The organism is Tellurirhabdus rosea (genome assembly GCF_026278345.1).
Lineage (GTDB): Bacteria > Bacteroidota > Bacteroidia > Cytophagales > Spirosomataceae > Tellurirhabdus > Tellurirhabdus rosea.
In genome coordinates this window covers 1237356-1698728 of record NZ_CP111085.1, presented here as the reverse complement: position 1 = coordinate 1698728, position 461373 = coordinate 1237356, and the positions used below count along the sequence as shown (strand labels likewise).

At 56.1% G+C, this 461373-nt stretch carries 386 protein-coding genes and 1 pseudogene (1 of these 387 cut by a window edge); 190 read left to right on the top strand and 197 right to left on the bottom strand.

Features of this window, described 5'->3' with window-relative positions:
* The first annotated feature begins 60 nt into the window (after positions 1-60).
* From ORG26_RS07070 to ORG26_RS07045, 6 genes are all read left to right on the top strand, one after another.
* Complete coding sequence (locus ORG26_RS07070) at positions 61-2835, top strand: 2-oxoglutarate dehydrogenase E1 component (RefSeq protein ID WP_266367983.1); 2775 nt, start codon at positions 61-63, stop codon at positions 2833-2835.
* A 95-nt stretch (positions 2836-2930) separates the two neighbouring features.
* Positions 2931-4577 carry a 2-oxoglutarate dehydrogenase complex dihydrolipoyllysine-residue succinyltransferase gene (odhB, locus tag ORG26_RS07065; RefSeq protein WP_266367981.1) on the top strand — a complete coding sequence of 549 codons (1647 nt, stop codon included), beginning with the start codon at positions 2931-2933 and terminating at the stop codon, positions 4575-4577.
* 100 nt (positions 4578-4677) lie between these two features.
* Positions 4678-6078, top strand: a complete 1401-nt coding sequence (gene lpdA / locus ORG26_RS07060; RefSeq protein ID WP_266367979.1) for a dihydrolipoyl dehydrogenase — start codon at positions 4678-4680, stop codon at positions 6076-6078.
* A gap of 408 nt (positions 6079-6486) precedes the next feature.
* Positions 6487-9630 (top strand): SusC/RagA family TonB-linked outer membrane protein, encoded by a 3144-nt coding sequence (locus tag ORG26_RS07055; protein ID WP_266367977.1) that lies wholly within the window; start codon positions 6487-6489, stop codon positions 9628-9630.
* A gap of 5 nt (positions 9631-9635) precedes the next feature.
* Positions 9636-11093 (top strand): SusD/RagB family nutrient-binding outer membrane lipoprotein, encoded by a 1458-nt coding sequence (locus ORG26_RS07050; RefSeq protein ID WP_266367975.1) that lies wholly within the window; start codon positions 9636-9638, stop codon positions 11091-11093.
* Positions 11094-11226: 133 nt separating this feature from the next.
* Positions 11227-12486: a dipeptidase gene (locus tag ORG26_RS07045; protein ID WP_266367973.1), complete on the top strand. Its 1260-nt coding sequence runs from the start codon at positions 11227-11229 to the stop codon at positions 12484-12486.
* A gap of 2 nt (positions 12487-12488) precedes the next feature.
* Here the strand turns inward: ORG26_RS07045 and ORG26_RS07040 are convergent, their stop codons facing one another.
* On the bottom strand, positions 12489-13553 hold the full coding sequence (locus tag ORG26_RS07040; protein ID WP_266367971.1) for a fatty acid desaturase family protein: 1065 nt from the start codon (positions 13551-13553) through the stop codon (positions 12489-12491).
* A 114-nt stretch (positions 13554-13667) separates the two neighbouring features.
* Here ORG26_RS07040 and ORG26_RS07035 point away from each other — a divergent pair, with 114 nt between their 5' ends.
* Positions 13668-15032, top strand: a complete 1365-nt coding sequence (locus ORG26_RS07035; RefSeq protein ID WP_266367969.1) for a M28 family peptidase — start codon at positions 13668-13670, stop codon at positions 15030-15032.
* Positions 15033-15144: 112 nt separating this feature from the next.
* Here ORG26_RS07035 and ORG26_RS07030 read toward each other — a convergent pair whose 3' ends face one another.
* Positions 15145-15471: a nucleotide pyrophosphohydrolase gene (locus ORG26_RS07030; protein ID WP_266367967.1), complete on the bottom strand. Its 327-nt coding sequence runs from the start codon at positions 15469-15471 to the stop codon at positions 15145-15147.
* 184 nt (positions 15472-15655) lie between these two features.
* Between ORG26_RS07030 and ORG26_RS07025 the strand changes: the two genes are divergently transcribed.
* A complete protein-coding gene (locus tag ORG26_RS07025; protein ID WP_266367964.1) occupies positions 15656-18514 on the top strand; it encodes a TonB-dependent receptor family protein in 2859 nt (952 codons plus the stop codon).
* A gap of 28 nt (positions 18515-18542) precedes the next feature.
* Positions 18543-19292 carry a GLPGLI family protein gene (locus ORG26_RS07020; RefSeq protein ID WP_266367963.1) on the top strand — a complete coding sequence of 250 codons (750 nt, stop codon included), beginning with the start codon at positions 18543-18545 and terminating at the stop codon, positions 19290-19292.
* Between the two features lie 124 nt (positions 19293-19416).
* On the opposite strand, the gene ORG26_RS07015 is transcribed toward ORG26_RS07020, so the two are convergent.
* From ORG26_RS07015 to rsmA, 5 genes are all read right to left on the bottom strand, one after another.
* On the bottom strand, positions 19417-20400 hold the full coding sequence (locus ORG26_RS07015; RefSeq protein WP_266367961.1) for a polysaccharide deacetylase family protein: 984 nt from the start codon (positions 20398-20400) through the stop codon (positions 19417-19419).
* 120 nt (positions 20401-20520) lie between these two features.
* Positions 20521-20883, bottom strand: a complete 363-nt coding sequence (locus ORG26_RS07010; protein WP_266367959.1) for a DUF2237 family protein — start codon at positions 20881-20883, stop codon at positions 20521-20523.
* A gap of 117 nt (positions 20884-21000) precedes the next feature.
* The gene (gene dtd / locus ORG26_RS07005; protein ID WP_266367957.1) at positions 21001-21453 is read right to left on the bottom strand and encodes a D-aminoacyl-tRNA deacylase; all 453 of its coding nucleotides are present in this window, start codon (positions 21451-21453) and stop codon (positions 21001-21003) included.
* A 125-nt stretch (positions 21454-21578) separates the two neighbouring features.
* Complete coding sequence (mgtE, locus tag ORG26_RS07000; RefSeq protein WP_266367955.1) at positions 21579-22931, bottom strand: magnesium transporter; 1353 nt, start codon at positions 22929-22931, stop codon at positions 21579-21581.
* 74 nt (positions 22932-23005) lie between these two features.
* A complete protein-coding gene (rsmA, locus tag ORG26_RS06995; RefSeq protein ID WP_266367953.1) occupies positions 23006-23779 on the bottom strand; it encodes a 16S rRNA (adenine(1518)-N(6)/adenine(1519)-N(6))-dimethyltransferase RsmA in 774 nt (257 codons plus the stop codon).
* Between the two features lie 138 nt (positions 23780-23917).
* Here rsmA and ORG26_RS06990 point away from each other — a divergent pair, with 138 nt between their 5' ends.
* From ORG26_RS06990 to ORG26_RS06945, 10 genes are all read left to right on the top strand, one after another.
* Positions 23918-24556 (top strand): hypothetical protein, encoded by a 639-nt coding sequence (locus ORG26_RS06990; RefSeq protein WP_266367951.1) that lies wholly within the window; start codon positions 23918-23920, stop codon positions 24554-24556.
* Positions 24557-24618: 62 nt separating this feature from the next.
* Complete coding sequence (locus tag ORG26_RS06985; protein ID WP_266367950.1) at positions 24619-26082, top strand: hypothetical protein; 1464 nt, start codon at positions 24619-24621, stop codon at positions 26080-26082.
* A gap of 24 nt (positions 26083-26106) precedes the next feature.
* A complete protein-coding gene (locus ORG26_RS06980) occupies positions 26107-26541 on the top strand; it encodes a hypothetical protein (RefSeq protein ID WP_266367948.1) in 435 nt (144 codons plus the stop codon).
* Positions 26542-26677: 136 nt separating this feature from the next.
* Positions 26678-28165, top strand: a complete 1488-nt coding sequence (locus ORG26_RS06975) for a hypothetical protein (protein WP_266367946.1) — start codon at positions 26678-26680, stop codon at positions 28163-28165.
* Positions 28166-28168: 3 nt separating this feature from the next.
* Entirely contained in the window at positions 28169-31609 is a 3441-nt protein-coding gene (locus ORG26_RS06970) for a cell division protein FtsA (protein WP_266367944.1), read from the top strand.
* Between the two features lies 1 nt (position 31610).
* Positions 31611-32912 carry a hypothetical protein gene (locus ORG26_RS06965; protein WP_266367942.1) on the top strand — a complete coding sequence of 434 codons (1302 nt, stop codon included), beginning with the start codon at positions 31611-31613 and terminating at the stop codon, positions 32910-32912.
* 6 nt (positions 32913-32918) lie between these two features.
* Positions 32919-34388 carry a hypothetical protein gene (locus tag ORG26_RS06960; RefSeq protein ID WP_266367940.1) on the top strand — a complete coding sequence of 490 codons (1470 nt, stop codon included), beginning with the start codon at positions 32919-32921 and terminating at the stop codon, positions 34386-34388.
* Positions 34385-35008 (top strand): hypothetical protein, encoded by a 624-nt coding sequence (locus tag ORG26_RS06955; RefSeq protein WP_266367938.1) that lies wholly within the window; start codon positions 34385-34387, stop codon positions 35006-35008. The genes ORG26_RS06960 and ORG26_RS06955 overlap by 4 nt, the downstream gene beginning before the upstream one ends.
* Positions 35009-35126: 118 nt before the next feature.
* On the top strand, positions 35127-35699 hold the full coding sequence (locus tag ORG26_RS06950) for a retropepsin-like aspartic protease family protein (RefSeq protein ID WP_266367936.1): 573 nt from the start codon (positions 35127-35129) through the stop codon (positions 35697-35699).
* A 10-nt stretch (positions 35700-35709) separates the two neighbouring features.
* Positions 35710-37149: a WG repeat-containing protein gene (locus tag ORG26_RS06945; RefSeq protein ID WP_266367934.1), complete on the top strand. Its 1440-nt coding sequence runs from the start codon at positions 35710-35712 to the stop codon at positions 37147-37149.
* An 85-nt stretch (positions 37150-37234) separates the two neighbouring features.
* Here the strand turns inward: ORG26_RS06945 and ORG26_RS06940 are convergent, their stop codons facing one another.
* The 3 genes from ORG26_RS06940 to ORG26_RS06930 are packed head-to-tail and all read right to left on the bottom strand — an operon-like array spanning position 37235 to position 39148.
* Positions 37235-37972 (bottom strand): hypothetical protein, encoded by a 738-nt coding sequence (locus ORG26_RS06940; protein WP_266367932.1) that lies wholly within the window; start codon positions 37970-37972, stop codon positions 37235-37237.
* 12 nt (positions 37973-37984) lie between these two features.
* Complete coding sequence (locus ORG26_RS06935) at positions 37985-38812, bottom strand: hypothetical protein (protein ID WP_266367931.1); 828 nt, start codon at positions 38810-38812, stop codon at positions 37985-37987.
* A gap of 6 nt (positions 38813-38818) precedes the next feature.
* Positions 38819-39148 carry a PKD domain-containing protein gene (locus ORG26_RS06930; RefSeq protein WP_266367929.1) on the bottom strand — a complete coding sequence of 110 codons (330 nt, stop codon included), beginning with the start codon at positions 39146-39148 and terminating at the stop codon, positions 38819-38821.
* Positions 39149-39456: 308 nt separating this feature from the next.
* Between ORG26_RS06930 and ORG26_RS06925 the strand changes: the two genes are divergently transcribed.
* From ORG26_RS06925 to ORG26_RS06915, 3 genes are all read left to right on the top strand, one after another.
* Entirely contained in the window at positions 39457-43179 is a 3723-nt protein-coding gene (locus tag ORG26_RS06925; RefSeq protein ID WP_266367927.1) for a PAS domain S-box protein, read from the top strand.
* 73 nt (positions 43180-43252) lie between these two features.
* The gene (locus ORG26_RS06920; RefSeq protein ID WP_266367925.1) at positions 43253-44449 is read left to right on the top strand and encodes an alginate lyase family protein; all 1197 of its coding nucleotides are present in this window, start codon (positions 43253-43255) and stop codon (positions 44447-44449) included.
* A gap of 38 nt (positions 44450-44487) precedes the next feature.
* Positions 44488-46440, top strand: coding sequence for a heparinase II/III domain-containing protein (locus ORG26_RS06915; RefSeq protein ID WP_266367923.1), 1953 nt, complete (start codon positions 44488-44490; stop codon positions 46438-46440).
* A 140-nt stretch (positions 46441-46580) separates the two neighbouring features.
* Here ORG26_RS06915 and ORG26_RS06910 read toward each other — a convergent pair whose 3' ends face one another.
* The 3 genes from ORG26_RS06910 to ORG26_RS06900 form a co-directional block, all read right to left on the bottom strand.
* Positions 46581-48356 carry a RagB/SusD family nutrient uptake outer membrane protein gene (locus ORG26_RS06910; protein WP_266367922.1) on the bottom strand — a complete coding sequence of 592 codons (1776 nt, stop codon included), beginning with the start codon at positions 48354-48356 and terminating at the stop codon, positions 46581-46583.
* 20 nt (positions 48357-48376) lie between these two features.
* Complete coding sequence (locus ORG26_RS06905; RefSeq protein ID WP_266367921.1) at positions 48377-51565, bottom strand: SusC/RagA family TonB-linked outer membrane protein; 3189 nt, start codon at positions 51563-51565, stop codon at positions 48377-48379.
* 244 nt (positions 51566-51809) lie between these two features.
* Positions 51810-52013: a hypothetical protein gene (locus ORG26_RS06900; protein ID WP_266367920.1), complete on the bottom strand. Its 204-nt coding sequence runs from the start codon at positions 52011-52013 to the stop codon at positions 51810-51812.
* On the opposite strand from ORG26_RS06900, the gene ORG26_RS06895 reads away from it, so the two are divergent.
* Together ORG26_RS06895 and ORG26_RS06890 are read left to right on the top strand one after the other, a co-directional pair.
* Positions 51991-52368, top strand: a complete 378-nt coding sequence (locus tag ORG26_RS06895) for a response regulator (protein ID WP_266367919.1) — start codon at positions 51991-51993, stop codon at positions 52366-52368. The two genes, ORG26_RS06900 and ORG26_RS06895, sit on opposite strands and share 23 nt — an antisense overlap.
* An 83-nt stretch (positions 52369-52451) precedes the next feature.
* Positions 52452-53213: an MBL fold metallo-hydrolase gene (locus ORG26_RS06890; RefSeq protein ID WP_266367917.1), complete on the top strand. Its 762-nt coding sequence runs from the start codon at positions 52452-52454 to the stop codon at positions 53211-53213.
* Positions 53214-53297: 84 nt separating this feature from the next.
* Here the strand turns inward: ORG26_RS06890 and ORG26_RS06885 are convergent, their stop codons facing one another.
* Positions 53298-53561 carry a hypothetical protein gene (locus ORG26_RS06885; RefSeq protein ID WP_266367916.1) on the bottom strand — a complete coding sequence of 88 codons (264 nt, stop codon included), beginning with the start codon at positions 53559-53561 and terminating at the stop codon, positions 53298-53300.
* A gap of 222 nt (positions 53562-53783) precedes the next feature.
* Between ORG26_RS06885 and ORG26_RS06880 the strand changes: the two genes are divergently transcribed.
* Positions 53784-55397 (top strand): NFACT RNA binding domain-containing protein, encoded by a 1614-nt coding sequence (locus ORG26_RS06880; RefSeq protein WP_266367915.1) that lies wholly within the window; start codon positions 53784-53786, stop codon positions 55395-55397.
* 90 nt (positions 55398-55487) lie between these two features.
* Here ORG26_RS06880 and ORG26_RS06875 read toward each other — a convergent pair whose 3' ends face one another.
* From ORG26_RS06875 to ORG26_RS06855, 5 genes are all read right to left on the bottom strand, one after another.
* A complete protein-coding gene (locus ORG26_RS06875) occupies positions 55488-57047 on the bottom strand; it encodes a sensor histidine kinase (RefSeq protein WP_266367914.1) in 1560 nt (519 codons plus the stop codon).
* 115 nt (positions 57048-57162) lie between these two features.
* The gene (locus ORG26_RS06870) at positions 57163-57606 is read right to left on the bottom strand and encodes a VOC family protein (protein ID WP_266367913.1); all 444 of its coding nucleotides are present in this window, start codon (positions 57604-57606) and stop codon (positions 57163-57165) included.
* Positions 57607-57708: 102 nt separating this feature from the next.
* Positions 57709-59709, bottom strand: a complete 2001-nt coding sequence (locus ORG26_RS06865; RefSeq protein WP_266367912.1) for a M1 family aminopeptidase — start codon at positions 59707-59709, stop codon at positions 57709-57711.
* On the bottom strand, positions 59706-60404 hold the full coding sequence (locus tag ORG26_RS06860) for a DUF4230 domain-containing protein (RefSeq protein ID WP_266367910.1): 699 nt from the start codon (positions 60402-60404) through the stop codon (positions 59706-59708). Before ORG26_RS06860 ends, ORG26_RS06865 begins: the two co-directional genes overlap by 4 nt.
* 337 nt (positions 60405-60741) lie before the next feature.
* Positions 60742-61497, bottom strand: a complete 756-nt coding sequence (locus ORG26_RS06855; RefSeq protein ID WP_266367909.1) for a M48 family metallopeptidase — start codon at positions 61495-61497, stop codon at positions 60742-60744.
* A gap of 78 nt (positions 61498-61575) precedes the next feature.
* On the opposite strand from ORG26_RS06855, the gene miaA reads away from it, so the two are divergent.
* Positions 61576-62487 carry a tRNA (adenosine(37)-N6)-dimethylallyltransferase MiaA gene (gene miaA, locus ORG26_RS06850; RefSeq protein WP_266367907.1) on the top strand — a complete coding sequence of 304 codons (912 nt, stop codon included), beginning with the start codon at positions 61576-61578 and terminating at the stop codon, positions 62485-62487.
* 69 nt (positions 62488-62556) lie between these two features.
* On the opposite strand, the gene ORG26_RS06845 is transcribed toward miaA, so the two are convergent.
* The 9 genes from ORG26_RS06845 to ORG26_RS06805 form a co-directional block, all read right to left on the bottom strand.
* A complete protein-coding gene (locus ORG26_RS06845) occupies positions 62557-62859 on the bottom strand; it encodes a rhodanese-like domain-containing protein (protein ID WP_266367905.1) in 303 nt (100 codons plus the stop codon).
* 51 nt (positions 62860-62910) lie between these two features.
* On the bottom strand, positions 62911-63858 hold the full coding sequence (locus ORG26_RS06840; protein ID WP_266367903.1) for a DUF4034 domain-containing protein: 948 nt from the start codon (positions 63856-63858) through the stop codon (positions 62911-62913).
* Positions 63859-63892: 34 nt separating this feature from the next.
* The gene (locus tag ORG26_RS06835) at positions 63893-65812 is read right to left on the bottom strand and encodes a T9SS type A sorting domain-containing protein (RefSeq protein WP_266367901.1); all 1920 of its coding nucleotides are present in this window, start codon (positions 65810-65812) and stop codon (positions 63893-63895) included.
* Positions 65809-66603, bottom strand: a complete 795-nt coding sequence (locus ORG26_RS06830) for a PASTA domain-containing protein (RefSeq protein WP_266367899.1) — start codon at positions 66601-66603, stop codon at positions 65809-65811. The genes ORG26_RS06835 and ORG26_RS06830 overlap by 4 nt, the downstream gene beginning before the upstream one ends.
* Positions 66604-66657: 54 nt before the next feature.
* The gene (locus ORG26_RS06825) at positions 66658-67248 is read right to left on the bottom strand and encodes a riboflavin synthase (protein ID WP_266367897.1); all 591 of its coding nucleotides are present in this window, start codon (positions 67246-67248) and stop codon (positions 66658-66660) included.
* Between the two features lie 86 nt (positions 67249-67334).
* Positions 67335-68108, bottom strand: a complete 774-nt coding sequence (locus ORG26_RS06820; protein ID WP_266367895.1) for a class I SAM-dependent DNA methyltransferase — start codon at positions 68106-68108, stop codon at positions 67335-67337.
* 18 nt (positions 68109-68126) lie between these two features.
* Positions 68127-69104: a glycosyltransferase family 2 protein gene (locus ORG26_RS06815; protein WP_266367893.1), complete on the bottom strand. Its 978-nt coding sequence runs from the start codon at positions 69102-69104 to the stop codon at positions 68127-68129.
* Positions 69105-69176: 72 nt separating this feature from the next.
* Positions 69177-70274 carry a DegT/DnrJ/EryC1/StrS family aminotransferase gene (locus ORG26_RS06810; RefSeq protein ID WP_266367891.1) on the bottom strand — a complete coding sequence of 366 codons (1098 nt, stop codon included), beginning with the start codon at positions 70272-70274 and terminating at the stop codon, positions 69177-69179.
* Positions 70271-70642, bottom strand: coding sequence for a sugar 3,4-ketoisomerase (locus ORG26_RS06805; RefSeq protein ID WP_266367889.1), 372 nt, complete (start codon positions 70640-70642; stop codon positions 70271-70273). Before ORG26_RS06805 ends, ORG26_RS06810 begins: the two co-directional genes overlap by 4 nt.
* A gap of 241 nt (positions 70643-70883) precedes the next feature.
* On the opposite strand from ORG26_RS06805, the gene ORG26_RS06800 reads away from it, so the two are divergent.
* The 5 genes from ORG26_RS06800 (at position 70884) to rny (ending at position 76659) form a co-directional block, all read left to right on the top strand.
* Complete coding sequence (locus ORG26_RS06800) at positions 70884-71468, top strand: DUF1684 domain-containing protein (RefSeq protein ID WP_266367886.1); 585 nt, start codon at positions 70884-70886, stop codon at positions 71466-71468.
* Between the two features lie 228 nt (positions 71469-71696).
* The gene (gene pheT / locus ORG26_RS06795) at positions 71697-74126 is read left to right on the top strand and encodes a phenylalanine--tRNA ligase subunit beta (RefSeq protein ID WP_266367884.1); all 2430 of its coding nucleotides are present in this window, start codon (positions 71697-71699) and stop codon (positions 74124-74126) included.
* A 141-nt stretch (positions 74127-74267) separates the two neighbouring features.
* Positions 74268-74618, top strand: a complete 351-nt coding sequence (locus ORG26_RS06790) for a hypothetical protein (RefSeq protein ID WP_266367883.1) — start codon at positions 74268-74270, stop codon at positions 74616-74618.
* A 117-nt stretch (positions 74619-74735) separates the two neighbouring features.
* Positions 74736-75026 carry a cell division protein ZapA gene (locus ORG26_RS06785; RefSeq protein ID WP_266367881.1) on the top strand — a complete coding sequence of 97 codons (291 nt, stop codon included), beginning with the start codon at positions 74736-74738 and terminating at the stop codon, positions 75024-75026.
* Positions 75027-75090: 64 nt separating this feature from the next.
* Positions 75091-76659, top strand: coding sequence for a ribonuclease Y (rny, locus tag ORG26_RS06780; protein ID WP_266367879.1), 1569 nt, complete (start codon positions 75091-75093; stop codon positions 76657-76659).
* 100 nt (positions 76660-76759) lie between these two features.
* Here the strand turns inward: rny and ORG26_RS06775 are convergent, their stop codons facing one another.
* The gene (locus ORG26_RS06775; protein ID WP_266367877.1) at positions 76760-78658 is read right to left on the bottom strand and encodes a tetratricopeptide repeat protein; all 1899 of its coding nucleotides are present in this window, start codon (positions 78656-78658) and stop codon (positions 76760-76762) included.
* A gap of 110 nt (positions 78659-78768) precedes the next feature.
* On the opposite strand from ORG26_RS06775, the gene ORG26_RS06770 reads away from it, so the two are divergent.
* Genes ORG26_RS06770 through ORG26_RS06755 form a run of 4 tightly spaced genes read left to right on the top strand, consistent with a single transcriptional unit; the run spans position 78769 to position 81514 of the window.
* Complete coding sequence (locus tag ORG26_RS06770; protein WP_266367875.1) at positions 78769-79641, top strand: DNA/RNA non-specific endonuclease; 873 nt, start codon at positions 78769-78771, stop codon at positions 79639-79641.
* Positions 79642-79660: 19 nt separating this feature from the next.
* The gene (locus ORG26_RS06765; RefSeq protein ID WP_266367874.1) at positions 79661-80029 is read left to right on the top strand and encodes a VOC family protein; all 369 of its coding nucleotides are present in this window, start codon (positions 79661-79663) and stop codon (positions 80027-80029) included.
* A gap of 1 nt (position 80030) precedes the next feature.
* Positions 80031-80693 carry a TatD family hydrolase gene (locus tag ORG26_RS06760; RefSeq protein WP_266367873.1) on the top strand — a complete coding sequence of 221 codons (663 nt, stop codon included), beginning with the start codon at positions 80031-80033 and terminating at the stop codon, positions 80691-80693.
* Between the two features lie 11 nt (positions 80694-80704).
* Positions 80705-81514, top strand: a complete 810-nt coding sequence (locus tag ORG26_RS06755; protein ID WP_266367872.1) for a tRNA threonylcarbamoyladenosine dehydratase — start codon at positions 80705-80707, stop codon at positions 81512-81514.
* Here ORG26_RS06755 and ORG26_RS06750 read toward each other — a convergent pair.
* From ORG26_RS06750 to lysM, 3 genes are all read right to left on the bottom strand, one after another.
* Positions 81494-82552: a sensor histidine kinase gene (locus ORG26_RS06750; protein WP_266367871.1), complete on the bottom strand. Its 1059-nt coding sequence runs from the start codon at positions 82550-82552 to the stop codon at positions 81494-81496. The genes ORG26_RS06755 and ORG26_RS06750 overlap by 21 nt on opposite strands.
* Positions 82553-82588: 36 nt before the next feature.
* On the bottom strand, positions 82589-83584 hold the full coding sequence (locus tag ORG26_RS06745; protein WP_266367870.1) for a sensor histidine kinase: 996 nt from the start codon (positions 83582-83584) through the stop codon (positions 82589-82591).
* A gap of 244 nt (positions 83585-83828) precedes the next feature.
* Positions 83829-84302, bottom strand: coding sequence for a peptidoglycan-binding protein LysM (gene lysM / locus ORG26_RS06740; RefSeq protein ID WP_266367869.1), 474 nt, complete (start codon positions 84300-84302; stop codon positions 83829-83831).
* Between the two features lie 273 nt (positions 84303-84575).
* On the opposite strand from lysM, the gene ORG26_RS06735 reads away from it, so the two are divergent.
* Positions 84576-85913 (top strand): SGNH/GDSL hydrolase family protein, encoded by a 1338-nt coding sequence (locus ORG26_RS06735; RefSeq protein WP_266367868.1) that lies wholly within the window; start codon positions 84576-84578, stop codon positions 85911-85913.
* 111 nt (positions 85914-86024) lie between these two features.
* On the top strand, positions 86025-86837 hold the full coding sequence (locus tag ORG26_RS06730) for an outer membrane beta-barrel protein (RefSeq protein ID WP_266367867.1): 813 nt from the start codon (positions 86025-86027) through the stop codon (positions 86835-86837).
* A gap of 120 nt (positions 86838-86957) precedes the next feature.
* Here the strand turns inward: ORG26_RS06730 and ORG26_RS06725 are convergent, their stop codons facing one another.
* From ORG26_RS06725 to ORG26_RS06710, 4 genes are all read right to left on the bottom strand, one after another.
* Positions 86958-87293, bottom strand: coding sequence for a winged helix-turn-helix transcriptional regulator (locus ORG26_RS06725; protein ID WP_266367866.1), 336 nt, complete (start codon positions 87291-87293; stop codon positions 86958-86960).
* Between the two features lie 391 nt (positions 87294-87684).
* Entirely contained in the window at positions 87685-89937 is a 2253-nt protein-coding gene (locus ORG26_RS06720) for a S41 family peptidase (RefSeq protein ID WP_266367865.1), read from the bottom strand.
* Positions 89938-90136: 199 nt separating this feature from the next.
* Positions 90137-92302, bottom strand: coding sequence for a methylmalonyl-CoA mutase (gene scpA, locus ORG26_RS06715; RefSeq protein ID WP_266367864.1), 2166 nt, complete (start codon positions 92300-92302; stop codon positions 90137-90139).
* Between the two features lie 12 nt (positions 92303-92314).
* Positions 92315-93646 (bottom strand): methylmalonyl-CoA mutase family protein, encoded by a 1332-nt coding sequence (locus tag ORG26_RS06710; protein ID WP_266367863.1) that lies wholly within the window; start codon positions 93644-93646, stop codon positions 92315-92317.
* A gap of 370 nt (positions 93647-94016) precedes the next feature.
* Between ORG26_RS06710 and dnaA the strand changes: the two genes are divergently transcribed.
* From dnaA to ORG26_RS06695, 3 genes are all read left to right on the top strand, one after another.
* A complete protein-coding gene (dnaA, locus tag ORG26_RS06705) occupies positions 94017-95423 on the top strand; it encodes a chromosomal replication initiator protein DnaA (protein ID WP_266369338.1) in 1407 nt (468 codons plus the stop codon).
* Positions 95424-95510: 87 nt separating this feature from the next.
* Entirely contained in the window at positions 95511-96464 is a 954-nt protein-coding gene (locus ORG26_RS06700; protein WP_266367862.1) for a GNAT family N-acetyltransferase, read from the top strand.
* Positions 96461-97432, top strand: a complete 972-nt coding sequence (locus ORG26_RS06695) for a GNAT family N-acetyltransferase (protein ID WP_266367861.1) — start codon at positions 96461-96463, stop codon at positions 97430-97432. Before ORG26_RS06700 ends, ORG26_RS06695 begins: the two co-directional genes overlap by 4 nt.
* 46 nt (positions 97433-97478) lie before the next feature.
* Here the strand turns inward: ORG26_RS06695 and ORG26_RS06690 are convergent, their stop codons facing one another.
* Together ORG26_RS06690 and ORG26_RS06685 are read right to left on the bottom strand one after the other, a co-directional pair.
* Positions 97479-98276: a DUF3108 domain-containing protein gene (locus ORG26_RS06690; protein WP_266367860.1), complete on the bottom strand. Its 798-nt coding sequence runs from the start codon at positions 98274-98276 to the stop codon at positions 97479-97481.
* Between the two features lie 27 nt (positions 98277-98303).
* Complete coding sequence (locus ORG26_RS06685; protein ID WP_266367859.1) at positions 98304-99353, bottom strand: aminopeptidase; 1050 nt, start codon at positions 99351-99353, stop codon at positions 98304-98306.
* 133 nt (positions 99354-99486) lie between these two features.
* On the opposite strand from ORG26_RS06685, the gene ORG26_RS06680 reads away from it, so the two are divergent.
* Together ORG26_RS06680 and recA are read left to right on the top strand one after the other, a co-directional pair.
* Positions 99487-101883: a TonB-dependent siderophore receptor gene (locus ORG26_RS06680; protein ID WP_266367857.1), complete on the top strand. Its 2397-nt coding sequence runs from the start codon at positions 99487-99489 to the stop codon at positions 101881-101883.
* A 285-nt stretch (positions 101884-102168) separates the two neighbouring features.
* A complete protein-coding gene (gene recA, locus ORG26_RS06675; protein ID WP_266367855.1) occupies positions 102169-103233 on the top strand; it encodes a recombinase RecA in 1065 nt (354 codons plus the stop codon).
* A 267-nt stretch (positions 103234-103500) separates the two neighbouring features.
* Here recA and ORG26_RS06670 read toward each other — a convergent pair whose 3' ends face one another.
* On the bottom strand, positions 103501-104742 hold the full coding sequence (locus tag ORG26_RS06670; protein WP_266367853.1) for an MFS transporter: 1242 nt from the start codon (positions 104740-104742) through the stop codon (positions 103501-103503).
* 127 nt (positions 104743-104869) lie between these two features.
* Here ORG26_RS06670 and ORG26_RS06665 point away from each other — a divergent pair, with 127 nt between their 5' ends.
* The gene (locus tag ORG26_RS06665) at positions 104870-106111 is read left to right on the top strand and encodes a DUF3667 domain-containing protein (protein WP_266367852.1); all 1242 of its coding nucleotides are present in this window, start codon (positions 104870-104872) and stop codon (positions 106109-106111) included.
* Positions 106112-106189: 78 nt separating this feature from the next.
* Here ORG26_RS06665 and ORG26_RS06660 read toward each other — a convergent pair whose 3' ends face one another.
* The 8 genes from ORG26_RS06660 to ORG26_RS06625 form a co-directional block, all read right to left on the bottom strand.
* Positions 106190-107476: a citrate synthase gene (locus ORG26_RS06660; RefSeq protein ID WP_266367851.1), complete on the bottom strand. Its 1287-nt coding sequence runs from the start codon at positions 107474-107476 to the stop codon at positions 106190-106192.
* Between the two features lie 169 nt (positions 107477-107645).
* Entirely contained in the window at positions 107646-108899 is a 1254-nt protein-coding gene (locus ORG26_RS06655) for a metal-dependent hydrolase family protein (RefSeq protein ID WP_266367849.1), read from the bottom strand.
* Between the two features lie 23 nt (positions 108900-108922).
* Positions 108923-109330: a hypothetical protein gene (locus ORG26_RS06650; RefSeq protein ID WP_266367847.1), complete on the bottom strand. Its 408-nt coding sequence runs from the start codon at positions 109328-109330 to the stop codon at positions 108923-108925.
* Between the two features lie 16 nt (positions 109331-109346).
* Entirely contained in the window at positions 109347-109847 is a 501-nt protein-coding gene (locus tag ORG26_RS06645) for a LysM peptidoglycan-binding domain-containing protein (protein WP_266367845.1), read from the bottom strand.
* Positions 109848-109884: 37 nt separating this feature from the next.
* Positions 109885-111684 (bottom strand): SLC5 family protein, encoded by a 1800-nt coding sequence (locus tag ORG26_RS06640; protein ID WP_266367843.1) that lies wholly within the window; start codon positions 111682-111684, stop codon positions 109885-109887.
* Between the two features lie 124 nt (positions 111685-111808).
* Positions 111809-112525: an SDR family oxidoreductase gene (locus tag ORG26_RS06635; RefSeq protein WP_266367841.1), complete on the bottom strand. Its 717-nt coding sequence runs from the start codon at positions 112523-112525 to the stop codon at positions 111809-111811.
* A 169-nt stretch (positions 112526-112694) separates the two neighbouring features.
* The gene (locus ORG26_RS06630; protein WP_266367839.1) at positions 112695-113858 is read right to left on the bottom strand and encodes an LLM class flavin-dependent oxidoreductase; all 1164 of its coding nucleotides are present in this window, start codon (positions 113856-113858) and stop codon (positions 112695-112697) included.
* A gap of 121 nt (positions 113859-113979) precedes the next feature.
* Positions 113980-114876, bottom strand: coding sequence for a LysR substrate-binding domain-containing protein (locus ORG26_RS06625; RefSeq protein WP_266367837.1), 897 nt, complete (start codon positions 114874-114876; stop codon positions 113980-113982).
* Positions 114877-115101: 225 nt separating this feature from the next.
* Between ORG26_RS06625 and ORG26_RS06620 the strand changes: the two genes are divergently transcribed.
* From ORG26_RS06620 to ORG26_RS06610, 3 genes are all read left to right on the top strand, one after another.
* Positions 115102-117990 carry a TonB-dependent receptor gene (locus ORG26_RS06620; protein WP_266367835.1) on the top strand — a complete coding sequence of 963 codons (2889 nt, stop codon included), beginning with the start codon at positions 115102-115104 and terminating at the stop codon, positions 117988-117990.
* A 111-nt stretch (positions 117991-118101) separates the two neighbouring features.
* Positions 118102-119739 (top strand): glycerol-3-phosphate dehydrogenase/oxidase, encoded by a 1638-nt coding sequence (locus ORG26_RS06615; RefSeq protein WP_266367833.1) that lies wholly within the window; start codon positions 118102-118104, stop codon positions 119737-119739.
* Positions 119740-119857: 118 nt separating this feature from the next.
* Complete coding sequence (locus ORG26_RS06610) at positions 119858-121528, top strand: glycoside hydrolase family 13 protein (protein WP_266367831.1); 1671 nt, start codon at positions 119858-119860, stop codon at positions 121526-121528.
* 236 nt (positions 121529-121764) lie between these two features.
* Here the strand turns inward: ORG26_RS06610 and ORG26_RS06605 are convergent, their stop codons facing one another.
* The gene (locus tag ORG26_RS06605) at positions 121765-122805 is read right to left on the bottom strand and encodes a hypothetical protein (protein WP_266367829.1); all 1041 of its coding nucleotides are present in this window, start codon (positions 122803-122805) and stop codon (positions 121765-121767) included.
* A gap of 446 nt (positions 122806-123251) precedes the next feature.
* Here ORG26_RS06605 and uvsE point away from each other — a divergent pair, with 446 nt between their 5' ends.
* On the top strand, positions 123252-124139 hold the full coding sequence (gene uvsE / locus ORG26_RS06600; RefSeq protein ID WP_266367827.1) for a UV DNA damage repair endonuclease UvsE: 888 nt from the start codon (positions 123252-123254) through the stop codon (positions 124137-124139).
* A gap of 95 nt (positions 124140-124234) precedes the next feature.
* Here uvsE and ORG26_RS06595 read toward each other — a convergent pair whose 3' ends face one another.
* Positions 124235-124669: a hypothetical protein gene (locus ORG26_RS06595; protein ID WP_266367825.1), complete on the bottom strand. Its 435-nt coding sequence runs from the start codon at positions 124667-124669 to the stop codon at positions 124235-124237.
* Between the two features lie 178 nt (positions 124670-124847).
* Here ORG26_RS06595 and ORG26_RS06590 point away from each other — a divergent pair, with 178 nt between their 5' ends.
* Positions 124848-125945 carry an acyloxyacyl hydrolase gene (locus ORG26_RS06590; RefSeq protein WP_266367823.1) on the top strand — a complete coding sequence of 366 codons (1098 nt, stop codon included), beginning with the start codon at positions 124848-124850 and terminating at the stop codon, positions 125943-125945.
* An 84-nt stretch (positions 125946-126029) separates the two neighbouring features.
* Here ORG26_RS06590 and ORG26_RS06585 read toward each other — a convergent pair whose 3' ends face one another.
* Together ORG26_RS06585 and ORG26_RS06580 are read right to left on the bottom strand one after the other, a co-directional pair.
* A complete protein-coding gene (locus ORG26_RS06585; protein WP_266367821.1) occupies positions 126030-127328 on the bottom strand; it encodes an acetylxylan esterase in 1299 nt (432 codons plus the stop codon).
* Positions 127325-127483, bottom strand: coding sequence for a hypothetical protein (locus tag ORG26_RS06580; protein ID WP_266367820.1), 159 nt, complete (start codon positions 127481-127483; stop codon positions 127325-127327). Before ORG26_RS06580 ends, ORG26_RS06585 begins: the two co-directional genes overlap by 4 nt.
* A gap of 162 nt (positions 127484-127645) precedes the next feature.
* Here ORG26_RS06580 and ORG26_RS06575 point away from each other — a divergent pair, with 162 nt between their 5' ends.
* Entirely contained in the window at positions 127646-128026 is a 381-nt protein-coding gene (locus ORG26_RS06575; RefSeq protein WP_266367818.1) for a DUF805 domain-containing protein, read from the top strand.
* Between the two features lie 92 nt (positions 128027-128118).
* Here ORG26_RS06575 and ORG26_RS06570 read toward each other — a convergent pair whose 3' ends face one another.
* Positions 128119-128580 carry a hypothetical protein gene (locus ORG26_RS06570; RefSeq protein ID WP_266367816.1) on the bottom strand — a complete coding sequence of 154 codons (462 nt, stop codon included), beginning with the start codon at positions 128578-128580 and terminating at the stop codon, positions 128119-128121.
* Positions 128581-128682: 102 nt separating this feature from the next.
* Positions 128683-129066, bottom strand: coding sequence for a RidA family protein (locus ORG26_RS06565; protein WP_266367814.1), 384 nt, complete (start codon positions 129064-129066; stop codon positions 128683-128685).
* A 116-nt stretch (positions 129067-129182) separates the two neighbouring features.
* Here ORG26_RS06565 and ORG26_RS06560 point away from each other — a divergent pair, with 116 nt between their 5' ends.
* From ORG26_RS06560 to ORG26_RS06545, 4 genes are all read left to right on the top strand, one after another.
* Positions 129183-130586 carry a PQQ-dependent sugar dehydrogenase gene (locus tag ORG26_RS06560; RefSeq protein WP_266367812.1) on the top strand — a complete coding sequence of 468 codons (1404 nt, stop codon included), beginning with the start codon at positions 129183-129185 and terminating at the stop codon, positions 130584-130586.
* A 210-nt stretch (positions 130587-130796) separates the two neighbouring features.
* Positions 130797-132380, top strand: a complete 1584-nt coding sequence (locus tag ORG26_RS06555) for a PAS domain S-box protein (protein WP_266367811.1) — start codon at positions 130797-130799, stop codon at positions 132378-132380.
* Positions 132367-132771, top strand: coding sequence for a response regulator (locus ORG26_RS06550; RefSeq protein ID WP_266367810.1), 405 nt, complete (start codon positions 132367-132369; stop codon positions 132769-132771). The genes ORG26_RS06555 and ORG26_RS06550 overlap by 14 nt, the downstream gene beginning before the upstream one ends.
* A gap of 93 nt (positions 132772-132864) precedes the next feature.
* On the top strand, positions 132865-133275 hold the full coding sequence (locus tag ORG26_RS06545; RefSeq protein WP_266367808.1) for a YtxH domain-containing protein: 411 nt from the start codon (positions 132865-132867) through the stop codon (positions 133273-133275).
* Between the two features lie 95 nt (positions 133276-133370).
* Here the strand turns inward: ORG26_RS06545 and ORG26_RS06540 are convergent, their stop codons facing one another.
* Positions 133371-134060, bottom strand: a complete 690-nt coding sequence (locus tag ORG26_RS06540) for a GDSL-type esterase/lipase family protein (RefSeq protein ID WP_266367806.1) — start codon at positions 134058-134060, stop codon at positions 133371-133373.
* A gap of 343 nt (positions 134061-134403) precedes the next feature.
* Between ORG26_RS06540 and ORG26_RS06535 the strand changes: the two genes are divergently transcribed.
* The gene (locus ORG26_RS06535; protein WP_266367804.1) at positions 134404-135849 is read left to right on the top strand and encodes a hypothetical protein; all 1446 of its coding nucleotides are present in this window, start codon (positions 134404-134406) and stop codon (positions 135847-135849) included.
* Between the two features lie 17 nt (positions 135850-135866).
* On the opposite strand, the gene ORG26_RS06530 is transcribed toward ORG26_RS06535, so the two are convergent.
* Positions 135867-137270: an argonaute/piwi family protein gene (locus ORG26_RS06530; RefSeq protein WP_266367802.1), complete on the bottom strand. Its 1404-nt coding sequence runs from the start codon at positions 137268-137270 to the stop codon at positions 135867-135869.
* 4 nt (positions 137271-137274) lie between these two features.
* Positions 137275-139062: an SIR2 family protein gene (locus tag ORG26_RS06525; protein ID WP_266367800.1), complete on the bottom strand. Its 1788-nt coding sequence runs from the start codon at positions 139060-139062 to the stop codon at positions 137275-137277.
* Positions 139063-139552: 490 nt separating this feature from the next.
* Between ORG26_RS06525 and ORG26_RS06520 the strand changes: the two genes are divergently transcribed.
* Positions 139553-140503: a hypothetical protein gene (locus ORG26_RS06520; RefSeq protein WP_266367798.1), complete on the top strand. Its 951-nt coding sequence runs from the start codon at positions 139553-139555 to the stop codon at positions 140501-140503.
* Between the two features lie 143 nt (positions 140504-140646).
* Positions 140647-141306, top strand: a complete 660-nt coding sequence (locus tag ORG26_RS06515) for an HNH endonuclease (protein WP_266367797.1) — start codon at positions 140647-140649, stop codon at positions 141304-141306.
* A 476-nt stretch (positions 141307-141782) separates the two neighbouring features.
* Here ORG26_RS06515 and ORG26_RS06510 read toward each other — a convergent pair whose 3' ends face one another.
* The 9 genes from ORG26_RS06510 to ORG26_RS06470 all read right to left on the bottom strand — a co-directional run bounded on the left by ORG26_RS06510 (position 141783) and on the right by ORG26_RS06470 (position 150943).
* Entirely contained in the window at positions 141783-143297 is a 1515-nt protein-coding gene (locus ORG26_RS06510) for a YfjI family protein (protein ID WP_266367795.1), read from the bottom strand.
* Between the two features lie 5 nt (positions 143298-143302).
* Positions 143303-143674 (bottom strand): helix-turn-helix domain-containing protein, encoded by a 372-nt coding sequence (locus ORG26_RS06505; RefSeq protein ID WP_266367778.1) that lies wholly within the window; start codon positions 143672-143674, stop codon positions 143303-143305.
* A gap of 99 nt (positions 143675-143773) precedes the next feature.
* Positions 143774-144430, bottom strand: a complete 657-nt coding sequence (locus tag ORG26_RS06500) for a hypothetical protein (protein WP_266367777.1) — start codon at positions 144428-144430, stop codon at positions 143774-143776.
* Between the two features lie 17 nt (positions 144431-144447).
* On the bottom strand, positions 144448-145563 hold the full coding sequence (locus ORG26_RS06495; RefSeq protein WP_266367776.1) for a site-specific integrase: 1116 nt from the start codon (positions 145561-145563) through the stop codon (positions 144448-144450).
* A gap of 13 nt (positions 145564-145576) precedes the next feature.
* Positions 145577-146131: a helix-turn-helix domain-containing protein gene (locus tag ORG26_RS06490; protein ID WP_266367774.1), complete on the bottom strand. Its 555-nt coding sequence runs from the start codon at positions 146129-146131 to the stop codon at positions 145577-145579.
* 239 nt (positions 146132-146370) lie between these two features.
* Positions 146371-147747 (bottom strand): tRNA uridine-5-carboxymethylaminomethyl(34) synthesis GTPase MnmE, encoded by a 1377-nt coding sequence (mnmE, locus tag ORG26_RS06485; protein WP_266369337.1) that lies wholly within the window; start codon positions 147745-147747, stop codon positions 146371-146373.
* Between the two features lie 88 nt (positions 147748-147835).
* Positions 147836-148822, bottom strand: coding sequence for an oxygenase MpaB family protein (locus tag ORG26_RS06480; protein ID WP_266367772.1), 987 nt, complete (start codon positions 148820-148822; stop codon positions 147836-147838).
* A gap of 155 nt (positions 148823-148977) precedes the next feature.
* Positions 148978-149481: a hypothetical protein gene (locus tag ORG26_RS06475; RefSeq protein WP_266367770.1), complete on the bottom strand. Its 504-nt coding sequence runs from the start codon at positions 149479-149481 to the stop codon at positions 148978-148980.
* Positions 149482-149701: 220 nt separating this feature from the next.
* Complete coding sequence (locus ORG26_RS06470; protein ID WP_266367768.1) at positions 149702-150943, bottom strand: ABC transporter permease; 1242 nt, start codon at positions 150941-150943, stop codon at positions 149702-149704.
* Positions 150944-151205: 262 nt separating this feature from the next.
* Here ORG26_RS06470 and ggt point away from each other — a divergent pair, with 262 nt between their 5' ends.
* Both ggt and ORG26_RS06460 read left to right on the top strand, forming a co-directional pair.
* The gene (gene ggt, locus ORG26_RS06465) at positions 151206-152975 is read left to right on the top strand and encodes a gamma-glutamyltransferase (RefSeq protein WP_266367766.1); all 1770 of its coding nucleotides are present in this window, start codon (positions 151206-151208) and stop codon (positions 152973-152975) included.
* Positions 152976-153141: 166 nt separating this feature from the next.
* A complete protein-coding gene (locus ORG26_RS06460) occupies positions 153142-153753 on the top strand; it encodes a DUF6624 domain-containing protein (protein WP_266367764.1) in 612 nt (203 codons plus the stop codon).
* A gap of 101 nt (positions 153754-153854) precedes the next feature.
* On the opposite strand, the gene ORG26_RS06455 is transcribed toward ORG26_RS06460, so the two are convergent.
* The 7 genes from ORG26_RS06455 to ORG26_RS06425 form a co-directional block, all read right to left on the bottom strand.
* Positions 153855-154214 (bottom strand): DUF1801 domain-containing protein, encoded by a 360-nt coding sequence (locus tag ORG26_RS06455; protein WP_266367762.1) that lies wholly within the window; start codon positions 154212-154214, stop codon positions 153855-153857.
* Between the two features lie 93 nt (positions 154215-154307).
* Positions 154308-155192, bottom strand: coding sequence for a flavin reductase family protein (locus ORG26_RS06450; RefSeq protein ID WP_266367760.1), 885 nt, complete (start codon positions 155190-155192; stop codon positions 154308-154310).
* A 173-nt stretch (positions 155193-155365) separates the two neighbouring features.
* The gene (gene fahA / locus ORG26_RS06445; RefSeq protein WP_266367758.1) at positions 155366-156550 is read right to left on the bottom strand and encodes a fumarylacetoacetase; all 1185 of its coding nucleotides are present in this window, start codon (positions 156548-156550) and stop codon (positions 155366-155368) included.
* 143 nt (positions 156551-156693) lie between these two features.
* On the bottom strand, positions 156694-157131 hold the full coding sequence (locus ORG26_RS06440; protein WP_266367756.1) for a MarR family winged helix-turn-helix transcriptional regulator: 438 nt from the start codon (positions 157129-157131) through the stop codon (positions 156694-156696).
* Positions 157132-157236: 105 nt separating this feature from the next.
* Positions 157237-157992: a phenylalanine 4-monooxygenase gene (gene phhA / locus ORG26_RS06435; protein WP_407704827.1), complete on the bottom strand. Its 756-nt coding sequence runs from the start codon at positions 157990-157992 to the stop codon at positions 157237-157239.
* Positions 157993-158079: 87 nt separating this feature from the next.
* On the bottom strand, positions 158080-159201 hold the full coding sequence (gene hppD / locus ORG26_RS06430; protein WP_266367752.1) for a 4-hydroxyphenylpyruvate dioxygenase: 1122 nt from the start codon (positions 159199-159201) through the stop codon (positions 158080-158082).
* A 93-nt stretch (positions 159202-159294) separates the two neighbouring features.
* A complete protein-coding gene (locus tag ORG26_RS06425; RefSeq protein ID WP_266367750.1) occupies positions 159295-160455 on the bottom strand; it encodes a homogentisate 1,2-dioxygenase in 1161 nt (386 codons plus the stop codon).
* A gap of 357 nt (positions 160456-160812) precedes the next feature.
* Between ORG26_RS06425 and ORG26_RS06420 the strand changes: the two genes are divergently transcribed.
* Together ORG26_RS06420 and ORG26_RS06415 are read left to right on the top strand one after the other, a co-directional pair.
* Entirely contained in the window at positions 160813-161724 is a 912-nt protein-coding gene (locus ORG26_RS06420; protein WP_266367748.1) for a nucleotidyltransferase family protein, read from the top strand.
* A gap of 335 nt (positions 161725-162059) precedes the next feature.
* Positions 162060-162470 (top strand): hypothetical protein, encoded by a 411-nt coding sequence (locus ORG26_RS06415; protein WP_266367747.1) that lies wholly within the window; start codon positions 162060-162062, stop codon positions 162468-162470.
* A gap of 147 nt (positions 162471-162617) precedes the next feature.
* Here ORG26_RS06415 and ORG26_RS06410 read toward each other — a convergent pair whose 3' ends face one another.
* Positions 162618-164315 carry an AMP-binding protein gene (locus ORG26_RS06410; RefSeq protein ID WP_266367746.1) on the bottom strand — a complete coding sequence of 566 codons (1698 nt, stop codon included), beginning with the start codon at positions 164313-164315 and terminating at the stop codon, positions 162618-162620.
* Between the two features lie 88 nt (positions 164316-164403).
* Complete coding sequence (locus tag ORG26_RS06405; RefSeq protein ID WP_266367745.1) at positions 164404-165132, bottom strand: hypothetical protein; 729 nt, start codon at positions 165130-165132, stop codon at positions 164404-164406.
* A 129-nt stretch (positions 165133-165261) separates the two neighbouring features.
* On the opposite strand from ORG26_RS06405, the gene ORG26_RS06400 reads away from it, so the two are divergent.
* Together ORG26_RS06400 and ORG26_RS06395 are read left to right on the top strand one after the other, a co-directional pair.
* A complete protein-coding gene (locus ORG26_RS06400; RefSeq protein ID WP_266367743.1) occupies positions 165262-165777 on the top strand; it encodes a hypothetical protein in 516 nt (171 codons plus the stop codon).
* Between the two features lie 88 nt (positions 165778-165865).
* Complete coding sequence (locus ORG26_RS06395; RefSeq protein ID WP_266367741.1) at positions 165866-166516, top strand: acetoacetate decarboxylase family protein; 651 nt, start codon at positions 165866-165868, stop codon at positions 166514-166516.
* Positions 166517-166571: 55 nt separating this feature from the next.
* On the opposite strand, the gene ORG26_RS06390 is transcribed toward ORG26_RS06395, so the two are convergent.
* Both ORG26_RS06390 and ORG26_RS06385 read right to left on the bottom strand, forming a co-directional pair.
* Entirely contained in the window at positions 166572-170216 is a 3645-nt protein-coding gene (locus ORG26_RS06390) for a M1 family aminopeptidase (protein ID WP_266367740.1), read from the bottom strand.
* 126 nt (positions 170217-170342) lie between these two features.
* On the bottom strand, positions 170343-171236 hold the full coding sequence (locus ORG26_RS06385; RefSeq protein ID WP_266367739.1) for an ABC transporter ATP-binding protein: 894 nt from the start codon (positions 171234-171236) through the stop codon (positions 170343-170345).
* A gap of 366 nt (positions 171237-171602) precedes the next feature.
* On the opposite strand from ORG26_RS06385, the gene ORG26_RS06380 reads away from it, so the two are divergent.
* Genes ORG26_RS06380 through ORG26_RS06370 form a run of 3 tightly spaced genes read left to right on the top strand, consistent with a single transcriptional unit; the run spans position 171603 to position 177896 of the window.
* On the top strand, positions 171603-172664 hold the full coding sequence (locus tag ORG26_RS06380; protein ID WP_266367737.1) for a FecR family protein: 1062 nt from the start codon (positions 171603-171605) through the stop codon (positions 172662-172664).
* A 54-nt stretch (positions 172665-172718) separates the two neighbouring features.
* Positions 172719-176156: a SusC/RagA family TonB-linked outer membrane protein gene (locus tag ORG26_RS06375; RefSeq protein WP_266367736.1), complete on the top strand. Its 3438-nt coding sequence runs from the start codon at positions 172719-172721 to the stop codon at positions 176154-176156.
* Positions 176157-176198: 42 nt separating this feature from the next.
* Positions 176199-177896, top strand: a complete 1698-nt coding sequence (locus tag ORG26_RS06370) for a RagB/SusD family nutrient uptake outer membrane protein (protein WP_266367734.1) — start codon at positions 176199-176201, stop codon at positions 177894-177896.
* A gap of 70 nt (positions 177897-177966) precedes the next feature.
* Here the strand turns inward: ORG26_RS06370 and ORG26_RS06365 are convergent, their stop codons facing one another.
* Positions 177967-178848 (bottom strand): mechanosensitive ion channel family protein, encoded by an 882-nt coding sequence (locus tag ORG26_RS06365; protein WP_266367733.1) that lies wholly within the window; start codon positions 178846-178848, stop codon positions 177967-177969.
* Positions 178849-179056: 208 nt separating this feature from the next.
* On the opposite strand from ORG26_RS06365, the gene ORG26_RS06360 reads away from it, so the two are divergent.
* The 4 genes from ORG26_RS06360 to ORG26_RS06345 all read left to right on the top strand — a co-directional run bounded on the left by ORG26_RS06360 (position 179057) and on the right by ORG26_RS06345 (position 183401).
* Positions 179057-179983, top strand: coding sequence for a sugar phosphate isomerase/epimerase family protein (locus tag ORG26_RS06360; protein ID WP_266367731.1), 927 nt, complete (start codon positions 179057-179059; stop codon positions 179981-179983).
* Between the two features lie 77 nt (positions 179984-180060).
* The gene (locus ORG26_RS06355; RefSeq protein WP_266367730.1) at positions 180061-180813 is read left to right on the top strand and encodes a 3-keto-disaccharide hydrolase; all 753 of its coding nucleotides are present in this window, start codon (positions 180061-180063) and stop codon (positions 180811-180813) included.
* 81 nt (positions 180814-180894) lie between these two features.
* The gene (locus tag ORG26_RS06350) at positions 180895-182241 is read left to right on the top strand and encodes a Gfo/Idh/MocA family protein (RefSeq protein ID WP_266367729.1); all 1347 of its coding nucleotides are present in this window, start codon (positions 180895-180897) and stop codon (positions 182239-182241) included.
* A gap of 140 nt (positions 182242-182381) precedes the next feature.
* Entirely contained in the window at positions 182382-183401 is a 1020-nt protein-coding gene (locus tag ORG26_RS06345) for a DUF6807 domain-containing protein (RefSeq protein WP_266367728.1), read from the top strand.
* Here ORG26_RS06345 and ORG26_RS06340 read toward each other — a convergent pair.
* Both ORG26_RS06340 and ORG26_RS06335 read right to left on the bottom strand, forming a co-directional pair.
* Positions 183394-183795, bottom strand: a complete 402-nt coding sequence (locus ORG26_RS06340) for a group III truncated hemoglobin (protein WP_266367727.1) — start codon at positions 183793-183795, stop codon at positions 183394-183396. The genes ORG26_RS06345 and ORG26_RS06340 overlap by 8 nt on opposite strands.
* A 246-nt stretch (positions 183796-184041) precedes the next feature.
* Complete coding sequence (locus tag ORG26_RS06335) at positions 184042-184449, bottom strand: hypothetical protein (protein WP_266367726.1); 408 nt, start codon at positions 184447-184449, stop codon at positions 184042-184044.
* A 231-nt stretch (positions 184450-184680) separates the two neighbouring features.
* Here ORG26_RS06335 and ORG26_RS06330 point away from each other — a divergent pair, with 231 nt between their 5' ends.
* Together ORG26_RS06330 and ORG26_RS06325 are read left to right on the top strand one after the other, a co-directional pair.
* Positions 184681-186183, top strand: a complete 1503-nt coding sequence (locus ORG26_RS06330; protein ID WP_266367724.1) for a 4Fe-4S binding protein — start codon at positions 184681-184683, stop codon at positions 186181-186183.
* A gap of 120 nt (positions 186184-186303) precedes the next feature.
* Positions 186304-186996: a type 1 glutamine amidotransferase domain-containing protein gene (locus ORG26_RS06325; RefSeq protein WP_266367723.1), complete on the top strand. Its 693-nt coding sequence runs from the start codon at positions 186304-186306 to the stop codon at positions 186994-186996.
* Positions 186997-187012: 16 nt separating this feature from the next.
* Here ORG26_RS06325 and ORG26_RS06320 read toward each other — a convergent pair whose 3' ends face one another.
* On the bottom strand, positions 187013-187774 hold the full coding sequence (locus ORG26_RS06320; protein WP_266367721.1) for a CpsB/CapC family capsule biosynthesis tyrosine phosphatase: 762 nt from the start codon (positions 187772-187774) through the stop codon (positions 187013-187015).
* 173 nt (positions 187775-187947) lie between these two features.
* A complete protein-coding gene (gene rfbC, locus ORG26_RS06315) occupies positions 187948-188493 on the bottom strand; it encodes a dTDP-4-dehydrorhamnose 3,5-epimerase (protein WP_266367720.1) in 546 nt (181 codons plus the stop codon).
* Positions 188494-188719: 226 nt separating this feature from the next.
* Between rfbC and pyrF the strand changes: the two genes are divergently transcribed.
* Together pyrF and ORG26_RS06305 are read left to right on the top strand one after the other, a co-directional pair.
* Positions 188720-189532 carry an orotidine-5'-phosphate decarboxylase gene (gene pyrF / locus ORG26_RS06310; protein ID WP_266367719.1) on the top strand — a complete coding sequence of 271 codons (813 nt, stop codon included), beginning with the start codon at positions 188720-188722 and terminating at the stop codon, positions 189530-189532.
* A 148-nt stretch (positions 189533-189680) separates the two neighbouring features.
* Positions 189681-190967: a DUF2851 family protein gene (locus tag ORG26_RS06305; RefSeq protein WP_266367718.1), complete on the top strand. Its 1287-nt coding sequence runs from the start codon at positions 189681-189683 to the stop codon at positions 190965-190967.
* 59 nt (positions 190968-191026) lie between these two features.
* Here ORG26_RS06305 and ORG26_RS06300 read toward each other — a convergent pair whose 3' ends face one another.
* The 6 genes from ORG26_RS06300 to ORG26_RS06275 form a co-directional block, all read right to left on the bottom strand.
* The gene (locus ORG26_RS06300) at positions 191027-191968 is read right to left on the bottom strand and encodes a YciE/YciF ferroxidase family protein (protein ID WP_266367717.1); all 942 of its coding nucleotides are present in this window, start codon (positions 191966-191968) and stop codon (positions 191027-191029) included.
* Between the two features lie 199 nt (positions 191969-192167).
* A complete protein-coding gene (locus ORG26_RS06295) occupies positions 192168-194180 on the bottom strand; it encodes a transglutaminase domain-containing protein (RefSeq protein ID WP_266367716.1) in 2013 nt (670 codons plus the stop codon).
* Between the two features lie 100 nt (positions 194181-194280).
* The gene (locus tag ORG26_RS06290; protein WP_266367715.1) at positions 194281-196965 is read right to left on the bottom strand and encodes a PAS domain-containing sensor histidine kinase; all 2685 of its coding nucleotides are present in this window, start codon (positions 196963-196965) and stop codon (positions 194281-194283) included.
* A 187-nt stretch (positions 196966-197152) separates the two neighbouring features.
* A complete protein-coding gene (locus ORG26_RS06285; protein ID WP_266367714.1) occupies positions 197153-197359 on the bottom strand; it encodes a hypothetical protein in 207 nt (68 codons plus the stop codon).
* 52 nt (positions 197360-197411) lie between these two features.
* Complete coding sequence (locus tag ORG26_RS06280) at positions 197412-198878, bottom strand: CCA tRNA nucleotidyltransferase (protein WP_266367712.1); 1467 nt, start codon at positions 198876-198878, stop codon at positions 197412-197414.
* Between the two features lie 101 nt (positions 198879-198979).
* On the bottom strand, positions 198980-199498 hold the full coding sequence (locus tag ORG26_RS06275) for a Sua5/YciO/YrdC/YwlC family protein (RefSeq protein ID WP_266367710.1): 519 nt from the start codon (positions 199496-199498) through the stop codon (positions 198980-198982).
* A gap of 147 nt (positions 199499-199645) precedes the next feature.
* On the opposite strand from ORG26_RS06275, the gene ORG26_RS06270 reads away from it, so the two are divergent.
* Complete coding sequence (locus ORG26_RS06270; protein WP_266367707.1) at positions 199646-201043, top strand: glycoside hydrolase family 140 protein; 1398 nt, start codon at positions 199646-199648, stop codon at positions 201041-201043.
* 75 nt (positions 201044-201118) lie between these two features.
* Here ORG26_RS06270 and ORG26_RS06265 read toward each other — a convergent pair whose 3' ends face one another.
* A complete protein-coding gene (locus tag ORG26_RS06265; RefSeq protein WP_266367705.1) occupies positions 201119-201682 on the bottom strand; it encodes an RNA polymerase sigma factor in 564 nt (187 codons plus the stop codon).
* A gap of 298 nt (positions 201683-201980) precedes the next feature.
* Between ORG26_RS06265 and ORG26_RS06260 the strand changes: the two genes are divergently transcribed.
* The 3 genes from ORG26_RS06260 to ORG26_RS06250 all read left to right on the top strand — a co-directional run bounded on the left by ORG26_RS06260 (position 201981) and on the right by ORG26_RS06250 (position 205109).
* A complete protein-coding gene (locus ORG26_RS06260) occupies positions 201981-202682 on the top strand; it encodes a LytR/AlgR family response regulator transcription factor (RefSeq protein WP_266367703.1) in 702 nt (233 codons plus the stop codon).
* Positions 202683-202720: 38 nt separating this feature from the next.
* Positions 202721-204622, top strand: coding sequence for an ATP-binding protein (locus ORG26_RS06255; protein ID WP_266367702.1), 1902 nt, complete (start codon positions 202721-202723; stop codon positions 204620-204622).
* Between the two features lie 181 nt (positions 204623-204803).
* On the top strand, positions 204804-205109 hold the full coding sequence (locus ORG26_RS06250) for a response regulator (protein ID WP_266367700.1): 306 nt from the start codon (positions 204804-204806) through the stop codon (positions 205107-205109).
* 96 nt (positions 205110-205205) lie between these two features.
* On the opposite strand, the gene ORG26_RS06245 is transcribed toward ORG26_RS06250, so the two are convergent.
* Complete coding sequence (locus ORG26_RS06245; RefSeq protein ID WP_266367699.1) at positions 205206-205733, bottom strand: hypothetical protein; 528 nt, start codon at positions 205731-205733, stop codon at positions 205206-205208.
* 86 nt (positions 205734-205819) lie between these two features.
* Between ORG26_RS06245 and ORG26_RS06240 the strand changes: the two genes are divergently transcribed.
* Complete coding sequence (locus tag ORG26_RS06240) at positions 205820-206050, top strand: DUF2905 domain-containing protein (RefSeq protein ID WP_266367698.1); 231 nt, start codon at positions 205820-205822, stop codon at positions 206048-206050.
* On the opposite strand, the gene ORG26_RS06235 is transcribed toward ORG26_RS06240, so the two are convergent.
* Complete coding sequence (locus ORG26_RS06235; protein ID WP_266367697.1) at positions 206019-207587, bottom strand: hypothetical protein; 1569 nt, start codon at positions 207585-207587, stop codon at positions 206019-206021. The two genes, ORG26_RS06240 and ORG26_RS06235, sit on opposite strands and share 32 nt — an antisense overlap.
* Before the next feature lie 267 nt (positions 207588-207854).
* Between ORG26_RS06235 and argS the strand changes: the two genes are divergently transcribed.
* The 3 genes from argS to ORG26_RS06220 all read left to right on the top strand — a co-directional run bounded on the left by argS (position 207855) and on the right by ORG26_RS06220 (position 210796).
* Positions 207855-209639: an arginine--tRNA ligase gene (argS, locus tag ORG26_RS06230; protein ID WP_266367696.1), complete on the top strand. Its 1785-nt coding sequence runs from the start codon at positions 207855-207857 to the stop codon at positions 209637-209639.
* Positions 209640-209641: 2 nt separating this feature from the next.
* Positions 209642-210259 (top strand): glutathione peroxidase, encoded by a 618-nt coding sequence (locus ORG26_RS06225; RefSeq protein ID WP_266367695.1) that lies wholly within the window; start codon positions 209642-209644, stop codon positions 210257-210259.
* A gap of 96 nt (positions 210260-210355) precedes the next feature.
* Positions 210356-210796, top strand: coding sequence for a VOC family protein (locus ORG26_RS06220; RefSeq protein ID WP_266367694.1), 441 nt, complete (start codon positions 210356-210358; stop codon positions 210794-210796).
* A 74-nt stretch (positions 210797-210870) separates the two neighbouring features.
* On the opposite strand, the gene ORG26_RS06215 is transcribed toward ORG26_RS06220, so the two are convergent.
* Positions 210871-211854 carry a GlxA family transcriptional regulator gene (locus ORG26_RS06215; protein ID WP_266367692.1) on the bottom strand — a complete coding sequence of 328 codons (984 nt, stop codon included), beginning with the start codon at positions 211852-211854 and terminating at the stop codon, positions 210871-210873.
* A 74-nt stretch (positions 211855-211928) separates the two neighbouring features.
* Entirely contained in the window at positions 211929-212300 is a 372-nt protein-coding gene (locus ORG26_RS06210) for a hypothetical protein (RefSeq protein ID WP_266367691.1), read from the bottom strand.
* Positions 212301-212421: 121 nt separating this feature from the next.
* Between ORG26_RS06210 and ORG26_RS06205 the strand changes: the two genes are divergently transcribed.
* On the top strand, positions 212422-213348 hold the full coding sequence (locus ORG26_RS06205) for a 1,4-dihydroxy-2-naphthoate polyprenyltransferase (protein ID WP_266367690.1): 927 nt from the start codon (positions 212422-212424) through the stop codon (positions 213346-213348).
* 221 nt (positions 213349-213569) lie between these two features.
* On the opposite strand, the gene ORG26_RS06200 is transcribed toward ORG26_RS06205, so the two are convergent.
* Positions 213570-214892, bottom strand: a complete 1323-nt coding sequence (locus ORG26_RS06200; protein ID WP_266367689.1) for a purple acid phosphatase family protein — start codon at positions 214890-214892, stop codon at positions 213570-213572.
* Between the two features lie 144 nt (positions 214893-215036).
* Between ORG26_RS06200 and ORG26_RS06195 the strand changes: the two genes are divergently transcribed.
* Complete coding sequence (locus ORG26_RS06195) at positions 215037-215507, top strand: hypothetical protein (protein WP_266367688.1); 471 nt, start codon at positions 215037-215039, stop codon at positions 215505-215507.
* 61 nt (positions 215508-215568) lie between these two features.
* Here ORG26_RS06195 and ileS read toward each other — a convergent pair whose 3' ends face one another.
* On the bottom strand, positions 215569-218958 hold the full coding sequence (ileS, locus tag ORG26_RS06190; RefSeq protein WP_266367687.1) for an isoleucine--tRNA ligase: 3390 nt from the start codon (positions 218956-218958) through the stop codon (positions 215569-215571).
* A gap of 186 nt (positions 218959-219144) precedes the next feature.
* On the opposite strand from ileS, the gene ORG26_RS06185 reads away from it, so the two are divergent.
* The gene (locus tag ORG26_RS06185) at positions 219145-219525 is read left to right on the top strand and encodes a hypothetical protein (RefSeq protein WP_266367686.1); all 381 of its coding nucleotides are present in this window, start codon (positions 219145-219147) and stop codon (positions 219523-219525) included.
* Between the two features lie 17 nt (positions 219526-219542).
* Here ORG26_RS06185 and ORG26_RS06180 read toward each other — a convergent pair whose 3' ends face one another.
* On the bottom strand, positions 219543-220115 hold the full coding sequence (locus tag ORG26_RS06180) for a DUF6134 family protein (protein WP_266367684.1): 573 nt from the start codon (positions 220113-220115) through the stop codon (positions 219543-219545).
* 87 nt (positions 220116-220202) lie between these two features.
* On the opposite strand from ORG26_RS06180, the gene ORG26_RS06175 reads away from it, so the two are divergent.
* On the top strand, positions 220203-222542 hold the full coding sequence (locus tag ORG26_RS06175) for a beta-N-acetylhexosaminidase (protein WP_266367682.1): 2340 nt from the start codon (positions 220203-220205) through the stop codon (positions 222540-222542).
* A gap of 106 nt (positions 222543-222648) precedes the next feature.
* Here ORG26_RS06175 and ORG26_RS06170 read toward each other — a convergent pair whose 3' ends face one another.
* The gene (locus tag ORG26_RS06170) at positions 222649-223404 is read right to left on the bottom strand and encodes a DUF5602 domain-containing protein (protein WP_266367680.1); all 756 of its coding nucleotides are present in this window, start codon (positions 223402-223404) and stop codon (positions 222649-222651) included.
* A gap of 218 nt (positions 223405-223622) precedes the next feature.
* On the opposite strand from ORG26_RS06170, the gene ORG26_RS06165 reads away from it, so the two are divergent.
* Complete coding sequence (locus ORG26_RS06165; RefSeq protein ID WP_266367678.1) at positions 223623-225092, top strand: APC family permease; 1470 nt, start codon at positions 223623-223625, stop codon at positions 225090-225092.
* 89 nt (positions 225093-225181) lie between these two features.
* On the opposite strand, the gene ORG26_RS06160 is transcribed toward ORG26_RS06165, so the two are convergent.
* Complete coding sequence (locus ORG26_RS06160; RefSeq protein ID WP_266367676.1) at positions 225182-225727, bottom strand: DUF2231 domain-containing protein; 546 nt, start codon at positions 225725-225727, stop codon at positions 225182-225184.
* Between the two features lie 52 nt (positions 225728-225779).
* Positions 225780-226535, bottom strand: a complete 756-nt coding sequence (locus ORG26_RS06155; RefSeq protein WP_266367674.1) for a ZIP family metal transporter — start codon at positions 226533-226535, stop codon at positions 225780-225782.
* Positions 226536-226639: 104 nt separating this feature from the next.
* Here ORG26_RS06155 and ORG26_RS06150 point away from each other — a divergent pair, with 104 nt between their 5' ends.
* A complete protein-coding gene (locus ORG26_RS06150; RefSeq protein ID WP_266367672.1) occupies positions 226640-227965 on the top strand; it encodes a M23 family metallopeptidase in 1326 nt (441 codons plus the stop codon).
* Between the two features lie 60 nt (positions 227966-228025).
* Here ORG26_RS06150 and ORG26_RS06145 read toward each other — a convergent pair whose 3' ends face one another.
* The 4 genes from ORG26_RS06145 to atpA form a co-directional block, all read right to left on the bottom strand.
* Entirely contained in the window at positions 228026-228589 is a 564-nt protein-coding gene (locus ORG26_RS06145) for a DUF4136 domain-containing protein (protein WP_266367670.1), read from the bottom strand.
* A gap of 304 nt (positions 228590-228893) precedes the next feature.
* A complete protein-coding gene (locus ORG26_RS06140; protein ID WP_266367668.1) occupies positions 228894-229439 on the bottom strand; it encodes a YceI family protein in 546 nt (181 codons plus the stop codon).
* A 152-nt stretch (positions 229440-229591) separates the two neighbouring features.
* Positions 229592-230476 carry an ATP synthase F1 subunit gamma gene (gene atpG, locus ORG26_RS06135; protein ID WP_266367666.1) on the bottom strand — a complete coding sequence of 295 codons (885 nt, stop codon included), beginning with the start codon at positions 230474-230476 and terminating at the stop codon, positions 229592-229594.
* Between the two features lie 91 nt (positions 230477-230567).
* Positions 230568-232145, bottom strand: coding sequence for a F0F1 ATP synthase subunit alpha (gene atpA / locus ORG26_RS06130; protein WP_266367664.1), 1578 nt, complete (start codon positions 232143-232145; stop codon positions 230568-230570).
* A 341-nt stretch (positions 232146-232486) separates the two neighbouring features.
* On the opposite strand from atpA, the gene ORG26_RS06125 reads away from it, so the two are divergent.
* From ORG26_RS06125 to ORG26_RS06095, 7 genes are all read left to right on the top strand, one after another.
* Entirely contained in the window at positions 232487-233251 is a 765-nt protein-coding gene (locus tag ORG26_RS06125) for an FKBP-type peptidyl-prolyl cis-trans isomerase (protein ID WP_323134371.1), read from the top strand.
* 125 nt (positions 233252-233376) lie between these two features.
* The gene (locus tag ORG26_RS06120; RefSeq protein WP_266367662.1) at positions 233377-235476 is read left to right on the top strand and encodes a carboxy terminal-processing peptidase; all 2100 of its coding nucleotides are present in this window, start codon (positions 233377-233379) and stop codon (positions 235474-235476) included.
* A gap of 153 nt (positions 235477-235629) precedes the next feature.
* Positions 235630-237171 carry a DUF1800 domain-containing protein gene (locus ORG26_RS06115; protein WP_266367660.1) on the top strand — a complete coding sequence of 514 codons (1542 nt, stop codon included), beginning with the start codon at positions 235630-235632 and terminating at the stop codon, positions 237169-237171.
* 120 nt (positions 237172-237291) lie between these two features.
* Positions 237292-238851 (top strand): DUF1501 domain-containing protein, encoded by a 1560-nt coding sequence (locus ORG26_RS06110; protein WP_266367658.1) that lies wholly within the window; start codon positions 237292-237294, stop codon positions 238849-238851.
* 96 nt (positions 238852-238947) lie between these two features.
* Positions 238948-240324: an NAD(P)/FAD-dependent oxidoreductase gene (locus tag ORG26_RS06105; RefSeq protein WP_266367656.1), complete on the top strand. Its 1377-nt coding sequence runs from the start codon at positions 238948-238950 to the stop codon at positions 240322-240324.
* Positions 240325-240398: 74 nt separating this feature from the next.
* Positions 240399-240731 carry an MmcQ/YjbR family DNA-binding protein gene (locus ORG26_RS06100; RefSeq protein WP_266367654.1) on the top strand — a complete coding sequence of 111 codons (333 nt, stop codon included), beginning with the start codon at positions 240399-240401 and terminating at the stop codon, positions 240729-240731.
* Positions 240732-240735: 4 nt separating this feature from the next.
* On the top strand, positions 240736-241092 hold the full coding sequence (locus ORG26_RS06095) for an iron chaperone (RefSeq protein ID WP_266367652.1): 357 nt from the start codon (positions 240736-240738) through the stop codon (positions 241090-241092).
* Between the two features lie 4 nt (positions 241093-241096).
* Here the strand turns inward: ORG26_RS06095 and ORG26_RS06090 are convergent, their stop codons facing one another.
* Positions 241097-243490: a glycoside hydrolase family 95 protein gene (locus tag ORG26_RS06090; RefSeq protein ID WP_266367650.1), complete on the bottom strand. Its 2394-nt coding sequence runs from the start codon at positions 243488-243490 to the stop codon at positions 241097-241099.
* Positions 243491-243713: 223 nt separating this feature from the next.
* Here ORG26_RS06090 and ORG26_RS06085 point away from each other — a divergent pair, with 223 nt between their 5' ends.
* Complete coding sequence (locus ORG26_RS06085; protein ID WP_266367648.1) at positions 243714-245009, top strand: aminotransferase class V-fold PLP-dependent enzyme; 1296 nt, start codon at positions 243714-243716, stop codon at positions 245007-245009.
* A 47-nt stretch (positions 245010-245056) separates the two neighbouring features.
* Here ORG26_RS06085 and ORG26_RS06080 read toward each other — a convergent pair whose 3' ends face one another.
* A complete protein-coding gene (locus ORG26_RS06080) occupies positions 245057-245602 on the bottom strand; it encodes a 2'-5' RNA ligase family protein (RefSeq protein WP_266367646.1) in 546 nt (181 codons plus the stop codon).
* A gap of 96 nt (positions 245603-245698) precedes the next feature.
* On the bottom strand, positions 245699-246130 hold the full coding sequence (locus ORG26_RS06075; RefSeq protein WP_266367644.1) for an OsmC family protein: 432 nt from the start codon (positions 246128-246130) through the stop codon (positions 245699-245701).
* A gap of 153 nt (positions 246131-246283) precedes the next feature.
* Here ORG26_RS06075 and ORG26_RS06070 point away from each other — a divergent pair, with 153 nt between their 5' ends.
* The 3 genes from ORG26_RS06070 (at position 246284) to ORG26_RS06060 (ending at position 249392) form a co-directional block, all read left to right on the top strand.
* Entirely contained in the window at positions 246284-247033 is a 750-nt protein-coding gene (locus ORG26_RS06070; RefSeq protein ID WP_323134370.1) for a hypothetical protein, read from the top strand.
* Positions 247034-247198: 165 nt separating this feature from the next.
* Positions 247199-248077: a lipoyl synthase gene (gene lipA, locus ORG26_RS06065; RefSeq protein WP_266367642.1), complete on the top strand. Its 879-nt coding sequence runs from the start codon at positions 247199-247201 to the stop codon at positions 248075-248077.
* A gap of 154 nt (positions 248078-248231) precedes the next feature.
* Entirely contained in the window at positions 248232-249392 is a 1161-nt protein-coding gene (locus tag ORG26_RS06060; RefSeq protein WP_266367640.1) for a lycopene cyclase family protein, read from the top strand.
* A 201-nt stretch (positions 249393-249593) separates the two neighbouring features.
* Here the strand turns inward: ORG26_RS06060 and ORG26_RS06055 are convergent, their stop codons facing one another.
* Positions 249594-250562, bottom strand: coding sequence for a glycosyltransferase (locus tag ORG26_RS06055; RefSeq protein ID WP_266367639.1), 969 nt, complete (start codon positions 250560-250562; stop codon positions 249594-249596).
* Between the two features lie 154 nt (positions 250563-250716).
* On the opposite strand from ORG26_RS06055, the gene metK reads away from it, so the two are divergent.
* The gene (gene metK / locus ORG26_RS06050; protein WP_266367638.1) at positions 250717-251994 is read left to right on the top strand and encodes a methionine adenosyltransferase; all 1278 of its coding nucleotides are present in this window, start codon (positions 250717-250719) and stop codon (positions 251992-251994) included.
* Between the two features lie 128 nt (positions 251995-252122).
* On the opposite strand, the gene hpf is transcribed toward metK, so the two are convergent.
* The gene (hpf, locus tag ORG26_RS06045) at positions 252123-252491 is read right to left on the bottom strand and encodes a ribosome hibernation-promoting factor, HPF/YfiA family (protein WP_266367637.1); all 369 of its coding nucleotides are present in this window, start codon (positions 252489-252491) and stop codon (positions 252123-252125) included.
* 313 nt (positions 252492-252804) lie between these two features.
* A complete protein-coding gene (locus ORG26_RS06040; RefSeq protein ID WP_323134369.1) occupies positions 252805-253668 on the bottom strand; it encodes an SDR family oxidoreductase in 864 nt (287 codons plus the stop codon).
* A 277-nt stretch (positions 253669-253945) separates the two neighbouring features.
* Here ORG26_RS06040 and ORG26_RS06035 point away from each other — a divergent pair, with 277 nt between their 5' ends.
* Complete coding sequence (locus ORG26_RS06035) at positions 253946-254572, top strand: response regulator (protein WP_266367635.1); 627 nt, start codon at positions 253946-253948, stop codon at positions 254570-254572.
* Here ORG26_RS06035 and ORG26_RS06030 read toward each other — a convergent pair.
* Positions 254547-256664, bottom strand: a complete 2118-nt coding sequence (locus tag ORG26_RS06030) for a tetratricopeptide repeat-containing sensor histidine kinase (RefSeq protein ID WP_266367633.1) — start codon at positions 256662-256664, stop codon at positions 254547-254549. The two genes, ORG26_RS06035 and ORG26_RS06030, sit on opposite strands and share 26 nt — an antisense overlap.
* A 198-nt stretch (positions 256665-256862) precedes the next feature.
* On the opposite strand from ORG26_RS06030, the gene ORG26_RS06025 reads away from it, so the two are divergent.
* From ORG26_RS06025 to ORG26_RS06015, 3 genes are read left to right on the top strand one after another with little or no spacing between them, the layout of a single operon-like run.
* Entirely contained in the window at positions 256863-257333 is a 471-nt protein-coding gene (locus ORG26_RS06025) for an energy transducer TonB (protein ID WP_266367631.1), read from the top strand.
* Positions 257330-257470, top strand: a complete 141-nt coding sequence (locus ORG26_RS06020; RefSeq protein WP_266367629.1) for a hypothetical protein — start codon at positions 257330-257332, stop codon at positions 257468-257470. The genes ORG26_RS06025 and ORG26_RS06020 overlap by 4 nt, the downstream gene beginning before the upstream one ends.
* A 48-nt stretch (positions 257471-257518) precedes the next feature.
* Positions 257519-258364 (top strand): class I SAM-dependent methyltransferase, encoded by an 846-nt coding sequence (locus ORG26_RS06015; protein ID WP_266367627.1) that lies wholly within the window; start codon positions 257519-257521, stop codon positions 258362-258364.
* Between the two features lie 514 nt (positions 258365-258878).
* Here ORG26_RS06015 and ORG26_RS06010 read toward each other — a convergent pair.
* The 3 genes from ORG26_RS06010 to ORG26_RS06000 form a co-directional block, all read right to left on the bottom strand.
* On the bottom strand, positions 258879-260264 hold the full coding sequence (locus tag ORG26_RS06010; protein WP_266367625.1) for an alkaline phosphatase family protein: 1386 nt from the start codon (positions 260262-260264) through the stop codon (positions 258879-258881).
* A 73-nt stretch (positions 260265-260337) separates the two neighbouring features.
* Positions 260338-261552 carry a metabolite traffic protein EboE gene (gene eboE, locus ORG26_RS06005; protein WP_266367624.1) on the bottom strand — a complete coding sequence of 405 codons (1215 nt, stop codon included), beginning with the start codon at positions 261550-261552 and terminating at the stop codon, positions 260338-260340.
* Positions 261549-262706 carry a 3-dehydroquinate synthase gene (locus tag ORG26_RS06000; protein WP_266367623.1) on the bottom strand — a complete coding sequence of 386 codons (1158 nt, stop codon included), beginning with the start codon at positions 262704-262706 and terminating at the stop codon, positions 261549-261551. Before ORG26_RS06000 ends, eboE begins: the two co-directional genes overlap by 4 nt.
* A 144-nt stretch (positions 262707-262850) precedes the next feature.
* Here ORG26_RS06000 and ORG26_RS05995 point away from each other — a divergent pair, with 144 nt between their 5' ends.
* On the top strand, positions 262851-263369 hold the full coding sequence (locus ORG26_RS05995) for a hypothetical protein (RefSeq protein ID WP_266367622.1): 519 nt from the start codon (positions 262851-262853) through the stop codon (positions 263367-263369).
* 115 nt (positions 263370-263484) lie between these two features.
* Here the strand turns inward: ORG26_RS05995 and eboC are convergent, their stop codons facing one another.
* Both eboC and ORG26_RS05985 read right to left on the bottom strand, forming a co-directional pair.
* On the bottom strand, positions 263485-264360 hold the full coding sequence (eboC, locus tag ORG26_RS05990) for a UbiA-like protein EboC (RefSeq protein ID WP_266367621.1): 876 nt from the start codon (positions 264358-264360) through the stop codon (positions 263485-263487).
* A gap of 87 nt (positions 264361-264447) precedes the next feature.
* Positions 264448-265380 (bottom strand): TatD family hydrolase, encoded by a 933-nt coding sequence (locus tag ORG26_RS05985; protein ID WP_266367620.1) that lies wholly within the window; start codon positions 265378-265380, stop codon positions 264448-264450.
* A gap of 308 nt (positions 265381-265688) precedes the next feature.
* On the opposite strand from ORG26_RS05985, the gene ORG26_RS05980 reads away from it, so the two are divergent.
* Both ORG26_RS05980 and ORG26_RS05975 read left to right on the top strand, forming a co-directional pair.
* Positions 265689-266345: a DUF4136 domain-containing protein gene (locus tag ORG26_RS05980; RefSeq protein ID WP_266367619.1), complete on the top strand. Its 657-nt coding sequence runs from the start codon at positions 265689-265691 to the stop codon at positions 266343-266345.
* Between the two features lie 12 nt (positions 266346-266357).
* On the top strand, positions 266358-267005 hold the full coding sequence (locus ORG26_RS05975; protein WP_266367618.1) for a hypothetical protein: 648 nt from the start codon (positions 266358-266360) through the stop codon (positions 267003-267005).
* A 99-nt stretch (positions 267006-267104) separates the two neighbouring features.
* Here ORG26_RS05975 and ORG26_RS05970 read toward each other — a convergent pair whose 3' ends face one another.
* The 3 genes from ORG26_RS05970 to rpsU all read right to left on the bottom strand — a co-directional run bounded on the left by ORG26_RS05970 (position 267105) and on the right by rpsU (position 269075).
* Positions 267105-267815: an EboA domain-containing protein gene (locus ORG26_RS05970; protein WP_266367617.1), complete on the bottom strand. Its 711-nt coding sequence runs from the start codon at positions 267813-267815 to the stop codon at positions 267105-267107.
* Positions 267816-267833: 18 nt separating this feature from the next.
* Positions 267834-268730, bottom strand: coding sequence for a tyrosine-type recombinase/integrase (locus tag ORG26_RS05965; RefSeq protein WP_266367616.1), 897 nt, complete (start codon positions 268728-268730; stop codon positions 267834-267836).
* Between the two features lie 150 nt (positions 268731-268880).
* The gene (rpsU, locus tag ORG26_RS05960) at positions 268881-269075 is read right to left on the bottom strand and encodes a 30S ribosomal protein S21 (RefSeq protein WP_266367615.1); all 195 of its coding nucleotides are present in this window, start codon (positions 269073-269075) and stop codon (positions 268881-268883) included.
* Positions 269076-269288: 213 nt separating this feature from the next.
* On the opposite strand from rpsU, the gene ORG26_RS05955 reads away from it, so the two are divergent.
* Both ORG26_RS05955 and ORG26_RS05950 read left to right on the top strand, forming a co-directional pair.
* The gene (locus ORG26_RS05955; RefSeq protein ID WP_266367614.1) at positions 269289-270212 is read left to right on the top strand and encodes a Ppx/GppA phosphatase family protein; all 924 of its coding nucleotides are present in this window, start codon (positions 269289-269291) and stop codon (positions 270210-270212) included.
* 151 nt (positions 270213-270363) lie between these two features.
* Positions 270364-271362, top strand: coding sequence for a bile acid:sodium symporter family protein (locus ORG26_RS05950; protein ID WP_266367613.1), 999 nt, complete (start codon positions 270364-270366; stop codon positions 271360-271362).
* On the opposite strand, the gene ORG26_RS05945 is transcribed toward ORG26_RS05950, so the two are convergent.
* Positions 271359-271892 (bottom strand): DinB family protein, encoded by a 534-nt coding sequence (locus tag ORG26_RS05945; protein WP_266367612.1) that lies wholly within the window; start codon positions 271890-271892, stop codon positions 271359-271361. The genes ORG26_RS05950 and ORG26_RS05945 overlap by 4 nt on opposite strands.
* 84 nt (positions 271893-271976) lie before the next feature.
* On the opposite strand from ORG26_RS05945, the gene ORG26_RS05940 reads away from it, so the two are divergent.
* The 4 genes from ORG26_RS05940 to ORG26_RS05925 all read left to right on the top strand — a co-directional run bounded on the left by ORG26_RS05940 (position 271977) and on the right by ORG26_RS05925 (position 274735).
* Complete coding sequence (locus ORG26_RS05940) at positions 271977-272402, top strand: MarR family winged helix-turn-helix transcriptional regulator (RefSeq protein WP_266367611.1); 426 nt, start codon at positions 271977-271979, stop codon at positions 272400-272402.
* Positions 272403-272532: 130 nt separating this feature from the next.
* Complete coding sequence (locus ORG26_RS05935) at positions 272533-273027, top strand: PaaI family thioesterase (protein ID WP_266367610.1); 495 nt, start codon at positions 272533-272535, stop codon at positions 273025-273027.
* Positions 273028-273124: 97 nt separating this feature from the next.
* Positions 273125-273772: an alpha/beta hydrolase gene (locus ORG26_RS05930; protein ID WP_266367609.1), complete on the top strand. Its 648-nt coding sequence runs from the start codon at positions 273125-273127 to the stop codon at positions 273770-273772.
* Positions 273773-273874: 102 nt separating this feature from the next.
* Positions 273875-274735 (top strand): manganese catalase family protein, encoded by an 861-nt coding sequence (locus tag ORG26_RS05925; protein ID WP_266367608.1) that lies wholly within the window; start codon positions 273875-273877, stop codon positions 274733-274735.
* Positions 274736-274823: 88 nt separating this feature from the next.
* Here ORG26_RS05925 and ORG26_RS05920 read toward each other — a convergent pair whose 3' ends face one another.
* Positions 274824-275576, bottom strand: a complete 753-nt coding sequence (locus ORG26_RS05920; RefSeq protein ID WP_266367607.1) for an SDR family NAD(P)-dependent oxidoreductase — start codon at positions 275574-275576, stop codon at positions 274824-274826.
* 201 nt (positions 275577-275777) lie between these two features.
* Here ORG26_RS05920 and ORG26_RS05915 point away from each other — a divergent pair, with 201 nt between their 5' ends.
* The 7 genes from ORG26_RS05915 to ORG26_RS05885 all read left to right on the top strand — a co-directional run bounded on the left by ORG26_RS05915 (position 275778) and on the right by ORG26_RS05885 (position 284833).
* Positions 275778-277163: a glycosyltransferase family 4 protein gene (locus ORG26_RS05915; RefSeq protein WP_266367606.1), complete on the top strand. Its 1386-nt coding sequence runs from the start codon at positions 275778-275780 to the stop codon at positions 277161-277163.
* Positions 277164-277257: 94 nt separating this feature from the next.
* On the top strand, positions 277258-277878 hold the full coding sequence (locus ORG26_RS05910; RefSeq protein ID WP_266367605.1) for a D-glycero-alpha-D-manno-heptose-1,7-bisphosphate 7-phosphatase: 621 nt from the start codon (positions 277258-277260) through the stop codon (positions 277876-277878).
* A gap of 23 nt (positions 277879-277901) precedes the next feature.
* Positions 277902-279095, top strand: coding sequence for a glycosyltransferase family 9 protein (locus ORG26_RS05905; protein ID WP_266367604.1), 1194 nt, complete (start codon positions 277902-277904; stop codon positions 279093-279095).
* Positions 279096-279222: 127 nt separating this feature from the next.
* On the top strand, positions 279223-281037 hold the full coding sequence (locus tag ORG26_RS05900; RefSeq protein WP_266367603.1) for a carbamoyltransferase family protein: 1815 nt from the start codon (positions 279223-279225) through the stop codon (positions 281035-281037).
* Positions 281038-281110: 73 nt separating this feature from the next.
* Entirely contained in the window at positions 281111-282085 is a 975-nt protein-coding gene (locus ORG26_RS05895) for a glycosyltransferase family 2 protein (RefSeq protein WP_266367602.1), read from the top strand.
* A 98-nt stretch (positions 282086-282183) separates the two neighbouring features.
* A complete protein-coding gene (locus tag ORG26_RS05890; RefSeq protein ID WP_266367601.1) occupies positions 282184-283224 on the top strand; it encodes a glycosyltransferase family 9 protein in 1041 nt (346 codons plus the stop codon).
* 124 nt (positions 283225-283348) lie between these two features.
* Positions 283349-284833: a membrane dipeptidase gene (locus ORG26_RS05885; RefSeq protein WP_266367600.1), complete on the top strand. Its 1485-nt coding sequence runs from the start codon at positions 283349-283351 to the stop codon at positions 284831-284833.
* 90 nt (positions 284834-284923) lie between these two features.
* Here ORG26_RS05885 and ORG26_RS05880 read toward each other — a convergent pair whose 3' ends face one another.
* Positions 284924-286054, bottom strand: a complete 1131-nt coding sequence (locus ORG26_RS05880) for an FAD-dependent oxidoreductase (RefSeq protein ID WP_266367599.1) — start codon at positions 286052-286054, stop codon at positions 284924-284926.
* A 182-nt stretch (positions 286055-286236) separates the two neighbouring features.
* Between ORG26_RS05880 and ORG26_RS05875 the strand changes: the two genes are divergently transcribed.
* Entirely contained in the window at positions 286237-286722 is a 486-nt protein-coding gene (locus ORG26_RS05875) for a RidA family protein (RefSeq protein ID WP_266367598.1), read from the top strand.
* A 190-nt stretch (positions 286723-286912) separates the two neighbouring features.
* Here the strand turns inward: ORG26_RS05875 and ORG26_RS05870 are convergent, their stop codons facing one another.
* The 8 genes from ORG26_RS05870 to sufC form a co-directional block, all read right to left on the bottom strand.
* Positions 286913-287338 carry a BrxA/BrxB family bacilliredoxin gene (locus ORG26_RS05870; protein ID WP_266367597.1) on the bottom strand — a complete coding sequence of 142 codons (426 nt, stop codon included), beginning with the start codon at positions 287336-287338 and terminating at the stop codon, positions 286913-286915.
* Positions 287339-287372: 34 nt separating this feature from the next.
* Positions 287373-287684 carry an SUF system Fe-S cluster assembly protein gene (locus ORG26_RS05865; RefSeq protein WP_266367596.1) on the bottom strand — a complete coding sequence of 104 codons (312 nt, stop codon included), beginning with the start codon at positions 287682-287684 and terminating at the stop codon, positions 287373-287375.
* A 23-nt stretch (positions 287685-287707) separates the two neighbouring features.
* Positions 287708-288136 (bottom strand): SufE family protein, encoded by a 429-nt coding sequence (locus ORG26_RS05860; protein WP_266367595.1) that lies wholly within the window; start codon positions 288134-288136, stop codon positions 287708-287710.
* Between the two features lie 3 nt (positions 288137-288139).
* Positions 288140-288421, bottom strand: a complete 282-nt coding sequence (locus ORG26_RS05855; RefSeq protein ID WP_266367594.1) for a type II toxin-antitoxin system RelE/ParE family toxin — start codon at positions 288419-288421, stop codon at positions 288140-288142.
* Positions 288405-288617 carry a hypothetical protein gene (locus ORG26_RS05850; protein ID WP_266367593.1) on the bottom strand — a complete coding sequence of 71 codons (213 nt, stop codon included), beginning with the start codon at positions 288615-288617 and terminating at the stop codon, positions 288405-288407. The genes ORG26_RS05855 and ORG26_RS05850 overlap by 17 nt, the downstream gene beginning before the upstream one ends.
* Before the next feature lie 114 nt (positions 288618-288731).
* On the bottom strand, positions 288732-289970 hold the full coding sequence (locus ORG26_RS05845; RefSeq protein WP_266367592.1) for a SufS family cysteine desulfurase: 1239 nt from the start codon (positions 289968-289970) through the stop codon (positions 288732-288734).
* A gap of 158 nt (positions 289971-290128) precedes the next feature.
* Positions 290129-291448: a Fe-S cluster assembly protein SufD gene (gene sufD, locus ORG26_RS05840; protein WP_266367591.1), complete on the bottom strand. Its 1320-nt coding sequence runs from the start codon at positions 291446-291448 to the stop codon at positions 290129-290131.
* Positions 291449-291558: 110 nt separating this feature from the next.
* Positions 291559-292314 (bottom strand): Fe-S cluster assembly ATPase SufC, encoded by a 756-nt coding sequence (gene sufC, locus ORG26_RS05835; RefSeq protein WP_266367590.1) that lies wholly within the window; start codon positions 292312-292314, stop codon positions 291559-291561.
* A 278-nt stretch (positions 292315-292592) separates the two neighbouring features.
* Here sufC and ORG26_RS05830 point away from each other — a divergent pair, with 278 nt between their 5' ends.
* The 4 genes from ORG26_RS05830 (at position 292593) to ORG26_RS05815 (ending at position 296660) form a co-directional block, all read left to right on the top strand.
* Positions 292593-294059 carry an arginine deiminase family protein gene (locus ORG26_RS05830; protein WP_266367589.1) on the top strand — a complete coding sequence of 489 codons (1467 nt, stop codon included), beginning with the start codon at positions 292593-292595 and terminating at the stop codon, positions 294057-294059.
* 108 nt (positions 294060-294167) lie between these two features.
* Positions 294168-295097 (top strand): citrulline utilization hydrolase CtlX, encoded by a 930-nt coding sequence (ctlX, locus tag ORG26_RS05825; RefSeq protein ID WP_266367588.1) that lies wholly within the window; start codon positions 294168-294170, stop codon positions 295095-295097.
* Between the two features lie 231 nt (positions 295098-295328).
* Complete coding sequence (locus ORG26_RS05820) at positions 295329-295787, top strand: MarR family winged helix-turn-helix transcriptional regulator (protein WP_266367587.1); 459 nt, start codon at positions 295329-295331, stop codon at positions 295785-295787.
* A gap of 159 nt (positions 295788-295946) precedes the next feature.
* Positions 295947-296660 carry an SDR family oxidoreductase gene (locus tag ORG26_RS05815; protein ID WP_266367586.1) on the top strand — a complete coding sequence of 238 codons (714 nt, stop codon included), beginning with the start codon at positions 295947-295949 and terminating at the stop codon, positions 296658-296660.
* On the opposite strand, the gene ORG26_RS05810 is transcribed toward ORG26_RS05815, so the two are convergent.
* The 8 genes from ORG26_RS05810 to ORG26_RS05775 form a co-directional block, all read right to left on the bottom strand.
* The gene (locus ORG26_RS05810) at positions 296642-298966 is read right to left on the bottom strand and encodes a PAS domain-containing sensor histidine kinase (protein WP_266367585.1); all 2325 of its coding nucleotides are present in this window, start codon (positions 298964-298966) and stop codon (positions 296642-296644) included. The genes ORG26_RS05815 and ORG26_RS05810 overlap by 19 nt on opposite strands.
* A 154-nt stretch (positions 298967-299120) precedes the next feature.
* A complete protein-coding gene (locus tag ORG26_RS05805; RefSeq protein WP_266367584.1) occupies positions 299121-302240 on the bottom strand; it encodes an efflux RND transporter permease subunit in 3120 nt (1039 codons plus the stop codon).
* Positions 302241-302329: 89 nt separating this feature from the next.
* Positions 302330-303415 (bottom strand): efflux RND transporter periplasmic adaptor subunit, encoded by a 1086-nt coding sequence (locus ORG26_RS05800; protein ID WP_266367583.1) that lies wholly within the window; start codon positions 303413-303415, stop codon positions 302330-302332.
* A gap of 166 nt (positions 303416-303581) precedes the next feature.
* On the bottom strand, positions 303582-304082 hold the full coding sequence (locus ORG26_RS05795; protein ID WP_266367582.1) for a hypothetical protein: 501 nt from the start codon (positions 304080-304082) through the stop codon (positions 303582-303584).
* 21 nt (positions 304083-304103) lie between these two features.
* Positions 304104-305519, bottom strand: coding sequence for a RagB/SusD family nutrient uptake outer membrane protein (locus ORG26_RS05790; RefSeq protein ID WP_266367581.1), 1416 nt, complete (start codon positions 305517-305519; stop codon positions 304104-304106).
* 28 nt (positions 305520-305547) lie between these two features.
* A complete protein-coding gene (locus ORG26_RS05785; protein WP_266367580.1) occupies positions 305548-308526 on the bottom strand; it encodes a SusC/RagA family TonB-linked outer membrane protein in 2979 nt (992 codons plus the stop codon).
* 290 nt (positions 308527-308816) lie between these two features.
* The gene (locus tag ORG26_RS05780) at positions 308817-310292 is read right to left on the bottom strand and encodes a RagB/SusD family nutrient uptake outer membrane protein (RefSeq protein WP_266367579.1); all 1476 of its coding nucleotides are present in this window, start codon (positions 310290-310292) and stop codon (positions 308817-308819) included.
* A gap of 74 nt (positions 310293-310366) precedes the next feature.
* Complete coding sequence (locus ORG26_RS05775) at positions 310367-313516, bottom strand: SusC/RagA family TonB-linked outer membrane protein (protein WP_266367578.1); 3150 nt, start codon at positions 313514-313516, stop codon at positions 310367-310369.
* A gap of 376 nt (positions 313517-313892) precedes the next feature.
* Between ORG26_RS05775 and ORG26_RS05770 the strand changes: the two genes are divergently transcribed.
* Positions 313893-315197, top strand: coding sequence for an amidohydrolase (locus ORG26_RS05770; protein ID WP_266367577.1), 1305 nt, complete (start codon positions 313893-313895; stop codon positions 315195-315197).
* An 89-nt stretch (positions 315198-315286) separates the two neighbouring features.
* Here the strand turns inward: ORG26_RS05770 and ORG26_RS05765 are convergent, their stop codons facing one another.
* From ORG26_RS05765 to nusB, 9 genes are all read right to left on the bottom strand, one after another.
* Positions 315287-316114 (bottom strand): BT_3044 domain-containing protein, encoded by an 828-nt coding sequence (locus ORG26_RS05765; protein WP_266367576.1) that lies wholly within the window; start codon positions 316112-316114, stop codon positions 315287-315289.
* Positions 316115-316165: 51 nt separating this feature from the next.
* Positions 316166-317602, bottom strand: coding sequence for a SusD/RagB family nutrient-binding outer membrane lipoprotein (locus tag ORG26_RS05760; RefSeq protein WP_266367575.1), 1437 nt, complete (start codon positions 317600-317602; stop codon positions 316166-316168).
* Positions 317603-317661: 59 nt separating this feature from the next.
* On the bottom strand, positions 317662-320823 hold the full coding sequence (locus tag ORG26_RS05755) for a SusC/RagA family TonB-linked outer membrane protein (protein ID WP_323134368.1): 3162 nt from the start codon (positions 320821-320823) through the stop codon (positions 317662-317664).
* A gap of 600 nt (positions 320824-321423) precedes the next feature.
* Positions 321424-323088: an amidase gene (locus tag ORG26_RS05750; RefSeq protein WP_266367573.1), complete on the bottom strand. Its 1665-nt coding sequence runs from the start codon at positions 323086-323088 to the stop codon at positions 321424-321426.
* Positions 323085-323699, bottom strand: a complete 615-nt coding sequence (gene coaE, locus ORG26_RS05745) for a dephospho-CoA kinase (RefSeq protein ID WP_266367572.1) — start codon at positions 323697-323699, stop codon at positions 323085-323087. Before coaE ends, ORG26_RS05750 begins: the two co-directional genes overlap by 4 nt.
* Before the next feature lie 71 nt (positions 323700-323770).
* On the bottom strand, positions 323771-324082 hold the full coding sequence (yajC, locus tag ORG26_RS05740; RefSeq protein ID WP_266367571.1) for a preprotein translocase subunit YajC: 312 nt from the start codon (positions 324080-324082) through the stop codon (positions 323771-323773).
* A gap of 83 nt (positions 324083-324165) precedes the next feature.
* Entirely contained in the window at positions 324166-324615 is a 450-nt protein-coding gene (locus ORG26_RS05735; RefSeq protein ID WP_266367570.1) for a DUF1573 domain-containing protein, read from the bottom strand.
* 42 nt (positions 324616-324657) lie between these two features.
* Positions 324658-324960 carry a YtxH domain-containing protein gene (locus tag ORG26_RS05730; RefSeq protein ID WP_266367569.1) on the bottom strand — a complete coding sequence of 101 codons (303 nt, stop codon included), beginning with the start codon at positions 324958-324960 and terminating at the stop codon, positions 324658-324660.
* A 114-nt stretch (positions 324961-325074) separates the two neighbouring features.
* Positions 325075-326247, bottom strand: coding sequence for a transcription antitermination factor NusB (gene nusB, locus ORG26_RS05725; RefSeq protein WP_266367568.1), 1173 nt, complete (start codon positions 326245-326247; stop codon positions 325075-325077).
* Between the two features lie 279 nt (positions 326248-326526).
* Between nusB and ORG26_RS05720 the strand changes: the two genes are divergently transcribed.
* Positions 326527-328308: an ABC transporter ATP-binding protein gene (locus tag ORG26_RS05720; protein WP_266367567.1), complete on the top strand. Its 1782-nt coding sequence runs from the start codon at positions 326527-326529 to the stop codon at positions 328306-328308.
* Between the two features lie 118 nt (positions 328309-328426).
* On the opposite strand, the gene ORG26_RS05715 is transcribed toward ORG26_RS05720, so the two are convergent.
* The 9 genes from ORG26_RS05715 to ORG26_RS05675 form a co-directional block, all read right to left on the bottom strand.
* On the bottom strand, positions 328427-329695 hold the full coding sequence (locus ORG26_RS05715; protein ID WP_266367566.1) for a hypothetical protein: 1269 nt from the start codon (positions 329693-329695) through the stop codon (positions 328427-328429).
* Between the two features lie 24 nt (positions 329696-329719).
* The gene (locus ORG26_RS05710) at positions 329720-331048 is read right to left on the bottom strand and encodes a vanadium-dependent haloperoxidase (protein WP_266367565.1); all 1329 of its coding nucleotides are present in this window, start codon (positions 331046-331048) and stop codon (positions 329720-329722) included.
* Positions 331045-334416, bottom strand: a complete 3372-nt coding sequence (locus tag ORG26_RS05705) for a VCBS repeat-containing protein (protein WP_266367564.1) — start codon at positions 334414-334416, stop codon at positions 331045-331047. The genes ORG26_RS05710 and ORG26_RS05705 overlap by 4 nt, the downstream gene beginning before the upstream one ends.
* Positions 334417-334527: 111 nt before the next feature.
* Positions 334528-336387: a RagB/SusD family nutrient uptake outer membrane protein gene (locus ORG26_RS05700; RefSeq protein ID WP_266367563.1), complete on the bottom strand. Its 1860-nt coding sequence runs from the start codon at positions 336385-336387 to the stop codon at positions 334528-334530.
* Positions 336388-336408: 21 nt separating this feature from the next.
* The gene (locus ORG26_RS05695; protein WP_266367562.1) at positions 336409-339519 is read right to left on the bottom strand and encodes a SusC/RagA family TonB-linked outer membrane protein; all 3111 of its coding nucleotides are present in this window, start codon (positions 339517-339519) and stop codon (positions 336409-336411) included.
* 357 nt (positions 339520-339876) lie between these two features.
* A complete protein-coding gene (locus tag ORG26_RS05690; RefSeq protein WP_266367561.1) occupies positions 339877-340983 on the bottom strand; it encodes a mandelate racemase/muconate lactonizing enzyme family protein in 1107 nt (368 codons plus the stop codon).
* A 31-nt stretch (positions 340984-341014) separates the two neighbouring features.
* The gene (locus tag ORG26_RS05685; protein WP_266367560.1) at positions 341015-342163 is read right to left on the bottom strand and encodes an amidohydrolase family protein; all 1149 of its coding nucleotides are present in this window, start codon (positions 342161-342163) and stop codon (positions 341015-341017) included.
* A 40-nt stretch (positions 342164-342203) separates the two neighbouring features.
* Complete coding sequence (gene ispF, locus ORG26_RS05680) at positions 342204-342686, bottom strand: 2-C-methyl-D-erythritol 2,4-cyclodiphosphate synthase (protein WP_266367559.1); 483 nt, start codon at positions 342684-342686, stop codon at positions 342204-342206.
* Between the two features lie 5 nt (positions 342687-342691).
* The gene (locus tag ORG26_RS05675) at positions 342692-343930 is read right to left on the bottom strand and encodes a M16 family metallopeptidase (RefSeq protein ID WP_266367558.1); all 1239 of its coding nucleotides are present in this window, start codon (positions 343928-343930) and stop codon (positions 342692-342694) included.
* 243 nt (positions 343931-344173) lie between these two features.
* On the opposite strand from ORG26_RS05675, the gene ORG26_RS05670 reads away from it, so the two are divergent.
* Both ORG26_RS05670 and ORG26_RS05665 read left to right on the top strand, forming a co-directional pair.
* On the top strand, positions 344174-345283 hold the full coding sequence (locus ORG26_RS05670) for a tetratricopeptide repeat protein (protein ID WP_266367557.1): 1110 nt from the start codon (positions 344174-344176) through the stop codon (positions 345281-345283).
* A 21-nt stretch (positions 345284-345304) separates the two neighbouring features.
* On the top strand, positions 345305-346306 hold the full coding sequence (locus tag ORG26_RS05665; protein WP_266367556.1) for a phosphotriesterase family protein: 1002 nt from the start codon (positions 345305-345307) through the stop codon (positions 346304-346306).
* 54 nt (positions 346307-346360) lie between these two features.
* Here the strand turns inward: ORG26_RS05665 and ORG26_RS05660 are convergent, their stop codons facing one another.
* Complete coding sequence (locus tag ORG26_RS05660; protein ID WP_266367555.1) at positions 346361-348193, bottom strand: DNA polymerase III subunit gamma/tau; 1833 nt, start codon at positions 348191-348193, stop codon at positions 346361-346363.
* 77 nt (positions 348194-348270) lie between these two features.
* Positions 348271-348849 (bottom strand): DUF6962 family protein, encoded by a 579-nt coding sequence (locus ORG26_RS05655; protein WP_266367554.1) that lies wholly within the window; start codon positions 348847-348849, stop codon positions 348271-348273.
* A 115-nt stretch (positions 348850-348964) separates the two neighbouring features.
* Between ORG26_RS05655 and sucD the strand changes: the two genes are divergently transcribed.
* From sucD to ORG26_RS05615, 8 genes are all read left to right on the top strand, one after another.
* Positions 348965-349840 carry a succinate--CoA ligase subunit alpha gene (gene sucD, locus ORG26_RS05650; protein WP_266367553.1) on the top strand — a complete coding sequence of 292 codons (876 nt, stop codon included), beginning with the start codon at positions 348965-348967 and terminating at the stop codon, positions 349838-349840.
* 107 nt (positions 349841-349947) lie between these two features.
* Positions 349948-351108, top strand: a complete 1161-nt coding sequence (locus ORG26_RS05645) for a DUF4271 domain-containing protein (protein ID WP_266367552.1) — start codon at positions 349948-349950, stop codon at positions 351106-351108.
* Positions 351109-351151: 43 nt separating this feature from the next.
* Positions 351152-351940 (top strand): uroporphyrinogen-III synthase, encoded by a 789-nt coding sequence (locus ORG26_RS05640; protein WP_266367551.1) that lies wholly within the window; start codon positions 351152-351154, stop codon positions 351938-351940.
* 114 nt (positions 351941-352054) lie between these two features.
* Entirely contained in the window at positions 352055-353014 is a 960-nt protein-coding gene (locus ORG26_RS05635; protein ID WP_266367550.1) for a PorP/SprF family type IX secretion system membrane protein, read from the top strand.
* A gap of 247 nt (positions 353015-353261) precedes the next feature.
* Complete coding sequence (gene porK, locus ORG26_RS05630) at positions 353262-354356, top strand: T9SS ring complex lipoprotein PorK/GldK (protein WP_266367549.1); 1095 nt, start codon at positions 353262-353264, stop codon at positions 354354-354356.
* Positions 354357-354429: 73 nt separating this feature from the next.
* Positions 354430-355266: a type IX secretion system motor protein PorL/GldL gene (gene porL / locus ORG26_RS05625; protein ID WP_266367548.1), complete on the top strand. Its 837-nt coding sequence runs from the start codon at positions 354430-354432 to the stop codon at positions 355264-355266.
* 119 nt (positions 355267-355385) lie between these two features.
* A complete protein-coding gene (gene porM / locus ORG26_RS05620; RefSeq protein ID WP_266367547.1) occupies positions 355386-356981 on the top strand; it encodes a type IX secretion system motor protein PorM/GldM in 1596 nt (531 codons plus the stop codon).
* A gap of 67 nt (positions 356982-357048) precedes the next feature.
* A complete protein-coding gene (locus tag ORG26_RS05615; protein WP_266367546.1) occupies positions 357049-358098 on the top strand; it encodes a gliding motility protein GldN in 1050 nt (349 codons plus the stop codon).
* Between the two features lie 108 nt (positions 358099-358206).
* On the opposite strand, the gene uvrC is transcribed toward ORG26_RS05615, so the two are convergent.
* The 3 genes from uvrC to porW form a co-directional block, all read right to left on the bottom strand.
* Positions 358207-360009, bottom strand: coding sequence for an excinuclease ABC subunit UvrC (uvrC, locus tag ORG26_RS05610; RefSeq protein WP_266367545.1), 1803 nt, complete (start codon positions 360007-360009; stop codon positions 358207-358209).
* Positions 360010-360141: 132 nt separating this feature from the next.
* Positions 360142-362496, bottom strand: a complete 2355-nt coding sequence (locus ORG26_RS05605) for a penicillin-binding protein 1A (protein ID WP_266367544.1) — start codon at positions 362494-362496, stop codon at positions 360142-360144.
* Between the two features lie 95 nt (positions 362497-362591).
* The gene (gene porW / locus ORG26_RS05600; RefSeq protein WP_266367543.1) at positions 362592-364766 is read right to left on the bottom strand and encodes a type IX secretion system periplasmic lipoprotein PorW/SprE; all 2175 of its coding nucleotides are present in this window, start codon (positions 364764-364766) and stop codon (positions 362592-362594) included.
* A 261-nt stretch (positions 364767-365027) separates the two neighbouring features.
* Here porW and ORG26_RS05595 point away from each other — a divergent pair, with 261 nt between their 5' ends.
* From ORG26_RS05595 to atpH, 6 genes are all read left to right on the top strand, one after another.
* The gene (locus ORG26_RS05595) at positions 365028-365207 is read left to right on the top strand and encodes an AtpZ/AtpI family protein (protein ID WP_266369329.1); all 180 of its coding nucleotides are present in this window, start codon (positions 365028-365030) and stop codon (positions 365205-365207) included.
* A 3-nt stretch (positions 365208-365210) separates the two neighbouring features.
* On the top strand, positions 365211-365573 hold the full coding sequence (locus ORG26_RS05590) for a hypothetical protein (protein WP_266367542.1): 363 nt from the start codon (positions 365211-365213) through the stop codon (positions 365571-365573).
* 19 nt (positions 365574-365592) lie between these two features.
* Positions 365593-366693, top strand: a complete 1101-nt coding sequence (gene atpB / locus ORG26_RS05585; RefSeq protein WP_266367541.1) for a F0F1 ATP synthase subunit A — start codon at positions 365593-365595, stop codon at positions 366691-366693.
* Between the two features lie 145 nt (positions 366694-366838).
* Positions 366839-367099: an ATP synthase F0 subunit C gene (gene atpE / locus ORG26_RS05580; RefSeq protein ID WP_266367540.1), complete on the top strand. Its 261-nt coding sequence runs from the start codon at positions 366839-366841 to the stop codon at positions 367097-367099.
* Between the two features lie 211 nt (positions 367100-367310).
* On the top strand, positions 367311-367805 hold the full coding sequence (locus ORG26_RS05575; RefSeq protein ID WP_266367539.1) for a F0F1 ATP synthase subunit B: 495 nt from the start codon (positions 367311-367313) through the stop codon (positions 367803-367805).
* A gap of 97 nt (positions 367806-367902) precedes the next feature.
* Positions 367903-368439, top strand: a complete 537-nt coding sequence (gene atpH, locus ORG26_RS05570) for an ATP synthase F1 subunit delta (protein ID WP_266367538.1) — start codon at positions 367903-367905, stop codon at positions 368437-368439.
* A gap of 57 nt (positions 368440-368496) precedes the next feature.
* On the opposite strand, the gene ORG26_RS05565 is transcribed toward atpH, so the two are convergent.
* The gene (locus tag ORG26_RS05565) at positions 368497-369048 is read right to left on the bottom strand and encodes a DUF3575 domain-containing protein (RefSeq protein ID WP_266367537.1); all 552 of its coding nucleotides are present in this window, start codon (positions 369046-369048) and stop codon (positions 368497-368499) included.
* Between the two features lie 92 nt (positions 369049-369140).
* Here ORG26_RS05565 and ORG26_RS05560 point away from each other — a divergent pair, with 92 nt between their 5' ends.
* Positions 369141-370196, top strand: coding sequence for a CHC2 zinc finger domain-containing protein (locus ORG26_RS05560; protein WP_266367536.1), 1056 nt, complete (start codon positions 369141-369143; stop codon positions 370194-370196).
* Between the two features lie 104 nt (positions 370197-370300).
* Here ORG26_RS05560 and ORG26_RS05555 read toward each other — a convergent pair whose 3' ends face one another.
* The gene (locus tag ORG26_RS05555; RefSeq protein WP_266367535.1) at positions 370301-371245 is read right to left on the bottom strand and encodes a serine hydrolase; all 945 of its coding nucleotides are present in this window, start codon (positions 371243-371245) and stop codon (positions 370301-370303) included.
* Between the two features lie 13 nt (positions 371246-371258).
* Positions 371259-371690 (bottom strand): GNAT family N-acetyltransferase, encoded by a 432-nt coding sequence (locus tag ORG26_RS05550; RefSeq protein ID WP_266367534.1) that lies wholly within the window; start codon positions 371688-371690, stop codon positions 371259-371261.
* A 162-nt stretch (positions 371691-371852) separates the two neighbouring features.
* On the opposite strand from ORG26_RS05550, the gene ORG26_RS05545 reads away from it, so the two are divergent.
* Positions 371853-374282 carry a glutaminase domain-containing protein gene (locus ORG26_RS05545; RefSeq protein WP_266367533.1) on the top strand — a complete coding sequence of 810 codons (2430 nt, stop codon included), beginning with the start codon at positions 371853-371855 and terminating at the stop codon, positions 374280-374282.
* 92 nt (positions 374283-374374) lie between these two features.
* Here the strand turns inward: ORG26_RS05545 and ORG26_RS05540 are convergent, their stop codons facing one another.
* Complete coding sequence (locus ORG26_RS05540; RefSeq protein WP_266367532.1) at positions 374375-375025, bottom strand: Rossmann-fold NAD(P)-binding domain-containing protein; 651 nt, start codon at positions 375023-375025, stop codon at positions 374375-374377.
* A 75-nt stretch (positions 375026-375100) separates the two neighbouring features.
* On the opposite strand from ORG26_RS05540, the gene ORG26_RS05535 reads away from it, so the two are divergent.
* The 5 genes from ORG26_RS05535 (at position 375101) to ORG26_RS05515 (ending at position 383408) form a co-directional block, all read left to right on the top strand.
* Complete coding sequence (locus tag ORG26_RS05535; RefSeq protein ID WP_266367531.1) at positions 375101-377566, top strand: TonB-dependent receptor; 2466 nt, start codon at positions 375101-375103, stop codon at positions 377564-377566.
* A 99-nt stretch (positions 377567-377665) separates the two neighbouring features.
* Positions 377666-378673, top strand: coding sequence for an SMP-30/gluconolactonase/LRE family protein (locus tag ORG26_RS05530; protein ID WP_266367530.1), 1008 nt, complete (start codon positions 377666-377668; stop codon positions 378671-378673).
* A gap of 149 nt (positions 378674-378822) precedes the next feature.
* A complete protein-coding gene (locus tag ORG26_RS05525) occupies positions 378823-380838 on the top strand; it encodes a peptidoglycan D,D-transpeptidase FtsI family protein (protein ID WP_266367529.1) in 2016 nt (671 codons plus the stop codon).
* 163 nt (positions 380839-381001) lie between these two features.
* The gene (gene rodA / locus ORG26_RS05520) at positions 381002-382288 is read left to right on the top strand and encodes a rod shape-determining protein RodA (RefSeq protein WP_323134366.1); all 1287 of its coding nucleotides are present in this window, start codon (positions 381002-381004) and stop codon (positions 382286-382288) included.
* Between the two features lie 97 nt (positions 382289-382385).
* On the top strand, positions 382386-383408 hold the full coding sequence (locus ORG26_RS05515) for a hypothetical protein (protein ID WP_266367528.1): 1023 nt from the start codon (positions 382386-382388) through the stop codon (positions 383406-383408).
* On the opposite strand, the gene ORG26_RS05510 is transcribed toward ORG26_RS05515, so the two are convergent.
* Entirely contained in the window at positions 383405-383788 is a 384-nt protein-coding gene (locus tag ORG26_RS05510; protein ID WP_266367527.1) for a DUF423 domain-containing protein, read from the bottom strand. The two genes, ORG26_RS05515 and ORG26_RS05510, sit on opposite strands and share 4 nt — an antisense overlap.
* Positions 383789-383885: 97 nt before the next feature.
* The gene (locus ORG26_RS05505) at positions 383886-384551 is read right to left on the bottom strand and encodes a YggS family pyridoxal phosphate-dependent enzyme (protein WP_266367526.1); all 666 of its coding nucleotides are present in this window, start codon (positions 384549-384551) and stop codon (positions 383886-383888) included.
* 363 nt (positions 384552-384914) lie between these two features.
* Between ORG26_RS05505 and ORG26_RS05500 the strand changes: the two genes are divergently transcribed.
* The 8 genes from ORG26_RS05500 to ORG26_RS05465 all read left to right on the top strand — a co-directional run bounded on the left by ORG26_RS05500 (position 384915) and on the right by ORG26_RS05465 (position 391616).
* Positions 384915-385859: a hypothetical protein gene (locus ORG26_RS05500; RefSeq protein WP_266367525.1), complete on the top strand. Its 945-nt coding sequence runs from the start codon at positions 384915-384917 to the stop codon at positions 385857-385859.
* Positions 385860-386019: 160 nt separating this feature from the next.
* Positions 386020-386394 (top strand): 30S ribosomal protein S6, encoded by a 375-nt coding sequence (rpsF, locus tag ORG26_RS05495; RefSeq protein WP_266367524.1) that lies wholly within the window; start codon positions 386020-386022, stop codon positions 386392-386394.
* A gap of 6 nt (positions 386395-386400) precedes the next feature.
* Positions 386401-386652, top strand: coding sequence for a 30S ribosomal protein S18 (gene rpsR, locus ORG26_RS05490; protein ID WP_266367523.1), 252 nt, complete (start codon positions 386401-386403; stop codon positions 386650-386652).
* Between the two features lie 20 nt (positions 386653-386672).
* Positions 386673-387113, top strand: coding sequence for a 50S ribosomal protein L9 (gene rplI, locus ORG26_RS05485; RefSeq protein WP_266367522.1), 441 nt, complete (start codon positions 386673-386675; stop codon positions 387111-387113).
* 174 nt (positions 387114-387287) lie between these two features.
* Positions 387288-388301, top strand: a complete 1014-nt coding sequence (locus tag ORG26_RS05480; RefSeq protein WP_266367521.1) for a GSCFA domain-containing protein — start codon at positions 387288-387290, stop codon at positions 388299-388301.
* A 100-nt stretch (positions 388302-388401) separates the two neighbouring features.
* Positions 388402-389511 carry an Mrp/NBP35 family ATP-binding protein gene (locus tag ORG26_RS05475; protein WP_266367520.1) on the top strand — a complete coding sequence of 370 codons (1110 nt, stop codon included), beginning with the start codon at positions 388402-388404 and terminating at the stop codon, positions 389509-389511.
* A 50-nt stretch (positions 389512-389561) separates the two neighbouring features.
* Complete coding sequence (locus ORG26_RS05470) at positions 389562-389828, top strand: NifU family protein (protein WP_266367519.1); 267 nt, start codon at positions 389562-389564, stop codon at positions 389826-389828.
* Between the two features lie 114 nt (positions 389829-389942).
* Positions 389943-391616, top strand: coding sequence for a D-alanine--D-alanine ligase family protein (locus ORG26_RS05465; RefSeq protein WP_266367518.1), 1674 nt, complete (start codon positions 389943-389945; stop codon positions 391614-391616).
* 79 nt (positions 391617-391695) lie between these two features.
* Here the strand turns inward: ORG26_RS05465 and pepT are convergent, their stop codons facing one another.
* On the bottom strand, positions 391696-392946 hold the full coding sequence (gene pepT, locus ORG26_RS05460) for a peptidase T (RefSeq protein ID WP_266367517.1): 1251 nt from the start codon (positions 392944-392946) through the stop codon (positions 391696-391698).
* Between the two features lie 82 nt (positions 392947-393028).
* Between pepT and ORG26_RS05455 the strand changes: the two genes are divergently transcribed.
* Positions 393029-393568 (top strand): hypothetical protein, encoded by a 540-nt coding sequence (locus ORG26_RS05455; RefSeq protein WP_266367516.1) that lies wholly within the window; start codon positions 393029-393031, stop codon positions 393566-393568.
* 355 nt (positions 393569-393923) lie between these two features.
* Here the strand turns inward: ORG26_RS05455 and ORG26_RS05450 are convergent, their stop codons facing one another.
* From ORG26_RS05450 to ORG26_RS05400, 11 genes are all read right to left on the bottom strand, one after another.
* Positions 393924-394295, bottom strand: coding sequence for a hypothetical protein (locus ORG26_RS05450; RefSeq protein ID WP_266367515.1), 372 nt, complete (start codon positions 394293-394295; stop codon positions 393924-393926).
* A 173-nt stretch (positions 394296-394468) separates the two neighbouring features.
* Complete coding sequence (locus ORG26_RS05445) at positions 394469-394822, bottom strand: hypothetical protein (protein ID WP_266367514.1); 354 nt, start codon at positions 394820-394822, stop codon at positions 394469-394471.
* 388 nt (positions 394823-395210) lie between these two features.
* Positions 395211-395804: a hypothetical protein gene (locus ORG26_RS05440; RefSeq protein ID WP_266367513.1), complete on the bottom strand. Its 594-nt coding sequence runs from the start codon at positions 395802-395804 to the stop codon at positions 395211-395213.
* Positions 395805-396360: 556 nt separating this feature from the next.
* Positions 396361-397479, bottom strand: a complete 1119-nt coding sequence (locus ORG26_RS05435; RefSeq protein WP_266366121.1) for an IS110 family RNA-guided transposase — start codon at positions 397477-397479, stop codon at positions 396361-396363.
* A gap of 447 nt (positions 397480-397926) precedes the next feature.
* Positions 397927-398547, bottom strand: a complete 621-nt coding sequence (locus ORG26_RS05430; RefSeq protein ID WP_266367512.1) for a hypothetical protein — start codon at positions 398545-398547, stop codon at positions 397927-397929.
* Positions 398548-398839: 292 nt separating this feature from the next.
* Positions 398840-400240, bottom strand: coding sequence for a TolC family protein (locus ORG26_RS05425; protein ID WP_266369326.1), 1401 nt, complete (start codon positions 400238-400240; stop codon positions 398840-398842).
* A gap of 10 nt (positions 400241-400250) precedes the next feature.
* A complete protein-coding gene (locus ORG26_RS05420; RefSeq protein WP_266367511.1) occupies positions 400251-403433 on the bottom strand; it encodes an efflux RND transporter permease subunit in 3183 nt (1060 codons plus the stop codon).
* A gap of 48 nt (positions 403434-403481) precedes the next feature.
* Positions 403482-404561 (bottom strand): efflux RND transporter periplasmic adaptor subunit, encoded by a 1080-nt coding sequence (locus ORG26_RS05415; protein ID WP_266367510.1) that lies wholly within the window; start codon positions 404559-404561, stop codon positions 403482-403484.
* 268 nt (positions 404562-404829) lie between these two features.
* Positions 404830-405291, bottom strand: a complete 462-nt coding sequence (locus ORG26_RS05410; protein WP_266367509.1) for a hypothetical protein — start codon at positions 405289-405291, stop codon at positions 404830-404832.
* Positions 405292-405676: 385 nt separating this feature from the next.
* Positions 405677-407068, bottom strand: a complete 1392-nt coding sequence (locus ORG26_RS05405; protein ID WP_266367508.1) for a sensor histidine kinase — start codon at positions 407066-407068, stop codon at positions 405677-405679.
* 3 nt (positions 407069-407071) lie between these two features.
* A complete protein-coding gene (locus tag ORG26_RS05400; RefSeq protein ID WP_266367507.1) occupies positions 407072-407743 on the bottom strand; it encodes a response regulator in 672 nt (223 codons plus the stop codon).
* A gap of 183 nt (positions 407744-407926) precedes the next feature.
* Between ORG26_RS05400 and ORG26_RS05395 the strand changes: the two genes are divergently transcribed.
* From ORG26_RS05395 to ORG26_RS05385, 3 genes are all read left to right on the top strand, one after another.
* Positions 407927-409195, top strand: a complete 1269-nt coding sequence (locus tag ORG26_RS05395) for a TolC family protein (RefSeq protein ID WP_266367506.1) — start codon at positions 407927-407929, stop codon at positions 409193-409195.
* Between the two features lie 84 nt (positions 409196-409279).
* Positions 409280-410377 carry an efflux RND transporter periplasmic adaptor subunit gene (locus ORG26_RS05390; protein ID WP_266367505.1) on the top strand — a complete coding sequence of 366 codons (1098 nt, stop codon included), beginning with the start codon at positions 409280-409282 and terminating at the stop codon, positions 410375-410377.
* Between the two features lie 55 nt (positions 410378-410432).
* Positions 410433-413558 carry an efflux RND transporter permease subunit gene (locus ORG26_RS05385; RefSeq protein ID WP_266367504.1) on the top strand — a complete coding sequence of 1042 codons (3126 nt, stop codon included), beginning with the start codon at positions 410433-410435 and terminating at the stop codon, positions 413556-413558.
* A 113-nt stretch (positions 413559-413671) separates the two neighbouring features.
* Here the strand turns inward: ORG26_RS05385 and ORG26_RS05380 are convergent, their stop codons facing one another.
* Positions 413672-414229, bottom strand: a complete 558-nt coding sequence (locus ORG26_RS05380) for a hypothetical protein (protein ID WP_266367503.1) — start codon at positions 414227-414229, stop codon at positions 413672-413674.
* Between the two features lie 426 nt (positions 414230-414655).
* Between ORG26_RS05380 and ORG26_RS05375 the strand changes: the two genes are divergently transcribed.
* The 3 genes from ORG26_RS05375 (at position 414656) to ORG26_RS05365 (ending at position 418471) form a co-directional block, all read left to right on the top strand.
* On the top strand, positions 414656-417031 hold the full coding sequence (locus tag ORG26_RS05375) for a phosphatidylglycerol lysyltransferase domain-containing protein (RefSeq protein WP_266367502.1): 2376 nt from the start codon (positions 414656-414658) through the stop codon (positions 417029-417031).
* 13 nt (positions 417032-417044) lie between these two features.
* Positions 417045-417785, top strand: coding sequence for a hypothetical protein (locus ORG26_RS05370; RefSeq protein WP_266367501.1), 741 nt, complete (start codon positions 417045-417047; stop codon positions 417783-417785).
* A gap of 101 nt (positions 417786-417886) precedes the next feature.
* Positions 417887-418471 (top strand): DUF4136 domain-containing protein, encoded by a 585-nt coding sequence (locus tag ORG26_RS05365; RefSeq protein WP_266367500.1) that lies wholly within the window; start codon positions 417887-417889, stop codon positions 418469-418471.
* 826 nt (positions 418472-419297) lie between these two features.
* Here the strand turns inward: ORG26_RS05365 and ORG26_RS05360 are convergent.
* Positions 419298-419657 carry a winged helix-turn-helix transcriptional regulator gene (locus ORG26_RS05360; protein ID WP_266367499.1) on the bottom strand — a complete coding sequence of 120 codons (360 nt, stop codon included), beginning with the start codon at positions 419655-419657 and terminating at the stop codon, positions 419298-419300.
* A gap of 128 nt (positions 419658-419785) precedes the next feature.
* On the opposite strand from ORG26_RS05360, the gene ORG26_RS05355 reads away from it, so the two are divergent.
* The gene (locus tag ORG26_RS05355) at positions 419786-420574 is read left to right on the top strand and encodes an SDR family oxidoreductase (RefSeq protein ID WP_266367498.1); all 789 of its coding nucleotides are present in this window, start codon (positions 419786-419788) and stop codon (positions 420572-420574) included.
* A 58-nt stretch (positions 420575-420632) separates the two neighbouring features.
* Entirely contained in the window at positions 420633-420959 is a 327-nt protein-coding gene (locus tag ORG26_RS05350) for a nuclear transport factor 2 family protein (protein WP_323134364.1), read from the top strand.
* 503 nt (positions 420960-421462) lie between these two features.
* Here the strand turns inward: ORG26_RS05350 and ORG26_RS05345 are convergent.
* From ORG26_RS05345 to ORG26_RS05335, 3 genes are all read right to left on the bottom strand, one after another.
* Complete coding sequence (locus ORG26_RS05345) at positions 421463-422902, bottom strand: family 43 glycosylhydrolase (protein WP_323680747.1); 1440 nt, start codon at positions 422900-422902, stop codon at positions 421463-421465.
* Between the two features lie 92 nt (positions 422903-422994).
* Complete coding sequence (locus ORG26_RS05340; protein ID WP_266367496.1) at positions 422995-423759, bottom strand: acetylxylan esterase; 765 nt, start codon at positions 423757-423759, stop codon at positions 422995-422997.
* Positions 423760-424409: 650 nt separating this feature from the next.
* Positions 424410-424805, bottom strand: a complete 396-nt coding sequence (locus ORG26_RS05335; protein WP_266367495.1) for a hypothetical protein — start codon at positions 424803-424805, stop codon at positions 424410-424412.
* Positions 424806-425386: 581 nt separating this feature from the next.
* On the opposite strand from ORG26_RS05335, the gene ORG26_RS05330 reads away from it, so the two are divergent.
* Positions 425387-426028 carry a hypothetical protein gene (locus ORG26_RS05330; protein WP_266367494.1) on the top strand — a complete coding sequence of 214 codons (642 nt, stop codon included), beginning with the start codon at positions 425387-425389 and terminating at the stop codon, positions 426026-426028.
* A 420-nt stretch (positions 426029-426448) separates the two neighbouring features.
* On the opposite strand, the gene ORG26_RS05325 is transcribed toward ORG26_RS05330, so the two are convergent.
* The 4 genes from ORG26_RS05325 to ORG26_RS05310 form a co-directional block, all read right to left on the bottom strand.
* Positions 426449-426841 carry a RidA family protein gene (locus tag ORG26_RS05325; RefSeq protein WP_266367493.1) on the bottom strand — a complete coding sequence of 131 codons (393 nt, stop codon included), beginning with the start codon at positions 426839-426841 and terminating at the stop codon, positions 426449-426451.
* Between the two features lie 84 nt (positions 426842-426925).
* Positions 426926-427906 (bottom strand): helix-turn-helix transcriptional regulator, encoded by a 981-nt coding sequence (locus ORG26_RS05320; RefSeq protein ID WP_266367492.1) that lies wholly within the window; start codon positions 427904-427906, stop codon positions 426926-426928.
* Between the two features lie 341 nt (positions 427907-428247).
* Entirely contained in the window at positions 428248-428619 is a 372-nt protein-coding gene (locus tag ORG26_RS05315) for a transposase (RefSeq protein ID WP_266367491.1), read from the bottom strand.
* Positions 428558-428938, bottom strand: coding sequence for a transposase (locus ORG26_RS05310; protein WP_266367490.1), 381 nt, complete (start codon positions 428936-428938; stop codon positions 428558-428560). Before ORG26_RS05310 ends, ORG26_RS05315 begins: the two co-directional genes overlap by 62 nt.
* Before the next feature lie 81 nt (positions 428939-429019).
* Here ORG26_RS05310 and ORG26_RS05305 point away from each other — a divergent pair, with 81 nt between their 5' ends.
* The 3 genes and pseudogenes from ORG26_RS05305 (at position 429020) to istB (ending at position 431265) form a co-directional block, all read left to right on the top strand.
* Positions 429020-429589: a helix-turn-helix domain-containing protein gene (locus tag ORG26_RS05305; protein ID WP_323134363.1), complete on the top strand. Its 570-nt coding sequence runs from the start codon at positions 429020-429022 to the stop codon at positions 429587-429589.
* 336 nt (positions 429590-429925) lie between these two features.
* A pseudogene (locus ORG26_RS05300) lies at positions 429926-430483 on the top strand (Mu transposase domain-containing protein); the annotation flags it as partial.
* Between the two features lie 5 nt (positions 430484-430488).
* Entirely contained in the window at positions 430489-431265 is a 777-nt protein-coding gene (gene istB, locus ORG26_RS05295) for an IS21-like element helper ATPase IstB (RefSeq protein ID WP_266367487.1), read from the top strand.
* 14 nt (positions 431266-431279) lie between these two features.
* On the opposite strand, the gene ORG26_RS05290 is transcribed toward istB, so the two are convergent.
* Entirely contained in the window at positions 431280-432095 is an 816-nt protein-coding gene (locus ORG26_RS05290; protein WP_266367486.1) for a transposase, read from the bottom strand.
* Between the two features lie 370 nt (positions 432096-432465).
* On the opposite strand from ORG26_RS05290, the gene ORG26_RS05285 reads away from it, so the two are divergent.
* On the top strand, positions 432466-433068 hold the full coding sequence (locus ORG26_RS05285) for a trimeric intracellular cation channel family protein (RefSeq protein WP_266367485.1): 603 nt from the start codon (positions 432466-432468) through the stop codon (positions 433066-433068).
* Positions 433069-433135: 67 nt separating this feature from the next.
* Here the strand turns inward: ORG26_RS05285 and ORG26_RS05280 are convergent, their stop codons facing one another.
* Together ORG26_RS05280 and ORG26_RS05275 are read right to left on the bottom strand one after the other, a co-directional pair.
* The gene (locus ORG26_RS05280) at positions 433136-434731 is read right to left on the bottom strand and encodes a peptide chain release factor 3 (RefSeq protein ID WP_266367484.1); all 1596 of its coding nucleotides are present in this window, start codon (positions 434729-434731) and stop codon (positions 433136-433138) included.
* Positions 434732-434813: 82 nt separating this feature from the next.
* Positions 434814-436442, bottom strand: coding sequence for a glycosyltransferase family 87 protein (locus ORG26_RS05275; RefSeq protein WP_266367483.1), 1629 nt, complete (start codon positions 436440-436442; stop codon positions 434814-434816).
* Between the two features lie 204 nt (positions 436443-436646).
* On the opposite strand from ORG26_RS05275, the gene ORG26_RS05270 reads away from it, so the two are divergent.
* Genes ORG26_RS05270 through ORG26_RS05260 form a run of 3 tightly spaced genes read left to right on the top strand, consistent with a single transcriptional unit; the run spans position 436647 to position 437978 of the window.
* Entirely contained in the window at positions 436647-437150 is a 504-nt protein-coding gene (locus ORG26_RS05270) for a SixA phosphatase family protein (RefSeq protein ID WP_266367482.1), read from the top strand.
* A complete protein-coding gene (locus tag ORG26_RS05265; protein ID WP_266367481.1) occupies positions 437147-437362 on the top strand; it encodes a hypothetical protein in 216 nt (71 codons plus the stop codon). Before ORG26_RS05270 ends, ORG26_RS05265 begins: the two co-directional genes overlap by 4 nt.
* 22 nt (positions 437363-437384) lie before the next feature.
* The gene (locus ORG26_RS05260; RefSeq protein ID WP_266367480.1) at positions 437385-437978 is read left to right on the top strand and encodes a class I SAM-dependent methyltransferase; all 594 of its coding nucleotides are present in this window, start codon (positions 437385-437387) and stop codon (positions 437976-437978) included.
* Between the two features lie 208 nt (positions 437979-438186).
* Here ORG26_RS05260 and xerD read toward each other — a convergent pair whose 3' ends face one another.
* Positions 438187-439131 (bottom strand): site-specific tyrosine recombinase XerD, encoded by a 945-nt coding sequence (gene xerD / locus ORG26_RS05255; protein WP_266367479.1) that lies wholly within the window; start codon positions 439129-439131, stop codon positions 438187-438189.
* Between the two features lie 39 nt (positions 439132-439170).
* Between xerD and aroQ the strand changes: the two genes are divergently transcribed.
* From aroQ to ORG26_RS05235, 4 genes are all read left to right on the top strand, one after another.
* Positions 439171-439593, top strand: coding sequence for a type II 3-dehydroquinate dehydratase (gene aroQ, locus ORG26_RS05250; protein ID WP_266367478.1), 423 nt, complete (start codon positions 439171-439173; stop codon positions 439591-439593).
* Positions 439590-440600 (top strand): aminotransferase class V-fold PLP-dependent enzyme, encoded by a 1011-nt coding sequence (locus ORG26_RS05245; protein ID WP_266367477.1) that lies wholly within the window; start codon positions 439590-439592, stop codon positions 440598-440600. Before aroQ ends, ORG26_RS05245 begins: the two co-directional genes overlap by 4 nt.
* Before the next feature lie 59 nt (positions 440601-440659).
* Positions 440660-441220, top strand: a complete 561-nt coding sequence (locus ORG26_RS05240) for a MarC family protein (RefSeq protein ID WP_266367476.1) — start codon at positions 440660-440662, stop codon at positions 441218-441220.
* Between the two features lie 95 nt (positions 441221-441315).
* Positions 441316-441777: a nucleoside triphosphate pyrophosphohydrolase family protein gene (locus ORG26_RS05235; protein ID WP_266369322.1), complete on the top strand. Its 462-nt coding sequence runs from the start codon at positions 441316-441318 to the stop codon at positions 441775-441777.
* 132 nt (positions 441778-441909) lie between these two features.
* Here ORG26_RS05235 and ORG26_RS05230 read toward each other — a convergent pair whose 3' ends face one another.
* The 5 genes from ORG26_RS05230 to ORG26_RS05210 form a co-directional block, all read right to left on the bottom strand.
* Positions 441910-443280, bottom strand: coding sequence for a sensor histidine kinase (locus ORG26_RS05230; protein ID WP_266367475.1), 1371 nt, complete (start codon positions 443278-443280; stop codon positions 441910-441912).
* A 6-nt stretch (positions 443281-443286) separates the two neighbouring features.
* Positions 443287-443964 (bottom strand): response regulator transcription factor, encoded by a 678-nt coding sequence (locus tag ORG26_RS05225; RefSeq protein WP_266367474.1) that lies wholly within the window; start codon positions 443962-443964, stop codon positions 443287-443289.
* A gap of 367 nt (positions 443965-444331) precedes the next feature.
* Positions 444332-444466 carry a hypothetical protein gene (locus ORG26_RS05220; protein WP_266367473.1) on the bottom strand — a complete coding sequence of 45 codons (135 nt, stop codon included), beginning with the start codon at positions 444464-444466 and terminating at the stop codon, positions 444332-444334.
* A gap of 834 nt (positions 444467-445300) precedes the next feature.
* Positions 445301-445636 carry a YtxH domain-containing protein gene (locus ORG26_RS05215; protein ID WP_266367472.1) on the bottom strand — a complete coding sequence of 112 codons (336 nt, stop codon included), beginning with the start codon at positions 445634-445636 and terminating at the stop codon, positions 445301-445303.
* Between the two features lie 96 nt (positions 445637-445732).
* On the bottom strand, positions 445733-445951 hold the full coding sequence (locus ORG26_RS05210) for a YtxH domain-containing protein (protein WP_266367471.1): 219 nt from the start codon (positions 445949-445951) through the stop codon (positions 445733-445735).
* A gap of 382 nt (positions 445952-446333) precedes the next feature.
* Here ORG26_RS05210 and ORG26_RS05205 point away from each other — a divergent pair, with 382 nt between their 5' ends.
* From ORG26_RS05205 to ORG26_RS05195, 3 genes are all read left to right on the top strand, one after another.
* Entirely contained in the window at positions 446334-447389 is a 1056-nt protein-coding gene (locus ORG26_RS05205; RefSeq protein ID WP_266367470.1) for an endonuclease/exonuclease/phosphatase family protein, read from the top strand.
* Positions 447390-447924: 535 nt separating this feature from the next.
* Positions 447925-448347, top strand: coding sequence for a response regulator (locus tag ORG26_RS05200; protein WP_266367469.1), 423 nt, complete (start codon positions 447925-447927; stop codon positions 448345-448347).
* 87 nt (positions 448348-448434) lie between these two features.
* On the top strand, positions 448435-449889 hold the full coding sequence (locus ORG26_RS05195; protein WP_266367468.1) for a sigma-54-dependent transcriptional regulator: 1455 nt from the start codon (positions 448435-448437) through the stop codon (positions 449887-449889).
* Positions 449890-449975: 86 nt separating this feature from the next.
* Here ORG26_RS05195 and ORG26_RS05190 read toward each other — a convergent pair whose 3' ends face one another.
* Positions 449976-450602 (bottom strand): porin family protein, encoded by a 627-nt coding sequence (locus tag ORG26_RS05190; RefSeq protein ID WP_266367467.1) that lies wholly within the window; start codon positions 450600-450602, stop codon positions 449976-449978.
* A gap of 399 nt (positions 450603-451001) precedes the next feature.
* On the opposite strand from ORG26_RS05190, the gene ORG26_RS05185 reads away from it, so the two are divergent.
* The 6 genes from ORG26_RS05185 (at position 451002) to ORG26_RS05160 (ending at position 455285) form a co-directional block, all read left to right on the top strand.
* Positions 451002-451451 carry a response regulator gene (locus ORG26_RS05185; RefSeq protein WP_266367466.1) on the top strand — a complete coding sequence of 150 codons (450 nt, stop codon included), beginning with the start codon at positions 451002-451004 and terminating at the stop codon, positions 451449-451451.
* Between the two features lies 1 nt (position 451452).
* Entirely contained in the window at positions 451453-452901 is a 1449-nt protein-coding gene (locus ORG26_RS05180) for a hybrid sensor histidine kinase/response regulator (RefSeq protein ID WP_266367465.1), read from the top strand.
* 330 nt (positions 452902-453231) lie between these two features.
* Positions 453232-453414, top strand: coding sequence for a DUF2188 domain-containing protein (locus tag ORG26_RS05175; protein ID WP_266367464.1), 183 nt, complete (start codon positions 453232-453234; stop codon positions 453412-453414).
* A 29-nt stretch (positions 453415-453443) separates the two neighbouring features.
* The gene (locus ORG26_RS05170; protein WP_266367463.1) at positions 453444-453848 is read left to right on the top strand and encodes a four-helix bundle copper-binding protein; all 405 of its coding nucleotides are present in this window, start codon (positions 453444-453446) and stop codon (positions 453846-453848) included.
* A 102-nt stretch (positions 453849-453950) separates the two neighbouring features.
* Positions 453951-454454 (top strand): pyridoxamine 5'-phosphate oxidase family protein, encoded by a 504-nt coding sequence (locus tag ORG26_RS05165; protein WP_266367462.1) that lies wholly within the window; start codon positions 453951-453953, stop codon positions 454452-454454.
* 105 nt (positions 454455-454559) lie between these two features.
* Positions 454560-455285 carry a DUF3891 family protein gene (locus tag ORG26_RS05160; RefSeq protein WP_266367461.1) on the top strand — a complete coding sequence of 242 codons (726 nt, stop codon included), beginning with the start codon at positions 454560-454562 and terminating at the stop codon, positions 455283-455285.
* A 2-nt stretch (positions 455286-455287) separates the two neighbouring features.
* Here the strand turns inward: ORG26_RS05160 and ORG26_RS05155 are convergent, their stop codons facing one another.
* Positions 455288-458746: a VCBS repeat-containing protein gene (locus tag ORG26_RS05155; RefSeq protein WP_266367460.1), complete on the bottom strand. Its 3459-nt coding sequence runs from the start codon at positions 458744-458746 to the stop codon at positions 455288-455290.
* 218 nt (positions 458747-458964) lie between these two features.
* On the opposite strand from ORG26_RS05155, the gene ORG26_RS05150 reads away from it, so the two are divergent.
* The 3 genes from ORG26_RS05150 to ORG26_RS05140 form a co-directional block, all read left to right on the top strand.
* Positions 458965-459489, top strand: a complete 525-nt coding sequence (locus ORG26_RS05150; RefSeq protein WP_266367459.1) for an RNA polymerase sigma factor — start codon at positions 458965-458967, stop codon at positions 459487-459489.
* A 94-nt stretch (positions 459490-459583) separates the two neighbouring features.
* Positions 459584-460615, top strand: a complete 1032-nt coding sequence (locus ORG26_RS05145; protein WP_266367458.1) for a FecR family protein — start codon at positions 459584-459586, stop codon at positions 460613-460615.
* 77 nt (positions 460616-460692) lie between these two features.
* Positions 460693-461373: the 5' portion of a SusC/RagA family TonB-linked outer membrane protein gene (locus ORG26_RS05140; RefSeq protein ID WP_266367457.1), read on the top strand. Its footprint extends 2721 nt past the window's final position; only the first 681 of its 3402 coding nucleotides appear in the window; the start codon lies at positions 460693-460695; the stop codon falls past the right edge of the window.

The window sequence follows — 461373 nt, the reverse complement described above, 5'->3', positions numbered from 1 at the left end:
TGTACTGAGTTTACCGGAGTTGGCTTACCTTTGCCCCTTAAACAAGGGTGTGACCGCATCATGGACAAATTTTCGTATATAGCTAACTCCGAAGCGGCTTACATTGACGAACTCTACCGGTCCTACAAGCAGGACCCGGCACTGGTTGATGCGAGCTGGCAGAAATTTTTTGAAGGATTTGAATTTTCTCAGGCATACGGTGAAGAAGGCAACGGCGAAACCGCCGCGGTTAACGGAAACGGGACCAACGGCCACGCCGCCGCGAAGCCCGCTGCCGACGTCCGGCATGCCGAAAAAGAAGTATCCGTTGCCAGTCTGATTAAGGCGTATCGTTCGCGGGGGCACCTGCTGGCCAAAACCAACCCCGTTCGCCCGCGTAAAAACCGCAATCCCCGCCTGACGCTGGAAGATTACGCCCTCTCGGACGCCGATCTGGACACCGTATTCCAGGCCGGAAATCTGCTGGGAATCGGGGCCGCCACGCTGCGGAAAATCATGGAAACCCTCGAAGCCATCTATGCCGGGCATATCGGTTTCGAATACATGTACATCCGGGAGATCGACGTTAAAAACTGGCTGCGGAACAAGATCGAGAAAGAAGCCCTTTCCTTCAAACCTTCCCTCGACGAGAAAAAGCGGACGCTCGAAAAACTGAACGAAGCCGTTGTTTTCGAAAACTTCCTGCATACCAAATACCTCGGTCAGAAACGCTTCTCGCTGGAAGGCGGCGAAACGACAATCGCCGCCCTCGACGCGATGATTACCCGCTCGGCCGAACTGGGCGTTCAGGAAGTGATGATCGGGATGGCCCACCGCGGCCGCCTGAACGTGCTGGCCAACATCCTCGGGAAATCCTACGAAAGCATTTTCGACGGATTTGAAGGAAATATCCCCGACCAGGTCTACGGCGACGGGGACGTGAAATACCACCTCGGCTATTCCAGCCTGATTGAAACCCCGTCGAAAAAGCAGATCAGCGTGAAGCTGGCTCCAAACCCCTCGCACCTGGAGGCCGTTAACCCGGTCATCGAAGGATTTGTGCGGGCACAGGCCGATGAGGAATACCAGGGCAACTTCGACAAAATCGTTCCTATCCTGATTCACGGCGACGCCGCCGTGGCCGGACAGGGCATTGTATATGAAGTGACCCAGATGGCGAAACTGGCGGGCTACACCACCGGCGGTACCCTGCACTTCGTCATTAACAACCAGGTTGGTTTTACAACCGACTTTGAAGACGCCCGTTCGTCGATCTACAGCTCCGACGCCGCCAAAATCATCGACGCGCCGATCTTCCACGTGAACGGGGACGATCCGGAGGCGGTGATTTTCGTGGCGAAACTGGCCGTTGAATTCCGGCAGCGCTTCAATCGCGACGTGTTCATCGACATGGTGTGTTACCGTCGTCACGGACACAACGAGTCGGATGAGCCGAAATTCACGCAACCGACCCTGTACGCGCTCATCGACAAACACGCCAACCCGCGCGAAATCTACAACCGGCAGCTCATCGAGCGCGGCGACGTAGATGCGCAATTGGTGGCGAACATGGACGCCGAGTTCAAGAAGCAGTTGCAGGACCGGCTGGACATGGTCAAACAAAAGGCCGAAATTCCGTACAAACCCCTGCGCCTCGACCGCGAATGGGCCGAACTCCGGCACAGCAATGCGGAGGACTTCCACCAGTCGCCCGAAACCGGCGTGCCCCTGGAAACGCTGGAAAAAGTCGGGAAGGCACTGGTAACGATTCCGGAAGGATTCAAGCCGCTGAAGCAGATCGACAAACTGCTCCGCGACCGGAACGGGATGATTTTTGAAACCAAACAGGTCAACTGGGGTACCGCCGAACTGCTGGCCTACGGTTCGATCCTGACCGAAAATAAGATGGTCCGCGTGAGCGGCCAGGATGTTCAGCGCGGCACGTTCTCGCATCGCCACGCCGTCCTGCACGATGCGCAGACCAACGATTCGTACAACTCGCTGAACCACATTCAGCCGGAGCAGCAGAAACTGCAGATCTACAACTCGCTGCTTTCGGAATACGGGGTCCTCGGATTTGAATTCGGGTACGCCCTCGCCAATCCGAACGCCCTGGTGATCTGGGAAGCGCAGTTCGGGGACTTCGCCAACGGCGCGCAGGTAATCATCGACCAGTTTATTTCGTCCTGCGAATCGAAGTGGGGTATTATGAACGGCCTGGTGATGCTGCTGCCCCACGGCTACGAAGGCCAGGGACCGGAGCACTCCAACGCCCGTCCGGAGCGTTATCTCCAGCTTTGCGCGGAATACAACATGGTAGTGGCCAACGTAACGACGCCCGCCAACTTCTTCCACCTGATGCGCCGCCAGCTGGCTTGGCCGTTCCGGAAGCCGCTGGTCGTGATGTCGCCAAAATCGCTGCTGCGTCACCCGCAGGTGGTTTCGCCGCTGGAAGAGCTGACGAAAGGCTCCTTCCAGGAAGTGCTCGGCGACACCTTCGTGAACCCGAAAAAGGTAAAGCGCGTTCTGTTCTGTACGGGTAAGGTCTACTACGATCTGCTGGAGAAACAGCAGGCCGACAACCGCGAAGACGTGGCCGTTGTGCGTCTGGAACAGCTGCATCCGCTACCTCAGCAGCAACTGAATGCAGTGCTGGCGCAGTACGGCAAGAATGTCGAACTGTTCTGGGTGCAGGAAGAGCCGGAAAACATGGGAGCTTACACCTTCCTGCTCCGCTCGTGGCCCGCTGTCCGCCTGAAATGCGTGTCGCGCAAATCGAGCGCATCGCCGGCTACCGGTTTTGCCAAAGTCCATACGCAGGAACAAGCCGACATCGTTCGTCGGGCGTTTGAATAATAATTGCAGGCAGGAGGTATGAGGTATGAACAATGAGGTCCCAAGAAACCTTCTGTGTCATACCTCCTACCTTATACCTCATACCTAAAAAAAATATGGCTATTGAAATGAAAGTTCCCCCCGTCGGGGAGTCCATTGCTGAAGTAACCGTAGGAACGTGGCATAAAAAAGAAGGAGATGTCGTAAAACGCGACGAGGTGCTGTGCGAACTGGAGTCTGACAAAGCCTCGTTTGAATTCCCGGCGGAGGCCGACGGCGTACTGCATATTCTGGCTCAGGAAGGCGATGTACTGCCAATCGGTGCCGTTATTTGTACTATTGATGCCGACGGAAGCGGAAACGGCGCTGCGGCTCCGGCCGCTGCCCCGGCACAGCCCGCCCCGGCTCCTCAGGCCGAAACCCCTGCCCAGCAGGCCGCCCCTGCGCTTCAGTCATCAGCGGAACCGGCCGCCGCGCCGAGTGCCGCCCCCGCGCCTGAACCCGCACAGCCGGCTTCTGCCCAGGTTATTGAAATGAAAGTCCCGACGGTCGGCGAATCGGTCACGGAAGTAACCATCGCTGCCTGGAGCAAAAAAGACGGCGATCAGGTGGCCCTCGACGAAGTCCTTTGCGAACTGGAATCCGACAAAGCGACGTTTGAACTGCCCGCCGAAGCGGCCGGAACACTCCGGATTGTCGCCGAAGCCGGTGCAACCCTGCCGATTGGTGCCGTTATCTGCCGCATCGAAGTAGGTGCCGGCGCTCCTGCAGCGGCATCTGCCCCGGCGGCTCCGGCCCCGGCTGCGCAACCCGCGGCGGCCCCCGCCCCGGCGCAGGATGCCTCGTACGCTGCTAATCATCCGTCGCCCGCCGCCGCTAAAATCCTGGCCGAAAAAGGCATCAATCCGCAGGAAGTGAACGGATCGGGTGTTGGTGGCCGCATCACCAAAGAAGATGCCCAGTCGGCCCAGAAAGCCGCCGCGCCGCAGCCTGCCGCTCAGCCGGCTCCGGCCAAACCCGCAGCCGCTCCGGCTCCCCAGCCGGCAGTGAGCGGGGAAGGAACGCGCGTACAGCGCCGGGAGCGGATGAGTTCGCTCCGCCGGACCATCGCCCGTCGTCTGGTGGCGGTGAAAAATGAAACGGCCATGCTGACGACCTTCAACGAGGTGGACATGAAGCCGATCATGGACCTGCGGGCCAAGTACAAAGACAAGTTCAAAGACAAGCATCAGGTCGGCCTGGGCTTCATGTCGTTCTTCACCAAAGCCGTAACGATTGCCCTGCAGGACTTCCCGGCCGTGAACGCCATGATCGACGGCGACTCGATTGTGTATAATGATTACTGCGATGTTTCCATCGCCGTTTCGACCGAGCGGGGCCTGGTGGTGCCCGTGATCCGGAACGCCGAGCAGATGGACTTCGCGCAGATTGAAAAGGAAATCATCCGTCTCGCCGGTCTGGCCCGCGACAACAAGCTGACCATCGACCAGATGCAGGGCGGTACGTTCACGATCACGAACGGCGGTATTTTCGGCTCGATGCTGTCTACGCCGATCATCAACGCTCCGCAGTCGGCCATTCTGGGCATGCACAACATCGTGGAGCGTCCGGTGGTGGTGAACGGAGAAATCGTTGTCCGCCCGATCATGTACGTGGCCCTTTCGTACGACCACCGCATCATCGACGGCAAAGAATCCGTAAGCTTCCTGGTCCGCGTCAAGCAGCTCCTGGAAGACCCGACCCGGATTCTGCTGGGCGTTTAATTTTTTCGTTGCCTATTCTGTTTATCGATAGTGCTGCCCTTGGTAGCACTATCGTTTTATATAAGCCTAACTTGGTTTTGTATTAAAAAATACAACTTTTATGCAATACGATGTTATCGTAATCGGTTCCGGTCCCGGGGGGTATGTAGCGGCCATCCGCTGCGCGCAACTGGGGCTCAAAACGGCAATCGTTGAGAAATACAAGACCCTCGGCGGCACCTGCCTGAACGTGGGCTGTATTCCCTCGAAAGCGCTTCTGGACTCTTCGGAACATTTTTACAACGCCGCCCATACCTTCGAGGAGCACGGCATCAAACTGGCCGACCTTCAGGTTGACCTGCCGCAGATGATTAAGCGCAAGCAGGGGGTCGTTGATGCCAACGTGCAGGGCGTGTCGTTCCTGATGAAGAAAAACAAGATCGACGTGCACCAGGGCTTTGGCTCATTCGCCGATGCCAACACGCTGAATGTGAAGAAGGAAGACGGCAGCACGGAGCAGATTACGGCGAAGAACTTCATCATCGCTACCGGTTCCAAACCGTCCTCGTTCCCGTCGATGCCAATCGACAAAAAGCGCATCATCACCTCCACCGAGGCGCTGACGCTGCAGGAAGTTCCGAAACACCTGATCGTCATCGGCGCCGGGGTGATCGGTGCCGAACTGGGTTCCGTTTATGCCCGCATCGGTGCCAAAGTGTCGTTTGTGGAGTTTGCCGACTCGATGATTCCGACGATGGACAAGACGATGGGGAAGGAACTGCAACGTGCCGTCAAGAAGCTCGGTGCGGACTTCTACTTCAGCCATAAAGTCACGAGCGTGGAAAATACGGGCGAAGGCGTCGTGGTGAAAGCCGACACGCCGAAAGGGGAGCAGATTACGCTGGAAGGCGATTATTGCCTTGTTTCGGTGGGCCGCCGTCCGTACACCGACGGGCTCAATCTGGAAGCGGCCGGTCTGGCCGCCGACAATCGGGGCCGGATTGAAGTAGACAACCACCTCCGGACCAGCGTGCCGCATATCTACGCCATCGGTGACGTTATTCGCGGAGCCATGCTGGCCCACAAGGCGGAGGAAGAAGGCGTTTTTGCCGCCGAAACCATCGCCGGCCAGAAGCCGCATATCAACTACCGGCTCATTCCGGGCGTTGTGTACACCTGGCCGGAAGTGGCGAGCGTCGGTTACACCGAGGAAGAACTGAAAACGGAAGGTAAAGCCTACAAGGTGGGTTCATTCCCCTACCGGGCGCTGGGCCGGGCACGGGCTTCTATGGACCTCGACGGACTGGTGAAGGTCTTGGCCGACAAACAGACCGACGAAATTCTGGGCGTCCACATCATCGGGGCGCGGGCGGCCGATATGATTGCCGAAGCTGTGGTGGCGATGGAGTACCGGGCCTCCGCCGAGGACGTGGCGCGGATGTCGCACGCCCACCCGACTTATACCGAAGCCATGAAGGAAGCCTGTCTGGCCGCTACGGAAAACCGCGCGATTCACATGTAATCGATTCTTTGGAGAATAAAGGACCCGACCAGAAATGGCCGGGTTTTTTTGTGCCCTTAAAAATGGAAAAGTTATATTTTTTCTGATTTATGGAAAATGCTGGCTCTATAGTGAAATATAATTATGGCTGATAGTTATTTTATACTATAATGTTGTACAATATTTAAAAATTATGTAATGAAATTTTAAATTATTAAATTTTTGTAAAATTATATTCTGCAAATGGTTGCTTCTGTGGTAGAAAGTTAATTTTCTTTGTTAGAGTCAGGTTTCGCAGAGAGGTTTTTAAAAAGGGCCTCTGTTAAACAAAATGACCTGGTTTTGCTCAAGCTTCCCGAACAACAGAATGGCTTTCCATTCCGTCGCTATGTAGGAATTGTTAAATTTTAAGTAAACCAAAACTAACTTATGAAGCGATCATTTACAGGCTTGTGGCTGGTGCTCTGGCTTTGTACGCTGGGTACAGCCTTTGCGCAGAGCCGGACAATTACCGGGAAAATTGTCTCCGCGGCGGACGGCAGCGGACTGCCCGGCGCAAACGTAATCATCAAAGGAACGGATCGGGGAACGACCGCCAACGCGCAGGGCGATTATTCCGTCAGCGCCCCCGCCAACGCAACCCTTATTGTGTCTTTCATCGGCTTTGTCAACCAGGAGATTGCCGCAGGCAACCGGGATGTGATCAACATTTCGATGGAGGAAGACGCTTCTCAACTGGCCGAGGTGGTCGTGACGGCCCTGGGCATTACCCGCGAAAAGAAAGCACTCGGGTACTCGGTTCAGGAGGTGAGCGGCAAGCAGATGACACAGGCCCGCACGACCAACTTTGTCAACGCGCTCTCCGGGAAAATTGCCGGGGTGCAGATTACAGGGTCGAACGGAGCCCCCGGCGCGTCCTCGCGTATATTGATCCGCGGTGCCAGTTCGATCGGGAGCAACAACCAGCCGCTTTTCGTCGTGGACGGGGTGCCCATCGACAACGGCAACTACGGCTCGGGGACCGGCATCGATTACGGCAACGGCGCGTCGTCGCTGAACCCGGATGATATTGAAAATGTCAGCGTGCTGAAAGGGCCGAGCGCCGCCGCACTGTACGGCTCACGCGGGGCCAACGGGGTCATTCTGATCACGACCAAAAGCGGAAAAGGCGCGAAAGGCATCGGCGTTTCGGTCAACTCCAACACGGCGTTTGACGATGTGTTCCGGATGCCGGAGTGGCAGAACGAATACGGACAGGGCAACAAAGGCCAGTTTTCGTTCGTCGATGGAACGGGCAAAGGCGTCAACGACGGGGTGGACGAAAGCTGGGGTCCGAAAATGGACGGCCGCCTGATTCCGCAGTTCGACTCGCCGATCGCCGCCGACGGAACGCGCACGCCGACGCCGTTTGTGCCGCATCCGGACAACGTCAAGAACTTCTTCGAAACCGGCCGGACGTTTACCAACAACATCGCCATTACCGGCGGCAGCGATAAGGGCGACTTCCGCCTGTCGTTCACAGATCTGAACCAGACCGGCATCCTGCCCAACACGGATTACAAACGCCGCACGGTATCGCTGAACGCCGGCTGGAACCTGACCAAAAAACTGAACGTCCGGGCAACGGGCAACTACGTGAAGGACGGCAGCGACAACCGCACCAACTGGGGGCTTTACTTTATCTGGTTTGGCCGTCAGGTGGACATGGATAAGCTGAAAAACTACCAGGCGCCGGGCAGCATTTACCAGTACAACTGGAACTACAACTACTGGACAAACCCGTACTACGTGCTGAACCTGAGCACGCGGGCCAACGAGCGCGACCGGATCTACGGCAACGTGCAGGCAACCTACAAGTTTACGCCCTGGCTCTCGCTGACGGCCCGCACCGGAACGGACGTATACGCCGACCGTCGCAAAACCCGCAGCGCCGCCCGGATCGACAACCTGAACGGAGCCAAACAGTTCGACACCTATAACGAGGAGCAGATTTTCGTGCGCGAATCCAACTCGGACTTCCTGCTGAACGCCAACCAGAAATTCGGGGAGTTCGACGTGACGGCCAACGTCGGGGGTAACCACCGCCGCAACTACGCCCAGCGCAATTACATGGGCGCTACCGAACTCGCGATTCCGCGCGTCTGGAATCTGGGCAACTCCCGGCAGGCGAAAGTGGCCGAGAACTCCTTCACCGAAAAATCGGTCAACAGCCTGTACGCTTCGGCCAACATCGGCTTCCGCAACTACCTGTTTCTGGACCTGACCGCCCGCAACGACTGGTCGAGTGCGCTGCCGTCGAGCAACCGCTCGTATTTCTACCCCTCAGCGGCCGTGAGCGCCATTCTGACGGATATTTTCAACGTCAACTCGCCGGTGCTTTCGTTTGCCAAAGTTCGCGCGGGTGTCGCCCGGGTGGGGAACGACACGGATGCCTACCGTCTGATTCAGGCTTACAAGTACGAAAACCCCTGGGGCAGCACGCCGACGCTTTCGGAGAACAACGCCATGCTGAACGCCAGCCTGAAGCCCGAACTGACCAACTCCTATGAAGTGGGAGCCGAAGTGAAGCTGTGGCACAACCGCGTCGGGGTTGATGTGACGTACTACAACAAAGAGTCGTTCAACCAGATTCTGGACGTCAACATCTCGCAGGCGACGGGCTTCAACTCCAAGCTGATGAACGCCGGTAAACTGCAGAACAAAGGCATCGAAGTGCAGCTGAGCGTCACGCCGGTCAAAGCCGGACCGTTCCAGTGGGACGTGGCCCTGAACTGGGCGCAGAACCGCAACAAGGTGGTGGAACTGGGCGAGGGCCTGACGACCTACCAGCTCAACACCGTTTACAACCCGCTGACGCAGACCACAACGAACTACACCATCCGCGGCATGTCGGTGGAAGCACGGGTGGGCCAGCCGTACGGGACGTTCTTCGGCCAGGGCTTCCTGCGCGACCCCAAGGGCAACATCGTGTACGACTCCAAAGGCTTTCCGCAGATCGACCCGACCCGCCGCATTCTGGGCAACTTCACGCCGAAATGGATTGGTGGCCTGCAAAACACGTTTTCCTACAAAAACCTGTCGCTCAGCACCCTGCTGGACATGAAGCATGGCGGCGACATCTTCTCGCAGACGGTCAACATCGGCCGGTACACGGGCGTCCTTCAGGAAACGCTGGTGGGCCGCGAGGAAGGCATTGTCGGACAGGGTGTTGTCAACGTCGGAACGGCTGCCGAACCGAATTACGTGCCCAACACCACCCGGATCTCGTCGGAGGAATGGCATAAGAAGTACTATTCGCTGACCAACAACGAAGCCACCATTTTTGACGGCAGCTTCCTGAAACTGCGCGAAGTACGCCTGACCTACGTGCTGTCCGGTCAGGTGTTCAAGCGGCTGCCGTTCCGCGACGTAGCGCTGTCGGTGGTGGGCCGGAACCTCGCCCTGCTGCACAGCAACGTACCGCACATTGATCCGGAAACGAGCTACTACAACGACGGCAACCTCCAGGGCATCGAAAACGGGCAGATTCCGACCACGCGCACCGTTGGGTTCAACATCAGCTTTAACCTGTAACTCCCATGAAATTCATCTCTATTTTCCGCAATAAAGCCGTGCTGGCGGCCTGCCTGCTGGGCGTGTCGGCCTGTACGAGTGACTTTGACCAGATCAATACCAATCCCAACTCACCTTCCGTAGCCACGGCGGACCTGTTCCTGCCGCACGGCATCCAGAGCGCCGTCGACGCCTATTGGGGCGGTTCGCTGGGGATGGATATCGGGGACCTGATTTCGCAGTACTGGGCGCGGATTCAGTACACGGATGTCGATCAGTATTCGATCAGCAGTGATATTTACAGCGGGGCCTGGCAGACGTTCTACACGGAGTCGCTGGGGGATTACCAGCGCATTTATAAACTGGGTACAGATGTTAAGAATCCGAACTACCAGGCCGTTGCCATGATTATGCGCTCGTGGGTGTTCTCGCTGATGACCGACATTTACGGCGATATCCCGTACACCGATGCCATTCAGGGCCTGGAAGGTAAGCTCCAGCCGAAGTACGATGCGCAGAAAGACGTGTACGCGGCCATCATCAAAGAACTGAAAGCGGCCAACGACATGATCGACGTGGCCGACAAAAGCAAAGCCATTGCGGGCGATATCATGCTGGGCAACAACCTGCTGCGCTGGAAGAAATTTGCCAATACGCTGAGCCTGCGCCTGCTGAACCGGATGCTCGACAAAGCCGATTCGCCCCTCGACGCGAAGGCGGAAATCAACCGCATCCTGAGCGACCCGACCAAATACCCGGTGCTGGAATCGGTGGCCGATAACGTGCAGCTGAATTACCTGGACGCGACGAACAACAACAATCCGATTAACCAGAACCGCAAAACCCGCGACGACCACCGCGTCAGCGCCACCCTTGTGAACAAACTGAAAGCGATGAGCGACGCCCGTCTGGCCGTTTACGCCGACCGGCCCGCCGACGGGGGCGATTACAAAGGCGTTCCCAACGGTCTGTCCAATGCGGATGCCAACGCACTCGGTCTGTCCAAAACCTCGAAAGTCGGGACGTTTTTCACTTCGGCGACGGCTCCGGGCGTACTCATTAGCTTTGCCGAATTGCAGTTCATCAAAGCCGAACTGGCCTACAAAGGCATCAGCGCGGCGGGAACGGCGGCGGCCAACTACAGTAGCGGCATAGCGGCCTCGCACAGCCAGTACAAACTGACGCCCACCGCCGAGTACCTGGCGGCCAACGCCCTCAAAGCCGGGGCGGAAGGGTACACCCAGATCATGGAGCAGAAGTGGATCGCGCTGTACGGGCAGGGTGTCGAAGCGTGGACGGAGTTCCGCCGCACGGGCATCCCGGCCCTGAAACCGTCGGTCATCAACGTCAACGGCGGGGTCATCCCGACGCGCCTGCCGTATCCGGGTTCGGAGGAATCGCTCAATTACACCAACTTCAAGGAAGCACTGACCCGGCAGGGCGGGGCCAACGACATGAAGATGAAGCTGTGGTTTGCTAAATAAAATTGACCTAACCACCGGGTTGCCCGGAGGAAAGTGCAGAGTCTCACCGTGTTCGTATGGTTATTTTTAAACGCCGTGAAATTCTGTACCTGCCTCCGGGTAACTTTGTGTTTGGGTCACAAATCCCTTTCCCATGAAAAACCTTCTCCAATCCACTTTACTGGCCTGTCTGGCAGCCGGCTTTCTGCCCGCAACCGCACAGGACGACAGTGCACTTCTGAAAAAAGCCCGCAAGATTCACGAAAAAGCCTTTACGCTGGATACGCACGCCGATACGCCGATGCTGCTCTCCCGCGGCGGTTTCGACATAACCCAGGACAACGACCCGTACCGGACGAACAGCAAGGTAGACTACCCGCGGATGCGCAAGGGGGGTCTCGACGCCATCTTTTTTGCCGTTTATCTGGGGCAGGGTCCCCGGACGGAAGAAGGCCACGCGACGGCGAAAAAGAAAGCGTTCGGGATTTTTGACGCGGTTCATTCAAGCCTGAAAGCGACCACGGGCGAAGCCGAACTCGCGACCACCCCGGAAGACGCCTACCGCATCGGCAAAACCGGCAAACGGGCCATCTTCATCGGGGTCGAAAACGGCTACCCGATGGGCCACGACCTGTCGATTCTGAAGAAGTTCTACGACCTCGGCGCCCGGTACATGACCCTCTGCCATTCGAGCAACAACGACATTTGTGATTCCTCGACCGATCCGAAAGGGGCGGAGTACCAGGGCTTGAGCCCGCTCGGCGAACAGGTGGTGGCCGAAATGAACCGGCTGGGAATGATCATCGACCTCTCGCACGTGTCAGACTCCACCTTCTACGACGTTATCCGTCTGTCCCGGGTGCCCGTCGTGGCGACGCATTCCGGGGCGCGGGCCATCTGCAACCATCCGCGCAACCTGACCGACGACATGCTGAAAGCGCTGGCCCGAAACGGCGGCGTCATCCAGCTGAACCTGTTGAGCGATTACGTGAAGACTATCCCGGCCAGCCCCGAACGGACGGCGGCCCTGGATGCGCTGATGAAGAAATACGGCCTTAAAAGTCGCATGGGCATGGCCAGTTTGCCCGAAGAGGAGCAGAAAAAAGCCCGGGCCGAGTTTATGGAACTGAACAAAGCCTACCCGGTGCAGCTGGCAACCGTGAAAGATGCCGTGGACCACATCGACCACATCGTCAAAGTCATCGGCATCGACCATGTGGGCATGGGCGCCGATTTCGACGGGGGCGGGGCCCTGGCCGACTGCTTCGACGTGAGCCAGTACGAAGCCTTCACGGTCGAATTTGTGCGGCGCGGTTATTCCAAAAAAGACATCGAAAAAATCTGGAGCGGCAACTTTTTCCGGGTCATGAAAGCCGTGGAAAAAGGAGCCACCCCGGAGCAGATTGGACGATAACGTCAGGCAAAAGCGGGCTGGCTTTGCGCCTGACGGACCGGTTGCGTCCGTTGCTGCAACAGGCGGACGATCTCCTGCTCGTTCGCAAAAGTCCCATCCAGATTAACGACGTGCCTGGCCAGCACGTCGTATTTTTTGGTCATCAGGCAGAAAAACACGGTTGGATAACCGATGCCGTCGAAGATCAGCGCTTTGTTGGCTACGTATTTGGGCAGCGTTTTCTGGAAATACGCCGGATGCTCGGTCCAGTGCATGGCCGGGCGTTCGTGGTGGCTGATGTGGTAACCGTCGTTCCAGCACTTGCGGTTGTACTTGACGTTGATGCACGTAATGCTGTTTTTGTACGGATTGCCGGGGTCCGTCGGGTCGATAAACGCGTGCTGGGTCCAGTTGCCGAGCATGGTCACAAACCGGAAAATAAAGAACGGCAGGATGAACACCGCCACGGTTGCCTGCCAGTTGACAAAGGCCAGGATGAGGCAGACGGTAAAAAAGGTGATCTCTCCGACAAAGGCTTTGGTCGCCAGCTTGCGCCGTTTTTTGCGGTTCAGGTAGCTCATCAGACCGTGCAGACCCGTCAGCAGAAAATCCAGAAAATACCGCAGAAAGCCGCGAAGGCTGTCCCGCCGGTACGCCATGGTGCTGCTGTCGTCGTCTTCCTGGTTGTTTTCGGCATGGTGCATGCCGATGTGGTGGCTGAAATACGTCTCCGGCGTTTGTCCGAAAAAAGGCGCCAGCACCCACGGAATGTAGTTGTTCATAAAGTCGTATTCTTTCCGGAAAAGCGGCCGGTGGCAGGTACAGTGCAGCATCAGCCCGTACGGTCCTTTGAACGCCACATTGTTCAGAAAGAAATGAACGCCCGCCACGGCCCACCAGACCCAGCCCGTCACGAACGGCATATAAAGCAGGATGCTGAGCGGAATCAGGGTCAGCGTGATCCGAAGGCAAAGGTGAACAAACGGCAGGTCGCGCTCGTCCTTGATGAAGCGGAGTAAAAACTGGTCGAACCGGGAGTAAAGGCGGGGGACAAAAACGGGGTCGTGGATGGCAGTTAATACACGCATAGAGGTCAGGTTACTTCTGCTTTTGTTCTACTAAGAAGTAGTAAGAACGCCGGAAATAATCAAATCAAGGTGTTTTGCTACGAAAAACCTGATTTTATTTGCTTTTTTTACCGTATGAGAAAAATAGTGTACCTGAGTGCGTTGCTGGCTAGTACCACCGTTACGGCGCAAACTCCCGATTCCGTCTTCATCCGGAACATTTACAACGAAACCCTCGCCCGGGGACAATCCTACGAATGGCTTCGTCAGCTGACCAAACAGATCGGACCGCGCCTGAGCGGCTCGGCCGGGGCGCAGAAGGCCGTCGACTGGTCGAAAGACCTGATGGAAAAGCAGGGCTTCGACCGCGTTTTCCTGCAGGAAGTGATGGTGCCGCACTGGGTCCGCGGCGCAAAGGAAGAGGCGTACATCAAGTCTGGTAAAGACCGGATTACGGTACCCATTGCCGCGCTCGGCGGCTCCGTCGCCACGCCTTCCAAGGGCATCGAGGCGCAGGTCGTGGAGGTGAAAAGCCTGAAGGAACTCGACGAACTGGGCGCTGGGCGGATCAAAGGCAAAATTGTCTTTTTCAACCGCCCGATGGACCCCACCAAACTGAATACGTTCGAAGCGTACGGCGGGGCCGTTGACCAGCGCGCCGGCGGGGCCACCTTCGCCGCCAAGTTCGGGGCCGTCGGGACCATCGTCAGGTCGATGGCGTCCAACCCCGATGATTTTCCGCACACGGGTTCCCTGCGGTACGGGCCGGGTGTTCCCCTGATTCCGGCGGCCGCCATCAGTACCAACGGAGCCGACAAACTGAGTGCCCTGCTGAAGCAGAACCCGAATCTTACCTTCTATTTCAAACAGAACTGCGAAACGCTGCCCGATGCTAAATCCTATAACGTGGTGGCTGAAATCCGGGGCACCGAGCGTCCCGACGAAATCATCGTGGTCGGCGGCCATCTGGATTCCTGGGACCTGGGCGAAGGGGCGCACGATGACGGGGCGGGCTGCGTCCAGTCCATCGAAGTGCTGCGGGTGCTGAAGCAGCTGGGGTACAAGCCTAAGCGGACGCTGCGTGCCGTTATGTTCATGAACGAAGAAAACGGGCTCAAGGGCGGGATTGGTTACGCCGATTACGCCAAAAAGAACAACGAAAAGCATATTGCCGCTATTGAATCGGACAACGGCGGATTCACGCCCCGCGGCTTCGGACTGGTCGGGACGCCCGAACAGAAGGCGAAAGTCCTGCAATGGAAAGAGTTACTGGCACCTTACGGGCTGCACGAAATCGGTCCCGGCGGCGGTGGGGCGGACATCGGCCCGCTGGCCCAGTCTGGTACGGTGCTGTTCGGTTTCAAGCCCGATTCGCAGCGCTATTTTGATTACCACCACACGGCCGCCGACCGCTTCGAGGCCGTTAGCAAGCGCGAACTCGAACTCGGCGCCGCCAGCATGGCCGCGGTGATGTACCTGGTGGACAAGTACGGATTGTAGTCTGAACTCTGATTTACGCTGATTTTAATAATTTACATGATTAAGCTGCGCCTCAATAAAAATCACAGTTAATCATTAAAATCAGCGTAAACCCGACGGTCCGCCGCGCGGTTCAAGACAGTTTCTCATTCTCCTTATGCCGCGTGGCGTCGCGCTGCGTTTTCTTTTCCATATTTTTCCGGAAAGCTTCGGTCAGGTCGACGCCGGTCTGGTTGGCCAGGCAGATCAGGACCCAGAGCACATCGGCCATTTCGTCGCCCAGATCCCGGTTTTTATCCGACTCCTTCTCCGATTGTTCGCCGTAGCGGCGGGCCATGATTCGGGCCAGTTCGCCCACTTCCTCCGTCAGAATCGCCATGTTGGTCAGTTCGTTAAAGTAGCGAACGCCGATAGTTTTGATCCAGTCGTCCACGGTTTTCTGTGCTTCCTGTAAAGTCATTAAATGTTAAATTTTGTGAACGTTGCAACGATTGGGCGCAAGTTAGCCTCTTTCGTTTACCGTTCAATAAATGCCTTGCGCCGCTTAAACTAATTTTTTAGTTCATTCGTGTCTATTACAGTTAATTCCTTTCCAAAATCCATACTCTATCCCTAACTGCCAAAGTTCTACCATTCTTAACCCTATGCGAAACCTTTTCCTGTTGCTGCTTGCCATTGTCGGATGGCAGGCGGCTCTGGCGCAGGCCCCCGCCCGTGTGACCATCCGGGGGACCGCTGCCGATTCGGCCGGTGCTGCCCTCTCCGAGGCGACCGTCATGCTCCTCACGCCCAAAGATTCTACGCTGATCAACTACGGACGCTCCAACAGCAAGGGCGCGTTTGAGTTCAAAAACGTCAAAAAAGGGACCTACCTCCTCAAAATGTCTTTCGTCGGCTACATCCCGTTCCAGCAGGAAGTGACTACAGGCGAGGATGCCGTTCTCGATCTGGGAACGCTGAAAATGAAGCCCATCACCAAGGAACTGTTTGAAGTGGTCATCAAGACCGCTAAGGCTCCGCTGATGATCAAAGGCGACACGATCGAATACAACGTCAGTTCGTTCAAGGTGCCGCCCGGGGCTACGGTCGAGGAACTGCTGCGGAAGCTCCCCGGCGTGCAGGTCGATCAGGACGGCAACATCAAGGCCCAGGGTCAGGATGTACGGAAGGTGACCGTCGACGGCAAACAGTTTTTCGGCACCGACCCCAAACAGGCAACCAAAAACCTCCCGGCCGAGGCCCTGACCAAAGTTCAGGTGTTTAACGACCGAACCGAACAGGCCAAACTGACGGGCATTGACGATGGCAAAAAAGAAAAAACCATCAACCTCGAATTGAAGGAAAGCTTCAAAAAAGGCGGTTTCGGGAAACTGACGGCCGGGGCGGGACCCATGTCGAAGGTAGAAGGGTCGGCCAACGCACCCAGAGCAGAAGCCAAAGGCAGTTACAACCGATTCAATAAAAAAGAACAGTTTTCGATCGTCGGACTGGGCAACAACACCAACCAGACCGGCCTTTCGTGGGATGATTATCAGGATTTTCGCGGCAGCCAGTCGTTCAACTGGTCGGATGATCCGGAGTTTGGCTTCAGCAATGGCGGGCGGTTTATTATCTTCTCGGACGGGGACGATAACAACAGCTTTTCCATTCCTACTTCCGGGAACCGCGGAAGAGGCTTCTCCAGCAACCTGGCGGGCGGCAGCAACTACAATTACGACACCAAAAAGACGAAAGTCAGCGGGAATTATTACTACAACCAGAACCGCCAGATTCTGGATGCCGAAAGCGAACGCAAGACAATTCTGCCGGATAACAGTTCATTCACAACGAACGATGATAACCTGCGGTCCTCGTTTAACCGCAATCACCGCCTGACGTTCCGCCTGGAGAAAAATCTGGATTCGCTCAACACGCTCATTTTTCTGGCCAACGGGCGCTTCGGCGACGGCATTGAACGCTACAGCAGCCGGCAGGATTTTTTGCGGAGCGACACCCTGACGAGCACCACCGACGTCAGCAACCGCAATGACTTCAACTCGCTGGCGTTTATCAACACGCTGATTTTCCGCCATAAATTCAAGAAGAAAGGCCGGAACTTCGCCGCCAGTCTCAGCTACAGCTTCAACGATACGCATGGCGACGGCGGGCAGTTTGCCAAAAGCCAGTTTGTCGGCGTCAATACCGGCGAACGCCTGCTGAATCAGAACCAGACCACGGAGACCGATAGCCGCCAGAGCCAGCTTAAAGCCGGTTTGCTCTACGTCGAACCGCTTTCCAGCAAAGTCTTCTGGGAGTCGTTTTACAACTTCAGCATTCGCTACGACCGCGTAGACCGGGATGTGAAAGATATCCGGGCGAGCGATATTCCGGTCCGCAACGACACCCTGAGCCAGTACTATGTCAATGACTACCTGTACCACCGGGTAGGAACCGGCCTGCGCTACACGTACAAGGGCATGAACGTGTCGGTAGGGGCGGCCGGGCAGCAGTTTACGCTGGACGGACGGTTTGCGCCGGACCAGAGTTCGACCAATTTCCGGACCGTGGGCCGTACCTTCACGACCATCGTCCCGAATGTCGGTTTCAATTACGACCTGAAAAACAACCGCTGGCTGTACATGGACTACACGGTTGATGTCCGGATGCCGTCTTCCCGGGATTTGCAGCCGTTTCTCGACAACAGCAACCCCCGTTATCTGCGCGAAGGCAACCCGGACCTGCTGCCGCAGCTGACCCACCGGGTTTCGAGCGGATTCAGCATGTTCAATCCGGCGAACTTTATCAACTTTTTTGCCAATATCAACTACGGCTACAACGTTAACCAGCTCGTTTACAACCAGATCATCAATCCGCAAACGCTGGTGACGCTGACCCGGCCGGGGAACATTTCCGGCGGTCAGAGTTTCGGGACGTACCTGAACTTTGGGTTTCCGCTCAAGAAGACCAAGGCGACCCTCAACCTGAACTCATCGCTGAACTGGGGCGAGAATCCGGTGTTTGTGAACGCCGTGAAAAACGAGACGACCTCCAGCAACTACAACTTTGGCACCCGGCTCGATCTGACGCCGGTAGACTGGCTGACGTTCTACGCCAACGCCAACTGGAACATCAACAACGTCCGGTATTCGATCAACAAGACGCAGGACCAGGACTTCTACAACGACCGTTACGGCGGCGAGCTAAACCTGAAATTGCCGAAAGACCTGTATTTCAACAGCAACTTCAACTACCAGATTTACCGCAACAGCAACCCGCAGTTTGGCTTTGACCAGCGGATCCCCATTCTGAACCTGTCGGTCTACAAGATTTTCCTGAAAGACAACCGGGGCGAACTGCGGTTCTCGGTCTACGATGTGTTTAAGCGGAATCTGGGCGTGAACCAGTATGCGTCCCAGAACTTCTCGGTGCGGGAAAGCGTACAGACCCTTTCGCGCTATTTCATGCTGAGCTTTACCTATAACCTTCGGGGCGTGAAAGCCCAGATGCGTCGGAGCGGCTGGTGATTAAACGGACTTTAAAGCAGAAATCAAGATGAAACATTGGTTGATCGCCGTGGGACTGCTGCTGGGGGCAGCGGCTCACGGACAGGATAAAAGCCAGGGGCTGGTGACCTACCAGCGGGTCGAGTACTGGGCTAAAATCATCCAGCGACTCCCGTACCTGAGCAAGGAAGAGAAAGACCGCGTCACGATGACCTGGGGCAGCCGCGACGAAGGCGGCAAGACCAAAATGAAGCTGGCCTTCGATCCAAACCAGAGCGTGTACACCTACCTGAGCGAATCCGGGCAGTCGGAAGACGGCCAGTGGTCGTGGCGACAGACCGACTACCTCATTCAGCGGAATTACGCCCAGGAAAAGAAAACGGAAATCCATGAAATGCTCGGCAAAACCTACATTATCGAGGATTCGCTGCGCACGCCGAAGTGGAAAATCCTGAATCAGTTGAAAGACATAGCCGGGTATGTCTGCATGAAGGCCGAAACGTTTGATCCGGTCAAAAACCAGAAAATTACGGCCTGGTTTGCCAACGACCTGACGATTCCGGCTGGTCCGGAGCGCTATTACGGCCTGCCCGGCCTGATCATGGAACTGGACATCAATGACGGGGATGTCGTGATCACCGCCCTGAACGTCGAATTCAAAGACGTGAAGAAGGACCTGACCCTGCCCAAACTGAAGGGCAAAAAAATCAAGGACGCCGACTACGAAAAACTCCTCACCGACCACATCCGCGACAGCATCAAGGCCCAGCGAAACCCGTACTGGGCGATACAGTATTGAATGGCTGAATTTTGAATGGTTGAATGATTGATTGGCTCCGCAGCTTTTGAATTGAGGTGGAGCTATTCAGCCATTCAGTCATTCAACCATTCAAAATTCAATCATTCAAAATTCAATCATTCAATCATTGTACTTTCTTCCGCCGCTCGCTCAGCTCGCGCCAGGTGGTCAGGATGATGCCTTCTTTCTGAATATAGGCTTTGAGGGCGGGGTCGAGCATGGCGAGCATGTCGCCGCGGCGGGTCTGACCGGAGTTGCTGATCTGGTCGAAATGCGCCCCGGCGTCGGCGCTGTGCATGATGATGTAGGTGATGCCCGGCTTGCAGGATTGCAGCAGTTCGATGAATTTCTGGGTCTTGAATTTCTGAAGGCTTTCGTCTGTCACGGGCGTTCCGGCGGGCATTTTCCAGCTGTAGCTGGTGCCGTCGAGGTCGTCGAGCACGGGCAGTCCGGCATTCCATAACTGCTCACCAATCTGTTTGAGCATGGGCCGCAGGGCTTCCGGGACGCGGTTGATGCTGCTGATGAGCGTGGCGTGGCCGCCGGGAAACAGAATCGGAATCTTTTCTTCTATGCCGACTTTCACGTAGCGCGGCAGAAACGGCATCTCAAACAGCGTGCCCATATGCGAATCCAGGTGCGTGGGCTGAACGCCAAACTGCCGGTAACGGGCAATCTGCGCCCGCATTTCGGCCTCCACTTCGTCCGGTTTAGCGTGCTCCACCACCTGGGCTACCGAGTGCCAGAAACCACCCTGCTCGTCGTACAGGCCCGGTGCCTTGTCTTTGCCCACGAGCGGAAACCAGCGGTAAGGATTCCATTCCGAAGTCATGGTCAGGTGAACGCCCACATCGAGAGACGGATTTTTCTGCACCTGTTCCATAAACTGCGGCACCCAGGCGCAGGGCATCATGACGCTGGTGGAGGTGGCAATGCCGTTTTGCATGGATTTAAGCGTGCCCTGATTGGCTTCGTAGCTCATGCCGGCATCGTCGACGTGCAGGATAACCACTTTTTTGCCTTTCGGAAAGCCGAGGCGCTCGGCATAGGTCTGGGCTTTCAGGGTAGCCGAAAGCAGGAGGAAGGAGAGAAGGAGAACGGACTTCATCTTGGACCGGGATTACACGGATTAAGGGATTGATGATGATGCTCCGTCCTGATCGAATAATCACAGAATAACGCCTAAGCGGTAAAATGCCGACGGTCCGCCGCGCGGTTCAGAACGGTTTCATTCTTCAAAAGCCATCGCCCCCAGCATTTCTAACGTAACGTATTGGAGGGCACGTTCATGCGTACAGGAAAGCAGGACCGGCGGCGCAACCCCGGCTTCGAACGCCTCCCGCCAGCGCAGGGCGCAGAGACACCAGCGGTCGCCGGGTTTCAGGCCCGGAAAGCGGAACTCCGGCCGGGGCGTAACGAGGTCGTTGCCCCGGCTAAGGGTAAATTGCAGAAACGACCGGGTCATGATGGCGCAGATGACATGGCGACCCGAGTCCGATTCGTCCGTGCGGCAGTACCCGTCCCGAAAGTATCCCGTCAGGGGATTGGTGCAGCAGCAGGTAAGCGTTTGGCCAAGAACGTTGTTAGGCATAAGGTAATGGTTTTCTGTTTTCCGTTTTCCGTTGTCAGTTCTCAGGTGTGCGGCATGATATTGGGCTTTACGCAGGCGAAATGACGTAAAACAGAAAACGGAAGACAGAAAACGGAGTTAAATTCGATTCTTCGTATCCATCACAATCGTCACCGGGCCGTCGTTGAGCAGTTCCACCTTCATATCCGCGCCGAATTCGCCCGTTTGGATGGGTTTGCCGAGGTCGGCGGTGAGCTGGGCGATCATCTGCTCATACAGCGGAATGGCCGTTTCGGGGCGGGCGGCTTCGGTAAAGCCGGGGCGGTTGCCTTTTTTGGTACTGGCGTGCAGCGTAAACTGACTGATCAGCAGAATATCGCCTCCGACGGCCGCCAGATCAAGGTTCATTTTCCCTTCGGCATCGTTGAAAACGCGCATCCCGACAATCTTCTTGCTCAGCCATTCGAGGTCTTCGCGGGTGTCGGTATGGGTGATGCCCAGCAGGACCAGGAACCCGGTCTGGATCTGGCCTTTGAGGGTTCCTTCGATGGTGACGGAAGCACGGGTAACGCGCTGAATTACGGCGATCATCTGTCTGAACTGCGATTAAGCTGATTTTTATGATTAAATGATTTTGTCGTGGAGAAGTTCATAATACTGGAAACCAGAAAATCAACCCGCCTCGTGCCAATGTATTCACCTTTGTAATAGCTAAATCACAGTTCCGACAACAGAAAATCGGCAATCAGAAAATAGACGCCAATGCCGATCAGGTCGTTGGCCGTTGTGATGAACGGCCCCGACGCCACGGCGGGGTTGATGCCGATCCGGTTGAGCAGCAACGGGGTGATGGTGCCCATAAATGAGGCCAGCAGCACCACGGCCAGCAGCGAAGTTGCCACCACCAGAAACAGCCGCGGTTCGCCGATCAGGAACGTATACAGCCCGGCGATGAGGCCCACCGTCAGGCCGTTGATGAGCGCGACCAGCAGGGTCCGGAGCAACCGCTGGCCGAGCGAAGCGGTCAGGCCGGAGGTGTCGGCGAGGCTTTGCAGAATGAGCGAAGACGTCTGAATCCCGACGTTGCCGCCCGTCGAGCCAATGATGGGTATGAACGCCGCCAGGGCCGCAATCTTACCCAGCTCGCTTTGAAACCCGTTGATAACGGTGGCGGCGAGCAGACTCCCGAAGGCCCCGGCAATGAGCCACGGCAGCTGCACCCGGGCCCGCTGCCAGACGTTGTCGTCTTCTTCCACTTCGCCCGTCAGACCCGAAATGACCTGAATGTCTTCTTCGGCCTGTTCGGTAATGACGTCCAGAATATCGTCGATGGTGATGCGGCCCAGCAGCCGCCCCTGCACGTTGACGACCGGCACGGCTTCCAGGTCATACCGCTGCATGATCTCGGCGACTTCGGCCGCCGGGCGGTAGGTTTCCACAAAATGAATATCGTCCTCGTAGATGTCGGCGATTTTGGCCGTCTTCCGCGAGAGCACAATTTTTTTCAGCGAAACGCGTCCCAGCAGCTTGCCCATGTCGTCCACGACGTAGACCGAGTACACATTCTCGACGTTTTCTGCCTGTTGCCGGATTTCCTCAATGCACTGGTTGACCGTCAGGTTGACGTTGATCTTGATGAGTTCCTTCTGCATCAGGCCGCCTGCTACGTCTTCGTCGTAATGGAGCAGATCAAGGATAAAACGGGCCTGTTCGCGGTCCTTGAGCAGCGCAATCACCTCTTCGCGGGTCCGGATGGACTGCTCGTTGAGTATGTCCACGGCATCGTCGGAGTCCATGTTCTCGATAAACGGCGCCAACTCCTCCGACGTAAAGCCTTTCAGAAAGCCAACGCGGTCCGACGGGTCGAGGTTGGCCAGAATTTCGGCCCCGATGTCGCGGTCGAGCAGACCCAGCACGTACCGAGCCGACTCATTATCCAGTTCGTACAGAATGCGGGAAATGTCGGCGGGGTATAACTCTTCCATCTCCGCCCGCAGGGTGGCAGCATCCCGCACGTCGATGGAGGACTGAATACGCTCTAAAAATTCTTTGGTTAGCTCGAAAGTCATAAGTATCCACGGGCTTCAGCCCGTGATTCTACATGGACAGCAGGTTTTCGTATTCCCGGGCTTCACCTCACGGGCTAAAGCCCGTGGATACATTGTGTCAATTCCACAAACTCCTTCACGCCCAGCTGCTCGGCCCGTTTGTCCAGCAGCGGATGGGTCTGCATGGCTTCGGGCAGGCCCAGCGGCTTCAGCGCGTTGCGGAGGGTTTTTCGGCGGTTGTTGAACCCCTGTTTGACGACCTGGAAAAATTTCTTTTCGTCGCAGTCGAGCTTTTCCACGCCGTTGCGCCGCAGGCTGATAACGCCCGACTGCACTTTCGGCGGCGGCTGGAACACGCCCGCATCGACCGTGAATTCGTATTTGATGTCGTAAAACGCCTGCAGCAGCACGCTCAGAATGCCGTAATCTTTGTTGCCCGGCGGCGAAGCGATGCGCTGGGCAACTTCTTTCTGCAGCATGCACACCACTTCCGGCACCTGCTGGCGATGCTCCAGCACTTTAAAGAAAATCTGCGACGAAATGTTATAGGGAAAATTGCCGATCACGGCCACCGGCCCTTCAAACAGCGTCGCCAGGTTTTTTCTGAGAAAATCGCCTTCAATAATCCGCCCGCGAAGCATCGGAAAATGGTCGTTCAGGTACACGACCGACTCCGCGTCGATTTCAATGACGTGCGTCGTAAAGCGCCCGTCGGGCAGCAGGTATTGCGTCAGAACGCCCATGCCGGGGCCGATTTCGAGCACGTTCGGGTAGCCGCCATGCCCCGACAGCAGCCCGGCGATACGCTGGGCAATGCTCAAATCTTTCAGAAAATGCTGACCAAGGTGTTTTTTCGGGCGAACGGACATACGCGCAGGGGATTAAATCGTGCACAAAGGTACGACCCGGCGACCATTAATAAGTCGTATCCTCAGGTCATCATCAATTTATAGCGATTTATTTGACCATTCGCTACTTTTACCCGCTTTCACCAGCCGGCAGAACGGATGCAGGGAACGATAATTCACTACGATGAACTGACCCGCTGCGGCCTGCTGCGCGACGAAGCGGGCAGGGTGCGGTACTTCCGGCGCGAAGATTTGCCGGAAAACGCGGTGGTTGCGGATAATCTGACCATACAGGTAGACGTTAGTGAAGAAGGCCGCCCGCCGGTTGTGCCCGTGACGCTGACAAATCCCCCGGTGGTACCCGCCGACGAGGTGCTTCCGGTCAGGGCGGAGGTCGTGCCGGAGCGGTATGAGCCGTACGCGGCTTCGGAAGTGCCGGCGCAGCGGGGTGGGTGGCTGAACTGGCCGGGCTCGCTGATTGCGCTCGCGGCGCTGATCGCGCTGGCCCTGTCGGGCAACGAACCCTCGCCCCGGGGAGGCCGGACGCCCGCCCTGCTGGAGTCGTTCTGGGGCATCCTGACGGCCGTGATGCTGGCCCTGGCGTCGTACCTCTTCGGAAGCGGCACGCGGCGCTGGCTGGTTCGGCTGCTGTACTGGCCCATTGTGCTCTGTACCGGGATGGCCTTCTGGATGCAAAGCTGCGACGGGTTTGAAGGCGATACGGCTTCCGAAACGTACCTGTACCTGCTGGCGGCCCTGTTTGTGGCGGCGTATCTGCTGCCCTACCGACGAAGGTAATCCGGACGTCTGGTCCGTTTAACAAAGAATCAACCCGGCAGACCGGAGGTCTGCGAGACACAATGAATCGAATAATTGCCTTAACTCTGTCTGTAACCGCCCTGCTGACCAGTTGCAGCGGGCCGAAAGATGAACTGGATACCAAAATTGAAAGTGGCTTTTCCGATCAGAAACTTGATGCCAGAGAGGCGGCGGAACTCCGTCAGTTCATCACCGACAACGGCGATAAGCTGGCCGACGAAAAAGCGACGGCCAGCCTTTCGGAGGGCGGCGACGCGGCTCTGCTGGCGTACCTGAAGCGGAGCAAAGCCTACCGCGACATTCGGAACGAAACCGGCAAGCCTCCCGTCATTGAGCTGGAAGGCTCGGCGGGCCAGTCGCTGGAGCTGAAACTGTACCTCGAAGCCAGCGGGAGCATGTTTCCCTACGATGCCCCCGGTTCGAGCGGCGACTTCAAACGGACGCTGAATCAGGTCATCAACGGGTTTGAAGCCGTAACTCCCGACAAAACCGAATTATTCGTTGTCAATACGGAGGTCAATCCGCTGGGGCTGAGTCAGTCGCAGTTTACAAAAGCGCAGAATATCTTCAACGTCGCCAAAACCAAAGGCAAGACCACGAGTACGGACTTCGAACTGATTTTCTCACAAATCCTCAAGCAGACCGGCGGTTCGGACATTTCCGTGCTGGCTTCCGACCTGATTTACTCCGACCCCACTCTGAGAGGGCAGAGCGTAGACAAGACTCTCAATGCGGCGGAAGCGCTGATGACCACTGTTTTCGGCAATTATGCCAATACGCATTCCATGCTGGTCGTCAAGCTCACATCCGACTTCGACGGGCCGTATTACCCGGCGGCGGGCGGCACGGTGCGGCACCGCGGCGAGCGGCCGTACTACCTCTGCTTCATCGGCCAAAACGCCGCCATGCAGCAGTTCATGCAGGACGAAAAGTACGCGACGCTGCGGGACTTCCGCGATTTGCCGGGCTACGATGATTTCTGGTTTTTTACCAGAAACAAAGCGGCCACCGAGCCGTATTTCTCCGTTCTGCTGAATGATCCGGGCAAAAAAGGCCGGTTTGCCCGCGCCGACCGCGACGAAAAAGGCATCCATACGCTGGAAGATGTGGAAGCGGCTCCCGATAAATCCCTGCGGATTCCGGTGGCGGTTGATTTGTCGAAACTCAATCTGCCCGAATCGTTCATGACCGATAAAACCCAGTTTGAGATCGCAGGAAAGGACAATTTCAAGGTCGAGAAAGTGGAGGTCTACCGGGGCGGCGGCGCCACGCACAAAATCTGGCTGCTGGCTTCCAAACCCGCCCGGGGAACGCGCACGGCCGTTATCCGGCTGAAACGCGATTTCCCGCCCCGCTGGGTCGCCGAAACCAGCACCCGCAACGACGCCCGGCCGGATGCCGAAAGCACCTTTGGTCTCCAAAACCTGCTTCAGGGCGTCGAAAGCGCCTACAATGCCTCGGGGCAGGAGCAGTTTTTTGCCCTGACGCTGACGTTAAAAGATTAACCACCAATCCATCAATACACAGAAATGCTGTACAATTTTTATGATTTGTTCGTAGAGAACGGCCTGCTGGAGGACTTGTACGCCCAGGAATTATTGTCGACGCTGACGGTGAGTGCGATCGCCATCGCCTTTCTGGTCGCTTTTGCTTTTTATATATGGCCGTTGAATAAGGTCAGTTTCAGCGGCTTCGGGCACTGGCTGACGATGCTGCTGGTCAGCGGTGGACTGATGTTCGTCGTTACGCTGGTAACCTGCCTGCAGATGGCAAACAAGGAGATCGAACGGGTGCCGGACGAGCCGGACCAGGGTTTTTTCTTCGACCAGGGCGGCACCGTTTTCTTCAGTTTCAGCGCCGAAATGGCCGTGCTGACGTTCCTGCTGTTCTTCCTCATTTCGATACTGATGAAAGGTTTCAGCCGCAACGCCAAACACCGGCCGATGCTCTGGCCGTCGAAGTAGATAAATTGGTTTAAGGTTTATGGTTTAGAGTTTATGGTTGATAGTCAGACGTTTACTTGTCAACTCTAAACTATAAGCCTGATTTTTCCATCCTGAAACACCAACTTTCCACGGGCTGACGCCCGTGGGTACAGATATGCCAAAACTATTTGTCTTTGCCATCGGAGGGACCGGCTCCCGGGTGCTCAAAGCCCTGACGATGCTGCTGGCTTCGGGCGTTAAAATGGAAAATACGAGCGAGGTGATTCCCATCATCCTCGACCCGCACGCCCAGAACGAGGATTTGCTGCGGACCAAAGAACTGCTGCGCGAATACGGCAACATCCGTAATACGCTCAAAAACAAACCGGCAGAAGGCTTTTTTGGGACGGAGATCAAAACGCTGAACCGCTCCATCGGGGCCGACGCGACCATTGCCGATACCTACGTCTTCGACCTGCAGGGCGTGCAGCAGAGCACCTTCGAGGAATACATCGACTACGGCGGACTGGACCCGGCCAACAAGGCGCTGGCGAGCCTGCTGTTTTCGGAGGAAAACCTCGGGACGAAGATGGACATCGGCTTTGTCGGCAACCCGAACATCGGCAGCACGGTGCTCAACCAGTTCAAAAACTCGGATGTGTTTGGGGCGTTTGCGACCAATTTTGCGGCCGATGACCGGATTTTCATCATCAGTTCGATCTTCGGCGGGACCGGCGCGGCGGGCTTTCCGATTCTGCTCAAAAACATCCGCGGCGCGCAGGCCAGCAACATTCCGAACCCGGCTTATCTGCGTGATGCCCGCATCGGGGCCGTTTCGGTAATGCCGTATTTCAGCCTGAACAACGACGAAAACCGGCTCATCGACCCGGCTTCCTTCATCGCCAAAACCAAGGCGGCGTTGTATTATTACGCCCGGAACGTGAACCACTCGGTCAATGCCCTGTATTATGTCGGCGACGACGTGACCAAAGCCTACAACTACGACCCCGGCAACGGCGGACAGCGCAACGACGCCCACTTTGTCGAGCTGGTTTCGGCCCTGGCCATCGTGGATTTCATGAATACGCCGGACTACGACCTGACCACCACCAACGGCCGGCCGGATAACCCCGTCAGTAAGGAATTCGGACTCGAAGGCGACGGCACCAGCCTGCAGCTCGACCATTTAGCGAAAGACACCCGCCGTCAGGTGAGTCTGCCGCTGTCCAAGTTTGCTTTTTTCAGCACATATCTGAAAAGCCGGCTGAATCAGGCCGCCGGCAACACGGTCTGGGCCAAGTCCAATCCGCCTATTTCGAGCCAGTTCATGAATTCGGCGTTTATGAACAGCGTCCGGAAATTTGATGGAGGCTTCCGGCAGTGGCTGGCAGAAATGGAAACCAATCGGCGCGGCTTCAGCCCGTTCCTGCTGGATTCGGGCAACCTCGGGCAGACCGTCCGGGGCTTTGAGCCGACCAAACGAAACCTCTGGGGTAAGGAAGTGGCCGTGGACCTCGACATCGTCAACGATTTCGACCGGACCCTGAACGCTACCGCCGAAGGAAAAGCCTACCCCAGCGAACCCGACAAATTCATTCACCTGTTTTCGGAAGGAACCGAACGCTTCATCCGTGAAAAAATAACCAAAGTAACGGATTACTAACCCATGCCAACGACGCTTAGCCTTCATAACCTGACGCAGGGAATCCTGCACTGGTCCGTCACCCGCCCGTATGGCAGCGACCAGATCGACGCCCTCCGCGACCCGCAGGGCGGACAGACCGAAAAACAGCCGACTTCCATTCCCAGCCCGTTCGCGCGCATGGACCTGGTGCGGTCGGCCTTCCTGAACCTGGCCAAACGGGCCGACCTGCTCGGGACGGTCAACGACCGGCGGCTGGTCTCGGACGCCTTCGACGTGGGCGAGCTGTTTTTCAACTTCGACACGCTCAAAAAATTTATCACCATCACGGCCTGGGACGCCAATTACCACCTCGGGCAACTGCTTAACTCACCGAATCAGGGTCATAAGCGGCTGGGCGAGGCGCTGCGACTGTTTCTGGACCAGGACCGGGAGAGCTTTAATTTCGACAAAATCCAGCGGCTGTTCATGCTGAGCTACCGCGGAAAAATTATCGGCGGGACGTCGCCCAAAACGCTGTTTTTCAGTTCCGGCAACGACCTGAGCTGGGTAGACGTTCGGTTCGGCAACCACAAGCTGTTCGACGTGCAGCCCTGGCCGCTGCACGAACGGGACATCGAGTATCAGAAGTTCTGGTACACGCTCCAGGTGGCGAATCCGGGCTTCCGCCGCAACTTCCCGGAACTCGACCAGTACCTGACCCGCAGCCGCGACCTGCTCCGCCAGAGCCGCTCCGACCTGTTTTACCAGCATATTGAAATGCCGAACGGGCAGAGCCTGCTCTCGGCCGATACGCTGTACGCCGATTTTGAGGAACTGACGACCGGACAGGCCAGCGACGTCATCGAAGTGCTGGGCTTTCCGCTCGCTAAGAAAAAGGCCAATACAGGCGCCATTGAGCAGGTCAGCGACTTTATTATCAAGTCCGACAAATACGCCCAGTTGTATCCCAACCAGCGGCGGCCGATGGTGCTGCAAAACAACTTTTACCGGCCGTTCACCTACGTGCCGCAGGCCCGCTGGGACCCCAAAACGCCCGTGCCCTTTGCCGTCAACGAAAGCTGGCGCGACAACCAGCGGCCGCTGCCCGGCCAGCCGGACCTGTACCCGTGGCTGACGGTCAGCGATTTTCTGGAGCCGTACCTGATTCGCCTGCGCTACCCCATCAACCGGGAACGCTTTTTCGACGGGAATCTGAACGCGCCGGCCATCGAGAAAGGCTATCTGCTGCCGCTCAAAAAGGACTTTTTCGACTTCTTCGACGTGCAGGACCTGCTCGAAGAACGGGTCCGTCTGCGGATGGAGCCGCTGGCGTCGGGCATTAAGGTAACGCTCGACATTCCGGTCATGGCGCCGGGGCAGCCGGGCAGTCAGTTTGTGACGTTCGAGCGGATTTACAATCAGCCGATCAATCCCAATTCGATTCCCATTCCCGATTTGCAGCGCAACGACGGGGTGATTGTGGAAGATTCGTTTACGGTCAATATCTATCCGTTTATCCGCTCGGGGCGGGTGACGCTGCGCCCGGATTACCGCATTCAGCTGATCGAATCCGGCTATCAGAAGCGGAACCAGTATACGCTGGAATTCTACGAAGACCGGGACAACAAACCCGTCGCGGCAGAGCCTCGGCGAACCCGGACCTCGCGCCTCAACAACCCGGATGCGTCGAGCGACTACTATGTGCTGCGGCATGAGTTCGATTACGCCCGGACCAGCATCCGGGTGGAGGGCCACGACATGACCGGGCTGCTCATTCCCCGCTGGACGAAATACGAAGGCGGCGGCAAGCGGTTTGCCTTTGCGGTCGATTTCGGGACGACCAACACCCATATCGAGTACAGCGTCGATAACCAGAGCCCGCGTCCGTTCGACATGCCCGAAAACCTGAAGCAGGTCGGGACGCTGGTCCATCCGGACTACTACAACGCCAGTCTGGCCGACCTCTTCATCCTCTACGATCTGGAATTTGTCCCGAACGTCATCGGTCCCGGTGCGCCGGATTCGTTCCCGACGCGAACGGCCATCGCCGAGTCGAAGGGGCTGGATTTCAACCAGACGACCTACACGCTGGCCGACCTGAACATTCCGTTCTACATCGAACGCCAGCCCGCGGGCCCGAACGAGGTGACGCCGAATCTGAAATGGGCGCGCGACAACCAGCAGACGAGCCGGCGCGTCCGGGCGTTTCTGGAAGAACTGATGCTGCTGATCAAAAACAAAGTCCTGTCGGAAGGCGGCGACCTGAGCCAGACGACGGTGTACTGGTTCTATCCGGCCAGCATGACGCCGGGCCGCATCGCCCAGTTCCAGCAGATCTGGCGGGAGTTGTACCACGCCCACATCAGCGCCCACGAAGGTGCGCCGCAGCCCGTTTCGGAGTCGATTGCCCCGTTCTACTTCTACCGGCAGACTAACCCGCTGCTCAGTTCGGCAGCCCGCCCGGTGGTGAACATCGACATTGGCGGCGGAACGTCCGACGTGGTGATCTACGAACGCGACCATCCGATTCTGCTGACTTCGTTCCGGTTTGCCGGAAATGCCGTTTACGGCGACGCTTTCAGCGATTTTGGGGCGGCCGAGAACAACGGGTTTGTGCAGCGGTATAAAGGTAAAATTCAGAATCTGCTGAACCGGACACCCAAGCTGAAGGAGAACAACGACCGGATTCTGCGCAACAACCGCTCGGAGGAAATCGTCACGTTCTGGTTTTCGATGGAGCGCAGCGACGAGGTGAAGGACAAGAGCCTGCTGTCGTTCAACCAGATGCTGTCGGCCGACGATCACCTGAAAGTGGTGCCGCTGCTTTTCTACACGGCGCTGCTGTACCACATCGCCAAACTGATGAACCACAAGGGGCTGGCCCTGCCGGGCGCGCTGACTTTCAGCGGAACGGGTTCCAAACTGCTCAGCATCATCAGCGCCGACAGCGGGATTTTGCAGAAGTTTTCGCAGAAAATTTTCGAGAAAGTCTACGAGCAGCCGTTCGACCGGAGCGGCCTGACGCTGTACACGGACAAGAACCGGCCGAAGGAAGTGACCTGCAAAGGTGCCCTGATGATGCGGGCGTCCACCGATCCGGTCAGCGCGCAGGAAATCAGTTACGTCTATGCCGGGTTGCCCGCCGGAAGTCCCGAAAGGCTGCGGTACGAAGACCTGAACCGGCCGGAGGTGACGCAGAGCGTTCTGAAGGAAGCCGAAGGCTTCATTGATTTCTTCTTCGCTCTCGACCGGGATTTCGGCTTCGAAGATTACCTGAACATCTCGCCCGAATCCCTGCGGATCGCCAAAAAGGAACTGTATACCCATCTGGATACCTTCCTGATGAACGGCGTACAGCGCAAGCTGGCCGAGGCTACGTCGCTGGACCGCGACCTGGAAGAAACGCTCTTTTTCTACCCGCTCATCGGGGGCATCAACAAACTGGCTTACGCGATTCATACCCAAACTGGACCGGTTAACTGATATGAACTCACCGAAACGATGGGCGGCCCTGCTGCTGGCCGTTCTCCTCAGTCCGACGGTCTTCGGGCAGGACAACCTGCCCGCCGTCGATAGTCTGAAGAAAGAAGTGGCCAAGGCGGTGTTTGCCGGAATAAAAGGACAACAAGGCGACGGCGAGAAGGCCGAACAGATTCGGCAGGAGCTAAAAACCTGCGGTTCCGGCTGCGAACCGGGTGCCCTCATTCGGCGCATTGGAGGCTGGGACCGGGTGGCAGACAAACTGACGTTTTTCGACCAACTGAGGCAGAATGCTACTTTTACGGGAGCTACGGGAACCGCCCTTCCGGCACAATTGAGAAAATCCCTGAGCGATTTTTACGGACGTTATAAAAAAGAACTGATTTACAAAAGGGCGCTGGGTGAGGACGATCAAATAGCGATTGCCACGACGGTTTTTCAGCAGGTGACGGGAGGAAGCATGCCGACACCCGCCGCCGAAAGTCCGTCAGTCGAACCGGAAGATACCCTTTCCGATTCGACTGACAACGTTACCGCCGCCGACACCGGAACCCCAGTTCAATCCACCGAAACCCCAAAACAAGTGCCTATGTGGCTGTTTATTGCCGGAACGCTCGGCGGGCTGCTGCTCGGCGGGGCCGCCGTTTTTCTGATGGTCAGTCGCCGGGCGAAGGAAACGGTTTTTGCCATGCAGCAGGAAATGGAAAACCTGAAACGCCGGGCCGAAAAGCCGACTCCCGTAACCAAACCCACCAACACGCCGACCAACGAAGTTATCATTCTGCCTAAAAACGTGCAGAACCAACTGGATTTGCTGAACAAGATCCGGGAGGAAGTCGGCAGCGTGACCGACCCGCTGGGTGCGATCCGGCAGTTGAAAGGACCGGTCGCGGTGGCGGCTCCGGTGGCGGTTGAAGCCGCCACGATGGATACGGCTCCGGTCGCCGCGGCTCCGGTGCCGGTGACTGAACCGCTCAAAATGGAGGTTTTTTATTACCCCGCCCCGAACGAGCAGGGGTTGTTCGACGACGCCCAGCGCTCGGCTGTGCCCACGCCCGACAGTGCCTACAAACTGATTATCCACCCGCAGCGCCCCGAGCAGGCCGCTTTCCGCTTTGAGCCGGAACCGGGCCGGATGAAACGCTTCCTGACTTACCGGACGTACTTCATCGACCCCGCCTGCGACAGTGAAAATAATTACGCTGAAGACGCCCACACCCGCATTGTCACCCGGACGGACGGCAGTGCCGTGAAGGAGGCCGGGAACTGGCGGGTACAGACGAAGGCGGTGATCCGCTTTGAATAATACATCATGGGAATCGAATTAATCGTTGTCCTGGTCGTTATTGGCCTCCAGATTGCCGTTTGGGTGAAAACCTGGGGGGCCATCAGCCGGTATCAGGACAGCATTCCGGAGGCGAAGGTGTTTAAGATTATAAAGGTGCGGGTGCCCAATCCGGTTTTGCAGGAGGTGGACGCCCGGCAGCTGCTGGCCCGCCCGGAACAGTACGCTACGGAGTACGAAGTCAATACCACCGAACTGACCATCCTGCGGCAGACCGCCGACGATTCGGAGACGATGACCAAAATCCGGACGGCCATCAATACGTACCTGCTGCGCAACAAAGCGGCGGTGGCGGATTTCAACCTGCTGAAAGACATCACCCAGCGCAACATTGACGCGCTGGAGGATGAGGTCACGCTCATGCTGCCCGTGCCGCTGTATCTCGGCCTGCTTGGCACGATGCTCGGCGTGGTCATTGGTCTTTACAACATGCCGTCGCTGAACATCCAGCAGTTTATGGAAGGCGGGGGCGTGAGCAACCTCGAAGGCGTCAACTCGCTCATCAGCGGCGTCCGGGCGGCCATGCTGGCCAGCTTTATCGGACTGCTCATTACGGTCATCAACTCCTGGCGGTTTCGGGGGGCGAAGGTGGAGATCGAGAGTCTTACGCACGATTTTTTCACGTTTCTGCAAACCGAACTACTGCCCATCCTGACCGAAAGCGTCAACTCGGGCATCTACGACCTGAACCGGAGCCTCGACCGCTTCGGCCACCAGTTCAGCGATACGGCGACCCGGCTGGAAGGCATCATCACGAAGAATTACGACGCCCTGCTGGCCCAGCGCGAACTGCTGGAAGCCCTCGACAAAATGGACCTGAACCGCATTGCGACCTTCAACCTCAGCACGATGGAGCAGATGCAGCGCAGCCTGTCGGCCTTCGAGCGGTTTGCCCTGTTTCTGGATAACCTGACGGCGCTGACCGACAATGCCCGGCAACTTGTCGAGCGCACCAGCGATGTGGCGGGCCTGAGCGACCGGCTTACCCAGGTTCTCACTGAATCGCAGCAGCTTCAGCGCTTTCTGAGCAGTCATTTCGAGCAGCTGGAACAGCGCGGACAGTTGATTCTGAACACCAACGACCGCATGCAGAACGTCGTCAACGAGGCCCTCGACGGCCTGCGGGCGCATATGTTCGAACGGATTCAGGCGGTTCGCGACATTAAACTGAAAGAAGAAGATGCCATGAGCCGGCTGTTCGACGAAAACCGGTCGGCCCTCGGGCATCTGAAACGCCTCGAAACGCTGGAGCAGGAAGTCCACCGGCTGCACGAACAGGGCCAGGCGTGGCAGCGCGACCTGCTGGCGACGGTGGGCCAGCTGAGCGAAAGCATGCGGACCTCCAACCAGACGCTGCGGCGGCTGGAGCAGTTGCAGCGGGCGACAGGCTGGCAGCGGTTCCGGCGGTTTCTTGGGTCGGATAACGGTATGGCATGAAGAACCGCGAAACGTCTTTTTTCTGGCCCAGTTACGCCGATCTGATGACGAGCCTGTTCTTTATCATGCTCGTCCTGTACGTCGTGACCGTTGTGGTGATGCAGGGCACCATCGGGGTCGATGCCGAAAAATTCAAGCAGATTCGGGATATAGAACGGGCCTTGCAGGAACTGGATTCGACCTATTACAGCTACGACGAGGGGAATAAACGCTTCAAACTCAACGCCGATGTGAACTTTCCGTCCAATCAATCGGATATTGACCTGCTGCCCGAGCCCGTCCGACAGCAACTGCTGGAGGCCGGGCGGCAGTTGTACCGCAAAATCCGGGTGCTGGTTGAAGAAAAAAATATCAATTATCTGATCGTCATTGAAGGAAATACGCAGCGGAATGCGTTTAATTATCGATACACGCCCGACATCGGTTACAACCTGAGTTATCAGCGTGCGCTGGCCCTGCACAAGTTCTGGCAGCGGAACGGATTGGATTTCAATCGGTTTCAAAACTGCGAAGTGCTGATTGCCGGCAGCGGCTATTTCAGCAAATCGCGGGAGGCCGACGAAGACCGGAACCGCCGCTTTACCATTCAGATTACGGCCAAAATCGGGGAATTTAAATAGATTTATTTCTCGCAGATTTTAGCGGATTGCTGGCGCAGATTTTCGCAGAAAAAATCTAATCAGCGAAAATCTGCGCTTTAAAATCTGTGCTATCTGCGAGAAACAACCAGCCTGACACATGCGTACCACGTTATATCTGTTGCTGATTACGCTTTTCCTGACCGACTGCGCGGGTTGCTCCAAGTCGGGCGGCCAGCGGCCTCCGCGCCGTCGGGCTACCAACGACCAGTCGGTCCGGACCCCCGCACAGGAGCCGGACCGGCAGCCCCAGACGGACGAAACGGAGCTGACCGACGACGGCAGCGGCCCTACGGAGGTCAAAATGATCAAACACCGGGGCGTTTTCAAGATTCCGGCGACGGTCAACGGCGTCCGGATGGATTTTATTCTGGACACGGGCGCCAGTCTGATTTCAATTTCTGAAACAGAAGCGCAATTTTTGTATAAACAGGGAACATTGAGCGACAGCGATTTTGTCGGGAAAGTCGATTTTCAGGATGCCAACGGCGACATCTCGCCCGGCATGGTCGTCCGGCTCCGGACGGTCAAGATCGGCGACCGGACGCTCCGCAATGTTGATGCGAGCATTGTCAGCGGAAGCCGCGCCCCGCTGCTGCTCGGCCAGTCGGTACTGGCAAAATTTGGGAGAGTATCCATTGACTACCAGCGAAATGTGGTCATATTTGAATGAGTAAGAACGAATGACACTGGCGGAACTCGAAAACCTGATACGGGAAGAAATTGTATTGCGGGGTGAATACGAAGGGCTGGAAGGCGTTTTTCTGGATAAGGTGCAGCCGTTGGGACTGGATATCGACGATGTCCGGCGGCTGATGGAAAAAGTGCGCGTCCAGCTCGACAACAACAGCGACCTGCTGGAAGACCTCCGGACCCGTATCCGAACGCTGGGCGAACGCCGCGCCAACCGCCTTACCCACGACGATCTGAACATCCTGGCCGCCGATGCTGCCCGGCTTTACCTCACCCCGGACTTTGTGCGCAACCGCTGGGTGCCGGTGGTGCTGAATCTGAAGCCCGCCACGCCCCCCGCCCCGCCGACAGTGCCGCCGCCCGCGGAAACCGCGCCCGTTGCCGAGACACCGGCCCCGCCGCCGGCCGAAACCCGGCCCCTGCTGTCTGACGAAGCCGTGCGCCGCAAAATTCACGAGATTCTGGACGAATACGACGGCCACATCCCGGCCCAGAATCTGCGTTTTCTTTTCAAAGCCATTGACTACGACGAGCAGGCCCTGGCCAAGAAAATTCTGGCGTATCTGTCCGAAAACTTTTACGCCTCGGTCAAGCCGCCGAAAGGAGCTACGCTGAAAGAGAAGCTTCTTTCGACCGACTGGCGGCACCTGAGTTACTGGGAACGGGAAGAAAAACCGCCCGTGCCCCAGCCCGAAGGCCCCAAGCTGATCCTGTTCGAAGCCTCGCCCGCCGACATTCGTCGCGGAGAAGCCGTTAACCTGCGCTGGAAAGCCGCCAATACCGCGTCCGTCACCCTGATCGGCGTGGGGCAGAACCTCCCGCCGGAAGGCAACCGCACGGTGGTGCCGGCCAAAACCACAACGTATACCCTGAGGGGGCAGAACGGCGATACGCTGGGCGTCGTGACGGTGGAAGTTGCCAAGCCCAGCCTGCTCGACCGGGCCGGTCTGTGGGGTGTCGTGCTGGCGCTGCTGATGCTGGCGCTGACGGTCTGGGTCATCCAGTACGACCCGGAAAAGGAAGCGGAAGAACGGGAGAGCCGCGAGCGCAAACCCCGGACTTCGAAGCGGAAAGAAACGTCCGCGCGGCAGGATGAAAGCCGGTCCGAGGTGAGCGCGGCCGATGAGCCGCGGCAAACCGGGCGGACAACGGAACCCCGGAAGCAGGCCGAGGAACCCGCCCGTTCGGAACCGGCGGCCGAGTCTTCCCGGCGCCCCGACTATGACCAGTTGGTCGAAGGAAGCGGCGATTTCGGCGAACAGCCCGCCCGCAAGGACGGCCTCTGGGGCCTGTGGATGCCCGACGAAAAACGGTGGCTCATCAAACCGAAGTACGACGACGTCACCGTATTCAAAGACGGTCGCGCCCGGGTCGTGCTGAACGGCAGCGTATTCGACATCGACCCGAGCGGCGAACGAATCGAAGACTAGCCCACGGTTTTAACCGTGGGACAGGTTTCAACCGCGGGACAGGTTGTAAATATTCAATTCACCCACAGCCCTCCAAACGACTCCATCACGGCGTTGCCGTCACCAACAGATTGCGGAAAACCGTCCAGTTGCCGGTCGCCGTGAGGCCGATTCCATTACCCGGTAAGGGCCGGAACGGATACGGACTGCCGGGTACTTCTTTCCCATTGATAAAAAAGCGCAGCGACTGGTCCAGCTTCTCGACCCGCAGCAGATTCCGTCCCGACTGCACAAATCCGCCCATCTCCAGCGGCGTTCCCGGCATGTAGCTGGCAAAGGTCGTGTTATTGGCCAGGGCTTTCACCAGCGCCTGCCGTTTGGCGTTGATGCTGAACATCGTGTAATTCACCGAGTCCCGGACGCCCAGCAGCAGCCCGCCCTCCGGAATCACCTTTTCGTCGCCGTACAGTTCAATCTGAATAACAAACCGGCGGGCCTGGTTCAGGTTGATCTCCGGCGGCAGCGGAATAAAGCTCAGCGCCGGCTCCCGGCTGCCCGTCTTGCGGCGCATGCGGTAGCTGCTGCCCGCGATTTCCAGCGAGTAGGCCGCGGTTTCGACCGTCCGCCAGCCGTTTTTGTTGTCGCTGAACGGTTCACTGAAAACCTGCATTCCGGATTTGGTGGCCGGGGAAGTGGCCGGAGCGGCTTTGGGCGCTTCCTTCTTCAGACTCACCCGGACCCACGAACTCGTGGCTGACGCCACTCCGCCCGACGACTGCGCCGTGACCGTTCCGGCAAACAGCCAGGCGGCAAGAAGGCTTACGCCGTATCGTTTCTGTATCATGCCTGCTACCCGTTAAAATGTAAGTTGAACAACGGCGGTCCACTGGCCCGCCTGAACGCCGGGGCGGAGCCGAACCTCGCGGTTTCGCTGCGCCCGCTGGTTGCGGATGCCCTGCAGAGCCGTCGCGATGACGTCGGTGGCCCAGACCGCCGCGGCCAGCCGGGTGGCGACGTAATACCGCTGGTGGGCGCTGTTGGCGCGGGTGTAGAACGACTCGGCGGCAGCGGCGTTTTTCTGCTCGTTGTACAGAGCGTACTCATCCCGCGACTGACGACGCTGAATCAGTCCGTAGGCGACCAGTCCGTAAGTGGCGACGGTAACCAGCGGCCGCAGCCCCACCCGGGGTTTGGGGTTCTGGACAAAAATATTGCCGATGCCCGGCGCGATGGCCGACAGCAGGGCGTATCCCGGCCCGCCGGGTCGGCGCAGGCGGGGCGAAGCGGGGGCGGTCGGTTCGGCGGGCGGAGGCGTGGCGGCCACCTTCTCGCCGGGTTCCTCCCGGGTGCGGCGCACCAGATTGACCAGCACGGTCACCCGGATTTCTTCGTCCAGCTCGTAACCGTTCGCTAGCACGTTCCAGAGAATGCGGCGGTTGGGGCCGTCGGCGACATCAAGGCCGACATCCCCGGTGATGAACGCCCGGCCGGGTTGCAGCGAACGTCCGGTGCGGCTTTTCACCTCAAACCAGACCGAATCCGCCGCTACCAGACCGGCGGCATCATAAAGAATTTCGAGGCTCGTTTCGCCCGAAGCCTGCACGCGCACGTTGCTGATTCTGACCTGAGCGGAGCACCAGAGCGAAAGGGAAAACAGGAGCAAAGACAGAGAAAAAGACTTCATGGCGGGTCAGGGCTGTACGGTCAGGGTGCGGGAAACGGTAAAGGTGTCGTCGCAGGCGTTGCGGGCGAGGATGGTGACCGTGTAGGTGCCGGGGCGGTCGTAGATGTACGTAAAGCGGGTGCCGGTGCGGTTGCGTCCGTCGCCCATCGACCAGCCCACCACGCCGAGGTCGCCCTGCGGGTTATCGAGAAAAAATTCGACCTGAAGCCCAAAAGCCGAGTACCCGATGCCGGCCGAAGGTTTGGCGCAGACCGGAAACTCCCGGCGTTCGAGCATAAACGGCTCGCAGGCGGCGCAGAAGAAGCAGATTAACAGGACAGCTAAAAATCGAATCATGCTTGCGGTGGATGATGAATAGGCCAAAATAACGAAATTATTCCGGTTAAGCCGACCGATGAGTAAAAGCATGAGGCAGGCCAGCGGCGTTGCCTCCAGTATCCGTACTTTGGCGGATTTGAAACGGCACCGCACGACATAACGATACGGATTACCCGACTTTAAGGAAGCTCGTCTGGCCTACGGTTGTCACTTCGGCCAGATTTAGTTGGAGAAATCCTGCCCCGTGAAATACCGTCGCCGGTTATCATTTTCGCCCGGTTTTCTGTAAATTCACATTTTCGACAAAACCTAAGAAGTGTATCCCCGTGCGCTGGTCAGCCAAAACGAAAGATGAACTAGTGGCCGAAATTCGGCGACTTAGTAAAGAACTGGATATCCTCAATGCGCTGGACGACCCCTCCCGGACGCCGAACGTCGCCGTTTTTGACGTTCGCAAGACCGTTGACCAGCTGAATCTCATCGGGCTGACCATCGAACGCGACGGAACGGTCACGTTTGCCAACCAGTACACGCTCCGCATTACGGGCTGGGACAAAGAGGATATTATCGGACAGAACTTCTTCGAACGGTTCATTCCCGAAACCGAACGGGCCCAGGTCCGGCAGGAGTTTGACGAGGCGACCGAACGCGGCGGCCTGCTCGAACAGAAGGAAATCAACCTCTTGGCGAAAAGCAGCGCCCTGCGGAATGTGCAGCTCAATTCGCTCATCATCAACAACGTGGCGGGAGCCATCACGTCGTTTACCATCATCGGGGAGGACGTCACGAACAAAAAGCGGGTGGCCTCGGCGCTTTCGTATTCCAACGCGCAGCTTCAGGACCTGGTCGACAACACGAGCGACCTGATTCAGGTCATCACCCTCGACGGGAAGTTCATGTTCGTCAACCGGGCGTGGCGCGAAGTGCTGGGCTACGGGTCCGAAGAAGTGGCCTCGCTGACCCTGCGCGACATTCTGCACCCGGACTATGCCGAAAGCACTTTCCAGCGGCTGAAACAGATTCAGGGCGGGGAAAAACTGCCGTACTTCGAGACCGTTTTCCGGGGCAAAGACGGCAAGACGATCTTTCTATCGGGCTCGGTCAACTGCCGCTATGACCAGGGCAAACCCACGGCCTTCCGCTGCATCCTGCACAACATCACGAGCCGCATCCGGGCCGAAAAAGCGCAGAAGCTTTATTACAGCATCGCCAACTGGACGCTGAACACACGGGACCTGGGCGACCTTTATCAGAAAATCCACGAAGAACTCGGCAACATCATCGACGCCGAGAACTTCTTCATCGCGCTTTACGACCAGAGCAAGAGCTACCTGTATTTCCCGTACTACGTCGACGAATATTTTCAGGGAAATATGCGGTTTACGAAGCGGCGGCTGGGCAACGGCCTCACCGAATACGCCATCCGGGAAAACAAGCCGCTCTTTCTCTACGAACAGGACATCCAGCGGCTGGCCGAATCGCACAACATCTACCTCTACGGGCAGGTGCCCAGGGTGATGCTCTGCGCCCCGCTCCGGATCGGCGACCGCATTACGGGCATTATCGGCGTCAAATCCTACGCCGACCTGAACGCCTACTCCGCCCGCGACCTCGAACTGCTGGAATTCATCTCCGGTCAGGTCGCGCTGGCGATTGCCCGCAAGCAGGACGAGGCGATTCTGGCCAAACAGACGGCCCGCCTGAACGCCATTTTTGACAGCAGTTCGCACCTGATCTGGTCGGTCAACAAAAGCTACCAGCTCACGTCCTTCAACCGAAACTACGCCCGGCTGATCGAAAACCAGCTCGGAGAAGTGCCGCAACTGAACGTAACGACCGAAAAGCTCGGCTGGCGGATCATCGGGGCGGACAACCGGAAGCTGCTCGAAGAACGGTACCGGCTTGCGTTCAAAGGACTGCCGCAGAGCGTCGAGCTTCATTTCGAAACACCCAAAGGCAACGTCTGGCTGGAAGTGAACCTCAACCCGATTCTGCTTTCGGGCGGCATCATCGAAGAAGTTTCCGGCATTGCCCGCGACATTACGACCCGCAAAAAAACCGAACTGGAACTGCGCGGCAGCGAAGAGAAATTCCGGGGTATTTTTGTCAACCTCCAGGATATTTACTGCCGGGTAGACCGCCACGGCCGCATCACCATGATCAGCCCATCGGTGCTGAAACGGACCGGCTACCGGCCCGAGGAAGTGATGGGCCAGCCGATCACCAAATACGTCGATCCGAAAGACGTGCGCCGGGCCCTGCTGCGCGTAATCCGGCACAAAAGCCTGCGGAACTTCGAGGCGACCATCCGGCGCAAGGATGGCACCGAGCGGCAGTTTATGTTCAACATGCTGACGCTGGAAGACCATGGCGGTCGCGTGACCGAAGTGGCCGCCCTCGCCCGCGACATCACCGAACTGAAGCGCAACGCCCAGGAACTGATGCTGGCGAAAGAAGATGCCGAACGCTCGCTGAAAGTAAAGGAACGCTTCCTGGCGAACATGAGCCACGAAATCCGGACGCCGATGAACGGCGTGATCGGCATGATCGATCTGCTGAGCGATACGCCGCTGAACGAGGAGCAGAAAGAGTATGTGCAGACCATCAAACGCTCGTCCGAAACGCTGCTCAACATCCTGAACGACATTCTCGACCTCTCGAAAATCGAGGCGGGCAAAATGCAGCTCCACGAAGCGCCCGTACCGTTGCAGGAGGTGCTGGACAAACTCGTGGCGCTCTTCGGCCAGCAGGCCAGCACCAAAGGCAACCGGCTGAGCTACGAACTCGGCCCGGACCTGCCCAAATTCATCATCGCTGACCAGACCCGGCTGTTGCAGGTGCTGTCCAACCTGACGTCGAATGCCATCAAGTTTACGGAACGGGGCCGGGTGACGGTGCGGGCCAGTCTGGCGGAGAAGCGCGGCAAAATCGCCCGCATCCGGTTTGACGTGCAGGATTCGGGCATCGGCATCGCCAAAGACGACCTCGGGCTTCTTTTCAACTCGTTCAGTCAGGTGGATACCTCCTCGCGCAAGTCGTTCGGCGGAACCGGCCTCGGCCTCGCCATCTCGAAGGAATTGGCGGCGCTGATGAAAGGAACCGTGGGCGTGGAGTCGGAAGTGGGCAAAGGCAGTACGTTCTGGTTTACGATTGAGGTCAAGGAAACTTCCATCAGTCCGTCGTCGGCCAAATCCGACGGGGCGGACGTGCCGCTGCAGAACGTCTTCACGGACTATCAGCCGCGGACGCTGCTGGTGGACGACAATGCCGTGAACCGCAAGGTGGCCTGCGAAATCCTGCGCAAAGCGGGCTGTATCGTCGAGACGGCCTCAAGCGGGTCCGAAGCCCTGGCGGCGGTGGCCAGCCGGGTGAACAGCGGCGAGTTGATGTACGACGCCATTTTCATGGACATTCAGATGCCGGACATGGACGGGGTGGAAACGACCCGCCACCTGCGCGAACAGCACGGAACGCTGCTGCCGCCGGTCGTCGCCATGACGGCCTACTCCATGCGCGAGGACCGCGACCGCTTCCTGAGCCAGGGCCTGGACGATTACATCGCCAAGCCCATCCGCGCGCAGAGCCTCATCGCCAAAGTCAAGGAAATCATCGACTCCGGGAAGGCTTTCCGCGAAGCGGCCCAGCGTAAATCGGCCCAGCAGCAGTACGCGCAGGAAATCGAACTGCCGCATATCGATGCCGACATCATCGGGCAACTGATGCAACTGGGCGGGAAAGACCTGGTGCTGTCGATTTTCGAGGATTTTGAGCAGGAAGCCACCACGCTCGTCCACGGCACGCTCGACGCCTTTGCCATCGGCGACATTCCGACCGTCAAAAGTCACCTGCACACGCTCAAAGGCAGCGCCGGCACCATCGGAGCCGCCCGGGTGGCCGACATCGCCCGTCAGGCGGAAGGGAAGCTCAAAACCAACGACACCACCACGCTGGCCGAAGACCTGAAGCGGCTGGACAAGGCGTATCTGGAGTTCCGGGCTACGTACAAAGAAACGCTGGAAAGACTGGTAGGACAGAGCGAAGTGGCGTAACGGCTTCGTTGGGGAGATAGGGCGGCAAATCTGCTTTAGGTATCAGTTGCCACCCTTTTGCCCCATCCCGACCATGACGCTTTTTGTCCGTTGCCTTTTAGTGCTGCTTGCCGTCTTTCACCCGCCGGTTTCGGCCCGACCACCCGCGAAACCGGCTACCTTTCTGCTGAACGGGGAGTTGCTGCGTTTGCACAAAGAAAAGATTCAGAAAGGCGATACCCGGCTGCGAAAGGCGCTGGACGCGGTGCTGAAAACGGCCGAAAAGACGCTGTCCAACCCGGCGTACTCGGTCATGCAGAAGACCCGGAACCCGCCCAGCGGCGACAAGCACGACTATATGAGCGTGGGCCCGTACTGGTGGCCGGACCCCACCAAACCCGACGGGCTGCCCTACATCCGCAAAGACGGGCAGGTAAACCCCGAACGCTCGGCCATTCCGGATGCGGATAATTTCAAGAAACTCGTCCAGGACGTGCAGGTGCTGACCGTCAGCTATTACTTCACGGAGGAAGAACGCTTTGCCCGCCGGGCGGCGGAACTGCTGCGCGTCTGGTTTCTCGATGAAGCCACCCGGATGAATCCCCACCTGAAATACGGACAGGCCATTCCGGGCATTACGGAGGGCCGCGGCATCGGCCTCATCGACACCCGCGGGCTGGCAACCCTGACCGATGCGGTGCAGCTTCTGAAAAGCTCCAGAGCCTGGTCGACCCGGGACGAAGCGGGCATGCAGAACTGGGCCCGGCAGTTTCTGGACTGGATGCAGACCAGCCCCATCGGCCGCGACGAAGAGGACGAACACAACAACCACGGCACGTACTACGATTTGCAAGCGGTAGCCCTGGCGCTGTATACCGGCAATCAGGCGCTGGCCCGGCAGATTCTGGAGCAGAAAACGACGCAGCGCATCGCCAGCCAGCTCAAACCGGACGGCAGCCAGCCGCACGAACTGGCCCGGACGCTTTCCTGGAATTACTCGCTGATGAATTTGACCGGCTTTTTCGGGCTGGCCCAATTGGCGGAGAACGTAAAGGTAGACCTGTGGACCTACCAGACCCCGGACGGAAAAAGCATCCGGAAAGCCTACGAATGGATGCTGCCGTTTGCCGAAGGAAAAAAGCCGTGGACGCACCAGCAGATCAAGGCCCTGCACCCGGAGGAGTTTGCGCCGCTCCGGGTCGTTGCCGCCGCCCGGTTTGCGGAGCCGAACGAAACCCCGGTCAAAGAGCCGGAAGACAGCTTTTTTGTCCTGACGCATTCGCTCTTCTGACCCAAGAAACCTTTCCTGAACCTAAACCCAACCTGTCCATGAAAACCCTGATTGCCGTCCTGCTGGCGGTGCTGTTCAGTCTGCCGTCGCGGGCGGAAGAACCTAATCTGCTTAGCGGGAAATTTACCAGAGAGCAGCTCCGCAACGTCCTGATTCCGCAGGCGAAATGGACGCCGTTTCCGAAACGCGAAGACCGCGCCGGGTGGGCCCGAGCCGACCCGGCGATGATGAAAGCCTACATCCAAAAGGCTGAGCCGTATTTGAATTACGAATGGCCCCACATCCCGGCGACCAAATCGCTGCTGATCGTCCGGACTGGCGACCGCGACGAATACCAGACCGTCAGCTTCCGGAAGCGCGAGGTGCTGGGAACCTTACTGCTGGCCGAAATTGCGGAAAACAAAGGCCGGTTCGTGGACGCCATCGTCAACGGCGTGTGGTCCATCTGCGAAGAGTCGTTCTGGGGCGTGCCGGCGCACCTGCCGCGGTCGAAGGAAATCTCCGGTTTGATGGACGTCTCCAAGCCCTTCGTTGACCTGTTTGCCGCCGAAACGGCCACGTACCTGGCCTGGGTCGATTATTTTCTGGGCGATAAACTGGACGCCATTTCGCCCCAGATTCGCAAACGCATTTACCACGAAACCAGTCACCGGATTTTTGAGCCGCTGATGGCCGAGAAGCCGCACGGCTGGATGGTCGCCAACGCCGCCGGACGGGCACCTAATAACTGGAACCCGTGGATCTGCTCGAACTGGCTCAACGCCGTGCTGCTGCTCGAAAAAAACGAAACCAAACGGGCCGAAGGCGTCGCCAAGGTGCTGTGGGTGCTCGACCAGTTTACCAATCCGTACCCGGCCGACGGGGGCTGCGACGAGGGGCCGAGCTATTGGGGAGCCGCCGCGGCCTCGCTTTTTGACAACATCGCCCTGCTCAATACGGCCAGCAACGATGCCTTTACCTACGTTTACGCCGACGAAAAGATCAAAAACATGGGCCGCTTCATCTACCGCGCCCAGATCAGCGACCGCTATTTCCTGAACTTCGCCGATGCGGACCCGCAGCCGGTGATGTCGGCCACGATGATCTACCGCTACGGCAAGGCCATCGGCGATCCGGACATGATGAAATTCGGGGCGTATTACCGCCAGCCGGAGGACGGTTCCATCGGTCGGTTCCACTATTTCCGCAACTTCTACGCCCTGTTCATGCAGGACGAATTCCGGAAGGCGCCGCAGGGTCTGCCGCTGCCGAAAAACGTCTGGCTGCCGGATTTACAGGTGTTTGTGGCCCGCGACCAGGAAGGCACCACCAACGGGTTTTACGTAGCGGCCAAGGGCGGACACAACGACGAAAGCCATAACCACAACGACATTGGCAACTACGTCGTCTACTACGACGGCCAGCCGCTGCTGATCGACGTGGGCCGGGGCACCTATACGGCCAAAACCTTCAGCGGCCAGCGGTACGACATCTGGTACAACTGTTCGGACTACCACAACCTGCCGACCATCAACGGAAAGACGCAGCTGCCGGGCCGGGAATTTCAGGCGGCTTCGGTCGCCTACAAAGCGGCGGACGCCTACACCCAGTTCAACGTCGATTTTGCACCTTCGTACCCCAAAGAGGCCGGTGTCGATGCCTGGCAGCGGATCATCCGGCTCAATCGCGGGAAAAACGTTCAGATTGAAGATGTGGTCCGGCTCCGGGAAGCCAGATCGCTGACGCAGCACCTGATGACCTGCTACCCCGCCGAAGTGACGAAGCCCGGGGAAGTGGTCATTCACTACGGGCCCAAAGGCGGGACGGCCCGCGATTTTGTAGTGAAATACAACCCCGCGCAGTTTCAGCCTACCGTGGAAAAAGTGGCGCTGAAAGCCCCCGAGGACAAAGGGATCATTGCCAAGTGGGGCGATACCATCTACCGGATCAACTTCCAGGCCCTGAAGCCGAAACCTGCCGATAAGTTCAGTTTTGTGATTGCTGGACGATAAGCACGGGAAAAGAGGGGGCACGTAAAAGGGGTTCACGCCGATTAGCGCGGATTTTAAGCGCAGATTTTCGCCGGTTATATTCTGCGAAAATCCGCGTCAAAAATCCGCGTCAATCGGCGTGAACCCCCTTTTTTACGTGGTTACCAGCCCGGATTCTGCTTGATTTTCGGGTTCTGGGCCAGCGTGTTCAGCGGAATGGGCCAGAGGTAGTGTTTGCTTTCGTCAAAGACCGGATTGGCCCAGTCGGTGCCCTGATATACGTCAATGTAGGTCCGTCCGCTGACCGGGTCCACGCTGGTACGCACATTGGCGCGCGGGTAGCGGGCGATGGCGGCGGCGTCCCAGCGGATGCCCAGCGTCGGAATGGTCAGCTTCTTGCCCTGTTTCCACCGCAGCAGGTCGCCGTACCGGAAGCCTTCCATGAACAGCTCAATGCGGCGTTCCCGGCGGATTTCGGCGATGAGCGGCGACACCCCATCGGCGGTATAACGCGGGTCTACCGGGACGGCCCCCAGCTTCAGATGCGGCATGCCCACCCGGTCGCGGAGGCGGTTGATGGTGAGGTCGAGGTCGGCCTGGCTGATTTTGCCCAGTTCGGCCTGCGCTTCGGCGTAATTGAGCAGAGCTTCGGCAAAACGCAGGATGATGGCCGGGGTCTCGCCCGTATCGAACGCTTTTCCGATCATGTCATCCGCGTTGTAATGCTTGATAATGTGGTAGCCCGTCGTCGAGATGTAGCCGCCTTCCATGCCCTGAATCCGGGGATACGTCCGGCCGTCGTCCAGATGGTACTTGTACCGCTTGGCGTCGTCGGGGTGCAGAACGGTCTGGCGCAGGCGCGGGTCGCGGTTTTCGAACACATTCTCGATGGTGGCATCCCCTTTGTACAGCGGCGAGAGCGTGATGGGCAGCCCGTCGGTGCACAGGTAGTCTTCCACCAGGCTCTTGGTCGCTCCGCCGGCATACTCGAAGTACGACTGCACGTGGTTGGTAAACACGCCCAGCTGGTAGCGGCGCCAGTACATCACCTCGGGATTTCCGGCCAGATTGAGCACGCGGTGAAAGGCGTTGTAATCACTTTGCGGATTTCCCGTGGTATACAGGCGGTAAGGCCCCTTGTCGATCAGCTCCTTGGAAGCGGCGGCGGCTTCCTGCAACCATTTTTCGGGATTGGCACCGCCGTGGTACTTCCGCCAGGTGCCTTCAAAGAGGCATACGCGCGACTTGACCAGCAGGGCGCACCAGCGGTTAAGCCGACCCGGCGCGTTGCCGTCGCCCCAGCTGTCGGGCAGTTTGGTCGAGGCGAAATTGAGGTCTTCCAGCACTTTTTCCATCGCCTCTTCACGGGGTGTGCGGGCGGCGTTGAGTTCGGGGGAGTCTACGTTCAGTTCCTTGTCTACCCAGGGCACATCGCCGAATTTCTGAGCCTTATCGGCATAGAACCAGCCGCGGAACAGCCGGGCTTCGGCAATGTAGCGGTCTTTGATAGCCTGCGACACATTCGCCTTGTCGTAATTGGCCAGCCCGATGTTGCAGGCCCGGACAAAGTTCCAGCCTTTATAGCCGAACTGCTGCGGGTCGGTCGGGACGGTATGCTTGCCCGAGCGAATCTGCTGGAAAAAGTTGTGGCGCGGGTGACGCGGGGCCATGTTGTCGGCAAATTCGTCGAGGAACCAGACGCTGCCCCAGTGGCTTTCAAAGCCGTTGTAGTGGCCGTGCAGAATGGGCACGTTGTCGTCGTTGCGGGCGAGGTCGTAGAGGCCGTTGTTGTACACCCGGAGGTCGTTTTCCGAGCTCCAGAAGGTCTGGTTGGTGACGCGGTCGAGCGGGTAGCGTTCGAGGAATTCGTCATTGCAGCTGCTGAACAGCAGGGCCGTCGTGAATACCAGACCGAAGGTGAACGTATGTTTTTTCATAAAGAAAGTCGGTTAGGGAATTAAAAGGACAGGTTGGCACCCAGCGTCATGATGCGCTGCATGGGATATTCGATGGCCGCCGACTGGATGCTTTCGGGGTCGAGCGGCTTGCGGATGCGCGAGAATTCCCACAGGTTCATGCCCGTCACGTACACCTGCGCCCGGCCCACGCCCACTTTCTGCATCAGGTTCGAGGGCAGTTCGTAGCTGAACGTGATGTTCTTGGCCCGGATGTAGCCCGAATTCTGCAGATAGCGCGACTGCACCTGCACGTTCTTCTTGTCGTTGGTCGAGATGTGGGCGGCGGGGAAATATGCATCCCGGTTGGTCTCGGTCCAGGTATCGGTGATGTAATACCGCTCCACATGCCCGGCGTTGAAGGGGAAGAACCAGGTCCAGTTGTCGGAGGTCGGCCAGTGGTCGCGCCGCCAGATGCCCTGGAAGAAGGCCGTCAGCCGGAAGTTTTTGTAGCTGATGCCCGTATTGATGCCGAACGAAAGCCGCGGCGTGGTGTTGCCGATCACTTTCCGGTCGCCGGGGTCGGCCAGCGTATTCTTGCCGAAGCTGATGGAGCCATCCCCGTTCAGATCCGCATAGCGAATGTCGCCGGGCCGCCAGTTGGCGCCGATGTTGGTCTGCTTCGGAGCGGCGGCAACTTCATCGGGAGTCTGGAAGATGCCCGCGGTTTCGAAGCCCCAGATTTCGCCAATTTTCTGCCCTACGTAATAAATATTGCTCCCATTGGGCAAAGCCCCCGTCGGGTTGTTGAACTTGGTGATGGTCGATTGCCAGTCCGACAGGGCGAGGTTGGCGTCGTAGCTCCAATCGCTGCCGATCTTATCCCGCCAGGTGAGCGACAGTTCCCAGCCTTTTGTGCGGAGGTCGGCGGCGTTTTCCTTGGGAGCGGCGGTGCCCAGAATGGCCGGATACGACACGTCCATCAGCATGTCCTTGGTGTCGCGGGTGAAAACGTCCAGCGACGCATCGAGTCGCCCGCGCAGCATCGTGAAGTCGAGCCCGATGTTTTTCGAAATCACCGTTTCCCAGGTCAGGCCGGGGCTGACCAGACCGGCGGGCGACACAAACGGAATGGCCGCGTTGCTGAACATGTACGGCGACTGCCCGATGCCCATCGTGGCGACGTACGGGTAAAAGTTGTTGCCCAGTAGCTGGTTGCCGAGCGTTCCGTACGAGGCCCGCAGTTTGAGATTATCCAGCCAGCGGCCCGTTCCGGCCATGAACTTCTCGTTGCTGATCCGCCAGCCCGCCGAGAAGGACGGGAAAAAGCCGAACCGGCTTTCGGCGGGGAAGCGCGAGGTGCCGTCGTAGCGGCCGTTCAGCTCCAGCAGGTACTTTTCGTTGTAATTGTAGTTCAGGCGGTAAAAAGCGCCCCGCAGCGCCACGTGCGACTTGCTGCCGAAGGTCTGCTGCACGCCGGTGGTGGCGTTGACGTCGATCACCTGCGGCGTGATGAGCGACCGGGCCTGCGCCCCGACGTAATTGTTGAGGCCCCGTTCCTGGTTGAAGCCGATCATGGCCGTCAGGTTGTGGTTGCCCAGTTTCGGGACGGCGTACTCGGCGTAGGCGTTGAAGACGTAGTACTGGTTGTAGTTGTTCTCGTTCCGAATCCAGTCGTCGCCGCTGAAGCCGTTGCTGATCATGTTGGGCGAAAGCAGGTTTTCGGAGACGATGTCGATCTTGCTCTGCACATCCTGATACATCCGGTTGAAGATGTTGTAGGAGAAATCCGAGCGGATTTTGAGACCCTTCAGCGGCGTCAGCGTCACGCCCTGGGTGAGCCAGAGGTCGTTTTCGGTAAAGGTCGTCCGGCCGCCGTCGAGCAGGTAGGGGAAGAAGTTGGTGCCGCCGAAGTACTTGCCGATGTAGGGCGCGTATTTCTCCCGGTCGCCGGGCGTCACATAATACTCCAGGTCCGGAAACTGAATGAGCTGAATGGGGTTCACCCGCGCCAGCGAGTTGATGTTCACGTCCCAGTTGTAGAAGTGCGGCTTGTCGCTGTTCTGCGAGTTGAAAATCACTTTCGTATCCAGACTCAGCGCGTCGTTGACCTTGAAATCAGCCTTCATCAGCGCGTTGTACCGCTTGAACTTCTCGTTGTTGTAGCGCAGATAGCCGTCTTTGGTGAAATACCCCAGCGAAACCAGGTACCGGGACTTTTCGGAACCGCCCGAAACCGACACGTCGTGCTGGCTGGTCGGGGCGTAGTCGGTCATAATCTGGTTCTGGTAATCGTTATAGCCGTAATAGCGCAGCACGCCGTTGACCACCTTCCATTGCGGGGCCGTTGCCGGATTTTCGGAGAACGCCTTGGTCCCGGCCACCATGTCGGCGTCGTAGGACGGGATGCCGCTGGTCCGCATGTTGGCGGCGTTCCGGGCCGTGACGAATTCATACGGGTCGGTGACCACGTCCATGTTGAAAATAGGCTTGGCGAGCGAAAACTGGCTGTTGACGGTCACGTTGATCTTGCCGCTTTTGCCGCTTTTGGTCGTTACGAGCACCACCCCGAAGGCCGCCCGGGCTCCGTAGACGGCGGCGGCCGAGGCGTCTTTCAGCACGCTGACGCTTTCGATGTCGTTGGGGTTGATGCGGTTGAGGTCCATCGGCACGCCGTCCACCAGCACCAGGGGCGAACCGCCGTTGATGGATTCGTAACCCCGGATGTTGAACCGGATGGGGGAGGCCGGGTCGCCGTTCCGGACGTTGACGTTCAGGTTCGGAATAACGCCCTGAAGCCCTTCACCCGCCGAGGCAATCGGGCGGTATTGCAGGCGTTTGGAGTCGGCCACGCCCACCGCGCCTGTCAGGTTGACCTTTTCCTGGGTGCCGTAACCCACTACCACCACTTCCTGCAGCGCCTTGGTGTCCTGTTCGAGCCGGATGTCCACCGTCGAGCGCCCGTTGACGGGAATTTCCTGTTTCAGGTAGCCGATAAAACTAATGACCAGCGTAGCGTTGCCGTTGGAAATCCGGAGCGTGTAGCGTCCGTTGTTGTCGGTGGAGGTTCCCTGATTGGTGCCTTTGATAACAACACTCACTCCGGGCAGGCCCTCGCCGTTCTCCTGGGCAGTGATGCGGCCGGAAACACTCTGGCTGTAAGCGACAGTCGCCTGGCAGACCAGCAGGACGAGGCTCAGCAGCATGAGCCTGCCCATAACCAGCCATCGGGTTTGTAAACGGTTGTGCATATAGAATTGGGTTTAGTTGATTCTGAATCGGTCACTGAATCGCCACCTTGCTTCTTCTGCCTGCCTGTTTCCGGGGTGGATAGACCTGGGAGTCGCACAAGGCGATCCCTGAGGTTGTGGGCAAAAGACAATTTTTTCATGGAACTACTTAATTTGGTCTAAACAAAGCGGTGTCGATCAGGAAATTGAGGCGACGGGCTTTGCAGGCCGATTTAAGTAATTCCTGCAGGGATATTTTCCTGAGTTAAAAGAAGATGACCGGGGTTGCCGGATCGGGGCGGTCACGGCAGGCGGTCGGATTGACGATAAGAAGGAAGAATAGTTTTTTGCGTTTCTGAATGTGCTTCTTAATTTCACCTGCGGAAACCGTCTCCTGCCGTTGCGGCAACGCCGTTGTGGCAACTACGATTAATTTCAACGCCCCTATGTCAGCTAAACGCGTACTCATTGCTGAAGACAGCTCCGTCATTCAGAACCTGGCCCGTAAGATTCTGGAATTTCAGAATTACGATATTACGTCCGTCAAAAACGGCGAACAGGTAATCCAGATTCTGGAAAAAGAAGACTTCAATATTCTGTTGCTGGACATCAATATGCCCGTCATGGACGGGATGGAATGCGTTCGCCGCGTCCGGGCCATGTCCGATAAAACGAAAGCCGAGGTGCCCATTGTCGCCATCACCGGCAACGCCAAAAACTACACGGAGGAGGAATTTAAGTCCGCCGGCTTCAACGACGTCCTCGTCAAGCCCCTGAACTTCGACCGGCTGGTGGACGTGGTGAATCAACTGACCGATAAGTAATAGTTGAATAATTGAATGACTGAATGACTGAACGAGAAACCCACCAGTCATTCAGTCATTCAATCATTCAGCATTTTATCCCTATGCTCGTTACCCTCCTCGGTTCCGGGACTTCTTCCGGTGTGCCGCTTATTGGCTGTGACTGTGACGTTTGTCGCTCGGCGGATTACCGGGACAAGCGTTTACGGACATCCGTCCATCTGGAGGTTGAGGGGAAAAGTATTGTGATCGACACCGGGCCGGACTTCCGCCAGCAGGTGCTGCGGGAAGGCATCAAACGGCTCGACGCGGTGGTTTTCACGCACGAACACAAGGACCATACCGCCGGACTCGACGATGTCCGGGCGTACAATTTTCGCCAGCGCCGCGACATGCCGCTCTACGGCCGGGGCCGGGTGCTGGAGCAGATTAAACGGGAGTTTTCGTACGCTTTTGAAGAAAATAAATACCCCGGCGTGCCCAGCGTTCGGCTGCACGAGGTTGATAACGAGCCGTTTGAGGTTGAGGGGGTCCGGTTTATTCCAATCGACGTGCTGCACCACCGTCTGCCGGTCTTCGGCTTTCGGGTCCACGATTTCACCTACCTGACGGACCTGAACTACATTTCGGAAGAAGAACTGGAAAAAGTCTACGGCACCCGCGTCCTGATTCTGGATGCCCTGCAGCGCCAGCCTCACATTTCGCATTTCACGCTGGAACAGGCCGTCGCCCTCGTCGAGCGCATCCGTCCGGAGATCACCTACTTCACGCACATCAGCCACAAACTCGGCCTCCACCGCGAAGTCGAAAAAGAACTCCCCCCGTACATTCGCCTGGGCTTCGACGGATTGAAAATTCAGTTATGAGTTAAGAATTAAGAGTTAAAAGTTAGGCTCCGCCAGTCAGGATTGTGACCAGGCGGAGCCTAACTTTTAACTCTTAACTGATTTTCAGTTTCCGCTATCGCTTCCGCTGCGGTCGCTGTTGTGGCTGCCGTGCCCGACGGGGCCGCGTTCGTGCTGAAGTTCGGATTTGGTTTTGTTATGCGTATCCGGTTCGGGATTTCCCTGTTTGCTTTTATCCTGATTGGAACGGGTGCGTTCCATATTCGGTTGCTGTCCGGAGGTATCGCGGGCCTCCACATTGCGGGTGCGGCCCGTATTGGGCTGCTTGTTATTCGAGCCGGGCTGGTCCGTTGTTTTATGATTAGCCATGACGTTGAGTTGGTTTATGTGTAGGAAATAAACGGGCGGAGGGGGGAAATGTTTGGAATAATCCGCCTTTGTCCGGGTCCTGTTTTCTGGCGGAAGTGCCCTTGAGGCTGCGGCGAAAACGGCTGCAAGGTCAGGATGAAAAGTTGCCTTGCGGGCGATGCCGACACCGCCCGGCAATTTTCCCTACCTTTGCCCCACCAATCTCCGAAGCTCTGATTCCCCGTGCATACCAATTATTACTTCCTCCGCCAGCTTGCCCCCGCCCTTGCCCGTAACCTGGAAGGACTGCGCTTTATGGAGTGCTTCAGCCAGGACCGCGACGAACTGGTGATGGTCTTTGCCCAGGCCCGGGGAAAACTCAATTACTACCGCCCGTTTTACCTCAAAGCTACCCTCCGGCCGGATTTTTCGGGACTGCTGTTCCCCGAATCGGTGCAACGGGCCCGCACCAACAGCGTCGATTTGTTCGACGAACTGACGGGCGGAGAAGAGAGTTCCGGTACGCCCGTTACCGCCGTGCGCTCGTTCCGGAACGAACGCTGCCTGAGCATCGAACTGGAAGGCGGCCATGCGCTACTGTTCAAATTTTTCGGCAATCGGCCCAACCTGCTTATATTCAAGGAAAACGAGGTCGCCGACCTGTTCAACAACAAGCTGGTTGAAGATTACAACCTGAAATACAACGCCCTCGACCGCACCCTCGACCAGTCGTGGGAAGCTTTTGAGCAGGCGAACTTCGACCACCGCAAGCTGTTTCCGACCTTCGGGAAAGAGGTTAATTTTTATCTGGAAGAAAAAGGCCTCCGCACGCTGGACGGCCCGGATAAGTGGGCGCTGTTGCAGGAAACGCTCGGACGGCTCGAAAATCCGCCGCGCTATTACCTCACCACCTTTGACCACAAGCCCGCCCTGACGCTGGTGCCGCTGGGGGAAGATGATCCGTACCGCAAGGAATTCGACAATCCGCTGGAGGCGACCAATCGGTTCTATGCGGCCTTCATGGGACGCAACACACTTGAGCGGGAGCGAGGCGAGGTGCTCCGGCTGCTCGAAAAGCGGCTGAAACGGACCCAGGCGTACATTGAATCGCAGATGGAACGGCTTTTCGGACTGGATGAAGGAGTCAGCAACGAGGAAATTGCCAACATCCTGATGGCGAACCTGCACCAGATTCCCGAACCCGCCGGAGCGCGGTCCCCGGAGCGGATCGACCTGTACGACTTTTACCGCGACCAACCTATTTCGATCAAGCTCAAGCCCGAACTGAGTCCGCAGAAGAACGCCGAAACGTATTACCGGAAGGCCAAAAACGAGAAGATCGAAGTCGCCAAGATTCAGGAAGGCATCGAAAAGCGGGAGCAGGAGGCCGAAGAAATCCGCCGCCAGCTGACGGATATCGCCGCCATCGACAACCTGCGCGAACTGCGGAAATTTCTCAAAAATCAGAAGCTGAACGACGAACGCGCCGCCCTGGCACCTGGTCAGCTTTTCAAGGTGGTCGAGCACGAGGGATTCACCATTCTGATCGGCCGCAATGCCAAAAACAACGATCTGCTCACGCAGAAATATTCGTTCAAGGAAGACCTCTGGCTGCACGCCCGCGACGTGACGGGCTCCCACGTCCTGATCAAGTACCAGGCCGGTAAGAAATTCCCGAAAACCGTAATCGAACGCGCCGCCCAACTCGCCGCCTGGTACTCCAAACGCCGTACCGATACCCTCTGCCCCGTAATCGTCACGCCCAAAAAATTCGTCCGAAAACCCAAAGGCCTGGCCGAAGGCCAGGTAGTGGTGGACAAAGAGGAGGTGGTGCTGGTGGAACCAAGGGAGTTATGAGTTAAGAGTTATGAGTTAAAAATTAAAAGTTAAAAGTAAAGCCCGCCGAATCGCTATGACCCTGCGGAGCTTAACTCATAACTCATAATCCTATTTAGGTAGGTAAACTGCGAAGGTTGACCCGGCGCCGGGCTGGCTGGTGGCGGTGAGGTAGCCGTTGTGGTTGTCCACGACTTTTTTGCAGATCGCAAGACCGATGCCCGTTCCGGGGTATTTCGATTTGCTGTGCAGCCGCTGGAAGATGGTGAAGATGCGGTTGGTGTACACCGGGTCAAAGCCAATGCCATTGTCCTGAACCTTGATGCAATGGTAGGTATGGCTGATCGGCGTTACTTCTTCCGCCGGAATTTCAGCGCCTTTTACCAGACAATGACTAATCGTAATCTCGCAGGGACTTTCCGATTTTCGGAATTTGATCGCGTTGTTGACCAGGCCGAAAAAAAGCTGGAAAAGCTGCGGACTGTCGCCGGGTACTGGCGGCAATTCAGGGATAACTAGCCGGATAGAAGCCTTTTCGATTTCCGACAACAGCTCCAGCCGCACGCGCTGCATCACGTAGCCCAGATCGACCGGGGCGTGGGGCTGGCGGTGGGTTGTCAGACGGGAGTAGGTCAGCAGGTCCTGAACCAGATACGTCATGCGGGCCGCCGACGACTGCATCCGCCGGATCAGGTCCGAGCCGTCGTTATCCAGAACCGGGCTGTAGCGGCTTTCGAGGATATCGCCGAAAGACCGGATTTTGCGCAGCGGCTCCTGAAGGTCGTGGGACGCCACGTAAGCAAACTGCTGCAAGTTCTCGTTGGTCCGGCAAAGCAGCTGGTTCTGCGTTTCAAGGGCCTGTTGATACCGCTTGAGTTCGCTGATGGGCTGGTAGATCGAAAGAATCGTGTCGTTGTCCAGCAGGGTAAGCGAAATGTCCATCCAGATGTCCAGTCCGTCGGCCTGATAATATTCTTCAAACCGCTGGGGTGTCCCGGTTTCGAGCAGGGCCTGATACCGCCGCCAGATTTCGGTCTGGGTGGCGTGAGGATACAGGGAGCGCATCCGCTTGCCGATCAGTTGCTCGACCGAAGCCACGCCATGCTGTTCCAGCGAGCGGCTGGCCCGAACGTATTCCACATCGTCCAGCTGGCCTTTTTCGTCCCGGATCACTTTCAGAATCAGCAGGCCATTGAGCATCTGATCCAGCACGCTGTCGAAAAGCCGGGCCTGCTGCTCCAGCTGCGGTCGCTGCTGGCAGGTGGTTTCCTTCCCGAGGTCCGCCCGGAGAGGCTGGTACGTGATGGCAACTCCCGTATGCCAGGGCCGGATGGACAGGTCGAACCAGCCGTCGGTGTGCGCCAGCGGAAAGGTGGTAAAAACCGTCTCGTGAAAAGGAAGACCAGTCTCGGCTACCCGGATGGTCCGGGCCCAGTTTGGATGCGAGCGAATGGCCGGGAAAATTGCGGTGACCAGCCTGCCTTCGCTTTGCTCCGCCGAAACGCCGTGCAGCTGTTCCGCCAGATGGTTCATCGCCACCACCCGGAAATCGACGATCTGGTTATCGTCGTCCCGGACGGTCTCGTAGAGGCTGATACCGTGATTTGCCAGGTTAAGCGTGTCTTTCAGCAAGGATAATCCCTGCTGCTGTTCTGTGCCGGGAGGGAACATGACCAATGCTATTGCTGAAATATGCCGTCAGGAAAATAACCCCGCAACCAACGCTCTCCTGTTCGTTAAAGGTACAAAATGAGTGCTGAAAGTCAATTTGATGGCGGCGATTTTGTTACTTGACCGTCTGGTTTAATTCGATGAGATACCCGTCCGGATCAGCAAAGTAAATCTGGGCAACGCCGTCGAAGCGGACCTGCCGGTGGTAGGCTATCTTCCGGTCTTTCAGAAACTGCTCGGACTGGTCGATGGAGGCCACAAAAACCGCGAAATGACTGCCGTTCCGGTCGTTCACGATGGGGGTGGTGCGCCCGGCCAGGAGGTGAATCTGCTGCCCGTTGCCGATGTCGAACCAGGCGCGGATGGCCTTCAGATTGTCGGGCACCGGAATCGGGTTCAGCCCGAGAACTTCCCGGTAAAAGGCGGCGCTGACGGGAATGTCTTTCACCTGAAGCGCCAGGTGATTATGCCGGACAATGCCGAGACTGCCCGTCGTCTGGGCCAGGGAAACAGTAACGGTAAGCAGCGAAAAGGAGAGGGCAATCAGGAATTTTTTCATACAAAAAGGGGTCAACTGCCTGTATAAAGCAGCTTTGCCCGGAAAGCTACGCCATTTTTTTGCAGATCGAAAATCGCGCCCAGCGGTCCGCCCGTCCGGGGCTTACTTCACCAGTAACACGGGCTGACTCCGCTTTTGTTTACCCGTCTGAAAAACAAGCGTATACCGTCCGGCGGCCAGGTGCGCTACAGGCCACTCCACCTGATGACGGCCTTCCGGAAATACCCGTTCGGGCAGGGCAGCGACCTCCCGGCCCAACAGGTCGGTCAGCGAAAAGCGGCCAGTCAGCGGGTAGGGCGTTTCCAGCCGGACGGTGAGCTGCTCGCGGACCGGATTGGGCACGACCCGAATGGCCGTTTCGGCCACCGGCTCCTGCAGGCCCGTAATCGCCTGCAACTGGGTGGATTCGACCTGCTTCAGAATCCAGTTGTCCGGGTCGATGGCAAAGCCGGTGGGAGCGGCCCGAAGCAGCAGCTCGAAGGTCTGGTCGGCGGCGTTGTTAAAGACCGTCACCGTGGTGTCTCCGGCGGTAGTCGTAATGCGGACAGGCACGGGCATGGTAAAGAAGCCCGGGTTGGTCGTGCCGGTCCTTTGCTGGAGGCGCAGGCTGAGCGTCCACTGGCTGGCATTGCCCGAACGGACGGTGCCGGTGGCGGTGTAGATCGGGTAGTTTTCCCCATAAACCCATTGTTTGAAGAAATAGCCCAGCGACTGGCCGTACACCCGGCTGGCGATGGCCTCAAAATCTTCCGTTACGGCAGTCCCGTAGGCCAGATTGGAAGAAGCGTACTCCCGCAGAATCCGCCGGAAGGTCTGGTCGCCCACAAGGCCCCGAAGCATGTGCAGCACCGCCGCGCCTTTGGCGTAGGTCCGGTTGCTGTTGAAAATGTTGTTGGCATTGCCGATGTCCTGCACATACAGCGTTCCCTGCGCGTTGCGGGCGCGGTTCAGAAACGACGTCATGGCCGACTGGAACGCGGCTTTTCCGGCGATATTTTCAGTGAAAAGCGCTTCGGCGTAGCTGGCAAAGCCTTCGTTGAGCCAGATGTGCTCCCAGGTCCGGCAGGTGATCTTGTCGCCGAACCACTGGTGCGCCAGCTCGTGGGCAATCAGCGTCCGGGTGAATCCGCCCATCGAACTGATGGTCTGGTGCTCCATGCCGCCGCCCCAGCCAAACTGCGCGTGCCCGTATTTTTCATTCAGAAACGGATACGGGCCGAAGAAGTCCGAGAAAAAGCTCAGCATCGCGGTCGTTTCGTCGAGCGACCCGCGGACGGAGGTCGTGGCCGATTCGGGGTACAGATAATGCATGACGGGCATGGTCCCAAACGTCTGGTCCACCTGGGTGTAGTTGCTCATCGCCAGCGAAATCAGGTAGGGCGCAATCGGGTAGCGGCTGCGCCAGCGGTAAGTGCGGGTATCGTCCGGATTGTCCGAAACGCCTTCAAGCCGCCCGTTGGAGACCGACACAAAAAAGCGCGGAGCCGTGATCCAGACGTCGGAGGAGTCGGCTTTGTCGGCCGGGGTATCCTTGCAGGGAAACCAGTCGCGGGCGCCGTAGGGTTCGCTCAGGCTCCAGATGGCCGGGTCGCGCTGCGGGCCGTGGAAGCTGAAGGCAAAACTGCCCAGCCCGCTGGGGTCGGGCCGCCCCTGGTAATAAACGGTGACGAAATACGAGGCATTCGCCGCCAGCGCCCGTTCCGGCCGGATTATCAGCTGTCCCCGGCTGCGGGAGAACGCCACCCGGACGGCCCCCGCCCTGACCGAATCGACCCGGAGGGTGTCGTTGAAATCGAGGTAAAACTGGGTCACGTTGCCCGACACCGGGCGGAGGCCGACCGTTACCGCTCCCCGCAGGTACTGCGGGCTGTGGGTCAGGCGCAGGTCCAGTTTGTAGTAATGCACGTCAATGCCGGGGTCGCCGGGGTACTGCATCCGGGCCTGGGCGCTGGTTGGGACCAGCCTGCCAAACGCCCGGACCTTGGCAGTCCGGCAGGCTTCGGAAGCATCGTCAACGGACTGGCTATACGCGGCGCGAGTCAGCCCAAAAAAGGCCGTCAGAGCCAGTAAAGCCTGCAGGCCGGTCAGTAGAGCAGGGTTCATTCGTTGGTTTCTTTCTTGATGTCGTCCAGAATATCTCCCGGAAGCTCCCGGGGGTCGGCTTTCAGGTCGTCGTACCGATGCGCGATCTCGTCGAGTTTGCGCTGCTCGGCGGGCGGCAGTTCGAGTTGCCAGCCCAGGGAGTCGGCCAGCTGGAAAATCATGTACTGAATCTGGTTGCTGGCGATGCGGGGCAGGTCGCTTTGCAGGGCGCGGTCGTACATGGTCTTTTTGGCTTCGTCGAGCAAGCGGGTGTAATCTTCGCTTTTGAAATGATTCAGCAGGCCGGGGTCCAGGTCGTAGAATTTGTAATCGGTATCAATGGACAGCACTTCGGGCTCCGGAAAGTACTCGATTATGAGCCGTTTGTCGCCGTCGGCAGGCTGCCGGAAGCGCATTTTGGCAAAATCGTACCCGACGAGCACCTTGGCTTTGGCGATGATGAGCGCCCGTTTTTCGTCGTTGAGAAAATAAAGATATTTTTTCTGATCCTGATAGGTCAGGATTTCGGAGAAATACCCTTCGGCCATCACCACTTTGAATACTTTTTCGATCCGCTCCACCAGCATGGTCGAATCGATTCGGACGTCCGTTACAGTGCCGGATTTCCGGCTTTTGAGCCAGCTGGAGACCGCCATGCCGCCGGCGCCTCCCAGAAGTAGGGTAAAAAAGAGAACGACCAGATCCGATGATTCCATAAGGGATGAATAGATACGAAAGTAATCAGCTTTTCTATTCAACCAAAAGGCTGAAAAGTAGTTTTTTGCGGGGGCGGGCTGGCGCTATTCTGCAAACGACCGTTGCCGGCCTAGTACGCTTTTCCCACTCCGGTAGGATGGCGTTTTGGTGCAACGGGTAACGGTGCGCCGGGTCTTTGTGGGCGTCGCCATCGGTCCGCGCCAGCGATAAAGCTCTCCGTTTGGCCGGATGAATCGGCGGTGAGAGGCTGTACGCCGGTAGCCAGTCGAAACGAAAGCGCAAAATAAAACCGAAGGCGGGTAGACCTTCGGTTTTGCAAAAAAACGGGGAAGCTGCTTAGCGCGCCAGTCCGTCCCGCCGCGCCCGGTCGCGGACCCGCTGGGCCCGGCTTTTGCTGTCGGGGTGCGTGGACAGAATTTCGCCCACCTTGCCGCCGCTGCTGCCTTTCTGCGCCAGTTTTTCAAACGAAGTAGCCAGCGCCATGACGCTGTATCCGTTGCGTTTCAGGAAGTTGTAGGCGAAATCGTCCGCCTCGGACTCCTGGTCCCGGCTGTGCTTGGCACCCACCAGATAGTCGGCGATGCCACCCAATTGTGAACGCGATAGGCGGCCAATGACCCCGTCCTGAGCCGCACCGACATTCCGGATGGCCGAGCGGCGCAGAGCGCTTTTCATGGCGTCGTGCGAATCCTTATTGACCACGTGCCCGATTTCGTGCCCGATGATGGCCATAATCTCCTGGTCGCTCATGATGTCCATCAGCCCTTTGAACACCCGAACGCTGCCGTCGGCGGTCGCAAAGGCGTTGACATCGGCCACTTTATACACTTTGTAATTGATGGGAATGCCGTTGATGCTGCGGTGACGGCTCACGATCCGGTTCAGACGTTGCGTGTACGGGTCATTGGGTCCCGCTACAGGGTTTTGGGCGTCCATCTGCTGCACAGCCTGACGCGAGTAGGTGGCTACCTGCTGGTTGGTCAGCGTCAGCGACTGAATGGCCTCCAGCCCCGCCTGCGCCAGCCCTCCCTGCGCCTGCGCCAGAGCCGGTAACCAGAGAATCAGGAAAAAAATATGGGTTATACGTTTCATTCGGATTAACAATTGTTTCCCTTTTGACTAAAAAAACGGGCAGATGGTTTAACGAATTGTGGTTCGTAGCTTTGAGCCATGCAAAAGACCCTTCTTGTGGTAGCCGGACCCACGGCCGTGGGCAAAACCGCGCTTTGCGTCCGACTGGCGAAAGAACTCGATACGGACGTGGTGTCGGCGGATTCGCGGCAGCTGTACCGGGAACTAGCCATCGGCACCGCCAAACCGACGCCGGAGGAGATGCAGGGTGTCCGGCACCATTTTGTGGATTCGCACAGCATTACGCAGCTAATTGGCGCGGGCCATTACGAACGGGAAGCCCTGGCCGTGCTGGATACTCTTTTTGAGAAAAAAGATATCGTGATTCTCTCCGGCGGAACGGGCCTGTACATCAATGCCGTCTGTTTCGGCCTCGACGATATTCCGGAAATCGACCCGGCGCTCCGCAAGCAGTTGATGCAGCGCCTGCAAACCGAAGGACTGGCCGCGTTGCAGGAAGAATTGCGGCAGCGCGACCCCGTGTATGTCGCCACAGCCGATCTGCAAAATTCCCAGCGGGTGGTGCGGGCGCTGGAAGTGACCATCCAGACCGGCCAGCCGTTTTCTTCCTTCCGCCGACAGGAGACCGCCCCGCGCCCCTTTACCCCCGTATTCGTCGCCCTCGACCGTCCCCGCGACGAACTCTACGCCCGAATCGACGCGCGCATGGACGAGATGCTGGCCCGCGGTCTGGTCGAGGAAGTCCGTTCGCTGGCCGCCTACCGACACCTGAACGCCTTACAGACGGTGGGTTACAAGGAAGTGTTTGGTTTTCTGGATGGAGAATACGACTACGAAACGATGGTCGAACTGCTCAAACGCAATTCCCGCCGCTACGCCAAACGCCAGCTCACCTGGTTCCGAAACGGAGGAAATTACCGCTGGTTCGGCGCAGAAGACGCGGAGGGGGTTTTGGAGTATGGAATGAACCGCGGCGGTGGGCCGCAGTGAATGATGAATGATGAAGGCTTCGCCTCTTTCTCCATATCGGATTGAGGCGAAGCCTTCATCATTCATCATTCATTTCCTTTCGTTCTCCCGGTAGGCGAGAATTCCGCCTACGAGGTTGCGGACGTTGGAGAAGCCGTTCTGTTCCAGAATCTGCTGGGCTTTGGCGGAACGGGCGCCCGAACGGCACTGCACGATGATTTCGTCGTCGCGGCGATCTTCCAGTTCATCGAGGCGATGGGGCAGGTCTCCGAGCGGAATCAGTTCGCCGCCGAGGTTGTCCTGGTCATATTCGTAATCCTCCCGCACGTCGATGAGATTGACTTTCTCGCCGCGGTCAAGGCGTTCTTTCAGTTCCTGTACGGTTATGTCCATGGTTTTTCGTGTTTATGGGTTGTTGGTTGGAATGATGAACTTCTTACTGCTTTACTTTTTGAAAAGCATATCATACGACGTAATGCCGACCATGCGCCAGGGCGAGACGGCCATTTTGCCTTTGATAGCCCGAATTTCGCGGGAGGCCAGGTCGTGTTCTTTGATCTTGAGCAGAGCCAGACCAAACCAGTTGCGTACGAAGGGCGTCAGCAGCTTCCCGTCCGTTGGCTCGCGGAAGCGTTCGTACAGGCCCCGAATATACGCCCGCCGGTTTTCATCGGCAAAAAAAGACTTGTAACCCTCTTCATCTCCCTCTAGTTTCAGATTGGTCCATTCTTCAAAAACGGCCGAGAGCCGCACGGAGGTTAGGAGTGGGTACGTATCCGAATCGACGTACGTGTCCAGAAACCTCGCCATTTCCTCAATGGAGCCATGCCATTTAGGAGCCAGATACAGCAGCATAGACATGTGCGCGCCGGGGTGCGATGGTTGCAGGGCGCGGGCGGCTTCGAAGTACGAAAAAGCCGTGGCGGTGTCACTTTCCTGTCCCATCAGCACCGGAATCATCCGGGCGGGTACGAGCGGGTCGGTCTGGTTAAGATGAGAGGCCCGCTCCAGCGCCTGAAAAGCAAGGGCGAGGTGTTCGAAGAAACCTTGGGCCTGTTCTTCCGTTACCTCGCTGGCCAGTTTACTGGTCCGGATATCCCAAGCTTTGCGGGTCATGGCAATGCCCTGCAGCAGGAACGCAAGGTATTGATCGGGCTGGGCGCGGGTCCAGGTCTCCACCGGGCCGTCCAGCTCCGGCTGGCAGGTGAGGCCTTCAATCACTAGACCTTGTTCGTCCCAGGCCATTGCTTTGTAGTGCTGCGCAAAGACATCATACTGTTCTTGTAGGAGGTAAGTTTTAAACTCCGGAACGCGTTTGTAATGCAGGTAAGTACTGGGGGTATTAGTATCCGGTTCGGAAGAACCGCCGAATAAGCGTTTGAAAAAAGACATGCGTACAAGTTAATGGTAAAACGGAAGCAACCGCCTACCGCGCCAGCAACACCTTCTGCGTGACTGCCTGCCGATCGTTTTGCAAGCGAAGATAATACAAACCGGGACTTAGATTGCTGAGGTCAGTCTCCTGTTGGCCGTTAACGGGAGCGATCGTGCGCAAAAGTTTTCCAGCGGCGTCGAACACGTCAATCTGCCGGAGGTCGGAATGGTCCCAGCGGATGGGGCCGCGCGTTGGATTGGGGTAAACCCGCAGCGGGGCCAGCGGCTCGTTCTGGGTGCCGGTCACGACGGTCGTGGCCCGTCCGCCCATCACCGGCCGGATCATCGGGATGCCCCGGACGTCGCTGCTGACGTCGGAGCCTAGATTCCAGCCTGAGCCGAGGTTTACGTAAAAGTTCGGCGCGTATGCCGTACCATTTTTGTCAAAGCCCACCGCAAAACCCTGCGCGGCTTCGGTAACCTGGGTCCAGCCTACAAAAAACGTGTCCGTTACGGCTACTCCGTCGGGCCGGTTGAACGGAAATTCGACAAAGCCGTTGCGGGAAGTGCCGTATCTGACCTGAGCCGACTGCTGATGCAGGACGGTGCCCGGCCGCCCCTGCTGGCTCGACATGACAGCAATCGAAAAAGCCTGGTTGCTGGCATCCTGAAGGTAGGGTACCAGATTGATGCGCAGTCCGGTGACGGCGTCGGGCCGGTTGGTGACAAACCGGAGCATGAACCGGGTGTAGGTCCGGCCGCTGTTGATAGCCATTTCCGCCGAGCCGTCGTCGTAGGCGTAGTAATCATCCAGCACGGTAAGGCTCGAAATGGTGTCGTTTCGCCGCAGGTTGACCGTCGGTAGGGACGGGTTCTGGTCGTCGGTCGTCAGGATGTCAAACGTAGAGCGAATGAGCGCGCGCTGTCCGGCAAAGGTAGCGGGAAGCGGCGTCGGACGTACCCGTTTCCCCTGCGATGCCAGCGACGCAATCGGCTGGGCCGACGGGTCTTCGTACGTCTGAATGACCTGCCCGCTGATCTCCTCGCGCACCCGGAAACGCAGGGTGGTAAAGTTGAAATTATTGAAGAGATTGACCAGATCGGTCCGAACGCTGTCGGCCGTTTCGGCGGCGGGATTCACCAGGTATTGCCGCAGCGGCATTGCCGTATACCGCTTCAGATAAGGCGATACCGGCGTCCGGACCGCGATATCCCGGATGTACCGGTCGCCAGCGTTGCGGTTGCGGTTCAGGTAGACATAATCCAGATTCCAGTTGTCGAAGGAACCGGAAGCCCGACCGAAGGTCTGAAAGCGGAACCGAAAGGCACCGTGGAGGTAAGCCCGGTCGCGGACCGGAATCAGGGTCTGTGTAAAGGCGCTGGTGGACGATGAAGCCGGGGATTTCCAGACGGTCGCCCAGTTGCCCTGGCTGTTGAGGAACTGGAGCCGGAGAGAGTCTTCGTCGTCCGGCAATTCGCCCAGTCCCTGCCGCTGCCAGTAGTAACTCAGGTAGACCGAGTCGGAAGGGGACAGCCCCGAGAGATCGATGGCCTGGGACGTCAGGGTGTCGGTACTCTGCACGCCCATTGCGTTGCCGAGTCCGTAGGGCCGCCCGGTCCGGTCGAGACCGTCGAAGGTCACCACGTTGCGCGAGGGCGCATTCAGGCCCAGGGTGTTGTTGACGTAAACGCCGCCGCTGCTCCACAGGGCCGGGTCCGGCTGGGCCGTTGCGGTCGAGAAATCGTCGAAAAAAGGCAGCACCAGCGCCGCCCGGCGGGCCGGACTGTGGCTAGCCCCCGGTTCCGAGACGGGCTGAACGGGCCAGAGGTTAAGCTGAGCCGAAGCGGACAGGTTACCGAGAAGGATAACCAGTAAACTTAGCAGGGCCTTGTATAAACCGAAAACCCGTGCCGCATCCTGGCGGAGCGGCACGGGTTGGCTGGATGCATGCAAATCTAAAAATGGGCTCATTGCTCCGGGCTCTCATCGATGTTTTCGGCCGGCCCGACGATCCAGAGGTCGATGATTTCTCCGACGCGGATAGTGGCTCCGGATTTGGCGGCGGGGTTCTGTTTGAGGACCGTGCCCACCTCTTTTTCCGGGTCATCTACTTCAATGACGGTGCCCACCTGCAGGTTCGATCCCTTGATGGTCAGTTTGGCTTCGTCGAGCGGCATTCCTACAACGTTCGGAACGGGGAATTTGGTATTTCCGTAGCCATCCCCGACTTCGAGGTCAATGATGGAGCCTTTCGGGAGCCGCGTGCCCGGCAGAATCTCCTTCCCGCGGTAAAGCTGTTTCAGCACCGAGTTCTGGGCCGGGTCGGGCACAAACTTGAGTTTTCCGAGGCCCAGTCCGTTGCTCGTCAGGGCGTACTGCGCGCTGATGAGCGTCTGGTCGACCAGCTTCGGCATGATGATCATCGGCGGATTGGGCGTGGTGATGGTCAGGTAGATTTTCCGGCCTTCCTTCACTTTCGTGCCCGGTCTGGGGTACTGCAGATAGACCGTATAAGGCTCGGCGCCGGCCACGTAGGTGCAGTCTTCGCTGATCTCGTAACGCAGGTCATGGTCGGCCAGAAAATCCTCCAGTTCGTCGGCGCTCATGCGCTTCAGGTCCGGGACCGTCACGGTCTGGCCGTGGTTGGTAGTGTAAGGCAGCCAGATAAAGAAAAAGCCCAGGAAAAGGGCGACAATCAGGCTGACGACGATTCCGATATGTACAAGCAGGTCGGCTTTGGAGCGGGTGCTGATTTTAGCCATGCAATCGTTAACAAATTGACTCTTTAACCGGTAAAATTAACGGATTCAACCCGCTTACCGGTACTGCGCCAGCATTTTTTTTATGTATTTCCCCACAATGTCGAACTCCAGATTGACGACGTCGCCCGGCCGGAGGTCCCGGAAGGTGGTGTGTTCGTACGTGTACGGAATGATGGTGACGCGGAACGAATCGGCTTCCGAATTGAAAACGGTCAGGCTGACGCCGTTGATGCAGATGGAGCCTTTCTCGACCGTCACGTTGCCGACCGTCGGGTCGTACTGGAAGTCAAACAGCCAGCTTCCGCCCATATCGGCCACGTTCGTACAAACGGCCGTCTGGTCCACATGCCCCTGCACGATATGCCCGTCGAAGCGGCCGTTGGCGGGCATGCAGCGTTCGAGATTGACCCGGCTGCCGACCTGCAACCGGCCCAGATTCGTTTTCCGGAGCGTTTCGTCCACCGCCGTGACCGTGTACTGCCCGCCTTCCACGGACGTGACGGTGAGGCAGACGCCGTTGTGGCTCAGGCTCTGGTCTATTTTTAACTCAGGGGCGATGGGGGCCTGGAGGCGAAACGTGAGGTTGGTCCCTTCGGGGATGATGTCGGTTACGGTGCCGAGGGATTCGATGATGCCGGTGAACATATTCTGAACGCTGATTACACGGATTAACGGATTGCGCTGATTAACTACAAACCAAATGGAACGGTTAGGGTGCCAAAGGTAAGCAGTTAATCGGCGTTGCTCCGACTCAGGACCATAAACAGCGAACTTCCGAAAGGCGTTCGGGGCAGCACCGTTTGTTCGGTTTTTACAATCCGGTACAGCGTTTCGTTAATGATATTTCCCGGAAAATAGACGTCCGAAGCGGGCTGGTCGGGACTTTGCAGACCCACTTTCAACTGAAACGACTGCCAGAGCCGGATCGCCAGAATGAGCGGGGCGAGCGCCAGACTCCAGTAGGTCGAATGGGCAATCCGCAGCCCGGCCTCTGGGGCAAACCGTTCGAAATCCGCCCGGACAAACCGCCGCTGGCTCCCCACGGCCTGGTCGTGCGAGCCCCGGAAGACGTTGAAGGCGTTGTTGTTGGAAATCAGCACACCGCCCGGAGCCAGCCGTTTCCGCATTTCGCGCAGCAGCGTCCGCAGGCCCGCATCGTCGAAGTAGCAGAACACGTCGTTGCAGACGATCACGTCGTAGGTTTCGCCGGGTGCGTAGCCGCCGAAATCGTTCAGGTTCAACAGACTCACGTTCAGGCCGCGCTGCCGGGAGAAGTCCACGGCATCGGCCGAGCCGTCGACGCCGCGCAGGTCCGTATACCCCGCTTCGGTCAGGGAACTGAGCATCCCGCCCGTGCCGCAGCCCGCATCCAGAATGCGGAGGTCGCGGCGGGAGCCAAACCGGGCTTCGATGGCCTGCAACACCCGGCCGTGCAGGATGCGGTACCACCACAGTCGCTGCTCCAGCCGAAACATTTTTTCGTATTCGTCGTGTTTTCCGATCATAAAAAGGGCGTCAGTCGCCTAAAAGTCGTCAGTTGGCAATCGCCCGGCCTCCCGGCTGCTCCCGACCGGAGCGGCGGATGCCTGGCGACGGACCACTTTTTTCACTACAAAAGCCGGGAGTCCACTCTGGGCCATAAACAGTTTACCGAGGTACTCGCTCATCACGCCCAGAAACAGGGTCACGAAGCCCGTCAGCAGCAGCAGGGCGCACAGAACGACCTGCCAGCCCGCTACCCCGTAGCCCAGCAGAGCCGCCGCCAGCAGGGCGGTTCCGGCCAGCAGCCCACTTCCGGAGAGGCCCGCTCCGGCCAGCGTGAACACCCGCAGGGGCAGGGGCGAGTAGCAAACCAGCACGTTGACAAACAGCGAGACGAGCTTGCCGACCGTGTAGTTGGAGCGGCCTTCCTGCCGTTTTTCGTGCTGCACCTGCACCGCCCCGACATTCCGGGTAACGCGGAAAATGAGTCCGTCGATGTACGGATACGGCCCCGTGTACCGGACGATTTCCCGCACGACCTCGTCGCGAATGAGCTTGAAGCTCGACAGGTAGAGGTCTTTCGGCTTTTGGAGCAGATGGGTCGCCAGGGCGTTGGTCAGGCGGCTGCCGAGGTTGCGGAACCAGTGGTGCTGCTTGCTGGCGTAATAGCTGTAGACAACGTCGTAACCGCCCGTTTCGGCCGTTTGCACCAGCTTCAGAATCTCTTCGGGCGGGTTCTGGAAATCGTCGTCAATAATGACCGTGTACCGGCCGCGGGCGTAGTTGAGTCCGCAGAGCACCGCGTTGAACTCGCCGAAATTACGCCGCAGGGCAACCGCCGTGACGTTCTCGTACTGCTCGGCCAGCCGGATAGCCACCTGCTCGGAACGGTCGCGGCTGCCGTCGTTGACCAGCACCACCTCGAACGCATAGGCCGACAGGGCGGTCTGCAGTCGCTCCAGCAGCGGAGGCAGCGTGGTTTCACTGTTGTAAACGGGGATGACGACGGAGAGAAGCACAGCGATGAATAATGAATAATGAAAAATGAATTCGGTTCCGGCCGGGCAGGGTCGTGGGCGTTGAGGAACGGGCTAACGTTCGCAGGGACATTGGTTGATCACCGCAATGACCCGCTGAATATCCTCTTCGCGGTGCACCGGACTGAGCGGCAGGCTGACCACTTCGCGGTGAATCTGCTCCGTAATGGGAAACGGAAGTCCGTTCCAGGCGGCGTAGGCCCGCTGCTGGTGCGGTGGCACGGGGTAATGAATGACGGTCTGAACGCCGTTCTGGTTCAGGTGGTCCACCAGCGTTTCGCGCTTCGGATGGCGGACGACAAACAGGTGCCAGGCGTCCTGTTCCGCCGTGCCCGCCGGGGGGAGCGTCAGGTCCGGGTGACGAATCCCGTCGAGGTAAAGCCGGGCGAGTCCTCTTCGGCGCTCGTTTTCGGCTTCCAGAAACGGCAGTTTGGCCGACAGGATAGCGGCCTGCAATTCGTCGAGGCGGCTGTTGAGGCCAATGTAGTCGTTGAAATACTTGATGCTGGAACCGTAGTTGCGCAGGTGCCGCAGGCGGTCGGCGAGCTGGTCGTCGCTGGTGGTGATGCCTCCGCCGTCGCCGAGTGCCCCGAGGTTTTTGCCGGGATAAAAACTGAACCCCGCCGCATCGCCCAGATTGCCGGCCATCCGGCCTTCGTACTGCGCGCCGTGGGCCTGGGCCACATCTTCAATGATTTTCAGTCCGTATCGGTCGGCCAGCGCCCGGATGGGCTTCATGTCGCAGCAGCGGCCGTAGAGGTGTACTACCAGAATGGCTTTGGTCCGCGGGGTGATTTGGGCCTCTATCAACGCCGGGTCGATCAGGTAAGTCCGCAGGTCGGGCTCGACCAGCACGGGCGTCAGGCCCGCGTGCGTAACGGCCAGGATGGAGGCGATGTAGGTGTTGGCCGGCACGATGACCTCGCTGTCGGCCGCAAAGTCGTAGGCTTTCAGAATCAGCGTCAGGGCATCCAGGCCGTTGGCGACTCCGATGCAGTGGCGGGTGCCCACATAAGCGGCAAACTGTTCTTCAAACTGCCGCACCTCTTTCCCCAGAATATACCAGCCCGACTGAACTACCCGCTGCATGGCCTCCTCAATGCGGGCCCGGTGCGGGGCATTGACCTGGTATAAATCCAGAAATGGAATCATGCGTGCTGGTATTTTTCGTAGATGTAATCGGCGGGGTCGTACACTTCGTTTGAAAGCTGCAGCAGAACGGCCCCTTCGCCGATCCGGTCGATTCTCCGCCAGTCGCCCGGTTCCAGAATGAGGCATTTCTGGGGCTCGTCCAGAACATACAATTCTTCGCCCGCCCCGGTGTTGACGTAGATCCGGCAGCTCCCGTTCAGGCACATAAACGCGCTCCAGGCTTTGTGATGCCGGTATCCGATGCCAATTTCGCCGGCGTTTTCGTGGACGTAGAAAACCCGTTTTATCGTACCCGGAATTATTTTTTCAAATACGGTGAGATTGCCGGATTCTGAAGAAAATGTATTTAATTCGAGTAGCTGAGCCATATTTAGGGAATGTTCTTCCTGCGGATGAAAACGCCGAAAATTATAGGGAAAGTTACTAATATTTTTCCCTGTTGCTAAAGTTAGAACTATACAAATAGGCCACTTCAACCAGTTCCGGGCCTCAAACCCGCCCGGAAACGACCCGGCAGGAAACGCTTGTCGGGTTCTGTAACCCGTTGGTAATTAAATGAAAAGTAAATTCTTTGCCCGATTGCTGTGGTCCAACAGCTCACTTTTTCTTTTGGTAAATTTTTTCTGCTTTTTTGGGACATCGTGCGGTAATTCTTCGGATGTATCGGACCCCGAAGCGTACCGGCAGGAACTGGCCCGGAAGCGGAAAGAAAAGGACGATTTTTACCAAACCAGCGCCGAATCACCCATTACGGACAGGAAAGCGTTTAAAGGGCTTTCTTATTTTGACCCCGACCCCGCCTACCGGGTCACCGCCCGGATTGAACCTTTTGCCGACAAATCCCAGCGACTGGTCATTCCGATGAGCGACGGCTCGGAAGATGTGTATACCAAATATGCCCATGCCGTATTCAGTCTGCAGGGCGAAGTCTGCCGGGTGCTTCTTCTGAAACACGGCACGACGCTGTCTCTACTCTTTAAGGACCTGACCAATGGAAAGGAAACTTACGGAGGGGGCCGCTACATCGACTTTGAAGAGGACGAAGTAAAGGAAAACCGGCTGGTAGTCGATTTCAACACGGCTTACCACCCTTATTGCGCCTTTAACCACGAGTACGCCTGCCCGCTGCCGCCGAAAGAGAACACCCTTCCGGTCGCCGTGAAAGCAGGAGAGAAGCTCGGGGGCGGTCGGTAACAAGTAGTAAGTCGGTAAGTCGTAAGTCTGCAACAAGTCGTAAGTCGATAAGCGGTCCGCCGCTGCGGTCGTAAGCGGCTTCGCCTCAATCGGAAACCGGCGGAGCGACTTACGACCGCAGCGGCGGACCGCTTACCGACTTACGACTTATTACCGACTTATTTTCCCCTATCTTTGTGTTTTAACCCAATTGCTTACCCAGCAAAGAGATTATAGGTAGATTGCTTTATGAAGATTTCGTATAAATGGCTGCAGCAGCTGATTGACCTGCCGGAATCACCCGAAGAAATTGGCCGGGTGCTGACCGGCACTGGCCTGGAAGTAGAAGGAATTGAACCCGTAGAAGCCGTTCCGGGCGGGCTGAAAGGCGTAGTCATTGGAGAAGTACTGACCTGCGAAAAACACCCCGACGCCGATAAACTGAGCATTACCACCGTAGACGCCGGACAGAGCCAGCCGCTGAACATCGTCTGCGGCGCGCCGAACGTAGCCGCCGGACAAAAGGTGGTCGTGGCGCTGGTCGGAGCTACCCTGTACCCGACGGGCGGGGAGCCGTTCGTCATCAAAAAGGCCAAAATCCGCGGGGCGGCTTCGGAAGGCATGATCTGCGCCGAAGACGAAATCGGCTTGGGAACCTCCCATGCGGGCATTATCGTGCTGGACCCGAACGGTCCGGTCGCTCAACTGCCCAACGGTACGCCGGCGGCGGCCTATTTTGGCCTGGAAGATGACTTTACCATTGAAATCGGCCTGACGCCCAACCGGGCCGACGCCGCTTCGCACCTGGGCGTCGCCCGCGACCTGAGAGCCGTTCTGAACCGGGAGGTCCGCCGCCCGTCGGTGGAGGCTTTTTTGGTGGCGAATACCGACCTGACCCTGGAGGTGCGCGTCGAAAATCCGGAAGCCTGCCCGCGTTACGCCGGTCTGACGATCTCCGGCCTGAAGGTCGCCGAATCGCCCGACTGGCTCAAGAAACGGCTGCAGGCCATCGGACTGGCGCCGATCAACAACGTGGTGGACATCACTAACTACGTGCAGCACGAACTCGGTCAGCCGCTGCACGCCTTCGACGCGGCGGCCATCGCGGGCGGACAGGTCATCGTCAAAACGGTGGCGGAAGGAACGCCGTTCGTCACCCTCGACGGCGTGGAGCGGAAGCTGCTGGCTTCGGACCTGATGATTTGCAACGCCGACGAGCCGATGTGCATTGCGGGCGTTTTCGGCGGAAAGACGTCGGGCGTTTCGGAAAGCACCACGGCCATTTTCCTCGAATCCGCCTATTTTCATCCGGCCTGGATTCGGAAAACGTCGCAGAAGCACGGTCTGAAGACCGACGCCTCGTTCCGTTTTGAGCGGGGCACGGACCCGAATCTGCCGGTGTATGCCCTGCAACGGGCGGCGCTGCTGATTCAGGAAGTGGCGGGCGGCGCGGTCAGCTCCGAGGTGGTGGACCTGTACCCCAGCCCCGTGGCCGACCGGCCGGTGCCGGTGCGTTACCGGAACATCGACCGGCTGATCGGCCTCACGCTCGACCGGGCCGAAATCCGGCGCATCCTCGAAAGTCTGGATATCCGGCTGGCGGACGCGACGGACGAAGGATTTACGGCGCTGGTGCCGCCCTACCGCGTGGATGTGGAACGGGAGGCCGATGTAGTGGAAGAAATTCTGCGCATCTACGGCGTGGACAATGTGCCGCTGTCGGACTCGCTGCGGGCCGATTTTCTGTCGGATTTTCCCGAGACCGATCCAGATGCGCTGCAGTTCCGCATCAGCCAGGTTCTGGCGGCCAACGGTTTTTTTGAAACGATGACCAATTCGATGACGCGCCCGGCTCTGAACGAAGCCATTCGGGCGACGCTGCCGAATGCGGACGTGACGCTGCTGAATCCGCTGAGCGAAGACCTGTCGGTGCTGCGGCAGACGCTGCTGTTCTCGGGGCTGGAAACGCTGGTTTACAACCTCAACCGTCGTCAGAAAGACCTGAAGATTTTTGAATTTGGAAAGATTTACTCCCAGGCCGGAGAAAAGTACGTCGAAAAACGGCGGCTGGGTATGTGGATGGTCGGCAACGACCAGAGCGAAAGCTGGGCGACGAAGGGGCGTCCGGTGCAGTACCACGATCTGGCGGCGGCGGTGCAGAAAGTGCTGACCTCGCTGCGGCTCACCGTAACGGATTCAGAACCCGCCGACCCGGCCCTGTTCCAGTACGGCCTGACGTACCGGCTCAACAAAAAACCGGTCGTGACCCTGGGCCTCGTGAAGCCGTCGCTGGCCAAACTCGTGGACCTCAAGCAGCCCGTGTTTTACGCCGATTTCGACTGGGAATATCTGGTGAAACAGTACAGCAGCAAGGTCGTCTTTGCCGAGGTGCCGCGTTTCCCGGAAGTGCGCCGCGACCTGTCGCTGGTGCTGGACAAGACCGTGACCTACGACCAGATTTCGCGTCTGGCCCGTCAGGCGGAGCGGAAACTCCTGCGCGACATCAACGTTTTCGACGTGTACGAAGGCGAGAATCTGGGGCAGGATAAGAAATCGTACTCCGTAAGCTTTATTCTGCAGGATCCCAACCAAACCCTCAACGATGCGGTTATCGATAAGACGATGCAGCGGTTGATGGCGACTTTTGAGCGGGAACTGGGCGCTGTAATCAGGAAGTAGTTTAGGATTTATAGTTTAGGGTTTAAGATTTATAGTTGCTTCGCCATAGCCCGGATTGGCAGAGCAACTATAAACCATAGACTATAAACCCTAAACCATAAACCAATTTTAACCCGACGCACGTTAATCCGCCGTACAACCATGGGACCAGGCAACTACCCGATTTTTTCCCAGTTTGATTTTCTGGAAAATAAAATTGCCCGGCTGGTGGGTGAACTGCAGGCTGCCCGGAGTGTCATGGGCCAGCTCCAGGCGGAGAACGAACGGCTGAACAATACCCTGCAGCAACAGCAGCAGGAAATTCGCCAATTGCAGAAAAAAGTGGAAAAAGCGGCGGCAATTCCGTCATCTTTTTCAAAATCAACAAATTTTAGTAAAATTGTAAGTGACAATCGTAACGACACAGCGACGATTGCCGAGTTGAAGCAACAATTGACGGTATACATCGACGAAATCGACCGGTGTATTGCCTACCTGGGTAATTTGACATAAACAACAGCCGGGCAACGGATTATCATTTCAATCCGCCGCTTAGCTGTCGGAATAACGGACGCCTTGAGAACCGCACTAGGGGACTGCGGGCTTCCTGACACCAATAGCCAAAGTATAATGGGTGAACCGCTTTCCATAACCATTCGCATTGCGGGGCGTGAATATCCGGTCAGGGTACCGGCGGAGGAAGAATTTTACCTCCGCGAAGCCGCCCGGATTGTCAACGAACGCATGAAAATACACCGCGAAAACGGCTGGCACGAAGACCATTCCATCTTGTCGCTGGTTGCTCTGGAGAGTGTGGTCGCCCGGCTAAAGGGAGAGGACTATGCCAATGAATTACAGAAAATGGTAGCAGAACGCCTGACGCGGGTGGACCGGCTGGTAAGCCCGGTTCTGCCGCATTGACGCTTCACGGTCGGCATTCGATTCGTCTGTGGTAACCCTATGTTTCACACAAACGAATAAGGAAATGGAGGCAAATTTTTGGGTCATGCTTCTGTCTGACCTGCTGGCCCTGGGGGTCGGCATTTATATTGGCAGAAAGCTTCTGGGCCGCCTGTTCACCAAGCGCGAGCAGGAAGCGGAAGCCCGGGCGGCTGAAATCATAAAAAATGCAGAACAGTCGGCCGAGACAATTAAAAAAGACCGGATTCTGGAGGCCAAGGAGAAATATCTCAAACTCAAGATGGAGTTTGAAGAAGAGGCCAACAAGAAGAAGAATATCCTGATTACGAACGAAAACAAGCTTAAACAACGGGAACAGCAGCTTCAGCAGATGGGCGACCAGCAGAAGCGCCGTGAACAGGAACTCGACCAACTGAAGCAACAACTACAGCAACAGCAGGATTCGATTGGCCGACGCCGCGAAGAAGCCGAGCGCATGCGCCAGCAACAGGTGGAAGCGCTGGAAAAAATCGCCAGTCTGACCGCCGACCAGGCCCGTGAACAGCTTGTGGACGCCCTGAAAGCCGAAGCCGAATCCCGCGCCTCCTCCTACGTGAAGAGCATCGTCGAAGAGGCGAAGCTGACCGCGACCAAGGAAGCCAAAAAAGTCGTTATCGAAACCATCCAGCGGACGGCCGCCGAACACGCCATCGAAAACTGCGTATCGGTGTTCAACATTGAATCGGACGACATCAAAGGGAAGGTCATCGGTCGCGAAGGCCGGAACATCCGGGCGCTGGAAGCTGCTACGGGCGTTGAAATCATCGTGGACGATACGCCGGAAGCCATCATCATTTCGGGTTTTGACCCCGTTCGCCGCGAGATCGCGCGCCTGTCGCTGCACCGCCTCGTTCAGGATGGCCGGATTCACCCTGCCCGGATCGAAGAAGTGGTCGCCAAAACCCGCAAGAACATCGAGGACGAAATCGTGGAAATCGGTGAACGGACGGTGATCGACCTGGGTATCCACGGACTGCATCCCGAACTGATCAAGATGGTCGGCCGCATGCGTTTTCGTTCGTCCTACGGGCAAAACCTGCTCCAGCACTCCCGCGAAGTAGCCAAGCTCTGCGCCACGATGGCTGCCGAACTGGGTCTGAACGCCAAAATGGCCAAACGTGCCGGTCTGCTGCACGACATCGGTAAGGTATGGCACGAAGAGGCCGAACTGCCGCACGCCATTCTCGGGATGGAACTCGCCAAGAAATACAAGGAGCATCCGGACGTCTGCAACGCCATCGGCGCGCACCACGACGAGATCGAGATGACGACCATGATTTCGCCGCTGGTGCAGGTTTGTGACGCCATTTCCGGTTCACGACCGGGCGCCCGGCGCGAGATGATGGAGTCGTACATCAAGCGCCTGAAGGAACTCGAAGACCTTGCCACCAGCTTCCCCGGTGTAACCAAGTGCTACGCCATCCAGGCCGGTCGCGAACTCCGCGTGATGGTCGATGCCGACAGCGTAACGGACGAAAAAGCGAACACGCTCTCGTTTGACATCTCGCAGAAGATCGAAAAAGAAATGCAGTACCCCGGCCAGATCAAAGTAACGGTCATCCGGGAGATGCGGTCGGTCGCGTATGCGAAGTAAGGAATGACTGAATGGCTAAATGACTGAATGACTGATTAGCTTCGCCGAGGTAGAATTTGCGAAGCCAATCAGTCATTCAGTCATTTAGCCATTCAGTCATTTAAAACTTGGGAAGCTGCACCAGCGGCCCGGACGGCATGCCCATGATCGCCTGGACGCCTTCGGCTTTCAGGCTGTCGGGCAGGATCTGGACGTCGAGTTTCAGCTGTTTTTTGAGGTTCTCGTAGTTGTTTCGGCCGTCCTGATAAGCCGGGTTGACCTGCGTGGACAGGAAGAAATAATGCGACGCCAGATGGTAACGGCGGGCTTCCTGGTACATCACGCCCAGATTGTTGTAGGCCGGAGCATAGGCCGAAGAGGTCCGGATGGTCTGTTTGTAGAAATAAATGGCCGAATCCCGGTTCGGAATCAGCTTCTGGTAGGCGTAGGCCAGTGAAAAGTACGCTTCACCGAAATTCGGGTAAATCTCCGTCGAGCGGCGCAGGTGGTACACCGCCTTGTTGAAATACTCCCGCTTCCTGCCCGGATTCTTCTCCTCCTGACACTTATTAATCCACTCGTTCGCCACGTGCCGATGCACCTGACAACTGTTGTCGGCGTATTCGAGTCCGCTGTTGAACAGCGTAAAATTATCTTTCCAGTCCTCGTTCCGGGTGATGGTCCGGAAGCTGAACAGAGCCGTCACCACCACCGAGAGGCCGACCAGCACGCCATAACGCTTCATGACGGGCAGTTCGTCGGACAGATTCAGACGGGTTTTCAGAAGCAGGTCCAGACCGGCGAGGGCGGCGATTACGAAGCCCAGGACCGGCGAGTACAGGAAACGTTCGGCCAGAATCCCGCCCCGCAAAAGGACGAAGCCCAGGCCCGGGGTCATGGCGATGAACATCCAGGCCAGCCCAAAGCCCCAGACGGTCCGGCGGAAAAAGCCCCGGATGGCCAGCCACGCCAGCCCGACAAACGAAGCCAGGCCCGCCAGTGTCAGCCAGTCGCCCGGCCGACCGGAGGGAATGACGTTGTAGGAGTAATCGTAAGACAGGTGATAAGGTACGACCAGCAGCCGCAGGTAATGCGCAAAAAACTTGAACGTGGTCAGGAATTTCGTCTTTTCGAGCGCGTACGGGTAGTTGGCCCAGTCGACCGGAGGAGCACCGCTGAGCGTGCCGATCATGATTTTTTTCTGCCAGAAGAAGAGCGCCGTAACCAGCAGATACGGCCAGATACTCAGCACCGATTCCCAGATGGAGCGGCGGGCAAAGGTGTACTGCATAATGGCGATCAGCCCCAGCCCCACCAGCGACGATTCTTTGGAAAGGTACGTCAGATACATCCAGACCGCGGCCATTACGATCCAACTCCTGTCCTTCGTTTCCAGATACCGCCAGTGCGAATACAGCACGAGCGTCATGAACAGGAAGCTCAGCATTTCGTCCCGGCTCTTAATGTTGGCGACCACCTCCGTATGGATGGGGTGCGCCATGAACAGCAGGGCAATCAGGGCGGTGAAAACCGTGCGGCCCGGCAGCCATTTCTGCAACAGCAGAACCAGAAAAAAGCCCGTCAGCCCGTACAGCACCGCGTTGATGATGTGACTCAGATGCGGGTCCGCGTTGAAAAACTCTTTTTCCAGCGCGAAAGTGATCAGCGCCAGCGGGCGGTAGTACCCCAGCGAAATATTGCTGAAGTGCCAGAACTCGGTCCGGAGCAAATCGGGAATGCCTTCAATGCCTTTCTGCACAAACAGGTTCTGCGTAATGGCAGCAATGTCGTCCAGCGCCAGTCCGTGATTGAAGGTGTTGATGTATAGCGCAAAACCGATTGCACCAATCAGGACGCCCCAGAGCGGCGACAGGGGACGCGGGTCCAGGGCCGTTGGCGGAGCCGAGGATTTGACGCGTACAGGCTGGGTCAGCGGGCCGGTACGGACCGGGTTCGAAACGGCGGGGGTAGGGCGGACTGCCGGCTTTTGCGTGGGTGTCTTAGGACTTTTTTTAGCCATAGGTACTGATCAGGCAAAAAGAATGTTCAACTTTAAGATACCGTCACGGTTTTTTGGTAACAAGACACGGACGCTTTTTCGTAAAATTGGGAAGATTATCAGTAAAATCCATGCAAAATTATCTCCGCCGCCATTCTCAGTTTCTGGTTCTTTTCTGGACCCTTGTCGTCCTGTCGTGCGGCCCATCCATCAGCCCGCGGTCCGGCAAAGTCCCGACCACCGGCGGACCCGCCACCCGGGACGAAAGTCTGACGATGGGCAACCCCAGCCAGGCCGCGGCCTCCGATCCCAACAACTACCTGCTGGTCAAGCCGGGCTATACGCTGTCTTACAACCGGGAGAAAGGCATTGCCAACTGGGTGAGCTGGCACCTGAGCAGCGCCTGGAAGGGCAGCAGCCCGCGCACCGACGATTTCCGACCCGATACGGGCCTGCCTTCCGGCTGGTACGCCGCCCGGCCCGCCGACTACACCAACACCGGCTTCGACCGCGGCCACCTCTGCCCGTCCGACGACCGGGATGCCTCCGCGGGAGACAACCAAAGCACCTTTCTGATGACCAACATTGTGCCGCAGGCGCCCAGAAACAACCGGGAGGTCTGGCGTGAACTGGAAGAATATTGCCGGAAGCTGGCCCAGGAAGGCAACGAGCTGTACATCATTGCCGGGACGCAGGGCGTAGGCGGCGAAGGGTCCAATGGCCGCGCCCAGTCCATCGCCGGGGGCAAAATCACGGTTCCCGCTTCGCTCTGGAAGGTGGCGGTGGTGTTGCCGGTCGGGACGGTAGACAACGAGCGGGTTACGGCCGACACCCGCGTTCTGGCCGTCAATATGCCCAATACCCAGGCGGCAGCCGACCGGCCGTGGCATAGCTACATCGTCACCGTCGCGGACCTCGAACGGCTGACGGGCCTGCATTTTCTGGATAATGTGCCTTCGGACGTACAAAAGGTGATAAAAAACCGGAAGTATACCGTTAATTAGCATTTCATCAGAAACAACTATGGCAACAACTGCTTTTCTGGGGCTTCGGACCGTGGTCTACGCTGCTCCGGATCTGGAACAGACGAAGAACTGGTACACCCGCGCCCTCGGCATTCAGCCTTATTTCGACGAGCCGTTTTACGTGGGCTTTTCGGTCGGCGGTTACGAACTGGGCCTCGACCCGAACGCGACCCCGGCACCGGGCAGCACCATCACTTACTGGGGCGTCCCGTCCATTGAAAACGCCTGGAACCACCTGCTCGAACAGGGCGCAACGGCTCAGGACGAAATTCAGGAGGTGGGCGAAGGCATTAAAGTAGCCACCGTGCAGGACCCGTTCGGGAACGTCCTGGGAATCATCGAAAACCCGCATTTCAAGGCCGAGTAGCTTGCTGACGGACGCGCACACGCACCGCGCTGAACCCGAACCGTCGGTTTTTTCGGTGTATAACCTGCCGATTCAGGAACCGGACCCCGGCCCCTGCCCGCATCCGGCCCTTTCGGTCGGCATCCATCCGTGGAATCTGGAACCGGAGCGGCTGGAAGACCAGTTACGGCTGGTGGGGCAGGGGCTCCTGAAACCGGAGGTGCTGGCGCTGGGTGAATGCGGCCTCGACCGCCTCCGGGGGCCTTCGTTACACCACCAGACCGAAGCCTTTACCGCACAGGTCCGGCTGGCGGAAGAACGGCAAAAGCCCGTCATCATCCACTGCGTACGCTGTTTTTCCGAATTGCTGTACCTGCGGAAAGCCCTCCGGCCCGCTACGCCCTGGATTATTCATGGGTTTGTCAATAAACCCGAAACGGCCCGGCAGTTGCTGCAAAGCGGCTGTTACCTTTCGCTGGGAGCGGCGCTGCTCACCCCGGACTCCGGCGCGGCCAACACACTGCGGGAAATGCCGCCCGACCGACTTTTGCTCGAAACAGACGATGCGCCCCTGTCTATCCGGGAGGTTTACCGGGCCGCCGCCGGGATTCTCGGCATTGCCGAGGATGAACTAATTCAACAGATTGGCCGTACTTTTGCGGAGGTATTTAACCGAAAACCGTAACTGTACCGAACATGCAAGACCGTTCCTGGCTCTCCCGCACGCAGCTGCTGGTGGGCGACCCGGGCCTCGACCGCCTCACCGCCGCTCACGTGCTGGTGGTTGGACTGGGTGGCGTCGGCTCCTTTGCCGCTGAATTTATCGCCCGGGCGGGCGTCGGCCGAATGACCATCGTGGATGGCGACGTGGTCGATCCCAGCAACCGCAACCGCCAGCTTCCGGCCCTGGCCACGACCCACGGCCAGTCGAAAGCCGACCTCATGGCCGAACGCCTGCTGGCGATCAACCCGGAACTACAACTCCGCGTCGTCAAGGCATTTCTCACCCCGGAAAAAGTCCGCGAACTGCTGACCGAAGGGCCTTACGATTACGTCATGGACTGCATCGACAGCATTACGCCCAAATTGACGCTGCTCGAAACGGCCTACAAACAGGGCTGCCGGATCGTGTCGTCGATGGGCGCGGGCGGCAAACTCGACCCGACACAGCTGCGGGTAACCGAACTGTTCGACACCTACGAATGCGTGATGGCGCAGTACGTTCGCAAACGGCTGAAAAAACTGGACGTGAAAGCGGGCATCAAAGCCGTGTTTTCCATTGAACAGGTCCGCAAAGAATCCCTCATCATGACCGACGGCAGCAACTTCAAACGCTCGGCGTACGGAACAATTTCTTACCTCCCCGCGGCTTTCGGCGGCGTGTGTGCCTCGGTGGTCATCCGCGAACTGCTGGGCGAGCCGGTCGAGCTGCTGAAGCGCCCGACCGTTATCCGGAAAAAGAAACCGGCCAAAAAGAAACCGCACTCACTCACTGAGGGGCTTTAGGAGCGGCACCGTGACGGTAAAGGTCTCGCCGTCGTCCTGCACGTCAATGTCCGACTGGGCCAGCAGCCGGTATTTGGCCGCGATGTTGTTCAGCCCGACATGGTTGGAGACGACCCGGATGGTTTTCCGGCGGATGGTGTTCCGCACGAGCAGCCGCTGGTCCGGCGTGGTCTGAATCTGGACTTTCAGCGGTTTGCCCGCCTGAATGACGTTGTGCTTGACGGCGTTCTCGACCAGCAGTTGCAGCGTCAGCGGCGGCAGGCGGTGCTGTTCCAGACACTTGTCCAGCGTCGCTTCGAGGTGGAGACCCTGTCCGTGCCGGGTTTGCAGCAGGTGAACGTAGGAGCCGATGAAAGTCATCTCGGCCTGCAGGGTGGTCAGTTCGCGTTCGTTGGTTTGCAGCAGGTAGCGGTACACCTTCGACAGTTCGTTGACAAACTGCTCGGCCTGCTGCGGCTCGTCGCTGATGAGCGAAGAAAGGGAGTTCAGCGAGTTGAACAGAAAATGCGGATTCACCTGATTTTTCAGGTTTTCGAACTGGTTCTGCAATTCGGTTTTCCGGAGTTGTTCTTCTTCCCGAATGCCCTCTTCCCATTTGGCCATGCTGTACGAGCTCTCGAAGGCCCCGACCGAAACCAGGTTCGCCACCAGGTTGACCAGCAGAATTTTGGAAACCGGAGCCGGGTCGTGGGTATAACCGAAAAGGTGAAAGTGCCCGTACATCCAGATCGGACCCAGGATGAAAACCGGCGTGACCACCATGTACACCAGCAGCAGCGAAAAAGCCCGCTGGGGTGTTTCGGGCAGGCTCGGAAACTGCTGCATCACTCTAAACGTCAGGTAATCCAGCGTCAGGATGCACAGGCAGCCGATGCTGACGTTCAGCAGGGTAGCCCCAACGAAGGTACCGGCATCGCTGAAGTAGACCGGACCCAGCAGCAGGTACGTAATCAGGGGCATGAACCACGGAAAAAGCAGCAGAAAGTTCCATTTGCTCCAGCTGCTGATGCGGTATGAGGTCGTTAGGGGCGATTGCATGGCGGACGGACCGGATACGTTACGGGGTGTGGTTAATTAAACGGTTTCGGCGGCAGGCTGCTCCACCGGGATCAGCGGAACCAGCACGTCAAAATACTGCTCGCCTTCGATCACCTCCGGCTCCGGCTGGTTCTGCAGGCGGTATTTGGCCGCCAGATTACTCAGCCCGACCCGCGTCGAAGCCATCCGGACGGATTTGGGGCGGCGCGTATTGCGGACCATCAGCCGGTTTTCCGGGGAGGTGCCGATGGTGATGTACAGCGGCTGGCGCTGGGTGATGACATTGTGCTTGACGGCGTTCTCCACCAGCAGTTGCAGCGTCAGCGGCGGCAGGCGGTAGTCCAGCCAGCCCGGATCGATGTCGACGGTCAGGTTCAGGGAAGCGCCGTGGCGGGTTTGCAGCAGATAAAAGTACGATTGAATGAAGCGCAGTTCGGTCGCCAGCGTCGTGAGTTCGCCCTCGTTGGTTTGCAGGAGGTAGCGGTACACCTTCGACAGTTCATCCACAAACCTTTCGGCCCGCCCGGGGTCTTCGCTGATCAGGGAAGAGAGCGAATTCAGCGAGTTGAACAGAAAATGCGGATTTACCTGCGTTTTCAGCACTTCCAGCTGGCTTTGCAGGGCGATTTTCCGCAGACGGGCATTGTCGATGCTGTGCTGGTTCCAGCGCGAAAGGGTATGAAACCAGGTCTGCACCAGACAGAACAGGAGACAGAAAATAAAGCAGAGCAGCAGCACCGAACTGAGGGTGTCGGTTTCCAGGCGGATACCCGGGACCGGAATGCGGCGGGCGACGAGGAGGGCCGCCACCAGAAAAAGTCCGGTGATCGCCAGCGAAGTGACCAGCATGGCCGCCAGCCGGAGCGGGGTCTGTCCGACGTCGGGAAGCCGGTTGCAAACGGGAGGAAGGGCTTTTTTCAGCAGCCAGACCAACGGCAGGTAGAACGCCGCGGCCAGCAGGGTTCCGGTCAGGAAAACCCGGATTTCGGCGAAATAGCGCGAACCGAGCAGGAAGTAGTTAATGGTAGCCATAAAAAACGGGGCGCTCAGAATGGGAAACCATCCTTCCAGGGCCACCGCACGGTTGTTCAATAACTGCCTTTCCTGCACCCTACTGACGAAATTCATGGACATATTTCAGTCCTCTAAGTTCCGAAATAGTCCCGGAAAAGTCTATAGTCAATAGATAAAAGGTAGTAACCCGGATGTCAAAGGAGTAAACCCGGCGTTTACAGGAAAAGCACCAGCCGGACCTCCGGCTGGTGCGTACCCGTGCTTACAATTGTGGAATGCGCAGAATCTGGCCGGGGTAGATTTTGTCCGGGTCTTTCAGCATCGGTTTGTTGGCTTCGAAGATGATGCCGTACTTCATCGGGTCGCCGTACACTTCCTTGGCGATTTTCGATAGCGTGTCGCCGGATTTGACCTCGTGGAATTTGGCCTCCGGTTCCGGCGCCTCCACCTGCAGGCGGTTATCGACCTGGTGCACGCCTTCGACGTTTCCGACGGCGAGCGCAATTTTCTCGGCATCTTCCTGCCGGGCGACCTCTCCTTCCAGAATCACCTTGTCGCCGGCCGTTTTTACGGTCAGTTTCTTGAACTGTAGTCCGAGGCCCTGCACGTGTTTCAGCAGAGCGCCGGCTTTCAGCGGCTCGACGTCGGGCGCTGCCGGGGCGCCCGCGGCCGGGGCTTCGTGCTCCTTGCCGAAAACTTTTTCACCGACTCCTTTGAAAAAATTGAGTAATCCCATAATGTGCGTTGGATGAGGTTGATTAACTTTTACGTTGTGCAAAAAAGCAAACCCCGTAAGGATTGCAACTGTTTCGAACGGAATTTTATCCTTAGTTAACGAATAGCTTTGTGCGGTTAACTCGTTGTTTACCAGAGTCGTGTGTAGGGTAACAAAATGGGGCCGCCCGAATCCGGCAAAACTTGAATCGGGTTTTAGGGAAATCGCAGCGGGGAGGTTAGTTTTACGGTTAGTTATCCAGAAATACTTTTTTCTACAATTCAACAACACTTTATGAAATGGTTTGAACGGATACGGTGGGGACTTCTGCTCCTGACCGTCGTGGGGGTTACTTCCTGTACTCAGGAGGATGATGACAATCTCGGCCCGGCTCCGGTGCGGGGCGAGGCCGATTTTACAAAATATGTAGCCGTTGGAAACTCCCTGACTGCCGGTTTTGCCGACGGCGGTCTGTATCGCGAGAGTCAGTTAAATTCATACCCGAACATGCTGGCGAAGCAGTTTGGACTCGTCGGCGGCGGGACGTTTGTGCAGCCGCTGTTTTCGGCGGATTCGGCCAACGGCTCGGGCTACGTCCGGCTGATCCGGCTGCCGCAGTCACCCGTCGAACTGCTGACCTCCCTGCGCCAGATTGCCCCCGGGGCGGTCCGGACGACGGTCAACGGCCGACCGCTGTATTCCAAATTCACCGGGGCCAACAATAACCTCGGTGTCCCGGGCATCCGGATGTCCGATGTCCTGTCGCCGGGTTACGGCTCCGCCCAGGGCAACCCGTATTTCGAGCGCCTGCTGCCCGGTACAGCCTCCACCCGGACATACCTGGACTACGTCGGCGACAACCTGAACGGGGCCACGTTCTTCACCTGCTGGATGGGCAACAACGACGTGCTGGGCTATACCACCTCGGGCGGGGTGAACGCCATGACGACCTCCGCCGTGTTTACCACCAACTACACGGCCCTGCTCAACAAACTGACGGAAAACAACCGCAAGGGCGTCGTCGTCGGCATTCCGAACACGGCGGCGGCTCCGTACTTCCGGACGATCACCATTCCGCTGCTGCTCGCCCAGCTCAATGCCTCGCGCCCGGCGGGTACTCCGGTCATTCCGGCGCTGGTCATTCAAACGGCCGCCGGTCCGCGTGCCTCGCGGGATGGCGACCTCCTGATGCTGCCCAATGCGCTGGAATACCTTAAAATCGGCACCACCACGGCCGGAACCGGGCAGGGCCCGTACGGGCTGTCGGCAACGAATCCGCTGCCCACGCAATTTGTGCTGGACTCCGACGAAGCCGCGGCCGCTTTCAACCGCCTGACCGAATTCAACAACCTGATGAAACAGCAGGCTGAAGCCAAGGGGCTCGTGTTTGTCGATCCCAACCAGGTCCTGACCCAGTTGGGGCAAACGGGCGGGTATCTTCAGGATGGTGTGACGTACAACCTGTCGTTCATCCAGGGCGGGGCCGTCAGCCTCGACGGCATTCACCTGACCCCGGCCGGCTACGCCCTCATCGCGAACGAAATCATCAAAGGCATCAACACCAAATACAAATCGACGCTGCCGCTGCTGAACACCAGCACCTTCAACCGGGTTCTGCTGCAGGCGCAGTAAGGGGATTTAAAGATGAAGGTTTTAATGTGGCTCTGCCTCTTTATAAGTTCTGATTGAGGCGGAGCAACGATAAACCTTAAACTTTAAACCTTCAACTTAACAGAAATCATCATGAAAAAACTGATTTATACCGCAGCGCTGGCGGTGTCGCTCCTGGTGGGCGGCGCGGCGCAGGCGCAGGAAATTCCTTCGCTGGAGTTTGGTGTCCGGGGCGGCGGCACGTTTACGCACGGCTTTACCAACGTGCCTCCCCAGCGGGTAACGGATGTCGTTTCGACGCCCGAACTGAACAACAAAAGCAACGGCATCGGGCTGGGGTATTCGGCCGCGATCTGGGCCCGCAAGAATTTTGACAAGTTCTTTGTGCAGGCCGAAGTGGGCTACAACACCTTCCTGCTGAAGCAGAAAACGGCCGTGGCGCAGATCGACGTCAATGCCAACGCTTCGCTTTTGCGGGCGCTGCCGGTTTCGGTGGCACCGGGTCTGGTGTTTGCTACCCTCAACGCCACCTCCGAATCGGCGCTGGAATCGATCAACGTGCCCATTCTGATCGGGAAACGCTGGAACAACGGCAAAATCCGTGGCTATGCGGGGCCCAACTTCCTGTTCGTGCAGAAGTCGGAAGCGAGCCGCACCACCAGCGGACGCATCAATGCCAATCAGAATATCGGTTTTCCGGAGGTAGAAATTCCGGAGCGGAGCGAAACGACCAACCTGCTGAGCAGGCGGGAAGCGGGTATTCTGGAAGTGAAGGATTTCACGTACGCCCTCGAACTGGGCGTCGGGACGAGCATCATTCCGAACCTGGAGGTGGATCTGCGGTATGCCGTGCCGGTCGGCGGGGTTTACAAAGACAATAACATTTCCGGGTTCCTCGGCATCGGGACGGTATCGCTGAGCTACCGATTGTTTAATGTGAAGTAAAGGAGGTGCTGTTTCTCGCAGATTTTCGCTGATTTTTCCCGCCGATTTTCGCAGATAATGTTCAATGTCTGCGACAATCGGCCTTTCCTCGGCGGGAATCTGCGGGAAACTTTCAGAAGCTTACATAAATTCCGGGCCGACTTCCCGAAGCAGGTCGATAACGGGCAAAATCTTCCGGCCTTTATCGGTCAACATATATTCTACCCGCGGCGGCATCTCGTTAAACGACTGCTTGGTCAGCAGGCCCAGCTCGACCAGTTGCCGCAGTTCATGAACCAGTACTTTTTCACTAATTTCCGGAATCAGCCTTTTGATTTCGTTATAGCGCAGCTTTTCCTGACGCAGCAAATGGATAATGGTCAAACGCCATTTACCGCAGATGATTTCTACGGCTCGCTTGATTATCAGTTGAGTAGCAATCACATTCGTCTCGTTCGCGTTCGTATCCTCGGTCATTCTTTTTCTATACTTACCTCTTGGTGGGTAACTGTCTGATTAGTAGGCCATTATGCAGTGCATCCAACAAAAGTAATTTTTTGTAATCAAAGTTTTCATACCGATTACAAAATCATTTTAAAACAATTCTTCCTTTTTAATGTAGGTACCTGATTTCAAGGGAAGTAGGCGATTGGATAGCTGGCACTTGAAGAATAAAGGTTCCTGAAAAGGTATCTTAATAACCAAAAGCCGGGTACAGAGTTTGAGTACAATTACCCAGAGCCTGCTTTTGCTAAGATTTATCGCCGTTTCTTTATTGAACGGGAAATTCGCGGCAATTTGGTAAACAAAAATGCCGAATACTGGTAGCGAGGCAGTATTCGGCATGGCAAGCCGGATGGCGGGGAACTTACCGGGTTTCGGCCACCGGCGATTTTTTGATGAGTTCAATGGCTTTCTCCAGCAGTTCGTCCCGGCCTTCCCGGATGCCCCGGATCGTTGGCCTCACTTCCAGATCCGGAACAATGCCGATGCGCTGGGTTTCCCGCCCGTCCGGATAATAAACCCCAATGCCCGAAATCATCGTCGACAGGCCTCCGGGCAGGGTAAACGGCGACACATTGCCGTCGGCTCCGGCCGTCTGGCTGCCGATGACGGTCACGTTTGGCGCGCCCCGGAAAGCCATCGTGGTGTATTCGGCCTGGCTCTGGGTCGCTTCGTTGATGAGCACGACCACTTTGCCCGGAAAATGCTCGCCGCCCCGCGAGCCTACGTTCAGTTCCTTGCTCCATGTAAACAGCCCGGGATTGCTGACGTCCCCTCCGGTGAATTTGACAAATGGCGTAGGCGCCATGTGAAGGAAACTGCCGAAGGTAAACACCATAAAGTCAGAGGGGTAGCAGCGCAGGTCGATAATAATTCCCTTCGCGTTTTTGAAGGCTTTCTTAATGGCGGGCAGCTGTTTGTTCTGATACTTGGCGGGGTAAATAAAGCCGATGGAGTCGGGCAGCATCCGGTAACTGCTGTCCTGCGGGTAGGTGCCCGAGTCGAGGTTGTAATTCAGCGCCAGTTCGCCGCGGCCGTAGCGTTTGATTCTGGTTGAAAACGGCTTGCCGTCCCGTTCCCCGGCGAGACTCACCGAGTCGAGCGGGCCGCGCAGCAGGTCGCGGGCCATGTCGCGCAGGCGGGTGGGGTGGTTGGAGGCGGGGTAATACGGCGTTTTTTCGCGGACCCAGTCCGCCACCGGCTTCCCGTCGATGCTGCGGATGACGTCGCCGACTCGCAGCCCCGACGCCCGCCCCGCCGAATCGTGATAATACCCCGTCACGACCGCCTGATTTTCCACAAACCGAACCTGAACCGGCGCCAGAAAAACCCCACGCCAGCGTTCCAGGTCCGGCTGGCGACCCCAGATGTTGGCGTGGGTATCGTGAATGCGGGCAATCAGTTGCAGGTTGGTCAGGATGTACTGCTGCGAATCGGTGCAGTCGGCGAGCCGGGGAATGAATTCGGTCAGAACGGCATTCCAGTCTTCCTGAATCAGGTGTTTGTACGGAAAAAAGTATTCGATGATATTCCAGTACCGGAAAAGGCTCAGCATTCGGAGGCCGCCGTCGCTGAACGCCATGTTGCCGTAGGCGTCTTCGTTCCGGAACGACGGGTTACCGACGTTAGATTCCATCGCCAGATAATAATGGCTGGCGCGGTTGCGGTTCTGGTAGACCTGGTTCAACTGGCGGCTGAGGGCTTCGGTAAACAGCGTCCGGTTGTTGAGCCAGCGCAGGTCGGGTTTCCGGAAGGCGTTTTTCTGGCCTGTCGTATCGGTCTGTTTGCCCTTTGGCAGAGGCCCCAGATTCTGAATCCAGGTGGAAAGCACCGCGCTGCGATCGGCGGCGGACCGGGCATTGAGCACCTTCGGCATTACCCGGAACAGTTCGTAGTCCCAATTGTAGTTTCCCTCCGCGACCGCCGGGTGGTGGTATTTCAGAAAGCCCCAGACGCGGCCCAGCACGGCCAGATTCTCAATCTGCTGCGGCTTGAGCTGAAAAAGCTCGATGCCCGAGCCACGCCGGAAGCTGGAATCCAGTTTGGCCTTCGCCGTGACCACTTTTTTGAGCCTGGCAACGGCCAGCTCCTCGCCGCTGACGCGGACGGTAAGATCGTCGAACCAGGCCGTACCGGGTCCGCTCAGCAGCCCGCCGAACGTAATGCGCTCGGCATCGTCGGGCAGCCGGAGTTTGACCGAATACTGGGTCCAGTCGGTCGTGCCCTTGATGCCGCGGCTCTCCATATTGTCGAATTCCAGGGTCCGGTTGGTTCCGTCGATGCGCATCCAGAGGCCCGCCCAGCCGCTGGCAAGGTCCTGGGTCTTCACAAATCCGGTCAGTTCAATCTCTTTTCCGGCGTAGCGGGCGGGAATCGTCAGCCCGCAGGCTTTGAAGGCCTGGTCTTTGTTGTCGGCGATGGACTGAATCCGGAAGGAGTAGCGGCCGCCGTGCCGCACGAGGGAGTCCGCCCCGACCGCATACCCTTCCGAGCCAAACGACGACCAGCCGGCGGGCTGTCGGGTGGCGGGGTCCAGGCGCTCAAAATCCAGGTTGGAAGGGGTTTGGGCCATCCCGGCAAAGGGCAGGAGGCAGAGGAGCCAGCGAAGTAATTTCATGGAGCGGGGAAAACGGGTTAGGATTGACATACTCCTCCCGGACCCTGTTTAGAGGTTCGAGGTTGTGCGCCCCTAAAAAAGATTATCTTCAGCAGAAAACCATCAGATTTTTTTGAAGCGCATCTGTTACTGGCTTTACTTTTATCAAGCGTGCGGCTGACCTACCCGTCCCCTTCGCTCGTCTGCATGGACGAGTAGACTAGGACCGGTCCACCTCCTGCATCAGCTCCCCTAGAATCTTCTGCGCCGCGACCGAAATTACCGTACCGGGGCCAAACACGCCCCGGACACCGGCATCGTACAGGTACTGGTAATCTTGCGCCGGAATCACGCCCCCGGCAATGACCAGAATATCCTCCCGACCGATGCGTTTGAGTTCGTCAATCAGCTGCGGCACGAGCGTTTTGTGTCCCGCCGCCAGACTCGATACACCCACGATGTGCACGTCGTTCTCGGCGGCCTGCCGGGCTACCTCCTCCGGCGTCTGGAACAGCGGACCCATGTCCACGTCGAAGCCCAGATCGGCGAAGCTCGTGGCAATTACCTTCGCGCCCCGGTCGTGCCCATCCTGCCCCATCTTGGCCACCAGAATGCGCGGGCGACGGCCTTCGCCCTCGGCAAAGCGGTCGGCCATTTCGCGGGCCAGACGGAAGTTTTCGTCATCCGACACTTCGGCAGAATAAATGCCCGACACGGACCGGATGGTCGCCTTGTGCCGGCCAAATGCTTTTTCCATTGCGTCCGAAATTTCGCCCAGCGTGGCCCGGTGGCGGGCCGCCTCGATGGCAAGGGCCAGCAGGTTTTCTGTTTTCTGTTGTCCGTTTTCCGTTGTGCCGCCGGGGTTCAGGGCCGCTTCGGTCAGTCGGGTTAGCGCGGCTTCCACCTTTTCGGAATTTCGTTCGGCCTTGATGCGGTTTAAACGGGCGATCTGCGCCTCCCGCACGGCCTGGTTGTCTACTTCCAGCAGTTCGATGTCGGGGGCGGAGTCGGCCCGGTATTGATTGACGCCCACAATGACGTCTTTCCCCCCGTCGATGCGCGCCTGTTTGCGGGCGGCGGCTTCTTCGATGCGCAGCTTGGGCAGGCCGGTTTCGATGGCTTTGGTCATGCCGCCGAGGCTTTCCACCTCCTGAATCAGGTCCCAGGCTTTCTGAATGAGCTCGTTCGTCAGGGATTCCACATAGTACGAGCCGCCCCAGGGGTCCACCAGCCGCGTGACGTCCGTTTCGTGCTGGAGGTACAACTGCGTGTTTCGGGCGATGCGGGCCGAAAAGTCGGTGGGCAGGGCGATGGCTTCGTCCAGCGAATTGGTGTGCAGACTCTGCGTGCCGCCGAGCACGGCCGCCAGCGCCTCAATGCACGTCCGGGCGACGTTGTTGAACGGGTCCTGCTCGGTGAGGCTGTAGCCGGAGGTCTGGCAGTGCGTCCGCAGGGCCAGCGATTTCGGGTTTTTCGGGTCAAAAGACTGGACGAGCGTAGCCCATAGGACCCGCGCCGCCCGCATTTTGGCAATTTCCATGAAATGATTCATGCCGATGCCCCAGAAAAACGACAGCCGGGGGGCGAATTCGTCGATGGACATGCCCGCCCGCAGGCCGGTGCGGATGTATTCGAGCCCGTCGGCGAGGGTGTAGGCGAGTTCGAGCTGGGCCGGGGCACCCGCTTCGTGCATGTGGTAGCCGCTGATGCTGATGGAGTTGAACTTCGGCATGTAGCGGCTGGTGTACGCAAAAATATCCCCGATGATGCGCATGGAAGGCTCGGGCGGGTAAATGTAGGTGTTCCGCACCATAAACTCCTTCAGGATGTCGTTCTGGATGGTGCCCGAAAGCTGTTCCGGTCCGACGCCCTGTTCTTCGGCCGCCACGATGTAAAACGCCATCACCGGAATCACCGCCCCGTTCATGGTCATCGAAACCGACATCTGGTCCAGCGGAATCCCGCCGAAGAGAATCTTCATGTCTTCCACCGAATCAATGGCCACGCCCGCTTTCCCGACGTCGCCGACTACCCGCGGGTGGTCGGAATCGTAACCCCGGTGGGTCGCCAGATCGAACGCGACGGAAAGGCCCTTCTGCCCGGCGGCGAGGTTCCGGCGGTAGAAGGCGTTGGATTCCTCGGCGGTCGAGAAACCGGCGTACTGCCGGATGGTCCACGGCTGGGAAACGTACATGGAACTGTACGGCCCGCGCAGGAAAGGCGGAAGCCCGGCTGCTGAACCCAGATGCGCCGCGTTCTGAATATCGGCGGCGGTATAAACCGGCTTCAATTTTATGCCTTCCGCGGTGACAAACGTCCGTCCGTCCGTTTGATTGCCCGTCGGGGAGGCAGGAGTGGGTTGTATGGATGAAAAGTCTGGTTTCATACGTCAGCGTTCTTATTCAAATTCACTCGCCAGCCGGGGGCCGACTTCGGGATTCGCCGCCGCATCCGTCTCCTCGGCCCGATATTTATTGACTCCCACCATCACGCGGCCCGTGCGGAGGGCTTCCACTTTGGCTGCGTAGGAGCGGGCCAGTTCTTCCCGGATGGTCGGCAGGGCCGCGGTCAGGCCACCCCGGTTTTCCATGTCCAGAAACAGCGCCCAGGCCTGCTCCGCCAGCTGATGCGTCAGTTGCTCCAGGGCGTAGGCGCCGGCTGCAGGGTCGGCAACCCGGCCCAGATGGGATTCGTCTTTCAGCAGAATGGAAATGTTCCGGGCTATCCGGTCCGAAAATTCCTGCGCTTCGGCTGATGGCGACGCGGGGTTCAGCGCCGCATCGTGCGGATGGACCGTCAGGGCATCGCAGCCGCCGATGACGGCCGCCATCGCTTCCGTTGTTGCCCGGAGGAGGTTGGTGTACGGTTCGACAGCGGCATAATAAAACGGGGAGGTCTGCGCGTGCACGAAGACCGGCTGAGGCGCCACGCCCCAGGCCGCCTGAAAACGTTGAAGCAGCAACCGCAGCGCCCTCAGTTTGGCGATTTCCGGAAAAAAGCTGGTCCCGACGGATACCGAAACGATGGTTTTCGAAAAGAGCTGAGCCGCCTCCAGACCCGCATCGGTCAGGTGGTCGTACTGCTCGGCGAGCGCGGCCAGCGTAAAGGCCAGTTCCTGCGTGATGGTCGCCCCGGCATGGTGGAAACCCTGACTCTGCACGCTGATCGTCCGGAATTGTGGGAACCCGGCGGCCCGGCGGGTCGCTTCCGCGAGGGCTTCGTAATTTTCTCCGACGGAAATCGCATGGGCAAAGTGGTTGTAAACGGGGTCGATCAGCAGCCCGCCTTTGAGCTGGTAGGGCGCAATCCGCACCAGCTTTTCCAGCAGAACATCCGCCCGGCTGCCGTCCGTGACGCGGAAGAAAACGGGCGTATCGCTGAGTTTCAGCCCGTCGAGGAGCCGGGTCAGGTCGGTGGGTGTGTTTGGCAGGGTCAGCAGCAGGGCATCGGCTCCCCGGCTGGCGGCCCGCCGCAGGCGGGTGTTGGTTTCCCGGTCATCCCGAACGGTGAACGGCGGGGTGTTGAGCCAGCCTCCGGACGTTTTCTGGGCGTTCTGGATGGTTTCGAGCGGGAGCGTTTCCAGGTCTTCGGCCGTATAAAACGGTTCCAGCACAAAGCCCTCGGGCGTAGCCCAGCGCAGCGTTTCGTAGGCTTTGCCTTTCAGGTCCTTCAGAATCTGCGCCTTCCACTGCTCAGCAGAAACAGACGGGAAAGGGATTGGGATAGGCATGGGAATTGTGGAATGATTGACGGACGGAACGATTGATCTATTGAATGATAGATAGATTGAACAGGCAGACACTCTTGCAACCTATCCGTCTATCAACCAGTCCATCATTCCGTTTCTGACAAAGTTAGGTCTTTTTAAAGCAACCTGTACGGGCGGGTAGTCTGTGCGGCGGGGTTCGTTGGATTATTTCAATGATTGATTATGCTGTATTGACACACCGCCGCAATCGCCGTACTTTTAAGTTTTCCGGAAAGGCGGGATAGCTTGCCGTACGTAGTTTTTTTCCTACTTTTGTTACCTTTTTTCGCCATAAAGACAGCATAAAGGTTAATTTTTTACCGTAACCGTGAACGTACCCGTATCTCCCAGCATTCAGCGCGAAGCCGTGACGGTCTGGAACCGCTGCCTGCAGGTGATCAGGGAGAGCATTCCCGAACAGAGCTTCAAAACCTGGTTCGAGCCGATTGTTCCTCTGCGCCTGCAAGGTAAGGAACTGACTATTCAGGTGCCAAGCCAGTTTTTCTACGAATGGCTGGAGGAGAACTATGTCCATAACCTGCGGAAAGCCCTCGACTATGCCCTCGGCCCCGAGGGTGAACTGCTGTACTCCATCATCGTAGACCAGGGCGACGAACGCCAGCCGCCGATGGGCTACGCCGTGCCGCCCGCTAAAACGCCGCAGACGGCCAAGCCCGACAAGATCGACGCCGACATCAAGAGTCCGTTCCAGATGAAGGATCTGGACTCGCTCCAGCTCGATTCGTACCTCAACGCCACCTACACCTTCGACAATTTTGTGGAGGGCGACTGTAACCGCCTTGGCCGTTCGGCGGGATATGCCGTGGCCCAGCGGCCGGGCGTCACCTCGTTCAACCCGCTGATGATCTACGGCGGCGTCGGACTCGGCAAGACGCACCTGGTGCAGGCCATCGGGAATTACATCAAGAATAACGACCGGGATAAATTTGTCCTCTACGTCTCCTCGGAGAAGTTCACCAACCAGTTCATCAACGCCATCCGTACCGACACACTGCGGGATTTCAGCAGCTTTTACATGCAGGTCGGTGTGCTGATTATCGACGATATTCAGTTTCTGGCGGGGAAAGAAAAGACGCAGGAGACGTTTTTCCATATTTTCAACCACCTCCACCAGTCGGGCAAGCAGATCATCATGACTTCCGACCGAGCCCCGCGCGACTTGCAGGGGTTGCAGGACCGGCTGCTGTCGCGTTTCAAATGGGGCCTTTCGGCGGATTTGCAGCAGCCGGACCTCGAAACGCGGATTGCCATTATTCAGAAAAAGCTCCAGTCGGAGGGGGTTTACATCGATTACAACGTCATCGAGTACCTTGCCCACAGCATCAACACCAACGTCCGTGAACTGGAAGGCGTGATTGTCTCGCTGATGGCCCAGGCCTCGCTGACCCGCCGCGATATCGACCTCGACCTGGCCCGGAACGTGCTGCGGAACATCGTTGTCGATACGGACAAGGAAGTAACCGTCGATTCGGTGCAGGAGGCCGTAGCCGACATGTTTAAAGTGACCCTGGCGGACCTGAAAGGCAAAAGTCGGAAGAAAGAACTGGTGTATCCGCGTCAGATTGCGATGTTTCTGGCGAAGGAAAAAACGGAGCTGTCGCTGAAATCCATCGGCTACCATTTCGGCGGCCGCGACCACAGCACGGTGATTCACGCCATCCAGACCATCAGCGACCTGACCGGCAACGACCCCCAGACCCGCGACGTCGTCGACCGCCTCAAAGCCATACTCAAATAGTTATAAGTTAAGAGTTATGAGTTGAGGCAGCGCTCGTTTTTACGGTGAACAACTTATAACTCATAACTTTTAACTCTCAACTCCATCATGGTTCGTCTGGTGGCGCGCGAGGCGCTTGACCTGCTGGCTTACGACCGTTGTATGGCGGGCTCGCCGGACCGGATTATCTATGCGTTTTCCTGGTATCTGGACGCGGTTTCGCCGGATTGGGCGTGTCTGGTGAAGGGCGATTACGAAAGCGTCATGCCGTTGCCCCTGCGTCGACGCTACGGCTGGAAGGCGGTGATGCAGCCGCTTTTTTGCCATCAACTGGGCGTCTTTGCCGACGGAAAATCGCCGGATGCGGCCGAACTTCAGCCATTTCTGATCTGTCTTACTCAGCATTTTCGCTACGTGCCAGCTTATCCTTTTCATGCCGGTAATGCGGCGGAATTAGCGGCGGACCTGACTCCACGGACCAATCATATTCTGAACCTGAACCGGCCCTACGAAGCCCTGCGAAACGGATATTCCCGCGGACGGCGCCACCACCTGAACAAGGCCGGGCTGCTATCCGGTTGGGAAATGACCACCACCGACCACATTGGGCCGCTTTTTGACTTGTTTGTAAAACATAATACCGTTTCTATTGGCCGCATTGACCCGCAAGCGGGGCAGATCCTGCGGCGACTGACCGACGCCTGCCTGGAAAGGGGAATGGCCCAGATCCGAATGGCGCATTACGGGGGCGAACCCGAAGCGGGGAGCCTGTTTCTGCACGATGAGCGACGCATCATTCACCTCTTCTGCGCCGCCAGTCCGCTCGGGCGACGGGCAAACGCCCGGATGGTTCTGCTGGATCAGGTGATTCGGGAAAACGCCGGTCGGGCGGTATGGCTCGATTTTGAAAGCCCGGAAGTCGAAAGTCTGGCGCGGTTTAACCGGGAGTTTGGCGCCGTGGCCGAACCCTTCGGACGACTGAGCTACAACCGGCTTCCGGCTGGCATTCGGGCGCTGCATGCCTGTAAAAAAAGCATTCACCGATTTCTGGTCAGGTCATGAACGTCCGATACCTCCGTCGCCACCGGATCGACAGTGCGCGCTGGGATGCCTGCGTGGCCGGGTCGGTGCAGCGTCTTTTTTACGCTTATTCGTGGTATCTCGATGCCGTGGCACCCGAATGGTGCGGTCTGGTTGTGGAGGAGCAGGGCGAATACCGGGCCGTGATGCCGGTGCCGCTCCGGAGAGCATACGGCATTGCGTATGTGCGTCAGCCCGATTTCTGCCCGCAGCTGGGCATTTTCAGCCTGCCCGGCGTGGCCGTGGAAGCGCTCTTTCTCCCTTTTCTGAGCAAACTGAAAAGCCGGTTTGGGCGGGTGATGTCTTATCGTTTCAACGAACATAACGAAACGACCGTCCGCTTTCCCTCCGATCTGAAGCGGCGGGTCCGGGAAAATCACGTGCTTCCGCTGAATCGCCCTTACCAAATGCTGCGGCAGCAGTTTGCCACCGACCGGAAAACAAACCTCAACCGAGCCCGCAACACGGGCTGGGCGCTGGCCGCCAGTACCGACATGCGGGCGCTGATTGCGCTTCACCGGTCGCATAACGAAGCGGGGGCCACACAGCAGTACGCGCGGCTGGACCTGACCCTGTACGACCGGCTCGTTCGGGCGGTGGACGAACTGCAGAAACGAGGCATGGCCGACCTCTGGTTTGCCGAACTGGACGGGCAACGCGAGGCGGGCTGCCTGTTTGTCCGGGATGGCGGACGGATCGTCTACCTTTTCAACGGGGCGAGTCCGGTCGGGCGACGAAAGCAGGGGCGGCTGTGGCTGCTGAACCGGGTTTTTGGCGAGTTCGCCGGGCAGGACGCAGAATTTGACTTTGAAAGTCCGCCCGAAGGGGCCGAAACGGTGCAGGCGTATTACGGGAGTTTCGGCGGCGAAACTAGGCCGTATTCGGAGGTGCGCTGGGAGCGGGGAGCCTGGGCGGTGGGCCGTCTGCTGGCCCGGCTGCGACGGAGTTAGCCAGCCTGTAAACGACCGTGCCCCGAAAGTCGGGGCACGGAAAGAATTAATAAAATTTTAGATCGCTGCGCAGGCCCTTGTGCTTTTTGATGTCCATTTCCATCGCCCCAACCCAGAGGTCGACTTCCACCTTGACGGGCACTTTATTGACATCGTCGGAGACCCAGATGCGGATGGCATCTTCGCCTTTGAAAAGCTTGTTGGGCGGCATGATCGGGTTCAGCTTGATGACGTTGATGCGGCCGAATTTGGTTTTAATAACGTCTTTGCCCCGGTACCGGACCTTCATGTTGTAAATCTCGTCGTCGAAAAAAGCCGGCACTTCGACCGTCTGGCCGACCGACAGGCGGTTGAACTCGATGGTGCGCAGGAAATAGTAGCCGCTGATTACGTCGTGGACGTTTTCGGGTACCCGGAAAGTATTTTTCTCCGTGCGTTCCTCCGCCCGGACGGTATTGGTGCCGTGGTTGAAAGTAATGTTCTCCTCCTTGCGGTGGTTGCCTTCCTGAATGTTGACGTAGAACTTCTGGGGCAGAATGGCCGACGTATCGATGTACGAACGCCAGGTGTCGCGGATGCGCGTCACGAGGTCGAAGGCCCCGACGGTGCGGCCGTAGACGTTCACCCGGTAGCAGGGGCGTTCGTTGACCTTATAAAACGAGGGAGCCACATCAACGGTCGCTTCGGCGGCATTCAGAAAGCCGTAATGCACTTTGTATTCCAGGTGTTCGCCCGGTCCGAAGCTGTTGTTCACTACCCGGCGGTAGGTATGCTGCGGCGCAAAGGCCGTATTCGCCAGCGTTACGGCTCCCAGAAAAAACAGGATGGCAATTACTTTTCTCATAGCCACTCGTCAGACGAAGGTCGAAAGTTATAACGACGGATACGTCTTCTTCAGGTATGTTAAATAGTTCTTGAAATTCGATCTAAACCTTTTTTCGAATTCCTCCCGAAAGCGATTCTGCTGCTGCCGGTAGGTCGAATATGCGATAAAATAAGCATTATTGGGTAGCGATTGTTGGCTGAATCGCCGCTTTTTAGGGACCGGGCGACTATTTTGCCGCCTGAAGCCCGCGTCCAGCGTATCCACCGAATCGACGATCTCCTGAATCAGCGACCACTTGCCGGTCTCCCGAAACGCCTCATTCATCTGTGGAGTAAACGTCCGATACAGGCTGTCAAGTTTCCGGGTTCCGCGAAAAATATGCTCATCATATCGTTCATTGTATTCTTTCTCAGCCAGATAAGCCCGGTAAGGAGCTGAATCCGTCCCGTATTTCTGGGCCAGAAACCGCAGCGCGCCGTACTCCCCGACAAAATCGGCCAGGTTCTCGTTGTACTCCAGATTATCCTTTACAAACAGCGTGCCGTGTGTGAGTTCGTGAATAATCAATTCTGCCAGCCGCCCCTCGCTGCGGGTCAGCATGGACGACAGAATGGGGTCGCTCAGAAACCCGAGCGTCGACCAGGCGGAGACTTCGTTGAGGCGGGTATCGTACCCCTGGCGCGTCAGCGCTTTCTGTTCGGCATCGGCCCGGTCCTTCTCGAAAAAGCCTTTGTAGGCAAACGTCCCGATGACCGGAAACGACCATTCCTTCGCCCGTAGCTGATATTTCTCTGCCGCGACCACGACCCACAGAATCGGCCTGCCCTGCTGGTCGTACAGGCTTGTGTAGCTTTTCGACGGATTCAGGCCGATGGAATCGACGGTAAACTGCCGGATTTCCTGAATCAGACGGATATTCTGTTTCAGCGAATCCGGAAAGGACGGGTCCGCCAGCACCTCCTCCACGGGGCGGGTATTCCACAGAATGCGCAGCTGGCCCCGGGCCTGCATCCAGCCGTAACTGATCAACTCCCGCTGCCAGATTCCGACAGCCAGACATACTCCCAACAGGAGCAGCAAGATTTTACGAACCATAAACAAATGTAAAGCGACAGTCGCCCGCTATGACAAAAATCAGGGAAATAAATGCGTTTTTATTTGGAATGAATCTAAACTGACTCTTACCTTTGTTTAAAATTAATCTAAATAACCAAAGCTACCTACCGGAATGCCCACACGTGTACGCTTCTGTAACGTTCTTCTTTCCTGTTTTCTCCTGGTATTGACCGCTTTTACTAGTTTTGCTAACGACGACGACGCTCCGGGCGGCAGCATCCGCGGCAAGGTAATCACGGTCGATGGTCAGCCCGCCGCTTACGTTAACGTCATTCTCAAAAATACCAACCGGGGCACGGTAACCGCCGAAGACGGCAGCTACCTGCTGAAAGGACTGAAAGAAGGCCAGTACACAGTTGTGGTCAGCTTCGTGGGCATGCAGGATTCCGAAGTGTCCGTCGCCGTCGGGGCCGGGCAGACCGTGGAGGCCAACATCAGCCTGCAGGAAAACGCCCGCCAGCTCACAGAAGTGATGATTCGCGGTCGCCGGAACATCAACGAAGAGCCGGTGACAATCGGCAAAATCGCCATCAAGCCGATGGACCTGCCGCAGAGCATCACCATAGTCGGCAAAGAAATTCTGGAACAGCAGCAGGTCCTCCGCCTGAGCGATGCCCTGCTGAACATCAACGGCGTGTACCAGATGGGCAACACGGGCGGCACGCAGGAAGAACTGGCCGGCCGGGGCTTTGCTTTCAACAGCAACAACACCTTCAAGAACGGTTCCCGTTTCAACAACGGCATTTTTCCGGAAATGAGCGGCATTGAGCGCGTCGAAGTCATGAAAGGCTCCAACGCCATTCTGTACGGAAACGTCGGGCCGGGCGGGGTAATCAACCTGGTCACCAAAAAGCCCCAATTCGCTAACGGCGGACAGATTTCGCTCCGCACGGGCAGCTTCGGATTCTACAAGCCGTCGCTGGACATTTACGGCGCCTTCAACAACAGCGACAAAATCGCCTACCGCATCAACACCAGCTACGAACGGGGCAACAGCTTCCGCGACGTGGTCAACTCCGAACGCTTCTACATCAACCCGTCGTTTCTGATCAAAGCCGGTGAGAAAACGGACATCCTCGTCGAAGGCGATTACCTGAAAGACACCCGGACGCTGGACTACGGCATCGGTGCCATCAACTACACGATTCCCAACGTGCCGCGCGGCCGCTTCATCGGGGCCGAATGGTCCTACAACAAAACCGAGCAGAAAGGCGTAACCACCACCATCACGCACCGCTTCAGCCGGGCGTGGAACATCCGCGCGGTCGGTTCGTACCAGACGTATAGCAACGACCTCTTCGGCACGACCCGCCCCAACGCTTCGGGTCAGATGATTCAGGCCAGTGGCAAATGGATTCGCGGTCTGCAGCGCAGCCAGGTGGAGGAAGATTACTACCTCGGCCAGATCGACCTGAACGGCCAGTTTGCCACGGGGCCGATCAAACACACCTTCCTGTTTGGGGCCGATGCCGACCGATATTTCACGGCCACGACCGCCTACAGCCCCATTGCCCGCTACGACTCCATCAACATTTACAACCCGAACGAATACAAGCAGCGGGCCGACATTCCGTCGCTGAACCGGAACACGCTGACCAAGAGCCCCATCAACCGGGTAGGCGTGTACGTTCAGGATTTGATCGCGCTCTCCGAAAAACTGAAAGTGCTGGCCGGCGTTCGGTATAGCTACCAGCAGCGGGTGAGCGAAGTGTACACCTATTCGACGCAGAAAGCCGTCGAGACGGACTACTTCGACGGGGCCTTCACGCCGCGCTTCGGCCTGGTTTACCAGCCGCTGAAAACGATGTCGATCTTTGCCAGCTACGCCAACTCCTTCGTGCAGAATGCGGGCATCGACGTGACGGGCAACGCGCTGCCGGTCTCGTTCATCAACCAGTACGAAGTGGGGGCCAAGAACGAACTGTTCGACGGCCTGCTGTCGGCCAACGTGACGCTCTACCGCATCGTGAACAGCAACCTCGCGCAGACGGTCGTTCCGGCCAACGCGACCTACCCGAATGCGCAGGAACTGGCCGGTGAAGTGACCAGCAAAGGAATCGAGGTGGACCTGATGAGCAAACCCTACCGGGGCTTCTCGTTCGTGGGCGGTTACAGCTACAACGACACGCGCTACACCCGAAGCAACATCTACATCGTGGGCAGCCGCCTGCGCTACAACCCGCAGCACACGGCCAACGCCAGCCTGTTCTACACCGTGTCCGACAACTTCCTGAAAGGCCTGAACGTGGGCTTCACGACCTTCTACTTCGGCGACCGCGTCGCGGGCCGTTCGACCCGCCTGACGGTGAAAAACGATGCCTTCAAGCTGATGGCGCTGCCGAACTACTTCCAGTTCGACGCTTCGGCGGGGTATACGCTCAACCGCCTGTCGGTCCGGGTAAAAGTGTCGAACCTGCTCAACAAGCTGACGTACAACGTCCACGACGACAACAGCGTGAACCCGATTGCGCCGCGTCAGTACTCGGCCACGATCGCCTACAAACTGTAAGACAGCCGTCTGCGGGGCCGGGCCATCCGGTGCCGTTTACACAATCAATTTTACGGGCAGCCAGGGTTTCAGTACCTTGCTGCCCGTTACCATTTTAAGGGATTTGAAGCCATCGGGTAACCACTTTGGCCGGAACGTAAATCCCTTGTTTCTGGTTATTTTGAAGGCGTTTACAAGGTCGGAAAAGCCCTGATTTATTTCCGGAGCCTACTTGGATTTCCGGGCCGATCTTCGTAAATTTATAAGCTAAATAACCAACAAATATCTCTGATTAAGACAAATCACATGGCACAAGCAACGGCTAATGAAAACAAGTTGAAGGCCCTGCAAACCACCATCGAGAAGCTCGATAAGGCGTATGGCAAGGGAACTGTAATGCGGCTGAGCGAAAGCAAGGTTGTGGACGTTCCGGTCATCTCGACGGGTTCACTGGGTCTGGACCTGGCGCTGGGCATTGGTGGCGTACCGAAAGGCCGGATTGTGGAGATCTACGGTCCCGAATCTTCCGGTAAGACGACGCTGACGATGCACTGCATTGCCGAAGCCCAGAAGATGGGTGGCATGGCGGCCTTCATCGACGCCGAGCACGCCTTCGACCGGGTTTACGCCGAAAAATTAGGAATTGATATCAATAACCTGCTCATCGCCCAGCCGGACAATGGCGAGCAGGCCCTTGAAATTACCGAGCACCTGATTTCTTCCGGTGCCATTGACATCATCGTCATTGACTCCGTTGCCGCGCTGGTTCCGAAAGCCGAACTGGAAGGCGATATGGGCGAAAGCAAAATGGGTCTGCAGGCCCGTTTGATGTCGCAGGCCCTGCGGAAACTGACGGGCGTGATCAACAAGACGCAGTGCTGCTGCATCTTTATCAACCAGCTTCGGGAGAAGATCGGCGTTATGTTTGGTAACCCCGAGACAACGACCGGTGGTAACGCCCTGAAGTTCTACTCGTCGGTGCGCCTGGACATTCGCCGGATCGGCCAGATCAAGGACGGTGACGAAGTGTCGGGTAACCGCACGAAGGTAAAAGTAGTTAAGAACAAACTGGCGGCCCCCTTTAAGGTCGTTGAGTTTGACATCATGTACGGACAGGGCGTTTCCAAAGTCGGTGAGATTCTGGACCTGGCCGTTGAAATGGAAATTGTGAAGAAGTCCGGTTCCTGGTTCTCCTACGAAGGCAATCGCCTGTCTCAGGGTCGCGATGCGGTGAAAGAACTGCTGCTCGACAACCCGGAGCTGATGAACGAACTGGAAGCGAAAATCCGCGCCAAAGTAAAAGTAGACGAGAACGCGCTGCTTGACCCGCTGGGTGCTGCGGAGGAAGATGGTGACGAGCCTCTGGCCTAACCCATCCGTCGCTAAGCAACAACTGTTATAATGGTTATTGTTTGACAAACCGAAAAGGTGGCTGGAGTCTTCCGGCCACCTCTTTTTGTTAGTTATGAATTATGAGTTATGAATTATGAATTATGAATTATGAATTATGAATTATGAATTATGAATTATGAATTATGAATTATGAATTATGAATGGTCCGCTCCGCCCGGTAAGGATACCTAATTAAGCGAAGCCAACCGAAGCGGCGGACCGCTCATAATTCTTAACTCATAACTCCTAACTCATAACTATCTTCCGTTCCGGATCAATCTGCGTCCACAGCCCCGCGCTGACGGCGAGGCAGGCGGCGATCAGAAACAGGGGATAGTTGTAGTTGCCCGTCAGTTCGACGATGTAGCCGAAGAGGATGGTGACAAAAAAGCCGCCGAGCTGTCCGGCGAAGTTCATGGCCCCCGCCACGGTGCCGGCGTTGCGCTGGCCCATATCTACGCAGACCGCAAACGCCACGGGCAGTGCCAGATCTTTCATCAGAACGCAGACGGCCAGCAGATAGCCCGCCGTTTCGGAATCAGCTGCCGAGCCCGCCAGCGCGAAGAAAATGGCCGAAAGACCCAGTCCGCCGATGCCCACCGCCCGCCGCCCCGTTCGTAAACCGTATTTTTTGGTGAGCAGATCGCTCAGCAGCCCGCCGATGACGCAGCCGATGGCTCCCAGAAAGTAGGAGAGGGAGATGAAATTTTTGGTCTGATCCTCGGTCATGCCGCGCCCTTCCTGAAAGTAGACCGACGACCAGTTCGTGAAAAAATACGAGCCGTAGAAAAACAGGTGGCACATCAGCATCAGCGCCCAGAGCGAGGGCGTCCGGATGATCGTCTGCCACGGCAGCCGGTGGTCCGTCTGCCGGATGCGCCGCCCCGCCTCGATTTCTTCCGCTTCGGCCGGGGTGATGCCTTTTTGGGAAGCCGGATCGTCGCGGAACCACAGATACCAGCCCAGCGCCCAGCCAACCCCCACCACACCGAGCACTACAAACGCCCAGCGCCAGCCCACGGCATGCACCAGCGGAATCACCAGCAGCGGCGTAAGTGCCCCGCCCAGCCGCCCGGCCGCCCAGATGACCGCCTGCGCCCGCCCGACCTCAATGGCCGGAAACCAGCGGGAAATCACGATGGAGGCATTCGGGTAAGCGCCCGCTTCGCCCGCCCCGAACAGAAACCGGACCACCACCAGATACAGCCACGAAACCGCCGTGCCCGTCAGGGCCGTAAAGCCCGACCACCAGAGCACGACCCGGGTCAGCACGAGCCGGGGGCCGATGCGGTCGCCCAGCGATCCGGTCGGTATTTCGAACAGGGCGTAGGCGAGGGAAAAAGAGCCCAGAATCCAGCCGAACTGCCGGTTGTCGAGGCCCAGGTCCGTCTTGACGTACTTGCTGACCACGTTCATGCAGACGCGGTCGAGGAACGTAATGGTGGAAAGCAGAAAAAGCAGCGCCAGAACGCGGTAGCGGTATTTCATGCAGCAAAGGTGGGTTTATAAAGCCTGGCGGCACCACAATCCGTCGTGCCGCCGGGAAGACCGTCGCGGAATATACGCCTTATCCTATTATTTTTACGGTGACTCACCTCTTCGCTTGTCCTATTTTATGTCATCGCACCACAAAAAACTGTCGGTTTGCCCCAACTGCAATACGGCCCTAAATCCGGAAGACAATTTCTGTCCTACCTGCGGTCAGGAAAACCACGACCTGAAGCTTCCGCTGAGCCACCTGCTTTATGAATTTGTCGAAAGCATCACGCACTTCGACAACAAGCTCTGGAATACGCTGAAAGCCGTTTTTACCCGTCCGGGCCGGATGACGTCGGAGTTTCTGGAGGGCAAACGGGCCCGGTATGTGCCGCCCGCCCGTCTGTACGTCTTCGTCAGCGTCATTTTCTTCTTTCTCATTACCAAATTTGCCGACTACCGACTGGAAAAAAGTACGGAAAACGGCCTTCTGGCTATCAAAGGAAGCGAATCCATTCGCGGTCTGCTGGAGCAGGATAGTCTGCTGAAGGTTCGGGGGCTGGAAAGCATAGCGTCTATCCCGCTGGAATATTCAGTTGGGGCCAACGGCTCTACCTATCTGGGGCAGTACCGGACGATGCAGAACGGCCAGTTGGATTCGTTGCTGCGGAAAGGAAAAGTAACCATAACGGATCAAAACCGGGAGCGGCTGCGTCAGGCACTGCGCCTGCTGCCCGACACGGTCCGACCTGAGCGGGGCATTGAACTGATTCCGGTGGATGGCCGCGAAACCGCCAATATTGCCTTTGCGAGTGAAGAGGAACAGAATCGTTTCGATCAGACCATCCGGCGGGCCTCCAACGCGGAGGTGGATTCCGTGGTCCGGGCGGCGGGGGGTGAAGTGAATTTTCTGAACCGGATCGCTGTCCGGAACGGCGGACGGCTTACGGGTTTTATGAACGGAAAGTCCGAGACGCTGCGGGAAATCACCAATCTGTTCCTGAAAAAGCTGTCGGTGATTATGTTTGTGCTGATGCCTTTTGTGGCTTTTCTGCTGTACCTGTTCTACGCCCGGCGCAAACAGTACCGGCGTTATTACTTCGATCACCTCATTTTTTCGGTGCACGCCCACTCGGTCATCTTCCTGTTTTTCTCGCTGGCGCTGGGCGTTACGTATTTCATGAACGAATCGACCACGGACCAGGTGCTGAATTGGACGCTCTGGCTGTGCTGGCTTTACTTCCTGCTTTCGCTGAAAGAGGTTTACAAACAAGGCTGGGTCCGAACGACGGTGAAGTTTCTGCTGCTGTCCGTGATGTATTCGGTTACCGTTTTCTGCTTCTTCCTGCTGGCCCTCGCGCTAGGCATCACTACGACCTGAAAACAAAAACCCCGGCCGTCTGGCCGGGGTCCCGCACCCACGGACTAAAGTCCGTGGGTGCGGGTCTTTGGATACGGCTCAGCGACTTTCCATCGCTACAAAATCGCGCGGCGTGGCGCCGGTGTACACCTGACGCGGGCGGCCGATCGGCTCTTTCGTGGCGCGCATTTCTTTCCACTGGGCAATCCAGCCCGGCAAACGACCGATGGCGAACATCACCGTGAACATGTTGGTCGGGATGCCCATCGCCCGGTAGATGATGCCCGAGTAGAAGTCCACGTTCGGGTACAGCTTGCGCGAGACGAAATACGGGTCGTTCAGGGCGGCTTCTTCCAGACCTTTGGCGATTTCGAGAACGGGGTCATTGACGCCCAGCTTGGTCAGCACGTCGTCGGCCGCTTTCTTGATGATTTTCGCCCGCGGGTCGAAGTTCTTGTACACCCGGTGGCCGAAACCGAACAGCCGGAAGCCCGTCGTTTTGGCGTTTTTGGCCATGTCCACGTACTTCGCTACGTCGCCGCCATCGGCCTTGATTTCTTCCAGCATCTCGATCACCTCCTGGTTGGCCCCGCCGTGCAGCGGCCCCCAGAGGGCGTTGATGCCCGCCGAAATCGACGAGTAGATGTTGGCCCGCGACGAACCCACCAGACGCACCGTCGAGGTCGAGCAGTTCTGTTCGTGGTCGGCGTGCAGGATCAGCAGTTTGTTGAGGGCCGCCGATACCACCGGGTCAACCTTGTACTCTTCCACCGGCAGGGCAAACATCATCTGCAGGAAGTTCGAGCAGTAGTCAAGGTCGTTTTTGGGGTAGTTGATCGGGTGACCCTGCGATTTTTTGTACGACCAGGTCGCAATCGTCGGCAGTTTGGCCAGCAGGCGGATGATGTGCAGTTCGGTATTTTCGGGGGCCTTGTCGTCGTACGAGTCAGGGTAAAAGGCGCTCATGGCGCTCACCAGCGACGAGAGCACGCCCATCGGGTGCGCGTTGACGGGGAAGCCTTCGAAGATTTTCCGCATATCCTCGTTGACGATGGTATGCGTGCGGATGGCGTGTTCAAACTCCTCGTACTGTTGCTGGGTGGGCAGTTCGCCGTAGATCAGCAGGTAAGCGACTTCGAGGAACGACGCTTTTTCGGCCAGTTCTTCGATGGAATAACCCCGGTAGCGCAGAATGCCTTCCTCGCCGTCCAGAAACGTGATACCGCTTTGGGTAGCTCCGGTGTTTTTGTATCCTTTGTCGAGGGTAATATAGCCCGTCTGGTCACGGAGGTTTGAAATGTCGATGGCCTTTTCGTTCTCGCTGCCTACCACGACAGGAAACTGGTAGGTTTTGCCATCAACGCTTAATTCGGCAAGGTTTGACATAGGTATTCGGTGTATTCTAAAGTAGAAGGAGTCAGGTTAGCGACCGAGTTTCGATCGCGTTAGAGTATCCGGCGAAATTAGCCAAAAACCGTTAACGACGGATGAAAGATTTGGTAAAAAACATATAGATTCAATACAATGACCCGCCAGCGGCCGCGAAAGCGGATGCTTACGGATGGAAAAGGGCTCCTCCTTTCATTACTAACCGGATACGCCGGATATTTTCCACCGCCTGCCCCGGATTTCCCTCAACCACAACCAGATCGGCGAGCAGGCCCGGCCCGATGCGGCCCCGGTCCTTCAGCCCAAAAACATCCGCGTTGACCGACGTGGCCGACCGGAGCACGTCCAGCGGTTTCATGCCGTAGCCGACCATTAATTCCAGTTCCCGGGCATTGTCGCCGTGCGCAAAAACGCCCACATCGCCACCGGCGCAGATGGTTACGCCCGCAGCCAGCGCCTGCCGGAACATGGCCCGTTTCTGCCGGACGCGCTCGGGTTCGGCTTCGCTGCCTTTTTTCCAGCCCCGGTACTGGCTGATGGCGTCGGTGGCGGCCAGCGTGGGGCAGAGGGCCGTGCCGTGCTGTTTCATCAGGGCAAAAATCTCGGGCGTGGCCGCGTCGCCGTGTTCCAGCGTCCGGCAGCCCGCCAGAATCGACCGGCGCATGCCTTCGGCGGTAGAGGCGTGGGCTACCACTTCCCGCCCGCTGCTCCGGGCCGTCTCGACGATCAGCTTCAGTTCGTCCAGCGAAAAAGTAGGCCGGGCTTCGCCCATCAGGCCCCAGCGGTAATCGGCGTAGACCTTCACCACGTCGGCTCCTTTGCCGATCTGCCGCCGCACGGCCTGGATGAGCCGGTCGTGCCCGTCGGCCTCCTCGGCGCCCTGCGGCACGTCAATGTCCGGACTAAAGCCTTTCGGGGCATAACTTCCCGTCGCAATCAGCGCCCGCGTGGCGATCACCATGCGTGGACCGGGAATGATGCCCTGGTCGATGGCCTGTTTCAGTCCCACGTCGTCGTACTCGGCGCCTTCCGTGCCCAGATCCCGGACGGTGGTAAATCCGGCCAGCAGCGTCCGGCGGGCATGAATGGTCGCCCGGGAGACGCGCAGCGAACGGGCTTCCTTCAATACCTGGTCGTCCCAGGGCGTTTCGTTGTACGGGTGCAGCAGCAGGTGCGAATGCCCTTCGATGAGGCCGGGAAGCAGCGTTGTGCCCTTCAGGTCGAGCACCCGGGCATCCGCCGCGGACAGGGAAGCCGCCGGCCCGGCCGCGACAATCCGGTCGCCTTTTACCAGCACGCCCCAGCCTTCGTGCATCGTTTCGCCGTCAAAAACGCGGTCGGGACGCAGAAGCACCGACTGGGCTGTAGCCGGGAGGACAACCCATAAAAAATGGAAAACAAAGGCGAGCCGTAAGCGCATGAAAAAGCAGGGTTTGGCCAAAATCACCGTTTCCGTTTGCGGGAAAGGCCCAGCGCCGCGTTACCGAAAACCAGGGCAAGAATAATGGGGAGCAATACCGCCCCGGTTTTAAAGCCCGAGCCGGTAAACTGGTAAGTGCCGGAACTGAATTTCTGGAAGGTCATCAGCACCGCGACCAGACAGGCGACCGTCAGCGCCAGGGTAGCCAGAAACCCGACCGGGTGCTTCAGCCGCCCGAAAATCCAGGAAAGAGCGAGGGCGGCCAGGACCGTCCCGCCGACCGTCAGCAGGGCCTTCGGGACGGTATCGAGGTAGCTGTAATCGTAAAAGAAGATTCCAAAACGGCCGATCAGGTTCGGGTGACCCAGAAGCCACCCGTCCACGGCGGTCAGTACGAGCAGAAGAAGATAAAAGAACAGGTTGTTGCGCATGGCCGAAAAGTCGGCATTACGGCTTAATTTTCAAAACCTGTCCTACCTGAATGGCGTCGGATTTGAGGTTATTGAGCGCCCGGAGGTCTTCGATCCGAACGTCGTACTGCTGGCTGATGCGGAAAAGCGTTTCGCCCGGCTGAACCGTGTGCGTCGCCAGACTTTTGCCCGTCGGGCGGGCGGTGGTTACGGCGGCCCCGGCTTTGTTCTGGCTGATGTTGGGGTCCACGACCAGGCGCTGGCCGGGCTGAATCGGCGTTTTGTACGTGATTTTGTTCCAGGTCAGCAGCTCCGCCACCGAAATGTCGTAAAGGCGGGCGATGGATACGTAGGTGTCACCCGATTGAACGGTATGCGTCAATACGTTGCCGGAGGAGGCACTGCCGGAAGGAGAGGAGGAAGCCGCGGCTTCGGTCATTTCGGCGGATTCGCGGGCCACCCGTTCGGCCCGGTTACGTTTGGCACAAGAAGTAAACAGCAGGCTCAGCGCGAGGCCTGTAAGCAGGACATTTTTCATGGATGGGTACCTTTGTTTACGTTAGGTCTCTTAACGGTTACGCAAAGTAATATAAAATCCAGACGGAAATGGCACTCAGCAATCCGGCATAGAATAAATCGGACTGCAGAATCGGAAGGGCCTGTGTCTGACGGCGGTATCCCGCCAAAAAAAGGACCATCGGAATCACCGCGCCCGGCCAGGCGGCAAACTGCGGCGAAAGCAGGCCCGTCAGCACCAGCCCGATCACAACGGCTTCGAGCGCCAGAAAAAGCAGAATCCCGCGGCGCATCCCCGGCGCATGGAGCACCACGTCAAAGCCTTTGTGCGGTTCGCCGGGCCGGTTCCAGGCCCGGCTCAGCTCCACCAGCAACAGCGAACAGGAGGTGCAGATGACAAACACCCGGTGCAGGAAATTCAGTTTTTCGCCGAACAACGACCGGAAAAAGGGAAGCTGGGACAGCACGTTGTTGTACAGCAGATCGGCCAGCAGGCCGAACACCGGCCCGGCCAGCATGGCAATCACCGCCGCCCTCGGGTTGGCTCCCGCCCACACAATTCCGATGAAAAAGACCGCCACCAGACTGGGTTTGAAGTACGAAGACTGGTCGGCGAGCTTGAGAAAGAAGTTTTCGGAGGAATTCGGGTCGTAGGTCCAGAGCGTCAGCAGCGTCGCCACGGCGCACATGACCACCACCGAAATCCGCCCGAAGAGGACCGTCTGCCGGTCGGAGGCATTCGGCCGGAGGTATTTTTTGTAAATGTCAAAGGCCAGCAGCGTCGTGACGGAGTTCATCATCGAATAAATGGCCGAGAAAATGGCGCAGGTCAGGCCCGCCAGCGTCAGCCCGATGATGCCGTAACCGGAGGGCACAACGGTTTCCATGAGCTTCAGAAAAGCGTCGTCCGGCTTCACGCTGTTGGCTCCAAACCGGTTGTTGAAGATGTAAAACGCCGCCACGCCGCTCGCAATGGAGAAAAACGGGATGGTCAGTTTCAGGAAACCGGCGGCGATGGTGCCCAACTGGGCGTCCCGGTCGGTCGAAGCGGCCAGCACGCGCTGCACCTGGTACTGGTTGGTGGTCCAGTAGAAAAGGTGCTGGATAATGAGGCCCGTGAAAATGCCCGTCCACGGCAGTTTCGGGTGGTCGGAGGGGAGGTACAGGTGCATCTTCTGGGCGGCAGCGGGCTGGCTGTGGTCGAGCCGGAGCAGGCCGCTGAGGCCGCCGATTTCGGGCTGGGCGAGGGTGAGGACGCCGACGATGATGACCGTAAAGACCATCAGAATCGTCAGGATGTTGTCGGCCACCACGACCGAATCCATGCCGCCGAAAACCGTAAAAGCCACGGTCACGGCCGCGATGAGGAGGATTCCCTGCAAATAGCTGATTTCAAAGGAGCTGCCCTGAAACAGAATGCCGAGCGTCCGGCTGCCGATGTAGAACCCCGCGATGAGCTGCACCAGAATGAAGGCGACAATGAGCACGGTGTAGACCAGCCGGGCGTTTTCGTTATAGCGGTGTTCGAGAAACTGGGAAAGCGTGAAAACCTCCCGTTTGCGGTACAGCGGAATAAAAATATAGCACAGGATCAGAATAGCGGGAACGGCCAGCACCTCGTAATGGCTTTGGGCAAAGCCAATCGAGTAGCCGATGCCCATCATGCCGATGATCTGCTGGGCGTGGATGTTGGTGCCGTAAATCGACCCCGCCACCGACCACCACCGCAGCGACCGCCCGGCCATAAAATAGTCCTCGGAGTTCTTCTTTTTCCGCCCCGCCCACGCACTCGCCGCAAACAGAAAAAGCAGGCAGCCGACCAGCACGAAAAGGTCGAACGGTTGGAGTTGGTTTAGCATTCTTTAGTAGGTAAGAGGTGAAGTCAGAACCGGGATTTACGGTGATTAAAGGATTGACCTGATTTCAATGGGGCGTAGCCGATCATGCCAATCACTTCAATCACCGTAAATCCCGGTTCAGGACTTAGTACTCCTGCGACAGCGGGTGGATCATCAGTTCGTCAATCACTACGTGTTTGGGCTGGGTCATGATGTAGACGATGGTGTTGGCCATGTCGTCGGCCTTCAGCCAGTCGGCGTGAGACTCGTGGCCCTGCGGGTCGGAGTGGAACATGGTATCGACCAGACCGGAGTAAACGACCGACACCTTGATGCCGTCGCGGCGGACTTCCTTGCGGAGGGCGGCCGAAAAGGCATCCTGGGCAAACTTGGTCGAGCAGTACAGCGCCCCGCCGTCGAAAACGCGCTTGGCTACATCGGATGCGATGTTGATGATGTGGCCTTCGTGCTGGGCCTTCATCGGGGCCAGCGCCGCCTTGCTGAACAGGAACGTGCCTTTTACGTTAGTGTCGTACATATCGGACCACTGCTCGGCGGTGTAGCTTTCCGTCGGCCCGAAAGCCCCGTACCCGGCATTGTTGATGACAAAATCGAGGCGACCAAAGCGTTCGGTCAGCGTCTGCACGGCCCGGTTGGCGAGGCTTTCGTCGGCCACGTTGCCGGGGAAGATTTCGACCTGCGCGCCCAGCGCTTCGATTTCGCCTTTCAGCGTTTGGAGGCTGTCTTCGGAGCGGGCTACCAGCCCGAGGTGGGCACCCTGCCGGGCCAGTTCCAGGGCCAGGACGCGGCCAATGCCTTTGGAAGCGCCGGTAAGAAGAACGGTTTTGTTCTGTAACGTCATGATTTCAAGAGAGGGTTAAGTCGTTAAAACGACTAACAAAAATGGGTAATTCGTCATTGGCCCATGGTTGAAACCATGGGCTCGTTTTTTTTTCCATAGCCCACGGTTTTAACCGCGGGTCCGAACGGTTTTAACCGCGGGTCCAAACGGTTTTAATCGTTTCACCCCGTCACCGGAGTGCACCCGTCGTCAGCGGCGTTACCGGCTCTTCCAGCGGTCGGCGGCCCTGTACGACCGACAACTGCGCCGTCGGCAAATGCGGCAGCACGTGCTGGCCAAACCGTTCACATTCTTCGATCAGCGGGTAGCCCGACAGAACGAACGCCCGGATGCCCATGTCCATGTAGCGGTTCAGCTTCTGGAGCACCTGTTCCGGCGTTCCGACAATCGCCGCGCCGCAGCCCGACCGGGCCCGGCCGATGCCGCCCCAGAGCAGCGGTTCGAGGTAATCGTCCTGCGACTGCTCGCGGAAAGCGTCCTGCCGGAGCACGCCCAGCGACTTGCTGTCCTGCGTCCGGTCTTTCAGGTTAAAGCGTTCGGGGTCGAACTTCGACATGATGTGCTGTGCCCACGCGCGGGCCTCTTCCTCCGTCTTGCGGACAATCACGTGCACCCGCAGGCCAAAGTCGATTTTCCGGCCGTAAGCCGCCGCGCGGGCGCTCATGTCCTGCATGGTGGCGTAGATGCTTTCTTCCGGCTCGGGCCACATCAGAAACACGTCGCAGTATTTGGCACAAACGTCTTTGGAGCCCTCCGAGATACCGCCGAAGTACAGCAGCGGCCCGCCGTTCTGCTGGTAAGGCTTCACCGGATCGGTCGATTTCAGGTGGGCCTGGTAAATTTCGCCGTCGAAATCAATGCGATCCTGCGTCCAGGCCTGCTTCAGAATTTCGATGGTTTCTTCGCAGCGCTTATACCGCAGGTCCGGGTCTTCTTTGAGGCCCGGCAGGTCGGAATTGATGATGTTGATCGTCAGGCGGCCTTTCAGAATATGGTCGAGCGTGGCGATATGGCGGGCCAGCATCGGCGGCCAGTATTCGCCCGTCCGGATGGCCGTCAGCATGTGGATCTGCTCCGTCTGCGGACCCATCGCCCCGGCAAACGGGATGACTTCCTGGCCGACAATGTAGGAGGTCGGCAGCAGAATATTGCCGAAACCAAGCCGGTCGGCGGTCTGCATAATGTCGCGGCAATGTTCGTAACTGCTGCGGCGGGTCGGGTCGAGAACGCCCAGAAACTCCGTATCACCGCCGCAGAGGTCGTCAAACCAGGCGACTTCCGCCAGCCGGTCGGGAGTACGAACAGCAACGGATTGGATGGGTTCGGTTAGCATAAAGTTTCAAGCCAAATAGGCGACAAAGCTACGGCATTCGTCAGAAAAAAGGTGCAGGAAACCGGGAAACTACCCAACATCCCTGCCGACGGCCGCTCTGCACCCGCTAAAACTGAGTTGATTACTGCTGGTTATAATGCCGCCGGGCAAAGGTCATGAACGTGACGGCCAGTCCCTCGGCCTGCCCCTGCAGATGGACAAAGCTGAAAGTCCGCGGAATCGTGAAATCCCGGACCCGGATAATTTTCAGTTCACCGGCCTGGACTTCCTTCCGGACGGCCCAGAGCGACAGAAAAGAAAGACAGTTGGCGTGTTCCAGAAAGGACTTGATGCTTTCGGAACTGCCCAGGTGCATCACCACCGGCAGCGTGGACAGTCGGATACCCCGTTCCCGCAGGGCGCTTTCAATCACTTCCAGCGTTCCCGAACCCCGTTCCCGCAGCACCAGCGGAATGCTCGTCAGGTCGCCGAGCGAGATTTCGTTCAGGTGAGCAAACCGGCTTTTGGTGTGCACGACGGCCACCAGTTCGTCCTGCATAAAATCGGTGTATTTGAGGCCGGAACTGTGTTTCTTGCCCTCCACAATGCCCAGGTCGATCTCCCGGCTGAGCACGGCCTGCTCAATCTGCTCGGTATTGCCGTTGAGCAGGCTCAGCGTCACCTGCGGGAATTTTTCGTAGAACGACGCCAGCAGCGGGGAGATCAGGTACTGCGCAATGGTGGTGCTGGCTCCCAGCCGGAACGAGCCGGTCAACTGCGTTTTGAAACTGTTCAGTTCGGCCTGGGCTTCCTGATAAAGTCGGAAAATCTGGGCCGCATACTGAAAAAGTACCTCGCCGGGCTGGGTCAGCAGAATGGTGTTCCCCCGCCGGTCGAACAGCCGGAGACCGAGCGAATCCTCCAGGGCTTTGATGTGTTTGGTGACGGCAGGCTGGGTGATAAACAGTTCTCCGGACGCCTTGGTGAAACTCCGGTTGCGCGCAACGCTGTAAAAAACCTTCAGGCGAAAATCTTCCATGCTGCAATACTCGAAAATTTCCCTATAACATTATGTTATTCTTCATAAAATTATGCCCTTCTTTGCATGGTATTTATCGGAGAATTTTTTGGGTAATTTTGCTTAAGCCTACCCATTTCGTCAACACCCCACTCAGGCGGTAGGATGACTAGTTGACTTTTCTTATATACTAAGTGTAATATTGTGCCCCGATTTTGATTTACCTCTCTTACGAACATGAAACCTATGAAGCAGACCATTACCCGAACCGTCTGGGCGTTGCTGCTGGCGTTGACGACCGCCGGGGCCTGGGCACAGACTAACCTCACGGGCCGCGTGACCGACGCGGGTACGAAAGAAGGCATGCCCGGCGTGAACATCATCGTCAAAGGCCGGTCCGTGGGCACGACGACCGACTCCAAAGGGCGTTTTCAACTGAATACCACCGTTCCGACGCCGCTGACGCTGGTCTTCAGCTCGGTCGGCTACACCGCCTTTGAAGAGGTGGTGAACGGCTCCGGCGAGGTGAATGTCGAGCTGAACGAATCGTTTGTGCTGGCCGACGAGGTAGTTGTCTCGGCCAGCCGGGTGGAGGAAAGCATAACCAAAGCGGCCGTGACGGTCGAGAAACTCAGCGCCCGGCAGTTCCAGCAGTCGCCCGCCGCAACGCCGTTCGACGCCCTGCAGAATATCAAAGGCGTGGACCTGCTGACCCAGAGCCTCAGCTTTAAATCCGTGAACATCCGCGGGTTCGGGGCCAACAACAACAACCGTTTCGTGCAACTGACCGACGGCATGGACAACCGTTCGCCGGGCCTCGGCTTCGGCTTCGGCACGGTGGCGGGAGTTTCGGACCTCGACATTGAAAGCATCGAAATCATTCCCGGCGCGTCGTCGGCCCTCTACGGCCCGGACGCCCTGCAGGGGCTGATGCTGACCACCAGCAAAAACCCCTTCACGTACCAGGGACTCAGCGCGCAGGTGAAAATCGGCGCCAATAACTTTGGAAAAGACAATTTCGGGCCGAAGCTGTACACCGACGTAGCCCTTCGCTATGCCAAACAGCTCGGCGACCGCTTCGCGTTCAAGGTCAACTTCCAGCGCCTGGACGGGACGGATTTCGTCGCCGACGACTACAGCGACCGCTACCACCGGGGCCGCGACGGCTTTTTCACCCGCGAAAGCACGCGCAACAACCTCGCTACCGGCATCGGCTACGCGGGTAACAACGACCCGAATACTAATTTCCAGTACGATGGCGTCAATATTTACGGCGACGATTTCAACAACGCCAGCGCCTTCCGTTTTCCGGCAAACCACCCCGTGGCGGCGCTCCGGAACCAGCTCGTGACGCGCACCGGCTACACCGAGATCGACCTGCTGGGCAACAACGGCAAAGTCTTTAACACCCGCACTAACGCTTCGCTGCATTACAAAGTGACCGACAAGATCGAGGCGTCTATCGGCTGGTATTACGGAAACGGTAACTTCATCCGGACGGCCGGTTTTCGCGAATATTTCCCCAATTACCACCGCCACCAGATCAAAGCCGAACTGCGCGGTGACAACTTCTTCCTGCGGGCCTACACCACCCAGCAGCGCGCCGAGGGCTGGAATATCGGCCAGACCGCCGTCGCCATCAACAACGCCTGGAAGCCCCTGAACACCTGGGCGGCTGATTTCGCGACCGCTTACGCAGCCAATGGTGGCAACATCGGCGCCGCGCGGAATACGGCCAACGCGGGCCGTTACGCCCCCGGTTCGGCCGAGTTCAACCGGGTGCGCGACCTGATCGCCGGAACCTGGACCAACGAAACGGTGGAAATCGCGCCGGGCGTACGGGCACCGGGCCGCCGTTTCCGCGACAATTCGCAGATGTTCCACTACGAGGGCATGTACAACTTCAAGAATCAGATAAAATTTGCCGAAATTATTGCCGGGGCCAGCCTGCGCCGCTTCCTGCTCGAATCGGGCGGAACGTCGTTCCCGCGCAAACCGGACGGGTCAGAATTTACGATCAACGAATACGGGGCGTACGTCCAGGCTTCGAAGGAAATCCGCGTGGCCGATGTGCTGACCGTCAAGCCCACGGTGGCCGTTCGGTACGACAAGAACCAGTACTTCAAGGGCGGCTTTACGCCCCGCGCTTCGGCGGTGGTCAGCATCGGGCAGCACAATTTCCGCGGGTCGTGGCAGAGCGCCTTCCGCAACCCGTCGCCCGGCCAATTGCTGGCTTTCCCGGCCCGGGCCACGGATGCCGGGGAAGTGGGCGGCAGCGAGGCGGCCGTCACCGGCGCTAACCTGATCCAGAACCGGCCGTATTTCGAAAACGACGTGCAGGACTTCCTGGCGGGCCGGATTACCGAGCAGCAGCTCCGGGACCGCGCGTACGTGGCCGATCCGAACGCCTTTACGACCGAAAAAATCCGGACCTGGGAAGTGGGTTACAAAACGCTGCTGAACAACCGCCTGTTTGTGGATGCGTTCCTGTACCGGAGCCGCTACACCGACTTCATCGCCGCCCAGAACATGCGCCAGCCGCTGAACGGGCAGATTGCGGACCTGCGTCAGACCTCCACGTTTCGGACGTTGCAGGTGAATTTCAACAACTTCAACGAGATTTTTGTGAACGGCTGGGGACTCGGCCTCGATTATGCGCTGGGTGCCGGCTTTACGCTCGGTGGGAACTACGCCCGTCAGGTGGGCTTCATCACCTCCCGCGACGCGCGCGGCAACATCAACAAGAACCGGGCCGGTGAGGATATTGTGAAGCGCCGGATGAGCGACCCGGATGTGGCTGATTTTGGCCGGAACTTCTTTATTTCGCCCGAAAACCGCTACAATGTCTCTTTCGGAAATCCGCGCCTGAAAGGCACCAACCTGGGCTTCAACGTCACCTACCGCTGGACCGACCGGACCTGGGTGGAACAGGGCACAACGGCCGGAGATATCTGGCTGCCGAGCTGGACGAGCCTCGACGCGCAGGTATCGTACCGGGTGCCGAAGCTGAAATCCATCGTCAAACTGGGCGGCTCCAACATCCTCAACCAGTACTACGCCCAGGGCTACGGACTGGCGCGGGTTGGCGGGCTGTACTACCTCTCGCTGACGTTCGACGAGCTGGGACGGTTGTAATTCATTGAAAACTTAGGTTTGTTTCGCAGAGTTTAACGGAGTAATAAGGGTTTAGCGGAGTCCTCTGCTTAACTTCGCAGTTCGCCGCTAAACTCTGCGAAACTTTTTTCCATGACCCGACCCGACCAACTTCACCAGGCTGAAACCCAGGAATTCGACGTGTGCATCATCGGCGGTGGGGCCACCGGGGCGGGCTGTCTGCTCGACGCCCAGAGCCGGGGCCTGAAAGCCATTCTGATCGAAAAGCACGACTTCGCCTCCGAGACCTCCAGCAAATCGACCAAGCTCATCCACGGCGGGGTGCGCTACCTCGAACAGGCCGTCAAGCAGGCGGACCTGAACCAGTATCACATGGTCAAAAAGGCGCTGCGCGAACGGATTACGCTGATTCGCAACGCTCCCCACCTGGCCCACCCGCTGCCGCTGCTGACGCCCTGCATGAGCTGGACCGACGGTATCTACTACACCGCCGGCATGAAAATGTACGACGCCCTTTCGGGCGAATTCAGCCTCGGGAAAAGCGAGTGGCTCAACAAGGAAGAGACCCTGGCCCGCAACCCGGCCCTGACCCGGCGCATTCACAGTTCGGTGCTGTATTACGACGGACAGCTCAACGACGCCCGCTACAACTATTCCCTCGTCAAAACCGCTCTGCGCTACGGGGCTGTGGCCCTCAACCACACCGAAGCCATGCGTTTTGAGAAGGACGCCGCGGGGCAACTGGCCGTGCTGCACGTCCGCGACCGATTGACGGGCCGCCTGCTGCGCGTCCGGGCGCGGCGGTTTGTCAACGCTACCGGCCCGTTCTCCGACCGCATCCGGCTCATGGCCAACCCCGAAATTCCCCGGCGCATGCGGGTCAGCAAAGGTGTCCACATCATCGTGCCGGCGGAGGTCATGCCGTCCGATACGGCCATTCTGGTGCCAAAAACCGACGACGGGCGCGTGGTGTTCATCATTCCCTACAACGGCAAATTAATGATTGGCACGACCGAAACGGAAACCGAACTGGGTGACTCGGAGCCGGTGGTCGAAAGTGCCGAGGTCGATTACCTGATTGGCTACGTGAACCGGTACTTCGAAACGCCGATCACCCGGGAGCAGGTCATCGCCGGTTTTGCCGGGCTGCGGCCGCTGCTGCAGGCCAACCCGAATGCGGAATCCAAAGAACTCGTCCGCGACCACGAGGTGGAAGTAGATAAAACCAGCGGCCTGATTTCCATTCTGGGGGGTAAGTGGACGACCTACCGGCTCATGGCGCAGGACACCATCGACACCTGCTGCGAACTGCTGGGCGTGCCCGTCAAACCCTGCATTACAGACACCATCCGGCTGGTCGGGGCGGAAGGCTACGCGGAGGATTTCTGGAAAGTACTGGTCAGCAAATACGGGCTGGACGAAGCCGTCGCCCGCCACCTGAACCGGCAGTACGGCACCGAAAGCGTGGACATCGCCCGGCTGATGCACGAGCAGCCGGAATGGAAAGAGGCCCTGTCGCCCCAATCCCCGCATACTAAAGCGGAGGTCGTGTTTGTGGTACGGGAAGAAATGGCCCAGACGCTCAAGGACGTGCTGGCCCGCCGTTTCGGGCTGGAACTCACCGACTGGGAAACCACCTACCGCATCACCGAAACCGTGGCCGGACTCATGGCCGACGAACTCGGCTGGTCCGAAGCCCGCCGCACCGAAGCCGTACGGGAATACCACGCGGAAATCGAGTGGTTCAAAAAATCAGCCGAAATCGTTTAAAATCCAATAAACCACAGAGTTACACGGAGGAATAGCACAGAGTCCACAGAGGTTATTCCGGTGCTGTCTCCGTGCAACTCTGTGCCATTCCTCTGTGCCACTCTGTGGTTAAAAAATTATGAAAAACTGGTGGAAAGAAGCCGTTGTCTATCAAATATATCCCCGTAGTTTTCAGGATTCCAACGGCGACGGGATCGGCGACCTGCGCGGCATCATCCGCCGCCTCGACTATCTCCAGCAACTCGGCATCGACGTCATCTGGCTCAGTCCGCATTACCAGTCGCCCAACGACGACAACGGCTACGACATTTCGGATTACGAAGCCGTCATGACCGACTTCGGAACGATGGCTGACTTCGACGGGCTGCTGGCGGGCATCCACGAGCGGGGCATGAAGCTGGTCATTGATCTGGTGGTCAACCACTCGTCCGATGAGCACCGCTGGTTTCAGGAATCGCGGAAGAGCAGGGAAAACCCGTTTCGGGATTTTTACATCTGGAAACCGGGCCGCGACGGCAATCCGCCCAACAACTGGCTTTCGTTTTTTTCGGGCCCGGCCTGGGAGTACGACGCGGCTACGGATGAATATTACCTCCACCTTTTTTCCCGAAAACAACCCGACCTGAACTGGGATAATCCGGCCCTGCGGCAGGAAATCTACCGGATGATGCGCTTCTGGCTCGACAAGGGCGTGGACGGTTTCCGGATGGACGTAATTGCCTTTATTTCCAAAGACCAATCGTTTCCGGACTATCCCGAAGGCCGTTTCGGCGACCTGACCATTTACGCCAACGGGCCGCGTATCCACGAATTTTTAGGCGAAATGAACCAGGAAGTTCTCTCGAAATACGACTGCATGACGGTGGGCGAGGCCTTTGGGGTGGCGGCCGAACAGGCAAACCTGTACGTAGGCAGGGACCGGGGCGAGCTGAACATGATCTTCCACTTCGACCATGCCGTGCCGCGCGAAGAGGAGCGTTTCCTGGACCCGGCCCCCGAATTCCGGCTGTCGGAACTGCGGAAGATTTTTGATAAATGGGACAAAGCCGTTGGGCGGGAAGGCTGGAACAGCGTTTATTTCGGCAATCATGATAATCCCCGGATGGTCAGTCGGTTCGGCGACGAAGGGCCGCTGCGGGAAGTGTCGGCCAAGATGCTGGCGACGATTCTGCTGACCCAGCGCGGCACGCCGTACATTTTTCAGGGCGACGAAATCGGAATGAAAAACAGCGATTTTCGCTCGATTGACGAATACAACGACATTCAGGTCCGGAATGCCTGGAAGGCGCTGGTGGAAAGGGGCGGCGGTGATGCCGGACAGTTTCTGGCCGCCGCGAACCGCATCGCCCGCGACCATGCCCGCACGCCCATGCCCTGGGACGACGGCCCGATGGCGGGTTTTACAGACGGTCCGGCGACCTGGCTCAAGCTCAATCCTGATTTTGGGGAAATAAACGTCCGCAAAGCCGTTTCCGACCCTGAATCTGTCTGGCATTATTACCGCAAACTGATACAGCTCCGCAAACAGCACCCGGCGCTCATCTACGGCGATTACACCGACCTGAATCCGGTAAGCGACGAGGTGTTTGCCTACACCCGGACGCTGGACCGCGAAATCGTGCTGGTGGTGGTTAATTTCGTGGGGCAACCCGTTGAAATTGATCTGGGAGGAATCCTGGTGGCGGCGCAGAAAACGCTGCTCATGGCGAACTACCCCGTGGCGGCCGACGCCTCGCCGGAGTTAGCGTTTGCGCTGCGGCCGTTTGAGGCGCGGGTGTATCGGATTTGACGGGGGGGTGGGGGCGTGGCAATGGTAGGTGCCAAGAGAAAAAGTGGTTCGGTAACTGTTCATAAGGGCATTCTACACCGCCAGTCGATATAATGCTACCGGAATGTAATCTGACTCCACCGTGATAGGCATACCCCGACGAGTGGCGATGCTGCACAGGGCCACTGCAATACTCAACATTCTTGAGTTCTGGTGATTTATCAATTTTATGTAGTGCTTTTTATTTTTTATAATTATTAGACGTTACGCTCAAATATGTGTAACACGTTGTCAGAAGTATGAATAAACAAGCGCGTATCAGAAACCTGTATATCTTGGATATTGTTATTTATTCCATCATTAATTTCTATATTGTTAATCCAAAGTAGTTTCTTAGACCTAATATCTATTGCCCCAAATCGGTTGGTTGCTATGCTTAATCCATTAACAAAATATAAAATTTCATCTTTTGATACAATACACTTGTCTAGTTTGAAATAAATTTCGTTCCGGCTCAGCTCCTCTTTATAATTCTGAAAATCAATAGCAAAGTTTTCAAGGTCTATAACGTGTACAGTTTGTAAGGATATTACATAGAGCTTTTTGTCGATGACCGAAAGCCGACCACTTAATTTGTTCCACTTATGAACAATTGCTCCATTTGTTATATTAAGACAAATAACTGCACATTGAATCTGATTAGTATAATCAATCAATGACAGATAAATTTTACCTTCTAAAATCTTGATCGAATCAAATAGATTGCCTTTTCCTGAATCTAACAATTGATTGAAATCAACCTGCCAAATTATTTCACCGTCAGTTAGCCGATGACATGACAAGACATTATCTTTTTGAGACAAAAAAACAGAACTATCAAGCAGTACTTTTATGCCATTAATACCATACTCGATAGGCCACTTATTATCTGCAGCGTAGTTGTCAGAATTGACGATGCACCAATATTGCCCAGATATATTCTCAGCGATAGCTAAACAATTGGGGCTATCTATGTAGCTGACATCCGGTAAGGGCTTAATATAGTAGTCAAACCTATGTAAAAGGTTTAACTCCTTTAAACCAACAACTACCGTGGTGTTTGTCTTATTATCGAAAGCCCAAACGCTCTCATTCCATAGCGTGGCAGCATAAAAGAGTCCATCAACTCTTCCTACTCCTTCAACAAACAAGTTCTTGTTATCATCAATGTAGATAGCGTTGTCGCCTGAATCAACATACGCCCTTTTACACTCAAAGCTTCTCAAATGTGTGACTGCTTTTTTTGAAAATTTTCTCATAATTAGCTAATTTGTTGAAGTGATCAATGAATGCATTAGCAATTATTGTTCTTTGATTAGGTAGCAGAAAAAAATACTCAATGATATTATACTTTGTTAATTTATTGTCTTTAATGCGCCATTACAAAAGTCAAATGAAGTACTATTGTACAAATCTCGCTTAATTAACTCACGTATGAACATGGCTTTGTAAAGAAGGCAATTTTGAGCCATTTGCTTTTAGAACAGGTTTGTTAAAGTCTATTGCAATTTACTCTCTTTGAGCGCAACCAACGAAACAGACAGGCACGCATCCCGCCGTTTTTGGAAATAACCTCCCGGATAGTTGTTCAGGCTTCAGGATGACTTGCGTTCTGGCGTTGAAAGGAGGATTAGGCCAAAGGTTGCCTGAACCAACCCCCCTGTAATCCAGTTTTCTGATTGGCACTCAAAGAGCACTACCAACCATGAATATTGGATACGCCTGCATCAATCTGACACTGCATGAGGAGGGAATTACGTCGACGCGAGGCATGATCAAACGCACGTTTCAGGAAAAAGGCATCCAGTACGCCTCCCAACTGGCGCTGAAGAATGTGGAAGACCTGCTGCGGATCACCAACTGGAACGTCGAAAACGGGATCAAAATCTTCCGCGTCACGTCCGATCTGTTCCCCTGGGCGTCGGAATACAAGCTGCCGAACCTGCCGGACTTTCCCGAAATCCGCAATTATCTGGAGGAAATCGGGAAAAAGAACATCCGCCTGACGGTGCATCCGGGCCCGTTCAACAAGCTGGCGGGCGAAGGCGCGACGCTGGCCAACACAATCACCGACCTCGAAATTCATTCCGAAATCTTCGACCTGATGGGCCTCTCCGCTTCGCACTGGAACAAAATCAACATCCACGTGGGCGGGGCGTACGGCGACAAAACGGAGACGCTGAAGAAATTCGGGCGCAACTTCCGGCTGCTTTCGGAGAATCTGCAAAAGCGGCTGACGGTCGAGAACGACGACAAATCCGGGCTGTATACCATCGCCGAACTGTATCCGCTGCACGAAGACATCGGCATTCCGCTGGTGTTCGACTACTTCCACCACAGCCTGTATCCCGGCCACCAGACCGAGCAGGAGGCGTTCGAAATGGCGTATTCGACCTGGGACGTGCGCCCCGTGTTTCATTATTCCGACTCCCGGAAAGAAAACGAAGACCCCGCCTGCAAGCGCGAAGCCCATTCTGACTGGGTCTACGGCTCCATCAACACCTACGGCAAAGACATCGACATCATGCTCGAAACCAAAATGAAGGAACTGTCCGTAATGAAGTATTGGGAAATGGCCAAAATAGAGTTATGAATTAAGAGTTATGAGTTAAGAGTTGGCTTCGCCGGTTAGCTTACTCCTCTGCGAAGCCTTAACTCATAACTCTTAATTCATAACTCTTAACTAACTTAAAGGTGTTTCGTGCTTGGCTTTGGGTCGCGTTGCTGGGCGACGGCGAAGGCCTCTTTGCCGAAGACGATCATCATGATGACGCCCAGCAGGGTAGCTCCGGACACAAAACTGCCGGTCAGCATTTCTTCACGCTCGGCATAGGTGAAATACACGAATACCTGCAAGGCGACATAGGCCGAAAAGGCCAGAAAAGCCAGCAGGGCCGCATAAGCCAGCCGACGGCTGAGAAAACGGCGGCAGAGGTACCCCAGACCCAGACAAACCGCCACGGTTCCGGCCACCGTGATGAAGGCCGAGCTAAACGTATTCAGTGCTTTGGTATTCAGAACGAACAGGGTCACGTCCTGCTTCGGGCGCGTATCCGCCAGCAACGAGGCGTCAATCACGACCAATATCAACAGCACAACCAGATACACCACATTCTTTGCCATACTATTTCTACGTTGAGTACCACATGATTTGATAGGTTTATAACTGCCTGTCTCGCTTAATGGCCTCAAAAAAAGCTGATTTTTTTTGTATGGCCCCGGTCCATCCGCAGCGCCGGACCTGGTGACGCGGCAAAACCTTTCGCGTCTCAAGGCTCTATTGATCTCTGTCTTATCAGGTATGTTACTAAGAAATCAGGCTTTGACGGTCCTTCTGGGCTGGCTTCTGCCGTACTGTCCGGCGTTTGCGGAGGCGGACAGCACGGAAATCGGACGTCGGCTGACGGTCAAAACGCACCTGGCCTTCGGGACGCTCCAGGAAACGGCACCGGGCGCGAGCCGGTCACCTTTTGGCCTGGAAGTGGAATACGGCCGGGTGAGCACCCGGCGCGGTGCCTGGGAGCACGGCAACTGTTTTTCGTACGTGGGGGCTTACGCCAGTTTCTACGATTTTGGCCACCCGAAGGTGCTGGGCCGTACCGTCGGGGCAGGATTATACTACGAACCTATGCTCTGGCATCGGCCCCGGACCCAGGTCGGCGTCCGGCTTTCGGCAGGCATGACGTATCTCAACAGGGTTTACAACGAGCAGACAAATCCGCTGAACCGCTCGTTCAGCATGCCCGTCAGTTTTCTGATCGGGGCGGGGCTGCACTTCCGGCAACGGCTCAATGACAAATGGAATCTTGTTCTTTCGGGAAACTACCACCACATCTCGAACGGCGGCACCCGGCAGCCCAACCGGGGTCTGAACGTCCGGACTTTATCGGTGGGAATGGAATACCAGTGGCGGCGGCCCGTTTACCCGTCTACCCGGCAATGGCGGCGGGCGGCTCCGGTGGCTCGCTGGATGAACCGGGCGCAGGTGTTTACATCCGTGCGGGTGATGCCGGCTGATGATGAGCACGACGAACGCGTTTTTCCGGTGCTGGGGACGGCCATTTACAGCGGCTACCACCTGACCCGCCAGCACGCCCTGTCGGCGGGCCTCGAACTGGTCGATGATCGTTTTTTTCGGGAAGAGCTTCGCCGGAATCAGAACCCGGCCGACCACAAGCAGGCTACGCTACTGGCCGGCTACGAATACTGGCACGGCCGTTTTGTCCTGACTGCGCACATGGCCTGGAATTTCTACCGGCCCCGCGGCTACAATTTCAAACTCTGGCAACGCTACACCCTGCTCTACCGTTTTCCCAGCGGCCTGAACCTCGGCGCCGGCATCAAAGCCGACGGAGAAGTAACGAAAGGCTTCTCCGCCGTAGCGGGATGGAATTTTTAATGACTGAATGATTGATTGACTGAATGACTGAATTGCTTCGCCATTTTTAGCACTGCGAAGCAATTCAGTCATTCAGCCATTCAATCATTTCTTCGTCAGCGTTCCACCGCCCATCTGCTCCAGCAGCCAATTGCTGACGCGTTCGGTCTGTTCGGGGTAGGTCCAGTGGCCGGTTTCCTGGGCGAGGTATAGTGTCTTGGGCGCGGTGATGACGTTGTAGGCCGCGTACATGGACGTCGGCGGGCAGGTTTCGTCGTTGAAGCCCCAGCTATAATAGCCCGGTACTTTCACGCGGCGGGCAAAGTTGACCACATCGTAGTATTGGCTTGTTTTGATCTTGTCGGGCTTGTTGTTGAAGGCCAGGTTCTGCGGGGCAAACAGGTGGGGCCAGCCGCCCGCGCGGCCTTTGAGGTAGCCGGTCAGGTCGGAGAGGGCAGGGTAGAAGGCCCCCAGAAACTTCACGCGGGAATCCAGCGCGGCGGTGATGATGGACAGCGCGCCGCCCTGGCTGCCGCCGGTGACGCCCAGCGTGGAGCCGTCGAACTGCGGCAGGCCCATCAGGAAGTCGTTGGCCCGGACGCAGCCGAGGTAGACCCGTTTGTAATAATACTTGTCCTTATCGTCGAGGTTGCTGTTCCAGTAACCCGCCAGCGGTCCGGCGGCGAGGTTCGTGTAAACGTACGGCTCCATGGTGACCGGTACGCCGTGGATGCCCACTTCGAGCGTGATGACGCCTTTTTCGGCCGTGCCCACGTCGCCATTGTAGGCCCGCACGCCGGCACCGGGCACCCGGAGCAGGGCCGGATATTTTCCTTCTTTTTTCGGAACGCAGAGAATGCCGTAGAACCGCGAGTTGCCGATATTCTGCAGATTCAGGTGGTAAACGTTCACGTTTTCGGTGCAGCGTTCGGGCAGCAGCGTCATGCGGGCGTCCATCGGAATTTTGGCGAGGTCGGCTTTAGCCCCGTTCCAGAACGCTTCGAAGTCGGCGGGGTCTTCGGCTGCCGGGGGGAGCGAGAGCGGGTCGTAGGCCGTGGTGGCGAGGTTGCGGTACTCCTTGCCGTCGAGTTCATAAACGGCCGTCAGGCGCAGAAAGCCCGGCGACTTCAGGGTGCCGCCGTCGAGCGAGGCCGAGCCGTTGGCCAGCGTCAGGGTTCCTTTTTTGGTCGGCTCCATCTTCTCCGGGCCGAGTTCGTACCGGACGGTCGCGCCCTTCACAGGCACGCCGTTGCGGAGCACGGAAATGGTGAAGCGGCTGGGTTCGCCGGTTTTATACGTCCAGTCGGCATGGTCGGGCGCGACCACGACCTTGACCATTTTTTCGGGAGGCTGGGCCAGGGCCAGCGTGGGAAGCAGGAAGAAAAGGCGCAGAAGTTGTCTCATGAAATCACCGTTTTTTCTTCCAAAGAAGAGAAACCGGCCCAGCTACTTGAAGCCGTTTTGAACGATCCCGGAAGCTTCTGCCGGTTGCCGGCATCCGGGCGCTGGTCTGGAGAGAGCCTGTTTTGTAAGTCTTTATATCCGTGGGTGTTATCCATTCGATTGCGGTTCGTTACAGTTGGCCGCCCTTTCTCCGCCATTCAGTTTCCTTTATTTGCAAACGCCTCAGGTTTCGGTGCAATTTTGAATCATCAAACGCAACGGGAAAGCCGAAAACCGAACAGAGTAGGCACACAAACACACCTCGATCAAGAATACCAATGAACACGTTCACCAACTCCAAAACTCCCTCTTTTTCAACCGGTATCACCGCCCTGGATTATTACCTCCACGCCCTGTCCAACTACACCAACTTCAATGGCCGTGCCCGGCGCAGCGAGTACTGGTACTTTGTGCTGGTCTACTTCATCGGCTCTTTTGGCGTAGGCTTCATCGACGGGCTGCTCTTCAACTCGGGCCTTTTGAGCATGATTTACCTGCTGGCTACCCTGGTGCCTTACATTGCCGTCTGCGTTCGCCGGATGCACGACGTGGGCAAGAGCGGCTGGTACGCTCTGATTCCCATCTACAACTTCATTCTCGCCATTCAGGAAGGAACGCCCGGGATGAATGAATACGGGAAGAATCCGAAGGAAGCGTAAGGGGAAATTGAGTTATACAAAACCGGGCGTCCGGCGTAGTGGAGGTAGAATTCTCTCCGCTACCCCGGACGCCCGGACTTTTTTGCAGGCTGTTATTTTCCGCTGCGGTTTTGCAGGATTTGTAAAATCAAGTCTACATTCTGCGTCAGCGAACCCACATCCTGCGTCAGTGAGTCTACTTTCTGCCCCAGACTGTCCTGTCCGGTTTTCAACTCAGAAACGTCCGACTTCAAGGTTCCAACGTCCGACTTCAAGGTTCCAACGTCAGCCTTCAAGGTTCCAACGTCGGTCTTCAGGTCACTAACGTCCGTCTTAATGACGCCAACGTCGGACTGTAGTGTTCCAACGTCCGTCTTAATGACGCCGACATCTGCCTTGATCTGTGAGGTTTCGGTGAGCAGAAACCGAATGGAGTCGGAGTGTTGGCCGAGCGTCTCCAACACCACATTCATGGTGCCGACCAGCTGGCGATTCTGGGCCGCCACGCGGTCAAGCTGGGCCGAAATTTCCGCGACGACGGGCTCTAACTGGTTAAGTCGTTTTTCGGGTGTCATAAACTTACAGGTGAAGTACACGTCTAATTTAGCCCGGCTGTCAGAGATTGCAAAATGTTCAGATCAGGATTATCGCATAAACCCCGCCTGGGGCGAAAGAGTTTAGGCCACCACCGCCGTAAACTCAATCTCGACCAGGTACTCCGGCGCGACGAGTTTGCTGATTTCGTACATGCCCGTCGTCGGCTTGATGTCGCCGAAAAAATGGCCGTGAGCACGGGCAATGTCGTCGAAGCGGCTGATGTCGGTGGTGAAAATCCGGGTCCGGACCACGTCGCCGAGGCTCGCACCGGCCTGCTCCAGAACGGCCGAAATGCGCTCGATGATGTTGAAGGTCTGGGCGTAGGCATCGTCGGCCCGAACCGTCTCGCCGTCCACAAGGGCTACCGTGCCGGATACTTCAATAAAATTGCCGACCCGTACCGCCCGGCAGTAGCCCACTTTGTCTTCCCACGGAGAGCCCGTCAGAATGGTTTGTCTTGTCATGTCAGAGGAATAAAATATACTGTAGAAATCGGTGCAAATTAGCCTATTTTTGCAGGTAAAAGGACGAACATCTTACTTTTGTAGATGAATCGTGTACGTTCAACTCCTTCCCTGCTATGCTTCGCTATCTGACCGTTGCGGGACTGGCCTCTGTTCTTTTCCTGAATGGAAAGTCCCTCAAACCCGCCCCGCCGACCACTGACGCGGCGCGAAAAAATTACCAGACCTACTGCTCGTCGTGCCACGGCGAAAAAGTAGAAGCCATGGTTGACCGTAAATGGAAACATGGCATTGCCAAATCGGACCTGATCAAAAGCATTACGCATGGCTACCCGGATCTGGGCATGCCGGCCTGGGGTCAGTCGCTGAAAGAAAAGGAAATCGACGAACTGGCCGACCTGATTCTGGTGAGCATGGAAACCCTCGACCAGTATAAGTTTGCCAGCAAACCCAAAAGCAACATCTTCCGGTCGGAAGGCATGACCGTACGGCTCGATACGGTGGCCGCGGGACTGGACAGCCCCTGGGGACTGGTCTTCCTGCCCGGCGGAGATATGGTAGTAACCGACCGCTCCGGTTCGGTTTACCGGCTGGCCAAAAACGGGACGAAAACCAAACTCACCGGCACGCCGGAGGTGGTGGCCGAAGGGCAGGGCGGCATGCTGGACATCGAACTCCACCCGGATTTTGCCAAAAACAACGTGATTTATCTGTCGTACTCGGCCGGAAAAACCGAAAACGGGCAGAAGCTGGCGACCACCGCCGTCATGCGCGCCCGCCTGACGGACACCGGACTGGCCGATCAGAAAGTGATCTTCGAAGCCCAGCCCTGGTCGCGGACGCGCCACCACTACGGCGGTCGCCTTGAATTTGACCGGAAGGGTCTGCTCTACGTTTCGGTCGGCGACCGGGGCGCCGAAAAAGTCAACCCCCAGTCTCTCGAAAGCGATTGCGGCAAAGTGCACCGGATGAAGGACGACGGCAGCGTTCCGTCCGATAACCCGTATGTGGGCAAGGCCGGCGCCCGGCCGACGATCTTCTCCTGGGGCCACCGCAATCCGCAGGGCGTAGCCATCTATCCGCCGACCGGCGAGGTCTGGGCACACGAACACGGTCCGCGCGGCGGCGACGAACTGAACATCGTCCGCAAAGGAAAGAACTACGGCTGGCCGGTCATTTCGTACGGCATCAACTACGACGGCACGACCTTCACCAACTTCACGGCCAAAGAAGGCATGGAGCAGCCCGAAACCTATTGGATTCCGTCCATCGGGCCGAGCGGCCTGGCTTTCGTGACCAGCGACAAATACCCCGGATGGAAAGACAACCTGATGATGGGGTCGCTGCGTTTTCAGTACCTCAACCGCTGCGTGCTGAAAAACGGTAAAGTCGTGAAACAGGAAAACCTGCTGCCGAACCTGGGCCGCGTGCGCGACGTGCGGATGGGACCGGATGGTTTTTTGTACGTTTCGGTTGAAAACCCCGGCTACGTCTTCCGCCTGACGCCGACAGCGATCTGATTCTTCCAAATCCGGCTCATAAGCCGATTGTCTCCGGGCAATCGGCTTTTTTTATGAACTTAAAATGCGGCTTTCCATCAGGCACTTAGCCACGAGAGTTCAAACACAAATTTCCGTTGCGGGTTGTACCTTCGTTACTTTTCGAAGGCGTCCGCAGGTCTTTCTAAAGTAAGGTGTTGTTTACCAGTATTCACTCCTGACTTCCCGATTATGCAAGAAGACGATCCAGAACTGCCCCCGGATTTCTCCTCATCCGCGAAGCAGGCTGCCGATAGCTCTCAGGCCGAAACAGCCCTGCAGCAGAGCCAGGCCCATCTGGAGGCTATCTTTCAGGGCGCTGAGGTCGGTATTTCCGAGATTTCCACCGACGGTTATTTTCTGCGGGTCAATGAGAAGTTGTGCTGGATTCTGGCCCGTACGCGGGAGGATATACTGACGCGGAGCGTCGCCGAGGTGACCTTCAGCGACGATGTCGCCAACAGCCAGAAGGCCTTCGCGGAACTGCTCACGACGGGTCGGCCGGTGTCGCTCGATAACCGGTATTGGCGCCCCGACGGTTCGGTGGTCTGGGCAAGCAGTACGCTTTCGCTGTTGGTTAACCAATACAGCGGAGCACGGACCGTGCTGGCCGTCATGACGGACATGACCCAGCGCCGCAAAGCCGAGGAGGCCCTGCGGCAGTCCGAAGAGCGGCTGCGGATTGTGATGGAAAGTGTTACCGACCACGCCATTATTACCACCGATACCGAAAGCAGAATTACCGGCTGGAATACCGGAGCCCAAAACCTTTTCGGCTATACCGAGGCGGAGGCCCTGGGACAACCGGGGGCGATTATTTTTACCCCGGAAGATAAGGTCATCAACGAGCCACAGAAGGAAATTGAAACGGCCCACCGGGAAGGCCGGGCTATGGACGAACGCTATCACATCCGGAAAGACGGCTCGCGCCTGTATGTATCCGGGGTGACTTCCCCGCTTTATGACGTTTCGGGCGAACTACTGGGGTACGTGAAGGTGGCCCGCGACCTCACCGAACGGCGGGATATGGAGGAAGCCCTTCGCGAAGCCGACCGCCGGAAGGACGAGTTTCTGGCCCTGCTGGCCCATGAACTGCGCAACCCGATGGCCACCCTGTCGAACACCTTGCTGATTCTGGACATGACGGGAGGGAAAAACGAATCTCTGCCCCTAAAAAAGGCATTGGCGATGATGAGCCGGGAAGTGAAACAACTCGTCCGGCTGGTGGACGACCTGCTGGATGTCAGCCGCATCAGCCGGGGAAAAACGGAATTGCGGCAGCAGCGGCTCGAACTCATCGGACTCGTCCGGCAGGCCGTGGAATCCAGTCGCCCGCTGGTGGAGGCCGGTCGTCGGCAGTTTACGGCGCAGCTGCCCGAAGAGCCCCTTTTTATCCGTGGCGATTCCGTGCGTCTGACGCAGGTCGTCCGCAATTTACTGGGCAATGCGGCCAAGTTTACCCACGAAGGCGGGCACATCTGGCTCAGTCTTGAGCAGGAAGGGCAGGTGGCGGTGCTGCGCGTACGCGACAACGGCATCGGCATCCCGGCAGAACAGCAAGGCCGCATTTTTGATATGTTTGCGCAGGTGGATGCCTCCCGAACCCGTTCGCAGAGCGGTCTGGGGCTTGGCCTGACTTTGGTCAGGGAGTTTGTGGAACTTCATGGCGGACAGGTTAACGTCTACAGCGACGGGCCTGGAACGGGAAGTTCGTTTGAAGTCAGATTGCCGCTTTCGTCGGAACCAAAAAACAAGGAAATCGATGAACAGTCCTGAAGACAAAGAAACCACGGGCCGCCGGATTCTGGTGGTGGACGATAATGTGGACGCGGCTACTACGCTGGCCCTTCTGCTCCGCCTGATGGGAAACGAAGTGCAGGCGTGCTTTGGCGGGCGGGAGGCGCTGGAGATTGGCAGAGACCTACGGCCGCAGGTGATTGTGCTGGACATTGCCATGCCCAACCTCGACGGATACGAAACCTGCCAGCTGATCCGGAAGCAGCCCTGGGGCGCTGACATTACCCTGATTGCCCTGAGTGGATACGGCCAGGAGGAGGACCGGCGGCACAGCCTGAAAGCAGGTTTCGACGGCCATCTGGTCAAACCGGTTGATCTGGAAGCCTTACAGGAAATGCTGGAGGGGGCCAGAAACAAGGAAGTCCGGTGACCCGCCCGGCCGCCGGATGTGTATTCTTCCAAACAATCGGAAGGGCCAGCCGTTAGGTTTTTGTAAAAGTCATACAAAACAACACTCACGATTATGAGAAGCACTTCAAATTTTCTGACCGGGCTCCTGCTGGGCGTAGGCGCCGGGATGCTGTTGGCACCCAAAACGGGCAAAGAACTCCGTGACCAGGTCGAACAGGCATTTAAAGGCGACGGCACGAGCGGCGGCGGCGACTGGAAACAGAAGCTCAATCAGGTGGTCGACCAGATCAAATCGCAGGTCAACCAGGTGATGTCGCAGGTGCAGGGCAATGCCGGCAGCAATGGGAACGGCAACGGCAACTATTCAAGCCCCGCCACCCCGGCCACTCCGGCGACTTCCTCCATGACGCCGCAGGACGTTACCCGGCAGCAGTACAATACCAGCATCGATCCGCTCGCCGACGACGCGGGTCTGGGATACAGCGGCTCCGAAAGCCCGATGCGGACCGACCGGGATCTTTAGTGGGTTATGTCGATAAAATGGAAAAGTCCCGGAGGTGAATCTCTGGGACTTTTCTATTTGAGGCCGGGGCGTTGGGTCGCCGGTCCGGGTGACGCTCAGAGGTACTTGTTTTTGCGCAGCGCTTCGACCCAGCGGCTGTAGCCGGTTCCGTTGAGGTGCAGGCCGTCATTGGTGTACCGGGCGTCGAGCTTCCCGTCGGAGTCCGACAGGTAGGGGTGCAGGTCCACAAAAGTCTGACCCGTCTGGCTGGCCAGCGTACGGAGAGCATCGTTCAAAGCCCGGATGTTCTGCATCTTGCCCTGATGCCGTTTAAACTGGGGAAAAGAGTCGTTGGTCGACAGGACACTCTGCCAGTAAATCCGGGTTTGGGGCGACTGGCGGCGGAATCGTTCCGCCATCTGCCGGTAGTTGCGGATGATGACACTGTCGGCAACGCCCCGGGCCAGGTCATTGACGCCGATCATCAGAAACACTTTCTCCGGTTTAGCAGCAATGAGGGCATCCAGCCGGGCGAGGACTCCAAAGCTGAGGTCGCCCGAAATACCCCGGTTCTTGATCCGGCTGTTTCCCAGCAGTTCGGCCCACTCGGCGGTATCGGTGATGCTGTCGCCGATAAAAAGAATGCTATTCCGCTCAACGGGCAGCGATTCGTAAAGTGTACGTTTCTGCTCATAATACGTGGACCGAAAGCTGGTGTCGGGTACAGCCGACTGCGCCGCCGCCAGGCCGGTTAATCCGCAAAAAGCAAGAGTAGCGACCAGCGTAGTAAATGGGGAAAAGGGCATACGGGTTTGATTTTATCAAAAAGGATTGGGTTACTTTCCGATACAAAAAGTATTCGCTTGTGATAAGTAATTGTTTTTTAAGAGTTTACTTATATAAATTTTATGAGAGGTACAATTATGTAACAAAGCTAATACTTAGATGAAAGTAAGGTAAATCCTCCTTGACTACCTGCTTTATACTAAACCGGAATTTTTGAAGGATGACCGGAATTGATCATAAAAGCTAAAAAAATCCTAACTTAATAGCTTTTTTAGGTTTAATATCTTGGTTGTCAGGGCCTTATTGATAAATTTTGGAGTTAAGTCTGCCTTTAAAGAATAATAATATTAATAATAGACCAGTGTGACAGAAATAATAAGTGTACTTGAAGAATTTGGGCCTATGATCTCTAGTGAACTATATAGGCACTTGGATATTAAAGAAGAAAATAAAGAAGCAATACGGCAGAAGTTAAGTAGAGCTAATGCACCTATAATGAAAATAGGAGGCTTTTTTTCTCGTAATCAATCCTTTATATACTTACAAAGTCAGTTTAACACTGATTTATATGTAGATAAATTAATGTCTGCATTTCGTGACTATTCAGCACCTGTTTACTCCATTATCAGGCATATCGAGATTAATCACGGTTTCATAGAAGCAAAACAACTACCCGTGTATAGCTTTTACCCAATTGAAAATTTAAAAGGTCATAAAAACGTAAACAACATTATTGAAATTTTAAAAAAAGTCCAAATACTGGAACAAGATGGTGATTGCATTAAACTTCACAATAAAATTTATACATACACAAGTAACTCGTATAGGAATTTTAAAGCTTTAGAGCTAGCTAAAACAACAGTATTGAATCAATTTAATATTTGGGCAAGAAGTATAAAAATAACTTCATATTATTCTGGTGATAATTATAAAGAGTTTGGGAAATTTTTATGGTCATATACGGCTGTATCCTATATTAATGTAATGAGAGATAAGAATAAATACGGATATATATTAGCTGATATAGTACTAGGGGAAGTTCAAGATTTAGAAATAATTAAGTTTTTTTTAGAAAAAGTCAAATTTCTTAAAAATCAAAAAGGACTTTATTCTTTTCAGCCTTTCTTGTTGCTTGAAAATCCCTCAATTGAGATTATTGATAGTCTTAAAAACCATGGAGTAATTGTTGGAACTTTAGATTATTTATTTGGAATGGGGTATACAAAATCTTTAAGAGATTTAATAGTATCAATAAATGAAATTGGAAAGATTATTAATAATGATAATTCAAAATTTCTAAAAGTAATTGATAAAATTGAAAAATTGTCAGGTGGCAAAACAATTAATTTAAGAGGAGATTTATTTGAATTTGTTGTAGCGTATTATCATAGTACTAAAGCGTCTACAGTAGAAATAGGTAAAATATTAAAACTAGATTATTTAAATTCGAAAGAGTCTGATATAGTTGCATTTTATTCCAACCAAACCATAGTATTTGCAGAATGTAAAGCGTTAAAAGCCAGATTAGACTATTATTATGTTGAAAATTGGATAAATGAGCGTATACCGTTTATGTATAAATGGGTTAGAGAGCAAAATGTATATAATAACTACAATGTCAAATTTGAACTTTGGTCAACTGGAGGGTTTGAAGACAATGCACTAAAAGCACTTGAACAGACTTCAAGTACGAAAAAGTATCAAGTTGAGTATTATGATTTTAATACTATAAACGCTAAATTAAAAAGCCTAAAATCAAAAAAGGTAAACGATTTAATAAGAGATTATTTTGTGAATTCTGAAGTTTAAATTAGGACACTTAAATGTTACATAAAATATTTAAATTGATAAAGGTTGCTTGAAGCGCTTGGTAAACTACGTAATGTATTTGCTAAAGTTGAAGCATAAGCTAAAGTAACCGGAAGTCTGTCATAGTAAGCGTCATGATTCCAATTCATTTTAGTAAGTCCCATGATAATACGGCAATGCTCATTCAAACTATCAGAGCCTGCATACTGCTCTATAGCAATAGGAGAAGGGATACCTTTCCCTTCTTTGTAAAAATTTCTTTTGCTTTCTAGTTGGGTAAGACCTTGGGTCCAAAGAAGGACTTCGTTGTGAGAAAGCGTGACCACTGTACCTCTATTTACTGGATAACCAGAAACTTTCTTATAATATTCAAAGTTAATGGCTCGCCAAGGAGTTGATTGCTTAACGTTCAGTAACTCTATTTGCGTTCTGTGTGGAAATGCGTCAAAGCAACCTTCAATTTCATCTTTTTTAAAAGGTGTTGTTTTATGAATGATAATTTTTCTTAAGGGTCTGCCAGAATGTTTCTGTAGGTAAAGGTTTAGACTCTTCTGCATAACTCTCCTCATTTCAAATCTGGATAAGTAAGGATTCTCTCCGTGCTTAGAATAATCGTCTGCTTCATATGCGATAAACTCTAAGCCTGTACCATCCGAATCGAATACTTGGCTACAGCATGTAAGGAACTCTTGATTTTGATTCAAAGGGTTAGTACGTAAGCTATAACTTAGGCCAATTATAGCAGTATCTTCGTCTTGTATAGCTAACCTCCACGGCACTCCACCAGATTTGACGTATAATGCAATAGAAAGCCTCCAAGCTACACTACATCGACACTTATAAGAAATAGCGCTTCCTTCTCTTATTAATTGAGCAGGTATATAGAATGATGCTGTTAGCGCTTTTATATAATCATGAAGGCTAAATCTTTCTAATTGATATTCGAATGCATCTGACCAAGATTCTGGCAGGTAAATAAATAATACGTCAAACTCAAAAGAAAGTTTACTAATCTGTCTGACAGCTTTTGAGAGCAGTTCTGCAAGGGCAATATGTGGCAGTTTATTGTCTTTATTGTAATGTAAAGGTAATTGTATACATTTTTCTTCCTCTAATAAATAAAGCTCTTTTTTGAAAATTTCTTTGAAGCCTGGAAATGACGGTAAGTAATCTTTTCTCTCAAATGGTGAATGAGTCTTTGAAAGCTCATATACTAAATTTTTAATGATTTTATAATATCCTTCGGGGTATATGGCCCCTATTCTGATGGTTGGCATTAAAGGTATAGAGCCTATGTGTTCGCTATAAGGTCCAAAATTTAATAACCCAAGTAAAGGGTGCTTACTTATTGCGTTTTGATTCTTAAAATCAAACAATAAATAAGGCTCAGGTGTTATAAAACTTCCAGGGAATTCTAGCATGATATTAAAGCGATTTGCTGAAAGACGTATTTCTAACTATACGAAACGACGGGTTAATTCCTGAAATATCGTTGAAGGCATAAAAAACTTTTTCATTTAATTTGTTCTCAGTATTATCTTGGAATAATATTTTAATCCATGACTCTAATATTGCATTATATGGACCATTAAGTCGCTTTGCTATTTCTTCTTTGATAAAAGATGCCGACTTGAACCTTAAATTTATGTTTTCAGTCTTTTCAACCTTTATTGTAGGATTAAGTAATAAATACATTGTAGAAAGTTTATATACAAGTTGAACCTCAAGGGCGTCAACCCATTTCAAAGACGTGCCTGGAACAGTACCTGATATTTTATGGCTAACTTCTTTTCCATATGAAAAATATTTTAAATTACGAAGGGGAATAAGCTCTTCAGAGGTTAAATGATTAGGATGTATGATAATGTAATATTTGCCTTTCCTACTAATACCTTTAATAACTCTATTATTGGTTAATGCTTTAAGTAAAGATTCTGAAACTAAATCTTTCATTGAAGAATCATTATAGTATAACTGCCTCTCTTCAATATTATATAATCCTTTTATATTTTCTGGGAATACTTTGCCAAAATCTCTATCGTCACCAAAGCCGACTACGCCCTGTTTTTTTCTTTTACATATAAGATTAACCTTTTGCAAAGATATTTGGTTTTGAATATCTTTCGTATTCCCTGCCTCACATATTATTAGTCTAGCTTCAGTTGGAAAGTCCTTAACTTCAAGAGCGTTAAACCGGAGTATAGGTGGTTTCATACCTTTATTTGGCATAGGGTTTTTAATAAGTCGTCGGTTGCTAGTTTCTAGAAATTCTTTTAGTTCTATAGGTATATTATCTGTCAACTTTATTATCGAAGAAAAACATTCCTCAAAAGAGTCTATTTCGACTAAAAATACAGATGTATTTTGTTGTGCAGCCTTTTTTAGTAATGAGTCCACTCTTTCAAGTATTGAGGTGCCAGATCTATAGAACCAATAAAGCCCGCCTGGAAATGAATAGCTATAGTTTAAAACTTCTTCTATCATATCCATAACAGATTCGTCTCTACCGCTATATCCGATAAAAGCCATTCCGTTATTGAAGCATATATTTTGAAAAGCGTCTTTAAGCTTAAGGTCTTGCTGTTTTAATTCATCCGTTGTGTTTTTCATGAATAGGGAATGAAAATCTCCATGAAGCTTTATAAGTAGTGGTGTCTTGTGATTTTGTATAAACTGCTGACCTCTATAATTATTATCAATAGTAGAAATATGTAGTTTGCTAGTGCTTTGATAAGCTAAAGCAGCAGCATCTTCAATAAGTTTATCGAAATTAGTAGTAATGATATACTTTAGAATTCCCATTTTCATTAAACCTGCTAACACTTTATAACCATAAGTAGGCTTAGCGTCAGATAGCTTTCTTTCTATATAATCTGCTCTTAGATCTAGAGTACTATATGCTTTTTGAAAATAGTATGAATACTCATTTAAACTATCAAGGGGAGGCGGACAATCAATACAACCATTGTATCTTTGGCTTTCAAAATAATACTGTATCATTTGTCGATTTACAGGAGTTAAATTGCTGAACTTTGCTAAATCTATATTTTGTTCAGTACAAAATATTGTTCTTTTAAAATCCCAAATCATATCATATGCTGAGGGCAGCCCAGAGGCAACCGAAGCTCCTGCGCCAGTAAACCATGCTATGTTACTGCCTTTAAGCCTAAATATTCTTATAAACTCTGCGAGCTGAATTGTTTTAACTTGCATAGGTGACTAATATCTGGTTGATTATTAAGGGATTATGCCTTGATATGGTTTACTAATTGCGTGAAATGTATTGAGTAAGACCATGTGCTGAATATAGTGAATATGGCTAACTTAATCACAAGCGAGCCGATTAGCTTTTATTATTCGTTAACTTTCTGAAAATGAGTCTCTTGTGAGAGCGAATAATGTTTTATTTAGATTCTTTTAAATTATTGGTACTGTAATCTACAAACTAAAACCTTATTTTAGAGAGCTAAATTAGGTCAAAATAAGTTTTATAATTTTATTTATAATAAAACTTTTCAAAGATTTGTTGGAAAATGTCTAACCATATTAATATAATTAGTTAAAGTGTTGATTCAAGCTAAATATAGTTTTGATAATATAATAATCGAAAATCTATTTATTAGGAATACAGTTTATTGTTAGTAATAAAAGCGTTTAAATATGCTCTTGATAAAGTTTGTTAAATAAATTATATTTTAAGAACATGAAAAAAAGGTTTCAAAAACCCCTTGACGATTCGAGGGATGCATTTAGTGGATTGACTGAATATGAAGAATATTTTTTGCCCAATCCTAGTGCTGGTCCCTATGAAAGTGAAAAGTTTTACGATGAAGTCTTGGATTTGGAGTTCTTTACAAGTAAAGAAGTTCAAAAAAGTAGAGATCAGTTTGATAGAAGAGCTAGAAAAAATATTTTTTTCAATGACTTATTAAAAATTGAGGAAGGCCTTTGCGATTATGCCAAAAGCTCTACTAAATCAACTAAAGCTTACGCAATTTTGCTCAAGTCAATACTGGCTTTGGAACCAGATTATTTGAATAAAAAGTATAAGTTCGTTAAGCATGAACTGCAATATTCTATTCCTGAAAGTTACTTTAATAAGTACGACTGGCTAAATTTATATTCAATTGATGATTCTGACTTAATAAGCCCGAGTTCACTTAAGGCCTATATTAAGCATTCAAACATAGTATTAAAAAATGCGTTCAAAAGGTGGAAAACCTTTTTGAAAAATAAATATAAAAAGTCTATATCTGTTCAGGGTATGGGGAATATTTTAGTTTATAGGGGCATAAACAATAGAGATTACTATAATAGAAAAAAAACTGATAACACTGATATCGTCTCAATCTACTCCGGAGCAAATGAGACCATGCCATTTTTTGAAAAAAGTTTACTCACTTCTTATAGCGTTTCGCAAGATATTGCATTAAAGTTTGTTGTTGGTAGTAAAAAAAAGAAAAGTCAAAGGAAGACGTTTATCTATGGTGATGATACTGTAATCTTAGGAAGAGTTTTTGCATCTTTTCTTACATGTAATTGCTTTAATGTTTCTCAGTATGAGATACTATGTTTGCCTGATGTGAATGGAATTAATGTAAATGTAGTTCAAAATAGTACTTTTATAACTCATTTGTTGCTCCAAACTTCTTGAGATTAAAAAATAATTTTTATTAAAAAAGTACATTTGTAATAAGAAATATTTGTCATTAGTCGTGTTTGTAATTCAATGGTATAGTATTATTAATAAAATGTTACTTCTAATTTGGTTTTAAATTAATAAATCCTTTCTTATTTATGAATCTATATAAAAAAAGTCAATGGAAGGTTTTTCGTGATACTGTTTTTGAACTTGATGGAAATGTATGTTCTGTATGTGGAAGAAGTAAGGAAGAAACTATCTTACAAGTACATCATAAAAAATACATTAGAGGTCGGAATCCTTGGGAATATGCTACTCAAGAATGCATCACGCTTTGCCGAGGCTGTCACGCTGCCGAACATGGCTTAATTATGCCTAAACATGGGTGGGAATATGTTGGTGATGAGGACTTAGGAGATCTTGTAGGTAAATGTGAATGTTGTGGTAGCTCGCTTAGGTACATTTATTATATTCTCCATCAGGATTGGGGCGTTCTCGAAGTTGGGACTCATTGTTGTGACCTTTTAACAGATTCAAATATTGCATCTAATTTAAAAGAGTCGAGGCAAAGATATGAGGAGCGAAGGGAAAGGTTTTTGTCTTCAAGTAGATGGAAACAAAATGAAGAGATTTTAGTAATTAAGCAATTAGGTTATTTTATCGAAATTCGAATGAATGGACAAATGTTTTCTATTACAATAAATGGTAAAAGAAGTTACAAAACATACCAAACAATTGATGACGCAAAATCAAAAGTTTTTGAAGTAATTGAAACTGGAAAGCTAATGGAGTACTTTAATAGAAATCTAAAGTAAGTAGTTAAACAAATATGTTTTCGCCTTTAAATATAAACTTTATTTTTACTTTTTTTAAAATGTTTGAAGTTTAGTTTTACAAGAATTCTCATAAGGAAAAATAAGTATATTTATTAGTGAATCAAGATTTATGTAAATTATTCTATTGTTTATACTGCCCGTGAGGAGTTGAAAAAATGCGGAAATCAAAAATGAAATTGCATAGCTTGAGTTTGGGGTCAAGGACGCCCGCATGAATTTAGTCAAGGAGGGACCCTTGAAAATTAATGATAACAATGAATTACAATGATAATATCGATTATATGATATTATTCGAGCTATGTGGATATCTTACAGGTATTTAGGTGGATGCTGCCGAATCACGATTTTTTATGAAGGTGATATTTTGATAATAAGTGATACTCTTTCCTGATTGTAACTTTCTAGCTATCAGAATAAAGATCAATAAAATCAAAATATCACACCTCACTAGGTGATTAGCCTATTTTCTGATAATGTCCATGACGAACGTTCTCGAATAACTGCTGCTCTTTTAAAAACCGGCCTAGTGTAGCGGAAGACACACCAACCTTTTTTGCCAGGTCCTTCGCCACTTTCTTTTCGAATGCCTCAGGGAGTTCGTCATACAGGCACTTTTTCAATCCCGTTAATTCACTTGCCGCATTCTCACCGTTGACGATTTGCCGGACTTTTTGCGCCATATGACGAAAGTACTCGGTTAGCATGATTGCCCCTTCAATGGACTTAAGTTCGATAGCATCTTCCTTCGCCTCGTTACAGGAGTAGTTCAGGAGTTGGATAATCAGGGCAAGACGGCTACATTGAACCGTTAGCTTGCTGTACACCCCCTTTAAATCTGAATCGTCCTGACTATTTGTCAATCGGGTGTTTTCGTTAAACCATTCAATCCAGCGTTGCTTGGCGGCATAGTTGAACCGTATAGTGCGAGGAGTGCAATTTCCTTCATCGTCATAGGGTAGAGGAAGTGTCAATAGTCTTTCTATAACACCCTCATATTCGCGTATGGTTTTGTCTTCCAGTTCCGCTTCCGAGAAGGGTTGCATACCTAAGCCGTCCGGTGCTCCATAAAGTAATCTGTCAGTGAAGCCGTCCTTTTCGCGATTTTCCTTGTAAAGGTCGTTAAGTATCTCGTTCTGAATTCCACCAATAACGGTTACGAATGGCTTCGGAATCATCAGGGGTTCGCCACCCACTCGGTCAACGGTAATAGCCTGTCCACTCCACATGCTCAGCCAGACCTTACTTTCGCTGCCGCTGTTGTAGCGGTTAAAATTGCCAAACCATCCTGCTAGTTCGTCAGAATGTAGGCATAGACCTCGTGGATTGTTCTTATGCGTATGATTCAGTGCTTCCGGCGTAACGTCCGAAATCAGAGTCTTGCTGAGGGCAGGTTTAACTGGTGCAGGTTGGATTTCGGATTTTTCCCTCTTAGGCAAAGCCATGTACTGGTCAAATTCATCCCGCTGTTGGCAATAAGCTTTATATGATACGTTATCCTTCCGTCGCAGCGGAGTCATACAGAAGGCCAATGGGTGACTCTTACAACTTCCCGGTGGGCCTACCACAACAAGGTACAGCGGGCAGGTAGTATACCAGCCACGTTTTATCTCTAGTTGGAACGTATTTCCAATTGCCGCAGATGCAGCGGCTAGGATGCCCATTCCGGTAAAATCTACTGGAAAGCCAAGAGCTTTGTTCGTCTCACGTATTGTGTTCTGAAGCGGTGCAGGAAACGCTTCGATAGGGAAGGCAGACCCGATATTGCGCTTGAAAGAGGGTTTCTGTCGGTCTTCGTCATCGTTTCCTGTGTTGCGTTGAACCGTTCCGACCGGTCCTAATTGAAGGGGTTCGCTGACCTGGTGTTCCTGGTGTGGCAGTTCAGCCGTGAAAGGGATCTGTAAGTACTCAGGCATAGGGTCTGGGCTATAGACGTCCTGAATATTCGGGGTATTAAAATCGAGTTGACCCATAGTAATCAGCGTTTGGCTTTAAACTTAGACACAGACTTGCGGGAAGTGTTGATAATGTAGGTGCTGGCTTCTGCGGCTATCTCAGCGTTCGTTTTTCGCCGACCTTGCTTGACCCATTTGGTCAGTTCCACCTTCGAAAAGTAGAGTTTTCTGTCATTTAGCTTAAAGCTGGGCAACTCCCTTCGTTCGACAAGCTTATATATCGTATGCGGTGACAGTTTCAGGTATTCGGCTGTCTGAGTTACATCGAACAGTTCTTCAGCCTCATGCCTTTCTTGCCCCTGCAAGTGCTGAATAGTTGCCGTTAACTCGTCAACTTTTTTAAGAAGCATGACCATTGCGGATGGCAACTGGGCGAAAGAAATAGATTCGTACATATGAAAGAATTAAAGTGTGTACAAATCTATCTCTTGGTTTATACAGTAACTGGTTGCAACCGGTTACAATGTTTGACTATAACCGGTTGCGATTGATTATTACTCGTCTAGTTGGGCATTCTTTAAAAAGAGATTGTAGTCTTTTTCCGCCATATCTATAGCCTTGTCGCTTCTATTGATTTCCTTCAAAATCTTTATAGCCTCCTGAAAGTGCTTTAATTTCCCTTTGTTTTTTCCATCGGATGCTGTGCGTTCTTTCCTAGGGGCATATTTCTTGAAATTGTTATATATGGCATCACCGCTACTGGAACCAAACTTTTCGGCATACTCAGAACCGTTGATTCTAGTAATTTCCTGTTCGAGTCCACACTCGCATAAGTATATGTAAGCTAAAATTTTGGACCTCTGCCCAAATGTACTACGCTTAAATGGGTCACTCTCAGCGTTCAGACTACCGGATGTCTGACTAGTATTTTCGGGTCGTGGTCCATTCTGGGCTGCGGATAGCAATGGGTCGAACATAAGATTATCTCCTTCCTGAATAAACATTTGTTCTTTTGCCCTTTCGTACTTTTGGGTAAGCCAACGATATATGTAACTATTTTCGCCAAAATGCTTTAAACGAGGGGAGCTTAGCCACTGCCTGAGGTATACAACGTGCTCTCGATAGGGTGAATAGGTCATTTGGGCTAGGTCAGGTAAAATCTCATTTAAAATTATATTTTGTTGAAGCTGAAGCTTAAAATCGTTCTCCATTGTTAATCAGTTTAGGTTTAAAGCTTAATTCGGTCGGCGGCTTTCCGCTTTTTGTCGTCAACAATTTTAGCGTATATCTGCGTGTGCTTGATATTCTTTTGACCCAACATTTCTTTGACCGTGTAAATGTCCTCGCCAAGCGTTAATTGAATGGTTGCAAATGTGTGACGAAAACAGTGATGAGTGATGTGCTTAGTGATTCCAGCCGCAGCCACCCAGTTTTTGATTATTCGGTTACGGTAAGAAGCATGTGGATATAAGTCGGGAAAGATTTTGCTTTGTGGTGAGCCAGGTGTCCCTAACAGGTCGTAGGCATCTTGTGAAATTGGCAAGTTCTCCGCTCCCTGAGTTTTCTGTTGTCGGAATTGTATACTATATCCGTTAGCGTCAGAATATCGAATTTGTCCCCACAATAATTTCATAACATCACAATGCCTCATACCCGTCAAGGCTGTAAATAATGCCGCTCTTTTGACATTTTCATCTTCACAGGCCGTTTGTGCTAACGTTCGAAGTTCTTCTAAGTTGAGGTACTCCCGATGTGTTTCTTCAGGTGTTAATGCTTCGACCTTAGCGTTGATGTCTTTGGCCAGAAATTCATCCTTGTAGGCTTGCTTTAACGCAGCCTTGAATTTGGCGAAGTAGCTAACGGCAGTATTCCGGTTTAGGGTCTTTTCAGTTGCATGTCGGTTATCCGCATTGAGTAAGTAGTCTGCAAAACCATCGCACCAGTTAGCCGTAATATGCTTCATCTTTATCGTATGTCCTGCATACTCTTTGAGGTGTTGCAATGCACTTTCCCAGTTGGAGCCGTTAGAGCCAGTGCGTTTATTAACCAACTCAGTAAAATACTGAATGAAGCAAGCCTCTTGTTTGGACTTATGAAGAAACCCGTACTCGCCTCTGTTAAAATTTAGTTGCTGTTGGGCGCGAACGTGTTCCGCAATTGTCCGCTGTTCCTTATTGTAATCACGTTCAGACTGGTTTTTTGGCTTTGCGTAAACGGTAAGCTTGAGGCTTTTACGGCGTGTCAGCTTGCCAGTATCAGGGTCCGGTATCTCAGGCCAGAACGTTAGATAAATCATTTTACAGCCGTCTTTTAGTGGCTTCTCCCACAAGGAAACTTGAGTCATAGCGTGTAAAGGGTTAACTGTCTAATAGTGGTTCAATATCTGATTTTGCGATGTAGAGGAATTTTCCTCTGCGGTACTTAGGAATGTTGTGCCGCTTAATGAGAGAATAGAGCGTTTTGTCCGATACATTGAATTTCTCCCGCAATTCAGTTAGGCCGTAGCAATCTTCCAGTGCTGGTTCTGGTTGAGTTGCCTCTTGTCTTTGAAGGGGAATAGGAGTCTCGAACAATCGGTCAATGTCTGTCCGCCTGATGAGCGTCCGTCTGCCAACCTTCGCCGCTAGTAGCGTTTGGTTATTGATAGCTCTCCATAATGTCCAGCGACTAACGCCAAGTAGTTTACAGGCGTCCTGTATGCTGAGAAAGTCTTTCCCCTTCAATTCTTCAATAGGCCGCTGTATGATAGCCTTCGTTTCTTCATTGCTGGCTTCGACCTTCCCTTCCCGCTTTTTGACCTTATAGAACCGTTTGGCGCACTGATCGCTGCAACAGCGGGTAACCGTTGTTCTGGCTTCAAACTGTTTTCCGCAATACTGACAGATACGTGTTAGGCGAATTTTTGAACTCATCGTTGCAGTATGTTTGTCTATGTTGTTATACGTTGCTTTATGTTTCTATATGTTGCATAGTTTCGCCAAAAAATGGGCTACTTGTCGGTTAGTGGCCCATCAGGTACGACAAAGGTACACGAAACATACTAATTACGCCATTTTAAAGCGACTTGAAACTAAGTGAAGGAACGAAAAAAGCCCGCTTCGGCGAGCTTGAGACGGTTTTGTTAGTAATGCATAGTATGGGTTAGTATGGCTTATTTCCCGATACAAAACTTCGAAAAAATAGATCCCAGAATATCGTCTGTCACAATTTCTCCCGTCAGCTCGCCCAGATGCCGCAGGGCGTCGCGCAGGTCTATCGCCAGCCAGTCGGGGGTGACGCCGGAGTCGAGGCCGGTCAGCACGCGGGCGAGAGCGGCTTCGGTGCCGGTCAGGTGTTCGTAATGGCGGAGGTTGGTCACCACGGCGCTGCCGGTCGTGACCGACCGGTCGGTTTTTACCCGCTCGGCAAGCGCGTGGCGGAGGGCGTCGATGCGCTCGCCCTTCGCCGCCGAAATCCAGAGAATCCGCTCACCGGCCAGGGCTTCCCACTGCTGGCGCTGCGCTTCGCTGATCAGGTCCATTTTGTTGCCGACCAGCACGTACGGCTTTTCGTAGGTCCGCAGCTCGTCCACGGCAATCCGGAAGTCGTCGGACGAAATCCGGCCCGCGTCAAACAGGTACATAATCAGGGAGGCATCCCGCATTTTCTGTTGGGTCCGTTCCACCCCGATGGCCTCAATCGTGTCGGTGGTGTGACGCAGACCGGCCGTGTCAATGAGGCGGAACCGGATGCCGTCGATGAACAGTTCGTCTTCAATCACATCCCGCGTCGTGCCCGGAATATCCGAAACGATGGCCTTTTCTTCGTTCAGCAGGGCATTCAGCAGGGTTGACTTTCCGGCGTTGGGCTTCCCGGCAATGACCGTCGGAATCCCGTTCTTGATGGCGTTCCCGACCGAAAACGAATCGATCAGCGGCCTCAGCACGCGCTGAATGTCCAGAATGACGGCCCGTAACTGGTCGCGCTTGGCAAACTCGACGTCTTCCTCGCCAAAATCCAGTTCGAGCTCGATGAGCGCCGCAAAGTCGATAAGCTGCTGACGGAGCGCCTTGAGTTGTTTGGAGAAACCGCCCCGCAACTGCGTCAGGGCCGCCCGGTGGGTCGCCTCCGAATCCGCCGCAATCAGGTCGGCCACGGCTTCGGCCTGGACCAGGTCGAACTGCCCGTTCAGGAACGCACGCTGGGTAAATTCGCCGGGCTGCGCCATCCGGACGCCTTCCTTCAGCAACAGCCGCAGAATCTGCCGGATGATGTAATCGGACCCGTGGCAGGAAATTTCGACCGCATCTTCCTTCGTGAAAGACGACGGCGTCCGGAAAACCGAGATGAGCACTTCGTCCACCAGCGTGTCGTTCTGGTCGCGAATGGTGCCGAAATGAAGCGTATGGGAAGCCTGTTGGGTAAGATCTTTTCCGCGAAAAATCCGGTTCGTGCGCTCAATGGCACCTTCCCCCGACACCCGAATCACGGCAATGGCCCCAATCCCAGGCGCTGTAGCCAGAGCAGCGATGGGTTCCTGTTGTAGAATGGACAATGCGTTAACGTTTAAGGTTCAACGTTTAAGGTTTAACGTACCCTCGTGGCACTCAACGGCGTTACACGTTAAACGTTACACCTTAAACGAATCTGAAAATAGGCAGCGAACGGGCCAGTTCCACGAGTCGCTTTTCGAGCTGGACTGCGGGAACGCCAAGGAGGTCGGCCTGTTCGTCGCCGAGGAAGAAACGCATCTGGGCGGCCGGGAGGTTCCGTAGGGTGGGGGGCGCCAGCGATTCGATGGCCTGAAGCAGCGATTTGGTCAGACCGTGGCCCTGCTCCGAAGCGGCAAACTGCCGGGAAGCAATGGCCTTGTCGAGGTGAAAGGCTTCGCGCAGGTTCCGGGGCAGGAGTTCTTCGGCCACGCCGAGCAGGTAACCCACCACGTTCAGGTGATGGAGATAGGCTTCTTCGTCCGCCTCCGTCGTCGCGATACCCGATTTTCGCAGCCCCCGGATGACAATGTAAGAGAACGCGCCGTTCGTTCCGGCCATGTCTTCCTGATTGACCGGATAGCCCCAGGTGGTGTTCCACTGGCCGCTGTGCAGGGTGAACCAGCGAATCGCGGCATGCATGAGGCGAATTTTCAGGGAATACTGAATGGCCCGCCCGTTTTCCCAGTTCCGTTTCCGGGTAACCGAAAAAATCCAATCGCCCGTTTCCTCCAGCCGCTTCCGGGTGTCGCTGTGGATGCGCTGCGAGAGCCAGAGCACCCGCGCGCCGTCGGCACCGAGGTAGCAGTAGGGCAGGGAGTAGCACCCAAGCGTGAGGGCGATGGCGGGCGTGTTTTTCTCGAAAAAACGCATGCCCTGTTCCATCCGCCGGGAATCGGCCCAGTCGGGCAAATGGTGGTAGTCGCTGAAAAACTGCCGGACGGACTCGGGCTGCGCACTCGTGTCGAAATTTTTCGTATCGCCCAGCCAGCTCATCAGCGTTCGGACGGCCCCGATGCCCATCTGTTCGCCTATCGCGGCAATTACGGCATCGGCCGGCGCATCGCCGAGCTGCCGGTAACGGGTCAGGAGTTCGTCAGAAAATACGCGAGCTGGTTTGACGGTCTGGAGCATAAAAAAGCCGTTCTGCTTAGGAGAGAACGGCTTGTAGATGATTTTGGTTTGCCGGGACCTTGTAAAAGAAAAGCTGGTTCTTTGCGATATGTCATTTTCCCAGAACAAATGCCATTTCTCGCAGAAATGGCATTTGTCTGAAAAAAAGACAACTTCTACAGGGCGTTGGTAGAGTCGTAAACCGCGCCGTCCTGCGGCTGGATTGGTTGGGCAGGCTGCGTCTGCTCATTGTCCTGCGGGAGAGGCTGGGGAGTCGGCTGCGGATAGGACTGACCCGGATAGCCGTACCGATTGGGCGTATCCACAAGGTCAACCGAGGTGACAAAATATTTGGTTTCGCCGTTCCAGGGGAGTTTAAAGATCTTTTCCTCGTAATGCAGCGTCACCCGCTGGCCCGAACGAATGGCCTGGTTGATGCGATTCGCCACGGAGTCATTTTTTACCGAAAAATCAAAGTACTGCGGTGTCAGCGAACCGGTTTCGCCCGAGAAGCCACCGACGTTCAGCACGCCTTCGTATGTCTTGAAAAGGTAGCCCCGGCGGCTGAATTTCGAAATGGTGCCGGCCCGTTCGCCGTCGCTGTAACTCCAGCCCGTGAGCAGGTAAAAAATCCCGGCCAGGATGAGCAGGAAAACCAGAAAATAGGCAATGCCTCGCATAAGTCGTAGGGCAGATTAATGGTAGTACGTACAAATGAACAAAAGCGCAGCGGCTTTTCAAATGTCTAACCGGTATCCGAAAGGCTTTGTTGGTAAATTTTTGTTTAGGAGGTCAAGGTTGGGGGTTTAGAGTTTATAGTTTAGGGTTTATAGTTAGGGCTTGCCAGCAAATTCAGACCTGGCGAAGCAACTATAAAGCCTAAACTATAAACCCTAGACATTACTTCGACCGGATCGCGATTACCGGGTCCAGGCGTGCGGCGGACAGGGCTGGCAGAATGCCCGATACGATTCCGATGATGCTCGCTACGCCGAGTCCCAGCATGATGTTGGCCGTGGTCAGAACGACGTCGATGCTGCCTAACTGCATGAAAGACAGCAGGTAAACCAGGAAGATGCCCACGCCGCCGCCGATCAGGCTCAGAAACACGGCCTCAAACAGAAACTGGAACAGAATGACGTAGTTTTTGGCACCCAGCGACTTCTGAATACCGATCAGGTTAGTGCGCTCCTTTACCGATACGAACATGATGTTGGCGATGCCGAACCCGCCGACCAGAATGGAGAAGCTGCCGATCACCCAGCCCGCAATCGTCAGAACGGCAAAAATTCCGGAAATGGCGTTGGCCGCGGCCTCGGGGCGGTTGATGGCAAAATTGTCGTCCTGGAGCGGTTTCAGGCCCCGGCGGGTCCGCAGAAGCCCCCGAATTTCGTTCTCCATTTCCATCATGCCCTCGTCCCAGTCGTACCCCTTCACGGCAATGTCGATGCTCGGGTTGATGGAATGGTACATTTTGGCAAACGCCCCGATGGGAATGATGCACTTGGTGTCCGGATTGCCGCCAAAATTCAGCAGACTTTCGCCTTTGCGTTCCTGCACGCCGATTACGGTGTATTTCAGGCCGTTGATCTTGAACTCTTTGCCCACCGGAGTCTGATTCGGAAACAGCGTTTCGGCAATGTCGGCCCCGATGATCGCCACGTTTCGGGCGGCGTCAATTTCCTGCGAGGAGAAATAACGGCCCTGCGTCACCGGCACGTCCGAAATCTGGTTGTAGTCCAGCGTTGTGCCCTGAATCAGCGACCGGATGCTGTTGTTGCCGTTTTTGACGGTGATGTTGCCTTTGAAATCCATAGCCACCACGGCGCTGGCGTTTTCCAGTTTTTCCGACAGAAAGCGGTATTCTTTCATGTTGGGCTCGGGGCGCTGGAAATACTTCCACCACTGGTATTCGCCGCCGAAACCCCAGGGCCACTTCTGGACGTATACGACTTTGTCCCCGATAAAAGACAAACTTTCACGGATATTGCGCTCAAGGGAATCCACGATGGTGAAGACGGCGATAATGGCGAAAATGCCGATGGTCACGCCGAGTAGCGAGAGCGTCGTCCGGAGCAGGTTCGAGCGCAGCGCCTGCCACGCGAACCGGAAACTTTCGTAAGTCTGACGAAGGAATTTCAAGGGTTGACGGATTGATGGATTGAGGGAATGAAGGTAGGTAATTCCGGAGTGAAATTGGAAACGTTTGGGAGGGAAGTTCGATTCAAAAGGATGTTTGGTTTGTTTTTGTAGTTTAGTGGCTTATTGATGCCGCAACGTTAAGTCGTCGCATCTGTACATGCGGCACCTGCCAAACGACGCAAGGCGGAGCATGATTCCCGTCGTCGGCTGTGGCCGGTGCCAAACCAGAATACCTGAAACATACAACCTGTACGCCAATCTGATGAAACAATTCCTCTACCTGGCCCTGCTGCTGGCGGTGGCCTGCAAGACCAAGGCGCCCTCCACCGTTCGCGAAAGCACGGGCGTTTACCGCTACGACAATGAAACGGCCGCGACGGCGCGCACCAGTCAATACTATTCCGAAAAACCGCCGGTGCTCGCTCGCAACGGCATGGTCGCTTCGGCGCACCCGGAAGCGTCCCGAGTCGGCGCGGACATCCTGAAAGCGGGCGGCAATGCCGTGGATGCGGCGGTGGCCGTGCAGTTTGCGCTGGCGGTGGTGTATCCGGTGGCGGGCAATATCGGCGGCGGCGGTTTCATGGTGTACCGGGACAAAGACGGGCAGGCGTACACCCTTGATTTCCGCGAAAAAGCGCCCCAGAAGGCCCACAAGGACATGTACCTCGACGCGGCGGGCAACCCCATTCCCAACCTGAGCATCACGGGGCATCTGGCATCCGGCGTTCCCGGTTCGGTGGATGGCATGGTGGAGGCGCACCGGCGCTTTGGTCGGCTGACCTGGGCGCAGGTCCTTCAGCCGGCCGTTGACCTGGCCCGGCGCGGCGTGGTCCTGACCGAGCGAGAAGCCCTCGGCCTCAACCGCAACCGGGCTGTTTTTACGAAAGTCAATCCCGGAAAGCCGTATTTTATCAAAGCCGACTCGACCGAGTGGAAGACCGGCGAACGGCTCGTGCAGCCTGATCTGGCGGCCGTTCTGACCCGCATCCAGCAGCAGGGCCGGGCCGGTTTTTACGAGGGCGAAACGGCGCAATTGCTGGTTGCCGAAATGCAGCGCGGTGGCGGAATCATCACCGAAAACGACCTGAAAGAGTACCATTCCGCCTGGCGTGAGCCGCTGGTGGGCGATTACAAAACGTACCGGATCATCACCATGCCGCCCAGTTCGAGCGGCGGGGTGGCGCTGCTTCAGCTCATGCGGCTGGTGGAACCGTACCCGCTGAGCCGCTGGGGCTGGAATTCGGACTCGACCGTGCAGGTGATGATTGAGGCCGAACGCCGCGTGTACGCCGACCGGGCCAAATTTCTGGGTGACATTGATTTTGTTAAAGTGCCTGTGGCGCAGCTGATCGACCGGCAGTACCTCAAAAATCGCTGGGCGGATTTCAACTGGGCGAAGGCGACCGACAGCAAGGCCGTCAGCGGCGGGACGATTCCCGGTTACGAAAGCCTGGAAACGACCCATTTTTCGGTGGTCGATAAGGAAGGAAACGCCGTCTCGATCACCACGACGCTCAACGGCGGCTTCGGCAGCAAGGTCATTGTGGGCGGAGCGGGCTTTTTCATGAACAACGAGATGGACGATTTCAGCATCAAACCGGGCGTGCCCAACATGTTCGGGCTCATCGGCAACGCGGCCAACGCCATCGCTCCCGGCAAACGCATGCTGTCGTCCATGACCCCGACGATCGTGGAGCGGGACGGAAAGCTGTACATGGTGGTCGGGACGCCGGGAGGCTCCACCATCATCACGTCCGTGTTCCAGACCATTATGAACGTGCTGGAGCACGGCATGACCATGCAGCAGTCGGTCAACGCGCTCAAGTTTCACCACCAGTGGCTGCCCGACAAAACGACGTTCGAGACCGGCGCGTTTTCGGACCAAACGGTTCAGAAGCTGCAGGGCCGCGGCTATGCTCTCGAACGGCTGACCAATTCACTCGGCCGCATGGACTGCATTCTCGTCCGTCCGGATGGTACTCTGGAAGGAGCTTCGGACCCGCGGGCGGATAATACGTCGGTGGGATTTTGAAAAAGAGGTTCTCGCAGTTTGGCGGGTTTCTCGCAGATTGACGCAGATTTTAAGCGCAGATTCTCGCAGAATTGCTGCGCCAATCTGCGAGAAACCCGGCAAACTAATATTTCCAAACAAACCCTGATGCGCCCCTGTTTTTGGGATGGCAAACCAATTCCACGCCATGAAAAAGCTACTATTCTTCATTCCCATACTGACCCTGATGCTGCATCCGGCAGCCGCCCAGCGCAACCAGCGGACGGTAAACGCCGCCGAAGTCCGGAATCAACTGACCAAAATTTACGATAAGGACCAGAAGGAGCGGGCCCGGTACGACGAACTGGAACGCCAGTTTGGCTGGGGCGCCAAAGAGTCGCAGGATGCCCGGAACAAGATCAAAGAGATGGACCGCCAGCATCTGAAAGAAATCGAGCAGATCATTGAGCAGACCGGCAGTTATCCGGGCCGCGCGCTGGTCGGCCAGCCGCTGGACCAGGTGGCTTTTCTGATTATTCAGCACAGCACCGACCGCGCCGTGCACGAAAAATACCTGCCCATGATCACCGCCGCGGCGCAGAAAGGCGACATCGACAAAGCCAGCGCCGCCATCCTGACCGATCAGGTGAAAGTGCAGAAAGGCGAGAAGCAGGTCTACGGCACCCAGATCCGTGTCAACAACAGCGGGGAAAAGGAACTCTACCCGGTCGAAGACATGGCCAGCCTCAACCAGCGCCGCAAGGAAATGGACCTGGAACCGATGGAGGTGTATTTGAGGAAGATGGGCGTTAAGCAGTGAAAAGTTAAAAATTCAAAGTTAAAAGTAGGCGCTAAACAACACCTGGGTGGAGTCTATCGCAGCGGCGGACAGCTTTTAACTTTTAATTTTTAACTTTTAATTTAAAAACTGGCGTGCGTCCGGGCGGCTTCCAGTAATTGTCGGATTGAGGGATTTTGAGCGTCCTGGGTGGATTCGAGGCGGATGGTGCGCATCAGCTTGCCGGTTCCTTTGAGGAGGCCGTGCGGATCGGGGAGCTGGGTGCCGTAATGAAAGCCGAGGTTGATGCCCGTCGACAGCAGGGAGATGTAGCAGATTTCGTCGGTCATGCGCGGACTCCGGCCGTAGGCGATCGTCCGGTAGGTCGGGCGAAGTTCTTCGTGGGCATCCGGCAGAACGGTGCGGATCAACTGGCGAACGTGCAGGGTCAAATCCCTAACCTCCGGGTCAAGCTGGGCGAGAAAAGTATCCAGTGTATTCATACTTAGAGAGGTTGTTTACTGAAAAATAAGCATTGAAGCGGTAAAGTGCAACAATTCTTGATTTTCTACAATCTCTCTAGTTATCAACTGGCCTCAATGGATTTGGAGGAGAACCAGCCAGGCTTCCGCCACCTGGTTGCCGGCCAATAGCGTTTTGGCCCGCTGGTGCAGCAGGTCCGGCAGGTACTGGCAGCCGTTGCGGGCTTCGTCGAACAGCGCCCCGAGCACGCCGCTTTCCCGATATTGCTGCACTTCGTCGGCACCCGGCAGCGCCGTTACCGCGCCCAGCTTCCCAAGGTCGTTGCCGCTCAGAATCGTACTATTCCGAATGTTTTCCGGCAGCGCATCGACGCCGATGCCTTTCTGCGGACGGGCAACCTCAAACAGCGCCTCGCCCTGCGCGCGGGCGTAAAATTCGCCGCCCAGACGTCCTACCAGGTCGATTCGGTACGGGTCGATGGCGCCTTTTTCGTTGAAAATGGCCTCCTCGAAATGGGCCAGAATGACTTCACAAACGACCAGATTGGCCGATCCGGGTCCTTCGCCGATGGTGATGATGTCTTTGACGAGGCATTCGTACGCCGCCGGTGATTCCGCCACGCGGGGCGGTTTTATTTTTTCGGAAGGAACGGCCGTAAAGCCCGCTTTCCGGAACTCATCCACGCTCCGGTCGTACTCGGCACTCGCCAGCGACATCTGTTCCACCATCGCGTAATTGACCACGTTGATGACCACCTCCGGCACCTCTTCCACGTTCAGCAGGGAGTGTTTTTTGTGGCCGTGGCGGTTCAGATTCGGGGCAAAAACCAGCGTCGGCGGATTGGAGCCGAACACATTGAAAAAGCTGAACGGACTCAGGTTGACATTCCCGGCCGCATCCACGGTGCTGGCAAAGGCAATAGGCCGCGGCCCGACGGAGCCGATCAGCAGCCGGTGAAATTCAGGTTGGGACAAGTCGTTCGGAGAGATGGTTTTCATGCGTCAGCAGAAAGGGGGGAAGGAGAGTTTAGGGTTTAAAGTTTAGGGTTTAAAGTTTAGGGTTTATAGTTTGGGATTTATAGTTTATGGTTAGAAGGGTAATCTGCCGGGCAAGTTAACGAAGCCAGCGAAGCAACTATAAACCCTAAACCCTAACCTCCAACCTCAAATCTTTACCCGCCAATGGTTCCGGATACTTCGCCAAGTTCGATGCGCTGATCGCCGCTGACGGCCATGCCGCGCATGATGACCGTGTCGCCGTCCTGCAGGAAGGTGCGGGTTGTGCCGTCGGGCAGGGTGAGCGGCTGTTTGCCGTTCCAGGTCAGTTCGAGCAGGGAGCCGTAGCTGTTGGGTTCGGTGCCCGAAATGGTGCCCGTCGCCAGAATATCTCCCGTATTGAGGTTGCAGCCGTTGACGGTATGGTGCGCAATCATCTGCGCGGGGCTCCAGTACAGATGACGGGTGTTGCTGCGGCTGATGATGGTTTCCTCGCTGCCCGGCCCGCTCAGCGCCACTTCGAGGTCGATGCCGAAATGCGTTTGGCCGGATGTCCGCAGGTACGGCAGCGGGGTCGGTTCCTGCACCGGACCTTCCACCCGAAACGGCTCGAACGCTTCCATCGGAACGACCCAGGCTGAAATGGACGAACCGAAGTTTTTGCCCAGAAACGGCCCCAGCGGCTGGTACTCCCAGCGCTGGATGTCGCGCGCCGACCAGTCGTTGAACAGCACGAAGCCGAAAATGTGATCTTCCGCCAGTTCGACCGGCACGGGCTGGCCCAGAACGGAGGGCTTGCCGATCACGATGCCGAGTTCCAGCTCAAAGTCGAGGGCTTTGGAAGGGCCGAAAACGGGCTGCTGGTCCGGCCCCGGAAACTGCCCCTGCGGACGGCGAATCGGCGTTCCGGAAACGACGATGGACGACGCCCGGCCGTGGTAAGCCACCGGGAGATGCCGGTAATTGGGCAGCAGCGGGTCGCCCTCCGGCCGGAACATCCTGCCGACGTTGGTGGCGTGATGGATACCGGCGTAGAAATCCGTGTAATCCCCCACCCGAACCGGCAGATGCATCTGCACCCGCGACCGGTGAATAAATACCTGGTTGTGAACGGCCTCCAGTTTGGCGTCCGGGTGCGTAAGCAGTTCGATGATGTGGTCGCGTACGGCCCGCTGAACGGCCTTGTCGAGCGCCATGAAATCGTTCAGAACGGGTTTGGCAAAAACCGCCGGGTCGAGCGGCAGGTCGTTGAAGAAGCCCAGCAGACCCACAATTTCGAGGTCCAGAATGTGTTCGTCCACCAGGACGCCCACGCGCGGACTGGCAATATCGTAGCTGAAAATTCCGTAGGGAAGCGTCATAGTGAATCATGAACCGCGGCGGACCGAAATGAAATGATGAATAATGAACTGCGGCGGGGACCGCCATGAGGACTCCGCTTTAATCAAGTCCACCTTCATCATTCATTTTCCATTGCAATCCGCCGCGGTTCATTCTTTTGCCGTTATTCATTAAAGTTGTTATAAATCGAATCCATGATTCGCACAAAATGCTGGTAGTCCTCTTCGCTGAGGTCGCCCCAGCCGCGGCGGCGGATTTCAACGACCACCGGCAGCACCTCGCCGTATTTCTGCTCCCCCGCCTCGGTGAGGTGAATGAGAAACTTGCGGCGGTCGTCTTCGGCCGTGCGCCGTTCGACCAGCGATTTTTTGACCAGCAGATCGATGATGCGGGTAACGGTCGGGGCGTCCTTGGTGGTCAGGTCGGCCAGGGTGTTCTGGCTGATGCCGGGGTTGCGGGCAATATGGTCGATGACGACCCACTGGTCCACCGTCAGGTCAAACCCTTCATCGTTGAAACGCTTCTGGAGGGCGTTCCGAATCTTTTTAATGGTCGTATCAATCTTGAAAAAGTAAGCTCGCTGGTCAGACGGATGCGTCATAAAGGCTTCGGCGGTTGAAGACGCAAGTTAATCAGGAACTTGTATTCAGCGGAGTTAACAGAGTAAGCGGTGCCTAATCTGAGTGTCCGCCCGGTTCCGGGTCTTCTACGTCACCAGCAATTCTTCCAGCTTCGCCTCAATTTCGGAGACCGAATGAAATAGCTGCTCGTACGACTGGATCACAAAGTACCGTTCCTGAAAACGGTCGATGATGTAGGGCGTTTTCAGCAGCGTTTCGACCGCGTACGGAATCCGGTCGGGCAGGTTGCTTTCCAGCGCGTAGACCGTTTCGCCGGGTGACGACAGAATGCCGCCTCCGTAAATCCGCAGCCGTCCGCGGCCCGAACCTTCCGGCTCCTGAATCAGCCCGAATTCAACCGTATACCAGTACAGCCGGGCGATCATCTCGATGGCCTCCGGATGGTCTACGTGTCCAAGCGCAATCCGGCTGAGGGCCGCCAGAAAATCACAGAAATGCTGGTTGGTCAGTATGGGAACGTGGCCGAAGGTGTCGTGAAACATGTCCGGCTCGGGCAGGTAATCCAGCTGGTCGCGGCGGCGCACCCAGGTCGTCGCCGGAAAATTACGGTTGGCCATGAGTTCGAAAAACTCCCGGTTCGGAATCAGTCCGGGCACCGCCGCCACCCGCCAGCCCGTCAGGGGCAGGAGCCGCGGATTCAGGTCGCGCTCAAAATCCGGAATGCGGGCGTTCGGAAAACCCGTCGCCACGATACCATCCATATAGGCCTGACTGGCCCGGCCTGGAAGCCGCTCCATCTGCCTTTCGAACAGGATTCTCCACGTTTCCTGCTCCTCGTCCGTGTATTTGGAATAATCCTGAAGCATATCAATTGGGTGAATGAGTGATTGAGCGATTGAGTGAATGTGCACATTGCGGCACTATGCAGCGCCCGCTCAATCACTCAATCACTCATTCACTCAATTAAATTATAACGTTCCCCGCAGTTCCTGTTCCCGCTCGATGGCTTCGAAGAGGGCTTTGAAGTTGCCTTTTCCAAAGGATTTGGCTCCTTTGCGCTGGATGATTTCGAAGAACAGCGTCGGGCGCGGACAGATGGGGCGGGTGAAGATCTGCAACAGATAGCCTTCGTCGTCCCGGTCCACCAGAATGCCCAGCGGGCGCAGCGTTTCGATTTCTTCGTCGATCTGGCCGACGCGCTCTTTCAGGTCCTCGTAGTACGCGTCCGGTACTTTCAGGAACTCGACGCCCCGGTCGCGCAGGGCCATGACGGTCTCCACGATGTTGTCGGTAGCCACGGCGATGTGCTGCACACCCGAGCCGCCGTAAAAATCCAGGTATTCTTCCACCTGCGACTTCTTTTTACCCTCCGCCGGTTCGTTGATCGGGAATTTGATGCGGCCGTTGCCGTTGCTCATCACCTTGCTCATCAGGGCCGTGTAGTCCGTCGAAATGTCTTTGTCGTCGAACGAAACGAGTTGGTTGAAACCCATGACGTTGGCGTAGAAGTTTACCCAGGTGTTCATCTCGTTCCAGCCCACGTTGCCGACCATGTGATCGACGTAGCGCAACCCCACTTCCGACGGCCCGTACTGCGGGTTCCAGGCACGGTAACCGGGCAGAAAAACGCCGCTGTACCCGTTGCGCTCCACAAACATGTGTACCGTGTCGCCGTAGGTATGAATGCCCGAAACGACCACGTATCCATGTTCATCCTCCGAGCGGGTCGGGCGCTGGAACGCCACGGCCCCGCGCTGCGTGGTTTCTTCGAAGGCTCTGGTCGCATCATCGACCCAGAGGGCCACGACCCGGACGCCGTCGCCGTGCTCGTCGATATGCTTGCCGATTTCGGTGCCGCCGTGCAGCGGGGAGGTCAGCACGAGGCGGATTTTGTCCTGAACCACCACGTACGATTCGCGGTCTTTGAGGCCCGTTTCCAGTCCGGCGTACGCCAGTGGCTGGAAGCCGAAAGCCGTCTGGAAGAAGTGCGCCGCCTGCTTGGAATTGGCGACGTAGAGTTCAAGATAATCGGTTCCGTTCAAGGGCAGGAAGTCCTGTACGGGGGTTTCTAAGATTGCTGATGATTCCATATCGGGTGCGGACCTCGGGTCCGTTTTTGTTGATGTAGTGCGGGCTATAAGCCTATTCAATGACTTGTTATGAATGCGAACTTTTGGTCCGTGTTACTCCAGCCACGATTTGTAATATTTGCCGTCGTCGAGGCGCATGGCCTCTTCCGTCAGCATCAGCGGCCGGAACGTATCCACCATGACGGCGTATTCCTGCGTTTCCTTCTTGCCGATGCTCCGTTCCATTGCGCCGGGGTGCGGCCCGTGCGGAATCCCGCCCGGATGCAGCGTGATGTGGCCCTGCGCGATGTCGTTGCGGCTCATAAAATCCCCGTCTACGTAGTACAACACCTCGTCGGAGTCGATGTTTGAATGGTTGTAGGGAGCGGGAATCGCCTTCGGATGGTAGTCGTACAGGCGCGGGCAGAACGAACAGACCACAAAGGTGTCCGTCTGGAAGGTCTGGTGTACCGGCGGCGGCTGGTGAACGCGGCCCGTAATGGGTTCAAAGTTCTGAATATTAAAGCCGTACGGGAAATTGTACCCGTCCCAGCCCACCACGTCGAACGGGTGCGAGGCGTAAACCAGCGAATGGAGCGAGCCCTGTTTTTTGATTTTCATCAGAAAATCGCCCGTTTCGTCGTGCGTTTCCAGGTCCTGCGGGCGCTTGAGATCGCGTTCGCAGAACGGCGCGTGTTCGAGCATCTGCCCGAAGTGGTTGCGGTAGCGTTTGGGCGTATAAATCGGCGAGTGCGATTCGAGGTACAGCAGCCGGTTGTCCGGCGTGTCGAACTCCACCTGGTAAATCATCCCCCGCGGAATGACGAGGTAATCACCGTATTCGAACGGGATGGTGCCCAGCAGCGTCCGGAGGCGGCCCGAACCTTTGTGGACAAACAGCATCTCGTCGGCATCGGCGTTTTTGTAAAAATAATCCGTCATCGACTGCCGGGGCGCGGCCAGACCGAGCACGACATCCCGGTTGACCAGCAGCGGCACCCGGCTCCGGATAAAATCGTCCGCCGGTTCGACGTTGAAGCCGATGAGCTTCCGGGAGAGCATGTTTTTCTCGACGGCCACACGCGGCGTCATGTCCACGCTTTCCAGCACTTCCCGCACCATCGTCGGGCGGTGAACGTGGTACAGCAGCGACGACATGCCATCAAAGCCGATGGTGCCGAAAAGCTGTTCGTAATAAAGGCCGGTCCCGTCCGGTTTCTCAAACTGCGTGTGCCGTTTGGGCGGAATGGTGCCGAGGGTGTGGTAAAACGGCATGGTTTTCAGTTTTTAGTGAAAACCCCCGAATCTCCGGTACGAAAAAACGGGGGCGTCAGCAGCACTACAGTTTACCGTTGATGAAGTGTAATCCTCAATAGTTGCTTTAACAACTATTGTTTTGCTCACAATATTAGACAAAATTTTATTTGTAGAACATTTCTGAGATTAAATTTTCTGAAAGAATGATTCAGTGGTTAGGAAAGCCGCCGGGCGGCGACGTTTCCGGAAAAGGTCCGGAAGTGTTCTTTAGGGGCGTTGCGTCAGTTTTTGGGCCTTTGCGGTTAAAATTCCTCTTACCTTTGAAGGACAAAACCGCAAGCAGGTCTCTTTATCATATAATAACCATACACACGAATGCAACCGACACTTCTGATTCTCGCGGCAGGCATGGGCAGCCGCTATGGTGGCGTCAAACAGCTCGACCAGTTTGGTCCCAACGGCGAGACGATCATCGATTATTCTCTCTTTGACGCCATCCGGGCCGGTTTCGGCAAGGTGGTGTTTATCATCCGGGAAGAACTGCGCGACGATTTTGAAGAGATTTTCCGGCCGAAGCTGGAAGGCAAAATTGAGTACGACTACGCCATCCAGAGTCTACAATCCTACGTTCCCGCCGACCTCGGAACCGTCCAGCGGACCAAACCCTGGGGCACGGGTCACGCCATGCTCTGCGCCTGGGAACAGACCAGCGCGCCCTTTGCCGTCATCAATGCCGACGATTTCTACGGCCTGGAGGCGTTTCAGGTGATGGGCGACTTCCTGCGGACCAATACCGACGACCAACTGCACGCCCTGGTGGGCTACGAAGTGAAGAACACGCTTTCGGAAAACGGTTCGGTTTCGCGCGGCGTGTGTTCGGTGGACGAGAACGGCAACCTCGCTTCGGTCATCGAGCGGACCAAGATCTACGAGAAAGACGGCGGGGCCGCAGGTCGGCAGATCGTTTATGAAGAAGCCGAAGGCGTCACGCCGCTTGCGCCCGAAACGCCCGTTTCGATGAACTTCTGGGGATTCAAGCCGGCGGTCTTCCCGCTGGTTCGTGAACAGTTCGAGGCGTACGCCCGGGCTAACTTCGACCTGCCCAAAGCCGAATTTTACATTCCGACCGTCATGACGAACCTCATTCAGCAGAACCAGGGGCACTGCAAGGTGTTCCGCAGCCGCTCCGAATGGTTTGGGGTCACGTATCCGGAAGACAAGCCGACAGTGCAGGCATCGCTGAAACGGCTCCACGACGAAGGCCAGTACCCACAGCAACTGTGGTAAAACACCCGTTTTGACGATAAAGCAAAAATCCCGGCTGGACCGGGATTTTTGCTTTTTGCAGGATTAATAGAACCTATTCAAGTAAGCCCCTTCCGGAAGCCCGTTTTTGGACATTTCATTTTTTGAAGTATTACCAGTAACAAAGAGAGAATCGTTGTACTATTCCTTGAGTAACGGTGACGAAATGAACAACTTTTCAGGTGTTAACAATTAGGTAATTGACTTGTAATCAAGCGTAGATAACTTTGTTGCAGCAAAAGTTCAGACGGCGGTAAGAAAGTAGAGATTGCTTGCTTATTGAATTTTAACAAGTCTGAATACAACCTGAAATAGATATGAAAACGAATAATTCTTTCACAAAAAACATGATGCTGACCCTGGCGACGCTGGTGGTAGCAAGTCTTGGTCTGATGACGCCCGCTACGGCCGCTACCCGCGCCGATAAGCCGAAGAAAACGGAAGCCGCTCCGAAACTGAACGTGACCATCGAAACTTTCGGCGGTACCAAGTTCCGGCTGACGCTGGCCGACCAGGTCGATAGCAAAGTGATGGTGCTGGTTCGTTCGGAAGACGCCAGCGAAATCCTGTACAAGAGCGCTCTGAGTTCGCTCAACGGCAAAGTGTTCGACCTGTCGCCCCTGGCAGACGGCACCTACGTCTTCGAAGTCGCCGCCGGTGACCGGAAATTCACGCAAACGTTCGAGCTGAAAACACAAATCAACCGTGTTGCACTGGCTAAGAACTAAGCGTCCCGTAGCCGTCCGGACTTTTGCAAAGTTTAGGGTATAAAACAGTTTAAGGTTTAGGGTTTATGGTTTATAGTTGCTTCGCCTCTCTATTCGCATTGAGGCAGAGCAACCATAAACTATAAACCCTAAACTTTTAAACCCATTTCACACCTCCCAGATCACCGTTTCTTCCCGTTCGTACCAGATGGGCATGTGGGGTTCGTAGCGGGTTTCGATGATGTTCCGCTTGATCTTCATGGTGGGGGTCATCAGGTTGTTATCGACCGTCCACGGTTCTTTCACGATGACGACTTTCTTCACCCGTTCGTAGGCGTGTAGCCGCGCGTTGAGGGTGTTCACGGTTTCTTCCAGGCTGTTTACCAGTAGGTTACGTTCGGCCTGCTGGCCCAGATCGGACAGGACGACGAGCGCCACCGGCTGCGGCAGACTCTGTCCGGCCACGCAAACCTGCTCGATCAGCTTGTTGTCGGCAAACCCGAACTCGATCTGGGCCGGAGCCACGTACTCGCCTTTGGACGTCTTGTACATTTCCTTCACCCGTCCGGTGATGCGCAGAAAACCTTCGTCGTCCAGCACGCCCACGTCGCCGGTATGGAGCCAGCCATCCCGGAGGCAGGCCGCCGTCAGCTCGGGTTCGCGATAGTAACCTCGCATGAGCCAGTCGGCTTTGGTCAGCACTTCTCCCGTCGCCGGGTCAATTTTGACCTCCATGCCGGGGTAAAGCTTCCCGACAGTGCCGTCCTTCATCTGGTCCCGGGGCATCATCGACACGGCCCCCATGTTTTCGGTCATGCCGTAAGCTTCCTGAATGTGAATGCCCAGCCGGCGGAACCACTGAATCAGGGAAATGGGCATGGGAGCGGCCCCGGTCAGAATTAGTTCAGCGTCGTTGAGGCCCAGCGACTTCCGGATTTTTGCCTTCACCAGACTCGAAACAACCGGAATTTTCAGGAGCCGGTCCAGCTTCGGCTGCGGAAGTTTGGCCAGAATGGCCAGCTGGAATTTTGTCCAGATGCGCGGTACGGCCAGAAAGTGCGTGGGACGGGCCGCCGCCAGATTTTTCGAAAAGGTGTCCAGCGATTCGGCAAAGTACACCGTGCCGCCCGTTCCGAGGCTGGTCGCCTCGACAATATTGCGCTCGGCGACGTGGCAAAGCGGGAGATACGAGAAAAAACGCGGATTTTCCACGTCATACCGGACCAGCCCTTTGGTGCGCTCGATGGCGGCGGCCATCGCCCGGTAATCCATCATCACCCCTTTCGGATTGCCCGTGGTGCCGGAGGTGTACACAATCGAAAACAGGTCTTCCATCCGGGGCAGCGGGCTGTCGGTCATCGGGTCGTACTCAGCCATGATGTCGTCCCACTGCACATGGTCCGGATCGGGGTTGTAATTGGGAAACGAAATGCTGCGAATTTCCCGGGAAACGCCCGGTTTCATGCCTTTCCAGTTGTCGAGTTTGCCCACAAACAGGACCGGACAGCCGCTGTGTTCGAGAACCTGCTGAAGCTGCTCGCCGGTCAGCGTCGGGTAGAACGGAACGGACACGTGGCCGCTGATGAGGATAGCCAGATCGGCGATGATCCAGTGAGCACAGTTTTTGGAAACCAGCCCGATATTGCTTTTGGGAGGTAATCCCAGCGAGTTCAGGTACGAAGCCATTACCCTTGCCTGCCTGCCCACTTCACCCCAGGTAAAGTCGATGAAGCGGTCCCCGACGGGTTGACGCAGATAAACCTTGTGAGGCTGCTGTTTTTCCCAGTAATAGAAGAAATCCACCAGGGTCGACAGGGGCTGCAGGTCGGTGCGAATGGTTTCCATCGCGGATACAGACGTATTCATAGGATAAGGTAAGTGTTTGTGCGTGAACGGGATAAGTCTAAAAATAACAATCTGTATCGAAATAGTTTAAATTTTTCAGCAAAAATTATTATTCTATTGGCCGACTAGTTTTCTGGCGGGCTCTCCATTTCTTATAATCTACCGTGAACCGGTCGAGGAAAAAAGCCGGACTGATGGAGTAGAAAAAGCCGTTGTAGCCGAGTTGGGAATCGGTAGACTGCACGTACGGAACGACCCGATAACCGCCGATGAAGTTGACTCCGAACCAGCGAAGCGCCCGAAGCCGACGCAGTTCCGGAAACTTCAGAGAAAGGGAAAGGGCCGCTCCGGTGGGCACAAAATAGCCCCGTCGCCGGGTCCGGGCCTGGTTGGGGTAATTGAAACTGTCGTACCGCACGGTTCCGAAACCGGCCTCGACCGGCACGCTCAGTTCCCAGAATTTGCGCCGGAAAAGGTAGGGCTCGTAATACGCCGTCAGGTAGCTGAGGCGGCGGGTCAGCCGGGTGTAAGGCTCCGGAACAATCCCCGGGCGACTGAAAAGCTGGCGGCCGACATAATAGCCCAGTCCCAGCTTGTACTTCCGGGGAAACAGCAGCCCCGCCCGGATGCCCCAGATGTTGAACGCATCTGGTCCGGACCGGTCGCCGAAGGGCGTACGGAAAAAGAAAAATCGCTGGTCGGTATCGGCGACAAAGCGGACTTTGGTGATCGGTTCGGCGGGCGCGGTAATCAGCGAGTCCGATAACGAGCAGGCATTCAGGTCGTTCAGACGGCCGGTCAGGAGCAGGAAAACAAAGGGCAGGGATCGCAGGGGCATTGGGTAAAAGTTCAGCTATCAACAAAACTTCGCGCAGCGGTAAAGGTTAGGGCAACTATAGCCTGCGGGTAAACGGGCGGTAACATTTGATTAAACAAACCGTTTATCCGCAAACTTTTGAGCAACGTTATGGCAGCGAAAACCGAGAAAGCCGCTGAAAAGAAACCGGCAGCGAAGGCTAAAAAATCAATATCCGGGGAGGGGGCTTCCAAAAGTCCTGCGGCCCGAAAATCCTCGAAAAAGGATGACTCCAACTACACGGATCTGGCCCTCCGGGAGAAGTTGAAAAATAAAATCATGGAAGGCGACAAGGGGGGCAAGCCCGGACAATGGAGCGCCCGGAAGGCCCAGTTGCTGAAAAAAGAATACGAAGAGGCGGGGGGCGGCTACCACAGCAGCAAAAAAACGGAATCGCAGAAAAGCCTCCAGAAGTGGACGGACGAAGACTGGCAGACTTCGGACGGCAAGGAGGCGGACCGCAAGGGCGGAACGACCCGTTACCTGCCCAAAGAGGCGTGGGACAAGCTTTCGCCGGAGGAAAAAAAGGCTACGAATGTGAAGAAGCAGACGGCTTCGCGGGCGGGCAAGCCCCGGGCGGCCAATACCAAAGCCGCCAGCAAAGCCCGGAAGGAAGCCAAAAGCTGATGGTTACCCGTAAAAAGTCAGGGCTTGCCGTCCGGTCTGGTTTCCGGCGGGCCCTGATTTTCCAATTTTAACTCTTTACCAAAACCCTATGACTCCTGACTTCATCGCCCCCGCACCCTGGAAGTTAACCGGCGACGGCCTCGTTTTCGTCGCCCATTTTCCGGCTTCTTTTGTCCGGCAAAATGGGTTTCTGGCGGAGTACCAACGCGGCGCGTACAAAGGGGTGATGGGGGCGGTGATGCTGGTGGATTACCACACGTCGGGGGTGGGGCCGTACCGGGAGCTGCTTTTTATTCCGGGTCTTTTCAAACTGGGCGGGAAGTGGGGACTGTCCATCAGCAAGATCTACGTCTCGACCTACGACAGCGTCTGGAACGGGTTCGAAAATTGGGGCATACCCAAAGAACTGGCCGATTTCGCCATTGTTCACAATGCGGATGGGACGCGCCGGTACCGGGTCAGCGCCAACGGCGTCAATTTTCTGGATGTGCTGGTGAAGCCCTGGGGGCCGCGTTTTCCGGTTTCCACGAAGCTGATGCCGCTCTTTCGACTGCTGCAGAAGAAGCGGGGAGAAATGCTGCTTACCCGGCCGGTCGCTTCCGGAAAAGGGCAGCTCGTTTCGGTGAAGGATATGTCTGTTAAGTCGGCTTATTTTCCCCAGATCGGTCGCATCCGCCCGCTGGCCGTAATGGCGGTAGAGGACTTTCGGATGACGTTTCCGGTGGCGAAACGTATTTAACCACGAAGGGACGCTGCGGTGCTTACCTCCGTGTCCCTCCGTGGTTAAACTCACCTTACAGCCCGGACACTTTCTTCAGATTATCTTCCGGCAGGCGGTCAACCAGGAAGTTGATGGGATCGATTCCCGCCTCGTAGGGTTCTTCCCGGACGAGGAAGGTGTACCTGCCTTCTTTCTTCCGAATCCGTTCGCGGCGGATGGCGAGCAGTTTGCCCTGTTTTTTGCCTTCGGCGGGTTTGCCGTAGACGCCCACGTCGATCCAGTCGTTCAGCGTGGCCGGGGTTTCGCGGCCGAGCGAATCGGCGCGGAACTTCTCACTCTGGACGTTCACGGTTACTTCGTACTGCCCGTCCGGCCGCTTTTTAGAACTGGCGGCCAGCGCCCGGTTGTTGAAGATGGTCATCTCCCGGAACAGGTCGGTAATCAGGTATTGCAGGGAGTCCGGCGTGGCCTTCTGGAGCAGGTCCGTCAGGGCGTAGGCGTTGGGATAGGGCGGTCTGCGGTAGGCGTAATTGGCCACCAGCTCCCGCAGGGCCTTGTTCACCGCTTTCTCGCCGATCATTTCTTTCAGGTAATACATCACCACGCTGCCTTTCCGGTAGTGGATGTAGCCCTGGTTTTCCACCCGTTCGAGCGGCACTTCCCGCTTCGACTCGGCTCCCCGCGATTCCAGATAGCTGTCCATTTCGTACTTCAGAAACTTCTTCATCCGGTCGCGCCCGTACTCTTTCTCCATCACCATCAGCGCCGAATACTGGGCCAGCGTCTCCGAAAGCAGCGTCGCGCCCTGCATTTCGGCCCCGATCACCTGGTGCGCCCACCACTGATGCCCCATTTCGTGCGCCACCACGTAGTAGACCATGTCGATATCCTCTTCCGGGTCGATTTTGGCGATAAAGCCGATGCTTTCGGAATACGGCATGGTGCCGGGAAACGCCTGCGCAAACGTGGCGTACCGCGGGAACTCGATGATCCGGGCCTGTTTATGGTAATACGGGCCGAAGTTTTCGGTATAATACGCCAGCGACTTTTTCATCGACCGGATCATGTTCGGCACGTTATACGGATGCTTTTTGTCATAATACACCTCGATATCAATGCCGTTCCACTTCTCGCGGGCCACCTCGTACCGGGCCGAAATGAACGAATAGAAGTTCATCGACGGGTGGTCGAGCCGGTAATGGAAGTAGCGACGGGGTTTGCCCGCCGGGTCGGTTCCGCGCCATTCTCTCAGGCGCGAACCCGGCGCGATGGCCAGCTGGTCCGGCGAGGTGCTGATCACCGTTTCGACCATCACCCAGTCGGCATCGTTACTCAGGTAGGTGTTTAGACAGGCGTCCGTGCAGTTGCGGCGCAGGGGCGGCATCCGGTCGTTTTCCTTCAGGTCGTACTTTTTGCGGGTGGTTTTGTCCGACAGCTCGTAGCTTTCCTGGTAGCCGATCTGGGGCGCAAAGTCGGTATTGTCGAAGAACGAACCGTTGTTGTTGACCTGTTTGACGAACGTAACCTCGTTTTCAAAGCCTTTCTGGAGGCGTTTGGCCGTGAAGTGCAGCTTCATCGAGTCGCCGGGTGCGAGGGCGGGCGAAAGTCGGTAAATCCGGTACAGCACCTCCTCATCGTTCAATAGCAGTTTTTCGCCGCGGTCCGTTTTCAGGGTGTATTCGTGTTCCGTGGGCAGCTTGATGTGCAGGGAGTCAATCGGGAAGCTGCTGCGGTTGACCAGCACGTAATCCCCTTCGACCAGCAGGTTTCGTTCTTCCGGATACACATCGATCCGGTACTTCACGTCGGCGATGCGCGGCTGCGGGCGGCCCTGGTATTTTTTGTACTTTTTCTCATAACCGGCCTGCAGTTCCTCGGTTTCGTCCTCGCTTCGGTAGGTATTCAGCACCTTCGTATTGTAAAAAATAAAGCCGCCGCAAAGCACGAAGGTCGCCAGCAGCCCGAAGAACAGCAGCCGCCCCGAACCGCTGAAAGCCAGCCGGGCATTCCGCCGCCGACTGCGCCAGGCCGTATCGCGGCCGCGTATCCAGAACAGAATCGCGACCAGCGCCAGCATCGCCGTACACAGCGACCAGTACAGCCGGAACCAGACATAGGAGGTCAGGTAGGGGCCGTAGCCCGTCATGTCCGAGTAGGTGTAATTCGGTCGCGCGTTGAACTGGGCAAGGTTGGAAACCACATCCAGCGGCCCCCAGATGCTCGAATTGGCGAACAGCACGGCCACAAAGACAAAGAACGCGAGGTACTTATTGTTGACCAGCGTATGCACCAGCATCGACAGGACCATCAGCGGAATGAAACTGAGCAGGTCGATCAGGAAAAATTCGGTAAAATAAAGCCCCGGTTCAAAGTGCGTGTACCCCTGCACGGCCTGCGCCACGACGCCCGCGCCGATGCAGAACAGCAGAATCAGCGCGACGATGCCCGTCATCGACAGCAGTTTGGCCACAAAAACGGTCCAGGTCCGGTGCGGCGTGGCGTCATAAATCTGGTCCAGGTCCGCATCCCGCTCTTTCCAGATGATGGCTCCCGAATAGAAAATGATGATGGTAATCAGAAACAGGTACATCGTGCCCCGGATGAGCCCGATGACGTTGTAGGTGACCGGGTGTGAGCTCAGACCGTACATTTTGCCGGCATACCGCAACTGAAAACCCATGTTGAGCAGACCCAGAATCAGAATGGCGATGAACGCGGTGCCGGTCACGACGCCCCGGAAGTCGGTGCGCGTCATCCGCCAGAGCTGCACCAGCCGGGCCCGGGCGTCGAAGTGCTGCGTCACCGGAGGCAAAGCCGCCAGCGGGGAATAAATGAAGTGCTCTGCCTCTTCCTCGCGCCGGAAATTGAGCCAGCGACGGCCCCGCAGCAGCGGCTTCCGGGCGGTCTGTTCGGTAAACGAGAACCGGACATACGTAAAGGCCAGCACCAGCACCCCGAAGCCCAGCCAGATGGCCCGGTTGAGCAGCATCATGGGATCGTCGAAGCCGACCGAAAGCGTATTTTTCTCACTGACCGTCCAGTATTTCGTCAGCAGTTCGTACGGCCGTGCCCCGAACGTATCGACGTAGAACGCCAGTTTTTCGTTTTCGATATCGCTCAGAAAACTATTGGCCGTCAGGTAGGCGACCAGAAAACCAATAGCCCCCACAAACGCCACCAGCGTCGAGCGGGTCAGGGCGGCCAGAGCAAAAATGACGGCCCCGGTAATGAACGTGTTGGGGACGGCAAAGACCAGAAAGCCCTTGAGGTGCGCGGCCCAGTCGATGGCCGTGTAGCGGTCGGGTTCGATGAGGTCGAACGTCTGACCGATGACCGTTCCGATGATGATGCCCAGCGAAATGCCCAGAAACGGAATCAGCGAGACGATGAACGAGCCCCAGAAGCGGCCCATCAGGTAAGCCATTTTGCTGATGGGCGACGAAAAGACAATGCCGCTGGTCTTGTAGCTGAAGTCGCGCAGGGCGGCGTTCTGCACAAAGGCCGTGGTCATCAGCAGCGCAAAGATGCACCAGGTGACGTACTGGTTCTGAATGACGTACGGCGCGTTTTTGTAGATGTTGCCAAACGAGCCGCCGATGCTCAGGTCATCGTCGGCCGCTGCCCAGGCAAAGAGCAGCAGGTTCAGCAGCATGAAAATATACACCATCGGCTGCCTCAGCCAATAGCGGAGTTCGAAGGTAAAAATATGACGAAACATGGAGCCAGAGAAAAATGAATAATGAAAAAAGAATAATGAAGGATGGAGTAGGGATGTGGCCAGGAGGCTTCCTAAACACGAGACGCGCAGCGTTCATTACCTTCCGCCGCGATTCATTTTAATTATTCATTTTTCATTATTCATTAACTCCGTATGTCCTTCAATCATGGAGAAAAACACGTCTTCCAGGTCCGGGCGGGTGGGGTGGAAGCCGGGGCCGGGAACGTCGTCGCTGTAAATGTGAATCAGCGGTTTGCCCGCCACGAGTTTATTCGAAATGACGGTAAACTGCTTCTGGTATTCCGGCAATTCCGCTTTGGTAATGGACTTTTCCCAGATGCTGCCCTCCAGCTGATCCACCGCGGTGCCGGGAGAGCCGCTGTACAACACCCGTCCTTTGTGAATGATCGCCATGTTGTTGCAGAGCTCCATGACGTCCTGAACGATGTGGGTCGAAAGGATGACGATGACGTTCTCGCCGATTTCGGAAAGGAGATTGTAGAAGCGGTTGCGCTCGCCGGGGTCGAGGCCCGCCGTGGGTTCGTCGACGATGATGAGTTTGGGGTTGCCGATAAGTGCCTGGGCGATGCCAAAACGCTGCCGCATGCCCCCGGAGTAGCTGCTCACCGCTTTTTTGCGGTGTTCGTAGAGATTCACCCGCTGGAGCAGGGCGTTGACCAGTTCCTTCCGCTGGCTGCCGTTGGTCACTCCCTTCAGAATGGCGAGGTGGTCGAGCATGTCCACGGCCGCTACCTTCGGGTAAACCCCGAATTCCTGGGGCAGATAACCCAGTAGCCGCCGAACGGCATCTTTCTGGTTGAGCACGTCGATGTCGCCGAGGAAGGCCGAGCCGCTGTCTGCGTCCTGGAGCGTCGCCAGCGTGCGCATCAGGGTGGATTTGCCCGCCCCGTTCTGCCCCAGCAGCCCAAACATGCCGGTTGGAATCGTGAGCGAAACGTCGTCGAGGGCTTTGACCCCGTTGGGGTAGGTTTTGGACAGGTTTTGGATCGTGAGCTGCATACAAGTTGTTGGTCAAACGGAGTTATGAACCGATTAAGTAAACAAGGATATCGGCGGGGCGCTACCGGTCTGTGAAGAATGGCTGAAGTCGGGTACGACCGGCCCTGCGCGGAGGCCCGAAAAATATTAAGCCTTTTTTAATCCAGCTCGCTAAGTAAGGAAAAATAACTATAAGTTTCGTGTACTACAAGCTTAAAATCAGCATTTTAGAAAGGGTAAATTATTTTAAAAATTTTAATTAAATCCGAAAGTATGGGAGACGGCCCGGCTATTGCGCCTAAAATTGGACCGGGTACAAGTAGATGAAAGAGACGTCTCACTTTTGCCCTTAAAAATACAACATCAACCCCCAAAGAATACTAAAAAATGAAGCACTTCTCAGCCTATACCGCCGAGGAGCTGGCCACGGACGATTTGTTCGTCCGCTGGGTCCAGCACCCCGACGACGCCGAAGTGGCTTCGTTCTGGGAGGGCTGGCTGTTGTATCATCCGAACCGCCGGGATACCGTGGAAACGGCCCGTCAGCTGGTGCGGATAGCGTCTCAGCCGGACCGGGAGGTACTGGCCGGGGACGAAGTGCGGTCCTTGTGGGGGCGCATCCGGACTTCCATTCAGGAGATGCCCGAACTGCAGCCCTTACAGCCCGATGTGCAGAGCTTTGTGGCCCGCTGGTATTTCTTTCGCTCCGTTGGAGCCGCCGCCGGAATCGTGCTTTTTCTGGGCTGGATGCTGTGGACGCAGTGGTCGCAGGCGATGCAGACGTTCCGGACTTCCTACGGTACCTCGCAGACGGTGACCCTGCCGGACGGCTCCGTGGTGACGCTGAACGGCAACAGCGAACTGCGCTTCGCCCGCGTCTGGTCCGACGAAATGCCCCGGGCCGTCTGGCTGAAAGGAGAAGCTTTTTTCTCGGTAGCCCATCGGCCCATTGGCAGGGGAGAACGCCATTTTCGGGTCCATACCGACAAACTGACGGTGGAAGTCGAAGGTACCCAGTTCAACGTCTCGGACCGGCAGGAGGCTACCCGGGTGGTGCTTTCTTCCGGCAAGATAAGGCTGATGCTGAACGGCCAGGACCAGGTAATCGACATGAAGCCGGGCGAGTCGGTAGAAGTGAAAAAAGAAGCCCAACCCGACAAACCCGCGCTGGTACGCCGCCAGCAGGTAGACCCGAAGGAAGAAACGGCCTGGAAAGAACACCGGCTGGTTTTCAATGAAACGTCGCTGGCCGACGTTGCGCGGCTAATGTCCGAAACCTACGGGCTGACGCTCCAGTTTCAGGAGCCGCAACTGGCCGACATCCGCATCACCGGCACCGTCCCGAGCGAAGACGTGGATGTGCTGCTGATGGCCCTGGCCCGCACCTCCGACCTGACCGTAAACCGAAATGGTTCGGTGGTCACCGTAGCGCCGGACGCCAATCGTTAACGAAACCCATGTTCAGAAATAATTCTTAAATCTCTAATCTACTTTCTATTTATTATGAAAAACAATTTACCTGTTTTTCACCGTTGCCCGGTTGCGCTTGCGCTAGGGCTGGCGGGCATGCTGACGCTTGGCAGCAGTTCTGCCGTGCTGGCAGACTGGCAGCCAACCGAAAAACCGCAGCAAACAAGGAACAGTGTCCGTTCCGGTAAGTCACTCAAGCAGTTCCTGCGCGAACTGGAAGACCGTCATAAAGTACACATCCTGTATAATGACAAGGCAGTAGGCAGTTTTCAGGTACCGGCAAAATTCTCGCCCGATGCCAGCGTAGAGGCAACGCTCGCGCGTCTGCTCCCGCAGTTCAACCTGAAACATGAGAAGTTGAAGGACAACGTTTATGTGGTAGCGATAGCGGATACGAAGAAGTTGACCACCGATCTGGGCACCGCGGCAAGCACCGCCGTCGCCTCGATCTCCCCGCAGCCCTACCTCGCCCCGGCGGCTTCGTCGGTAGCGCAGGAGCGGACCATAGCCGGACAGGTACGTTCGAGTGAGGACAACACCCCCCAGCCCGGCGTCAACGTTGCCGTAAAAGGAACAACCCGCGGGACAACCACGGATGCCGACGGACGCTATAAACTGTCGGTGCCCGACGGAGGCACGGTGCTCGTGTTCTCGGCCGTTGGTTTTGTGGCCAGAGAAGTGACCGTCGGCAATCAGTCTACGATTGATTTGAAGCTGGAAGTGGATCAGAAAACCCTGAGCGAAGTTGTCGTGGTGGGTTACGGTACGCAGAAAAAGAGCCAGCTGACGGGAGCCATCACGCAGGTAGGGGCCAAGGAAATTCAGGAAATGCCCATCACCAACCTGGGCCAGGCGCTGCAGGGCCGGGCGGCCGGGGTGGACGTGACCCAGACGGGTTCGAAGCCGGGTACGGTTCCCCGCATCCTGATTCGGGGCCGTCGTTCGTTCAATGCCGGAAACGATCCGCTGTACGTAGTGGACGGAATCCCCCTGGCGGGCGGGTACGAAGACATGAACCCCAGCGACGTGCAGTCCATGGAAGTGCTGAAGGACGCGACGGCCACCGCCATTTACGGTGCCCGTGGTGCCAACGGGGTCGTGCTGATCACGACCAAGCGCGGCGCAACCAAAGGAAAGACGACCGTTTCGTACGATTCGTACGTGGGCGTATCGAAGCCGCTGGATAAACTGGAATTGTTCAGCGGACCCGAATTCGCCGAATTTGTGCGGGAAGCCTACCGCTCGACGGGTGGCTACAAGGACGCCAACGGCAACCCCGTTCCGACGGGCGTCGCCGACGCTTTTGCCGATTCCAAAGTGGCCGTACTGGGCGGTGACCCGGCCGTTGCCCGGGGCATTGCCGAGGGCACTGACACCGACTGGCAGAGCCTGATCCTTCGCAACGGAACCATGCAGAACCACTCCCTGGGCGTACAGGGGGGCAACGATAAGACGCAGTTTTACATCTCCGCCGGTTATTTCCAGGATAAGGGAATCACGGCCGGGCTGGACTTCACGCGTTACTCCCTGCGGGCCAACATCGACCACAACGTCAACAAGTGGCTGAAAGTGGGTATCTCGTCGTACATGATGTACAGCCTCCGCAACGGCGAAAACCTGAACCCCTATCAGTTCACGATTCAGCAGAACCCGCTGGGCCGTCCGTACGATGACAACGGGACAATGATCTTCGCCCCGACCAACGACGCCCTGCTGACCAACCCGCTGGCCGAAATCGTGCCGGGTGCGCAGGTGGACGAAACGAAGCGTTACCGGATTTTCAACAGCATTTTCACCGAGTTCAAGATCCTGCCGGGTTTGAAATACCGCGTGAACTTCGGACCCGACTTTACCCTGGGTCGCTGGGGCCGTTTTGTCGGAGCGTGGACCAACGAGCGTAAAGGCGGCGATGCGCAGGCACGTGCCCAGTCCGCTTTCGGCTTCAACTACACGCTGGAGAACATCGTCAACTATACCAAGACGTTCAACGACAAGCACAACCTGAACGTAACGGCCCTGCACTCCATCCAGCGGGATAATTACGAAGTGTACCGGACGGAAGTAACGGGCGTACCGGCCGAAACCCAGCAGTTCTACAACCTGGGCAACGCCAGCGCCGTGCAGTTGGTCAACAGCAACCTGATTCCGTGGACGATCAACTCGTACATGGCCCGCGTCAACTACGATTACAACGACAAGTACCTCATGACGCTGACGATCCGTCGCGACGGTTCGAGCCGTTTCGGGGAAAACAGCAAGTACGGTAACTTCCCGGGTATCGCCCTCGGCTGGAACGTGAGCAACGAACCGTTCATGAAAGGCGTTACCTGGATCGACCTGCTGAAAGTGCGCGCCGGCTGGGGTAAAGTGGGTAACCAGGGGGTAGCTCCCTACCAGACGCAGGGGCTGCTGAACCGCACTACCTACGCCTTCGGAACCAACTCGGCTTTTGGCTATCGTCCGAACACCATCGGCAACCCGGACCTGCGCTGGGAATCGTCGGCCACGGCGAACATCGGTCTGGACTACAGCTTCTTCAGCGGTCGTCTGCAGGGGTCACTCGAACTGTACGAAACCAACACCACGGCGCTGCTGCTGTCGGACCAGCTGCCGGGCTCTATCGGCTTCGGTGCCGTGACGCGGAACGTCGGTCAGACGCGTAACCGCGGGATCGAACTGGGCTTCACGACCTTCAACATGAATACCAATTCGGGCTTCAAGTGGCAGACGGACTTCCAGTTCACCAAGAACACGGAAGCCATTATCTCGCTCTATAACGGGAAAGTGGACGACATCGGAAACGGCTGGTTCATCGGTCGTCCGCTGAGCACGGTCTACGATTACAAGAAAATCGGCATCTGGCAAACCAGCGAAGCCGACCAGGCCAAGTCGTTCGCCAGCGAACCGGGACAGATCAAGATTCAGGACACCAACGGCGACGGCCGCATCAACGCGGATGACCGCGTGATCATCGGCTCCGACGTGCCCAAGTTCAGCGCCGGGATCACCAACCGGTTCAACTACAAAGGCTTCGACCTGTCGTTCTTCTTCTTCGCCCGTGTCGGTAACCTGATCCGGAGCGGTTTCCACCAGAACCGGAACCAGCTGGCCGGTCGCTACCAGCAGATCAAGGTAGATTACTGGACGCCGAACAACCCGACCAACGAATTCCCGCGGCCGAAGAGCAACCAGGAGTTCCCGGTCTACAACACCACGCTGTCGTACTTCGACGGAACGTTCGTAAAACTGCGGAACATCAACTTTGGCTACACCTTCCCGGCCCCGCTGGCGCAGAAGCTCAGAATGGAATCGCTGCGGGTATACGCCAGCATTCAGCAGCCGGCTATCTGGTCGAAATACCGGACCAAGTACAACGGTATCGATCCCGAAACGACGGGTCTGGCTATCAGCGAGACAGGAATTACGCCGGCCACGACGGTATCGACCATTGGTTTGAATGTCCGTTTCTAAACCTGAAGTGACGCGTACGAGAATTTTTTAACAATTGAATCCATGAAAGTCAATCATATCATTAAACCTCTTCGGATACTGGGACTGGCAGCGCTTCTGCTGTCTGGGCAATCCTGTAAGGACCTTTTGGAGGAGAAAGTCATTTCCGGTATTGGCAATGATTACATGAATACCTCGAAAGGCTTCGAGGATGCCGTGCGGGCCGCTTATTCTTCCCTGCGTTACTACTACGGTACGCAGCAGGGGCTGACCATGTCGGAATACGGCACGGACATTTATGCCACGGGTGCCGACGGCGGCTACAAAGGCTTCCACTTCTACGACGGACAACTGAACCCGACGGTCGATTACCTGGCGAACACCTGGGACGAGCTTTACAAAGGCGTAAACACCTGTAACGCCGTCATCGAGCGGGCTCCGAAAGTAGCGGGCGTCACCGACGCGGTGAAGAAACTGCGCGTGGCCGAGGCGAAATTCCTGCGGGCGACCTACTACTTCCTGCTGCAGCAGCAGTGGGGCGCCATAGACCTGCGCCTGACCGAAACACTGGTGCCGACCAAGGACACCAAGCGGGCGACGGAGGCCGAAATCTACAACCAGATCATCAAGGACCTCAACGAGGCCATTGCTGACCTGGAGAACAAAGGCCAGTCCAGCGATTACGGCCGGGCTACCAAAGCCACCGCCGAAGCCATGCTGGCGAAGGTGTACCTGGCTAAAGCCTACTCGACCTCCAAAGCGGCGGATGACTTCACGAAAGCGGCAGCTCTCTGCAACAACGTCATCAAGAATTACAATTTCAAACTACAGGACGACTTCGCCCAGGTGTTCGACGAGAACAACCAGGTGAACTCCGAAATCGTGTTTGCCGTGCAGTACACAACCGACCAGCTGGCCAACACCACCAACAACACGGGGGCGGCCAACGGCGGGAACAACCTGCACCTGTTCTTCGGCATGCAGTATGACGTGCAGCCGGGCATGGTACGGGACGTGTTCTACGGCCGGCCGTTCAAGCGGCTGCGCCCGACCAACTACCTGCTGAATACGGTGTTTGCGGACCGCACCAACGATTCGCGTTACAAAAAGACGTTCCGCGATACCTGGCTCAGCAACAGCCCGGGCACGTTCAACTCGTCGTTCGACAACTCTAAGGCCAAACTGACCTTTGCCGCCAACGACACCACCATCTTCATTCCGGGCTACGAAATGCCGCTGGCCGAACGGGCCAAGAAGAAGTACCAGGTGCTGACGCCGAGCATGTACAACGAGGCCCTGTTCCCGACGCTGCAGAAGTTCTTCGATACCAAACGCGCTGACCGTACGGAGGAGCGCGGAACTCGCGACTTCTTCGTCATCCGTCTGGCCGATGTGTACCTGATGCTGGCTGAAGCCCAGGTGCAGGCCGGCAACGTGGCGGATGCCGTTACGGCGATCAATGCGGTTCGTTTCCGGGCGGGCTGGCCGGGCCGGAAAGAGGCCATGCTGGTTACCGCCAAGGACATGAACATGGAACTGATCATCGAAGAACGCGCCCGCGAACTGGCCGGCGAGCAGACCCGCTGGCTGGACCTCAAGCGCTGGGGCCTTCTGGTGGACCGGGTGAAGAAGCACAACCCGCAGGCCGCCGTGAACATCCAGAACTTCCACGTCGTGCGCCCGATTCCGCAGACGCAGATCGACCGGAGCGCCAAAGGCTCGGACGGAAAGTCGGTTTTCACGCAGAATGCAGGCTATTAACCGTTTTCCCTGTTGATCCAAAAGAGCGTCGGCTGCCACGGTAGCCGACGCTCTTTTTATTGCCAAATGATTATTTCTCGGTTTTCGTCCCGCCAACAACAACCCGGACCGGTTGCGCGTCAGGCGAAAGGGGGAGGGTCGGACCAAGCCGCTCGGCCATGCTGACGTCCATGGCTGGCTTTGGTCCTTTTATGCCCTGAGCGTCAAAGGCATTTTTGATGTTTTCCTGCATGTAGTAATAGGTATCCCAGAAGTGTTCGCTTTTGCACCAGGGCCGGATGTCGTAAGTGACATACCCAATCTGGAGAGAGTTTACCAGCACGTCCACCGGCGGCGCCGGAAGAACGTAGGGGCAGGAAGCCGCTACCTCCTGCACGACCTCCCGGACACGCGCCACGGGTTCGGAGGCGGCCACGTTGAACTGCATATCGACTCGAATAGTCCCCTGGCCGGAGATGTTCGTGATGGGGCCGGACGTAATGCTGCTGTTTGGGATAATAATACGCTTATTGTCAAGGGTTTTCAGGATGGTGTTGAAGACATGAACCGCTTCGACTTCGCCCGTAAAGCCGGTAACGCTGATAAGGTCACCGACCCGGTAAGGCTTGAACATAAGAATCATCACGCCACTGGCAAAATGCGACAAACTGCCCTGTAGGGCTAATCCAATGGCTAAACCGGCGGCCCCAATCAGTGCGACAAACGATGTGGTCTGGACCCCGAACATGCCGGCCACACTGATGATTAACACTACCTTTAGCACTACTTCAACGATGGAGCGCAAAAAGGGAATAATGGTCTCATCGACATGGCGGTGCTTCAGTGTTGCTGTCATGAGGCGGACAACTCTTCCGATAAGCCAGAAACCGACCACTAAGGTCAGAATCGCCAGCAGAACACGTGAGGCGTACTGTTGAAAAAGCGGGAAATACTCGCTGATAACCTGGTTCATGAGAAAGAAGGGTTAGATGGATAAGAAGTTTGTATAAGCAAACAAATCTAGTTTTTTTGGTGTATCAGTAAGCCTTTCAGCCGTATTTTTTGAATGCCCGGTAGTAGATATACCCTCTAAAGCTCTTTCGTTTACATTAATTTAGCCTCTAATCACATCAGTAGCGGTCGATTCAGGTGTCGGCATATACTGACTATCTCTATTCCCTATGACTGAGACTGTAAATCGCAGACAGTTTCTCCAGGCCGCCGGTCTGACGGCTCTGGCAATGTCTGCCGGAGCAACTGCTTTTGCGGAAACGATCCGTAAAAAATCCGGACTGAAAATCGGTTACTCAGCCATTACCTGGGGCGGCAAGGACGAACAGGCCATCAAAGACGTGGCGGCTCTCGGCTTCAAGGGAATTCAGTTGCGGGCCAATACGTTCAAGCCTTTCGGTGCCAAACCTTCCGAACTGAAGGCTATGCTCGACCAGCACGGCCTGACGCTCGCCATGTTCTCCAGCGGTAATGTGGAAATTGACCCGGCCAAGGAACAAAGTACCATTGACATGCACGTGGCGCACGCCAGTTTTGTCAAGGCGCTGGGCGGCTCGTCCCTGCAACTGACCAACAACGTCCGTCCCAAAGACCGTCAGCCCACCCCGGAAGAACTTAAGCGGCTGGCCCGGGTGATGAACGAAATCGGCAAGCAGACGGCCGACATGGGCGTGCAGGCGGCTTACCACAACCACATGCACCAGCTCGGCGAAACGCCCGAGGAGGTAGACATCATCGCGCAGGAGATGAACCCCAAATACGTCAAACTCCTGCTCGACATTGCGCACTACCACCAGGGCGGCGGCAATCCGGCAAAAGCCGTGAAGCAGTACAAAGACCTGCTGTACGCGCTGCACCTGAAAGACACCCGAAGCCCGCTGCCCGACAAGCCGGACAATCCCAAAGCGTATAAATTCGTCGAACTGGGACAGGGGAACGTCGACATTCCGGCCGTGTTCGCTGCCCTGCGGGATATCAAATTCAACGGCTGGGGCGTCATCGAACTGGATGGCATTCCCGACCCCGGCAAAACGGCCGCCCAGTGCGCCCAGATCAGCCGGGATTACATTACGAAAAACCTCAATTTTACTATTTAGCGAATGAGTGACTGAGCGATTGAGTGGCATGTGTTATTCACTCAATCGCTCAATCACTCATTCACTCATTCAGAAGTATGAAAACCCTAATTCTATCTGCCCTCGTTGCTGCATTCGTAGCGTTTGAAAAGCCCCAGACGCCGAATACGCTGACGGCTAAGGAGAAAAAAGAAGGCTGGAAGCTGCTTTTTGACGGTAAAACGACAAAAGGCTGGCGCGGTGCCTACAAGGACGCTTTCCCGACCGCTGGCTGGTCTGTGCAGGACGGTATGCTGACCATTGAGAAAGCCGACGGACGGGAGTCGCGGAACGCCGGTGACATCGTTACGGACGAAGAATTCAGCAATTTCGACCTCCAGTTTGAATTCAAACTGACCGAGGGCGCCAATAGCGGCGTGAAGTATTTTGTGGTGGAGCAGCAGCCTAAGCCCGCCGGGTCGGCGTTTGGACTGGAATTTCAGGTGCTGGACGACGACAAACACCCGGACGCGAAGATGGGCCGGAACGGCAACCGCACGGTCGGTTCGCTCTACGACCTGATTCCCGCCAAAGACAAAGCGGCAAAGGCCATCGGCGAATGGAACCAGGGCCGGGTGCTGGTCAGAGGAACGCATGTGGAGCACTGGCTCAACGGGAAGAAAGTGGTAGAATACGAACGCGGCAGCGAAGCCTTCCGCGAAATGGTAGCCCAGAGCAAGTACAAAACGCCGGACTATAACAAAAACGGCCGTTTTGGCGAAGCGCCGAAGGGCCACATCCTGCTTCAGGACCACGGCGACCGGGTTTATTTCCGGAACATCAAAATCAAACCGCTGGAGGCCAGAATGTAAACGACAGGCAACCTCTGTTGCTGCTTTGAACAAAAGCTAGTTAGTAAGTCTAAACTCAGTTACTTATAATACTAAAATTCGATGGAAAATCGTCGCGACTTTATAAAGAAAACCGCCCTGGCCGGGCTGGGCATGAGCTTCTCGGCGGCCAGCTATGGTCGCATTCTGGGGTCGGCCGACCGCGTACGCGTAGGCGTGGTAGGCTTCTCGGACCGCTTCCGGCAGGCGCTGGCCCCGAGCTTCGCCGCTCACATGGCCGACATGAACTTCCAGTTCGTGGCCGTTTCGGACATCTGGAACCGCCGCCGCGACGAAGCCGAAGCGTATCTGAAGGGCAAAAACTGGGCGGGTGATAACTTCGCCAAGTGCCGCAACAACGAAGAACTCTACGACCGCAAGGACATCGACGCCGTCATTATCTCGACCGCCGACTTCCAGCACGCCCTGCACTGCGTCGAAGCGGTCGAGTCGGGCCGGGATGCGTACGTGGAAAAGCCGTTTGCCGAGTCGATGGCCGACGCCAAGCGGGCACTCCGGGCCGTGGAATCGACCAAAAAAATCGTTCAGATCGGTTCTCAGCGCCGCAGCGCCCCGAACTATCACTCCGCCAATGAATTTATCCGCTCCGGCAAGTTCGGCGATATTTCGATGGTCGAAATGACCTGGAACGTGAACCAGCCGGGTCGCTGGCGCCGGGCGAAGCTGGTTTCCGAAATCCGCAAGGAAGATACCGACTGGAAACGCTACCTCATGAACCGCCCGATGGTGGACTGGGACCCGCGCAAATACCTGGAATACCGCCTGTTCTATCCGTACTCTTCGGGCATTCCGGGGCAGTGGATGTCGCACCAGATCGATACAGTGCACTGGTTCAGCGGCTACGACCATCCGCGCTCAGTCGTGGCCAACGGCGGGGTGTATGTCTGGAAAGACGGCCGCACCAACGCCGATACGTTTACAGCGGTGTTCGATTACGGCCCGGACAACGACAAGTCGAAAGGCTTCCAGGTGAGCTACCACTCGCGCATGCACAACGAAGCCGGCGGCACGAAGGAGTACTACTTCTCGAACGGCGGCATGATCAACCTCGATACCAACAAGGTGACGCCCGAAGGCGGCATGGAGGAGCGCTACGCGAAGGAAATGGGCATGAAAGCCAACCTGCTGCCCGAAATGACCCTCGGCAACGGCGGAGAGAAAATGGTGACGTCGGCCAACACGGGCGCCGACCCGATGACCTCACGCCACATGCGCAACTGGATGGAATGCGTACGGAGCCGCAAGGAGCCGAACGCGCCGGCCAAGGCGGGCTTCAACCACTCGGTCGCCAACATCATGGCCACCATCGCCCTGCATACCGGCGAGCGCGTCACCTTCGACAGCGTGAAGCAGGAAGTCCTGGCGGGAGGTAAAGTGTTTAAGGTTTAATCCGTTGACAATAGAACGCGGATGGTTCGCCGGTGCGATCCCGCGGATTAGGCGAATTCCCGCGGATTACTCTGCGGAAACCCGCCTGATTCGCGTGATTGCAGGAGCAAACCGTCCGCGTTCCTTTTTTCAGACAGATCATGAAAAAAATACTTCTCCTGAGTTTACTGACCACCTCGGTTTTTGCCCAGAAAGGCGTGAAACTGACCCACGACGAAGCCGCCAAACGCGTGGAAGTATCGGTGGACGGCAAGCCTTTTACGGCCTACATCTACCCCGGTCCGGATGTGCTCAAAAAACCGGTTCTCTACCCGATCCGGACGGCGGGCGGCAATTTCATTACGCGTGGCTGGCCGATGGACCCCCGCCCCGGCGAGCGCGTTGACCACCCGCACCACGTGGGCATGTGGTTCAACTACGGCGACGTGAACGGGCATGATTTCTGGAACAACTCCAACGACATTGCCAAAGGCCATGGCGGTCCGTTCGGAACCATCGTGCACACGGGCATAACGTCCCTGAAAAGCGGCAAGGACAGCGGAGAACTAACCGTAACGGCCGACTGGCTGGACAAGAACGGCAAACCGATGTTGCAGGAAACGACCACCTTTACGTTCCGGGGACAGGGCAGCGAGCGCAGCATCGACCGCAGCACGACGCTGAAAGCGCTCACCGACGTGACGTTCAAGGACAACAAGGAAGGCATGATTGCGGTCCGGCTGGCCCGACAGCTCGAACACCCGTCCAACAAGCCGGAAGTGTTCACCGATGCCAGCGGGGTCGCCACCAAAGTTGCCCAGATGGATAACTCCGGCGTGACCGGCAAATACATCAGCAGCGAAGGCGTAGAAGGCGAAAAAGTGTGGGGTACCCGCGCCAAATGGATGAATCTGACCGGTAACCTGAACGGCGAAAACGTTTCTGTCGTGATCATGGACCACCCGCAGAACGTCGGCTACCCGACCTACTGGCACTCCCGCGGGTATGGTCTGTACGCCGCCAATCCGCTGGCTCCCAGCGTAATGAGCAGCGGCAAAGACCAGCCCATGAACTACAAGCTGCCCGCCGGAAAGTCTGTTACGTTCCGCTACCGGATGCTGGTGACCTCCAACCCGGCCAGCGATGTGGCCCAGCGGAAGTCCGCCGAGTTTGTTAAATAGCCTTAGTGTCGGCCAAAAGTCCGTTCTGATACAACCGGCTTTCGATGACCGTGGCAATGGAGCGGGCGCGGATTTTGGTTTGTTCGGCCACCTCGCCGGTGAAGAGTTCGTCGATGGTCGCGTAAAACAGGGTCAGCCACCGCTGAAAGTGCTCGGGGCGGATCGGCGTTTTCTGGCCCAGTTCGAGGTGGGGGCGCATGGGATTACCCTTATAGCCGCCCGCTTCGCCAAAAATCAGGGTTGTCCAGAAGGCGTACATTTTCGGCAGGTGATGGGGCCAGTCGAGCTGGGCCACGTCGTCAAACAGATAGCTCAACTCGGCATCCTGGCGCACTTTTCCGTAGAACGCGTCGACAAACTGCGGCACGTCGGCCAGGGATTCGATATCGCGCATAATGGTCAGATTTCAGACACACAAAAGCCCGGCAGACTGTCGGGCTTTTGTGCGGTTTGTTGTTAATGAAAAACTATATTCCTTAAGCCTTTTCGGAGGCGTTTGGTTCATTTTGATACCACAAAGGTAGAATTAGGGAGGTAAGGACAGCCTGACGAGAATCACGCCGCCGGATGATTCGGATGCAAAAAAAGACCGATCAGGAACCGGCCTTTTGATTGATTATACACTTTTGGTCCAACATGTTCAATTCAGGGACTGCACGGCCGCTTTGGGCTGCAGAATGCGTCGGCTCATGATCCGTTTTTCGCGCCAGCGGCGGAAATCCGGGCTCTGACGGCCCAGCGTCAGCAGCTGGTCGTCGATCTGGCTCAGCAGGTAATGCATCTGGTGCACCACCATCCACTGCCGCTGCACCTGCTGGTTCATCGTCTGAACGGGGCGAAGGGCGGCCGTATCCCGAACCAGCTGGCGAACCGTCGCGCGCAGATGGTATTGCAGCACCACCAGGCGTCCCGCCAGCGCATGATCCGTGGGATGGGTTTCCAGATAAGTGATACCGGCGGTCAGAAGGTCGTTGCGGCGCTGGAGGTGCTTCGACACGGTGTTCCAGGCTTCGTCGGCACGCAAGGAATCATAAGTCACGGCTCTCATCTTCGGCTTGTTTAAGTTACGGATAATGATTAAAACAAATTTAGCGGTTTAATCAAAAGGAAATATAGGTTATTTTAAAATTAAGCGAATTTTAACTATAGAAAGCCGGGATGCACCTTATATCTTAAAAGATGATTAAAATGTCATCGATTAATTTTGGCCCCGGGTAGTTTTTTGATTCGTATTTTCGTCTTTCCGGGTCTACGGACTCCTTCGTTTGCCTCTCCGTGCATGAAAACAAGCCAAAAACTGGGATTACTTCTTTTTTGGGTCGGGTTCGCCGTCTTCGTCGGTACGCTGACGCTCGGCCACTACCGCCTGACGGACCCGATTCTGCAGAAAGCGCTGAAACCCGAACACCTGCCCCTGCTGCGCGGGCGGCTGGAAGGCATGCTTGACAAGCCCTATTCGTCCAACTGGGTCTTTGTGGCGGATTTTAAAGCGGCCGTGGAAAGCCTGAACGCAGAATACCGCGACCGGCAGCAGTGGGACAAGGTGATTTACGACAATTATGCGTTGCCGGTCACGCTGGCGTCCTCCCGGGGTTCGGTGGCGGCCAACGCGCCGCTTTGGTTCTGGCTGAGCATCGGCCTGGCCATCGCGGGGGCGCTGCTTTATATTTTACCGGAAAAACGAACGCTGCCGGGCATCAAAAACAACGGGCTCTACCGGCATCCCGCCACCAACCGGGGCTGGATCGGCATCAGTCTAGGGGCCTTTCTGATCGGCTTTTACATTGTCCTGTACTTCTACCCCGAATACATCACCAACTGGGTGCTGCTCGTAGACCCCATCAGCCGGGCCATCGGCAGCGGTCCGGCGACGCACTGGTTTCTGTACGGATTTCTGTATACGGTGGCCGTGCTGGTGATGGGCGTGCGGATGCTGCTGCGCTACCGCGGGAATCGCTACCAGCAGATTCGGACGGGCTCGGTGATGGCTTTTCAGCTGTTTTTTGCGTTTCTGATTCCGGAGCTGCTCGTGACGCTGAACTATCCGTACCAGGACCTGAAAAACATCTGGCCGCTGGATTACTCGTTTTTCTTTGATTACCGGATCGAGGAGAAGATTCAGGCGGGCACGGTGGGCGTTTTCATGTTTGTCTGGGGGCTGGCGCTGGCGTTTGTGGCCGTGCCAGTGCTGACTTATTTTCTGGGCAAACGCTGGTACTGTTCGTGGGTCTGCGGCTGCGGCGGCCTCGCCGAAACGCTGGGCGACCCCTACCGCCACCTGTCCGACAAAAGCCTGAAAGCCTGGCAGGCAGAACGCTGGATGGTCCACGGCGTGCTCGTGTTTGCCGTCGTGATGACGCTGCTGGTGCTGTATTCGTACCTGAGCGGGCAATCGACGGTGCTGGGCTTTCTGGATTCGTACAGCGTCCGGCAATCCTACGGGTTTTTCATCGGCTCCATCTTTGCCGGCGTGGTCGGAACGGGCTTTTATCCGGTGCTGGGCAACCGCGTCTGGTGCCGGTTTGGCTGCCCGCTGGCCGCGTACCTGGGGCTGGTGCAGCGGTTCAAATCCCGGTTTCGCATCACCACCAACGGCGGGCAGTGCATTTCGTGCGGCAACTGCTCGGCTTACTGCGAAATGGGAATTGACGTGCGCTGGTACGCTCAGCGGGGGCAGGATGTGGTCCGGTCGTCCTGCGTGGGCTGTGGCATCTGCTCGGCGGTCTGCCCGCGGGGCGTCTTGAATCTGGAGACCGGCCCGGTCGAAACGCGGCGCATCTAGCAGAAAATGAATAATGAATAATGAATAATGAATAAAAAAACCGGCTTAACTTGCGAAGGCCGGTAACCCAAGGCCGTCTCTGACCCATATTCATTATTCATTCTACATTGTTCATTCGGTATGAATCCTGCCATCCGCGCACTCATCGTCTGTACCAATCACACGCAGTATAAATCAAAGCCTCTGAAAACGGGCCTTTGGCTGAGTGAAGCCACGCACTTTTACGATGAACTCTCGGACCGGAACATTCCCTATGACATCGTCAGCCCCAGTGGCGGTCCGGTACCCATCGATGAGCGGAGCCTGGATCTGAAAGACAATACGAACGATAAATGGTACCATAATCCCGAATTCCGGCGCAAACTGGACAACTCCCTGAAACCGGACGAAGTCAATCCGGACGATTACCAGCTGATTTACTTCACCGGCGGGCACGGTACTATGTGGGATTTTCCGGAAAACGGGAAACTCCAGCAGATCACGCAGCGGATTTACGAAAACGGCGGCATGGTGGCGGCCGTCTGTCATGGCGTGGCGGGCCTGCTGAACGTCAAACTCTCGGACGGCTCGACGCTCATCGACGGGCGACAGATCACGGGCTTTTCCAACATGGAGGAAAAACTGATCCGGTTGGATGAAGAGGTGCCTTTCCTGCTGGAAGACGAACTGCGCCGGCGCAACGCCCTGTACAGCAAAAGCTTTATTCCCTTCCTGCCCTACATTGAGGTAGACGAACGCCTCGTCACCGGCCAGAACCCGCTTTCCGCCCGGAAAGTAGGGAAAAAAGTGATGGAAGAGATGTACGAAAAATAAGCCGTCGGGGCGGCGACTAGATAAGGGCATTCCGGACGCCCATTTCCAGCGCTTTATAATAGTGCGGCAGCGACATGGCGTGTCCGATCAGTGGAATCTGAAATTCCTGTGCCAGCCCGCTGCCCAGAAAGCTGACGAGTCCGCGGTCAATCATCCATTCGGCGAGCTGTCGGCTGGCAACGGTCGGTTTCCCCAGCAGCGAAAGCAGATGCACCTGAAACAGTACGCCCTGCTCCTGTAAGCGGAAAAGATAATCGGGGTCTTTCTGCAAATAGAGGTACTGCTCCGGGTGCGCCATGATCGGTGTAATATTCAGACAGCGAAAAGCCCAGAGGACGTTTTCCAGTTCGGGTGGCGCTTTGACCAGACCCGTATCAAAGAGCAGATACTGCCGGCCCGTCCGGTCGCCGAAGGTGAGCAGGGGCGACTGGTTGTAGAGCAGCCGCATCAGCCCGCGGTCCACGTAGTATTCGGCGGCCGGAATCAGCTGAATGGGAATGCGGTCCGTTTGCAGCTGGTTGCGGACAAGCTGGACGGTTTCGAGAACGCTTTCGGAAGTATTCTGGTAAAAATGGCTCATCACCGGCAGCGTGCCGACGACCTTTTGAATGCCGGAGGCGGCCAGGCCGCGCAGGAGCCGGATGCTGCGGTCGAGGGAGGCGATTCCATCGTGCTGTCCCGGCAGAATAGGGGCAAAGACGTCGGTTTGCAGCGCCGGCGATGCCTGGAAACGACCAGACGCCAGACGTCTGGAAGTGGGAAGAAACGGTAAATTCATGTTCAGACAGAGAGAAACGTCAATCGGTTTCTGTGGCCTGCCGCCGCGCAGACGCAACCGGCAGGTGCCCTGACAGAAACATGAATCATGCCAGACTGTTCATGTATTGACACTTTTACGTCTGACCACAAAAAAAGCCCGGACTACCGGGCTTTCTTATTGATAGGGGGAAATTAAGCCATTTGGTTGGGGAACAGGGCACGCAGCGGCTGCAGGACCTTGTCCTTGTCCGACACGATCGGATCGGCAACGCCCCAGTCGATGTTCAGGTCCGGGTCGTTCCAGATGATGCCGGACTCCGACGCCTTGCTGTACACGTTGGTGCATTTGTAGCTGAAGACGCTGTCTTCCAGCGCTACAAATCCGTGGGCGAACCCTTCCGGAATATAGGCCATGTTGTTCCGTTCGGCATCCAGAATAAAGGTCTCGTACTGGCCGAAGGTGGGCGAACCGGGCCGGATATCCACGGCCACGTCCATCACTTTTCCGGAAATGACCCGCACCAGCTTGCCCTGGGCAAAAGGCTCATTCTGAAAGTGCAGCCCGCGCAAGACGCCTTTAACAGAAAACGACTGGTTGTCCTGAACAAAATTTGTCGGCAGGCCCAGCGACTCGAAAAGCTGTTGGTTATACGATTCAAAAAAGGCACCCCGTTCGTCGGCAAATACCCGTGGGAAAATTTCAACCAGCCCTTCAATCGACGTTTTTCTAACTTCCATGTGCTTGGAGTATGAGTACTGTTCCGGAGCCTCCTTTTGGCCCATTTCAGGGCGCAAATTTAGGAAACTCCTGATAGTTCCTGTATTTTTGGCGAAGGAATTTAATGAAAAGAAGGGATGAACGGTGAGTGCCCGGGGTATATGGTACCTCCGCGCCTGGCCGCCTTGGTTTCTCCGCAGACCTTGCGCCCGAAGCAATTCTCCTCCTGAGCCCTGACCGCCTGCCATGACCCGCGACGAACTTTACCAGCAGATACTCCGCAAGAAATCATACCTCTGCGTCGGCCTCGATACCGACATAAGACGCATCCCGGAACACCTCCGCCGCGAGAAAGACCCGATTGCCGCCTTCAATCGCCAGATCATTGAAGCCACCGCCGAGTTTGCCGTCGCCTACAAACCCAACATTGCCTTCTACGAAGCCCTCGGCCCCAAAGGCTGGGAAAGCCTTCAGCGCACGCTGGAATACATCCCGAAGGAGTGTTTTACCATCGCCGACGCCAAACGGGGGGATATCGGCAACACCTCGGGCCTGTACGCCCGCACCTTTTTCGACCCCGATTCGTCGGGCCTTGATTTCGACTCGGTGACGGTTGCGCCGTACATGGGACGCGATTCCGTGGAGCCGTTTCTGGAATTTCCGAATAAATGGGTGATTCTGCTGGCGCTGACCTCCAATCCGGGCAGCGGCGATTTTCAGCGACTGGAAAGCGCCGATGGGCCGCTGTTTGAGACCGTGATCCGCACCTCGCAGCAGTGGGCCGGTCCCGACCGGCTGATGTACGTCGTGGGTGCCACCCGCGCCGACCAGCTGGCCCGTATCCGCGAACTGGCCCCGGATCACTTCCTGCTGGTGCCGGGCGTAGGCGCGCAGGGCGGTAGCCTGGAAGAAGTGTCCCGCTCGGGCATGAACGACCATTGCGGCCTGCTGGTCAACGCTTCGCGCAGCATCCTCTACGCTTCCGACGGACCGGATTTTGCCCGTAAAGCGGCCGACGAGGCCCAAAGCATGCAGCGCGAAATGGCGGCATTTCTGTAAAAATTTATCAGAACAGGGCGGCGTGAGGCGAAGCGGGACAGCGAGCCGCTCATATCCGCTTTCCGCCGCCCTGTAATTTTCCTTTCTCCATCGGTGACTTTCGCTGGGGCGCTCCTTCTTACAGAAGAACCCGTAAACTGCTGCGCCTTTGGTTTCCGAAGATTTTCTCTACTTCATCTGGCAGTTCCAGTACTTCGGCCATATCGGTCTGAAGACCACGAACGGCGAACCCGTGCAGGTCCTGCACCCCGGCTACCGCAACCGCGACTCCGGCCCGGATTTTACCAATGCCCGGCTGCTGATCGGAGCGGTCGAATGGGCCGGGACGGTCGAAATTCACTGTCGCCCCGCGGACTGGTACCTGCATCGCCACCAGCACGACCGCGCCTACGACACGGTTATTCTGCACGTGGTCTGGGAAGACTCCGGCTCGACGCCCTTGCAACGACCCGACGGGACCCTTATTCCGACGCTTGTGCTGAAAGACCGCACCGACGCCGGTCTGCTGGGCCGCTATCAGAAGCTGTTGAAAGAAACCGGGCCGATTCTCTGCGCCGGTCGTTTCGGGGAGGTGGATGGTCTGCACCGGACGGCGATGCTCGATGCGGCTCTGCTCCGGCGTCTCGAACGAAAAGCCGAAGCGGTGAGGGCCGTCTACGCCGCGACGGGGCAGGATTGGGAAGAAACGGTGTACCGCCTGCTGGCAACCGCCTTTGGTTTTAAGGTGAATGCCGAGCCTTTCGAACGGCTGGCGCGGACCGTTTCGCTGAAATACCTGCAAAAACACCGGGATTCGCTGCTGCAGGTGGAGGCGCTGCTCTTTGGAACGGCGGGGCTGCTGGAGGAAGTGCCCGAAGATGAGTATGTGCTGGCCCTGCGCCGGGAACACCGTTTTCTGGCCAGTAAGTACGGCCTGACCGAACAAATACTTCCGGCGGTGGTCTGGAAGTGGGCCAAACTGCGCCCGGCGGGTTTTCCGACGCTGAGACTGGCGCAGTTGGCGCGGCTGGTGGTCTCGCAGCGGAGCCTTTCGGGCTTGTGTCTGGACGAAAACGAGCCGCAGACGTTGCTGCGCTGGCTCCAGGTCACGCCTTCGGACTACTGGCAGACGCATTACCGCTTCGGCAAAACCGCCCGGGAAGGAGCCTCCGCGCTCGGAGAAGCCGCCGCCCGCATGCTGCTCATCAATGTCGTGGCCCCGGTTCTGGCCGCATACGCGGAACACCGCCGCGAACCCGTTTACCTGGACCGGGCGGTCGCGCTGCTGGAAAGTCTGCCGCCCGAGGACAACCGGATCATCCGCCTCTGGCAAACCCTGGGCCTACCCGTCCGGACCGCTTTCGATTCGCAGGCCGCCCTTGAACTCTACAACCAGTACTGCCTGGAAAAACGGTGCCTGTCGTGCCGGGTGGGCGCTCAGTTGATGAGGCTATAAAAACAGCCGGGGCACGCCCAAAAATGGGGTGCCCCGCTGGATGCAGATCGTTATGTCGTTTAGACGCCCGTAGTTGAGCCGCCGACAACGTCATCCATATCCGTGCCGCCCGAGTTGGTGCGGCGGATGCGGTTGCGGTCGTCGTCGGAATCCGAGCCGCTCGAATAGCTGCCCCGATCCGCGTAATTTTCTGTTCCCTGGCCGGTGCCGTAGCCCGTGTTGCCGGTAGAACCCGTCGTGCCGTAATCACGGTCCGACATACCCATCCGGTCACTTTCGGACATCCGGTTGCTGTCGGACATGCGGTTGCTGTCAGACATCCGGTTACCACTCAGCGTATCCGAATAGTCGGAGCTGCGCTCGGAGCCTACCTGGCCGCTGTAATTGCTGCCGGTCCGGCCGTAGTCGCCGTCGCCGACCGTCGAGCGCATGCCCGAATGCATGTCGTCGTGGCCGTCGGTTTCCATCTTGGCGCGTTCGTTGATAAACGACTCGGCCACTTCCGTCAGCTTGCGGTCGGTGTTCTTTTCCTCCTGCAGGCTTTCCTCGATGAGGCGGGCTGCGTCGTGGTAACCCAGCAGGCGGGCCAGCGAGTGCAGCGAACCGTAGGCGGCAATTTCATGGTGTTCTACCTTCTGACCGGCGATGATCAGACCGGCATCACGCGTCAGCGAGCCCGATTCCGTGTTGGCAATAACTACCTGACCGTCTTCAACCAGACCATCGGCGGCATTACACTTCATGTCGTCAACGGCTACGCCGAGCGAAGAGAAAATCTGCTCGATCCGGCGAATCTGGTTCTGGGTCTCGGCCCGGTGCTGTTCGAAGGCATCCCGGACAACGTCGGTGGTGGCGGCTTCAGCCATTTGCGGCTGGGCATCGGCGAACTGCTTTTCGGCGTAGTAAATACCTTTCAGTTCGCTGATGAATAATTCGCGAAGACCGGTGTCCGTCTCATTCATGCCAAAGAACTTGGCAAGTTGATCAGTGAATGAAGCCATAACTGTGGATAGTTTTAAATCGTTGAGTTGATACGCTCCATTGACCAAAACTTATACCAAATTGTAAATTATTGATTTTTAACGGGTTGTATTCTGGCGATTGTGGACAAAAAGCAACAGCCCGGGAAGTAGATTACTCACTTTCCGGGCGTTAATCCACAGCGGATCAGGGTATTAAGAACCGGCAATAGCCCGTCTGCTACTTTCCGGAGGCCAGCGTTTCCTTCTTCAGCACGATCTGTTCCGCGTGCCGGGCGATGACCAGATCGTACATCTGTCTCAAAGACGCGTATTCTTCGGTCGTATAGAACGGTTTCCGGAGGGAAAATAAGCTCGAAACGGTTAGCGTTCGGCCCACCTGGCTGATCTGGTACTGGAACCGGCCGCCATTGTCGGGTAAGGTAAGCAGCGTGGCTTTGGGCAGCTGCTCTACCTGATAGCCTTCGGGCAGGGTAATCTGGGCAAAAAAGCGACGTTCGAGGCATTTTCCGAAATCGACCGGAAAGAGGCGCTCGGGGGCGCGAAGGGGATTGGTGGCGAACCCTTCCGTAAGCATAGGCTTGAGATACAGCCGGTCGCCCGCCGCCTGACAGGCATCCGTGAATTCCACCTGCTGGGCGATGATTACCGGCTCGTCGATTTTGTCGAGACCGCTGATCTGGAGGCCGGACGTTTGCCAGCCCGACCGGCTCGCCGCGTTGGTTTTGGTAAACGCCTCCTGACCGTTTTCCGCCAGTTCGTGCCGCGTCTGTAGCGCCTGGTAGCCGCTCCGGGTTTCTTTGAAGGTGCCTTTCAGGGCGCCATCCGCCTCCAGCGTCAGCGCGGTGGAGGAGTAAAGCATGTCGCGCTCGGCAGGGTCGAGAGAAATAAACGTGCTCCCCTTAGGGCGAATCAGGCGGCCCACGCCGTTCAGGCAGGCCTCCGGCAGCATACCGGGCTTGAGGAATGGGTCTGTGGCGTCGAGCAGCAGCGTCTGGCCCGAAGGCAGCCTGATGTGCGCAATGACGTAATTAAACTGCCGCAACAGGCCGTAAAACTGGTTGATTTTTCCGTGTGAGCGGGTACTGAGAATGACCGGATCGGCATCAAAACCCGTTTCCCTTAGCAGCGCCACCAGCATCAGATTGATGTCGGCTGCGTCGCCTTCCCGCTTTTCGAACACCTTGCGCGACCCTGCTGAAACCAGGGCCGATTCCTTGTTCCACTTGATGTTTTTCCGAATGTAATCGTACACCATAACCAGCCGCTGCATGGTGTCCGGCTGGGCTTTGGCGAGGGCTGCGGCTTCTTTCAGAATACCAGCGCGGTTGAGCTGCTTCCCGAACGCGTCGTTTTCCAGCAGCGTGCGGTCCATCGATTCCCAGTCCAGCGTCATGTTTTCGACGGCCATGTTCGGCAGACGGTAACTGGCCAGTTCAAAGTCGAAGCCGCTCAGGTAGTCTTTCGGCGTGGTGATAAACGGCTCGTTGGAAAACGCCGGCGCGTTCTTCACCACGAAGCGGTACCCCGTACCGACGGACACAAGACCGCCGCCGAGATTGATCGAAATTGAGTTCCGCTCGTTCACCTCCAGCGGCAGATATCCCCGCATGACCGTTTTGTAAAAGAAATATTCCGGCTGTTCAAAAACGTATTCGCTCCACCAGACCGGAACGTCGGTCTGAAAGTGCCAGGTTTCGGGGTTATGCCGCAGCCTGAACGGGGTTTCCTTCACGTAGTTGTATTCCAGGATAGACCCTTCCCGGACGTTGGGCAGCGTGAATTTCCGGATCTGATAATCGTTGCTGGCTTTGTCGGTGAAAACAGCATCCTTCGCGAGCTTGTCCTTGACCACCTGCCCGTTGACCAGGTTGTAGGTGGTTCCGTTCAGTTGCTGGACAGCCTCGCGCAGGCCGTTCTGGCCGTAGAGGAGGGGTACGCTTACCGTCGCCCGGTCGGAGGCGGACTTTTTTCGGATGAATAACCGGACATGGTAATAGTTCTGAAGCAAGATTTCACTGTTGCGGTAAATAAACGTAGTCCGGCCGTTCCGGAACAGGTAGACCGCTTCGGCGGAGGTGTCGGGCAGGGAGGCCAGTTCGTCGAAATCGGCTTTGGTAATGTTGCCAAAATCGGTATTACGCGGCTGTGAATAGGCTATTTCCGACAGAAAAAAGGCAAGGAACAGGGTAAAGAAAACAGGGGCGTTGCGACGCCGGAATAAGAACAACATACAGGTCACGGATAAATGCTCATGTCGCCATAAGCAATATCGCAGCCAGAATTGTCAGAAATCGGGATTAACGGAAAAGGTTTTATTTACCGGAAAAACGTCAGTCGGTTTCGGCCGGGAGATAGACCGTGAACGTCGCGCCCTGGTCGGGCTGGCTGCGGGCGGTAAGGTGACCGTGGTGATTTTCGACCACCCGCTTGCAGATGGCCAGTCCGATGCCCGTGCCGGTGAAATTGGTTTTGCCGTGGAGCCGCTGGAAAATCTGAAAAATACGGTCGAGGTACTTTTCATCGAAGCCGATGCCGTTGTCCTCCACCTCGATCTGGTGGTACTTTCGGGCCGGGGAGAGGTGGGCGGGCAGGATTTCGCCCAATACCAGCTGGTGGCGAATCTGAATCCGCGGGGGATGCCCCGGCCGCCTGAACTTGATGGCATTGCTGATGAGGTTCTGAATCAGCTGCTGCAACTGCATCCGGTCGCCCGTCACCGTCGGAAGCGGCTCGAAATGAACGGTGCCGCCGCTTTCCTCCAGCTGAAATTCCAGCGTGTGCAGCACATCGCCCGCCACCGCATTGAGGTCGGTCTGCTTCAGTACCAGTTCGTTGTTGGATACCCGGCTGAACATGAGCAGGTCATGGATAAGCGAGGACATGCGGCGGGCGGCCGACTGCATGCGGGCGATGAGGTCCTGACCCGTTTCGCCCAGTTCATCCTTAAACTGGCCTTCGAGCAGGTCACCAAACGACTGAAGCTTCCGGAGCGGTTCCTGCAGGTCGTGGGAGGCCACGTAGGCAAACTGCCGCAGGTTTTCGTTGGTCCGTTCAAGGTCCCGGTTGCGGGTTTCCAGCGTCTGTCGATAGATTTGCAGCTGCGTGATATCGATACCGGCAGCAATGAATCCGTCGTCAAACTTGACCTTCTGCATGTCCACCCAGCGTCCGTTATACTCAAATTGCGTGTGCAGGGGCTCGCCCGTTTCCACCATTTGAACATCGGCCGCAAAGGATTCCGGGTCCGGGTAGGCCATCCTCATTTCCAGGGCCGTTTGCCGGTAAAATTCCTCCACCGGAACGCCGCTCCATTCGCAAATCTGCGAATTGACCAGCACATGCCGGAAATCCACGATTTGGTTCTGCTCGTTCCGAATCGCCTGGGAGACGATGATGTGAACGGGGGCCACGTCCAGAATGCCCTGCAGCAGATTGGCCTGCGACCGAATGGCGCGCTCCATTTTTTTCTGTTCGGTCACGTCCTGAAACATGAACAGGACGCCATCGCCCTGCCGGGTCATCGAACAGTCGAACCAGCCTTCTTCGGGGGGTTCGCCAAAGTGCAGCAGCGTCGTCTGGGAAAGTCCGGTTTCGGTCACTTCCACCAGTTGCCGGAAAAGGTCGGTCTGCCGGATGCCGGGCTGGAGCGTCTTTACCGATTGCTGGTACACCGCTTCCGGGCTCAAGCCCAGCGCCGCATTGTTGGTGTTGTTGGAAAGCAAATACCGAAAATCCTGAATAATGCCCCGCTCGTCGCGGATGGCTTCGATCAGGACGATGCCGTTGGGCGAGTTGTCGATCACCGATTGCAGCAACCCGGCCTGTTCCTGCTGGGCGAGCTGAAGCTGCTTGATTTCCGTCACGTCCAGAAACGAAAACAGCACATCACTGCCGTAGCGGCTGATCGAGTAATCCAGCCAGGCATTCACGTTGTCGTAACGGTAGTGCTGGATGTGCCGGAGGGACTGGCCCCTGTCGGCTACCTCGCAGAGCTTGTCGAACAGGTCCGTGTGCATCGACTCCGGAAAGAGTTCGGACATCAGCCGGCCCTGCATGGCGGTGGGCGACATGCCGACGTACTCCGCATTGGCCTTGTTGGTCAGCAGGTAGCGGAAGTCAATGATCTGCCCGGCCTGATCCCGGACCGGCCGGAAAAGCACCTGTCCGGCCCCCAGATTTTCAAAAATGGACTCCAGAAAATTGGCCTGAGCGGACGCTTCGAGCCGAAGGCGCTGGACTTCCGTCACGTCGCTGTACGTCAGGGTAAGCAGGTCGGGCTGGTGAGGGGTCGCGGTCATCTCAAACCAGAAGCCGATATCCGCGGCGTAGATCAGCCGGGCGTCCGTCTTTCCCTGCTGCACCACGTCGAGCATCCAGGGCAGCAACTCCTGCCGGGCCTGTCCGCGGGGAATCTGGCTGTAGGGAACACTGAGGTGGGTCTCGCGGGGAATCCCGGAAATTTCCACGCCTTTGTCGTTGATGAAAACCGCCAGCAGGTCCACCGGCCTACCCGCTTCGTCGTACAGGCAGCGGTAACGGGCAATGCCGTTGGCCGAGCTGTTGAGCACCTCGTTGTACTGTTGAGCCTGCTGCTGAAGGGCCAGCGTCGCCTCTTTCAGGTCGGTAATGATTTCGAAAGCCACCGTGACCCCGTCGCCGAGCGCCGTTATGGAGACGTGGAGCCAGTCGGCCGTTTCCCGGCCCGGCAGCGTCTGGCAGTGTTCGGCCTGGACGGCTTCCTTCGTCCGGATGACCTGTTCGTACTGTTCCGGAAGAAAAGCGTCCCAGCGGGCACCGAAGTCCTGACGGATGCGGCGGCCGAGCAGTTCGTCCGGGGGCTGGTTCAGATGCTGGGCCGCTACTTTATTGAGGAGTGCTATTTCAAAATCGACAAGGCCGCCCTGTTCGTTACGAACGCTGTTCAGGATAAGGATACCGCTCAGCGAACTGTCAAGTACCTGCTGGAGAAGTCCATACGGGGTGAAAGCAGACGTAACTTCTAAATGGGTTGACATGGCGGTCAGGTCTCCTCCCGGAAGAGGAGTGTGGATAAATAAAGCGTTCGCAGTAACCATAACGCCCAAAACGCCATGCTTCTGCTGAACAAAAACTATCGAATTACCCTAATTATCCCGCCTGGTCGATTAAACCTGCATTAAAACGAGGGAACGTCCGGTTGTCCGGCCCGGTTTGGACGGCAGATCAGCTCTCGCGCACCAGGCTGATGCCCGCCGAAAAAAAGACGACGCCCACCAGAAACGGGGCCAGCGCTTCCCATTCGGTTACGCTCAGGCCCAGCACCGGCTTGCCGTCGGACAGAAATGCCACGCAGGCGAAGAGGATGACGATGGTGCCCAGGATGGTCAGCATGGCACCGAAAAACCGGCGAAAATTGGTATTGTTGTTCATAGAAAATAGTGATCGGTTCGGCAGTTGTTTATCAGGACTCGTCCGGCGCCTTTCAGTCCACGGAGGGGCCGCTGGCGACGGAGGGACGGATGAGTGTCGTAACGGTTAATCCCAGCTTTTTTCCTTCTTCGAGCATAAACGGGTACGCCTCGTCGAAGGTATTGGCAATTTTGCCATCCAGAATAGCTTCCCGGATGGCGACTTTGATCTGCCCGACCTCTTTGGACGGCTGCAGCCCGAAGGTTTCCATGATCATCTCGCCCGTCACGACCGGCTGGAAGCGCCGCAGCTTGTCCCGTTCTTCCAGATCGTGAAGCTTCTGCTCAACCCGGTCAAAATTAGCAAGATGTTTCTTGACCCGCTCGTAATTTTTCGAGGTAATATCGGCCCGGCAGAGCGTCATGAGCGCCTCCAGGTCTTCGCCCGCCTCAAACAGGAGTCGGCGCAGGGCCGAATCGGTAATGGCTTCCTTGACCAGCGCAATCGGGCGCAGGTGCAGCCGGACGAGCTTCTGCACAAACCGCATTTTTTCGTTCAGCGGCAGCTTCATTTTCCGGAAAATATGCGGAACCTGCCGGGCGCCGAGGTCTTCGTGCCCGTGGAAGGTCCAGCCCACCCGGGCATCGAAGCGTTTGGTGGCGGGTTTGGCAATGTCGTGCAGCAGGGCCGCCCAGCGAAGCCAGAGATCAGGGCTGCGTTCGGCCACGTTGTCGAGCACCTGTAAGGTATGGTAGAAATTGTCCTTATGGCCTTTGTTCTCGATGGTCTGCACGCCTTTCAGGGCGACCAGTTCCGGGAAAATGAGGTCCAGCAAACCCGCGTGGTACAGCAGTTTGAAGCCGTAGGACGGACGGGGGGCCAGGATGATCTTGTTCAGTTCGTCCAGAATCCGCTCTTTCGACACAATGCTGATCCGGTCCTTCATCTGCACCATCGCGTCGAAGGTATCGGGTTCGATGTCAAAACCCAGCTGCGTGGCGAAGCGGGCCGCCCGCAGCATCCGGAGCGGGTCGTCCGAAAAGGTAATCGACGGTTCGAGCGGGGTCCGGATGGTTTTCCGGCGCAAATCCTCCACGCCGCCGAAGGGATCGATCAGCTGGCCGAAGTCGGCTTCGTTGAGGCTGATGCCCATCGCGTTGATGGTAAAATCCCGGCGGTTCTGGTCGTCTTCGAGCGTGCCGTCTTCCACGATGGGCTTGCGCGAATCCGCGCGGTATGACTCCTTGCGGGCTCCGACAAATTCCACCTCCCAGCCGGCCCCTTCGGCGGCGTCCGTTTTGAGCATGGCCGTCCCGAAGTTTTTGAACACCGTTACCGGCACGTTCAGCGCCCGGCCAACCGCCTCGGCCAGTTCGATGCCGCTCCCCAGACAGACGATGTCGATGTCTTTGGAAGGCCGGTTCAGAATCAAATCCCGTACGTAGCCTCCGATGACGTAAGCCGGGACGCCAAGCGCCGTTGCTTCCCGCGCCACGAGCTCAAACAGAGGGATGGTATGGAGGGTATCTTTGTAATTCATGATTAATCAATGAATAATGAACAATGAAGTTTAGGGGGTGGCAGGAAAGTGCGGCCGGTTTACCGTTCATTGTTCATCGTTCATTTTTCATTTCGTTCGGTTCATTTTCTTAAAAACGCCACTTCCCCTTTCGGACCCAGTTCCATGATGCGGGGGAGGTGGGGTTGGGCCGGGGCTTTCCCCCATTGCAGTTCGGGTTCGTTGAGGCCCACGGGCCATTCGAGCGATTCGAACGGCAGGGTGAGCAGTCCTCTTCCCAGCGCCCCGATCAGCTGCCGGACCGGCTCGCTCAGCACTTTCCGGAGCGGCACCTGCGGTCTGAACACCTCGGGCAGGTTCACACCTCCCTGAAACAACACCGTGACGGGCGTTTCGGCAAAATCAATCAGGTCCCAGGCCACCTCCGGAATCGGCCGGACGTAGAGGTTGAGCATGCCGCTGTCGTTAATCAGCAGCGTGGGCAGGGGAGGCGGAACCAGGTCCTGCCGGACCTCAAGCAGTTTCTCAACGGCTTCGGCATGGGAAGGGTCGCAGGCCATCGACAGGCCGGTTTCGTCCGCCAGCCGTAAAAAATGGCCCTGTCTCAGAGCAAAAACTATTTCGCGCGTTGTGGGTGTCATAGCAGTAATAACCGGCAAAAGTACGGCAAGTTTTCCGGATGACGGTCAAACCGGGAGGCGAAGCTGCCCCGGAATCGGTAAGATTTTGGGTAACCCTTGCAGGCGTAGGCTTTTGCGCCCTATAATTACGGGGTAAACCGAATCCTTATGCTTGCCCGTTCTGCCTTTTTTTTCGCTTTTCTCGCCATCACCCTGTCGGCCGCCGGGCAGAAAACGGCTCCGGCGGCGTTGTCAAAATTATACATCCTTAAAGACAAACGGTACCTCATGCGCGGCGACCAGAAGCCGTTTTTCTGGCTGGGCGATACGGCCTGGGAGCTTTTCCACCGGCTCACCCGGGAGGAGGCCGACCTCTATCTGAAAAACCGGGCCGCCAAAGGATTTACCGTTATCCAGGCCGTGGCCCTGGCCGAGTTCGACGGTCTGACGCAGCCGAACGCCTACGGGCAGCTTCCGCTGAAGAACAACGACCCCACCCAGCCGGTGGAAGCTTATTTCCAGCACGTGGACTGGGTGATCAACCGGGCCGGGGAACTGGGTCTGGTGGTGGGCTTGCTGCCGACCTGGGGCGATAAGTTCAACAAGAAATGGGGAAAAGGTCCGGAAATCTTTACGCCCGAAAATGCCCGCCGCTACGGCGAGTACCTGGGCCGCCGCTACCGCAACAAGCCGGTAATCTGGATTCTGGGCGGCGACCGCAACCCGGAAGGGGAGACGCGCATGACCCTCATCCGGGCTATGGCCGAAGGCATCCGGAGCGGCAACGGCGGTACCCAGCTCATGACCTACCACCCCATGGGCGATAGCAACTCGGCGGGCTTTTTTCATTCCGATACGTGGCTCAACTTCAACATGTTTCAGTCCGGGCACGCCGCCCGCAACAAGAAAAACTACGTGATTCAGCGGCAGAACTACAGCCTGTTTCCGGTCAAACCCACCCTCGACGGCGAGCCGCGGTACGAAGACCACCCGGTGGACTGGAAACCGGAGCAGGGCTACTTTGATGATTTCGACGTCCGGCAGGCGGCCTGGTGGGCCATGCTTTCGGGCGGCTGCGGGCATACCTACGGCAACCACAGCATCTGGCAGTTCTTCGATGTGGCCCGGAACCCGCCCATTTCGGCGGCCCGCACGCACTGGACGCGGGCGATGGACAGCCCCGGCGCGTTTCAGATGGGTTACCTGCGGCGGCTGTATGAGTCGCACCCCTGGACGCGTTTGCTGCCCGAGCAGTCGGTTATTCTGAACAACAACCCGGACGATGGCGGCCACCAGGTGGCGGCTTTGTCGGAGGACGATAATTTTCTGTTTGCCTACACGCCCCACGGCCGCCCGCTGACCATCGACCTAAGCCGTCTGAAGGCCGCGCCGCAGCTGCTGGCCTACTGGTTCAATCCGCGCGATGGCAGGACGCAGCGCATCGGCACGTTTCCCAACACGGGCCGGCAGGAGTTCAAACCCTACGCCGCCGGTCCCGGCACCGACTGGGTGCTGGTTGTCGACGATGCCAAAGCGCCCTGGGCAGGCTACGGCCTCAAGAAGTAGGCGGATCAAACAGAAGCAGGTGCCCGGCAGCGACGAATCACTGCCGGGCACCTGCTTCTGTTTTGAGGGAGTACGTCAGGCGGCCATTTTGTTGCACGACATCATGATGCGGCCGCGGGCGCGTTTGAGGCGCATTTTGATGCTGCCTTCGCTGGTCTCGTACCGACTGGCGATCTCCTGAATTCCCAGCGATTCTTCGTATTTGAGTTGCAGCAGCTGTTGGTCGTCCGCCGAGAGGGTCGCCATGACCCGGGCGACCCGGTGCCAGCGCTGGGCAAAATTATCGTCTTCGGGTTCTCCGGCCAGCAGGTTGTGATGGTCTTCCAGGGCAACCATCGGCAGGCGGGCGTGCTTGCGGAGGACTCCCAGACAGTAATGGTACGCCAGCGAATACAGCCAGGACGAGAAGGACGCCCGGCCTTCAAACTGCTCCAGTTTGCTGAACGTCCGGATGAAAATGTCCTGCGTGTAATCTTCGGCCAGCAACGGGTCCTTGGTTACCGAAATGCAGAGGCGACGGATTTTTCGGACATGTCTTTCGTACAGGACCGTAAACCATTTGTCGGATCGGGTTTGTAAATACAGGTGCAGAATCTCTTCGTCTGCGAGGCGATTTTGGTTAAGTACAGCAAGTTTCATGTTAAGGTAGGATGTCTTAAGCTTTCACTATGTTTTACTAGTTCAGGGCACGCTCACTTCTGATAATTCTTTTTTTATGGCAGCACTCGCCATTGGCCTTTTCAAATGTATTCGAAATCGTATTCAGAAAATACCTGGAAATGCGCTTAATGAAACAAACATGAAAAAATGCACATTTAATTTGCGTTTTAGCTACATGAAGTATAAAATTGAAACCGTTTGGTTACTTAAATTCTGCCTCCCAGTACTCTACTTACACCACCAGATAAAATGTATTTAACCATACTCTGCCTTGTTTATGAAAAGTTGTCGTTGTCTGGTTATCGAGGACTCTCCGCAGTTCACTGCCCTGCTGAAGGAGTATCTGGCCCGGATTCCCTATATGGCTACGCCGGTCTTTGCGGGCAGCGTGCGGGAGGCAATTGCGCTGTTACAGCAGCCGTTTGATCTCATCTTTCTGGACATTCATTTACCGGACCTCTCCGGTCTGGAGATTCTGCAATCCTTCCCCCAGCTTCCGCCCGTCATCGTAACCACCTCGGCGCCGGAGTACGCCGTAGCGTGTTACGACTTCGATGTAGCGGATTATCTAGTAAAACCTTACTCGTTTACGCGCTTTATGCGGGCCGTCAACCGGGCGTGTCCACCACCGGAGCCGGGGCGCCAGCGGGGCGAAGAAAGCCTTTTCCTGAAGGTGGGCCACGCCATGCAGCGGTTTGACCTCGCCAGCATCGATATCGTGCAGGCGTATGGCATCTACTGCAAGATCATCGGCGGCGGCAAAACGGCGGTTGTCAACGAAACCATTTCCTCGCTTGAAAACAAGCTGCCGCCGAACCAGTTCATGCGCGTGCACAAATCCTACATCATCAACTTGAAAAACGTTTTCTCATACAGTCACCGGACGATTTTCATCGCCTCGGTAGAAGTGCCGCTTGGCACGGCCTACCGGGACCGTTTCCGTATGTTTTTGGGACTTGAAAAAACTCAGGAAAATTGAGGATTCTCCTTTTTTGTCTGATAATAGGGTGCACCGGCATGGTCTCCCAGCAGGTCCAGCCCGACACCGCCCGGTTGCGCCTGCAGGTGGCTCGGATTGGCGCCAATTTCAGCACGAACTCGCTTACACGAAACCTGGCCCTGCTTGAGCGGGTGCTTCCGCTGGCCCGGCGCTACCCGACCAGCGTTCATACAGGTACTCTTTATTTCTACCTGGGTCGTGTGCTCAGAGACCTGGGGCGACCGGCCGAAAGTCTGGACTATTTTCAGAAAGCAGAAATCATCCTGGCGCGGAGCGAAAAGGCTGGAACAGGCTACGGATGGCTGCTTTACGAAAAATGCCTCACCCTCTCTGCCCTGAAACGGGAAGGAGAGGCCACCAGAGACGCCTTGCGATGCCTGGACTGGGCGCAGGAGAAAAAACAGCCTCAACTTCAGGCTTCAGCCTGTGCGATGCTGTCGTTCATCTTTGAGCAGCAGGGGCAAACGGAGCGCAGCCGGTACTACAACACGCTGCTGGAAAAACTCAAAAAGGTCCAGCCCCCGTCGGAACGGGACCGATACCGGCAGTCGGAGGCTCACTGCACGGCCGACGGCGATTTCGTCACCGCTTTGTTTTTCAGCAAAAAGACCCTCGGCTTGCTAAAAGCGGAGAAGGACAAGGAGGCCATTCTCAATCACCTGCACCAAAGCACCATTGCCTTGCTGTTCCGGTTGCACCGGTTCGAGGAAGCCAGAGCGTACATCGGCGAGGCGCTGGCGCTCAACGAAACCTACCAGAAGCTGTCGCTTTTCAGCGATTTGTGGTCGGATCTGGCTTGGTATCAGGCGGCCACCGGTCACCCGGCGGAGGCAAGGCGGGCAGCCCAAACGATGCTGTACTACGCCCGTCTGACGGAGGACCCGGCCCTCGTACGGGAAGCGTGGCTCAGACAGTCCCAGGTTTACGAACGCATTCGTGATTTCGCCGGGGCGCTGGAGGCCCTGAAAAAATTCCATTCACTCAACGACAGCCTCCAAAATACCAAAAGAACCATTGAAGTGGCCCAGGCAGAATCCCGTTATCGTCTGGAGCAGAAAGAGGCGCAGATTCACCGGCTGATCCGATTCGCCCGACTTTCTCACCTGAGAGCAGAAAATCAGGCCCAGCAGTACGCCTACCTCAACCGCCAGTGCTGGCTGCTGGCCGTCATTGGAATGCTGGCGGCCGTTGCTTCCATGCTGGTCACTTACTACCTTCTGCGAAGCATAAAACTGAGGCGCGCCCTGAAGGCACAGAATGCCGAAATCGATAAGCAGGCCAAAGCGCTGGCCGAGGCCAACCAGCTCAAAGACCGCCTGTTTTCGATCCTGAGCCATGACCTGCGCGGGCCGGTCGCCAGCATCAAAGCGGCCCTCGTGCTCCAGCAGGACAAAGTTTGCGGCGACGCCGGGCTCAGCGGAATCGACCAGCAGGTGAACCGCTTGCAGGAACTGATCGACAATCTGCTCTATTGGTCAATGAACCAGCGGAACGGCCTCCGGGTGTACGCCCGCCCGGTTTCGCTGCACGACCTGCTGAACGAGGTGGTAGAGACGTACAAAGGGCTGATCGCCAGAAAACAGATGGAAGTGGTTTGGGAAGGCCCGGATATCTGCCTTCAGACCGACGAGACGCTGGCCGTTCTGGTGATCCGGAACATCTTCCACAATGCCCTCAAGTTTACCCCTCCCAACGGCCGGGTGCGGCTGGTCACGGAGCAAACCGCGAACAAAGCAAAACTGCATATCGTGGATACCGGAATTGGCATGAACGCCAGCCTGCTGCCCGGTTTGAGCCAGCGGGGAACCGGGCTGGGACTGCCGCTTTCTGCTGATCTGATGAAGCTGTGCGGAGGCTCGCTCCGGATAAACAGTACCCTCGGGGCCGGTACGACGGTTACTTTAACCTGGTTGATCTAAAGTGCAACAAAACCCGCGGTCTCAGGTTAATTAATCTTCTAATAGTTCAATAAAATATTAGCCTATGGATAAAGTGGGCCGTTGGATAACCCTGCTATGTAACCGGCTTTGAATGACCGGCTTTTGTGGTTAATTTTATGTCCCGTTCCATACTCAACTGGTCCGGGAGCTACTTATCAGGATGAGAAGAATAATTGTTGTCACTAACCGCACCAAAGAATCTGCACCCATCCTCCGGCGGCACCTCAGCCACCAGTACCCCAACCATGAACTGCATTTCCAACTGCCTTCCCGCTCGCTGAGGGCAGAACTCGCCAGCCAGCCCGACGCCAATCTTCCCCACCTGATTCTGCTCGACCATTGTGATGCGGGGGCCGACATGCTTCAGAACATGCGGGAATTGAAGAATGACCCCAATCTCTGCCGTATTCCGGTGCTGATGCTGACGGCCGTTGCTACCCAGAAGCAGCTAATCTCCTTTCTGTAAATCTTCCCTCGGTAACTAATCCATTCCCGCTGGCCGTTTCCTAACTGAACGGGCGAAAAAACGCGCCTTTCTAATCTACTGATCTGGTATACTGGTTTAATTCCCAAACCAGTACACTAAAACCAACAGCAAGATGAAGAAGGTAGTAATGATGGGAATGATGGTGGCGGCGATGGCTACACTCAGTGCACAGGCACAATCTTCGCAAAGCGGCAGTAGTTCTTCTTCCACCGCCCGGACAAAAGGTTCATCGGGTACCTCTGCCACCATGCAGGGCTCCCAGAGCGGTAGCTCCCAGAATGGCACTTCCCAAAGTGGCAGCTCGCAAAGCGGCACCACCAGCGGGTCCGGCACGGGCAGCAGCACGCAGGGTCGTAACGGCCGGTCGGGTTCGACTACCGGAATCGGCTCGGGCACGACCGGGTCCGGCAGCGGGCAGGGCACCATGCGCAGCGGCTCCGGCACGCGCAGCGGCAGCCAGGGAACGATGCAGAACGGCAGCCGCAGCGGCACGGGGAGCGGAACGAGTGGCACAAGAAGCGGGTCCGGTTCGGGGAGTGGTTCCAGAAGTGGCAGCAGTTCCGGCAGCGGGTCGGGTTCCGGCACATCGGGCAGTCGCCCCAATGGTTCCGGCAGTCGTTAAGAACTCAAAGAGCAGATAAACGCAAAGCCGCCGGCTGTCAATCCGGCGGCTTTGCTATTTTTACGGAATGAATCCCAACATCGGCAAACTCCTTATTTTCATCGGCCTGGCCCTGGTGGCGGTCGGGGCGATTGTGTACCTGTTCGGAGGCAAACTGCACTGGCTGGGCCGTCTGCCCGGCGACATTCGCATTGAAGGCAAAAACGGCGGCGGGTTCTACTTCCCGATTGTCACCTGCATAGTCGTCAGCATCCTGCTGAACCTGATCATCGTTCTGATCCGGAAGTTTTTCGGCTAGATTTCTCCCGGCCCGTGGCTTCTCCGGACGGTTTGACCAGATCGGGGTTGTAGCTCAGCTTGTTGATGTAGAACACTTCGCGGGAAGGACCGCTGTACTTTTCGCTGGAAATCTTCTGAATACCGTAGGCCAGAAAGTGCCGGTCGAACCAGGCTTCCAGATGGTCCTGTTCCGAATAAACCACTTTCTCATTCTCGGAAACCTCTTTCAGGGAATAGTTCTGGCGCAGGGGCAGTAACTTGCTGCCTTCCAGCACTTCGGTGGTAATCTCGCCTTCCTGCGGGTAAGCCAGCACGGTCCGGTTGCCCTGCTGCGAAACCTGAACCATCGGGTGCAGTTCGTAACTGATGACGTCCTTTACCGGCACGCAGTTGTCCCAGATGAGCCGCCCGCCCGGGTCGAAGCCGCACAGAAACGCGTGGGTGAAGCGGTAACCCTCTTGTGACCGGTCAAAGTTGCGCATGCTGCCAAAGCTTATCGGCGTCGAATTTCCCTTGTACTGCGGGTAGAAAACCTCGGCAATCAGCATCGGTCCGTTGGGCGTCGGCATCAGGTCGTGGACCAGCAGGCGGTAGCGAAACTTGGTGTCTTTGCCCTGGCTGCGGCGACGGCTGATCTTGTCGATCATTTTCTGCTGCCGTTTGGGTTTCAGATAGTTGAAGAAGTTCTGGAGCTGCGAAAAATCGATGTACCGCGTGTCCTGTTCCACCACCTCACCGTTGCGAATCCGGGTTACGTAAATGCCCTGCGAATACGGCGTACAGTCAATGGAGTAATTGCCGACCAGCAGCGACTCGTCATCGCTGACCGGCAGCAGTTTTCCGGAAATCAGGCTGTGCTTCATGCCGTCCATGTTTACCGTCCGGACAAGCCGACCCTCGTAGGTGTACGTCCGGATGGTAAATTCGCAGTTCCGCTGGGTGGTGGCGTCGGTCATTACGTGGACGAGCCGCCGGTTCGGGTCCACTTCGATGTTGTTGAGCTGGACGTGGTTGATGTACAGTCCGGGCAGCACTTTGGCCGATTTATCAAAGAACGAAAAGGCAACGACCACCGGACGGCTGCGGTAATTGCCGCCGACATAGGCCACGTTGTCCAGCACCTTAAACTGGCTGATTTCGATCTGCGTCAGCAGGCTGCCCTTGAAAATCTCGGTCTGTCCGTCGTCCAGCCCCAGCCGGAGGACGGAAATCTTTTCGCTGTTGCTTTCCTTGAACAGCCAGAAAAAGTAATGCTCCGTCTGGCAGGACATGATCGGCTCAAAATAAGCGTCAATTTTGTAGTCCGTTTCCCAGACCGGTTTCAGATTGCCGTCGTACTTGCGAAAGGAAAATTTTTCGGGAGCGGAGGAATAATAATCGCCGTGCCGGATCGTCAGCAGCACGCCCTGATCGCCCAGCGGCAGGACGTCGTAGGTATCGTTATCGTTGTTGTCGGTTGGCAATTCTACCCGAACCGATGGCTCCAGTTGGGCCACAGCCGGGCGGAGGGTAATCCAGGTCAACAGAAACAGCAGGGAAACGCAGCGACCAAACATCAAAGTATTGGTTGATAATGGTTTAAAAATAGGCAAATTCAGTCTGTAGAACAAAGAACAACGGCCTTTTGTGAGAAACAGGGCCGGGGAGTGGCGGACTGAATGATGAATGATGAATTGTGAATAGTGGCTTCGCCGGATGTGGATGGAGGCTGCGCCCTATTCACTATTCCCTATTCGCCATTTACTCCAGTACTGCCCGCTATTCCCCCGATACGCTGTCTTTAACAAATTTCGTAGCTTTGCGCCCGGAATAACGCCGTTCGGATGGACATTCAACAATTACTGAAAGAAGATATCAGCCGGGCCATCAGCGCCCTGTTCGGCATGCAGCCGGAGGAGATTGCGCTCCAGCCCACCCGCAAGGACTTTGAAGGACTTTATACATTCGTCACCTTCCCGCTCACCAAACCGCTGCGGCAGGCCCCGCCGGCCATCGGGGAAGCTATCGGAAAATACCTTGTGGAGCACTCCACGGTGGTCAGCAAATACAACGTGGTACAGGGCTTCCTGAACCTGAGCCTGTCGGATACGGTCTGGATCGACACCCTCAACGGGCTGATCGCGGACCCTTCGTTCGGGCAGCTTCCGGCAACGGGGCAGTCGGTGATGGTCGAGTTTTCGTCCCCGAATACCAACAAGCCGCTTCACCTCGGCCACCTGCGCAACAACTTCCTCGGCGATTCGGTCAGCCGGATTCTGGAGGCGAGTGGGTATAACGTCAACAAGGTGTGTCTGGTCAACGACCGGGGCATCCACATCTGCAAGTCGATGCTGGCGTACCAGAAGTTCGGCAATGGCGAGACCCCCGAGTCGGCCGGACTGAAGGGCGATCATTTTATCGGAAAATATTACGTCCGCTTCGACCGGGAATACAAGCAGCAGATCGACGAACTGGTGACCGGCGGCATGGACAAGGAAGCGGCCGAGAAAAAGGCACCGCTGATGCTGGAAGCGCAGGAAATGCTCCGCCGGTGGGAGCAGGGCGACGCCGAAACCGTGGCGCTCTGGAAGCAGATGAACGAATGGGTGTACGCCGGATTCAACGAGACCTACCGCAAAATTGGCGTTTCGTTCGACAAGACGTACTACGAATCCCAAACGTACCTGCTCGGCAAGGATGTGATCGACGAGGGGCTCGAAAAAGGCGTTTTCTACCGCAAGGACGACAATTCGGTCTGGATCGACCTCACCGCCGAGGGCCTCGACCAGAAACTCGTGCTGCGCTCCGACGGAACATCGGTCTACATGACGCAGGACCTGGGTACCACGGATCTGAAATTCCAGGATTTCCAGACCGACAAGGCCATCTGGGTGGTCGGCAACGAGCAGGATTACCACTTCGCCGTGCTGTTCGCCATTCTGAAGCGGCTCGGTCGGCCGTACGCGGCGGGCTGTTACCACCTTTCGTACGGCATGGTCGATCTGCCCAGCGGCAAGATGAAATCCCGCGAAGGGACCGTGGTGGACGCCGACGACCTCATCCGCGAGGTGACGCAGGCCGCCGCCGATGCCGCCGAAGTCGCCGCCAAAGGCATGCTGGACGAGTTTTCGGAAGAAGAAAAAACAAAGCTGTTCCGGATGCTGGGCCTGGGTGCGCTCAAGTACTACCTGCTGAAAGTGGACCCGCAGAAACGGATGATGTTCAACCCGGAAGAATCGGTGGATCTGCACGGGCATACGGGGCCGTACATTCAGTACACCCACGCCCGCATCCGTTCGGTGCTGCGCAAGGCCGCGCAGATGGGCGTGGAACCGACGGCGGCCGTTCCGGTGGTGGAGCTGGATGCCGTAGAGCAGCAACTGGCGTATCAGCTGGCGCAGTTCCGGCAGCGGCTGGGCGAGGCGGCGGCAGACTACTCACCCGCCTACCTGGCGCAGTACGCCTACGACCTGGCCAGAACGTTCAACCAGTTCTACGACAAGCTTTCGATCCTGAAAGAACCCGACGCGGCGAAGCTGCAAAGCCGGGTGACGCTTTCTTACGCGGTGGTCCAAACAATTCGCCGCAGTATGGAGTTGTTAGGCATTGATGTACCCGAAAAAATGTAACTATGAAAAAAGCCATCCTTCTCACGGCGGTTGTCGCCGCGGTCGTTTCCCTTTCTGGTTTTATGTCTGTCAAACAAATCATTACGCACCTGCTCAGTGATAAAAAAGCGGGGTATGCGGCACCGGCCAATCTGGCGGCGCCCGCCAAATCGCTGTTCGACTTCACGATGAAGTCCATCGACGGCAAAACGGTGCCCCTCAAAGGTTTTCAGGGCAAAAAGGTGATCATCCTCAACACGGCTTCGAAGTGCGGATACACGCCGCAGTACGCCGACTGGGAAAAATTCTACAAGGAACACGGCAGCAAAGTGATCGTGCTGGGCTTTCCGGCCAACAACTTCGGCGGTCAGGAACCGGGCCAGAATGAGGATATCGCCACATTCTGCCAGAAAAACTACGGCGTGACGTTCCCCCTGTTCGAAAAGATCGACGTAGTGGGCGACAACCAGCACCCGCTTTACAAGTGGCTGTCGTCGAAAGACCTCAACGGCTGGAACGACAAGGCGCCGACCTGGAATTTCTGCAAGTACGTTGTTGATGAAAATGGCAAACTGACGCACTTTTTCGCCTCCGGCGTGAAGCCCGACAACGCGGAATTCCGCAAGGCGGTCGGCCTCTAAAATCTTGGCGCAATCGGCCCCTTTGTTTGCCGCAATTGCACACGCCCCTTTCTTTTCGTTGCCATTATCTTTGTTTCAAACAAAAAACAACAGATCATGGCAACGAAAATTTTTGTAAACCTCCCGGTCAAAGACCTGAATCGCTCCATTGAATTTTTTACGAAGCTGGGCTTTCAGTTCAATCAGCAGTTTACGGACGAAAAAGCGACCTGCATGGTTATCACCGAAGATATCTACGCCATGCTGCTGGTTGAAAGATTCTTCCAGGGCTTCACGAAAATCGAGGTGACGGATACCAGCAAAAGCCGGGAAGTGATTGTGGCCCTTTCGGCTGACAGCCGGGAAGCCGTGGATGAACTCGCCGATAAGGCTCTGGCGGCTGGGGCCGCATTTGCCAACGAGCCGATGGACCAGGACTTTATGTACGGCCGTAGCTTTATTGATCCCGACGGGCACATGTGGGAGGTTTTCTTCATGGACCCCAGTGTCATTGAGCATGGGCAGGGGCAGGCCGTTTCTGAGGAAGCCGGAGCCTAATAGTGACTTCGCAGCGTTTACCGGAGCGGACCGCAGCGCCGGGCCTCTTTGGTAAACGCGGCAAACCACCACGGTCAGGCTACGGCGGCCAGTTCCCGGTTGTATTTCTGGCGGTATTCCAGGGGCGAAAGCCCCGTTATTTTTTTGAACGTCTGCCGAAACGCCTTCGGGTCCGTGTAGCCGACCTGATACATCACTTCGTTTACGTTCTCCCGCGAAGATTCCAGATTCATTTTCGCCGCTTCGACTTTTACCCGCTGAATGTATTCCACCACGGAGTTGGCGGTGGCTTTCTTGAAACGCCGTTCGAGGTTGCGGCGGCTGACGGCTACCAGTTCGGCCAGTTGATCGACCGATAGTTTGTCTTCCACGTGGTTTTCGATGAATTCCTGCGCCTTCCGGACGGCCTCATCCCCGTGTTCCTTCTGCCCCTGAAAAATCATGAACGGCGACTGGCTCCGGCGCTCAATCTCGATCTGGAACGCCTTCGACATGAACACGGCGACCTGCCGACCGGCGTATTTTTCGATCAGGTACAGAATCAGATTCAGGTACGAGAAGGCCCCGCCGCTGGAATAAATGCCCTGTTCGTCCGTGATGATCCGGTCCTCGACCAGATTCACCTCCGGAAACAGCCGGCGGAATTCCGGCGCGGCCATCCAGTGCGTTGCGCATTGTCGGCCGTTGATGAGTCCGGTGGAGGCCAGCAGAAACGCGCCGACGCACAAACTGCCCACTTCGGCCCCGTTCTGATGCTGCTCCACGATCCAGGGCACAAACGCCTGATTGGCCCGGATCGCTTCCCGGAGGTCGCCGTCGAGGGCGGGAATCAGGATGAGATCCGATTGCTGGATGTCGGTCAGGAGGGCATCCGTGAAGACGGAATACTTGCCGCCCGCCGCTTTCACTTCGGGCGCGAGCCCGACCAGCTGAACCCGAAACAGAGCCGGGCGACCCTGGCTCTGGAGAAATTTATTGACTTCTGTGAAAACCTGGCGCGGACCTTCAACGCTGCCCAGAATGGCCCCTTCCGGCACCAGAATGGAGATATGTCTCATGCCCTAAAGATAAGAAATATTGCCTGCCGATGGTCGAATCCGGCGAACGGATTACCGGATTTCTGAGGCTACCGTCAGCGGTTCGTGACCTGCACCGAATACGCTTTGACCGGCTGGCCGCTGCCGGTTTCGCCCATCCGTTTTTCGGTGAAAATAACCCGGGCGGTGCCGGTCGTGACGCCTTTGATCTGGAACGTGGTGGGGCGGGCGTTTTTGCGGTCGAGCGTATCGACGGGCGGCTGCACTTCCGGACGACTTACTTCCACCACCTCGTCGTTTTCCGACGTGCCGATGAGTTCAAAATCGCCGGTTTGCCGTCCCGAGACCCTGACTTCCTTGATTTCTCCAACCCCCACCTGAAGCCGTTGGGGCCGTCCCTGGCCGTTGCGGGCGGAGCCGCAGGCGCTGAGTCCAGCCAGTAGCGAAAAAAGCAGAATTCGTTTCATGCCGCTCATAACCGGTTCCGCCGCGAATAGGTTAGAAACCCTTATCCAACGACATCGCGGGCGGCCGGACCGTTTTGTCCGTAAAACCCGTACTTTTGCGCTGTTTCTTACCTACTGTACTATGAAATCTTGGCTTGCTGCGGCCCGTCCGCGCACGTTACCGCTGGCGCTGGCGAGCATTATTCTGGGAAGTTTTCTGGCCGCCCGGGCCGGTCAGTTCAGCTGGCGGATTGCGGTTCTGGCCTCGTTAACCACCATTTTCCTCCAGATTCTTTCCAACTTTGCCAACGATTACGGCGATGCCGTTTCGGGCAAAGACACGGCTGAACGCGTGGGACCCCGGCGGGCGGTCGCAACGGGCCTGATTACCAAAGAGGCCATGTTCCGCGGTATCGTGGTCACGTCGCTGCTCTCCCTCATCACCGGCATCTGGCTGCTGATCGACGCTTTTCAGCATGCGTCGGCACAAATCTTCTGGGCGTTTCTGGGGCTGGGACTGGCCTGCATTGCGGCGGCGATTGCCTACACCAATGGCAAACGGCCGTACGGCTACAGCGGGTTTGGCGACATTGCCGTGCTCCTTTTCTTCGGCTGGGTGGGCGTTCTGGGGACCTACTTTCTACACACGCTCGAATTCAGGCCGCTGCTGCTGCTGCCCGCCACGAGTGTCGGACTTTTTGCCACCGGCGTGCTGAACATCAACAATATCCGCGACATAGAAACCGACGCCAAAACTGGTAAAAATTCAATTCCGGTACGGCTCGGCCGGGCGCGGGCTGTTCGGTATCACTGGGGTTTGCTGATTGGTGGCATGGTCTGTGCGCTGCTTTTCTCGCTGCTGGAACGGCTGTCCTGGTCCGAAGTGCCCGCCAACTCCTTTTTGCAGGGGTTGTACGTGCTGGCCTTTCCGCTTTTCATAATCAATGGCTTAGCGGTTGCCCGGCACCGAAATCCGGGCGAGCTGAACCCGCGGCTCGGTCAACTGGCTATGAGCACGCTGCTCTTTGTCCTGTTATGGGGAACGGCGCTGGCCGTGGTTGGAAATTAATTCGCTGTCTGTTAAAACCAAAGCATTGTCTAAAGCGTATATCTTTTGCAATCGTTGTTTGATACAGCCTGTGAAGAAGAAAAAAAGTAACCCGCCGTCAAAAGAGACCAGCGGGCTACCCAGCGAGGAATTTGAAAAAGTGTTTTGGGAGTACGTGAGAGGCATTCAGGAAAAGCTTAATAACGCCACCGATTCCCCTAAGCCATCCGCTTCGGCCTGAACTATTTCAGAATGGAAAAATCATCGCGGACTTTACCGTCCTGACAAAGCCACCGGACCTGCATCCGGGTCTTCTTCACGTCAATGAGCAGCGAGCCCCCTTCGGTATTGTTGCTGTAAACGGCCGCCGGCATGGGCCACCCTGCCGCCTGTCCGCCGCGTTGCCCGCCTGAGCCGGCCACGATGTAGATAATTCCCTGTTTGCCGTTGCCGACCCGGTATTCCTTCGTATCACCTTCCACCGCCGCGCTGACAATGTTTTTCGGCTCGAAGGTATCCACCAGCCCGTAATGCCCCCGGATGGGATGCGTACGCTCGTACACGTGGCTGTGTCCGCTCAATACCAAATCGACCTGGTACCGCTCCAGAATCGGCACCAGGTTCTGGCGGATAGCGACCAGGTCTTTCTCCCGATCCGAATCGTGGGAGCCTTTGGTGTAGGGCGGGTGGTGCAGGACCACGATGGTCCAGGGCTGTTTGTTGGCCGCCAGATCTTTCTTCAGCCATTCGACCTGCCGACCCGTGGTGTCCCACAGAAAATGCGTCCCGTCGAGTTTGCCGTAGGAGTCCAGCGCCACGAAATGCACGTTGCCGTAGTCGAAGGCGTAGTACGATTCCGAGCCGGAGGGCACGCCGCCCGCTTCGCCCGCCGTGGGCATCGTAAAGAGGTTGAAATACGGAATGTTGAAATCCGTCCGCTGTCCGCCGTAATCGTGGTTGCCGGGAATGCAGTAGAACGGCAGGTTTTTGAAATGCGTTTGGCCGTAGACGTCGAAGACATGCTTCTCGAATTCTTCGTCTTTCCCTTTGGAATAGGCATTATCGCCCAGCCAGACCCACAAATCCGGGCGGCGCGACTCTTTCATCACCGCATCGCGGACGTCGGCCTGGGTCTGCGAACTGTTGCCGAAATCGCCGAGCACCCAGAACCGCACCTCGTCGGTCGCCCCGGTTTTGGGCGCCGTGACAAAAAACTGGTCGTCGGCGGGCGTGACGCTGGTTTTGTCTCCGAACGAATAAAAATACTTCGTGGCCGGTTTCAGCCCATCAAGCCGCACTTCGTGTTCCGTCACGAGCTTGTCGTCCGAAACGATTTTCTGCGTTTTTTTTCGGTCCGAAAAAAGGTCTACCCGGCTCGTGGCGGGAATGTCCGTCCGCCAGCGAATCTGGATGGAAGTAGGCGTAACCTGCTGGAGGTAAGGTCCGTGGAGGACGGTCGGCTGCACGGCGGCGGCCGGAGTGCCGGTCCGGGAAACGGATTGGGCCGCGCTGGGTTGCGCCGTCAGCAGGCTGGCCAGCAGGAGGGAGTAGCAGAACAATTTCATGGTAAGGCGTATTCTTACTAAGGAAAGTCAAAAATAGAAAACCCCGACGAGTCGGGCGGGGGAAAGGCGTTTTCTTTGTGTTAAATCCTGTTGCCCCCGGCAACCCTTTTTGGATCGGGAGAGTCTACAAAAAAAGCCAGAACCATGAAATTGATACTAATTGGAGTTTCGCTGATGATCGGCCTGGGCGCCGCCTGCAACAAGGAAACCACGGGTACCGACCCCAAACCCCCTTCCTGCGAGGGCGCGGCAACCACGAGGGATGAAGCGTCAAAGCGGATCATCGGCCGCTGGAAATGGGAGCAGACCTACACCTACCTGCGGGGCATGGCCGGGCCGGAGGTGAAAACGCCCGCCTCGACCGGCGAGGAACGCGAGCTTGTGTTCACTGCCGACAACACGATGCAGGTGCTGGTCAACGGAAAACAAACGGAATCCCGCAAGTTCCAGCTCAACGGGCAGGGCACCGACCCGGTGCTGCTTTTCAGCAGCCGACTGGCGAGCGAAAGCACGTTTGGAGGAGGCGTTTTGCTGCAACTCTGCCCCAGCCAACTGATTCTGAACGCGCAGTACAACGATTCCGGAGGCATTACCAGTTACCGGCGCGTGCCGTAAGGCCAATAAAAATCCCCGGTCAGCCAAGCGCCAACCGGGGATTTTTGCGTCTGCTCTGCTTTTACGCCACGGCTACCGCCACGCGCAGCAGAAACTCGTCCATTTCGATTTCGGCGGTGTCCGGCCCGGCGTTCCGGCCGTTGAGGCTGGTCACCAGTTCCAGCGACAGCGCCTGCACTTCTTCGCAGATGTACGGCTTGTTGGCTTCGATGGCTTCGGCCAGCGTTTCGTCGTTGCGTTCGAGCTGAATCGTGATCTTGTCCGTCACCTCAAAATCGCGGTCTTTCCGCAGGTTCTGGATGCGGTTGATAAAGTCGCGGGCGATGCCTTCGCGGCGGAGTTCGTCCGTGATCGTCACATCGAGGGCCACCGTCAACGCAAAGCCGCTCCGGCCGGTCTGCGAAGCAACCACCCAGCCCGGCACGTCCTCCGTCAGGATTTCCACGTCGCTGAGCGTGATTTCGCCCAGCGCGAGCTGCATCACCCCGGCGCGTTCGAGTGCCTTGATGTCGTCTTCGGTCATGGCGTTGATGGTCGCGGCCACATCTTTCATCTTCGGCCCGAACTTCGGCCCCAGCGCCTTGAAATTCGGCTTGATTTTCTTTTTCAAAATGCCCGACGTGTCGTCGATGAACTCCACGGTCCGCACGTTCACTTCCGATTCGATGATGGGGGCCACGTGTTCGATCTGGCGACGGGTCGTTTCGTTCAGCACGGGGACGAGCACCTTCGTCAGCGGCTGACGTACCTTGATCTTATGCCCTTTCCGGAGCGAGTGCACCAGCGAACTGATGTCCTGCGCCAGTCCCATCGACGTTTCCAGGTCGGTGTCGATGAGTGCCTCTTCCACCTTCGGGAAGGTCGAAAGATGCACCGAAGCCGTCTCGTCGCCCGTCAGGTTGCGGAACAGCCAGTCGGCGTAGAACGGCGCAATGGGCGACATCAGTTTTGACACCGTTTCGAGGCATTCGTACAGCGTTTCGTAGGCCGCTACCTTGTCGTTCGTCAGTTCGCCTTTCCAAAACCGGCGGCGGCACAGGCGCACGTACCAGTTCGAAAGCTGGTCGTTGACAAAATCCTGGATGGCGCGGCCCGCTTTGGTCGGGTTGTAATCGTCGAGCTGCGCCTGTACTTCCCCAACCAGCGAATGCAGTTTCGACAGAATCCAGCGGTCGAGTTCGGGGCGCTCCGTCACCGGAACGGTCCGGCTGCCCGAGGCCGTGAAGCCGTCGAGGTTGGCGTAAAGCGCAAAGAAGGCGTAGGTGTTGGTCAGCGTGCCGAAAAAGCGCCGCTGCACTTCGCCCACCCCGTCGAGGTTGAACTTCAGGTTGTCCCACGGCTCGGCGTTGGTAATCATGTACCAGCGCGTTGCGTCGGGGCCGTACGTCGCGAGCGTCTGGAACGGGTCGATGGCGTTGCCGAGGCGTTTCGACATTTTGTTGCCGTTTTTGTCCAGCACCAGCCCCGTCGAAACCACGTTTTTGAAGGCGACCGAATCGAACAGCATGCCCGCGATGGCGTGCAGGGTGAAGAACCAGCCGCGCGTCTGGTCAACGCCTTCCGAGATGAAATCCGCCGGAAACGATTTGTCGAAGGTCTGGTTGTTCTCAAACGGATAATGCCACTGCGCGTACGGCATGGCTCCCGAATCGAACCAGACGTCGATCAGGTCCGGCTCGCGCTGCAGCACGTTGCCTGATTCCGAAACGAAATACACTTCGTCTACGTACGGCCGGTGCAGGTCGAAGTCGCCGGAGGCCAGTTTGGTGATATAGGCTTCGTTTTTGGCCTGCTGTTCGGCACTGAGTTTGCCGGAAGCAACCGCTTTTGCGGCTTCTTCCTGCATCTGGGCGATGGAGCCGATGCAGAGTTCGTCGCCCGCTTCGCTGCGCCAGATGGGCAGGGGAGTGCCCCAGTAACGGCTGCGGCTGAGGTTCCAGTCCACGAGGTTTTCGAGCCAGTTGCCGAAGCGGCCCGTGCCGGTGCTGTCCGGGTTCCAGTTGATGGTCTTGTTAAGTTCGACCAGTCGCTCTTTCGCCGCCGTCGTGCGGATAAACCAGCTGTCGAGCGGGTAATACAGCACGGGCTTGTCGGTCCGCCAGCAGTGCGGGTACGGGTGTTCGTATTTCTCGACGCGGAACGCCTTGCCTTCTTCCTTCAGCTTGATGGCGATGAGCACGTCCGTCGGCCTGAAATCCGGGTCGGCCTGTTCTTCGTCCGAGTAATATTGCTCCTTGACGTAGCGGCCGCCGAATTCGCCGATTTCTTTCACAAAACGGCCCGTCCGATCCACAATGGGCACTTCCTTGCCGGTTTCGTCCTTAACCATGATGGCAGGGAGGCCGTTTTGCTGGGCAACCCGGAAGTCGTCCGCGCCAAACGTGGGGGAGGTGTGGACCACGCCCGTACCGTCTTCGGTCGTGACAAAATCGCCCAGAATTACCCGGAAGGCCGGAGCCTCGGGCTGGACATAGGGCAGCAGCTGTTCGTACTCGATGCCTTCCAGCGCCGACCCTTTGCACTCGCCCACAATGGTCCACGGCAAAAGCTTTTTGTCCGAAGCCGCGTAGCCGTCGAAATCACCATCTTTGCCCTTTTCGCTGAACCAGCGGCCGAGCAGTGCTTTGGCCAGCACCACCTGCACGGGCTCGTGGGTGTAGGGGTTGAAGGTTTTCACCAGCACGTAGTCGATGTTGGCACCGACGGTCAGGGCCGAGTTGGCGGGCAGCGTCCAGGGCGTGGTCGTCCAGGCGAGGATGTAGGCGGGCGTGGCCGGATCGACCTCAAAGGCCAGCCGCTCCTGGTTTTTTACCCGGAACATGGCTACGATGGTCGTGTCCTTCACGTCCTTGTAGGTTCCCGGCTGGTTCAGTTCGTGCGACGACAACCCCGTACCGGCCTTCGGCGAGTACGGCTGAATGGTGTATCCTTTGTAAAGTAAGCCCTTGTCGTACAGCTTTTTGAGCAGGTTCCAGAGGCTTTCGATGTATTCGTTATGGTAGGTGACGTACGGGTCGTCGAGGTCCACCCAGTAGCCCATTTTCTCGGTCAGGTCGTTCCACTGGTCGGTGAAGCGCATGACCGTTTCGCGGCATTTCCGGTTGTATTCCTCGACGGAGATTTTCTTTCCGATGTCTTCTTTGGTGATGCCCAGTTCTTTTTCAACCTGCAGTTCAATCGGCAGGCCGTGCGTATCCCAGCCGCCTTTGCGCTTCACCTGGAAGCCCTGGAGCGTTTTATAGCGGCAAAAAATATCCTTGATGGTGCGGGCCATGACGTGGTGGATGCCCGGCGTTCCGTTAGCGGACGGTGGTCCTTCGTAAAACGTAAAAGTCGGCTGGCCCTCGCGGGTCTCCACCGATTGCTCGAACACCCGGTTGGCCTTCCAGTAGCGAAGCACTTCGTCGGCTACCTGGGCGTAATTCAGGTTTTTATATTCGTTATAGCTCACCGTATTGCAGATTTAATTCAGTCCGCAAAGATACGGAAAATTTGGCTGTAGGGGTAGGTCGGCACTTTTTATGGCTGGATTAAAAGAGAAAGAATAAGCGGGCGGGAGTTACTTTTTTTATGGAGGTACGTCTTACCAATTAAATTGCCGATACACGCACCGAAAACCTACCTAACGCTCTGGATCATGAAAACGCAGCTGAACCTCGATGGAGAACTTGATCTTCTGTTTAAAGTGATACAAGACCTTGATGACCAGATTCAACGAATGAAAACCGGTTACTCCAGGGAGCTTGAAAGGTACATCGAAAAAGCCGAGGAACTGGCGACGCTCCATCGGGCGCTTTATACCGAAGTCAACCGGAACCGGCTGACGGAAGCCGAGGAACGGCTGCGGCGCGAAACGATGGTTGAATTGCAGCTTGAGATCGAAAATTTCCAGATGCCCCCGGCACCGGACCCCACCTTCTACTTCACCGAACTGAATACGCTGGAAGCCCGGCAGCGAGAATTCCAGAGTCGCCTCATGCGACGAATGGCGTATGCGGCCAGCCAGCAGGCAAACTGAACGAGCCTTTTCAAATCTTAATCGACCCGGCGAATGACGAAGTTCTTCAACGGGTTTTTCTTTACAATCCTGACGAGCTGGCCTTTCTCATAGAAATACTCGTCTTCCCGGTCGTGGACGCGCACCCGGTAACTGCCGCGGCTGGTCGGCTCCACGACGGCAAAATCACCGAAATACTCCGAAAAAATCCGGCGCTGCCCCGAAGGTTCCTCAAAAAATAAGCGACTCGTCACAAACATAACAGGCTGTTTTTCGGTAGCCTGCCGCTCGTACTTGTATTGATTGGCCTGGATGGTGTAGTGGTCGCCGCGCCATTCCACCGTCGATTTGAAATTCCCCTTGCTCGTGGTGGCGTCCACGTCCGACCGCTGCAACTGCTGAGAAGTACTGCACTGGGCCACCGTCTTGTAGTGAATTTTTATCTTGCCGAAAAACCAGAATTCCGTATTGCTGACCTGGCTGTAAACAAGTCCGCTGGAGCCGGTATGCCGCTCCGCTTTCAGCGTTCCGACTTTGATTCCGGCAATTTCGATGGCGTAGTTGTGCGTAACCAACTGCCCGACAGCTTCGTGACGGACCAGCCAAACCATTAAAAGAATAGAGTAAGCCGCAGAAATGTTTCTGATTTTTCTACTTTTGAAAAATATATTTAAAAATTTTAATAATCTATCCGCTGCATGCATAAGCTCCTGGTTGTCATGACAGGGTTGTTGCTCGCCTTGACGGGGCGGGCGCAAACGCCTGATCGATACTCCATTATTCCTAAACCGGCAAAACTGGAAGCCCGCGAAGGGCAGTTTGTGGTCAGCAACACCACCACCGTGGTAGTTCCGTTTTCCAATGCTGCCGTCAAATCCATTGCCGAAACCTTCACCAACCAGCTCAACACGACCAGCGGCCTGCAGGTAAGTTTACGCAACGTAAACAAAATGGCGCTTCCGGGCAACATAATTTCATTTATCCCGGTACCCGGTCTGGGCGAAGAAGCGTACCGGCTGGATATCAAGTCCAACAGCATTACGGTCGAATCAACGAGTCCGAAAGGGTTTTTCTACGCCGTGCAGTCCTTGATGCAGCTGCTGCCGCCCACCATTTTCCGGGCGGGTCCGGCCGCCAGCCGGGCCACTTCCGCTACCTGGGCCGTACCCGCCTGCCGGATCGAAGACCAGCCGCGCTACAGTTACCGGGGGCTGCATCTGGACGTAAGCCGGCACTTCATGCCCGTTTCGTTTATCAAAAAATACATCGATCTCATCGCCCTGCACAAAATGAACATCTTCCACTGGCACCTGACCGACGACCAGGGCTGGCGGATCGAAATCAAAAAATACCCCAAACTCACGCAGGTTGGCAGCAAACGCAGGCATACGCTCATCGGACATTACTACGAGTCGGACCCGCAGCAGTTCGACGGGAAAGAATACGGCGGCTATTATACGCAGGACGAAATCCGGGACGTGGTGCGTTACGCCCAGTCCAGATACGTAACGATCATTCCCGAAATCGAAATGCCGGGTCATGCGCTGGCGGCCCTGACCGCGTATCCGGAATACGGCTGCTCGGGTGGCCCCTACGAAGTGACGGGGAAGTGGGGCGTTTTCAACGATATTTTTTGCCCGTACGACAAAACGTTTGAATTCCTGCAAAACATCCTGACGGAGGTGATGGCGCTTTTCCCGAGCCAGTACATCCACATCGGCGGCGACGAAGCGCCGAAGGATTCCTGGAAAAAAAGCGGGTTTGCGCAGGATTTAATCAAACGGCTGAAGCTGAAAGACGAGCACGAACTGCAAAGCTATTTCATCACCCGCATCGACAAATGGGTAACCTCGAAAGGGCGAAAGATCATCGGCTGGGACGAAATCCTGGAGGGCGGCCTTTCGCCCAATGCCACAGTGATGAGCTGGCGCGGGACGCAGGGCGGCATTGCCGCGGCGAAGCAGGGCCACGATGCCATCATGACGCCCGGAGCGTTTCTGTATCTGGATAAATACCAGTCGGACCCCGAACAGGAGCCTACCGCGATCGGCGGCCTGCTGACCACCGAGCAAACCTATTCCTACGAACCCACGCCCCAGGACCTGCCTGCCGACGTGCAGAAGCACATCATCGGGGCGCAGGGCAACGTCTGGACGGAATACATCAAAACGCCTGAGCATGTCGAGTACATGGTGTTTCCCCGGGCAGCGGCTCTGGCAGAAGTGGTCTGGTCGCCCCGTGAGGCCCGGAACTGGCCCGATTTCCGCCAGAGGGTCCAGCTCCATCTGCCACGGCTGGCCGCCCTCAACGTCAACTACTCCCGCTCCCTGTTCGACGTCCTGGCCGAAACCGAAGCCGCGGCCGGGACCCTGCGCGTGACCCTGAAAAGCCCGGTGCCCGATACCGAAATCCGGTATTCTGTGGATGGCAGCGCCCCCTCTCAGCAGTCGGCCCGGTACGAAAGTCCGCTTTCCCTTTCGGCAACGACGACGGTCAAAGCGGTGACCGTTAAAAACGGCGAGTTGGTCGGCGAAGTGCAGCAGTGGATCTTCCCAGTTTCGCGGGCGACGGGCAGGCTGGTACAGATGGCTTCCGCGCTGACCTACCCCAAAAATGCGCAGGCGGCGCTGCTGACCAACGGCCGCTACGGCTCCGCAATCGGGTATCTGGCCGATGTCAGAGGGGTGGCCGGAGTCCGATCCGCCGACCTGTCCGCAACCATCGACCTGGGCGCCGCGACCCCGGTGCAGAAAGTGACCGTCGGCGTGCTCAAGGCTACGGCGGGCAGTGTGCTGCTGCCCCGCCAACTGGAGGTGCTGGTCTCGGAAGACGGGCAGACGTTCCGGTCGGTCAAAACCCTGCCGCTGAACCCGGCCGAACGGGGCCGTAAAGAAGTCATCCGCCATGCCCTCACCTTTGAGCCGGTCAGCGCCCGTTACGTACGCATCGTCGCCCAGAACGCCGGCCAAATCCCCGCCGGAATGATCAACGAAGGCAAAGACGCAACCGTGGCGGTGGATGAAATAACGGTTGAGTGATGGGTTGAATGGTCGAATGACTGAATGATTGAATGACTGAATGACTGGCTCCGCTATTTCTTTAAATACCGGCGGAGCCAGTCATTCAATCATTCAGTCATTTCCTTTAGTTCACCTGCTTATTCTCAAATTTACCCAGCTCCACCAGATACTCCTTCGTACCTGCGTCGTAGCGGATGGTGTAGGCGGTTGGGTAGAGGCCGGTCGTGGCGTATTTCTGCGGCTGCTTGATGGCAAACTGGCTGGTGCCGCCTTTCTTCATAAACTCGGTCGTAATCATCGGTTCGATGAAAATGACCTTGCTGTCGTAGCTGCCGTAGATGAGCGTCTGCTCGAAGGGCTTCCCGGCCAGCTCCGGCGAGGTTTTGTCGATCCAGTGGTGACCCATCTGCGGCACGCTGCCGGTAGAAATGTAATCGGCGGGCAGGAAAGCGGCATCGGGCAGGGCGTTCAGCTTCGGGTCCTGCGGGCCCATGGCTTTGACGACATCCGGTGTGACCTTGTAAAAATGGACGTCAAAATGCGGCTTGTCGTACACCTGAGCCGGTTCGTGGCCGTGCGGCATGTAATCCAGCCCGACGTACTTGAACTGCGTCTGTCCGGCTTCGGCGGGCACCGGAAGCACCAGAAACGTCATGTCGTGGGGCAGGCTGTTCATGGCTTTTTCCGAAATGGAAATGCCGACGACCTCCGGCTTGCCGCTCTCGTCCAGCTTCACGAACGAACGGGCCGTACCATCGCCGAGTTTCTGTTCGGCACCGAAGAACTGCCGCTGGGGCGTTACTTTCTCGTCCTTTTTGCAGGAGATAAACGTGATGGCCGCTGCCACGACCAGAGTGGTGAAAGAAGCTATTTTGTTCATGGGATAAGAGTGATTTGTTGTTTACAGACACAAAGGAATAGCACAATCATCGCCCGACCCGGTGGCGCAGGGCTTAACCGGAAGTTTTCTTCGATCAAGACGATAAATGGGGAAGTGAACCGGAAATCGACGACTGCGGAGGCTGAGGCCTGTTTTCTGAGCGCAGAAGGTGTATCTTGCATAACTGAAGACGTTCATTCACCCTTTCCTCCTGCCGTATGGCCGAACCGACCAACCTGTTAACCGAAGAAAAAACAGATTTTAAACGCTCGCTGGGCCTGCTGGACTCGACGCTCATCGTGTCGGGCTCCATGATTGGGTCCGGCATTTTTATTGTCTCGGCGGATATGGCCCGCAACCTCGGCTCGCCGGGCTGGCTGCTGCTGCTCTGGATCATGACGGGCGTGCTGACTGTGGCCGCCGCCCTGAGCTACGGCGAGCTGGCGGGCATGATGCCCAAAGCCGGCGGGCAGTACGTCTACATTCAGCGCGCTTTCGGGCCGCTTACGGGCTTTGTGTACGGCTGGACGGTTTTTACGGTCATTCAGACGGGGACCATTGCGGCGGTGGCCGTGGCCTTTACCAAGTTTTCGGCCGTGTTCGTCCCGGCGCTGAATCCCGAAAATGCCCTTTTTACGATTGGAACGCTAAAAATTTCTCTCGGCCAGCTGTACGCCATTGCTAGTCTGGTGCTGCTGACCTGGCTCAACAGCCGGGGCGTTCAGAGCGGGAAGATTATCCAGAATATTTTTACCTCGGCCAAACTGGTGGCGCTTTTCGGGCTGATTCTGCTGGGCATCGGCCTGGGGCTCAATAGCGGAACCTTAGCCGCCAATTTCGCCGACGCCTGGTCGCCGGCCCAGACACTCCTCGACGCGCAGGGCAGCGTCCAGTCGGTGCTGCCGCTGGCGGGAGTGGGGCTGCTGCTGGCATTCGGCACGGCTATGGTCGGGTCGCTGTTCTCGGCGGACGCCTGGAACAACGTGACGTTTATCGCGGGCGAAATCAAGGACCCGCGCCGCAACATTCCGCTGGCGCTGTTTTTCGGAACGCTGCTGGTGACGGTTATTTACACCCTCGCCAACGTGGCTTACCTCGCTCTGCTGCCGTTGCAGGGAACGCCAAACGCCGCTGACGCGCTGGGCCGGGGTATCCAGTTTGCCTCCTACGACCGGGTCGCTACGGCGGCTTCTTCGGTTATTTTCGGGGATGTGGCCGTGGGAATCATGGCCGTTCTGATCATGGTCTCGACCTTTGGCTGCAACAACGGACTGATTCTGGCCGGGGCGCGGCTTTATTATGCCATGGCCAAGGACGGGCTTTTTCTCAAATCGGCGGCCGAACTGAACGAAAACGCCGTGCCCGGCAAAGCCCTCTGGTTTCAGTGCCTCTGGGCGAGTCTGCTCTGCCTCTCCGGCACCTATGGCGACCTGCTGACGTACTGCACCTTTACGTCGCTCGTGTTTTACATCGTTACCATTGTCGGATTGTTCGTTCTTCGCCGCAAGGAACCGAATACGGAGCGTCCGTACCGGGCGTTTGGCTACCCGTTCGTTCCGGCGCTGTATGTGCTGGCCACGGTGGGCATCTGCATCATTCTGCTGATTACCCAAACCCAGAACACCGGCCTCGGACTACTCATCGCAGCGCTAGGCATCCCCGTGTACTTCATCTCCCGAAGGAGTTAAGAGTTAAGAGTTAAAAGTTAAGAGTAGGCTCCGCCTGGTCAGAGTACCTGATTCAGCGAAGCCTACTCTTAACTCTTAACTTTTAACTCTTAACTCCTCAGGTTTCGGGTGCCGTAGATGTCCGTTACGCGGCCTGCGGGGCCGTCGATGTCCGAAGCGGGGCGGCCGGAAAGCGCGTTGGGCGCGTTCAGATGCGCTCCCGCGTCTACCCCGACGCCGAGCCGGTCGACAAGCTCCCCGCCGAGCCAGCCCGTAAAGCCCGCAATGGCAAAGGCCACGAACGAAGCGGTCAGGGCGATGGTAGACGGAACATGATCCACTTCATCCCGACGGAATAGCCAGGAAAGGGCAAAAAGAATGAGCACAATCACGTTTCCCACCCCGTGCATCAGTCCGACGGATTTGGCCCGTGTCCCCGACGGAATCGAGAACCAGTCAATCCAGCCCGGAACCGCCGCCACCAGCCCGCCGATGAGCCCGGCGGCAATCATCCAGAAAGAAACGACGGTCATGGTGGTGTTGCCGTTGATGAGGTAAACAACGTCAAAAATGACGGACGTGGCCAGCAGGCCAAGCGGAAAAACGATCAGTATCGGGTGCGCCGGATGCCCGACGATTTTTGCTCTGCTCTCCATAACGTTGCTTTTTGTGTGAAAACCGCCGTTACCGGGATTTGTTCGAGAAGCCTTAGTCCAGTTTGGAAAGAAAATAGGCCAGCAGAAAGCCCAGGACCGTAATCAGTCCGGCAAACTCATGGGTCTTTTCGTACGCTTCCGGAACCATCGTATCGACCAGCATCGCCAGAATGGCCCCGGCCGCTACGGCCGTTACGACCGCCGTGGCCGCGGGCGAATAGTGGCGGAAAACCGTGAAGCCCACGAGCGCGGCGAGTGCGGACAAAAGGGCGATGGCCGCCCAGAGGCCCATCGTATAGCCAACGGACCGGCCCGCGTTCTTCATGCCCGCCGCACTGGCCAGTCCTTCCGGAATGTTGGACAAAAACACCGCCACGACGGCCACCAGGCTGACGCCTTTGCCCCCGAGCAAGCTAACCCCGATCACAATCGATTCCGGAATCCCATCCAGCAGGGCACCGGCGGCGAGAGCCAGGCCGCTGCCCGACTGGTCTTCTTCCGAGGTCTGCTGGTCACCCGAGCGTTTGCGATGCCGGGCACCGCGGTGGTTTAGCACGTAATTGACAGCCGTGTACACAACGGCTCCACCCAGAAAGCCCAGTGCCGTTGCGCCAAAACCGCCTCTTCGGTACGCTTCATCGACCAGTTCAAACGAGAGGGCGGAAAACAGAATGCCGCTGCCGAAAGCCATAATGGCGGCAATAACGCGGGCGGGCACCCGGACGAAATAGCCGATGGCGGCTCCCAAAAGCAGGGCACCACCCGAAAGTAGCCCCCATAAACCAGCTTGCAACCAAAATGGAATCATACGCGATCGTAACCAGGATTGTCGCCTGGGTTCAATAAACCAATAAAAGAATATTTAGTTAAAATCAGGTATAAGAAGCTTGGTTTATGATGATGCGCTTGTCTTTGGCTGCTGTTGCGGGGCTTTTATGGGGATTGGTGGCCTGTACGGGCACCGGACCGGGTAAACTTTTTCAGGCTGCATCCCCGCACGAACAATATGCACGGTCTCTGCGGGAAGCCCGTCTGGAGCGGACCGCGCTGGGCACCGACTGGCTGAATGCGGGCAACCGGGCCTTGCAGGATTCGCTGGTCATCAATGCGCCGTACCGGGAAAGTGGTTATTTTTCGGCCAACAAGCCTTTTGCAGTAGGCTATCGCCTGCGGGGACAGCGGGGCGATAAGTTCATCATCCGGGTAGATGTGCAGGGCATGGAAGCGGCCCGGGTGTTCATCGATGTATTCGAACTGAACGAACAACCCTCGGAAGGAACGCCCAACCGGCTGCTGTCGGCCAAAGCCGATACCAATCAACTGGAACTGGAGATCCGCCGGAACCGGCTGCACCTGATCCGAATCCAGCCCGAACTGCTGCGGAGCGGTCGGTACACCATTTCGATAACGCGGGAGCCGGTGCTGAGCTTTCCGGTGGTCGGCCGCGACAGCCGGACGATCAGCAGTTATTTTGGCGTTCCCCGCGACGGCGGCCGGCGGCGGCACGAAGGCATCGATATTTTTGCGCCGCGCGGTACGCCCGTGGTGGCTTCCACCGAAGGGGTGATTTCGGGCGTTGGGGTAAACAACCTCGGGGGCAATGTTGTGTGGCTTTCGGATATGAAACGCAGCCAGTCGCTGTATTATGCCCACCTCGACGCCCAGGCCGTCCGCGAAGGGCAGCGGGTGGCGATCGGCGATACGGTCGGCTTTGTAGGCAATACGGGCAATGCCCGGACCACCGCGCCGCACCTGCATTTTGGCATTTACCGATTCAACGAGGGGGCGGTAGACCCGTTGCCGTACGTCCGGCGCGGCCTGGGCCCGGCGCGGCAGACGCCCGTACAGCCGGAACTGCTGGGCGATTCGATGCGGATTTCGGCCGCGCGGGCCGTTATCCGGCAGGCACCGAACGGCGAAGCGGCGGCCCTGCTGGACCTGCCCCGTTCGGCCGTGGTGCGGGTGGTGGGCGGAACGGCGGCCTGGCTGCGCGTGCAGCTGCCCAACGAACGGACGGGCTATGTTTCGGGCAACCAGACGGAGCCCGTACGGATTCCGCTGCGGCGGCGCTCGTTGTCGGCTTCAACCACCCTGCGGGATGCGGCGCATCCGATGGCGGCCGTGATCGATCAGCTAAACTCCGGAACCACCGTGGAAGTGCTGGGCGTTTTCGAGCGGTTTCAGCTGGTTCGCAGCCGGGATGGCCTGCTGGGCTGGATTCTGAACACCCCGGAGTGAGGGCAAAAAAAAGCCACTCACTCCGTTGGGAGCAAGTGGCTGTACTAAACTGCTGTTCGATTAGCGAACGCCGTAATCCTGACCGGCGCTTTCCGGGAACTGCTTCATAATGCTGTTCACCGTCGAGCGGAACGCCGCATCACGTTCCTTGTCTTTGCGCTGGTTCAGCTGACCCGTCGCCCAGCCCTGCCAGACGATTTCGTTGGAGCGGGCGTCGTAGACGTTCACCACAATCCGGTTCTCCTCGTAGTTGCGGGAATAGACCTGATTGTTCATGCCGCCGCCCCAGCCCCACCACGGGTTCCAGGCACCGGGGTTCGACTGGATTTGCTGACGGTCTTTTGAATCGGCGAAGAATCGGATCACCAGATCGGCATCGCCTTCCACGGCCTTGTAGCCATGAGCGCGCATCGATTTGTCGATCTCTTCAGCAATCCGGCGCTGGTTCAGGTTGCTGCCCACAATGGGGTCGGCATTCCGAACGCGGTCGGCTTCGATCCGGAACGTGCTGAACTGCCGGATGTTCACTTTCGGGTCGTAGTCATACTTGACGTTTACCGACGGCGCACAGCTCGCCAGCAGACCCACCATAAACAGACTTGCAATTATGCCTTTGAATTTCATGGATGATGTTGCGTTAAGGTTAAAACGGCTCCTAGAACCAGCCTTTCCGGTCCCGAAAACCAACTGATTAACGGTTTCGGAAGCACCGTTAGTATGCCTCGTATGAATAACGGTTTACCAAAGGACTTAGTTCGGTAACAAAGGGTTGGAATCAGAATAATTCATAAAGATTTTTTCTAGCATAAATAATTGTAAGTCAATGCTTTAATGGAATAATTTTTCGTCTGTTTCAGGCCGGGCAACGAAAAAGGCCGGGGTACTTTCCCGGCCTTTTTCTGTTAAAAAATCTTAATCAATTGGGCGCTTACTGGCGGGCCACCTGTACGTTCAGAATCAGCCGCACTTCATCGCTGACCACCACGCCGCCGGCTTCGGTCACCGCGTCCCACGACAGGCCGAACTCCTTGCGGTTGATCTTGCCGGTGATTTCAAAACCAGCTTTGGTATTGCCGTAAAAATCGACCATCTGACCGCCGTATTCGGCTTTCAGCTTCACGGATTTTGTCACGCCCCGGATGCTCAGGTCACCCGTTACTTCGTAAGTGTCGTCGTCCACTTTCTTCATGGAGGTAGACACGAACGTCAGTTTCGGATGATTTTCGGCGTCGAAGAAGTCGGCGGACTTGAGGTGGGCGTCGCGCTGCTCCATGTTGGTGCTGATGCTGGCAATGTCGGCCGAGAAGCGAACAACCGCGTTTTCAAAATCGTCGCCGGTGGTTTCAACCGTTCCTTCGAAGGCGCTGAAGTTGCCCGTTACGTTGGAGACCATCAGGTGGCGGATTTTGAACAGAATTTCGGAGTGAGTCGGGTCGATGGCCCAGGTGGTAGTGGCTGGTGATAAAGTTTCCATGATTGTCAGGAGTTTTTTCGGTTATATTGTAATGACATTTGATGTATATACATTGAATAATTCCGTTTAGTTTCCGGAGTCGAAATTTTTTTTAAATAAAAAACCCGCAACCGGGAAAGTTGCGGGTTGTATGGAAACAGGAAGAGTTCTTATCAGTTGGCGAGTGCCTCGGCACCTCCCACGATTTCGAGAATTTCCTTGGTGATGGCTGCCTGACGGGTCCGGTTGTACACCAGACGAAGATCGCGCAGCAAATCGCCGGCGTTCTCGGTTGCCTTGTCCATCGCGGTCATGCGGGCGCCGTGTTCGGAAGCGTTGGATTCCAGAACCGCCTTGTACAACTGGATCTTCAGCGTTTTCGGGATCAGATCCGTAATGATTTCCTCTTCGGAAGGTTCGAAGATGTAGTTGACGGCGGAAGCCTTCGCGCCGGTTTGAACGGGCGTTGAAACGATCGGCAGGAACTGCTCGGTGCGGAGCACCTGCGTCGCCACGTTCTTAAATTCGTTGTAGACCACTTCCACCGTATCGAACTGACCGTTCTGGAAGGCCCCCATGACGAATTCGGCTGCCTGCCGCACGTAGTTGAAGCTCAGGGCCGTAAACACGTCCATGAACTGGGTATGAACTTTGTAGCCGCGCCGCTGGAATGCCTCCCCGCCTTTTTTACCAAGAGCCAGGATTTCGACATTGCCTTTCCGGTTTTGCGCCGCATACCGTTCGGCAATCAGCGTACTGGCGGCCTTCACCACGTTCGTGTTAAAAGCACCGCAAAGACCCCGGTCGGAGGTAACGACGATAATCAGGATGCGCTCGGCTGCCCGTACCTGCTTGTACGGACTTTCTCCGGCGAGTTCGGCACCGGCCGAAACCGTCCCGAGCATTTCGCTGAGTTTCTGGGCGTACGGACGCATTTGCAGGATATTGTCCTGAGCCCGGCGCAGTTTAGCCGCCGCCACCATCTTCATGGCTTTGGTAATCTGCTGCGTCGAGTTGACGGATGTAATCCGGCTGCGTACTTCTTTTAGACTGGGCATATCTTTCAGAGTTGTGCGTTTTCTGATTTCTGTTTTCCGTTGGCATTCGGTGAAGCAACGGAAAACAGAAAACAAAAAACTCTAAACTGTATTAAGCGTAACGGCCGGCCAGATCGGTAGCCACTTTACGGATGACGCCAACGAGGTTGTCGTCGTACTTACCGGCGCGGAGTTGGTCCAGCGTGTCGCGGTGCTGCGTCTCGAGGATGGTTGCGAATTCGTTTTCGAACTGCTTTACCTTGTTGACGGCCACTTTATCGAGGAAGCCCTGCGTCGAAGCGATGATGATAGCCACTTGCTGTTCGACCGGTACCGGCGAGTACTGGGCCTGCTTCAGAATTTCCTGGTTGCGGCGGCCCCGTTCGATGGTCAGCTTCGTCGTCGCGTCAAGGTCGGAGCCGAACTTGGCGAAGGCTTCCAGTTCGCGGAACTGGGCCTGGTCGAGTTTCAGCGTACCGGCTACTTTCTTCATCGACTTGATCTGGGCGTTACCACCCACGCGGGATACCGAGATACCCACGTTGATGGCCGGACGGATACCGGAGTTGAACAGGTTCGACTCCAGGAAGATCTGACCGTCGGTGATCGAAATCACGTTCGTCGGGATATAAGCCGATACGTCGCCGGCCTGCGTTTCGATAATCGGCAGAGCCGTCAGCGAGCCGCCGCCCTTCACGATGGGCTTCAGGCTGTCCGGCAGGTCGTTCATCTGCGCGGCGATGGCGTCGTTGTTAATCACTTTGGCGGCCCGTTCGAGCAACCGGCTGTGCAGGTAGAATACGTCACCCGGGTAAGCCTCACGGCCCGGCGGGCGGCGCAGCAGCAGCGATACTTCGCGGTAGGCTACGGCCTGCTTCGAAAGGTCATCGTATACGACCAGCGCCGGACGGCCCGTGTCGCGGAAGTACTCCCCGATGGCTGCGCCCGTAAAGGGTGCGAAGAACTGCATCGGCGAGGGGTCGGAGGCACCGGCGGCTACGATTACCGTGTAATCCATCGCACCAGCGCGGCGCAGCGTTGCTTCCACCTGCTTGATGGTCGAAGCTTTCTGTCCGCAGGCTACGTAGATACAGTAAACCGGCTGGCCTTTGTCGTAGAATTCCTTCTGGTTGATGATGGTGTCAATCGCCACGGCGGTTTTACCCGTCTGACGGTCACCAATGATCAGTTCCCGCTGGCCCCGGCCGATGGGGATCATGGCGTCGATGGCCTTGATACCCGTCTGCAGCGGCTCGGTTACCGGCTGGCGGAAAATAACGCCCGGTGCTTTGCGCTCCAGCGGCATGGCGTAGGTTTGACCCTGAACAGGTCCCAGGCCGTCGATGGGCTGACCCAGCGTGTTCACCACACGGCCCAGGATGCCTTCACCAACGTTTACGTACGCAATCTGGTTGGTACGTTTTACCGTGGCTCCTTCTTTAATGTCAGAGTAATCGCCGAGCAATACGGCCCCTACGTTATCTTCTTCAAGGTTCAGCGCCAGGCCCTGCAAACCGTTTTCAAAAACGAGCAGTTCACCGGCCTGGACTTTGGAAAGTCCGTAGATACGGGCTACACCGTCGCCGATTTGAAGCACCGTACCGACTTCTTCGAGTTCGGCTTCGGTTCTGGCATTTGAAAGCTGTTCCCGGAGTATGGCCGAAACCTCGTCAGGTCTTACTGATACCATATAGTGGATGGAAATCGTTAGTTAGTTGTAAGAATTTTCGGCCGCAAAGTTAAGGAGTAAATTTCACTAAAACAGCTATTGTCAGGAAATTTCGTGCGGAAATGTTATACTTTTCCGATACCCGGAAGAGTGCCGGGAAGGATGGCCCGGCCGAATTGCTTCCGGCGCTCTTGTCGGCACCGCCTTTTTTTCGTAATTTATCCAGGCGTCGGATACACCGCATGCGGACAAAGCGACCTTTTATCACAAAATAGTTTTAGAAAGGCTCCAAAATGCCAAACTTTTGCCAGCCTGTTTTACGTTTCATTAATACAAATCATTCTGATTACCTGAAGTATCGCATGAAGTTCACTCGTTTGACGCTGGCCGGCTTGCTGTCGGCTGTTTTTGCAACCGGCCCGGTGATGGCCCAAACCAAGAAACCCGTTAGTCCCAAGGCCAAACCCGCTTCCGCCGCCCGCCCAGCACCCACCGGCGTTTCGCTTGCCTCCAACATGGATTCGCTCAGTTACAGCATCGGGGTCAGCATGGCCCAGAGCCTGAAACAGAACGGCCTGGATAAAGTAAATCTGGCAGCTCTTTCCCGCGGGATGGGCGACGCCATGAAAGGGCAGAAGACGGTTCTGTCGGACGCGCAGATGCAGACGCTGGTGATGACCTACATGCAGAAACAGAACGAAGGAAAGATGGCCGCGCAGAAAGAAGTGGCGGACGCCAACAAAAAGGCGGGCGATCAGTTTCTGGAAGAGAATAAAAAGAAACCGGGCGTTCAGACCACTGCCAGCGGCCTCCAGTACCTGGTCGTGAAGGAAGGAACCGGCCCGAAGCCGACGGCGACGGACAAGGTGAAAACCCACTACCACGGCACGCTGATCGACGGAACGGTGTTCGACAGTTCCGTCCAGCGCGGGGAGCCGATCGAGTTTCCGGTCAACGGCGTGATTCAGGGCTGGCAGGAAGCCCTGCAACTGATGCCCGTAGGCTCCAAATGGAAGCTGTTTATTCCGGCGGATCTGGCCTACGGCGAACGGGGTGCCGGCGGACCCATCGGTCCGAATGCTACCCTGGTTTTTGACATTGAGTTACTGGATATCGTTAAACAGTGACGATTGAATGATTGATTGATAGATAGGTTGAGGAATCAGCGAAACCTGTCGACCAGAGCGTGTGACAATCAATCATTCAGTCTTTCAATCATTCAGAATTTTACTTTTAACCCGATAGGTGCCTTATGAGAAAGTACCTGATTACGCTGGCCCCGGTGCTGTTGCTTGGCCTTCAGCCGGGGTCGCAGGCGGGCATGACAGCGCAGTCCCTGTCAGTCCCGAGTTCCGACGACCTGAAGCCTACGATGTCGCAAGAAAAAGTGGAGTCGTTGGTGACTAAGCTGCTCACGACCTATCATTACCGGAAGGTGCGGCTCAACGATTCCCTGTCGTCGGTAGTTTTTGACAATTATCTGAAAGAACTCGATCCCAACCGGGCGTATCTGCTGGCCTCCGACGTGCAGGCCTTCGACCGGCACCGGTACCAGATCGACGATTACCTGAACAGCGGTGACCTCACGGCCCCGTACGAAATGTTCAACGTGTACCGGAAACGCTACGAAGAACGCAGCGAGTTTATCAAACAGCTGATTCAGAAGCCGTTTGACTTTTCGGTAGACGAAACGTTCAATACCGACCGGGAAAAAGCGACCTGGCCGAAAACCAAGGAGGAGCAGAACGACCTCTGGCGCAAAATCCTGAAAAATCAGGCTCTGGAACTCAAGCTGGCGGGCAAAGCCGATTCGTCGACCACCCGGACGCTGACCGACCGCTACAAAAACCTCGACAAGTATTACATGTCGCGGGTGAAGAGCGAAGACGTGTTCCAGATGTACATGAACGCCTTTGCAGAATCGCTCGACCCGCATACCAACTACATGTCGCCGCGGTTTGCCGACCGGTTCAATCAGGAGATGAGCCAGTCGCTGGAAGGCATCGGGGCCGTGCTGCGGGAAGATGGCGAATACATCAAGATCGTGGACATCGTTCCGGGTGGCCCGGCGTTCAAAAGCAAGCAGATCGGTAAGGAAGACAAGGTCGTCGGTGTCGCCCAGGGCAATGGCCCCATGGTGAACATTGTGGGCTACCAGGTCGATGAAGCCGTGAAGCTCATCAAAGGACCCAAAGGCACGACGGTTCGGCTGCAGATCGTTCCGGCCGACGCGCTGGCCGGCACCCCGCCGAAGGAAATCAAAATCGTTCGGGAAAAAGTGAAGCTGGAAGAGCAGCGCGCCAAGAAGGAAGTGATCGAAGTAACGGAAAACGGCCGCAAGGCAAAAATCGGCGTCATTACCGTCCCGATGTTCTACCGTGACTTCGACGGTGCCCGCAAGCGGGAAGACGGCTTTGTGAGTACGACGGGCGACGTGAAAAGGTTGCTCAACGAACTCAAAACCGATAAAGTGGAAGGCGTAGTGATCGACCTGCGCGACAATGGCGGCGGCTCCCTGACGGAGGCCATCGAACTGACCGGCCTGTTTATTTCGCGGGGTCCGGTGGTGCAGGTTCGCGAAGCAGTTGGCGACATCGAAGTGCAGACCGACCCCGACCCGTCCGTGTTCTACGACGGCCCGATGGCGGTGCTGGTCAACGGTTTCAGCGCCTCGGCTTCCGAAATTTTTGCGGCGGCGATTCAGGACTACAAGCGTGGTCTGGTGATCGGTTCGCAGACGTTCGGAAAAGGAACCGTGCAGACAATGGTTGACCTGAACCAGTGGCTGCCGAAAGAGCCCGAAAAAGTAGGCCAACTGAAACTGACGCTGGCGAAGTTCTACCGCATCAACGGCAGCAGCACCCAGCACAAAGGCGTGGTGCCCGACATTCAACTGCCGTCGGCTTTCAGCCCGGAAGAATTCGGTGAAAGCTCGCAGCCGAGCGCCCTGCCCTGGGACAAAATCGCTTCGACCCGGTACGAGCCGACCCGGTATGTGGACGACGCGCTGGTGACCAAACTGCGCAGCAAGTACGACCAGCGCCTGAAGTCCGAGCCGGAACTGAAGCGTGAGGTGGAACTGCTGGCCGATTACAAAAAGGCCCGTCAGAACACCGTGGTTTCGCTTCAGGAGGCAAAACGCCGCAAGGAGCGCGAGGAGGCCGAGCGCAAGCGCAAAGCCCTTGGTCAGAGTGGCGGTGCCAACAGCGAACTGGTCGCTTCCAACGGAAGTCCGGAAACGGAAGAGGACGAAAACGCTTCCAAAGCCAAAAAAGAGAAGAAAGACATCTATCTGAACGAGGCGGGCCGGATTCTGGCCGATTACGTATCGTTCAGCCAGGTGAAGCGCTGATCCCCATTTTTGGGAAATAATACTACGGCCCCGCTGTCCTGAGACGGCGGGGCTTTTTTGTTGGCTCATAACCAGTAGATAACATTAGGGTATTTACTTAAGTAATCTGGCTCCTTTTGTTTATAAAAATGGCATAAAGGATACCTTTGTATCATGTCACTGTTACTGCCGGTTACTGAACCGCTTTCCACACCACAGGCTGCGCATCTGCTCCGCCGGGCTACCTTCGGGGCGTCGTCCGCCCATATCCGCCAGTTTACGGGACTGACGCCGGGGGAGGCTGTGCAACGGCTGCTGGCCGACACGCCCGCGGCGCCTGCTCCTCTGGACCCGGCCACGGGCCAGACGATTATGGACAAGGCCTTCAACCGCAACCTTTCCAATAACCTGCTGAAAGGCTGGTGGCTGGGGCTGATGCTGACGGAACCCGTCTCGCTGCGGGAAAAAACGACGCTTTTCTGGCAGAACCATTTCGTTTCGACCATCGCCGAGGTGCAGGATTACCGCTTTATGCACCGGCAAAACGTCATGCTGCGCCGCAATGCGTTCGGCAACTTCCGGACTTTTGTCATGGAGGTAACCAAAGAACCGGCGATGCTTCGCTACCTGAACGGCAACCAGAACGTCGTGGGCCGACCCAATGAAAACTACGCCCGCGAACTGCTCGAACTCTTTACCATCGGCCGGAACAACTACAACGAAGATGACGTGAAGGCCGCCGCCCGCGTACTGACGGGCTGGGCGGATACGGGCTTCCGGAACGAAACGACGGCGACGTTCGGCAGCCTTTACCGGCCCAACCAGCACGACACGACCGGCAAGACGTTTTCGTCCTTCTTTCAAAGCACCGTCATCCAGGGTCGATCGGGCGATGCCGGCGGCGACCTGGAACTGGGCGAACTGATCGATATGATTCTGCGGCAGCCCGAAACGGCCCGCAACATCGTCCGGAAAATGTATCGCTGGTTCATCAATGCTGATTTGACGGCTGAAATCGAGAAAGACTTCATCGAACCGCTCGCGCAGGTGTTCCGTCAGAACCAGTACGAAATCAAACCCGTTCTGACGGCGCTGTTTACCAGCCGCCACTTCTTTGACACAAACCTGAAAGGGGCCATCATCAAGTCGCCGCTGGAATTGATTGTAGGCAGCTGGCGGACGTTCGGGATGAGCGTACCGGATTACACCAAAGAAACGACCAATTTCTACGCCCTTGCCAACACGCTGCTCACCCGTTCGCGGGAACAGCAGATGGATGTCCTCGACCAGCCGACCGTGTTCGGATACAAACCTTATTACGACACGGGCTATTACGAAATCTGGATCAATTCCAACACGCTGGCGATGCGGGGCGGCTACACCGATTCGTTCATCAACGGCAACATTCGCGTCAGCAACGTCCGGCAGATTCCGAACCTGCTTCCGCTGGTGGCGGCCACCTCCGATCCGGCCGATGCGGTGAAGATGATCGACGAACTGACGGGGCTGGTGCTGGCCGTTGACCTGAGCCGGTCGCAGAAGGATTTCCTCATCGATCAGGTGCTCGTGCCCGGACTGCCCCGGTACGTCTGGTCGGACGAATGGAATAATTACCGCAATGACCCTACGAATACAGTCAAGCAAATGGCCGTACAGATGAAACTGACCAGCCTGATGCAGTACGTTTTCCGGATGGCTGAATTTCAAATGACTTGAAATAAGTGACCATGGACAGTGGTCCGTGCCTGACATCCATTCAAAGATAGCGAAGCACTGACCATTATCCACCGTCGGCTGCCCCAACCTACTACTCCCTGACTTCCTGATCACTGTTTTATGAACCGTCGCAACTTTCTACGCTTTACTACGGGTTCGATGCTGCTGCCGGTGCTGGTCGACGGCTATGGCGCGCGGGCTTTCGCACGCCAGTCGGCGTTTATGCAGGCTCTTTCCGGACTGGCGGGCCTCAACGACCGGGTGCTGGTGCTGATTCAGCTGAACGGCGGGAACGACGGCCTGAATACCGTTATTCCGCTGGACCAGATGAGTCGGTACAAAACGCTCCGCAGCAACATCGCCATCGCGGAGGACAAGGTGCTACGGCTCAACAACAGCCTGACCACCGGCCTGCATCCGGCCATGACCGGCCTGCAGCGGCTCTGGAACGACGGAAAACTGTCCATCACGCAAAGCGTTTCGTATCCCCAGCCCAACTTTTCGCATTTCCGGTCCAGCGACATCTGGTTTACCGGGGCGGACTCGAACAAAACCCTGACGACGGGCTGGATGGGCCGCTACCTCGATGAGAAATACCCGGATTATCCCGACAAATACCCCAGTTCCCAGAACCCCGACCCGCTGGCGATTCAGATCGGGGCGGTGGCTTCCACGGCGCTGCTCGGGCCCGCCCAGAGCATGGCCATCGCCCTGCAAAACCCCGATACCTTCGCGCAGCTGGTGGGCGACAAGCCGTCCATTGATCCGAATCTGAACCTGAGCACGCCGGCCGGTCGGCACATTGCCTACATCCGCCAGCAGCAGCTGTCTTCGGTGGCCTATGCCGGACAGATCAAGGCCGCCGCGGGGAAGGGCAAAAATCTGGTGACCTACGCCACGCCGAACCCGCTGGCCGACCAGCTGAAAATCGTGGCCCGGCTGATTCACGGCGGTTTGCAGACCAAAATCTATTACGTTTCCATCGGCGGCTTCGACACGCATGCGGCGCAGGTGGTCGGGACGGATACCACGACGGGGGCGCACGCGAACCTGCTGAAGTACCTTTCGGACGGCGTCAAAACGTTCATGGATGACTTGAAGGCGATGGGCCTCGAAGACCGCGTCGTGGGCATGACCTTCTCCGAGTTTGGGCGCCGGGCGATTTCCAACAACAGCCTGGGCACGGACCACGGCGTAGCGGCCCCGCTGTTTGTGTTCGGCAGCGCCGTGAAAACGCAGATGATCGGCAAAAATCCGGACCTCAACGACCTCGACAACAACAACATCAAAATGCAGACCGACTTCCGGCAGGTCTACGCCACCCTGCTCGCCGACTGGCTGGGAGAGGGGCAGCCCGTGCTGACCGACGTGCTGAGCCGCGACTTTACCAACCTGCCCATCTTCAAACAGGTCGTTACGGGCGTGGAGGAACTGTCTGCTTCGCTGCGCATCTACCCGAACCCGGCCAAAGACAACGTGCTGCTGGAGGCGGATGCCCTGTCCGACACCCGGACGGTTCAACTCCTGGACGCGACCGGGCGTCGTCTTTCCCCCACGTTGCACCGGCTTTCATCCAAAACGCTGGGCATGACGGTCAACCACCTGCCCAACGGCGTCTATTTCCTCAACGTCGAAACCCGGCAGGGCACGCTGCGGGGAAGAATGGTGGTTGCCCATTAAAGGGAGTTATGAGTTAAGAATTATGAGTTATGAGTTGGCTTCGCTATTTTTAACGTACAGGTTTACTCATAACTCTTAACTCCTAATTCATAACTTTTGCGAAGCATTGTCATTATTGGCAACGGCATTTCGGGCATCACCGCCGCGCGGCATATCCGGCAGCAGAGCGACGACCGGATTACCGTTATTTCTTCCGAAACCGACCATTTTTACTCCCGCACCGCCCTGATGTACGTGTACATGGGCCATCTGGAAGCGCACCATACGAAGCCGTACGAAGACGGGTTCTGGGCCAAAAACCGCATCGAACTTCTGCGGGCGGATGTCCTGAGCGTAAATTTTGACAAAAAAGAACTGGCTCTGGCTCAGTTCCCGCCGCCGGGCAGTAACGTCAAAACTCCGACCGGATTTGAGTACACGTACGATGTACTGGTGCTGGCGACGGGGTCGAAACCTAATTTTGCCGATTGGCCCGGAAAGCAGCTGCGCGGGGTGCAGGGTTTGTACGGCATGCCGGACCTCGAACGCATGGAGGTGACTACGCGTGGCATCCGGCAGGCGGTAATTGTCGGAGGCGGGCTGATCGGCATCGAACTGTGCGAAATGTTACAGTCGCGCGGGATTCAGGTGACGTTTCTGGTGCGGGAGCGGAGCTTCTGGAACTCGGTATTGCCCGACGAAGAATCGGCGCTGGTGACGGACCATATTCGGGAACACAGCATCGACCTGCGGCTGGAGACCGAGGTGGCCGAGTTTCGGGGCAACCATGAAGAAGAGGTGCAAGCCGTCGTCACGACGGCAGGAGAGGTGATTCCCACGCAGTTTGCCGGGATTGCTATTGGCGTCAGCCCCAATATCGACTGGCTGAAAGATACGTCTCTGGAAACCAACCGGGGCATTCTGGTGAACGAATACCTGGAAACCAGCCAGCCGGAGGTCTACGCCATCGGCGACTGCGTGCAGCACCGCAATCCGCCGCTCGGTCGGAAATCCGTCGAGCAAATCTGGTACACGGGCCGCATCATGGGCGAAACCGTGGCCCGGACGATTCTCGGCGAACGAACCCGCTACGAACCCGGTATTTTCTTCAATTCCGCGAAATTTTTCGATATTGAATACCAGACCTACGGGGACGTGCCCGCCCGGCTGCCCGACGACGGCAGTCTGCAAACGTTCTATTGGGCGCATCCCGACGGCCGGAAAGCGTTCCGCATCAACTACCGAACCGATACCGGGGCGGTGGCGGGCATGAACACGCTCGGCATCCGGCAGCGGCAGGAGGTCTGGCAACGGTGGATTGAGCAGGGGAAATCGGTTCAGTTCGTGCTGGAACGGCTGGCCGAAGCCAATTTTGACCCGGAGTTCTACAAACGGTATGAAGTGGAAATCGTGGAGAAGTTCAATGCCGAAAACCATGGAGCGAAAGTAAGTGTCACGCGGCGAAAGGGCTTTTTTGAGAGGCTTGGGTTTTGAGTCCGCTCAATTTCTTTGGAAAGGTGCGAAAAGCGTTAACTTAACGTACAGGTTTATTCAGCCTCTATGCTGCTATGGTGGCAATAGATATCTTTCGGGAAATTGCCCTGTCGTTTCCCGAAGCTTCCGAAAAAGCGCATTTTGACAAAACCGCCTTTACCATTGGGGAAAAGGTGTTTGTCACCCTGAATGAGCGGCTTGCCCAGGCCACCGTGAAGCTGACGGTGCAGGAACAGGACCTGTTTTCGCTTTTCGACAAAACAGTCATTTACCCCGTTCCCAACAGCTGGGGTAAAAAAGGCTGGACCATCATTGAACTGCGGAAAGTAGAAGAACAGACCCTTCGGGATGCGCTCACTTCGGCCTATCGTACAACGGCACCCAAACGACTTGCCAGCCAATTCTAAAAATATGGAAAAGACAAAATTTACCTCGACCGACGAATACATTGCTTCGTTTCCCGAAGACGTTCAGGAACTACTGCAAAAAATACGGAGCGTTATCCGGGAAGCGGCCCCGGAGGCGAAGGAGGTCATAAGCTACAACATGCCCACCTACAGACAGAAAGAGGCGCTGGTGCATTTTGCGGCCTACAAATCGCACATTGGCTTTTACCCGGCCCCTTCGCCGATAACGGCGTTTGCGGAAGAACTGGCAGGGTATAAAAGAGCGAAAGGCTCAGTGCAGTTTCCGCTGACTGAGCCTATTCCCTTTGAGTTAATCCGCGCCATGACCGAGTACCGGGTGCGGCAGGTAAGCGAATCCTAGGCGTTTACCACTTCACGGTTAACCTCTGCCCCGGCTTCAGCGTCACGGCCTGCGTTTTGCCGCCGCTGACCAGCTGGGTTTTGCCGCCCGTTTTTGAGTGCAGCGTTACCGAGGTCAGGCGTTTGTCGGCCCATTGCATCGCCACATCGAAGCCGCCCCGTGCCCGCAGGCCGCTGACCGAGCCGCCAGCCCAGACGTCGGGCAGGGCGGGCAGCAGCCGGATTTCGTCTTCGGTCGATTGCACGAGCATTTCGGCCACGGCCGCCGTGCCGCCAAAATTGCCGTCGATCTGAAACGGCGGGTGCGCGTCGAACAGGTTCGGATACGTGCCGCCGCCCCGGGCATAGGTGGTTTTCACGCCGTCCGGCACCACGTAATGCAGCAGTTCGCGGTACATTTTGTAGGCGTGATTGCCGTCCCAGAGCCGCGCCCAGAGGTTGATGCGCCAGCCTTTCGACCAGCCCGTGGTTTCGTCGCCTTTGATTTCGAGTGTCCGGCGGCAGGCCTGCGCGAGGTCCGGCGTTTTGTCGGGGCGGATGTGGTTGCCCGGATACAGTCCGAACAGGTGCGACTGGTGGCGGTGTTTGGGGTCGGCGTCCTTCCAGTCGTGGTACCATTCCTGCAAATTCCCCTCGGCCCCGACCTTGTACGGGTACAGCCGCGCCAGCGCTTTTTCGAGTTTCGCGCGGAAATCGGCGTCAATGTTGAGCCGTTTCGACGCCTCTATCGTCTGGGCGAAACACTCCCGAATGATCGCCAGATCGGCCGTTGCGCCGTAAAGCGTCGCGCCTTTGTAGCCGTCGGGAGCGACGAAAATATTCTCCGGCGACGTGGAGGGCGAGGTGATCAGGTTGCCGTTTTTATCTTCCACCAGCCATTCTAGGCAGAACTGAGCGGCCCCTTTCAGGAGCGGATAGGCCTGCTGCCGCAGAAACGCCTTGTCCTGCGAGAACGCGTAATGTTCCCACAGGTGGGTGCTGAGCCAGGCCCCGCCCATGTTCCAGTTGGCCCAGCCGGGGTCGCCCTGGCCGAAGTCACCGACGGGGTTGGTCATGGCCCAGATGTCGGAATTGTGAGCGACGGTCCAGCCGTTGACGCCGTAGAACGTTTTCGCCGTTACTGCGCCGGTTTTGGCCAGATTGCCGATGAAGGTCAGCAGCGACCCGTGCATTTCGGGCAGGTTGGTGCTTTCGGCGGGCCAGTAATTTTCCTGGGCGTTGATGTTGGTGGTGTAATTGCTGCTCCAGGGCGGCCGCATGTAGGGATTCCAGATGCCCTGCAGATTGGCCGGAACGCCCGGCGTCCGCGAACTGCTGATGAGCAGATACCGCCCGAAGTTGAAGTACAGCATTTCGAGGTTTTTGTCCTCCTGCCCGGTCGCGTAGCGTTGGAGGCGCTCGTCGGTCGGCAGACTGGGCGCCTGACTGGGGCCGAGGTTGAGGCTGACGCGATTGAAGTAGGTCTGGTAATCCGCCACGTGCGCCTGCTTCAACTGGTGGTAGGGTTTGGCAAAAGCCTTTGTGAGCCGTTCGGCGGCAAGGGCCTCGTGAGGCAGCCCTTCCGTCGCCGGATTTTTGTCGAACCCGTTGAAACTGGTGGCTATTGCGACGAACAAAACAGCTTCGGTGCCGCCCTGCAAACCTACGGTGCTGTCGGTTGTCACGAGGCGTCCGTCCGTAGCTTTGAGGCGGGCCAGCGTGGTAAAGCGGGTGCCTTTGGCGGAGTCAAAAACCACGGCGTTCGGCATATTTCCCCGGTAGCTTGGTTCGGCATGGATGGGCGCGTTGCCGGTCGCCTTCAGCACCGAATTAGGGGTCGTGACCCCATGACGAAGCAGACTGTTGAACCGGACCGAGAAATTCAGGGCGCCTTTCCGGCTGCTGCTTAGCCGGACCACCATAATTTTATCGGGATGCGAGACAAAGTATTCGCGGGTATAGTTTACGCCGTCGATCTGGTAGGTGGTCGTCGAAACGGCCTCCGAAAGGCTCAGCTGGCGGTAATAATTCTGGGCCGTCGGGCCGTGGCCGAAGTCGATGAACAGCGTGCCGAGCGGGGCGTAGGATTCCGAAAATTTGCCCTGAAGCTTTTTATTCAGCTGGTCGGCCAGTTTGTAATCTTCCTTTCGAAGCGCCTCTCGAACGGCCTCCACGTTCTTGTACGCCTCCGGAGCCATGTTGGCGTTGACGGGTTCGCCCGACCAGAGCGTGGCGTCGTTGAGGTAAATCTTGTCGGACTGTACGCCGCCGAAGACCGTCGCGCCCTGGGTGCCGTTGCCGAGCACCAGCGTTTCTTCAAAGTATTGTGCGGGTTGCTTGTACCAGAGTGTTTTGTCCGGTTGCTGGGCCCACAGGGTTGACGTAACCAGCAGCAGCAGTCCGGCCATGTACTGTTTCATAGGCGGGAAAAAGGTGTTTTACAGGTTAAGCGTTTACGTTTACAAGGCAGGGTGCGAACGGGCCTGCCAATTTTTCATTGCCGACAAAAGAAGCCGAAAAGCCAAACTTAACGCTTTCCGGGCAGGATTAAACGGAGAGTGGGGAAATGTAACCGGCGAATTGACGCAGCAGACGGCTTTTTTTCTATATTTGGTTGCGCCGCATTCACCCAAAACGCTTCCTATGTCTACCCGACGTTCGTTTATCCGTCACCTCGGCTCGGCCGTTGCCGGAACCTTCGCCCTGCCCGCTTTTCTGGAAAAAGCCGTGGCACAGCCCCTGCAATCCTATCGACCCGACGCTTCTCCGCTGCAACTGGCGCAGGATGAAGATTTCTGGAACTGGGTCAAGACGGAGTACACCGCTTCGCCGAATCTGCTGAACCTCAACAACGGCGGCGTTTGCCCGCAGCCCAAAACGGTGCAGGACGCGCATATCCGCTTTTATCAGTACGCCAACGAGGCTCCGAGCTATTACATGTGGCGCATTCTGGACCAGGGCCGCGAAGCCCTGCGGACCAAACTGGCCGATCTGGCGGGCTGCTCGGCGGAGGAAATCGCCATCAACCGGAACGCCACCGAAGGACTCAACACCGTTATTTTTGGTCTTAACCTGAAAGCCGGCGACGAAGTGGTGCTCACCAAACAGGATTATCCGAACATGATCAACGCCTGGAAGCAGCGCGAGAAACGGGACGGAATCAAACTGGTCTGGATCGACCTCGAACTGCCCAGCGAAAACGACGATTATCTGGTTGAAAAATATGTAAAAGCCTTTACCTCCAAAACGAAAATCGTCCATGTCACGCAGCTGATCAACTGGGTGGGGCAGATCATGCCCGTGCGGAAAATCGCCGACATCGCCCACCAGCGCGGCATCGAGGTCATCGCCGACGGGGCGCACACGTTCGCGCTGCTGGACTTCAAAATTCCCGATCTGGGCTGCGATTATTTCGCCACGAGCCTGCACAAATGGCTGGGCGCGCCGTTCGGCAGCGGGATGATGTACATCCGGAAAGAAAAAATCAAAAACGTCTGGGCGCTGCTCTCCAACAACGAGCCCGACGGGCCGGACATCCGGAAGTTCGAATCCCTGGGAACCCGCTCGTTTGCGTCCGAAATGGCCATCGGCACAGCCGTTGACTTCCAGCTGGCGCTCGGCACGGCCCGCAAACAGGCGCGGGTTCAATACCTCAAAAACTACTGGGCTGAACGGGTGCGCGACATTCCGGGGGTGCATCTCCATACTTCTCTCAAGCCCGAATTTGCCTGCGGCGTGGCCCTGTTTTCCATCGACGGGCTGAAAGCCGGGGAGGTTGAGTCGCAGCTGCTGAGCCAGTACAAAATTCACACGAGCCCCATCGAGTGGGAGCGCATCAAAGGCGTTCGGGTGACACCAAACGTCTACCACACGCCCAAAGACCTGGATCGGCTGGTGACGGCGGTGGAGCAGATCGCGAAAGGACGCAAGCGGAGCTGAAAGCGGGGGAGTGCGGGGAGAAAGCCGAGTTTGGAAAGGTTTCTGGCTCAGACGCTGCTTTCTTCGCCGGGCGATGCCGTTGGGAAGGAGAAGGTTTCTGCAATGACCCAGCCCGCGCCGGTATGTCTGAGTAAGGTCAGGCCGGAGGCGGTGAAGGTGCGTTCGTAGGAAATGCCGGAAAAATAGGCCCAGGCCGCCGGAAACCGCTGCACCGGCAAATCCCGGAAAGCGACGGTCATGTGCGGATGAAACGGGCGGTTGTCCGGCCTCAGGTTCAGGGCGGCTTCAAACGCCCGGCTGGTTTCCCGCTGGCACTGCTGCAGGGCTTCGCTGTTCTCCACGCCGACAAAAATCACCCGCTTCCCAAACCGGTCGAAGTGGCGCAGTTGCACCGGGAACGGCTCCAGCCGGGAAGCGATTTCCGACAAAAAAAGAGGCGTCTGCGCAACCCGAAACGGGGGAACAAGCGTAATATGGGGCGGAGACTTCAGGGCGTGGCCCGAACCAAAGCGGTCGCGGGCCGCTTCCTTAAAAGCCGTTACCTCAGCCTGAATCCCCGCATCGGGAAGAAGCGCAACAAAGTAAAGCGTCATTTTTTTAGTTATGAGTTAAGAATTAAGAGTTATGAATTGGCTCCGCCTAACTACCAGATTGACTGTTAGGCGGAGCCAACTCATAATTCATAATTCTTAACTCATAACTGACAAGCTTGTCCATTCGAAGGTGATGGCCTGCTCGATGTCGGGGTGGAGGCTGAGGGCGACGGGGCAGGTGCGGGCGGCGCGTTCGAGTTTGGTGCGGTCAGACTCCGAAAGCTCGCTGGGCGTCTGCATCGTGAGGTGAACTTCGATGCGGGCGATGCGGCGCGGCGGTTCGGCAGACATTATTTTGGTGATGCTCATCTGGCTGTCGGTCAGGTCGATGCCGTCGCGGCGGGCGGCAATGCCCATGATGGTCATCATGCAGCTTCCAAGCGAAGCGGCCACCAGATCGGTGGGAGAGAAGGCCTCGCCCCGGCCGTTGTTGTCGGTGGGCGCATCGATCAGGATACGGGTTCCGGATTGCAGGTGAACGGCCTCGGTGCGCAGATCGCCGAGGTAACGGGTTTCAATCGTCGGCATAAGGTGTATTCAGTTAAGAATGAGCAGAAATTTTGGTTTTCCGGAAAAACTTACGGGCATCCAACTGGTTACTTTACTGGAAAGCAGTGGTTGTTTCGTGGTTTCAAGTTAAGTCGTTATATTTATCAATACAAAACTCTACCTTCTACGGCTGTGAATCGAGTTCGAATCATATTTATTTTCCTGTGCCTGATGGCGGCGGGTCGGGCAAAGGCCCAGACCCCCAATCAGGATGCAGATGAGGAGCGTTATAATTCGGTAACGACCTACGGAATCACCACCAACACCAATTCCGGTATCCTGGGCGGATTTGTTTTTCGCCAGTCGAAAGTGCTGCCGAACCTCTTCAAAGGCAAGCGGCAGTTCCGGTATCTGGCCGTGGAAGTCGTCAACGTCAAGCACCCCAAAGAGGTGCAGTCGCAGACGCAGTTTACCGGAGCCCGGTTCATCTTCGGCAAGCAGAACTACTTTTTTGTGATCCGGCCCCAGTATGGCCGTGAAATCGCGCTGTTCACCCGCACGGCCGACGAAGGAATCGCCATCAACGGAATCCTGGCGGCGGGTCCGTCTCTGGGACTGCTGAAGCCGTATTACGTCCAGGTGCAGTCGCGTCCGGGGCAGGTGCGGACCGAGCAGTACGACCCGGCCAAGCACGACCAGTCGGTGATCATCGGGGCGGGCAGCTTCTTTCAAGGCTTCGAAAAATCGAAAATCAATCTGGGTGCCAACATAAAAGCCGCCGTCTCCTTCGAACTCAGCGCCTTTCGCAACAACATGACCGGGCTCGAAATCGGCTTTCTGGCCGAAGCTTTCACCAAAGAAGCGGTCATCATGCCTTTCGCCACCAACCGCAGCGTCTTTACCTCCGGCTACCTGACCCTGTATTTTGGCAACAAAAAATAAAAAAGTTATGAGTTAAGAGTTATGAATTATGAGTTAAGCTCCGCCAAGCAGTAAGCTGACCGGCGAAGCTTAACTCATAATTCATAACTCTTAACTCATAACTTTTTTCTTCCGAACTTTGCTGCCGTAAATTTCATTGTGTAGAAAACAGGACTGAGGATTGCTATGATTGAACTTCCCGTAATACCCTCCGAGCCTCAGAGGAAAAAACGCCCTGACTGGCTGCGCGTCAAGCTGCCGATCGGGCCTGAATATGCCAAAGTTCGCAAGTTAGTAGACACCTATAAGCTGCATACCATCTGCGAAAGCGGCAACTGCCCCAACATGGGTGAGTGCTGGGGCGCCGGTACCGCTACGTTCATGATTCTGGGGAACGTCTGCACCCGGAGCTGTTCGTTCTGCGCCGTCGCGACGGGCCGCCCGAATGAATACGATACCGACGAACCCCGCCGCGTGGCCGAAGCCGTGATGCTGATGAAGGTCAAGCATGCCGTGATTACTTCGGTCAACCGCGACGAACTGAAAGATAAAGGAGCCGAAATCTGGTACCAGACCGTACGGGCCATCAAGGAACTGTCTCCCGAAACGACCATCGAAACGCTGATTCCGGATGTGAAAGGGGCCTGGGACGCCCTGATTCGCATGATTTCGGCGGGTCAGGAAGTGGTGTCGCATAACGTGGAAACGGTGGAGCGGCTGTACCGGGCCGTGCGCCCGCAGGCGAAATACGCCCGCAGTCTGGAACAGATCCAACGGACCAAGGAATACGGGCAGCGCACCAAGTCGGGCATTATGCTGGGCCTGGGCGAAACGCACGAAGAAGTATTCAAAGCGATGGATGATCTGGCCGCTCACGGGCTGGACATCCTGACGCTCGGCCAGTATCTGCAGCCGACCAAAATGCACCACGAGGTTATCGAGTGGATTCATCCCGAAACGTTTGCCATGTACCGGGAAGAAGGACTCAAACGGGGTCTGAAATACGTGGAATCTGGCCCGCTGGTGCGATCGAGCTACCACGCAGAAAAGCACGTGAACGTTTAAAAAGTAGTCAGGAAGTCGTAGGCGGTCCGCCGCCGCGGTCGCAGGTCATATGTGGTCCGCCGCTGTGGTGGCTCCGCCGTTTTTATATTGAAGCAGCGGCCCTCAAGACCTGCGACCGCGGCGGCGGACCACCTACGACTTACGACTTTTTGCTATGAAACGCTACGACTTCATCATTGCCGGAGGAGGAATGGCGGGGCTGAGCCTGGCTTACTACCTGAGCAAGTCCCAGCTGCGCGACCGTTCCATTCTCATCATCGACCGAGAACCAAAGAACCGCAACGACCGTACCTGGTGTTACTGGGAACAGGGCGTGGGGCCTTTCGAACCGATTGTGTTCCGGCAATGGTCGACCGTCGAGTTTTTTGGAACGACCTACAGCGGGCCGCTCAACATCGGCGATTACCGCTACAAGATGCTTCGCGGCATCGACTTCTACCAGTACATCAAAGCGCAGCTGGCCGCCATCCCGACCATCGAGATCAAACAGGCCAACATCAAGCGCATCAAGGATACGCCCCAGGGCGGCTTTGTGCTGACCAGTCAGGCGCCTTATATCGCCGATTACGTATTCGACAGTACGTTTCCGCTCAAATTAAACCTTCCGCGGCAGCACAACCTGCTTCAGCATTTCAAAGGCTGGGTCATCCGGACCGAAAAGCCGTGTTTCGACGTTCAGCGTCCCCGCATGATGGACTTCCGCATCGAGCAGGAGGGCGACTGCCGGTTTCTGTACATCCTCCCGTTCGATGAGCGAACGGCCCTGGTCGAGTACACCATTTTCAACGAAACGCTGCTGGCGGAGCCTGAATACGAAACGGCGCTGCGCCGCTACATCGAGCAGTATCTGGATACCGGCGGTTACGAGATCAGCGAAACTGAATACGGCGTCATTCCGATGTCCGACGAGCCAACAATGGAAAGCCCCTCGGATCACATCATCCGGATTGGCACCTCGGGCGGGTACACCAAGGCGTCTACCGGCTACACCTTTCAGCGGACGCAGCGGTATTTGCAGCAACTGGTCCGGAACCTGGAGCAGACCGGCAAGCCCCAGCGACCCGTCAACCGGCTGTACCAGTGGTTCAAGATGTTTCAGGACAGTGTCCTGCTGAACGTGCTGAAATACCGGCGGCATTCGATGGCGGATGTGTTCACCCGTCTGTACGCCCGAAACCAGCCCGCCGATATTTTCAGATTTCTGGACGAAGACACTTCCGTCTGGGAAGACCTGCGCATCATGTCCACCGTGCCGCTCGGCCCGTTTACCGTAGCGGCGGCCGACGTGCTCCGAAAACGCCTCCTCCGCGTTTAACCCCTGTCAGCGGCCACAGGCCCTGACAGGGATTTTTACGCAACCGAAATTGAAAGCTACTGCACAAAAGGAACCCTGTCAGGGCCTGTGGCCGCTGACAGGGTTTTAGTGTGTTTTCGGTAGCACCAGGAAGCGCCAGGATTTTGATTAGTACGTGAGATGGCAGGTTCTAAAGCGCGCTTTGCGGCCTTAATCACCCTGTCAGGGTCTGACGGCCGCTGACAGGGCGGTGACTTCGGCGAAGGCCCGGTTCCAGTCCCGCACGAAGCGCGGCAGGCTGAACCGTTCTTCGGCCAGCTTCCGGGCATTTTCGCCCATGCGCTTTGCCTCCGCCGGGTTTTTCAGGAGAAAATTCATGTGATCGACCAGCTCGTCCGAATCATTGGATAAAAAGCCGTGGACGCCGTTCTCGATGACCGTCGGCAGTTCCGTCGTCGCCAGGGCGACCACCGGCATGCCCATCGTGAAGGCTTCGATGACCGACAGCGGCAGGCTGGTGTACCGCATGGGACTGTACAGAAACCGGTATTCGGCCACGGTCCGGTGCAGGTGGCGGTAGTGGATGCCGTCGAGCCCGCCGATTTCGGCCGCGCCCATCCCCACAATCGTCAGCGGCACCCGGTCGCGGGCGTGTTCGAACAGGTCAAATCCGGTGTTGCGGCCCCGGTGCTGGATGTTGTTGACGACCGTGATGCCCATCTCCCGGTGCCCGCTGTAACGGGCGGAGGGGTCGATCATGACGCTGTGTTCAATGACCGTCGTGGGCGCCTTGCCGTTGTCCCACATCAGGCGGTTGAAGTGCGTCACATGCACCAGAAGCACATCCGGATCGTCGGCGACCACGTGCCGGGATTCGGTCGGATGCGGTTCCGGCGTGTTGTGCTGGAGATAAATCTTCGGCAGACGGCGCTGCTCCTCGGTCAGGATTTCGTGCTGGTCCTGCAAATAATTCTGCGGCGTCTGAAAAATAATGAGGTCCAGCGAAAGATTTTTTACCTCTTCGGCGGGTATTTCCCGGACATAATCAGGCATGGTAGAGTCCACGCCCCGGCCGCAGTAACCCTCCGGATGGCCGGCTTTGACCGGAACATACCAGTTATGCTCCGTTTGGGTAATGGCCGTCAGGTAAGAGCCGTGGATATGCCAGATCAGGATGTTGAGACGTTGCATAGTAGCGATGAATACGGAAATGTTTATTAAGCAGACAGGTTTGGCAGACTCCTTGTTAGAAAGCTTATTGAACGGAGTTTCCCGGCGCGTTTTGACCGTGTTTGGAAATTGCCGTAAATTCGCGCAACGATTTTGATAATAAACCTGACGTACAATGCCGTATCTATTTACTTCTGAGTCGGTCTCGGAAGGTCACCCCGATAAAGTGGCGGATCAGATTTCTGATGCGCTGATTGACCATTTTCTGGCTTTCGACCCCAACAGCAAGGTGGCCTGCGAAACCCTCGTGACGACGGGGCAGGTAGTTCTGGCCGGTGAGGTGAAAACCAACGTTTATCTCGACGTCCAGAAAATCGCCCGCGAGGTGATCCGGAAGATCGGCTACACCAAGAGCGAATACATGTTCGAAGCCAACTCCTGCGGTATCCTTTCGGCCATCCACGAGCAGTCGGCGGACATCAACATGGGCGTGGATCGTCAGACGGAAACCGAGGACTTCGAAACCCGCGCCAATGCCCAGGGTGCCGGCGACCAGGGCATGATGTTCGGCTACGCTACCAAGGAGACGGAAAACTACATGCCGCTGGCCCTCGACCTGGCGCACAAAATCCTGCAGGAGCTGTCGTACATCCGCAACCACGACAAAGACACGATGACCTACCTGCGCCCAGATGCCAAGTCGCAGGTGACCATCGAATACAGCGATGACCACCAGCCCGTCCGGATCGATACCATCGTGGTGTCGACGCAGCACGACGATTTCGGCAGCGATGCCGTGATGCTGGAGCGCATCCGCGAGGACGTGATCAACATCGTCATCCCGCGTGTGAAGGCCAAGCTGAAGCCGGAATTGCAGGCGCTTTTCAACGACCACATTACCTACTACATCAACCCGACGGGCAAATTTGTCATCGGTGGCCCGCACGGAGACACGGGCCTGACCGGCCGGAAGATCATCGTGGACACCTACGGCGGCAAAGGCGCTCACGGCGGCGGAGCTTTCTCGGGCAAAGACCCCTCGAAAGTTGACCGTTCGGCCGCATACGCCACGCGTCACATTGCCAAGAACATGGTGGCGGCCGGTCTCTGCGACCAGGTGCTGGTGCAGGTTTCCTACGCCATCGGCGTTGCCAAACCCTGTGGCCTGTTCATCGACACCTACGGCTCGTCGAAGGTGGACATGACCGACGGAGAGATCGCGAAAAAGATCGAGGATATTTTCGATATGCGTCCGTATGCCATCGAACAGCGTCTGAAACTCCGCAACCCGATCTACTCGGAAACGGCGGCTTACGGACACATGGGCCGTCAGAACCAGACGGTGAAGAAAGTGTTCGGCCAGAACGGTTCAGCGAAGGAAGTGGAGGTCGAGCTCTTTACCTGGGAGAAACTCGACTACGTCGACAAAATCAAGGAAGCATTCGGCCTGTAAAGTATCTCCGGGCTTTAGCCCGCGGGTTATTCTTAACATATTGCTCAGAAACTTCCGGGCTAAAACCCGGGGGTACGACAAAAGCCGCCTTTGGGGCGGCTTTTGCGTTTTATGAGAAAGGCAGCAGACTAATAGTCAACGTCCTCGCCGACGGGCTCTTCCACCAGCCGGGTTTCTTTGATTTCGCTCTTGGAGAGGCTGCGTTGTTTGTCTTTGTGGCGTACAAGCTGGTTTTTGAAGCGGTCTATGACGACGTCGACGGCTTCTTCAAACGTTTTGGCACGTTCGCTGATGAACATCGAATCGCCGGCCATATATAATTTAACTTCGAAGACTTTCTGTTTGACCCTACTGGAATCACTGCCGTCGAGGCGAAGGAACACTTCGGCACTCAGAATTCGGTCGTGAAACGTTTCGAGCTTGTCGAGTTTTCGTTGAATGAAATCCAGCAGTCTCTGATCAGCCGTGAAATGAACGGCATTCACTTGGATTCTCATACGCATCACACATTTTAAGTGAAACATTGGATTTGTCCCCCGGAGGGAATATTAAGTTTGGAAAAGCCCGGCAGAGAATCAAGTGCCTTACGGAAATATCCAAGTTCACTAAAACAGCTTATACAAAGGGATGGCCCGATGGGGCTAACTGACACCTCTTTGTGATGTGTTTGTAACCACAAGCCCCGAAAAATTCTTCAAAAATTATTATTCCGGAAGTGAGTAAACGGTGTTTTTCGGTAAATTTTCATATTTACACCAATAAAAAAGGCACCCGGTTGTTCCCCGGGTGCCTTCTCCAAAGCTTATGTCGTCAGGCGTTCACCACCGAACCGCCGTTGATGTGAATGACCTGCCCCGTGATGTAGGACGCATCCTCGGACGCCAGAAACACATAGGCGGGAGCAACCTCCGCCGGCTGGCCGCGGCGCTGCATGGGCACATCCTGCCCGTGACTGGCCACTTTTTCCTCATCGAACGAAGCCGGAATGAGCGGGGTCCAGATCGGTCCCGGAGCCACGCCGTTTACCCGGATGTTGCGCTCGGCCAGACTGGTCGAAAGCGAACGGGTAAAGGCCGTAATAGCCCCTTTCGTCGACGAATAATCCAGCAACTCCTGGCTGCCTTTGTAGGCGGTGATGGACGTCGTATTGATGATGCAGTCGTTCTCCTGCAGATGCGGCAGGGCGGCCTTGGTCACGCGGAACATGGCCAGAATATTGGTGTCAAAAGTTTTGACCAGATCTTCGTCCTCGATCAGGGTAAGATCTTCTTTCGGAAACTGAACGGCGGCGTTGTTGACCAGAATGTTCAGCTTCCGGAATTCCGCCACGGTTTGCTCCACGCATTTTTCGCAGAACGAACGGTCCGTCAGGTCGCCCGGAATCAGCAGGGCGCGTCGGCCTTCCTGCTCAATGAGCTGGCGGGTTTTCTGCGCATCGGGTTCTTCTTCCGGCTTGTAGACAATGGCTACGTCGGCACCCTCGCGGGCAAAATGCACGGCAACGGCCCGTCCGATGCCACTGTCACCGCCGGTAATGAGCGCCACTTTTCCCTGAAGTTTGTCCGCCCCTTTGTACGTTTCCCGAATAAAAATCGGCTGGGGCGTCATTTCACTTTCCAGCCCCGGCTGCTGTTCCTGGTGCTGGGGTGGCACTTCCATTTTCATGTCTTCCATAACGTGTGTTGCGATTGAGTAAATCAGAATCAACCCGTATGGTTAACAGAGGCAGCCCTAAAGTGTGAGATTACATTGAGGGAACGGTCTTAAAAATAAAGCACGAGCGGCCGTCCCTTGCCCAAAATCTTCCGGGACAGTCGCTTTGGTTTGGTTGCCAGAACGTTAGGGTTATGCGAAACGGCGACCGCTGACGAAAAACAAAGACCGCTGACTCAATGGTCTGTTCGGTATGGCGACCGCCCGCTGCAAATTGCTTCGCTAAAATCTGCCGGATATGATGTACAGTCTTGCCCTTATGGATGATCATCAGGTGGTCCTGGAAAGTTTTGCGAATTTACTGCAAACCGCCGGGACCTTCCAGGTGGCCGGTATGGCGACCGGAGAGCCGGCACTGCTGGAGGTGCTGGCGCAACAGCCGGTAGATGTGCTGGTGACGGACCTGATCGTTCCCGGCGTAGATGTGCTGAGGCTGATCGGAGTGGTAAAGAGCCAGTATCCGGCGCTGTCGGTGCTGATCCTGTCGGGCTCGGTCGATCCAGCGCAGGTTCGCCAGGCGCTGAAGGCGGGCGCGAACGGCTACGTCACCAAAACGGCGGATAAAGCGGAGCTTTTCGACGCCATTATGGCCGTGGCCGCCGGTCGCCAGTACATCGACAGCCGGATTTTTACGGCGCTGGAAAGCCCTTCGGAAACTGCCGACGACGATCTGCTCACCGAACGGGAAAGCCAGATTGCCGGACTCATTCTCGAAGAACTGTCCAGCGCGCAGATTGCCGAACGGCTGTTTATTTCGTTCAACACGGTGGAAACCCATCGCAAACGGATTTACCAGAAACTGGGTGTTACGACCGCTCTCGGCCTGATGAAGCACCCGTTCAGTCGAAAGCTGATGAAGTGGTAAGCGGAAGCCAGACGCTGGCCCGGGTGCCTGCCGGTCGGCCCGGTTCCACGCTGAAAACCCCGCCGATGGCGGCGGCCCGCTGCCGGATGTTGTGCAGTCCCATCCCCGGCCGGGCCGGGAGTTCCACGCCCATGCCGTCGTCGGCCACCTCCAGCGTCAGCCCGTCGCCCCGCCGCAGCACCCTGACCCGGGCACGCTTTGCCTGGGCGTGACGCAGAATGTTGGTGCACAATTCCAGACATATTACGTACAGATTGAATTTGGCATCCGGCGAGAGCAGGACCGGGCCGAGGGTTTCGCAGTAGAGAGAAAACGTCGTTTGGCCGGTCAGATTCAACTTTTCGACGAGGTTGCGCAAAAGCGTCGGCAAATCCTGTTGCAGCAACTGATCGGGCATCAGGTTATGCGACAGCTCCCGAATCTGCGTCGCGGCGTCGTTGAGCAGGTCGAGGCTGTTTTTGTACAGCTTCCGGTCGCGGGGCGGCAGACTCTCGGCATCAATCGTCTGGAACGTCATCTTGGTTGCCCCCAGCAGACTACCCACCCGGTCGTGCAGTTCGACCGCCACGCGTTTGCGCTCAAGGGTTTGGCCCCGGACGAGCGCCATTTCAATCTCCTGATTTTTGGCAACCAGCGCCCGGTTGGTCCGTCGGAGTCGGAGGCTGTAGTACAGCAGCAGCAGGCCCATCAGACTGATAAGGGTCAGCCCGGCAAACAGAAGGTTCCGGACTTTCGTCTGGGCCGATAAACCCAGCCGCAACTGGTCGATCTTCAGTTGTTTGATGGTAGCCTGCTGGCTCGCCTGTTTCTCAATAGCGGCTGCCCGGAGCTGCTGCTTTTCGAGCTGGTGGCGCAGGGCGCTGGTCTGGGCCCGGCGCCGCAACTCGGCGGTCTGATGGACGCCGTTGAGCCGGTCGATTTCGGCCTGTTTGGCCAAAGTCTGGTAGCGTTGCTGTTGCAGCAGGCGTTCCTGCTGGTGGATGGTCTGGAGCCGCCGCTGTTCGAAGATGGCTTTCTGGCGCAGACTTTCGACCTGATTGATGGCCTGCTGCTGCTCGACTTTTTTTTCGTTGTAAATCTGCTGATAGCGGAAAGCGCTCTCCCATTGCCGCTGCTGCTCGTAGGCGCGTACCAGCACTGAGTAGGCCGTCAGGATCGTCACGTGCACCTTCTTGTTTTTGTCCAGTGCCTGCCGGGCCGCGGCAATGGCCTCGTCGTACTGCCGTAGACTCAGGTAAGCCTCGGCCAGGTCGGCCAGTGCATCCGACTCCGGCAGGTTGGCCCCCATTCGCTGCCAGTACGCCACCGCCTGTTTCAGGTACGGAACCGCCTGGGCGGGTTTCTGCTGGAGATTGTACAGCCGACCGAGGTCGTTGGTGAGGTAGGCTTTGTTGGAAGCCGGCGCTTTGGCCCGGTTCAGCACTTTCCAGGAACGCAGAAAATGGCTTTCCGCCCGGTCGTAACGCTGCAGCTCCACGCAGGCGTTGCCGAGGCTCTGGTGCAGGTCCGCCAGATTGAGCAGATCGTCCGGGTTGTCCCGGTCAAACCAGGCCACACTTTTCCCAAAATATGTGACCGCTTCGTCGGGTTCGCCGATGGACAGGCTTATGTTACCCAAGTTGCGGTAAATCCGCCAGACGTACAGCCCGTACCGGTCCGGCATGCTCTCTACTAGCGAAAGCAGCCGGTAATTGAGCCGGATGGCCTGAGGATAATTGCCTTTGCCGGCCCGGTAGTAGCGTTCGGTCAGCAGCAGGCCCTTGATCTGGTACTTGATATTCCGGTGGCGCTGCGCCAGCTGTATGAGCTGGTTGGCCAGCATGAGCGAGCTGTCGCGGTGCGTTTTGCCGCTGTAATGGACGTAGGCGATAAAATGGAGCAGTTCCATCCGGGCCGTATCGACGGTCGGCGTCTGGCGAAAGCGGTTCAGGTCCAGCAGCCGCAGGCGGGTAGCCCGCAGCAGACTATCGACGTAGTGCTGGTCGAGGCTTCGGTCAAAGTTAAACGGGGGTGTGTCGTATCGCTGGGCCTGTAGCGTGCCGAGGGCGCCCAGCCAGCCAGTCAGTAAGAGGAGTACTCGAACAAGTTTCATGGAACACAATAACGGTCGGAAGCGCTTCAATCTCTACACGCGGCTGTTCGTCCGGCTCCAAAATCACGGAATTCAGTGACGGCAAAATCACGGAATCCGGTGATTTCCCGGAGTCGGCAAAAGGGGAATTTTGCATCGGTACCAATTTGATTTTCAAGCTAAACTAATTCCTCTTTTTCAATGAAACGAACAATGCTAATGACCGCTTACTTAACGGTAGTAAGTTACCTCAGCGCGGCCGCGCTGGTCCCGGCCCCGGCTCCCGATGGACCGGACCATCCCAAAGCTCCGGGCGATACTATTCCGTGGCGGCAACCCGCCGAACCGGCCGCCGACGATGCCGCTTTTCCGCTGATCAACGAGCCGTTTTTCTCCGGCGGCCCTCCGGCGCTGGCGGCTTATCTGAAAAACCCCGATTGGTATCCGGCAAAGGCCGTTGAGGCGGGACTGGAAGGTACGGTGCACATGCGGTTCCGAGTGCTGGCAACGGGCCGCCTCAGCGATATCGAGGTGGTAAAATCCCGCGGTCCCATCCTCGACAAGGCCGCCTGCACCCTGATTGAGCGGATGCCACGCTGGTTTCCCGCCCACCGGGGCGGAATGGCCGTATCCCGGCTGTACGAACTCCAGATTACGTTCCGACTCACACATCCGGCTATTTACCCATGAAAACGCTCGTAAGCTGGCTGATCCTGTTGCCGGCGGCCATCCTGCTGTTTCGCACGGTCCGCTTTGATTTTCTGGACCTCAACCATTTTGATGCGGAGATCACTTGGGACGACATTACCGACGACCTCTGGGCCTGAGCAAGTGATTTTTTGCCGAAAACAGCTATATAACAAAACCACACAAACATGGAAGCACAACTGGAACTGATCCGGGATCAGCAGAGAGAAACTTGGAACACTTTTTCGCCTGGCTGGCGGAAATGGGACGAATTTACCATGAACTGGCTCCGGCCGATGGGCGATGAACTCATCCGGACGCTGTCACTGAAGGAAACGGACAACGTGCTGGATGTGGCCGCCGGGACAGGCGAACCGGGCCTGACCGTGGCGTCCCTCGTCCCACGGGGTCATGTGACCATCACCGACCTGGCCGAAGGCATGCTGGACGTTGCCCGCGACAACGCCGACCGACGCCAGATTACCAACACCAGAATCCTGGCCTGCGACGTGAGTGAATTGCCGTTTGAAGACGAATCATTCGATGCGGTAAGCTGCCGACTGGGCTTCATGTATTTCCCCGATATGCTTCAGGCCGCCCTCGAAATGGTGCGCGTGCTAAAACCGGGAGGCAAACTGGCGGCGGCGGTCTGGAGTACGCCCGACAAAAATTTCTGGATTACGGCCAGCATGAGCACCATCAACGGCAACCTGCACCTGTCGCCTCCGCCTGCGGGCGCTCCCGGCATGTTTCGCTGCGGCAACCCCGGTTTTCTGGCGGCCCTGCTCCGGGAGGCGGGGTTAAAAAATGTCACTGAAAAAGCCGTGACGGGTCAACTAGAATGCGGTACCAACGAAAACTACTGGAATTTCATGAACGACGTCGTCGCCCCGGTGGTCGCGGCGCTGCGGAACGAGACACAGTCCACCCGGGACCGGATTCGCCGGGACGTCTTCTCCCTGCTCGACCAGAATTTTGCGGGTAAACGGGTGACGCCGGACTACGGAGCGCTCGTCGTGAGCGGTCAAAAATGACCGGTTAAATCGGTAAACAACAAACCTCTTTTAAACCAGATTGTCATGAATGATTTCGCTATCAATCGATACCTCCTGCACCGTTCCGTCCGCCCGGCTGAGGCTCATCACATACATTCGGACGGTGATGAACCATTCGCAGTGGAACACGCTGATTCCGACGCCCAACCACCCCGAATACCCGTCCGGGCGCTCTATTCTGCCGGCTTCCGCACGCCCAAACGCTGACGGTGCTTTTTGGAAGCGGCTACCGGTTTACGGACAACTCATACAACGCGCTGGGACTCCGTCCGCGTGCTTATTGATCGTGTGAAGAAGCCGCAATTGAAGCCGGAAACTCCCAGGTGGACGCCGGAATCCCCTACCGGAAGACCTGCGACGTAAGCCAGAAGCAGGGAAGAATCATTGCGCTCAACGTGGTGAAAATGCTGCCGTTCAGGCGGTGAGGATGCTTTTTGAAAACAACAAACCCGGCCTCATGCGTTTGAGGCCGGGTTTGCCGTTTGGCGACGGATCAGATCGCTTGCGGGAGCCTTTCGGCCTGTAGCGCCTTCAGGATTTCCCCGTAGACGGCCGTCGCTTCCAGGGTTCCCCCATCCGACTGATTGCTGATAAATACCGGATGATGCTCGCGCGCGGTGCCAGTCCGACCGTGGGAGCCTTTAATCAGAGTTGCATCCAGCGGAATGACGTTCATCAGGTAGCGGAAACCGAGTTTTTTGCGGAGCAGTTTGTAACCCGCCTTGGCTTTGACCAAAGGATTCGCCGGGTCCATGAACATTTCGACGGGGTCGTAACCGGGCTTGCGGTGGATGTCTACCAGCCGGGCGTAGTCGGGAGCCTTGCGGTCGTCGAGCCAGTAGTAGTAGGTAAACCAGCTGTCGGCATCAGCCATCACGACCAGGTCACCGGCGCGTTCATGGTCAAGGTGGTGCTGGCGTTTTCCGGCCTCATCCAGAATAAGCTCTACCCCGGGCGTTTTTTCCAGAATCGAGCGGACCTGCGCGGCGCACGACGGGTCGTTCAGGTAGATATGCGCCACCTGGTGATCGGCCACGGCAAAGGCCCGCGAAGCCCCGGCGTCCAGCAGTTCCAGACCCTGTTCTTCGCGAATGCCCAGCAGGCCCGCCTCCCGGAACGCCCGGTTGAGGTGAATCGGCCGACTGACGTTGGTGATGCCGTATTCCGACAGGATAATTACCTCCGCGTTCTGCTTCTCGTAATGCTGCACCAGGTCCCGGCAAACGGCGTCGATTTCACCCAACTCTTTTGAAATTTTGCCGAAATCCTGTCCGAACTTCTGCAAACAGTAGTCCAGATGGGGCAGGTAAATCAGCGTCAGGGTTGGATTGTGCCATTGATCGACCAGCAGCGACGCATCGGCAATCCAGCGGGTTGACACGATATTGGCGTTCGGCCCCCAGAAATTGAACAGCGGAAACGTGCCCAGCGCCTGCTGGAGCCGGTCGCGGAGGTCGGCGGGGTGGGTGTAGCAGTCGGGCGCCTTCACGCCGTCGGCATGGTACTGGGGGCGGGGAGTGACCGAGAAATCGGCCGAGGAGTACATGTTGTACCACCAGAACATCTTGGACACCGTAAACGACGGGTCCAGACGCCGGGCCGCTTCCCAGATTTTTTCGCCCGCTACCAGCTTGTTGGATTGCTTCCAGAATTTGATTTCGCAGTCCGTGCGGTCGTACCAGCCGTTACCGACAATGCCGTGCCCGGTCGGCCACTGGCCCGTTACGTAGGTTGATTGAACAGCCGTCGTCACGGCCGGCAGCATCGGCTGGATGGTCGAAATCCGTTTGCCGGCGGTCCAGCTTTTCAAAAAAGGAGTGAGGTCGCCAATCAGCGAGGCTGAAAGGCCGACCACGTCGATAACTACAGTCTTTTTCATTTAATGAATAATGAGCAATGAACAATGAATAATGAACCGAGGTGGACCGCCCCAGTTTGTTATTCATTGTTCATTATTCATTCATTTTGTTTAACGTCCACGTCAATTCCCGCATAATGGACTCGTTCAGGGGAAGCTGCATGTCTTCGGGCAGAACGCCCCAGGTGTAGGTTTCAACCTCCATCTGCTCGGTGAAAGGGCGCTGTTTCTGAAGGTTGAGGACGTCCACAATGTCGCCCTGCGTGGATTGCAGCAGCCCGTAATCTTCGACAAACAGCGGTACGTGAAAATGAGACCGCCACTCGACATGCTGCGGGTCCAGCGACTTCAGCGCCTTGGGCAGGTCCGGATATCGCTGCAGCTCGCCGGTCCGGGTGCGCGCCACCACCTGGTGCAGGTAGGTGGGTTCGTTAAACTCCGAAAACGCCCGGAGCACTTCTTCCCGCCGGGCCGGGTCTGCCGGAAGGGTCGCTTTGAGGGCCGCGCTGATTTGGATTTTGCCGACTTTAAGGCCGTTGGCGTCCAGTTTGTCGAGTACCTCCGCCGCCCGTTCGTACCCGACCGCAAAGTGGCAGACGTCGTAACAGAGTTGTACGTGTTCCCGCAGGGCCGCGTCGGCTTCTTCGACGGTCATGCCGAACTCCTCGTTCAGCCGGTCCATGCCGATGGGCAGCACGTAATGATTGAACCAGTCGATGAACTCGTCGCCGGTTTCCAGCAGCCCATCGGGTTCCGGCTCGATGTCGAGGTGCATCGACACACCGCGTTCCCGTTTCAGCCGAACCAGGCTTTCCACAACGGTCAGCAGGCGCTGGGTCGTGATTTCAAAAATCTTGTCGCGCTGGGTGTCGTTGTCCCAGCGGTGCCAGTAGCGGTACGAAAGCGGGGAGGTCGAGATGCCGCCGCTCATGCCCGCGGGCAGCAGTTCGGCCAGCAGCTGAAACAGGCGGATGGTGTAATCGGTCCGCTCGGGCGTCGTCCAGTCGGGGGCGTGCACGGCGTCTTTGACCCGCGTATTGTGAAAGCCGCCGTACGGAAAGCCGTTCATGGTGAACACGTAGCAATCCGTCTGGGTAAGCCATTGTTTAAACTCTGCCAGCCGCTCGGGACGACTCAGCTCGATGCTTGCCGTGTTGGCCAGCCGTAGCCCCAGCCCCAGGGGAGCGTCGGGCGACAGCCGTTTTTTAACCTCCGGAATGGCGGCCTGAAGGGCCAGAAAATGATCGGCCCAGTGCTCGCCGGCGTGGATATTGGTGCAGTAACTCAGGTGTCCGAGGGGCGTCTTCATGCGGGCTGGGTTTCGGTTTGCTGGTGTTTCAGGATGGAAATTACCTCGCGGATGCGGTTTTCATCCATCTCGTGCACTTCCACGCCCGTACCGATGCTTTGCAGGAGCATGATCGTCAGCTGACCGCCCAGGTGTTCCCGGAATTCGGAAAGCCCTTTCAGGGCCGCTTCGTTTTCCAGTTCGGGATGAAAGACCTGAAAACCGAGCGTCCGGAGCGTCGTCAGGATGCGCGATGCTTCTGCCTCCGAAAGCCAGCCGATCTGCTGGGAATACAGCGTGTCGAGCGCAATGCCGATGGCGACGGCTTCCCCGTGCCGGATTTCAAAATCAGTTAGTTGTTCGAGTTTGTGAGCGCTCCAGTGGCCGAAGTCCAGCGGACGGGAGGAGCCCATCTCGAACGGGTCGCCGCCCGCAATATGCTGCATATGCAGTTCGGCGCAGCGCTGGACGAGGTATTTCATGGCTTCCAGATCCCGATCGGCCAGCCGCTCGGCATGGGCTTCCAGCCAGTCGAAGAAAGGCGCATCCTTGATGAGCGCCACCTTAACGGCCTCCGAAATGCCCGCCCGCCAGTCGCGGTCGTCGAGCGTCGTCAGAAAAGAGTAGTCAATCAGGACGGCTACGGGCGGCGCAAACGTGCCGATGAAATTTTTCTTTCCCCGAAAATTAATGCCGTTTTTGACGCCGACTCCCGAATCGTTCTGCGACAGAACCGTCGTCGGGATGCGGATGTGGCGGATACCCCGGTGGGAGATCGCCGCGGCGTAGCCCACCATGTCGAGGACCGAGCCGCCGCCGATGGCGACAATGTACGAGTGCCGGTCGATGCCGTGCCGGTCAACGGCATCGACAATCTTATCGACCAGCGTGGGGTCATTTTTGGCAGCCTCCCCGCCCGGCACAATCAGCAGTTCCGAAATCAGTTCTACCAGCGGATAGCGCCGGAAATACGTCTGAATCTGAACGGGCAGTTCGGGGTGATACTTCAGGACACCGTCGTCGAGTACAAAAAACAACTTCTTACGCAGACCGCCGGCGGCCTGTTTTTGCAAAAATTCCAGAAAAAGGGTATTCGTAGAATCGAACAGGCCCTCGGTGAAAGAGACGTCGTAGGTAAACCGGACGCTGAACGATTGCTGAAGGGATATCGACATTGATTTAAGCGTTAAGCGAACTCAAAATTATTCAAAAAAGAATTTTATAAAGATAAACTAATTGCTTGTTAAACCTTTGTTTTTGCACCTTGTCCAACCGGCGAAATGCAAACAACCTGAATTAAAAATATTCACCCATATCCTATGAACAAGAAAAATCTGGTAGCCGTTGCAGCGATGCTGCTGTTTTCTGTCAGCGCCTTTGCGCAAACCACGGACAATTCGCCGGCATTAAAGGAAAAAGAGCGGCTGAGCGCCACCGAACGGGCCGCCCGTCGGCAGGAGCTAAAGGAGAAAGTGGCGAAAATGTCACCGGAAGAGCGCAAGGCTTTCTTCTCCGAGCGCCAGCGGATGCGCGAACAGCGGATGCAGAATATGACGCCCGAGCAGCGCGAAGCCATTCAGAAGAAAATCAAGGAAGGTAAGGCCACCAAAGGGAGCACCCTGAAATCCGGCTCGGCTTCGGCCGACCATAAAGTTGGCCACGAGGCGCACCGCAAGCAAACCTCTGCCATGTCGCCCGCCGAGCGGCAGGCTTACCGCGAAGCGAAGCGCCAGCGTCTGGAAGAAAAATTAAAGACCATGAGTCCGGCGGAACGGGAGCAGTTCATGAACCGGCAACAGGAACGCCGGGAACGGCACCGTAACCACCGTAACGGCTGAGTGTGAATCGGTAGATGTAACGTAGGAAAGGCCGCTTCCGCTGGAGGCGGCTTTTTTTGATCAATGCCAGATGAATGCCATATCTTGGAGATATGGCATTCATTCTGGCATTTATTCATGTAACGGCAAACACCCGGGCCAGCAACCGCGTCAGCGGCAGCAGACACACCACCAGCAGCGCAAAGGGGAAAGAGGCAAACGCCGCCACCCAGGCCGCATTCATCACAATCAGAGAAACCACCCCGGCCTTGACGGCCATGCCGATATTTTTCCCGACCGGCTCACGCACGGCCCGCCACAGCGGCGGAAAAATGAACAGGCCAAAAATGATCAGGAAAGGCAGGGCCGTTCCCAACTGCCCCCGCGACTGTGCAATGGCCGCGATGCAGGCAATGACCGCGCCGTAGAGCAGCCCCGCGATCCGCAGCGTCCCCGACGACCCGCCATGCACTTCTCCCCGGCTGATCATCGTAATGGCCCCGATGTACGCAATCGGCAGCAGCGCCACCCACGCCCAGGGCATCACCTGCTCGGGCAGGATGCTGACGCCCAGCAGCAGATTCAGGCCCCGGCACAGACCCATGTTCAGCGGTCCCAGCACGGGATGGTGCTTCCCGAACTGGTCGTAAAGCAGCGCAAAAACCGCGATGGCGATGGCCAGCCAGCCCGACAGCGGGTGCACCAGCCAGGCCGCAACGACGCCGATCAGCAGCAGCACGGAGCCCAGCAGGGATGCCGACCGCAGGCTTACCTGCCCGCTCGGTATGGGCCGTTCGGGCCGTTCCTCCGCATCGAGCTGCGCGTCAAAAATATCGTTGAACACCACGCCGCCGCCGTAGAGCCCGATGGTGGACAGGCAGAGCAGCCCCAGCGGTTCGAACGTGGCGTATTCGTACGTCAGGTAACCGGCAATGGCTGTACCGGCCAGAATATCCGCCACGGCCGTAACCAGATTCGCCGGGCGGGTAAGGCGGAGGAGAGGGAGCAACATAATGAGCGATTGAGTGATTGAGCGATTGAGTGACAATGGCCCGGTCGTACACCGCTCAATCACTCAATCGCTCAATCACTAAATGAATTATCGAATAAACACCGACGACTTATCAACCCGCGGGGCCTGGCCGCCGCGGAGGACGGTGCTGCCTTTGAACTTCTGACTCTGGTCGATGACGACGGGCTGTTCAAGTTCTTCGAGGCTGATCTGACCGCTCTGCCCGAAGGCTTTCAGGGCGTTGTAATAGGTGACGGTTTCGATGTCTTCGTCCGAAATGCCGTTCACTTTCATCAGGTAAGCCGTCTTGGGAACGGCCAACGGATCGCTGATGCCCCAGTCGCAGGCCGAATTGACCATGATGCGGTCGGTGCCGTACTGCTTCACGATTTCGACCATCCGCTCGTTGCCCATTTTGGTGAACGGGTAGATCGTAAACGCCGCCCAGAAACCCCGGTCGAGCACTTCCCGGACCGTTTCCTCATTGTTATGGTCGATGATGACCATCTTCGGGTCAAGGCCCTGTTCGAGGGCAATGTCCATGCTGCGGGTCGTACCCCGTTTCTTGTCGCGGTGGGGCGTGTGCACCTGCACGGGCAGGCCGGCCTCTTTGGCGAGGTCGAGCTGGGCACGGTAGTATTTTTCTTCGAGGGCCGTCTGGTCGTCGAAGCCGATTTCACCCACGCCGACTACGCCTTCCTTGTAAAGAAACAGGGGCAGAATTTCCATCACCTGCTCGGCCAGCGCCTCGTTGTTGGATTCTTTTGAATTCAGACCGATGGTGCAGTAATGCCGGATGCCGAACTGCGACGCCCGGAAGCGCTCCCAACCGACCAGACTGCTGAAATAATCCCGGAAAGTATCCACGCCCGTGCGCGGCTGTCCGAGCCAGAAAGCGGGTTCTATCACGGCGACCACGCCCGCGTCGGACATGGCCTGATAATCGTCCGTGGTGCGGGATACCATATGCGCGTGCATATCGATAAACTTCATCCCGCGGATTGTATCCAGAAATTCCATAGTGGTTTAGCGTAATGAGGCTAATCAGCTAACAAAACTGACCGGCCCTTGTTAAAGCCTGCAAGTTGCACCTTATACCGGTTGGTTTCAATGACAACGGATAGGTTTTTGGAAAATTTAGAGCAGCCGTTTTTCGTTAAATAAAGGACAATCGGTCATCACGGTGTCAAGCGGGTTCCCGCAGATTTTCGCTGATTCACAGCGCAGATTTTCGCAGAACGTATTTTTTTCTGCGAAAATCTGCGCTGTGAATCAGCGAAAATCTGCGGGAAACAACCTCAGTACCAAATCAACAAACGAACAAAACAATGAACCGTAAACAACTTCTCCAGCCTCTCTGGCTGTGGGCAATCTGCCTCCTGGCCGGGCTGTCGGCCTGTGAACGGGAGCCGCTGGCGGATCTTTCGCCGGAGGACAGCCAGGTGTTTATTACCAACTACGACCGCAACGTCAACTTCGGCAGTTACCAGACATTCTCCCTGCCGGATTCGGTGCTGGTACTGGCCAATAACCGCCAGATTGCCTCAGCCATAACGGAGGAAGTGCAGTTTCTGGACCAGGTTTCGACCAGCCTGACCGGGCGCGGATTCCAGCGGGTGAACCGGAACCAAAGACCGGACCTCGGCGTCATCGTCGCCCGGGTCGACAACCAGTACACCGGCGTGACGACCAATCCGTTCTACGATCCTTTCTTTTTCGGACCGGGCTTTGGTTCGGGCTGGGGACTAGGCTATGGCTCCGGCTATGGTCTGGGCTACGGCTCGCCTTACCAGTTTTATGAGGTGAGCGACCGCTACTGGATTATCGAAATCGTGGATTTGAAAAATGCCAACCAGCAGACGCAGCAGGTGAACGTCCTCTGGACGGCCGAAATCCGCGGCAACGGCATTTTTGACGCGGCCAGCTTCGCCCGGACCATCAACGCCGTGCTGGAACAGTCTCCGTATCTCCGTACCGCCCGTTAACTACCGCTGACCATGAAACGCATTTCGATGATGTTGATGCTGTGGCTGGTGGCGGGAGTGGCACTGGCTCAGGAAGGCGGCTACCAGATGCCGTCGTTTTACGAACGATTTGTGACCGGACGGGCGACGCTGTACGGCGGCGTGGCGATTCCGTCAGGCACGCAGACCGACTTTATCAACAGCCGCAACAATGCGGCGTTCGGCCTTGCTCTGGAAGCAGTTTTTCCGAAGAATTTTTCGGCGGGCGTCCGGACGGGGTATCAGTACCTTTCGGAGCGACTACCCCGGCAGACGATAGAAACGGGCAGCGGCGCTATTTCGGCGGTGCAGACCCGGACGCTGACGACGGTGCCGGTACTGGCCATCGGGTCGTTTTTCTTCACGGGCGTCAACGCCCCCATCCGTCCATACATTCAGGCGGGCGCGGGCGGCGCGTACGTGACCTACACGAAATACTGGGGTTCGCTGGCGGACCGGGAGCAGGGCATCCGCGCGGCTATTGCACCGGCGGCGGGCGTCCGGTTCCAGTTCGGCGGCCCCGAAGGTCGGCTGGGCGCGGAGCTGCAGGCGCAATACCAGCAGGTCTTTTTCAACTACAACGAAATCCAGAACACCCAGAACCTGCTCCTGTCGGCGGGTCTGTCGTTCCGGTGGTATTGAGTCGGTTTTGAGTTTTCCGTTTTCTGTTTTCCGTTTTCTGTTGCTCCGCAGAAGATAGCCATCTCTGTACCATGCAACGAAGAACGGAAAACAGAAAACTCAAAACAGCTCCCTAAGCTCCGGGCTCACGAACGGCTCGGCCTGTTCCCAGAGCTTGGGGGGGACGGGGCGGCCGGCGGCGCGGCGTTCGCGGGCGAAATCGGTGGCGATGGCCGCCAGGTCCGCATTGCGGCGTTCGCGGTGGCCGATGATCTGGGAAATATCCTTGTCGTTGAAGAAAGCCTTCATGATCAACTGGTTCCAGGCGTTCTGGTCCAGCTGCTCGGACGCGTACGGGTTCCGGAGCATGATGGCGTCCTGCACGGGGCCGATGTTGCTGCGAACGGCCTCCGTCGCCTGAAAGCGCCAGGCATCCGGGAAGGGCAGTACCGGCAGGGCGGAGTAAATCGCCACCAGTTCGTTCATCTCCGCCGACTTGATGAGTGTTTCCACGGTGCTGACCACCTCGTCGCGGTCTTCGGCAGAAAGGTGCAGGAGCCACCAGACCCGGGCAAGCCGGTCGAGCGTCCAGCCCTCCACGGAGAAGCCGGGGCGGAGTCCGTGCAGAAAATGCCGGGACTGCGGAGAGGTTTCGATAACCCGTTTTCCCGTAAAGCGGGGAAGGGCGGCAAAAACCCGGAAAAAAATGGCTTTCCCCGGCTGGTTAGCGTATATGCTGGCCTGCTGGGTCAGGTACGGAATGGCTTTATCGGAATCAGGCTGCTGCCGGATAATGTCCAGCAGCGCCTCGCGAATGGCGGAAGGGTTCATGCGGCAAAATTAAGGAAATCACTTTGCTTTCGGATGAGCCTGGTCATAGGCTTTCTTGAGCTTTTCGATGCTGTTGTGCGTGTAAATCTGGGTCGCGGCCAGACTGCTGTGACCGAGGAGGTCCTTGATGGCGTTCAGGTCGGCCCCCCGGTTGAGCAGGTGCGTGGCAAAGGTGTGGCGCAGCACGTGCGGGCTTTTCTTCTCCAGCGTCGTTACCACGTTCAGGTATTTCTTCACAATTCGCTGAATCAGCACGGGGTAGGCTTTGTTGCCCTGGTCGCTGACGATGAGGTAGATGTCGTCGGCTTTCGGCCCCAGTTCGGTTTGCTTGGCCTGTAAATAGTTCTGAATCAGGCTGAACAGGCTGGCCGTGATCGGCACAATCCGGTGTTTGTTGCGCTTGCCGAGGACGGTGATGGTCCGTTCGTAGAGATTGACGTCGCTCGTTTGCAGGCCGACGAGTTCGGCCAGACGGATGCCCGTGCCGTAGAGCAGTTCCAGTACCAGCTTGTCGCGCAGTCCGGCGAAATCCTCCGGAAATTCCACCTCGTCGAGCAGCGTTTCCATCGGCTTCTCCTCCACGTAAACGGGCAGTTTCTTGCTGGTTTTCAGGGCCTGAATTTTCAGCGTCGGGTCCGCCTCGATGACCTTCCGGCGGGTCAGGTAGCCGAAGTACGTCCGCAGGGTGGCGATTTTCCGGTTCACGGAGGTCTTGTCGAGGCCGCTTTCCACCAGACTCACGATCCAGGCCCGAATCTGGAGGTGATTGGCCGCTCCGGCGTTTTCGAGGCCAAAATCCTTTTGAAGAAACGCCCCGAACTGCTCCAGGTCGGCTCCGTAGGCCGTCAGGGTGTGGTGGCTCAGGCGCTTTTCGTATCGAATGTGTTCGAGGAAAGACTGAAAGGGGGTATCCATAAAACGTTGGGTCGCGTTGGGACGAAAATTAAGCGGAATTTGGCTCTGCCCGACAGCCGGTGGCGCAAAAAAAAAGCAGTAAGCGATTTGCCTACTGCCACCCAATACATTTAAGCGTTTCCGATCTGCCCGAAGCAGACTGCGTAGCGACTACTGGTTCTTGTTGCCGTACGTCTTCTGTTTGTAAACGGCGTTCAGAATCTCATGACGACGCTTTACAGAAGGCTTCTCGAAGGCAGTACGTGAACGCAGTTCGCGAAGAACGCCAGTTTTTTCAAACTTCTTCTTGAAACGCTTCAGCGCTTTGTCAATCGATTCGTTTTCTTTTACGTTTACGATAAGCATATTTTTGACCTCAATTAATGTCCTTGAAACAAACGGATTGCAAATGTAAAAGTTTAGGGAGGAAAAAACAATAGTTTTGCGGGATTAAATGGAAGGGGAAGAGAGGAGGAAGGGGAGGAGAGGTGGAAAGGGATAAATGCTTACTCCTGAACTTTTCCCTTCTTTTCCTCCCCTTCCTCCCCTTTCTCCTTTTCCTCCCTTCAAACACTGCCTATGACCTCCATCATCGATCTCGGTACAAACACCTTCCACCTCATGATTGCGGAACTACAGCCCGACGGCAGCCACCGGATGCTGTTCCGCGAAAGTCGCCCGGCCAAAATCGGCAAAGCGGGCATCAACCAGGGCGTCATTACCGGAGAGGCTACCGAACGGGCCCTGACGGTCCTGCGCTATTTCCGGGAAAAACTCGACGAGTTTGGCGTGCCCGTCGAAAGCACCGTGGCGATGGGCACCAGCGCCATCCGCAACGCTGGCAACCAGGCGGAGTTCATCGAGCGTATCCGGCAGGAAACCGGCATCCGGATTTCGGTCATTTCGGGCGACCAGGAGGCGACCTACATTTACAAGGGCGTACGGGCGTCGGGCGTGCTCGACGCGCGCACGGCCCTGATTATGGACATCGGTGGGGGCAGCGTTGAGTTCATCCTCTGCAATCGGGACCGGATTTTCTGGAAACAGAGCTTCGAAATCGGCGGGCAGCGGCTCATGGAGCGGTTCATGCACAGCGACCCCCTTAGCCCGACGGCGGTACAGCGGCTGCACGCCTATTTTCAGGAACAACTGCTGCCCCTCGCCAACGCCATTCACCAATATCAGCCGCAGGTGCTGGCGGGCTCCTCCGGCACGTTCGATACGCTCGTGGACATGCAGTACCAGCACGAACGCGGCCACTGGCCCCCGGCGGACCAAACCGCCTTCGACTTGACGCTGGCCGAATTTTACCGGTCGTATGAGCTGCTCCTGACCCGGAATCATGACGAACGGATGGCCCTGCCCGGCATGATCGAACTGCGGGTGGACATGATTGTGGTGGCCGTCTGCCTGATCGACTACGTGTTGAAAACGTTCGACATCAGAGAAATGCGGGTTTCGACGTACGCGCTGAAGGAAGGAGTGCTGTTTGATGAAGAATGAACGGCAGACGGGTGGGGAGGCTGGTTTAATGCAAAAAGGTCTTGTTCAAAGTATATTCGGGGAGGTTTTTTCTTTGTAGGTTAATCCACTCATAGTACCAAGGCAATCCTCCGCCATTCCCTGTTCATTGTTCATTTTTTCCTAAACCGCAATGAAGTCCGAAACCAACGCCTCCTCTTCCTGGAAGAACCTCATTTACACCGTCCTGATTCTGCTGGTGGTCGTACTGGCCCTTTCGTTTCCGGCCGCTTTTGTCGAAATCGGCGGTTTTCCGCTCAAAAAGCTGATTATCCCGCTGCTGCAGATCATCATGCTCGGCATGGGTACGACTATGTCAATCAGCGACTTTGACCAGGTTACCAAAACGCCCAAAGCCGTCATTATCGGGGTAATCTGTCACTTTATCATCATGCCCGCCCTGGGCTTCACGCTGGCCAATGTGTTCAGCTTTCCGCCCGAAATTGCGGCGGGCGTGGTGCTGATCGGCTGCTCCCCGAGTGGCCTGGCTTCCAACGTGATGTGCTTTATTGCCAAAGCCAACGTGCCCCTTTCGATCACCGTCACGTCGATCTCGACCCTGCTGGCTCCGTTTGTAACGCCCGCGTTGATGAAGCTGCTGGCCGGTCAACTGATTGAAATCGACTTCCTCAAAATGGTGGTGGAAATCATGCAGATCATCATTCTGCCCGTTGCCCTCGGTCTGGTTCTTAACCGCGTATTCCGCAAATCGGCCGTCATGCTGAACCGGGTAATGCCGCTGATCTCGATGGGCGGCATTGTGCTGATCGTCGGCATCATCACGGCCGCCGGGCGCGAAAGCCTGCTGACGGTGGGCTGGACGCTGGCCCTGTGTGTGCTCATTCACAACCTCTGCGGCTTCCTGCTCGGCTACTGGAGCGGGCGGATTTTCGGCCTCGACGAGCAGAGCTGCCGCACGGTTTCCATCGAAGTCGGTCTTCAGAATGGCGGTCTGGCCTCCGGTATCGCCCTGCAAATGGGCAAAGTGGCGACGGTCGGGCTGGCTCCGGCCCTGTTTGGTCCGATCATGAACATGACCGGCTCGCTGCTGGCTACGTACTGGAGCCAGCGCCCGCCTAAAGAAGTTGCGGTGAGCGAACCGGTCGTGACGCCGGAGCGAAAAGCCGTTTAAAGCCGCACTTCGCCCAGTTTCCGGAGCATGCTGACGGCATGGTGCTGGGTATGATGGCCCGTGAAATAGATCATTTCGCGGGCCGTCAGCGGACCCAGCAGCGGATGTTTCCAGACAGTGAACCCGTCGAGATCTTCTTCACTCAGGGCGGCAACGTGGTGCGACAGGGCCTCGCCGGTCTCTTTCCAGGCGGCCAGTTGCTCGGCCGGAGTTTTCTGCACGGCATCCTCGGCCGGAGCGGTCGCCGTATTGACTACGCCCGGATTGGCCGCCAGCGCCGTTTTGTAGGCGTCGCGGATAGCCTCCGAGGCGAGAGAGGGACGGGTATTGGAGCGCCAGAGCGCCCGGCCCGCCGGACTCAGCAGCAGGGCCGTCTGCTGGTTGGCTTTCAGAATGTGCGCCGTTTCCTGCGCCAGCGTCCATTTGCCGTTCTGTTCGCGGGTCCAGTCGTCCGCCGAAAGGCGGGCGAGGACGGTGGTTAGTTGCTGAAAGCTGTCTTCGAGCAGCGTAAGCGGAGAGGTTGTGGTCATGGTTTTCAGAAGGTTGGATTGGAACTGGCGGTAAATGTGGTCTAAAAAAGTTGTGTATGCAACTTTTGTGAATAAATTTGGAGCATGGAAGCGACCAACTTCTGCATTGCTGGACGGCTGCGTATGCTGTCGCGGGTCATCACGACACTTTACAACGAAGCTTTCGCGGCGGAAGGGGTGACCTTTGCCCAGGCGAGTCTGCTGATGCACATTTTTGCCCTGCCCGCTGTCCGGCAGGTGGAGCTGTCACGGCGTCTGCAGATCGAGAAGTCCGCCCTGAGCCGGGACATTCAGTTGCTGCAGAAACGCGGCTGGATTACAGACAATGTGCGCCGCGGGCTGTACCTGACAGAGGAGGGAACCGCCATTGCCAAGCGGTGCCACAAAATCTGGAAAGGCCTGCACGAACGCGTCCGGACCGAACTGGGCGAAAAAGCCATCGGGGCGCTGGACCTTTTTTCGCAGGAATTATTTGCGGTGCAAACCGCCCGGAAAGGCCACGAGGACTGACCATCAGGCCGCGGATGCATCCAACAGACCGCTGAAAAAGACTTTTCGGCAAATCCTCCGCATTTATTTTAGCTTTATCCGCATAAATTAGGCGGGAATCCCGCTTAGGATTCATCACCCGATACATTACATGGCAGAAGAAAAACGTACCCGCACCATCACCTGGGAGGACCCGCAGCAAGGCGCGCAGGCGGCCAAATCCATGTCCGGTCTGGCCTATTTGCAAAGCATCATCGACGGCCAGAACCCGACGGCCCCAATCGGCCAGGCGCTCGGCTTTGAACCCGTTTCCGTGGAAGACGGAAAAGCCGTGTTCGCCGTCGTTCCGGCCGAATACCACTACAACCCGATTGGGCTGGTTCATGGCGGGCTGGTCTGCACGCTCTGCGACTCGGCCATGGGCTGCGCCGTGCATACCAAACTGAAAGAGGGCCTCAGTTACACCACGCTGGAAATCAAGGTGAACATGGTCCGGCCCATCACGGCAAAAACCGGGCGGCTGACCTGCACCGGCACCGTCATCCACGTCGGCCGGAGCGTCGCCACCGCCGAAGCACGGGTCGAAGACGAACAGGGCCGCCTGTACGCCCACGCCACCACGACATGCATGATTTTTAATAGCTGAATGATTGAATGGTTGATAGGTTGAATTGCTGCGCAAAGTTTGGACATAGCGAAGCCTGATCAACCTATCAATCATTCAACCATTCAGCCACTCGACCATGAACGAAGCTCACCTTACCGTTCCCCGCACGGCCCGGTACTACACGCTTGGGCAGCTGACAGACGCTACCCGGCATGTCTGGTTTGTGCTGCATGGGTACGGACAACTCGCGCAGTTTTTTCTCCGGCGGTTCGATGTGGTGCAGAATGACGACACATTTGTGGTGGCTCCGGAGGGCCTTTCCCGGTTCTATCTGGACGGAAAGTACGACCGCATCGGGGCCAGCTGGATGACCCGCGAAGACCGGCAGCACGAGATCGAAGATGGCATTCGGTATCTCAATGCGCTCTGGGATACTCTTTTCCGGACGGTTGATCCCGCTGCTGTAACGATTCACTTGCTTGGGTTTTCGCAGGGAGCGGTGCAGGCCTGCCGCTGGCTTCAGGCGGGGCAGATTCGCGCCGACCGGCTTATCCTCTGGGCCGGTTTCTTTCCCACGGGTCTGCAGACGATTATCGACCGGGACCGGCTCGCGGGCGTGGAAACTTTCTACGTCTACGGCGAGCAGGACGAGTATTTGGTGACCATTCCGGACATCAGGGGCTATCTGCAACAGATTGAGGCGGATATGCCGGGCATCCGACTACTTCCGTATTCCGGCCGGCATTCCGTGGACCGGGAGGTGTTAAAAAGTTTAGTATATTAAGTCAATAGAATTTGGCTAAATAGTTACCCGATTTTTCAACAATCAGGGGACCGTGCTGTTGACTGGGGGACAACGTTATGTTTCACCAAATTCATCCACAGCATGTTTTATCACGACAAAAAATTGCAGTACAAAGTCCGGGTAGAAAAGCCGAATCCAACCTTTGCCCGGGCCCTGCAGCAGGCCATTGGCGGTATTGAAGGCGAAATCCGGGTCTGTTTGCAGTACCTCTTTCAGGGCTGGAATTCACGGGGGCCGGTTCGCTACAAGGACATGCTGCTGGACACGGGCACAGAGGAAATCGCCCATATCGAGATGCTGTCCACGGCCGTTGCCTTGAATCTGGAAGGAGCTTCAGGAGGCATTGTGGATGAAATTGTAGGCCAGAGCCCCATCGTGGGCGCTATCATGGGAGGCATGGACCCGCGTCATTACCTGTCCGGCGGATTGGGAGCCATGGCCGCCGACGCCAACGGGGTGCCTTTCAACGGCTCCTGGGTGGTCAGCTCGGGAAATCTGGCGGCCGACATGTATGCCAACGTGATGGCCGAATCGACCGGACGGCTCCTCGCTACCCGTCTGTACGAACTCACCGACGACCCGGGCATGAAAGACATGCTCGCCTTTCTGATCGCCCGCGACACCATGCACCAGAACCAGTGGCTGGCCGTGCTGGAGGAACTGGGCCACGGCGATATTACCAAAGTACACCCCATTCCGAACAGTTTCCCGCAGGCTAATGAAAATCAGGAAGTAAACTACCTCTTTGTCAATACCAATATCGACGCCGAGCCGTCGGCGGGCGAAAACCGCCGCTGGACGCAGGGCACCTCCATCGACGGCAAAGGCCAGTTTCAGGAGGAAAAAGCCTTCCCCCGCGGCGACGTCCCCGTCCTCGGCCCGCCCGCCAAAGAAGGCTACGCCCAAACCGAACAGTTGACGGGAGCCAACAGTAAGAGTTAAGAATTAAGAGTTAAAAGTTAAGAGTTAAAAGTAGGCTCCGCTAAGTCAGAAACCTGAATCAGCAGAGCTTACTTTTAACTCTTAACTTTTAACTTTTAACTATTGTTGTGGCGCTGGCCTGGGCGGCGGCCAGGATGGTAATGTCGGCGATGTGGACGTTGGCGGGGGCGGTGACGGCGTACACGATGGCGTCGGCAATGTCACTGGCTTTCAGCGGGTCAAATCCCTGGTAAACTTTTCCGGCCCGTTCTTCGTCGCCTTTGAAGCGGACCATCGAAAATTCGGTTTCCACGGCTCCGGGCGCGATGTTGGTTACTTTGATGCCATGCTGCGTCAGGTCGAGGCGCATGCCTTCGCTGATGGCTTCCACGGCGGCTTTGGAGGCGCAGTACACCGTGCCGTTGGCGTAGGTCTGCTTGCCGGCGATGGAACTGACGTTCACGATATGACCGCTCCGGCGCTCTACCATGCCCGGAATAACGGCTTTTGACACATACAGCAAGCCCTGCACATTTCCGTCGATCATCTGGTCCCAGTCGTCCACACTGCCTTCCTGAATCGGGGCCAGCCCGTGGGCGTTTCCAGCATTGTTGACCAGCACCGAAACCGACTGCCACTCCGCAGGCAGCGAAAGGATGGCCGATTCAACGGCCGCCCGGTCGCGTACGTCGAACTGGAGGGTGGTCACTTCCGTTCTGGCCGACAGCGCGCTCCGGACTTCATCCAGTCGTCCGGTCCGGCGACCGCAGAGAATTAATTTGTAATTCAGGTCGGCAAATGCCTCTGCAACCGCTCTTCCTATGCCGGAAGTTGCCCCGGTAATCAACGCTATTTTATTCATAATCAGTGATTAAGTGTACTATATTGATAAATAAGCATACTTTCTATGCATCAAAAAAAGAGGCGTCCGTTGGCTCACTTTGATGAACATAAACGGTCTTTCATGTAACCTTTTGCGGAACACCCGGTTTGTAAAGAACATTTCTGGCCAGCAGATCTGACGAACTGGACCGACGGATTGTCTGCCGGAACACCACACTCAATGAAATGGAAACTTGCTTTAATCAGTGAACACGCGTCACCGCTGGCGCTGGTGGGCGGTGTTGATGCCGGAGGGCAAAACATCGCCGTGGCCGAGCTGGCGCAGGCGCTGGCAAAAATCGGGTATCAGATAGACATCTTTACACGCTGGGATGACAAAAATTTACCGCAGGTCGTAGAATGGCAGCCTAATGTTCGCATCGTCCACCTCGAAGCGGGGCCGGTACACTACGTGCCGAAAGAGGAGCTGCTGCCGTTCATGAAGGATTTTACGGCGAATTTTATCCGTTTCTCGGAAAAAGAAGGCAATCCGTACCGGCTGGTTCACGCGCATTTCTTCATGTCGGCGCTCGTGGCTGCGGATATCAAAAAGGAGCTCGGCATCCCGTTCGTCGTTACCTTCCACGCGCTGGGTAAGGTCCGGCGGATGATCCAGGGCGAATGCGACCGGTTCCCGGCCGAACGCTTTGCCATCGAGGAACGCGTGATTCGGGAGGCCGACCAGCTGGTGGCGCTGTGTCCGCAGGACCGCGAAGACCTGATGACCCTCTACGAAGCCGACCCCGCCAAAATCACGATTGTGCCCAACGGCGTCAATACGTCCGAATTTTACGTCGTGGATAAACTGCTGGCGCGGCTGCTGCTGGGCCTTGATCCCAACGAAATCATCATTCTCCAACTGGGCCGGATGGTGCCCCGCAAAGGCGTCGATAACGTCGTCCGGGCGGTCGGTACGCTGCGCCGCGACCACGGCGTCTGGGCCCGTTTGCTCATTGTCGGCGGCGAGTCCGATGTGCCCGACCCCGCCATCACGCCCGAGATCGGCCGCCTTCAGGCGCTGGCCCGGGAGGAGGGCGTGGAAGAATGGGTGACGTTTGCAGGCCGCCGTCAGCGCGATACGCTGCGTTACTTCTACAGCGCCGCCGACGTGTTTGTCACGACGCCCTGGTACGAACCTTTCGGCATTACCCCGCTGGAGGCGATGGCCTGCGGCGTGCCGGTGATCGGTTCGGAGGTTGGAGGCATTAAACACACCATTATGGACGGACAGACAGGTTTTCTGGTTCCTCCCAACAACCCGGAAACGCTGGCCAACCGGATGCTGACCCTGATTCAGTACCCGCGGATTCAGAACGCGCTGCGGCGGAATGCCCTGCGCCGCGTCCACAAGCATTTCACCTGGCAGAGCGTGGCCCAACTCACGGCCAGCCTGTACGAAACGGTGGGCCTGCCGCGTCCGCAGGTCCTGCGCGTGGAAAAGGTCGAGCCGGTGCTCGGTTCGCAGCCGTTAATGTCGAACCGCGTGAAGAAATGTTCGTTTCGGAGTTTAGTTGAAAAAGGACAAGAGAGGAGAGACATAAGACAAGAGACGGGAGGGTGGAGATGAAATGAACGTTTGCCAATGTTACACGCGGTCCATCCTGTCGACTCGTCGTTTGTCTCTTGTCTTGTCTCTCTTGTCTACAAAAATCCGAACGAGCATGAGTGAACGCGCTATATTTCTCGACAAAGATGGAACGCTGATCCGCGACGTTCCCTACAATGTAGAACCCGGTCAGATTGAGCTTTATCCGGAGACGGGAGAGGCGCTGCGACGGCTCGGGGCGGCTGGTTTTCGGCTGATTGTTATTTCCAACCAGTCGGGCGTGGCACACGGGTATTTCGAAGAGCAGGCCCTGACGTTTGTGGAAGTGCAGTTGCAGGTCTTGCTGCGGCCCTACGGGGTGAGTCTGGACGGATTTTACTACTGTCCGCATCATCCCGGCGGCTCCGTTCCGGCGTATTCCATCACCTGCGCCTGCCGCAAGCCCGAGCCCGGTCTGCTGACCCGCGCGGCGGCCGACCACGACCTGAATCTGGAAGAATCCTGGATGATCGGCGACATCCTCAACGATGTGGAAGCGGGCAACCGGGCAGGCTGCCGGACCGTTCTGCTCGAACACGGGAACGAAACGGAATGGCTGACCGGCTCGTTCCGGACACCCACTTACCGGGCCCGGCACATGCTGGATGCCGCAGAATTCATACTCAAGCATACCACCCAATCGGTTAGTAAACCCCACAATAACCTTTCTGCTTCATTCGAACAGGAGGTTAGTTAACTAAGCCGGCATCCTGAATCATTATGTCAGTCAACAATCGGCGCGAGAAAAAAAACGACCGGGTCATCCGGTCTGATGATCCCCGCAGCAGGGAGGCTTCCACCGGGTCTTCGACCGAATCTTCGACCGAATCCTTTCAATGGGAAAAGTGTCCGCATATCCTGTGTATCCGTCCGGATAACATGGGCGACGTGCTGATGACGACTCCGGCCTTCCGGGCGCTGAAAGAAAGCCTGCCGGGCCGGCGACTGACGCTGCTGACCTCCTCGGCGGGAGCGGCCATCGCGCGGATGATTCCGGAGATTGACAACGTTATCACGTTTGACGTTCCCTGGGTGTCCACGCAGGACGTCCCGAACCGGGAGGCGGTTGTCAAACTGGTCGAACTGCTGCGTCGTCGGCGGTTCCAGGCGGCGGTGATCTTCAACGTCCAGAGCCAGAATCCGTTACCGGCGGCGCTGCTTTGCTACATGGCTGGTATCCCAAACGTGCTGGGTTACTGCCGCGAAAATCCCTACTACCTGATGAGTCCCTGGGTCCCGGACCCGGAGGTGCTGTGCGCCACTCGGCACGAGGTCGAACGGCAACTGACCCTGGTGGAGGCGGTCGGCGCGACAACCGCAAACCGGCAACTGTCGCTGTCTGTCCCGCCGAATGCGGTGATTCAGGCCCTCGAAAGTCTTTCGGCAACCGGCGTGCAGCCGCACCAGCCCTGGCTGGTCATGCACACGGGCGTGAGCGAGGAAAAACGGCGTTATCCGGCAGAGGAATTTATCAAAGCGGGGCGGCGGCTCACCAGCGAACTGGGTTTTCAGGTGGTGCTGACGGGCAGTAAGTCCGAACGGGCCTATACCGAAGACATCCGCAAGCAGATTGGTCCCGGCGCGGTGAACCTGACCGGAAAGCTCCCGCTGGATGTTTTCTGCGGCCTCATCGCCCAGGCGCCGGTGGTGGTTTCCAACAATACCGGTCCGGTGCATATCGCCTCGGCCGTCGGAACGCCGGTGGTGGTGCTGTACGCCATGACCAACCCGCAGCATACGCCCTGGCTGGTGCCCAACCGGGTGCTTTATTTCGACGTACCCGAACCCCTGCGTTCGCGCAACATGCTGCTGCAGCGGTTCCCCGGCCCCGCCGAACCGAAAGCATCCGTAGACGGAATTGTGAAAGCAGTAGAAGAACTAACCATTGGAACCATTGCCCTATCGGGGACCTAAAAGGGGGAATAGTTTATGGTTTATAGTTTAGAGTTTATGGTGATAACCTGAGGCCAAAAAAGAGTACCGTTGGCAGGAAGCAACCATAAACCATAAACTCTAAACCTGGTAACTTAAAATAAACGTTATGATTACTCTTGGAATTAATGCGGCCTTTCACGACCAGACGGCGGCTATTGTAAAAGATGGGGTGGTGCTGGCGGCGGCGGAAGAGGAACGCTTTACCCACATCAAACACGGCAAGCGCCCGATTCCCTTTTCTACCTACGAACTGCCGTATAATGCCATCGATTTCTGCCTGAAAACGGCCGGAATCACGCTGGCGGAAGTAGACCACATTGCCTATTCGTTGGACCCGTCTCTGCTGCTGGGGGATAAAAAAGACGCCGATACGCTCGAAATTCCGCTGAAGCCGGGCTACCAGCCGACCGATAGCCAGTGGCTCAATCCCTGGGACCCGCTGTTTCTGTCGTCTATCGTCAACGCGCCGGGCCACCTCGTCGATGGCGTGCCCCTGCACCTGTCGGCCCGCTGGAAAGCAGCCCGTCGCGACGGCCCGTATCAGTGGCATTTTGTGAATCACCACCTGGCGCACGCGGCGAGCGCGTTTCTCCCCAGTCCGCATACGCGGGCGGCGGTCATCGTCATCGACGGGCGCGGCGAACTGGCTACCACGAGCTATTGGCTGGGCGAAGGCAACGACCTGAAACTGCTGGGCGAAGTGCACCTGCCGCATTCGCTGGGCCTGCTCTACGAACGGATGACCGAATACCTCGGCTTCCTGCATTCGTCCGACGAATACAAGGTGATGGCGCTGGCTTCGTTCGGGGAGCCGAAGTACGCCGATTATTTCCGCAACCTGATCCGGTTGGGACAGAATGGGCAATACACCATCGACACGCCGGACTTCGCCGGGGAATTTGGCCCTATGCGCGAAAAAGGCGGTCCGCTGGAACAGAAGCATTTTGACATTGCGGCCTCGCTGCAACTGGTGCTGGAAGAAACCGTCCTGAAACTAATCACCTGGCTGCACGAGGTCACCGGCTGCGACACGCTCTGCATGGCGGGCGGGGTGGCGCTCAACTGCGTCATGAACGCCCGGCTGCGCGACAAGGGCCCGTTCCGCGACATCTGGGTACAGCCCGCTTCCGGCGACTCGGGCACGGCGCTGGGAGCCGCGATGTGCATCGACACCCGGCAGCGGAACGCCACCGAACGGGCGTATGTGATGGAAGACGTCTACCTGGGACCCCGGTTTACCGACGACGAAATCGAAGCCTTCCTGAAATGGTCGAAACTGCCGTACCGCAAGATGGACGATGTGGCCTCCGATGTGGCCGATTATCTGGCCCAGGGCAACGTCATCGGCTGGTTTCAGACCGGGATGGAATTTGGGCCGCGGGCGCTCGGGGCCCGGTCGTTGCTGGCGGCTCCGTTTCCGGCGGATATGCAGCAGAAAATGAACGATCTGAAGGACCGCGAAGACTTCCGGCCCGTTGCGCCGGTGGTGCTGGAGGAGATGGCCGACGAGTACTTTGTCAACGCCCGCAAGTCGCCGTTCATGCTGTTTATCAACGACGTGCGGCCGGAGGTCACCGAACGCATTCCGGCGGTCTGCCACAGCGACGGTACGGCCCGGATTCAAACTATCAACCGGTCCCAGAATCCGGTTTATTATGCGTTAATTAAAGCATTCTACGAAAAAACCGGTGTTCCGGTTCTGATCAATACCTCGTTCAACACGCGGGGCGAACCCATCGTCTGTACTCCCCGCGACGCCGTCGAATCTTTCTGGACCTCGCCGCTGGATGCGCTTGTCATCGGCTCGTTCATGCTGACCAAAACCGGCCACGGAACGGGCAGCGACAGCGAGAAACCGGCCTGGTACGGACGCGGAGTCGTGAAAGAAAGCCAGGAGTGGGAAGGAATAATTATCAGTTAAGAGTTAAGAGTTATGAGTTAGCTCTGCTGTTTTCAACTCATAACTCATAATTCTTAATTATTAACTCATCATTATGAAACCGTTAGTATCCATTATCGTCCCGACCTTTCGGCGGCCGGCGTTGCTGAACCGGTGCCTGGAAGCCTTACTGAAACAGGAATTGCCCTTTCATACGTTTGAAATTATTGTGGTGGACGATGGCAACGACACCGCCACGCGGGAAGCAGTAGAGATCACCGCCCGGAATACGACGGTGCCGCTCCGGTACCTCGGTCAGCCCGAGCGACGCGGACCGGCCGCCGCCCGCAACCGGGGCTGGAAAGAGTCGCGGGGCAGTATCATCGGCTTTACGGACGACGACTGTATTCCCGACGAAAACTGGATTCGCAATGCCGTGGACGCCTTTATCGAAGGGGCGGAAGTGGTGTCGGGCCGCCTGGTGGTGCCCTGCTCGGAAAAGCCGACGGATTACGAACGCGTGACGACGTTTCTGGAAACGACCGAGTTTGTCACCGCCAACTGTTTCTGCTCCAGAGCCGCCCTCGAAAAGGTCGGCGGACTGGAAGAAAGCTTCGACATTGCGTGGCGCGAAGACAGCGATCTGCAATTCAAGTTTATCGAGAACGAGATTCCGGTCACGAAGCGCAAAAACGTCACCGTCGTGCATCCGATCCGGGAAGCGGCCTGGTGGGCCTGCCTGAAGGACGAGCGGAAGAATTGCTACGATGCGCTGCTGTACAAACGGCATCCCCGGCTTTTCCGGGAGCGCATTCCGGCCTACGGCAATCTGGTGCTGATGTACTACGCGGTTGTTATCGGCTTCCTGCTGGGGGCTTTCGGGGTGCTGGCCGAACTGCCGTATGTGGCCTCGTATGGCTTCGGTCTGTTTACGGCTTTTCTGCTGGTGCTGGTCGTGCGTCGCCTCTGGGGCACCCGGCTCACCCCGCAGCATGTCGGACAAACCCTCGTTACCACCGCCGCAACGCCTTTTCTGTCCGTCTACTGGCGGCTGTACGGAGCTTGCAAGCATCGAACACTCTATTGGTAATAGTTGAATGACTGAATGACTGAATGACTGATTTCGACCATATACTTTTACTGCCTGATGGTCAGTCAATCAATCATTCAATCAATATCCATATCCCTATGAATAACAAAATCGTGGCCGCCTTACGAAGGCAGCCGGATTCAATAGCGATTTTTCGGGCCATCAAACTGGGCGACCTGATGGTAGCCATTCCGGCGCTGCGGGCGCTGCGGATGGCCTTTCCACGGGCGAAAATTACGCTTATCAGCCTGCCCTGGGCAAAGGAGTTCGTCGCCCGGTTCCCGATGTACATCGATGAATTTATCGATTTTCCGGGATGGCCGGGCCTGCCCGAACAACCGGTCGATGCGGGCCGGACGGTCGCGTTTCTCAAACTGATGCAGCAGCGCCATTTCGATCTGGCCCTCCAGATGCAGGGCAACGGCACGCTGGTCAACCCGATGATGGAATTGCTGGGTGCCCGCGTGACGGCCGGATTTTACCCGGCCGGTCTGAAAGCCTACAACGTCAATCCCGAATTCTACATGCCGTACCCGGAAGGCGAGCACGAAATCCGGAAGCACCTGAGTCTGATGGACTTTCTGGGCATCCCGACGCAGGGTTTTGACCTCGATTTTCCGTTGACCAAACAAGATGGACTCCGGGCGGCTCTGATTCCGGAACTCGACAGCCTCAACCCCAAAGAGTACGTCTGCATTCATCCGGGCGGTATTTCGGCCCGTCGCTGGCCCGAAAGTCACTTTGCGCAGGTCGCCGATTCGCTGGCCGAGCAGGGGTACAAGGTCGTGCTGACGGGTACGCAGAGCGAAGGGCCGATTGTCGAAAGTGTGCGCGAACAGATGCACTCCTCGGCCGTCAGCCTGGCCGGCAAAACGGACTTGGGTACGCTGGCCTGGGTCCTGAGCCGGGCTTCTCTGCTGGTGAGCAATGATACGGGCGTGGCCCACCTTGCGTCGGCGCTCAAAGTGCCGAGCGTGGTCATCTATACCACGTCCCAGCCCGAAGAATGGGGCGCGCTGAATCGGGAACGCCACCGGGCCGTGCTGGAGGTGAACGCCGAAAGTCCGGGGGCGGTGATTGAGGAAGCGCTTTCGCTGCTGCCCGAAACCAGCAGTCCGTCGGCGGTACTGGCTGCCTGATTTAACTGATTGATTATTCGGTGGTTAACTACCGCTCGCTAAAATCAAAGCTGGTCCCGTCGGGTCAGCTTTTTTTTGTGCCAACTTAAAGAAGAAATGACTCTTCCTCTTAATCTTCCGCACCATGCCTCAGCACGATTTTTTTGTAGACCTGCACTGCCACCCCACCTACAAACCCTTCGGGCGCAGTTTCAGAATGGGTACGCCCGGACAGGCTTCCAACCGGCCCGGTGATCTAAATTCGGTCTGGAATTACGACCCGCCAGGCGCGGGCGACAAGCTGCTCAATTTTGTCAAGGGCCTGACCCGCTTTTCGCAGGCGAACCTGACCGCGGCGGCTTACGGCCGAACGGGGGTGATGACCGTTTCGCTGGGGTCCATCGAAAAAGGGTTTTTCAGAACGAAACTCGGCACCGGAGCGCTGGCTGATCTGGTTTCCGAGTTCACGGCCGGTCTGAGCGTGCCCCGGATCAACCACATCCAGAACATGACCGATTACTTCGCCGATCTGCTGCTGGAATGGGATTTTCTGCTGGCCAACAACGAAAAATTCACCCGCATCGACGGCATGAACTATGCCTACAGCATTGTATCCTCGTTTCAGGAGCTGGAAGCGGTGATGGATTTCAACGATTCGGAACTGGAAGCGAAGATGCGGAATCCCCGTCATGCCGTTCAGACCAAGATCGCGCTGGTGCTCTCCATCGAAGGGCTGCACGTGCTGAATACCGGGCTCGACCAGCCCGTTAGCGACGCCGACGTGCTGGACAAAGTCCGGCAGATCAAGACGTTCGACAAAGCGCCCTTTTTTGTCACGTTCAGCCACCATTTCAACAATGACCTGTGCGGCCACGCCCGGAGTCTGCCGCCCCCGTTGAACAGGCTGTGCGACCAGGAGAAGAACATCGGAACGGGCTTTTCCGCTCTGGGAGAACAGGTTTTGCGGCTGTTGCTGGACCGCACGGTCGGGCGGCGGGTTCTGATTGACATCAAGCACATGAGCGCCCTGGCCCGCCGGGAGTTCTTTGCCATTCGGGATGCCGATTTTCCGAAACTGCCGATCATTGTCAGTCACGGAGCGGCCAACGGACGCCGGTCTATGGACCAGCCCACGATTATCGACTCGCCGGAGACGGGCGAAAAGCTCTGCCCGGATGACATCAATTTTTACGATGACGAAATCGTTCGCGTGGTGCAGTCGAACGGGATTTTTGGGTTGCAACTGGACGAAAGACGGCTGGCCGACGATGAAACCATCCGGCGCGTCAAGCATTCGATTTTCCGTCACAAAATCCTCCATTACCGGACGGAGGTAATCTGGCGCCAATTCCGGCACATTGCCGAACTGCTCGACCGAAACGGGCTGCCCTCCTGGGACAACCTCGCCATCGGCAGCGATTACGACGGCATCGTCAACCCCGTCAACGGCATCTGGACGGTGGAGGATTACGACGACATGGTGGGCTACCTGGAACGCCACATCTATCATTACATGGTCGAAGAAAAAGCCCCCGGCCTCACCCATGACTTCAACAAAATCAGCCCGGACGAAATCATAAAGCGGATTTCGTGGCAAAACGCCTGGTCGTTTTTCAAGCGGAACTTCTAGCGGGCGGAGGGGAGGTTGAATGACTGATTGACTGAATGACTGAATGACTGATAGATAAGCGGACTGCCTATCAGTCATTCAGTCATTCAGTCAATCAGTCATTTCATTCATGACCTGCTGGATCCGCTCGACAAACTGCTCGGTATATTCGCGCTTGGGGGTTGTGTCCCAGTTGCCGACGAGGCCGTTGCCGCCGAGGTAAATGCCGTCTTTCCGGGCGATGACGCTGGCGCCCTGCGCATTGAGCTTGTAGGTGACTTCGGGCTGGGGAATGAGGCAGGCCAGCTGGCCGGAGACCGGTGTTAGTTCTTCGTCGTTGAAAACGGCCTTGGCACCCAGGCCCATGCAGTTCACCACGCAGCGTTCGGGCAGGGCGTCGATGTCTTCCAGCTTTTTAATTTCCCGAATCAGGATCCGGCCGCCCAGCATCACAAACGTGCTCATCTGGTGGTGCAGATAACTCGGAATGTTGAACATCATGTTGGAACGCCAGGTGACGTAAGCCGCCCCAAACGGATGCTGCTTGGCGGAAAGCTCCTGCCGTTCGGGCAGCAGCCCGTCGAGGTGGTACACTTCGCCGCCCTGACCGATGTCGGGCTGGCCGGTGGGCCTGGTCTTGTAGACATTGTATTCGTCCACCCAGGCGGCGATGTCGTTCATGCCGAGCAGAAACTGAAACGTCCGGAAGGAAAAGCGGGTAGCCTGTTCCCACTGCTGCCGGAACTCGGGCGTCGCTTTGGTGGGGTCGCAGACGCGGGAGGCCGGCGACCAGGTGCCCGTGGCGACGCTGCTGGTGATGTTGGGCGGCAGGTCTTTGGTGTAGATGGTTACCTCCAGACCCCGTTCCTGCAGGAGTCGCGCCGTTGCCAGCCCGACGGTGCCGCAGCCGAGTACCGCCACTTTGCGCTCGCCGGTCGCCAGCACCATCTCCCGGGCTAGATTCCCCGTGCCCCAGGAAAGCGACCAGCCGCTGCCGCCATGTCCGTAGTTGTGCACCAGCGTTTTGGAACCCAGTTCCTCCCGGGCAATGCGCGGCCCGGAAGCCCGGAACGGCCGCAGCCCGACGGTTTCCTTGACAATGCGGTCGAGCGAAAGTTTGAGTTTGGGAACCGAATAGGTTCGGGTGGTAGCCAGACGGGGGCGGGGGGCACAGCTCGTCACGCCCGAGGCGACCGCGAGGCTGGCAACGCCGGTTGCGGCCAAAAAATTTCGGCGATTCATTCTACCGTAGTTTAAGTGGTTAAATACGTAGGATAAGTGCGTGCGGCGCTGCGTTAATTTAACGACACTTTTGATTTTGGTAAAATATAATTTTTATAATTGTTGGATTCGTAAAATTATGTAGTGTTAATTTTTAGAAAATCCCAATAATTTACATGTTAAATTCAATTTTACCGGAAAAGATGAAAACAGTTCTTATCGGTCTGGTTTTTTTGCTGGGTGCTTTGAGCGGGTCGGCCCAGCAGGTAGAGTACTACGGTTCGACCGCCTCTCCAATCTCGTCGGGAGCCATTATTCCGGCGGGCAAAAAAATGCTCTGGACCAGCGGCATAGTGGCCGGGGTGGCCGACAGTACCGCCGCCGAAGGAACGTATAAACGGTTTGGGAACACCAAAATGCAGGCGCTGGACATTCTGAAGACGTTCGAGAAAACGCTGAAAAGCCGCGGCCTGTCTTTCAAAGATGTGATTATGCTGCGGGTGTACGTCGCCCCCGACCGCTTTCAGGGCGGTAAGCACGATTATCAGGGCTGGTTTGATGCCTACGCGCAGTATTTCGGAACGAAGGAAAATCCGGTGAAGCCCATCCGCTCGACCGTCGGCCTGGCCTCGCTGGTGCATCCCGACAAGTTCATTGAGATTGAACTGGTGGCGGCGTATCCGCTTTGAAGGGGGGACAAGAGATGAGAGAAAAGAAAAAGGAGGAAAGAGATAAGAAAGAAGAGAGATGGGGTGGGGAGAGAAGTGACAAGGGACAAGCGATCTGGGACAAAAGAAAAAGAGACAAAGGATAGGAAACTCTGATCTGCCGAGCTCCCGTCTTTTGTCTCTTGTCTTTACTCTTTTGTCTTTTCCCGCGTTACGCTTTTTCGCAGAACTCTTCGAACGCCATCACCAGGTGCTGGGCGATCATTTGGGCCGAGCGGCCTTCGATGTGGTGGCGCTCAATAAAATGAACCAGTTCGCCATCCTTGAACAGCGCTACTGACGGCGACGACGGCGGGTAGGGCAGGAGGTACTCCCGCATCTTGGCCGTTGCTTCCTGATCCACACCGGCAAACACCGTCACCAGTTTGTCCGGCTTGATGTCGCTGGCCGCAACCGCCGCCTTCACGCCCGGACGGGCAGCCCCGGCCGCACAACCACAGACCGAATTAACCACAACGAGCATGGTGCCTTCGGCGTTTTCCATCGTATTCACCACGTCCTCAGCCGTGGCAAGATCCTGGAACCCGGCGTTTACCAGGTCGGCCTTCATCGGGGCAACTAAATGAGGAGGATACATATGCAGGGTAAAATTTAAAGTTTAAAATGAAAATTTACATAAATCCCAGCTCCAGCTTCGCTACTTCCGACATCATTTCGGTCGAGTAGGGCGGGTCGAAGGTGAGTTCGACGCTGACATCGTTGACGCCTTCAATCTCGCGGATTCGCTGCTCGATTTCGGCCGGAATGGTCCCGGCAGAAGGGCAGGAGGGCGAGGTCAGCGTCATCAGCACGTAGACGTTGTTCACCGGGAATATCTTGATGTCGTAGATAAGCCCGAGCTCGTACACATCCACCGGGATTTCGGGGTCGTATACCGTCTTCACGGCCTCAACAACTTTTTCTTTCAGTTCGGTTTCAGACATGGGTAAAAACACGGCTTGGCGTTTTAACTGTTAACCGCGGCGTTGGCGACCGCAAATTCCTTCATTTTTCTGAGCATCGAAGCCAGTCCGCCGGCCCGCCGGGAGGTGACGAGGCTGCTGAGGCCGATGCGGTCGATGAAATACAGATCAGCCGCGGCGATGTGCTCCGGCTTTTCGTCGTTCAGCACCCGAATCAGCAGACTGACAAGGCCCTTGCTGATCTGGGCGGTCGGCTCGCTGTCGGCTTCAAAGTGCGCCACCTCGCCCCGCATCTCGGAATGCAGCCAGACCTTTGACTGGCAGCCCGGAATCAGGTTTCGGTCCTGGTGGTACTGGTCAGACAAGGGCGGCAGCTTCTTGCCGAGGTCGATGATGTACTGCGTTTTATCCAGCGGATCGTCGAAGAGGTCAAACTCCTCAATGATTTCGTCCTGTTTCTCGTTGATGGTCATCGGTTATATTCTGCCAAGTGGCCGGCCCATCGGGCGTATGGCAACAATGGTAATGTTCTGGTTCAAATAGGAATAGACTAACCTGTATTTTTTGACAAAAACTTCCCGAATAAAAGAAAGACCAAATTCCGGAACCTGTCTTCCCATTTCCGGGAACTGTTCGAGCAACTCAAGCTTATGTTCCAGTTCTGTCAGCCAGTTTTCGGCGTAAACAGACGATTCTTCTAACAATTTGGCGTAAATATCTCTGGTAGTTTCTTTTGCTTCGTCACTCCAGGCGATCATCTTTTTTCATTGCTTTAAGCTCCTGCATAAATTGGTCGTGCGGCGTCACTTCGCCACGTTCCGATTGCTGCAATCCCCGCTCAACGCTCTGAATAAATAAAATCTTCTCAATCAACTCGTCAGCCGTTACCTCCTCCGGCAAGTCCCGAAAGCTGTCGATAACCTGGCTCTTTTTCAGTGTGACTTCCGTAAGCATATCGGTTGTGAGTTTTCAGTTTTCTGTTGTCCGTTTTCCGTTGTTTTGGATACTCAGAGAATAAATAGTGAGGCAGCGCAACAGAAAACCGAAAACGGACAACCGAAAACAGGATTACAGCATCATCTTCTTCACCCGGTGCAGCCCCTGTACCAGCCGGTCGATTTCTTCGGTCGTGTTGTAAACGGCAAACGACGCCCGGGTGGTTCCGGCAATGCCGAAGCGGCGCATCAACGGCTGGGTGCAGTGGTGACCCGTCCGGACGGCAATGCCCTGCTGGTCGAGAATAACGCCGATGTCCTGGTGGTGAATGCCGTCCATGACGAACGAAACCACGCTGATTTTTTCTTTCGCCGTGCCGACAAGCCGGAGTCCGTCGATGCTGGAAAGGGCATCGGTGGCGTAGGCCAGCAGCTGGTTTTCGTGGGCGGCGATGTTCTTCTTACCGAGGGTGTCCACGTATTCGAGGGCGTACTGCGTGGCAATGACGTCGGCAATGTTCGGCGTTCCGGCTTCGAACTTGTAGGGCAGGTCGTTATAGGTTGTCTTTTCAAACGTGACTTCCTTGATCATCTCGCCGCCACCGCGCCAGGGGGGCATGGCTTCGAGCACTTCCCGCTTGCCGTACAGCGCGCCCATGCCCGTCGGGCCGTAGAGCTTGTGGGCCGAAAAGACAAAAAAGTCAGGGTCCAGCGCCTGCACGTCGATGTCGAGGTGGGAGGTGGCCTGCGCTCCGTCGATGAGCACCTTCGCCCCGACGGCATGCGCCTTGTCGATGATGGTCTTGACGGGATTGATCGTGCCCAGCGCGTTGGAAACGTACACGACCGAGACAAATCTGGTCCGGTCGGTCAGCAGCTTTTCGTATTCTTCGAGAATCAGATCCCCGTTGTCATCCACCGGAATCACCTTCAGCACGCAGCCGCGTTCCTCGCAGAGCATCTGCCAGGGGACGATGTTGGAGTGGTGTTCCATCGTGGAAATGATAATTTCGTCGCCTTCGCCGAGGAATTTCCGGCCGTACGTCTGCGCCACCAGGTTAATGCCGTCCGTGGTGCCGTAGGTGAAAATGATTTCCTCGACATGCGCGGCGTTCAGGAAGCGCTGGATAGCTATCCGGGTAGCCTCAAACGCACCCGTAGCCTTTTCGGCGAGGTGGTGGATGCCCCGGTGAATATTGGCGTTGTATCCTTCGTAGTATCCGGTCAGGGCGTCGATCACTGCCTTGGGCTTCTGGGTCGTGGCGGCGTTGTCAAAATACACCAGATCCCGGCCGCTCACCTTCTGGTGAAGCACCGGAAAATCGCGGCGAATGGCTTCTGTGTCAAGAATTTCGTGTGAAACGACCTGCATAGAGATTGGTATTGCTACGGAAAGATAACACGCATAGAGAGAAACTGATTCAGTTAAAAGTTAAAAATTAAAAGTTAAAAGTAGGTTCTGCTACGCACTGATCCAGGCAACAGGAGACCTACTTTTAACTTTTAATTTTTAACTTTTAATTTCACCTTCTATCGGGAAAGTTTGTCCTGAATCCGCTTTTCGAGGTGTTCGCGCAGGGCGTCGATGCGGATGTTCTGGATCACGTCTTCGGCAAAGGCGAACATCAGCAGGGCCATGGCTTCGTCTCTGGGAATACCGCGCGAACGGAGGTAGAAAAGGGCTTCTTCGTCCAGTTTGCCGGTCGTGGTGCCGTGCGAGCATTTCACGTCGTCGGCGTAGATTTCCAGCTGGGGCTTGGTGTTCATCTGAGCGTCGGCCGAGAGCACCACGTTTTTGCAGGACTGGTAGGCGTTGGTCTTCTGTGCGTCGGGGCGCACGAAAATCTTGCCGTTGAATACGCCCGTGGCCTTGTCTTCCAGAATGCCTTTGTAAAGCTCGCTGCTGTAGGAGTTCGGCATGCGGTGGTCCACCAGCGTGTGGTTGTCGACATGCTGGCGGCCGTTGGGGAAATACATGCCGTACATGAAGGCTTCGCAGTGCTGACCGTCGAGGGCAATGTTGAGGTTGTTGCGGATGAAACCGCCGTCCAGCGTCACCGTGGCCGAATAGAAATGGCTGCGGTCTTTCTGGTGTACCTGGGTGGTGCCGATATGGTACGCGCGGTCCGACTCGTTCTGAATTTTGTAATAATCCAGGCGGGCGTCTTCGTCCAGCACGATCTCCGTCACGACGTTTACAAAGCTGGCCCCGTCGCCCATCGTCCGGAACGATTCGGCGACTTTCACCTCCGAATTTTTTCCGGCGATAAACAGGTTGCGCGGCTGCGAAGCGACGTTGGCCGTACGGGCGTCGGAGATGAAGCGGAGCACAACCGGCTGCTCGACCGTCTTGCCCGCCGGAACGTGAATCACCACGCCGTCGTTGGCAAAGGCCGTATTCAGGGCCGTGAAGGCGTTGTCGCGGTAGTCGGCGTACTTGGCAAAGTACGACTCGATCAGGTCCGGCATCGTTTTCACCGCTTCGGCAAACGGGATAATGCTCAGTTGGCTGGCCGGGCTGACGATTGTCGACAGCTGCGGCTGGAACCGGCCGTTAACAAAAAACAGAATATTGCCTTCGAGGTGGTTGATCTGCAGCGGTTCGAGGTCCTCGGCCGTTACGGCGGCGGGGGCGTTGAAATCGAACGCTTCCCGGACAAGGCTGCTGACGTTGGTGTATTTCCACTCCTCATGTTTCAGAGTCGGGAAACCCATGCGGTCGAATTCCTGAAGCGCCTCGCGACGAAGCTGGTGCAGGGCCGACTTGCTCTCGCCATTCATCCGCTCCTCCGCCGTTTGAAAATCGGACAGCAGACGGGATTTCAGGTCGTTATGTGGTTGATTGGTCATTTTCGTTTAAAGTTTAACGTGTAAGGCGGTCCGTCGATACGGGTTAACGTGTAAAGGACAAAGCGTAACGGAGACTGGCGTTACACTTTAAACCCCGAACCTTAAACGATTTACGCAGTTTCCACTTCCGCCTTGATCCAGTCGTAGCCTTTTTCTTCGAGTTCCAGAGCCAGTTCTTTCGGGCCCGATTTTACGATGCGGCCTTTGTAGAGGACGTGGACGTAATCGGGGACGATGTAGTCCAGCAGGCGCTGGTAGTGCGTCACGACAATGGTAGAGCGCTCAGGCGTACGGAGCTGGTTGACGCCTTCGGCCACGATGCGCAGGGCGTCGATGTCGAGGCCCGAGTCGGTTTCGTCCAGAATCGCCAGTCTCGGTTCGAGCATAGCCATCTGGAAGATTTCGTTCCGCTTCTTCTCCCCGCCCGAAAATCCTTCGTTCAGCGAGCGGCTCAGCAGCGACTGGTCGATGTTGACCAGCTTCATTTTTTCCTTCATCAGCTTGAGGAACTGCACGGCGTCCAGCGGGTCTTCGCCCCGGTACTTGCGGATTTCGTTCATGGCCGTCCGCAGGAAGTTGGTCGTGCTCACGCCCGGAATCTCAACCGGATACTGGAAGGCCAGAAAGATTCCTTCGGCGGCCCGTTCCTCGGGCGCCATGTCCAGCAGATCCTTGTTGTTGAACAGTACTTCACCCCCCGTCACTTCGTAATCTTCACGGCCTGCCAGCACCGACGCGAGCGTACTCTTACCGGAGCCGTTCGGGCCCATAATCGCGTGCACCTCACCCGGTTTAATTTCCAGGTTGATGCCTTTCAATATCTCTTTGTCGCCGATCGAAGCCTGTAAATTATTTATACTTAACATATTGAGAGAGTGATTTCTGGTGAATTTTGCGCCGCAAAGGTAGTGGAAACAAAGATTTATTCCGTTGGCTTAACAATTTTTGCTGATGATTTGTTACTTGCCCTTTTGCCAATAAATCCTTCAAAGACAACCCGCAGCCGTATTTTTTGGTAACACATGATTGGAAACTTTTCGTTCCGGCGGCCCCTTTTTCCGGCGGGAGTTTTCATTTTTTTTGACAGGGCAATCCTGTAACTTGCCACACAAACAACCCGCCACACTGTGTGGATGTCGCCTGTATGAAAAATGGAAAAACGCAAACGGTTGCGTCAAAAATCAATGTCACTTCGGAAATTGGAACACTTAGGCGGCTGCTGATTCACAGTCCGGACCGGGGCCTGGGCAAGGTGGTCCCCTCCAAAGCGCAGGACTGGCTGTTTGAAGATATTGTGCACATCGACACGATGCGCCGCGACGAATACGACTACTACGTCAAGCTGCTGCTTTATTTTCTGGATCCCGAAAAAGTGCAGGGCAAACTGGCCGAAATTGATGCCGATCCCACCCGTTCGTTCTACAAACCCGGTCATCCCAACTACTTCAACTCCGACGCCGTTATCGATATCCAGCGGCTGCTGGCCGACATTCTGGAGGACGAGGTGATCCGGACCAAACTCATTGCGGGCATCTGCGCCGTGGAGCGCACGAGCTTCAAGACGCTGACCCAGCTTTCGACCTACGACCCGCCCGAACTGGCCAAAATCCTGATTTCGGGCTCGCTGCCGGACAGCAAGACGATGCTGTTTGCGCCCCTGCCAAATTTTATTTTTACGCGGGACATCGGAATCGTCATCAACGACCACATTCTGCTCAACAAGCCCGCCAAGCTGGCCCGGACCCGGGAGGCACTGCTGTCGCAGTACATCTTTTTCTACCACCCGCTGTTTGCGCCCTACCGCAACAAAATCATTGAGATACCGGACAACGAGCACCACTTTCTGCTGCCCGAAAGTGATGTGGCCCGCGACTATACGCGTTCGACGCTCGAAGGCGGCGACGTGATGACGATTTCGCCCCGGCACCTGCTCATCGGTTGCAGCGAACGGACGACGCTCTACGCCGCCCAGCAGGTCATGCGGCAGGTCTTCGACAAAGGCGTGGTGGACACCGTGACCATCATCAAAATCCCGAAAAAACGGGATTACATGCATATCGACACTATTTTCACGCAGGTCAAAAAGAACGTCTGGGTGCTGCTGGCCTCGCTGGGTCGGCTGGGCGACGAGGCCAAAAAACGGGACGTCCTCCACTTCTTCGCCCCGCGCGACGTGTCGGAGGACCTGCGGATTCTGCAGTTTTACAAAGGGCTTGAACACAAGCCGATTGAAATCGAAAACCTGGAAGACCTGCTTGCGGACATCAGCCGGAACGACCTCGGCTGCACCGACCCGGTTCAGTTCATTTACTCGGGCAACAACGAGTTTCCGTTCGGCGCCCGCGAACAGTGGACCGACTCCTGCAACCTGCTGGCCCTGAAAGACGGCGTCGTGATTGGCTACGACCGCAACGACAAAACCGCCGAGGCGTTTCGGGCGGCCGGTTTTGAGACGGTCCGGGCCGCCGAGCTGCTGCAGCGTTTTGAACGGGGCGAAGCCTCACCGGAAACCATCGAAAACACCTTCATCATGCTGCCGTCGGCTGAGCTCTCCCGCGCCCGGGGCGGTTCGCACTGCATGAGCTTACCGCTACTGCGCGACGGTTTCTAAATGAAGGTCCATTTGCGAAAAACATTGTCGAATTGACACTTTGCTATTAATTTGGGAGCAAGTTTGCGTCTTCGCACCTTATCAACATACTGCCTTACCACTTAATTTATGCAATCGCAGGCCACCTCTCACATTTTGATGATTCGCCCGGTTCGGTTCGGGTTTAATGAGCAGACTGCCGTTACGAATGCGTTTCAGGATGCTGCCGTGGCCGCCCGTACCAAAGAGGTGGCGCAGGAGAACGCCCGCCGGGAATTTGACGAAATGACCCGCCACCTGACGGCGGCCGGTGTGGACGTGATTCTGTACGAGGATACCGCCGAGCCGTACACGCCGGATTCCATCTTTCCTAACAACTGGGTTTCTTTCCACGCCAGCGGAACGGTGGTGCTGTATCCCATGCATGCCGAAAACCGCCGTCTGGAACGCCGCATGGACATCATCGATGACCTCAACAAGCGTTTCCACGTGTCGAAAGTGGTGGACCTGACGCACTTTGAGCAGGAAGAGAAATTTCTGGAAGGAACCGGCAGCCTGGTGCTCGACCGGATGCAGCGCATTGCGTACGCCTGCCTGTCGCCCCGGACGCATCCGGAGGTACTGGAAGAGTTCAGCCGCCGGACGGGCTATAAGGTAATCAGTTTCGAGGCGGTGGACAGCCAGGGCATGCCTGTTTATCATACCAATGTCGTGATGTGCATCGGCGACACATTCGCGGTGATCTGTCTGGCATCCATCAAGGACCCGGACGAGCGGCTGATGGTCCGGAAATCGCTGGAAAATACCGGTAAATACGTCTTCGAGATTACGCTCGAACAAATGGCGCAGTTTGCCGGGAACATGCTGCTGGTGACCACCAAAAAAGCGCAGAAACTGCTGGTCATGTCGACCGCCGCGCATAACTCCCTGACTGCCCGGCAGCGCGACATCATCGACGACTTCGCCACGCTGCTGCACGTGGACCTTTCCATGATCGAAGGCAACGGGGGCGGTTCGGCCCGCTGCATGATGGCGGAGGTGCATCTGCCGCTGCGCTGAGCCGGGCGGCTGTCTGATAAATTTGTCTGATAATTAGTGGTAAAGTAGGAGGAGCCAGGTGAAAAACCCGCCTGGCTTTTTCCTTTTGCGGCCTATTACTGAATCGATTGGCTTATTGCTCGTGCACGCAATTAATTTTAATCTACATTTTTAGTCTATTTACGTTAACTTTAAAAATTAATCGCTAAGTTTACTTTACGGAGAAAACAGATATTAACAAAACGGCAAGTTATGACCGGGGAAAAACGTGTTTCGAAGTACAGCGGCTGCCTGAATTTTACGGCAAACGCCCTGGCTCGGGTAATGACCAACATTGCGGATGAGGAGTTTGGAAAGTTAGGGCTGACCGCTTCCCATGCATTTCTGTTGAAGGAGGCAGTCGAAAATCCGGGAATTCAACCGAAGGATCTTAGCGAAGAACTGCATTTGACCCCTTCCACGATCACCCGTCTGATCGAGAAGCTGGAGTTGAAGCGGCTGGTGGAGCGCAAAATGGAAGGCAAGCACACGCTGGTTTACGCCACCGAAAAGGGAGTCGCCCTGCTGCCGGACATCAAACGCGCCTGGCGGACGCTGGTACGCCGGTATTCGGACGTGATCGGAGAAGAAAACGCCAAGCAACTGACGCGCATGGCCTACGGGGTCGTACAGTCGATGGGAAAAGATTCGGAGCGGCATTTTTCGTCGTAAGGCCATTGATTGGGCAACCAAAACATGTGGCTTTGCCGACAGGGTCGCCGCCTGTCCCACAGGCTCGGGATGCCTAAACAATTTCCGGGTCGAATCATGTTAAGTGGCTGGATGATGCCTGCGGGTCGTCGTCCAGCCACTTAATTTTTACGGGCTCGTATGGTCACTCAGCACGAAAAAGTAGCGCTCGTTACCGGGGCTAACCGCGGAATCGGGAAGGAAATAGCCAGACAGTTATGCCAGCGCGGGTACGCTGTTTTTATGGCAGTTCGGGATATTCCCATGGGCCGTTCGGCCGCCGAAGAACTGTGCGGCGAAGGCCACGAAGCGTTTTACCTCCAGATGGATGTGACCGACCCGGTCAGCATCAAACACGCTGTTGGGACGTTCTCCCAAAAGGCCGACCACCTGGACGTCCTCATCAACAACGCCGGTATCCTTGAAGACTCCGGCGACGATATTACCAAACTCAATACCGAGCGGCTCGAACGCACGATGAAGACCAACGTGACCGGCCCGATTCTGGTCATTCAGGATTTCCTGCCTTACCTGCAGAAAAGTCCGTCCGGGGCCCGCATCATCAACGTGTCGAGCGGCGCCGGGGCCCTGCACTCCATGTCCACGTACGCTCCGTCCTACAGCATTTCCAAAACCGCGCTGAACGCCGTTACCCGGCAGTTCGCCGGGGCGCTGCAGGGGCAGAACATCGCCGTAAACTGCGTAGACCCCGGCTGGGTGCAGACGGACATGGGCGGCTCCCAAGCATCCCGGCCCGTTGAGAAAGGGGCCGAGCCGATCGTATGGCTGGCTACGGAAGCCCCGCTGACCGAAACCGGAAAGTTCTGGAAAGATCGTCAGGTGATTTCCTGGTAGGGAAAATCCTGCCAGTCGGGCAGATAAACGGTGAATTCGGCGCCTTCTTCCCGCCGACTGCTGGCCGTGATGGCCCCGTTGTGGTTGTCGATCACTTTTTTCACGATTGCCAGTCCGATACCGGTTCCGGCGTACTGGCTTCGGGTGTGCAGGCGCTGGAATGCACCGAAAATGCGCTCGCGGTACTGCTCATCGAAGCCGATCCCGTTGTCTTTCACCCCGATAGCGAAGTAGTCGGCGGGGCCGCTTCCTTTCAGCGCCGGCACCTCCGACCGTCTCACTTTGGCGCAGGTAATCTGAATAACCGGCGGAACGTCGGGATGGGTGAATTTCAAGGCATTCGACAGCAGATTCTGGAACAGTTGGCGCAGCTGCAGGGCATCGCCTACGACCGTCGGCAGCGGTTTTAGGGTTAGCTGGGCCGCTTTCTCCCGGATGGTCGTTTCGAGGTCCGCTACCACTTCGGCCAGAATTTCCTGCAAATCAACCGGCCGGAACGGCTCGCGCTTGGTAGTCAGCCGGGAATACGTCAGCAGGTCGCGGATCAGCACCTGCATCCGCTCCGATGCGTTCTGCATGCGGTGAATGATGTCGAGCTGCTCGGGCTCGACCTGGGCGGCCAGCTGCTGGCTGAGCATATCGCCGAACGCCTGAATCTTGCGCAGCGGCTCCTGCAAATCGTGGGAAGCCACATACGCAAACTGCTGTAGGTTTTCGTTGGATTTCAGAAGTTCGGAAACCGACTCCTCCAGTTGGCCCTGAAGTTTTTTGCCGTCGGTAATATCCATGAAGGAGATCAGGGTTCGCCCTTCGCTGAGGGAGGTGACGATGACATCGAACCAGCTGTTCATGCCGTCGTAATGGTAATACTCCTCAATCCGCTGTATTTCGCCTGTCCGGGAAGTATGCAGGTAGACCTGCATGAGGCGGGTCTGGTCCAGCGAAGGAAAAACTTCCATCAGCGTGTGCCCCACCAGTTGCTCCATCGAACGGCCGTTCATCTGCGAAGCCGCCTCGTTGGCCAGGGTGATCCGCAGATCGACGATTGCCCCGGTTTCGTCCCGGACGGGATCGCAGGCGATCAGCCCGTTCAGGGAGCCGTTAATGACCTTTTCCAGAAAAGCCGCCTGTTTCTGAACCTCCAGTTCGGTTTTTTTCAGAATCGTAATGTCCGAAAACGTAACCAGTACCTCTTCTTCCAGTCGGGTGGACTGAATGTCGAGCCAGGCGTCGATGCCGTCGTCGTAGTAATGAAACTCGAACCGATGGAGCTGCTTTTCCTCGTACGTGCGCCGGTAGGCGTCCAGCAGTCCGTTGGTCTGGTAACCCGGAAACCACCGGCTGCCGAGGTCGCCGATGAGGGTTTCGGGCGTTTGGCCGACGTACGAGGCCAGGGCAGTGTTGGTATTGGTAAAACGGAAATCAGTAATGTTGCCAGCTTCATCCCGGACGGGCGCGAACAGAAAAATACCCGTCTGGGCGAGGTCCATAACGGCCTGAAGGCGCTCCTTATCCCGCTGCTGTTTCAGTTCGGCGTGCTTGCGCTCCGAAATGTCCAGAAATGTGAGCACGAAGCCGTCATTCTGTTTCACGACCGTCAGGTCAAGCCAGGTCTTCAGGCCGTCTCCTTCGTACTGGATTTCCAGCCGCTGCGAAGCTCCCGTTTCCACCACGTCGCAGTACCGTCCGAACAGGCCGGATTCCACGCTATGCGGAAAAAGAGTGAGCATCCGTTTGCCAACCAGTTCCTCCGCCGACCGGCCCGTAATGAGGGTGGCCGCGTGGTTGGCGGCCTGGATCTCGAAGTCGATGATGCGGCGGGTTTCGTCCCGGACGGCCAGATAGGACGTAATTCCGGCCTGAGCGCCATCCAGAACGGCCTGGAGCAGATTCGCCGTGTGCTGGCTGCTGAGTTGAACCTGCTTGGAAGCACTGATGTCGATGAACGTTACCACGCAGCCGTCGCCGAGTTTGGCAAGGGCTACATCGTACCAGACGTCAAAATCACTGTAATAATGTTCGGTCCGAAGGGTTTTGCCCGTTTCGGTGACGGCTTCGTAGGTGGCAAAAAGGCCGGATTCGCGGCTGCTGGGGTAGACCGTGAGCAGCGTACTCCCGCTGATATCGTGGCCGGTTCGCTCCAGAATGGCCTTCCGGGCCACGGGATTACACAGGCGCACCCTGAAATCCTCAATGCGACCGGCGGCATCGCGAATGGCTTCGTAAACAACCGTACCGTTCAGGGAGGTATTCAGAACACCGTAAAGCAGATCGGTGTATTCCTGTGTGGGAGAAATTTCTTTCATCTAATGTGTCGCGTACTTACCGAAAAGTACGCAGAAATCAGGACGGCCTGAATGCCCGGCTTAAAATCTGATTGTGTGACAGGAAACGCTCCCCGGAGGCATAAAAAAGAAAACCGCCGGGGAAACCGGCGGCTTTCCAAAAGACAGCGATTGGTTAAACCAGCTCGGCCACCTGCTGTTCTTCCGGCTTCGGCTTGTACGCTTTCGACAGATACGTGTAAACGGCCGGAATGATGTAAAGTGTCAGGACGGTCGAAAACAGCAGCCCGCCCACGACGGCAATTCCCATCGAAACCCGGCTTTCTGAACCGGCCCCGAGCGCCAGAGCGACCGGCAGCAGACCGAGGGCGGCGCAGAGGCTGGTCATCAGGATAGGCCGGAAACGGGCCGTAGCGGCTTCCAGCGCGGCTTCGTGCTTGCTGAGGCCGTGCTCTTTCCGCTGGTTGGCAAATTCCACGATCAGAATTCCGTTCTTGGTGACCAGCCCGACGAGCGTGATGATGCCGATCTGGCTGAAGACGTTCAGCGTCTGGCTGAAATCCCAGAGCGATAGCAGGGCTCCGCAGACGGCCAGCGGCACGGTCAGCAGAATGATGATGGGGTCCACGAAGCTCTCGAACTGCGCCGCCAGAATGAGGTAGATCAGGAGCAGCGCCAGCGCAAAGGCCATGTACAGGCTGGACGAGCTTTCGCGGAACTCTTTGGAGGTACCGTCGAGGGCCGTGGAGAACGACGGGTCGAGGACTTCCGCCGCAATGCGTTCCATTTCCGAAATGCCGTCGCCCAGGGTCACGCCTTTGGCCAGACCCGCCGACACGGTGGCCGAGGCATAGCGGTTGTACCGGAACAGCTGGGGCGGCGTGCTTTGCTCCGTCAGTTTGACCAGGTTATCGAGCTGAACAAGTTCCCCTGCTTTGTTTTTCACAAACAGCGACTTCAGGTCCGTCACGTCGTTGCGGTCGGGCCGGTCGATCTGACCGATAACCTGATACTGCTTGCCGTCCATGATGAAGTACCCGAACCGCCGCCCCGAGAGGCCAAGCTGCAGCGTCTGGGCCACATCCTGCACCGACACGCCGAGGTTCATGGCTTTCGCCCGGTCGATTTCGAGCCGGATTTCGGGCTTGGTGAATTTCAGGTTGACGTCCGAGGCCGAGAATTTCTCCGACGCCTGCACGCGTTTCATGAATTCCGGCACCGCCTGGCGCAGCTTGTCGAAGTTGCTGGCCTGAATCACAAACTGAACGGGCAGACCGCCGCCACCGCCCGTCCGGGCTCCGGTCGTGATGGTCTGTTCCTGCACCACCAGCGCTTTGGCACCCGAGAACTTCTTGATGTCCGGCGTCAGTTCGTCCACAATTTCCTGCTGGCTCTTGGTCCGCGGCGGCCTGTCGTTCAGCAGCACCCGGACGGTCCCCGAGTTGGTGGCCCCGGAGCCGAAACTGGGCGAGGTGACGGCCGTGATGCCCATCACTTCACTGCGCGCGTATTTTTCGCGGATAAACTTCGCCACCTGGTCGGTGTAGGCGAGCATATACTCGAACGTAGCGCCTTCCGGAGCCACGGCCTGAATGCGGAACCCGCCCCGGTCTTCCATCGGCGACAGTTCCGACGGAATGGCGTTGGCCTTGAACAGGCCGTAAATAACGCCGATGAAGCCCGCCATCAGCACCCAGGCCAGCCAGCGGACTTTCAGAAAGCCGGCCAGCGAGTTGGCGTATCCGCTTACCATCGCCTCGAAGAACGGCTCCGTGACCCGGTACAGCCAGGAATGCTGGTTTTTGCCGTCGGCGCGGCGGGCTTTCAGGATGCGGGCCGAGAGCATGGGCGTCAGCGTCAGCGACACAAAGGCCGAAATCAGCACCGAACCGGCCACCACGATGCCAAATTCGCGGAACAGACGGCCCGTAATGCCCTGCAGGAAGATAACCGGCAGAAACACCGCCGCCAGCGTTACAGTCGTGGAGATAACGGCAAAATAAATCTCCTTGGACCCGTGGATGGCCGCCTGGTAAGGCGACATGCCTTCTTCAATTTTCGTATAAATGTTCTCCAGAACGACAATGGCGTCGTCCACCACCAGACCAATCGCCAGGACGATGCCGAGGAGGGTCAGGACGTTGATGGAAAAGCCGCAGACGTACATGATGAAAAACGCCCCGACGAGCGAAACCGGAATGGCCGTCAGCGGAATGAGCGTACTGCGCCAGTCGCGGAGAAACACGAAAATGACGAGGGCAACCAGGACAAAGGCGATGAAGATGGTTTCCTGCACTTCCAGAATCGACTTGCGGACGTACCGCGTGTAGTCGAAGCCGAACATGGTTTTCACGTCGGGCGGCAGTTCTTTTTCGATCTGCTGCTGTTTTTTGTAAATGTTATCGACAATTTCAATCTGGTTGGCCCCCGGCTGCGGAATAACGGCGATGGAAATCATCGGGATGCCGTCGCGTTTGAGCAGCGTCCGTTCTACTTCCGGAGCCAGTTCGGCAAAGCCCACATCCTGAAACTTGACCACCTGATCGCCCTGTTCTTTCAGGATAATGTTGTTGAAATCGTCCGGGGTCGTCAGGCGGCCCAGCGTCCGGACGGTCAGTTCGGTCGTGGCTCCTTCCACGCTGCCGGAGGGCAGTTCGATGTTTTGCCGGGTAAGCGCCTGGGCTACGTCCACGGCCGTCAGGCGGTAGGAGGCCAGCCTGACCGGGTCGATGCGCAGCCGCATGGCGTACTTTTTCTCCCCCCACAACTGCACGCTGCTGACACCGGGAATGGTCTGAAACCGCTCCTTGAACTGCCGCACGGCAATGTCGTTGACTTCCAGCAGGGACCGTTTTCTGGACAGCAACTGCACGAAATAGATGGGGCTGGCGTCGGCATCGGCTTTGGCCACCACGGGCGGGTCCACGTCCGGCGGCAGCAGGGCCACCGAGCGCGAAACCCGGTCGCGGACGTCGTTGGCGGCATCTTCAATATCGACGCTCAGTTCAAATTCAACGGTAATCACACTCCGTCCGTCGCGGCTCGACGAGGAGAGCGTCCGGATACCGGCAATCCCGTTGATGGATTCTTCGAGCGGCTCGGTGATCTGCGATTCCACGATGTCCGCGTTGGCCCCGGTATAGGTCGTCGAGACCGTCACCACGGGCAGGTCAATGCTCGGGAACTCACGGACGCCGAGGTAATAAAAGCCAATGCCGCCGAACACCAGAATCAGCAGCGACATGACCACGGCCAGAACGGGCCGGTTTATGGAAGTGGTAGAAAGGGTTGCCATGAGCGAATGATTGAATTTAGAATGATTGAATGACTTGAAATCAGCCTTGTCCGGCTGCCCGGTCATTTGGTCAAAGAGTCATTCAGGCATCAAAGAATGTTTCGGACTTCCACTTCGCCGCCCGGTTTTACGAGCTGGATGCCGGAGGTGATGAGCGAGTCGCCGGGCTGGAGGCCGGTCCGGATTTCGACGCTGCGGTCGGTGCGGGTGCCGATTTCGACTTTTACCGATTCCGCTTTGCTGTGGCGCAGGACAAACACCTTCTGGCCGCTGGCTTCGGGAATGATCGCTTCCGTCGGGATGACGATGGCGCTTCCGCGCGAGCTCAGCACCACTTCGATCTTGGCAAACGCACCCGGAACGAGCATCCGGTCGGCATTGGGGCTGACGGCCCGCAGCAGGAGCGTCCGGGTTTCGGGGTCCACTTTCGGTTCGACGGCGTACACCTGACCGGTCCGGCCCACTTCCGAGCCCTCCACGGTGAAGCGGATGGTACTGCCTTTCCGGACCTGTCCGGCGTACTTGGCCGGGATGGAAAAGTCGAGCTTGGCGGGCGTCACGTTGGTCAGCGTGGCGATTTTAGTGCTGGAGGAAATATAGCTGCCCAGGCTGACGTAGCGCAGGCCGATGTTGCCGTCGAACGGGGCGCGGATCACGGTTTTGTCGAGCTGGGCTTTCAGGTTTTCGATATCGGCCAGAATCCCGCTCAGGTTGGTCTGGCTGATCTCGTATTCCTGACGGCTGATGGCTTCTTTTTCCAGCAGGCGACGCTGGCGGGCTTCGTTGTCTTCGGCCAGTTTCCGGTTCGACATCAGCTTCTGGAGCTGGGCCTTCAGGTCGGCGTCGTTGATGGTCAGCAGCACGGTTCCCCGGCGTACGTAATCACCTTCCCGGAAGTTAATGCTGGTCACCCGCCCGGACACTTCGGGCCGGATTTCCACCTCTTCATTGGCGAGGATGGTGCCCGTGGTCAGGATTTTTTCGTCCAGATTGTGTGACCGGACGACCATCACTTCCACGGCCGCTTTGCCGCCGCCCGGGGCCGGTTTGGCCGCAGCTTCCGCCCCTTTTTCGGCTTTACTTTCCAGTAAGGGTTTCAGGCGCGGGTAAAAGGCAATGCCGGTAACCAGGACAATGATGCCCACCGTCAGGATTCGTTTGGTAAAGGGATTCATAGAGATAAGACCAAAAATCGGAGGAAAGAAACTTAAGGTAAAGTACGTAAAAAAAGAGATTTAATGTACCTACAGACGCACTTTGACGCTAAAAAGCCCGCCTTGCTGGTATCTCTACCAACAAAAGCGGGCTTAAGCGGACGCAGCCTGACAGCCTTGGCTGAGCTTAGTTCCGGATGGTAAACGTGAACGTTTTGTAGTTCTCGCTCGGTTTGATCTCTTCGGTACCCGTCAGCGTCAGCGCCAGCGATACGGTCTGAGTGGCCGGGGCCGTAGCCGGAATAGCGGGCAGCACCTGGAGAATCAGGTAACCGACGCTGCTGTTGGCCGGGATAGTTACCGTCCCTTTCGTACCGACGAAATTAAAGTTTACGCCCTCTCTGGCCGTGCTGGTTTCGGCGACGGTGTACGGAATTTCCGTCGCTACCCCGCGCTGAGGACCGACCAGCTGGACCGCGATGCTGTCACGGCCGATAGCCTGCCGGATAGTCCGGGTACGAATGGCGTTGGCCGTGTTGTTGGTGGGCTGGGTAGCAAAACCCGCACGCGGATTTTTGAACTCAACCAGGGCAGGGCCTTCGTACAGATTGGATGGGTTTTCGAAGCAGGACGTCAGACTCAACGCCATTACTCCCAACCCAAGGATATATTTCAATTGCTTTACCATAATTCCTTAACGAGTTAATAATTAATAACCGGGGTTCTGCTTCAGTTTAGTGTTGAGTTGCACCTGGTCATTAGGAAGCGGGGCCAGAATCCGGAAATCATTATACGGAACCGGGGCCGACAGGCTTGCTTTGGTGATGGTCATGCCGCGACGTTTCAGATCGAAGAAACGGTGACCTTCCAGGTAAAGCTCCAGGCGGCGCTCCGTCATGATCGCGTCGATGAGCGCCGCACCCGTAACGGTTGAGGCAATCGGCGTGGCACCGGCCCGCGTGCGGATCTGGTTCAGGTCGGCCAGCGCCCGGGTGTTGTCGCCCGTTGCCGCGTAGGCTTCCGCCCGGATCAGCAGCAGCTCCGAGAAACGCATCACCGGAACGTTGTTGGTGAACGGTCCCTGCGTAGCCGTGTATTTCCGGCTGAAGAACACCGATTCACCGCCTTTGGTCGCCGAGTAGAACATGGTCGTCCGGCGCACGTCGTTGGCTTCGAACAGACCGAGCAGTTCGTTGGTCGGAACCACGTCACCCCAGTTACCGGTCGTCAGGTTGGTCGTCAGCGAGTGCAGCGACTCGTTGGAACCCAGCGATTCAGTCGCCTGAACGTAGTTGATCTCAAACAGCGATTCTGGGTTCGGGGCCGTCGTGAAAGCGCCCTGGTACTGGGCACCGGTTACCAGACGGGCACCCGTGCCGTTCATGGCTTCCGTCGCAAGCTGGATGGCTTCGGCGTATTTCTCCCAGTACAGATACAGGCGGGCGAGGATACCCTGAGCGGCCGCTTTGGTGGCCCGGCGGCGATCCGCTGCCGTTGAAGCGGGCAGCAGGGCGATCGCTTCTTTCAGGTCCTTCTCAATCTGCTGATAGGTCTGCTCCACGGTGGCGCGTTCCCGGAAGTCGGCTTTGGTCACGTCGTTGGTCGGCTCGGTGCGGAGGATAACTCCGGCATTGAAGCCGTTGACGATCTTGGTCGGCTCGTAGGCAAACGCCCGGGCGAGATCAAAGTAAAGCAGACCGCGCAGAAAGAGGGCTTCCCCTTTGATCTGGGCTTTTTCCGCGTCGGAAGCATTGGATTTGTCAATGCCCGACAGGATGAAGTTGGCTTCGTTGATCGCCGGGTAGTTGTTGTTCCAGAGCGGACGCAGGTGCTCGCTGCTGGGCGCGTTGACCCGTTCGTTGAAGTAGCGGTTCGAGTTCGAGTTGGTCAGACGAACGTTATCAGCCATGATTTCGGGGGCCATAATCATTCGCTGGCCGTAGTAGCCCGCCGGTTGCAGGCGGTCATACACCGAAATCAGCACCGACCGGATGCCCGTAATATCGGTGAGAGCAACGCCGGCATCCACAGACTGCTTCGGCTGGGTGTCCAGCAGATCGCTGCAGGAGCTAGCCGAAACGACGATCAGACAGCCCGTAGCAAATACTTTAAAATATCTTAACATACTTGAAATCTTTGTCTTTTACACTGAGTTAGAAACCAATCTGCAAACCACCGGACACCTGACGGCTTTGCGGGTAGCGGCCGATTTCGGTACCATCTACTTCAGGGTCGAAGCCCGTATAGGCCGTCCAGGTAGCCAGGTTCAGACCCTGAGCGAACAGACGAACGCGCGACAGACCTGCTTTTCTGATCCAGGCTGAAGGCAGATCGTAACCAACCGTTACCTGCTTCAGACGCAGATAGCTGCCGTTTTCCACGTGCTTGGACGAGAACGTCTGGACGGTTGAACTACCCGGTTCTGTACCGCCTTCGTAAGTGCGGGCTACGTCGGTGATCTGACCCGGAGTGGTCCAGCGGCGAAGCTGCGTGCGCAGGTTGTTCCAGCCGGCAGAGGCCGAGCTTTCCATGAAGAAGCCGTTGTTGTTCAGCAGCTTGTTGCCCCACTGGCTTTGCAGGAACACTTCTACCGTAAAGCCTTTGTAGGAAATCGTGTTGGTCACACCGCCAAAGCCTTTCGGAATGGGTGAACCCTGCAGCCGTGAGTCACGAGTCTGAACCGTATAGGTCAGGTTGTTGAGGGTGTCGAGCCACATAGCGCGACCATCGGCCGGGTTCACACCCGCGTAGGTCGGATACCAGTGAACCCGGATCGGCTGACCTACGAACAGCGAGGTACCAATGCGGTTCTGACCCGGCAGCAGCTCCTTGATCTGGTTCCGCTGGAAGGTCACGTTCCAGCGCGTTTCCCACTTCAGGCCACCCGTGTTTACGTTGACGTGGTTCAGCTCGAGCTCGATCCCTTTGTTCTCCACTTTGCCGAGGTTTTCGAAGATGGAACCGAAACCGCTGTCGTTCGGCAGGGGACGGGACAGCAGCAGCTGGTCGTTGACCTTCCGGTACAGGTCGATGCTACCACCGACGCGGCCGTTGAAGAGGGCGAAGTCAACACCGGCCCCAATCGTACGGGCTACTTCCCACGAAAGGTTGGCGTTGCCCAGCTGGCTCGGACGGATGCCCGGCAGATCGACATACTGTCCACCAAGGCCGAACAGGGCCCGCGAAGCGAAGTTGTCGATGAGGTTGTTACCGGCCGTTCCGTATTCAGCCCGGATTTTCAGGTCAGACAGGAAAGGAACGTCTTTCAGGAAAGGCTCTTCCGAAAGCCGGTAACCAGCCGAGATCGACGGGAACAGACCCCAGCGGGTGTTGCTTCCGAAGCGGGACGAACCGTCGTAACGCAGTGTTCCGGTCAGCAGCAGCTTCTCGGCGAAGGTATAGTTAACCGACGAGAATACGCTGGCAATCCGCCAGGTCGTGTACGTTCCCGTGGTCGTGATGGGACGGGCCGCCGCGGCCAGCGTCGTGAACAGGCCGTTCGGGAAACCCTGTCCCCGGGCCGAAACCACTTCGCGCGTTTCCTGGCGGTACTCGCCACCGAGCAGGGCGTTGAGGCCGTGCTGGCCGAAGGTCTTGCTGTAGTTCAGCGTCTGGTTGGTGTTCCAGTTCAGCGTGTAACGGTTGCTCACGGTGGCATCACCGCCGGTTGACGAGAACTGCGGAACGATCGGATCGCGGTAGTTATCGTCGCGGTTGTTGGCATAGTCGATTCCGTAGAACGAACGGAAGCGCAGACCGGGCAGAATTTCGTAGTTGAGCGCGAAATTGCTGACCGTTTGCACCGTTACGTTTTTGCGGGTTTCGTAGGTTACGCTTTGCACCGGGTTGTAGCTGAACGTTCCGGTCAGCGGAGCGTTGAAGGTACCGTCAGCCTTGTAGATCGGCTGGTTCGGGAAAATCAGTGCTGCCGCCAGGAACGGGCTGTTGATGAAAGCACCGTCGGCAATGGCACCGTTCTGCGTGGTAGCCGCCAGACCAATCGAGGTCTCGAATTTCAGTTTTTTGGTTGCCTGGTGATCCACGTTCAGACGAACCGTACCCCGTCTGAAGTCCGATTTGATAACCTGACCTTCCTGCAGGTTGTAGGAACCCGCCAGGTAGAAGTTGGTTTTGCCCTCACCGCCGGATGCCGAGAAGTCGTACATACGCAGTTTTCCGCGCCGGAACACCGCGTCCTGCCAATCCGTGTTCTGTACGGTTGCCGGGTCGCCATACTGGGTAATGGCCGATTGCCGCGCGGCGTCCGTAGCCTGGTTGGTGGCAATGGCCCGGTTTACGAACCCTTCAATTTTCAGCGTAGCGTATTCCGGGGCGGTCAGTACGTCAAGCTTTTTGAGCGGATCAACAAAACCTTCCTGAACGGATACGTTGAACTGGGTTTTTCCGGCACGACCCCGTTTGGTGGTGATCAACACAACGCCGTTGGCACCCTGTGCACCATAAAGTGCCGAGGAGGTGGCTCCTTTCAGAACCTGAATCGACTCGATATCATTGGGGTTGAGCGAAGCCAGTACGTTGCTGCTGGATTGCGTTGACAGTTCACCGCTGGAAACCTGTACCCCGTCAATGACGTACAGCGGGTCATTACCGGCGTTGATGGAACCCTGGCCGCGTACCCGCACCTGAATCGCACCGCCCGGCTGACCGCTGAGGGCCGTTACCTGGACCCCGGCTGCCCGTCCCTGCAGGGCCCGGTCAACGCTCTGTAGAGGCAGGTTCTCGATTGTTTTTCCGCTTACCTGTGCAACGGCACTGGTTACGTCGCGCTTGCGGGATACGTTACCGTAACCGGAAACGACAACTTCATTTAATTCAGTAGCATCGTTTTGCAGTACTACGTCGATCGTAGAGCGGTTGCCGCTGGCTACTTCCTGGCTAAGGTATCCAATGAAGCTGAATACGAGCCGGGCGTCGCCCGTGGCGTTGAGGCGGTACGTTCCGTTAGCGTCGGTCGTTGTGCCCCGTGAAGTTCCTTTTACCTGAACACTGACGCCCGGAAGCGGAGTGCCGTCGTCTGATGAAGTGACACGGCCGGTGATTACTCTATCCTGCGCAAAAGCACAGACGGATAACAGTAAACCCAGCCAGATGCTGAATAAACGTTTCGACATAGGTTGGTAATTGTTAAGAAATGGATTAAGAAAACGCGGTTGAAATCCTTTCGAACTCATGCAAAACTTTCAAGCGCGATAGCAAATATACTAAAAGTGAAAATGAATAGTAACTCTTCCGGGTAAATGGTAAATAATTTTGCTGTATTTACAGGAATTGCAAAATAATAATCAACGGAAAGCCTTAAATGGGTTACTTTTTCGTCTCACCGACAGAAAGCTTTCCCGCAAATAGCTTTCATAGCCTGCTCAACTTACCCATGAGCAGGCTATGAAAAGCCGCCGGTCGGTTACGGATTCGGAACCACCAGCTTGTTCACGTTGATCTCTCCCTGCGGAATCGGCCAGATGTAAACGGAAGCCGAAGCCGGGACGGCCTGCAGGTTGCCCTTGGCCGGCAGCGGCTGGTTCAGACGCAGCAAGTCGTTGGAACGCAGCCCTTCGCCCAGAAATTCAATCCGGCGCTCGGTCAGAATCGCATTCACCAGATCCGTCGAACCCGCGAATGACGCATACACGCCCGCCGGGTTGGACCGGCCGCGCACCGCATTCAGCAAGGCCAGCGCCCGGGCCGTGTTGCCCGTACGAGCGTTGGCTTCCGCCAGGTTGAGCAACACTTCCGAATAGCGCATGACCGGGGCCCAGTCGGTATGCTGCGGCCCGGTCGGGAATTTGTTCAGCCGGATACGGCTCTGGTCACCGGCAAAGTCGCTCCGGATCAGGTTCCGGCGGGCGTCGGTCGCGGCAAAAGCCGCATCCGCAACGATGCCGGTCGGGTTCAGCCGGTAATCGCCCAGTCCGACGATAGGAACATAATAGCTGGCAAGGCCGTTCTGGGTGCCGGGCAGGTCGTTGGACGTGAACGGCATGGACAGGATCGACTCCGTGGTGGTGTAGTTGGTGAACACCGTCGCGATGTTCGGCTGCAGTTCGTGCGCTACCCCGGTCGCGGCCCGGAACGGAGCGGCCGCCGGAACGATCTTGTTGCCTTCCGTCACGACGTTGGCGTACTGGCCCATCGTCAGATACACCCGCGTTTTGATGGCAATGGCGGTGTTCTTGTGCGCCCGGGTCGTGTTCAGCGTCGCGTTGGCATAGCTGGCGGGCAGGTTCTGCTCAGCAAAGTTCAGGTCCTCCACAATCTGCCGGTACACCTCGGCCACCGTGCTGCGGACCAGATCGTTGTTGCCGCTGCCTACCTCGCCTTTCAGACGCAGCGGAAGGCCGGGGCTGGCGCCGTTGTCCTGCGTGAACGGGCGGGCGTACAGCTGCACGAGGTAGTGATACGTGAGCGCCCGGAGAAAGCGCGCTTCGGCCCGGTACTGGTTTGCCAGAGCGGCATCCACCACCGTCGGATTGGCATCCAGACCTTCCAGAAACAGATTGATCCGGTTGATGGCCAGGTAACCCGCGTTCCAGAGGTTCGTCGGTTCGTTGGACTGCGAGTTGTTGGAGTGGTTCCAGGTCTGGAGGGCGGTAACCCCGTTGTTGGTCACGTTCAGGAACTCTTCGCCACGAACATCCACGTAGACAAAATAACGTCCTCCCAGAAACTGTCCGGATTTTACGCTCGCATAAAGTCCGTTGACCTGGGCCAGCACCCGGTCAGGGTTCGAGAAGGCGTCCTTGTCGGCCAGACTCGTCAGGGGACTCGGGTTCAGCAGTTTTTCCTCGCTGCAGGAACTGGCCAGAGGAGCCAGCAGGACGGAAAGGATGGCGGTACGCAGCACGGCCCGCCGCGAAAAAGTTGAAATGTATGTGGTCATGGGGATATCTCGATTTTACGGTTTTTCGTTCAGTCCATCCGACTCCGCGCCGGATGGACCCGTGGCGAAAGGGTTTAGAACGTTAAGCTGATACCGCCGGTAAACGAACGCGCCTGCGGTACCGAGTTGCGGTCTACGCCCGGAGCGATGTTGGCGTTCCGGTTCGTCGAGATCTCAGGGTCGGCCCCGGTATAATTCGTGATGATAAAGGCGTTCTGAACCTGGGCATAAATCCGGAGGGACGCGATGTTTGCCTGCTTCAGGAAGCTGTTGCGCAGCGTGTACCCCAGCATGATATTGCGGCCCCGGATGAAGTCGCCTTTCTCAACGTTCTCCGAAATAGGCGTGGCAGAGCCGTTCGAGATATTGTCGTTCAGCACCGGACGCGGAATGTCGGTAACGTCGCCGGCTTTCTGCCAGCGGCGCAGCACGTCAGAGTGGTTGTTCCACGGACGCTGGTCGCGCAGACCGGCCTGGGTTCCGTTGTAGATGTAGTTGCCTCCCTGGAATTGCAGGAATATGCCCAGATCGAGGTTGCCGTACTTGAACGTATTGTCGAAACCGCCGTAGAATTTTGGAATGGCATTGCCGATCACAACCCGGTCAGAACCGGAAATGGCCGGAACGACGGCACCGGTCTGGAGGTCGGTCCAGCGGCTGGCCGCCGGGGCCGAGAAGTCAAACTGGATCAGTTGCTCCTGCTTGGTGCCATCGGGCAGCGTCGTGGTCCGGACGAAAATCCGGCGGCCGTTGGCCGGGTTAACTCCCCGCGTGGGCACGGCGAAGATCGACCCGATCGACTCGCCAACCCGCACAATGTTGGAGCTTTCCAGACCGCCCGTCTGCGCCAGAATATCGGCGTTGTTGTTGGCCAGCGCCGTTACCTTGTTGATCACGCGGGTGTAGTTGAAGCTGGTGGTCCAGCTGAACTTGCCCCGTTGAACGGGCGTAGCCGACAGGCTGAATTCGACACCCCGGTTATACATCGAGCCGACGTTGGTCGAGATGCTGTTGTTGGGAATGCCGCGCGACGGAGCCTGCGGTTCGGGCAGCACCAGGTCGGTGATGTCCTGGTTGAAATAGGTCACTTCGCCGGAAATCTTGTCGTTGAACAGACCGAAGCTGACCCCCAGGTCTACTTTCGTGCTGGATTCCCAACGGAGCAGGGGGTTACCCGCCTGCGCGAATGCGAAGGTCGGCGCGCTGCCGTACAGACCCGAGTTGAACAGGCTCAGGGAAGCAAAGTCGCCGATGCCGGTATTGCCGACAATACCCCAGCTGCCCCGGAATTTCAGTTCGTTCACGACATTGGCGAGGGCGGAATTTTTCCAGAAATCTTCCTCCGAAACCCGCCAGCCGATAGACGCTCCCGGGAAGTTGCCGTATTTCCGGCCTTCAGCGTAGGCCGAATAACCATCCCGACGGAAGGTAGCCGACAGCAGATACCGCTTCTTGTAATCGTAGTTCAGACGACCGAAGAACGACAGCAGACCGTTCTGGCTCTGGAAGTTGCCGGAGGGCGCGTTGTTGGTCGTGAAGTTACCCTGGTAGGACGTAAAGAAAGGGTCCGACAGTCCCTGACGGGCACCGCCCCACGAATCAATCGTAAACTTCTGGGCTTCCGTACCGGCTACCAGTTCAAAACTGTGTTCGCCAAAGCCGAAGTTATAGTTGAAGTAGTTCTGCCAGTTCCAGATTTTGACGTTCGTGTAGATGTTGAACGCCTGTCCGCCGGTCGATCCGCCTTCCCCGTGAACGCTGTTCCGGAAGTCGATGTCCTCGACGGTCGTGCGGTCAATCCCGTACGAAGTCCGGAAAGTCAGCCCTTTGAGCAGGTTGAAGTCGGCAAAGACGTTTCCGATCAGGTGATTGTTTTCGGAAGTAAACTTGCTCAGTTCGATATCCGGCAGCGGGTTATAGTAACCACCGGGGTTGACGAGGTTGGCGCCCAGACCCATCGTGTTGCCCGCCCGGTTGATGTTGTAGGTTCCGTCGGGGTTGCGGGGAGCAACGTTGGGCTGCAGAACCAGCGGCAGACGGCCCAGACCCCCCGTGCTGAACGGCCCGCGGGTGCCGGTATTGGGCGACTGGTTAAAGCTGTTTGCCAGCGAAATGTTGGCTCCGAAACGGATGGCCTTGTTCAGCTGGTGCGAGATGTTCATGCGGCCCGTCATCCGCGAAAAGTTGTTCTTCACGATCATCCCTTCCTGGTTGGTATACCCCACCGAAAAGGCGTATTTCGTTTCCTTTGTGCCGCCGTTTACGCCGATGTTGTGGCTTTGCTGGAAGCCCGTCCGGTAGATGTAATCGTACCAGTCGGTATCCACGATGCTGCCATCCGGGTTGCGGGTCGGGAAAAACTGGTCGGGCAGACCGGCGTTCCGGGCGGCTTCGTTCTTGTAATCCATGTATTCCTGCGCGTTCAGCATGTCGAACAGCCGGAAAGGTTTGGTGGAGCCCACCCAGCCATCATAGGTGACGCTGGCACGGCCTTCCTTGCCTTTTTTGGTGGTGATGAGCAGAACGCCGGCGGCGGCCCGGGAGCCGTAAATGGCGGTGGCGGAGGCATCTTTCAGGATTTCAACCGATTCGATATCCGACGGGTTGATGTCGCCGAGCGGGTTGTTTACCGTGAAGCCACCGGCCGAAATTTCGCCCGAGTTGATCGGCAGTCCGTCAACGACGATGAGGGGAGAAGAACTGCCGTTGATGGATGAGACGCCCCGAATCCGGATGACCGGCGGGTTGTTCAGAACGCCGTTCGGCTGGATGATGTTGACGCCCGGAGCCCGGCCCTGCAGCGCCTGTTCGAAGCTTTGCACCGGTTTGTTGGCGATGGTCTGGCCGTCCACCGTAGCGATAGCGCCGGTCAGCGTCTTTTTGCTCTGGGCACCGTAGCCCACGATGACCACTTCGCTGAGTTCGGTCGAATTATTTTGCAGAACAACGTTTACCACCGAGCGGTTGCCGACGACCACTTCCTGATTGGTAAAGCCGATGAAGCTGAATACCAGGCGATCGCCCGACGAAACACCGGGCATCCGGAAGGTTCCATCGCCGTCGGTGCTGGTGCCGCGGGTTGTTCCCTTAATTTGGACGCTCACGCCGGGGAGGGGAGAGCCGTCATCAGAAGTAGTGACTTTTCCGGTTACCGTTCGGTCCTGAGCAAATACAGAAACCGAAAGCACCAGGCAGAGCCATAGGCTAGTTAGAAGTTTGGACATACGAATTATGGTTTGGATTAAGAAAGGGATTCAACTAGCACGAAAGATAGTATTACTTTCAGAGAAAGAAAAAATACTACCAGAAATTAGGCGATAAAATAATCAGCGGCTGGCTGTAGGTAGATTACCCGGGAGGCGAGGGGTAATTGGATGGACTGGGCGCGGGAGATGACACGCTTTTTCATGGATAAAAGGATAGCTTGTGTGATGAAAGGCAAATTAACGAGGCCGAAAAGTAACTAACAGAAAATTAATACGCAAAACAATTTTGCCAATTTATTATTTTGCCGGATTTAACTTTGCTGATATATTATACCGGCAATAGCCAGAGAGCAAACTCTTTTTTGTAAGAATCCCATTTCTAAAAATTAATAAAATGAGAAAAATTACCTTGTTGGCCGCCAGTCTGTTTGCTTTTTTTCAGGTAGAGGCCCAGACCCAGGCGCTAAAGAACCGTATAAATACACGGGCCCAGGGGCTGGAGCAGCAGGTCGTAAAGTGGCGGCGTGACTTCCACCAGAACCCGGAATTAAGCAACCGTGAGTTTCAGACGGCGGCCAAAGTGGCGGCTCACCTGCAGGCCCTGGGCATGGAAGTGCAGACCAATGTGGCCAAGACCGGGGTCGTCGGAATCCTGAAAGGAGGGAAGCCCGGTCCGGTGGTCGCCCTGCGCGCGGATATGGACGGGCTGCCGGTGACCGAGCGGGTGGATGTGCCGTTCAAGTCAACGGTTACTACGGAGTTCAACGGGCAGAAGACGGGCATCATGCACGCCTGCGGACATGATTCGCATGTAGCCATCCTGATGGCCGTGGCCGACGTACTTACGTCCATCAAAGCGGACCTGAAAGGAACCGTCAAGTTCATTTTCCAGCCGGCGGAAGAAGGTGCCCCGGCCGGCGAGGAAGGCGGCGCGCAGCTGATGGTGAAAGAAGGGGTGCTGAATAACCCGAAAGTGGACGCCATTTTCGGACTGCATATCAACTCCCAGACGGAAGTCGGGACGATCAAATACCGGCCCGGCGCCACGATGGCGGCCGTGGACCAGTACGCGATCCGGGTGCGGGGCAAACAGACGCACGGAGCGGCTCCCTGGGCGGGCGTGGACCCGATCGTGACGTCGGCCCAGATCGTCAGCGGCCTGCAAACCATCGTCGCCCGCAACGTCAACATCACCGAGGCCCCGGCCGTCGTGACGGTAGGGGCCATCCACGGGGGCATCCGGCAGAACATCATTCCGGAGGAAGTGAACATGATCGGCACGATTCGGACGTTCAGCCCGGAGGCGCAGCAACTGGTGCATCGGCGCATCAACGAGGTGGCGACGAACATTGCCGAAAGCGCCGGAGCCAAAGCCGACGTGAAAATCGACATCATGTATCCGGTCACCTACAACGACCCCGCCCTGACCGACCAGATGGTGCCGACGCTCGAAGCGGTCGCCGGCAAAGACAAGGTAAAGATCACGCCCGTGCAGACCGGAGCTGAGGATTTCTCATTCTTCCAGCAGAAAGTGCCGGGCTTCTTTTTCTTCCTGGGCGGCATGCCGAAGGGCAGGAAGCTGGAAGAAGCGGCCCCGCACCACACCCCGGACTTTTACATTGATGAAAGTGGTTTTACGCTGGGCGTCAAAGCCCTCAGCCACCTGACGGTGGATTACATGGAGCAGTGGAAGAAATAACGTATCCCCGGGCTAAACACAGGCATACAAAAAGGGCGGCTGATCACTCAGCCGCCCTTCGTCGTTTTGGTTAAGAAAGCCGAAAAGCTTTATTTTCTGGTAATCGTCTCGGTCACAACACGATCGCCACCGGCACCCGGATAGCTGTAATTCAGCGTAAAAGTCTTGGAAGCTGGATCGTATTTGTTCACACCAGACTGCTTCGTTGATGTGTTGGAAGAACCCGTCGGGATGAGTGTCACCGTGTTGTCGGCGTTGATCTTCAACTGCATCGTCCAGCCAGAGCCGCCGAGATCAGCGAACTCCGTTTCCGAAGTCGTCGCGTCGATGGTTGCCAGCGTTTTCTCCCGGTTGATGGCACGCGGACCAGCCGTCGGGTGGGTAAATGTACCCGTTGCCTGGTACTTACCGGCGTAGATGTTGTTCACTTTGATTCCGAAAACAACGTCTTTCAGGTTCGTAGCGACCACGGCTCCGTTGGCACTCGTGATGGTCAGCGGCAGGGCATACGACTTTTTCAGATCGATGAGGCTCGTGTTGAACTTCACGCTGAAGGGAACGTCGCGCTGACCCGCTTTGATGACCACCTGCGTCGCAGGAATCGAATAGGTGTTGGTCGGCAGCAGTTCGTAGGTGGTTCCTTTCAGCAGGTTCGGATCCACGGCGATGGTCACAGTCACGTCCTGGCCGAGCTTGGAGGGCGAGCCCAGGTTCACGTCGAACAGTTTCGTATCGACCGGCGTGGTGCTCAGGTCGACTCCCAGCACTTTGCTGCCGCTCTGTCCGCCGAAGATGCTCACGACCGGCTGGGCGTTTTCGGCATTGATCAGGTCGGTGTATCCTTTATCGTTCAAACATCCGCTCAGGCCCGACAGCAGCGTTCCGGCGCAGAGGAGAGTTATCAGTTGTTTTTTCATTGTATTCTAGTTCGTTTATGAGGGGAGGCGACGGAGCCGCCCCCCGTTTACTTACTTCATCCAGAAAAGCTTCGTATCAAACTGGTTGATCGTACCCTGCGCCTTCACGTTGGCTTCGTTCGTTCCCAGTTCCTGCGACGGATAGAGGAAACGGGCAACGTGTTTGGTGCCCATAGCCCGCGTCGACAGCGGAACTTTCGGGAAGCCCGTACGACGGAATTCCGTCCAGGCTTCGAAGCCGCCGAACGCGCCCAGGGCCGTCCACTTCTGCGTGATGATCGCCTGGAGCTTGTCCGTCGACGAATCAAAGTTGACATTCGGCACTTCCTGGCTCAGGTACGTGTTGACAGCCGTGGCCGCGCTCGGAACCTCCAGGAATTTGAAGGATTCCAGAACCCCGGCATTGTACAGTGTTTTGGCATCGCCACCGGTCAGGTAACCGCGCTGCACTGCTTCTGCCTGCAGGAAGAAGCTTTCAGCAGACTGCATCAGCACCTGCGGCTGGTCGAAGCTCTTCAGAATGGCCGGACCGAAACCAGACGTTTTAGCGTACAGGTACGGGTCGCTGCCTTCGCCGAACGGTACACCCTGCCACTGGTTGGCGTTGTTGCGGGTAGCATAACGCTCCAGACGGGGGTCGTTGGTGCTCGTCAGGGCTTTGATGAAGAAATCAGCGTTCGTATAGAATTCTTTGTTACCAGCAATCGTACCCGCAGCGGTGAAACCATACGTTTCATAGAACGGATTCTGCTTACCGGCCGTCTTCAGGAAGCCCGGCTGAACGAGGGCGTTCTCGTTGACGCCCAGGAAACCGCCATCAGCCACGGCTTTGGCAATGCCCGACTTGATGGCATCCTGCTTGGCGGCGATGTTCGACTGACGAATCAGGATACGCATTTTCAGCGTGTTGGCAAACTTCACCCACTTGGTCAGGTCGCCTTTGAAAACGATATCGGTGGCTGCCGGGCTGGGGTTTTCCGCCGTGATGGGCGCCTTCAGGGCCACTACGGCCGCTTCCAGTTGCTTCACCAGATCATCGTAGATCGCCTGACCATTGTCGTATTTCGGACGCAGGTTCGCCGGGCCCTGCAGCGCTTCCGTATACGGAACGTTGCCGTAGGTATCGACCAGACGCTGGAAAATGTACGCCTTCATGACCTTGGCAATCCCGATATACGCCTGCTGTTTGGCAGCCGTTGCTGATTTTTCGATGTAGTCGTAGTCAGAAAGATTGTCGTACGAAGACGTCCAGATGGCTGTCCGGAAGTTACCCGGCAGGTCATAGGTTTTCTCCGGGTTGAAGCCCGACACCGAACCTGACGGCGACCAGTGACCGGCCCAGAAGTGGCCGATTTCGTTATGGGTCAGCAGGTTGGTGGTTCCGTTGAGCGCAGCGGGCAGAACCAGATCGGCCGATGAAGTCGTCGCTGCGTTCGGGTTTTTGTTGATGTCGAGGTAGCCCTCTTTACAGCCGCCGGCTGCAAGCAAAGCTGCGATGGCAAGTATGGAAAAATATCTGCGATTCATTTTTTTGAGCAACTTTTAAATTAGAAACCAACCTGAACCGTGAAACCGTACGTGCGGGTCGGCGGAGTAATGTAGGTTGCGTTAACCCCCACGGCGTTTGAGGTCGAGTTGTTGAACTCAGGGTCCGTGTAGATGTTCTCCTTCGGCAGGAGCGTCAGCAGGTTCCGGCCAACCACGCCGATCGTGGCGTTTTTGATGGCCCGGGTTTTTGCCAGCAGGGCGCGCGGTACTTCATAGGTGAAGGCCAGTTCGCGCAGTTTCCAGAAGGCACCGCTCGTAACGAAGTTCTCACCGTAGTTACGCAGTTGGCTGTCCCAGGCACCCAGACCACCATCTTTTACAGCGATGGAGTTGTTGGTCGTGTATGAACCATCGGCGTTTTTCACCACGGAGTTCGGGAAAATGAAACGCTCGCGGCCGTAAACGGTCGTTGCGTAAGAAGCACCCGTAAACCACATCGTTTCGGCCAGACCGTGAGCCACGACGTTGCCGCCGCGGTATTCAGCCAGGGCGTTGAAGCCAAAGCCTTTGTACTTCAGGGACGTGTTGACACCCAGGCGGTCGCGCGGGTTCGTGCGGCCGAGGTTGATGAGTTCAGCGGCTTTCAGCGGGTAGCCCGTGGCCGGATCAACCACGACGCGTCCACCCGGAATCATGTTGCCTTCTGCATTGCGCTCGCGCTCGTAGCCGACTACTTTCAGGACCGGATATTGCTGACCCGTCACGGCGAATACCTGATAGAGGCTGGAGTTAACCACACCATAGTTCAGGCTGAGGTTGATTTCGTTCAGACCCGGTGTGATTTCCACCACTTTCGTATTCACCTGAGAGTAGTTGATACCTACATCCCACCGCAGGCCATTAGCCAGACGGAGCGGCGTTGTTTTCAGGTCGATTTCAAAGCCTTTGTTGTCCAGGCGACCCGTGTTGATGACAGCGCGGCTGAAGCCGGTTGACGTCGAAACGTCGATACCGACCGTCTGGTTTGTGTTCTGCTGCGTGTAGTACGACAGGTCGAGGTTGATACGGTCGTTCAGCAGGGAGAACTCACCACCCACTTCGTACGAAGTAATAAATTCCGGCTGGATGTTCGGGTTGTTGGCGGTGTTACCCAGTGAATAACCGGCCAGCGAACCATACGGGAAGCCGGCACCCGGGTTGAAGGTCGTTTCCAACTGGTAAGCGTTGAAGCCGAAAGGACCCTGAAGGTTGATCTGACCCACTTTCGTAGCGGCTACCCGTACCTTGGCTGAGTTCAGGATGTTGTTGTTCTGAAGCGCCGGGATGGCATCCGTCAGGACAAACGACAGGTCGGCACCCGGATAGAAGAACGAACGGTTTTCTTTTGCCAGTACCGAAGACCAGTCATTACGGCCTGAAACGTGCAGGAACAGGAAGTCTTTGTAACCGAAAGAAGCATCACCGTAAACACCAATCAATCGTTCCTGAGCCATTGCTTCGCCGGCGTTAGGCTCACCAACCCGGTTGCTGACGTTGTACAGATCCGGGATAACCAGAGCGTTGGCACCGCTGTTAACCGCCCGGCCCGAGCGTTCCGTGATGGCTGAACCAACAATCACTTTGGAGGTGAAATCGCCGAATTTATTGTCCGTCGTAATGAAGAAGTCCTGCTGCAGACGGCTGATGCGGGCGATGTTGTCGCTCACAGAACCGGCCAGGTCTTTTGCCCGGTAAACGTGCTGCTTGGCATACGGGCTGAAGGTGTACTTCGCGCTCGTTACTTTCGTTTCGTACGACTGGTTGGCCGTTCCGAGGCGATACAGGATGTTCAGCCATTTTACCGGCGTATACTGCAATTCGAAGTTCCCCGTCAGGTAGTTATCGCGGCGAGCCTGCCGGTTGATATCCTTGTCGAAGTACGGGTTCTGGAAGTAGTCGTTGAAGTAGTTGTTCGGGTTCGCCGGGTTCAGCGTGCCGTCGGCCAGACGGAACGGCTGCCAGTTGCGGTAGTCCGTCAGGTTGATGTTGGCCGGCGTGTTCAGGATGTTGTTATAAAAGCCTCCTGAAGTCCCTTCGAAGTTACCGATACGGTAGTCGAGGTTGAATCCGCCCCGGAACTTACCATACTGGCGCGAAGCGTTGAAGCGGCCACCCGTACGGCGGTAGTCGTCGCCCGGTACAATACCCGTCGTTTTCAGGTCCTGCAACGAGATGTAGAACGTGCTGCGCTCGTCACCGGCTGACAGAGATATATCCGTCTGGCGGCTAACACCCACGTCAAACGCGTTACGCTTGCCGTTTTTGGCCAGTGAATAAGGGCCTTTAGCTACCGTTCCGTCTTCCAGGTGCTGACCCATTTCTACTTCTGATCCGTCGAATTCCGGACCGTAGCTCTGGTTCTCAAATGGAATGTAATCGCGGCTGTAAGCCTCCGTACCGGCACCGAAGCGCTCGTTCAGTTTGGGCAGGAAGCTGATGCTCTCGAAGTTGGTCGTGTTCTGGATCGTCACGCGCGGAGCACCGGCGGAGCCTTTCTTGGTCGTGATGATCAGGGCACCGTTGGAGGCTTCCGAACCGTAAACGGCGGCGGCGTTGGCGCCTTTCAGCACCGTCACCGACTCGATGTCGTTCGGGTTCAGGAAGTTGATGGCGTCCTGCGGAACCTGCGTACCATCGATAACGACCAGCGCCTGGTTGTTACCCAGCAGCGAGCGGTTACCGCGCAGCACCACGCGGGTCGACGGGTTGACGCTGTTGTTGATGGTGTTGATCTGCAGACCGGCTACCTTACCGGAGAGGGCCTGGGCCACGTTGGCGGCTTTGGCCTGAATCAGCTTGTCGGCTTTCACCACGTCGGTGGCCGAACCCAGTTCTTTTTGTTGACGAACGACACCAAGGGCCGTAACCACGACCTCATTCAACGTAGCGGCATCACTTTCCAGTGAAACGTCGACCACCGAGCGGTTTCCAACGGCGACGGTCTGTGCTTTGTAACCTACAAACGAGAATACCAGCGTAGCCTCATCGCCTACCTGGATTTTATACGTTCCGTTTGCGTCAGTTTGAGTACCCCGGGTTGTTCCCTGAACGGTTACGTTCACACCCGGAAGCGGAGATTTGTCATCACCGGACAAAACAGAGCCGGTCACCGTCCTGGTCTGTGCCGCTGCGAACAACGAAAACAGCACCCCCAGGACACTGAGGAATAGACTTTTTCTCATTTACAGAAGTGTTTTGGTTAAGAAATGTTAAAATTTTACGCAAAATAAATAATGCCAAACAAAATTGCAAAATGTCCGTTTTAGGAAGAATATGCTGAATACCAGTACGGTAAGTAAATTTAGCGGTGACTTCTTCTCGGTCTGACTCCTCGATAAAATGCTGTTAATCAGTATGTAAAGCCTTATAATAACATGACTCGTCCACCCAAAAAATATCTTTGGCGAGATTGGTATTTTTTTATTAATCCCTTCCAGTAACTCAGATTTTTTCTACGATTCCTAAGTATTTTCTACTTCATTAAAATTGTCCATAAAAAATATAGCCGTGTTTTTAAGAGAGTTAGCGCTTTTCCGCTGCCCCTGATTTGACCAATGCGAATTACCAGACAACAAACTGCTTGCGGCTCTACTTTTCTTTATAATCATACCAAATAAAATTTTGTAAACGCTTTGCCTTAAAGAGGTGACTATTTTCGAAAAATTCAATCGCTGGCGGCAGATTATGCTCTAATGTTAATTTGTCGTTTGAAAAGTAATAGTTGGGTAAAAGAAAAAGGCCCGAACCTTCACGATTCGGGCCTGACTTTTAACCGACAGCTATCAGTTTAATTTCGGGTGTTTGGTGTGAAAATCCGTAGCATCCTGATAGGCTTTGGCTACGGCCAGCACTTTCCCCTCCTCGAATAACTGACCCATAAACGTGATGCTTCGGGGCAGCCCTTTGTTCGTAAAACCGTTTGGCAACACCACGCAGGGATGGCCGGTCAGGTTGGTTACCGTCAGGTTGCCGCCGGCATACGTCGGTGATACGTAAACGTCGACGCCGGCTTTCTTCAGTTGCGCGTGCATGTCGTTGATGAGCTTCGTCCGGAGGCGGTTCGCCTGAATGTATTCCACCGCGGGGATGAAGCGGGCCGAGCGGAATTCATTCGGCCAGGCATTCTTGATCTGCCGCACCATCTGGTCGTCTTTGCCCGAACGGGTCAGCTCGTCGAAGGCGGCCGCGGCTTCGGCGTTCAGAACAATCAGCAGCCGGCTCGCCGGAATGGCGGGCAATTCCACCGGCACCAGCTCCGCGCCCAGTTTCTTCAAGACCTCCAGCGTCGCCTGGTCGCTTTCCTTGCCGGGATAGGCGGAATCAAAGGCTTTCTTGAGGTAACCCACCCGGACGCCTTTCAGCGAGGGCAGCGGCGCATAGCGGAAAGGCGCGCTGACCACCGTCGGGTCGTTGCCGTCCGGGCCGTAAATGGCATTGAACACCAGCGCGCAGTCCTCCACCGAGCGCGTCATTGGCCCGATTTTATCCATCGACCAGCTCAGGGCCATGGCGCCGTGGCGGCTCACCCGCCCAAAGGTCGGACGCAGCCCCGTGACGCCGTTGACGGTCGAGGGCGAGACAATGGAGCCCAGCGTTTCGGTCCCGATGGCAAACGGCAGCAGCCCCGCCGAAACGGCCGAACCCGAGCCCGCCGACGAACCACTGGCCCCGGTGGTCGGGTCCCAGGGGTTGCGGGCCATGCCGCCGAACCAGACGTCGCCCCAGGCCAGTTCGCCCACGGCCATTTTGGCGCAAAGCACGGCCCCGGCTTCTTCCAGCCGTTTGATTACGGTCGCATCCACATCGAGCGTCTGGTCCTTGTAAGGCACCGAGCCCCAGGTAGTCTTGTAGCCCCGCTTTGCCAGCAGGTCTTTGGCACCGTACGGAATGCCATGCAGCGGTCCGCGGTACCGGCCTGCGCGGATTTCCGCATCCGCCTTACGGGCCTGCGCCAGCGCAAGGTCTTCCGTCAGCGTGATGACGCAGTAAAGTTTGGGATTGTACTGCTTCAGCCGATTCAGGAAGAATTTTGTCAGTTCTTCCGAACTGATCTGCCGCGTCCGCAGCAACTGGCCGAGTTGCGCAACGGTGTAGAAAGCGAGTTCGTCGCGGCTGGCTGGCAGGGTAACTTTATCAGGCACACTGGCTTTAAAAGAGGCGGCTCCGGTGGACAGTTTGAACCCCGCCGGCAGCGGGTTGAAGTACAGAGCCGGAGCGACCTCGTTGTTCAGCTCTATTTTGCGCAGGGCATCATAGTCTTCCCGAAGTTCGTTCAGGTTGCCCAGCATGGAGTCGCGTTCGGCGGCGGTAAATTCCAGTCCAAAGACGCGCGAAGCCACGTCGGCAATCTCGGCGGTAATGGGCTTTTTGGGATCATCGTTGCTGATGAAGGCGCCGGCGGCAAAGCTCAGGGCGCAGGCAGAAAGCGGTAAAAGGTATTTTCTCATAGGTTGCAAAAAGACGCGTGCAGGGCTGCGACCTGCGGGGTTAGTAAGTGAATTTCGTCGTTCTGGATGAGGTGGTCGGCCAGCCTGCGGCGTGCTTCGTCGCTGATCTGGCGGCTGATGATGTTCCGGATTTCGTCTTCGGTGCGGTGCGGATCGCGGCGGCGGATACGGGCCAGTCGGAGGTCCAGCGGCGCCTCGACCACCACTACCCGGTCGAGGCTGTTGCCATCGCCGGCGGCGCTCATCAGGGCCGCTTCCTTGATGACGTAGGGAGCGCCCTGCTGTTCGCGCACCCACGCGAGCGTATCCGCGTAAACGCGGGGATGAATCAGGGCATTCAGCTGCTGCAGGAGTTCGGGGCGGGCAAACACCCGGGCGGCGACCCAGGTCCGGTTGTACTCTCCGCCGAGGTCGTAGGCCTGCGGACCGAGCAGCCGGGTGATGTCGGACCGCAGGATGGCATCGTGGTTGACCAGCCATTTGGCGCGGGTGTCGGCTTCGTAGATGGGTGCGCCCAGCGCCCGGAAAATGGCGCAGACGACGCTCTTGCCCGACCCGATTCCGCCCGTTACGCCAATCTGCCGGGGTTTTTTACCGTTTTCTTCTTTCATACCGACCCGAAAAATAAAAAAACCGGAGAGCGTATGCTATCCGGTACGGAAAAAAGTACAGTACAGGCCGTTTAGGATTCGGTTTTTGCCGAGGCTTCGCGGGAAATGGCCGATTTTTCGAACGTCAATTTCAGCCCTTTGTCCACTTCCAGCGTTACCGTTGTGCCTTCTACGGCATACACGCGGCCGTGCAGCCCGCCGATGGTGACGACATTGTCCCCTTTTTTCAGGTTGTCCACAAACGTGCGCTGGTCCTTCTGCTTTTTCTGCTGCGGACGAATCATGAAAAAGTAGAATACACCGATAATCCCCACCCACATCACCACGGTCATGATGGTCTGCTGGGTGGACTGGGCCTGAAGGAGGATACTTGAGAAGGTCATTTCTTTGTTAAGTTTAGCGTTTCAGAGTTTATAGTTTAGAGTTATCAGGAACAGAAAAACTCTAAACTATAAACCCTAAACTGTTATTGGTTCACGGCGGAGGTATCGTTTTTGGCTTTCACCATTGCCCGGAAGGCCAGTTCCGTGTAGGCCGGGTCCGTGTTGGCGTACACCGTCACGGTTTTGTTCTGTTCACCCAGTTTCCCCGTGCTGTTGAACTGCACCTTGATGGCCGCTTCTTCGCCCGGCTGAACGGGTTTTTTCGGCCATTCGGGTGTGGTGCATCCGCAGGAGACATTGATGTTGTTGATGATCAGCGGGACTGTGCCTTCGTTCTTGAATTTAAAGTCCCGTTCAACGGTCTGTCCTTCGGTGATGGTCCCAAAGTCGTGGATGCCTTTGTCCGCAAACACGATTTTAGGCATGTTTCCGGTCGACCCGGTGCCCGCGTTAGCCTGGCCCTCCCCGCTTTTGGTCTGGCAGGAGGTCAGGGCGGTGCCCAGCAGCATAAGGCTAAAAAGAATGCGTTTCATGGCAATAAGTTGGCTACAGTTTTAGCAACCCGGGGTGCCGGATTACGCGCCCTGCCGCTTGATTTGCTCCATCAGCCGGTCTACGTCTTCCAGCAGCCGTTCGGCCTTCTCGCGGGCGTCATTCACCACGCGCTGGCCTTCGGTTTTGGCAAAACTTTCGGGCAGATCAGCCGAATTCAGCAGGTCGGTCAAAAGTTGATTGAGTTGTTCACGGTATTTCGACAGGCGGTACATCAGCCGGTCGCGGGTTACTTCGCCCTTGTCGGGGGCGTACAGCAATCCCAGGGCGGCTCCGGTTGCGCAGCCCGTCAGAAAGGCAAGTAAGGTTTGGCTCGTTCTGCTCATAAAAGTAAAAGTGGTCAGTGACCCGTGGTCAGTTATCAGTCAACCAGAATATCCGCAAATAAAGCAAATTTAAGGCGACTGACCACTGACCCCCGGCGACTGACCCCCGAAAAATTATCGGTTGTCCATCAGGCCGCGTCCGCTTTTCCGGAGTTTGCCGGAGGCTTTGAGCTTTTCGGAGAGATTGTCGAGGAGGCCGTTCACAAACTTGCCGCTCTTCGGAGTGCTGTAATTTTTGGCGAGTTCGATGTACTCGTTGATCGTTACCTTGACCGGAATGTTCGGGAAATTAAGCAGTTCCGCCAGGGCCAGCTTCAGGATGATCTTGTCCAGAAACGCCACCCGGTCGACATCCCAGTTGACTAGCTGCTCGGCCAGCAACTGCTCGTATTCATCATCGTTCTCCAGGGCTTTTCTGTACAGCGTGTCGATGAAAATTTTGTCTTCTTCCCAGTCATCGGTTAGCACCACCAGGGCCGGACCTTCCGGCGACTGCACGGATTTGAGCGTTTTGATGGCCATGCTCCGGATCAGTTCGCTGTTTTCGGCCCAGTGCAGCACCGTTTCCTCGAAATAATGCTTCGCCGGGTCCTGCTTCAGCAGCACGTTCCGCAGCAGGTGCTGAACCAGTTGCTGTTCTTCCTCGTCGGTATGCTGGTGCTTGCGGCAATAAGCCTGGTAAACCTCGTCTTTCTTGATGTTGTCCTGAAAAATCTTCCGGACCAGCGGCAGTTCATCCTGCCACGAAATGCCCCGGCGAATCACTTCCAGATCGAACGGAGTAAATTCGGCCACCGCCCGGATGACGCGGTTGCGGTCGAGGCTGGATTCCTGGGCGATGGGCACGGCGTCGGGGTCGGCGTAGACCCGTTCGCGGTCCAGACGGGCCACATGCGCCAGTTCGACCAGCAGCAGCAGCACCTTATAGTACGAATCGTCCAGCGTCCGGACTTCATCGACGATCTGCCGGACCAGTACATCCCGTTCCTTCACGCTGCGGCTCCGGTACAGCAGCAGGGCCTCGTTGGCTGCTTTCCAGACTTTATGCGGCGTTTCGTCGTCGTGGGGCAGCGCGCCCTGCTGGTTCAGTCCCTCCTCAAACAGCAGGGACGCCAGGCGGCGGTAGCCTTCCAGTTGCTGAAGATTCTGGGGTTCCATTGAATTCAAATCCGGCTGAAACTGCGCCGCAATGGCATCCAGGGCCAGTTGCTGGTTCGACAATTCCGACTGGCGCAGGGCATAAAGCGCCTGCATGACTTTTATACGCAACAAACGTCTGCTCAGCATAAATTTTCCGTGGTTCGGATTTCCGATGAACGGCAAGAAACAAAGAACTTGCGGGTTGAAATTGAGGTGCAAAGGTACAAAAATTGTCGGAACGGGGATTACGCTGATTAATTGATTTAACAGGATTGTTTGAAGAAGGCGCTGGCCGGTCCGCCGCAAAACAGCCTCGTACAATCCGGGTACATCGGTTAATCTGCGTAATCCCGGTTCAGACGGCAACCTTTCCGTCTCGATTGCTGTTACCCCCATATCCTCTTATCTCGTTAGCCGTTTGCCCCTGTGAAAGCGCTTGCTCACCTAAATAAGTATCTCCTGAAATATAAATGGTATCTCATCTGGGGCACCATTTTTACCATTGTTTCGAACATGTTCGGGATTCTGCCCGCGCAGATGGTCCGTTACGCGCTGGACCTGGTTCGCGAAACGCTCGATATTTATTTTCTCTACAACGGCAGTCGCCTTCAGACGCAACTCTACGACCTTTTTGCCTACAGCATCCTGCTCTACGGGCTGCTGATTCTGGCGATGGCGCTGCTAAAAGGCTTCTTCCTGTTCCTGGTCCGGCAGACGCTCATCGTGATGTCGCGGCACATCGAATACGACCTTAAAAACGAGATTTACGACCACTACCAGACGCTTCCGCTGAGTTTTTACCGGAAGAACAATACCGGCGACTTGATGGCCCGCATTTCGGAAGACGTGAGCAAGGTCCGGATGTACGTGGGGCCGTCGATCATGTACGGGCTGAACCTGATCGTGCTGTTCATTCTGGTCATTTCGTACATGGTGTCCATCAACGCCCGGCTGAGTCTGTACGTGCTGCTGCCCCTGCCGCTGCTTTCCGTAGCGATTTATCTGGTCAACAACACCATTATCCGGCGGTCGGAGGAAATTCAGCAGAGCCTTTCGCGCCTGTCTACCTTCGTGCAGGAAGCTTTTTCGGGCATCCGGGTGCTGAAAGCGTTTGTGCAGGAGGAGGCTTCGGCGGAGACGTTTACCCGGGAAAGTGATTACTACCGGCAGAAATCCCTGCGGCTGACCCGGGTAGATTCCCTGTTTTACCCGCTGGTCGTGACGCTGGTGGGCCTGAGCAACGTGCTGGTCGTTTACGTCGGCGGGCAGGAAATTCTGGCGGGCCGACTCACGCCGGGCAACATCACCGAATTTATTCTGTACGTCAACATGCTGACCTGGCCGGTAATGGCCCTCGGCTGGACCACGAGCCAGACCCAGCGGGCGGCGGCTTCGCAGCAGCGCATCAACGAATTTCTGGCGGTCCAGACGGATTTGGTTTCGGAAAAAAATGTCGTGCGCGAAGTGGCCGGGGAGGTCGAGTTCCGGAATGTCCGGTTTGTGTATCCGGACTCGGGAATCGTGGCCCTGAAAAACTTTAACATGAAAGTAAAGGCGGGCGAAACCGTCGCGATTCTGGGCACCACGGGTTCCGGCAAAAGCACGCTGGCCAACCTGCTGACCCGCATGTACGACCCGACCAGCGGCGAAGTCCTCATCGACGGCGTTCCGATCCGGGACTATGAACTGGCTGCGCTCCGCCGCCAGATGGGCTACGTGCCGCAGGAGGTGTTCCTGTTCTCCGACACCATCAGCAACAACGTTCGCTTTGGGATGCCGCAGATGGAACAGGCCAAGATCGAGCAGGCCGTGAAGGATGCCGACCTGTACAGGAACGTCCTGGACTTTCCGGAAGGATATGAAACCCGTATCGGCGAACGGGGCGTGACGCTTTCGGGCGGACAGAAACAGCGCCTGAGCATCGCCCGCGCCATCGCCCGCGACCCCAAAATCCTGATTCTGGACGACTGTCTTTCGGCCGTAGACACCAACACCGAAAACATTATCCTCAACAACCTGCACCGCATCATGGAATCCCGGACCTCGGTCGTCATCTCGCACCGGGTTTCGTCGGCCAAACTAGCGGACAAGATTATCGTACTCGACGATGGCGTAGTCGTCGAGGAAGGCACCCACGACCAGCTCTTCGAGAAAAACGGCGCCTACCGCGAACTCTACGAAAAGCAGCTTCAAACCGAAGAGGTTTAATTAGTTAAAAGTTAAAAGTTAAAAGTTAAAAGTTAAAAGTTAAAAGTTAAGAGTTAAAAGTAGACTCCGCCCGGTCAGGATACCTTATTAAGCGGAGCCTACTTTTAACTCTTAATTTTTAACTCTTAACTCCCCAAAGGGGCCGCAGGTCGAGGAGGTAGAGCTGCCTTCCGTTGCCGCCGTGGGTGGAATCGATGCAGACATAATTGCCGTCGTTGCTGCTGCGGGGGTGGAGGTCGCAGCGCCACTCGGCCACGTAGCTTTCACCGGCGGGAAAATGGCCGAGGTCGATGCGACGGTCGGTAGGCTGGTGGTAGAGGTAGGGCGTCTGGTTCCGGTTTTGCGTTCCGGCGTAATTGTCGTTCAGAATCCAGTCGTTTCCTTTTCCCGGCACGTAGGTCTGGTGCCCGTTCACCGGCATCTTGTCGGTTTTGATCGGCTCCATTTTCCCGGTTTTATCCTGAAGAATGTAGAAGCCGGAAGCCTGTCCGGTTGGCTTCGTGTAAGCGCAGATATGCGTCGGGTCGCGCCAGATGAAGTGGGAGGTGAAGCCTGACGGGTCGATGATAAATCGGTCGCTGCCGTCGGGATTGACGGTGAACATGCGGGTCACAAAATTGGTCCGGGCCATCACCTGCCGGTCCTCGCGCCGGGCCCGCCAGCGGTGCAGAAAGGTCAGGCGGCTGCCGTCGGTGTTGACCAGCAGGTGATTGAACCAGTGAAAATTGTCCGCAACGTCGGCTCCGTTGTGCGGGATCGCGGCGGCTTCGGCCAGCGACATCAGCAGGCGCACGTCACCCGTTTCCAGATTCATCCGGTACAGGCCAATAGCCTCCGGCGCTTTGACCTCGTAAAACGGGTCGCGAATGCCCGCGTAGCCATAGCCCGGCCGCAAGTCCTGAATGCGGCTAAACTCTGTTCCAACCGCCCACTTTCCATCCGGACTCAGGGCGTAAATCGCTTTGGGCAGCGTCTGCTTTTTTCGGGTAAACACATCCAGGATGTGGCTGACGTACTGGTTGCCTACCCGGTCGTTCCAGATGATTTTCGAGCCCGACCCCGGAACCCATTGCAGCATACAGCCCTGCTGCCAGCCCCAGGCGCTGCTTTCGCCCAGCTCAATCCAGCGGTCGCCTTTCCGCAAATCGATCATGCCAATTTTGACGACATCGTCCGCCGTCGGCGAGCGACCTTCGAAGCTTACCTGCATGCCCAGCACGTACCGGTTGGTCGGGTCGAACTGGAGCTTGTCGTAATACCCGAACCAGTGAAAGCCCGGCCCTTTCGTCAGCGCCCGGACGGGAACTTCCGTTGGTTTTCCGGACGGGGCGAACACCAGGCCGGTCAGGCCCGCCGCGGAGGATTTCAGAAAAAGGCGTCGGTTCATGGCGTGAGGAGTGGACGAATGGCTTTATTTTCGGGCAATCAGCGGTTTTCCTTCCACTTTGGCAACGACCCATTCGCCGGTCTTCAGACCCTGCCAGCGCCCCTGTTCGATGGCATCCATGAAGTGAATACCGCCGTAAAAGCGGGAGATACCGGCTTCTACGGCCGCCTGCTGGAAGGAAGTGAAGGAGCGGGCTTTCAGGCCGTAGCGTTCTTCCACGGTATCGGTGTAGCGGAAATTATCGCCAAAATAGTGCGTCAGAATCACCGCCGCGGCGGACGAAATCGTCGAATGACCGCTCAGGTATTCCGGAAAAGGCGGCGTTTGCAGCATGGGCTTCCAGGTCGGGTCGAGGTGCTTCCGGATGGCGGTCTCGGGCCGAATGCGGTGGCTGCGGTATTTTTCGTCCCAACAGCCGATAAACCCGTCCATTAAGCCCATGGCGACCACCGTGTGCACCTGCATGGCTTTGGCAAACGAGGCTTTGCTTTGTTTGCAGGCAATGCCCGTGATGCCCATCCAGTGCGCCCCCGGCGAAATCTTTTTCATGCCGACCAGCAGATGCCCGTTTTCCTGCAAAGCAAACGGATTGCAATCCCAGAAAGCGGCGATTTCCCGCTGTTCGGGCGTCAGGGGCTGCCGGTAAACCGCCTCCATCAACTTAAAAAACGGGGAAGATTTAGCCGTGGAAAACGCCGCGGGCGGGGCGGGTTTGAACTGGTGGCAGGTATCCAGGGTAAAGGGCCGAACAGTATTGAAATACGGCTCTACCGGCGCAAAATAGCCCGGCGGGGTCGGGTACCAGGTGCCCGGCTGGCCCTGCGGCGTATAACGCGGGTAATTGCTGATGCGGTTATATCGGTCGGCTTTGGCGTAGGCCAGAATCTGCTTGCTGATACCCACCGCAAACTGCCCCGAGTTGGCAATCATTTCCTCCGAAAAACCGACCCGCCGACACGAATCGAGCAGGCTTTTCTGGTAAACTTCATGCCGACTGCCGGAAGGCTGCATTTTCCGGGCTGTTTCCAGCATGGCCAGCACGGCGCTGAGGCTGGGCGATACCGGGCCGTCAACGGCGGGCTTTTCCAGCGGCTTCAACCCGTTGATGCGCCCGGCAAAGCTGCGTACGCTACTGTCCTGCTGGGCCAGCGCCTCGTGTCCGGCCAGACAGGCATAGGCGAAAAAACGGGCGGCCAGCGGCGGGTTCGACACGTCGTGAATCATCACTTCGGTCATCTGGCCGACCACTTCGCTGATCTGGCGGTTTTCGAGTTCCGGCGCTTTGTCCGGGGAGGAACAGCCGCCGAGGAGCGCCAGCGAAAGCAGGGAAATTACGTAAAGAAGCGGTCTCATAACGCCAGTCTGGGTTTAGTCTGATACGCTTTGACGGCCTGCCCGTTGATGCCAAAAAGCAGGGTATTGCCCACCGGAAGAATGCACCGGACATCGCCTTTTACCCCTAAACCGGACTGCCGCTGCGGGATGTAGGCAAAGGCCCCTTTTCCGTCGCCACGCAGGAGCATTCCATAGTTGGCGTCGTACTTTCCGAAACGAAGCCGTCCGCGGTTGATGTTGCCGCCCAACAGGAGGTCCTTGTGGCCGTCGCCGTCGTAATCCAGCGTCGTGATGGCAAAGACCGGGGACGCCTGCACTTCCAGCGGCAGGGCCTGTGCCTTCAACTGGCCGCCCTGGTTCAGAAACAGGGCTGTTTGCAGGTAATTGGCCTCCAGCCGGGTAGCGCCTTCCCGTTCTTCCGGCGTAAAGACGGTTTCGTACGTCGCATCCGCGTAGCTTTTGTAGTCCGGGAAACGTGTCCGCATGATGCTCATCTGGTCGAGGAGTTCGTCGCGCGTGACGTACGGGTAGCTTTTGCCCCCGATGGGCATGCAAAGAATCGGATCGACGGACCCGTTGTCGTCAAAATCCTTGAAAAACAGTTCAGCGGGCTGCTCTTTGGTAACCCGGCACTGGGAATTCAGGCCCAGATTACCGGCCAGCAGGTCGGGTTTGCCGTCGCCGTTCAGGTCATCGACGAGCAGGCGATTCCACCAGCCGCGGTACTCTTCTCCGAAAAAGACCGTGGTTTTGTTGGCAAATTTACCGTTATCGGACCCCAGCACCGTGACGGGCATCCACTCGCCGACCACGACCAGTTCCTGTTTGCGGTCTCCGTTCAGATCCACCCAGGCGGCGTCCGTCACCATGCCGATGCGCTGAAGTTCGGGCGCGAGGGCGGCGGTCTGGTCCCGGAACGTCCCGTTGCCGGCATTGATGAGCAGGTAGCTTTGCGGCGTCTCCGGATAGCGGCCCGGAATCACCCGGCCACCGACAAACAGGTCCGGGCGGGCATCGCCGTTCACGTCGGCCACCCGAACGCAACCTTTGCTGACCCGCATGACGGGCAGGGCGCTGGCGGCTTTGGCGAAGTTCCCCTTGCCGTCGTTCAGGTACAGGCGATCCTGCAGGCGGGCGTCGTCGGGCAGAAAATTGCCGTAACCGCCGCTGGCGACGTACAGGTCCGGATGGCCGTCCCCGTTGGCGTCGAAAAAGACGGCATCGGCATCTTCGCTCCCGGCGTCGGCGGCAAAGGCGGGCTGGTTCGACCGGCTGAAACGTCCGTCGGCCTGCTGAAGAAAGAGGGCACCGGGCTGGCCGCTGCCACCTCCGGCATACACATCGTCGCGCCCGTCGCCGTTCACATCACCTTTTACCAGACAGGGGCCGTTAAACGAAAGCGGATTGACCATCAGCGGCTGGCGTTTGAAATCGTTCAGCGGCTGGCCCGGATGCTGGTAGGCGAGGGGGGCGGGCATTTCGGTCAGAAAGGGCTGAACGGCTTTGGCCGGGCGGAACGTACCCCCAGCCTCTGCTTCCCGCAGGGTCAGCAACTGGTCGGCTTTGGGACTTTTCAGCAACTGCTGTTTGCCGCTTAACCAGACAATCCGCAGCGAATCGACGGCCGCATCCTGACCAAGGCCAAAATGCAGCACGGGCGAAACGCTGGATTGATAGCCGCGCGTCGGCATCTGTTCGAGGTACTGCTGTTTGCCGTTTCGGTAAAGCGTCACGCGGGCACCCAGACCGAACCGGTTCTGACCCGCTCCATCCAGTTTCACCTTCAAAAAATGGTGCTTCAACTGCCCGGACGCTTCGTTGCGGTAGATGGAGGCCATCTGGTTGACGTTGTTGACGACCAGATCGAGGTCGCCGTCGTTGTCGAGGTCGGCGTAGGCGGCCCCGTTGCTGTTGGCGACCTGATCGAGGCCCCAGGCGGTGCCCGAGTTGGTAAACGTCAGGTTGCCGTTGTTCCGGAAAACGTAATTCTTCAGGCTGGACGAAGGCATCTGGTAAACCAGTTCCAGAATGTTCTGCCGCTGCATGTTGCTCTGGTTGTTCTGCACATAGTCGCCCATGTATTTCAGAAAATCCAGATTGGTATAGTCGCGGAGGTAGCCGTTGGTCACGTAAAGGTCTTTCCAGCCGTCGTTGTCGTAGTCGGCAATCAGCGGGGCCCAGCTCCAGTCGGTATTGGAAATGCCAGCCAGCTGGCCAATCTCCGAGAACGTCGGGACGCCGTCGCGGCCACCGCCGTTGTTGAGCTGCAGCATGTTCCGCATGTACTGGTGGTGAAAGCCGACCTTGACGTTGAAGTCAAACTTTTCGTAGTTATCCGGAGCCATCAGCAGCTTCTGCCGACGGTTGTCTTCCGGGAGCATGTCCAGTGTAAAAATATCGGGCAGGGCGTCGTTGTTGATGTCAGCCACGTCGTTGCCCATCGAGAAATGCGAAATATGCCCGAGGCTGCTGCCGGCCACGTTGGTGAATCCGCCCCGTTTGTCGTTGAGGTAGAGGTAGTCCGGAATGGTGTAGTCGTTGGAAATGTAAAGGTCGGTCCAGCCGTCGCCGTTGAGGTCGGCCATCCCGGCACCGAGGCCGTAGGAAAGGGCCGTGCTCTGCAGCCCGGCGGCGCGGGTCACGTCCTGAAATTTATTGCCGTTGTTGCGGTAGAGCCGCATGCCGTTCATGGGGTCGTCTTTGCGCAGGAGGTCGGCCGTGGTCGCTTCGTCGAGGACCGGCAGCGATTTGGGGTTATGATTCAGCAGAAAGGCATCCAGGTCGCCATCCCGGTCGTAATCGAAAAAGGTGGCCTGGGTGCTCGTGGCCGGGCTGTCCAGTCCATATTTTTCGGCCTGTTCGCTGAAATGCGGAATGCCTTTGGCGTCGGGACCGTCGTTGATGTAAAGCTGGTGTTTCCGTTTTTCGGGTGGCAGGTTGCCGGAGTAGCAGATGTAAATATCCAGCCGACCGTCGCCGTTCACGTCGGCCATGGTGACGCCGGTTTTCCACGGGCCCTCGCGTCCGGCCGCTCCCGACGGGGCGGTAATGTCTTCGAACTGCATCTTTCCTTTGTTCAGATACAGCTTATTGGGCACCATGTTGCCGGTGAAGTAAATGTCATCGAGCCCGTCGCCGTTGAGGTCGCCGACCGCCACGCCGCCGCCGTTGTAGAAGTACTCGTACATCAGGACGTTGGTATTCAGCGCTTCGGTGAGGTTATTCTGAAAACTGATGTTCGTCTGCTCGGGCGTCAGCAGCGTAAAGAGCGGATTGGCGGGTTTTTCGGCGGTCTGGTTATCCGAAGGGGAGGAATTCCGGCAGCCCGCCGCCAGCAGGAGCGCGGTCAGGGCGGGGTACAGGCAGGGGCGTAAACGTACTTTCATAAAACAATGCAAGGCCTGTAGAGGCAAAGCAGAAAAGCAGTAAAAAAGGAAAAAGGGTAGTCGGAAGGGAAATTCTTCCAACTACCCAAATTACCAAAAATTATTCAAATGTTAAAAACCGGGGTTCTGCAACAGCTTGTTATTCCGGTTCATTTCGTCGCGGGCGATCGGCAGATAATACATCTTATCGTTCCACGAACGGTTTTCCTTACCCGGATCAATTTCGAAGACACGGTAGGTGTAGTCGTAACTGGTCGGGTCGTAGCGGTAGACAGACATCGTTTTGCCGGGCTTCAGTGTACCCGTAATAGCAATACCATTTGCTTTACGGCCGAGCGTGGTCGGCGCGATCATCCAGCGGCGGGTGTCGTGGTAACGCTGCTCTTCGTAGGCCATTTCGATCCGGCGCTCGTTGCGGTAGCGCTGGCGCAGGGCATCACCCGACTCGGTAACGGCGGGCATTCCCGAGCGGAAGCGGATTTTGTTCAGCCAGTTACGCGCTTCGGCATCCTGTCCGAGTTCGATACAGGCCTCCACATAGTTCAGGACGGCTTCCGTGTAGCGCAGAATCGGCCAGGGCACTTCCTGCCAGGTATTCTGGTCAACAATGGCCGGGTTGGCGTCGATGAACTTCCGGAAGTAGTAGCCCGTATAGCTGCCGTTCCAGTCTTCGATGGGGCTGTTGCGGGTATCCAGACCAAAGTGCGTTGTTTTCTGTCCCGTCGCGTTCGTGACTTCGTAACGGCCGGTCTGGATTTGTCCCAGCGGGTCACGTGACTGGTTCGCCGACGAGCGGGGTTTCCACTGGGCGCCGTCGTAGAGGACCGAAGCGTAGAATCGCGGATCACGGTTGGCGTACGGATTGGCGGCCTGTTCGGGCTTGCTCCAGTCGAAGCGGGTTCCGTCCATCATTTCGTAATCGTCGACCAGCAGTTGAACGGGCGTGTTACCCGCCCAGTTGTTATAGCCGTTCGGGCCGTTGAACAGACCCTGGCGACCGCCGTCTTCCTGCTTGGCGTTGATGAAATACCGACCCAGGATCATGTCCCGTTCGCCGCCGTTGCGCGACATCGACGTGTTGATGTACGTCTGAATGGCTTCTTCGCGGGCCAGCGGGGCCGTCAGGTTGAGCTGGTTGCCGAGGTTGGGCAGATCGAGAACCGCCTTGGCGGCGTCGCGGGCTTTCGTCCAGCGCTCCGTCCGGCTACCGGTCAGGTAACCCAGCAGTTCCGGCTTGGAGAAAGCGGCGATGGTGGCCGATTTGGCTTTGGCGGTCGGGATGTCGTGCAGGTCGCTGGCAGCGTACAGCAGGACGCGCGACTTCAGGGCCAGCGCGGCGGCGGTAGTGGCGCGGCCGCGGGCCATGGTGCGTCCTTTGAGGTGCTCAGCGGATTCATCGAGGTCTTTGACGATGAAGTTTACGCACTCCTCCCAGGTGTTGCGCGGCGTCAGGTAATCGGCCTCACCCAGTTCAAACGGCCGGTCTACAATCGGGAAGCTGCCATAGTAGCGTAGTAACTGGTGATTATAATAGGCACGCAGAAACTTAGCTTCTCCTTTCAGACGGTCCACAATGCCGTTTGTGTTGGCAAACTGCGGTTTTTCCAGATTCTTAAGGGCCAGGTTAGCAGCCCGTAAGCGGGAATACATGTTCGACCAGGAGAGTGTGCCGTTTACCCAGCCAATGTCGGCGGGGTTGGACCGCGATTCGGTGATCGTGGTAATTCCCCGACCGGGGTGGGTGAAAATCGCTTCGTCGGTCAGGGAGGCGAGCATCTGTTCGTTGAACCCGCCGAGGCCAAAGCCCGCGTAAATTTCTGTCACGAACGCATCGGCCAGGGCACCATCTGTCCAGACGGCGGTCTGAGAAACCTGATCAAGCGGTTTGGTGTTCAGAAAGTCGTCGTTACAGCCCGTCACCATCATGGAGGTCACGACCGTTGACAACAGAATATTTCGGAGTAATCGCATAGTCAATTCGGGTTAATGAATTTAGAAAGTGGCAGTCAGACCGGCGTTGATAATTTTCGATTGCGGGTAGTACTGGCCCGTGGCGTTCGACGTTTCGGGGTCGAATACTTTCAGCTTGTCGAAGGTCAGCATGTTCAGACCATTTACGTACACCCGGAAGTTACCTATGCCCGCTTTACGGGTCAGGTTTGCCGGAAGCGAATAACCCAGTTCGAAGTTTTTCAGACGGATGTAGTCGGCATCACGCAGCCAGTACGTGTTGTTGTTGGCCGAATAATACTGGTCCGAACGGTTGGCGATCCGCGGGTGAACATCGCTGGGGTTTTCGACCGTCCAGCGGTTTTCGTAAAAATCCAGCAGGTAGTTACCAATGTTGCCCATTTCGCCGGAGCTGATGTACTGCTTGGCACCGGCCGCTCCCTGGAACAGAACCGTCAGGTCGAAGTTCTTGTAGCTGGCCGTCAGGTTCATACCACCCTGGAAGAGGGGAACGTTGGTGTTGTTCAGACGAACCTGGTCATCGGGCGTAATCTTGCCGTCGCCGTTGTAATCCTTGAACTTCATGTCGCCCGGACGCAGCTGGTTGACGATGGCCTTGTAGTCGATGGTGTTGGCATCGATTGCGGCCTGGTCCTTGAACACACCGTCGTACTCATACACCAGGTAGGTGTACATCGGGCGGCCCGTCGTGCGCTGCCAGTCCGGAGCACCCGGAGCCTCGTCCCAGAACAGAATTTTGTTCTGTGCATAACCGCCGTTGACGCTGATGCCGTATTTGAAATCGCCCACCTGATTCTGGTAACCGACGTTGAATTCCCAGCCCCGGTTGGCTACTTCGCCGATGTTCTGCGCCGGCAGCGTCATCCCGGTTGTCTGGGGAATGGAAGCGTTCCGGGTCCAGAGGATGTTGGTCCGCTTGTTGGAGAAGACATCGAACTCGAAATTGATTTTGCCGTTGAACAGCTGTCCTTCCAGACCGACGTTGGCGTTATTCGCCACCTCCCAGGTAATGTTCTCGTTCGGGACGCGGGCTTCGAACAGGGTCTTGGTTTCCACATTGCCGATGATGTAGCTGCGGAAGCCGTAGGTAGACAGATACTGGTAAGTCGCGATCTGGTCGTTCCCCAACTGGCCCCATGAACCACGCAGTTTCAGGTAATTCAGCGCCGGAACTGAGTTTTTCAGGAAGTTCTCCTCAGACACTACCCAACCAAGCATCACACCGGGGAAGAAACCGTAGCGGGTAGCCGGCGGGAAAATGTCCGAACCGTCGTAGCGCCACAGGAATTCAGCCAGATACTTTTCTTTGTAGTTGTAGGCTACGCGACCGAAGTAGTTCAGACGAGCGCGTTCAAAAGCACCACCGCCGTTGTTCTTCTCGAGGTCGCCACCGGCAAACATCTGGTCGATGGCCGGAGAGATGAAGTACCGGCGGAACGCGTTGAAGTTGTCACCTTCGATGGTTTCACGGTTCGTACCGGCCAGCAGCGTGAGGCCATGGTCACCAAACTTGCGCTCGTAGGTCAGGATACCGCCCAGCAGGATGTTCAACTGGTTTTCCACGCTCTGCGACAGACGGGGTTCGGCCGGGCCGCGCTGGCTGGCTACCAGGTTGGGGTTCCCGTTGGCATCGACACCGGAACCTTTCTGGTACAGCGTCCAGGGAGTTTCCCAGCGCTTGGTGCTCCGCGTCAGTTTATCGATAGCGGCCGTACCGGTGAATTTCAGCCCTTCAACACCCGGAATCTTGATGTCCAGCTGTCCGTTGGTCTGGAAATAATCGCGCTTGTCGTGGTCGTAACCCGTCAGGTTGGTCGTGATCACCACCGGGTTTTCGCCGTTTTCGATATCCGGGCCCGGGCGGCCGTCGGGCCAGAAAGCCTGTTCTTGCGGCTTACCCCGCATCTGCATCCGGAAGATGGCACTGGCCGGTTTGGTCGGGAAGCGGCGGAATTCCTCGCGGCCCAGAACGCCGAGTGAAACGTGGATGTACTTGTTTACGTTCGCGTCCAGATTCAGGCGCAGGTCGTACTGCTTGTAGCCCGTGGCCGAGTTTTTATAGAAGGCATCCTGGTTCTGATAACCCAAAGAAGCCAGGTACTTGACGTTCTCCGTACCGCCGGTCAGCTGGACGTTGTGCCGGGATTGCGGCGACCAGTCTTTCAGCGTGGCGTCGTACCAGTCGGTGTTGGGGTAGTTCCAGGGATCGGAGCCGTCGGCGTACTTCCGGATGGCTTCCGGCGAGTAAGGCGCGTTCCGAACGGTTCCGTTGGGGCGGGTGTAGGCGCCGGTGTTTTTGTAAGCCTGGGTGGCTGCCTGCCATTCTGAAACCGGCAGCTGGTAGACGTCCAGATCGTTCAGCATGGACGTATACTGAGCCGCGTTGGTCAACTTCGGAATAACGGTCGGGTTGGCCCAGCCCTGGTTGAAGGAGTAAGACAACTCCGGTTTGCCGGATTTACCGCGTTTGGTCGTAATCAGGATTACGCCGTTGGCGGCCCGGGAACCGTAAATGGCGGCCGAGGCATCTTTCAGGACGGAAATCGACTCGATGTCGGCCGGGTTGATGCGGTCCAGACCACCGGCACGGGCGGGAATGCCGTCGATAACGACGAGGGCGTCGTTGTTGTTCAGCGTGTTGGAACCGCGAATCCGGATGGCGGACCCGTCATAACCGGGTTCGCCGCTTCGGTTGACGGCCACAACGCCCGGCAGGCGGCCGGCGATGGAGTTGGACAGGTTCACGGCCGGCGATTTCACCAGCTGCTCACCTTTCACCGACACGACAGAACCGGTAACGGTTTCTTTTTTCTGAACCCCGTAACCAACGACGACCACTTCGTTCAGGGCCTTCATGTCGGTAGCCAGGGACAGATCAATCGTTGACTGGTTATTGACGGGAACCTCTTTCGTCATGTAACCAATAAATGAGTAAACCAGCGTTGCGTTGCTGCTCGGAACGTTGAGCTGGTAGTTGCCTTCCGGACCCGTGACGGTACCGGTTGTCGTTCCTTTTACAACGACGCTAACACCTGGTAGCGGCTGACCGCCATCGTCGGATACTTTTCCCCGAACCGTTAAGTTTTGCCCAAGGGCCGCTACTACGGTGCTGAAGAACAAGTAACACATCATTACGAACCTTCTTTGCCGAAGGTGCAACAGAGTAAATCTGATCATAAGGAAATAAGGGTTAAAATAAAACTCTTTCAAACTTCTGTTCTACGGTCTGGACGCCCTTTGGTATAAAGTGTTATTTTGACACATTCAGGGGCGAACGAAAGCGATTTAGACCAGAAGATGCTCGGTTTTGATCATAGGCACACCATGTTTTTCTTTCCAAAGATGCTGGCCGTATGATTTTACCGTTAAATAATTAGGAATTTTTATTGGTTTCTTACGACTGAATAAGACCGAATCGGTAATGTTCAAAAACAAAATGCCCAGACGCGACATCCGGGCATTTGAAACAGTTTTATTACAAAAACAGCTTTATTCGGCTGGAAACGACATTTTCTTCATGTTTCTCAGGTAACTCTCGTCAACGCTGGCTCCCAGGCCGGGCGTGTCCGGCAGGTCGATCTGGTATGCGTTGTACTGCAGTCCGCCGACAACCGGGTCGGTGGCGTGCTCGAACGGCGCGTCGAGGTCGCAGAAGACGACGTTGCGGCGGGCCGAGGCAAAATGGGCCTTGGCCGTCATCGCCAGCCGCGACTCCGACATGCAGCCGATCATGCACGGAATGCACGCCGCCTCGGCGATGGCGTTAATCTTCAGAGCGTTGAAAATCCCGCCGCTTTTGGAAAGCTTGATGTTGAAATAATCGACGGCTTCCTCCTGCACCAGCCGCAGCGCGTCCCGGTGATCGAAAAGAGCTTCGTCGGCCATGATCGGGACGCGGGTCTGCTGTCTCAGGCGTTTCAAATCGCCGAAATGGGGCCGCCTGACGGGCTGTTCGCAGTACTCCACGTTCCAGTCCTGAATCGTGGTCAGCACGGTCCGGGCCGTGACGAAGTCCCAGCCCTGATTGGCATCCGTCCGAATGGGAATATCGGAGCCAACGGCCTTGCGGATGGCTTCGACCCGCCGGATGTCGTCGCGGGCATTGGTTCCCAGTTTCACTTTAATGGCAATTCCGCCCTGTTCTTTGATGCGCACTGCGTCCTCGGCCATGCGATCGGGCGTGTTGAGGTAGATGGTTTCGTCGGTGACGAGGGCCCGCTTCGTGCCGCCCAGAAACGCATACAGCGGCATTCCGGCCGCCTGCGCTGCCAGATCGTACAGCGCCATGTCGAACGCACTTTTGACGGTTGGGTTGCCCGGCAGGTAATTGTCGAGCTTCCGCAAGTTGCCTTCAATGTCCAGCGCCGGGCAGCCGAGCAGCAGCCGGGCGAAGTCCTGCGCGGCGGCAAAGCCCGTTTCCTGCGTTTCGCCGACGATCATCCAGAACGGCGAGCCTTCGCCCCAGCCCACGAAGCCGGCATCCGTATGGATTCTGACGAGCAGGTTCCGGGCGCTTTCAATCGTCCCCAGCGAGATGGCAATGGGCGCTTTGAGCGGAATGTCGTAGCGGTAAATGTCGATTTGAGTAATTTTCATGTCAATGGGCAAAGCGGGCGGACCGGGTCGTTTAGTTCGGAAACAGCGACTTGTCGAGGCCCGGAATGATGCGCAGGGCGTTTTTGTAATACACTTTCTTCAGCACCTCATCGGGCAAAGCCATGCCGTACATCCGCCAGAACGCATGGTATTTTTTGTGGTACGGAAAGTACTCGTCGTCCGTTTCCAGCACCCGGAAATAGGTGGCGTACTCGGCCGGCACCCACGAATCTTTGCCGAACAGAATCCGGTCCTGGTATTTTTCGAAGAACTGGCGCGAGGCCCGCGGCTGGCGGCCCAGCTCGGCGATAACGGCCCCGATCTCGACTACCATGTTCGGAAAAGCCCGCATCAGACTGTCCAGTTTGGCCAGATCGTTCGGGTACCAGCCCATGTGGGCGTTGATGAAGGTCGTTTTCGGGTGTTTGCGGAAGACGTTGTGCTGCTCGGCCAGCAGTTGCTCCCAGGGCACGGGGTCGTTGTCGGTGCGCTTGCGGCCGGGGTGCAGCTTCAGTTCGAGCCAGCGTTCGTTGAAGCGGTCCATCGGGTCCCAGAACGATTTCGGGTCGGCGGTGTGGATAATGACCGGAACACCGAGCTGGCCGCATTTGGCCCAGATTGGGTCCAGGCGCGGGTCGTCCACCCGGACGCGTTTGCCCTCCACGTCTTTCACGCTGAAGCCGAGGCTTTTGTAAATTTTCAGGCCCCGGGCGCCCTTTTTAACGTCTTCTTCCAGCATTCGGACGGCGGCATCCGTCCAGCCCGGTGAGCCAACCCCGGCGAAGTTGATGTTGGTAAACAGCGCGATCCGTCTGGGCGTCGACTTCTGCACGTTGGCCATCGCCTGGTCCAGAAAGCGGGTGCTTTCGGCGGCGTTGCTGCTGAAACCCCGTCCGCTGAGGTTCACCATGATGCCCATGTTGAGGCTGTCCATCTGCGTCACCAGTTTCCGCAGGTCCATATTATCCATCTGGAACTGGTGGTTGTGCACGTCGATGAACGGATATTTCGAGCGCGTCAGTTTGTGTTCGGACACTTTCAGGGTCGACACGGGCTCGTATTCTTCAAAATCAATCGGGCCTTTATCCGTGGAAACCTTGACCGGCGTCTGGGCGAGGACCAGACCGGAGCCGAGGACAAAAGCAGTAAGGAAGGGCAGTGGGCGTAGGAATGAAAGCATCGTTTAAAAAATCATAGTTCATCTAAGAAATCATCGTCAATCACGGTTCAGACGTAATCAGCGCCACGCAGTGCGCCGCAATGCCTTCTTTCCGGCCGACAAAGCCCAGGTGTTCGGAGGTGGTTGCCTTAATCGAAATATCGTCCTCGGGAATGTTCATCACCTCCGACAAACAGGTTTTCATGGCCGGAATGTGGGGGTTGAGCTTCGGTTCCTGCAGCACCACCGTCACGTCCACATTGGAAACTTCCCAGCCCCGCTCCCGGACCATCCGCAGCACTTCGGCCAGCAGCACCTTGCTGTCGACGCCTTTCCAGCGCGGGTCTTTATCCGAAAAATGATAGCCGATGTTGCGCATGTTGGCGGCTCCGAGCAGCGCGTCGCAGATCACGTGGCAGACCACATCAGCGTCGGAATGCCCGTACGCGCCGTGCGTATGTTCAATCGGAATGCCTCCCAGCCAGAACGGGTGGCCTTCCACCAATTTATGAACGTCGTATCCTTGTCCTACGCGGATTTTCATCTTTTTTAATTCTCAGCCCGATAAAACATGGTGGAACTGTTTGTCTTTTGCAGCACGCGCCCGGCCATGTTCAGCATCTCGTCGGTGGTGACGGCCTGAATTTTGGCGGCTTCGTCGTTGACCCAGTCGGCATTGCCGGCATTGGCAGCGTAGGCGAGGTTCATGGCGCGGTTCAGCAGTTCCACTTCCGAGAACGCGAGGGTCGATTCGGCCTGGTTTTTCACTTTTCGCAATTCCTCTTCCGGCACCGCCTCTGTCCGGATTTCGTCCAGCACGGTTTCGAGGGCGGCGTTGGCTTCTTCGAGCGTTACGCCGGGGTTCAGTGAGCCGCTGACCACCAGCAGGCCGGGGTCGAGCGAGCCCGTGACGTAGGCGGAAATCTGGTTGAACAGCGGCTGCTCTTTCAACAGCCGCTGGTACAGCCGCGACGATTTGCCGCGTCCGAGCACATCGGCCATTAGGTCCGCCGTGTAAAAACCCTCGTCGAAGCGGCCCGGAATGTGAAAAACCTTGTACAGAGCGTTCAGCGGCACATCGGCACCGGTTTCCAGAAAACGGGCCTCGGTCTGCGGCGACTCCTGCGGCAATCGCCGGACGTAGGCAGGCCCGGCCGGAATGGACTCGAACCACTTCCGGCTTAGCTGCTTCACCTGCTCGACGGTCACGTTTCCGGCCACGACCATGAGGGCGTTGTTGGGCAGGTAATACGTGTAAAAGAAATCCCTTACATCGCCGAGCGTAGCGTCTTCGATGTGGCTGATGTCTTTGCCGATTGTGGCCCACTGGTAGGGATGCCGTTTGTAGGCCAGCGGCCGCAGCTTCAGCCAGACATCGCCGTAGGGCTGGTTCAGGTACCGCTGCTTGAATTCTTCGATGACCACTTTCTGCTGCACATCGAGCACCTGCGGGTCGAACGACAGGCTCAGCATCCGGTCCGACTCCAGCCAGAAAGCCGTTTCGAGGTTGGCAGCGGGCAGGGTGATGTAGTAGTTCGTGATGTCGGGCGAAGTAAAGGCGTTGTTTTCTCCGCCGACCTTCTGGAGCGGTTCGTCGTAGATCGGAATGTGCCGCGACCCGCCGAACATCAGGTGTTCGAAGAGGTGCGCAAAGCCCGTCCGGCCGGGGTCTTCGTCGCGCGAACCAACGTTGTACAGAATATTTACGCAGGCCATCGGGGTGGTCGGGTCTTCATGCACGTACACCCGCAGGCCATTGTCCAAAGTGAATTGTTCGTATCGGATCATTCAGGTTATTAAGTGGGAGTGGCACAACGTTGACGGGTTCTCAGGGTCCGACTCGCAATCGCCCGGTACGGGCTTTCAGCGGCGGCGCAACGCGAAGTGGTGCCACCAACAGGATACGGAGTCGTGCCACCGACAGAAAGTTTTCAGGCCACGCCTTCGGTTCAAAGTTATTCCGCAAAGGTAGCGGTCATACCAACTTGTTCAAATAGATTTGCAGGACCTCTTCAGGCAACAAATACACCGATGAAAAAAATTTGGCTAAGCCTGCTGCTCCTGCTGGCAACGACGCGCTCTTTTGGGCAGATTCTGAACGACCCTCCGGTGCAGCAGATGATTTTGAAGGCACTGGACGGCATCTACAATTACCAGTTTGATACGTCCGAAAATTACCAGCGGCAGATTCGGAGCAAATACCCCCAGAGCCCGGTCGGCCCGCTGCTGAAAGCCATTCAGTTGTACTGGCAATACCTTCCGCTGCGCGACAACAAGACCGTTCTGCCGCAGTACGTCCAGCAGGTGACCCAGGGACTTGACCTGGCCCGCCGTCGTCTGGACCGCGATAGCGACGACCCCGAGGGCGTTTTCTTTGCCCTGACGGCACATGGGTATCTGGCCATGAAGTATAATTACGATAACGAAACGATGAAGGCCGTCAACGAAGCTAAAAAGGCGTACGGCTACATGAAACAGGGCTTTAAACTGACGGAAAAAAACGCCGAGTTCTACTTTACGACCGGCCTGTACAATTATTACGTCGAGCGTTACCCGATGGACCATCCGATTGTCCGGCCGGTGATGTGGTTTTTTCAGGACGGCAACATGGCGCAGGGCCTGGGCCAGATGGAAACGGCCGTGCGCCGCGGCATTTTCACCCGGACCGAAACATCGTTTTACCTGTCGCACATTTATCTGGAACACGAAAGCCAGCCCGCCAAAGCCGCCGCCCACCTGAAGACCCTGGCCGACCGCTACCCGAACAATCCGCTCTTTACCATGCGCTGCGCCGAAGCCCTGCTGCTGGCCAACCGCCCCGAAGAGGCCGGGCCGTACCTCCAGCGAACCCTGAAAATGCCGCAGAAACTGCTGGATATGCCCGGACTGGTCCTACAGGGAATGCTGTACGAACGGGACGGCCAGTCGGACAAGGCCACGTCTGCTTATCAGGCCGCGCTGAAAATTCCGTTCAGTGAGGAGTTCACCCGGGAGTTTCACGGCCATGCGCTGGCGGGTCTGGCCCGTCTGGCGGCCCGTTCCGGCAATAAGAATCTGGCGAAACAGTATTACCGCAAGATGCTGGATGTTGCCCAGTACAAGTCCAACCTGCGGGAAGCCCGCGCTTATCTGAAAGAATAACTTATCTCAAAGAATACAAGGATGCTGAACCGGCGGCTTTTTCTTCAATCCCTGGCGGGTGGTCTGCTTACGGGCCGCCGCGAAGCGGGCCTGGTGCAGACCGTAGCCGGGCCCATTCCGGCAAAGCGGCTGGGGCTTGCGCTCATTCACGAGCACATTCTGGTCGATTTCGTCGGGGCGGACAAAATCAGTCCCGCTCGCTGGGACCGGTCGGCGGTGGCGGCCCGCATGCGGCCCTATCTGGATGACCTGGTGCGGAACGGCGTCCGGACGCTGGTCGAATGCACACCTTCGTTTCTGGGAAAAGACCCGCTGCTGCTGAAAACACTTTCGGAACAGACCGGCCTCCAAATCCTGACCAATACGGGGTATTACGGAGCCGTGGACAACAAGTTTCTGCCGCCGCACGCCCATACCGAAACCGCCGACGGCCTGGCCGACCGCTGGACCGCCGAGTACGAACAGGGAATCGACGGCACGGGCATCCGGCCGGGTTTTATCAAAATCAGCGTCAATCCCGGCCCGCTGTCCGACCTGCACCGAAAGCTCGTCACCGCCGCCGCCCGCACGCACTGCCGCACCGGCCTGACGATTTACTCCCATACCGGCCCGTACGTCCCGGCCTTCGAGCAGATCGAGGTTCTGAAAGCGGAAGGCGTACGGCCGGATGCGTTTGTCTGGGTGCACGCCCAGGGGCAGAACATGGTGCATTACGCCCGCGCCGCCCGGGAAGGCGCGTGGGTCAGCCTCGACGGGCTGGACGATAACAACGTGGACCAGTACGTTCAGAACCTGCTGCTGATGAAAGAGAACCGCCTTCTCCACCGGACCCTGCTTTCGCACGATGCGGGCTGGTACGACCCCGGCCAGCCGGACGGCGGTCCGGTGAGCCGACGGTACACTGTCCTGTTTGAAAAGCTGCTGCCCGCCCTGCAAAAGCGGGGCTTTACGAAGAAAGACGTTCGGCAGGTTCTGGAAACGAATCCCGCCGAGGCACTGGCAATTCGGGTAAGAAGAATTTAGTGCACAGTGATTGGTGGACAGTGCCCAACAGCTCGCTGACTGGCGAAATCACTGTCAATAATCCACATCCAGCCCCAGCACCTGTTTCAGTTCCAGCAGGGCCGGGTTCTTTTCGGCGAGGTAATTGAATTTGTCCTGAGCCGTGTAAATCATCTTCCGGCTTTCCTGCGCAGCGACCTGATGCACCAGCTGAATTTTGCTGTTTTGCAGATGCTGGCGCAGGTACGTCATCAAATCCTGCCGCAGTTCGTTGAGCATATCTGCCTGCAGCGAATTGTCGAGCGTGATGTGAATCGTGGCCCCATCGTCGCCCAGTTGAATTTCGCGGTTGAGCATGATCTGCTCGGTCATCGGGCCTCCCCCAGATTCGCGGAGGCGGGAAAACTGCCGCCAGGTGGCCTGAAGCTCTTCAAAATCGACCGGCTTGTCGGGCAGGTTGCGCTGAACGACGGCCGCTTCGGCCACGGCCGTGGCCGAAGCGGCGGGTTTGGCACCCAGCCCGACCGTCGAGCGGAGTTTCGACGAACCCGGCCGCGGAATGGAAGTTGCCGGTTGCGGGGTAGGAATCTCATAGCTGGCCACCGGTTCGCTAACCGGCGCCGGAACGGGCTGGACCGGTGCCGGGACCGGCTGCACCGCCGTCGGAACCGGTGCCGGAACGGGCGTCGGCTCGCTTACTAACGGGGGAGGGGCTGGTTCAGCGTTTTTTTTTACCGCGACCTCCGCCGCATGCGTTCCGTTGACCACCTGTCCGTTAGGCTCGCTTTCCGGCAGGGCGCTCAGGTTGAGGACGTTGGGGATGTTGGCCAGTTTAATCAGACAGACCTCCACGTGCAGCCGCTGGTTCTTGGCAGCCTTATAATTGATGTCGCACTGACTCGCCACGCTGAGCGCCGAAAGCAGAAAACCGAGCGGGGCACGGGCAGCCTGCAGGGCGTATTTCTGCTGCACGCTTTCGGTAACCTGCAAAAGCTGGACGGTAGCCGTATCCTTACAGACGAGCAGGTTGCGGAAATGTTCGCACAAGCCGACGAGGAATTGGTGGGCATCAAAGCCTTTGCGCAGAATTTCGTCGAACAGCAGCAGGCTCTGCGGCAGGCTGGCGTCGAGGAGGTGGTCGGTCAGGCGGAAATAGTAGTCGTAATCGAGAATATGCAGATTTTCGAGCACCTCCCGATACCGAATGGTCCGGTCGGCGGAGAACGTAACGTTCAGGTCGAACATCGACAGCGCATCGCGCAGACCGCCGTCGGCTTTCTGGGCAATCAGTTCCAGGGCTTCGTATTCCGTCTGAATGCCTTCTTTCCCGGCGATGGACGTCAGGTGGTCGGCAATATCGCGGGACTGAATCCGGTTGAAATCAAAGATCTGACAGCGCGACAGAATCGTGGGCAGAATCTTGTGCTTTTCGGTCGTGGCCAGAATAAAAATGGCGTAGGAGGGCGGTTCTTCCAGCGTTTTCAGGAAGGCGTTGAAGGCCGCCGCCGACAGCATATGTACCTCGTCAATGATGTAAATCTTGAATTTGCCGGACTGGGGCGGGTATCGCACCTGGTCGATCAGGTTCCGGATGTCATCGACGGAGTTGTTGGAGGCGGCGTCCAGTTCGTGAATGTTGAACGACGCGCTCTGGTTGAAGCTCACGCAGGATTCGCACTGGTCGCAGGCTTCAACATCTTCCGTCAGGTTTTGGCAGTTAATCGTTTTGGCCAGAATCCGGGCACAGGTCGTCTTGCCGACCCCACGCGGGCCGCAGAACAGAAAAGCCTGCGCCAGGTGGTTGGTCCGAATGGCATTCTTGAGCGTGGTGGTGATATGGGATTGCCCGACAACGGTATCGAACGTCGCCGGACGGTATTTCCGGGCCGAGACAACAAAATTATCCATGACTGCAAGTTAGCCATTTTTCCCCGAAAGACCCCCGGCCGTTTTTGGTTCGTGTGTCGAAAGAAAGGAAGTACGCCTCAGCGGGAGGGCCGGGCCGCCTGCCCGAAGCAGATGAGAGACAGGGCAGTTGTATAATGGAAAAACGAGATTTGATTGGCCGAGAGCTGGGGCGTTATTTTCGTCGCCAGGGCCAGAATCATCACGGCGAAGACAATCCAGATCGCCCGGCGGTTGCGGCGCAGCAGGCCGAAGCAGGCAATGACCATGATGACCACCATGCCCAGCGACTGCACCACCTGGGTGAACACCCGAATCCGGGGCGTCAGCAGCACCGCAAACAAGGCCAGACCCACGGCAACCGTGCTCCAGAAAGCCGTGGGCCCGAACGGCTCCCGCAGAACCAGCCCCCAGACCGCCACCACCGCGCAGGCGACGCCCAGACTTCCGGCCAGAATCTGCATCGAGCCGTGCAGCGGAATCAGCTCCTGAACCCCGGCAAAGCGCACCGCTCCCAGCAGCGCCGTCGCCGAGATCGTGAGCAGAAAAAGGGCCCAGAGCAGTCGGTTATACAGGCTTTCCCGTTTGAAAAAATGCACAAAGACATAAACTCCCGTGGCAGCCAGCACGGCGTCGGATAGCACGTTTGCGTAATTCATTGGGGAAAGATAACAATTTTGTTCTTTTCCCTTTTACGGCTACTTTTGCGCCCGTCCGAAGAACGGACAATTGAGCCTCAATGAATCCAACGCATAGTACAGATTTACAACCATCATGAGCGTATTAGTCAATAAAGATTCGAAAGTGATTGTCCAGGGCTTTACCGGCTCGGAAGGTTCCTTCCACGCCCAGCAGATGATCGAGTACGGCACCAACGTCGTGGGCGGCGTGACCCCCGGCAAAGGCGGCCAGACCCACCTCGACCGTCCGGTTTTCAACACCGTGAAAGAAGCGGTCGAAAAGGCGGGTGCCGATGTGTCCATCATCTTTGTTCCCCCGGCTTTCGCGGCTGACGCTATCATGGAGGCTGCCGACGCAGGCATCAAGGTGATCATCTGCATCACGGAAGGCATCCCGACCAAGGACATGATGGTTGCAAAAGAATATCTCAAAGGTAAAGATGTCCGTCTGATCGGCCCCAACTGTCCGGGCGTGATGACGGCGGACGAGTGCAAAGTAGGCATCATGCCGGGCTTTATCTTCAAGAAAGGCACCATCGGCATCGTGTCGAAATCCGGCACGCTGACCTACGAAGCCGTAGACCAGCTTTCCAAGGTAGGTCTGGGTCAGACGACGGCCATCGGCATCGGCGGCGACCCCATCATCGGGACGACGACCAAAGAAGCCGTGGAACTGCTCATGAACGACCCCGAAACTGAAGGCATCGTGATGATCGGTGAAATCGGCGGCGGCATGGAAGCCGAAGCGGCCCACTGGATCAAGGAAAGCGGCAACAAAAAGCCGGTTGTCGGGTTCATCGCCGGACAAACCGCGCCGAAAGGCCGTCGGATGGGCCACGCGGGTGCCATCATCGGCGGTGCCGACGATACGGCCGCGGCCAAAATGCGCATCATGGCCGAGTGCGGCATTCACGTCGTAGAATCACCGGCGCTGATCGGGGAGACGATGCTGAAAGCCCTTGGGAAATAATTATGAATTATGAATTAAGAATTAAGAATTGACGATAGGTGATTGATTTCGGTTGTTTGAATCACTTATTCTTAACTCTTAATTCTTAATTCTTAATTAATTAAAGGGTGCTTTACCGACGGATTCTTCCCGCTTTCTGGCTGATATTGTGGGCCTTGCAGAGTGTTGCGCAGGGAGTGGGACCCGGTCAGCAGTTTTACCCCGTACACGATTTCCGGAACGATTGGCTGGTCTACGACCCGGCTTTCAAAACGTACGTTCCGTACATTGACGAACAGCACGCCAGTCTGCCGGCGGTTAGCCTGTTTCTGGACCTGGAGAGCAACCGAAACTACGAACTGCTGGTATCGACCGGCCGCGACGGGTATCTGTTTCTGGACGCCGCCCTCCGCCGCAAACTCCCCGCCGGCACCTGGCAGGTCCTCCGCATCGACAGCCTCTACCGCGTTTACCGCAAGCCGGAGGTTTTCCTGACGCTTTACGGCAGTCCGGGGGTGAACGACAAGCAGGTTTTTATCGGACACCGGAAATCCCTGACGCAGAAACCCGTCGTTCTGACCGAAACCGGTCTGAGCATGCTGCCCCGGCGAAAAACCGTCTTTACCGACTTCTTCACCCTGTCGCTGGTGTTCATTGCGGCTACCTACGCGTTTCTGTTCAACTTTTTCCAGCGGGCGTTTCAGCGGCTTTTCAGCATTCAGGATTTGTTCTCGATCAGCGTCCGGGAAGAGTCCTTTCTGGTGAATAAACCCCTGAGCCGGGTCAATCTGCTGTTCATGGCGGGGCTGAGCTTCGTGATGGCCTTTCTGTACCTGTTTTTTCAGAGCAAGAACATTGATATTTTTTCTTCCCGCAACCTGCTGCTCGAAGGCCAGACGCTCACTGATCTGGTGCTTAGTTTTCTAAAATTAAGTGCGCTGTCGATGGTGGCCCTGCTGGGAAAGTATCTGCTGATTTCGATGGTGGGAGCGCTGTACCGGATCGAGGAAATTACCAACCTGCACTTCTTCAAGGTATTACAGGCCTCGTCTATTTTCTACGTGCTGGTCGGAGCGGTCGTGACGGTGGCGGCCCTGAATTTACCGCCAAATCAACCGTGGGTGATTTCCTGGATTCTTATTCCGTTCATTGCCTTTTACTTAGGTCGTCTGGCGCTGCTATACCTGGTGATCCTGAACCGGGCGTCTATCAAAAATCTCTATTTATTTTCGTACCTTTGCATCGTTGAGTTGATACCGCTGATCATTGGCGTACGATTCGCGCTTTAGGCAGCCGGTCATCGGGTTCAGACGCAAAAACGAGGTAGATTCAATGAGTGAAATTACCACCAAGAACGAACAGGAGCGCCTTACCAAAGTCGAAAGCATTCTGGTAACTCAGTCCCGCCCTGCCGACGATAAGTCCAATCCGTATTTCGAGTTGGCAAGCCGGTATAACATCAAGATTGAGTTTCGTCCCTTTATCCAGATTCAGGGGGTTTCGTACAAAGATTTTCGCCGGCAGAAAATCAATATTCTCGACCACACCGCCGTCATTTTCACCAGTCGGAACGCCGTCGACCACTTCTTCCGCATTTGTCAGGAAGCCAAGATCGAGGTCCCTGCCGACATGAAATACTTCTGTGTGACCGAGCAGACGGCCAACTACCTGCAGAAGTACATCGTGATCCGCAAGCGGAAGATCTTCACCGGCACCAAGACCGCGGCCGACCTGTTTGACCTCATCCGCAAGCACAAGACCGAGAAGTTTCTGTTCCCCTGTTCCAACATCCGGGGCACCGACATTCCGGAGTTTATGGACACCAGCGGGCTGCATCTGACGGAAGCGATCATGTACGAAACCGTTCCAACGGATCTCACGGACCTGGCCATCAGCAATTTCGACCTCATCGCGTTTTTCAGCCCTTCCGGCGTAAACGCGCTGAAGCACAACTTCCCCGAATTCAGGCAGAACGGCATCCGGATGGCCGCTTTTGGACCGACAACGGCCAAGGCCGTCAACGAAGCGGGCTTTATCCTGGATATTGAAGCCCCGCTGCCGAATGCACCGTCCATGGCCGGGGCGCTGGAGCTTTATATAAAGAAAGCCAACAATCTGTAAAAGACACGCGTTAAGAGGAGGCTGGGCATCACGTCCAGCCTCTTTTTATTTTCAATATTTTTGGAAAAAAAGCGTTAAGTAACTAAACTACCGATTCCTTCGCCTTACCCCATTATGTCAAATAAATTTTACCCTGCTTTCCTGTTTGCTGTTGCTTTTCTGGCTGCTACAACGGCCCGGGCGCAGCAGGACCCCCAGTTCAGTCTTTACATGCTCAATCCGGTGTATTACAATCCGGCTACGGCTGGTTCCGAAGGCGTTACGCGCTTTCAGCTGACCCACCGGACGCAATGGGCGGGATACCAGGGGACATTTGACGATGGCGGAGCTCCCAGCACGCAGCTGTTTTCGTTCAACATGCCCCTGCGGAAAATCCGGAGCGGGATCGGCGTGGTGGCGATGAACGACCGGCTCGGGCCGCAGATCAACCAGGCCGTTCAGCTGGCCTATGCCCTGCGACTGCCGCTGAACACCGGCACGCTGGCACTGGGCGTTCAGGGCGGACTGTACAACAAAGGGCTGAACTTTGACCAGCTGCGCCCCGGGGAGCCGGGCGACCCGCTCATTCCCGGCGGACGCGTCAATCAGATCCAGCCGGATGTGGCGGCGGGCGTTCACTACAGCACGCCCGTCTATTACATCGGGGCCAGTATGCAGCACCTCAACCAGTCGTCTTTCCGGCTGGGCACCGACCGTTCCGTAAATCCTCTGGCCCGGGCCGCTTACTTTACGGCCGGATATCGTTATGAGTGGAACGAAGTGCTGGACATCATGCCGTCGGTGCTGGTGAAAACGGACCTTAATACATCCTCCTTTGAAGCGAATGCCATTGTGATGTACGATAAGCGGCACTGGGTGGGTTTTGGTTACCGGCAGCAGGACGCCATTATGGCCACGCTCGGCATCAGTTTGCTCAACAACAACGCGCTTCGTTTCGGCTATTCATTTGATTTTATTACGGGCGGACGACAGGCCAAAAGCCCGACTTCGCACGAAGTGCTGCTTTCGTACTCGCTGCCGGAGCCGCAGGCGGGCCGCAAACCGATTATTCGGACGCCCCGATTCCGGTATTAGAGAGCCGTTTAAGGGGACAAAACGGATTTCAACAATTTGTGGCCTGATTTGTTAGGCCAAATGCCGATGGGCCGCTAACTTTGAACGTTAAAGGTAGTGACATGTAAAGTGGCGTCTAAGGCTGAAATTTGCCCAAAAACAATTCTTTTTACAGCCAGCAAATTCTGAGACTGTATACAATAAACAACTTAATTTTCGTTTTTAGACTGGTTTGCACGAAGAACAGGTATTAACGTACGCTACAACTATGAGTAACAATTGGTTTACTAGCAACGCAGCCCGGGGGGTGATGGTCGCGGCACTGGTGGTGCTTTTACAGGGTTGCGGGTTTCTTAAATCAAAGTTTGGCAAAGGAGGCAAGACACAGGATGTCGGCGTAACCAACGGTGAAATTACGGCAACAGCCCGGAAAGGCTACAAACAGACAACGCCTTATGGCATGGTTCTGGTCCCGTCCGGCTCATTCATGATGGGTCAGGCCGACGAAGACCTGGCCGCCACACAAGTCAACCTGAACCGTCGGGTGACGATCAGCTCGTTCTACATGGACGACGCCGAGATTTCCAACCACGAATACCGGCAGTTCGTCAACGCCCTGCTGACCGACTCGGTTTCGGTGCTGGGTGAAGAGGAGATCATGTCGAAATACTATCCGGATACAACTGTCTGGAAAAACGACTTTACGTACCACAACGGCGACCCGATGCTGGAGTACTACTACTCGCACCCGGCATTCGATACGTACCCGGTGGTGGGGGTAAGCTGGCAGGCCGCCCAGTATTTCAGCAAATGGCGGACGAACCTGTACAACGACCACCGCACGAAAGAAGGCGAGTTCCTGTCACCACGTTTCCGCCTGCCGTCCGAGGCAGAATGGGAATGGGCAGCACGGGGCGGCCGTCAGTCGGCTAAGTATCCCTGGGGTGGTCCTTACGTCGCCAATGGCAAAGGCTGCTATCTGGCCAACTTCAAGCCCCAGCGCGGTAATTTCGACGCAGACGGCTATCCGTACACGGCTCCGGCCAACGCGTACAACTCCAACGATTACGGTCTGTACAACATGGCCGGTAACGTAGCCGAGTGGACGCAGGATGCCTATGCCGAAAATGCTTCAGCCATTGTCTGGGATATGAACCCGACCAACGACAATCCGGATGAGCCGCGTAAAGTGGTCCGGGGCGGTTCGTGGAAAGATATCGCTTACTACCTCGAAACCGGTACGCGGTATTATGAACGGGAAGATCAGAAGCGGTCGTACATTGGTTTCCGTTGCGTGATGGACAACCTGATGGGCCGCACGGCATCCGCACGGGCCGGACGCGCCGGGGGCGGTCGCCGCTGATTGAAACGTTGAAACCTGTTGCGTAAACCCTAACGTAAACACACAACTTCCATATATTACCCTTTTCTGAATCATGGCTAAAAAGAACGGTAACGGTTCAAATTTCTTTTTCGACAAAGTATTACCGACAGCGTATAGCTTAGGGGCGGCGGTCGTCGTACTCGGAGCACTTTTCAAAATTCAACACTGGACGGGCGGCGGCGAAATGCTAACCATCGGTCTGACCGTAGAAGCAGTTATCTTCGCCCTCTATGCCCTGCAAACGTTTGCCCAGCCTACGACGAGAGAACCGGACTGGACGCGGGTGTATCCGGAACTGGCTGACGATTATGCCGGTGAACTGCCGCAGCGCCGTCCGGCCCTGCAAAGTAACGGAATGACGGCCAACATGGACAAGATGCTGGCCGATGCCAAAGTATCCCCGGAAGTTTTCGAGCGGCTCGGCACGAGTCTGCGCAGCCTGACCGATTCGGTTGGCCAGATGCGCGACATCTCCGGAGCTACGGTAGCGACCAACGAATACGCACAAAGCGTTCGGGCAGCCGCGGCTAATATCAACGAGATGAACAAGTCGTACGGCGTGGCGGTAACGGCCATGAACGCGATGGCCGATGCCACGCAGGATGCCAAAGAATACCGGACGCAGTTCCAGAAAATTACGCAGAGCATGGGCGCCCTGAACGCCGTTTACGAACTGGAGCTTCAGGATACCAACAAGCACCTGAAAGCCATGAACGCGTTCTACGGCAACCTGACCAGCGCCATGGAAAACATGTCGGATGCCAGCCGTGATACGCAGCAGTTCAAAAACGAACTGGGCAAACTGACCAACAACCTGGCTTCCCTGAACAACGTGTACGGCAGCATGCTGACCGCAATGCGTGGCGGAACACCGGCTCAGGCGAAATAAAATCTTCCGTCCAAGGTTTGACGTTTAAGGTACAATGCGCTTATTCCGGTTTTTTGGTGACGCGTTTCCTTAAACGTTAAACATTCAACATCTAACGATAAGAATACTCCCATACATTTATGGCAGGCGCAAAAGAATCACCCCGTCAGAAAATGATCGGGATGATGTATCTGGTATTGACCGCAATGCTGGCCCTTCAAGTCAGTTCGGCCCTACTGGAGAAATTCATCCTGATCAATAGCAGCTTGGAAAGCTCGACTGGGGCAGCCAACCGAATTAACCAGTCAACCCTCGAATCCATCCGGGAAACGGTGTCCAAGTCCGGTAACCGGGCTACCGACCTTGCCGTCGTGAAGCAGGCAGACGAAGTTCGTCAGCTGACCAGCTCCATCATCGGAGATATTGATGCTATTAAGCAGCAATTGATCAACGATGCTGGCGGTGGTCTGGACGAAGAAGGGCATATCAAGAACCCCAGCGAAGAAGATAAGGTAGCCATCACGATGATCGGCGGCCGTAAGAACGGTAAGGCGTACGAACTGCAGCAGAAGCTGAACCAGTACGCGCAGAAACTGAACCAGTACAATCCGACGGCGAAATTTGGCGCCCTGGCCGTTGATGCCAACGAAGACCCCGTTGCCAGCCGCGCCAAAGACCAGCGTAACAAGGACTTCGCCGAGCTGAACTTCGAACAGACGCCGGTTCCGGCAGCTCTGGCCGTGTTGAGTCAGAAGCAGTCCGAAATCCGCCGCATGGAAGGCCAGACGCTGGACTACCTCGCCACGAAAGTCGGCGCGCAGGACGTGAAATTCGACAAAATCATGGCTATGCTCAGCATGGAGTCGAAAGTGGTGGTAGCCGGTACGAAGTTCAAAGGAGAAATGTTCCTGGCCGCTTCGTCCAGCGGAATTCAGCCGCGGATGAGCCTGAACGGGGGTTCGGTTCGTATGCAGGATGGCCGGGGTATCATTGAATTTACGGCTCAGGGCGGTGCTTACGACAAAAACGGTCTGGCCCGCCGCGTACTGACCGGCGCTATTACCTACACGACACCGGCTGGCGAGAATAAAACGGTTAACCTGAACCAGGAATACTTCGTGGCCAAGCCTTCGTACCAGATTGAAACGGGTACAATGCCGCCGCTGTATTTTGAATGTGCCAACCGGTTGAGCATTCAGAGCCCGCAACTGGGTGCGCTCTGGAACCCGAGCTTCTCGCCGCAGGGCGCAGCCGTTCTGGCCGGTGGCGAACGGGGAAAAATTACGATTGTTCCTAGTTCTAATCAGGTCGCGCTGACGATCAGCAACCAGGGTAATGTACTGGGTACGGAACGTTTCCGGGTGAACCGCGTACCAAGACCGACCCTGCAGTACTATGCGGGTGGTTCTCTGGTCGATGAGCGCCGGGGCATGTCGGCCTCAGCTGTACGAAGCATCCGGGTACAGGCCGTTGCTGACGAAAGCTTTAAAAATTATTCTCCGGAAGATGCGAATTTCCGGGTAAACGGTGTTACCGTAAGCTTAGCCCGCGGTAACCGTCGGGTGGCGGGGGTACAGCTTTCCGGAGAGGGTGGTTCGGTAGCCTCTCTGGCGGCACAGGCCCAACCGGGCGACCGTTATGTGATCGAAGTGGAGCAGGTGCAGCGACGTAACTTCCGCGGAGAAATCAAGGAAGTAAACATGGGCCGTCCGGTTTACAACATTCCGTTAAACTAAGGTGTACCAAAACGGTTTGTTGATTCGTTATAGAAGCAGAAATCGAAAGCACAAGAAATACAGGGTCATGAAACAGGTGGGAAAAGTGGTGCTGGCGGCTGTTACAATCGCCGCATTTGGCGGGGCGGCCCAAGCCCAGGAGAAAGCCTCGACCGGGACGAATCCGTTGTCGGTTCGTGAAATCAACGAGAACGACATTATGATGAAGCGGACCCTTTGGCGTCGAATCGACCTGAAGGAGAAACAGAATCGGTCCATGTTCTCCAAGAATAACGAAATCACGCGGTACATCCTCGAAGCGGTGAAAGCGGGCGTTCTGACGCCGTATGAATCTGACTCGGTAAGCCGACCGATGGATATGAACAAGTTTCGTCAGAAACTGATCATGCCGAATACGGGCGCTGGTCTTTCGGCGGAGGAAATTGCCGCCGGTTTCAAAGACCCGGCTGCTTCGGGCGCAAGCGATGGCTGGGGCGCACCCGCCAACAAGCCTGCTGCCAAACCGGCCGAAGATGGCTGGGGTGCTCCGGCTCCCAAGAAGGCCGCTGCTGATGACGGCTGGGGAACCCCGGCGCCGAAGAAGTCAACGGCGAAAAAGGGAACCGCAACGGCCAAGAATGCCAAGGGCAAAAAGCCTGCGGCTCCGGCACCGGCTGCCAAACCCGATTCTACAGCGGTTGCCGCCGCGGCTGTTCCAGCAGGGGATGAGTATTTCGCCAATGAATTCAGCATCCTCGAACTGAAAGAGGACTGGGTTTTCGACCGCAAGCGCTCACGTCTTTACTACGACATCCAGACGGTAGGACTGGTTCTTCCGGCGGATAAAAACCCGGCAGGTCTGGAAGTTCCGGTAGCGTACTTCAAGTACAAGGATTTGGATCAGTTGTTCCGCAGCGACCCGAAGAAATACATCTGGTACAACCCGCAGAACCAGGCCCAGCACAAAAACCTGGCCGATGCCTTTGACCTGCGTCTGTTCTACGGCCGAATTACCAAGTATTCGAACGCGGAAGACAAAGATCTGATCACCATGTTTGGCGATAAGGAAGGTCTGAACAAGTCGCAACAGGCTGAATACGACCTGATGGAAGCCGAACACGGCCTCTGGGAATATTAATGTAGCCCGGAGCGTTGCTCCGGCCGCTTTATTAGAAATAAAAAGCCCGAAGTCCATATGCTTCGGGCTTTTCTTTTGCAGGAAAAATAACCAAAACGGTGCTCCGGTTTACTGCTGAATCGCTTCGAAATACTGCTTGATTTTGAGGGCTTTGTCGTTGCCGACCACCACCGCCACATCCTCCACGGGCACTTCCCGTATTTTCTTGACGCTTTTGAAGTATTTCAGCAGCTTCGCGGCCGTTTTCTTTCCGATTCCTTCCACGTTTTCCAGTTCACTGATGAGGCTGTTCCGGCTACGCTTGTCGCGGTGGTAAGTAATGGCAAACCGGTGCGCCTCGTCCCGGATACGCTGGATGAGCTTAAGGGATTCGGATTTTTTATCAATGTAAAGCGGTAGGCTATCCTCCGGAAAGTAAATCTCTTCGAGCCGTTTGGCAATGCCGATGATGGGGACTTTGCCGTACAGATTCAGCCCCTTGAGCGCGTCGCAGGCGGCGCTGAGCTGTCCTTTGCCGCCGTCGATAACGATCAGGTCCGGCATGCCGGTCTGTTCTTCCAGCACCCGGGTGTAGCGGCGGGTTACCACTTCGTGCATGGTCGCAAAGTCGTTGGGACCAACGACGGTTTTGATGCTGAAATGGCGGTATTCTTTGGGCGCGGGCTTGCCTTCCAGAAAGCAGACCATCGCCGACACCGGGTTAGTGCCCTGAATGTTGGAGTTATCAAAACACTCGATGCGGTGGGGCAGCGTTTTCAACTGCAAATCCTGTTTGAGCCGAATCAGCACCCGGTCTTTTTTGCTGGCGCTGGCGGTGGCTTCGGCGGCAGCCCGCTCGGCCCGTTCGCGGCGGAAATACAGCACATTTTTCAGCGACATGTCGAGCAGCTTCTTCTTATCGCCGATCTGGGGAACCGTTATCTCCGCCTTCAGATCGCAGTCGAGCGGGATGTTACAGATGATTTCTTTGGCCTCGCTGCCGTACGTGCTTCGGAAATCGACGATCAGCATGCAAAGCAGGTCGTTGTCCGATTCGTTCAGCTTCTTCTTCACCTCAACGGTCTGCGTCTGCGTGATCGTCCCGTTGACGACCTTCATGAAATTGACGTACGCATTGGTTTCGTCCGAAGCAATCGTAAACACATCGGCATCCGCGATCTTGGGATTGACCACGGTGGATTTGGCCTGAAAATTCTGCAGTACATCGAGTCGTTCCTTAAACTTCTGCGCCTGTTCGAACTGGAGTTGGCTGGCGGCCTCTACCATCCGGTTCTTGAAAAACGTCTGAGCCGGTTGCAGATTTCCCTTCAGAATGTGATGCACCTGCTCAATTTCCTTCATGTACTCTTCTTCACTGACCCGGTTTTCGCAGGGGCCTTTGCAATTGCCGATATGAAATTCCAGACAAACTTTGTATTTACCCGCGTCGATGTTTTCCTGAGCGAGGTTCAGATTACAGGTCCGGATGGTAAACAGCTCCCGGAACATGTCCAGCAGCGCGTACATGGGGCGCAGCGTAGCGTACGGTCCGTAAAAAGTGCCCAGTTTCCGGTCGATGCGGCGGGTAGTGACCACACGGGGAAACCGTTCGTTGGTCACGCAGATAAACGGATACGTTTTATCGTCCCGGAGCAGGATGTTGTACCGCGGCTGAAAACGCTTAATAAGCTGGTTTTCCAGCAGAAGGGCGTCAAACTCAGTATGGACAATCGTAAACTCAATCTTCCGGATCTGGCTGACGAGCCGCTGGGTTTTCCGGTCGTGCTGGTTTGATTTGACAAAATAACTGCTGACGCGATTCCGCAGGTCTTTGGCCTTGCCCACGTAAATTACTTCGCCGCTGGCATCGAAATAGCGGTAGACCCCCGGTTCGTGCGGGATGCGCGCTAATTCAGTTTTATAATCGAACATGGTGTCTGAACTGTGATTTACGCTGATTGAATGGATGACCGTGATTTAGTTACTACTCACGGATACCTTCTCAGGTTTTGTTTGGATGCATCATATTAATCAACAAAATCAGCGTAAAGCACAGTTCGGACGTTAGTTCAGAATTTCTTCCTCGCCCGACTCGATCACTTTCGGCGGGATGTAACGCTGGGATGAGTCGATGTAGGTACCGCCGCAATCGAGGGTCAGGTTAAAGCCATCGGGCTTGCGGAACGGTTCTTTGGAATACTGCCGGGACAGCGATTTGTCGCCGTAGATTTTCTGCATGTACAGGGCCCAGGCCGGCATGGCCAGACGGGCGCCCTGTCCGAAAGCCATGTCCCGGAAGTGGATACTGCGGTCGTCGCCACCCACCCACAGGCCGGATACGAGGTGCTGGGTCATGCCCATAAACCAGCCGTCGGAGTAGCTGGAGGTCGTCCCGGTTTTCGCGGCGATCTCGTTGCCGCCTTCCAGGAGCTTGTACTGATTTTTAAGACGCTGCGACGTACCGCCCGCATCTTCGACGGCCCCACGCATCAGATACAGCATCTGATAGGCCGTATTGGCGTTGATCACGTGCTGGTTGTCGGGCGCAAATTCCTTCAGTACGTTGCCGTTTTTATCCGTTATCCGCAAAATGGTCATTGGCTTCACCCGGTAGCCACCGTTGACAAACGTGCAGTAGGCAGCCACCATTTCGTAGACCGACACGTCGCTCGTGCCCAGCGCCAGCGTCGGATTAGGCTTCAGCGGACTTTCGACGCCCAATTTGCGGGCGTAATCCACGACCGTCTGCGATTTGGTCTGCTTCATCAGGTAGGCGCTGACCGAGTTGATCGAGGCGCCCAGCGCCTGCCGCAGGGTCAGCGACTGGTAACTGTACCGTCCGCTGGAGTTTTTGGGCGTCCAGGGCGTTGGGCCGTTATGGTCTTCGTAGCGGGCGAAAGTGACGGGCTGGTCGGTCACGCGGTCGCAGGGCGTCAGGAAGTTATTGTCCAGCGCGGCTAGGTACAGGAACGGCTTGAAGGTCGAACCCGGCTGGCGGCGGCCCTGCCGGACGTGGTCGTATTTGAGGTATTTAAAATTAATCCCCCCGACCCAGGCTTTCACGTGTCCGTTGCGCGGGTCCATCGACATAAAGCCCGTGTTCAAAAAACGCTTGTAGTATTTCACCGAATCCAGCGGACTCATGGTGGTATCCTTCTCGTTACGCTTGCCGCCGTAGGTGAAGACCTTCATCTTGACGGGCTTGCGGAGTTCGCGCCAGATGGCGGCTTCATCGTCGCCGTATTCCTGTTTCAGCAACTGGTAACGGGGCGTCCGTTTAATGACGTCGGAAACGTAATTGGGCAGTTCTTTCCATTGCCCGTTTTTTTCCTTGAACACCCAGGGATTGCGGCCGCGCCAGTGTTCATAAAACTTCCGCTGCTGCTCCCGCATGTGTTCGTAGATCGACTCTTCGGCATATTTCTGCATCCGGGAGTCGAGCGTCGTGTAGATTTTAAGGCCGCTCGTGTAGAGGTTCAACTCGGCGTCCGGGTGGTCGTCGTTGTATTCCTCAATCCATCTCTGAATGTCGTCCCGAATCACCGAACGGAAGTAAGCCGCCGGGCCTGTGTTCTGGTTTTCGATGGTAAAATCAAGCTTGATGGGCTTGGCCTTGTAGGTGGCAAACTGCTCGGTGGTCAGAAAGCCGTAGCGGTGCATCTGCGCAAGCACCACGTTGCGGCGAAGCAGCGCCCGTTCCTCGTTGTTGCGGGGGTTCCAGAACGTCGGGTTTTGCAGCATACCGACCAGCAGGGCAGCTTCCTCAACGTTTACCTGCCAGGGCTCCTTGTTGAAGTAGGTCTTGGCCGCCGTTTTGATGCCGTAGGTATTGTTGCCGAACGAAACCGTGTTCAGGTACATCATCATGATTTCCTGCTTGGTATAATTCCGTTCGAGACGGACGGCCAGAATCCATTCTTTGGTCTTGTCGATGACCGTCCGGACAAACGGAATGCCGCCGAGCAGCCCCCGAAACTTCTGGGTGCGGGTTTCGAAAAGGTTTTTGGCAACCTGCTGGGTAAGCGTACTGCCGCCCCCCGAACTCGAACGGCCCGTCAGAACGCCGGTCACCGCCCGGAACAGCGAACGAAGGTCAATACCCGAGTGCTTGACAAAACGGGCGTCTTCCGTCGCCAGCAGCGCCGAAATGATGTTGGGCGAGACCTGCGAAATCTCGACCGGTGTGCGGTTTTCAAGGTAATATTTCGACAGCAGAACCCCGTCTTCCGAATACACTTCCGAGGCGATTTCACTCTGCGGATTTTCCAGAGCCTTCAGGCTGGGCATGCCCCCGAAAAGCCAGAAAAAATTGAACCGGACGGCAACAATGTAAATAATAAAGAAGGCGATGCCGAACAGGGCGAACCGCCAGATGCGTGATATGATTCGTTTGTAGGGTCCCGGTTGTAAACTAAACATGGGCAGGGGCAAATTGTGTACGCTTTGGACAAGCTACCATTTTTTTGATAATAACGAAGTCCTTTGGCGCAAAAGTACACAATTTCGCCGTCTGCCTACTTTCGTTTGGCTGAAGGCTGGTCGGCTGCCGCCTGCATTTCTTTTACCCGGGAAAGCAGCGGACTCGCCGGATAGTCGCGGACGAACTCGGCCAGCGCCTGTCGGTAGGCTTCCGTTCCCCGTACCTTACCGATGAGCATGGCCCGCAGCAGCGCCAGCTTGTCGTCCACTGTCGTGCCGGTGGTCAGGCTTTGGGTGGCTTCGGCCCGGGCGAGGGCTTCGGTGGCCTGGTTGGCCTGATAAAGGGCGTAAATGTCGGCGTAGGCCCGCTGGGCCGTGCTTTCCGCGCCCTGCGGCTGCTGGGCGGAGGCCGCCACTTTTGTCAGCTGCCGGGCATAAGACGAGGCCGGGAACTCGGCCAGCAGCTTTTCCTTCCAGGACGAAGGCTGCTTCAACTGGTCATGCGAAAGCATCTGGAGGTAATAAATCTCGGGCTTGTAGGATGTAGCCGGAAAACGGGTCAGCAGGTCACTGAACGTAGCAATGGATTTTTCGGGCTGATTAAGGCTGATTTTATAAAGCTTCCCGAGATTGTACATGGATTCTTCCAAACGCTGGTTAGACAACCTGAGGGCGTCCGGCGTCAGCGGGATGGAAGCGTAAAGCTGCTCTTTCCGGGCGCGTCGGTCGGCGTCGGAAAGTGTACCCGGAGCGGCCGCTTCCGGGATGCCGTTCTGCCCACCCGAACTGTTTGCCGCCATCGTTTCGGTCGTTAGCTGGGATTCGTTGGCATCCCGTCGCCAGTTGTCCTCCAGCGGGCGGTTGCCCCATTTCTGGATGAACTCGATACGTCCCTGGCTGATGGTGGTGGGGTTGTACAGATGCCATTTCTGCATGGGGTCGATGTCGGAGGTTGCCGCCGGGCCACCCGCCGCCGTAGCCTGCCCCACGATGCGTTCGGCGTCCGCCTGCTGCCGTTGCTGTTCCTGCCAACGGCTTTCGACCAGCTGATCGAGCCGACGGTCCAGCGCAGCGGGGTTCAGCCGGGCCAGCTGCTGCAGACTGTCCTCCAGGGTGATGGTGGACTGGAACCGGACAAATTCGTCCAGCACTTTTTTCCGCTTCTGCACGTCGGCAAAGTTCGGCGACTGGGGCGGGAGCAGGGCCAGCGTGCTGTCGTAATAGGCCTTGGCTTTGCCGTAATCGTGCAGTTTGTCGGCATAAAGCCCCGCCATTTCGAGGTACGTAAACGGAATCTGGGCCGTATTGGCAGCCCCGACCTGAATCGCCTGCTGCCAGTACAGAATGGCCTGCGGATAGTTGCCGCGCCGGGCTTCCTGCTGGCCCATCGTCAGGTAAATCTTGTCTTTCAGATCGGCGTTTTTCCGGTCGCTGAGCATGCGGTTCAGGCGCGGCTGCGACACCTTCGGGTCGGGGTCCATCAGGTAAATGTCCGCGTAAAACGACTGCTCGTAGGAGGGCCGGTTTCTCTGAACGGCGGCAAAATGCTTTCGGGCCAGTTCGGGTTTGCCGAGCTGTTCCTGCAACTGGCCGGCAATCAGGTGGAGGCGGGCCGTGGCTTCTCCCTGATCCAGTAGCGGAAAGGTTTCTTCGAGCAGGGCGGCGGCAACGGCGTTCTCGCCGCGGCGCTGGTGCAGGTAGGCTTTGGTCAGGTAGTAATCGCGGGTATTCTCCTTGCTCAGGGGCTGTGCGCGCAGGTATTCGGCCACGTTCAGCGCGTTGGAATAATCACCCTGCTCCACATACGCACGCATCAGGCCCACCAGTGCCTCATGTTTTTCGGCTTCTCCACGACCTTTGGTGTTTACGTATTTGAAAACCTCGGTAGCGTTGATGTAATCCTGACGGAGCAGCCGGGCTTTGCCAAGCAGCACATAGCTGTCATCCAGCCACTTGCTGTTCTGGTGCCGTTCGGCCACCATCGACGCTTTTTTGATGGCGTCGTCCAGCTGGGCCCGCACGGGCGCGAGGGCGTTAGAGTCCAGCGGCAACAGAATGGGGAGGGGCTGGGCGTAATTTTCCTGCCGGTTCTGGAAGAGCGTCCGGTCGATCTGCCGCAGGTTGTCGCGGGCGATCAGGTAGGCATTGTAGCGGGCCGTCAGGTTGTGGTAGGCCACCGGCAGCGGCCGGGTACTGAACTGGGAACAGGCACTCAGTAAAACCGGAATAACTGCGTACAGGGCGGCCATCCGGAACTTGGTTACGGTCATGGGAAAAAAGAATCGGTTTTTGGCCCCAGCAGGCATTTATTCAGCAGTGCGTTGGTCAGGTTGACGGAAGGTTTATTCCTTCTGAGTACCTTTGTCATTAATAGGTAACGTTAAACCCGGCAGGGCAGTATGACTGTCCGGCAAGGTTTACCAAAAATACAACATAATTCCCGGTAAATCAGGCGTATGAGCGAGCAACAACCCAATACCTCCGGCGAAAATCGGGCCAAAAGCAACCTGCCTCCGGGCACAAACCGGTACATGCAGTTTGTAGGGGCCGGTTTCCAGATGCTGGGAACCATCGGCCTGGGCGTCTGGGCGGGCCTGAAACTGGACGAGTGGCAGCAGAACGAAAACCCCATCTGGACCATTGTCCTGTCCCTGTTCGCCATTGGAGCCGCGCTCTACCTGTTTATCCGGCAATTGCCCAAACAACCCTAAAAAATGTTTCGCAGTTTCCTTTTTACCCTTGTACTGGCAATTGTATTTTTTACAGCAGAACAATACCGTCATCCCGCCTGGCTGCACCCGCAGTGGAAGGCCATGCTGCTCTTTTTTCTGAGCGTCTCGTTTCTGCTTCACCGGCTGATGAACATTGGTTTTGAGAACAATCGCGAGAAATTCGTGCAAATGTACATGGCCTCGCTGGTAGCCCGTCTGCTCCTGAGCCTGGTCTTTGTCGGGTACTTTCTGTACCGGAAGGTTGAGCTTAAACAAATCTTTATTGTCAACTTTCTTGTACTCTATTTATGTTACACGGGTTTTGAAATCTACACATTGAGTCGTAACTTGCGGCGCGATTTATAAGACCGCCCTATTACTACCCATGATGCGCTCGCTCATTCATAAACTTTTTCTGATTGCCACTCTGACACTGAGCACGTTTGCTGTTCGTGCGCAGGACCACGGCCACGAAACGGGTTCGACCGAAGACTCTGAAGTCAAGAAGGAATTCAGCGTGGGCGACATGATTATGCACCACATCAAGGATGACCACGGCTGGGAATTTGCCCACGGCCTGACGCTGCCGCTGCCGGTCATTCTGTACAGCGCCGACCGGGGTCTGGAAGTATTTTCGTCTTCCCACCTGGCCCACGGCGAAGTGTACAACGGATACAAACTGGAGCACGGAAAAATCCACCGCGTAACGGCCTCCGGCGAGGAAGACCACTCGGCCCACGTGTACGATTTCTCGATCACCAAAAACGTGGCCTCCCTCATTCTGAGCTTTATCATTCTGCTGGCGGTCTTCCTGACGGTGAGCAAAGGCTACCAGAAAAACAAAGGCAGAGCCCCGAGCGGCCTGCAGTCGTTCATGGAGCCGCTGATCATCTTCGTGCGTGACGAAATCGCCAAGCCGAACATCGGTCCGCGCTACGAGCGTTACCTGCCGTACCTGCTGACGCTGTTCTTCTTTATTCTGGTCAACAACCTGCTGGGTCTGCTGCCCGGTGGTGCCAACCTGACGGGCAACATCGCCGTAACGCTGACGCTGGCGGTCATTACCTTCCTGATTGTGAACTTCAGCGGGAACAAGGATTACTGGATGCACCTTTTCAAACCGACGGGTGTCCCGGTAGCCCTGCTGCCGATCATGATTCCGGTTGAAATTGTGGGCGTGTTCATGAAACCGTTCTCGCTCATGGTTCGACTTTTTGCCAATATCACGGCCGGTCACATTATCATTCTCAGCCTGCTGGGTCTGATATTCATTGCCGGAAACCTGGGTGGTTCGGCTACGGGCTGGGCCGTTAGCCCGCTGGTGGCCGTGTTCACCATCTTCATGAACCTGATCGAATTGCTGGTAGCCTTCCTGCAGGCGTTCATCTTCACGCTGCTCTCGTCGATGTACATCGGCAGCGCGGTCGAGGAACACCACCACGGCGGCGGCTCCGGTCTGGAAGCAGGTCTGGAAGAGCACCATTAATCTTTTTGACAAAAGAGAATAGACAAAAGATGAACGACGTCGATGCGTATGAGTCATTGTCGCTTGTCCCTTGTCTAACCTCCAGTGTCTCTTTACAACGCAATCTTTTGTTTCACTTATAAATAACCAATTGAGCATGTTCGCAATGTTGCTCTCAATTCTCCTGCAGGCAGCCGACAACGGTGTAGGTCTGGCAGTAATGGGCGCCGGTATCGGTGCTGGTCTGGCCGCTATCGGTGCTGGTCTGGGTATCGGTCGTATCGGTGGTTCAGCTATGGAAGGTATCGCCCGTCAGCCGGAAGCGGCTGGTCGGATCCAGACGGCCATGCTGATCATCGCGGCTCTTATCGAGGCCGTGGCCCTGTTCGCAGCCGTTATCTGTCTGCTGATTTCGTTCAACCTGTAATCAGGAAACGGAGTCAAAAAGTTTTGGGTCGCCGGGGCATTAGGTGCCGGCAGCAGACCCTGAGCTGATTCGGAAAAGCCCGTCGTGTCGAAGTAGTCGCGCGGCGGGCCCATTCCAACCTCTGAGCAGAACAGCAAAAGATTGAATACTGCCCCGGGCTGTCCGGGCGCCGTCAAGACATTCCTTAAGAAACTAAGCATACCGCAATACAATGGATTTACTTACCCCAGATCTTGGTCTATTATTCTGGCAGGTGCTTTTCTTCCTGGCACTGTTGTTCATCCTGACGAAATTTGCCTGGAAACCCATTACACAGAGCCTCAAGGAGCGTGAGCAGGATATCCAGAGCGCCCTGGACATGGCCGAACGCACCCGTGCCGAAATGGCGAAGCTGCAGGCCGACAACCAGAAGCTTCAGGCCGAAGCCCGCGCCGAACGCGATGCCATCATCCGCAGCGCCAAAGACACGTCGGATCGCATGATCGCCGAAGCCCGCGACAAAGCCTCTGAAGAAGGCAAGCGCATACTGGAACAGGCCCGCGAAGCCATGCAGACAGAACGCCAGGCCATGATGGCCCAGGTGAAGAAAGAAGTCGTAGACCTGTCTATCCAGATCGCCGAAAAAGTTCTTCGCAAAGAACTGAGTGATAAGGACTCGCAGGAGCAACTGGTGAAAAGCCTGGTCGCTGAATCACGTCTGAATTAATGAAGAGTTATGAGTTATGAATTATGAGTTATACGTCAATAGAACGATTCAACTAACTCATAACTCATAACTCTTAATTCATAACTCAAAAAAGGTTATGGCTGAATCAACGGTAGCGTTCCGGTATGCCAAGTCGCTGATTGACCTGGCGCAGGAGAAAAACCTGACCGAAGAAGTATACAAAGACATGCAGTTTTTCAAGCAGGTCGTTAGCGAAAACCGCGAACTGATGCTTGCGCTGAAAAGCCCCATCCTGCGGCACGAAAAGAAGCTTTCTATTCTGAAAAACGTGTTTCAGCCGCGGGTCAATCCGGTTTCCTACACCATCTTCTCCATCATTACCAAGAAGAACCGGGAAGGAATCATGGACTCCATTGCCGAAGAATTTATCCGGCTTTACAACGATCTGAAAGGCATTCAGAAAGCGCAGGTCACCACGACGCTGCCGCTGACCGACGACCTGCGCCAGCAGTTCCGGAACATGGTGTCGAAAGCAACCGGCAAAACGGTAGAACTGGAAGAGAAAGTTGACCCGAAATTGATCGGCGGTTACGTGCTGCGGATCGGCGACCGGCAGGTGGACGCTTCCATCCGTAGCCAGCTGAACGACCTGCGTCTGAACTTCCTGAACTAATCAGGCTAAGCTATCAATGGAAAAGCCGTTTCCTTCAAAGGAAACGGCTTTTTTGTGTCAAAAGGCCAGCCCAAACGTCAACCCGGCACGTAGCCCGAACCCGCTGAACAGGCCGAAGGGCAGACTGGGCGTGTAGCCGTCGTTGGACCGGACGGAAGCCGAACTGACCGACGGCCCGAGAAAAACATCCAGCGAAAAACGTTCGCTGAAAATAGCCTGGTAGCCCGCCGTAACGCCACCCCCGTACGTACGCAGCCGACCACCGACCTGCGGCTGGTCGGCGTCCTCAATTTCAAAATTCCGGTAGCGGAAAAAAGGCGCGACATAAAAGCCGTTCGGGGCCGTCTGGCTATTCATGAGGTAAAAACGGTACTCCGGCGTAAAGCCAAAGCCGCGGTATTTCACGCCGCTCAGGCGCAGTCCCGAAACAAAAACGCCCACCTGGAGGCTATTGTGCTCATTCAGTGCCCGTTCGTACGCAAAATTGCCGGTGAGCAGAAGCGGACTGATGATGTTGGTCTTGATCACGTTTTGCGGCTGGGCCTGAACAGGCCAGGTGAACGTACAGAGGAAAGCCAGCAGAAAAATTGTACCAGTAAGATAGCGCATAAAAAAGCAACCGTTAAAAGATTCGATTGTTAGACGGAAATAGGGCTCCGGGTTTTAACTTTCCCGAAAAAAAACTGCCCAGCGGTCCGCGTATGGATTTATTAACGAAGGTCAGAGGAATCGAAATCGGTCGGGTGGTCAGCGATCTGGGGTTTACCATCCGGCAGTTTCGGAAAATCTGCTGCCCGTTTCACGAGGAAAAAACGCCTTCGCTGGTGCTGTACCCGCAGACCAATACCTACCACTGCTTCGGCTGCGGGCGGCACGGCGACGTGATCCATTTTTATGCCGGCATCTCCAAACAGGAGTACACCTCGGCCATGCACGAACTGGCGTTCAATTACCTGCCTGATTATCGGCCGGAGCTTTACAAACGCGGGCATCTGAAGAAAATCGCCCCCCTTGCTCCCGGACCGGCGAAACGGACTCTACCGCCGGATACCAAAACGTACACCTACCAGCTGGGGCACAGCGTCATTTACGAGGACTTTCAGCGTTTTTGCAACAGTCTGCCGCCTTCTCCCGTCCGGGAAGAGGCGCTGGACTATCTCCGCGGAAGGAGTTTTGAGGACCGGATTCTGCGCCAGTTCCGGCTGTTCATCGTGTCGGATTACGAGGCGGCCCAGGCGCACCTGCGCAACACCTGGGCGCTGGCGGACCTCCAGGAATGCGGCCTGTTCAACGAGAAAGGCAATCTTATTTTCTACCGCCATGTAATCATCATCCCGTATTACCGCGAAGGCCGCATTGTTTTTCTGCAGGGCCGGATTGTGGGAAATCCGACGGACGCCTACGCCAAATACCAGTTTCTGAGCGGCGTGCCGGTCGAGCTGTTCAACGCCGACGTGCTGAAACAGGTCCGGACGGGCCAGACCGTCTACCTGACCGAAGGCGCTTTTGATGCGATGGCGCTGGTGCAGGAGGGCCTGGCCGCTGTGAGTCTGGGCTCCGCCACGCTCTTCAAGCGGGAATGGGCAAAGCTGTTCCAGCGGGTGAAGGTTTGCTTTTACTTCGACAACGACCGGGCCGGACAGAAAGCCGCGAAAGATTTTGCCGACGTGCTGAGCCAGTACCGGATCGAAGTCGTCAGCAAGACCGTGCCCGACGGATTCAAGGATATAAACGAATACCTCGCCAGCCGGCGGTAAATGAAAAGAATGATGAATGACGAATAATGAAAGCTCCGCCGGGTCAAGTACCAGAATTAGCGGAGCCTTCAATATTCATCATTCAATGTTCATTTAGTATCATTCTACCACCACTTCTCATACCCTGTCACCGGTTTCCAGTCGGATTTGGCTTCGAAATGCTCCCAGAGCGTCCGGGCCACATTTCGCAGGAGCTGATACCCTTCATTGTCGCGCGACCAGCGTTCGTCTTTCTGATTTTTGGTCATCACGCAGTACACGTAATCACCATGCGGGGCGTGTACCAGCGCTACTTCGGACTTTGACCGGTTGACGGCCCCGTTTTTCGTAGCCACGCTGACGTTGGCCGGAAGCTGGGAAAGCCCTTCGCCGTCCCAGAACTGCCGGGTCAGGTTGCGGTACATCCGGTCGCTGGCATCCGGACTAACGGCCTTGCCCTGCCGGAGGTAAGCCAGCAGTTCGGCCAGTTCGCGGGGCGTGGTCTGTCCCCAGCCGTATTCTTTCCGGAAGGGTTCGCGGCCGGGCGTGCGGGAGTTGACGCGCGTCTGCGGAAAGCCGTTGGCGGTCAGCCAGGCGTTGATCGTCTGCCCGCCGCCTGCCAGGGCCTGAAGCCAGAGACTGCCTGTATTGTCGCTGATCGTCGCCATCAGCATCATGACGTAGCTGAGCGGCAGCCGGGTGCTGTCTTTCAGCGAACCCACGATGCCGTCGTCGTATTTCAGCGAATCCCGGTAAACCAGTTCCTGCTGGTACGACAGTTCGCCTTTGTGAATTTTGTCCATCACCCCAATCATGATGGGAATTTTGACCGTGCTGGCGGTCGGGAAGGTCGTGTCGGCATTCAGCTGAACCACTTTGCCGGTTTTCAGATGACGGACGTAGACGCCCGCCTGCCCGTTGAAGCCTTGGAGCAGGACGGCCAGCTTTTGAGTAAGCGCCGCGTCGGATTTGGCGGGCTGGGCGAAGGCTGGGGGAGTGATGAATAAGGAAAAATGAACCGCGGCGACCGCAAGGAAAATGGCAAAGACAGTTCGGTGGATTGATAGCATTCAGGCGGTTGGTTTACAGTACTTTGACTAATTTAAAATGGGAAAGGGCGAAAGAGACGTGTTTGTAAAACTCAACCGTTTCGGTGCGTCGCTGGTTGGTCGCTACTTCCAGATGGACGGCATTTTCCCGACGAACCCGTTCCTCCGTGGCCTCGATCAGGCGGCGGCCGATCCGCCGTCCCCGGAACTCAGGGCGAACGTAGAACTCCTGAATTTCGGCAATTTTACCCGTATGATGCAGCAGGTACTGGACATGGCAACTGATAAACCCGACGGGTGCCCCTTCGACCTCCGCCACCAGGTAATGAATCTTGGGGTCGGCCAGATTGTGCAGAAAGATGGCCCGAAACGCCGTCTGGTCCAGTTTGCATTCTTCCAGTTCACACATAAACTGGTACACAACATCAACATCCTGCCGGTTGGACGGGCGAATTTTGAGGTCCATAAGTAGAAAAGGTTGAGGCGACTGATTTGAAGAGTATTCTGAGTCGTTAATTTCGGTAAAATGTTCATACCCGTTTTCTCCATGCTGAAAAATAATCCTTCTTCCCCTTTCCGCCGATTCCGCGTCCTTTTTGCCGTATTCATTCTTCATTGTTCATTCGTCATGAACGCCCAGCGCCCGCCCGCCGTGCCGCTGGTTACGATTGACCCCTACACCAGCATCTGGTCCTTCAACGACCAGCTGAACGAAGGGCCCACCCGCCACTGGACCGGCCGGGCGCAGCCGCTCAACGGCTACGTTCGGGTGGATGGTAAAGCGTATCAGTTCATGGGCGCTCCGTCTACGGCCATGAAACCCGTGCTGCCCACGGGCAAACAAAACCCGTATCAGGCCGCCTACACGACCGCCAAACCGGCGGCGGGCTGGGAAAGTCCGGCGTTCGGTGCGGAGGGCTGGCAAACCGGAACGGCCCCGTATGGTAACCCCAGCGACCGTCACCCGGCCAAACCGGCCACCAACTGGCTGGACGAAATCTGGGTCCGCCGCCCGTTCGAATTAACCAGCACACAATTTGAAAAGCTCCAGCTGCTGATCAGCCACAACGACCAGGCAGAAGTGTTTCTAAACGGCGTAAAGCTCTACAACAGCGATGGCGGCATCTCGGACTACCAGACCCGGCCCATTCCGGCCGAGGCGCTACGGACCCTGAAGCCGGGCCGCAACGTGCTGGCTGTCCGCTGCAAAAACACGGGCAGCAATGCTTTCGTCGATTTTGGACTGGTCGATGAGCAGACCGTCAAACTGCCCTCGGCCCTGAGCAAGGCTGTTCAGCAGTCGCTGAAGGTTTCGGCCACGCAGAGCGAGTATGTGTTCCGGACCGGACCACTGGAACTGGGCGTGACGTTTACGACGCCCCTGCTGATGGATGAACTGGAAACGATGACCCGCCCGGCTTCCTACATCACGTACCGCGCCCGCTCGACCGACGGAAAGCCGCATCAGGTCGAACTCATGACCAGCGCCTCCGGCCTGCTGGCGGTGAACCAGCCCGAGCAGACCGTTTCCGGAAACGTCCAGGTCAGCAGCAACCTGATCTTCGGCTGGCTCGGCCGCCCCGTTCCGCAGCAGGTGCTGGGCCAGAAGGGCGACAATGTCCGCATCGACTGGGGATACGCCTATCTGGCGGCCCCCAAAGGTGACCGGATTGCCGTCAGCCAGCCTACGGACCTGGTTCAGACCTTCGTGCAGAAAGCCACGGTGGCGGGCAACGCCGAGTTCAACACGCAGCCGGTACCGGGCACCGAACGCGCGATGGCGCTGGTGCAGAACCTGGGGTCGGTGAGCGCCAGTCCGAAGCAGACGCACCTGATTCTGGGGTACGATGACCTGTATTCGGTACAGTATTTTGGCGAAAATCTGCGTGGCTGGTGGCGCCGGAACCCGGAAATGAGCGCCGAAAAAATGCTCACTGACGCCGAACGGGAATACACCCGCCTGATGGAGAAATGCCGCACCTTCGACCGGACCCTGTACAATGACGCGCTGAAGGTCGGCGGGAAGGAGTATGCCGATTTGTGCCAGCTCGCGTACCGGCAGGCCATCGCCGCGCATAAGACCGTGGCCGGGCCGAAAGGGGAGGTGCTGTTCTTCTCGAAAGAGAATTTCTCGAACGGCTCCATTGGCACGGTGGACGTCACCTACCCGTCGGCACCGCTGTTTCTGCTCTACAATCCGGTGCTGCTGAAAGGCATGATGGAGCCGATTTTCCAGTATTCCGAAAGCGGCAAATGGACCAAGCCCTTCGCCGCGCATGATGTCGGGACGTACCCCATCGCCAACGGCCAGACGTATCCCGAAGACATGCCCGTGGAAGAATGCGGCAACATGCTCATCCTGACGGCCGCCATTGCCCGCTCGGAAGGCAACGCGGCTTACGCCAAACAGCACTGGCCCGTCCTGACGACCTGGGTGGATTATCTCAAAAAAGAAGGCTTCGACCCGGCCAACCAGCTTTGTACCGACGATTTTGCCGGACACCTGGCCCGCAACGCCAACCTGTCCGTGAAGGCCATTATGGGCATTGCGGCCTACGGGCACCTGGCCGAAACACTGGGCCAGCCGGACGTGGCCAAAGAGCACCTGACGCTGGCCCGCGACCTGGCCCGCCGCTGGATGGAGATGGCCCGGGACGGCGACCATTACGCCCTGACGTTCGACAAAAAAGGCACCTGGAGCCAGAAATACAACCTGGTCTGGGACAAGCTCCTTAATCTGAATATTTTCCCGAAAGAAGTCGCCCAGACCGAAGTGGCCTATTATCTCAAACAGCAGAAGCCGTTCGGCCTGCCGCTGGATTCCCGCAAGACCTACACCAAAGGCGACTGGATCATCTGGACCGCCACGCTGGCCGACCGTCCGCAGGATTTTCAGGCGTTCATCCGGCCGTTGCACCTCTACGCTGATAAAACCACGAGCCGCGTCCCGCTGAGCGACTGGCACGAAACCACCAACGCCCGCCAGGTCGGCTTCCAGGCCCGCTCGGTAGTGGGAGGGTTCTTTATCAAGATGCTGGAGGAGAAGTGGAAAAAATGACTGAATGATTGAGTGACTGAATGACTGATTAGCTTCGCAATCTTGAGCCAACGGAGCTAATCAGTCATTCAGTCACTCAATCATTCAGTCATTCAATATTTCCTGAGCTCGTCCGACTCCACCACATGAATCCCGGCGAGCCTTTTCTGAGCCAGGGAGAACAGGGCGTTGGCGACGCTCTGGGCTTTGACGGCTTTGTATTTGGACGGGATGAGCGGGGCGAAAAGGCGCATGACCACTTCCCCGACTTTTTCGCCGAGGCGGGTTTCTTTCCGGTTGCCCAGCAGGAGCGAGGGCCGGACCACCACAAACGTCGGGTAGCCGACGGCAAAAATATCCCGCTCCACTTCGCCTTTCACCCGGTTGTAGAAAATCCGGGAATTGACATCCGACCCCATCGCCGAGACCAGAAAGTACTGGTGCGCCCCGTTGCTGCGGCCCAGACGGGCAATGTCCAGCGGGTACTGGTAATCCACTTTACGAAACGCCTCCTGCGAACCGGCCTGTTTGATGGTCGTTCCCAGACAGCAGAATATATCATCGGCCTGAACAAGCAGGCCGTTGGGGTGGTCAAAATCAAACTGTACTTCCTGAAGACGCGGATGCTGCCAGCCGAGCGGTCGGCGGACGAGGACTTTAACGCGTTCGTAGGCGGAGGAATCAACCAGCAGATGAGTCAGCAGATCGCCGATGAGGCCCGTCGCTCCGATCACCAGAGCGGTTTTGGATGGTTGGTTGGTCATATCGGCAGGCAAAGGTTTTTGCTAATTTATACGGTAATCCCTACTTTTTACTGCCATCTTGCAAAAAACTACCGTATGTACTCAAAAAAGGCATTCCTTAGCACCCTTGCCCTCTTCGCCCTCCCGTTCCTGACGGCTTTTCACTGGTTCGACAGCCCATTTCCGACGCGACTTATCGAACGGTTAACGGCTTATAATCAGACATTGCCCCGCGAGAAAGTATACCTCCATACCGACCGGCCCTACTACGCCGCCGGCGAAACCATCTGGCTGAAAGGCTACCTCTTCGACGGCAGTTCGCACGTGGCCGATTCGGTCAGCCGGGTGTTGTACGTGGACCTGGTCAACGTCGATACCCGGAAGGTCGTGGTCAACAAAGTGTACCGGGCCCAGTACGGGTACGCAACCGGAGAGATTCTGCTGCCCGATTCGATGGTCGCCGGAAACTACCTGCTGCGGGCGTACACGGGCTGGATGCGTAATTTCTCCCAAGACGAATACTTCCAGAAGCCGCTCACCATTTTCCGGCCCAATCAACCGCCGACCTCCGCCACGACCGCCGCTAAAGCGGAGCTGAAACCGGACCTGCAGATTTTTCCGGAAGGCGGGCAACTGGTGGAGGGGCTGGAAGGCCGGGTTGGCTTCAAGATCGTGGGGCCGACGGGCAAGGGCCTCGACATGACCGGGTACGTGCTCAATGCCGCCAAAGACACCATCGCCGGTTTTCAGGGCATGCACCTGGGCATGGGCTTTTTCAACCTGACGCCCGAGCCGGGACAGGAATACACCGCTTACCTGAACGTGCCGGACGGTCCGCGTTACAGCTACCCGCTGCCCAAAGCCAGTCCGCAGGGGTTTGTGATGATGGTCGATAACGTTTCGAACCGCGACAACATCCGGGTGTTTATCCGGAACAACAAACCGGCCGCAACCACCGGCAATTTCACCCTGGCGGCCCAGTGCCGCGGGCAGATTGTGCACATCGCCCAGGGCGACATTGCGAAAAAATCGTCCATTTCGACCATTCCGCGCAGTAAACTGCCGGAGGGGGTTATCCACCTGACGCTTTTTGACGAACAGAACCGGCCGGTCTGCGAACGGCTGGTCTTCGCCGATAAGGGAGAACGCCTGAAAGTGGCCATTACGCCGTCGAAAGCGACCTATGCCCCCCGCGAAAAAGTAGAGCTCGATCTGGCCGTGACCGATCCCGAAGGCAAACCCGTCAGAACCAACCTGTCGCTGGCCGTCGTCGATGGCGGGCAGGTGCTGGAAAAGGAGCCTTACGCGGCGGATTTATCGACGTATCTGCTGCTTTCATCCGACCTGCGCGGCACCATCGAACAGCCGGGCTATTATTTTGACCCGAAAAACGCCGACCGCATGCAGAAGCTCGACCTGCTGATGATGACCCAGGGCTGGCGGCGCTTTACCTGGGAGGAGGTGCTGAAAGACACCTACGCGGCGGCCCGCTTTCCGGTCGAGCCGGGTCTTTCGCTCACGGGCCAGGTGCTGCGGCCGAGCCAGAAAATCGCCGGGAAAGTAAAGCTGACCCTTCTGTTCATCCGCCCGGACAGCACCCGGGAGCTGCTCATGGACGAAACCGACGAGACCGGCCGCTTCGGCATCTACGACCTCAATTTCAGCGATTCGTCGAAGGTGTTTATCCAGAGCCTGACCCAGAAGGGCGGCAGCAACCTGAAAATTACCATCGACAACCTGTTCAGTCCGACGGTGGATCTGGTGAAGGTGCCCTACAATCCGATCCAGTTCCGGCCCGACGAACTGGCCGACTACCTCAAGCGGGCGAAGGAATACCAGGAGATTGAGCGGCAGATTCGCCGCAACCGGGAGGTGCTGCTGCAGGAAGTGACGATTCGGAAAAAGCGCGAGCAGCCGCAGGATTCCCGCAAAATCTACGGGCAGGCCGATGTAACGGTGAAAGTGGACCAGATCAACAGCGCCGGGGCTTTTTCGGTCCTGGACATACTGCGCGGCCGGGTGGCGGGTCTGACCATCTCGGGGCCGCCGACCAGTCCGGTGGTGCAGATTCGGGGCGCGGCCAACTTCCAGGGCGTCGTCGAGCCGCTGTTTCTGCTCGACGGCATGCCGGTCTCGAAGGAGTCGGTGCTGGGCATTCCGGCCACGGATGTCGAAACGGTGGACGTGCTCAAAGGGGCCTCCGCGGCGATCTTCGGCAGCCAGGCTGGCGGCGGGGTGATTGCCATTCTGACCAAGCGGGGCGGGGCCAACTACGACTGGTCGAAGGACCGGACGCCCGGAACGCTGGTGGCGGATCTGCACGGCTACAACGCCGTCCGGGAGTTTTACGCCCCGAAGTACGACCAGCCTAAGCCGGAGGACGTGCGGCCCGACTTCCGCCCCACGCTGCTCTGGTCGCCGATGATTACGACCGATGCCGACGGAAAAGCGTCAGTGAGCTTCTTTGCCTCGGATGCCCGCTCGGTGCTGCGGGTGCAGGCGGAGGGCGCAGCTACGGACGGCCGTCCGGGCATCGGGCGCGCCGTTTTGACAGTTCGATAAGTCCTGTATTTGGTTTCTCGCAGATTAACCCGGATTTTACGCGCAGATTTGTTTCGATGATCCCTACCCATCTGCGGGAAACCTTTTATCATGAAAAAAATGCTCATTACTCTTGCCACTGCTATGCCCCTCGCCGCCGGCGCGCAGAGCGTGTACCCGACCATCGGAAAGCTGGTCACGGTGGATGCAAAATTTTCTGAACTCCTCGCCCCGGACGCGAAAGTGGAGGTCATCGCCTCGGGCTTTGTCTGGTCCGAAGGTCCGGTCTGGGTGAAGGAAGGCGGCTACCTGCTGTTTTCGGACGTGCCCGAGAACACCATCTACCGCTGGACCGAAAAGGAGGGGCTGTCCGTCTTTCTGAAACCTTCGGGCTATACCGGGCTGGGGCATTACAGCGACGAACGGGGTTCCAACGGGCTGACCATCGACCCGCAGGGGCGGCTGATCGCCTGTGAACATGGCGACCGGCGGGTTTCGGCCATGCCGCTGAACCGAATGGGCGGCAAACAGACGCTGGCGGACAATTACCAGGGCAAACGATTCAACAGCCCCAACGACGTCGTGGCGCTGTCCGACGGCTCGTACTTTTTTACGGACCCGCCCTATGGCCTTCCCGAAGGCCAGTTTGACCAGAAAAACCGGGAAGTGGACGTGTACGGCGTTTACCGGATTTCGCCCCCGCAGGCCGACGGCAGCCGGAAGGTGACGCTGGTCGTGAGCGATTTGCAGCGGCCCAACGGCGTGGCCCTTTCGCCCGATGAAAAAACGCTGTACGTAGCCCAGTCGAACGAAGACGCTTTTCTGATGGCCTACGACATCCGCTCCGACGGGACACTGGGCAAGGGACGGATTTTCTTCGACGGGCGTCCGCTGCTGAAACAGGGGCTGACGGGCGGCTTCGACGGCCTGAAAACCGACCGCAGCGGCAACGTCTGGTCCACCGGCCCCGGCGGTCTGGTGGTTGTTTCGCCGCAGGGAAAACTGCTCGGACGCATCGAAATGGGCGTGGCAACGGCCAACTGCGCCTGGGGCGACGACGGGACAACGCTCTACATCACGGCGGATATGTATGTATGCCGGGTCCGGACCAGGGTAAAGGGCTTTTGACGACGTTGTATACAGCTGGACGAGGGAAATAATTACGTGGGTCGTTAATGATTTTTAACTCATAACTCATAATTCCTAATTCATAACTCCTAATTTTGTGTATAAACTGGAAAGCGTGTGAGTGCAAGGTTTTCCGGGATTAACACGCAATGATTGAGAACAGAAAATACATCCTGATCACGGTTTTCTGTCTGGTTGGTATCGTTTACATTGCCCGTCTGTTTTATTTGCAGATTCTGGACGACAGCTTTTCGCTCGAAGCGTCCAATAACTCCATCAAGCGGGTCATCGAAATTCCCTACCGGGGCCAGATTTACGACCGGAACGGCAAGCTGATTGTCTACAATACGCCGGTTTACGATATTTACGTAACTCCCAAAAAGATGTACGTGCCTGATACGCTGGCGTTCTGCCGGCTGATGGGCCTCGAACGCCGGGAGTTCGACAGCCTTATTGCCGCGGCGCGGTCGTACTCCCCCGTGAAGCCTTCGCTGTTTCTGCGTCAGTTGTCCAAGGAGGATTTTGCCCGGATTCAGGACGCGCTGGTCGATTACCGGGGTTTTGAGCACGTGACCAGTTCGATGCGGACCTATCCGGCCCACACCATGGCCAACGCGCTGGGGTACGTGAGCGAAGTAACCCGGAAGGAGCTCGAAGAACAGGAAACGCCTTACTACCGGCAGGGCGACTACAAGGGCCACAGCGGTCTGGAAGAACAGTACGAGGAAGTGCTGCGCGGCAAACGCGGCATGCGGTTCGTGATGCAGAACGTGCGCGGCGTGATCAAAGGCTCCTACAAGAACGGGAAGTTCGACACCATAGCCGTGGCGGGGCAGAACCTGTACACGGGCATCGATGTCGAAATCCAGCGCTATGCCGACTCACTGCTGGTCAACAAGGTCGGCAGTGTCATCGCCATCGAACCGGCCACGGGGCAGGTACTGGCCATTGCGTCCTCGCCGACCTACGACCCGAACATGCTGTCGAGCCGTTATTTCTCGAAGAATTATTCCAAACTGGCGAAAGATCCTTACAAGCCGCTCATCAACCGGGCGGTCATGGCGAGCTACCGGCCGGGTTCGACCTTCAAACTTATTCAGGCGCTGATCGGTCTTCAGGAAGGCGTGCTGACGCCGGCTTCGCAGTTCGGCCACGGCGGCGTCAAGATGAAGTGCCACGGCCACCCGCCGGGCATCCACCTGCTGGGCGCGGTGCAGTATTCGTGCAACCCGTACTTCTACCACGTGTTCCGGCGGCTGATGTACAACAACGCCGAACGGAACACGTTCAAAGCCTCGGCAATGGGCCTCCGCCACTGGAACGAGATGGCCGCCCGGTGGGGCATCGGCCAGAAACTGGGCATCGACCTCCCGAGCGAACTGAAAGGGAAACTGCCGGATGTGGAGTATTACGACAAAATTTACGGCGAAATGCGCTGGAAGTTTTCCAACATCTACTCGCTGGGCATCGGGGAGGGCGAACTGCTGATTAGTCCCCTGAAAATGGCAAACGTGGCGGCTATTATCGCCAACCGGGGCTATTACTACCGGCCCCATATCGTGGCGGGAATCGGCAAGCCCGGACAGGGTCTGGACCCCAAATACTCCGAAAAAATCGAAGTGGGCGTTGACCGGCATTATTTTGAAAGCGTCATCGACGGCATGGAAATGGCCGTTAAAGCCGGAACCGTGACGCGGGGCGCGATCATCCCGGACATTGTCATGTGCGGAAAAACCGGCACGTCGCAGAACGCCAAAGGCAAAAAGGACCACTCTATTTTTGTCGCGTTTGCGCCGCGCGACAACCCGAAAATCGCCATTGCCGTCTTTGTCGAAAACGCCGGCTTTGGCGGGGTCGCCGCGGCCCCGATCGCCTCGCTGCTGGTTGAACGCTACCTGAAACGGAAGACGCTGAATACCGCCCTCGACAAGCGGGTAAAGGAAATGAACTTCCTGGCCGGAGCCCTGCCGACCCCCAAAGTTCAGCTGAAAAAGCCCGACACGACGAAGACGCCCCGCCCCGATACCGGGCGGAAGCCGAACGGACAGCGCCCCTTCATGGTGAAATCGGCCCCGACCGTAAACCGGCCGCTGCCCGTGCGCCCGACCGCCCTTGAACTGAAGCCGCTGACCCCCAAACCGGCAGTGCTGAAAAGTGGAGACTAGAAACGGATGGTGTAAGGTTTAAAGTTTAGAGTTTATAGTTTATGACGGTCCGCCGTTGCGGTTGCTCTGCTATTTCCTGGCCTTGCCGAGCAACCGCAACGGCGGACCGTCATAAACTATAAACTTTAAACCATAAACTTTAAGCCCTAAAACAAACAAAGTTTTGCTGCAAAATCGCGAACCGCAAATAACCAACAACATCGACTGGGTAACGCTGATGCTGTACCTGGCCTGTGTGATGATGGGCTGGCTGAACGTCTACGCGGCGGTCTACAGCCCGGAGAACCAAACCAGCCTGTTCGACCTTCAGACCAATGCCGGAAAGCAGTTGATGTGGATCGGCACGACGGTCATCCTCATTATCTGTATTCTGGTCATCAATCACCGGTTCTGGGATACGTTCGCGTTTATCATTTACGGACTGACGATTCTGTCGCTGCTGCTGGTGCTGGTGGCCGGAACGAACATCAACGGGTCGCGGTCGTGGTTCAAGTTTGGTCCGATGTCCCTCCAGCCGGCCGAGTTTGCCAAGCTGGCCACGGGCCTGGCGCTGGCCCGCTACATTGACTACCCGGGCGTGAACCTGAGCAAGCTCAAGGACCAATTGTGGTGCGCGGCCATCATTGGCCTGCCGCCCCTGCTGATCATCGCGTCCCGCGAGACGGGGCAGGCGCTGGTTTTTGCCTCGTTCATCATCATGCTGTACCGCGAGGGGCTGCCGGGCATTTATCCGCTGATCGGCATTATCGTGGTGGCGCTGTTTATCCTGACGCTGATTGTCCCAAAACTCATTCTGTTTGCGGCCATTGCGGCGCTGACCATCGGGGCCTTCTTCCTGCTGCCGCGTTACCAGCGGTCCGTGCAGAACGTGTTGGCCATCAGTATTTCCGGGCTATTGATGATCGGGGTCGTGGCCGGGGTGGACTTCTTCGTCAACGATGTGTTGCAGAAGCACCAGCAGAACCGGATCAAGGTTCTGGTCAACCCGAACATCGACCCGCTGGGCGCGGGCTGGAACGTCACGCAGGCAAAAATTGCCATTGGCTCGGGGCGGCTGATGGGGAAAGGCTTTCTGGAAGGCACCCAGACCAAATTCGACTTTGTGCCCGAGCAAAGTACCGACTTCATCTTTTGCACCATCGGCGAGGAACACGGCTTCATTGGAAGTTTGGTCGTCGTGACGCTGTTTATGGCGCTGCTGATCCGGATTGTGCTGCTGGCCGAGAAGCAGCGAACGCGGTTTGCCCGGGTCTACGGCTATTGCGTGGCGGGAATTTTCTTCTTCCACGTCCTGATCAACATCGGCATGACCATTGGCCTGATGCCCGTCATCGGGATTCCGCTGCCGTTCTTCAGCTACGGCGGTTCGTCGCTCTGGTCGTTTTCCCTGCTGCTGTTCATCTTCCTCAAGCTCGACTCACGGCGAAGCAGTATGTTTTCGAGAGTATAGGTAAAAAGTTTAGGGTTTAAAGTTTATAGTTCACAAACGGCTAAAGACACTAAACGTTAAGCCCTAAACTCTAAACCATTAACTTTTACTTCGCCTCATGGCCCTTATTACCCGGAAGAAAATCCCGTATGCCGTTAACGCCGATTTGCGCGGCTACCTTGTCCGGTACAACCGGGAGGTGGCGCTGCCCGTGCGTTATGCCGATCTGCTGCGGTACGACAACGCCTTTCCGCTCTTCGACAAGCGGGGGCAGGATACGCTCTGGGAAACGGTGATGTACCCGCCTTCCGAGTTTCCGTACATCCAGCAGGCGCTGAAGACGATTTATGCCGACCTGAAAGCGGACGGGGATTTGTCGGTGATGAACCACCTCTCGGTAGACCGGGTCGATCTGTGCGTCTACGGAAATACGCGGCCTTTTCGCATCCGGATTGTCAACCTGGTCAACGATAACTTCGACTACTTTTACATCAAGAATGCCGACGCGTCGCGGGTGTACGGGCTGGAACTGGAACACATCCTTTCGCCCAACCGCATCAGTTACCTGACCAGCGACTCGACCCTGGTGGAAGAGCACATTGCCGGGATTCCGGGCGATATGTTCATAAAGCAGTTTCTGCACGAAAGCAGCCTGAACCCGATTCGCCTCTGCAAGGAGTTTGTCAAGTTCAACGAACGGTGTTTTGTCCGGCTGCTGGGCGACATGCATTCGAGCAATTTCGTGGTGGACATCACGCCGGATTTTGAAGAAATCTACTACCGGATTCGGGCCATCGACTTCGACCAGCAGTCGTACGAAGGCAAAAAATCGGTTTATCTGCCGCAGTACTTCAAGCAGAATCGACCGATTATTGAGCTGGGAATCAAATACATGACGCCCGAAAGCGTGCGGCAGTACCAGATTGAGGAACGCTCGCTGATCGCGGGTCGCATCCGGGTGGAAAGCACCCGCCTGAACGACCTGCTGGACATCATGACCGAGGACGAACTGGCGTCGCCCGAAAATATCCAGCAACTCAGCCTCGAACTCTCCCGGCATTACCACAACAACGACTTTCTGTACTGCGTCAGCATGGGCGAACTCGTGCGCAAAAGCCTCGAAATGGTCGTCGTGCACTAACGCGACGCGCCCCAGAACAGCATCGCCCAGCCCACAATCATCAGCAGTCCGCCGATGGGAGCCACCGCGCCGAATTTGGTGATGCCTGTAAAGCAGATGGCGTACAGGGAGCCGCTGAAAATAATCGTTCCGGCCAGAAAGGCGTACCCCGCCCAGCCGTACGTTTTGGCCGCGGCGGCCGAAACACCCGGCAATTGCAGCAGAACGCCGACCGCCACCAGCGCCAGCGCGTGGTAAAACTGGTATTTGACGGCCGTTTCAAACGTGTCCGCCCGGTTGATCTGCTCCAGCATCTGCCGGAGGGCGTGGGCCCCAAAAGCGCCGAGGGCTACGGCAAGGAGGCCAAGGATGGACCCGGCCTGAAGGAAAAATTTATGCATGATATTGTATCAGAAAAACGCCGACCGGCGGAAGAACAGCGGTGCCGGAACTGATTCCGGCCATCAAAGTAAATCCATCCGTCTGCGGAATCCAAGTTCAGAATCGGCTGCCGAAAATGGCACTCCCTACCCGCACCAGCGTACTGCCTTCTTCGACGGCAATCGGGTAATCCCCGCTCATGCCCATCGACAGTTCCCGGAACGCGACATTCGGGCGCTGGATAGCACTCAAACGGTCATACAGAGCCTTTAAGCCCCGGAATTCCTGCCGGATTTGCGTTTCGTCGTCGGTATTGCTGGCCATCCCCATCAGCCCGACGAGTCGGACGCTGCTCAGGTCATCCAGAACCGGGTCCCGCAGCAGGGCTTCCGCCTCCGCTTCGTCCAGGCCGAATTTGGTTTCTTCCTGCGCGATGTGAATCTGCAGCAGACAGTCGATGACGCGTCCGGCTTTAGCCGCCTGTTTGTTGATTTCCTGCAACAGCTTCAGGCTATCGACCGAGTGAATCAGCGTCACAAACGACGCCATGTATTTGACTTTGTTGGTTTGCAGGTGCCCGATCAGGTGCCATTCGATGTCGGCGGGCAACTGGCCGGATTTATCGACCATCTCCTGCACCTTGTTTTCCCCGAACGTTTTGCAGCCGCTGTTGTACGCCTCCAGCAGCATCTCGACGGGCTTGGTTTTGGTAACGGCAATCAGCCGGGCGCGACCGGCCAGCTGGCTTTCGATGGATTGAATGGCTTCGCTAATGTGGGACATACGCAGGTTTACGGTAGTTGAAACGGCTGTGTCAGGGAAACGCCGGCGGCCGTCCAAATCGTTCGGAAAAAGGAACAGGACCCGGCAGGCAGCGCAGGCGGACCTGCCGTCTCCGGACCGCAAACATAAGTCATAAGCGGAAATAGACACGGACGTTTCTCTCGAAAAGCCGCAAAATCCGGAGGGGCAGAAGCGGGTGCGGTAGGGAGAGAAACGGGTAGCGGTCGCCCCGCTGCTGGGCTGGCTGACCGGGGAAAAGCCCGTTAAAAGACCCTGGAAGGGATAATTTTGGGGGCACGCACGGCGTTTGTCTTGAGAAAAGAAGGGAAAACCGTTACTTTACTGCCAAATACATCGGATTACATGGAAACCTATACACAGGACCGACGCAACAACCGTAAGAACTACCTTCTCATTGCGCTGGCTATATTGGCAGGGTTGAACGTGCTGTTACTGTATTTTTATTTTCAGGAACGACAAAGCAACAAAGAACAGGAAACCACCATCGCCTCCCGGACCGAAGAGGTGCTGGCTACCAAGACCCGCCTGGACTCCATTTCTACGCAGCTGGACGCCAAAATCGTGGAGATCCAATCCCTGGGCGGCCAGGTAGATTCTCTGCTGAAAATCAAAGAACAACTGGAAATCGACAAGCGAAATCTGAAAAACGTCGCGGCTTACGATTCCAAACGCTACCAGGCCAAGATTGCCGATTACCTGGCCGTACTGCAGCAAAAAGACCGGGAAATCGCCCAACTGAAAGAAGAAAACACCGTTCTGACCAGCCAGAACCAGACCCTGACGCAGGAGAATGCCGATCTGCGCAACGAACGGCAGGCGCTGGCCGATTCGGTCAACACGTACGCTGAACGCAACCGCGAACTGACCGAGAAAGTAACGGCCGCCGCGGCCCTGCGCGCTACCAGCGTCAACGTCAGCGCCCTCAACCGGCGGGGTCGGGAGCAGGAGGGCGGAGCGTACCGGGCCCGCCGCATCGACCGCATCAAGGTCTCTTTCAAACTGCTGCAGAATCCGCTCACCCAACTGAACGAAAAGGAAGTCTTTCTGCGGGTGCTCGACCCCAGCGGCGCCATTATTTCCGACATGGCCACCGGCTCGGGCGAATTCATCCACAACGGCCAGGCGATGATTTACACGGCCCGGCAGGTCATCCAGTACGACAACACGGGGCAGACGGTTAATTTTGTCTACGACCGCGGTAACTTGCCGTTCCGGGAAGGCCGCCATGTCATCGAACTCTACGCCGAAGGCTTCAAAATCGGGGAAGGAGAGTTTACGGTTAAATAGAATAACAAGTCGGAAGTCGGAAGGGGCTCCGCCAGTGATCAATCTGGCGGAGCCCCTTCCGACTTATGACTTACGACTTGTTACTCCTTTTTTGCTTCTTCCGAATTTTTTCTTACATTTGCACCCTCATTTCAAATCAATTACAACTAACACAATTATCATGCAGTTCACCAAGAACTATGAGACGGTGTTCATCCTGACTCCCGTTTTATCTGAGACCCAGATAAAGGATGCCGTCGACAAGTTCCGTAAGATCCTGACGGACAACGGTGCGGAACTTGTTCATGAGTACAACATGGGCCTGCGCAAACTGGCGTACCCGATTGCTCACAAGAACACGGGTTTTTATCAGGTATTCGAGTTCGTATCGCCGACCAACGTGGTTGACGTTCTGGAAACCGAGTATCGCCGCGATGAGCGCATCCTGCGCTTCCTGTCAACGGCTCTCGACAAGCATGCCGTTGATTACAACGCCCGCAAGCGTAACGGACAACTGGGTAAGCGTAAAACTGAAACCGCTGGCGAGGAGGCCTAATCAATCATGAGTCTGCAAAACGAACCCGTAAACAAGAACGAGAACCGCAAGAAGTATTGCCGTTTCAAGCGTTCAGGTATCAAGTATATTGATTACAAAGATCCTAACTTCCTGCTGAAGCTGCTCAACGAGCAGGGCAAAATTCTGCCGCGCCGTCTGACAGGCACCAGCCTGAAGTACCAGCGTAAAGTGGCTCAGGCCGTTAAACGGGCCCGTCACATCGCGCTGCTGCCGTACGTAGGGGATTCACTGAAATAAACCACCGGAGGGACACAGATATGCAACTTATCCTGAAAACCGATATCGCCGGCCTGGGTTACAAGAACGATCTCGTTGACGTGAAACCCGGCTACGGCCGTAACTACCTGATTCCGCAGGGATTCGCCGTGATGGCAACGGAATCAAACAAAAAAATCGTTGCCGAAAACATCCGCCAGGCAGCGCACAAAGCGGAGAAAATCAAGAACGACGCTTTGGCCATCGCGGAAGCTATCGGTGATATGACCATCGAAATCCCGGCAAAAGCGGGCGAAAGCGGCAAGATCTTCGGTCGTGTGACGAACACGCAGATCGCCGACGCTCTGAAAACCAAAGGATTCGACATCGACCGGAAGAAAATCGCGATCGACGAAGCCAAGACGGTTGGAACCTACAACGCCGTGCTCGACCTGCACAAGGACGTGAAGCACACGCTGAAGTTCGAAGTCGTACCGGCTTAAGTTCAAGCCTTCAGAAAAAGCCGTATGCCGCAAGGAATACGGCTTTTTTTATGCCCGAAAAAATAGCTGCGCGGAATTGAAGCTAAATCGTAAATGGCTGATTTAAAGCTGGTTGTTTATTGGTAATACTTTGCCGGTAGGGACTTATTCTCGCCCGGATTTTGTTGTTTGGTTATGGAATTCCGTACTGAACTTATCCCGGAAAAATTGCCGGAAACCCTGCACCTCGACTCGCGGATTGTGACCGTCGGGTCCTGCTTTGCGGAGGTCATGGGACGGCAATTGGCTGAAAATAAACTGACCGTGCTATCGAATCCGTTCGGCACCCTGTTCAACCCTGTTTCCATTGCCAGGGTGTTGCTGACGGCCCTCCGGGGCGACGGCCCGGACCCCGACCTGTTTGTGGAGCGGGAAGGGCTCTGGCTCCATTATGATTTTCATTCGTCCCTGCGCGCCGGCAGTCGGGAGGAACTGACCCAAATCCTCACTGAACGGCTGCAGCAAACGGCCGAAGCGCTGCAAGGCGCGGACTGGCTGCTGCTGACGCTGGGCACCGCCGTGGTGTATCGGCACCACGAAACGGGTAAGGTGGTCGCCAACTGTCACAAAATGCCGGGGGCGCTGTTTGAAAAATACCTGTATACCTACGAGCACACGCTGGAGGTGCTGAATGAACTGCTGCGAAAACTGAAGCGGTTCAACCCGGGCCTGAACGTGCTGCTGACGGTAAGCCCCGTGCGGCATATCAAAGATACGCTTCCGGTCAACGGCGTCAGTAAGGCGCTGCTGCGGTCGGTTTGCCACGAACTGACGGTCTGGCACGAACGGGCGCATTATTTTCCGGCTTACGAAATCGTAACGGATGACCTGCGCGACTACCGTTTTTACGAAGCCGATCTGATTCACCCGAATGCCATTGCCCAGCAGTACCTTTTTGAAAAGTTTGTGCAAGCGGCGTTTGATGACGAACTTCGCAGCTTTGTTGCCGACTGGTCCGACATCCGCCGGGCGCTGGGCCACCGGCCTTTCAATCCGGATAGCCCGGCTCACCGAAAGTTTTTAAAAAATCTGCTGACCAAACTCGACGCCCTGGGCTCCCGGATCGACGTTTCGCCCGAGCGGACGGCGGTAATCCGGGCCCTGTCTGCGGTCGCCGACCCGGACAGCGGCCTCGAAGTGAGTTTTTAAAAAGAAAATAAACCCCTGTCCGGGCCTGCAATCACAGACAGGGCTGGTAAACTAAGCTGTCCGGTTTTCTGTTGTCCAACAAATAACCGACTTGTACCCTATGTCAACATACCGATTAACAAACGAAGCTGTACTTAATGCCCTGCGTCATGTCGAAGAACCTGACCTGAAGCACGACATCGTGTCGCTGGGCATGGTGAAAGATATTGAACTGGGCGTGGACCAGGTGCGCTTCACCGTCGTGCTGACGACGCCCGCCTGTCCGCTCAAGGAACTGATTCGCCAGCGGTGTACGGACGCGATTCACGCGCATATCGGGCCGGACATTCAGGTGACGGTCAACATGACCGCCAACGTGACCACCGCCCGGACGGAAGGTCCGGTGCTGCCCGGCGTCAAAAACGTGATCGCCATTGCGTCCGGGAAAGGCGGCGTGGGCAAATCAACTGTAACGGCTAATCTGGCCGTGGCCCTTCATAAATCGGGGGCCAAGGTCGGCGTCATTGATGCGGACATTTTTGGCCCGTCCATGCCCGTCATGTTCGGGGCCGAAATGATGCAGCCGCGGATTGTGCAGGTGGACGGCCGGAACATGCTCCAGCCGATTCAGCAGTTTGGCATCAAGATCATGTCCATCGGCTTCCTGACGCCGCCCGAAAGCGCGACGGTCTGGCGGGGTCCGATGGCCGCCAAAGCCCTGACGCAGTTTTTCACCGATACAAACTGGGAAGAACTGGATTACCTGCTCATCGACCTGCCGCCGGGTACAAGCGACATTCACCTTTCGCTGGTGCAGACCGTGTCCGTCACGGGTGCCCTCATCGTCACGACGCCGCAGAAGGTAGCGCTGGCCGATGCCATCAAGGGGCTGGCGATGTTCCGGCAGCCGCAGATCAACGTGCCGGTGCTCGGCGTGGTGGAAAATATGGCCTATTTCACGCCTGCCGAACTGCCCGATGCGAAGTACTATATTTTCGGTAAAGGCGGCGGACAACTGCTGGCCGACAAGTTCAGCGTGCCGCTGCTGGGTCAGATTCCGCTGGTGCAGGGCATTCGCGAAGCGGGGGACGACGGAAAGCCCGCCGTGCTGGACAACGACCCCATTACCGGAGAGGCCTTCCGGGAGGCCGCGGCGGCTCTGGCCCAGGCGGTTTCGGTGCGAAACGCGACACTGGACAAGACCAAACCGGTTGAGATTGTTCGGATGTAATTTTGTATATTTAAGACCGGAATTACCAATCGGTAACCGCAGCTGAAAGAATGGAAACGGTACACGATACAGATCAATTGAAAGAGCGGATTGAAACGGCACTGAACGGCATCCGCCCGTACCTGCAGGCCGATGGCGGCAACGTCAAGGTGCTGGAGGTGACGGAAGACCGCACCGTGCGGCTCGAACTGCTCGGAGCCTGTGGTTCCTGCCCGATGTCGGCCATGACGTTCAAGGCCGGGCTGGAGGAAGCCATTCTGAAGGCCGTACCCGAAATTAGTCGCGTGGAAGCGGTGAATATTACACCGGCTTTCTAAAAGTATAGTATTTCGCGTGAATCGGCCCGCCGATGCCGTCGCAAAGTCGCAAGTTACCCTTAACTTAGCGGCTCAGCGTCCGCATCCGCGGGCCGTTTGCGTTAGTAAAAGCTCATGAAAGTAGGTATCTTCTTCGGTGGCCCCGCCCGTGAGCGGGAGATCTCGTTTGCCGGTGGCCGCACCGCTCTGACCCATATCGACAAATCGCTCTTCCAGCCGGTCATGATTTTTGTGGACGGCCTGGGGAATTTCATCCGGATTCGCGAAGAGTTTTTGCACCAGGAGTCCATTCGGGATTTCTACCCCCGGCAGACCGACGAGCGGTTCCGGGTGTACATCGACTCCCTGGCCGACCGCCCGGCCGACGAAATCGACGCCCACATAGCCGCCATCGGCGAGCGCATTCGCCCCGAAGAGTTCCGGCACTCTTTCGAGCTGGCATTTCTGGCCATGCACGGTCCCGACTGCGAAGACGGCGCCATTCAGGGGCTGCTGGAATGGTTCCGCATTCCCTATACGGGGCCGGGACTGATGGGCTCGGCCGTCGGCATCAACAAGATTTTGCAGAATGAACTGATCGCGCTGGTAAACGGGCAGCAGAAAAAGACGGCGACCGTCCGCCGCGAAGCCTGGGAAAAGGCCGATAAACAGGAGTTCTTCGCCGCTTTGCAGGACAAATTGGGTCTGCCGATTGTGGTGAAGGCACCGCACCAGGGTTCTTCCATCGGCGTCGCCATCGTGCGCGAAAACAACCTCGATGTTTTCTGTAAAGCCGTCGAACAGTGCTTTTTCACGCTCACGACCCAGCCGGATGGCTGGTCGGAACTGGCCCGCTGGGCGGACCTGTCCGAAGGCGAACGCATTCAGACCGCGCAGAAAATCGCCAACCTGAACGAAGGCATCGGTTTTCCGCTCGCGCTCGAACCCGCCGGCGACATCATTTACCACCCGGCGCACCTGCTTGACGTGCCGTCGTTTGGCTCCGCCGTGCTGCAATCCGTCAACGCGGAAGATGAGGTGCTTTTTGAAGAGTTTATCGCCGGTCAGGAATTTTCGTGCGGCGTCATTCAGGATGAGGAAGGCATTGCTACCCCACTGCCGCCGACCGAAATCTACAACGTCACCAGCTTCGATTTCGATTCCAAATACAAATCCAATACGACCAAAAAGCGGATTCCGGTGGAGACCAGTCTCGAAAACAACCGGAAAATCCAGCAAAGCGTCACGGAGGTTTTTGCCAGACTGGGCATGAACGTCTGCGCCCGCATCGACGGCTTCATCACCGCCGACAACCGGGTGTTGCTGCACGATCCGAACACCATTCCGGGAATGTCGCCCTCTTCGCTGATTTTCAAACAGATGGCCGAAATCGGCCTGAACGTTACGCAGGCGATTACGTATTTCATCCGTCAGTCCCTCAAGGAGCGCATCCGGACGGGTAAGGACACGGTGCGTCTGCGCCACCTGCTCAGGGACCTGGACGCCCAAATGGACGCCCGCCGGAGCCGGTCGTTACCCGAAAGCCGACTGGTCGTGGAGGCTGCCGCGGCCGATGCGGAAACCCAGTGGCTGGCGGCGAAAGCGGAGTACGGCAAGCAGGCGGCTTCGGGCGAAGTCCGGCCGGTGGTGGTGCTGAAAACGGCAGCGGGAGAAAAGCCCCTGGCGGTTAACCTGCTGTTCAAAGATACGCTGGCCGAAGTAGAGGAAGCCCTGACCAAACCCGTGCATCCGCTCATTGAGGAGACCCGGCAGCGGGCCCGGTCGGTGACAGAGCGGTACGGCTGGTAACTTCTCCCAACAAATGCCATATCTCGGAGATATGGCATTTGTTGGGGAAGGTTAAAACAGTTTTTCACAAATGGACCGCTTACGCCCGTTCTTCCCAGACGCGCGCTACGTTGACAATCGTTTCCACGGCTTTCTCCATATCCTGCACGGACACCCATTCCAGTTTTGAGTGGAAGGCGTGCTCTCCGGCAAACAGATTCGGGCAGGGCAGACCCATGAACGACAGGCGGGAGCCGTCTGTACCGCCCCGGATGCTCCGACGCTCGGCGTTCAGACCCGAACGGCGCAGGGCTTCCAGCGCGTTTTCGACCACGGCCGGATGCCGGTCCAGCACCTCTTTCATATTCCGGTACTGCTCCAAAACTTCCAGCCGGGCGCTGGAACCCCGGTAGCGCGTCAGAACGGAATCCAGCACGGCCTGAAGCATCCGTTCTTTTTCGTGCAGGCCCTTCACGGTAAAATCCCGGACAATGAATTCCACCACGGCCGTATCCTGGTTGCCTTCCAGTCGGCCGGGATGCACGAAGCCTTCGCGGCCTTCGGTGGTTTCGGGCGAAAGCGTTTCTTTCGGCAGGGCGGCAATCAGATCGGCGGCAATTTTGAGCGCGTTTTCCAGCTTGCCCTTCGCAAAGCCCGGATGCGTACTGACGCCCTGAATCGTAATTTTCACCGCATCCGCCGAGAACGTCTCGTCTTCCAGCGTGCCGAGGGCTTCCCCGTCGATGGTGTAGCCAAAATCGGCCCCCAGCTTTTCCATATCCACTTTTTCGGTGCCGCGCCCGACTTCCTCATCCGGCGTGAACAGGAGGCGAATCGTGCCGTGTTTCACGTCCGGGTGCTGCACCAGGTACTCGGCGGCGGCCATGATTTCGGCCAGTCCGGCTTTGTTGTCGGCGCCCAGCAGCGTGGTGCCCGAAGCCGTGATGATGTCGTTGCCAATCTGGTGCTTCAGGTCCGGATGGTCCTGGGGGCGAAGGATTTGCGTCGGGTCGTCAGGTAATCGCAGGTTGCCGCCGTCGTAGTTGCGGTGAACGATGGGCTTCACGTTCGCCCCCGTCACGTCCGGCGAGGTGTCCATGTGGGAGCAGAAGCAGATTACGGGGACGTTCGGTTTATCGGTGTTGGCTGGGATGGTGGCGTAGACGTAGCCAAATTCGTCCAGTTCGGCATCGGTAATGCCCATTTCGTGCAGTTCCTGCACCAGCACCCGGCCGAGGTCTTTCTGCTTCTCCGTAGACGGGTTGGCGGTGGAATGCGGGTCCGACTGCGTGTCGATCTGGACGTAGCGGAGGAAACGGTCGAGGACTCTGGCCCCAAAATTGTTTTCCATAAAAGCGAAAGTTTCTGCAAAAATTGCAAACAAACTTACGAGTTCATCTTAGTTTTTTCGCAAATCCCGTAACGGCCACTTAATGGATTATCAACCTGAGAACGTAAAGCAAGAAGTTCGGAATAAAATCGCTTATCAGCCCGTCTGGGTCTTTATTGTGCTAAGTTTGACTACTTTAGGTCTTTACAGGATTTATTGGTTTTATCGCAACTGGCACCAAATAAGAAATCGCGGCGTTTGGGACATCACCCCTGTTTGGCGGGCTTTGTTCAGCATTTTTTTTGCGCACCGTTTACTGGGCAGAATTAATGCCCGTGCCGTGGAAAAAGGCCATGTGGGCAGTGATTCGGATTTGTTTGCAGCAGGGTACGTGATTACAGCGGTCGTTCAAAACTTTATCGCCCGAACATTGGACGATAGAAGCGTCATTATTCTGTTGGTGGCTTCCCCGGCCTGGTTTCTGGTTCCGGCGGTAAAGCAACTCAATTTTCTGGCCCTGCAAAAATCGCCGGGAAGCAAACGGAATTATCTGACGATAGGCGAAGCGGTGGTGCTGGTCGTCAGTGGGTTACTGGTCCTGACAGGATTTTTAGGGCTTGTGATCGACGATATGTTGCCTTGAAAAAAGCAGACAAATTCTTTAGCGGTCATAAAATCCGGTTTTTCGGAAAGTACGGAAGCGCTGGCGAAAAATCTTTTCTTCTTTTAACCAAAGCTGAGAAAGGCTTTTGCCGAGTGGAACCGAGGCCCGAAAACCGTATGTTTGTTTCTGTTCTTTTGCTATGTTTGTTCGGGAGGCAACAGAAGAATGCTGAGTTATGAAGAACGATCAAACAACGCCTATGAGGTACGTCCTGAATCTGCTTCTGACCCAGTAGTTGGGGTAACTGGTGATAGAGATTTGGAGGATTTAGTAGCGCGTGGTATTAGATCCTCCAAAAAAATTGACAAGCAATTCAGGTTAACATAATACTCACTTATACAACAGCCAAATTGTACGCCTTCACTCTGGACGCTATTACGAAGTCATTGTCTCTCTCATCTACCTTTTCACCTTCATCATAAGGGTCTAAAGACAGATAATAGCCTTGTTGGATTGCTAGAAGCTTATAGGATTCAACGTTGTAAAATGCGTATCTGGAATCATGGTTAAACGCATACGCTGTGACATTCTCAAATACTAGCACCAGTTTATCTATCTGGCTTGAGTACATCAAGCTAAACGTAATCTCTATAGTTATCCCGTCGCTAGCTCCCTTTATCAAAAGACTATTCATAGTAGAGTTAATCAAGCTATGCTCATTCACTAGAAAAGCCAATATTTCGTCATTCTCAGCAAGGAGCTTCATTATTACTTTTTTAATTTGCCGAATCTTAGAGCAAATTAGAACTTCTAGCTCTAGTTCATTAACATAAAAACAGTTATAGAACAGGTCTAGGTAAAGTACAACAAAGTGTATAACAGCAAGTTAGTGCTATTCTTATACCTGTTTTAGAACTATTTTATGTAAATAGGTTAGGATCATAAATGAAGCATATTCCAAAAATGCCAAATTAAATATGCAGCCAAGCTTGCTATCAATGACCAAATTACGATTCGGAAACTAAACCACCGAATACGCCATTCATATTGGGTAACAAACCCTGCATAAATCTCTTTCAACTCTACTTCTGGTAGATACCATTTACCAGCACAATGAACACATTGGTATATATCTAAAAACAAGTCTCCCTGTCCATCGATTGTATTAGAGTAAATTTTTCGATCAACTACAACAAAGGTTTCGTTTTTCTCAATTTTCTTTTTGTATGCCTGAATTTCTTCTTGTGAACGAAACCGACCTACCCTGTAATACTGGCAATGCTTACAGCTCATAAATCTAAAGTATGTCTGGCAATGTTGTATAAGTGAGTATTATGTTAACTATTAAGTAAACATAGTAAAGTTAAAGCAAGAAATGAGCCATTTCAGCTGCCGGTCACTCAGGTACGACCGAATCTCAGAAAACCCTCCTTATCTTGAGATAAAGAGTAATGTCAATCGGAGGTTGCACGAAACAGCCGGTTAACAAAACATCAGAATATGACACGATCGTTCTAGTGAATTTGTAAAGTGCTTCTTCCTTTTCGGCTATACTTAAACCTGCTAAGTTAAACTTACTGAATAGCGAGAACAGGAGCCTATTATGGTTGATCGTGGCAAGATTCCAGCGGTAGTGAAAAGTCAAAAATATTCACCTTTTTTCCTCGAGTAAAAAGGTGAATCATTCTTTATTAAAGTATTTAATTTTACCTAAATCGAAGCTAAACGAACTATAAAATATTATTTCGGTATGCGCTGCATCTTTTAAATTTGTCCTTCCATATGAATTAAAATAATTAACCTTATGATCAATTACTTTATTAACATCGTATAAACCGACAATTCCATGTTTTTTTGAAGCAAAGATCACTGTATTTCTAAAATCATCCCCCCAGTTCCTCGTAAATTGATATAAAGAATCTTTTACTAGAGGGTCATAGAAAACCTTATCTAATCTTAGAGTTCTTTTATCATAATATTTTTTTGTAACGCCTTGGTTTATGCTAAAATCTAAAAAAGGTAGTATTATAATATTGCAACGATTAAAGTCGGCAGTCTTTATTTCTTTAAATCCTTCAAGTATTTTATAGCTGCCGTATGTGTAAGATTTAATACAAGATGGATTTATGTATAAAGTATTTACTTGAAGTCCATTTACAATAATATACTGGCTAGTTACAAAGTTAGTATACAAGACTTCTGACGGCACATCAAGTTTAAGAATATTTTGCCCGTTATACTGAAAATTTGTTGGTTGGATATTAAGTATGTTCAATTTTTTGTCTTTTGACCAAAATCTAACAGGCTTGTTCTCTTTCTTGTCTATACATGAGAGTATTGAAATTATAAGAATTAAAGAGTAAGATATCCACCTCATATATTATAGTGGTCTATAAGTTTTTTCAATTGACTTCTAAGCTCCCAATAGGATGCTTAACTTAAAATATTTATATCTTAAATAACATCCTCTAAGCCCTTTTCTATTATATGAAACGTTGTATTCATACCCTGCTTTGACGACGTTTTGCGATCTTCGTGAAAGTTTGAGTAAAAATAAGAAAATGAGCATCCCTAAACTTTCCATTTTAGCGGCCAATAGATGAAAGGTGGATGAATCTCACAAAACGCTAGTGGTTGTTGCACAACTCAACCAAGGTTCTCCTTTTAGTCCGTATAAGCTTGTGTGCGGTGGAGTCTAGTGCTTCATAAGGCTTGAAACGGCATTTATTAGAAGACCAAAGCAAGAATTTGTTGCTCCCTTCGAGTTGTACAACCGCTGGTACTGTCGTGCTTTGCAAGTTTTGAGTTAGTATTTTTTCAATATCTTTGAATTACCTGTGGGACAAGATGGCTTCGGCCTCTTGGTCCTGTGTAGTCCCGCTAGTCGGGACTATTTTTTTAGCCTGGTCCGATACGTTCTTTGTCGTAGTTGGAGAGTAACTAGGCTCGTACTCAGACCCGTTGCGCCAGAGAGCATAACATAGAGTAAGCAGCTTTTTCTGGACGGCTACATACGCTTTCATTTTGATGCGTGATCGGCTATAGACCCGCTCATAAAGGGCGGCACAGCCAGGTTCACCAAAACGCACCGCATTGAGAGCGGGTAGATGCAAGATACGACGAATGCGACTGTTCCCCTTTTTTGAGATGCGCGTCTTACCGATATGTTTGCCCGATTGGTTTTCCACTACGTCATAGCCAGCAAAGCTCACTAGTTGCCGTACGTTCTCAAAGCCCGTGAAGCCATTTGTCTCTGCCACTAGTGTAGCGGCCGACAGTCGGCCCAGCCCCTTGATGGCACTCAGCCGATCAATGCCTTCCCGTAAAGGTTGATCATCGTCCAGCAGATCATTAATGGCCTGACTGATTTCGGTCAACTGCCTGTCATAGAGAGTAATGAGGTTGTCAAGCTGTTTGAGGATGAACCCATCGCTGAACTGGCTGTACTCAATAGAGTGCTTTTGATTCTGGCTTTGGGTCTTCAGTTCCTGTAACCTTTGGTGTTGACGAGTTAGCATCCGCAGACTGTATATGTTCTTCGAGAGTGGTTGCCAAAGCGGCAGTTGCTGTTCAAGCGTCATACGAGCCAGCCCTTGTGCATCAATGCGGTCATTCTTAGACTTGAGACCCAGGCTTTTGAGGTAGTGCTTTGCTTTGTTTGGCAGGACCACACTGACCGATTGGTCTTTGGTAAACAGATACCAGGCCAGGGTCTCATGATAAACGCCTGTGGCTTCCATGACATAGCGAACCGGTAGGTCTGTCTGCTTACAGTGCTTTCCTAGCCAGGTCATTAGTCCTGAGAAAGCGGCCGCCTTGTTAACTAGTTTAGTGGTTCCTTTGACCGTCACTTTTCCGGTGGTGTCCATAACGGAAACACAAACGTGAATGGTGTCTTTGCCAATGTCAAAGCCCACCCCGTAACGTAGGAAGGTAGCTGTCGCTTTCATAGTGGATAAGGGTTAGAAGTGAACTGACCGCTTTTCTCGTCTTTTGCACATGTATGCAGGATTACAGTACAGAACCGTATCCATAGGTACTGTTGAAGTTACTGAGAAAAAGCAGGGTGGACAGATAGACCAGCGGTACAACATCGTCATCATAGACGTGTTAGCGGCGGAACCCGGGCTGCTGCCCACCCCTGTCAGGGACTAACCCAAAATTGCACTCTTTCCAACTATATCAAAGAAAACCAAAGATATGAGCGGCGGACCGCAACCACCCTCGTTTTTTGAGACGGCGTATTAAAAAAGCCAGAGGTTTTGTAAGTCAGAAGAGACCACTTCTTCTAATCCATGTAGAAAGCAACCTTTGACTTTGTTAAGATATTTCAGTTTCCTGCTCCTGGGGCCATTATTCTTCGGATGAGGAACGAGGAAGCACCGAACCCAACCTGCTTACCAGAAGTCCAGGTCATCTTCGGTAGGGTCTGCCACCGGATAGCCATGTTTCGCTACCAATTCGGCTTCGGTGAATGCCTGCCGCCGCGGGTCGATAACTGCCCTCAGGAACTCGTCAATTTCGGCCGTATCGACCGCCTGGCCGACTGCCTTCGTCAGCAGGCAGGAATGATACAAGTAAAAGTTAGCTTCCAGCAGGCCGCTGTTAAATGACAGAAGTTGCCCGGCCAGTCGCTTGAAGCGCAGCAGACGAGTGAAAGTCCGTTGGAGATAGCGCAACTCCATCGAAGAGGAGCACTTATACAGAGCCGTTTCACCGGCGATACGTTCCTGCATCTGCCCTAACAGGGCGCTATAGTGTTGCGGGTCTCGATTCAACAGAAAACTTCCTTCCAGCAGGGCTTCCGCCTTTTGGGGCAGTTCCAGGTGGGCAAGTTCCGGCACAAACAGGTTGCTAAGGGTAACGAGTTGCTGTAGCCGCCTTATTTCGGGCGGGTACAGATTGCCGTCGTCCAGCCCCCATTGGTCGATCCGGGGGGTGCAGGCCTGCTGCAAAAGCAGGAGCTCCAGTAGGTCCAGGGCGGTAAGTGGGGGAAGTCGGCCTCCATCGCAGAGCAAAGTAAAGCTAAGATAAGCATATCCCAGTTCCAATGTTCAGGCTCTTGTCCGGAATCTTTTGACCTCAATCCCGTTCCCGTCCCGGCACCGCCTGCTTTGATAGGCGGGTAAGTCTTCAGCCGGATAGTATATCAGGAAAACGATCGTTTGTCCAATACACCGGTGGCTTACGCTTACGTTTGACACAAACTTGTTTTAGGCTCAATTGAAAATGGCCGTAGCGAAACGATGGCAACGAGCAATTTTCGGTTGCCGCAATTCTCCCTTAACATCTTTGCGAGGAATCCGCTTTTTATTTCCACCCGCCGCCAAGGGCCCGATAAATGGATACCGTGGCATTGAGTTGCTGCATTTTGGTTTCGACCAGGTCAAACCTTGATTCCTGCGCTTCCCGCTGGGTCAGGAGCACCTCCATATAGTCGGCCCGGGCAGACCCGAACAGGCTGTTGGAAATCGTGATCGACTGGGTCAGCGCGTCGACTTCCTTCGCCTTCAGGTCGTAACTCTTTTCCAGATTGCTGATTCGGGACAGCTGGTTGGCGACCTCGATGTACGCATTGAGAATGGTCCGTTCGTAGTTGAAAACCGCCTGGACCTGCCGGGCGCTGGCGCTGTTGTAATCGGCGATGATGGCGTTTTTGTTGATCAGCGGCCCCGCCAGATCACCCGCCAGCGAGAAAATCAACGATTCCGGAGCTTTTAGCAGGTAGGCCGGATTGAAGGCCTGGAACCCGAGCCCCGCCGAAATGCCGAGCGAGGGATAAAACCGGGCTCTGGCCACTTTGACATCCAGCTTCGCCGCTTCCAGCTCCTGTTCGGCCCGCCGGATGTCGGGGCGGTTCTGGAGGAGCTGCGACGGAATCCCGGCCTGAACGGCCGTCGGCACGAGCTTGTTGAAATCCTTCGGGTTCCGGGCCACCGGCTGTGGGAACCGGCCCACGAGGAAATTAATTCGGTTTTCGGTTTCCACGATCTGCTGCTGGACGTTGTACTGCAGGCTCCGGGTGTTGAGCACCTGGGCTTCGAACCGCCGGACGGCCAGCTCCGTCACCCGGGCCGATTCTTTCTGCAGTCGCACGATATGTAGCGCGTTGCTCTGGATTTCGATGTTCTGCCGGAGAATTTCAAGCTGATTGTCGAGAGCCAGCAGTTCGTAGTACGAATTGGCGATTTCGGCAATCAGGTTGGTGACCATGAAATTCTTCCCCTCCACGCTGGCCAGGTAGCGGTTAACTGCCGCCTTTTTGGCGTTGCGCAGTTTGTGCCAGATATCCACTTCCCAGGTAGCCACGGCGCCCGCGAACACGTTGCCCAGCGGATCGGGCGTGTGTTTGCCGGGCTTGATTTCGGTGGCATCCACCGTGGCCCCCGGCAGCGTGTACCGGCTCACCTTGTCTACGCTGGTGCCGCCTCTCAGGCCCACAAACGGCTGGTATTCCCCCTGCCGGGCCCGGACTTCATTCTGGGCAATCTGGATTTCCTGCAGCGTTATGTTCAGTTCCTGATTGTTCTTCAGGGCCGTTTCGATCAGGTCCTTCAGGTGGGGATCGGTAAAAAATTCCCGCCAGCTGACCTTTGCCGAATTGGTTGAGTCCTGGGAGCTGGTGTATTCCGTAGGAACGGCTTTATTTTCTGTTTTCAGGACCAGGGCCGGGGCGTTACAGCCGGCCACTGCAAAGGCCAGAGCGGCCATCGCGAGGTATTTAATCGTTGTCTGTTTCCACATAGCGGGGTTCAATTACTTCGGTGAGCGGCTCTTCGTCTTCGTTTTTAATCAGCGACCGGCCATCGGCCAGGTGACCGAAGATGTAATACAGTCCGGGGATGATGATGACCCCGAATAAGGTTCCGAACAGCATTCCACCCAGGGCTGAACCCCCGATGGTACGGTTCCCGATTGCCCCGGCCCCGGTGGCAAGAATCAGGGGAATCAAACCGGCCACAAAGGCGAAGGAGGTCATCAGGATGGGACGAAAACGAACCCGGGCACCTTCAATGGCGGCGTTGAGAATCGTTTCACCCTGCTGCCGCTTCTGAATGGCAAACTCCACGATCAGTACGGCGTTTTTACCCAGCAGACCCACCAGCATGATGAGACCGATCTGGGCGTAGATGTTGTTTTCCAGGCCCATCAGCTTCAGCATCAGGAAGGACCCGAACACTCCGACCGGCAGCGAGAACACCACGGCCAGCGGAATAATGAAGCTTTCGTACTGCGCGGCCAGCACCAGGTAAACGAAGGCCAGAACGATCAGGAAGACGTACAGCGCCTCATTGCCCCGCATGGATTCGTCGTAGGAAAGTCCTTCGAAGGCGATGTCGTAGCCTTTGGGCAGCGTCTTGGCGGCTACTTCCCGGATGGCCTGGATGGCCTCCGCGGTGGTATAGCCCTTGGCGGGCAGTCCCTGAATGGCGGAGGAGTTGTACAGGTTGAACCGGGTAATCTCGTTGGGACCCTGCCCTTTTTTAAGCTTCATGAAGGCCGAGTAGGGCACCATTTCGCCCGCGTCGTTTTTGACGTACAGCTTCAGCAGATCCGTCGGAAGCCGCCGGAAACTCGGGTCCGACTGCACGTACACCTTGAAAAACTGGTTGAACTTGATGAAGCCCTGTTCGTAGGTACTCCCGATCATGATGTTCAGGTTTTCCATGGCCTTGCCGATCGACACGCCTTTCTGCATGGCCAGGTTGTTGTCGATCTCCAGTTCGTACTGCGGGTAGTTGGCCGCAAAGAAGGTAAACAGGCCCGTCAGTTCTTTCCGCTTGCCGAGGTTTTCCATGAACTCCTTGTTGACCCGGTCGAACTCGGCGTAGTCCGTATCGGTATTCTTATCCAGCAGACGCATGGAGAAACCGCCCGAGGTACCAAAGCCCGGGATGGCGGGTGGTTCGAAGAATTCGACTGTGGCGCCCAGTCCTCTGGATTTTTCTTCCAGTTCTTCCATGATCTCCTTCACGTTCTCGTGGCGCTCCGACCAGGGTTTTAGGTTGATCAGACAGGTACCGGCGTTGGAACCCCGGCCTTCGGTCATGATCTCGTAACCGGCCAGCGAAGACACCGATTCAATGCCCTCCACCTCTTCGCAAATTTTCTGCAGCCGCTGGGAAACTTCGTTGGTTTTCTCCAGGGTCGAACCCGGAGGCGTCTGGATAATGGCGTAAATCGTACTCTGGTCTTCGTTCGGAATAAAGCCGGAGGGGACAATCTGGCTCTCGTAGTAAATCCCGGCGCAGAACGCCAGCAGCACGCCGAAGGTGACCACCCGCCGGTTGACGATCCGTTTCAGCAGGCTTACGTACCGGCCGGTCATTTTGTCGAATCCGCGGTTGAAGCTGTCGAGCGCCCGGGTCAGGATGTTCTTCTTCTTCGGATGACCATGGTGGTTTTTCAGCAGCATGGCGCAGAGCACCGGCGTCAGCGTCAGGGCGATCAGGGCCGAAATGACAATGGAACTGGCCATGGTGATCGAGAACTGGCGGTAGAAGGTACCGACCGGACCCGTCATGAACGAGATCGGCAGGAAGACCGAGACCATCACCGCCGTAATGGCGATGATGGCGCCGCTGATCTCACCGAGCACTTTCTTAACGGCCCGGTAAGGCGAAATGCCCGGCTCCTCCTCAAACTTGGCGTGTACGGCCTCCACGACCACAATGGCGTCGTCGACCACAATCCCGATCGCCAGGACGAGGGCAAACAGCGTGATCAGGTTGATGGAAATCCCGAAGAACTGAATGACGAAGAAAGCCCCGATGAGGGAAACCGGAACGGCCAGAATCGGAATCAGGGTTGAACGCCAGTCGCCCAGGAAGATGAACACCACGAAGGCCACCAGCAGGAAGGCGTCCCGCAGGGTGTCGATCACCTGCTCGATGGAGGCGTCCAGAAACTGCGATACGTCGTAGCTGATCTTGTAGTCCATTCCCGGAGGGAAGGAAGCTTTCATGACGTCGAGCTTGGCTTTTACCTCTTCGATCACTTCCTTGGCGTTACTGCCGTAGTTCTGACGCAGGACGATAGCGGCCGAAGCGTGGCCGTCCAGGTTGGAATAAATGTCGAAGAATTCGCTCCCCAGTTCGACCTTGGCAATGTCTTTCAGGTGAATGCTTTCCCCTTCCGAATTGGCCCGGATGATGATGTCCTCGTACTCCTTGGGATCACTGTACCGGCCTTTGTAGGTAAGCACGTATTCCAGCGACTGGGCTTCAATCCCGGAGCTTTGCCCGATCCGGCCGGGGCGGCCGATGATGCTTTGTTCGCCCATCGCCTTCATGACCTCTTCCACCGAGATGTTGTAGGCCCGCATGCGGTCGGGGTTCAGCCACACGCGCATGGCGTACCGCCGGCTCCCCAGGATCTGGGCCCGGGCAATCCCTTTCGTCCGCTGGATTTCGGGAATCATCTTCACCGTGGCGTAGTTGAACAAAAATTTTTCGTCAATGCTCTTCCCCTTCGAATAGAGGTTGACGTACATGAGCATACTGGGCTGCACAGGGGTGATGATAACCCCTTCCCGCTGAACCAGTTCGGGCAGCAGCGGCATGACCTGGTCTACCCGAGTTTTTACCCGGATGACGGCATCGTTGGGGTCCGTGCCCGGTTCAAAGATGATGCGGAGGGTTGCCTCCCCGGCGCTGGTGGCGTCGGTGGCGATGTAGCGCATATCCTGCACGCCGTTAATGGCCTGTTCCAGCGTAATGAGCGTTGACTTTACCAGTACGTCCGCACTGGAGCCCGGATAAGCGATAAAGATGTTGACGGTAGTCGGCGCAATATCCGGAAACTGCGAAATGGGCAGTTTCTTGATGGCCAGTACCCCGACAAAGACGATCATAACCGATATGACAATCGCAAATACCGGTCTGCGTATGAACTTATTGAACATAGTTTGTGATGGATTGGCACGGCACAGGCCGGCCGATGGACAGGTGTACTACTCGGCATATAGGCTCAGGTGCGCTATAACCGACTCGGGTTTCTGGAGGCTGAACTGAATCGTTTCGTTTTCTTTGACTTGCCGCAAACCTTCCAGCAGTATCCGGTCCGTTTTATTGAGTCCCGATTGTACCACGAAAATGTGGGGCATTTCGGCAGCGATCTTAATTTCCCGTGACTGAATCTTGTTGTTTTTATCCACTACGTAGACGTACTTTTTTTCCAGCACTTCGAAGGTGGCTTTCTGCGGAATTATGAGGGCGTTTTTAAGCGGTACGGTCATCTGGACGCTGCCCGTCTCGCCATGCCGCAAAAGTCCATCAGGATTGGGGAAGGTGGCCCGGAAAGCAATATTCCCAGTTTCATTGTTAAAGTCGGCTTCGATGGTTTCGACCAAACCGGGGTGTTCAAACAGCCGGTTGTTAGCCATCAGCAGGAGGACTTTTGCCAACTTTTTGGAGCCTGTAAGGTGATAATCCAGGTATTCTGCCTCCGGGACGTTGTAGTATACCCACATTTTGCTGTTATCCGAAAGCGTGGTCAGCAAATCGCCTTCATCGACCAGACTGCCCAGCCGCACCTGAAAGTGGTCCATGATTCCTGAGAAGGGAGCCCGGATTTGGGTAAATTGAAGATGGGTCTGCGCCAGGGCCAATTCCGCCTTGGCCTTGTCCAGTTTAGCCCCAGCCAGGGCCAGTTCGTTGCGGGACACCACGTTGCTGTCGGCCAGCTTTTTGGTGTTTTGGTACTCAATTCCGACGAAGTTGGCTTCGGCCTCCGCTTTTTGCTTTTCCGCCTGGTACATCATCGGCATAATCTGGAACATCAGTTGCCCCTTCTGGACATGCTGGCCTTCGTCCACGTAGATTTTCTGCAGATACCCCTTTTCCTGGGCCCGTAATTCGATATGCTGAACCGACCGGATCTGACACACATACTCTTTGATGATGGCGGTATCTTTTTCCAGGGGGGTAGTTACCAGAAATCGGGTGTGTTCTGCCTTTTCTTCCTTTTGCGTCTTACAGCCCGTCAGGTGCAGGACGGCCAGTAAACTCAGGAGCGCGAGAGTCCTCTTCATAAAAAACCGGGATGAGTTTGGTAAATGCGAAAAAGCAGGCTATCAACAGGCTAAACGAACGTACAGAAGTGCAGCCATGACAGTGCTTTATGTTCGCAAAAGTGTCCCCCGGGCATAAGAACGAAATGAGAGGAATGTTAAAAAGCCGGGAACTTCCCGGCTTTTTCTGTAGGAAATAGCTATTAAGGCTCAGAAATGAACATTTCGGGAACGCAACCCATGGGGCGACCGGGAGTAGAGTAAAGCAGACGCCGGTTTACGAACCGGATTAATTGGGACTGCACTGGTACTGCATGTCGACCGGCTGAAATTCGTCGAGCAGGAGGATCGGAATGTTTGTCAGAAGCCTGACCTGGCTGGTAAACTCGTCGGGGCTGATGAGGTCGCGCGGCCAGCCGGGGGTGGCGTTTAACAGGATATAATGTGCTTCAAACGTGCGGGCTACGGCAGCAACCATGCGATCGGCATGGCGGCTGATGCGGAGAAAAGCGGCGTTGGCCGGGGTCTGCATCAACTGCGCGGCCCGGTTAAGGTAGCGGTAGCCCTGCCGCTGAAGCTGGTCCATCACGTCGTCGTAATACGCCGAAGTGGGTGAAATGTCGCCGGGGTCGACCAGGAGTAACACGCCCACCTCCAGGGACGGACTCAGGCATAATTTAGAGCCAATGGTTACTAACTCGTTGGTGGACAACAAGGTGTCAATGACCAGCAAAAGACGAACTTTTTTCATAAGAGGGTCTGGCTTCGAGAGTTGTTAGGGTTTGTTCCAGCGAATGGATGAGGCTGTCCTGGCGAGCGCAACGTCTGCAGCAGCGTTCAAGACTGACCCGTAGACGTGTTTCCTGCAAATTAGCTTCGTCCGGGCGCACCGGACGAAGCATTGGCTGGCGGTTGTGCTCCGTTAATTGGTAAATATTCAGCAGAAGGGAACCTATCAGGATTAACAGCAAGCCGTAGGTAACCACCTCGCTTGTGTTTCTTGAAAGTGGGGGGCGCTCATCCTCGTTCTGCACTTTCCGGGATCGAATAAGCATAGCTTTACCCAGATGGGTGTTTTCTTATATCAAAAATCGCCCTGGCAGATGAGAATAGTATGAGAATTACATTAGAAAGTATCAGTCGACTGAGGCGGGTGTGTCGGCTTCGGCGGGCAGGGAGATGATTGCTACCGTCCCGATTCCGTCGCTGGGGCGGCGGTAACTGATTTGGCCGTGGTGAAGTGTAATAAGCTGAAAGGTAATGGCCAGGCCGAGCCCGAAGCCGGCCGTCTGCCCGACATTGCGGCCCCGGGCCAATGGTTCGAAAATATGAGGCAGGTCTTCGACCGGAATTCCGCGCCCCCGGTCCGAAACCTGCACCTCGAACCGGTTGGAATCGGTGGCCGCCGCCTGCATCCGGACATCCACCGCCTCTTCGGAATACTTGCAGGCATTTTCAATCACGTTGGCCAGGGCCGTCGTCAGCAGGGCTTCGTTGCCGATAACGACGGGGAACTCCTCGGTGTCTGCGAGTGTCATGGCGATCGTCCGGTCAGGATATTTCTGCTGAATCTGAGCCACGGCCGACATCAGGCATTCGTCGAGCCGGATGGGTTGCAGCACAATGGGCTCACTGCTGATCTTGGTCAGATTGAGCAGGCTGTTGGTGAGGCGGATAATCTTACGGATTTCTTCAATCGAGCTCTGCATGCTTCGCCGCAGTTCTTCCGGCTCTCGGTCGTAGGAGAGGGAGGTGTCGAGAATGCCCAGTACATTGGTAAGGGGAGTCCGGAGTTCGTGGGAGGCGTGGGCCACGAAGCTGCGCTGGCTGGTAAAAGACTGCTCCAGCTGCCTAAGCATGTCGTTGAACGTCATTGCCAGCCGGGCAATCTCGTCGCTGCGGTTTCCTTCGTGCAGGCGGGTATGCAGGCGGGCGTCCGAAATATGCCGGACCGACTCGGCCATTTCGGCCAGGGGGCGCAGCAGCCGCCCGGCGAAATACCACCCTGCCAGCAGGGTCAGCACCAGCCCGCCGAGATTCCCGATCAACAGGAGCATGAGCAGGTTGTACCGCTTGGCACGTCCGAGTTCGTCGATACCGGCCACAAAGATGGCGTAAGGCTGGCGGCTATGCATAACGACAATGCCGATCCCTTCCAGTTTACCGATTGCAAACCGAAGGGGCTTACCGGGTTTTTTGAGCAGTCGCGGCAAAAGTTTCTCTTCTGTGGCGTCCAGTTCGGCATTGTGATTGTCGTATAGCAGCTGGCGCTGCCGGTCGTAGATACTGATCTGCTCGTCGGTGAGGGTGATTAGGTCGCCCGCCGGAATCCGGGCGCTCAGGAGATGGGTTACGTCCTGACGGCCAATCAGCACCCTGCCGAAGACCCGCGCCTTGGCCTGAAGCTGTCCGTAAAACTCCTCCCAGCGATAAACCGAATAAAAAGCGTAGACAAAGCCAGACAGGGTTAGTTGAATGGCCAGTACCAGCCCGGTAAAAAGCAGCGTCAGTTTATTACGAATGAGCATAAGTCAGTCTTCCCGCAGGACATATCCCATACCGACGACAGTGTGGATCAGCTTTGGGGAAAAGTCACGGTCGATTTTTTTCCGAAGATAACCGACATACACATCGATGACATTGGTGTTGGTGTCAAAATTCACGTCCCAGACGTGCTCGGAGATGTCAATTCGGGAAACGATGCGACCCCGGTTGCGCATGAGGTGTTCGAGCAGGGCGTATTCACGGATGGTAAGGTCGATGCGTTTGCCCGAGCGGGTAACCTGCCGGGCATCGGGGTCCAGCGTCAGGTCCGCTACCTGCAGGAGCCGCTGGGCTTTGGGATGATGGCGGCGGGTCAGCGCCTGAATGCGCAGGAGCAGTTCTTTGAACTCAAACGGTTTGCACAGATAGTCGTCGGCTCCGCAACCAAAGCCTTCCGTTTTGTCACTGATCGCGTCCAGAGCCGTCAGCATCAGAATCGGAACTTCGTTGCTTTCCTGTCGGATGCGGCGACACAGTTCAAAACCATTCATATAAGGCAGGTTTACGTCCAGAATGACCAGATCATACGGTTGTTTCTGGAAAATGGCCCAGCCGGTTTGGCCATCGAAGGCCACTTCGGCTTCATGAGCTTCCGCCTTCAGTCCTTTCAGGATGAACGTGGCGAGTTTGGGGTCGTCTTCTACCAACAGCAATCGCATAGCCGAATCAGGTGTGAATAACTTGGGGTCAATTAGAACTCCGGGGCTTATAATATGATGAGAATCGGATTAAGTTTCCATTAAAAGATATTTTTATTGGCTTTAATACCGTTTTAATGTCTTCCTCAAATGGTTCTTAACCGGCTGAGCCAGTTTTGGGACATGAATCAAATTCATCGTTCCATGAATCGCACCGTGCTCATCTGCTGCCTGCTGCTGATTGCTGCCGTAAGCCGCGCCCAAACCGGGACTGACACCCTGCGTTTAACGCTGCCGCAGGCCGAGCAGCAGTTCATCCGCCAAAATCTGAACCTGCTGGCTACCCGGCTGGGAATCGATGAAAATCGAGCCTACGAAATGCAGGCCCGGCTGTTGCCAAACCCGACGGTGTACGTGGAGCAGATGCCTTACAATGCCCACACCCGTGAGTTTATGCCGGTGAAGCAGAGCAACTCCGAACAGGTGATTCAGGTACAGCAACTGATTCTGCTGGCCGGAAAACGGAACAAACAACTGGCACTGTCCGCCACACAGACCCGCATGGCGGCTGATCGCTTCGAAGACCTCGTCCGGACGCTGACTTTCCAGTTGCGCAGTACCTTCTACGATCTGTATTTCACCCAACAGGCACTGGGCGTTTATGAGCAGGAACTGGCCACGCTGCAACGGACCGTAGACCTTTACCAGCAACAATACAACAAAGGCAACGTCCCGCTCAAAGACCTGGCTCGCCTGAAAGCCTATCTCTTCAACCTGTCGACCGAACAGCAGCAGCAACTGGCCCGCATCGCCGACGATGGCGCTACGCTGGCCGTTTTGCTCAATACTCCGCCGAACGTCAGCATAAGCGCGGTCGTGGAGGCCGCTGCTCTCACGGCACAGAACCCGGCCAGCCTGCGGGCCGACACGCTTCTGGCGCGGGCGGAGGTCAACCGTCCCGACCTGCGGGCCGTCCGCGAGCAGACGACCTTCGAACGGCAGAACCTGGCCCTGCAAAAAGCGCTGGCTGTACCGGACCTCTCACTCCAGGGCACCTACGACCGCAATGCCGGCTATATTCCAAATTACGTGGGCGTCGGCATCGGGATTTCGCTGCCTCTGCTGAATCGGAACCAGGGCAATATCCGGGCGGCGGAGGTCCGCAACCAGAGCAGCCGTCAGGCCCTGAGCGCCTACCAGCTTCAGGTTGAGGCCGATGTCTGGAACGCCCTGACCAAAGCCCGGCAGGCCGATCAACTGTACCGGACGTTCGACCGCCGCTTCAACGACGATTTTGGCCGACTCATTCAGGGCGTTATCGAGAACTACCGCAAGCAAAACATCGACGTTGTGGAATTTCTCGACTTTTTCGACGCATACAAATCGAACCAGATCCAATATAACCAGCTGCAGAACAACCGTCTGCAACGCTTCGAGGAGCTGAACCTCGCCGTAGGGCAGCAGGTACTTTAATTGAAGCGGGAACTCTTCCCCGCTACGCGCTCATCCGCCTCGGTTCAACAGGCAACCCGTATTCACTTTAGTCAGATAGTAATCATGAAAACGATTTTTCACCAACTGGTTCTGATCGCCGGAACGGTCGGTATCCTGACCGCCTGCTCGTCGGAGGAACAGCAGAAACCCGATGCCGCCACAGACGCCTCCGTATTGGCGCCCGCCCAGTGGAAGCAACTGTCGGTTGCCAGCGCCCGGCTCGAGCCGGTGCAGCAGCAGATTCAGCTAACCGGTACGGTAACCTTCAATCAGGACAAAATGGTCAAGGTGTTTCCGCTCGTGGGCGGGCATATCGAAACCGTAAAAGCCGAGCTGGGCGATTATGTCCGGAAAGGGCAGGTTCTGGCCGTCATTCAGTCGGGCGACATTGCCGACCTCGACCAGCAGGCCGTTTCGGCCCGGAGCCAGCTGGCAGTGGCGCAAAAAAATCTTCAGGTCACCCAGGATATGGCCTCCTCGGGACTGGCTTCGCAGCGCGACCTGACTTCGGCCCAACAGCAGTTACAGGCGGCCAAAGGGGAAGTAAACCGGGTGGCCGAACGCAAACGGATTCTCGGCGGCGGCAACGGCTCGCAGTACGTGGTGAAAGCACCGATGGACGGCTTTATCGTAGAGAAAAAAGCGGCACCGGGCATGGAACTGCGCCCGGATGACCCCGACAACCTCTTTACAATCTCGAACCTCGACCAGATCTGGGTCATGGCAGACGTCTACGAATCGGACCTGGCCAACGTACACCTCGGCGACCCGGTGACGATCACGACGCTGGCTTATCCGGACAAACCCATCACCGGGCGGATCGACAAGATTTTCAACGTACTGGACCCCGACAGCAAAACCGAAAAGGTCCGCATTACGCTTTCAAACCCGGGTTACCAGCTCAAGCCGGATATGTTTGCCAACGTAACGGTCAGCTATCCAGGCCGGGAGCAGAGCGTTGCCGTTCCGAGCAACGCCCTGGTCTTCGACAACAGCCGGAATTACCTGGTGGTGGTCGGGCCGAACAAACAACTTCAGGTTCGGGAAGTGACCATCGAGCGCTCGGTGGGCGACAAAACCTACATCCGCAGTGGCCTTCGCCCGGGCGAAACCATTGTGTCCCAGAACCAACTGCTGGTTTACAATGGATTGAAGGACTGAGGGCCCCGGTTGCGCCTTTGCTCCCTTTGTTCGCATCCTCTTTCCTTCTTTCACTATGAACTCTTTCATAAAAAGCATCCTGACGTTCTCGCTGAAGAACCGGTTTGTGGTCTTTTTCCTGACACTCCTGGCAGTAACGGCTGGTTTCGTCAGCTACCAGAATACGCCGATCGAGGCGTTTCCGGACGTTACCAACACCCAGATTACGATCATTACGCAATGGCCCGGCCGGTCGGCCGAAGAGGTGGAAAAGTTCGTGACAATCCCCATCGAGATCGGCATGAACTCGGTGCAGAAGAAAACGGACGTCCGCTCAACGTCGCTGTTTGGCCTGTCGGTGGTGAAGATTCTGTTCGAGGACAACGTAGACGACGCCTTTGCCCGGCAGCAGGTCAACAACCTGCTCGGCAACGTCGAACTGCCTGAAGGAATCCGTCCGGATGTGCAGCCGCCATACGGCCCGACCGGCGAAATTTTTCGCTACACCCTCAGGTCGGCGGTCCGGACGGCCCGCGAGCTGAAAACCATTCAGGACTGGACCATCGAGCGGCAACTGAAGAGCGTGCCGGGGGTGGCCGATGTGGTCAGCTTCGGGGGAGAAGTAAAGACGTACGAAATCTCGGTGGACCCTCGCCGCCTGCTCGACTACGGCATCACGGCCCAGCAGCTCTATCAGGCCGTCGCCAGCGCCAACATGAACGTCGGAGGCGACGTCATTCAGAAAAGTGCGGAAGCGTACGTGGTACGCGGTATCGGGCTGCTGAAAAACCAGCAGGATATTGAGAACATTACCGTAAAAAATGCAAACGGCACACCTATTCTGGTACGGAACCTGGCGCGGGTTTCGGAATCGGCGCTGCCCCGGCTCGGGTCGGCTGGCCGCGACAAGCAGAATGATGTGCTTGAAGGCATCGTGGTGATGCGCAAAGGAGAAAACCCCAGCGAGGTAATTGAACGGGTAAAGGCAAAAATCGAGGAATTGAATACGAGCATCCTGCCCGCCGACGTCAAAATCGATACGTTCTATAACCGGGAAACACTCATCCACTTCGCCACGCACACGGTGACACACAACCTCATCGAAGGGCTGGTGTTTGTGACCGTCATCGTGTTTCTGTTCATGGCCGACTGGCGTACGACCCTCACCGTTTCCATTGTCATCCCGCTGGCGTTGCTGTTTGCATTTATCTGCCTGCGGCTGCGGGGCATGTCGGCGAATCTGCTGTCAATGGGGGCTATCGACTTCGGTATCATCGTGGACGGGGCCGTGGTCATGGTCGAAGGAATCTTTGTGACGCTCGACGAGATGGCGCACCGGGTCGGCATGACGAAGTTCAACCGCATCGCCAAACTGGGCGTGATCCGTAAGACGGGCGTCGAAATGGGCAAGGCCATTTTCTTCTCCAAACTGATCATCATCGTCTGTCTGATTCCTATCTTTTCCTTCCAGAAAGTGGAAGGCAAGATGTTTAGTCCGCTGGCCTGGACGCTTGGTTTTGCGCTGCTGGGGGCGCTGATCTTCACCCTGACACTGGTGCCGATGCTGTCGAGCCTGCTGCTGAAGAAGAACGTCCGCGAAAAGCACAACCCGTTCGTGGAGTTCCTGACTAACCGGGCCATGTCGGCCTTTCGCTTCACATTCAGCCACAAAAAGCTGAGCCTGCTCGTCACCACGGGGCTGGTGGTCGTGGGTTTCTCGGGTTTTACGCTGCTGGGGTCGGAATTTTTGCCCGAGCTGGACGAAGGCTCGATCTATGTCCGCGCCACTCTGCCCATGAGCATTGCTCTGCCCGAATCGGTGCGGCTGACCCAGCAGATGCGGACCATCTTTGAAGATTTTCCGGAAGTGAAAGGCGTTATCTCCCAGACCGGCCGCCCCAACGACGGCACCGATCCAACGGGCTTTTACAACGTTGAATTCCTGATTGATATTTACCCGAAAAACGAATGGAAGTCGGGAATAACCAAAGAAGAACTTATTGGAAAAATGCAGCAGCGGCTGGCCGTGTTTCCGGGTATCAACTTTGGATTTTCGCAGCCCATCATGGACAATGTGGAAGAAGCCGTGTCGGGCGTGAAAGGCTCGATTGCGGTCAAGATTTACGGCCGTGACCTCAGCATTCTGGAACAGAAAGCCCGCGAGGTACAGAAGCAGCTGGCGTCGGTGAAAGGCATTGAAGACCTGGGCGTGATTCGAAACATCGGCCAGCCCGAGCTGCGCATCGAACTCGACGATCAGCGGCTGGCTCGCTACGGTGTCGATAAGGCCGATGCCGAGTCGGTGGTCGAAATGGCCATCGGGGGAAAAGCCGCGACGCAGATCTACGAAGGGGAACGCAAATTTGACCTCCGCATCCGCTACGACCAGGCGTTCCGTTCGAACGAAGCCCGCATCCGGGACCTGATGGTGCCGACCCGCAACGGGGGCCAGGTTCCCATCAAGGAGATTGCCCGCGTATACACCCAGACCGGCCCGATCCTGATTTACCGGGAGGGAGGGCAGCGCTACGGCGCCGTTAAGTTCTCCGTCCGGGGCCGCGACATGGGCAGCGCCGTGGCGGAAGGGCAGGCCAAAGTAGCCAGCCACGTCAAGTTACCGGCCGGCTACAAATTCCAATGGGCCGGAGATTTCGAGAACCAGCGCCGGGCGACCGAACGGCTGATTCAGGTGGTGCCGCTGAGTCTGCTGGGTATCTTCTTCATCCTGTTCATGCTTTTCGGCGACGTACGGGATGCCGGGCTGGTGCTGGTCAATGTACCGTTTGCCATCATCGGCGGAATTGCCGCGCTGCTCGTTACGCACGTTAATTTCAGCATTTCGGCCGGTATTGGTTTTATCGCCCTGTTCGGCATCTGTATCCAGAACGGAGTCATCCTGATCTCGGTCTTCAAGAAAAACCTGAGGCACCACCTTCCGCTCCGGGAGGCCATCCGGCTGGGTGTGCAGTCGCGGGTGCGGCCCGTCGTCATGACGGCCATGATGGCGGCCATCGGGCTCATTCCGGCGGCGGTCTCGACGGGAATTGGCTCCGAAACGTCCAAACCACTCGCCATAGTCGTCATCGGCGGACTCATCACCGCCACCCTGCTGACGTTGTTCATTTTTCCGATCGTATTTTACAGCTTTTACCACCGCCGGTATCAGCAGCATCCGCAGGAAGAAGAACTGGTGGAGGCGTAGGAAGCGGTCTGCCAGCAGAGAGTCCGACCCGGAAAACGACAAAGTTCCGGGTTGGACTTTAACCAAAAAAGCGGCCCGTGGAGACACGGGCCGCTTTTTTGGGGCAACTTGTTTTAAAAGACCTGAAGAATCGCGATTTCGCCGGACTCTTCTTTAATCGTGGCGTGTTTGCGGGCTTTTCCTTTTTCGAGGCGGACCCGGTAGGCGGCGTTACGTTGTCCGTTGCGGTATTTAATGAGTTCGTGATCAGCGGCGATGGTCCAGTCGGGGTATTTATCGGCCAGCATCTGCCGGACGGGGGTGGGCAATTGCGTGTTTTTTATCCGTTCAGTAAACGAAATCAATTGACCACTCCGGTTATAAACGGCCTGAAACTGTTCGTTACGCCCTTTGGCACTTACTTCGTAAAAATCGGGCTGCGTGCCGTCCAGGTTGCCATTTTCGCGGGTGATGGCCCATTTGCGGTTGGCGAGCGTCCGGGGGAGGACAGCAAGCTGATCGATCTTTGAATCCGGAAAATCGCGTTTAATCGATTCAATGACCGACTTCGGTTCCTCGCCTTTCTTTACGACTTTAAGCGCTACAGTTTCTTCAACCAGCTGGGCCTGGGTCGGCGTGATGAAGGCCAGCAGCAAAGCGCCGGAGAGCAGGGGCAAAATGATCTTTTTCATGATAGTGAGATGATGTAAATGGTTGGATAAAAAGGGCTTGTCGTCCCATTGGCCCAAAAGTCAGGCTGCCGGATGAAAGCTGCGTGAGAACCAAATGAGAAAAGACTAAGGACCTGGTTAATTCGGTGGGTTGCATTTTTAATGTCGTTTTCAACTCCTTCTTAGGTGTCGGTTCCACCTTGCCGTCCATACCATCCTGCTCCGGTCATGAAGAAGTACGTTCGTTGTATCCTGCTGTTTTGCCCCAAAAAGGTGCTACATGCTTCTCTGGCGGGCCTCGTTTTCATTGTCCACTGCCGGGGAACTGCTGATGGCAACTTTTTAAGGCCTGTTCATTTCCGACTTTTTCTGAGCCCCTTAAATAGGTAGGTTAAGAAAGCACCGGTGAGTGTCAATCGGCCCCCATTCCCGAATCCGTAGAGTGTTATGAGAAAAATATCCCGCCCGTGGTTAAGCTCAGCACTGGCAGTCCTGATGTTGGCTCTGGGTCTGTTCTTTATCCGTTCAGAAGGTCCCGTCTTGAAACAGGCGCTGGTAGCGTTTGGTGAAGCTCCGCTGATACCAACGTTACTGGCCGCACTCGTAACGGGATTGTACGTATTGTTCAGTGCCCGGATGTATGTAGACGGCTTTGCGGCCACGGGCGCGCGGGTGCCGCTGGGCGAAGCGGTGCGGCTGTGGCTGCGGCGTAATTTTATCAGTGTTTTTCTGCCGGCAGGCGGGGTTTCATCCATGGCGTTTTTTAACCGTTCGCTGCGACGACATGGCCTGGACGACCGGCGTCTGTACCTGGGCTCCCTCGTTTACTTTCTGGCGGGTTACAGCTCGCTGCTGTTGATTACGGTTCCGGCGCTTTTGTTCGGAATGGGTACGTTGCTGAGCGGCTATGCGCTCCTGGGGCCAGTTGGCGCTTTTGTTCTGCTGCTGGCCGCGGGCGCAGGTTACGTGTGCTCGTTTCGTCGGAAGGGGTGGGCGTATACCAGGCTGGTCAGAAAATTCCCGCGGGCGGCTGCCCAACTGGAAGACCTGCGAACCCAGCCGCTCGACCGGCGGGCCATCGCACGGGCGGTGCTGGCTTCGGTTGGGGTTGAGCTCTGCGGGGTAGCGCATGTATGGCTGGCGGTACTGGCGATGCACGGCAGTAGTCTGTCGCTCTCCACCGCGTTTGTTGGTTATGTGACGGCCACCCTGTTACTGGCTTTCTCGCCCGCTTTGCGTGGGCTGGGTGCCGTGGAACTCAGTCTGACGCTGGTACTGACGCGGGTGGGGCAAGTACCGGAAACAGCGGCCGTTGCCGCCACCCTGTTTTACCGGATCTTCGAATTCTGGCTTCCTTTACTGCTGGGGCTGGGCAGCTTTTTCTGGCAGCGGACGAATCTGCTCCTGCGGGTAGCTCCTGCTTTCCTGACCCTCCTGCTGGGTCTCCTGAATTTGCTTTCCGCCCTGACGCCGGCGTTGACTTATCGTGTCCGACTGCTTAAAGAGTTTCTGCCGATTGATCTGCTCCAACTGTCGAACGGGCTGGTTATTGCGGCGGGCGGTCTGCTGGTCATCTTGTCGGTTGGACTACTGCGGGGCTACCGGTCCGCCTGGGTGAGTACTGTCGTGCTGGTGGGCTTATCGATGGTGGCTCACCTGACCAAGGCCATCGACTACGAAGAAGCGCTCTTTGCCGCGTTCGTTCTGCTAGTCTTATGGTATACCGGGGCGCAGTACCGGCTGGCGAGTCCGCCGGTCAAACGGCTGGTCCGGCTGCGGCCATCGGCCCTGCGCGTTCCACCCGATGAGGAGACGTATGGGACCGCCCGGCAGCTGACCGAACAGCACGGCCACTCGGCGCTTGACTATTTCAAGCTTTACGACGACAAGGAATTGTTTCTGTTGCCCGACCGCACTGGCTTCTTTGCCTATCGTCGTTCGGTACGGCTCGCGGTAGTGCTGGAGGGTCCGGTCCTGGCCCGGTACGACCGGTTCCCGGAGGCGCTGAAAATTTTCGAAACAGACTGCCGGATGCGGGGGCGGCAGGTGCTTTATTACCGGGTTGACGAACAGGATCTCCCTTTTTTTGAAGCCATCGGACGCAAACCGTTGCAGATTGGTCAGGAGGGAATTGTTCATCTGGATAAGTTTACGCTGGAGGGCCGCGACCGGAAGTCGCTTCGCAACGCCCTGAAGCGCGTGCAATCGGCAGGCTATCAGACGCATACCTACGAACCGCCGCTGTCGGGGAGGCTCGCACAACAGCTCAGGGCGGTATCCGACGAGTGGCTGAGGACCGAGGAATTGCGGGAGACGGCCTTTGCCCAGGGCGTTTTCAATGCAGGCGAAATCAAACACCAGCCGGTCGTGACCGTTGAAGACGAGGAAGGAAAAGTTGTCGCTTTTGCCAACATTATTCCCAACTTTGCGCCCGAAGAAGGAACTTATGACCTCATTCGGAAGACGGATGACGCCCCGAGCGGCGTGATGGATGCCCTGATGGTCGGTTTGATCACGTACCTGCAGAAGCAGGGAAAGCGGCGAATGAATCTTGGCCTTGCTCCGTTGTCGGGCCTCACCGAGCCCGGTGCCTTTCCCGAACAGGCCCTGAAACTCGTATATGACCGGACAACTGTATTCACCCATTTCAAAGGGTTACGTTTCTTCAAGGAGAAATTCGCTGACGAGTGGCAAACCAAATACCTGGTTTACGGCGACGATCTGGACCTCATGCAGGCGGCCGTTGCTATCCAGCGCGTCAGCCGGTACCTGCCGGGCGATACGCTCCGGCCGCCGCTTCGGGCTGAATCAACCGTTGTTTAACTGGCTTCCCGTCATGAGTCTGCCTGTTGTCTTTTTGTGGTTACGCCAGATGGCTTTCCGGGCAGCAGGGCTGGTCGGCGCTGGCTGGCTGGCGACGGGGGCGTGCGCTGCGCAGACCTTCGGACCGGCGTTTGACCTGCCCCGCCGGGATTCGCTGGGGCATCGCCCGCTTGAACTGAGTCTGAATACCGATTTCCGTAATTCATTCGTCGCCCGTCGTCCGGTTAACGTCTGGGGGGGCAATGCCGGTATCACGTATGGCGAAAAGCGGCACCAGATTACGCTGGGTTATTACTGGTTAAGTTACAACTCTTACCTGCGTTTCATCAATTGGCGCAGAGACGCCGCCAGACACCTCAATCTGGAGTATTACACCAAAACGGACATGGCCTACGGCAGCCTCATGTACTGGTGGAACCTGACCAATAACCGGCAGTGGATGCTCAGCGTGCCGCTGGAAATTGGTGCGGGCGTTGCCTCGGCCATTCCGGTTGATCCACGAACGGAGGTCGTGCGGGACGGCACCCGCCGCGACTTTTTTATGCCTCTCCAACTGGGTTTCTACGGCCAGTGGAAGGCCAGTCGCTGGGTAGGACTGAGCGCGCAGCTTGGGTATCGGGAAAGTATTTTTCAGACCAAGATCAAGAATCACTACGATGGCATCTATTACAGCTTCGGCACCGTTTTGTACCCTGAATTGCTGCGGGATGCCTGGCACGCGGTTACCGGAAAGAAACGGCCCGGTTCTTCTTAACACTTTCTCATCCGGCTTTCAAACGGTTTTCATCGGGCTGGTCTACCTTCATGGCGTAGGGTTTCGGCCCCAGTTGTTGTGCAATTAAACAGATTAAAGCCATGAAAAAGCTACTAATTCTGGTTATCGTGCTCCTGGCAGGAGCCGTTGGCCAGCGCGCACAAGCTCAGGTGAGCACCGATTACGACAAATCTGTAAACTTCAGCCAGTACAAAACCTACGCCTGGTGCACGCCGGATATCGAAGTTGGCCGCAATCCGGTATACAACAGTCCGTTGATTACCAGCAATATTGAAGCGACATTAAGCACTGAATTACAGAAACGGGGGCTAACCATGAATCCTGAGCAGCCCGATCTGCTGGTTGGGTTTCATACGTACACGGAAAAACGGACCCAGACCGTTGTCAATCCACCAGCCCCGCTGTATTATCCGTTTGGTTTCCGGGCAGGATGGCGCTACTTTCCGTATGGCTACGGCAACTGGCCCTACCAGTGGAACACGGGTTTTCAGCAGCGGCAGTATACTGAAGGAACGCTGGTGGTTGATTTCGTGGATGCCAAAAGCAAACAACTCGTATGGCGAGGCTTGATTGAGGGTGCCATCGACAATCCCACTCGCATCGAGCGTGAGATAACGCGCGGTGTACAGAAAATTATGAAAGAGTATCCGATAAAAGCGATATAAGTGAGGCTGAGTAGATCTGGCGGCAAATCAAAGCGGTTTGTCGCCAGTTTACTGGACCGTATGCTACCGAATATCGTTGTCAACTAGCTAAAAGTCAGGCTGATATTCTCAAAACTTCATTCTCAATAATTGCTGGTAGCTGTTGCAAAATTCACTTATGGTCTTTCTTGGAATAAAGTCCAGTTGGGCTTTGTATTTCATAATGGTTAAAATGCCATTTATTAAAGGCGGAAATATAAATTTTTTGATTCCCTTCTGGTTGTGCAACCGCAGCGGCGGACCGCAGCCACAGACGTTTTGTAAGATGAATTATCCCGGCCGATTTTGGCATTGTGCCAGTATGAAATTTATTCCACCCGTCAGGCGATCATTTAAGTTCTATGATCTACTAGGCAAGGTGATCCTCATTTGGCTCTATTTAAAAATTTTACTGCTTTCGGTAAACGTTAGCTTTGCAGCCAAAAGTATCCTTCCGTAGGATGTAGTGTTGTAAGATTCGATTGATTTTGAGTAGATTGACACGGACATTCATACCCATCTTGTTTGGCTTACAAACTCCTTGTCTACAACCTGTATGAGACCAATCCCTCCCACGATCGGTTGAGCCTGACAAGCCCTTTTTCTGGCCAACGCTACCTTCACTCCGAGCTAGGCCGATCACCAGAGGCCTAACCGGTATGCTAACCCGCCTCAAGCTGGGCTTCTTACTCACCTGCCTGCTAGCAGCCTCGACCGCCTTTGCTCAATCTAAACCAAACGGACGATTAGTGAGATGGATTTAGCGGACAGCTCACGTCCTCTCGGCCTTGTATTTATGGCGTAAATGCTAAGGCTGCATGTTCTTTACAATAAGCGTCCGAAGTCGCTCCTCATGCTGGTCACCCCACTGGCCAATCGCACCAATAACTGGAATGAGGGATTGGCCAAAGTCGGTTAGATAGTATTCAACTTTCGGCGGAAGTACCGGGTAAATCACCTTCGCCACCAACTCGTGATTTTCCAGTTCCTTCAACTGCACATTCAGTACCCGACGGGAGGCACCCGGAATTTTCCGTTGCAACTCACTGGGGCGTTGAAAGCCTTGGTGAATGAACCATAAAAGACGAATCTTCCATTTGCCGTACAGCACCTCACCGATTAGGTCGAGCCCGCAGGCCAGCTCAGGCATTGTCTTTCGTTCGTACATACGGCAAATATAACTACAGGCATCGACCGGTTCAATAGGGATAATTTTATCCCTATCTGAATCGTAAGTCCGTACTTGTCAGCTCCTACCGTACTGCCGAATTTTGTCTTAAACAAACGAGCTACAGAATGGACTTCAATTTTGAAAACGAACTGGCCGGTAAGATCGCGCTGGTAACGGGAGGCACCAAAGGAGCAGGCAAAGCCATCGCCGATCGCCTGTTGAAAGCAGGAGCAACCGTGATCATTACCGCTAGAAACAAGCCGGAAGAGCAAATCGATCGTCGCCATTTTATCGCGGCCGATCTGAGCAAACCGGAAGGTACTCAGCAGGTAGTCGACCAACTACTCCACCAGTTTGGCCATCTGGATATTCTGATCAATAATATGGGAAGTTCAGAAACGCCAGGGGGTGGGTTTGCCGTGCTGTCCGACAACGATTGGGAATCAACGATTCAAACCAATCTGTTGGCTGCCGTGCGGCTGGATCGCGGTTTTTTACCCAGCATGGTCCAACGCGGTGCAGGCGTGATTATCCACATTGCCTCCATCCAGGGGCGGCATCCTTTATATGACGCAACACTTCCCTATGCGGCCGCTAAGGCTGGACTGATCAATTACAGCAAGGGGTTATCCAAAGAGGTTACTGCCAAAGGTGTGCGGGTACTGACCGTTTCCCCAGGATGGATCAATACGGAGAATACCATAAAATTTTTGGAACGAATCGCCCAGAGTTCAAATAGTTCTGTTGAGCAAGCACGACAAAGCGTTATGGATGCTTTGGGTGGCATACCGGCCGGTCGACCGGCAGAGCCAGAAGAAGTCGCGGAACTTGTCGGGTTCCTTGCTTCGCCGCGAGCTAACTATCTGAGCGGTTCAGAATTCGTTATTGACGGAGGAACAATTCCAACGATTTAAAAATGAATAACCACCCGTTCAACTAAACAACCATCATTAATCAAACCCAAAAGACACAATGATGAAATTACCTTCCAATATCGAAGGCTTTGTAAAAGCACAGAACGAGCGAGACAGCACCGCATTTACGCATTATTTTACGGCCAACGCCACCGTTTCCGATGAAGGACATTCCTATTCGGGCCGGGCCGAAATTGGGAAATGGATACAGCAGGCGACGGAAGCGTATCAGATGCAGACGAAACCGATTGATTATCAGCAAACGGGTGCATCGGCCATACTAACCGTAGAAGTAACGGGAACGTTTCCGGGAAGCCCGGCGGTGATGCAGTACCACTTTGAACTGGAAGATTCCTTAATCAGTTCGTTACGCTTCACCGGATAAACGTCCAACGCATGGGATTTGCAGGATAAACCTCTATAAATGCTTATCTGGATTTATCCTGCAAACCCATTAGCGGATCAAGCCTAAACGAGTCAACATGATCATTAACCACCGACTTTCCCTCTTCATATCTGCTTGGTTAATCCTGCTTTTTTCATCGGCAGGGCGGGCCCAGAAGCTCGGTAGCATACCTATGTCTTAGCCCCCTGTTAGTTGGACATTTTTACTGAAATGGCGGCCATCGTGACAGAGTGGAAATAAGATTCTTGTTGATTAGGTGTGCGATACCCTAATATCGAATGTTTTCGTCGGCGGTTGTACCGCAGCGGCGGTCGCCAACCCTCAATATACTCGAAGGGGGCCAACCGCGCTACAGTTCACCGCGCGGTCTTGTCTACCTGGGTACTGGAGTTTCATTCCCGAATGTTCCTGAAAAATGTCTCCAGTCAAATGTAGTAAGTCCAGGTATAAATGAATTAGGCATTTGGGTTAAAATGATACCCCTAATGAGCCCTAAAATTCCATTTGGAATTATCGCTGTTGAAATCAAACTCGGCCAGGGTGGGTGTGCTGTCGCCGGACGATACCAGCACCAGCTTCTTGCCTGAATTGGGCACTACCTTGGGCATGATTCGGTAGGTGCCGTCGGTCAGTTGGTCGATGCGCCACAACTGTTCGGGAGCGCCGGTAAAAGCCGGTACGGTGATGACTTCGGCATTGGCCGTGGCCGCCAAAGCCCGGTTGGTTCCGGCCAGGACAATTTTATAATAAGGGCCACCTAAATACCCGGTGGTATCGGGCGCATCGGTAATGGTCCATTGTTGGTGGGGGCGAGACATGTAGTCGCCGATACGTAAGGCGATATTCCCGGTCGGCCAGGTTTTCTGGACATCGGCTAATTGCTGAGCCGGAACGGGCTTTATGGGCTCGTTGTTGGGCTGACCAAAACCCCGTACAACCGGCATCCGGGTAAAATCAACGGCCAACTCCAGGGCGTAGCCTCTGCGGACGGATTCAATCTCATACGTACCTTCCTTGAACTTCTCGCCCGCCACGGGCCAGCCATCTTTCCAGACCACCGGCAATATGCCCAACACGCTGCGGCCACCCTGCTTCAGATCGGCTTCGTAGTGGAGCGACATTTTTTCGACGCCTTTTTCCAGCATAATATGCCCAAAATGGCCGGGACCGATTAACCCGCCCCGCGTAGCCACCACCATTTTGCCACCGCCTTCTAACATGCTTCGGCCGACATTGTCGAGGTAGGGACCCGTTATCTTTTTAGACCGACCCACCACGACGTTGTAGGTCGAGTTGGCTCCATCGCAGCAACTGCCGTGTGTGGCCAGCAGGTAATACCAACCGTCGCGGTAGACGAGCGTGCTCGCTTCGCAGACAATAGCTACATCCACGGGCTTGTTACCAGCCTTGAGTTTTCCGGTTTTGGGGTCTAGTTCGATCAGGCGGGTGTAGCCGAAATAAGTGCCGTAGGTAAGCCAAAGACGTCCGGTGGTAGGGTCGAGCATCAGGCCGGGATCAATGGCGTCGTTCTCCTCGTAGCCATCCGATGTAGCCACGACCACCGGCTCCGAATACTTGAAATCGGGCGACTTCGGGTCGAGAGTCTTGTTCCACATGGTCAGAATCGCCCCTTTGTGGGTAGGCGAACCACCCGTTGCGCCATATACGACGAGGTAGCGATCCCCAATTTTGAGGACATCCGGCGCAGCTCCGCCACCGGGCCGAACCCCGCCACCGTACCAGGTCCAGCCGTCGTGGGAAATCAGGCCGCCACCACCCGTGCCGAAGGTGTAATACTTGCCTTCGCACTCAGCCACGGTAGAGGGGTCATGGATAAACGGCCGTCCGACTTGTGCCCGTAGGGTTTGGGTTATCAATAAGGTGAATAGGGTTATAAGGCAGGGTAGGTTTATTCGTTTCATGGAGTTAGCGAAAGAGAGAATAAGCGATTGAGTGAAAGAGTAAATGGGCGAGTATGCTAAAATCGTTGCCGAATGCGGCCCGCGCTCTTGGCTCACTCGTAGCTTATACTCAGGTTTTTGACGGGTGATCCTGTTTCATCCAGGAAACGGACGCAGAAATTAGCCATACCCGGTCCGTTGATGACGGCCCCCCGGATGATGTTCCTGCCCTTTTTGAGCGTCAAGCGGGAGGAGGTGACATTGTCGGCAATCATATCCCGGTCGCCGGAAAGCAGCATGGCTTCCTGACCATTGAGCCACCACATACTGCCGGAATTGCACCCGGCCGCCATCCTGACGTTCTGGATTTCTTCGGGACTATCGATGACCGTGACGAGCCAAACCAGGATGCCATATCTGGGCTTGTTGAGGGCGTAGGTAAAGTGGTAAAGATTGACGTTGAAGGTCTTGCTGTCCAGGGCATACCATTTCAGTTCCTGGTTACCCACCTTTACCGTTTCACCATCTTTGGGCACGGCGGTGTAATCGGTCGAAAAGTTATCGGCAGAAAACGCGGTTCTGAGGTAGTTGTCCGTGAAGATGTTATTGCGGACAATGTCTTTCTTGACGGGTTCCAGCACCAGCCACCGTTGAATGAACCCTTTGGCATCCGGTGTTTTCGGGGCGGTAGAGGCGGGTATGAAGTGTTTGGTGAGTGTATGGGTGGTATCGCTTTTGAGCGGGATGGGCGGGAGCGGTGGGCGTTGTCCCGGACCTGGACCCGGCCCTTGTGCCAAGGCGGCAAAGCCCCCTACTTGTAATGCGGATAAAACGACAAAAGCCACAACCGGGCACAGGGGTTTGCGTTTTCTATTCATTGCAGACTTTTTCGGTAAGGAGTAGTTTTTTCTTAAGTAAGCGAAGTTTAGACAAACCTAATCCTACTCAACAAGGCTACCAAAATGGAGCAGGTTGGGGTGTTTTGACCGTTTGGTGGGGGTGGGAACAGGAATTACAACGGGCACGTTTCACGGCTTGGCGTTCGGGCCCGTTTCGGAGCACCAAACGGTCAATCTACACTGAGCCTGACACGAAGCACGAAACTCTAAGTTCGCACCTCACCCGCGCCTGAGGCAAAACCCGTGTTATGGGCTAATTTTGTTTCAACTATTTCATTTCAAACGTGTAAGTTGTCATCATAATACCCTCTGCTCCTCCTTTTGCCGTCGAAATTAATCTATACCCTTTCGATTTAATCGAATTTAACTTTTCATTTAGGAGAACAAGATTCTCAAAATAGCCAATGTCCATCGGAGCTAATGGTGTGTGGTTATCTTTTTAATAAATACTCGCCTGGTCACTCAAACCCTTGCTAATGGGGCTTTTTCCCCCAAATTTCCATGGCTCGGGCCACCCCGTTGAGTCCAGGCAAGTAAGAAAGGATGGGTCCTGACCGCGGTGACGGACCACGCCACGCATAGAGCTGTTACTCTAACGATCTAGACTTTGGCTCTTCAAGCTCACCCACTTAAGCCACAATCCGGTCGGTTTGCCGAAAAAGAATGCCTGACCAAACCACCAGCACAAGCGACAGTAAAACTTGCCCCCACCCAGTGGCTTTTTCAACGCCGTTCAAAACGGCCAGTGTGTGGACGGCCATAAGGCCCAGATTGGACAACAAAACCAACAGCAGCATTACTTTACCTCCTAAGGAGGAGGTACCCGCATCGCGCACATACCAGCACACTACGGCATATGCGATTAAGTGCGTACCGTAACTTTGAGCTACCACCTTAAACCCGGCATTGAGCATAGAAGGGTTGGTCAGGTATTGCTCAGCCATAAACGCAGGAAAAAAAATAAGTCCCAGCCCGAAGAGCGTAACAATGACGGCTACGAATGTAAATAGATTTTTGGCATTCATGGTATGGTAAGTTTAGGTGTTCTCACTACGGTATAAGATCGCCCGGCAAAGGGGCGGGTTGGCGGCGGCCGTTTGTTATGTCGCTCAGAATTGGGCCACAACATTCCAGGCACGCCCCAATGTGCGTAGGGCTGCAGAAAACGGATGGGTTCAACTGCCAGACTGAACGCATCTTGTTTTTTAGAGCCTATGCCAGGAAGGGGTGTTGTAGGCAAATTGCACACACAAAAATGCTTGCGCGAAAGCTGATGGGGCAGGGAAGCTAGCCAGAATTACTGTTGAAAGAAAGGTAGTCGAAAGGCTCAACAACCGCAAGTAACTAATAGCTCAGTTTATTATCCTTAGTAGCCTTTCGGAACGGCTGTCGCAAATAACACACTTGTTCCGAGACTAGCTGCCTTGCCGGCCGGGCGCTTGACGAGAGCAACTTTTAGGAGGCCGGTGTGCCAGAAAAACGATCGTTTTAATGATACACTATCCGGCTGAAGACTTACCCGCTTATCAAAGCAGGCGGTGCCGGGACGGGAACGGGATTGAGGTCAAAAGATTCCGGATAAGAGCCTGAACATTGGGACCGAGATATGCTTATCTTAGCTTTACTTTGCTCTGCGATGGATGTTGACTTTCCCCCACTTACCGCCCTGGACCTATTGGAGTTACTGCTTTTGCAGCAGGCCTGCACCCCCCGGATCGACCAATGGGGGCTAGACGAGGGGAATCCGTACCCGCCCGAAATAAGGCGGCTACAGCAACTCGTTGCCCTTAGCGACCTGTTTGTGCCGGAACTTGCCCACCTGGAACTGCCCCAAAAAGCGGAAGCCCTGCTGGAAGGATGTTTTCTGTTGAATCGAGACCCGCAACACTATAGCGCCCTGCTAGGGCAGATGCAGGAACGTATCGCCGGTGAAACGGCTCTATATAAGTGCTCATCTTCAATGGAGTTGCATTATCTCCAACTGACTTTCACTCGTACGCTGCGCTTCAAGCGACTGGCCGGGCAACTTCTGTCATTTAACAGCGGCCTGCTGGAAGCTAACTTTTACTTGTATCATTCCTACCTGCTGACGAAGGCGGTCAGCCAGGCGGTCGATACGGCCGAAATTGACGAGTTCCTGAGGGCAGTTATCGATCCGCGGGGGCAGGCATTCTCCGAAGCCGAATTGGTAGCGAAACATGGCTATCCAGTGGCAGATCTTACCGAAGATGACCTGGACTTCTGGTAGGCAGGTTGGGTTCGGCACTTCCTCGTTCCTCATCCAAAGAATAATGGTCCCAGGAGCAGGAAACTGAAATATCTTAACAAAGTCAAAGGTTGCTTTCTACATAGATTAGGAGAAGTGGTCTCTTCTGACTTACAAAACCTCTGGCTTTTTAAATACGCCGTCTCAAAAAAGGAGGGTCATTTGAGTCAGGGCTATAATATTGTATTGTCCTAAAAAAGTGACCTATGAAGGATCAGTTTATTGATTTAAAATCTCCAGCGTACTTTTGCAAATCCAATGACAGCCTTATGTCATAGGGGTAAGGAACCAGAAAAATTTCGCGTACGCTGGTCTACTTCGCTCAGCATATTTTATCCCAGGAACGGGCCAATAAGACGAAGGGCCGGACGAATCCGGCCCTTCGTCTTATTGGCCAGCGAATTACTTAACGACGGTCGCTTCGAGTTCAACGGTTGCCGTCTGGTAGAGCCCTTTCACCTCCACCAGCGTAGTGGCCTGTTTGAGGCCATGCCTGGCGGTAAAGCCCTGGTAGAGATCCACACAGGTGGTAAAAAACTCGGCCGTTGAGGTGGTAAATACATTCAGGCGGACAATATTTTTGCATTCGTAGCCAGCCTCGCTGATGAGTTGTTCCACATTCTGAAGAGTCTGTATAAACTGGGTTCTCATGTCGCCCTGGCTGAGCTGCCCAAGGGCATCGATGGCTACCTGCCCCGAGCAGTAGAGCGTCCCCTCCACCTGCCTGACCTCCACGGCTTGCGCCGAATTGGTGTACTCTCCCCACTTCCAGGGATCGATTGTTCGTTTTTCCATTGTCCTCTTTGTTTGCGGTTAGGTCAATAAGGCGATTGCTCATTGAACCACACAAAGGTCGTAGCCCCCACTGACAGCCTTATGTCATACCCTGGTGACGGGTGCAAAAAATTCATACGCCCGCCTGGCCAGTCGGCCCAGCTCCTGTTGCAACTCGGCGGGCTCGAACACCGTAACGGCCCCTGCATAGGGGAGCAGCCAGGCCGCCAGGTAAGGCATCGATCCGATAAAAAAAGTCATCGCTACCTGGCCGTCCGGCAGTAGATGCTCGTACGCCCAGCCATACTGGTGTTTGGTATCGTGCAGCCGCTGAGCCGATTCGGCCAGCACCGCTGCCGGCTGAAAGTGAATAACGACTTTTTCACGCCCCCGCCGGACAGCCTCCTGTGCCCAGTAGTGGGCCAGGGTCTCCGACCGGGCCGGAAAGGCTTCAGCCTGGATGGACAAGTCCTGGATGCGATCGAGGCGAAAATTACGGAACGCTTGCCGCATGCGGCAAAAGCCTACCAGGTGCCAGTGCTGGCTTAGGTATAAACCGATGGGCTCCACATCCCGTGTGGTAACCTCCGTGGAAACGGCTGCCCGGTAGCTGAGCCGGACGACACGTTGCCCGGTGATGGCGGTGACTAACTGCTGGTAGGCATTCTGGCGGCTGTGGGATTCTCCCGGTGCTACGACCTGAATGTGGGGAGCGAACGTTTCCAGGTGATCGCGGTCGGTGCGTCGTAGGGCCGCGCGCACCTTGTCCATGGCCGAGCCCGTAAGTTGGGCCGTATCGGTATCGGTTAGTCCAATTGCCAGCTTTTCGGCCGTGAGTAGGGCCATAGCTTCCTGGCGGGTAAACATAATAGGAGGTAGCCGATAGCCTTCCACGAGGGTATACCCTTTACCCTCCTGAGTCACGAGGGGCACCCCCGCCTGTTCGAGGGTTCGGATGTCTCGGTAAATGGTGCGGGTACTGACCGAAAAGCGCTGGGCTAACTCGGTGGCTGACAGGAGTCGTTTGGTTTGTAAGAGGGTCAGCAGGGTGACCAGTCGGGTAAGGCGGTTTGTTTCGTGATCCATGCTGGATTGGCATCGTACCGCTGAGGTAAACGATGAGCGGACAAACTAAGGGAGCCAGAGGCAGTCCTCCAAGTGGGTACGTCTTATTTTAGGGGTAGGAGTTTCTATTATCGGGTCGCTTCGTCGAATCGTACCGCAACGGCGGACGGTAAAATCCGTCACTTCACCAGTACGTCGGAATGTGGTAGGTACAATAGTCCTGCTTTTCGTTGACCGGCTCATCCAGAGCTAAGTCCAGTAAGGGGCGCCGTCTCACATAACCCTCGTGGCTGTTGCAGAACTCTGCTTGCCAAATCGATTTCCTTTTTTCATAGCTGGCTTTGTACCAGCCCATTCTCACATTAATTGTAGAAAAACCACGAGCCCCCCAGCAATGTGTCTTGGCTAGTCAATGACCATTCCACTCTCAAGGCCATTGCCTGGCTGACAGCAGTGTGGCTAGTAAATCTCATGTACTTCTTCAGGTTGAAGGCAACAGCAGCCATCAGCATCACTTTGTGAGCCCCTGCTTTACCTCGTACGTTTACTTTACGCATTCCATAGTACTCTACTAAGCTGCCTAAAACCGGCTCTACCGTCCGTTGGCGAAGGCGTTTCATGCGCTGACCCCACCGACTTTGCTGGCGCTCTAGGGCTCGTCGGTAGTGCGCATCATAAGCGGTTCGAGTAATTTGGCGGCACTGCCGCGGCGGCGGACCGCCTCTTGGGAACACAGGTGGGCTTGAGGGGGCAGTGTTTACAGTCCTGATAATCGGCTTGATATATTTTCACCAGACCACCATCCGCATTGGTATCAAAGGTTTTGAAGGACAGCGACTTGCCGGCTGGACAGGTGAACGAGTCGGCCTGCTGGTTATAAGGAAACCCCTTAATTTGCGGCTTATATTTGCCAAACACCAGAATCCAGGCCTTGATTTTCCACTGCTCAAGTTCGGCTATCAGCAAAGTCGGCCTGCACATAAGTAATGACTCCTTCGGCCGTATCAACGGCCAGACTACAAAGGTAATTGAGTTTGTGTAAAGTGCCATCATAAGTGTACCAGTCAGTGCCACTAAAAGTGCACAGGTTAACTCACAAACTGTTAACCTGTCCTGCCATTAAGCAGGACACCGATGTACCAGATGGATATGTACCTTACCATTCAGACCCTCCGCAACCGCGGGATGAGTCAACAACAGATTGCCAACCAGCTTGGCATCTCCCGTCGCACCGTTCGTAAGATTTTGGACCGGCTTGCGCAGGGACATCAACAGCCCGCCCGTCAGGTGCGCAGCAAGAAGCTCGACGATTCCTTCCAGGCCGTCAAGGCGCTCTTCGAGCAGGGCCTGACGGCGAAGCTTATCTTCCAGCGACTTACCACCCGGCAGCCACCCATCCAGGTTTCTTACCGCTCGGTAGTACGCTTTGTCAATCAACTGAAGGGAAAAGAAGTCTACGTCTATCAGCACAGCGCACCGGGCAGCGAAGCGCAGGTTGATTTCGGCTATCTGGGCCAATTCGAGCATCAGGGTAAGCAGCGAAAGGTATGGGTGTTCGCCATGCTGCTGGCCCACAGCCGGTACGCCTACTACCGGGCCGTGCTGGACCAAAGCGTCGCTACCTTCATTGAGTGCCACTGGCGGGCCTTCGACGGGGCCGCCCGTGCGGTTCTTTGGTGGGGTTCCCCTGAGCGTAAAGATTGACAACCTGAAGGCGGGGGTCGTGCAGGCGGACTTTTACGATCCTATCATTCAGCAGCAGTACGCTCAGTTTCTGGCCCATTATCAGTGCCAGCCCATCACAGCCCGTGTACGTCGGCCTCAGGACAAAGGCAAAGTGGAGTCAGCCGTCAAGTACGTCAAGATCAACTTCCTCAAAGGGCAGACCGCCACCGGCTTCACCGATTTGCAGCAGCAGTTGAGCCACTGGATGCTGCAGGTCTGTAACCAAAGGGTGCATGGCACCACCCGTCGGGTACCTGCTCACGTAATGGCCCAAACCGAGCAGGGAAGCCTCCAGCCTTTGCCCCTCAGCGCTGGCAGCACTACCAGGTCCAGGAGCGCAAGGTCAACCAGGTGGGCCATGTGCTGTTTCGCTATAACTACTACTCCGTACCAGCCGCTTACACCGGGCAAGTAGTTCGGCTCGAAGCCGATACCAGCCTGCTACGCATTTACGCTGATCAGACGCTGCTAACCGTGCACGAACTGGCCAGTGGACAGGGGCAGTACGTTAGCCGTGATGACCATGCGCCCTCCTACAAGCCCCGCCGGCAACCCTCCTACTACCGCCAGCAGGTAGCGCAGCTAGGTCAGCACGCAGAAGAGCTACTGGCGCAGGTGGAGCAGAACCCTACCCGCAACTGGACGCATGTGGCCAAAGGACTACTGCATCTGGCCAAAGAGTACTCGGCCGAGGTGGTCGATCAGGCTTGCCAGCGGGCCATGCAATATGGCTCATTAAGTTTTGCTTCCATTCGGCAGATCTGCCAGCAGGGCCTTTACCGCACCGATACCACCCTTGCCTTACCGCCCAGCGGGCTGGGTGGCTATCAACATGAACTAAGTCTTTATGATCAATTAACCCGTGTCAACTAACGCCCATGGAACACCTGAAAGATAAACTCAAAAGCCTGCGGTTGCCCTGGATGGCGCAGGCCCTGGCCCTGCGTAACGAGTACGCCCTGGCCAACTCGGTCAGCTATCTGGCGTTTCTGGAGCTACTCATCGAAGATGAAACAGCCCAGCGACAGGCCAACGCCTACCAGAAACGGCTGATGGCCTCCCACATCAACGTCCAGAAAACGCTGGACAACTATGACTTCAGCTATCAGCCGGGTGTGGACAAGAAGTTGATGTACGATCTGGGCACAGGTCGCTTCATTCGTCAGAAGGAAAATGTGCTTCTGCTGGGTAAGCCCGGCGTGGGCAAGACGCATCTGGCGCAGGCCCTGGGCCACCAGGCGTTGAAGCTGGGCTACCGCGTGTTGTTCATTCATGCCAACGAGTTGATCGAACGCTTACAGACGGCACGGGGCGATGGCTCCTATCGGTTGGCGTTACAGAAACTTCTGCAGCCTGAGTTGTTGATTATTGACGAAATTGGTTTCAAGAAGCTACCGGTGGCCGGGCTGGATGACTTCTTCGAGGTAATACGCAGCCGGTATGAGCAAGGCTCAATCATTGTAACGACGAACCGCAACTTTGAGGACTGGGGCGCACTGCTGGGCGACACTGTGATGGCCAGTGCCATCATTGACCGACTGGTGCACCATGCGACTGTGATCCGCATTACGGGTAACAGTTACCGGGTTAAGTCTTTATTGCGCGAGGAGGTTCCGGCGGTAGAGCCTGGGCTGAACGGCCAAACCCATCCTTAAGCCGGGAATTTCTGTCAAACGGCCTGTGTCTTTTTAGTGTCACTGTGCTGTACACTTTTATTGGCACTTAACAGTTTGCGAGCCTTGCCCGGTTTGACCGAAATGCGGGCATCGGGATCGGTAGGGCTATAGTGCGTTTTATTGCTTAATAACTGTGCCTTGTCATTGCTAGCCCCTAAGGCGGTAGGAGTACGCTTCAAGTTTTGCTGGTGCTTGGCTAGTCTTTTAAGCTGATGTTCAGAAGCAGTAATGACCGGTGCCGCTGGACGGGTATTGACTTTAGGTTCAAAGACCACTGGCTCATGCTGGTTTTCACCCGGCTGAAGTAATTGTGGGCCAGGTCTGCCAGGTTGTTTCTCTAACAGTGTTTCCATTGAGGCGTTAGCCTTGACAGGTGCCGAATCGATGGCGACCCGACGACCGGATACCATATTATTGGCTACGCAAAGCTTGAACACCTGATCAAATAGTGCTTCAAAGAGTTTTTCAGGGTAGAGTTTTCGAGTACGACTCAGGGTGGAGTGCCAGGGTAGTGGGTCATCCAGGTTATAGCCCAAAAAATACAGCAAATCCAGTCGCATAGAGCAATGCTCAACCAGCTTTTGATCAGAAGTGATGTTCTCCAGGTGGCTGATAATCATAAATTTAAAGAAAACCACTGGGTCAATAGACTGATGTCCTGTTCGGCCATAGAGCTCTTTAGTGCCCTGATAGAGAAAAGACAAATCTAAAGTTTCCTTCAACCTCCAATAAAAATTGTGCCTTGGAACATGGCTGGAGAGCCGGAAATTGATGATTAGGTTTTCGCTATACTCCTTTCTGCCTTGCATCGTTGAAGATAAAAAATCTCCACCAAATCGGGCTTTTAGGTGTAAATAGAGTTATGCAACAGCCACCAGGGATTTGTGAGACGAGCTTGCTTTGCCTATACAACAATCTGTCAAGCCATTCCAGTAGCATACACTTCATTGAAGACTACAATAATAAACTACTTTACCCAACAGCCGGGTTTTTGTACTTTCTCCTAAAAAATGTCTGCCCGCCGTGCCGCGGTCGAAGTTTCATCTCAGGCACCGAAGCTAAGAAAAATTGAAAGTGGCGGCAACCTGCACCGGGCCGGACCCGCCGCAGCCAACCACCGCCCATTGGTATTTCCCCCGGCCGCCTTAACTTGGCCGCCGGACTGTCATTCACAATCAGTTGGAAGTTTTTTCTTTAATCAACATCGGCGGCACCATTGCCTTTGCCGCTTCGGGCACGCTGGCGGGCCTGCAAAAACGCCTCGACGGATTCGGCCTCATCGTCGTGGCCTTCGCCACGGCCGTCGGCGGGGGCACCATTCGCGACATGCTGATCGGCCGGTTGCCCGTACGCTGGCTTCAGGACTCCTCCGTCATTCTTTTGATTTGTGCCGTCGCCCTGCTGACCATTTTTTTTCGTACCCAAACCGGCCGCCTCGAACGCTCGCTGGTCCTGTTCGACTCGCTCGGCTTGGGCTTTTTCACGCTCCGGGGGCTTCAGGAAGGCGTGGCGGCGGGGTTGAATGTGCCTTCCTGCATCATTCTCGGCACCATAACGGCGTGTTTTGGAGGCGTGCTCCGGGATATTGTGCTCAACGAAATTCCGCTCCTGTTTCGCAGGGAAATATACGCCACGGCCTGCATGGCGGGCGGCGTCGCCTTTTTTCTGCTCCGGCCCCACCTGCCGCCGACCCTGACCGATACGCTGGTGGTGGCGCTGGTGTTCGGTATCCGCATCTGGGCGATCCGAAAAAATATCTCGCTGCCGCAGATTGAGCCGTGAAAGGGGAGGGGTCGTTTGTTAAGAAATTATTCAAAAAAAAGCCCCGGAGCGGCACTCCGGGGTACGGTCAGGCTTCGACCGCGGTCTTGAACTCCGAAGTCGTGTGGAATTTAATGTCGGGGTTGTTCTGAATATTCATCCGCAGAATCCAGTCGGACTCGGCCAGAAAGACCGGATTCTGGTCCTTGTCGTAGGCAATCTGCATGCCTTTCAGCCGAACAAATTCGTCGAGCTTCCTTTTGTCGTCCGAAGTCAGCCAACAGGCTTTGGAAATCGGCATGGGCGTCCAGCGGCATTTGGCGCCGTATTCGCCCTCCAGCCGGTATTGAATTACTTCAAACTGCAGTTCGCCCACCGTTCCGACGATCTTCCGGTTACCAATCGGCAGCGTGAACAACTGCGCCACGCCTTCGTCCGTCAGCTGCTGGATGCCTTTGTCGAGCTGCTTGGCTTTCATCGGGTCGAGGTTGACCAGTTCCTTGAAGATTTCCGGCGAAAAGCTCGGAATGCCCGTGTATTGCAGGTCTTCGCCCTCGGTCAGTGTATCGCCGATTTTGAAGGTGCCGGTATCGTAAAGGCCCACCACGTCGCCGGGGAAGCCTTCTTCCACCAGACTTTTGCTGTCGGCCATGAACGAGAACGGGCTGGCGAAGCGGATGTCCTTGTCCAGCCGCGTGTGGTGGTAAAATTTCCCCCGCTCGAACGTGCCCGAACAGATGCGCAGGAAGGCAATCCGGTCGCGGTGGCGCGGGTCGAGATTCGCGTGGATTTTAAAGACAAACCCGCTGAATTTGGACTCCTCGGGCTTTACCACCCGCTTGTCGGTCGCGCGGGCGATGGGTTCCGGCGAAATGTCGCAGAAGGTGTCAAGCAGTTCCTTCACCCCGAAGTTGTTCACGGCGGAGCCGAAAAACACCGGAGCGACCTTGCCATCGAGGTACGGCTGCCGGTCAAAGGAGTCGTACACGCCTTCGATCAGTTCCACGTCCTCGCGCAGCTGGGCCGCGTCACGTTCGCCGACTTTCTCGTCCAGCACGGGCGTATTGATGTCGATTTCCACCACGTCGTCTTCCACCTTCGTCTTGTTGATGCGGAAGAAGTTCATCGTTTTGTCGTACAGGCTGTACACCCCCTTGAAATCCGACCCCATGTTGACCGGCCAGGTCAGCGGGCGGACGCGGATGTTCAGTTTGGCCTCCAGCTCGTCGAGCAGGTCGAAAGGTGCCTGGCCTTCCCGGTCCATTTTATTGATGAAAATAATAACGGGAGTGTCCCGCATCCGGCAGACTTCCATCAGGCGTTCGGTCTGCTCCTCAACGCCCTTCACGCAGTCGATGACCAGAATGACCGAATCGACGGCCGTCAGCGTGCGGTAGGTATCCTCGGCAAAGTCCTTGTGGCCCGGTGTATCCAGAATGTTGATTTTCATGTTCCGGTACTCGAACGTCATCACCGAGGTCGCCACGGAGATACCCCGCTGCTTCTCGATTTCCATGAAGTCCGAGGTCGCCGTTTTCTTGATCTTGTTCGATTTTACGGCCCCGGCGGTCTGGATGGCGCCCCCAAACAGGAGCAGTTTTTCGGTCAGTGTCGTTTTACCGGCGTCCGGGTGGCTGATAATGGCAAAGGTCCGGCGGCGGCTGATTTCCTGTATGGTACTCATTGATTTTCTGGTATAACAAATAAACCTCACAGGCTTGGTGGACCTGTAAGGTTAAGCAGCAAAGATACGAAAAATTACCGGCTTATCGGCTGATAAACTGTTCAGTCCATTCGGTATGGGGCAGGTCGTCGATGAGGCGGAGCAGTCCGATCTGGTAGCGGCCGGGTGCCAGCGGAGCCGTGTAAAACGAGGTCCGGGTGCCGGGCTGGTACAGACTGCCGTGCTGCAGCATGCGGAGCTTACTCCGTTCGGGCTCTTTTTCGGCTGGGAGCAGGTGAACTTCTGACCCCGACCGGAGCAGCAGATACGTGGGCGTTTCCATCGTATTATGTCTCACGTCAATCACCGTCTTGTGAACGCCCTCATCTATACGTTTGGTGATTTCAAAAATAACCGGACTTTTCACCCGGGAACTGCTGATGGAAACAAGGTCAAAGGCAGAATCTGCTTCTTCCGGAAACCGCAGAATGCCGCGCTCGATGGTATTTCGTAACAGGGCGTTCCAGTAGGGGTCGGACAGGAAAATACTGATCATCGGCGAGTGATGATGCTCCTTAATTTCGGCCGCTTCGGCCAGCAGCCGCTTTTCCCGGTTTTCCAGTTCCGGAATGTAATACAGGTAAGAATTAAACGAGAAAAGCGCCGTGACGGCCGTCGCCAAAACGGTCAGCCATTTATTGCCCGAATTCTCCAGCGCGATCACCAGCAGCGAATAGGCAATGATGAGGCACATGATGGAATAAATCTGGTACCGTTCAATAATCATCAGGTCGCCGTTGCTGCGGGTGACGGCCGCACCCAGGCCCGTCAGGACCAGTACAATCGTCATGCCCAGCAGAACGGGATACACCGCCGGATAATCTTTGTGACGCCGGAAAAGAAACTCCCACCACGCAAGCCCGTAAATGCCGAGCACGGCGATGCCCATAAGCCAGACCAGCAGGGGAGAGGACAGCCCCTTGAGCCACGGAAAGCCGTCCAGATACATGGCGCCCCCCATAAAACCGGCCAGACTCCGCATCAGCCAGATGGGGTCAGGGTTGGCGAGCCAGACCGAAGGGCTTTTATAAAATTGGTAATCAGCCAGATAATACAGCAGCGTCAGCCCGATGCCGGTGGCCAGCCAGACGGCCGCTTCCAGCCGACGGCCATAACAGCCCAGCAGCAGGACCACGGCGGCCCAGGCAAAAAGACCGTTGCTGTTGGAATACATCAGGACGGCTCCCAGCCCCAGCGCCAGCCCCTGCATGCGGCGGGTGGGGTGCATGGCGAGCCAGAAAAAGAGAATGTATCCGGCCAGCGTCACGCTGTGCTGCCAGACCGACAGGCCCCAGAGCAGATTGTTGTAATAAGAAGGCTGGAAAAGCAGCAGCGCAATAGGAGTAAGCGCCCACGGACTTACCTTTGCGCGGTGGAAAAGCCGGAAAAGCAGGTAGAAAAGCGCCAGCACGGAGGCGCTGCCCGTCAACGCCAGGGTTTTGAAATTGACATGGCCTTCGATCATATAATCGAAAAGTGCAACCAGACGGGCCAGAAAAATCCGGTGCTCATTGTGCTGTGTCAGGACATCCGACCAGGCAATGCCCGTGGCCGGATCGGTCATTTTGGTGATGGAAAACAGCAGCAGATAGTCGTCCATGTACGGCACATCGACGGCGAAGCGGTATATGAAAAAGCAAAAAACCGCAGCGGCCACCCAGAGCAGAAACATGACTATCTGAGTCTGTCGGGCTGACTGTTGTGCTGTCGGTGATTCTGTAATCATTCGGGGAGGAACCATCGAAATCGGTGAGGATAAATTTCATGGTCCGGTGACCATTCTATGATAATAACTTGTTTAGTTTAAAACTTGGCAACCGAAAGGCAGTAAGTGATTTAACGGAACCGTACCTGTAGAATAAAATTCAGAAAAAATATGAAAAAAATACTATATCTGGTCCGTCATGCCAAGGCAGAAGACCGGACAGCTTTTCAGCGGGACCACGACCGGGAACTGGTTTCGGAGGGAATCATGGCCGCGGCGCGGGTCGGTCGCCACCTCAGCGAAAAAGGCATTCGCCCGGACCTGCTCATCAGCAGTACCGCCATCCGGGCGCGCGATACCGGGAAAGTAGTGGCCGAACAACTACACCTCGACCCGGAGGCCATTCGCCTCGACGAACACCTGTTCGACGGCGGGCCGAAGGCGTATCTGGCGGCGCTCAACCAACTGGACGAACAGCCGCAGTCGGTGATGCTGTTCGGGCACAACCCGGATATTTCCTATTTTGCGGAGTACCTCACCCATGCCGATGTTGGTTCGATGAGCAAAGGTGCGGTCGCCGCTATTGAATTCGAGAATCTGCAGTGGGCCGAAGTGTCGGGCCGGACGGGACGCCTGCTGTTTTCCGTTTCTCCCAAACAACTGAACGATTTATGAACCGCAACCGCCGTATTTTATTCATTGGTGCCCTTGTTTTTACCCTGATCGTGGTGCTTTTTGCCGTTGACATGGCCCGCCGCACCACCGCCCCGTGGAACCGCCGCCGACAGCTCGAACGGGCCCTGCCGCCCACCATGCAACCCGACGGAACGGCCATCGATACCAGCGTGGTCGATACGGCGGACGTCGAAACTAAACCCCGAAACTAGCCTTTACCGTTTCCACCCATTTATGACCGGATTCGTTTCTTTCTTCAAACGCAAAATTCTGCGCATTGACCGCGACCGCTGGAATTACCAGTACGACAAAGGCCTCTGGAACGGCCTGCGCGCCCTCGACGAACTGGCCCGCTTCAGCGTCATCGTCGGCTATGTGAAATTTCTGAAACCCGGCCAGCCGGAAGTGCTGGAGATCGGCTGCGGGGAGGGATTGCTCCAGCAGCGCCTGCAATCGCCTAACTACGGGCGCTACATCGGGGTAGACATATCAGACAGTGCCATCGCCAGAGCGCAGGCGGACGGCGATGAAAAATGCACCTATCTGGTCGCGGATATGGACGTGTACCAGCCTGCCGGTGCGTTCGATTTTATCATCTTCAACGAATCCATCTATTACAGCCGCCACCCGCTTAGGACCATGCGCCGCCTAGCCGAATACCTGAAGCCGGAAGGACTAATGCTCGTGACCATCAACCACCACAAGCATAGCGACCAGCTCTGGGAGGCGATTCGGCCGGGGTTCGCTCTGGTGGACGAAACCACAACGACCACCTCAAAAGGCATCTGTACCTGCAAGGTGCTCAGCCCGCTTCTGGTCCAGGAGTAAGGTTTTTAATCGCTTTATAATACCGGGTCAATAATTATCAGACAAACTGGCATGCCAATTGTAACTCAGTAAACCGTGGACGATTTAGTCTGTTCGACAACCGAATGATCCCCTGTGGCTGTGGGACGGTGAGAGGTTGAAAGCGCCGCGGGGGTAATTCCGTCGAACCAGTCAAAATGGTTTAAGGGTTAGGGTTAACAATAAGAAGCTACTGAGCCTGCCGTCGCCTGACGGCAGGCTCTTTTATTTTGGCCCGGGGGTGATAATCGATCATCATCTGCTTCAGGTAATCGCGGTCGAGGTGGGTGTAAATCTCCGTGGTCGTGATGGATTCGTGGCCGAGCATCTGCTGAACCGCCCGCAGGTCGGCACCGCCTTCGATGAGGTGGGTCGCGAACGAATGCCGGAACGTGTGCGGCCCGATGGTTTTCCGGATGCCCGCTTCCGCCGCCAGTTTTTTAATCATCTTAAACACGAAAACCCGGCTCAGGGGCTTTCCCCGGTGGTTCAGAAACACCACGTCTTCGCCTTCCTTCGTAATATCCAGCTGGTTTCGGATGTGCTCGGTGTACAGCCGGGTGTAGTGGATGGCTTCCTGCCCGATGGGTACGAGCCGGACCTTACTGCCCTTGCCCAGAATCCGGATAAAGCCAATGTCGAAAAAACAGTTGGTCAGCCGCAGATTCAGCAGTTCGGAGACGCGTAGCCCGGAACTGTACAGCACTTCGAGCATGGCGCGGTCGCGGGTGCCGGCGGGAGTAGAGAGGTCAATGGCCGCCAGCAGATCGTCGATTTCGGGCACCGACAGCGTATCGGGCAGCTTCCGGCCCAGGCGTGGCCCTTCGATCAGGTGCGTGGGGTCGGTTTGGATGAGGTTTTCGTAGAGTAGGTATTTGTAAAAAGCCTTCAGGCCCGACAGCATCCGCGCCTGCGAGTGCACCGACAGGCCAACGTCGGTCAGGTACTTCAGATACGCCATGACGTGCGCCTCCGTTACCTGAAACGGCGTCAGGGCGTGCCCATCCAGTTCCAGAAATTCCCGCAGTTTATCGACATCCCGCAGGTAGGCTTCAATGGAATTATCGGCCAGCGAACGTTCGAGGGTCAGGTAATTTTTAAAGGCATTCCTATAACTTTGCCAAACCGCTATCATGCGTCAATTAATGGTCTTTTCCCGCTACCCGGCGATTTTATGAAACGAATTCTTATCCTGAACGGCCCGAACCTTAACCTCGTCGGCAAACGCGAACCCGAAATCTACGGCAGCGTTTCCATTCTCGACTACATCAAATCCATTGAGTCCCAGTTCAGTGACGTGCAGTTCCACTACTTCCAGTCCAATCACGAAGGCGAACTGATCGACAAGATACACGAATTGGGCTATACCATCGACGGGATCGTCATCAATGCCGGGGCGTACACGCATACGTCCGTGGCCCTGGCCGATGCGCTGTCGGCCGTCAAGGCGCCCGCCGTGGAGGTGCACATTTCAAACATTCATGCCCGCGAGTCGTTCCGTCACCATAGTTACCTGACACCAAAATGCCGCGGAATCGTCGCCGGACTGGGCCTGATGGGCTATGAGCTGGCCGTTCGCTATTTACTCTCGTTATGATTACGTTTTATCCTGGTCCTTCCAAAGTGTATCCGCGCGTGGCGGACTATGCGCACGAAGCCATCCGCAAAGGCGTCGTCAGCCTGAACCACCGGAGTCCGGGCTTCATGGAAATCCTGAAAGAAACCGTCCGGCTGCTGCACGAAAAACTCCAGATTCCGGACGAGTACCATATCGCGTTTGTGTCCTCGGCGACCGAATGCTGGGAAATCATCGCCCAGTCGCTGACCCTGACGAGCAGCCTGCACCCGTATTCGGGGGCGTTCGGGCAGAAGTGGAAGGAGTACGCGCAGCGGATCAAGCCCGCCATTCTGCCCGGTGAGGCGGATGTGCTGTGCCTTGTGCAGAACGAAACGTCCAACGGCACGCAGGTCCGGATGGAGGCGCTGCGGCAGTTCCGGCAGGAGTTCACCGGGCTGGTGGCCGTGGATGCCACCTCGTCGATGGCCGGTATCCGTTTCGACTGGGAACTGGCCGATGTCTGGTTTGCGTCCGTGCAGAAGTGTTTCGGGCTGCCGGCGGGCATGGGCGTGCTGGTCTATTCCCCGGCGGCGGTGCAGCGGGCCGAACTGATTGGCGAGCGCGACCATTACAACAGTCTGCTGTTCATTCACGAAAACGTCCTCAAAAACCAGACGCAGTATACGCCGAACGGACTGGCCATTTACATGCTGATGTGCGTGTTGCAGCAGCTGCCCCGCATCGACACGATTGACGCCATCACCCGGGAGCGGGCGGCCCGCTGGTACCGGTTTTTTGAGCAGAAACAAAGCAGCTGGAAGCTGCTGGTGCCGAAGCCGGAACAGCGGTCGGATACCGTCATTGCGGTCGAAGGGACGCCGGAGGCCGTCAAAGCCATCAAAGCGGCGGCTCTGGCGCAGGGAATTATCCTCGGAAATGGGTACGGAGCCTGGAAGGACACCACCTTCCGGATCGCCAATTTCCCGGCCATCGAGGATGAAGAAATCGCGAAACTGAAAGAATTTCTGCGTTCTCACCGGCATTAGTCCTTACTTTTGCGCCCGGCCGAATGACGAGAGCCCTACCGTGGGACGGCCACTGCCGTATGTTTAATCTGAAAGAAATTCTGTCCGTTGCCCTGATTCTGTTTTCCGTGATCGACGTCGTCGGCTCTCTGCCCATTATCATCGACCTGCGCCGGAAGACGGGGAAAATCGAGTCCGAAAAGGCAACTCTGGTGTCGGGACTGCTGATGGTCCTGTTCCTGTACGCCGGGGAGTCGCTGCTGAAGCTGTTCGGCGTCGATGTGTCGTCGTTTGCCGTGGCTGGGGCCCTGATTATCTTTCTGCTGGGCCTCGAAATGATTCTGGGGCGGAACATCTTTAAGGAGGAGGTGCATACGGGCTCGGCCTCCATCGTGCCGATTGCCTTCCCGCTGATTGCCGGGGCGGGTACGATGACGACCATTATTTCGCTAAAAGCCGAATACGCCACGCCGAACATCCTGAGCGGAATTCTGCTGAATCTGATTCTGATTTACGTCGTTCTGAAATCTTCGGCCTGGATCGAAACCCGGCTGGGACCGGGCGGGACGAGCATTCTGCGCAAGATTTTCGGCATTATCCTGCTGGCGATTTCGATCAAACTGTTTAAAAGCAATTTCTGACCGCAGATTTTACGGATTGGCCGGATGAGCCCTGATGCTTCGCTCGGGGAAACGCATCCAGTTAAATCTAATAATCTGTGTAATCCATGTCAAAGATGACTACCCCCGATTCATTGAATGCCGTTGCGGAATTCCACCGCACGTTTCATCACCCGGTTCTGGAAACGCCGCAGATTCCGGCCGAAAACCGCTGCCAATTGCGGGTGGCGCTGCTGGCCGAAGAGCTGAAAGAGCTGGAAGTGGCCATTCTGGAAAAAGACATCGTGGCCGTGGCCGATGCGTTATGCGATTTGCAGTACGTCCTGAGCGGGGCGGTGCTGGAGTTTGGACTCGGCGACCGGTTCAAAGCCCTCTTCGACGAAGTTCAGCGCTCGAACTTGAGCAAAGCCTGCCGGACGGTGGAGGAAGCCGAGGCAACCGTGCAGCACTACCAGGCCAAAGGCACGGAATGCCACTACGTGGAATCGGACGGCAAGTTCCTGGTGTACCGCACCGCCGACAACAAAACGCTGAAAAACATCAACTACTCCCCCGCCGACCTGGAAGGGATGTTGTAGGGGGAGGAGTTTAGGGTTTAAAGTTTAGGGTTTAGAGCGGTCCGCCGCTGCGGTTGCTCCGCCGTTATGGCTGCTTCACTGAGCTATGACGCCTGAACTGGCAGAGCAACCCTAAACTCTAAACCATCCCCCCTAAACCACCGGCAGGTAGAGGACGAATTCGGTGCCTTCGCCGAGGCGGGTGTTGACTTCGATTCGGCCCTGGTGGAGTTTTACGATGCGCTTGGTCAGGGCCAGCCCGATTCCCAGGCCGCTGGTGCCGTCTTCTTCCGAGCGGCGGGTGCGGTAAAACGGCTCAAAGATATGGGCCAGTTCGTCCTCCGGAATCCCCGGTCCGTTGTCGACAAACCGCAGTTTGATTTCTGAATTGGCGTCGACGTAGACCGTCATCCGGTTGTTATCCGAGTGGCGGCAGCCGTTTTCCATCAGATTGACAAAAGCCGTCCGGAGCAGCGGTTCCACGGCGGGCAGGGTAAGCTCATTGTCGTCCTCCGGAATCGTTTCGTACTGGATGTCGATCTGACAATGCGGACTGTTTTTGGCCAGCGTTTCCTGCGCCTGAAACAGCAGTTCATCCACCCGGGCGGGCGTGAAGGTCAGCGTGGAAGCGTCGGCGCTGGCGTAGGCCAGTTCGAGCAGCCCGTTGACCAGTTGCTTCATGCTCCGGGCTTCGTTGAGCAGGTCTTTGAGCAACTCCCGGTATTCGTCCGGCGACCGCTCCTGCATGAGCGACACCTCGATATGGCCGATCATGGCCGTGATCGGCGTCCGCAGTTCGTGGGAGGCGTAGGAAACAAAGTTCTTCTGGGCGGTAAAGCCTTCTTCCAGCCGCGCCAGCATGTCGTTGAACGTAATGGACAGGTTGGTCAGCTCGTCGCGCTGCCGACCGATGCGCAGCCGGGCGTTGATGTTGGTCGCCGAAATGGTTTTTACCTGCCGGATGATGCCGGACACCGGTTTGAGCGCGTCGCCCGCAAACAGGTAGCCCGCCAGCAGGACAAGGCCCAGGCTGACCAGCCAGCCGCTGATGATGATCTGCCGCAGCCGCGACAGCTTCGAGTAGCCGTAGCGGTCCACCGCCGAAACCGCCAGCACGAACGTATTGCCCGCCGGGTCGCGGTAGGGGGTAGCCAGCAGTTCGGCTTCATCGTGGGGCAGCCACAGTTCCCGCCCGCGCCGGACCTCAGCCTGCTGGGCGGCGGTAAGAACAGGCTGGATGGTACCCCAGGTGACCAGCTGCCGCCCCTGCGGGGTGTACAACGTGACGGACGACTGATAAAGCCCCCCAATGTCCAGATCGTTGAGCTGTTGCCGGAGTGCTTCGGAGCCGGTCGGAGAATCGCCGAATACCCGCCTGATCGCCTCGGCTCGCTCGGAAAGACGCTGGCGGAACTCGGTTCCCCTGTACTGGCTGAACGTCAGGTAGATCACTACCGAGAACAGCAGCAGGATCGACGCCACCATCAGGGCAAACACCAGCGTCAGACGGGTACGAATATTCATAAAAGGTTATTCTTCCTTGAGCATGTACCCCATGCCGATCACCGTATGGATCAGCTTCGGGGTAAACTCTTTGTCAATTTTCTTGCGCAGAAAATTGACATACACATCAATGACATTCGTACCCGTATCAAAATGAATATCCCAGACCTTTTCGGCAATGTCGATCCGCGACACCACGCGGCCGCGGTTCCGCATCAGGTATTCCAGCAGCCCAAACTCCTTGGCGGTCAGATCGATTCGCTTACCGCCGCGCCGGGCAATCTTTTCGTTCAGATCCAGTTCCAGGTCGGCTACTTTCAGGAGATTAGCCTGCGGTCCGGCTTCGGCGCTCCGCTTGCTCAGGGCCCGGATGCGGGCCAGCAGTTCCCGGAATTCAAACGGCTTGACAAGGTAGTCGTCGGCCCCGGCTTCAAAGCCGGTCAGTTTATCGTCGACCGAACCCATCGCCGTCAGCATGAGAATCGGAGTTTTAACCTGCTCGGACCGTAACGCCTGGGCCACGTCAAACCCGTTCATCTTCGGGAGATTAACGTCCATGACAATGACGTCGTAGGTGTTGCTCAGCGCCATCGTGCGGCCAATCTGACCGTCGTAAGCAACATCCACTTCGCAGGATTGCTCCTCCAGACCTTTCTTTACAAAAGAAGCCAGTTTCGGCTCATCTTCGACAACCAGTACTTTCATGGTGTGTAACTAAAAATTCATAGCATAGCGGGTATGCTGATATCTATACCAAAATAAAAGGCTATTTGTTATGCCCGGTGGAGGCGGCGTGATTTACCTTGTCCTGACGCGTCAGGGTGTAAATAACCAGACAAAAAATGTAACCATATAGAGTTTAGCAGTAAAGTAGAAAAAGAACCTGCTATATGCAAAAGGTTCTTCAGCTTCTTGGTACCGGAGAGAAATTTTATGGCAAAAAAAAAGAGCCCGAAGGCTCTCCACTATTTATCGTTTGTACGGCGTATTGTCAAGTTCAAGTTGGCAATTTCTACGGTCTGTACGAAAAGACTCTTCAACGGGTTACGGCAACTGACTGGTTAAGTATTTATTACGGTAGGTACGGAATCCCTGCGATATTCTTAACAGGAATGGGCTGCAGAGCGTAATCCGGACTCCCGTTTTGTTGCCACAGCCCCTGTAACCAGTTCAGAAGGTCGGTAGCCAGATTTTCAAGTTGCTGCATAAGGTGCGTCGTTTTAACAATACAAAGATGGGAAGCCTGTATTAAAACGGAATAAATAGTCCGTTAAAAGGTAATTAACAAAAAAGCTACCCGAAATGCTTTCTTCAGGTAGCTTTTTTCATCCTATCCACACCATTACAAAGCTGGCAGAGCCAAACTTTGTCGTTCAACCTTCCCCTAGTTTCCGAACCGGGCGGCCCGGAAACACAATGGTAACTTTGAAGTGATACAAAAGTAATAGGGCCGTATTAAAGCCTAATTAAAGGCAAGTTAAAAAGGCATGAAATTGTCGGACAGCGGATTATTGACCCTTTTAAACAGAAAAAAAGCTATCCGAGATTCCCGAATAGCTTTCCGACTATATCCACACCATTTAAAAACAGCCGTTAGGTACGACTGCTTTTTTCTTTATCACCAAGGTGATTTAAATATCTTTTTCCGTTTGCTTTAATGATGATGCAAAAGAACGGCAGAATCCCCGTTTTTCGACATATGAACCATTAAAAAGCGGTTAAAGTTACATGTATTGATTTGTTCTTGCAAAAATCTACGGACAAAATAAAGGAAATACTTAGGTAAGCAGCCTTTAGCCGCAGCTGTAGGCGACCACAAGCAGAAGAAGTCCGGCCAGCAGGCGGGTCAAAGTGCCCGGTTCAAAAGGAGGGCGGCGGAAAGAGGCCATGAGTAGTTTTAGTTAATTACGGCCCTGTAAAGTTGAAAGTCTATAGTTAAAGGCGAATTAAGTTTTCGTTAAAAGAGAGTTAATCATAAAAAAAGCCATCCCGTCGGGGATGGCTTTACTTTTCATGTCGTTGAGTAAATCAGAAATGAATCTTATTCAGCCTGCAGCGACTGACGTGAAGATTCGACACCTTCGTGAGCTTTCTCGGCCAGATTATCAACTTTATCGTTGTACTGGCTCTTATTTTTCTGGTCCTCAGCTTTGTTCTGGATTTTATCCACCTGCTGGTTGATCTGCGATTTAACCTGGTCAACCTGGGCTTTTACCTGTTCGACGCCCTTCTGCCACTGACCCTGCAGGTCTTTCGAGCGGCGATCGGCTTCGTTCTTCAGGTAATCACGGGTGTCGCGACCACTACGGGGTGCTGTCAGCATACCGGCGGCTACGCCTGTCAAAAATCCGAGCAGAAAATCTCTTGTGCTTCTCATGGTGTTAGATAATTAATGGGTTACCAATGCAAAGGTAACGCTTGATAGTGAATACTTTACCCTTCTGAAAGGCCGTACGATAACGACTCTGCCGGCTTAACGATTCGAAGACACGGCGGCGTCTCTGGTTTCCTCGTACTGCTGACGAATTTTGTCAAAACCAGAGGAGATCGTATCCTGCAACTCTCTCAGAAAGCGGTCGCTGTCGCTGGAAAACTTCCGGCGGGTTGCCTGCCCGCTACGGGGAGCGAGCAGAACGCCCAGGGCAGCTCCTGCCAGCAACGCAACCACAAGGCCACTGAAACTAGATTTCATAAAGCTGTTAATTGAATGAACAAATAACTGCCCACGGCAGCGATACCCATATAAAGAAAATATTATACCAGCCGGTTACGTAATCGAAAATAGCTTGTAACGTTTTGATTTACAATAAATTATTGATGTTTAGTAAAGAGACCAGAAGCAATTGTCAAAACGCAGACGGGGAGATATTTCTACAAGCTTATAGCAAACATGCACCAATCCCGACGTATAGGGGGATGACAGTGCCGTCGGGAAACTGACGGAACGGCCCGGGTACTTTTGCCTATACAGTGGTTTTATAAATAGACTTTCCAAAATCGTTGTATAATGCGACCCGGAGACGGCTGGTCAGGCCGTTTTTTACTCCGCCGGAGTTCCACAATGTATCTGCACAATGAATTATTCTGATTGGTTTTTTCTGGTATCGGGCGTACTACTGGTCATCGCTTCCTTTATAAACCTGAGCCGTAACGAAGCCTGGTGGGTTCGCATCTGGGACTTTCCGCATCTTCAGCTGGCGCTGCTGGCTCTGCTCTGGCTGCTGGGCTGGCTTGTCATGGACGGCAACGGCCCCGTCGTCGAATGGATTCTGCCGGCGCTGATGATTGCAGCCCTGCTTTACCAGTCCTGGCTGGTTTTTCCCTACACCCAGCTGCACCGGGTTCAGGTCATGCGCTACCGGGGCGAGTCGCCCGGGCGCACCATCAAACTGATGATCGCCAACATCTACATGGACAATCGCCACTACCGCTCAGTCTTGCAGCATGTCCAGAGACACCAGCCCGACCTGCTCCTGATCGTGGAGGCCGACGATGAATGGTGCCAGGCGCTTACTCCCCTGGAGGCGCAGTACCCGCACCGGGTGCTCAAACCGCTGCCCAACACCTACGGCATGCTGCTGTACTCGCGGCTCCGGCTGCACCAGCCTCAGGTCCGTTTTCTGGTTGAAGACGACATTCCCTCCGTCCGGACTTTTGTGGAATTGCCGTCCGGAGAGAAGATACTTTTTTACGGGGTTCACCCCCAGCCGCCCAGCCCAACGGAAAACGACCGGTCTACCGAACGCGATGCCGAACTGCTGATGGTGGGCAAGGAAGCCCGGAGTCACGAAGGGCCGGTCATTGTGGCCGGTGATCTGAATGATGTGGCCTGGTCGCATACAACCCGCCTGTTCCAGCGCGTGAGCGGGCTGCTCGATCCGCGGGTCGGGCGGGGACTTTTCAGTACGTTCCACGCCAAATATTTCTTTCTGCGCTGGCCACTGGACCACGTCTTCGCTTCGGTGCATTTCAAGGTGAAGGCCATTCAGCGGCTGCCGTCCGGCGGCTCTGACCATTTTCCGATTTTTATCACGCTGGTGTACGACCCCGCCGCGCCGTTGCAGCATGACGAACCGCAACCGGAAGAAGGGGACCGCGAGGAGGCGAGGGAGAAAATCCAGAAGGTATAACATGAAAAATCCCTGCATTCAATTTGATGCAGGGATTCCGTACCCACCGTAACTTGTACTTAACCTAAAATGAAACCACCTAAACCTAAACGTACCACTCTTGTTTATTTGGCTGTATCCTGACCGAATTGCAAGACAACAGCATGATGTGTCGTATAGTCGAAAAGCTAAGATTGTTCTGCGCTTTCGTAAGATTTATTTGAGAAAACTGTGCCAAATTATGAAAGAGATACTTTCAAGGAAGGAATGATGTTTCTAACGTAAAAAATAGGCTTTTTATCATTTAACGCCCGCTTTAAACCGTTCTGTCGGTGTGGAATTCCTTCCACAGTTGTAGAAAAACTGTAGAAAAAACACAACTTATTTATCTCAATAGTTTCATGTATTCATTCAAGAGCTTGAATATAAATTGAATGTTACGACCGTTTAAAGACCATAATCCGTTGTTCATCGCATAAAGTAAAGCGTCTATCCATTTCAGGCACATTATTTATAGTATATACAAAAGCCAGTAGAAAGTGAACGGTTTATGTACATGAGACAAACGAGGAGTTGGCAAGGCGGAGCCCACTATGAAGGTCTGGGAGTTAATATGGAGAACGGCAAACATGTTCTGATAATTGATGACGAAACAGACATCTGTCTGTTGTTGTCAGGGCTTTTAAAACGGATGGGTTATCAGACTACATGCGCCCATTTTTTGGAAGAAGGACGCCGTCGTTTAAGCCAGCAGGCTTTCGATGCTGTCTTTCTTGACCTGAGTCTTCCCGACGGCGTCGGGTTCGATTTACTATCTTACATCCGTCATAACGGCAATCCAACGAAAGTTGTCATGATCAGCGCCTTTGACGGAAATGCGGAGCGGAAAAAAGCCACTCAGGAAGGAGCCGATTACTTTATCGGAAAACCTTTTAACCGAAAGACAATTGAGCAGGCACTTGAGAATATTCAGTTGTAGAAAGTGTAGTTTACTTTCTATAGTGAATTAGTTATCTTTGTTTACGGTGCTTGACACACGCTGGCATTGTTGGCTTACCCCTTTCCCATGGAAAAAATCCTGATAGTTGACGATAATAATGACATTTGTCTGCTGCTGGAGCGTTTCTTGACCAAACAGGGTTATAAAACCGCTTCGGTACAGCGGGGAGAGGATGCGCTTACGCAACTGCGAAAGGAGTCCTACGATCTTGTTATCTGCGATTTTAAACTGCCGGATATCGACGGACTCGAAATCCTGCGGCGTATCAAAGTACTTGACCCCACCATTGCCGTAATCATCATTACCGGCTATTCGGACGTCCGAACGGCCGTGCTTACCGTTAAACACGGTGCCTTTGATTACGTGACCAAACCTTTGTATCCCGACGAAATTCTGTTTACGATCAAAGGTGCCCTCGAACGGCGGGCCCAGGCCCTCGCAGCTCCGGCCCCCAAGCCGGAAAGCGAACCGGCCACCGCCGCCAAACCGGCCCGGGTCCGGCAGATCGTCTCCAGCGGCGGCAAACGGTTTATCTTCGGAAAAAGCCGGGCGGCCGAAATGCTGCAGAAACACATTGACCTCATTGCCCCGACCAACATGTCGGTCATCATCACCGGCGAGACCGGAACGGGCAAAGAATTTGTCGCCAACGCCATCCACCAGAAAAGCCGCCGCGCAGACAAGCCGTTTGTGGCCATCGACTGCGGCGCCCTGTCGAAGGAACTGGCCGGAAGCGAACTCTTCGGACACATCAAAGGCTCCTTCACCGGCGCGTTGTCGGACAAGGTCGGCAGCTTCGAATACGCCAACGGCGGAACGCTCTTCCTCGACGAAATCGGTAACCTTTCCTACGAAAACCAGATCAAACTCCTTCGGGTACTGCAAGAGCGGAAAATCCGCCGCATTGGCAGCAACCAGGACATTTCGGTAGATGTACGCATCATTGCGGCGACCAACGAAGACCTTCGCGACGCCGTCCGGCAGGGCCGTTTTCGGGAAGATATCTATCACCGCCTGGATGAATTCCGGCTGGAACTGGTGCCCCTGCGCGAGCGGAAGGCCGACATTCTCATCTTCGCGGAACATTTTCTGGAAGGAGCAAACGAGCAGCTGGAAAAGGAGGTTCACGGCTTTTCCGACGAAGTGAAGGAAAAGCTGAAAGAGTACTTCTGGCACGGTAACCTGCGCGAATTGCAGAACGTCATCAAGCGGGCCGTGCTGCTGGCCCAGTCGGATATGATTACGCTGGACTGCCTGCCGATCGACATCCGGGAACCGACCTATTTTACAGAAGACCTGGTGACCACCTCGGCCCCGGCCACGTCGATGATGGCTCCCTCCGGAACCGCGGTAGCCAATCCGAACAGCAACCTCAAATCCGTTTCGGAGAACGCCGAGCGGGCGGCCATCATCAAAGTGCTCGAAAAGACCGGCTACAACAAAACAAAAGCGGCCGAAGTGCTGAACATCGACCGCAAAACCCTGTACAACAAGCTGAAAGCTTACGATATACATTTGTAGAATGACTGAATGATTGATTGACTGAATGACTGAGGTCCTGCAAAGCTTAATCAGTCATTCAGTCAATCAATCATTCAGTCATTTTGTTAAAAGGCAAACCCTACAGACACCATGCCGGTTGCGTTTTTGGCGTTGCCGAGCAGCAGATTAGCGCCGCCGCTATCTGCCACTTTGTTCAGGCCCTGGCCGTAGCGCAGACCCACCAGCAGAGGACCGAAGTAGAGGTTGAAACCACCGGCTACCCCGTAATCCAATCGGTTAAAGTTGTCGGTATTGAGAGACCCAACCGCAGTGCCCAGATCGCCTTCCGTTTTCAGGGACGAATTAAGCAGATAACCAGCGTACGGTCCAATTTGCAGGTCAGCGGTGTTACCAAGCTTGAAGGTCGCCAGGACAGGAAGTTCAAGATAATTCAGGTTGAAATTCGTGCGGCCGGTAGCACCAAACGCGTTGTAGGCAGCCGAAGCGCCTTTGCTTGTATACAGCAGTTCGGGTTGGATAGCAAAGGTTTCTCCGAGCGGGACCTGCGTAAAAACGCCGACGTGAAAACCATATCGTTCTTTGCGGTCACTGCCGTTTTCGATGTTCAGCGTGCTGGCGTTAAAGCCGCCTTTGATACCCGAACGGGCACGAGTCTGGGCCGCAGCATCCTGAGTGATCAGACCAGTCAGGAGGGCCGTTGCTGCCAGGACATGTCCAAGCATTTTTTTCATAGGTATGGTTGATTGGTTTGACACCCGAATACGTTTCAAATCTGTGCCAGAATTTAAAAGAAGCGGAGCGGAGCGTCGTCAACCGGCAATAAGCTGCGGTTTACTAAGGGGTTAGGCCACCGGGGCGAACGGTCTGAAGGAGGAGGGCTGCACGGGAAAATTATATTTTTGTGTATCCGTTTCCCCAAAAGCGGGTAAAAACAATCATATTACAAAGCCGCCTGCACAAATGACGTATAAGGGTATTTTGGTAAATTTATTAAACACACTTTGCCCGAAAATGGTAGTATAGGATGGGTAATTTTCGTGAGGGCCGGACTCTCTCTGTTGTAGCTTCCCGAGTTTGAACCAGTTTGATGATTATTGAATGAATTGTCTGTAACACTGAACAAGAATATAATGGATGTTAAACAACATAAGACCAGCATCCTGATCGCTGATGACGACGCTGATGACCGTATGCTGCTGGAACAGGCTTTTCAGAAGGCCAAGCTTACGTCAAAGCTGTACTTTGTGGAAGACGGAGAAGAACTGCTCGATTTTCTATACCAACGCCCGCCCTACGAAAATTCTATGCGGCCAAGTCTGATTATTCTGGATTTGAACATGCCCCGGAAAAACGGGGTACAGGCCCTGCGCGAGATCAAGGAAAACGACCAGCTGCGGCAGATACCGGTGGTGGTGCTGACCACTTCGACGGCCGAAGAAGATATTCTGAGGACATACGACCTGGGGGTTAGTTCGTATATCTCTAAGCCGTTTGACTTCAAAAGTTTGCTAGAAATTACTCAAACCATTAAAAAATACTGGATTGACACCGTTTCCTTACCTGACGACTCAAACCGATAGAGTGTCTGACAAACCAATCCGGGTCCTGCTGGTAGAGGACGATGAAGACGACTATGTGCTGACGAAAACCCTGGTCTCTACCCGCGATAATGCCAACATCAAACTGGATTGGGTGACCGAGTTTGACGACGCCCTTCAGCATGCCTGTCAACGTGATTATGATGTGTTCTTGGTCGATTACCGGTTGGGCGAACGCACCGGGATTGAACTGATTCAGGAAGCTTTCAAAACCGGTTGCCAGGCCCCCATGATCCTGCTGACCGGGCAGGATGATATAGAGGTCGATTATTCGGCTTTGAAACTCGGTGCCGCCGATTACCTGGTGAAAGGCCGCATCGACGCCCAGCTGCTGGGCCGGAGCATCCGCTACGCCGTTCGGCAGGCCGAAATTACCGCCGAGCTGGCCGAGAAGGAGAACAAATACCGCTCGCTGTTCGAACGGTCCATCGACGCCATTTTCGTAACGGACCGGAACATGGTCATTCGGGAGGCTAATCCTTCGCTCGAGAAACTGACCGGGTACTCGCAGGACGAACTCTGCGGGAAAATGCCGCTGGTGCTTTTCGATAAGCCGGAGCAGTACGAAGTGCTGCACCAGCGACTCGCCGAGAACGGGCAGATCAAAGATTATGAAGTAGTGCTGATGAGCCGGGACGGGCGGAAGTTCGACTGCCTCCTGTCCGTGGTGGCCGTGGCCCAGAAGGGCGGCGACCTGAACTGGTTTCAGGGCATCGTGCGGGACATTACGGAACAGAAAAAAGCCCAGCGCGACCTGCTGGTGGCCGAAAAGCTTTCCATGACGGGCAAGATCGCCCGCAGCATCGCCCACGAGGTCCGCAACCCGCTCACCAACGTCAACATGGCGCTGGAGCAGCTCCGGGAGGACGTCCCGACCGACGACCCGGTGGCGGGCCTTTACATGGACATCATCCGCCGGAACGCCGAACGCATCGGGCAGCTGATCACCGAAATGCTGAATTCGTCGAAGCCCCGCGAACTGGATCTGCGCGCCAACAGCTTCAACGAGGCCGTCCGCGAAACGCTGCACCTGATCGACGACCGGCTCCGGCTGAAAGGCATGACACTGGTGACCGAGTTTATGCCCGACCCCTGCCTGATTCCGCTCGACAAGGAGCAGTTCAAAACGGCGCTGATCAATATTCTGGTCAATGCCGTGGAGGCGATGGATGAGGAAAAAGGGGTGCTGACCGTGAAGACCCTGGAAGCCGGCGACGACAACGTTATGGTCTGCGTCGAGGACAACGGATCGGGCCTGACCGAAGAAGTCCGGCAGCGGCTGTTTGACCCGTTCTTCACCCGCAAACAGGGCGGCATGGGCCTCGGCCTGACCACCACGCAAAACATCATCAACGGCCACCGCGGGTCTATCGAGGTAGAAAGCCAGCAGGGCGTAGGCACCACGTTTCGTCTTATTTTTCCGAAAGGCTGAGGGCCGCCAACCAAGACTACGAAGATACAATCCTGATAAATGCGGAATAGCTCCGGACTTTGTCCGGGGCTATTTTTATGTCCGGCAACTGTGTATAATTTTACACACTGTGGCGGCCGTTTCCACACTCAAACCACAATTATTTCCGGTAAAAATCACATATGTGAGAAAGCGGAAGGTCGTTCAAAAGGCTTAAAATCAGCGTTTTTGCTATTTTTTTTCTTCCCGCAAAAATCGCTCTTCGGGCTGGCATAATTATGTCAATGATAGTTGTCAGAGATTTAACGATCGAGGCATATGATGTGGAGCAATTCTCACTTCCCGGCAGCGATGCGATCCCTGACACCGAGTGTCCGGGAGAAAGCGATCGAAATAGCGAATTCGCTGCTGGAGCAGGGTGGACTTGATAAACAGGATGTTATCACCACCAGCATCAGCGAAGCCCGCCAGTGGGCGCGGCGCCGTTTTGACGACCTCGACGGTATGAATCATGCCCGTCAGGCGTTTTCGTAACCCTGGCTGTTAACCCAAACCATATTATCATGATCTGGAAGAAAAACATTTACGACACGCTGGTTGGATGCGCGACGGTGTGCGATGAATACGCAACGGAGTGTTCACGTCGGAGCGACATTGAAGATATGTACCGGTGCATTTTCCTGAGCCTCGACTGTGCCGACATTTGCCGTCAGATGGCGATGCTCTACGTCCGTGGCTCGGAAAACACCCGCCTGCTGGCCAAAACCTGCATTGAAATCTGCGAAAAATGCGCCCAGGAGTGCGAAAGCCTGGCCAGCGAACGCGGTTGCCAGATTGCAGGAACCTGCCGCCAGTGCATCCGCACCTGTCTGAATATTCTGGACATGACGACGAAGCCCGAAAGCGACACGGCTTTCTCCCGCTCCCTCTTCGAGGCGCTGGGCCGTCAGGAGATGATCTACAACTAAAATAATATTCATAAACAGTAGCTGGTCGGTAGGCGTTAGTTGAAGAGAGTGCCGGAGAATATCCGGACTCTGTCAACTCACGACTACCGACTTTTCTTTTTTATGGAAAACTCAACACAGCGTAACGCCGGCATGGAAAAGGTGAAAGACCTGATCGAGTCCATCCGGATTGGCATGTTTACCACCCAGGACGAGCAGAACCGGCTGGTGAGCCGTCCGATGGCCATCATGCAGATCGACGACAACGGAAGCCTCTGGTTTCTGACCAAAAAACAAACGCCCAAAACGGACCAGATCGAGAAGGATTACCACGTCAACGTAGCCTTCGCTCATCCCGACAAAGCTTCCTACGTCTCGGTTACGGGGACGGCCCAGGAGGTGTACGACCGTTCCAAAATTGACGAAATCTGGTCGCCCATGGCCAAACCCTGGTTTCCGCAAGGCAAGGAAGACCCCGAACTGATGGCAATCCGGGTCGATACGGACACGGCCGAGTACTGGGATTCAACGTCCAGCCGCATGGTCCGCCTCTTCGAAATGGCCCGCGCCGCCGTGACGGGAGATACGTACAAGGAGGGGGAGAACAAACTGGTGCAAAATAAATGATTGAATTTTGAATGATTGATAGGTTGATTATGCTCCGCTTAATGTGGTTACTCATGCGGAGCCTATCAACCTATCAATCATTCAAAATTCAATCATTCAACATTTATGATCGTTCGCTCCACCGAAAAAGGCTGGGAAGTCATTCACCAGCAGGCGCATGGATTGCTGGCTTTGCAGGCGGCTATGCGCTGGCATCCGGACAGGCGGCCCGTTCGCTGGCCCGAAACGCTGGTAGCGCTCTCGGAACACGATGATGGCCAGGATGAGTGGGAGGGAAGCAACCACCTGACCGAAGCGGGCGCCCCCAAGGACTTTCAGATTCTGAATTACTCCGTCAGTCAGGCCAAGAAGATGGTGTCCATTGCGCTGGAAAAAAGCCGGTGGAACGCCCTGATGGTGTCGATGCACGCCTCCTTTCTCTACGAGCCGCTCCGCCGCGAAAACCGCGAACTGGATGCGTTTCTCAATCAGCAGCAGAAAAACCAGCAGGACTGGATAAAAGTCCTTAAAACCACCCGCAAAGAGGTGCAGTACGGGTACGACTTTCTGCAATGGTGCGACGCGCTCTCGCTGATTCTGGTGCAAAATCAACTGCCGCCCGAAAGCCGCCGCCTGGAAATCAGCATCGGCCCCGATGGCGTTTCCTACTATATTTTGCAGCGCCCCGACCAGACCCTGGCCGTAGAGCCCTGGCCCTTCGACTGCGACGAGTTTGAGGCCCGGGTCGAAGTTTACCAGCTTTCCCAGCTTAGTTTCAAAGACGACCCAGATCTATACAACGCCCTGCTGGAAGCTCCCATCGAGGAACGCTGCTGGATTTTCCGGAAATAACTTCAGTTTCTCCACTGCCGCGAAGAACCCGAGAGGTAGCCTGAACCGTGATAAAACTCGACCCGTTCCGTTTTGCCGTCGGCATGGCGGATGGTCGTACCCGTTTCGGCGGGCTTCAGCGGGCGCAGGGGTCTGGTGTCCTTTTTCCGGCTGCGAATCACCTGAACCGGGCCGTTCGTGTTGCTCACCAGCCAGACGGGTCCGCTGACCGTTTCGACCCGCGCCAGTGCTTTCGCGTCCTGCGCCGTCCAAACGCCTGACCGGGCGGCGTCCAGCGGTTTGAAACGCCCGCGGCCGTCGCCCAGCAGCAGACAGCCCCGGCCCGCGTCGTACCAGCCGGTATAGGTTTCGGTGGCGTAGGAATTGCCCGTCAGCAGGGCGTCGGTAAAGCCGTCGCCGTTGAAATCGGCCGTTTGCATGCCGTACGCAGGACTGATCTGCGCTTCCATCGGCAGCGGAACCAGCCGAAAGCCGTCCCGCCCCCGGTTTTCGACATAGCAGCTTCTTAGTTCCGTTGCTTCCAGTTTCGTCATCTCCATATTCCGGCCTTCCACCACCTGCCGCACCGACCCTTTTGCAAATGCCCCGTACGAATTATACAGCGATTTGATCGACGGCATCTGGTCCGAAACGACATCCCGGATGGCTGCAAAATGCTCTCCGCCTTCCAGATAATACGTCAGAAACGGATCAATGCGCCCGTTTTTGTCGAAATCGGCGGCATACAACCGGAGCGGCTGTTCGGCGCTGGCCTTGTACCGCGAGTTTAAACCGAGATTGCCCGCCAGATAATCGATGTCTCCATCCCGGTCAAAATCGGCCCCGGTAAGCGAGTTCCACCAGCCGGAGGAATGTTGAATGTTGAAGATTGAATTTTGGGGAAATTGTCCTTTTTTGTTGAGTAAAAAAGTTAACGGCATCCATTCCCCGGCCAACAGCAGGTCGTGCCAGCCATCGTTGTCGTAGTCCGTCCAGAGGGCGGCACAGACCAAGCCAATGTACCGGAGCCCCGGCGCGAGCTCGTCCGTAACGTCGGTAAAGCGTGGACCCGCGCCGGGGCGGCTGTCGTTGCGCAGCAGATAGCTTTCGGGAAAGGTCGGGTACTGGCCTGGCCTGACCCGCCCGCCGCGAAACAGGTCCAGGTCGCCGTCGTGGTCGAAGTCCGCCGCCACCACACAGCCGCCGCTGGAAGCTGTAACCGGCAGCGATTCGGTCGAACGCGTCAGCTGGCCCCGCCCGTCGTTGAGGTAAAGGCGGTCCTGATAAGCGCCTTCTTCGTTCTCGTACAGACTGCCGCCGCTGACGACGTACAAATCCTGATCGCCGTCGCGGTCGGCGTCGAAAAACAGCGCGCCCATGTCTTCCAGCGCGTTTTCGCCCAGCGTCTGCCGGGTAAAATGCCCGTTGGGCTGCTGCAGGTAAAGCGACCGGAGCCGGTCAGGGTCAGCGCCGATAAAGACATCGTCCCGCCCGTCGCCGTTGGCATCGCCCACGGCCAGACCGGGGCTGTTTCTGGAAAATTGGTGAGGCAGGAGGGGCGTCCGCAGAAAATCGTTGAACTCCGTTTCCTCGTGCCGGTAGTCCAGGCCGATTTGGGTGCCGGTGCTCGTGGTCAGCAACGGGGCGGGCAATTGGGGCGCGGGCGTGAAAAACTGGCGGGGATCGTACACGACGCTGACCAGCCGCCCGACCGGAAGGCTGGAAATCCGCTGGTGCTTCCCGTCCGGCCAGCGAACTTCCGCCGACACCACGCGGGCCGTTCCGGGACTCAGATGCAGCACAGGGTCCACCGACGAAAGGTAGCCGCGTACCGGAAACGCTTCCTGCACGAGCGTCTGCCCGTTGTCGAGCCGGAGCGTCACTTTGGCCCCCAGCGCGTCGCGGTTGGGAGCCGGAGCGGAGAGCTTCAGCCGGATAGAAGCGGGCTTCTTGGGCTGCCCGGGGGCGATGGCGTTGTTGCGGTAAAGGCCAGCTTCGTCGTCGATGTTGTTGATGACCAGATCCAGATCGCCGTCGTTGTCGAGGTCGGCATAAGCGGCCCCGTTGGAAAACGTCGGTTTCTCCAGCCCCCAGTCGGCCGATTTATTTTCAAAAGTAAGATCGCCGCGGTTGCGGAAAAGATAGTTGGGAATCCGGGTTTCGGGCAGTTCGTAAAGCTTTTTCAGGCTTTCCTGCCGGAAGGCGGCCGACGACAGGCCCGTGGTGGCGATGCCGTCGTTCAGATAAACGACATAATCCAGATTGGTGATGTCGCGGCGGTACCCGTTCGTCACCAGCAGGTCGCGCCGCCCGTCCAGGTCAAAATCAGCCAGCAGCGGCGCCCAGCTCCAGTCGGTGCGGAAAACGCCTGCCATCTGTCCAATCTCCTGATAGGTGCCGTTGCCGGAATTGAGTTGCAGCGTGTTGCGGACGTATTCGTCCTGATAGCCCAGCTGCCGCGCCAGCCGGAAATAGTCCCAGCTGGTTTTGATAAGCATCATCTTCTGCCGCTGGTTGTTCTCCGGAAGCATGTCGGCCACCACAATGTCGGACAGGCCATCGTTGTTAATGTCCTGCACGTCCACGCCCATCGAGTTGAAAGACGTATGGTTGAACAGGGTCGCGGCCCGCTCCGTAAAGCGGCCGTTACCCTCGTTGATCCAGGCCAGATCATTGGAAACAAAGTCGTTGGCGCAGTAAACATCGGGCCGCCCGTCGTCGTTAAGGTCGCTGACGCACAGGCCCAGCCCGTACCCTTCGGTGGTGACGCCCGCTTCGGCCGAAACGTCCCGGAAGCGCGGGTTCTGCGGATTGACGCCTTCATTGCGGAACAGCCGGTCGGTGGAGGGACCTTCGCCGCGGGTGCGTTTGGGCCGGACGACATTGCGGCCCGTCCGCTCCAGCGCGCTTTCGAGCACGTAGCAGTCGAGGTCGCCATCCTGGTCGTAATCAAAAAAAGCGGCCTGGCTGCTGAAGCGCGCATCGGCCAGCCCGTATTCGGCCGCCATTTCGCGGAATCGGGGGACGGAATCGCCGGCGAGGCCCTGGTTAATGAACAGCAGGTTGGTCATGCGGGTGGTGTCCGGACCGGCGGCGCAGACGTAAAGATCCTGCCAGCCATCTTGATTGACATCGGCCACCGAGACGCCCGTACACCAGCGGCGGGTGCCTACTCCAGCCGCTTCGGTAACGTCCGTAAAGCGAAAATCGCCGCGGTTCAGGTAGAGTCGGCTCGATACCAGATTCCCGGCGAAATAAAGATCCGGTCGGCCGTCGCGGTTGAAGTCGGCCACGGCGACACCGGCCCCGTTGTAGAGCGGATCATAATTCAGCGCGTTCAGGGTGTCGCTTTCAAAACGGGCGATCTCATTGTTGAACGTAACTCCGGTTTCGGTCGAGGGAAGCAGCGTAAAGAGCCGGTCGCTGCTGGTGGAGCGGCAGGACCCGAGCAGCAGCAACAGGCACAAAAATGTTCGTATCATTTACTTATCCAAAGGGATAAATGGTGCGTTTTGTCCCTTTTCTTCAGAAGAAATATTGAGTAATTTGGAGATAAATTTTAGTAATTCCCAGATACTAAGCCATTAACTGTTTTCTGTAAAGTAGTCTGTCCGCCTTTTCCATGAACGAGTACGCCCAAGTGCCTGATGCTGAGCTATGGAACCACTTTCGGCAAGGAAGCCGGACGGCGTACGCGGCTATGTACGAGCGTTATGTGCAGGTTTTGTACAACTACGGCTACAAGATCGCGCAGGACTCCCAACTGGTCGAGGACTGCCTTCAGGACGTGTTTCTGGCGCTGCTGGAATACCGCGAACGGCTTTCTCCGACCGACTCCATTAAATTTTATCTCTTCCGGGCGCTGCGCCGCGAAATCGTCCGGAAATTAAGGGAAAATGATCGGTTTTGCTCGGAAGAGGAAGCCGATTTTCGCGCCGTTTTTGGCGTAGACGGCACCTGGCTGGACGGTCAGGTGGCCCGCGACCAGATCGACGAACTGCTGACGGCCCTGAATCTGCTGCCGCCCCGGCAAAAAGAAGCCGTCCACCTGCGCTACTTCGAAAATCTGAGCTACGAGGAAATTGCCGGTGTAATGGGCATCGAGCAGTCTTCGGCTTACAAAGTGATTTACAAGGCGATCGACAACCTGCAGCGCCGCTTCGTTCCTGCTTTTCTCCTGCTGTTGCAACAGCTTACATTGCCAGACACGCACCCCGGTCGATAACTTCTGCCGCTGCCCGCTATTTTTTTTCCAGAGCGGCGGGATAATTTGCTCCCCGTTTTTCATTTGGTGTAAACAAACCAAGAAATAATTGAACATGGAGCAGCCCGACTATGGCCGTTATACGCTGGAGGACTTCCTGTTTGACGACGATTTCAGACAATGGGTCACCAATCCGGATGCCGAACAGACGTTGCACTGGCAGCGGCTCGGTCGTCAGCATCCGCATCTGGTACCGCTGATGGAGCAGGCCCGCGGGCTGATTCCGGCGGTCAAGGTGAACGTGGACACTCTGCCGGTCGAAAGCAAACAGCGAATCTGGTCGGCCCTGAACACCCGCTTCGAGGAGGTGGCGGCGGGGCGTCAGGTTGCTTTCCGGCCCAGTTACCGGCGCGTCTGGGCGGTGGCGGCTTCGGTGGCGCTGCTGATTCTGACGGCGGGCTGGTGGCTGCTGGTGCGGCCTTCCGGAACGGAAACCGTCCGGACGAATTACGGAGAAACCCGCACGGTGACGCTGCCCGATGGTTCGGAGGTGAAGCTGAACGGCAATTCGATGCTCCGGTTTGCCCGCACCTGGGACAACAAAAAGGCGCGCGAGGTCTGGCTCGAAGGCGAAGGATTCTTTCGGGTTCGCAAAAAACAGACCCCGGACGGCAGCGTCAAATTCGTGGCCCATACGGCCAAGCTCGACATCAGCGTCCTCGGCACCCAGTTCAACGTAAACTCCCGCCACGGCCAGACGGCCGTGACGCTGGTGGAAGGCAAGGTCCAGCTGATGGAGCGCAGTTCCCCCCAACGGCGCGTTATCGAACTGCGACCCGGTCAGCAGGCCCGGCTGGAAAAGAAAGAGGAGGGGGTCCGGGTAGCCCGGGTCCGTACAGAACTGCACGACGCCTGGACCCGCGACCAGTTCGTTTTTGAAAGCACCCCGCTCTTCGACATCGGTGCCATGCTGCATGACACTTACGGACTGGAGATCGTCTTCGCCGACGAGGCTCTGGCTGACAAGCGCTTTACGGGAAACCTGTCCCGCCAGAATCTGGAAACGCTGCTGGAAGTGCTGGCCGCCACCTACGACCTGGAGGTGGTCCGGACGGACCAGCGGGTAGAGTTCCGGCCCAAACCCTGACCGCGGCCCTACCCCTGACAGGGTAAGGGATTGATGAAAGAACGATGAATAAACAGCTTACTTAATTCCTATCTACCATGAACAAACGAGTACTTCAGGTAGCTGTCCTCTGCGCGGCGGTTTGCGGCGCTTCGGGGATACCCCAAGAAGCTTCGGCGCAATTCTGGGCCAGAGCGCAGGCTCCCCGGATGCCGCAAACGATCGAGGCGAATCCCGGCAAACGACCGCAGTCGCTGAAACGCATACTGAACGAACTGGAAACCCGCTACCGGGTCACTTTTGCCTTTGACGAATCGCTCGTGCAGGGCCGACAGGCCGTAGCCGTGTCCGGACGGACCCTCGAAGAAAGTCTGACGCAGGTGCTGACGCCGCTGGGCCTTCGTTACCGGAAAGTAAAAGACAACATTTATGTGGTGCTGGAAAGCGAAAAACCCGCCGCAACCCCTTCCTCTGCGGCGACCAGTGAACCAAAAAACGCCGTCGCCCAGGCAGTCGTTCGTAGAATCACCGGTACGGTGACGGACGAAGCGGGGGTTGGCCTGCCGGGCGTGAACGTTTTGGAAGAAGGAACCACCAACGGAACATCGACCGACGCCGAAGGCAAATTTGCGCTCAACGTCTCGGACGAGGCCCGGCGGCTGGTCGTGTCGAGCATCGGCTACCAGTCGCAGACCATCGACATCACCAGCCAGACCACCCTGGCCGTACGGCTGGTGGAGGATAACCGCACGCTGAACGAAGTGGTAGTGGTGGGTTAT

Excerpts from the sequence above, each read along its gene's own strand:
- ORG26_RS07070 (WP_266367983.1), top strand. The coding sequence starts at position 61 with ATGGACAAATTTTCGTATATAGCTAACTCCGAAGCGGCTTACATTGAC.
- odhB (WP_266367981.1), top strand. The coding sequence starts at position 2,931 with ATGGCTATTGAAATGAAAGTTCCCCCCGTCGGGGAGTCCATTGCTGAA.
- lpdA (WP_266367979.1), top strand. The coding sequence starts at position 4,678 with ATGCAATACGATGTTATCGTAATCGGTTCCGGTCCCGGGGGGTATGTA.
- ORG26_RS07055 (WP_266367977.1), top strand. The coding sequence starts at position 6,487 with ATGAAGCGATCATTTACAGGCTTGTGGCTGGTGCTCTGGCTTTGTACG.
- ORG26_RS07050 (WP_266367975.1), top strand. The coding sequence starts at position 9,636 with ATGAAATTCATCTCTATTTTCCGCAATAAAGCCGTGCTGGCGGCCTGC.
- ORG26_RS07045 (WP_266367973.1), top strand. The coding sequence starts at position 11,227 with ATGAAAAACCTTCTCCAATCCACTTTACTGGCCTGTCTGGCAGCCGGC.
- ORG26_RS07040 (WP_266367971.1), bottom strand. The coding sequence starts at position 13,553 with ATGCGTGTATTAACTGCCATCCACGACCCCGTTTTTGTCCCCCGCCTT.
- ORG26_RS07035 (WP_266367969.1), top strand. The coding sequence starts at position 13,668 with ATGAGAAAAATAGTGTACCTGAGTGCGTTGCTGGCTAGTACCACCGTT.
- ORG26_RS07030 (WP_266367967.1), bottom strand. The coding sequence starts at position 15,471 with ATGACTTTACAGGAAGCACAGAAAACCGTGGACGACTGGATCAAAACT.
- ORG26_RS07025 (WP_266367964.1), top strand. The coding sequence starts at position 15,656 with ATGCGAAACCTTTTCCTGTTGCTGCTTGCCATTGTCGGATGGCAGGCG.
- ORG26_RS07020 (WP_266367963.1), top strand. The coding sequence starts at position 18,543 with ATGAAACATTGGTTGATCGCCGTGGGACTGCTGCTGGGGGCAGCGGCT.
- ORG26_RS07015 (WP_266367961.1), bottom strand. The coding sequence starts at position 20,400 with ATGAAGTCCGTTCTCCTTCTCTCCTTCCTCCTGCTTTCGGCTACCCTG.
- ORG26_RS07010 (WP_266367959.1), bottom strand. The coding sequence starts at position 20,883 with ATGCCTAACAACGTTCTTGGCCAAACGCTTACCTGCTGCTGCACCAAT.
- dtd (WP_266367957.1), bottom strand. The coding sequence starts at position 21,453 with ATGATCGCCGTAATTCAGCGCGTTACCCGTGCTTCCGTCACCATCGAA.
- mgtE (WP_266367955.1), bottom strand. The coding sequence starts at position 22,931 with ATGACTTTCGAGCTAACCAAAGAATTTTTAGAGCGTATTCAGTCCTCC.
- rsmA (WP_266367953.1), bottom strand. The coding sequence starts at position 23,779 with ATGTCCGTTCGCCCGAAAAAACACCTTGGTCAGCATTTTCTGAAAGAT.
- ORG26_RS06990 (WP_266367951.1), top strand. The coding sequence starts at position 23,918 with ATGCAGGGAACGATAATTCACTACGATGAACTGACCCGCTGCGGCCTG.
- ORG26_RS06985 (WP_266367950.1), top strand. The coding sequence starts at position 24,619 with ATGAATCGAATAATTGCCTTAACTCTGTCTGTAACCGCCCTGCTGACC.
- ORG26_RS06980 (WP_266367948.1), top strand. The coding sequence starts at position 26,107 with ATGCTGTACAATTTTTATGATTTGTTCGTAGAGAACGGCCTGCTGGAG.
- ORG26_RS06975 (WP_266367946.1), top strand. The coding sequence starts at position 26,678 with ATGCCAAAACTATTTGTCTTTGCCATCGGAGGGACCGGCTCCCGGGTG.
- ORG26_RS06970 (WP_266367944.1), top strand. The coding sequence starts at position 28,169 with ATGCCAACGACGCTTAGCCTTCATAACCTGACGCAGGGAATCCTGCAC.
- ORG26_RS06965 (WP_266367942.1), top strand. The coding sequence starts at position 31,611 with ATGAACTCACCGAAACGATGGGCGGCCCTGCTGCTGGCCGTTCTCCTC.
- ORG26_RS06960 (WP_266367940.1), top strand. The coding sequence starts at position 32,919 with ATGGGAATCGAATTAATCGTTGTCCTGGTCGTTATTGGCCTCCAGATT.
- ORG26_RS06955 (WP_266367938.1), top strand. The coding sequence starts at position 34,385 with ATGAAGAACCGCGAAACGTCTTTTTTCTGGCCCAGTTACGCCGATCTG.
- ORG26_RS06950 (WP_266367936.1), top strand. The coding sequence starts at position 35,127 with ATGCGTACCACGTTATATCTGTTGCTGATTACGCTTTTCCTGACCGAC.
- ORG26_RS06945 (WP_266367934.1), top strand. The coding sequence starts at position 35,710 with ATGACACTGGCGGAACTCGAAAACCTGATACGGGAAGAAATTGTATTG.
- ORG26_RS06940 (WP_266367932.1), bottom strand. The coding sequence starts at position 37,972 with ATGATACAGAAACGATACGGCGTAAGCCTTCTTGCCGCCTGGCTGTTT.
- ORG26_RS06935 (WP_266367931.1), bottom strand. The coding sequence starts at position 38,812 with ATGAAGTCTTTTTCTCTGTCTTTGCTCCTGTTTTCCCTTTCGCTCTGG.
- ORG26_RS06930 (WP_266367929.1), bottom strand. The coding sequence starts at position 39,148 with ATGATTCGATTTTTAGCTGTCCTGTTAATCTGCTTCTTCTGCGCCGCC.
- ORG26_RS06920 (WP_266367925.1), top strand. The coding sequence starts at position 43,253 with ATGACGCTTTTTGTCCGTTGCCTTTTAGTGCTGCTTGCCGTCTTTCAC.
- ORG26_RS06915 (WP_266367923.1), top strand. The coding sequence starts at position 44,488 with ATGAAAACCCTGATTGCCGTCCTGCTGGCGGTGCTGTTCAGTCTGCCG.
- ORG26_RS06910 (WP_266367922.1), bottom strand. The coding sequence starts at position 48,356 with ATGAAAAAACATACGTTCACCTTCGGTCTGGTATTCACGACGGCCCTG.
- ORG26_RS06905 (WP_266367921.1), bottom strand. The coding sequence starts at position 51,565 with ATGCACAACCGTTTACAAACCCGATGGCTGGTTATGGGCAGGCTCATG.
- ORG26_RS06895 (WP_266367919.1), top strand. The coding sequence starts at position 51,991 with ATGTCAGCTAAACGCGTACTCATTGCTGAAGACAGCTCCGTCATTCAG.
- ORG26_RS06900 (WP_266367920.1), bottom strand. The coding sequence starts at position 52,013 with ATGAGTACGCGTTTAGCTGACATAGGGGCGTTGAAATTAATCGTAGTT.
- ORG26_RS06890 (WP_266367917.1), top strand. The coding sequence starts at position 52,452 with ATGCTCGTTACCCTCCTCGGTTCCGGGACTTCTTCCGGTGTGCCGCTT.
- ORG26_RS06885 (WP_266367916.1), bottom strand. The coding sequence starts at position 53,561 with ATGGCTAATCATAAAACAACGGACCAGCCCGGCTCGAATAACAAGCAG.
- ORG26_RS06875 (WP_266367914.1), bottom strand. The coding sequence starts at position 57,047 with ATGTTCCCTCCCGGCACAGAACAGCAGCAGGGATTATCCTTGCTGAAA.
- ORG26_RS06870 (WP_266367913.1), bottom strand. The coding sequence starts at position 57,606 with ATGAAAAAATTCCTGATTGCCCTCTCCTTTTCGCTGCTTACCGTTACT.
- ORG26_RS06865 (WP_266367912.1), bottom strand. The coding sequence starts at position 59,709 with ATGAACCCTGCTCTACTGACCGGCCTGCAGGCTTTACTGGCTCTGACG.
- ORG26_RS06860 (WP_266367910.1), bottom strand. The coding sequence starts at position 60,404 with ATGGAATCATCGGATCTGGTCGTTCTCTTTTTTACCCTACTTCTGGGA.
- ORG26_RS06855 (WP_266367909.1), bottom strand. The coding sequence starts at position 61,497 with ATGAAACGTATAACCCATATTTTTTTCCTGATTCTCTGGTTACCGGCT.
- miaA (WP_266367907.1), top strand. The coding sequence starts at position 61,576 with ATGCAAAAGACCCTTCTTGTGGTAGCCGGACCCACGGCCGTGGGCAAA.
- ORG26_RS06845 (WP_266367905.1), bottom strand. The coding sequence starts at position 62,859 with ATGGACATAACCGTACAGGAACTGAAAGAACGCCTTGACCGCGGCGAG.
- ORG26_RS06840 (WP_266367903.1), bottom strand. The coding sequence starts at position 63,858 with ATGTCTTTTTTCAAACGCTTATTCGGCGGTTCTTCCGAACCGGATACT.
- ORG26_RS06835 (WP_266367901.1), bottom strand. The coding sequence starts at position 65,812 with ATGAGCCCATTTTTAGATTTGCATGCATCCAGCCAACCCGTGCCGCTC.
- ORG26_RS06830 (WP_266367899.1), bottom strand. The coding sequence starts at position 66,603 with ATGGCTAAAATCAGCACCCGCTCCAAAGCCGACCTGCTTGTACATATC.
- ORG26_RS06825 (WP_266367897.1), bottom strand. The coding sequence starts at position 67,248 with ATGTTCACCGGCATCATCGAATCCCTCGGCACCGTAACCGACATCATC.
- ORG26_RS06820 (WP_266367895.1), bottom strand. The coding sequence starts at position 68,108 with ATGATCGGAAAACACGACGAATACGAAAAAATGTTTCGGCTGGAGCAG.
- ORG26_RS06810 (WP_266367891.1), bottom strand. The coding sequence starts at position 70,274 with ATGATTCCATTTCTGGATTTATACCAGGTCAATGCCCCGCACCGGGCC.
- ORG26_RS06805 (WP_266367889.1), bottom strand. The coding sequence starts at position 70,642 with ATGGCTCAGCTACTCGAATTAAATACATTTTCTTCAGAATCCGGCAAT.
- pheT (WP_266367884.1), top strand. The coding sequence starts at position 71,697 with ATGAAGATTTCGTATAAATGGCTGCAGCAGCTGATTGACCTGCCGGAA.
- ORG26_RS06790 (WP_266367883.1), top strand. The coding sequence starts at position 74,268 with ATGGGACCAGGCAACTACCCGATTTTTTCCCAGTTTGATTTTCTGGAA.
- ORG26_RS06785 (WP_266367881.1), top strand. The coding sequence starts at position 74,736 with ATGGGTGAACCGCTTTCCATAACCATTCGCATTGCGGGGCGTGAATAT.
- rny (WP_266367879.1), top strand. The coding sequence starts at position 75,091 with ATGGAGGCAAATTTTTGGGTCATGCTTCTGTCTGACCTGCTGGCCCTG.
- ORG26_RS06775 (WP_266367877.1), bottom strand. The coding sequence starts at position 78,658 with ATGGCTAAAAAAAGTCCTAAGACACCCACGCAAAAGCCGGCAGTCCGC.
- ORG26_RS06770 (WP_266367875.1), top strand. The coding sequence starts at position 78,769 with ATGCAAAATTATCTCCGCCGCCATTCTCAGTTTCTGGTTCTTTTCTGG.
- ORG26_RS06765 (WP_266367874.1), top strand. The coding sequence starts at position 79,661 with ATGGCAACAACTGCTTTTCTGGGGCTTCGGACCGTGGTCTACGCTGCT.
- ORG26_RS06755 (WP_266367872.1), top strand. The coding sequence starts at position 80,705 with ATGCAAGACCGTTCCTGGCTCTCCCGCACGCAGCTGCTGGTGGGCGAC.
- ORG26_RS06750 (WP_266367871.1), bottom strand. The coding sequence starts at position 82,552 with ATGCAATCGCCCCTAACGACCTCATACCGCATCAGCAGCTGGAGCAAA.
- ORG26_RS06745 (WP_266367870.1), bottom strand. The coding sequence starts at position 83,584 with ATGGCTACCATTAACTACTTCCTGCTCGGTTCGCGCTATTTCGCCGAA.
- lysM (WP_266367869.1), bottom strand. The coding sequence starts at position 84,302 with ATGGGATTACTCAATTTTTTCAAAGGAGTCGGTGAAAAAGTTTTCGGC.
- ORG26_RS06735 (WP_266367868.1), top strand. The coding sequence starts at position 84,576 with ATGAAATGGTTTGAACGGATACGGTGGGGACTTCTGCTCCTGACCGTC.
- ORG26_RS06730 (WP_266367867.1), top strand. The coding sequence starts at position 86,025 with ATGAAAAAACTGATTTATACCGCAGCGCTGGCGGTGTCGCTCCTGGTG.
- ORG26_RS06725 (WP_266367866.1), bottom strand. The coding sequence starts at position 87,293 with ATGACCGAGGATACGAACGCGAACGAGACGAATGTGATTGCTACTCAA.
- ORG26_RS06720 (WP_266367865.1), bottom strand. The coding sequence starts at position 89,937 with ATGAAATTACTTCGCTGGCTCCTCTGCCTCCTGCCCTTTGCCGGGATG.
- scpA (WP_266367864.1), bottom strand. The coding sequence starts at position 92,302 with ATGAAACCAGACTTTTCATCCATACAACCCACTCCTGCCTCCCCGACG.
- ORG26_RS06710 (WP_266367863.1), bottom strand. The coding sequence starts at position 93,646 with ATGCCTATCCCAATCCCTTTCCCGTCTGTTTCTGCTGAGCAGTGGAAG.
- ORG26_RS06700 (WP_266367862.1), top strand. The coding sequence starts at position 95,511 with ATGGTTCGTCTGGTGGCGCGCGAGGCGCTTGACCTGCTGGCTTACGAC.
- ORG26_RS06695 (WP_266367861.1), top strand. The coding sequence starts at position 96,461 with ATGAACGTCCGATACCTCCGTCGCCACCGGATCGACAGTGCGCGCTGG.
- ORG26_RS06690 (WP_266367860.1), bottom strand. The coding sequence starts at position 98,276 with ATGAGAAAAGTAATTGCCATCCTGTTTTTTCTGGGAGCCGTAACGCTG.
- ORG26_RS06685 (WP_266367859.1), bottom strand. The coding sequence starts at position 99,353 with ATGGTTCGTAAAATCTTGCTGCTCCTGTTGGGAGTATGTCTGGCTGTC.
- ORG26_RS06680 (WP_266367857.1), top strand. The coding sequence starts at position 99,487 with ATGCCCACACGTGTACGCTTCTGTAACGTTCTTCTTTCCTGTTTTCTC.
- recA (WP_266367855.1), top strand. The coding sequence starts at position 102,169 with ATGGCACAAGCAACGGCTAATGAAAACAAGTTGAAGGCCCTGCAAACC.
- ORG26_RS06670 (WP_266367853.1), bottom strand. The coding sequence starts at position 104,742 with ATGAAATACCGCTACCGCGTTCTGGCGCTGCTTTTTCTGCTTTCCACC.
- ORG26_RS06665 (WP_266367852.1), top strand. The coding sequence starts at position 104,870 with ATGTCATCGCACCACAAAAAACTGTCGGTTTGCCCCAACTGCAATACG.
- ORG26_RS06660 (WP_266367851.1), bottom strand. The coding sequence starts at position 107,476 with ATGTCAAACCTTGCCGAATTAAGCGTTGATGGCAAAACCTACCAGTTT.
- ORG26_RS06655 (WP_266367849.1), bottom strand. The coding sequence starts at position 108,899 with ATGCGCTTACGGCTCGCCTTTGTTTTCCATTTTTTATGGGTTGTCCTC.
- ORG26_RS06650 (WP_266367847.1), bottom strand. The coding sequence starts at position 109,330 with ATGCGCAACAACCTGTTCTTTTATCTTCTTCTGCTCGTACTGACCGCC.
- ORG26_RS06645 (WP_266367845.1), bottom strand. The coding sequence starts at position 109,847 with ATGAAAAATGTCCTGCTTACAGGCCTCGCGCTGAGCCTGCTGTTTACT.
- ORG26_RS06640 (WP_266367843.1), bottom strand. The coding sequence starts at position 111,684 with ATGCTAAACCAACTCCAACCGTTCGACCTTTTCGTGCTGGTCGGCTGC.
- ORG26_RS06635 (WP_266367841.1), bottom strand. The coding sequence starts at position 112,525 with ATGACGTTACAGAACAAAACCGTTCTTCTTACCGGCGCTTCCAAAGGC.
- ORG26_RS06630 (WP_266367839.1), bottom strand. The coding sequence starts at position 113,858 with ATGCTAACCGAACCCATCCAATCCGTTGCTGTTCGTACTCCCGACCGG.
- ORG26_RS06625 (WP_266367837.1), bottom strand. The coding sequence starts at position 114,876 with ATGGAAGATTTTCGCCTGAAGGTTTTTTACAGCGTTGCGCGCAACCGG.
- ORG26_RS06620 (WP_266367835.1), top strand. The coding sequence starts at position 115,102 with ATGAAGCAGACCATTACCCGAACCGTCTGGGCGTTGCTGCTGGCGTTG.
- ORG26_RS06615 (WP_266367833.1), top strand. The coding sequence starts at position 118,102 with ATGACCCGACCCGACCAACTTCACCAGGCTGAAACCCAGGAATTCGAC.
- ORG26_RS06610 (WP_266367831.1), top strand. The coding sequence starts at position 119,858 with ATGAAAAACTGGTGGAAAGAAGCCGTTGTCTATCAAATATATCCCCGT.
- ORG26_RS06605 (WP_266367829.1), bottom strand. The coding sequence starts at position 122,805 with ATGAGAAAATTTTCAAAAAAAGCAGTCACACATTTGAGAAGCTTTGAG.
- uvsE (WP_266367827.1), top strand. The coding sequence starts at position 123,252 with ATGAATATTGGATACGCCTGCATCAATCTGACACTGCATGAGGAGGGA.
- ORG26_RS06595 (WP_266367825.1), bottom strand. The coding sequence starts at position 124,669 with ATGGCAAAGAATGTGGTGTATCTGGTTGTGCTGTTGATATTGGTCGTG.
- ORG26_RS06590 (WP_266367823.1), top strand. The coding sequence starts at position 124,848 with ATGTTACTAAGAAATCAGGCTTTGACGGTCCTTCTGGGCTGGCTTCTG.
- ORG26_RS06585 (WP_266367821.1), bottom strand. The coding sequence starts at position 127,328 with ATGAGACAACTTCTGCGCCTTTTCTTCCTGCTTCCCACGCTGGCCCTG.
- ORG26_RS06580 (WP_266367820.1), bottom strand. The coding sequence starts at position 127,483 with ATGGATAACACCCACGGATATAAAGACTTACAAAACAGGCTCTCTCCA.
- ORG26_RS06575 (WP_266367818.1), top strand. The coding sequence starts at position 127,646 with ATGAACACGTTCACCAACTCCAAAACTCCCTCTTTTTCAACCGGTATC.
- ORG26_RS06570 (WP_266367816.1), bottom strand. The coding sequence starts at position 128,580 with ATGACACCCGAAAAACGACTTAACCAGTTAGAGCCCGTCGTCGCGGAA.
- ORG26_RS06565 (WP_266367814.1), bottom strand. The coding sequence starts at position 129,066 with ATGACAAGACAAACCATTCTGACGGGCTCTCCGTGGGAAGACAAAGTG.
- ORG26_RS06560 (WP_266367812.1), top strand. The coding sequence starts at position 129,183 with ATGCTTCGCTATCTGACCGTTGCGGGACTGGCCTCTGTTCTTTTCCTG.
- ORG26_RS06555 (WP_266367811.1), top strand. The coding sequence starts at position 130,797 with ATGCAAGAAGACGATCCAGAACTGCCCCCGGATTTCTCCTCATCCGCG.
- ORG26_RS06550 (WP_266367810.1), top strand. The coding sequence starts at position 132,367 with ATGAACAGTCCTGAAGACAAAGAAACCACGGGCCGCCGGATTCTGGTG.
- ORG26_RS06545 (WP_266367808.1), top strand. The coding sequence starts at position 132,865 with ATGAGAAGCACTTCAAATTTTCTGACCGGGCTCCTGCTGGGCGTAGGC.
- ORG26_RS06540 (WP_266367806.1), bottom strand. The coding sequence starts at position 134,060 with ATGCCCTTTTCCCCATTTACTACGCTGGTCGCTACTCTTGCTTTTTGC.
- ORG26_RS06530 (WP_266367802.1), bottom strand. The coding sequence starts at position 137,270 with ATGCTAGAATTCCCTGGAAGTTTTATAACACCTGAGCCTTATTTATTG.
- ORG26_RS06525 (WP_266367800.1), bottom strand. The coding sequence starts at position 139,062 with ATGCAAGTTAAAACAATTCAGCTCGCAGAGTTTATAAGAATATTTAGG.
- ORG26_RS06520 (WP_266367798.1), top strand. The coding sequence starts at position 139,553 with ATGAAAAAAAGGTTTCAAAAACCCCTTGACGATTCGAGGGATGCATTT.
- ORG26_RS06515 (WP_266367797.1), top strand. The coding sequence starts at position 140,647 with ATGAATCTATATAAAAAAAGTCAATGGAAGGTTTTTCGTGATACTGTT.
- ORG26_RS06510 (WP_266367795.1), bottom strand. The coding sequence starts at position 143,297 with ATGGGTCAACTCGATTTTAATACCCCGAATATTCAGGACGTCTATAGC.
- ORG26_RS06505 (WP_266367778.1), bottom strand. The coding sequence starts at position 143,674 with ATGTACGAATCTATTTCTTTCGCCCAGTTGCCATCCGCAATGGTCATG.
- ORG26_RS06500 (WP_266367777.1), bottom strand. The coding sequence starts at position 144,430 with ATGGAGAACGATTTTAAGCTTCAGCTTCAACAAAATATAATTTTAAAT.
- ORG26_RS06495 (WP_266367776.1), bottom strand. The coding sequence starts at position 145,563 with ATGACTCAAGTTTCCTTGTGGGAGAAGCCACTAAAAGACGGCTGTAAA.
- ORG26_RS06490 (WP_266367774.1), bottom strand. The coding sequence starts at position 146,131 with ATGAGTTCAAAAATTCGCCTAACACGTATCTGTCAGTATTGCGGAAAA.
- ORG26_RS06480 (WP_266367772.1), bottom strand. The coding sequence starts at position 148,822 with ATGCTCCAGACCGTCAAACCAGCTCGCGTATTTTCTGACGAACTCCTG.
- ORG26_RS06475 (WP_266367770.1), bottom strand. The coding sequence starts at position 149,481 with ATGCGAGGCATTGCCTATTTTCTGGTTTTCCTGCTCATCCTGGCCGGG.
- ggt (WP_266367766.1), top strand. The coding sequence starts at position 151,206 with ATGAAACAATTCCTCTACCTGGCCCTGCTGCTGGCGGTGGCCTGCAAG.
- ORG26_RS06460 (WP_266367764.1), top strand. The coding sequence starts at position 153,142 with ATGAAAAAGCTACTATTCTTCATTCCCATACTGACCCTGATGCTGCAT.
- ORG26_RS06455 (WP_266367762.1), bottom strand. The coding sequence starts at position 154,214 with ATGAATACACTGGATACTTTTCTCGCCCAGCTTGACCCGGAGGTTAGG.
- ORG26_RS06450 (WP_266367760.1), bottom strand. The coding sequence starts at position 155,192 with ATGAAAACCATCTCTCCGAACGACTTGTCCCAACCTGAATTTCACCGG.
- fahA (WP_266367758.1), bottom strand. The coding sequence starts at position 156,550 with ATGACGCTTCCCTACGGAATTTTCAGCTACGATATTGCCAGTCCGCGC.
- ORG26_RS06440 (WP_266367756.1), bottom strand. The coding sequence starts at position 157,131 with ATGACGCATCCGTCTGACCAGCGAGCTTACTTTTTCAAGATTGATACG.
- hppD (WP_266367752.1), bottom strand. The coding sequence starts at position 159,201 with ATGGAATCATCAGCAATCTTAGAAACCCCCGTACAGGACTTCCTGCCC.
- ORG26_RS06425 (WP_266367750.1), bottom strand. The coding sequence starts at position 160,455 with ATGCCGTTTTACCACACCCTCGGCACCATTCCGCCCAAACGGCACACG.
- ORG26_RS06420 (WP_266367748.1), top strand. The coding sequence starts at position 160,813 with ATGCAACCGACACTTCTGATTCTCGCGGCAGGCATGGGCAGCCGCTAT.
- ORG26_RS06415 (WP_266367747.1), top strand. The coding sequence starts at position 162,060 with ATGAAAACGAATAATTCTTTCACAAAAAACATGATGCTGACCCTGGCG.
- ORG26_RS06410 (WP_266367746.1), bottom strand. The coding sequence starts at position 164,315 with ATGAATACGTCTGTATCCGCGATGGAAACCATTCGCACCGACCTGCAG.
- ORG26_RS06405 (WP_266367745.1), bottom strand. The coding sequence starts at position 165,132 with ATGCCCCTGCGATCCCTGCCCTTTGTTTTCCTGCTCCTGACCGGCCGT.
- ORG26_RS06400 (WP_266367743.1), top strand. The coding sequence starts at position 165,262 with ATGGCAGCGAAAACCGAGAAAGCCGCTGAAAAGAAACCGGCAGCGAAG.
- ORG26_RS06395 (WP_266367741.1), top strand. The coding sequence starts at position 165,866 with ATGACTCCTGACTTCATCGCCCCCGCACCCTGGAAGTTAACCGGCGAC.
- ORG26_RS06390 (WP_266367740.1), bottom strand. The coding sequence starts at position 170,216 with ATGTTTCGTCATATTTTTACCTTCGAACTCCGCTATTGGCTGAGGCAG.
- ORG26_RS06385 (WP_266367739.1), bottom strand. The coding sequence starts at position 171,236 with ATGCAGCTCACGATCCAAAACCTGTCCAAAACCTACCCCAACGGGGTC.
- ORG26_RS06380 (WP_266367737.1), top strand. The coding sequence starts at position 171,603 with ATGAAGCACTTCTCAGCCTATACCGCCGAGGAGCTGGCCACGGACGAT.
- ORG26_RS06375 (WP_266367736.1), top strand. The coding sequence starts at position 172,719 with ATGAAAAACAATTTACCTGTTTTTCACCGTTGCCCGGTTGCGCTTGCG.
- ORG26_RS06370 (WP_266367734.1), top strand. The coding sequence starts at position 176,199 with ATGAAAGTCAATCATATCATTAAACCTCTTCGGATACTGGGACTGGCA.
- ORG26_RS06365 (WP_266367733.1), bottom strand. The coding sequence starts at position 178,848 with ATGAACCAGGTTATCAGCGAGTATTTCCCGCTTTTTCAACAGTACGCC.
- ORG26_RS06360 (WP_266367731.1), top strand. The coding sequence starts at position 179,057 with ATGACTGAGACTGTAAATCGCAGACAGTTTCTCCAGGCCGCCGGTCTG.
- ORG26_RS06355 (WP_266367730.1), top strand. The coding sequence starts at position 180,061 with ATGAAAACCCTAATTCTATCTGCCCTCGTTGCTGCATTCGTAGCGTTT.
- ORG26_RS06350 (WP_266367729.1), top strand. The coding sequence starts at position 180,895 with ATGGAAAATCGTCGCGACTTTATAAAGAAAACCGCCCTGGCCGGGCTG.
- ORG26_RS06345 (WP_266367728.1), top strand. The coding sequence starts at position 182,382 with ATGAAAAAAATACTTCTCCTGAGTTTACTGACCACCTCGGTTTTTGCC.
- ORG26_RS06340 (WP_266367727.1), bottom strand. The coding sequence starts at position 183,795 with ATGCGCGATATCGAATCCCTGGCCGACGTGCCGCAGTTTGTCGACGCG.
- ORG26_RS06335 (WP_266367726.1), bottom strand. The coding sequence starts at position 184,449 with ATGAGAGCCGTGACTTATGATTCCTTGCGTGCCGACGAAGCCTGGAAC.
- ORG26_RS06330 (WP_266367724.1), top strand. The coding sequence starts at position 184,681 with ATGAAAACAAGCCAAAAACTGGGATTACTTCTTTTTTGGGTCGGGTTC.
- ORG26_RS06325 (WP_266367723.1), top strand. The coding sequence starts at position 186,304 with ATGAATCCTGCCATCCGCGCACTCATCGTCTGTACCAATCACACGCAG.
- ORG26_RS06320 (WP_266367721.1), bottom strand. The coding sequence starts at position 187,774 with ATGAATTTACCGTTTCTTCCCACTTCCAGACGTCTGGCGTCTGGTCGT.
- rfbC (WP_266367720.1), bottom strand. The coding sequence starts at position 188,493 with ATGGAAGTTAGAAAAACGTCGATTGAAGGGCTGGTTGAAATTTTCCCA.
- pyrF (WP_266367719.1), top strand. The coding sequence starts at position 188,720 with ATGACCCGCGACGAACTTTACCAGCAGATACTCCGCAAGAAATCATAC.
- ORG26_RS06300 (WP_266367717.1), bottom strand. The coding sequence starts at position 191,968 with ATGGCTTCATTCACTGATCAACTTGCCAAGTTCTTTGGCATGAATGAG.
- ORG26_RS06295 (WP_266367716.1), bottom strand. The coding sequence starts at position 194,180 with ATGTTGTTCTTATTCCGGCGTCGCAACGCCCCTGTTTTCTTTACCCTG.
- ORG26_RS06290 (WP_266367715.1), bottom strand. The coding sequence starts at position 196,965 with ATGTCAACCCATTTAGAAGTTACGTCTGCTTTCACCCCGTATGGACTT.
- ORG26_RS06285 (WP_266367714.1), bottom strand. The coding sequence starts at position 197,359 with ATGAACAACAATACCAATTTTCGCCGGTTTTTCGGTGCCATGCTGACC.
- ORG26_RS06280 (WP_266367712.1), bottom strand. The coding sequence starts at position 198,878 with ATGAATTACAAAGATACCCTCCATACCATCCCTCTGTTTGAGCTCGTG.
- ORG26_RS06275 (WP_266367710.1), bottom strand. The coding sequence starts at position 199,498 with ATGACACCCACAACGCGCGAAATAGTTTTTGCTCTGAGACAGGGCCAT.
- ORG26_RS06270 (WP_266367707.1), top strand. The coding sequence starts at position 199,646 with ATGCTTGCCCGTTCTGCCTTTTTTTTCGCTTTTCTCGCCATCACCCTG.
- ORG26_RS06265 (WP_266367705.1), bottom strand. The coding sequence starts at position 201,682 with ATGAAACTTGCTGTACTTAACCAAAATCGCCTCGCAGACGAAGAGATT.
- ORG26_RS06260 (WP_266367703.1), top strand. The coding sequence starts at position 201,981 with ATGAAAAGTTGTCGTTGTCTGGTTATCGAGGACTCTCCGCAGTTCACT.
- ORG26_RS06255 (WP_266367702.1), top strand. The coding sequence starts at position 202,721 with ATGGTCTCCCAGCAGGTCCAGCCCGACACCGCCCGGTTGCGCCTGCAG.
- ORG26_RS06250 (WP_266367700.1), top strand. The coding sequence starts at position 204,804 with ATGAGAAGAATAATTGTTGTCACTAACCGCACCAAAGAATCTGCACCC.
- ORG26_RS06240 (WP_266367698.1), top strand. The coding sequence starts at position 205,820 with ATGAATCCCAACATCGGCAAACTCCTTATTTTCATCGGCCTGGCCCTG.
- ORG26_RS06235 (WP_266367697.1), bottom strand. The coding sequence starts at position 207,587 with ATGTTTGGTCGCTGCGTTTCCCTGCTGTTTCTGTTGACCTGGATTACC.
- argS (WP_266367696.1), top strand. The coding sequence starts at position 207,855 with ATGGACATTCAACAATTACTGAAAGAAGATATCAGCCGGGCCATCAGC.
- ORG26_RS06225 (WP_266367695.1), top strand. The coding sequence starts at position 209,642 with ATGAAAAAAGCCATCCTTCTCACGGCGGTTGTCGCCGCGGTCGTTTCC.
- ORG26_RS06220 (WP_266367694.1), top strand. The coding sequence starts at position 210,356 with ATGGCAACGAAAATTTTTGTAAACCTCCCGGTCAAAGACCTGAATCGC.
- ORG26_RS06215 (WP_266367692.1), bottom strand. The coding sequence starts at position 211,854 with ATGAGACATATCTCCATTCTGGTGCCGGAAGGGGCCATTCTGGGCAGC.
- ORG26_RS06210 (WP_266367691.1), bottom strand. The coding sequence starts at position 212,300 with ATGAAACGAATTCTGCTTTTTTCGCTACTGGCTGGACTCAGCGCCTGC.
- ORG26_RS06205 (WP_266367690.1), top strand. The coding sequence starts at position 212,422 with ATGAAATCTTGGCTTGCTGCGGCCCGTCCGCGCACGTTACCGCTGGCG.
- ORG26_RS06200 (WP_266367689.1), bottom strand. The coding sequence starts at position 214,892 with ATGAAATTGTTCTGCTACTCCCTCCTGCTGGCCAGCCTGCTGACGGCG.
- ORG26_RS06195 (WP_266367688.1), top strand. The coding sequence starts at position 215,037 with ATGAAATTGATACTAATTGGAGTTTCGCTGATGATCGGCCTGGGCGCC.
- ORG26_RS06185 (WP_266367686.1), top strand. The coding sequence starts at position 219,145 with ATGAAAACGCAGCTGAACCTCGATGGAGAACTTGATCTTCTGTTTAAA.
- ORG26_RS06180 (WP_266367684.1), bottom strand. The coding sequence starts at position 220,115 with ATGGTTTGGCTGGTCCGTCACGAAGCTGTCGGGCAGTTGGTTACGCAC.
- ORG26_RS06175 (WP_266367682.1), top strand. The coding sequence starts at position 220,203 with ATGCATAAGCTCCTGGTTGTCATGACAGGGTTGTTGCTCGCCTTGACG.
- ORG26_RS06170 (WP_266367680.1), bottom strand. The coding sequence starts at position 223,404 with ATGAACAAAATAGCTTCTTTCACCACTCTGGTCGTGGCAGCGGCCATC.
- ORG26_RS06165 (WP_266367678.1), top strand. The coding sequence starts at position 223,623 with ATGGCCGAACCGACCAACCTGTTAACCGAAGAAAAAACAGATTTTAAA.
- ORG26_RS06160 (WP_266367676.1), bottom strand. The coding sequence starts at position 225,727 with ATGGAGAGCAGAGCAAAAATCGTCGGGCATCCGGCGCACCCGATACTG.
- ORG26_RS06155 (WP_266367674.1), bottom strand. The coding sequence starts at position 226,535 with ATGATTCCATTTTGGTTGCAAGCTGGTTTATGGGGGCTACTTTCGGGT.
- ORG26_RS06145 (WP_266367670.1), bottom strand. The coding sequence starts at position 228,589 with ATGAAATTCAAAGGCATAATTGCAAGTCTGTTTATGGTGGGTCTGCTG.
- ORG26_RS06140 (WP_266367668.1), bottom strand. The coding sequence starts at position 229,439 with ATGGAAACTTTATCACCAGCCACTACCACCTGGGCCATCGACCCGACT.
- atpG (WP_266367666.1), bottom strand. The coding sequence starts at position 230,476 with ATGCCCAGTCTAAAAGAAGTACGCAGCCGGATTACATCCGTCAACTCG.
- atpA (WP_266367664.1), bottom strand. The coding sequence starts at position 232,145 with ATGGTATCAGTAAGACCTGACGAGGTTTCGGCCATACTCCGGGAACAG.
- ORG26_RS06125 (WP_323134371.1), top strand. The coding sequence starts at position 232,487 with ATGAAGTTCACTCGTTTGACGCTGGCCGGCTTGCTGTCGGCTGTTTTT.
- ORG26_RS06120 (WP_266367662.1), top strand. The coding sequence starts at position 233,377 with ATGAGAAAGTACCTGATTACGCTGGCCCCGGTGCTGTTGCTTGGCCTT.
- ORG26_RS06115 (WP_266367660.1), top strand. The coding sequence starts at position 235,630 with ATGTCACTGTTACTGCCGGTTACTGAACCGCTTTCCACACCACAGGCT.
- ORG26_RS06110 (WP_266367658.1), top strand. The coding sequence starts at position 237,292 with ATGAACCGTCGCAACTTTCTACGCTTTACTACGGGTTCGATGCTGCTG.
- ORG26_RS06100 (WP_266367654.1), top strand. The coding sequence starts at position 240,399 with ATGGTGGCAATAGATATCTTTCGGGAAATTGCCCTGTCGTTTCCCGAA.
- ORG26_RS06095 (WP_266367652.1), top strand. The coding sequence starts at position 240,736 with ATGGAAAAGACAAAATTTACCTCGACCGACGAATACATTGCTTCGTTT.
- ORG26_RS06090 (WP_266367650.1), bottom strand. The coding sequence starts at position 243,490 with ATGAAACAGTACATGGCCGGACTGCTGCTGCTGGTTACGTCAACCCTG.
- ORG26_RS06085 (WP_266367648.1), top strand. The coding sequence starts at position 243,714 with ATGTCTACCCGACGTTCGTTTATCCGTCACCTCGGCTCGGCCGTTGCC.
- ORG26_RS06080 (WP_266367646.1), bottom strand. The coding sequence starts at position 245,602 with ATGACGCTTTACTTTGTTGCGCTTCTTCCCGATGCGGGGATTCAGGCT.
- ORG26_RS06075 (WP_266367644.1), bottom strand. The coding sequence starts at position 246,130 with ATGCCGACGATTGAAACCCGTTACCTCGGCGATCTGCGCACCGAGGCC.
- lipA (WP_266367642.1), top strand. The coding sequence starts at position 247,199 with ATGATTGAACTTCCCGTAATACCCTCCGAGCCTCAGAGGAAAAAACGC.
- ORG26_RS06060 (WP_266367640.1), top strand. The coding sequence starts at position 248,232 with ATGAAACGCTACGACTTCATCATTGCCGGAGGAGGAATGGCGGGGCTG.
- ORG26_RS06055 (WP_266367639.1), bottom strand. The coding sequence starts at position 250,562 with ATGCAACGTCTCAACATCCTGATCTGGCATATCCACGGCTCTTACCTG.
- metK (WP_266367638.1), top strand. The coding sequence starts at position 250,717 with ATGCCGTATCTATTTACTTCTGAGTCGGTCTCGGAAGGTCACCCCGAT.
- hpf (WP_266367637.1), bottom strand. The coding sequence starts at position 252,491 with ATGAGAATCCAAGTGAATGCCGTTCATTTCACGGCTGATCAGAGACTG.
- ORG26_RS06040 (WP_323134369.1), bottom strand. The coding sequence starts at position 253,668 with ATGGAAGACATGAAAATGGAAGTGCCACCCCAGCACCAGGAACAGCAG.
- ORG26_RS06035 (WP_266367635.1), top strand. The coding sequence starts at position 253,946 with ATGATGTACAGTCTTGCCCTTATGGATGATCATCAGGTGGTCCTGGAA.
- ORG26_RS06030 (WP_266367633.1), bottom strand. The coding sequence starts at position 256,664 with ATGAAACTTGTTCGAGTACTCCTCTTACTGACTGGCTGGCTGGGCGCC.
- ORG26_RS06025 (WP_266367631.1), top strand. The coding sequence starts at position 256,863 with ATGACCGCTTACTTAACGGTAGTAAGTTACCTCAGCGCGGCCGCGCTG.
- ORG26_RS06020 (WP_266367629.1), top strand. The coding sequence starts at position 257,330 with ATGAAAACGCTCGTAAGCTGGCTGATCCTGTTGCCGGCGGCCATCCTG.
- ORG26_RS06015 (WP_266367627.1), top strand. The coding sequence starts at position 257,519 with ATGGAAGCACAACTGGAACTGATCCGGGATCAGCAGAGAGAAACTTGG.
- ORG26_RS06010 (WP_266367625.1), bottom strand. The coding sequence starts at position 260,264 with ATGAAAAAGACTGTAGTTATCGACGTGGTCGGCCTTTCAGCCTCGCTG.
- eboE (WP_266367624.1), bottom strand. The coding sequence starts at position 261,552 with ATGAAGACGCCCCTCGGACACCTGAGTTACTGCACCAATATCCACGCC.
- ORG26_RS06000 (WP_266367623.1), bottom strand. The coding sequence starts at position 262,706 with ATGTCGATATCCCTTCAGCAATCGTTCAGCGTCCGGTTTACCTACGAC.
- ORG26_RS05995 (WP_266367622.1), top strand. The coding sequence starts at position 262,851 with ATGAACAAGAAAAATCTGGTAGCCGTTGCAGCGATGCTGCTGTTTTCT.
- eboC (WP_266367621.1), bottom strand. The coding sequence starts at position 264,360 with ATGTTGCTCCCTCTCCTCCGCCTTACCCGCCCGGCGAATCTGGTTACG.
- ORG26_RS05985 (WP_266367620.1), bottom strand. The coding sequence starts at position 265,380 with ATGGAATTTCTGGATACAATCCGCGGGATGAAGTTTATCGATATGCAC.
- ORG26_RS05980 (WP_266367619.1), top strand. The coding sequence starts at position 265,689 with ATGAACCGTAAACAACTTCTCCAGCCTCTCTGGCTGTGGGCAATCTGC.
- ORG26_RS05975 (WP_266367618.1), top strand. The coding sequence starts at position 266,358 with ATGAAACGCATTTCGATGATGTTGATGCTGTGGCTGGTGGCGGGAGTG.
- ORG26_RS05970 (WP_266367617.1), bottom strand. The coding sequence starts at position 267,815 with ATGAACCCTTCCGCCATTCGCGAGGCGCTGCTGGACATTATCCGGCAG.
- ORG26_RS05965 (WP_266367616.1), bottom strand. The coding sequence starts at position 268,730 with ATGGATACCCCCTTTCAGTCTTTCCTCGAACACATTCGATACGAAAAG.
- rpsU (WP_266367615.1), bottom strand. The coding sequence starts at position 269,075 with ATGCTTATCGTAAACGTAAAAGAAAACGAATCGATTGACAAAGCGCTG.
- ORG26_RS05955 (WP_266367614.1), top strand. The coding sequence starts at position 269,289 with ATGACCTCCATCATCGATCTCGGTACAAACACCTTCCACCTCATGATT.
- ORG26_RS05950 (WP_266367613.1), top strand. The coding sequence starts at position 270,364 with ATGAAGTCCGAAACCAACGCCTCCTCTTCCTGGAAGAACCTCATTTAC.
- ORG26_RS05945 (WP_266367612.1), bottom strand. The coding sequence starts at position 271,892 with ATGACCACAACCTCTCCGCTTACGCTGCTCGAAGACAGCTTTCAGCAA.
- ORG26_RS05940 (WP_266367611.1), top strand. The coding sequence starts at position 271,977 with ATGGAAGCGACCAACTTCTGCATTGCTGGACGGCTGCGTATGCTGTCG.
- ORG26_RS05935 (WP_266367610.1), top strand. The coding sequence starts at position 272,533 with ATGGCAGAAGAAAAACGTACCCGCACCATCACCTGGGAGGACCCGCAG.
- ORG26_RS05930 (WP_266367609.1), top strand. The coding sequence starts at position 273,125 with ATGAACGAAGCTCACCTTACCGTTCCCCGCACGGCCCGGTACTACACG.
- ORG26_RS05925 (WP_266367608.1), top strand. The coding sequence starts at position 273,875 with ATGTTTTATCACGACAAAAAATTGCAGTACAAAGTCCGGGTAGAAAAG.
- ORG26_RS05920 (WP_266367607.1), bottom strand. The coding sequence starts at position 275,576 with ATGAATAAAATAGCGTTGATTACCGGGGCAACTTCCGGCATAGGAAGA.
- ORG26_RS05915 (WP_266367606.1), top strand. The coding sequence starts at position 275,778 with ATGAAATGGAAACTTGCTTTAATCAGTGAACACGCGTCACCGCTGGCG.
- ORG26_RS05910 (WP_266367605.1), top strand. The coding sequence starts at position 277,258 with ATGAGTGAACGCGCTATATTTCTCGACAAAGATGGAACGCTGATCCGC.
- ORG26_RS05905 (WP_266367604.1), top strand. The coding sequence starts at position 277,902 with ATGTCAGTCAACAATCGGCGCGAGAAAAAAAACGACCGGGTCATCCGG.
- ORG26_RS05900 (WP_266367603.1), top strand. The coding sequence starts at position 279,223 with ATGATTACTCTTGGAATTAATGCGGCCTTTCACGACCAGACGGCGGCT.
- ORG26_RS05895 (WP_266367602.1), top strand. The coding sequence starts at position 281,111 with ATGAAACCGTTAGTATCCATTATCGTCCCGACCTTTCGGCGGCCGGCG.
- ORG26_RS05890 (WP_266367601.1), top strand. The coding sequence starts at position 282,184 with ATGAATAACAAAATCGTGGCCGCCTTACGAAGGCAGCCGGATTCAATA.
- ORG26_RS05885 (WP_266367600.1), top strand. The coding sequence starts at position 283,349 with ATGCCTCAGCACGATTTTTTTGTAGACCTGCACTGCCACCCCACCTAC.
- ORG26_RS05880 (WP_266367599.1), bottom strand. The coding sequence starts at position 286,054 with ATGAATCGCCGAAATTTTTTGGCCGCAACCGGCGTTGCCAGCCTCGCG.
- ORG26_RS05875 (WP_266367598.1), top strand. The coding sequence starts at position 286,237 with ATGAAAACAGTTCTTATCGGTCTGGTTTTTTTGCTGGGTGCTTTGAGC.
- ORG26_RS05870 (WP_266367597.1), bottom strand. The coding sequence starts at position 287,338 with ATGTATCCTCCTCATTTAGTTGCCCCGATGAAGGCCGACCTGGTAAAC.
- ORG26_RS05865 (WP_266367596.1), bottom strand. The coding sequence starts at position 287,684 with ATGTCTGAAACCGAACTGAAAGAAAAAGTTGTTGAGGCCGTGAAGACG.
- ORG26_RS05860 (WP_266367595.1), bottom strand. The coding sequence starts at position 288,136 with ATGACCATCAACGAGAAACAGGACGAAATCATTGAGGAGTTTGACCTC.
- ORG26_RS05855 (WP_266367594.1), bottom strand. The coding sequence starts at position 288,421 with ATGATCGCCTGGAGTGACGAAGCAAAAGAAACTACCAGAGATATTTAC.
- ORG26_RS05850 (WP_266367593.1), bottom strand. The coding sequence starts at position 288,617 with ATGCTTACGGAAGTCACACTGAAAAAGAGCCAGGTTATCGACAGCTTT.
- ORG26_RS05845 (WP_266367592.1), bottom strand. The coding sequence starts at position 289,970 with ATGCAGGTCGTTTCACACGAAATTCTTGACACAGAAGCCATTCGCCGC.
- sufD (WP_266367591.1), bottom strand. The coding sequence starts at position 291,448 with ATGACCAATCAACCACATAACGACCTGAAATCCCGTCTGCTGTCCGAT.
- sufC (WP_266367590.1), bottom strand. The coding sequence starts at position 292,314 with ATGTTAAGTATAAATAATTTACAGGCTTCGATCGGCGACAAAGAGATA.
- ORG26_RS05830 (WP_266367589.1), top strand. The coding sequence starts at position 292,593 with ATGAAAAATGGAAAAACGCAAACGGTTGCGTCAAAAATCAATGTCACT.
- ctlX (WP_266367588.1), top strand. The coding sequence starts at position 294,168 with ATGCAATCGCAGGCCACCTCTCACATTTTGATGATTCGCCCGGTTCGG.
- ORG26_RS05820 (WP_266367587.1), top strand. The coding sequence starts at position 295,329 with ATGACCGGGGAAAAACGTGTTTCGAAGTACAGCGGCTGCCTGAATTTT.
- ORG26_RS05815 (WP_266367586.1), top strand. The coding sequence starts at position 295,947 with ATGGTCACTCAGCACGAAAAAGTAGCGCTCGTTACCGGGGCTAACCGC.
- ORG26_RS05810 (WP_266367585.1), bottom strand. The coding sequence starts at position 298,966 with ATGAAAGAAATTTCTCCCACACAGGAATACACCGATCTGCTTTACGGT.
- ORG26_RS05805 (WP_266367584.1), bottom strand. The coding sequence starts at position 302,240 with ATGGCAACCCTTTCTACCACTTCCATAAACCGGCCCGTTCTGGCCGTG.
- ORG26_RS05800 (WP_266367583.1), bottom strand. The coding sequence starts at position 303,415 with ATGAATCCCTTTACCAAACGAATCCTGACGGTGGGCATCATTGTCCTG.
- ORG26_RS05795 (WP_266367582.1), bottom strand. The coding sequence starts at position 304,082 with ATGGTAAAGCAATTGAAATATATCCTTGGGTTGGGAGTAATGGCGTTG.
- ORG26_RS05790 (WP_266367581.1), bottom strand. The coding sequence starts at position 305,519 with ATGTTAAGATATTTTAAAGTATTTGCTACGGGCTGTCTGATCGTCGTT.
- ORG26_RS05785 (WP_266367580.1), bottom strand. The coding sequence starts at position 308,526 with ATGTCGAAACGTTTATTCAGCATCTGGCTGGGTTTACTGTTATCCGTC.
- ORG26_RS05780 (WP_266367579.1), bottom strand. The coding sequence starts at position 310,292 with ATGACCACATACATTTCAACTTTTTCGCGGCGGGCCGTGCTGCGTACC.
- ORG26_RS05775 (WP_266367578.1), bottom strand. The coding sequence starts at position 313,516 with ATGTCCAAACTTCTAACTAGCCTATGGCTCTGCCTGGTGCTTTCGGTT.
- ORG26_RS05770 (WP_266367577.1), top strand. The coding sequence starts at position 313,893 with ATGAGAAAAATTACCTTGTTGGCCGCCAGTCTGTTTGCTTTTTTTCAG.
- ORG26_RS05765 (WP_266367576.1), bottom strand. The coding sequence starts at position 316,114 with ATGAAAAAACAACTGATAACTCTCCTCTGCGCCGGAACGCTGCTGTCG.
- ORG26_RS05755 (WP_323134368.1), bottom strand. The coding sequence starts at position 320,823 with ATGAGAAAAAGTCTATTCCTCAGTGTCCTGGGGGTGCTGTTTTCGTTG.
- ORG26_RS05750 (WP_266367573.1), bottom strand. The coding sequence starts at position 323,088 with ATGAGAAAATACCTTTTACCGCTTTCTGCCTGCGCCCTGAGCTTTGCC.
- coaE (WP_266367572.1), bottom strand. The coding sequence starts at position 323,699 with ATGAAAGAAGAAAACGGTAAAAAACCCCGGCAGATTGGCGTAACGGGC.
- yajC (WP_266367571.1), bottom strand. The coding sequence starts at position 324,082 with ATGACCTTCTCAAGTATCCTCCTTCAGGCCCAGTCCACCCAGCAGACC.
- ORG26_RS05735 (WP_266367570.1), bottom strand. The coding sequence starts at position 324,615 with ATGAAACGCATTCTTTTTAGCCTTATGCTGCTGGGCACCGCCCTGACC.
- ORG26_RS05730 (WP_266367569.1), bottom strand. The coding sequence starts at position 324,960 with ATGAGCAGAACGAGCCAAACCTTACTTGCCTTTCTGACGGGCTGCGCA.
- nusB (WP_266367568.1), bottom strand. The coding sequence starts at position 326,247 with ATGCTGAGCAGACGTTTGTTGCGTATAAAAGTCATGCAGGCGCTTTAT.
- ORG26_RS05715 (WP_266367566.1), bottom strand. The coding sequence starts at position 329,695 with ATGAACCGACGCCTTTTTCTGAAATCCTCCGCGGCGGGCCTGACCGGC.
- ORG26_RS05710 (WP_266367565.1), bottom strand. The coding sequence starts at position 331,048 with ATGAGACCGCTTCTTTACGTAATTTCCCTGCTTTCGCTGGCGCTCCTC.
- ORG26_RS05705 (WP_266367564.1), bottom strand. The coding sequence starts at position 334,416 with ATGAAAGTACGTTTACGCCCCTGCCTGTACCCCGCCCTGACCGCGCTC.
- ORG26_RS05700 (WP_266367563.1), bottom strand. The coding sequence starts at position 336,387 with ATGCGATTACTCCGAAATATTCTGTTGTCAACGGTCGTGACCTCCATG.
- ORG26_RS05695 (WP_266367562.1), bottom strand. The coding sequence starts at position 339,519 with ATGATGTGTTACTTGTTCTTCAGCACCGTAGTAGCGGCCCTTGGGCAA.
- ORG26_RS05690 (WP_266367561.1), bottom strand. The coding sequence starts at position 340,983 with ATGAAAATTACTCAAATCGACATTTACCGCTACGACATTCCGCTCAAA.
- ORG26_RS05685 (WP_266367560.1), bottom strand. The coding sequence starts at position 342,163 with ATGCTTTCATTCCTACGCCCACTGCCCTTCCTTACTGCTTTTGTCCTC.
- ispF (WP_266367559.1), bottom strand. The coding sequence starts at position 342,686 with ATGAAAATCCGCGTAGGACAAGGATACGACGTTCATAAATTGGTGGAA.
- ORG26_RS05675 (WP_266367558.1), bottom strand. The coding sequence starts at position 343,930 with ATGATCCGATACGAACAATTCACTTTGGACAATGGCCTGCGGGTGTAC.
- ORG26_RS05670 (WP_266367557.1), top strand. The coding sequence starts at position 344,174 with ATGAAAAAAATTTGGCTAAGCCTGCTGCTCCTGCTGGCAACGACGCGC.
- ORG26_RS05665 (WP_266367556.1), top strand. The coding sequence starts at position 345,305 with ATGCTGAACCGGCGGCTTTTTCTTCAATCCCTGGCGGGTGGTCTGCTT.
- ORG26_RS05660 (WP_266367555.1), bottom strand. The coding sequence starts at position 348,193 with ATGGATAATTTTGTTGTCTCGGCCCGGAAATACCGTCCGGCGACGTTC.
- ORG26_RS05655 (WP_266367554.1), bottom strand. The coding sequence starts at position 348,849 with ATGAATTACGCAAACGTGCTATCCGACGCCGTGCTGGCTGCCACGGGA.
- sucD (WP_266367553.1), top strand. The coding sequence starts at position 348,965 with ATGAGCGTATTAGTCAATAAAGATTCGAAAGTGATTGTCCAGGGCTTT.
- ORG26_RS05640 (WP_266367551.1), top strand. The coding sequence starts at position 351,152 with ATGAGTGAAATTACCACCAAGAACGAACAGGAGCGCCTTACCAAAGTC.
- ORG26_RS05635 (WP_266367550.1), top strand. The coding sequence starts at position 352,055 with ATGTCAAATAAATTTTACCCTGCTTTCCTGTTTGCTGTTGCTTTTCTG.
- porK (WP_266367549.1), top strand. The coding sequence starts at position 353,262 with ATGAGTAACAATTGGTTTACTAGCAACGCAGCCCGGGGGGTGATGGTC.
- porL (WP_266367548.1), top strand. The coding sequence starts at position 354,430 with ATGGCTAAAAAGAACGGTAACGGTTCAAATTTCTTTTTCGACAAAGTA.
- porM (WP_266367547.1), top strand. The coding sequence starts at position 355,386 with ATGGCAGGCGCAAAAGAATCACCCCGTCAGAAAATGATCGGGATGATG.
- ORG26_RS05615 (WP_266367546.1), top strand. The coding sequence starts at position 357,049 with ATGAAACAGGTGGGAAAAGTGGTGCTGGCGGCTGTTACAATCGCCGCA.
- uvrC (WP_266367545.1), bottom strand. The coding sequence starts at position 360,009 with ATGTTCGATTATAAAACTGAATTAGCGCGCATCCCGCACGAACCGGGG.
- ORG26_RS05605 (WP_266367544.1), bottom strand. The coding sequence starts at position 362,496 with ATGTTTAGTTTACAACCGGGACCCTACAAACGAATCATATCACGCATC.
- porW (WP_266367543.1), bottom strand. The coding sequence starts at position 364,766 with ATGACCGTAACCAAGTTCCGGATGGCCGCCCTGTACGCAGTTATTCCG.
- ORG26_RS05595 (WP_266369329.1), top strand. The coding sequence starts at position 365,028 with ATGCAGTTTGTAGGGGCCGGTTTCCAGATGCTGGGAACCATCGGCCTG.
- ORG26_RS05590 (WP_266367542.1), top strand. The coding sequence starts at position 365,211 with ATGTTTCGCAGTTTCCTTTTTACCCTTGTACTGGCAATTGTATTTTTT.
- atpB (WP_266367541.1), top strand. The coding sequence starts at position 365,593 with ATGATGCGCTCGCTCATTCATAAACTTTTTCTGATTGCCACTCTGACA.
- atpE (WP_266367540.1), top strand. The coding sequence starts at position 366,839 with ATGTTGCTCTCAATTCTCCTGCAGGCAGCCGACAACGGTGTAGGTCTG.
- ORG26_RS05575 (WP_266367539.1), top strand. The coding sequence starts at position 367,311 with ATGGATTTACTTACCCCAGATCTTGGTCTATTATTCTGGCAGGTGCTT.
- atpH (WP_266367538.1), top strand. The coding sequence starts at position 367,903 with ATGGCTGAATCAACGGTAGCGTTCCGGTATGCCAAGTCGCTGATTGAC.
- ORG26_RS05565 (WP_266367537.1), bottom strand. The coding sequence starts at position 369,048 with ATGCGCTATCTTACTGGTACAATTTTTCTGCTGGCTTTCCTCTGTACG.
- ORG26_RS05560 (WP_266367536.1), top strand. The coding sequence starts at position 369,141 with ATGGATTTATTAACGAAGGTCAGAGGAATCGAAATCGGTCGGGTGGTC.
- ORG26_RS05555 (WP_266367535.1), bottom strand. The coding sequence starts at position 371,245 with ATGCTATCAATCCACCGAACTGTCTTTGCCATTTTCCTTGCGGTCGCC.
- ORG26_RS05550 (WP_266367534.1), bottom strand. The coding sequence starts at position 371,690 with ATGGACCTCAAAATTCGCCCGTCCAACCGGCAGGATGTTGATGTTGTG.
- ORG26_RS05545 (WP_266367533.1), top strand. The coding sequence starts at position 371,853 with ATGAACGCCCAGCGCCCGCCCGCCGTGCCGCTGGTTACGATTGACCCC.
- ORG26_RS05540 (WP_266367532.1), bottom strand. The coding sequence starts at position 375,025 with ATGACCAACCAACCATCCAAAACCGCTCTGGTGATCGGAGCGACGGGC.
- ORG26_RS05535 (WP_266367531.1), top strand. The coding sequence starts at position 375,101 with ATGTACTCAAAAAAGGCATTCCTTAGCACCCTTGCCCTCTTCGCCCTC.
- ORG26_RS05530 (WP_266367530.1), top strand. The coding sequence starts at position 377,666 with ATGCTCATTACTCTTGCCACTGCTATGCCCCTCGCCGCCGGCGCGCAG.
- ORG26_RS05525 (WP_266367529.1), top strand. The coding sequence starts at position 378,823 with ATGATTGAGAACAGAAAATACATCCTGATCACGGTTTTCTGTCTGGTT.
- ORG26_RS05515 (WP_266367528.1), top strand. The coding sequence starts at position 382,386 with ATGGCCCTTATTACCCGGAAGAAAATCCCGTATGCCGTTAACGCCGAT.
- ORG26_RS05510 (WP_266367527.1), bottom strand. The coding sequence starts at position 383,788 with ATGCATAAATTTTTCCTTCAGGCCGGGTCCATCCTTGGCCTCCTTGCC.
- ORG26_RS05505 (WP_266367526.1), bottom strand. The coding sequence starts at position 384,551 with ATGTCCCACATTAGCGAAGCCATTCAATCCATCGAAAGCCAGCTGGCC.
- ORG26_RS05500 (WP_266367525.1), top strand. The coding sequence starts at position 384,915 with ATGGAAACCTATACACAGGACCGACGCAACAACCGTAAGAACTACCTT.
- rpsF (WP_266367524.1), top strand. The coding sequence starts at position 386,020 with ATGCAGTTCACCAAGAACTATGAGACGGTGTTCATCCTGACTCCCGTT.
- rpsR (WP_266367523.1), top strand. The coding sequence starts at position 386,401 with ATGAGTCTGCAAAACGAACCCGTAAACAAGAACGAGAACCGCAAGAAG.
- rplI (WP_266367522.1), top strand. The coding sequence starts at position 386,673 with ATGCAACTTATCCTGAAAACCGATATCGCCGGCCTGGGTTACAAGAAC.
- ORG26_RS05480 (WP_266367521.1), top strand. The coding sequence starts at position 387,288 with ATGGAATTCCGTACTGAACTTATCCCGGAAAAATTGCCGGAAACCCTG.
- ORG26_RS05475 (WP_266367520.1), top strand. The coding sequence starts at position 388,402 with ATGTCAACATACCGATTAACAAACGAAGCTGTACTTAATGCCCTGCGT.
- ORG26_RS05470 (WP_266367519.1), top strand. The coding sequence starts at position 389,562 with ATGGAAACGGTACACGATACAGATCAATTGAAAGAGCGGATTGAAACG.
- ORG26_RS05465 (WP_266367518.1), top strand. The coding sequence starts at position 389,943 with ATGAAAGTAGGTATCTTCTTCGGTGGCCCCGCCCGTGAGCGGGAGATC.
- pepT (WP_266367517.1), bottom strand. The coding sequence starts at position 392,946 with ATGGAAAACAATTTTGGGGCCAGAGTCCTCGACCGTTTCCTCCGCTAC.
- ORG26_RS05455 (WP_266367516.1), top strand. The coding sequence starts at position 393,029 with ATGGATTATCAACCTGAGAACGTAAAGCAAGAAGTTCGGAATAAAATC.
- ORG26_RS05450 (WP_266367515.1), bottom strand. The coding sequence starts at position 394,295 with ATGAAGCTCCTTGCTGAGAATGACGAAATATTGGCTTTTCTAGTGAAT.
- ORG26_RS05445 (WP_266367514.1), bottom strand. The coding sequence starts at position 394,822 with ATGAGCTGTAAGCATTGCCAGTATTACAGGGTAGGTCGGTTTCGTTCA.
- ORG26_RS05435 (WP_266366121.1), bottom strand. The coding sequence starts at position 397,479 with ATGAAAGCGACAGCTACCTTCCTACGTTACGGGGTGGGCTTTGACATT.
- ORG26_RS05425 (WP_266369326.1), bottom strand. The coding sequence starts at position 400,240 with ATGGCCGCTCTGGCCTTTGCAGTGGCCGGCTGTAACGCCCCGGCCCTG.
- ORG26_RS05420 (WP_266367511.1), bottom strand. The coding sequence starts at position 403,433 with ATGTTCAATAAGTTCATACGCAGACCGGTATTTGCGATTGTCATATCG.
- ORG26_RS05415 (WP_266367510.1), bottom strand. The coding sequence starts at position 404,561 with ATGAAGAGGACTCTCGCGCTCCTGAGTTTACTGGCCGTCCTGCACCTG.
- ORG26_RS05410 (WP_266367509.1), bottom strand. The coding sequence starts at position 405,291 with ATGAAAAAAGTTCGTCTTTTGCTGGTCATTGACACCTTGTTGTCCACC.
- ORG26_RS05405 (WP_266367508.1), bottom strand. The coding sequence starts at position 407,068 with ATGCTCATTCGTAATAAACTGACGCTGCTTTTTACCGGGCTGGTACTG.
- ORG26_RS05400 (WP_266367507.1), bottom strand. The coding sequence starts at position 407,743 with ATGCGATTGCTGTTGGTAGAAGACGACCCCAAACTCGCCACGTTCATC.
- ORG26_RS05395 (WP_266367506.1), top strand. The coding sequence starts at position 407,927 with ATGAATCGCACCGTGCTCATCTGCTGCCTGCTGCTGATTGCTGCCGTA.
- ORG26_RS05390 (WP_266367505.1), top strand. The coding sequence starts at position 409,280 with ATGAAAACGATTTTTCACCAACTGGTTCTGATCGCCGGAACGGTCGGT.
- ORG26_RS05385 (WP_266367504.1), top strand. The coding sequence starts at position 410,433 with ATGAACTCTTTCATAAAAAGCATCCTGACGTTCTCGCTGAAGAACCGG.
- ORG26_RS05380 (WP_266367503.1), bottom strand. The coding sequence starts at position 414,229 with ATGAAAAAGATCATTTTGCCCCTGCTCTCCGGCGCTTTGCTGCTGGCC.
- ORG26_RS05375 (WP_266367502.1), top strand. The coding sequence starts at position 414,656 with ATGAGAAAAATATCCCGCCCGTGGTTAAGCTCAGCACTGGCAGTCCTG.
- ORG26_RS05370 (WP_266367501.1), top strand. The coding sequence starts at position 417,045 with ATGAGTCTGCCTGTTGTCTTTTTGTGGTTACGCCAGATGGCTTTCCGG.
- ORG26_RS05365 (WP_266367500.1), top strand. The coding sequence starts at position 417,887 with ATGAAAAAGCTACTAATTCTGGTTATCGTGCTCCTGGCAGGAGCCGTT.
- ORG26_RS05360 (WP_266367499.1), bottom strand. The coding sequence starts at position 419,657 with ATGTACGAACGAAAGACAATGCCTGAGCTGGCCTGCGGGCTCGACCTA.
- ORG26_RS05355 (WP_266367498.1), top strand. The coding sequence starts at position 419,786 with ATGGACTTCAATTTTGAAAACGAACTGGCCGGTAAGATCGCGCTGGTA.
- ORG26_RS05350 (WP_323134364.1), top strand. The coding sequence starts at position 420,633 with ATGATGAAATTACCTTCCAATATCGAAGGCTTTGTAAAAGCACAGAAC.
- ORG26_RS05345 (WP_323680747.1), bottom strand. The coding sequence starts at position 422,902 with ATGAAACGAATAAACCTACCCTGCCTTATAACCCTATTCACCTTATTG.
- ORG26_RS05340 (WP_266367496.1), bottom strand. The coding sequence starts at position 423,759 with ATGAATAGAAAACGCAAACCCCTGTGCCCGGTTGTGGCTTTTGTCGTT.
- ORG26_RS05335 (WP_266367495.1), bottom strand. The coding sequence starts at position 424,805 with ATGAATGCCAAAAATCTATTTACATTCGTAGCCGTCATTGTTACGCTC.
- ORG26_RS05330 (WP_266367494.1), top strand. The coding sequence starts at position 425,387 with ATGCTTATCTTAGCTTTACTTTGCTCTGCGATGGATGTTGACTTTCCC.
- ORG26_RS05325 (WP_266367493.1), bottom strand. The coding sequence starts at position 426,841 with ATGGAAAAACGAACAATCGATCCCTGGAAGTGGGGAGAGTACACCAAT.
- ORG26_RS05320 (WP_266367492.1), bottom strand. The coding sequence starts at position 427,906 with ATGGATCACGAAACAAACCGCCTTACCCGACTGGTCACCCTGCTGACC.
- ORG26_RS05310 (WP_266367490.1), bottom strand. The coding sequence starts at position 428,938 with ATGATGGCACTTTACACAAACTCAATTACCTTTGTAGTCTGGCCGTTG.
- ORG26_RS05305 (WP_323134363.1), top strand. The coding sequence starts at position 429,020 with ATGTACCAGATGGATATGTACCTTACCATTCAGACCCTCCGCAACCGC.
- istB (WP_266367487.1), top strand. The coding sequence starts at position 430,489 with ATGGAACACCTGAAAGATAAACTCAAAAGCCTGCGGTTGCCCTGGATG.
- ORG26_RS05290 (WP_266367486.1), bottom strand. The coding sequence starts at position 432,095 with ATGCAAGGCAGAAAGGAGTATAGCGAAAACCTAATCATCAATTTCCGG.
- ORG26_RS05280 (WP_266367484.1), bottom strand. The coding sequence starts at position 434,731 with ATGAGTACCATACAGGAAATCAGCCGCCGCCGGACCTTTGCCATTATC.
- ORG26_RS05275 (WP_266367483.1), bottom strand. The coding sequence starts at position 436,442 with ATGTTTCTGCTCTGGGTGGCCGCTGCGGTTTTTTGCTTTTTCATATAC.
- ORG26_RS05270 (WP_266367482.1), top strand. The coding sequence starts at position 436,647 with ATGAAAAAAATACTATATCTGGTCCGTCATGCCAAGGCAGAAGACCGG.
- ORG26_RS05265 (WP_266367481.1), top strand. The coding sequence starts at position 437,147 with ATGAACCGCAACCGCCGTATTTTATTCATTGGTGCCCTTGTTTTTACC.
- ORG26_RS05260 (WP_266367480.1), top strand. The coding sequence starts at position 437,385 with ATGACCGGATTCGTTTCTTTCTTCAAACGCAAAATTCTGCGCATTGAC.
- xerD (WP_266367479.1), bottom strand. The coding sequence starts at position 439,131 with ATGATAGCGGTTTGGCAAAGTTATAGGAATGCCTTTAAAAATTACCTG.
- aroQ (WP_266367478.1), top strand. The coding sequence starts at position 439,171 with ATGAAACGAATTCTTATCCTGAACGGCCCGAACCTTAACCTCGTCGGC.
- ORG26_RS05245 (WP_266367477.1), top strand. The coding sequence starts at position 439,590 with ATGATTACGTTTTATCCTGGTCCTTCCAAAGTGTATCCGCGCGTGGCG.
- ORG26_RS05240 (WP_266367476.1), top strand. The coding sequence starts at position 440,660 with ATGTTTAATCTGAAAGAAATTCTGTCCGTTGCCCTGATTCTGTTTTCC.
- ORG26_RS05235 (WP_266369322.1), top strand. The coding sequence starts at position 441,316 with ATGACTACCCCCGATTCATTGAATGCCGTTGCGGAATTCCACCGCACG.
- ORG26_RS05230 (WP_266367475.1), bottom strand. The coding sequence starts at position 443,280 with ATGAATATTCGTACCCGTCTGACGCTGGTGTTTGCCCTGATGGTGGCG.
- ORG26_RS05225 (WP_266367474.1), bottom strand. The coding sequence starts at position 443,964 with ATGAAAGTACTGGTTGTCGAAGATGAGCCGAAACTGGCTTCTTTTGTA.
- ORG26_RS05220 (WP_266367473.1), bottom strand. The coding sequence starts at position 444,466 with ATGCAGCAACTTGAAAATCTGGCTACCGACCTTCTGAACTGGTTACAG.
- ORG26_RS05215 (WP_266367472.1), bottom strand. The coding sequence starts at position 445,636 with ATGAGAAGCACAAGAGATTTTCTGCTCGGATTTTTGACAGGCGTAGCC.
- ORG26_RS05210 (WP_266367471.1), bottom strand. The coding sequence starts at position 445,951 with ATGAAATCTAGTTTCAGTGGCCTTGTGGTTGCGTTGCTGGCAGGAGCT.
- ORG26_RS05205 (WP_266367470.1), top strand. The coding sequence starts at position 446,334 with ATGAATTATTCTGATTGGTTTTTTCTGGTATCGGGCGTACTACTGGTC.
- ORG26_RS05200 (WP_266367469.1), top strand. The coding sequence starts at position 447,925 with ATGAGACAAACGAGGAGTTGGCAAGGCGGAGCCCACTATGAAGGTCTG.
- ORG26_RS05195 (WP_266367468.1), top strand. The coding sequence starts at position 448,435 with ATGGAAAAAATCCTGATAGTTGACGATAATAATGACATTTGTCTGCTG.
- ORG26_RS05190 (WP_266367467.1), bottom strand. The coding sequence starts at position 450,602 with ATGAAAAAAATGCTTGGACATGTCCTGGCAGCAACGGCCCTCCTGACT.
- ORG26_RS05185 (WP_266367466.1), top strand. The coding sequence starts at position 451,002 with ATGGATGTTAAACAACATAAGACCAGCATCCTGATCGCTGATGACGAC.
- ORG26_RS05175 (WP_266367464.1), top strand. The coding sequence starts at position 453,232 with ATGCGATCCCTGACACCGAGTGTCCGGGAGAAAGCGATCGAAATAGCG.
- ORG26_RS05170 (WP_266367463.1), top strand. The coding sequence starts at position 453,444 with ATGATCTGGAAGAAAAACATTTACGACACGCTGGTTGGATGCGCGACG.
- ORG26_RS05165 (WP_266367462.1), top strand. The coding sequence starts at position 453,951 with ATGGAAAACTCAACACAGCGTAACGCCGGCATGGAAAAGGTGAAAGAC.
- ORG26_RS05160 (WP_266367461.1), top strand. The coding sequence starts at position 454,560 with ATGATCGTTCGCTCCACCGAAAAAGGCTGGGAAGTCATTCACCAGCAG.
- ORG26_RS05155 (WP_266367460.1), bottom strand. The coding sequence starts at position 458,746 with ATGATACGAACATTTTTGTGCCTGTTGCTGCTGCTCGGGTCCTGCCGC.
- ORG26_RS05150 (WP_266367459.1), top strand. The coding sequence starts at position 458,965 with ATGTACGAGCGTTATGTGCAGGTTTTGTACAACTACGGCTACAAGATC.
- ORG26_RS05145 (WP_266367458.1), top strand. The coding sequence starts at position 459,584 with ATGGAGCAGCCCGACTATGGCCGTTATACGCTGGAGGACTTCCTGTTT.